Source organism: Acidithiobacillus ferrooxidans ATCC 23270, assembly GCF_000021485.1.
GTDB lineage: Bacteria > Pseudomonadota > Gammaproteobacteria > Acidithiobacillales > Acidithiobacillaceae > Acidithiobacillus > Acidithiobacillus ferrooxidans.
In genome coordinates, this window is the sequence record NC_011761.1 from 1,420,560 (window position 1) to 1,881,932 (window position 461,373).

At 58.6% G+C, this 461,373-nt stretch carries 420 protein-coding genes, 7 tRNA genes, 1 other RNA gene, 12 pseudogenes and 1 riboswitch (2 of these 441 running past the window's edge); of the genes and pseudogenes, 186 read left to right on the top strand and 254 right to left on the bottom strand.

Features of this window, described 5'->3' with window-relative positions:
* The 4 genes in view from AFE_RS07660 to fdhD are tightly spaced (at most 29 nt apart) and all read left to right on the top strand, a layout consistent with a single transcriptional unit that may run on beyond the window.
* Positions 1–716 carry the 3' portion of an NAD(P)-dependent oxidoreductase gene (locus AFE_RS07660; protein WP_012536669.1) on the top strand. 166 nt of this gene lie to the left of the window's left edge, so 716 of the gene's 882 nt are visible here — the last part of the coding sequence; its start codon lies beyond the left edge, outside the window; it ends in the stop codon at positions 714–716.
* 29 nt (positions 717–745) lie between these two features.
* On the top strand, positions 746–3,013 hold the full coding sequence (locus tag AFE_RS07665; protein WP_012607156.1) for an FdhF/YdeP family oxidoreductase: 2,268 nt from the start codon (positions 746–748) through the stop codon (positions 3,011–3,013).
* The gene (locus AFE_RS07670; RefSeq protein WP_009569193.1) at positions 3,003–3,272 is read left to right on the top strand and encodes a hypothetical protein; all 270 of its coding nucleotides are present in this window, start codon (positions 3,003–3,005) and stop codon (positions 3,270–3,272) included. The genes AFE_RS07665 and AFE_RS07670 overlap by 11 nt, the downstream gene beginning before the upstream one ends.
* Positions 3,251–4,099, top strand: a complete 849-nt coding sequence (gene fdhD, locus AFE_RS07675; protein ID WP_009569191.1) for a formate dehydrogenase accessory sulfurtransferase FdhD — start codon at positions 3,251–3,253, stop codon at positions 4,097–4,099. The genes AFE_RS07670 and fdhD overlap by 22 nt, the downstream gene beginning before the upstream one ends.
* Positions 4,100–4,107: 8 nt before the next feature.
* Here the strand turns inward: fdhD and AFE_RS07680 are convergent, their stop codons facing one another.
* From AFE_RS07680 to hcp, 4 genes and pseudogenes are all read right to left on the bottom strand, one after another.
* Positions 4,108–4,800: an IS630 family transposase gene (locus AFE_RS07680; RefSeq protein WP_012607157.1), complete on the bottom strand. Its 693-nt coding sequence runs from the start codon at positions 4,798–4,800 to the stop codon at positions 4,108–4,110.
* A pseudogene (locus tag AFE_RS16770) lies at positions 4,786–4,947 on the bottom strand (IS256 family transposase); the annotation flags it as partial. The gene AFE_RS07680 and the pseudogene AFE_RS16770, both read right to left, overlap by 15 nt.
* 110 nt (positions 4,948–5,057) lie before the next feature.
* Positions 5,058–6,086: an FAD-binding oxidoreductase gene (locus AFE_RS07685; protein ID WP_012607158.1), complete on the bottom strand. Its 1,029-nt coding sequence runs from the start codon at positions 6,084–6,086 to the stop codon at positions 5,058–5,060.
* A 58-nt stretch (positions 6,087–6,144) separates the two neighbouring features.
* Positions 6,145–7,818 (bottom strand): hydroxylamine reductase, encoded by a 1,674-nt coding sequence (gene hcp, locus AFE_RS07690; protein ID WP_012536673.1) that lies wholly within the window; start codon positions 7,816–7,818, stop codon positions 6,145–6,147.
* A 340-nt stretch (positions 7,819–8,158) separates the two neighbouring features.
* On the opposite strand from hcp, the gene AFE_RS07695 reads away from it, so the two are divergent.
* Positions 8,159–8,857, top strand: coding sequence for a Crp/Fnr family transcriptional regulator (locus tag AFE_RS07695; protein ID WP_009566370.1), 699 nt, complete (start codon positions 8,159–8,161; stop codon positions 8,855–8,857).
* 265 nt (positions 8,858–9,122) lie between these two features.
* On the opposite strand, the gene AFE_RS07700 is transcribed toward AFE_RS07695, so the two are convergent.
* From AFE_RS07700 to AFE_RS07735, 8 genes are all read right to left on the bottom strand, one after another.
* Positions 9,123–10,151, bottom strand: a complete 1,029-nt coding sequence (locus tag AFE_RS07700; RefSeq protein WP_012607160.1) for a PDC sensor domain-containing protein — start codon at positions 10,149–10,151, stop codon at positions 9,123–9,125.
* A gap of 126 nt (positions 10,152–10,277) precedes the next feature.
* The gene (locus AFE_RS07705) at positions 10,278–12,755 is read right to left on the bottom strand and encodes a YbcC family protein (protein WP_012607161.1); all 2,478 of its coding nucleotides are present in this window, start codon (positions 12,753–12,755) and stop codon (positions 10,278–10,280) included.
* Between the two features lie 2 nt (positions 12,756–12,757).
* Positions 12,758–14,398 (bottom strand): proton-conducting transporter transmembrane domain-containing protein, encoded by a 1,641-nt coding sequence (locus AFE_RS07710; RefSeq protein ID WP_009566373.1) that lies wholly within the window; start codon positions 14,396–14,398, stop codon positions 12,758–12,760.
* A 303-nt stretch (positions 14,399–14,701) separates the two neighbouring features.
* Entirely contained in the window at positions 14,702–15,952 is a 1,251-nt protein-coding gene (gene glcF, locus AFE_RS07715) for a glycolate oxidase subunit GlcF (RefSeq protein WP_009566374.1), read from the bottom strand.
* A 9-nt stretch (positions 15,953–15,961) separates the two neighbouring features.
* Positions 15,962–17,065: a glycolate oxidase subunit GlcE gene (glcE, locus tag AFE_RS07720; RefSeq protein ID WP_235826736.1), complete on the bottom strand. Its 1,104-nt coding sequence runs from the start codon at positions 17,063–17,065 to the stop codon at positions 15,962–15,964.
* Complete coding sequence (locus AFE_RS07725) at positions 17,028–18,494, bottom strand: FAD-linked oxidase C-terminal domain-containing protein (protein WP_012607163.1); 1,467 nt, start codon at positions 18,492–18,494, stop codon at positions 17,028–17,030. Before AFE_RS07725 ends, glcE begins: the two co-directional genes overlap by 38 nt.
* Before the next feature lie 14 nt (positions 18,495–18,508).
* Positions 18,509–19,846, bottom strand: a complete 1,338-nt coding sequence (locus AFE_RS07730; RefSeq protein ID WP_012607164.1) for a four-carbon acid sugar kinase family protein — start codon at positions 19,844–19,846, stop codon at positions 18,509–18,511.
* A gap of 12 nt (positions 19,847–19,858) precedes the next feature.
* Positions 19,859–22,078 carry a phosphoketolase family protein gene (locus AFE_RS07735; protein WP_009565308.1) on the bottom strand — a complete coding sequence of 740 codons (2,220 nt, stop codon included), beginning with the start codon at positions 22,076–22,078 and terminating at the stop codon, positions 19,859–19,861.
* Between the two features lie 97 nt (positions 22,079–22,175).
* Here AFE_RS07735 and AFE_RS07740 point away from each other — a divergent pair, with 97 nt between their 5' ends.
* From AFE_RS07740 to ilvD, 6 genes are all read left to right on the top strand, one after another.
* Positions 22,176–22,955, top strand: a complete 780-nt coding sequence (locus AFE_RS07740; RefSeq protein WP_012607166.1) for an IclR family transcriptional regulator — start codon at positions 22,176–22,178, stop codon at positions 22,953–22,955.
* A gap of 239 nt (positions 22,956–23,194) precedes the next feature.
* The gene (locus AFE_RS07745) at positions 23,195–23,524 is read left to right on the top strand and encodes a hypothetical protein (RefSeq protein WP_225981993.1); all 330 of its coding nucleotides are present in this window, start codon (positions 23,195–23,197) and stop codon (positions 23,522–23,524) included.
* A 129-nt stretch (positions 23,525–23,653) separates the two neighbouring features.
* Positions 23,654–24,469 (top strand): RNHCP domain-containing protein, encoded by an 816-nt coding sequence (locus tag AFE_RS07750; RefSeq protein ID WP_235826737.1) that lies wholly within the window; start codon positions 23,654–23,656, stop codon positions 24,467–24,469.
* A 56-nt stretch (positions 24,470–24,525) separates the two neighbouring features.
* On the top strand, positions 24,526–25,086 hold the full coding sequence (locus tag AFE_RS07755; RefSeq protein ID WP_012536686.1) for a hypothetical protein: 561 nt from the start codon (positions 24,526–24,528) through the stop codon (positions 25,084–25,086).
* A 67-nt stretch (positions 25,087–25,153) separates the two neighbouring features.
* Positions 25,154–26,191 carry a dihydroorotase gene (gene pyrC / locus AFE_RS07760; protein ID WP_012607167.1) on the top strand — a complete coding sequence of 346 codons (1,038 nt, stop codon included), beginning with the start codon at positions 25,154–25,156 and terminating at the stop codon, positions 26,189–26,191.
* 78 nt (positions 26,192–26,269) lie between these two features.
* Positions 26,270–27,946, top strand: coding sequence for a dihydroxy-acid dehydratase (ilvD, locus tag AFE_RS07765; RefSeq protein WP_235826738.1), 1,677 nt, complete (start codon positions 26,270–26,272; stop codon positions 27,944–27,946).
* Positions 27,947–27,949: 3 nt separating this feature from the next.
* Here ilvD and AFE_RS07770 read toward each other — a convergent pair whose 3' ends face one another.
* From AFE_RS07770 to AFE_RS07855, 17 genes are all read right to left on the bottom strand, one after another.
* Positions 27,950–28,936: an L-threonylcarbamoyladenylate synthase gene (locus AFE_RS07770; RefSeq protein ID WP_012536689.1), complete on the bottom strand. Its 987-nt coding sequence runs from the start codon at positions 28,934–28,936 to the stop codon at positions 27,950–27,952.
* A 194-nt stretch (positions 28,937–29,130) separates the two neighbouring features.
* A complete protein-coding gene (bioD, locus tag AFE_RS07780) occupies positions 29,131–29,919 on the bottom strand; it encodes a dethiobiotin synthase (RefSeq protein WP_009561320.1) in 789 nt (262 codons plus the stop codon).
* Complete coding sequence (locus AFE_RS07785; protein WP_009561318.1) at positions 29,916–31,097, bottom strand: class II fructose-bisphosphate aldolase; 1,182 nt, start codon at positions 31,095–31,097, stop codon at positions 29,916–29,918. The genes bioD and AFE_RS07785 overlap by 4 nt, the downstream gene beginning before the upstream one ends.
* A gap of 125 nt (positions 31,098–31,222) precedes the next feature.
* Entirely contained in the window at positions 31,223–33,574 is a 2,352-nt protein-coding gene (locus tag AFE_RS07790) for a nitric oxide reductase activation protein NorD (protein WP_012536693.1), read from the bottom strand.
* Positions 33,575–33,589: 15 nt separating this feature from the next.
* A complete protein-coding gene (locus AFE_RS07795; protein WP_012536694.1) occupies positions 33,590–34,393 on the bottom strand; it encodes a CbbQ/NirQ/NorQ/GpvN family protein in 804 nt (267 codons plus the stop codon).
* 275 nt (positions 34,394–34,668) lie between these two features.
* A complete protein-coding gene (gene parA, locus AFE_RS07800) occupies positions 34,669–35,304 on the bottom strand; it encodes a ParA family partition ATPase (protein ID WP_012607170.1) in 636 nt (211 codons plus the stop codon).
* Between the two features lie 36 nt (positions 35,305–35,340).
* On the bottom strand, positions 35,341–35,619 hold the full coding sequence (locus tag AFE_RS07805) for a hypothetical protein (protein ID WP_012536697.1): 279 nt from the start codon (positions 35,617–35,619) through the stop codon (positions 35,341–35,343).
* Positions 35,616–36,059 carry a ferritin-like domain-containing protein gene (locus AFE_RS07810; protein ID WP_012607171.1) on the bottom strand — a complete coding sequence of 148 codons (444 nt, stop codon included), beginning with the start codon at positions 36,057–36,059 and terminating at the stop codon, positions 35,616–35,618. Before AFE_RS07810 ends, AFE_RS07805 begins: the two co-directional genes overlap by 4 nt.
* A gap of 13 nt (positions 36,060–36,072) precedes the next feature.
* On the bottom strand, positions 36,073–36,411 hold the full coding sequence (locus tag AFE_RS07815; RefSeq protein WP_012607172.1) for a BMC domain-containing protein: 339 nt from the start codon (positions 36,409–36,411) through the stop codon (positions 36,073–36,075).
* Positions 36,412–36,456: 45 nt separating this feature from the next.
* Positions 36,457–36,753 (bottom strand): BMC domain-containing protein, encoded by a 297-nt coding sequence (locus AFE_RS07820; RefSeq protein ID WP_012536699.1) that lies wholly within the window; start codon positions 36,751–36,753, stop codon positions 36,457–36,459.
* A gap of 44 nt (positions 36,754–36,797) precedes the next feature.
* Positions 36,798–37,094, bottom strand: coding sequence for a BMC domain-containing protein (locus AFE_RS07825; RefSeq protein WP_012536700.1), 297 nt, complete (start codon positions 37,092–37,094; stop codon positions 36,798–36,800).
* A gap of 31 nt (positions 37,095–37,125) precedes the next feature.
* Entirely contained in the window at positions 37,126–37,392 is a 267-nt protein-coding gene (locus tag AFE_RS07830; RefSeq protein ID WP_009567525.1) for a carboxysome peptide B, read from the bottom strand.
* 10 nt (positions 37,393–37,402) lie between these two features.
* A complete protein-coding gene (locus AFE_RS07835; protein WP_009567526.1) occupies positions 37,403–37,651 on the bottom strand; it encodes a carboxysome peptide A in 249 nt (82 codons plus the stop codon).
* Positions 37,648–39,249, bottom strand: coding sequence for a carboxysome shell carbonic anhydrase (locus tag AFE_RS07840; RefSeq protein WP_012607174.1), 1,602 nt, complete (start codon positions 39,247–39,249; stop codon positions 37,648–37,650). The genes AFE_RS07835 and AFE_RS07840 overlap by 4 nt, the downstream gene beginning before the upstream one ends.
* Positions 39,250–39,304: 55 nt before the next feature.
* Positions 39,305–41,605, bottom strand: a complete 2,301-nt coding sequence (locus tag AFE_RS07845; protein WP_041645863.1) for a CsoS2 family carboxysome shell protein — start codon at positions 41,603–41,605, stop codon at positions 39,305–39,307.
* Between the two features lie 70 nt (positions 41,606–41,675).
* The gene (locus tag AFE_RS07850; RefSeq protein WP_009567528.1) at positions 41,676–42,008 is read right to left on the bottom strand and encodes a ribulose bisphosphate carboxylase small subunit; all 333 of its coding nucleotides are present in this window, start codon (positions 42,006–42,008) and stop codon (positions 41,676–41,678) included.
* Positions 42,009–42,099: 91 nt separating this feature from the next.
* Complete coding sequence (locus AFE_RS07855) at positions 42,100–43,521, bottom strand: form I ribulose bisphosphate carboxylase large subunit (protein ID WP_012536704.1); 1,422 nt, start codon at positions 43,519–43,521, stop codon at positions 42,100–42,102.
* Positions 43,522–43,539: 18 nt separating this feature from the next.
* Here AFE_RS07855 and AFE_RS07860 point away from each other — a divergent pair, with 18 nt between their 5' ends.
* The 13 genes and pseudogenes from AFE_RS07860 to AFE_RS16775 all read left to right on the top strand — a co-directional run.
* A complete protein-coding gene (locus AFE_RS07860; RefSeq protein ID WP_232027572.1) occupies positions 43,540–44,592 on the top strand; it encodes a LysR family transcriptional regulator in 1,053 nt (350 codons plus the stop codon).
* A gap of 443 nt (positions 44,593–45,035) precedes the next feature.
* Positions 45,036–45,893 (top strand): oxygenase MpaB family protein, encoded by an 858-nt coding sequence (locus tag AFE_RS07865; RefSeq protein ID WP_009564689.1) that lies wholly within the window; start codon positions 45,036–45,038, stop codon positions 45,891–45,893.
* Positions 45,894–46,202: 309 nt separating this feature from the next.
* A complete protein-coding gene (locus AFE_RS07870; protein WP_009564688.1) occupies positions 46,203–46,871 on the top strand; it encodes a VirB8/TrbF family protein in 669 nt (222 codons plus the stop codon).
* A 12-nt stretch (positions 46,872–46,883) separates the two neighbouring features.
* Positions 46,884–48,029, top strand: coding sequence for a TrbG/VirB9 family P-type conjugative transfer protein (locus tag AFE_RS07875; RefSeq protein WP_012607177.1), 1,146 nt, complete (start codon positions 46,884–46,886; stop codon positions 48,027–48,029).
* 22 nt (positions 48,030–48,051) lie between these two features.
* Positions 48,052–49,032 (top strand): TrbG/VirB9 family P-type conjugative transfer protein, encoded by a 981-nt coding sequence (locus tag AFE_RS07880; RefSeq protein WP_235826739.1) that lies wholly within the window; start codon positions 48,052–48,054, stop codon positions 49,030–49,032.
* A gap of 2 nt (positions 49,033–49,034) precedes the next feature.
* The gene (locus AFE_RS07885) at positions 49,035–50,522 is read left to right on the top strand and encodes a TrbI/VirB10 family protein (RefSeq protein ID WP_041645907.1); all 1,488 of its coding nucleotides are present in this window, start codon (positions 49,035–49,037) and stop codon (positions 50,520–50,522) included.
* A gap of 10 nt (positions 50,523–50,532) precedes the next feature.
* Positions 50,533–50,835: a hypothetical protein gene (locus tag AFE_RS07890; protein WP_009566320.1), complete on the top strand. Its 303-nt coding sequence runs from the start codon at positions 50,533–50,535 to the stop codon at positions 50,833–50,835.
* Positions 50,832–51,503, top strand: a complete 672-nt coding sequence (locus tag AFE_RS07895; RefSeq protein WP_009566321.1) for a lytic transglycosylase domain-containing protein — start codon at positions 50,832–50,834, stop codon at positions 51,501–51,503. Before AFE_RS07890 ends, AFE_RS07895 begins: the two co-directional genes overlap by 4 nt.
* A gap of 10 nt (positions 51,504–51,513) precedes the next feature.
* The gene (locus AFE_RS07900) at positions 51,514–54,018 is read left to right on the top strand and encodes a type IV secretory system conjugative DNA transfer family protein (RefSeq protein ID WP_012607179.1); all 2,505 of its coding nucleotides are present in this window, start codon (positions 51,514–51,516) and stop codon (positions 54,016–54,018) included.
* A 109-nt stretch (positions 54,019–54,127) separates the two neighbouring features.
* Positions 54,128–54,322: a type II toxin-antitoxin system RelB family antitoxin gene (relB, locus tag AFE_RS07905; RefSeq protein ID WP_009569339.1), complete on the top strand. Its 195-nt coding sequence runs from the start codon at positions 54,128–54,130 to the stop codon at positions 54,320–54,322.
* Position 54,323: 1 nt separating this feature from the next.
* Positions 54,324–54,530, top strand: coding sequence for a type II toxin-antitoxin system RelE/ParE family toxin (locus AFE_RS07910; RefSeq protein WP_009569336.1), 207 nt, complete (start codon positions 54,324–54,326; stop codon positions 54,528–54,530).
* A 1,091-nt stretch (positions 54,531–55,621) separates the two neighbouring features.
* On the top strand, positions 55,622–56,116 hold the full coding sequence (locus tag AFE_RS16350) for a hypothetical protein (RefSeq protein ID WP_113527130.1): 495 nt from the start codon (positions 55,622–55,624) through the stop codon (positions 56,114–56,116).
* Positions 56,117–56,243: 127 nt separating this feature from the next.
* Positions 56,244–59,141 (top strand): annotated as a pseudogene (locus AFE_RS16775) (bifunctional diguanylate cyclase/phosphodiesterase); the annotation flags it as partial.
* Positions 59,142–59,209: 68 nt separating this feature from the next.
* Here the strand turns inward: AFE_RS16775 and tnpC are convergent.
* The 3 genes from tnpC to tnpA are packed head-to-tail and all read right to left on the bottom strand — an operon-like array spanning position 59,210 to position 61,567.
* Complete coding sequence (gene tnpC / locus AFE_RS15660; RefSeq protein WP_012607185.1) at positions 59,210–60,847, bottom strand: IS66 family transposase; 1,638 nt, start codon at positions 60,845–60,847, stop codon at positions 59,210–59,212.
* 49 nt (positions 60,848–60,896) lie between these two features.
* The gene (gene tnpB, locus AFE_RS07945) at positions 60,897–61,244 is read right to left on the bottom strand and encodes an IS66 family insertion sequence element accessory protein TnpB (RefSeq protein ID WP_009569019.1); all 348 of its coding nucleotides are present in this window, start codon (positions 61,242–61,244) and stop codon (positions 60,897–60,899) included.
* Complete coding sequence (gene tnpA / locus AFE_RS07950) at positions 61,235–61,567, bottom strand: IS66 family insertion sequence element accessory protein TnpA (protein ID WP_012536651.1); 333 nt, start codon at positions 61,565–61,567, stop codon at positions 61,235–61,237. Before tnpA ends, tnpB begins: the two co-directional genes overlap by 10 nt.
* Positions 61,568–61,680: 113 nt before the next feature.
* Here tnpA and AFE_RS07955 point away from each other — a divergent pair, with 113 nt between their 5' ends.
* Positions 61,681–62,103, top strand: coding sequence for a hypothetical protein (locus AFE_RS07955; RefSeq protein WP_012607186.1), 423 nt, complete (start codon positions 61,681–61,683; stop codon positions 62,101–62,103).
* Between the two features lie 136 nt (positions 62,104–62,239).
* Here the strand turns inward: AFE_RS07955 and AFE_RS07960 are convergent, their stop codons facing one another.
* The 8 genes from AFE_RS07960 to AFE_RS08005 form a co-directional block, all read right to left on the bottom strand.
* Entirely contained in the window at positions 62,240–63,016 is a 777-nt protein-coding gene (locus AFE_RS07960; protein WP_012536715.1) for a PilZ domain-containing protein, read from the bottom strand.
* 104 nt (positions 63,017–63,120) lie between these two features.
* Positions 63,121–65,760: an EAL domain-containing protein gene (locus AFE_RS07965; protein ID WP_012536716.1), complete on the bottom strand. Its 2,640-nt coding sequence runs from the start codon at positions 65,758–65,760 to the stop codon at positions 63,121–63,123.
* 424 nt (positions 65,761–66,184) lie between these two features.
* Positions 66,185–66,373: a hypothetical protein gene (locus AFE_RS07970; protein ID WP_009562011.1), complete on the bottom strand. Its 189-nt coding sequence runs from the start codon at positions 66,371–66,373 to the stop codon at positions 66,185–66,187.
* 237 nt (positions 66,374–66,610) lie between these two features.
* Complete coding sequence (locus tag AFE_RS07980) at positions 66,611–67,510, bottom strand: phospholipase D-like domain-containing protein (RefSeq protein ID WP_009562016.1); 900 nt, start codon at positions 67,508–67,510, stop codon at positions 66,611–66,613.
* Positions 67,511–67,837: 327 nt separating this feature from the next.
* Complete coding sequence (locus AFE_RS07990) at positions 67,838–68,095, bottom strand: hypothetical protein (RefSeq protein WP_012607192.1); 258 nt, start codon at positions 68,093–68,095, stop codon at positions 67,838–67,840.
* An 83-nt stretch (positions 68,096–68,178) separates the two neighbouring features.
* Positions 68,179–69,432, bottom strand: coding sequence for a ParB/RepB/Spo0J family partition protein (locus AFE_RS07995; RefSeq protein WP_009563647.1), 1,254 nt, complete (start codon positions 69,430–69,432; stop codon positions 68,179–68,181).
* Position 69,433: 1 nt separating this feature from the next.
* Positions 69,434–70,204, bottom strand: a complete 771-nt coding sequence (locus tag AFE_RS08000; RefSeq protein WP_012607193.1) for a ParA family protein — start codon at positions 70,202–70,204, stop codon at positions 69,434–69,436.
* Positions 70,183–70,623: a hypothetical protein gene (locus AFE_RS08005; RefSeq protein WP_009563488.1), complete on the bottom strand. Its 441-nt coding sequence runs from the start codon at positions 70,621–70,623 to the stop codon at positions 70,183–70,185. The genes AFE_RS08000 and AFE_RS08005 overlap by 22 nt, the downstream gene beginning before the upstream one ends.
* Before the next feature lie 129 nt (positions 70,624–70,752).
* Here AFE_RS08005 and AFE_RS08010 point away from each other — a divergent pair, with 129 nt between their 5' ends.
* A complete protein-coding gene (locus AFE_RS08010; RefSeq protein WP_009563487.1) occupies positions 70,753–71,121 on the top strand; it encodes a cytochrome P460 family protein in 369 nt (122 codons plus the stop codon).
* A 10-nt stretch (positions 71,122–71,131) separates the two neighbouring features.
* On the opposite strand, the gene AFE_RS08015 is transcribed toward AFE_RS08010, so the two are convergent.
* Positions 71,132–72,130, bottom strand: a complete 999-nt coding sequence (locus tag AFE_RS08015; protein ID WP_009563486.1) for an aldo/keto reductase — start codon at positions 72,128–72,130, stop codon at positions 71,132–71,134.
* A 252-nt stretch (positions 72,131–72,382) separates the two neighbouring features.
* On the opposite strand from AFE_RS08015, the gene AFE_RS08020 reads away from it, so the two are divergent.
* Entirely contained in the window at positions 72,383–75,520 is a 3,138-nt protein-coding gene (locus tag AFE_RS08020) for an EAL domain-containing protein (RefSeq protein WP_113526628.1), read from the top strand.
* A 126-nt stretch (positions 75,521–75,646) separates the two neighbouring features.
* On the opposite strand, the gene AFE_RS08025 is transcribed toward AFE_RS08020, so the two are convergent.
* On the bottom strand, positions 75,647–76,237 hold the full coding sequence (locus AFE_RS08025; RefSeq protein ID WP_226832984.1) for a S26 family signal peptidase: 591 nt from the start codon (positions 76,235–76,237) through the stop codon (positions 75,647–75,649).
* On the opposite strand from AFE_RS08025, the gene AFE_RS08030 reads away from it, so the two are divergent.
* Both AFE_RS08030 and AFE_RS08035 read left to right on the top strand, forming a co-directional pair.
* Positions 76,221–76,604 (top strand): toxin-antitoxin system TumE family protein, encoded by a 384-nt coding sequence (locus AFE_RS08030; RefSeq protein WP_226832986.1) that lies wholly within the window; start codon positions 76,221–76,223, stop codon positions 76,602–76,604. The two genes, AFE_RS08025 and AFE_RS08030, sit on opposite strands and share 17 nt — an antisense overlap.
* Positions 76,585–76,926 carry an HVO_A0114 family putative DNA-binding protein gene (locus AFE_RS08035; protein ID WP_009566058.1) on the top strand — a complete coding sequence of 114 codons (342 nt, stop codon included), beginning with the start codon at positions 76,585–76,587 and terminating at the stop codon, positions 76,924–76,926. Before AFE_RS08030 ends, AFE_RS08035 begins: the two co-directional genes overlap by 20 nt.
* Positions 76,927–76,933: 7 nt before the next feature.
* Here the strand turns inward: AFE_RS08035 and AFE_RS15665 are convergent, their stop codons facing one another.
* Genes AFE_RS15665 through AFE_RS08045 form a run of 3 tightly spaced genes read right to left on the bottom strand, consistent with a single transcriptional unit; the run spans position 76,934 to position 78,791 of the window.
* The gene (locus AFE_RS15665) at positions 76,934–77,146 is read right to left on the bottom strand and encodes a hypothetical protein (protein ID WP_080513196.1); all 213 of its coding nucleotides are present in this window, start codon (positions 77,144–77,146) and stop codon (positions 76,934–76,936) included.
* Positions 77,109–77,402, bottom strand: a complete 294-nt coding sequence (locus AFE_RS08040) for a hypothetical protein (RefSeq protein WP_041646043.1) — start codon at positions 77,400–77,402, stop codon at positions 77,109–77,111. Before AFE_RS08040 ends, AFE_RS15665 begins: the two co-directional genes overlap by 38 nt.
* 48 nt (positions 77,403–77,450) lie before the next feature.
* Positions 77,451–78,791, bottom strand: a complete 1,341-nt coding sequence (locus tag AFE_RS08045) for a conjugal transfer protein TraB (protein ID WP_012607200.1) — start codon at positions 78,789–78,791, stop codon at positions 77,451–77,453.
* Positions 78,792–79,291: 500 nt separating this feature from the next.
* On the opposite strand from AFE_RS08045, the gene AFE_RS08055 reads away from it, so the two are divergent.
* Together AFE_RS08055 and AFE_RS08060 are read left to right on the top strand one after the other, a co-directional pair.
* Positions 79,292–79,735 (top strand): type II toxin-antitoxin system HicB family antitoxin, encoded by a 444-nt coding sequence (locus tag AFE_RS08055; protein ID WP_009567290.1) that lies wholly within the window; start codon positions 79,292–79,294, stop codon positions 79,733–79,735.
* 105 nt (positions 79,736–79,840) lie between these two features.
* Entirely contained in the window at positions 79,841–80,137 is a 297-nt protein-coding gene (locus AFE_RS08060; protein ID WP_012536730.1) for an addiction module antidote protein, read from the top strand.
* Between the two features lie 889 nt (positions 80,138–81,026).
* Here AFE_RS08060 and AFE_RS08065 read toward each other — a convergent pair.
* The 4 genes from AFE_RS08065 to AFE_RS08080 form a co-directional block, all read right to left on the bottom strand.
* Entirely contained in the window at positions 81,027–83,126 is a 2,100-nt protein-coding gene (locus AFE_RS08065; RefSeq protein WP_012607205.1) for a DNA topoisomerase 3, read from the bottom strand.
* 99 nt (positions 83,127–83,225) lie between these two features.
* Positions 83,226–83,780 (bottom strand): glycosyltransferase family protein, encoded by a 555-nt coding sequence (locus tag AFE_RS08070; RefSeq protein WP_148208623.1) that lies wholly within the window; start codon positions 83,778–83,780, stop codon positions 83,226–83,228.
* A gap of 495 nt (positions 83,781–84,275) precedes the next feature.
* On the bottom strand, positions 84,276–85,613 hold the full coding sequence (locus AFE_RS08075) for a phospholipase D-like domain-containing protein (RefSeq protein ID WP_041646049.1): 1,338 nt from the start codon (positions 85,611–85,613) through the stop codon (positions 84,276–84,278).
* 75 nt (positions 85,614–85,688) lie between these two features.
* A complete protein-coding gene (locus tag AFE_RS08080) occupies positions 85,689–87,377 on the bottom strand; it encodes a sigma-54-dependent Fis family transcriptional regulator (protein ID WP_201763900.1) in 1,689 nt (562 codons plus the stop codon).
* A gap of 531 nt (positions 87,378–87,908) precedes the next feature.
* Here AFE_RS08080 and adh point away from each other — a divergent pair.
* Positions 87,909–89,429, top strand: coding sequence for an aldehyde dehydrogenase (gene adh, locus AFE_RS08085; RefSeq protein ID WP_012607209.1), 1,521 nt, complete (start codon positions 87,909–87,911; stop codon positions 89,427–89,429).
* 76 nt (positions 89,430–89,505) lie between these two features.
* Positions 89,506–89,877 carry a DUF779 domain-containing protein gene (locus tag AFE_RS08090; RefSeq protein ID WP_012607210.1) on the top strand — a complete coding sequence of 124 codons (372 nt, stop codon included), beginning with the start codon at positions 89,506–89,508 and terminating at the stop codon, positions 89,875–89,877.
* Between the two features lie 628 nt (positions 89,878–90,505).
* Here the strand turns inward: AFE_RS08090 and AFE_RS08095 are convergent.
* The 3 genes and pseudogenes from AFE_RS08095 to AFE_RS16785 all read right to left on the bottom strand — a co-directional run.
* On the bottom strand, positions 90,506–91,039 hold the full coding sequence (locus AFE_RS08095) for a carboxymuconolactone decarboxylase family protein (RefSeq protein ID WP_012607212.1): 534 nt from the start codon (positions 91,037–91,039) through the stop codon (positions 90,506–90,508).
* 417 nt (positions 91,040–91,456) lie between these two features.
* Complete coding sequence (locus AFE_RS16780; protein ID WP_009568528.1) at positions 91,457–91,681, bottom strand: FMN-binding negative transcriptional regulator; 225 nt, start codon at positions 91,679–91,681, stop codon at positions 91,457–91,459.
* An 89-nt stretch (positions 91,682–91,770) separates the two neighbouring features.
* Positions 91,771–92,022: pseudogene (locus AFE_RS16785) on the bottom strand (hypothetical protein); the annotation flags it as partial.
* Here AFE_RS16785 and AFE_RS08105 point away from each other — a divergent pair.
* The 8 genes from AFE_RS08105 to AFE_RS08145 all read left to right on the top strand — a co-directional run bounded on the left by AFE_RS08105 (position 91,917) and on the right by AFE_RS08145 (position 100,205).
* Positions 91,917–92,372, top strand: a complete 456-nt coding sequence (locus AFE_RS08105) for an SOS response-associated peptidase (protein WP_235826643.1) — start codon at positions 91,917–91,919, stop codon at positions 92,370–92,372. The pseudogene AFE_RS16785 and the gene AFE_RS08105 sit on opposite strands and share 106 nt — an antisense overlap.
* A 97-nt stretch (positions 92,373–92,469) precedes the next feature.
* Positions 92,470–92,712, top strand: a complete 243-nt coding sequence (locus AFE_RS08110) for a hypothetical protein (protein WP_146778651.1) — start codon at positions 92,470–92,472, stop codon at positions 92,710–92,712.
* Entirely contained in the window at positions 92,702–93,181 is a 480-nt protein-coding gene (locus AFE_RS08115; protein ID WP_009566315.1) for a LexA family protein, read from the top strand. The genes AFE_RS08110 and AFE_RS08115 overlap by 11 nt, the downstream gene beginning before the upstream one ends.
* Positions 93,182–93,188: 7 nt before the next feature.
* Entirely contained in the window at positions 93,189–94,472 is a 1,284-nt protein-coding gene (locus tag AFE_RS08120) for a Y-family DNA polymerase (RefSeq protein ID WP_012607217.1), read from the top strand.
* Positions 94,473–94,609: 137 nt separating this feature from the next.
* On the top strand, positions 94,610–95,722 hold the full coding sequence (locus AFE_RS08125) for a J domain-containing protein (protein WP_041646053.1): 1,113 nt from the start codon (positions 94,610–94,612) through the stop codon (positions 95,720–95,722).
* 205 nt (positions 95,723–95,927) lie between these two features.
* Positions 95,928–97,862 (top strand): potassium transporter Kup, encoded by a 1,935-nt coding sequence (locus AFE_RS08130; RefSeq protein WP_012607219.1) that lies wholly within the window; start codon positions 95,928–95,930, stop codon positions 97,860–97,862.
* 85 nt (positions 97,863–97,947) lie between these two features.
* Positions 97,948–98,307 carry a HigA family addiction module antitoxin gene (locus AFE_RS08135; RefSeq protein WP_041646055.1) on the top strand — a complete coding sequence of 120 codons (360 nt, stop codon included), beginning with the start codon at positions 97,948–97,950 and terminating at the stop codon, positions 98,305–98,307.
* Positions 98,308–99,422: 1,115 nt separating this feature from the next.
* Positions 99,423–100,205, top strand: a complete 783-nt coding sequence (locus AFE_RS08145; RefSeq protein WP_049759475.1) for a hypothetical protein — start codon at positions 99,423–99,425, stop codon at positions 100,203–100,205.
* A 293-nt stretch (positions 100,206–100,498) separates the two neighbouring features.
* On the opposite strand, the gene AFE_RS15670 is transcribed toward AFE_RS08145, so the two are convergent.
* Entirely contained in the window at positions 100,499–100,735 is a 237-nt protein-coding gene (locus AFE_RS15670) for a hypothetical protein (RefSeq protein ID WP_235826642.1), read from the bottom strand.
* A 318-nt stretch (positions 100,736–101,053) separates the two neighbouring features.
* On the opposite strand from AFE_RS15670, the gene AFE_RS16515 reads away from it, so the two are divergent.
* A complete protein-coding gene (locus AFE_RS16515; protein ID WP_169302907.1) occupies positions 101,054–101,224 on the top strand; it encodes a hypothetical protein in 171 nt (56 codons plus the stop codon).
* Positions 101,214–101,741, top strand: a complete 528-nt coding sequence (locus tag AFE_RS08155) for a hypothetical protein (RefSeq protein ID WP_012607224.1) — start codon at positions 101,214–101,216, stop codon at positions 101,739–101,741. Before AFE_RS16515 ends, AFE_RS08155 begins: the two co-directional genes overlap by 11 nt.
* Before the next feature lie 499 nt (positions 101,742–102,240).
* Here the strand turns inward: AFE_RS08155 and mutS are convergent, their stop codons facing one another.
* Both mutS and AFE_RS08165 read right to left on the bottom strand, forming a co-directional pair.
* On the bottom strand, positions 102,241–104,853 hold the full coding sequence (gene mutS, locus AFE_RS08160) for a DNA mismatch repair protein MutS (protein ID WP_012536740.1): 2,613 nt from the start codon (positions 104,851–104,853) through the stop codon (positions 102,241–102,243).
* A gap of 24 nt (positions 104,854–104,877) precedes the next feature.
* Positions 104,878–105,114 carry a YdcH family protein gene (locus tag AFE_RS08165; protein WP_009563481.1) on the bottom strand — a complete coding sequence of 79 codons (237 nt, stop codon included), beginning with the start codon at positions 105,112–105,114 and terminating at the stop codon, positions 104,878–104,880.
* A 206-nt stretch (positions 105,115–105,320) separates the two neighbouring features.
* On the opposite strand from AFE_RS08165, the pseudogene AFE_RS16790 reads away from it, so the two are divergent.
* Both AFE_RS16790 and AFE_RS08175 read left to right on the top strand, forming a co-directional pair.
* Positions 105,321–105,435: pseudogene (locus AFE_RS16790) on the top strand (DUF520 family protein); the annotation flags it as partial.
* Positions 105,436–105,437: 2 nt separating this feature from the next.
* Complete coding sequence (locus AFE_RS08175) at positions 105,438–106,682, top strand: glycosyltransferase family 4 protein (protein ID WP_009563479.1); 1,245 nt, start codon at positions 105,438–105,440, stop codon at positions 106,680–106,682.
* Between the two features lie 231 nt (positions 106,683–106,913).
* Here AFE_RS08175 and AFE_RS08180 read toward each other — a convergent pair whose 3' ends face one another.
* Positions 106,914–107,606: a Bax inhibitor-1/YccA family protein gene (locus tag AFE_RS08180; RefSeq protein WP_009563706.1), complete on the bottom strand. Its 693-nt coding sequence runs from the start codon at positions 107,604–107,606 to the stop codon at positions 106,914–106,916.
* A 228-nt stretch (positions 107,607–107,834) separates the two neighbouring features.
* On the opposite strand from AFE_RS08180, the gene AFE_RS08185 reads away from it, so the two are divergent.
* Positions 107,835–108,497, top strand: coding sequence for a putative quorum-sensing-regulated virulence factor (locus tag AFE_RS08185; RefSeq protein WP_012536741.1), 663 nt, complete (start codon positions 107,835–107,837; stop codon positions 108,495–108,497).
* Here AFE_RS08185 and AFE_RS08190 read toward each other — a convergent pair.
* From AFE_RS08190 to AFE_RS08235, 10 genes and pseudogenes are all read right to left on the bottom strand, one after another.
* A complete protein-coding gene (locus tag AFE_RS08190) occupies positions 108,470–109,096 on the bottom strand; it encodes a class II aldolase/adducin family protein (protein WP_009566988.1) in 627 nt (208 codons plus the stop codon). The genes AFE_RS08185 and AFE_RS08190 overlap by 28 nt on opposite strands.
* Positions 109,093–109,494, bottom strand: coding sequence for a Smr/MutS family protein (locus tag AFE_RS08195; RefSeq protein WP_012536742.1), 402 nt, complete (start codon positions 109,492–109,494; stop codon positions 109,093–109,095). Before AFE_RS08195 ends, AFE_RS08190 begins: the two co-directional genes overlap by 4 nt.
* Before the next feature lie 46 nt (positions 109,495–109,540).
* On the bottom strand, positions 109,541–113,374 hold the full coding sequence (locus tag AFE_RS08200; RefSeq protein ID WP_012536743.1) for a DUF3683 domain-containing protein: 3,834 nt from the start codon (positions 113,372–113,374) through the stop codon (positions 109,541–109,543).
* The gene (panC, locus tag AFE_RS08205; RefSeq protein ID WP_012536744.1) at positions 113,374–114,210 is read right to left on the bottom strand and encodes a pantoate--beta-alanine ligase; all 837 of its coding nucleotides are present in this window, start codon (positions 114,208–114,210) and stop codon (positions 113,374–113,376) included. Before panC ends, AFE_RS08200 begins: the two co-directional genes overlap by 1 nt.
* Position 114,211: 1 nt before the next feature.
* Entirely contained in the window at positions 114,212–114,997 is a 786-nt protein-coding gene (gene panB, locus AFE_RS08210; RefSeq protein WP_009561698.1) for a 3-methyl-2-oxobutanoate hydroxymethyltransferase, read from the bottom strand.
* Positions 114,990–115,625, bottom strand: a complete 636-nt coding sequence (locus AFE_RS08215) for a deoxynucleoside kinase (RefSeq protein ID WP_229129794.1) — start codon at positions 115,623–115,625, stop codon at positions 114,990–114,992. The genes panB and AFE_RS08215 overlap by 8 nt, the downstream gene beginning before the upstream one ends.
* A gap of 34 nt (positions 115,626–115,659) precedes the next feature.
* Positions 115,660–116,165, bottom strand: a pseudogene (gene folK / locus AFE_RS16795) (2-amino-4-hydroxy-6-hydroxymethyldihydropteridine diphosphokinase).
* On the bottom strand, positions 116,123–117,475 hold the full coding sequence (locus tag AFE_RS08225) for a CCA tRNA nucleotidyltransferase (protein ID WP_012536747.1): 1,353 nt from the start codon (positions 117,473–117,475) through the stop codon (positions 116,123–116,125). Before AFE_RS08225 ends, folK begins: the two are co-directional and overlap by 43 nt.
* A gap of 21 nt (positions 117,476–117,496) precedes the next feature.
* Positions 117,497–118,990, bottom strand: a complete 1,494-nt coding sequence (gene pcnB / locus AFE_RS08230) for a polynucleotide adenylyltransferase PcnB (RefSeq protein WP_012536748.1) — start codon at positions 118,988–118,990, stop codon at positions 117,497–117,499.
* Positions 118,991–119,124: 134 nt separating this feature from the next.
* Positions 119,125–120,087, bottom strand: coding sequence for a glycosyltransferase family 2 protein (locus tag AFE_RS08235; RefSeq protein WP_012607230.1), 963 nt, complete (start codon positions 120,085–120,087; stop codon positions 119,125–119,127).
* 180 nt (positions 120,088–120,267) lie between these two features.
* Between AFE_RS08235 and guaB the strand changes: the two genes are divergently transcribed.
* The 8 genes from guaB (at position 120,268) to proB (ending at position 128,098) form a co-directional block, all read left to right on the top strand.
* Positions 120,268–121,728, top strand: a complete 1,461-nt coding sequence (guaB, locus tag AFE_RS08240) for an IMP dehydrogenase (RefSeq protein WP_012536750.1) — start codon at positions 120,268–120,270, stop codon at positions 121,726–121,728.
* Positions 121,729–121,731: 3 nt separating this feature from the next.
* Positions 121,732–123,276: a glutamine-hydrolyzing GMP synthase gene (gene guaA / locus AFE_RS08245; protein WP_012536751.1), complete on the top strand. Its 1,545-nt coding sequence runs from the start codon at positions 121,732–121,734 to the stop codon at positions 123,274–123,276.
* Positions 123,277–123,449: 173 nt separating this feature from the next.
* The gene (locus AFE_RS08250; RefSeq protein ID WP_012536752.1) at positions 123,450–123,704 is read left to right on the top strand and encodes a FitA-like ribbon-helix-helix domain-containing protein; all 255 of its coding nucleotides are present in this window, start codon (positions 123,450–123,452) and stop codon (positions 123,702–123,704) included.
* Positions 123,705–124,124: a type II toxin-antitoxin system VapC family toxin gene (locus AFE_RS08255; protein ID WP_009564531.1), complete on the top strand. Its 420-nt coding sequence runs from the start codon at positions 123,705–123,707 to the stop codon at positions 124,122–124,124.
* Positions 124,121–124,354 carry an AbrB/MazE/SpoVT family DNA-binding domain-containing protein gene (locus tag AFE_RS08260; protein ID WP_226833825.1) on the top strand — a complete coding sequence of 78 codons (234 nt, stop codon included), beginning with the start codon at positions 124,121–124,123 and terminating at the stop codon, positions 124,352–124,354. The genes AFE_RS08255 and AFE_RS08260 overlap by 4 nt, the downstream gene beginning before the upstream one ends.
* A complete protein-coding gene (locus AFE_RS15680; RefSeq protein WP_012536753.1) occupies positions 124,354–124,509 on the top strand; it encodes a PIN domain-containing protein in 156 nt (51 codons plus the stop codon). The genes AFE_RS08260 and AFE_RS15680 overlap by 1 nt, the downstream gene beginning before the upstream one ends.
* A 679-nt stretch (positions 124,510–125,188) precedes the next feature.
* Positions 125,189–126,808: an APC family permease gene (locus AFE_RS08265; protein WP_012536754.1), complete on the top strand. Its 1,620-nt coding sequence runs from the start codon at positions 125,189–125,191 to the stop codon at positions 126,806–126,808.
* Positions 126,809–126,898: 90 nt separating this feature from the next.
* On the top strand, positions 126,899–128,098 hold the full coding sequence (proB, locus tag AFE_RS08270) for a glutamate 5-kinase (RefSeq protein ID WP_012536755.1): 1,200 nt from the start codon (positions 126,899–126,901) through the stop codon (positions 128,096–128,098).
* Between the two features lie 75 nt (positions 128,099–128,173).
* On the opposite strand, the gene AFE_RS08275 is transcribed toward proB, so the two are convergent.
* Positions 128,174–130,531 (bottom strand): mechanosensitive ion channel family protein, encoded by a 2,358-nt coding sequence (locus AFE_RS08275; RefSeq protein WP_012536756.1) that lies wholly within the window; start codon positions 130,529–130,531, stop codon positions 128,174–128,176.
* A 371-nt stretch (positions 130,532–130,902) separates the two neighbouring features.
* Between AFE_RS08275 and AFE_RS08280 the strand changes: the two genes are divergently transcribed.
* Positions 130,903–131,181 (top strand): hypothetical protein, encoded by a 279-nt coding sequence (locus AFE_RS08280; protein ID WP_009566225.1) that lies wholly within the window; start codon positions 130,903–130,905, stop codon positions 131,179–131,181.
* A 26-nt stretch (positions 131,182–131,207) separates the two neighbouring features.
* Here the strand turns inward: AFE_RS08280 and AFE_RS08285 are convergent, their stop codons facing one another.
* Positions 131,208–132,032: a ferritin-like domain-containing protein gene (locus AFE_RS08285; protein ID WP_012536757.1), complete on the bottom strand. Its 825-nt coding sequence runs from the start codon at positions 132,030–132,032 to the stop codon at positions 131,208–131,210.
* 138 nt (positions 132,033–132,170) lie between these two features.
* On the opposite strand from AFE_RS08285, the gene AFE_RS08290 reads away from it, so the two are divergent.
* The 8 genes from AFE_RS08290 to AFE_RS08325 all read left to right on the top strand — a co-directional run bounded on the left by AFE_RS08290 (position 132,171) and on the right by AFE_RS08325 (position 139,212).
* Positions 132,171–132,806, top strand: a complete 636-nt coding sequence (locus AFE_RS08290) for an L-threonylcarbamoyladenylate synthase (RefSeq protein WP_012536758.1) — start codon at positions 132,171–132,173, stop codon at positions 132,804–132,806.
* 50 nt (positions 132,807–132,856) lie between these two features.
* The gene (locus tag AFE_RS08295; RefSeq protein WP_009569413.1) at positions 132,857–133,516 is read left to right on the top strand and encodes a site-2 protease family protein; all 660 of its coding nucleotides are present in this window, start codon (positions 132,857–132,859) and stop codon (positions 133,514–133,516) included.
* Positions 133,516–134,727 carry a tryptophan--tRNA ligase gene (locus AFE_RS08300; RefSeq protein WP_012536759.1) on the top strand — a complete coding sequence of 404 codons (1,212 nt, stop codon included), beginning with the start codon at positions 133,516–133,518 and terminating at the stop codon, positions 134,725–134,727. The genes AFE_RS08295 and AFE_RS08300 overlap by 1 nt, the downstream gene beginning before the upstream one ends.
* Positions 134,708–135,529 carry a segregation and condensation protein A gene (locus tag AFE_RS08305; RefSeq protein ID WP_009567281.1) on the top strand — a complete coding sequence of 274 codons (822 nt, stop codon included), beginning with the start codon at positions 134,708–134,710 and terminating at the stop codon, positions 135,527–135,529. Before AFE_RS08300 ends, AFE_RS08305 begins: the two co-directional genes overlap by 20 nt.
* Complete coding sequence (gene scpB, locus AFE_RS08310) at positions 135,529–136,062, top strand: SMC-Scp complex subunit ScpB (protein ID WP_012536760.1); 534 nt, start codon at positions 135,529–135,531, stop codon at positions 136,060–136,062. Before AFE_RS08305 ends, scpB begins: the two co-directional genes overlap by 1 nt.
* A 162-nt stretch (positions 136,063–136,224) precedes the next feature.
* Positions 136,225–137,529, top strand: a complete 1,305-nt coding sequence (locus AFE_RS08315; protein WP_012536761.1) for a sulfide:quinone oxidoreductase — start codon at positions 136,225–136,227, stop codon at positions 137,527–137,529.
* Between the two features lie 123 nt (positions 137,530–137,652).
* The gene (gene rluB, locus AFE_RS08320) at positions 137,653–138,531 is read left to right on the top strand and encodes a 23S rRNA pseudouridine(2605) synthase RluB (protein WP_012536762.1); all 879 of its coding nucleotides are present in this window, start codon (positions 137,653–137,655) and stop codon (positions 138,529–138,531) included.
* 9 nt (positions 138,532–138,540) lie between these two features.
* Positions 138,541–139,212: an endonuclease III domain-containing protein gene (locus tag AFE_RS08325; RefSeq protein ID WP_012536763.1), complete on the top strand. Its 672-nt coding sequence runs from the start codon at positions 138,541–138,543 to the stop codon at positions 139,210–139,212.
* Positions 139,213–139,248: 36 nt separating this feature from the next.
* Here AFE_RS08325 and AFE_RS08330 read toward each other — a convergent pair whose 3' ends face one another.
* The 9 genes from AFE_RS08330 to AFE_RS08370 are packed head-to-tail and all read right to left on the bottom strand — an operon-like array spanning position 139,249 to position 148,579.
* Positions 139,249–139,509 carry a GlsB/YeaQ/YmgE family stress response membrane protein gene (locus AFE_RS08330; protein WP_012536764.1) on the bottom strand — a complete coding sequence of 87 codons (261 nt, stop codon included), beginning with the start codon at positions 139,507–139,509 and terminating at the stop codon, positions 139,249–139,251.
* Positions 139,510–139,515: 6 nt separating this feature from the next.
* On the bottom strand, positions 139,516–139,788 hold the full coding sequence (locus AFE_RS08335) for a hypothetical protein (RefSeq protein WP_012536765.1): 273 nt from the start codon (positions 139,786–139,788) through the stop codon (positions 139,516–139,518).
* A gap of 7 nt (positions 139,789–139,795) precedes the next feature.
* Positions 139,796–141,307, bottom strand: coding sequence for a DHA2 family efflux MFS transporter permease subunit (locus tag AFE_RS08340; protein ID WP_012607235.1), 1,512 nt, complete (start codon positions 141,305–141,307; stop codon positions 139,796–139,798).
* 23 nt (positions 141,308–141,330) lie between these two features.
* Entirely contained in the window at positions 141,331–141,888 is a 558-nt protein-coding gene (locus tag AFE_RS08345; RefSeq protein WP_009564714.1) for an HdeD family acid-resistance protein, read from the bottom strand.
* Positions 141,889–141,900: 12 nt separating this feature from the next.
* Complete coding sequence (glgP, locus tag AFE_RS08350; protein ID WP_012536767.1) at positions 141,901–144,426, bottom strand: alpha-glucan family phosphorylase; 2,526 nt, start codon at positions 144,424–144,426, stop codon at positions 141,901–141,903.
* Between the two features lie 56 nt (positions 144,427–144,482).
* Positions 144,483–144,833 (bottom strand): phosphopyruvate hydratase family protein, encoded by a 351-nt coding sequence (locus AFE_RS08355; RefSeq protein ID WP_012607236.1) that lies wholly within the window; start codon positions 144,831–144,833, stop codon positions 144,483–144,485.
* A gap of 11 nt (positions 144,834–144,844) precedes the next feature.
* Entirely contained in the window at positions 144,845–146,272 is a 1,428-nt protein-coding gene (gene pyk / locus AFE_RS08360) for a pyruvate kinase (protein ID WP_012536768.1), read from the bottom strand.
* A complete protein-coding gene (locus tag AFE_RS08365) occupies positions 146,269–147,189 on the bottom strand; it encodes a beta/alpha barrel domain-containing protein (RefSeq protein WP_012536769.1) in 921 nt (306 codons plus the stop codon). Before AFE_RS08365 ends, pyk begins: the two co-directional genes overlap by 4 nt.
* A complete protein-coding gene (locus AFE_RS08370) occupies positions 147,182–148,579 on the bottom strand; it encodes an NAD(P)/FAD-dependent oxidoreductase (protein WP_009568931.1) in 1,398 nt (465 codons plus the stop codon). The genes AFE_RS08365 and AFE_RS08370 overlap by 8 nt, the downstream gene beginning before the upstream one ends.
* A 560-nt stretch (positions 148,580–149,139) precedes the next feature.
* On the opposite strand from AFE_RS08370, the gene AFE_RS08375 reads away from it, so the two are divergent.
* The gene (locus tag AFE_RS08375; protein WP_012607240.1) at positions 149,140–149,541 is read left to right on the top strand and encodes a hypothetical protein; all 402 of its coding nucleotides are present in this window, start codon (positions 149,140–149,142) and stop codon (positions 149,539–149,541) included.
* Positions 149,542–149,666: 125 nt separating this feature from the next.
* Here AFE_RS08375 and AFE_RS08380 read toward each other — a convergent pair whose 3' ends face one another.
* The 15 genes from AFE_RS08380 to dapC form a co-directional block, all read right to left on the bottom strand.
* The gene (locus tag AFE_RS08380; protein ID WP_012536771.1) at positions 149,667–150,626 is read right to left on the bottom strand and encodes a 1-phosphofructokinase family hexose kinase; all 960 of its coding nucleotides are present in this window, start codon (positions 150,624–150,626) and stop codon (positions 149,667–149,669) included.
* Positions 150,623–151,546 carry a bifunctional enoyl-CoA hydratase/phosphate acetyltransferase gene (locus AFE_RS08385; RefSeq protein WP_012536772.1) on the bottom strand — a complete coding sequence of 308 codons (924 nt, stop codon included), beginning with the start codon at positions 151,544–151,546 and terminating at the stop codon, positions 150,623–150,625. The genes AFE_RS08380 and AFE_RS08385 overlap by 4 nt, the downstream gene beginning before the upstream one ends.
* A 24-nt stretch (positions 151,547–151,570) precedes the next feature.
* Positions 151,571–153,070: an MFS transporter gene (locus AFE_RS08390; protein WP_012607241.1), complete on the bottom strand. Its 1,500-nt coding sequence runs from the start codon at positions 153,068–153,070 to the stop codon at positions 151,571–151,573.
* Entirely contained in the window at positions 153,067–154,251 is a 1,185-nt protein-coding gene (locus tag AFE_RS08395) for an acetate/propionate family kinase (protein WP_012607242.1), read from the bottom strand. The genes AFE_RS08390 and AFE_RS08395 overlap by 4 nt, the downstream gene beginning before the upstream one ends.
* 2 nt (positions 154,252–154,253) lie before the next feature.
* The gene (locus AFE_RS08400; protein WP_012536774.1) at positions 154,254–155,522 is read right to left on the bottom strand and encodes a dihydrolipoamide acetyltransferase family protein; all 1,269 of its coding nucleotides are present in this window, start codon (positions 155,520–155,522) and stop codon (positions 154,254–154,256) included.
* Positions 155,519–156,511, bottom strand: a complete 993-nt coding sequence (locus tag AFE_RS08405; protein ID WP_012536775.1) for an alpha-ketoacid dehydrogenase subunit beta — start codon at positions 156,509–156,511, stop codon at positions 155,519–155,521. Before AFE_RS08405 ends, AFE_RS08400 begins: the two co-directional genes overlap by 4 nt.
* The gene (locus AFE_RS08410; RefSeq protein WP_009563431.1) at positions 156,508–157,572 is read right to left on the bottom strand and encodes a thiamine pyrophosphate-dependent enzyme; all 1,065 of its coding nucleotides are present in this window, start codon (positions 157,570–157,572) and stop codon (positions 156,508–156,510) included. Before AFE_RS08410 ends, AFE_RS08405 begins: the two co-directional genes overlap by 4 nt.
* Positions 157,565–157,915, bottom strand: coding sequence for a carboxymuconolactone decarboxylase family protein (locus AFE_RS08415; protein WP_009563432.1), 351 nt, complete (start codon positions 157,913–157,915; stop codon positions 157,565–157,567). Before AFE_RS08415 ends, AFE_RS08410 begins: the two co-directional genes overlap by 8 nt.
* A 35-nt stretch (positions 157,916–157,950) precedes the next feature.
* Entirely contained in the window at positions 157,951–159,474 is a 1,524-nt protein-coding gene (gene gpmI, locus AFE_RS08420) for a 2,3-bisphosphoglycerate-independent phosphoglycerate mutase (RefSeq protein ID WP_012536777.1), read from the bottom strand.
* Positions 159,471–161,882 carry a phosphoenolpyruvate synthase gene (gene ppsA / locus AFE_RS08425; RefSeq protein WP_012536778.1) on the bottom strand — a complete coding sequence of 804 codons (2,412 nt, stop codon included), beginning with the start codon at positions 161,880–161,882 and terminating at the stop codon, positions 159,471–159,473. The genes gpmI and ppsA overlap by 4 nt, the downstream gene beginning before the upstream one ends.
* Before the next feature lie 94 nt (positions 161,883–161,976).
* A complete protein-coding gene (locus AFE_RS08430; RefSeq protein ID WP_012536779.1) occupies positions 161,977–162,939 on the bottom strand; it encodes a sulfotransferase family protein in 963 nt (320 codons plus the stop codon).
* Positions 162,940–162,950: 11 nt separating this feature from the next.
* Positions 162,951–163,775, bottom strand: coding sequence for an SPOR domain-containing protein (locus AFE_RS08435; protein WP_009562421.1), 825 nt, complete (start codon positions 163,773–163,775; stop codon positions 162,951–162,953).
* Positions 163,765–164,913: a succinyl-diaminopimelate desuccinylase gene (dapE, locus tag AFE_RS08440; protein WP_012536780.1), complete on the bottom strand. Its 1,149-nt coding sequence runs from the start codon at positions 164,911–164,913 to the stop codon at positions 163,765–163,767. The genes AFE_RS08435 and dapE overlap by 11 nt, the downstream gene beginning before the upstream one ends.
* An 11-nt stretch (positions 164,914–164,924) precedes the next feature.
* Positions 164,925–165,749, bottom strand: a complete 825-nt coding sequence (gene dapD / locus AFE_RS08445) for a 2,3,4,5-tetrahydropyridine-2,6-dicarboxylate N-succinyltransferase (RefSeq protein ID WP_012536781.1) — start codon at positions 165,747–165,749, stop codon at positions 164,925–164,927.
* 13 nt (positions 165,750–165,762) lie between these two features.
* Positions 165,763–166,983, bottom strand: a complete 1,221-nt coding sequence (gene dapC / locus AFE_RS08450) for a succinyldiaminopimelate transaminase (protein ID WP_012607243.1) — start codon at positions 166,981–166,983, stop codon at positions 165,763–165,765.
* Between the two features lie 221 nt (positions 166,984–167,204).
* Here dapC and AFE_RS08455 point away from each other — a divergent pair, with 221 nt between their 5' ends.
* Positions 167,205–168,074 (top strand): DMT family transporter, encoded by an 870-nt coding sequence (locus AFE_RS08455; RefSeq protein ID WP_080513197.1) that lies wholly within the window; start codon positions 167,205–167,207, stop codon positions 168,072–168,074.
* On the opposite strand, the gene AFE_RS08460 is transcribed toward AFE_RS08455, so the two are convergent.
* From AFE_RS08460 to AFE_RS08480, 5 genes are all read right to left on the bottom strand, one after another.
* Positions 168,036–168,710 (bottom strand): HAD family hydrolase, encoded by a 675-nt coding sequence (locus tag AFE_RS08460; RefSeq protein ID WP_009564442.1) that lies wholly within the window; start codon positions 168,708–168,710, stop codon positions 168,036–168,038. The genes AFE_RS08455 and AFE_RS08460 overlap by 39 nt on opposite strands.
* Complete coding sequence (ubiG, locus tag AFE_RS08465; RefSeq protein ID WP_009564443.1) at positions 168,703–169,410, bottom strand: bifunctional 2-polyprenyl-6-hydroxyphenol methylase/3-demethylubiquinol 3-O-methyltransferase UbiG; 708 nt, start codon at positions 169,408–169,410, stop codon at positions 168,703–168,705. Before ubiG ends, AFE_RS08460 begins: the two co-directional genes overlap by 8 nt.
* The gene (locus AFE_RS08470; protein ID WP_012536784.1) at positions 169,407–170,732 is read right to left on the bottom strand and encodes a TRZ/ATZ family hydrolase; all 1,326 of its coding nucleotides are present in this window, start codon (positions 170,730–170,732) and stop codon (positions 169,407–169,409) included. Before AFE_RS08470 ends, ubiG begins: the two co-directional genes overlap by 4 nt.
* A 79-nt stretch (positions 170,733–170,811) precedes the next feature.
* Positions 170,812–171,984, bottom strand: a complete 1,173-nt coding sequence (locus AFE_RS08475; RefSeq protein WP_041646068.1) for a lytic murein transglycosylase — start codon at positions 171,982–171,984, stop codon at positions 170,812–170,814.
* A gap of 50 nt (positions 171,985–172,034) precedes the next feature.
* Entirely contained in the window at positions 172,035–172,583 is a 549-nt protein-coding gene (locus AFE_RS08480; protein ID WP_009565289.1) for a C40 family peptidase, read from the bottom strand.
* 147 nt (positions 172,584–172,730) lie between these two features.
* Between AFE_RS08480 and AFE_RS08485 the strand changes: the two genes are divergently transcribed.
* Positions 172,731–172,806, top strand: a tRNA-Asn gene (locus AFE_RS08485).
* A 555-nt stretch (positions 172,807–173,361) separates the two neighbouring features.
* Here the strand turns inward: AFE_RS08485 and AFE_RS08490 are convergent.
* From AFE_RS08490 to AFE_RS08515, 6 genes are all read right to left on the bottom strand, one after another.
* Positions 173,362–174,015 carry an MlaC/ttg2D family ABC transporter substrate-binding protein gene (locus AFE_RS08490; protein ID WP_012536787.1) on the bottom strand — a complete coding sequence of 218 codons (654 nt, stop codon included), beginning with the start codon at positions 174,013–174,015 and terminating at the stop codon, positions 173,362–173,364.
* 31 nt (positions 174,016–174,046) lie between these two features.
* Positions 174,047–174,589, bottom strand: a complete 543-nt coding sequence (locus AFE_RS08495; protein WP_012536788.1) for an acyloxyacyl hydrolase — start codon at positions 174,587–174,589, stop codon at positions 174,047–174,049.
* 27 nt (positions 174,590–174,616) lie between these two features.
* Positions 174,617–175,399, bottom strand: coding sequence for a 2OG-Fe(II) oxygenase (locus AFE_RS08500; RefSeq protein WP_012536789.1), 783 nt, complete (start codon positions 175,397–175,399; stop codon positions 174,617–174,619).
* A 21-nt stretch (positions 175,400–175,420) separates the two neighbouring features.
* A complete protein-coding gene (locus AFE_RS08505; protein ID WP_012536790.1) occupies positions 175,421–176,371 on the bottom strand; it encodes a sigma-70 family RNA polymerase sigma factor in 951 nt (316 codons plus the stop codon).
* Positions 176,372–176,392: 21 nt separating this feature from the next.
* A complete protein-coding gene (locus tag AFE_RS08510) occupies positions 176,393–176,749 on the bottom strand; it encodes a hypothetical protein (RefSeq protein WP_012536791.1) in 357 nt (118 codons plus the stop codon).
* A 641-nt stretch (positions 176,750–177,390) separates the two neighbouring features.
* On the bottom strand, positions 177,391–177,795 hold the full coding sequence (locus AFE_RS08515) for a hypothetical protein (protein WP_012536792.1): 405 nt from the start codon (positions 177,793–177,795) through the stop codon (positions 177,391–177,393).
* Positions 177,796–178,233: 438 nt separating this feature from the next.
* On the opposite strand from AFE_RS08515, the gene AFE_RS08520 reads away from it, so the two are divergent.
* Positions 178,234–178,650, top strand: coding sequence for a VOC family protein (locus AFE_RS08520; protein ID WP_012536795.1), 417 nt, complete (start codon positions 178,234–178,236; stop codon positions 178,648–178,650).
* 451 nt (positions 178,651–179,101) lie between these two features.
* Here AFE_RS08520 and AFE_RS16935 read toward each other — a convergent pair whose 3' ends face one another.
* The 3 genes and pseudogenes from AFE_RS16935 to AFE_RS17180 all read right to left on the bottom strand — a co-directional run bounded on the left by AFE_RS16935 (position 179,102) and on the right by AFE_RS17180 (position 179,953).
* Entirely contained in the window at positions 179,102–179,326 is a 225-nt protein-coding gene (locus tag AFE_RS16935; protein WP_306674771.1) for a sugar transferase, read from the bottom strand.
* A 55-nt stretch (positions 179,327–179,381) separates the two neighbouring features.
* A pseudogene (locus AFE_RS17175) lies at positions 179,382–179,429 on the bottom strand (hypothetical protein); the annotation flags it as partial.
* Entirely contained in the window at positions 179,426–179,953 is a 528-nt protein-coding gene (locus tag AFE_RS17180; RefSeq protein ID WP_273699428.1) for a sugar transferase, read from the bottom strand. The pseudogene AFE_RS17175 and the gene AFE_RS17180, both read right to left, overlap by 4 nt.
* A 221-nt stretch (positions 179,954–180,174) precedes the next feature.
* Between AFE_RS17180 and AFE_RS08530 the strand changes: the two genes are divergently transcribed.
* The 7 genes and pseudogenes from AFE_RS08530 (at position 180,175) to AFE_RS08550 (ending at position 184,954) form a co-directional block, all read left to right on the top strand.
* Positions 180,175–180,381, top strand: a complete 207-nt coding sequence (locus AFE_RS08530; RefSeq protein WP_012536796.1) for a hypothetical protein — start codon at positions 180,175–180,177, stop codon at positions 180,379–180,381.
* Between the two features lie 162 nt (positions 180,382–180,543).
* A pseudogene (locus AFE_RS17095) lies at positions 180,544–180,798 on the top strand (uracil-DNA glycosylase family protein); the annotation flags it as partial.
* Positions 180,752–182,782, top strand: coding sequence for a transketolase (gene tkt / locus AFE_RS08535; RefSeq protein ID WP_012536797.1), 2,031 nt, complete (start codon positions 180,752–180,754; stop codon positions 182,780–182,782). The pseudogene AFE_RS17095 and the gene tkt, both read left to right, overlap by 47 nt.
* A 182-nt stretch (positions 182,783–182,964) precedes the next feature.
* Positions 182,965–183,270: pseudogene (fdxA, locus tag AFE_RS16800) on the top strand (ferredoxin FdxA); the annotation flags it as partial.
* Between the two features lie 54 nt (positions 183,271–183,324).
* On the top strand, positions 183,325–183,585 hold the full coding sequence (locus tag AFE_RS16805; RefSeq protein ID WP_225487659.1) for a DUF1971 domain-containing protein: 261 nt from the start codon (positions 183,325–183,327) through the stop codon (positions 183,583–183,585).
* A 9-nt stretch (positions 183,586–183,594) separates the two neighbouring features.
* Positions 183,595–183,834: a hypervirulence associated TUDOR domain-containing protein gene (locus AFE_RS08545; protein WP_012536798.1), complete on the top strand. Its 240-nt coding sequence runs from the start codon at positions 183,595–183,597 to the stop codon at positions 183,832–183,834.
* Positions 183,835–183,865: 31 nt separating this feature from the next.
* The gene (locus tag AFE_RS08550) at positions 183,866–184,954 is read left to right on the top strand and encodes a tellurite resistance/C4-dicarboxylate transporter family protein (protein WP_012536799.1); all 1,089 of its coding nucleotides are present in this window, start codon (positions 183,866–183,868) and stop codon (positions 184,952–184,954) included.
* Between the two features lie 266 nt (positions 184,955–185,220).
* Here AFE_RS08550 and AFE_RS08560 read toward each other — a convergent pair whose 3' ends face one another.
* The 11 genes from AFE_RS08560 to AFE_RS16110 form a co-directional block, all read right to left on the bottom strand.
* Positions 185,221–186,189 carry a DNA-3-methyladenine glycosylase family protein gene (locus tag AFE_RS08560; protein WP_012536800.1) on the bottom strand — a complete coding sequence of 323 codons (969 nt, stop codon included), beginning with the start codon at positions 186,187–186,189 and terminating at the stop codon, positions 185,221–185,223.
* On the bottom strand, positions 186,190–186,348 hold the full coding sequence (locus AFE_RS16355) for a carboxymuconolactone decarboxylase family protein (RefSeq protein ID WP_155644732.1): 159 nt from the start codon (positions 186,346–186,348) through the stop codon (positions 186,190–186,192).
* A 388-nt stretch (positions 186,349–186,736) separates the two neighbouring features.
* The gene (locus AFE_RS08565) at positions 186,737–187,381 is read right to left on the bottom strand and encodes a glycosyltransferase family 2 protein (protein ID WP_012536801.1); all 645 of its coding nucleotides are present in this window, start codon (positions 187,379–187,381) and stop codon (positions 186,737–186,739) included.
* A 175-nt stretch (positions 187,382–187,556) separates the two neighbouring features.
* Positions 187,557–187,775: a hypothetical protein gene (locus AFE_RS08570; RefSeq protein ID WP_009565880.1), complete on the bottom strand. Its 219-nt coding sequence runs from the start codon at positions 187,773–187,775 to the stop codon at positions 187,557–187,559.
* A 9-nt stretch (positions 187,776–187,784) separates the two neighbouring features.
* The gene (locus AFE_RS08575) at positions 187,785–187,982 is read right to left on the bottom strand and encodes a hypothetical protein (protein WP_009565879.1); all 198 of its coding nucleotides are present in this window, start codon (positions 187,980–187,982) and stop codon (positions 187,785–187,787) included.
* Between the two features lie 108 nt (positions 187,983–188,090).
* Positions 188,091–189,347, bottom strand: a complete 1,257-nt coding sequence (locus AFE_RS08580; protein WP_012536802.1) for an NAD(P)/FAD-dependent oxidoreductase — start codon at positions 189,345–189,347, stop codon at positions 188,091–188,093.
* Positions 189,340–190,497, bottom strand: a complete 1,158-nt coding sequence (locus AFE_RS08585; protein WP_012536803.1) for an MFS transporter — start codon at positions 190,495–190,497, stop codon at positions 189,340–189,342. The genes AFE_RS08580 and AFE_RS08585 overlap by 8 nt, the downstream gene beginning before the upstream one ends.
* Positions 190,494–192,026: a GMC oxidoreductase gene (locus AFE_RS08590; RefSeq protein ID WP_012536804.1), complete on the bottom strand. Its 1,533-nt coding sequence runs from the start codon at positions 192,024–192,026 to the stop codon at positions 190,494–190,496. The genes AFE_RS08585 and AFE_RS08590 overlap by 4 nt, the downstream gene beginning before the upstream one ends.
* Positions 192,016–192,801, bottom strand: a complete 786-nt coding sequence (locus tag AFE_RS08595; protein WP_012536805.1) for a glucose 1-dehydrogenase — start codon at positions 192,799–192,801, stop codon at positions 192,016–192,018. Before AFE_RS08595 ends, AFE_RS08590 begins: the two co-directional genes overlap by 11 nt.
* On the bottom strand, positions 192,798–193,340 hold the full coding sequence (locus AFE_RS08600) for a hypothetical protein (protein ID WP_012536806.1): 543 nt from the start codon (positions 193,338–193,340) through the stop codon (positions 192,798–192,800). Before AFE_RS08600 ends, AFE_RS08595 begins: the two co-directional genes overlap by 4 nt.
* A gap of 72 nt (positions 193,341–193,412) precedes the next feature.
* Entirely contained in the window at positions 193,413–193,835 is a 423-nt protein-coding gene (locus tag AFE_RS16110) for a hypothetical protein (protein ID WP_146235805.1), read from the bottom strand.
* On the opposite strand from AFE_RS16110, the gene AFE_RS08605 reads away from it, so the two are divergent.
* The 5 genes from AFE_RS08605 to AFE_RS08625 all read left to right on the top strand — a co-directional run bounded on the left by AFE_RS08605 (position 193,834) and on the right by AFE_RS08625 (position 196,419).
* Positions 193,834–194,163 carry a 4a-hydroxytetrahydrobiopterin dehydratase gene (locus AFE_RS08605; protein ID WP_012536807.1) on the top strand — a complete coding sequence of 110 codons (330 nt, stop codon included), beginning with the start codon at positions 193,834–193,836 and terminating at the stop codon, positions 194,161–194,163. The two genes, AFE_RS16110 and AFE_RS08605, sit on opposite strands and share 2 nt — an antisense overlap.
* Positions 194,164–194,717: 554 nt before the next feature.
* Positions 194,718–194,942, top strand: coding sequence for a CopZ family metallochaperone (locus AFE_RS08610; protein ID WP_009568883.1), 225 nt, complete (start codon positions 194,718–194,720; stop codon positions 194,940–194,942).
* Positions 194,943–195,202: 260 nt separating this feature from the next.
* Complete coding sequence (locus AFE_RS08615) at positions 195,203–195,394, top strand: hypothetical protein (protein ID WP_009568881.1); 192 nt, start codon at positions 195,203–195,205, stop codon at positions 195,392–195,394.
* Between the two features lie 137 nt (positions 195,395–195,531).
* Entirely contained in the window at positions 195,532–195,798 is a 267-nt protein-coding gene (locus AFE_RS08620) for a superinfection immunity protein (RefSeq protein ID WP_009568880.1), read from the top strand.
* A 123-nt stretch (positions 195,799–195,921) separates the two neighbouring features.
* The gene (locus AFE_RS08625) at positions 195,922–196,419 is read left to right on the top strand and encodes an AAA family ATPase (protein ID WP_009568879.1); all 498 of its coding nucleotides are present in this window, start codon (positions 195,922–195,924) and stop codon (positions 196,417–196,419) included.
* Here AFE_RS08625 and AFE_RS08630 read toward each other — a convergent pair whose 3' ends face one another.
* A complete protein-coding gene (locus tag AFE_RS08630; protein ID WP_012536808.1) occupies positions 196,420–196,839 on the bottom strand; it encodes a DUF2147 domain-containing protein in 420 nt (139 codons plus the stop codon). It lies immediately after the preceding gene.
* Positions 196,840–197,034: 195 nt separating this feature from the next.
* Between AFE_RS08630 and lexA the strand changes: the two genes are divergently transcribed.
* From lexA to pepN, 6 genes are all read left to right on the top strand, one after another.
* Entirely contained in the window at positions 197,035–197,652 is a 618-nt protein-coding gene (gene lexA / locus AFE_RS08635; protein WP_009568876.1) for a transcriptional repressor LexA, read from the top strand.
* On the top strand, positions 197,649–198,293 hold the full coding sequence (imuA, locus tag AFE_RS08640) for a translesion DNA synthesis-associated protein ImuA (RefSeq protein ID WP_012536809.1): 645 nt from the start codon (positions 197,649–197,651) through the stop codon (positions 198,291–198,293). Before lexA ends, imuA begins: the two co-directional genes overlap by 4 nt.
* Before the next feature lie 6 nt (positions 198,294–198,299).
* Positions 198,300–199,712, top strand: coding sequence for a Y-family DNA polymerase (locus tag AFE_RS08645; RefSeq protein ID WP_012536810.1), 1,413 nt, complete (start codon positions 198,300–198,302; stop codon positions 199,710–199,712).
* Positions 199,690–202,752 (top strand): error-prone DNA polymerase, encoded by a 3,063-nt coding sequence (locus AFE_RS08650; protein ID WP_012536811.1) that lies wholly within the window; start codon positions 199,690–199,692, stop codon positions 202,750–202,752. Before AFE_RS08645 ends, AFE_RS08650 begins: the two co-directional genes overlap by 23 nt.
* A gap of 156 nt (positions 202,753–202,908) precedes the next feature.
* On the top strand, positions 202,909–203,760 hold the full coding sequence (gene dsbG, locus AFE_RS08655; protein ID WP_012536812.1) for a thiol:disulfide interchange protein DsbG: 852 nt from the start codon (positions 202,909–202,911) through the stop codon (positions 203,758–203,760).
* The gene (gene pepN, locus AFE_RS08660; protein WP_225487641.1) at positions 203,748–206,384 is read left to right on the top strand and encodes an aminopeptidase N; all 2,637 of its coding nucleotides are present in this window, start codon (positions 203,748–203,750) and stop codon (positions 206,382–206,384) included. Before dsbG ends, pepN begins: the two co-directional genes overlap by 13 nt.
* Before the next feature lie 41 nt (positions 206,385–206,425).
* Here pepN and AFE_RS08665 read toward each other — a convergent pair whose 3' ends face one another.
* From AFE_RS08665 to AFE_RS08695, 7 genes are all read right to left on the bottom strand, one after another.
* On the bottom strand, positions 206,426–207,895 hold the full coding sequence (locus AFE_RS08665) for a CYTH and CHAD domain-containing protein (RefSeq protein WP_012536814.1): 1,470 nt from the start codon (positions 207,893–207,895) through the stop codon (positions 206,426–206,428).
* The gene (locus AFE_RS08670) at positions 207,879–208,517 is read right to left on the bottom strand and encodes a ParA family protein (protein WP_009564036.1); all 639 of its coding nucleotides are present in this window, start codon (positions 208,515–208,517) and stop codon (positions 207,879–207,881) included. Before AFE_RS08670 ends, AFE_RS08665 begins: the two co-directional genes overlap by 17 nt.
* 12 nt (positions 208,518–208,529) lie before the next feature.
* Complete coding sequence (gene ppk1 / locus AFE_RS08675) at positions 208,530–210,635, bottom strand: polyphosphate kinase 1 (RefSeq protein WP_012536815.1); 2,106 nt, start codon at positions 210,633–210,635, stop codon at positions 208,530–208,532.
* Positions 210,628–211,494, bottom strand: a complete 867-nt coding sequence (folD, locus tag AFE_RS08680; RefSeq protein ID WP_012536816.1) for a bifunctional methylenetetrahydrofolate dehydrogenase/methenyltetrahydrofolate cyclohydrolase FolD — start codon at positions 211,492–211,494, stop codon at positions 210,628–210,630. Before folD ends, ppk1 begins: the two co-directional genes overlap by 8 nt.
* A gap of 234 nt (positions 211,495–211,728) precedes the next feature.
* Entirely contained in the window at positions 211,729–214,809 is a 3,081-nt protein-coding gene (locus AFE_RS08685; protein WP_012536817.1) for an efflux RND transporter permease subunit, read from the bottom strand.
* Positions 214,810–214,820: 11 nt separating this feature from the next.
* Complete coding sequence (locus tag AFE_RS08690; protein WP_012536818.1) at positions 214,821–215,912, bottom strand: efflux RND transporter periplasmic adaptor subunit; 1,092 nt, start codon at positions 215,910–215,912, stop codon at positions 214,821–214,823.
* 43 nt (positions 215,913–215,955) lie between these two features.
* Positions 215,956–217,503 carry an efflux transporter outer membrane subunit gene (locus AFE_RS08695; RefSeq protein WP_009564623.1) on the bottom strand — a complete coding sequence of 516 codons (1,548 nt, stop codon included), beginning with the start codon at positions 217,501–217,503 and terminating at the stop codon, positions 215,956–215,958.
* Positions 217,504–217,725: 222 nt separating this feature from the next.
* On the opposite strand from AFE_RS08695, the gene AFE_RS16950 reads away from it, so the two are divergent.
* Complete coding sequence (locus AFE_RS16950) at positions 217,726–218,514, top strand: tetratricopeptide repeat protein (protein WP_009564622.1); 789 nt, start codon at positions 217,726–217,728, stop codon at positions 218,512–218,514.
* Positions 218,515–218,580: 66 nt separating this feature from the next.
* On the opposite strand, the gene AFE_RS08705 is transcribed toward AFE_RS16950, so the two are convergent.
* Positions 218,581–219,159 (bottom strand): Maf family protein, encoded by a 579-nt coding sequence (locus AFE_RS08705; RefSeq protein ID WP_009564621.1) that lies wholly within the window; start codon positions 219,157–219,159, stop codon positions 218,581–218,583.
* A 12-nt stretch (positions 219,160–219,171) separates the two neighbouring features.
* Positions 219,172–221,961, bottom strand: a complete 2,790-nt coding sequence (ppc, locus tag AFE_RS08710) for a phosphoenolpyruvate carboxylase (RefSeq protein ID WP_012536819.1) — start codon at positions 221,959–221,961, stop codon at positions 219,172–219,174.
* Positions 221,962–222,295: 334 nt separating this feature from the next.
* On the opposite strand from ppc, the gene hfq reads away from it, so the two are divergent.
* Genes hfq through AFE_RS08740 form a run of 6 tightly spaced genes read left to right on the top strand, consistent with a single transcriptional unit; the run spans position 222,296 to position 228,498 of the window.
* Entirely contained in the window at positions 222,296–222,562 is a 267-nt protein-coding gene (gene hfq / locus AFE_RS08715) for an RNA chaperone Hfq (protein WP_009561005.1), read from the top strand.
* A 23-nt stretch (positions 222,563–222,585) separates the two neighbouring features.
* Entirely contained in the window at positions 222,586–223,884 is a 1,299-nt protein-coding gene (gene hflX, locus AFE_RS08720) for a ribosome rescue GTPase HflX (protein ID WP_012536820.1), read from the top strand.
* A gap of 14 nt (positions 223,885–223,898) precedes the next feature.
* On the top strand, positions 223,899–225,092 hold the full coding sequence (hflK, locus tag AFE_RS08725; protein ID WP_012536821.1) for an FtsH protease activity modulator HflK: 1,194 nt from the start codon (positions 223,899–223,901) through the stop codon (positions 225,090–225,092).
* Positions 225,089–225,961: a protease modulator HflC gene (gene hflC / locus AFE_RS08730; RefSeq protein ID WP_009562383.1), complete on the top strand. Its 873-nt coding sequence runs from the start codon at positions 225,089–225,091 to the stop codon at positions 225,959–225,961. The genes hflK and hflC overlap by 4 nt, the downstream gene beginning before the upstream one ends.
* Positions 225,958–227,160: an ATP phosphoribosyltransferase regulatory subunit gene (locus tag AFE_RS08735; RefSeq protein WP_012536822.1), complete on the top strand. Its 1,203-nt coding sequence runs from the start codon at positions 225,958–225,960 to the stop codon at positions 227,158–227,160. The genes hflC and AFE_RS08735 overlap by 4 nt, the downstream gene beginning before the upstream one ends.
* 42 nt (positions 227,161–227,202) lie before the next feature.
* Positions 227,203–228,498 carry an adenylosuccinate synthase gene (locus tag AFE_RS08740; RefSeq protein ID WP_009562382.1) on the top strand — a complete coding sequence of 432 codons (1,296 nt, stop codon included), beginning with the start codon at positions 227,203–227,205 and terminating at the stop codon, positions 228,496–228,498.
* A gap of 50 nt (positions 228,499–228,548) precedes the next feature.
* Here the strand turns inward: AFE_RS08740 and AFE_RS08745 are convergent.
* A tRNA-Leu gene (locus AFE_RS08745) sits at positions 228,549–228,635 on the bottom strand.
* Positions 228,636–228,672: 37 nt separating this feature from the next.
* Between AFE_RS08745 and rnr the strand changes: the two genes are divergently transcribed.
* A complete protein-coding gene (rnr, locus tag AFE_RS08750; RefSeq protein ID WP_012536823.1) occupies positions 228,673–230,913 on the top strand; it encodes a ribonuclease R in 2,241 nt (746 codons plus the stop codon).
* A gap of 17 nt (positions 230,914–230,930) precedes the next feature.
* On the opposite strand, the gene ppk2 is transcribed toward rnr, so the two are convergent.
* The 7 genes from ppk2 to AFE_RS08785 form a co-directional block, all read right to left on the bottom strand.
* Positions 230,931–231,716, bottom strand: coding sequence for a polyphosphate kinase 2 (gene ppk2 / locus AFE_RS08755; protein ID WP_012536824.1), 786 nt, complete (start codon positions 231,714–231,716; stop codon positions 230,931–230,933).
* 34 nt (positions 231,717–231,750) lie between these two features.
* The gene (locus AFE_RS08760) at positions 231,751–233,139 is read right to left on the bottom strand and encodes a dihydrolipoyl dehydrogenase (RefSeq protein WP_012536825.1); all 1,389 of its coding nucleotides are present in this window, start codon (positions 233,137–233,139) and stop codon (positions 231,751–231,753) included.
* 101 nt (positions 233,140–233,240) lie between these two features.
* The gene (locus AFE_RS08765) at positions 233,241–233,993 is read right to left on the bottom strand and encodes a competence/damage-inducible protein A (protein ID WP_009563516.1); all 753 of its coding nucleotides are present in this window, start codon (positions 233,991–233,993) and stop codon (positions 233,241–233,243) included.
* A gap of 275 nt (positions 233,994–234,268) precedes the next feature.
* Positions 234,269–235,297, bottom strand: coding sequence for an IS110-like element ISAfe1 family transposase (locus AFE_RS08770; protein WP_012536826.1), 1,029 nt, complete (start codon positions 235,295–235,297; stop codon positions 234,269–234,271).
* Positions 235,298–235,419: 122 nt separating this feature from the next.
* A complete protein-coding gene (gene purN, locus AFE_RS08775) occupies positions 235,420–236,079 on the bottom strand; it encodes a phosphoribosylglycinamide formyltransferase (protein WP_012536827.1) in 660 nt (219 codons plus the stop codon).
* Positions 236,072–237,109, bottom strand: coding sequence for a phosphoribosylformylglycinamidine cyclo-ligase (gene purM, locus AFE_RS08780; RefSeq protein ID WP_012607261.1), 1,038 nt, complete (start codon positions 237,107–237,109; stop codon positions 236,072–236,074). The genes purN and purM overlap by 8 nt, the downstream gene beginning before the upstream one ends.
* A 144-nt stretch (positions 237,110–237,253) precedes the next feature.
* A complete protein-coding gene (locus AFE_RS08785) occupies positions 237,254–237,871 on the bottom strand; it encodes a superoxide dismutase (protein WP_009566995.1) in 618 nt (205 codons plus the stop codon).
* Positions 237,872–238,027: 156 nt separating this feature from the next.
* Between AFE_RS08785 and AFE_RS08790 the strand changes: the two genes are divergently transcribed.
* The 41 genes and pseudogenes from AFE_RS08790 to pstA all read left to right on the top strand — a co-directional run bounded on the left by AFE_RS08790 (position 238,028) and on the right by pstA (position 273,064).
* Positions 238,028–238,576: a CDP-alcohol phosphatidyltransferase family protein gene (locus tag AFE_RS08790; protein ID WP_012536828.1), complete on the top strand. Its 549-nt coding sequence runs from the start codon at positions 238,028–238,030 to the stop codon at positions 238,574–238,576.
* Positions 238,573–239,286, top strand: a complete 714-nt coding sequence (gene hda / locus AFE_RS08795) for a DnaA regulatory inactivator Hda (RefSeq protein WP_012536829.1) — start codon at positions 238,573–238,575, stop codon at positions 239,284–239,286. The genes AFE_RS08790 and hda overlap by 4 nt, the downstream gene beginning before the upstream one ends.
* Entirely contained in the window at positions 239,283–240,167 is an 885-nt protein-coding gene (locus tag AFE_RS08800; RefSeq protein ID WP_012536830.1) for a YihY/virulence factor BrkB family protein, read from the top strand. The genes hda and AFE_RS08800 overlap by 4 nt, the downstream gene beginning before the upstream one ends.
* A gap of 94 nt (positions 240,168–240,261) precedes the next feature.
* Positions 240,262–240,723 carry a YceD family protein gene (locus AFE_RS08805; protein WP_012536831.1) on the top strand — a complete coding sequence of 154 codons (462 nt, stop codon included), beginning with the start codon at positions 240,262–240,264 and terminating at the stop codon, positions 240,721–240,723.
* A 39-nt stretch (positions 240,724–240,762) separates the two neighbouring features.
* Complete coding sequence (gene rpmF / locus AFE_RS08810; RefSeq protein WP_012536832.1) at positions 240,763–240,948, top strand: 50S ribosomal protein L32; 186 nt, start codon at positions 240,763–240,765, stop codon at positions 240,946–240,948.
* Between the two features lie 37 nt (positions 240,949–240,985).
* The gene (gene plsX / locus AFE_RS08815; RefSeq protein ID WP_009566798.1) at positions 240,986–242,011 is read left to right on the top strand and encodes a phosphate acyltransferase PlsX; all 1,026 of its coding nucleotides are present in this window, start codon (positions 240,986–240,988) and stop codon (positions 242,009–242,011) included.
* Positions 242,008–242,952 carry a beta-ketoacyl-ACP synthase III gene (locus AFE_RS08820; protein ID WP_009566797.1) on the top strand — a complete coding sequence of 315 codons (945 nt, stop codon included), beginning with the start codon at positions 242,008–242,010 and terminating at the stop codon, positions 242,950–242,952. Before plsX ends, AFE_RS08820 begins: the two co-directional genes overlap by 4 nt.
* A gap of 38 nt (positions 242,953–242,990) precedes the next feature.
* A complete protein-coding gene (gene fabD, locus AFE_RS08825) occupies positions 242,991–243,926 on the top strand; it encodes an ACP S-malonyltransferase (RefSeq protein ID WP_012536833.1) in 936 nt (311 codons plus the stop codon).
* The gene (gene fabG / locus AFE_RS08830; protein WP_009561353.1) at positions 243,926–244,675 is read left to right on the top strand and encodes a 3-oxoacyl-ACP reductase FabG; all 750 of its coding nucleotides are present in this window, start codon (positions 243,926–243,928) and stop codon (positions 244,673–244,675) included. Before fabD ends, fabG begins: the two co-directional genes overlap by 1 nt.
* Before the next feature lie 84 nt (positions 244,676–244,759).
* Positions 244,760–245,008, top strand: coding sequence for an acyl carrier protein (gene acpP / locus AFE_RS08835; protein ID WP_009561355.1), 249 nt, complete (start codon positions 244,760–244,762; stop codon positions 245,006–245,008).
* 36 nt (positions 245,009–245,044) lie between these two features.
* A complete protein-coding gene (gene fabF / locus AFE_RS08840) occupies positions 245,045–246,286 on the top strand; it encodes a beta-ketoacyl-ACP synthase II (protein WP_012536834.1) in 1,242 nt (413 codons plus the stop codon).
* A 29-nt stretch (positions 246,287–246,315) separates the two neighbouring features.
* On the top strand, positions 246,316–247,149 hold the full coding sequence (gene pabC / locus AFE_RS08845; RefSeq protein ID WP_012536835.1) for an aminodeoxychorismate lyase: 834 nt from the start codon (positions 246,316–246,318) through the stop codon (positions 247,147–247,149).
* 71 nt (positions 247,150–247,220) lie between these two features.
* Positions 247,221–248,159 (top strand): annotated as a pseudogene (gene mltG / locus AFE_RS08850) (endolytic transglycosylase MltG).
* The gene (tmk, locus tag AFE_RS08855) at positions 248,156–248,800 is read left to right on the top strand and encodes a dTMP kinase (RefSeq protein ID WP_009561363.1); all 645 of its coding nucleotides are present in this window, start codon (positions 248,156–248,158) and stop codon (positions 248,798–248,800) included. The pseudogene mltG and the gene tmk overlap by 4 nt, the downstream one beginning before the upstream one ends.
* On the top strand, positions 248,797–249,798 hold the full coding sequence (locus AFE_RS08860; RefSeq protein ID WP_012536836.1) for a DNA polymerase III subunit delta' C-terminal domain-containing protein: 1,002 nt from the start codon (positions 248,797–248,799) through the stop codon (positions 249,796–249,798). Before tmk ends, AFE_RS08860 begins: the two co-directional genes overlap by 4 nt.
* A complete protein-coding gene (locus tag AFE_RS08865; protein ID WP_009561366.1) occupies positions 249,782–250,138 on the top strand; it encodes a PilZ domain-containing protein in 357 nt (118 codons plus the stop codon). The genes AFE_RS08860 and AFE_RS08865 overlap by 17 nt, the downstream gene beginning before the upstream one ends.
* 89 nt (positions 250,139–250,227) lie before the next feature.
* A tRNA-Ser gene (locus AFE_RS08870) sits at positions 250,228–250,318 on the top strand.
* A gap of 46 nt (positions 250,319–250,364) precedes the next feature.
* Positions 250,365–250,461: signal recognition particle sRNA small type (gene ffs, locus AFE_RS15190), an RNA gene on the top strand.
* A gap of 26 nt (positions 250,462–250,487) precedes the next feature.
* Positions 250,488–252,206, top strand: coding sequence for a DNA polymerase III subunit gamma/tau (gene dnaX / locus AFE_RS08875; RefSeq protein WP_009561368.1), 1,719 nt, complete (start codon positions 250,488–250,490; stop codon positions 252,204–252,206).
* On the top strand, positions 252,196–252,549 hold the full coding sequence (locus AFE_RS08880) for a YbaB/EbfC family nucleoid-associated protein (protein WP_233459568.1): 354 nt from the start codon (positions 252,196–252,198) through the stop codon (positions 252,547–252,549). Before dnaX ends, AFE_RS08880 begins: the two co-directional genes overlap by 11 nt.
* Before the next feature lie 6 nt (positions 252,550–252,555).
* On the top strand, positions 252,556–253,155 hold the full coding sequence (gene recR / locus AFE_RS08885) for a recombination mediator RecR (RefSeq protein WP_012536838.1): 600 nt from the start codon (positions 252,556–252,558) through the stop codon (positions 253,153–253,155).
* A 59-nt stretch (positions 253,156–253,214) separates the two neighbouring features.
* Entirely contained in the window at positions 253,215–254,432 is a 1,218-nt protein-coding gene (locus AFE_RS08890) for an ammonium transporter (RefSeq protein WP_012536839.1), read from the top strand.
* A 2-nt stretch (positions 254,433–254,434) separates the two neighbouring features.
* A complete protein-coding gene (locus tag AFE_RS08895; protein WP_012536840.1) occupies positions 254,435–255,286 on the top strand; it encodes an NAD(P)H-hydrate dehydratase in 852 nt (283 codons plus the stop codon).
* Positions 255,273–256,622 carry an adenosylmethionine--8-amino-7-oxononanoate transaminase gene (gene bioA, locus AFE_RS08900; RefSeq protein ID WP_012536841.1) on the top strand — a complete coding sequence of 450 codons (1,350 nt, stop codon included), beginning with the start codon at positions 255,273–255,275 and terminating at the stop codon, positions 256,620–256,622. The genes AFE_RS08895 and bioA overlap by 14 nt, the downstream gene beginning before the upstream one ends.
* The gene (locus AFE_RS08905) at positions 256,622–257,077 is read left to right on the top strand and encodes a CBS domain-containing protein (protein ID WP_009562409.1); all 456 of its coding nucleotides are present in this window, start codon (positions 256,622–256,624) and stop codon (positions 257,075–257,077) included. The genes bioA and AFE_RS08905 overlap by 1 nt, the downstream gene beginning before the upstream one ends.
* A 12-nt stretch (positions 257,078–257,089) precedes the next feature.
* Positions 257,090–257,575, top strand: coding sequence for a tRNA (adenosine(37)-N6)-threonylcarbamoyltransferase complex ATPase subunit type 1 TsaE (gene tsaE, locus AFE_RS08910; protein ID WP_009562410.1), 486 nt, complete (start codon positions 257,090–257,092; stop codon positions 257,573–257,575).
* A complete protein-coding gene (gene mutL / locus AFE_RS08915; RefSeq protein ID WP_012536842.1) occupies positions 257,565–259,352 on the top strand; it encodes a DNA mismatch repair endonuclease MutL in 1,788 nt (595 codons plus the stop codon). The genes tsaE and mutL overlap by 11 nt, the downstream gene beginning before the upstream one ends.
* On the top strand, positions 259,349–260,296 hold the full coding sequence (gene miaA / locus AFE_RS08920; protein WP_009562411.1) for a tRNA (adenosine(37)-N6)-dimethylallyltransferase MiaA: 948 nt from the start codon (positions 259,349–259,351) through the stop codon (positions 260,294–260,296). Before mutL ends, miaA begins: the two co-directional genes overlap by 4 nt.
* Positions 260,297–260,455: 159 nt before the next feature.
* Complete coding sequence (ndk, locus tag AFE_RS08925) at positions 260,456–260,881, top strand: nucleoside-diphosphate kinase (RefSeq protein WP_009562412.1); 426 nt, start codon at positions 260,456–260,458, stop codon at positions 260,879–260,881.
* Positions 260,882–261,973: a bifunctional tRNA (adenosine(37)-C2)-methyltransferase TrmG/ribosomal RNA large subunit methyltransferase RlmN gene (locus AFE_RS08930; protein ID WP_012536843.1), complete on the top strand. Its 1,092-nt coding sequence runs from the start codon at positions 260,882–260,884 to the stop codon at positions 261,971–261,973.
* Positions 261,970–262,815, top strand: coding sequence for a type IV pilus biogenesis/stability protein PilW (gene pilW, locus AFE_RS08935; protein ID WP_041646078.1), 846 nt, complete (start codon positions 261,970–261,972; stop codon positions 262,813–262,815). Before AFE_RS08930 ends, pilW begins: the two co-directional genes overlap by 4 nt.
* An 11-nt stretch (positions 262,816–262,826) precedes the next feature.
* Positions 262,827–263,807 carry a RodZ domain-containing protein gene (locus AFE_RS08940; RefSeq protein ID WP_012536845.1) on the top strand — a complete coding sequence of 327 codons (981 nt, stop codon included), beginning with the start codon at positions 262,827–262,829 and terminating at the stop codon, positions 263,805–263,807.
* A complete protein-coding gene (gene ispG, locus AFE_RS08945) occupies positions 263,797–264,897 on the top strand; it encodes a flavodoxin-dependent (E)-4-hydroxy-3-methylbut-2-enyl-diphosphate synthase (protein WP_009564018.1) in 1,101 nt (366 codons plus the stop codon). The genes AFE_RS08940 and ispG overlap by 11 nt, the downstream gene beginning before the upstream one ends.
* Before the next feature lie 35 nt (positions 264,898–264,932).
* Positions 264,933–266,252 (top strand): histidine--tRNA ligase, encoded by a 1,320-nt coding sequence (gene hisS / locus AFE_RS08950; RefSeq protein ID WP_012536846.1) that lies wholly within the window; start codon positions 264,933–264,935, stop codon positions 266,250–266,252.
* On the top strand, positions 266,249–266,860 hold the full coding sequence (locus AFE_RS08955; protein ID WP_012536847.1) for a YfgM family protein: 612 nt from the start codon (positions 266,249–266,251) through the stop codon (positions 266,858–266,860). Before hisS ends, AFE_RS08955 begins: the two co-directional genes overlap by 4 nt.
* Positions 266,857–268,044: an outer membrane protein assembly factor BamB gene (gene bamB, locus AFE_RS08960; RefSeq protein WP_012536848.1), complete on the top strand. Its 1,188-nt coding sequence runs from the start codon at positions 266,857–266,859 to the stop codon at positions 268,042–268,044. Before AFE_RS08955 ends, bamB begins: the two co-directional genes overlap by 4 nt.
* Positions 268,045–268,055: 11 nt before the next feature.
* Positions 268,056–269,405 (top strand): ribosome biogenesis GTPase Der, encoded by a 1,350-nt coding sequence (der, locus tag AFE_RS08965; protein WP_012536849.1) that lies wholly within the window; start codon positions 268,056–268,058, stop codon positions 269,403–269,405.
* Positions 269,406–269,801 carry a hypothetical protein gene (locus AFE_RS08970; protein WP_009568669.1) on the top strand — a complete coding sequence of 132 codons (396 nt, stop codon included), beginning with the start codon at positions 269,406–269,408 and terminating at the stop codon, positions 269,799–269,801.
* Between the two features lie 182 nt (positions 269,802–269,983).
* Complete coding sequence (pstS, locus tag AFE_RS08975; RefSeq protein WP_012536850.1) at positions 269,984–271,072, top strand: phosphate ABC transporter substrate-binding protein PstS; 1,089 nt, start codon at positions 269,984–269,986, stop codon at positions 271,070–271,072.
* Positions 271,073–271,196: 124 nt separating this feature from the next.
* Positions 271,197–272,153, top strand: coding sequence for a phosphate ABC transporter permease subunit PstC (gene pstC / locus AFE_RS08980; protein WP_012536851.1), 957 nt, complete (start codon positions 271,197–271,199; stop codon positions 272,151–272,153).
* Positions 272,153–273,064, top strand: a complete 912-nt coding sequence (gene pstA, locus AFE_RS08985; RefSeq protein WP_012536852.1) for a phosphate ABC transporter permease PstA — start codon at positions 272,153–272,155, stop codon at positions 273,062–273,064. Before pstC ends, pstA begins: the two co-directional genes overlap by 1 nt.
* A 20-nt stretch (positions 273,065–273,084) precedes the next feature.
* On the opposite strand, the gene AFE_RS08990 is transcribed toward pstA, so the two are convergent.
* The gene (locus AFE_RS08990; protein ID WP_012536853.1) at positions 273,085–273,849 is read right to left on the bottom strand and encodes a hemerythrin domain-containing protein; all 765 of its coding nucleotides are present in this window, start codon (positions 273,847–273,849) and stop codon (positions 273,085–273,087) included.
* A gap of 407 nt (positions 273,850–274,256) precedes the next feature.
* Between AFE_RS08990 and AFE_RS08995 the strand changes: the two genes are divergently transcribed.
* Positions 274,257–274,934: a thioredoxin fold domain-containing protein gene (locus AFE_RS08995; protein WP_012607270.1), complete on the top strand. Its 678-nt coding sequence runs from the start codon at positions 274,257–274,259 to the stop codon at positions 274,932–274,934.
* 140 nt (positions 274,935–275,074) lie between these two features.
* A complete protein-coding gene (locus AFE_RS09000) occupies positions 275,075–275,833 on the top strand; it encodes a sulfite exporter TauE/SafE family protein (RefSeq protein WP_012536855.1) in 759 nt (252 codons plus the stop codon).
* A gap of 30 nt (positions 275,834–275,863) precedes the next feature.
* Here AFE_RS09000 and AFE_RS09005 read toward each other — a convergent pair.
* From AFE_RS09005 to AFE_RS09030, 6 genes are all read right to left on the bottom strand, one after another.
* Positions 275,864–275,948 (bottom strand) — tRNA-Leu (locus AFE_RS09005).
* A gap of 163 nt (positions 275,949–276,111) precedes the next feature.
* Positions 276,112–279,222: an efflux RND transporter permease subunit gene (locus AFE_RS09010; protein ID WP_012536856.1), complete on the bottom strand. Its 3,111-nt coding sequence runs from the start codon at positions 279,220–279,222 to the stop codon at positions 276,112–276,114.
* Positions 279,215–280,534 carry an efflux RND transporter periplasmic adaptor subunit gene (locus tag AFE_RS09015; RefSeq protein WP_012536857.1) on the bottom strand — a complete coding sequence of 440 codons (1,320 nt, stop codon included), beginning with the start codon at positions 280,532–280,534 and terminating at the stop codon, positions 279,215–279,217. Before AFE_RS09015 ends, AFE_RS09010 begins: the two co-directional genes overlap by 8 nt.
* Positions 280,531–281,814 carry a TolC family protein gene (locus AFE_RS09020; RefSeq protein ID WP_012536858.1) on the bottom strand — a complete coding sequence of 428 codons (1,284 nt, stop codon included), beginning with the start codon at positions 281,812–281,814 and terminating at the stop codon, positions 280,531–280,533. The genes AFE_RS09015 and AFE_RS09020 overlap by 4 nt, the downstream gene beginning before the upstream one ends.
* 72 nt (positions 281,815–281,886) lie before the next feature.
* Entirely contained in the window at positions 281,887–282,324 is a 438-nt protein-coding gene (locus tag AFE_RS16115) for a hypothetical protein (protein WP_146235859.1), read from the bottom strand.
* A 177-nt stretch (positions 282,325–282,501) separates the two neighbouring features.
* A complete protein-coding gene (locus AFE_RS09030) occupies positions 282,502–282,969 on the bottom strand; it encodes a YbhB/YbcL family Raf kinase inhibitor-like protein (protein ID WP_012536859.1) in 468 nt (155 codons plus the stop codon).
* Positions 282,970–283,608: 639 nt separating this feature from the next.
* On the opposite strand from AFE_RS09030, the gene AFE_RS09035 reads away from it, so the two are divergent.
* Both AFE_RS09035 and AFE_RS09040 read left to right on the top strand, forming a co-directional pair.
* A complete protein-coding gene (locus tag AFE_RS09035; protein WP_012536860.1) occupies positions 283,609–284,466 on the top strand; it encodes a DUF2202 domain-containing protein in 858 nt (285 codons plus the stop codon).
* Positions 284,467–284,680: 214 nt separating this feature from the next.
* On the top strand, positions 284,681–284,896 hold the full coding sequence (locus AFE_RS09040) for a YfhL family 4Fe-4S dicluster ferredoxin (protein WP_012536861.1): 216 nt from the start codon (positions 284,681–284,683) through the stop codon (positions 284,894–284,896).
* A gap of 50 nt (positions 284,897–284,946) precedes the next feature.
* On the opposite strand, the gene AFE_RS09045 is transcribed toward AFE_RS09040, so the two are convergent.
* The 10 genes from AFE_RS09045 to AFE_RS09090 form a co-directional block, all read right to left on the bottom strand.
* Positions 284,947–285,022, bottom strand: a tRNA-Lys gene (locus AFE_RS09045).
* Positions 285,023–285,075: 53 nt separating this feature from the next.
* Positions 285,076–285,501, bottom strand: a complete 426-nt coding sequence (locus AFE_RS09050; RefSeq protein ID WP_009567370.1) for a Fur family transcriptional regulator — start codon at positions 285,499–285,501, stop codon at positions 285,076–285,078.
* 66 nt (positions 285,502–285,567) lie between these two features.
* The gene (locus AFE_RS09055) at positions 285,568–286,659 is read right to left on the bottom strand and encodes an NAD(P)/FAD-dependent oxidoreductase (RefSeq protein ID WP_012536862.1); all 1,092 of its coding nucleotides are present in this window, start codon (positions 286,657–286,659) and stop codon (positions 285,568–285,570) included.
* Between the two features lie 16 nt (positions 286,660–286,675).
* Positions 286,676–290,230, bottom strand: coding sequence for a translocation/assembly module TamB domain-containing protein (locus AFE_RS09060; RefSeq protein ID WP_012536863.1), 3,555 nt, complete (start codon positions 290,228–290,230; stop codon positions 286,676–286,678).
* Positions 290,227–291,930 carry an autotransporter assembly complex protein TamA gene (locus AFE_RS09065; RefSeq protein WP_226833861.1) on the bottom strand — a complete coding sequence of 568 codons (1,704 nt, stop codon included), beginning with the start codon at positions 291,928–291,930 and terminating at the stop codon, positions 290,227–290,229. Before AFE_RS09065 ends, AFE_RS09060 begins: the two co-directional genes overlap by 4 nt.
* A 333-nt stretch (positions 291,931–292,263) precedes the next feature.
* Complete coding sequence (locus AFE_RS09070; RefSeq protein WP_012536865.1) at positions 292,264–292,527, bottom strand: hypothetical protein; 264 nt, start codon at positions 292,525–292,527, stop codon at positions 292,264–292,266.
* Between the two features lie 105 nt (positions 292,528–292,632).
* The gene (dacB, locus tag AFE_RS09075; protein ID WP_012536866.1) at positions 292,633–294,135 is read right to left on the bottom strand and encodes a D-alanyl-D-alanine carboxypeptidase/D-alanyl-D-alanine endopeptidase; all 1,503 of its coding nucleotides are present in this window, start codon (positions 294,133–294,135) and stop codon (positions 292,633–292,635) included.
* Positions 294,136–294,168: 33 nt separating this feature from the next.
* The gene (locus AFE_RS09080; RefSeq protein WP_012536867.1) at positions 294,169–295,407 is read right to left on the bottom strand and encodes an MFS transporter; all 1,239 of its coding nucleotides are present in this window, start codon (positions 295,405–295,407) and stop codon (positions 294,169–294,171) included.
* 59 nt (positions 295,408–295,466) lie between these two features.
* On the bottom strand, positions 295,467–295,967 hold the full coding sequence (locus tag AFE_RS16815) for a c-type cytochrome (protein WP_012536868.1): 501 nt from the start codon (positions 295,965–295,967) through the stop codon (positions 295,467–295,469).
* A 74-nt stretch (positions 295,968–296,041) separates the two neighbouring features.
* Positions 296,042–296,299 carry a hypothetical protein gene (locus AFE_RS09090; RefSeq protein ID WP_012536869.1) on the bottom strand — a complete coding sequence of 86 codons (258 nt, stop codon included), beginning with the start codon at positions 296,297–296,299 and terminating at the stop codon, positions 296,042–296,044.
* 388 nt (positions 296,300–296,687) lie between these two features.
* Here AFE_RS09090 and AFE_RS09095 point away from each other — a divergent pair, with 388 nt between their 5' ends.
* Positions 296,688–297,689 carry a fatty acid desaturase gene (locus AFE_RS09095; RefSeq protein WP_236608963.1) on the top strand — a complete coding sequence of 334 codons (1,002 nt, stop codon included), beginning with the start codon at positions 296,688–296,690 and terminating at the stop codon, positions 297,687–297,689.
* Between the two features lie 58 nt (positions 297,690–297,747).
* On the opposite strand, the gene AFE_RS09100 is transcribed toward AFE_RS09095, so the two are convergent.
* From AFE_RS09100 to rfaD, 3 genes are read right to left on the bottom strand one after another with little or no spacing between them, the layout of a single operon-like run.
* Positions 297,748–298,152, bottom strand: coding sequence for a hypothetical protein (locus tag AFE_RS09100; RefSeq protein ID WP_012536871.1), 405 nt, complete (start codon positions 298,150–298,152; stop codon positions 297,748–297,750).
* 34 nt (positions 298,153–298,186) lie between these two features.
* On the bottom strand, positions 298,187–299,188 hold the full coding sequence (locus tag AFE_RS09105; RefSeq protein ID WP_012607279.1) for an NAD-dependent epimerase: 1,002 nt from the start codon (positions 299,186–299,188) through the stop codon (positions 298,187–298,189).
* Complete coding sequence (gene rfaD / locus AFE_RS09110; protein ID WP_009566687.1) at positions 299,188–300,177, bottom strand: ADP-glyceromanno-heptose 6-epimerase; 990 nt, start codon at positions 300,175–300,177, stop codon at positions 299,188–299,190. The genes AFE_RS09105 and rfaD overlap by 1 nt, the downstream gene beginning before the upstream one ends.
* Before the next feature lie 158 nt (positions 300,178–300,335).
* On the opposite strand from rfaD, the gene AFE_RS09115 reads away from it, so the two are divergent.
* Both AFE_RS09115 and acs read left to right on the top strand, forming a co-directional pair.
* Positions 300,336–302,321 carry a monovalent cation:proton antiporter family protein gene (locus tag AFE_RS09115; RefSeq protein WP_012536873.1) on the top strand — a complete coding sequence of 662 codons (1,986 nt, stop codon included), beginning with the start codon at positions 300,336–300,338 and terminating at the stop codon, positions 302,319–302,321.
* Positions 302,322–302,416: 95 nt separating this feature from the next.
* Positions 302,417–304,384 (top strand): acetate--CoA ligase, encoded by a 1,968-nt coding sequence (gene acs / locus AFE_RS09120; RefSeq protein ID WP_012536874.1) that lies wholly within the window; start codon positions 302,417–302,419, stop codon positions 304,382–304,384.
* 170 nt (positions 304,385–304,554) lie between these two features.
* On the opposite strand, the gene clpB is transcribed toward acs, so the two are convergent.
* The 7 genes from clpB to xseB all read right to left on the bottom strand — a co-directional run bounded on the left by clpB (position 304,555) and on the right by xseB (position 313,329).
* A complete protein-coding gene (clpB, locus tag AFE_RS09125; RefSeq protein WP_012536875.1) occupies positions 304,555–307,155 on the bottom strand; it encodes an ATP-dependent chaperone ClpB in 2,601 nt (866 codons plus the stop codon).
* A 39-nt stretch (positions 307,156–307,194) separates the two neighbouring features.
* Positions 307,195–308,358, bottom strand: a complete 1,164-nt coding sequence (locus AFE_RS09130; protein ID WP_012536876.1) for an MFS transporter — start codon at positions 308,356–308,358, stop codon at positions 307,195–307,197.
* Positions 308,359–308,361: 3 nt separating this feature from the next.
* A complete protein-coding gene (gene aroC / locus AFE_RS09135) occupies positions 308,362–309,453 on the bottom strand; it encodes a chorismate synthase (RefSeq protein WP_009562239.1) in 1,092 nt (363 codons plus the stop codon).
* A gap of 3 nt (positions 309,454–309,456) precedes the next feature.
* Positions 309,457–310,227 carry a GTP cyclohydrolase FolE2 gene (folE2, locus tag AFE_RS09140; protein ID WP_215905492.1) on the bottom strand — a complete coding sequence of 257 codons (771 nt, stop codon included), beginning with the start codon at positions 310,225–310,227 and terminating at the stop codon, positions 309,457–309,459.
* A gap of 65 nt (positions 310,228–310,292) precedes the next feature.
* A complete protein-coding gene (gene dxs / locus AFE_RS09145; protein WP_012536878.1) occupies positions 310,293–312,167 on the bottom strand; it encodes a 1-deoxy-D-xylulose-5-phosphate synthase in 1,875 nt (624 codons plus the stop codon).
* Positions 312,164–313,084: a farnesyl diphosphate synthase gene (locus AFE_RS09150; protein ID WP_012536879.1), complete on the bottom strand. Its 921-nt coding sequence runs from the start codon at positions 313,082–313,084 to the stop codon at positions 312,164–312,166. The genes dxs and AFE_RS09150 overlap by 4 nt, the downstream gene beginning before the upstream one ends.
* The gene (gene xseB / locus AFE_RS09155; protein ID WP_009567229.1) at positions 313,081–313,329 is read right to left on the bottom strand and encodes an exodeoxyribonuclease VII small subunit; all 249 of its coding nucleotides are present in this window, start codon (positions 313,327–313,329) and stop codon (positions 313,081–313,083) included. Before xseB ends, AFE_RS09150 begins: the two co-directional genes overlap by 4 nt.
* Before the next feature lie 131 nt (positions 313,330–313,460).
* Here xseB and AFE_RS09160 point away from each other — a divergent pair, with 131 nt between their 5' ends.
* Both AFE_RS09160 and AFE_RS16820 read left to right on the top strand, forming a co-directional pair.
* Positions 313,461–314,672 carry an MFS transporter gene (locus tag AFE_RS09160; protein WP_012536880.1) on the top strand — a complete coding sequence of 404 codons (1,212 nt, stop codon included), beginning with the start codon at positions 313,461–313,463 and terminating at the stop codon, positions 314,670–314,672.
* Positions 314,673–315,233: 561 nt separating this feature from the next.
* On the top strand, positions 315,234–315,620 hold the full coding sequence (locus AFE_RS16820; RefSeq protein WP_230456301.1) for an energy transducer TonB family protein: 387 nt from the start codon (positions 315,234–315,236) through the stop codon (positions 315,618–315,620).
* Between the two features lie 51 nt (positions 315,621–315,671).
* On the opposite strand, the gene trxA is transcribed toward AFE_RS16820, so the two are convergent.
* On the bottom strand, positions 315,672–316,043 hold the full coding sequence (trxA, locus tag AFE_RS09170) for a thioredoxin (protein WP_012536882.1): 372 nt from the start codon (positions 316,041–316,043) through the stop codon (positions 315,672–315,674).
* Positions 316,044–316,193: 150 nt separating this feature from the next.
* Between trxA and xseA the strand changes: the two genes are divergently transcribed.
* Complete coding sequence (gene xseA / locus AFE_RS09175) at positions 316,194–317,534, top strand: exodeoxyribonuclease VII large subunit (protein WP_012536883.1); 1,341 nt, start codon at positions 316,194–316,196, stop codon at positions 317,532–317,534.
* Positions 317,535–317,641: 107 nt separating this feature from the next.
* On the opposite strand, the gene AFE_RS09180 is transcribed toward xseA, so the two are convergent.
* Positions 317,642–319,066, bottom strand: a complete 1,425-nt coding sequence (locus AFE_RS09180; protein WP_158303825.1) for an outer membrane protein assembly factor BamB family protein — start codon at positions 319,064–319,066, stop codon at positions 317,642–317,644.
* Positions 319,067–319,171: 105 nt separating this feature from the next.
* The gene (locus AFE_RS09185) at positions 319,172–319,618 is read right to left on the bottom strand and encodes a DUF4168 domain-containing protein (RefSeq protein WP_012536885.1); all 447 of its coding nucleotides are present in this window, start codon (positions 319,616–319,618) and stop codon (positions 319,172–319,174) included.
* A 1,060-nt stretch (positions 319,619–320,678) separates the two neighbouring features.
* Here AFE_RS09185 and AFE_RS09190 point away from each other — a divergent pair.
* Genes AFE_RS09190 through AFE_RS09200 form a run of 3 tightly spaced genes read left to right on the top strand, consistent with a single transcriptional unit; the run spans position 320,679 to position 324,484 of the window.
* Positions 320,679–321,191: a peptidylprolyl isomerase gene (locus AFE_RS09190; protein ID WP_012536888.1), complete on the top strand. Its 513-nt coding sequence runs from the start codon at positions 320,679–320,681 to the stop codon at positions 321,189–321,191.
* A gap of 4 nt (positions 321,192–321,195) precedes the next feature.
* Complete coding sequence (locus AFE_RS09195; protein WP_009566521.1) at positions 321,196–321,969, top strand: UDP-2,3-diacylglucosamine diphosphatase; 774 nt, start codon at positions 321,196–321,198, stop codon at positions 321,967–321,969.
* Between the two features lie 31 nt (positions 321,970–322,000).
* Positions 322,001–324,484, top strand: a complete 2,484-nt coding sequence (locus tag AFE_RS09200) for a cation-translocating P-type ATPase (RefSeq protein ID WP_012536889.1) — start codon at positions 322,001–322,003, stop codon at positions 324,482–324,484.
* 89 nt (positions 324,485–324,573) lie between these two features.
* Here the strand turns inward: AFE_RS09200 and AFE_RS09205 are convergent, their stop codons facing one another.
* Entirely contained in the window at positions 324,574–326,277 is a 1,704-nt protein-coding gene (locus AFE_RS09205) for a 2-isopropylmalate synthase (protein WP_012536890.1), read from the bottom strand.
* 141 nt (positions 326,278–326,418) lie between these two features.
* On the opposite strand from AFE_RS09205, the gene AFE_RS09210 reads away from it, so the two are divergent.
* Positions 326,419–326,904, top strand: coding sequence for an Lrp/AsnC family transcriptional regulator (locus AFE_RS09210; RefSeq protein WP_012536891.1), 486 nt, complete (start codon positions 326,419–326,421; stop codon positions 326,902–326,904).
* Between the two features lie 132 nt (positions 326,905–327,036).
* Here the strand turns inward: AFE_RS09210 and AFE_RS09215 are convergent, their stop codons facing one another.
* Together AFE_RS09215 and AFE_RS09220 are read right to left on the bottom strand one after the other, a co-directional pair.
* Positions 327,037–328,323, bottom strand: coding sequence for a membrane protein (locus tag AFE_RS09215; RefSeq protein WP_012536892.1), 1,287 nt, complete (start codon positions 328,321–328,323; stop codon positions 327,037–327,039).
* 78 nt (positions 328,324–328,401) lie between these two features.
* On the bottom strand, positions 328,402–329,604 hold the full coding sequence (locus AFE_RS09220) for a TDT family transporter (protein ID WP_012536893.1): 1,203 nt from the start codon (positions 329,602–329,604) through the stop codon (positions 328,402–328,404).
* Positions 329,605–329,726: 122 nt separating this feature from the next.
* Between AFE_RS09220 and AFE_RS09225 the strand changes: the two genes are divergently transcribed.
* Positions 329,727–330,632, top strand: coding sequence for a LysR family transcriptional regulator (locus tag AFE_RS09225; RefSeq protein WP_012536894.1), 906 nt, complete (start codon positions 329,727–329,729; stop codon positions 330,630–330,632).
* A gap of 197 nt (positions 330,633–330,829) precedes the next feature.
* Here AFE_RS09225 and ribB read toward each other — a convergent pair whose 3' ends face one another.
* On the bottom strand, positions 330,830–331,501 hold the full coding sequence (gene ribB / locus AFE_RS09230; protein ID WP_012536895.1) for a 3,4-dihydroxy-2-butanone-4-phosphate synthase: 672 nt from the start codon (positions 331,499–331,501) through the stop codon (positions 330,830–330,832).
* A gap of 99 nt (positions 331,502–331,600) precedes the next feature.
* Positions 331,601–331,749, bottom strand: a riboswitch (FMN riboswitch).
* A 311-nt stretch (positions 331,750–332,060) separates the two neighbouring features.
* On the bottom strand, positions 332,061–332,774 hold the full coding sequence (locus tag AFE_RS09235) for an autoinducer binding domain-containing protein (protein ID WP_009563854.1): 714 nt from the start codon (positions 332,772–332,774) through the stop codon (positions 332,061–332,063).
* A gap of 209 nt (positions 332,775–332,983) precedes the next feature.
* Here AFE_RS09235 and AFE_RS09240 point away from each other — a divergent pair, with 209 nt between their 5' ends.
* The 3 genes from AFE_RS09240 to AFE_RS16520 all read left to right on the top strand — a co-directional run bounded on the left by AFE_RS09240 (position 332,984) and on the right by AFE_RS16520 (position 334,352).
* Positions 332,984–333,367: a DUF4902 domain-containing protein gene (locus AFE_RS09240; RefSeq protein WP_012536896.1), complete on the top strand. Its 384-nt coding sequence runs from the start codon at positions 332,984–332,986 to the stop codon at positions 333,365–333,367.
* 83 nt (positions 333,368–333,450) lie between these two features.
* Positions 333,451–334,002, top strand: a complete 552-nt coding sequence (locus AFE_RS09245) for an acyl-homoserine-lactone synthase (protein ID WP_012536897.1) — start codon at positions 333,451–333,453, stop codon at positions 334,000–334,002.
* A 191-nt stretch (positions 334,003–334,193) separates the two neighbouring features.
* Entirely contained in the window at positions 334,194–334,352 is a 159-nt protein-coding gene (locus tag AFE_RS16520; protein WP_012536898.1) for a hypothetical protein, read from the top strand.
* A 200-nt stretch (positions 334,353–334,552) separates the two neighbouring features.
* Here the strand turns inward: AFE_RS16520 and AFE_RS09250 are convergent, their stop codons facing one another.
* The 10 genes from AFE_RS09250 to AFE_RS09290 form a co-directional block, all read right to left on the bottom strand.
* Positions 334,553–334,894, bottom strand: coding sequence for an EVE domain-containing protein (locus AFE_RS09250; RefSeq protein ID WP_012536899.1), 342 nt, complete (start codon positions 334,892–334,894; stop codon positions 334,553–334,555).
* A gap of 83 nt (positions 334,895–334,977) precedes the next feature.
* Positions 334,978–335,262, bottom strand: a complete 285-nt coding sequence (locus AFE_RS09255) for a VOC family protein (protein ID WP_012536900.1) — start codon at positions 335,260–335,262, stop codon at positions 334,978–334,980.
* Positions 335,263–335,388: 126 nt separating this feature from the next.
* On the bottom strand, positions 335,389–335,730 hold the full coding sequence (locus tag AFE_RS09260) for an ATP-binding cassette domain-containing protein (RefSeq protein WP_225487041.1): 342 nt from the start codon (positions 335,728–335,730) through the stop codon (positions 335,389–335,391).
* Between the two features lie 91 nt (positions 335,731–335,821).
* Positions 335,822–336,283 carry a GNAT family N-acetyltransferase gene (locus tag AFE_RS09265; RefSeq protein ID WP_041646089.1) on the bottom strand — a complete coding sequence of 154 codons (462 nt, stop codon included), beginning with the start codon at positions 336,281–336,283 and terminating at the stop codon, positions 335,822–335,824.
* 21 nt (positions 336,284–336,304) lie between these two features.
* Positions 336,305–336,991 (bottom strand): DJ-1/PfpI family protein, encoded by a 687-nt coding sequence (locus AFE_RS09270; RefSeq protein ID WP_012536902.1) that lies wholly within the window; start codon positions 336,989–336,991, stop codon positions 336,305–336,307.
* On the bottom strand, positions 336,988–337,647 hold the full coding sequence (locus AFE_RS09275; RefSeq protein WP_012536903.1) for an FMN-binding negative transcriptional regulator: 660 nt from the start codon (positions 337,645–337,647) through the stop codon (positions 336,988–336,990). Before AFE_RS09275 ends, AFE_RS09270 begins: the two co-directional genes overlap by 4 nt.
* Before the next feature lie 13 nt (positions 337,648–337,660).
* A complete protein-coding gene (locus AFE_RS09280; protein ID WP_012536904.1) occupies positions 337,661–338,308 on the bottom strand; it encodes a transglutaminase-like domain-containing protein in 648 nt (215 codons plus the stop codon).
* A 10-nt stretch (positions 338,309–338,318) separates the two neighbouring features.
* Positions 338,319–338,813 (bottom strand): SRPBCC domain-containing protein, encoded by a 495-nt coding sequence (locus tag AFE_RS09285; RefSeq protein ID WP_012536905.1) that lies wholly within the window; start codon positions 338,811–338,813, stop codon positions 338,319–338,321.
* Positions 338,814–338,906: 93 nt separating this feature from the next.
* Positions 338,907–339,437 (bottom strand): hypothetical protein, encoded by a 531-nt coding sequence (locus AFE_RS15695; RefSeq protein WP_012607289.1) that lies wholly within the window; start codon positions 339,435–339,437, stop codon positions 338,907–338,909.
* Between the two features lie 135 nt (positions 339,438–339,572).
* Complete coding sequence (locus tag AFE_RS09290; protein WP_012536907.1) at positions 339,573–340,184, bottom strand: TetR/AcrR family transcriptional regulator; 612 nt, start codon at positions 340,182–340,184, stop codon at positions 339,573–339,575.
* 41 nt (positions 340,185–340,225) lie between these two features.
* Between AFE_RS09290 and AFE_RS09295 the strand changes: the two genes are divergently transcribed.
* Complete coding sequence (locus AFE_RS09295) at positions 340,226–340,615, top strand: darcynin family protein (RefSeq protein ID WP_257245768.1); 390 nt, start codon at positions 340,226–340,228, stop codon at positions 340,613–340,615.
* 4 nt (positions 340,616–340,619) lie between these two features.
* On the opposite strand, the gene AFE_RS09300 is transcribed toward AFE_RS09295, so the two are convergent.
* Complete coding sequence (locus AFE_RS09300) at positions 340,620–341,093, bottom strand: MarR family winged helix-turn-helix transcriptional regulator (RefSeq protein WP_012536908.1); 474 nt, start codon at positions 341,091–341,093, stop codon at positions 340,620–340,622.
* Positions 341,094–341,160: 67 nt separating this feature from the next.
* On the opposite strand from AFE_RS09300, the gene AFE_RS09305 reads away from it, so the two are divergent.
* Positions 341,161–341,640, top strand: coding sequence for a carboxymuconolactone decarboxylase family protein (locus AFE_RS09305; RefSeq protein WP_012536909.1), 480 nt, complete (start codon positions 341,161–341,163; stop codon positions 341,638–341,640).
* The gene (locus AFE_RS09310; RefSeq protein WP_009567649.1) at positions 341,637–342,122 is read left to right on the top strand and encodes a GNAT family N-acetyltransferase; all 486 of its coding nucleotides are present in this window, start codon (positions 341,637–341,639) and stop codon (positions 342,120–342,122) included. The genes AFE_RS09305 and AFE_RS09310 overlap by 4 nt, the downstream gene beginning before the upstream one ends.
* Before the next feature lie 117 nt (positions 342,123–342,239).
* Here AFE_RS09310 and AFE_RS09315 read toward each other — a convergent pair.
* The 6 genes from AFE_RS09315 to AFE_RS09340 form a co-directional block, all read right to left on the bottom strand.
* Positions 342,240–342,316, bottom strand: a tRNA-Arg gene (locus tag AFE_RS09315).
* Positions 342,317–342,384: 68 nt separating this feature from the next.
* Positions 342,385–343,119 carry a PspA/IM30 family protein gene (locus tag AFE_RS09320; RefSeq protein WP_012536910.1) on the bottom strand — a complete coding sequence of 245 codons (735 nt, stop codon included), beginning with the start codon at positions 343,117–343,119 and terminating at the stop codon, positions 342,385–342,387.
* 39 nt (positions 343,120–343,158) lie between these two features.
* Entirely contained in the window at positions 343,159–343,983 is an 825-nt protein-coding gene (locus AFE_RS09325; protein ID WP_009565650.1) for a heavy metal-binding domain-containing protein, read from the bottom strand.
* Entirely contained in the window at positions 343,980–344,957 is a 978-nt protein-coding gene (locus tag AFE_RS09330; protein WP_009565651.1) for a heavy metal-binding domain-containing protein, read from the bottom strand. The genes AFE_RS09325 and AFE_RS09330 overlap by 4 nt, the downstream gene beginning before the upstream one ends.
* A 15-nt stretch (positions 344,958–344,972) precedes the next feature.
* The gene (locus AFE_RS09335; protein WP_012536911.1) at positions 344,973–345,353 is read right to left on the bottom strand and encodes a hypothetical protein; all 381 of its coding nucleotides are present in this window, start codon (positions 345,351–345,353) and stop codon (positions 344,973–344,975) included.
* Between the two features lie 151 nt (positions 345,354–345,504).
* The gene (locus AFE_RS09340) at positions 345,505–347,940 is read right to left on the bottom strand and encodes a copper-translocating P-type ATPase (RefSeq protein ID WP_012536912.1); all 2,436 of its coding nucleotides are present in this window, start codon (positions 347,938–347,940) and stop codon (positions 345,505–345,507) included.
* 217 nt (positions 347,941–348,157) lie between these two features.
* Between AFE_RS09340 and AFE_RS09345 the strand changes: the two genes are divergently transcribed.
* Entirely contained in the window at positions 348,158–349,339 is a 1,182-nt protein-coding gene (locus AFE_RS09345) for a pyridoxal phosphate-dependent aminotransferase (protein WP_012536913.1), read from the top strand.
* Positions 349,340–349,384: 45 nt separating this feature from the next.
* On the opposite strand, the gene purT is transcribed toward AFE_RS09345, so the two are convergent.
* The gene (gene purT, locus AFE_RS09350) at positions 349,385–350,569 is read right to left on the bottom strand and encodes a formate-dependent phosphoribosylglycinamide formyltransferase (RefSeq protein WP_012536914.1); all 1,185 of its coding nucleotides are present in this window, start codon (positions 350,567–350,569) and stop codon (positions 349,385–349,387) included.
* A 99-nt stretch (positions 350,570–350,668) separates the two neighbouring features.
* Here purT and gnd point away from each other — a divergent pair, with 99 nt between their 5' ends.
* From gnd to AFE_RS09365, 3 genes are all read left to right on the top strand, one after another.
* Positions 350,669–351,589, top strand: a complete 921-nt coding sequence (gnd, locus tag AFE_RS09355) for a phosphogluconate dehydrogenase (NAD(+)-dependent, decarboxylating) (protein WP_012536915.1) — start codon at positions 350,669–350,671, stop codon at positions 351,587–351,589.
* Positions 351,590–353,053, top strand: coding sequence for a glucose-6-phosphate dehydrogenase (gene zwf / locus AFE_RS09360; protein WP_012536916.1), 1,464 nt, complete (start codon positions 351,590–351,592; stop codon positions 353,051–353,053).
* Positions 353,054–353,321: 268 nt separating this feature from the next.
* The gene (locus AFE_RS09365; RefSeq protein WP_012536917.1) at positions 353,322–353,615 is read left to right on the top strand and encodes an ArsR/SmtB family transcription factor; all 294 of its coding nucleotides are present in this window, start codon (positions 353,322–353,324) and stop codon (positions 353,613–353,615) included.
* 2 nt (positions 353,616–353,617) lie between these two features.
* On the opposite strand, the gene dusA is transcribed toward AFE_RS09365, so the two are convergent.
* The 15 genes from dusA to AFE_RS09440 all read right to left on the bottom strand — a co-directional run bounded on the left by dusA (position 353,618) and on the right by AFE_RS09440 (position 378,250).
* Positions 353,618–354,610 (bottom strand): tRNA dihydrouridine(20/20a) synthase DusA, encoded by a 993-nt coding sequence (gene dusA, locus AFE_RS09370; protein ID WP_012607292.1) that lies wholly within the window; start codon positions 354,608–354,610, stop codon positions 353,618–353,620.
* Positions 354,611–354,647: 37 nt separating this feature from the next.
* Positions 354,648–357,053 carry a DNA topoisomerase IV subunit A gene (parC, locus tag AFE_RS09375; RefSeq protein WP_012536919.1) on the bottom strand — a complete coding sequence of 802 codons (2,406 nt, stop codon included), beginning with the start codon at positions 357,051–357,053 and terminating at the stop codon, positions 354,648–354,650.
* A 17-nt stretch (positions 357,054–357,070) separates the two neighbouring features.
* Positions 357,071–359,041 (bottom strand): DNA topoisomerase IV subunit B, encoded by a 1,971-nt coding sequence (locus tag AFE_RS09380; protein WP_012536920.1) that lies wholly within the window; start codon positions 359,039–359,041, stop codon positions 357,071–357,073.
* A 288-nt stretch (positions 359,042–359,329) separates the two neighbouring features.
* On the bottom strand, positions 359,330–360,637 hold the full coding sequence (locus tag AFE_RS09385; RefSeq protein WP_012536921.1) for a sensor histidine kinase: 1,308 nt from the start codon (positions 360,635–360,637) through the stop codon (positions 359,330–359,332).
* The gene (locus tag AFE_RS09390; protein ID WP_012536922.1) at positions 360,634–361,296 is read right to left on the bottom strand and encodes a response regulator; all 663 of its coding nucleotides are present in this window, start codon (positions 361,294–361,296) and stop codon (positions 360,634–360,636) included. Before AFE_RS09390 ends, AFE_RS09385 begins: the two co-directional genes overlap by 4 nt.
* 77 nt (positions 361,297–361,373) lie before the next feature.
* Positions 361,374–361,685 (bottom strand): PepSY domain-containing protein, encoded by a 312-nt coding sequence (locus AFE_RS09395; protein ID WP_009561000.1) that lies wholly within the window; start codon positions 361,683–361,685, stop codon positions 361,374–361,376.
* Between the two features lie 195 nt (positions 361,686–361,880).
* Positions 361,881–362,957 (bottom strand): YncE family protein, encoded by a 1,077-nt coding sequence (locus AFE_RS09400; protein ID WP_012536923.1) that lies wholly within the window; start codon positions 362,955–362,957, stop codon positions 361,881–361,883.
* Positions 362,958–362,999: 42 nt separating this feature from the next.
* Positions 363,000–366,026, bottom strand: a complete 3,027-nt coding sequence (locus tag AFE_RS09405) for an efflux RND transporter permease subunit (protein WP_012607294.1) — start codon at positions 366,024–366,026, stop codon at positions 363,000–363,002.
* The gene (locus tag AFE_RS09410) at positions 366,026–367,066 is read right to left on the bottom strand and encodes an efflux RND transporter periplasmic adaptor subunit (RefSeq protein WP_009566498.1); all 1,041 of its coding nucleotides are present in this window, start codon (positions 367,064–367,066) and stop codon (positions 366,026–366,028) included. Before AFE_RS09410 ends, AFE_RS09405 begins: the two co-directional genes overlap by 1 nt.
* A complete protein-coding gene (locus AFE_RS09415; RefSeq protein WP_012536925.1) occupies positions 367,063–368,412 on the bottom strand; it encodes a TolC family protein in 1,350 nt (449 codons plus the stop codon). The genes AFE_RS09410 and AFE_RS09415 overlap by 4 nt, the downstream gene beginning before the upstream one ends.
* Positions 368,413–369,133: 721 nt before the next feature.
* Positions 369,134–371,497 carry a TonB-dependent receptor gene (locus tag AFE_RS09420; RefSeq protein WP_009566496.1) on the bottom strand — a complete coding sequence of 788 codons (2,364 nt, stop codon included), beginning with the start codon at positions 371,495–371,497 and terminating at the stop codon, positions 369,134–369,136.
* Positions 371,498–371,724: 227 nt separating this feature from the next.
* Positions 371,725–372,675: a hypothetical protein gene (locus AFE_RS09425; RefSeq protein WP_012536926.1), complete on the bottom strand. Its 951-nt coding sequence runs from the start codon at positions 372,673–372,675 to the stop codon at positions 371,725–371,727.
* A 129-nt stretch (positions 372,676–372,804) separates the two neighbouring features.
* Positions 372,805–375,903: an efflux RND transporter permease subunit gene (locus AFE_RS09430; RefSeq protein ID WP_012607299.1), complete on the bottom strand. Its 3,099-nt coding sequence runs from the start codon at positions 375,901–375,903 to the stop codon at positions 372,805–372,807.
* Complete coding sequence (locus AFE_RS09435; protein ID WP_012536928.1) at positions 375,900–376,910, bottom strand: efflux RND transporter periplasmic adaptor subunit; 1,011 nt, start codon at positions 376,908–376,910, stop codon at positions 375,900–375,902. Before AFE_RS09435 ends, AFE_RS09430 begins: the two co-directional genes overlap by 4 nt.
* The gene (locus AFE_RS09440; RefSeq protein WP_012536929.1) at positions 376,907–378,250 is read right to left on the bottom strand and encodes a TolC family protein; all 1,344 of its coding nucleotides are present in this window, start codon (positions 378,248–378,250) and stop codon (positions 376,907–376,909) included. Before AFE_RS09440 ends, AFE_RS09435 begins: the two co-directional genes overlap by 4 nt.
* 68 nt (positions 378,251–378,318) lie before the next feature.
* On the opposite strand from AFE_RS09440, the pseudogene AFE_RS16125 reads away from it, so the two are divergent.
* Positions 378,319–378,456, top strand: a pseudogene (locus AFE_RS16125) (IS1595 family transposase); the annotation flags it as partial.
* On the opposite strand, the gene AFE_RS09445 reads toward AFE_RS16125, so the two are convergent.
* Positions 378,446–378,757, bottom strand: a complete 312-nt coding sequence (locus tag AFE_RS09445) for a F0F1 ATP synthase subunit gamma (RefSeq protein ID WP_012536930.1) — start codon at positions 378,755–378,757, stop codon at positions 378,446–378,448. The pseudogene AFE_RS16125 and the gene AFE_RS09445 sit on opposite strands and share 11 nt — an antisense overlap.
* A gap of 449 nt (positions 378,758–379,206) precedes the next feature.
* Here AFE_RS09445 and AFE_RS09455 point away from each other — a divergent pair, with 449 nt between their 5' ends.
* The 5 genes from AFE_RS09455 (at position 379,207) to AFE_RS09475 (ending at position 384,510) form a co-directional block, all read left to right on the top strand.
* Positions 379,207–379,404 carry a hypothetical protein gene (locus tag AFE_RS09455; RefSeq protein ID WP_012536932.1) on the top strand — a complete coding sequence of 66 codons (198 nt, stop codon included), beginning with the start codon at positions 379,207–379,209 and terminating at the stop codon, positions 379,402–379,404.
* A 55-nt stretch (positions 379,405–379,459) separates the two neighbouring features.
* On the top strand, positions 379,460–379,876 hold the full coding sequence (locus AFE_RS09460; RefSeq protein WP_009564632.1) for a hypothetical protein: 417 nt from the start codon (positions 379,460–379,462) through the stop codon (positions 379,874–379,876).
* A 172-nt stretch (positions 379,877–380,048) separates the two neighbouring features.
* The gene (locus tag AFE_RS09465; RefSeq protein ID WP_012536933.1) at positions 380,049–381,098 is read left to right on the top strand and encodes an EamA family transporter; all 1,050 of its coding nucleotides are present in this window, start codon (positions 380,049–380,051) and stop codon (positions 381,096–381,098) included.
* Between the two features lie 95 nt (positions 381,099–381,193).
* A complete protein-coding gene (locus AFE_RS09470) occupies positions 381,194–383,641 on the top strand; it encodes a phosphoketolase family protein (protein ID WP_012536934.1) in 2,448 nt (815 codons plus the stop codon).
* Positions 383,642–383,727: 86 nt separating this feature from the next.
* The gene (locus AFE_RS09475; protein WP_012536935.1) at positions 383,728–384,510 is read left to right on the top strand and encodes a DUF481 domain-containing protein; all 783 of its coding nucleotides are present in this window, start codon (positions 383,728–383,730) and stop codon (positions 384,508–384,510) included.
* Between the two features lie 77 nt (positions 384,511–384,587).
* Here AFE_RS09475 and AFE_RS09480 read toward each other — a convergent pair.
* From AFE_RS09480 to leuB, 20 genes are all read right to left on the bottom strand, one after another.
* Positions 384,588–384,678 (bottom strand) — tRNA-Ser (locus tag AFE_RS09480).
* Between the two features lie 78 nt (positions 384,679–384,756).
* On the bottom strand, positions 384,757–385,707 hold the full coding sequence (secF, locus tag AFE_RS09485; protein WP_012536936.1) for a protein translocase subunit SecF: 951 nt from the start codon (positions 385,705–385,707) through the stop codon (positions 384,757–384,759).
* A 7-nt stretch (positions 385,708–385,714) separates the two neighbouring features.
* On the bottom strand, positions 385,715–387,499 hold the full coding sequence (secD, locus tag AFE_RS09490) for a protein translocase subunit SecD (protein WP_012536937.1): 1,785 nt from the start codon (positions 387,497–387,499) through the stop codon (positions 385,715–385,717).
* An 11-nt stretch (positions 387,500–387,510) separates the two neighbouring features.
* A complete protein-coding gene (gene yajC / locus AFE_RS09495; RefSeq protein WP_009561802.1) occupies positions 387,511–387,846 on the bottom strand; it encodes a preprotein translocase subunit YajC in 336 nt (111 codons plus the stop codon).
* A 40-nt stretch (positions 387,847–387,886) separates the two neighbouring features.
* Positions 387,887–389,002, bottom strand: a complete 1,116-nt coding sequence (gene tgt / locus AFE_RS09500) for a tRNA guanosine(34) transglycosylase Tgt (RefSeq protein ID WP_012536938.1) — start codon at positions 389,000–389,002, stop codon at positions 387,887–387,889.
* Positions 388,999–390,036 carry a tRNA preQ1(34) S-adenosylmethionine ribosyltransferase-isomerase QueA gene (gene queA, locus AFE_RS09505; protein ID WP_012536939.1) on the bottom strand — a complete coding sequence of 346 codons (1,038 nt, stop codon included), beginning with the start codon at positions 390,034–390,036 and terminating at the stop codon, positions 388,999–389,001. The genes tgt and queA overlap by 4 nt, the downstream gene beginning before the upstream one ends.
* A gap of 8 nt (positions 390,037–390,044) precedes the next feature.
* A complete protein-coding gene (locus AFE_RS09510) occupies positions 390,045–391,370 on the bottom strand; it encodes a hemolysin family protein (RefSeq protein WP_225487043.1) in 1,326 nt (441 codons plus the stop codon).
* 38 nt (positions 391,371–391,408) lie between these two features.
* Positions 391,409–391,945: a CBS domain-containing protein gene (locus AFE_RS09515; RefSeq protein ID WP_225487044.1), complete on the bottom strand. Its 537-nt coding sequence runs from the start codon at positions 391,943–391,945 to the stop codon at positions 391,409–391,411.
* A 119-nt stretch (positions 391,946–392,064) separates the two neighbouring features.
* The gene (locus AFE_RS09520) at positions 392,065–393,279 is read right to left on the bottom strand and encodes an O-succinylhomoserine sulfhydrylase (protein WP_012536942.1); all 1,215 of its coding nucleotides are present in this window, start codon (positions 393,277–393,279) and stop codon (positions 392,065–392,067) included.
* The gene (gene purF / locus AFE_RS09525) at positions 393,276–394,721 is read right to left on the bottom strand and encodes an amidophosphoribosyltransferase (protein WP_012536943.1); all 1,446 of its coding nucleotides are present in this window, start codon (positions 394,719–394,721) and stop codon (positions 393,276–393,278) included. The genes AFE_RS09520 and purF overlap by 4 nt, the downstream gene beginning before the upstream one ends.
* Positions 394,711–395,208: a CvpA family protein gene (locus AFE_RS09530; protein WP_012536944.1), complete on the bottom strand. Its 498-nt coding sequence runs from the start codon at positions 395,206–395,208 to the stop codon at positions 394,711–394,713. The genes purF and AFE_RS09530 overlap by 11 nt, the downstream gene beginning before the upstream one ends.
* Positions 395,205–396,494: a bifunctional folylpolyglutamate synthase/dihydrofolate synthase gene (locus AFE_RS09535; protein ID WP_012536945.1), complete on the bottom strand. Its 1,290-nt coding sequence runs from the start codon at positions 396,492–396,494 to the stop codon at positions 395,205–395,207. Before AFE_RS09535 ends, AFE_RS09530 begins: the two co-directional genes overlap by 4 nt.
* A 28-nt stretch (positions 396,495–396,522) precedes the next feature.
* A complete protein-coding gene (accD, locus tag AFE_RS09540; RefSeq protein ID WP_012536946.1) occupies positions 396,523–397,407 on the bottom strand; it encodes an acetyl-CoA carboxylase, carboxyltransferase subunit beta in 885 nt (294 codons plus the stop codon).
* Positions 397,404–398,222 carry a tryptophan synthase subunit alpha gene (gene trpA / locus AFE_RS09545; RefSeq protein WP_009567136.1) on the bottom strand — a complete coding sequence of 273 codons (819 nt, stop codon included), beginning with the start codon at positions 398,220–398,222 and terminating at the stop codon, positions 397,404–397,406. Before trpA ends, accD begins: the two co-directional genes overlap by 4 nt.
* Positions 398,219–399,418 (bottom strand): tryptophan synthase subunit beta, encoded by a 1,200-nt coding sequence (gene trpB / locus AFE_RS09550; RefSeq protein ID WP_012536947.1) that lies wholly within the window; start codon positions 399,416–399,418, stop codon positions 398,219–398,221. The genes trpA and trpB overlap by 4 nt, the downstream gene beginning before the upstream one ends.
* A gap of 10 nt (positions 399,419–399,428) precedes the next feature.
* Positions 399,429–400,040, bottom strand: a complete 612-nt coding sequence (locus AFE_RS09555; RefSeq protein ID WP_012536948.1) for a phosphoribosylanthranilate isomerase — start codon at positions 400,038–400,040, stop codon at positions 399,429–399,431.
* Positions 400,041–400,100: 60 nt separating this feature from the next.
* A complete protein-coding gene (gene truA, locus AFE_RS09560; RefSeq protein WP_012536949.1) occupies positions 400,101–400,916 on the bottom strand; it encodes a tRNA pseudouridine(38-40) synthase TruA in 816 nt (271 codons plus the stop codon).
* Between the two features lie 12 nt (positions 400,917–400,928).
* Positions 400,929–403,124, bottom strand: coding sequence for a FimV/HubP family polar landmark protein (locus tag AFE_RS09565; RefSeq protein ID WP_009564641.1), 2,196 nt, complete (start codon positions 403,122–403,124; stop codon positions 400,929–400,931).
* A gap of 63 nt (positions 403,125–403,187) precedes the next feature.
* Entirely contained in the window at positions 403,188–404,210 is a 1,023-nt protein-coding gene (locus tag AFE_RS09570; protein WP_012536950.1) for an aspartate-semialdehyde dehydrogenase, read from the bottom strand.
* Between the two features lie 7 nt (positions 404,211–404,217).
* On the bottom strand, positions 404,218–405,294 hold the full coding sequence (leuB, locus tag AFE_RS09575; protein WP_012536951.1) for a 3-isopropylmalate dehydrogenase: 1,077 nt from the start codon (positions 405,292–405,294) through the stop codon (positions 404,218–404,220).
* 101 nt (positions 405,295–405,395) lie between these two features.
* Here leuB and mobA point away from each other — a divergent pair, with 101 nt between their 5' ends.
* Genes mobA through moeA form a run of 3 tightly spaced genes read left to right on the top strand, consistent with a single transcriptional unit; the run spans position 405,396 to position 407,745 of the window.
* Complete coding sequence (mobA, locus tag AFE_RS09580) at positions 405,396–406,010, top strand: molybdenum cofactor guanylyltransferase MobA (RefSeq protein WP_009567445.1); 615 nt, start codon at positions 405,396–405,398, stop codon at positions 406,008–406,010.
* Complete coding sequence (gene mobB, locus AFE_RS09585) at positions 406,007–406,501, top strand: molybdopterin-guanine dinucleotide biosynthesis protein B (RefSeq protein ID WP_012536952.1); 495 nt, start codon at positions 406,007–406,009, stop codon at positions 406,499–406,501. The genes mobA and mobB overlap by 4 nt, the downstream gene beginning before the upstream one ends.
* A gap of 2 nt (positions 406,502–406,503) precedes the next feature.
* Positions 406,504–407,745 (top strand): molybdopterin molybdotransferase MoeA, encoded by a 1,242-nt coding sequence (gene moeA / locus AFE_RS09590; RefSeq protein ID WP_012536953.1) that lies wholly within the window; start codon positions 406,504–406,506, stop codon positions 407,743–407,745.
* 8 nt (positions 407,746–407,753) lie between these two features.
* Here moeA and AFE_RS09595 read toward each other — a convergent pair whose 3' ends face one another.
* The 8 genes from AFE_RS09595 to AFE_RS09630 all read right to left on the bottom strand — a co-directional run bounded on the left by AFE_RS09595 (position 407,754) and on the right by AFE_RS09630 (position 418,778).
* Positions 407,754–408,395, bottom strand: a complete 642-nt coding sequence (locus AFE_RS09595) for a phospholipase D family nuclease (RefSeq protein WP_012536954.1) — start codon at positions 408,393–408,395, stop codon at positions 407,754–407,756.
* Positions 408,396–408,484: 89 nt separating this feature from the next.
* Positions 408,485–410,302, bottom strand: coding sequence for a signal peptide peptidase SppA (gene sppA, locus AFE_RS09600; protein ID WP_012536955.1), 1,818 nt, complete (start codon positions 410,300–410,302; stop codon positions 408,485–408,487).
* A gap of 207 nt (positions 410,303–410,509) precedes the next feature.
* Positions 410,510–413,419 carry a malto-oligosyltrehalose synthase gene (treY, locus tag AFE_RS09605; protein WP_012536956.1) on the bottom strand — a complete coding sequence of 970 codons (2,910 nt, stop codon included), beginning with the start codon at positions 413,417–413,419 and terminating at the stop codon, positions 410,510–410,512.
* A 5-nt stretch (positions 413,420–413,424) separates the two neighbouring features.
* Positions 413,425–415,305: a malto-oligosyltrehalose trehalohydrolase gene (gene treZ / locus AFE_RS09610; protein WP_225487046.1), complete on the bottom strand. Its 1,881-nt coding sequence runs from the start codon at positions 415,303–415,305 to the stop codon at positions 413,425–413,427.
* Complete coding sequence (locus AFE_RS09615) at positions 415,302–416,450, bottom strand: glycosyltransferase (protein ID WP_226833834.1); 1,149 nt, start codon at positions 416,448–416,450, stop codon at positions 415,302–415,304. Before AFE_RS09615 ends, treZ begins: the two co-directional genes overlap by 4 nt.
* A gap of 76 nt (positions 416,451–416,526) precedes the next feature.
* Complete coding sequence (locus tag AFE_RS09620) at positions 416,527–417,219, bottom strand: DUF5752 family protein (protein WP_012536959.1); 693 nt, start codon at positions 417,217–417,219, stop codon at positions 416,527–416,529.
* Between the two features lie 318 nt (positions 417,220–417,537).
* Positions 417,538–418,179 carry a dienelactone hydrolase family protein gene (locus AFE_RS09625; protein ID WP_012536960.1) on the bottom strand — a complete coding sequence of 214 codons (642 nt, stop codon included), beginning with the start codon at positions 418,177–418,179 and terminating at the stop codon, positions 417,538–417,540.
* A gap of 161 nt (positions 418,180–418,340) precedes the next feature.
* On the bottom strand, positions 418,341–418,778 hold the full coding sequence (locus tag AFE_RS09630) for an Hsp20/alpha crystallin family protein (RefSeq protein ID WP_009567699.1): 438 nt from the start codon (positions 418,776–418,778) through the stop codon (positions 418,341–418,343).
* Between the two features lie 338 nt (positions 418,779–419,116).
* On the opposite strand from AFE_RS09630, the gene AFE_RS09635 reads away from it, so the two are divergent.
* The 4 genes from AFE_RS09635 to AFE_RS09650 all read left to right on the top strand — a co-directional run bounded on the left by AFE_RS09635 (position 419,117) and on the right by AFE_RS09650 (position 423,801).
* Positions 419,117–420,124 (top strand): zinc-dependent alcohol dehydrogenase family protein, encoded by a 1,008-nt coding sequence (locus tag AFE_RS09635; protein WP_009567700.1) that lies wholly within the window; start codon positions 419,117–419,119, stop codon positions 420,122–420,124.
* The gene (locus AFE_RS09640; protein ID WP_157293215.1) at positions 420,121–420,903 is read left to right on the top strand and encodes a L,D-transpeptidase; all 783 of its coding nucleotides are present in this window, start codon (positions 420,121–420,123) and stop codon (positions 420,901–420,903) included. The genes AFE_RS09635 and AFE_RS09640 overlap by 4 nt, the downstream gene beginning before the upstream one ends.
* 322 nt (positions 420,904–421,225) lie before the next feature.
* A complete protein-coding gene (locus AFE_RS09645) occupies positions 421,226–422,167 on the top strand; it encodes a zinc metalloprotease HtpX (protein ID WP_009567117.1) in 942 nt (313 codons plus the stop codon).
* A gap of 104 nt (positions 422,168–422,271) precedes the next feature.
* Entirely contained in the window at positions 422,272–423,801 is a 1,530-nt protein-coding gene (locus AFE_RS09650) for a DHA2 family efflux MFS transporter permease subunit (RefSeq protein WP_012536962.1), read from the top strand.
* Here AFE_RS09650 and AFE_RS16825 read toward each other — a convergent pair.
* From AFE_RS16825 to AFE_RS09670, 4 genes are all read right to left on the bottom strand, one after another.
* Positions 423,754–424,020, bottom strand: coding sequence for a hypothetical protein (locus AFE_RS16825; RefSeq protein WP_012536963.1), 267 nt, complete (start codon positions 424,018–424,020; stop codon positions 423,754–423,756). The two genes, AFE_RS09650 and AFE_RS16825, sit on opposite strands and share 48 nt — an antisense overlap.
* 151 nt (positions 424,021–424,171) lie before the next feature.
* Positions 424,172–425,038 (bottom strand): transposase, encoded by an 867-nt coding sequence (locus AFE_RS09660; protein ID WP_012536964.1) that lies wholly within the window; start codon positions 425,036–425,038, stop codon positions 424,172–424,174.
* Positions 424,984–425,304, bottom strand: a complete 321-nt coding sequence (locus AFE_RS09665; protein ID WP_012536965.1) for a hypothetical protein — start codon at positions 425,302–425,304, stop codon at positions 424,984–424,986. Before AFE_RS09665 ends, AFE_RS09660 begins: the two co-directional genes overlap by 55 nt.
* Before the next feature lie 9 nt (positions 425,305–425,313).
* Entirely contained in the window at positions 425,314–425,673 is a 360-nt protein-coding gene (locus tag AFE_RS09670; protein ID WP_012607314.1) for a hypothetical protein, read from the bottom strand.
* Between the two features lie 261 nt (positions 425,674–425,934).
* Between AFE_RS09670 and AFE_RS16135 the strand changes: the two are divergent.
* The 14 genes and pseudogenes from AFE_RS16135 to AFE_RS09715 all read left to right on the top strand — a co-directional run.
* Positions 425,935–426,153 (top strand): annotated as a pseudogene (locus AFE_RS16135) (helix-turn-helix domain-containing protein); the annotation flags it as partial.
* Positions 426,154–426,465: 312 nt separating this feature from the next.
* A complete protein-coding gene (locus AFE_RS15375) occupies positions 426,466–427,332 on the top strand; it encodes a hypothetical protein (RefSeq protein ID WP_012536966.1) in 867 nt (288 codons plus the stop codon).
* A 101-nt stretch (positions 427,333–427,433) separates the two neighbouring features.
* The gene (locus AFE_RS09675; RefSeq protein ID WP_012536967.1) at positions 427,434–428,738 is read left to right on the top strand and encodes a YcaO-like family protein; all 1,305 of its coding nucleotides are present in this window, start codon (positions 427,434–427,436) and stop codon (positions 428,736–428,738) included.
* Between the two features lie 109 nt (positions 428,739–428,847).
* Complete coding sequence (locus AFE_RS15705; RefSeq protein ID WP_074874203.1) at positions 428,848–429,540, top strand: nitroreductase family protein; 693 nt, start codon at positions 428,848–428,850, stop codon at positions 429,538–429,540.
* 54 nt (positions 429,541–429,594) lie between these two features.
* A complete protein-coding gene (locus AFE_RS15710; RefSeq protein ID WP_148208624.1) occupies positions 429,595–430,281 on the top strand; it encodes a nucleotidyltransferase domain-containing protein in 687 nt (228 codons plus the stop codon).
* Positions 430,282–430,297: 16 nt separating this feature from the next.
* Positions 430,298–430,879, top strand: coding sequence for a sulfotransferase family 2 domain-containing protein (locus AFE_RS15715; RefSeq protein ID WP_012536969.1), 582 nt, complete (start codon positions 430,298–430,300; stop codon positions 430,877–430,879).
* Between the two features lie 96 nt (positions 430,880–430,975).
* A pseudogene (locus AFE_RS17100) lies at positions 430,976–431,902 on the top strand (IS1595 family transposase); the annotation flags it as partial.
* A gap of 99 nt (positions 431,903–432,001) precedes the next feature.
* On the top strand, positions 432,002–433,429 hold the full coding sequence (locus AFE_RS17105; RefSeq protein WP_041647398.1) for a TolC family protein: 1,428 nt from the start codon (positions 432,002–432,004) through the stop codon (positions 433,427–433,429).
* Complete coding sequence (locus AFE_RS09690) at positions 433,426–434,523, top strand: efflux RND transporter periplasmic adaptor subunit (RefSeq protein ID WP_012536971.1); 1,098 nt, start codon at positions 433,426–433,428, stop codon at positions 434,521–434,523. The genes AFE_RS17105 and AFE_RS09690 overlap by 4 nt, the downstream gene beginning before the upstream one ends.
* Positions 434,520–437,624: an efflux RND transporter permease subunit gene (locus tag AFE_RS09695; protein ID WP_012536972.1), complete on the top strand. Its 3,105-nt coding sequence runs from the start codon at positions 434,520–434,522 to the stop codon at positions 437,622–437,624. The genes AFE_RS09690 and AFE_RS09695 overlap by 4 nt, the downstream gene beginning before the upstream one ends.
* A gap of 25 nt (positions 437,625–437,649) precedes the next feature.
* Positions 437,650–438,369, top strand: coding sequence for an ABC transporter ATP-binding protein (locus tag AFE_RS09700; protein ID WP_012536973.1), 720 nt, complete (start codon positions 437,650–437,652; stop codon positions 438,367–438,369).
* Entirely contained in the window at positions 438,362–439,087 is a 726-nt protein-coding gene (locus AFE_RS09705; protein WP_012536974.1) for a hypothetical protein, read from the top strand. The genes AFE_RS09700 and AFE_RS09705 overlap by 8 nt, the downstream gene beginning before the upstream one ends.
* Before the next feature lie 165 nt (positions 439,088–439,252).
* Positions 439,253–439,846 (top strand): ABC-2 transporter permease, encoded by a 594-nt coding sequence (locus AFE_RS09710; protein WP_325064125.1) that lies wholly within the window; start codon positions 439,253–439,255, stop codon positions 439,844–439,846.
* Between the two features lie 849 nt (positions 439,847–440,695).
* The gene (locus AFE_RS09715) at positions 440,696–441,070 is read left to right on the top strand and encodes an SCP2 sterol-binding domain-containing protein (protein ID WP_236608964.1); all 375 of its coding nucleotides are present in this window, start codon (positions 440,696–440,698) and stop codon (positions 441,068–441,070) included.
* A 68-nt stretch (positions 441,071–441,138) separates the two neighbouring features.
* Here AFE_RS09715 and gatB read toward each other — a convergent pair whose 3' ends face one another.
* The 18 genes from gatB to secB form a co-directional block, all read right to left on the bottom strand.
* On the bottom strand, positions 441,139–442,575 hold the full coding sequence (gatB, locus tag AFE_RS09720) for an Asp-tRNA(Asn)/Glu-tRNA(Gln) amidotransferase subunit GatB (RefSeq protein WP_012536978.1): 1,437 nt from the start codon (positions 442,573–442,575) through the stop codon (positions 441,139–441,141).
* Positions 442,572–444,044 (bottom strand): Asp-tRNA(Asn)/Glu-tRNA(Gln) amidotransferase subunit GatA, encoded by a 1,473-nt coding sequence (gene gatA, locus AFE_RS09725; RefSeq protein ID WP_012536979.1) that lies wholly within the window; start codon positions 444,042–444,044, stop codon positions 442,572–442,574. Before gatA ends, gatB begins: the two co-directional genes overlap by 4 nt.
* Before the next feature lie 9 nt (positions 444,045–444,053).
* Complete coding sequence (gene gatC / locus AFE_RS09730) at positions 444,054–444,341, bottom strand: Asp-tRNA(Asn)/Glu-tRNA(Gln) amidotransferase subunit GatC (protein ID WP_012536980.1); 288 nt, start codon at positions 444,339–444,341, stop codon at positions 444,054–444,056.
* 2 nt (positions 444,342–444,343) lie between these two features.
* Positions 444,344–445,186 carry an MlaA family lipoprotein gene (locus AFE_RS09735; protein ID WP_012536981.1) on the bottom strand — a complete coding sequence of 281 codons (843 nt, stop codon included), beginning with the start codon at positions 445,184–445,186 and terminating at the stop codon, positions 444,344–444,346.
* Positions 445,186–445,845 carry an HpnM family protein gene (locus AFE_RS09740; protein WP_012536982.1) on the bottom strand — a complete coding sequence of 220 codons (660 nt, stop codon included), beginning with the start codon at positions 445,843–445,845 and terminating at the stop codon, positions 445,186–445,188. The genes AFE_RS09735 and AFE_RS09740 overlap by 1 nt, the downstream gene beginning before the upstream one ends.
* Before the next feature lie 44 nt (positions 445,846–445,889).
* Positions 445,890–446,993 carry an adenosyl-hopene transferase HpnH gene (gene hpnH / locus AFE_RS09745; protein ID WP_012536983.1) on the bottom strand — a complete coding sequence of 368 codons (1,104 nt, stop codon included), beginning with the start codon at positions 446,991–446,993 and terminating at the stop codon, positions 445,890–445,892.
* Positions 446,994–447,098: 105 nt separating this feature from the next.
* Positions 447,099–447,941, bottom strand: coding sequence for a ferritin-like domain-containing protein (locus tag AFE_RS09750; protein ID WP_012536984.1), 843 nt, complete (start codon positions 447,939–447,941; stop codon positions 447,099–447,101).
* Positions 447,938–448,969, bottom strand: coding sequence for an HpnL family protein (locus AFE_RS09755; protein ID WP_009569145.1), 1,032 nt, complete (start codon positions 448,967–448,969; stop codon positions 447,938–447,940). Before AFE_RS09755 ends, AFE_RS09750 begins: the two co-directional genes overlap by 4 nt.
* On the bottom strand, positions 448,956–451,658 hold the full coding sequence (locus tag AFE_RS09760) for an MMPL family transporter (RefSeq protein ID WP_012536985.1): 2,703 nt from the start codon (positions 451,656–451,658) through the stop codon (positions 448,956–448,958). The genes AFE_RS09755 and AFE_RS09760 overlap by 14 nt, the downstream gene beginning before the upstream one ends.
* Complete coding sequence (gene hpnK / locus AFE_RS09765; RefSeq protein ID WP_012536986.1) at positions 451,639–452,514, bottom strand: hopanoid biosynthesis-associated protein HpnK; 876 nt, start codon at positions 452,512–452,514, stop codon at positions 451,639–451,641. Before hpnK ends, AFE_RS09760 begins: the two co-directional genes overlap by 20 nt.
* A 1-nt stretch (position 452,515) precedes the next feature.
* Positions 452,516–453,946: a hopanoid biosynthesis associated radical SAM protein HpnJ gene (hpnJ, locus tag AFE_RS09770; RefSeq protein ID WP_012536987.1), complete on the bottom strand. Its 1,431-nt coding sequence runs from the start codon at positions 453,944–453,946 to the stop codon at positions 452,516–452,518.
* On the bottom strand, positions 453,943–455,103 hold the full coding sequence (hpnI, locus tag AFE_RS09775; RefSeq protein WP_009566461.1) for a bacteriohopanetetrol glucosamine biosynthesis glycosyltransferase HpnI: 1,161 nt from the start codon (positions 455,101–455,103) through the stop codon (positions 453,943–453,945). The genes hpnJ and hpnI overlap by 4 nt, the downstream gene beginning before the upstream one ends.
* Before the next feature lie 42 nt (positions 455,104–455,145).
* Complete coding sequence (hpnA, locus tag AFE_RS09780; protein ID WP_012536988.1) at positions 455,146–456,135, bottom strand: hopanoid-associated sugar epimerase; 990 nt, start codon at positions 456,133–456,135, stop codon at positions 455,146–455,148.
* Entirely contained in the window at positions 456,132–456,845 is a 714-nt protein-coding gene (locus tag AFE_RS09785) for a phosphorylase family protein (protein WP_012536989.1), read from the bottom strand. Before AFE_RS09785 ends, hpnA begins: the two co-directional genes overlap by 4 nt.
* Positions 456,827–458,749, bottom strand: a complete 1,923-nt coding sequence (gene shc / locus AFE_RS09790; protein WP_226833836.1) for a squalene--hopene cyclase — start codon at positions 458,747–458,749, stop codon at positions 456,827–456,829. Before shc ends, AFE_RS09785 begins: the two co-directional genes overlap by 19 nt.
* Positions 458,750–458,754: 5 nt before the next feature.
* A complete protein-coding gene (locus tag AFE_RS09795) occupies positions 458,755–459,798 on the bottom strand; it encodes a phytoene/squalene synthase family protein (protein ID WP_012607324.1) in 1,044 nt (347 codons plus the stop codon).
* 158 nt (positions 459,799–459,956) lie between these two features.
* Complete coding sequence (locus AFE_RS09800) at positions 459,957–460,991, bottom strand: NAD(P)H-dependent glycerol-3-phosphate dehydrogenase (protein ID WP_012536992.1); 1,035 nt, start codon at positions 460,989–460,991, stop codon at positions 459,957–459,959.
* Positions 460,992–460,994: 3 nt separating this feature from the next.
* Positions 460,995–461,373, bottom strand: partial view of a protein-export chaperone SecB gene (secB, locus tag AFE_RS09805; protein WP_012536993.1) — the 3' portion only. 71 nt of this gene lie beyond the right edge of the window; 379 of the gene's 450 nt are visible here — the last part of the coding sequence; its start codon lies beyond the right edge, outside the window; the stop codon is at positions 460,995–460,997.

The window sequence follows — 461,373 nt, forward strand, 5'->3', positions numbered from 1 at the left end:
CCGATGTGGTATTCACCATGCTCGCCGATGATCCTGCCGTGACATCCCTGGTTCTGGAAGAAAACGGCCTGATAACGCAGTTGCGGCCGGGGGCCGTGCATGTGTCCTGCAGTACCATCAGTGTTGCCCTTTCAGCGCAACTGGCCGCAGCCCATGCCAAAGCCGGACAGGAGTATCTGGCCGCGCCGGTTTTCGGAAGACCCGATGCTGCGGCTGCTGGCAAGCTGTTCCTGGTCTTGGCGGGAAAACCGGAACTCATTACCCGTCTGCAAACACTTTTTGACGTGATAGGTCAACGCAGCTTTGTGGTGGCAGAGGCACCGGAAAAGGCCAATCTGGTCAAACTCAGTGGTAATTTTTTGATTGCTTCGGTCATTGAATCGCTGGGTGAGGCCATGGCGCTGGTGGAAAAAGGGGGGGTAGACCGCCATGCCTATCTGGATCTGCTGACCTCTAGCCTGTTCAATGTGCCCCTCTACAAAAACTATGGTGCACTGCTTGCCGACCGGAAATTTACGCCTCCAGGCTTTGCCGCGCCCTTGGGCCAGAAAGATATGCGTCTGGTTCTGGCAGCAGCGGAAAATCTGGATGTCCCTCTGCCTCTTGCAAGCCTCTTGCGTGATCGCTTTATTCGCCTTGCTGCTGAGGGCGGTGCCACCCGTGACTGGTCTGCCGTAGGCGCATTGGCCGCGCAGGATGCCGGTCTTCTGCCCTGAAAGTCGGTGATACTTCACAAGGAGAAACCATGTCTGAGCTGAAATTCCATCCATATCGTCAACCAGCGGGAGGCTGGGGGGCGCTTCGCGCTTCCATGCAGAGCCTGCGCCAGCAAGGCATTCTCTCGGCAGGAACTGCCCTGCTGCTGAAGTCCAATCAGGCCGAAGGTTTTGATTGCCCGGGCTGCGCCTGGCCCGACCCCGATGCCCACTCCACCTTTGAATTTTGTGAAAACGGGGTGAAGGCCGTTGCTGCCGAAGCCACCAGCAAACGCGTAACGGCCGATTTTTTTGCCCGGCATTCCGTGCGCTGGCTTGCCCAGCAAAGTGATTATGATCTGGAAGAATTCGGCCGCCTGACGGAACCGATGATGTATGATGCAGCCAGCGACCATTATCAACCCGTTTCCTGGGAGCAGGCATTTGCCCAAATAGCCCGTCACCTGCACGCGCTCGAATCCCCCAACCAGGCTATTTTTTATACGTCCGGCAGAACTTCTAACGAAGCAGCTTTTCTCTATCAGCTTTTTGTCCGTGAGTTTGGTACCAACAACATGCCGGACTGCTCCAACATGTGTCACGAACCTACCAGTCTCGGAATGCCTGAATCTATTGGTATTGGCAAAGGTACTGTCACCCTGGAAGACTTTGACCATGCCGACACACTGCTCCTCTTTGGTCATAATCCTGGCACCAATCACCCGCGTATGCTGGGCACCTTGCGGGATGCGGCCAAGCGCGGCTGCCGGATTCTGGTTTTCAACCCGCTTCGGGAACGCGGCCTGCAGCGGTTTGTGAACCCTCAGGATCCCGGCGAGATGCTCACCAATCATGGGACCGAAATCGCCACCCATTATTATCAGCCCCGCATTGGCGGCGACTATGCCATTGCCCTCGGCATAGCGCGTTATCTGTTGGAGCAGGGCTCTCTGGATCAGGATTTTATTGACATCCATACCGAAGGTTTTAATGCTCTGAAAAAAATTGCCCTGGATACCCCTTGGGCAGAAATTGAGTCAGAAAGCGGTCTCAGCCATGCCGAGCTTATGGAAATCGGTAAAATTTATGATTCGGGCAAAGCCAGCATCATCACCTGGGGAATGGGCATCACCCAACACAAGCATGCCGTCGCTACCATTCAAATGCTGGTCAATGTGCTCCTATTGAAAGGGAATATGGGTAAGCCAGGAGCCGGAGCTTGCCCCATTCGCGGGCATAGTAATGTTCAGGGCGATCGCACCATGGGGATATGGGAACGTCCCGCTGCCGATTTTCTGGATCGTCTGGGTAAGGAGTTTGGTTTTGAGCCGCCCCGAGAACCCGGCCATGACGTCATTGGCAGTATTGCCGCCCTGGAAAAAGGCGAGGCCAAGGTGTTTTTCGGGATGGGAGGCAATTTTGCCAACGCTACCCCGGATACCCAGCGCGTACATGAAGCATTGCGCCATTGTGAACTCACCGTACATGTGACCACCAAACTCAATCGTTCTCATGTGGTTCACGGGAAAAATGCCCTGATTCTCCCTTGTCTGGGTCGGACGGAAATAGATATTCAAAATGGTCAGCCCCAGGGCATCACCGTTGAGGATTCCATGAGCATGGTGCACATTTCCCAGGGAATTCGGGTGCCGGCTTCCCCACAACTGAAATCCGAATGTGCCATCATTGCCGAATTGGCTGAAGCCACTTTGCCCAACAGCAAAACTCCATGGCGCGCCCTGGTAGAGGATTACGACCGGATTCGCGACCGCATCTCAAGAGTGGTTGCGGGTTTTGAGGACTTCAATGCCCGGGTCCATCAACCCAGAGGGTTTCATCTCGATCTGCCGCCTCGCTCCCGACGCTGGACAACGCCATCCGGCAAGGCTCAGTTTATTGCCCAGCCATTGCATCACATCACTGAAGGCCGCTTTGTTCCCAAAAGTACGGCGCGGATTTTCAATCTGATGACGATTCGTAGTCACGATCAGTACAACACCACTATTTATGGGTATGAAGATCGCTACCGGGGGGTATCAGGTGCCCGCAATATTTGCTTCATGCATCCGGAAGACATGGCTGAATTGGGTTTTGCAGAAAATTCGCTGGTGGATATTATTTCGCACTGGACTGACGGCGAGCGCGTTGCCCGGAGTTTTCGCCTGCTGCCTTATGATATTCCCCGCTCCTGTGTGGCGGGTTACTATCCCGAACTGAATGTGCTGGTTCCTCTGTCCAGCCATGCAGACCGAGCCAACACCCCGACTTCCAAATCCATTCGGGTGACCTTTCACGCGGTGACCAAGCGTGACGACTGAGTCTGTTCCAGAATCGGCCACGGAGGATTGGGTCATCGCTCTGCTGCAAGCACTGTGTAATGAACCGGTCATTTCTCTGGCAAAAATAGGGAAACAGATGAATTTGCGGCGTAGTCAACTGGAACGTCTGTTGTTACTGCTTGGTGAAAATGAAAGCTGGGGTGGTATGGGTTATCTGACCCAAAGCGAACAACGTGGTCGTGCTGTGATCCTTCTTACCCAGAAAGGAAAGGATTTATGCGCATCCATGGCGAATTAGATAGTTGCATCGGCTGGTCAGCAGCGACCCTGCTGACCGGAAAAGGGTTATCGGTTGCCCACCAGGAAGCTGTCCTTGAAGAACGGGCAGTATCCATTGTCATCAACGGTCAGGCTTATGCGGTGATGATGGTGACGCCGGAGCATCTGGATGATTTCTTTATGGGTTTTCTGTGGAGCGAAGCCATTATTCACGGCCCCGAGGAAATTATCGCCTGGGAACGGATGACCGAAAATGGCGCCTGGGCCATCTACCTCCAGCTCACGGCAGCAGCTGCAGAACGCGCGCAACACAAGCGTCGTCACGTCCTTGGCGGAAGTGCCTGCGGCTTGTGCGGGACACCACTCCTGGCCGGGCTCATTCCCTTTGCGCCACTGGAAAGCAGTTTTTGCTGCAATCCGGCCTCCATCCGCACTCTCATGGTCCAGATGCAGGAGCGACAGGCGCTCAACCACAGTACCGGGACAGCCCATGCAGCCATTCTCGGCTATCAACGGGATTATCTGGTGCGCGAAGATATTGGTCGCCACAATGCGGTGGATAAAAGTATTGGTGCAGCCATTCAGCATGGGCTGAGGCCCGGCGAAGTCAATGTGCTGGGGATTTCCTCGCGCCTGAGTTTTGAAATCGTCCTCAAAGCCATTGGCTTTGGTATTCCGGTGATTGCGGCTATTTCCGGGGTCAGCAGTCTCGCTATCAAGCTGGCTGAAAGCCATGGTGTTACCCTGATTGGTTTCGCCCGGAATGATCGCATGACTTTGTATGCCCACCCCGAACGCATCCAGAAAGACTGGGTGCCCGCACTTTCCCCGGTTTGTGATTATTAACCAGGCACTTAAATATCCGACATAGCATAGTGGGCAGAAGGGTGGCGAAAATAGCTGGTGACCTGGTGCGGCATTTGGCGCAGACGCTCCATGAAGGCTGTTGCCTTGGCTATCAGCGAGTTTTTCTCAGTGCTGACCGTGCCGACACGTAGAGCCGTTTTGAAGTCCCGATTCAGGTATTCGTCGGGGTTGGATTCCGGCGCATAGGGCGGCAGAAAGGCCAGTTCAATACGGTCTTTTTTATCCGCGAGCCAAGTCGTTACCATCTTGGCATGATGCACACGCAGATTATCGACTACCAGATAGATTTTCTTGGGCGCATTCTGAATCAAGGCCGTGAGAAAAGCGATGAAACGCTCCGCATCCATGCTGCCTTCGACAATCTGGAAAGCGACTTTGCCCTGCGGAGAAATCGCCGAGATCATGGATAGCGTGGTCCATCGGGCGGGAACAGCCAATACCGGCGTTTGTCCCCGAGGAGCATACCCGCGCACCCAATGGGCATCTTCCTTGACGGCCGTCTCGTCCCCCCAATAAATCACCGCTCCCTCTTGGGCCGCTTGCGCGCGTAGGCGGGGATAATCCTGCTCCAACCACTGACGGACCGCTTCTGGATTCTGCTCCAACGCCCTTTTGACAGGACGTTGCGGAGTGAAGCTCCAACGCTTGAAATACTTACCCACCAGACGCTCCTGGACCATCCGTACAGCAGAAAACTCTTCCAGCAATACGGCCACCTCTGTCTCTATGGCCTGTTCGATCAGGGAACGTGCCGCTCGCCGAAGTACGCCTTCGATGCCCAGGCCCAACTCTCCCATACCACCCTCAAATACGGTATTCTTTTCCACGGCGTACTCCTTACGTTGCTCACTTGGCCTGCAAACCCTTTGTAGCAACAGTACGCCACCTTGCTCAAGTCACTTGTAACCCGTCTATACACCAGTTTCGATCATAGCTCCTATGCGGACAAAAACCGTTCGAACTGCAAACAGGAGTCCGGCAACCCTTGGCTCAGAGCTAATTCCGTCACCCCCTGGACCAATCGCGTTGATCCGCAAACATACAGATCCGGTAAAGTGGCAAGACTTCCCAGATCGTCGCGCAAGGCATCCACCACGCTGCCTCGATAATCCACCCAGTGATTGCCAGGACGTGAAAGGCATATCTTCACCTGCAGTTGGGGAAGTTTATCCTGGATCTGACGGATTTCCTCCTGACAGAAGAGTTCGTCTTCATATCTTGCGCCGAAGTACAGACGTGCCGGAAGCATTTCTCCCCAATCTGCCATGCGTCGCAGCATCGACAGTAGCGGCACGAGACCTGTCCCGCCACCAATGAACCAACGTGGCCGCAGGCCGTTTTCTCTCAGGGTAAAGGTTCCCAGTGGTCCACGTATGTTCAGGCGATCGCCCACCAAGGCGGATTCCAGATAGGTAGAGAAGGCACCACCTGGTCGTAGCGTGATGAAAAATTCCAGGTCGCCATTCCAGTTGGTGTTGTTGGCTAGAGAATAGGCGCGACGCGCATCGCTGCCAGGTACCTGGATTTCCATAAATTGCCCAGCTTCGAATTCCGCAGCTCCCCCTTGCTCATCAGGTTGCAGGCGTAATAACAGTCGTCGCGTACCCGTAGCCACCATAGTGACGTCCACTACTTCTGCCTCGCGCTCCGGGATGCGCTCAAAGCGGATGTAGTTGTAGTCATAAGGCGCCTCCAGAATCAGATCCGCTCGCGGATAGGTACGGCACAGAAGTACATCGCCTCGTGCCTGCGCTTTCTCTGGCAGGGCTTCCATACTGACTTCACCCAGGTGATAAGTGCCTGCGGTAACGGTGGCCACGCAGGCTCCGCAAGTTCCCTTCCGGCATTGGGAAGGAAGCAGGATACTTTCCCGGTCCGCAGCAGAGAGTAAATCTTCCGCCTCAGAACAGACGAAGGACACCTGTTGCTTATCACGGGTATGGATAGTGATATCGTAGTTGGTCATGATGTGCTCATCCTTATGCCGCTTCGTCCGTTGCAGAACGAAGCGGCGTTCCATTGTGCTATGCCGTATGCGCCAGAGCCGTCTGCAAATCCGCTTGCGCCTCGCCAATAAGATCGAGATCAAGATCGAAACGTGATTGGAGCTTCTGCACCAAAGTTGGTGTGAGATAGGCAGGCAGGGTGGGCCCCAGCTTGATTCCCTTGATACCCAGAGCCAGCAGGGAAAGGTGAATGGCGGTAGCCTTTTGTTCAAACCAGGAGAGCATGATCGACAACGGCAGGTCATTGACCCCACAATTGAATGCCTCGGCCAGGGCACCCGCTACCCGGATGGCGGAGTGGGCATCATTGCACTGGCCTATATCCAGCAGGCGGGGGATGCCTCCAATATCTCCGAATTCATGCTTGTTGAATCGATACTTACCGCATCCCAGGGTCATCACTACCGAATCGGCGGGGGCATTATCCGCCACCTCCGTGAAGTAGTTGCGCGCCGGAGAAACACCATCGCACCCACCGACGAGGAAGAAGTGGCGAATATCTCCGTGTTTCACCGCATCGACGATTTTATCCGCCACACCCAGGAGAGTGTGATGCCCAAAACCGATGGTGATACGCTGCTCTTTTGCATCGGCAGTAAATCCCGGTAATGCCTTGGCGGCCTGGATCACCGGGGTGAAATCCCCATTGTCGATATGGCGGACGCCGGGCCACCCCACTGGGCCAAGGGTAAAAATTCGATTTTTATAACTTCTGCCCGGCTCAATGATACAGTTGGAAGTCATGACAATGGGCCCAGGGAAATCTGCAAATTCACGCTGCTGATCTTGCCATGCTCCCCCTAGATTCCCGGCCAGATGAGGGTATGCCTTGAGCAAGGGATAGGCGTTGGCTGGCAACATCTCCCCATGGGTGTAAACATTGATCCCCTGATCCTTGGTCTGCTCCAGGATTTGTTTGAGATCATGGAGATCGTGACCGCTGACCAGGATTGCCTTGCCCTGGATCGGGGAGATGCGCACAGAGGTAATTTCCTGCGCTCCAAAACTGTCCGTATTGGCAACGTCAAGCAACTCCATCACCTTCAGGTTCAAACGGCCGACTTCCAATGATTCTTCCAACATTTCATCGAGGTCCGTTGGATTACTTGCCAAGTAGTCCAGGATTTCCTCTGCCTGCGCATCGACTTCGTCGCTCTGATAACCCAGGACGCGGGCATGTTGAGCATAAGCGGCTACGCCTTTCATGCCGTAGAGGATGAGGGCACGAGCACCGATCACATCGGATCCGAGATGTTCTACGTCGGCGTTTATGGCGACGCTAGGGGCTTGACGCAGCAGTTGTTCCAGACTATCGGCAGGTTGGAAGAGGGCCGGACCGGACAGGATTTCGGGAGTCTTGCCCTGCTCTCGCGCCGCTTCCTCGTACAATAATTTGATCCGTTCACGCCTTTTGCTGGCCTCCTGGATCAGGTGGACAAAACGTGTGGCAGTGAAGTTCACATTGGTGAGCGTGGTGAAAAGCCCATAAAAAATGAAGTCGTCCGTACGTCTGTCGGCAACACCCATCGCCCGCGCCCGGCGCGCATACTGGGCAATGCCCTTCATAAGGTGCGTGAGAATGTCCTGCAGACCGGCAGTGGCCTCATCCTTGCCGCACGTTCCCGGCTCACTGGTACAGCCTATTCCGGCGGGGCTGCGGGTGGTTTGTTCGCATTGATAGCAAAACATCATGGTGTCTCCTGAGGTTGTGGTGCTTGTTTGTCAACAATATCTGCTGTGATCAGGACCATCCTTGATTTCAATCAAGTGGCTGCGCCACTTCCTCATGATCGTCGACGGGAAACCCTAAGCAAAAGACAGGCGATTGACCCTGCCCGGAGATTCGGCGTAACGTATTTAACGTCACACTACGCTCCGCCTATCCCGATCAATTGTCTGGAATCCGGCGGCTGAATCCGCCTGCGAGACGCCACCCGCAGGCACATAACAGGCTGAGTTATGGTCCGTAAAAGCCGCATCATGGGGTAAAGATGGTTTTAGACACGGTTTTGTTCGCCCAAAAGCCAGATTGATGACAATCGGCCAAGTAGAGTTAACAGAAATGGAGCGATTGCGCCGAACAGAAATATTCTCTGTCTGGTCGGATGAGGACCTTTCGCATTTGTTTAAGGGCGCACGTGTTCTGGAGATGAGTGTCGGGCAAATCCTTTTCCTCGAAGGCGATGCAGCTACCGCTTTCTATTTTCTTCTGGATGGACAAGTGAAGCTGGTGACGTCGGCTGCTGACGGCCACGAGAAAATAGTTGATATTTTGCAAGGCGGAGACCTTTTTGCAGAAGCTGTAGCCTTTTTGGGATATCGTTATCCTGTGCAGGCAATAGCGGCCATGCCGAGCCGGGTTCTGGAAATTCCCCTTACGATATTTCTCGTCACCCTACAGCAGCATCAGGAGCTGATGCTGCAAATGTTGGGCAGACTGAGTCTGCGTTTACGTCATTTAATAATGGAGTTGCGACATCTTACTGTGGAATCCGCTGACCAACGGGTTGTAGGATATCTGCTGGAACTTTGCCCATCGGGAAATTCTCCCGTGAGTTTGCTTCTACCTGCCAAAAAGGCCATGATCGCGGCGCGACTAGGTTTAACCCCGGAAACATTTTCTCGTGTGTTGAAGCGATTGCGAGAGGAGCATTTGATCACGGTTGAAAAACTCAAGATATACATTCACCGCCCTTCTGCGTTACGGCAATGGGCGAAGGAAGACCGCTGAAGAGACACGAACCATGGGGCCTCCAACCGGTTTGTGGCCTGGCAATACCAGGCGATATCAGGCGACCCGGCGGCTTTGCGCTCTCTGCATGGCGCGCAAAGGCGCCGATTCGGTGATTTTGATCTGTTCCGGTCGCAGGCAGGGCTGCTTGGCCAACACCTCCAGGAATCTAGCATCCAGCAGAGATGGGGCAAAGCTCCCGGTTTTGCCGGGAGATATTTACCTATTTATGCTGTGCTATTGCTTGGTGACCGTCTTTTGGCCATCAACCATTATTCCATAACGTATGATCTCTTTTGAGAAAGTCGTCATGCGAAATATAATGAGAGCAATCGGAGGAAAATGTCAACCCTACGGTGCCGTTAAAGATGTTGACAGATCCTGAGCGCAAATAAAATATTCCTTGCATAAATCTCAATGTTCGTAAATTGCTCAATATTTTCCGGACCTCTTGCTGGGGTACCACAGCTTCATCCGGATATGGACGCTTGGGATACGCCAAGCAAATATTGGGGTCTATCAGTTCGTCTATAGTCAGCAGACGGTACCGATACGGATCATCCATCACCCAGAGTATGGCTTGGCTGCTAGAGAAATGGAGAATTATATGGTATACACCATGTACGAGTATCAATTCTTCCACGACACTAAGCACGGTATCCAGATGTCTATCCATTTTGCTTTCGGAACGCATCTTCGTATCGGCCGTATCCGATATGAATGGGTCTCCTTCAAACCGCCGGGGATACCGGGGCTCTTCGTATATTTCGCCTGCCTGAGGCAAGTCCCTCAAGGCAAAATCCGCACCGATGAAACCGAGAAGTGTGCCGTCGGTGTCACGCACAAATTGGACGGCGGTCAACGAAGGCCGTAGCGCATGCAGACTGATATAGGCTTCGCACAACAGAAAGTCGACAGCTTGGACCCCTTCTCGTATGTAGGGCCACTGCTGATACTGCGCTTCACGATATTTGTTAGAATACTCGGCAGCCAGCAAGGCTTCTCTGACATATGGCCGGTCCGATCGATCCCGGCCAAAGTGCTCGGCGAGCAGACCTTCACGGCTGATGTTGGACGTTATCTGCACTCCGCCGGTGTCCAACACATATAAAAACTTACAGTACGGTACGTTGGAGAATGCCTCGCTCAATGCAGTCTCCATTTTTGGACGGTCACCCCACACACGACTGCATGCATCTGCCAGGCGCCGCATTGGCTCGTACAGCAACCCGGTAAGCAACGCGCGTTGCTGAAAAACCCGTCTTGGCAGGGAAGAGTCTTCTAGCGCTGTCATAAAAAAGAAATCTCCATTGTGGCTTGCGTCTCCTGCCGGCGTTGGACGGCTCTCTTACACATATCTTGCATCTTCCCTCCAATGGCTGTCTCTAGCAAGACCAGGTTTGCAATGCGGCAGAAATTTTCACGTCATCCGTGGCCACTGCTTGTCGCATACGCGACGGTAAACACTGCCATCATCATCAATTTGGAAGAGATAAAGCCAACCATTATCCACCAGTTCTCGGACGAGAATGTGGCGGGAAATGATGCTCTCCATCTCTGCCTGCGGAGCCTCAATCACCACGTTGAGACGGACCGGCTCATGGATCCAACGCTTACCGTCGTGCAGGGACTGCAAGGCAAAACCGACACGCAAATCTCCTCCATTCCCCTCTAAAACGCCGATAGATCCCCCAACGACATTATGTAGCACTTTATTGCCGCTGCCGAAACGCAGATTGTCTACCATGGAGCCGTAGTATTGCATGTTGATCCAGTTTGCCACCACCATGGGTGCGGTCATAATCAACTCCAATGTGGAGAAGCCCGCGTCCTTATGCCAGTCATAGTCATGCAAAAAAGCCCGACCTTCCAAGTCAACACCCCTTGTCCTCTGGCGGGGGGCTGCGATAAAAGCGGCGTTGCCTGCTAGTGCCCATTCGGGTCTGACTTCGGCCCAGTCCCGAGTGCGTCGCCGCATATCGCGCGTGACCACCTCAGGAGCTTGAGAGGCCGTACCCAGCAGGGTGGCGCGCTCCAACCGCGTAAGCTCACCCGCATCCGCCAGCCATTGGCGGAGTTGCGCCAGATCTTTGGCGTGTGTTGTCGGCAAATCTTCCGTATCAAAGATCGTCACTTCATCGGTTGTGGTGTCATGCAATCCGGCGATAAAATAGGTGTCTTTCGGAATTTTAAGCCCTTTTTCCTCAAGACCCCGGCGGGTCGCCGGATCGTTTAGCAAGGTTACCGCAATCCTGGCACTGGCTTCTCCCGTCTGCCCGGCACAAGCACCGCAATCGAGTCCAGTCCCCTGTGGATTATTGACCGTAGTGCTGCCATGGCCTGCCAACAAGATCAGGCGTGCGAATGTCTGCGTCAGCCCCATGTTTTTAAGGATGAATTCTCCGACACCCGCCCGCTCAGTTTCTGGTATTCCGGTACTTTTCGCACTGGATTTACCGTTACCGCTAGCGATCAAGCGTGGGCGCAATCTCTGTTTCGTCCCACTATCAAGGCCCCTTTCGTCCGGATGGGGTACGGTGCGAGTCCAACCCATGCTGTCACCGAAAAGCTTCGGGGCATATAGCAACCCGGTGGCTTCCACAAAGGTGAAAGTCGACACTGCTGATGTTTTGAAACTCTTCCAGGCGGTGGCTACCCGTAGGCGTAATTGCCTTTTTGCGGCATGCCGTTGCGTTTCATCCTCGCTTGCATGACTCAGGTCCTCGCACACCCGATAAGGCGGATTGAAAATGACTGGGAGATGCCCCTTAGGCGCATTCGAACCGAATGGGACGTATTCCATGAGTACGCCAAAGAAACCCGCAAAGCCCAAGGTTTGAATGCCTGGAGCCACTGTTTCCAGTGCCCGGCGGATGATTTCGGAGCGCACGTCTATGCAAAACGCAGCCTGCGCCACGGGTCGCTCAATGACTGTATTGCTTGGCCTCGATGCTTCTTTTAGTGATTTGATTAATGACCGCTGATAGCCGATCTCCAGCGCGGTTTGCAAAATGGCATCAACATGCTCCGACGGTTTTTCTATCGCCCTATTTTGTTGGGTGTGCAACATCAGGTGCCATTGTTTTCGTACGGCGATATCTGCGCAGGTCTTGTGAAGAATGGCATCCCAACACACGCGGATGGCGAGAAGATCACGCAAGGATTGATCGGTCTCACCCTTCAATTCGGCCTGCCAACGCAAATATCTAGCCCAACCCGCCCAGCCGCCGATACTCAGGAGTGCTGCAAAGAGATAATCATCGATCAGATCGAACGGGACGGAGAGTTCCTTCAGAGCCAAGGCAATGGCCGTTTCAGCGGCTGCCGGGAGTGCGGCGGCCGCTTCTCCAATCCCGCGCAAACCGACCATTCGCGGGCTCTTGTCGAAATGCATGAACTTTAACCAAGCCTGATACATCGGGTCATCGCGCCACGGCATGCTCCATGTGGCCTGCCCCTCGTCAAAGTACGCCGCGCAATATTGGCTAATCCTTTCCACAACGAAGCCTGGCCAATCCCGACGATCATCGGCAAACATGGCATCCGCGAAGACCGGAAAGGGCACGTTCCGGCTTGCCGATCGTTGTTTCATCACCTGCTTGAGCTGGGTAACACTCCAATTGCTGTGCATTTGCTTCAGTGCTTCGTCTAAATCCTCTTGGATGATCCGTCCGTTGGCGATCTGTTCTTCATAATATGGCCGGGGCATGGTCAGTCCCTTGCCAGTGATTTTGCGAAGCGTCTGATCCGCTCGCCAAAATGGTTGATCGCGCAAGCCAACGTATGGATTTACTGCAACAAAGTGCTTGAGCGGCCAGAGTGGAGCAATTCTCTGGCATGCTCCCTCAATGTTCGCTTTGATGTCCTGATATGACTTTATTGTCGCTGGTGTTGGCATGCCTACTCCTCCGGGAACCGAACTTGTGGATTTGCCGCGTCCACCGTTTTTCCTATCTTCGATGCGTGCAGAAAGGCCATCTGGCTAAAAACAAGATCAACATACAGTCCATTATATAGGTTCACATATACGGCCTGCCAAAAAGCCGACTTCTGCAGACGGGGCAAAAGTTGCTGAATGTGCAACAAGGAAAGAAAAGCCACGACGATAAGCGCCAGTAACCAGATTGGAATACGATCAGCCTGCACGGTATCACTGGGAATGCTGGTTCCCAGCAAGTCGCTAGACAGATCATGCAGCCCAAAATAGGCTGAACAGACCATGATGCTTAACAGAGCCACTCGGGAAAGCAATGTGCCGGCTCCGACTCCGGACCTATTGAGGGCTTGCAGCAGAAGCTGACCCATCGCAATGGCGACGATGGCGCCGATCGTCAGCAAAGTAGGTTGCTTTTGCAAATCGATGCCAAATGCCATGGCAACTACAAAGGTCACTATCCCTGATATAACAATTGCCAATTCCGCTCGTCCGAGCGTTTGCGTTGTAGTGAGCTTCTGGATCGTCGGTCCACGGAAATTGTCTACCACACTTCCGGAAGACAGGAACGCATGCGCCTTATAGACGGAGTGAGCGATAATATGGAGTACGGCGATACTGTACAAACCCAAACCGCATTCCATGAGCATGAAACCTAGCTGCGCAGAAGTGGAATACGCCAGTGATTCTTTGATATTGGTTTCCGTCATCATCATGAGAGATGCCACTGTTACAGATAAAAGTCCCGCAAGAATGAGTGCGGTCCAGGCCCAGCTTACGTGGGTGATCATGGGACTGACACGCAAGAGAAGGAATGCCCCGGTATAAATGAGCCCTGCGTGTAATAGTGCCGAAACCTGCGTGGGGGACTCCATAACCTGAATAAGCCAACCATGCAATGGAAATATTCCGCTCTTTAAAATAGCACAGAGTACAATCAGGCCTGTTGCGATCTGCAAGCTGGCAGGAAGACTTCCGTGCCACGTGTGCATCCACTGTGCGATTCCTGAAAACTCTGCTCTTCCTGTGGTCCGTGCTATCAGCAGAAATGCGGTGAAAAGGCTCACGTCAGCGATACGCGAAAACAAATACTTTTTGCGTGCCGCAATCACGGCGATCGGACGTTCGCGGTAGAATATCAATAACTGGTGTAAAAACAGACTGGCGGCGACAAATGAAATCCAGAATCCCCAGATATTATCTGTCACAATCAGTACTAGAAATGCTCCAACGGTCAGACTCAGCCACCGATGGAACTGTCCCTCATGGGCGTCCCCTACCATATACGAAGCGGAATACCGAGAGACAATCATTCCCATAAAGGAGACCAACACGAACATGACGAACGTCAACGGATTAATCAATACTCGGACCGCAAATGAGCCTAGTTCCCATGGAAGATGGATCGACAGTAGGGTCTGCGAATGCTGTATTATCGCCAAATATATTGTCGTAGCAGCGATGCTACAAAGCAGTGCAAACCAATTGGCACCGTTGCTCAGCGTCTTGACCCAGCGCGCATGATGGTCCGCGCGGATTCCTACAAGTAAACCCACCAATAGCAATGGCCATGGTGCAACCAACATAAGAAGAGAGGATGCAATCATTCACAACTCCTGCGTGAAGTCAGAAATGTAGCTCGGTGACCATTTGCTACAGTCTTGCGAAGTGAACAGTAACCTGTACATCGATAAATAATAAGTTAAGATTTTTAACCATGATGTTTTACTTATATAAATGGGTTATGGATCGGCACTCTAGTTGCTATTACGTAGAAGGCAGTAGTGACGGTAGGATTGGATATAGTGGAGGTGCTGATGATGGCCGGGGTGTTTTACCGCACGGGGGCGTTACGGTCGGGTTGAGGGCGCCATCTTCACGATGGCGGCGACTTCATCGCCACCTGTGGATCAGTCGCTACAATCCTCCAACAGAGGAGCCAGGGCATCGGCACACAGATCCAGCCAATGGCAAACCGGTGTCTCACTGCCGCTTTGAAGGTGTATTTGGCAGCCCACGTTGGCCGTGGCGATGCAGTCCGGCTGCCCTGCCTGCAAAGCCTCCAGTTTCTGATTGCGTAGCTGCTGGGATAGGGTAGGCTGCAAAATAGAGTAACTGCCTGCCGAACCACAACAAAGATGGCTATCTCGAACATTGGTTAATTGGTAGCCGGCTTGTTGTAAGAGCGTTTCGACCCTGCCTTGCAAGCGCTGGGCATGTTGCAGAGAACAGGGCGCATGGAAGGCGACTGTGCCGCGATTAGCGGCCACGAAAGGAATTTCCCCGGCGCGTTCCAGGAGCCATTCACTGGGATCGCAGGCCAGAGCGGCGACACGCGCAGCCTTTTCAGCATAGTGCGGGTCGTTTTGTAATGCTTCCCCGTATTCCTTGACCATGCTGCCACAGCCGCTGGCGCTGACCAGAATGGCTTCAGCGCCGGCTTCGATCAGCGGCCACCAGGCGTCGATATTGCGACGCATATAGTTGTGCGCTTCGTTGTGTGCGTTGAGGTGCAGGCTGAGGGCACCACAACAACCGGCGCTGGCAGGCACATCGACAGCCACACCGAGGGAGCCGAGTATTTGCTCCAGCGCCACCCCGGTCGAGGGGGTCATGACGCTTTGCACGCATCCGGCGAGGGCAATGACCCGGTGCGTCGCATGGAACGTGGCCCGGGGCGCCTTCAGTCGGGGCTTGGGCAGGGTCGGAACCATGCGCGCCAAAGCATCCGGCAACAGGGGCTTAAAGATGTCACCGAGTCGTACCAGCAGATGGAAGCGCTCGGGATGTGGAACAATGGCGCGCAGCAGGCGGCGCTTCAGCCGCTCCAGTGTCGAGCGGCCCACTTCTGCCTCAATATGCGCGCGGCCGATTTCCGCCAGCCGCGCGTAGCGCACGCCGGAAGGACAGGTGGTTTCGCAGGCGCGGCAGGTGAGACAGCGGTCCAGATGTTCCAGGGTATGTTCCGTGGCCGGGGCACCGGCGAGGAATTCCTTGATGAGGTAGATGCGACCACGCGGACCATCCAGTTCATCGCCGAGAATCTGGTAGGTGGGGCAGGTGGCGGTACAGAAGCCGCAGTGGACGCAGCTGCGCAGTATGGCATCGGCTTCGGTTACGCTGGGATCATTTTGGAAGCGGGGGGCGATATGGGTTTGCATGGGCAGACCTCAGAGGGTGGCGTAAAGACGGCCCGAATTGAGGATGCCGCGCGGATCGAAGGCCGCTTTGAGCCGTTGTTGCATCGCCAGCAGCGGTGGTGCGAGGGGATGAAAGACCTCGCCACGGCGATTTCCACCACGAAACAGGGTGGCGTGACCACCGTGCTCCGCTGCCAACTGCCGCAAGGCAGTCGCATCAAGGGCACCACGCAGCCAGCGTTGACCGCCGCCCCATTCGATAAGGGTCTGATCCCCGAGCGGCAAGGGGGGGGTGGCCGGGGCCACGGCCAGACGCCATAAGGGTGCGTCCCCCTGAAAAAAATCGTTCCGCTGTTCGCGCAGTGCCACCCAGAAGGCCGCCGCCTCGGCATCGGGCAACCTTTCGCCGCCCAGCCGGGTCTGTGCCGCCCGCACGGCGCTTCCGGTGCCGGAAAGACGTATATACAGGTGCTCACCATCATACGCCGTAGCGGAGAGCGGCAGTGGCTGTCCAGCCCAGTCATTCATGCGTTGGACGGCGGTAACGGGGTCCATCGGCCACACCAGAGTCACGGTACTATCGGGACGCGGCAGCACCTTGAGGCTCACCTCGAGCAGAACGCCCAGGGTGCCGAGGGCACCTACCATCAAACGGGAAACATCATAACCGGCGACATTTTTCATGACCTGCCCGCCGAAGCGCAGGATTTCGCCTTGTCCGTTGAGGATGCGCATGCCCAGCACCATATCGCGAGCCGACCCTGCGTAGGGACGGCGCGGACCGGAAAACCCACAGGCCAGCGTCCCGCCAATGGTCGCGGCGGGTCCGAAATGCGGGGGCTCGAACGGGAGCATCTGCCCGGCTTCCGCCAGTTGTGCCTCCAGTGCTTGCAAGGAAGTACCCGCGCGCAGAGTGATGAAAAGCTCGTTGGGCGCGTAGTCGATGATGCCCCGGTGGCCACCGAGATCGAGCAGATCGCATGCCGGCGTTTGGCGGCCATAAAACGTCTTGCTCCCGCCACCACGAATAGCGAGCGGTTGGGATCTGGCGTGGGCCTCTTGTACGGCCACTTGCAAAGTCTGGCTCTGATCTATGTCAAAAACGCTCCAGTTCGGGGAAAGGCAACTGGCCATGATGCACATGCATGGCCCCCAACTCGGCGCAGCGATGCAGGCTGGGTACGGCCTTTCCGGGGTTGAGGCGACCTTCGGGGTCGAAGGCGTGTTTGATGCGATGCAACTGCGCCAGTTCGGCGGCGTTGAACTGAACGCACATGCTGTCCAGTTTCTCGACGCCGACGCCGTGTTCGCCGGTGACGCTGCCACCGACGGACACGCAGAGTTCAAGGATGCGGCGCCCAAATTCCTCAGCGGTGTGCAGCTGTCCCTCGGCATTCGCGTCGTAAAGGATCAGCGGGTGCAGATTACCATCGCCCGCGTGGAAGACATTGGCGACCCGCAATCCATATTCGGCGGACCAGGCGGTGATTCGCTCCAGCACTTCCGCCAGGCGCTGGCGCGGAATGGTCCCGTCCATGCAGTAATAATCCGGAGCCAGACGCCCCACCGCCGGAAAGGCCGCCTTGCGGCCTTTCCAAAGCAGCAGACGGGTTGCTGCGTCCTCGGCTATGCGGATAGCGCGGGCACCGTGGCGTTGGAGCAGGGTTTCGACCTCTCGTAGCTGTTCCTCCAGTTCCACGGCCGGGCCATCCAACTCACAAAGGAGGATGGCTGCGGCATCGCGGGGATAACCGGCATGGACAAAATCCTCCGCTGCTTCGATGGCGAGCCGATCCATCATCTCCAGGCCGGCGGGAATGATGCCCGAGGCAATGATGGCGCTGACCGACTCCGCTGCCGCCTCGACGCTGGAAAAGGCCGCCAGCAGGACGAGGACATGCTCCGGCATCGGCAACAAACGCACCGTGCATTCCGTCACCACACCCAGCAATCCTTCGGAACCGGTCATTAGCGCCAGCAGATCGTAGCCGGGGCTGTCGAGAGCCTGACTGCCGATCCGCAGGGTTTCACCCGTGGCGGTCAGCACATCCAGCTCCAGAATGTTGTGGACGGTAAGCCCGTATTTCAGGCAATGCACACCGCCGGAGTTCTCCGCTACATTGCCGCCAATACTGCAGGCGATCTGCGAGGAGGGATCGGGCGCGTAATACAAACCCAAAGGGCGGGCCGCTTCGCTGATGGCCAGATTGCGCACGCCCGGCTGAACCCGAGCGGTTCGGTTTTCCCGGTCGATGGCGACAATATGACGTAAGCGGGCCAGACTGAGAAGCACCGCATCACGGAGCGGGCGCGCGCCCCCGGAAAGGCCCGTACCCGCGCCACGCGGCACCACCGCCACGCCGTGGCGCTGACAGATTTGCAAGACCGCCTGTACGCCCTCCCGGTCCGTGGGCAATGCCACACAAAGCGGCAACTCGCGCACTGCCGCGAGGCCGTCGCATTCATATGGCCGTAAATCTTCCGCACCATGCAAGACCGCATCCGCGGACAAGGCCGCCTGCAATTCCGCAAGGAGAGCGGTAGGGTAGGGGGACGCGGGCATGCTGGGCCGGCACCTCACGCAGGAGCGTCGCCGCGTAAGCGGCGGCGGGCGAGGGCGAGGCTCCCTGCATCCCCCACATTGCCGGGGAAAATCACCACCGGCAGTTGGGGGGTGCGAGGGTGATCGGCGGGGCAGACCACCACAGAGCAGCCCGGCAGTATCTGCCCCATGACCCGCGCCATGCGCAGGGCGAGGCCGTCGCTGAGGACATCGTTGGAAGTGATACCGCCCTTGCTGATGAGGAAACCGAGATCCTCCGGCAAGCTTCGGACCACCTCCATCAAGAAGGCCGACACAGCCTCCCCAAAGGCCAGACGGGCAGCTTGATCGGCAAAACGGCGCTCACCACGGCTGGTGTAGATGACGACATCCAGCCCTTTGCCGTGAGCCGCCGCCGCTCGCCGCACAATGGCCTCCAACTGTGCAGGGCGCTGCGCGCCCGCACAACGGTCCACATCGACCTCTATAGCCTCCAAGCCGGGTTCCAGGAGCAGACATTCCAGTTGCTCCGTGGTTTTGCGCACGTGCGAGCCGACGACGATGGCACCGGCCCGGCTACCGCGCACCACTTGCGCCATATCCTTGGCCGCCACAGGTTGCGGCGGCAAGTCCGCCAGCGCCGTCAACAGGCTGGCGGCACTACGGAAGAGAAAGCGCCTGCCTTGTGCCGCGGCAGCCCGTAAATCCCGGGCAAAGGCGGCGAGGTCCGCGGGTTCCACCGCATCCACCACGGCGCAAACGTTGTCCCTCAGGGCCAGAAGGTGCCCCAGGCAGCCCGCGCGCAACTCCGCCAGCGTGAAGCGCTCCACCGCCGCCGCCGGAATCCGTCCCTGGGTCTTCTCCTCCACGTAGTCCGGCAGAAAGCCGTGATGAAAGGCAAACACCGAATCCTTCGCAAATTCGGTCTTATGGGCGGGCGTCTCCACACCGTTCTGGCGCACGTAATGCACGCCGTCCCGCGTGATGCGTTCGCCCTCAAAAAAGGCGGGAATAAGAAAATGGGCGTCGAAGGGCCCCAACTCTTCGGCCATCACGTCGGTTTCCACCGGATAATGGCCGCGCAAGGTGGAGTCGGAACGACTCACCAGAATAGGCCGCACCGCCCGCCCCGCCGCTGCTGCTCGATCCAGTGCCACCCGCAGATTCCGGCAGATGTCGCGGGTGACCGCCGCCGCTCGCTCCCCCACCATGCCCCGGGTGTTACTGAGGATGAAAAAGAGCGGAGCCGCATCGCGCAGAGCGATGGCCAGCGTTTCCACATCCCAGCGCGTGAGCAGCAGGCACGAATGCACCGTCTGCGAACCCGTGGGGTCGTCATCGATGACGATGATTTTATTGTCGGCGTCGACCATCCGCTACCATCCTTATCCGGCGTCGAGGCCGTGGATTTTATTGACGATGCTCTCGACGGTAATCCCGTTGAAGGCCATGAGTTCGGCCGGGGTGGCCGTGGTCTCACCGCGCAACCAGGCCAGCACATCGCGCTGCCTTGCCCGGCTGCGCAGCAGCACCGGCTCCAGCGCCCCGGAAGTACCGCCGCTGATACCTAGCAGCACCTCCCCGATGAAGAGGTCGTGGAAGTCGGTGTCGCACATGAAGCCCTTATCCGCCTCGGAAACCGTGTGCGCGGCCACATCTGCCGGGCGGTAAAGCTGGCGAGGGTTGATCACCGACAGGATTCGCACCCGGTATCCCTCCTTCTCCAGCACCTGACTGGCCGCGAAAACCGGTAGCAGGACCATATCGCCGGTCACTGCCAGGGTCACGGTGCCACGGCTGCCCGTACCCGCATCATGCAGGAGCGCCGCTCCCTTGCGCACCGCCTCCCGCGCCTGTGTCATGGTCAGCCGTACCGGCAGCGGACTTTTGGAAGCGATAATGACCATCGACTTGTTGACGCTGTTCACTGCGTACTCGTAGGCGGCCTGAATGGCGTTGGCATCCGTGGGATAAAGCAGAAAGACATTGCCGTTGCGCATCTGAGCGGCAAAGTAGTTCTCGATCTCCGGGCGCTGGTGGGTCCAACCGTTGCGGCCCTGCTCCAGAGCTCCGGCGGTGAACATGCAGACCGTGGATGGGGTCTTGCGCCGCAATTCCGCCATCGCCTGTGCGACTGTCTGCATGATGGGCCAGCCATTGATGGCAAAGGATTCATAAGACAGCCACAAGGAACGGCTGCCGAAAAGGGCCAGTCCCGCCGCCAAACCCGCGCAGGCATCCTCGTTCAGGGGTTCATAGACCTGCCCGCCGGGTTGCTGGTTATAGAGCGGATCTTCCGTGGGGTGGCGGATTTTCAGGGCGTCATTGATGTTCTTCATGGCCGAGGCTTCGTTGCCGTCGGCATTGGTCACCACAAAGCGCGGATCCTGCTGTCCCACCCAGGCCACCAATGCGCCCATGGCTGTGGCGGGTACGACCGGTTCGCCTAAGGCAAAATCCTCCAGGGGGAACTCGCCCAGCTTGGCGATTTCCAGCACTTGCTCGGTTACCGCCGTCTTGGCGGCGGGGCCACCCCCGGCACGCAGGAAGTTTTCGCGCACCAGCGCCCAGGATTCGGGACTGAGGGCGCGGCACTCCAGGGCAGCCTTGATTTCCGGGGAATCCGGAGTGTCTTTGGGATACAGGTTATGGGATTTGGCCCCCAGCACATGCACGCCCGCACCTTTCATCTGCTTGAGGATGAAGGCTGTGTGGCGGCCCCCCAAGGCGCCGTCCGCCGCCTTGGCCATGCCGGTCAGCACCGCTTCCATAAAGGCCAACCGCTGGCCAAAGGAAAAGCGCGTGGAGTCGACATAGGCACCTTCCTGACCGGCATCGTCGAAGTTCTTGGCATCCACCAGGATGACTTCGTCGAAGTCATGGGCGCGCCAGTAGGCGATCATCTCGTCATTCGTCATCAGGGAAACCATGGAGTGATGTTCCTGACTAAAGCCATTCCAGACCAGCACCGGCAGATAATTGGTAACCCTCGGATAAGCGAAGTGAAAGTGCTTCATGGCGCTCAGCACATAAGGCTCCCCAAAACCGCCGTCACCGATGGTCACCGGGAAGAGGGTGCCAGGGTGCAGCAATGCGCCCGCCATGGCAAAGTGCTGTCCCTGCCCCAATGGGCCCGCGGGAGCCAGCAGGCCAGGGATTGCTCCGGAGAGATGACCGAGCAGTCCATGCTGTTCGCGGAAACGCGCCATCATGTCGTTCATGTCGCGGATACCCATTTCCTCCAGGGAACAGTCAAGGAACATGGCGCTGTAGAAACCCGGGGCGTGGTGACCTACTTCGGTGACGATGTTGGTGTGGCCGAGCATCACCAGTGCGGCATACGCCTCCGTACTAGAGGCAAAACCGCCAGGATGTCCTGAGGACTTGGCGGCGCAGATCTGTAAAGTGCAGTAACGCAGGGCATCAGCCATGAGCAGGGTCTGGTATACGGCCTCCATGGCCGCAGGATTGGGAATGGCCTTGCGTCCGGTCGCTATGGCGGCACTGCGGCCATACTCCTGGAAATTCGGCCAGGATTCACCAAAGTGGAACATGCCGGCGCAAAAGGCAGGGGCGTTGGCGGGCAGGGCGGTATGGGCGGTCATGGTGCGATCATCCTGTGACAAAAAGAAATTGCATCCACTCTAAGCAAGACGATATGATTCCGCAATGGGTAATCGTTTCCATAATACGGAATAAGTTATGTCAACATCTACCACCGATAAAAACTCCTCCATCCAGGTGATCGCCCGGTTGCGTGCTCTGCTGGATGCCCTCGCGGCGGAAGGGGGGAGCGCACCACTCAAAATACTCGCCGCCGTCACCGGACTCGCACCCTCCACCGCCTTCCGCATTCTGGCCTCAGCACAGGACAACCAACTGATCGCTCGCGATGCTGGCGGCCATTACCGCTTCGGCCAGCGCTTGCAAGACTGGGCGCAGCTCGCCCATGGCCGCAGCGACCTACGCGCCGTCGCCCGGCCCATCATGGCCTGGCTGCGCGATCAGGTGCAGGAGACGGTGAATCTTACCATCCAGGAGGGCGACGAAGTGATCTATGTAGAGCGCGCCACCTCGTCGCGGATGATGCGGGTGGAGCAGGTGATCGGCAGTCGCGCGCCGCTACATACCACCGCCGTCGGCAAGCTCATGCTGGCGCTGAATGGCGAAGCTGCTGTCCAAAGTTACGCTACCCGCACCGGCTTGCCGGCGCTTACTGTTCATACCCTGCGTCAGGCCGATGCCCTCTGGGAAAACGCCAGAAGCGGACTTGAACGTGGCTATGCACTGGACAATGAGGAAGCCGAGATTGGCGTCGGTTGTCTCGGCGTGCTGCTCCACAGCCGATTGCCCTGGAATGCCGGCCTCAGTATCTCCGCGCCTATTGAGCGTCTCCAGGAAAGCTGGGTACCGATGCTACAGGAGGCTGCGCGGCGGATAGATAGGGGCCACCAGAAAAATGATGTACCGTCCATAAGTTGAAGGGCCTGTAGGTGCATAGCGTGATGGGCAACGAGTAACCCCCATTTGATGGAAATGCTTGCTGACCGGTACTCTCAATTAGAGTTAATATTTATTAACTATAATAATAAATATAATTAACTTTTATCAATTATACGCTTCTCCCATACTGCACTCCAGTCAACGTCCTCTATGCGCGCTGACGGACCCGATGACGAGTATTCCCCCCGCGTGATATCGGGTGCGAGCCATGAGGTCCCGTGACCAACGCAATGAGTGTTCCGGATGATCCGCTCTTGAATGGAGCAATGGGAGGTTTTATGTCGCTTTTCAGGCAGATGGTAAGACCCGCAGAAGACTTGAGGCTTTTGGCTTTCGAACTCGCTCAGGACATTGATGCCATTTCGTCAAAGGGGGCGCAGTCCCCTGAAAAATTCAACGGCGCCCACGCACGGGCGGCAGGGCATTATGTCTGCGTACGTTATCACCACAATCAAGAGCCGTCTCTGCTTAGTATCTATGAAGCGCGCCGTTACTTGGCATGGCTCCGTGCCGGTCACGTTGGAACCCACTGGAATGTGGCGGATTGACCAAATGAAGTCGGGGTTGCCATGGCAACCCCATGGCCTGTGCTTTTTTGGGAGTCATGCCATCAAATGCGTGAGATAGAGCATGCAAAATATTCGCGTTTGAAAAACGCCATCTACAAAGATGCAAGCGTGGCCCTACTTACCCAGCACGGCAAGGAGAAAGTCGTTACTCCTATACTGGCTTCCGCCATTGGCTGCGAAGTTACACTGGTGACGGGCTTTGACACGGACCAACTGGGTACCTTTACCCGAGACATCCCCCGTGCTGGCACCCAGATCGAGGCGGCGCGGAAAAAGGCGCGCATCGGTATGGAGCTAGCGCATTTGCCCCTGGGGCTCGCTAGCGAAGGCAGCTTCGGACCGGACCCGTTTACCGGGTTGTTTTCCTTGAACGTAGAAATGGTTGTCTGGATCGACGATACGCTCGGGATCGAAGTGGTGGGTGTTGCCTCGGGTAGGACCAACTTCTCTCATCTGCTCGCTGCCAACTGGGAGCAGGCCGAGGCATTCGCCCGTGCGATAGATTTTCCTGAACACGGGATCGTAGTGCGCCCGCGCCATGAGGACGACTCCCGCGTCCGCAAAGGGATTGCCGACTGGGAATCGCTGCGTGAGGCCTTTTTCTGGGCCTGTGGCGAGGCGGATAACGGCTGCGTCTTCCTGGAAACCGACGTGCGTGCGCATATGAACCCTATGCGCATGGAGATCATAGCTTCGGCTACACGAGATCTCGCAGACAAGCTTGCTACCCCATGCCCGGTCTGCAACACGCCCGGCTTCCAGATCGTGGAGCGCGTCCCAGGCCTGCCTTGCGAAGGTTGCGGCGCCCCGACCCGGGATACCTGGGCGGACATCCACCGTTGTGGCAGGTGTGGCCACCAGGTCGCGCTGGAACGTCTGGAGAAGGCCGCTCCAGCGGGTCACTGCGACTGGTGCAATCCATGATTCCGAAGCGGCATGGCAGCCATGTGACGACAGCCCGAATGGAGGTGTATCGCGTTATGATGACTACGATTACCGAAGCAGGGCGGGATATTTCAGTAACACGTCTGTTTCTTTTCGTTCGGAGAACAGACGACCTTGCCAGTGCCTGCCAGCAGGTCGAGGAGTTTCTTGCATTTTGTCGCAGTCGCCAAAGCGATCCCTTTGCCAATGAACGTTTCTTGGGAGTCTGGGTGGAGGAGCACATAGTCACCAGTCTCCCTCAAGAGTGGGTACAGCCATTGTCAGCCACTCAGACCCTTCTTCTAACGATGCGGGAGATTTTTGCATTATGGGGTATCTGGTCAGTCGCCTCGATGGATGCGGTATGCCTGGAGACCAATGAGGGGATGGCCCTTTCCCACAATCTAGTGCTTGATGCGCTGATTGCACTTACGCAGGGGGACGCCGGAACAGTTGGCGCTTATTCACCGGTCTTCGCGCGTGGCACGCCAATGGAACAAGTGCATGCAGAGATCAAACAACTGAATTTTCTGTATCCGCTTCGGATCGCAGGCCCGGTTTATTGCGACCCGGATACGGGTGCTTTGTCCTTACAGGACGAATTGTCATGCCATTGAAAAAATGAACACGGTAAAACCCGACGCGGATGGTTATACTCCGACTTTGTGCGCCAGGAGGGTACCCATGGTGAAGCGATTCACTCTCATACGCCCCGACGATTGGCATCTCCATCTTCGGGATGGCGCGATGATGGCCGCGGCACTCCCCGACACGGCGAGGCATTTTGCGCGCGCCATTGTTATGCCCAATCTTCAAACTCCCATCACGACAGTCGATCTGGCGCAGGCCTACCGCGACCGCATCCTCGCGGCACTCCCAGCGGATATGCGCTTCGAGCCGCTCATGACCCTTTATCTCACGGACAATATGCCGGTGTCCGAGATCGCGAAGGCAAAAAACAGTGGCTTTGTGCAGGCGGTCAAGTACTACCCGACCGGCGCGACCACCCATTCCGAGCATGGTGTGACCGATCTGAAGCGTGCCTATTCAGTGCTCGCGGCGATGGAAAAACTGGATCTGCCGCTGCTGCTGCACGGCGAAGTGACCGATTCGGCGGTGGACATGTTTGACCGTGAGGCGGTGTTCATCGACCGGCACCTCATGCCGTTGACGCGCGATTTTCCCGGCCTGCGCATGGTGCTCGAGCACATCACCACACGCGCGGCGGTCGACTTCGTTCGGCAGGCCCCCAACAACGTCGCCGCGACGATTACCGCGCACCATCTGCTGCTCAACCGCAACGCGCTATTCGAGGGTGGGTTACAACCACATCATTACTGCCTGCCGCTCCTAAAGCGGGAGACGCAGCGCGCAGCGCTTGTCGACGCAGCCACGAGCGGCAACCCGAAGTTTTTTCTCGGCACCGACAGTGCGCCGCATTCGCGTCAAGCCAAGGAGTCCGCCTGCGGCTGCGCTGGCATCTATACCGCGCACGCTGCAATGGAACTGTATACCGAGATTTTCGAGCGCGCCGGTGCGCTTGACCGGCTGGAGGCCTTCGCAAGCTTCCACGGGTCCGATTTCTACCGGCTGCCGCGCAACCGGGACACCCTCACCCTGGAGCAACGGAGCTGGACGGTGCCTGAAGAACTGTATTTCGGGAAGGACACGGTCGTGCCGCTACGCGCCGGAAAAACGATGGCGTGGACGGTGCTGACATGAGCAGGCAGCGTGCTGGCCCGCAGGATTCGGTAAATTTCCGCTGCATTTTGCTGCAGCTTACGCATACTCAGGAGGGTAATGATGTCTGACAACCGCAGAAGCAAGACCATCACGCAGGGCGTGCAGCGCTCGCCCAACCGGGCCCTGCTGCGTGCGGTGGGGTTTGGTGATTGGGACTTCGACAAGCCTATCGTCGGCGTGGCGAACGCGCACAGCAGCATCACGCCTTGCAATATCGGTATCGGCGTGCTTGCCGCCCGTGCGGAAGCGGCGCTCAAATCGGCTGGTGCCATGCCGCAAACGTTTGGCACCATCACCATTTCCGATGGTATTTCGATGGGTACCGCCGGCATGAAATATTCGCTGGTGTCACGCGAAGTGATTGCCGACTCCATTGAAACGGTGTGTCAGGGCCAGAGCATGGACGGCGTGCTCGCCCTCGGCGGCTGCGATAAGAACATGCCGGGCGCAATGATCGCCATCGCCCGCATGAACATTCCGGCCATTTTCGTTTATGGCGGCACCATCAAGCCGGGCCACTACCGGGGCCAAGATCTGACCATCATGAGCGCCTTTGAGGCGGTGGGGCAACACACCGTCCATAAAATTGACGACGAAGAACTGCTGGAAATCGAGCGTCGCGCCTGCCCTGGCGCGGGCTCCTGCGGCGGCATGTATACCGCCAACACCATGTCTTCCATCTTCGAAGCCATGGGCATGAGCTTGCCGTACTCCTCCACCATGGCGGCGGAGGATGCAGAAAAGGCGGAGAGTGCGGCACAGTCCGCAGAGGTATTGGTAAGCGCCATCCGAAAACAAATCCTGCCGCGCCAGATATTGACGCGGCAGGCGTTTGAAAACGCCATTGCGGTGGCCATGGCCGTGGGCGGCTCCACCAACGCGGTATTACACCTGTTGGCCATTGCGCATGCGGCACAGGTACCACTCACCCTTGATGATTTCGAGGCCATGCGCGAGCGTGTGCCGGTACTCTGCGACCTGAAACCATCGGGCCGTTACGTCTCTACCGATCTGCATCGGGCGGGCGGCATTCCCCAGGTGATGAAAATATTGCTCGCCCACGGCGTGTTACACGGCGATGCGCTGACCATCAGCGGTCAGACGCTTGCGGAAGTTTTACAGGATGTGCCGAGCGAAGCGCGTACGGATCAGGAGGTGATACGTCCGTGGAATAATCCCATTTATGCCCAAGGGCACCTTGCCATCCTGAAGGGCAATCTTGCGCCCGAGGGCGCGGTGGCGAAAACCACCGGCTTCATGGCGCACAAAATCACCGGTCCGGCACGGGTTTTTGAATCCGAGGAGTCGTGCATGGAAGCGATCCTGGCGCAGAAAATCAAGCCCGGCGATGTCGTGGTCATCCGCTACGAAGGGCCCAAGGGCGGACCCGGTATGCGCGAAATGTTATCCCCCACCTCGGCGATCATCGGCGAAGGATTGGGCGATTCGGTTGGCCTTATTACTGACGGCCGCTTTTCCGGCGCCACATACGGCATGGTAGTCGGTCATGTCGCGCCGGAAGCCGCAGTGGGGGGCACGATCGCACTAGTCATCGAGGGAGACTCGGTGACTATAGACGCCGGACAGCGTTTGCTGCAACTCAACGTGTCTGATGAAGAAATCGGACGCCGCCGCGCCGTCTGGCAAGCACCCGCACCGCGCCACACGCGCGGCGTTTTGGCGAAGTACGCCAAATTGGTTTCCTCGGCCAGTAAGGGGGCCGTAACAGATTGAACGTTAGAAACGAAAGGTCGTATGCGCTGATGCGGCGCGCGCCAGTCGGTCGCTTACTGCCTGCCAGTCGGCACCGCTGGGTGGTGCCTCAATCAGCAGACCATCGAGCCCTTGCTGATCCAGAGCGCGCAACTGCGCGTAGAGTTCGCGGGCCCACCCTGCCGGATGCGGCGGCATATGGTGCCGGAGGCAGGATTCGGGCAACTGCGTGGCGGGCATCGCCAGCACCCCGACGCGTTGCCCCTGCCTGAGGCGCCGGCATATTTCCGCTTTCAGATGCCCCGTCGGCACCAAGTAGAGAGGGGTTCTTGGGGCGTAATGGGAGCGCAACATCCCCGGCGCCCGCAGCGCATCATTTCCCTGCGGAATGACGGGCTGCTCCAGGACCGCTTCGATCTCGGCAAGCGTAATCGCGCCGGGACGCAGCAGCCGGGGCTGATGCCCGCTCAGGTCGAGAATGGTGGACTCGATGCCCACCCGGCAGGGCCCGCCGTCCAGGATGAAGTCCATGGCATCGCCCAGTTCCTCGCGCACATGTGCTACGGTGGTGGGGCTTACCTGGCCAAAGCGGTTGGCCGAAGGGGCGGCGATGCCGCCGCTGAAAGCTTCGAGCAGCATCAGGGCGAGGGGATGATCGGGAACCCGCAGTCCTACCGTATCCTGACCACCGGTGACCCTATCGGGCACGCGGCAGGCACGGTGCAGAATCAAGGTAAGTGGACCTGGCCAATAACGCCGCGCGAGGACGAAGGCCGCTGGCGGGATATCCCTGGACCATTGACTAAGGTGATCGCGCCGTGCCATATGCACGATCAGCGGGTGATCAGCCGGTCTACCCTTCGCCGCGAAAATGCGGGCCACGGCGGCGGGGTTTTCCGCATCGGCCCCGAGGCCGTAGACGGTCTCCGTGGGGAAGACGACGAGGCCGCCGCTGCGCAGGATCTCCGCAGCCCGCTGCATGGCGGCGAGCAATTTCTTACTCGAAGGCATGGTTTAGTTGCTCCCCGCCGCGGCTGGCAGCGCCGAACGCGGGTCATAAGAGGACCACTCCAACCGCTGCCGGTGGAGTCTCAGCCAGACAGTGTTCCGGCCAATAAAGACCAAATTTGGGTTGTAGGCGAGCGGGTGTATCTCTTTGTCTTCAGCCAGAGCCCTGTTCACATCGCATAGAATGGCCCTCTGATTCATTTCTGCGCCGCACAGTTTGCGGTGATGGGAGGGGTTGCTTTTGGCGCGGTATGGGCGGCTGCAAGCCGGCTGGCAAGGCCATGAAGAAACGGACCAATGCCCATCCACGTGGTGGCGTGGTGCCCCGACCGATGCGGTATTCGCTCTACCGGACAGTCCAGCCAGCATGCCAAATCTGCGGCATTATCCAAGAGCGGATCGATCACCGGCCCCGTCTGGTTCAGCACCACGCCAACCAGTGGTAATGCCCGGTGCTGTAATACCTCCACAGTGAGCAGGGTGTGGTTGATGACGCCGAGGCGATCGGCGGCTACTACCAGCACAGGCAGCCGCAGTGCGGCGGCCAAGTCGGCGTTGGTGGTTCCCGCCGCCAGCGGGGAGAGCAGGCCGCCAGCCCCTTCCACTAGCAAGAAGTCGTCTGCGCCAATGCCCGACTGGCAAGCGGTTACCAGTTGATCCAGAGTCAGCGTCCGACCTTCCAGGGCAGCAGCCCGCTCCGGTGAGAGCGCCGCCCGCAGTGGATAAGCACAAACCTGTTGCAGCGATTCGGTACTGTCCGCAGCCTTCCAGAGCGCGGCCGCGTCCTGGGGCAGCAGGCCATCCTCGCCCGAGGCACACCCCGATTCCACCGGTTTGCGCGGGCGCACCGATAGGCCCCGCTGCACCAGGAGACGGGTCAGTGCCACCGCCACCCAGGTTTTGCCGACGCCCGTGTCAGTACCAGTGACAAATAGTCCGGTGAGGCCCGCCATATCCAGCTCAACGGCGTGCTGAATGCTTTTCATAAGCTTTCCATGGCGTAGTCGATGCTGATTTCTCTGTCGGCCACAGGTAGGAAACGCCGGTTGGTGAAGGCTGTATAGTCAGGATGCCTGTGGTAGGAATCAATCACTTCCGGTGCCGCAAAACGTACCCGCCAGCAGTAGCGGTATTGAGCGTGTTCTTTCATCGCCTTACCCGTAATCACTGACCGCACTCCAGGAATGGTGCTCAGCGCTTGCTGCCCCTCACTCATCATCGCAGCCACTTCCTTTTCAGAAATGCCAATAACATTGTGGATGATCAGGTGTTCCACGGGTGCCCACGGACGACAGCATGCCAATACCTCAGCAGCCCGCCCGGCAGCACCCAACACGCGCATACATCGTTCAGCCTTAGCACTGATTGCCGCACCAACGCTCTGAACCAAATCCAGGTAACCAGCACCCGGCGCTGACCTTGCCCGTGCGCGGATCGCCGCATTCGCAGCTTCAGCCAACGCTGTAAAACAGTTGATCTTGGCCACGCCGTGGACAATGAGTCGCCGAAATTGGTCATCGTCGAGCCGGACCCTGCAGTGGATTGACAGCGGAATACCAAGCGCCTGGTTGATGCTGCGAAGCCGTTGGATATCCAGCTTGGCTTTACTGTTTGGACAACTCTGTTCCACCCGAATGGACACCTCGAGGAAGTCTACTCCCGTGCGTTCGACAAAGCCTTTTGCCTCGGCCACTGTGGTGGAAGGTAACGCGGCGGTATGCCATTGGGCGTTTATATCCATTGCATCAGTGAGATAACTCAAGCTCCCTTCGACAGGCACCCCGCAGGCATGGGCCATCTCGACTACAGTCTTCGTATGCGCCAGGTTATCGGAAAAAGTCGACTGGGAGGCGTCCATCATCACGCTGTTGCAGCCCAGGCGGATGGCCCGCACCGCCGCTTCCAGGTTTGCCCCACGGTCAAGATGAAGGGCCACGGGTACCGAGCTACGGCGTGCCGCTGCCTCTACCCCTGACATCAGCAGTTCGAAGTCATAGTGTTCCAGTTGCGACTCAGCTAGAGAGAGGATTACGGGTGCGCGAGACCGCTCGGCAGCGGCCATGACGCCCTCCACGAACTCCAGATTCACGACGTCGAAAGCACCTACCGCGTATCCGTGCGCATAGGCATGGTTCAGAAGATCTTTCATGTGCACCAAAGGCATAACGCTACCCTCCGAATAAATCCTATACGGAAAGATTTCCGTTCTGACCGTCGCATCACAGGATCTACCCCCTGTAATGCCTGACACTGCACAAATCGCTCACCCTTCATCGCGCGGCAGGTTTTTCATCGGGTGAGTCCCATGTAAAGGATCGGCAGCTTTTCTGGCAGCCTCTGCACGTGATCCAGAACCACATAGTTCTTTGCGCCAAAAATGCGGGATACATACTGGTCGGCTCTGGGATCAAGACTCAGGCAGTAGGGCGCGATGCCGGCTTGGGTCAGATCTTCCACCGCTTTCCTGGCGTCATATCGCAGGTATTGGGGATCGCGCACATCGTTATCCGCCGGCTCACCGTCGGTGATCACCAGCAACAGTTTTTTGTTGCTGGGCTGACGTTTCAAAATCGAGCCGGCATGACGGATCGCCGCGCCCATGCGCGTGGATAACTGTCCGCTCATACCCGCCAGGCGGGATTTGGCCTGATCGTTGTAAGACGCACCGAAATCCTTGTAGCGAAAATATTCCACATCGTGGCGGCCGTTTGAATCGAATCCATGAATGGCGAAGGGGTCGCCGATCTTGTCGAGGGCATCGGCGAGCAGCACCGTGGCCTCACGTGCCAGTTGTAACACGGTGCTGTTCGAACCCAGCACCGGGTCATTGGTAGATTCGGATAAGTCGATCAGCAGCAGCACCGAGAGATCACGCACCTTGCGCACATTGCGCATCATGATGCGCGGATCGGGCTGCTCGCCCATACGCATCTCGATCATGGCGCGCACAGCGGCGTTCAGGTCGATTTCGTCGCCATCTTCCTGCTTGCGCAGGCGCTGCACCCCTTGCGGCTGCAATGCTTCGATCAGAAACTTGAGTCGGCCGATGATAGGTTTGTGCTTGGCTACAATTTCATGGATGGTCTCCAACGTGCCACTCTTGGCACGCTTTTCCAGTACGGTGCACCACTCTGGGCGCTCCAACTGCATCTGGTAGTCCCACTCCGGGTAATGGTAGGGATCCGGCGGTGGCTCGCGCCCCTCCTGCTGGTTCAGACTGGTGGGTTCCTCGTCGCGGAAAAATTCGCTGGATAGCACCCATATTTCGTTCGCGTCGTCGCCTGCGCCGGGCACGTCGAGGGCGTTGACCATTTCCATCACGCTGACGTACTTGCGGATTTGCTGTGTGGTGACGCCGGCGATTACCTGCCCGTCTGCGCGGATATCCTCGAACTCCCACATATAACGGTTGTCATCGCGGTAGGGGATATCCGGCACATCAGTAGTGGCTGAATAGGCCACACCGAGCTGCAGCATTTCCGCGGCAAGGCGCAGCCCGACCTCTCGCGACCATTCGGTGGAGACCAGCCGTTCCTGTTGCTCGCTGAATATCTGGCGACCCATCGCCACCCAAGGATGGTCATCGCGGTAATCCGGGTCTAGTAGTGCATGCGCCAGACGCGCCATCAAGGACGCGGCTTCATTGCCAGACGCGGGCGTTGCCGTGTGCAGCGGCAACCAAATGTGCCTGAGGCCAGGAAATTGCTTGAGGGCAATGGTTTCCACGCGCGCATCTTCGATCAGGCCAATAAGCGCACTCTGCAATGTACTTAGCCCAGTGCTGTCGAATTGGTCTGTGGTGTATACCTGATGGCAGGCCGCGTGGGCGGCACTGGCGCGGTATAGCTCAATGCCGTGAATGTGCGTTTCCTCACCTGACGGTGCCTGCCACACCAGATCATCATACGCATCGGGGAGATGTATGATGTACCCCTCGATCGAGGGGCGGTAGCCTTCGCGCTGCTCGAAGTCGCCGCTGGTGGGACGCATGAAGAAATCGCGGCCCCATAGCGCGCGCAAATACATGCTGATGCGGCGCTGCACATCGATGAACAGTGTGCCCTTGCGTTCTTTTTGCAGTACGCCGATGGATTCCGGGCTTTCCAGCGCGAAATATTTTGCCTGGCCGTCGAAGTCGGTCTTGTGCGCCTGCGCGCCCCACAGCGCCCAGCGCCGCAGCCCGCCCAGGGTAAGCTGGCCCAGAAGTGTGCTGAGGTGATCCAGCATCGGACGCACGCCGCGCGGAGCTTGCGCGAGCAGGGTGTCGAGCAAGTGCAAATAGCCACGGAACAGCTCCGGATCACCCAGCCGCGCAGCCGCCACGGGACTGCTGGAAAACATCGCGGCAATGACGGTAGCGCTGGTCTTGGAGTACATCTTGATGGCGGCGGCCAGCATTTCGCGGACGGCATCTTCGCCCAGTTCGTGCGCCACCGCCGGTGCGCTCTGAATGAACGACACCACTAGATCAGTGCCGCGTCCCAGGGATTTCAGGCTGGTCGCGCCATTCAAATAGTAATTTTCCAGTCCACGCGGGGTGAATACTCGCGCTGCCTCATCCCAGGAGGCACGCAGCACTTCGACGGCGTGCTCCCCGAGTTCGGCCAATATGTCCTGGTACTTTTCGAGTTCGACCGCCATTTTCGGCTCCGGATATCAGAAAAAAGTACTCACCGCCGCGTCAAGCGCATCGCGCATGTCGGGATCATCGGTGATCGGGCGCACCAACGTCATGTGGCACGCCGCCAGGGGTTCCACACCTTTGGTAATGAGACTGCCAGCGTAGATCAGCATGCGTGTGGAGATACCCTCGTCGAGACCATGTCCCTTGAGGTTGCGCGCGCGTTCGGCGATGGACACCAGCTTGCCGGCGATTTCAACGCTGACGCCGGTTTCGTGGGCGACGATCTCGGTTTCTATGTCGTGTGCAGGATAGTTGAAATCCAGTGCACCGAAACGCTGTTTGGTAGACTGTTTCAGGTCTTTCATCAGACTCTGATAGCCCGGGTTGTAGGAAATTACTATCTGGAAATCGGGATGGGCCTGCACCAGTTCGCCCTTCTTCTCCAGCGGCAGCACACGCCGCGCGTCGGTGAGCGGGTGGATCACCACCGTGGTGTCCTGGCGGGCTTCCACCACTTCGTCGAGATAGCAGATGGCTCCAAAACGCGCGGCAATGGCCAGTGGGCCGTCCTGCCAGCGGGTGCCGGAAGCGTCGAGCAAGAAACGGCCGACCAGGTCGGATGCCGTCATATCTTCGTTACACGCCACAGTGATCAGTGGCTTACCCAGTTTCCACGCCATGTATTCAATAAAGCGCGTTTTCCCGCAGCCTGTGGGTCCTTTCAGCATCATTGGCATGCGTACCGAATAGGCGGCTTCGTACAGGTCGACTTCGTCGGCTACGGTGCGGTAATAAGGCATATTACGAACGAGATATTGATCAATTTCTGGTGACATTTTTCACTCCTGAAGCCAAAAATGAGGCGTTTAATCTGGCCAAACCCGACGCGGGTGCAGCCTCTGCTGATGTTCTGAGCGAGGTGCAGAGGGCCGTTTTTCCTCAGTGGAGTTCGATAATGGCGGAGGCTTCTCGCCCGGACGGACCGTGCTCAGACCATTCGGTTGGGCGTCTGGTGCCGCAGCAGCACACGCGTCTACTATCGGTGCCGACTTTTCGACTTGCTGCGCTTGAACCTGGCGTACCCCTTGCGCCAGTTTGGATCCCAATTTCTTCACAGGCATAAGACCTCCTCAATGATCGCTTCCATATCCGCTACGGCTGCTTGGGCGCGTTTGCCCAGTCCGTAGACGCTTACCCCTTCAACCGCAGCACTGCGGTAAGCCGCACGCCGCTGCATGCCGGCCTGCAATATCGGTACGTCAAACTCCGCCAGGGCCTCGCGCATGGCGCGGGACAGGGCATTACGCGATTCCAGTTGATTCAGCACCAGGCCTGCACGCAAGCCTGGATTCAAGCGCCGGACTCCGCCCAGCGCTGCCGCCATCCCCACGCTGGCCCACAGATCAATCGGGGAGGGCAACACCGGAATTAATATCACCTGAACCGAGCGCATCATCGCGGCGACCACGTCACCCTGAATGGCGGGCGGGCAGTCCACCACCACGTAGCGGTAGGTGTATGCCAGTTGCGCAATGGTAGCGAAGGGATCACGACCAGCCTGCGCCACCGGCGGCAGTCCGGCGCTACCATCTGCCATGGCGACCCACTGACTGATCGAACCCTGAGGATCGGCATCTATCAGGTGAGTAGAACCCCGCCGAGCCAAGCCCGCCGCGAGATTCAACGCCAGAGTGGTTTTGCCGGTACCACCCTTTTGGTTGATTACCGCGATGATGCTGTCCGCCATGCTTGCCCCTGGTGCCGATTCTATCGGTCCGCCGGTTTAGGTTCTTGCCGTAGCGGCCAGCGCTTCCATCTCGCCAGTGAATCTGGAGTTGCGCTCGGTCAGCTCAGCCCGACCTTCGGCATCAATACTGATGTTGACGTAGGTTTTCCCGAAGCTCACATTCGGATAGTAGCCCTCGCGTTTGGACAGATCAGCCATTTGATCCAGAAAATGGCGTGTCTGAACGTAACTTCCAAACTCAAATCGCCAGTTCAGCGTGGGCAGAAGTTCCTGTGGTCCTGATGAGGCCGCATTCAGATCCTTTACAGCGTTCATGATGTTGCTCCTCGATGCATCTCGATCAACAGGTGATCCAGGTCGCGCAAGTGACCCAACTCCTCTTGCAGCAGACCGGCGAACAAGGCTTGTAACTCTTCTGCGCGCATGCGGGCGCAGTAGTGGGCCGCTTCTTCATACAGGCGGATCACGTCGATCTCCAGTCCGCGATCGATCAGTAGCATTTCCTCCAGGGATCGACCCGGACGAATGGGCGGCAGTTGCGTACCATTGGAAGCAATACCCAATATCAACATGCGCTCAATCAATTGCTGTGCATGTCCGAGCTCTTCTTCCGCATCACGGCGGAAACGGCTACTGTATTCCTTCAACTGCCACATGGCGGTCAGGCTGGCCTGGGTGAGATACTGTTGCACGGCGGCCATCTCGGCACTGAGCGCGCGCGTCAGGTAGCCCGTCATTCGCGGATCGTTCGCCATGGCCGCGCCGGCGCTAGCTGAGTGACTGCCTGACCACGCCATCCAGGCCGCTGTCACCGGCATCGGGCGTCTTCGGTAGTATGTTTTCTACCTCTGAGTGCACGCGGGCGATGATATGGGCGGCCACCAGTCCGTCGCCAACACGCTCACACGCATCCGCCCCTGCCCGTACCGCCGCATTCACCGCACCAGTCTCACCGCGCACCAGCACGGTGACATAGCCGCCGCCCACGAACTGGCGGCCCACCAGGCGCACTTCTGCCGCCTTGGTCATCGCGTCCGCCGCCTCAATCGCCGGCACCAGGCCGCGCGTCTCGATCATACCCAGTGCCACTCCGCTGACATTTATCATTTCCATCACTCCATGTTCCGGTTCGGTTGATTCGGATAATACGGTTCATTCCACCGGGCTGCTGGGCAGAATATTCTCCACTTCACTGTGTACGCGGGCGATGATATGGGCGGCTACCAGTCCGTCACCGACACGCTCACACGCATCTGCTCCGGCGCGTACCGCCGCATTTACCGCACCGGTCTCACCGCGCACCAGTACGGTGACATACCCACCGCCCACGAACTGGCGGCCCACCAGACGCACTTCCGCCGCCTTGGTCATCGCGTCTGCCGCTTCAATCGCTGGCACCAGGCCGCGCGTCTCGATCATACCCAGTGCCACTCCGCTGACGTTTGCCATTTTCATTACTCCTTCTCTGGTTCAGTTGACTCAAGTAATACTGCTCATTCCACCGGGCTGCTGGGCAGAATATTCTCCACTTCACTGTGTACGCGGGCGATGATGTGGGCGGCTACCAGTCCGTCACCGACACGCTCACACGCATCTGCTCCGGCGCGTACTGCCGCATTTACCGCACCGGTCTCACCGCGCACCAGCACGGTGACGTAGCCGCCGCCCACGAACTGGCGACCCACCAGACGCACTTCTGCCGCCTTGGTCATCGCGTCTGCCGCTTCAACCGCCGGCACCAGGCCGCGCGTCTCGATCATACCCAGTGCCACTCCGCTTACGTTTGCCATGTCCACTACTCCTTTTGGGTTAAAAAAATGGTTAGTTTCCTGTCTGGCTACCGCTGGGGTCCCAATGATCAATGATCCCGGCGATGGTCAGGTCTGTCAGTATCCGGTAATCTCCCGCAGCGTAACGGGCTGCCGAACCGCTCACGGCAATCACCCATTTGCCTGGTGGCACACCTACTGGGTCGGCGGCCACGCTGATCCGACCTTTCGCATCGGTGAGTACCCGGAGCGATGCATTCTGCAGCCCGGGTATTCTCCGGGTGGCCACGAGATCAGAGACGACGCGCATAATGTCCATATCGGATATCCTAATCTTCCGACCAGTGGTCGATGATGCCGACGATGGTAAGATCGCTCGGAAAGTCTTTGCTGCCCGCCGCTTCGCGCGCTGCGGATGAACCCACGCAAATCACCCAGTCGCCAGAAACACATCCCACCGCATCCACGGCGATGCTTCTTGCACCGCCTTTTTCCTTTACCACCAACAGTGGGCGATGCCCCATTTCCTTGATCCGGTTGGTCGAAACCAGGGTTTTTTCCACCTGACAAATCTTCATCGTGCGCTCCGTAATGCTGAGGCACCATTCGCCTCGACCGGTTCGATCGGGCTGCCCGGGGGCTTGTCCTGCACGGTCATGCCGCAGACCAGCAAACCCTGCCGATGCAATTCCGCATAGCGCGCCTCGATCGCGGCTTTGACCCGCTGACAGCGTTCTACAGTGCGTTCGCGACTGCCGGGCACGCGACGGTCATAGCGGAAATGAATCGCCACAGGCACGGGTAATCCATGCAGGACATTAAGCGTGCTAAAAATCTGAAGGCCCACGTCCAGATCCGGCCCTCCTTCTTCCACCGTGTGCAAGTAAACGAAATACGCCAGGTTGCGTACCTGGAATTCCTCAAATCCATCCCCCACGCTGATGAATCGCTCGTTATGGCCGATGTCCGGGTAGCGCCCACCCCAGTTGCCGCATACATACTCAATCTGCGACAGGTTGTTGATCAGAAGCGTGGCAATGAGTCGGCGCATACCCTCGTGTGGTTCGCCGTTGCCCTTGCCCCATCCGTCCGTAGCGCTGGCGGCTTGAATTGCCTGATACACCTTGAGTCGTGCATTGCTGGCATCATCGTTAACCGTGTCTTTATATAACGTCAGATTGCTGACGCAGCGATATAAACTCATTTCGCCATCCGCGTCGGGCACATGCACTTTAATGCCGTCGGTATCCGTATCGACACCAATCAGTAAGGTGTCGACCGAGGCACCGCAACAAAAACTGTTTTCGATGGCCTGACGAAATTCACGCAACCGCCCCAGGCCTGCTTCTGCAGCATCCCTCTCGCTGCTGTGATGCGCCGCACAACCCTCGTGGGCGGGGTCGGAACTGCTCCAGTGGTAGACCGCTATTTTTAGGTACCGCGTACCTGCATCGGCAGACACCGGACGGCCTTCGCGATAGCGCATCAGTTCGGTTTCGATCCAGCGTTTGACATTGGCCTCAACGTCGAACATGGCCCCGGCGTAAGCCTTGCGGCTGCGCACCGCGTCATCGGGCAAGCGCAGAATGTAGCGCACCAAGCCCTTCAGCCGCCCGTCCGAGCACGGTGTGATATCCACCGCGTGGTAGCCACAGTCGAGCAAGAACGAAGTCACCTCGTCTGAATTCTGCGGCACGGCCTGCGTTTGCTCCGCCATCAGGCGAATGGTGTGCATGACGCACGCCCCATACAGCGCGCGCATATCCAGGTTAGCTATCCAGGCATCCTCCAGAATTCCTGCCGGTAACAGGAAGCCAAGATCCGTGTGGGCAACGCGCTGTGCGCGTTCGAGAAAATCGGCCTCATGCTGCTGGGCGGCAAGGTGCTTTAGCGCCGGAATGATGGCTGCGAAGTGCCCCTTCACCGCCTGTTCGTGGGCCAGCAGGCGGTGGTTCTCCAACTCATTGGTGAGCGGGTGCCGACAAGGCCGTGCCGGATCCGACGAGCAGGCCGGGTTGGGTGCACTCTTCGGGCTGAGTACAAGGTCCCGCGCCGCAAATACCGGTTTCTGCGGCCGCGCTTGCAGCGTGCTGGCCGGCGTACCCAGACCGTAAGGTGGTCGGTTTACTCCTGGCTGAGGGCTCACATGCCGCCCGGGACGGTTTCTCGTATTCATCGCAATCTCTGGTCCATGCTGCGTGTGTGGGCGTACAGTCGCCGTCGGTATCACATCAACCTCGTGCACCGCCGGAATAGGTGATCGGAGAGCCTTTGGCATCGTTGCCGCTGCTGCCGGTCACTCGGCTGGTCGGCAACGCCGGCCGCTCGCGGTCTTTCATCTGGGAAGCCCCAAGCACCTTACCGCGTTGATCTCCACGCAAGGTCTGGTTGCGGCGCGTGGATGTGCCTTCGGTGCCGGTAATGCTTTCATTGCGCCTCCATGCCGCCCCCGTGATGGCAAAACCGCCCTCGTGCCCGTCTCCGGTGAGGCGACTGCGCGGCACTTCTGTTGCGGCGGTCGTTGGCACGGCACCATAGGCCTCATCGCGATAACGGAACTCAGGTGTGCCGGAAACCAGACCAGCCGCCAGATTCACCGGACCGGTAATACGTCCCACTGCGCCATAGGCAATACCGGTAACTCGGTTGAGCGGTCTCTCCTGCGCGCTGCGCGCGGGAGTCGTGACGCTAAAATTTCCGCGGACTGCTGCCACCTCCGGGGCAGCGACTGCCGTATGCGGCGCATCGGCTGGGCCACGGGTGAGTGGATGCATCCGCGTCCCATTTCCACTCTTGTGCAGTGCCCGTTGATCAGTGCCCGCATAAGGGGTGCCACTCAAAACCTGCCCTTCACCACGAGCAGATCCGGTCACTTTGTTGTCCGGTCCCAGCCGGATGCCGGTCATCATCGCATCGGCGACGCCACTTTGTTTTGCCATCAGTGCTTGTGCTGTGGCCTGGTGGTCCGAGGCACAAAATGCCGCGTACTGATCGGGACCCGCGTATTCCGTGCCCGTGACAGGCTGGCAACCGCCATATTCATCCCCGGTGACCTTGGGGCTGCGTTCCACCGACGTGCCGGATACCGGCTGTTCGTGCCAGGTGTGCGTCACGCCGACTTTTTCCGGTGTAGGAACGGGTTTGCGGTTGCAGGCCTGATACTGAGCCAGTCCAGCAGATTCGGTGCCCGTCACACTGGCGCAAACTCCACGTTCCGTACCCGTCACGCGGTTTCCAGGGGCGGTCTCCGTACCCGTCAAAGCATGCTCGCGCAGCGTACTCATCACGCTCACCTTGTGTGGAGCGCTGCCGCCGTCGCGACACAGGCTGCCAAACGACTCCGGCTGGTAATATTGGCTGCCGGTAAGCTTGCGGCAGGATCCGGGCTCATCCCCGGTCACTCTGGCGCTGCGCCCGACTTCGGTTCCACTCACGCGCTGACCAGCCTCGGTGGCCGCTACGCTGACCTTGGCCGGAGTCAGCGCTGGCCGGGTTGCGCAAAAGGATTCAAATTTGTCGGCGCTGAGATATTCGGTGCCGGTCACGGCCTTACAGGTGCCATGTTCATCTCCGGTGACCTTCACGCTGTGCCCAAGCTCGACGCCGCTCACACGCTGGCCTCGGGTGGTCCGGCCTACATTCACCTTAGCGGGAGCCGGCTCCGGGGTAGCGGTGCACAATGCGCCGTATTGCTCGGTGCCAATATATTCAGTGCCGGTGATGGCCAGGCAACTGCCCGGCTCGGCACCCGTGACCTTGGCGCTGCGTTCCACCTGGGTGCCGGTCACGGATGTGCCACTCAGGGTAGTCCCTTGCTCCACTTTGGCAGGTGCTGCAGGCTTCTGACGGGTCCGGCCGCTGGGTCGATATGCGGACTGATCGCTGCGCCCTTTTTGGCACATGGCTTCACGGCGTGCCTGGGCGGCGTCGCGCCCGCTCAATCCTGCCAAGGCGTCGGGCTGACCGCTGTTGTGCGATATACGTGAAACACGGCTACAAGACGACGCTACCTTTCCCTGAGTGGAAAGCGCGCGGCGACGCTCCTGGCAGAGTTTGCGCACCGCGGAGGCGCTCGGCCCGGCCACTGATGCCGGGTCTTCGTCTACCAGCGCGCATACCGCTTCGAGCAACTGTTCCCGCTCGGCGATTTCAGTTGCGTCCTTACCTTTGCAGCCACAGCCATTCGGGGGGGGTAAGTCTTGCGCGGCAGCTGCCGCTTCTACAGGCGCAGCGGTGACAGTCGGTGTATCCGAGGCAACGACACGAATCCCCGTATGCGCAGTAGAGTTGGCCTGCGCAAGCCCTATGGCGCCACCCTGCGACAATGCCTCGCGGCGCGCACGGGAAAGCGACTTGCCGGTAGCCCCTGTCGCCTCCATGGCGGCCATATTGCCCACTGTCCGCGCCTCCGATGCGGATGGTTTTGCCCCCAGCGCGGCGGCACCATTGTGCGACAGTGCCCGCCGCCGCTCCAGCGCAGCGGCACGTGTCGAGCGTGGGGACGCCATATTGTTTGCCATAGAGTCACTCATGACTTGATCCTTCCGTATCCATCAAACCCCTGCGCGGGCCACCCGCTGGATAGCCCCGCACCGATCTTGCTTATCGCCCGCGGAACACCACAAAAGCGCTGCCCTGGCTCTGCGAGTAGTTGTCATACCCGATCAGGCGCACGTGATGGTTGGGGTGGGCGCGATGGCATGCCTCCAGTTCGGCAATAACGGTGTCCACTGACTGCTCGCCGAACATGGGCAGTTTCCACATGTACCAGTAGTATGTTGATGCGCGTTCAGGCTCCACATGCTCGATGCCGGGGTTCCAGCCCTGGTTCACGAGATAGGCGATCTGACGACGCATTTTTTCCGGTCCCATTGCCGGCAAATAGGAGAAGGTTTCGTACTTGGGTGTTGAGTCGTAGTCTTGAATGTCAGCCATTTTCTATTCCTTTCTTTGGCGCGCGGAGCGAGCCGTCAAGCCTCGCGCCACGCGGGTTTTCGTTTGCGCCTTTGCGATTACTGTCACAGAATCAGCGATTTACCACGTCCAATTTGTCCACGGTATCAAATTCAAACTTGATCTCTTTCCAGGTTTCCAGAGCAATTTTTAACTCTGGACTGTCTTTCGCTGCGTTGGTGAGAATGTCCTTGCCCTCGCGCTCGAGATCGCGACCTTCATTGCGCGCTTCCACACACGCCTCTAGCGCGACACGATTGGCAGCTGCTCCGGCAGCGTTGCCCCATGGGTGCCCTAGCGTCCCGCCACCAAACTGGAATACCGCATCATCGCCAAAGATTGCTAACAACGACGGCATGTGCCAGACGTGGATACCGCCAGAGGCTACTGCGAACACACCTGGCATGGATCCCCAGTCCTGGTCGAAGAAGATGCCTCGACTGCGATCCTCAGGGACGAACGATTCGCGTAGCAGGTCGACCCACCCTTGAGTGGAGGCGCGGTCACCTTCCAGTTTGCCAACCACCGTGCCTGTATGCAGGTGATCACCACCCGACAGACGAAGCGCCTTGACCAGCACCCGAAAGTGAATGCCGTGGTGCGGATTACGGTCCACAACCGCATGCATGGCACGGTGGATGTGTAGCAGGGTGCCGGTTTTCCGGCACCAACGCGCCAGACCGGTATTGGCACAGAAACCACCCGTAAGGAAGTCGTGCATGATGATGGGCATATTGAGTTCCTTGGCGAACTCTGCCCGCTCATACATTTCCTCGGGCGAGGGTGCTGTAACATTTAAATAGTGTCCTTTGCGCTCACCAGTTTCAGCTTCGGCCGTGTGGATCGCATCAGCCACGAACAGAAACCGATCGCGCCAGCGCATGAAGGGTTGCGAGTTGACGTTCTCATCGTCCTTGGTGAAATCCAGACCGCCGCGCAGACACTCGTAGACTGCACGACCATAATTCTTGGCAGATAGACCAAGCTTGGGCTTGATGGTGCAGCCGAGCATTGGTCGGCCATATTTATTCATCTTGTCGCGCTCGACCTGGATGCCGTGGGGCGGTCCGTTGCAGGTTTTGACGTAGGCGAGTGGGAAGCGTACATCTTCCAGGCGTAGTGCACGCACTGCCTTGAAGCCGAAGACATTACCCACCAAAGAGGTGAATACGTTAACCACGGACCCTTCTTCGAACAAATCTATGGGATAGGCGATAAATGCGTAAAAGCTGGTGTCATCGCCCGGCACATCTTCGATGCGATAAGCACGGCCTTTGTAGTAATCCATGTCAGTCAGCAAATCGGTCCACACCGTGGTCCAAGTGCCGGTAGAAGACTCGGCGGCTACCGCGGCGGCGGCTTCTTCACGATCCACCCCTGGTTGTGGCGTAATTTTGAAACAGGCTAAGATATCAGAGTCCAAAGGCACGTACTCGGGGGCCCAATAGGTCTGCCGGTATTCCTTTACTCCGGCCTCATACTTTTTTACGGCCATGCTTGCTCTCCTTGTGTCATGGTAGACGATGGTGATTGGAGCCACCTGCCAGGTTCCAATGCTTGGGTAGCATTGTGGACGATCTGTAACTATATAAAAGTAAAATATATTTACTATTATAATTTAGTATGGTTTACTATTGGCATGTCTATCCGTCATGCAACCTTGCACCAACTCAAGATCTTCGCTGCCGTAGCTCGGCACATGAGCTTCGCCCGTGCCGCTGAAGAGCTACATTTGACACCTCCTGCTCTGTCCATTCAGGTCCGGCAACTCGCCGAGGCAGTCGGCCAGCCGCTTTTTAATCAGATTGGCAAGAAAATCTACCTGACCCCGGCGGGGGAGGCGCTGACATCGGCGTGCCACGATGTGCTGGATCGACTGGAATATTTCACTCAAGAGATAGCCGCTCTGCAAGGACTGGAGAAGGGCAGCTTGAAGGTCGCCACGCTCTCTACCGCTAAATACTTTATTCCACGTATTATGGGAGGGTTCTGTACGGAGCATCCTGGTGTTGCTACTGCTTTGTTTATTGGTAATCGGGAAGCACTGCTGGAGCGGCTTGCGCGTAACCAGGACGACCTCTACATCCTGGGTCAGCCGCCGGAACACATAAACGTCGTCGCGGAAGCTTTCGCCGATAATCCCTTAGTGGTGGTATCCCGATCGGATCATCCCCTGGCGTCGGAAAAAGACCTTGAGCCATCACGTCTACGAGACGCACCATTTATTTTGCGCGAACCCGGTTCGGGAACACGTCTGGCTGCAGAGAAGTTTTTCGAGCAACACGGCGTTGTTCTCAGAACACGTATGGAATTTGGAAGTAATGAGGCTGTCAAGCAGACTGTGGCTGGCGGTTTAGGCATTGCCGTGCTGTCGGCAAGTACGATACACGCGGAACTTGCCAGCGGCGAACTGGTGATTCTCGACGTGCGTGGTTTTCCTCTAGAGCGCAAGTGGTATGCGGTTTATCCGGCGGGAAAACTGCTTTCTCCAATCGTCAGGGCCTTTATGGGGTGCCTGTTTGCGGTATCTGCACATGGTGAAAAGGAATGGCGCGCTCAAGAATGAAGTAATGGGATGAACGTCCCCTTCCCCCCAGCCGCGGTCCGATGCCACGATGGGGGCCCATTGAACAAGGAGGTTCATCCCATGAAAGCGTAGTAATTGGCCCTGGGTGCCGCAAATCGCGCCGAAGAAACACGCTGCGACTCCGTTTATGGCAAAGTAAGGGTGTGGCACTGCAGAAGGCCGATAAATCACGGGAGTATGTATCGTGTCTTCCTTTATCCTGCCGGTATTTGGATGCTATTCTGCTTGATAGTCTGACTCATGTGTTAGAAGTAAACAAGCGGACCATTGTTGGATCAGTGAATTCTTCATTGTACTTTACCCGTCTCCTGTCATGGTAGGATAATGTAGCTCCATAGATTTCTGATTCTCTACAAGACATGAAGCGCTCATAAGGCGCGCATAGGATAACCGATGCCTTCCAAGCTTTTTGTAAATCATCCATGACTACGGCGTATGATCGTGAAATTCTCCAGTTAGATCCGGTCAAGGATCACTGCCGAATCACCTTTCTGATGGCAACTTGTGTGTATCCTTTTGATATCGCGCGTGCGCTTGAACTAGCCCTGTTTCGCACGTATGCGGTACCTCGTATTTCTGCTCTCCTTCGCCATACAGGAGAACTCACTGAACGGACCCGCAAACGTTACGATGATACGGACCTGCTCCTCAGTGAATTGATTGAACACGGCTACGATAGTCCACAAGGGCAGGCTGCCATTGAAAACATCAACCGCCAGCACGCCAAATATACGATTCGCAATAAGGACTATCTATATGTATTGTCGACGTTTATTTTTGAACCGATACAATGGATAGCGCGTTTCGGGCATCGCCCCCTATCAGAAAAAGAACGCTTGGCCTGGTTCCACTTCTGGCGGGCCATAGGCGTGCGCATGAACATCCAAGATATTCATGATGAATATGCTGAGCTGGAGCAGTTTAATCGTTCCTATGAGGCAGAGTGTTTTCATTATTCCAATTCAAACCGATGTGTCGCAGAAAAAACGATAGACTTGCTACTGGGCTTTTATATGCCGCCCGTACTGTTTCGACTGGGAAGGCCTGCCGTTTATGCTCTACTGGATCGACCCCTACTAAACGCTTTAGGCTTATCTGGACAATCAATCTGGTTGAGCCGAGTGCTCACCCGTGCATTACGTTTACGCGGACGAATAGCCAGTGCGCTACCGATCAAAAACAAACCAGTGATGCGTACGCAATTGCGTCGGCCAACCTACCCAGAGGGCTATCGCATTGAAGATCTTGGCCCAGAAAAACCTACGCAGCAGCGGGATTGAAGGTCTACTTTAAAGACAAGCTCTTGGCCTTTCCTATCTACCAGTCGCGATTCTCAAAATTCATGCTCATAAGACTGCCACGTTTTACAGCATTAGTGACGAGTTGCGAGAACATGCTGGTCAGTCCGCCGAATGACTGCTTCCGCTGCCCTGCCGCCGTTGAGCTTTGGTAGTCGCCAGTAGATGGATTGCAGTCATCCAGCAGAGGGAATCATTTGTAGGCTGGCATAAGGCGACGCCGCCTCATGCCGGTTATCCCCCCAACCCTCGATCTATACCCTTTCAGGAATCATCTGAGAGGGTTATTTCATGTCGAGCAATCCCGATTATCTGGCTGCCCGCCAGGAATGGCTTGAGCGCTACGGCTCCTACATCGCGCAGGCGAGAAACTGGCGCATCGCTGCCCTGTCGGCTATCGGCATTGCCGCCCTGTTTGGGGCGGGCATGGTGTACGAGGCAGACCGTGTCCATATCGTGCCCTATGTCGTCGAAGTGGACAAACTGGGCAAGGCTGTGGAACTGGCGCAGGCCGTGCGGGCCGGTTCTTTCGCCCAGCCGGTAGTGCAGCACATCGTTTCCCGCTTCACCTGGCTCGCTTTCACGCGCAGCCCGGACAAGCATGTGCAGAAGCACTTCATCGATGAATCCTATCATTACATCGCATCGAGCGCGGAATCCTCGCTGGACGCCTTCTACGCGCAGCACAATCCCTACGCGGCCTATTCCAACAAGACGCAGGGCAACACGGTCACGATCCAGAGCGCCGTTCCCGTTGGGCAGGTGACGGGCAAGGGTGGCTCGTACATCGTCGATTTCCTGGTAAAGCACTATGGCCCGCATGGCGGCGTGGATGGCGAGCAGAACTGGCAAGGCACGGTCACTTACGCGACGGTCCCGCCATCGAACAACCCCAATGTCCTGAAAGGCAATCCATTCGGCATCTACATCACGCACTTTGCATTCAGTCCGCAGGTGTAAGGAGAAGATGACATGAAAACCAAGACATGGCTTTCTTTGGGGCTCGCCGTCCTTCCTGGATTGGCGTTGGCTGGCGTAGATACTGGACTCCCCGCGGTGAAGCCGATCGGTTCGCTGCAGGGAAAACCGCCAATACAGCCTGCAGGGACGAAAACCGGTTCCGCCCATCCGTCCACGACACCATCCGCATCTGGCGGCACCACATCTGCGCGCCAGAAGGTCCCGGCCATCTCCCCGGAGGCTGCCGAGCGGATAGCGGCGGTGCAGGTGTGGCAACAGTCCATCGCCACCCCGCCCGAGGGCCCAGAAAGTGCTGCAACCAGAGCGTTGGCACGTCAGTCGCTGACGGCGTCCCAGGCAATGGATAACACTCTTCCCGTGGTCGGCGGCGCGAACGGAACCGTCGACAGCCTGGCCGGTCGGCCCGTGCTGGTTTGCTCGCCGCTGCACACCTGCATCATCGAGCTGCCCGACGGTGTCAGGCCCGTGACGACCGTCGGCGTCAGCAAGTCGGAATGGAATGTGCAGCAGGCGCTGGTTGGGAAACAGCCGGAAATCTTCCTGAGCCCGAAATTCAAGGGTCTCCACCAAAACATCGTGGTAGCCGCAACCGACCAGAGCAGGCCCATCAACTATGAAATCCGTCTGGTCAGTGACGCAGTGCGCTACATTCCCGCCCTGAAGATCGAGGATAGCGGGGGCGAGGTCCGTTCCTGGAAAACAGACTTGCAGTCAGCAGACTCGCAGGCAGCAGACTCGCAGGCGGCGGCCTTGCTGACGGCAGACAACGCACCAACGGATCAGTCGGCTGCTGACCATAAAGGCAATGTACTGCCTCTGCCCAATATCCGTCTCAACCACGTCAATCTTCGCTGGTCCATTCATTGCGGTGGCGGCGGATGGTTCCGTTCCAGCGACTGCAAACCAATCCGTCCATTGCGCGTGTATGACGATGGGACCCATACCTTCATCGACATGCCTCAGGGGCTGGCGAGCCACGGAGGCTTTCCCATCCTGCAAGCCCGCAATGCCAGCGGACACCTGATCGGAGTCGATACCCAGATCCGGGGCAACACCTATGTCGTCGATTCAGTTCCTGCCGAGATCCTGTTACGGCTGGGTTCTGAGGTGGTCACCATCCAGCAGGAGGGGAGGTAACATGCGCTACGGGGCAAAAACGATGAAAAAACGGTCTGTATTGGTGATGGCCACGATTGCCATAACAGTAAGCGTACCCGCTTCCATGGCATCCACGGTGAAGGTGCCGGGAATTGCCGGACAGTCCGCGCCAATTGCCGGAACGGTGAACACCGCCCAGATTTTTCGGCACAGTCTGAACATCCGTTATGGCGAACCCATCCGGGCGGTGGAGCAACAATCGGTGCGGGCCTTTGCCCTGGGCACGCTCTCGCAGCTCCCTGTATTCACGCGCCCGGGCGGAGAGGTCATTGTGCCACTGGGGCAAGTCCTGCCGGTGCTTCAGACCGCCCCTGGCAATTTCTCTGTGGTTATTCTGGGGAAGGGCGTCAAGCCGGTATCCCTGGTCGGCGCCCCACGCGCCGAGTGGGTCGTGAAGGAGACCGCCGCCGGCGGGCTTGCGGCCGGCAGGCATCCCATTCTGGAAATCATGCCCCGCTTTGCCGGACTCAAAGGCAGTATCCAGATCGTCGCGACCAGCCCTCATGGCTATCCGTTGACGTACACCGTGGGCCTGGTCAGCGGTACCTCCCGGTTCACGCCGGTTCTGTCCTTCTATCGCGTCCCTCACGTTATCCACCAACCTCGGGAAGTGGGTACACGCGACCAGGACAGGCAGGCCACGGCCCCCATCGCCCATGCTTCGCATGCCAATACTCCACCTGTGAATGCCACACATGCCGATCTCGACTGGAAAATGCAGTGTTTTACGGGCGACTGCAAGCCTGTCCAGCCGATCAGCGTGGTCAGCGACATAAAGGACAGGATGACCTATATCCGCCTGCCCACAGGGAAAACCCCGATGGTTCTGGTGCGCAACAAGTCCGGCAAATCCTTGCTGGTGGGCTACCGCATGGAAGGGCACACGCTGGCCGTGGGGGCCATCCCCTACCGCATCGATCTGCTCACGGGCAACTGGAATCACCTGGCCGAAATTAGCCTCACGAACGAGGCAGGAGCGTAGCCATGAAAAGCGGCAAAGACTTTTTCTCCGATTTGCTCCAGAAAAAGAAAGGGCTGCTCCCGGCAGGGCAACAGCCCGCCGCGGATAGCCGCAAAGGCCCTGGCGGGCAGCAAGACCCTGGCGGGCAGCAAGGCCCTTGCAGGCCGCAAGGCCCTAGCAGGCCGCAAGGCCCACAAGCCAGTCAGCTTGGGATCGAGGTCAAGCCGGACAGGGACCGGATGGCGACGCGCATCAAGCGGACGCCGCTCTATATCGCGGCTGCGGTGGTCGGACTGGGCGCCTATGGCGGCTATGAGTATCTGCAAAGTCACCCGATGTTCGGGAACGCCAAGCCGCAGGTGCAGGCCAAAACTATCCAGCCGGCGAGCGGGACTGGCGCACCGGTCGCCCCTGCGCACCGGAAGCAGGTCCACAAGCCCACCACGCCTGGAGGGGCGTCGGACACGTCGGCAACCGCAGCCACGAACAGCGCGGGTGGACCGTCCGATCCAACGCCCGCACCAGCGTCCACAGTGCCCACAAAGAATCCCTACGCAACGCAGGACGCCGCCTTCGCGTCCGCCCTGGGTACGGAAAGCACTGGGAGCGGAGCCGGTGAGGGCCTTGCCTGGAAAACGCCGGAGTCAACGCCGTCTGCGCAGGCCCCGGCAGTTCTCCCTACGGCCCTATCAGGTGCAGCCCTGGCTGATGCAGAACAAGCAGCCGATGGCGCTAGGAAAACGAAGAAAAAGACCCCGCCGCCCCTGGTGACCCGGGAGACGAGCCCCTACGAGATTCTTTCCGGGTCGGTCATTCCCGCCGTTTTGCAGACGGGCATCAAGAGCTATCTGCCGGGAGAGATCACGGCGGTGGTCAGCCAGAACGTCTATTCGTCCGTGAATGGGGCAACGCTCCTGATCCCTGCCGGCGCCAAATTGGTGGGCACCTATGACACACAGACGGCCCTGGGCATCAACCGGCTGGCCGTTGCCTGGACGCGCATCGAGTTTCCGAACGGCACCACCATGAACCTGCCGGGATACGAAGGGGCAGGCGGTGCTGGATACGCCGGCTTCGCTGGGGAGGTCAATGACCACACCTGGCTGATCTTCAAGAATGCGTTATTGATGTCGATCGTGGATGCAGGGATGGCGATTGCCTCTCCGTCCACATCGACCAGTGTGACAGGCCAGATGTCCGGGAATGTGGCGCTTCAGGACAGCGAGCAAGCCCTGGCGCAGACCTTTGGGGAAGCCGAATCCCAGCTGCTGGAAAAGTACATCGACATCGCACCCACGATCACCATTCCCACCGGCTATCTGTTCTCGGTGGTGGTGGCGCATGACATGGTCTTCCCCGGCCCCTACGACCCGGCCATGCAGACGGGATCGGCCATGGTCGACCCAGCGCTTGGGCCGAATCTCAATCCCTATGGGTTGCACCCTGCGAAGGGGTTGCACCCTGCCAAGGGGCTGCGCCCTGCGAAAGGGTTGCGCCCTGCCAAGGGGTAAGGAGCGAAAAATGCGCGGAAGCATCATCATTCGGACAGAGCACGATTGCGCTGGGCTTTCGCCGGCAAGGCGAACGGCGATTGTGACACAGAAAGTGCGCTCCCTGTCCGATGAGGGCCTGCAGGATCTGGCCCAGCGCCGGGAGAAACAGCACCCGGGGCGCCACCTTCGCCCCATGTCGATCACCCTGCCTGCCGACGTGCTGGAACGACTGCAATGCTTTCAGGGAAGCAGATGGAGCGTCTCCGCGCTGATCGATCGGATTCTGGAATCGGAAGATGCCCGCCCAGCATCGTCACGGAGTTCGCGATGATTTTACTCTCCCAGATTAACGCGGAATGCGCCCCCATGGTCGCACCCTCGACGATGGCCGCCATTGTGCGGGTGGAGTCCGGGGGCAATCCGTTGGCGATGTGGAACAACAGCACGCAGAGCATGGTCATTCCCGGCAGCCGGGCTCAGGCCATCCGGTATTTGCGGCACGCCATGGCCGCAGGTCAGCGGGTCGACGTGGGGCTGGCCCAGGTGGATACCGGGAACTTCGCCGCCTTCGGACTCAGGCCCCGGAACGCCTTCAATGCCTGCGCCAACCTTCGGGCTGGCGGCGAGATCCTGCACATGGATTGGCAACAGGCGCTGTCCAGCGGCTACCGGGGTCAACAAGCGCTCTATCACGCCTTTGAAGCGTACAACTCCGGGCGGCTCCGGGGCGATGCCCAATATGCCAACCGGATACTGGGTGCCGCTGGAGTACCCACGTCCGCCGGCTGCAAGCTTGCCGGCTACAAGCCTGCCGGCCGCAAGCCTGCCGGCTGCATGCCCGCCGACTACGGCGGACTGCGCACCGTCTCCTGGGGCAACCAGGGTAACGCGGCACTGCCGAGCAATCCCTTTCCCCAATTTCGGTGGCTGGCAAAGCCTGCTCAGGCGGTAACGCCTGCACCCTCAGATGACTCCCACTCCTGGCCGGTTCTCCCATAAGGATGCCAAGATGGTAAACAGTATCCATGCTCCCAACTCCACCGTCTCCGACTACAAGATCCAGCGCCTCGCCCGGGGCGGCAGGCTCAAGACGACGCTCGCCGGCGTTGCGGCGGGCGTTCTCGGTTACACGTTGGGCATATCCTATGTGGCTCGGGACGTGTTTCCCGGCTACCAGTGGACCGATGATTTCATCCAGAAGGCGCATGCCTACATCGCATTGCCCTACGGCTGGCGGCTATATGATCCCCTGCCGTTCCTGCGGCCGATGATCCTGAACATCCACTATCCAGTGATTCATCAGGCGTTCTATGACGCCGGTCTGCCGGCCGTGGTGCTGGGCATACTCACGGCGGGGATACTTGGGAAAAAGCACAAGGACGCGCAAAAAGCCGTCCTGGACAATCCTGTGCATGGCTCAGCGCATTGGGCGGGTAAAAGTGATGCGATCCGGGCGGCGCTCCTGCCTTCTCCACCGCCAAAGACGGTAATGGACTCCCTGCGCCCCTGGCTTGGCATGCACCCTGCGAAGGGCATGCACCCTGCGAAGGGCATGCACCCTGCAAAGGGCTTGCACCCTGCAAAGGGGCTCAAGGGAGGTTCCGACTGGGCCCGCTGGCAAGAGCGGCGGGAAAAGCGGAAAAAGGAGGCCGCCGAGTGGCGGAAGAGGAGGGCGGAGAGGGAGAAGAAACGCCTGTCGGAGATCCCGGAGCCGACCGTTTTCGACCGGTTCGACTCTCCCCATGTCTGCTATGTGGGGGCCTTCGTCGAGAACGGCGCGGCCACCCCACTCCAGCACACCGGGGCGGAACACATCCTGGTCTTTGCCCCGACCCGATCGGGCAAGGGCGTGGGCCTGGTGCTGCCCACGTTGCTGGACGGCTGGATGGACTCGGTGGTCGTGCATGACATCAAGGGGGAAAACTTCCACCTGACGGCGGGCTATCGCAAGGCCATGGGCCACCACATCCTGAAGTTTTCACCGGGATCGGTATCCGAAGAAGGTTGCCACTTCAACCCGCTGGACGCGGTGCGTGTCGGAACCCAATACGAAGTCAAGGACGTGATGAACATTGCCACGATGATTGTGGACCCGGATGGCAAGGGCCTGAACGATCACTGGCAGAAAACCGGTTTTGCCCTGCTCACGTCCATCATCCTGCATGTGCTCTACGCCATGCCGGACAAGACCCTGCGGGGCGTTGCCGCCTATCTCAACGATCCCACGCTGGAAAGCGTGGACGTAGCCTTTGAGCGCATGATGCAGACGGAGCATGACCCGGATGAGCAATATGGCTGGAGGGACGGCAACGGCCAGTGCTCCAGGGTCCATCCGGTCATCGCGCAATCCGCGCGGGAGATGCTGAACAAGGCCGAGAATGAAAAATCGGGCGTCATTTCGACCATGATGAGCTTCCTGTCCCTCTACCGGGATCCCATCGTCGCGAAGTGGACCGAGTATTCGGACTTTCGCATCGCCGACCTTCAGGACGCCGAACAACCCGTCTCTCTGTACCTGGTCACCAGTCCGGAAGACAAGAACCGGCTCAAGCCCCTCATTCGCCTGGTGCTCAACCAGATTGCCTCCCAGTTTACCGCGGAAGAACGCCTGGAAGCGAAAGACGGGCGAATCGTCGCCAAGGGAAAGCATCGGCTGCTCTTGCTGCTCGACGAATTCCCGAGCCTGGGCAAACTCGATGTGTTCCTGGACAGCATCGCCTTCCTCGCAGGCTACAACGTCAAGCTATATCTCATCACGCAGGACATCGCCCAGCTGGAAGATGAAGGCCACGGCTACGGCAAGGCCGGGGCCAAGACCATCATCGGCAACTGTCACATCCGGGCGGCCTACGCGCCCAACCAGGTCGAGACGGCCAAGTGGATCTCTGACATGCTGGGCACCCGTACCGTGACCATGGAAAACGACAACCAGAGTTTTGACGGTTCCCTGTTCGGTCAGAACAAGGGCTATTCCACGAGCCTCAGCTACCAGTCCCGCCCCCTGCTGACAGCGGATGAGGTCATGACCTTGCGGGGACCGGAAAAGGAAGGTGCCAATATCAAGACCCCCGGCGATATGCTGGTATTCGCGGCGGGCTTTCATCCCATCTATGGACAGCAGCTGCTCTATTTCAAGAACCCGGAATGGCTCGATCGGGCATCCATGCGGTGGCCAGAGAAGAGCGATTCCATCCCCGGAGCCAGGAAAGACTACAAGGCCATTCTGGGTGAGTCGGGTGGAACGCTACCCATCCCCCATATCGAGAAAAAGCCGGAAGGGCAGGATCCTGTCGAGGAGGTGAGCGAGGCTGAAAGGGCGGCATTGGCCGCGGCGGCTGGCGATCTGGACGCCGTGGCAGGAGAGTGCAAGCCCCTCGCGGGGTGCAAGCCCTTTGCTGAGTGCAAGCCACTCGCGGGGCGCAAGCCCACGGGGGACGGGAAATATGACACGTCCGAGCGGGACGCGGAGAGAGGCGTTATCGGGGGTTTGATGGGGGATGACGGCGACGGATGATGGTGGATGGTTCCTGCAAGAGGGAAAACCGCCTAATATAGATATCAGGGACCGCATGAGGGCTTTCTTTAACCCCTCGCTGATGATCGATACCAGAGGAGCGTCCAGAATGAATGCCGTTTTACCTTCTATCATCTCCGAGTTTGAGACCGCCGAGCAGGAGGCCAGCTATACTGCGTGGCTGCGTACAAAGGTCGCGTCGAGCTTGGCTGATCAGCGACCCAGTATTCCGCATGACGAGGTGATGGCCGAAATGGACGCGATCATCGCGGAAGCGGAAACCTCTGCTCAAAGGAAATTCTGAGTTGTTACCCATTATCTGGCGGGCCTCGGCCCGCGATGACTTGGCGAATATCATTCGCTACATCGCCAACGAGAATCTGCCAGCGGCGCGGCGTATGAAACGCCTGCTGGAAGAGTCTGTCTTGCCTACTGCCGAACATCCCTACCTATACCACATCAGCGATCGCGTGCCGGGCTTGCGTGAGATCGTCGCGCACCAAACTACATAGTGCTCTATCGTGTCACGGCCACCTGCATTGAGATCGTGAACGTGGTGCATGCCCGCCGTGAGTTCCCGGTTTCCACCCAAAATGAGTAGCCTCATTGTAATGTCCCATAACAGCCCCTCACAGGCAGGCGGAGAACCCCGCAAAACCGGGCCATCCGTCGCTCATGATGCCGATCCAACGAGGCAGAAGGGCGAATTCTGTCTGGTATAGAAAAACCAGGTCTGGGTCTGCCCCGGAATATTCGTTGATAAATTCCTCAGGACGCTCCATATTCATAGATGATAAAAATGCGGAGGAATATGTCATGCCTATTTCAACTGGAAGAATCGCTGTGATTGCCTTGGGTATTTTGGCTTTGTCAGGCTGTGCTGTTGGCCCCTACGGTCGATATGGATATCAGGGGTACAACCAGCCGCCCCCACCCCCTCCTGGTCAGTACAACAACGGCTACGGCAATCCACCACCGCCGCCACCTCCTCCTCCCGGTCAGGGGCCTGGTCAGTACAACAATGGCTACGGTAATCCGCCGCCCCCACCCCCTCCTGCGCCATAAGCAACATTCTGGGACAAGTTCAGCTTTATCCAGTAAAACAATAAAAGAGGATTTGCTATGCCGCGTAAACCGATTGTACTCAGTATCGCCATGGGCCTCGCCGGATTAGGGGTTTTATCACTCTCTATACCGGCGTCTGCTGCGCCGTTTGATCTCAGTGTCATGCTGGGCGATCTCGGGATCAATCTCGGTAACACGGGCTTGCCCCTGCAATATGGCTATTTTGAGCCACCCTCCGCGTATACCAACTATTACAGTCAGCCACTCTATGCGCAGTACATGATGTGGTACTACTACCCGCAGACATATTACCAATATTATCCGGCACCGCCCCCGCCTATGCCGGCGGGGGCACCGCCTCCACCGCCTCCACCACCTGGTGCGCCGCCGCCGCCACCACCTGGCACTTATTTTAATTATCTGGGGGTACAACCACCGCCACCGGCTCCACCTGGCGCACCACAACCACCCCCGCCTGGTCCTCCCGGTGGACCAGGCTTTGGGCCCCCAGGGGGACCACCACAGGGTCTCCAACCGGGTGGACCTGGATTCGGCCCACAACAAGGACCGCCTCCCGGAGGACCACCTGGAGGAGCTCAGTTCCAGCAAGGACCAGCAGGAGGGCCTCCGCAGGGACCACAATTTGGTCCGAGAAGGGGGCCACCACAGGGTGGACCAGGAGGGCCGGGACCTCAACAGTTTCCCCAAGGACCTATGGGTGGACCTGGATTCGGCCCACAACAAGGACCGCCTCCCGGAGGACCAGGACTTGGAGGACCTCTACAGGGACCACAATTTGGTCCGAGAAGGGGGCCACCACAGGGTGGACCGGGAGGGCCTGGACCTCAACAGCCACCCCACCAAGGACCTATGGGTGGTCCGCGTCCACCGGGAGGACCAGGTGGACCGCCCCCTGGAGGTCCCGGCGCACCTTAACGGCCAAAACAAAACGAGCCGCTCATCATGGGGCTCGTTGTTTGGTACTCTTTACGCCCTCAATAAACGAGAAAACAGCATCCACAAGACCGAATGATGCATCCTGTCCTGTAGACCAAGAACAAACCAATTGAACCGCCATCGACTTCAAAAGATCCCCCATGACAGCACCAGATACCGCTAATTTTCTCACCCTGGACGCCCTGCTAACCAAGATTAATCAGATGATTTCTGGCGCTGAAGATGAGTCAGTACTTCTGCAACACATATGCGAAATCGCTGTGCAGCAAAGCGGTCTGAAGCTGGCCTTTGTTTCCCGACCAGATACACAAGGGCGATTTCAGTTTCTTGCCGCTGCCGGACAAGTGGGCTACCTCAAAGATCTGTTCATCTCCAGTGATGCGCAGATTCCGGAAGGGCAAGGTCCCGCAGCTCGCGCTTGGCGCGAGGCGCGCGTTTATTTTGGCACTAATTTTACGAAGGAGCCGTTCCTGGCCCCCTGGAAAAAGCGTGCGCAGGCCTATGGCCTGGCCGACAGCGCAACACTGCCCATCTTCCGCGACGGAAAGGTCTGGGCAATTTTATCGGTATATCGCGGCGACGAAGCCCAATTCGACGACGCCCTGCAGACCATACTGCAACAATTGTCCCTCCAGATCAGTCAGGGCCTGGAGCGACTGCAGGATGTGCAGAGGTTGCGATTTTTGCGCGCATCGGTGGAGGCGCTGGAAGACGGCGTCACCATTGCTGACCCGCAAAGACACCTTATCTATGTCAACCAGGCTTTCCTGAAGCTCACCGGCTACGCCATGAAAGAAGTGCTTGGCCGCGACTGCAAGTTCCTGCAAGCCCCGCAGACCGATGCGCAGACAGTCCGGCAGATTGCTATTGCTTTGGCGCAGGAACAGTCCTACACCGGAGACATTCTCAACCAGCGCAACGACGGCACCCTGTTCTGGAATCGGTTGCACATTGACCCGGTTCTCAATGACCAGGGCGCATTGACCGGATTCATCGGCCTGCAACGGGACATCACACAAGAGCGCGAAAACAGGAACCTCATCCAGACACTGCTGGACAACGCGGCGGTGGGGATCACGGTAGTACGCCAACGCCAAATCGTGCAGTGCAACCAGCATCTAGCAGGCATGATAGGTCTGTCGCCAGAGCGCGTGATCGGGCAAAGCAGTCGGTTGTTTTACCCCGACGAGGCAACCTGGGAACGGATCGGACAGGCCTATGCCGAACTCCTCCAAACGGGATCGACCATTATCCGCCATGTAATGCTTGCGCACTACCACAATCAAAACCCACCAGTCGTCGACGCTTTTGTTAAATTGCTGGACGATCAGGAGACCTCCATCTGGACCGTGGTGGATGTGACGGAGTCGGTACAGCAGGCACAACAGCTAAAGAAACTGCAAAATATCTATCAGGCGTTGACGGTAGAAGCGGATATTCTTCTGCAGGGGCGTAATGTGCAGGACATGCTGGAAACCACCTGCACCCGGCTCGGGGAAATGGGGATCTTTCACACGGTCGGCGTTGTGCGTCCCGATGCGCAGGGAAGGGTGCGGGTGTTAGCTGGAGCGGGTCCCGGGATCGAGATGATGCAACCGTTTCAAATCCACGTGGACGATCCCTCTAGCATGTCTGCGCGCGCATGGCGCGAGCAGAGAACCATCGTACATTCCGATTTCTCCTCCTCACAGGCAGATCGTCCGTGGGGGCAGGTACTCGCTACATCCGGATGGGTTTCGGCATTGGCGACTCCCGTATGGCGAGATGGGACGCCCTTTGCCGTTATAAAATTTATTTCCACGGAGCAGGTGTTTGATGCCGATACCACCACCGCCTGTGAGCGCTTGGCCTCCTTGCTCGGCCATAGTCTCGACGAGCATGACCTCAAGGAGCACTTGCGTTTACTGCAGGAACAGGAGGCGAAGATCGCCAGGACCGACCTGCTCACGGGATTGCCCAACCGGCGCTTCCTGGAAATCCAGATGGAACAGGCCATAGCTCGTGCCGAACGCCACAACCAGCTCCTGGCGGTCTGCATGCTGGATCTGGACGGCTTCAAGCCTGTCAACGATACCTATGGCCATGGGGCCGGAGATGAAGTGCTGGTGGCCTTGGGAAAACGCCTGTCCGAAGCCTTGCGCAAATCGGACTTCGTCGCCCGCCTGGGAGGGGATGAATTCGTCCTGCTGGTGGAAGATCTCGAGGATCTGGACGATCTTGCCAACATCATGAAAAAGATCGAGGACACCATCACCGCCCCCATTCCGCTGAGCAATGGCAAAAGCGTTCAGATCGGGGCGAGCATGGGGGTCGCCCTTTACCCCTTTGGGGATACAGACACGGGGGACAAACTCCTGCGCCTGGCGGATCAGGCCATGTACGAGAGCAAGGCAAATAAGGCGGCCCGGGAGCGCTTCTGGGTGCTTTTTGGCGAGGAAGTACAAAAAGAAAAATGCACCCCCGGGCAACAGCTTTTGGATGCTGGGGCTCTGGAGGTCTGGTATCAACCTGTCCTGGATAGCCGGACACGCAGGGTGGTCGGTGTCGAGGCCTTGGCACGTCTACGGGATACGGATGGTACCCTCTGGACGCCGGCGGAGTTCCTGCCGCAATTGCAGATTGGAAATCTTTCTGATCTGACCGGGAAAGTCTTGGCGCAGTCCTTGGCCGATCTGTCTCTTCTGGATGCACATGGATGGTCCCTATGGGTCTCTGTCAATCTGGATCCACGCTCCGTCTCGGAAGGCTGCATCACCTGCCTACAGGAAATGATCGCCCAAAGCACAGTGGATCCCTCCCGCATCACTCTGGAGATTCTGGAGGGAGATGATTTCCTGGAACAGCAGAAGGCGTTGGATCATCTCCTGGAAATAAAAGCATTAGGTGTCCGGCTGGCCCTGGACGATGTGGGCAGCGCCTATAGTTCCCTGCTGCGGATAAAGGATCTTCCTATTGATGAGATCAAACTGGACCAGAGCTTTATCCGCTCCTTGGAGCAGCGACCTCAGGATCTGCATTTTGTAGGTACCATTCAGGATCTCGCTGCTGGCATGGGCGTGGATCTGGTGGTGGAGGGGGTGGAAACGGAGGATATTCTGGATGCGATCATCGTCACGGGTGCGCAGTTCCGTAAACGTTCAGCCAACCCACCCTTGCGGGTTGGCGCCAATCAGGCTAATGCAGATTTTTTCCAGTTCCACGGCAAGAGTTCGTGGAGTTTTTTGTTGGGCCAGGTCGGGAGCTTTTCGAGCACGTCACAGAGGTACGCGAAGGGCTCGATGCCGTTGAGTTTGCACGTTTCGATGATGCTGTAGAAGGACGCGGCACGCTCGCCACCGGCATCATTTCCAACAAATAAAAAATTCTTGCGACCAATGGCCACGCCCCGCAGCGCTCGCTCCACCGGATTATTATCGATGCTGAGTTGTCCTTCTTCGAGGTAGAGCGTCAGTGCTTTCCAACGGTTGAGGGCATAGCCGATGGCTTTAGCGATGCCACTTTGCGGCGCCACCTGCATCTGGGTTTCCGTGAGCCAGGCATGGAAGGCTTCCAGCAGGGGACCGGCACGCTGCTGCCGGGCGGCGACTTTCTGATCTGGTAGAGATTCCTTGATCTCCGCTTCGATGGCGTAGAGTTTGACGATCCAGGCCAGGGCCTTCTGGGCTACCGGACTGGGACCCCGCTGTTCCACGTCATAGAAGTGGCGGCGGACATGCGCCCAGCATCCCGCTTCGATGATCTGTTCCTTGCGGTAGAGGGCATCATACCCCCCATAGTCATCGGTCTGGAGGATGCCTTGCCAGTCACCCAGAAAGTGCTGCGCGTGGATCCCCTTACGGTCCGGGGCATAATCAAAGACCACGATGGGATGCGGGGCATCCGCCTGGCTGCGATACACCCAGAGATAGGCTTTATCCGTCTTGCCGCTGCCGGGGTTGAGGACGGGCAAGGGCGTCTCGTCGGCGTGCAGAATCTTTCCTTCCAGCAAGGCCATTTTGCAGGCTTCGGCGAGAATGCTGATCCAGTATTCGCCCTGACCCAGCCAGCTGCAGAGAGTGGCGCGAGAGATCGGTACGCCCGCTCGCTGGTACTGGGTTCCCTGCCGGTACAAAGGCAGGTGATCCACGTGTTTCGCCGTCATCACATGGGCCACTAGGCGCGCCGTGGGCAAGCCCTTGTCAATCACCTGTGCCGGTAATGCCGGACTTTCGAGGGTACCGCAGGGGCGGCAGGCCAGTTTGGGGCGGATATGGCGAATCACCTGGAAGCGTCCGGGGATATAATCCAGTTTTTCGCTGATCTCTTCCCCGACCGTTTCAAGTGGACCCCCACATTGCGCGCAAGTGCAAGTCTTGGGATCGTGACGTACTTCTACCCGGGGCAGATGGGCGGGGATCGCCATGCGGCCGGGGTGCCGGCGTACGGGACGGGCGGGGACCGTTACGGTCTGCGCGTCGGCGGCTGCTCCCTCTGCACGGCCAGCGGTCACGGCCGCACTGTCTTCCAGAACGGTTTCGAGGAGGCTTTCCATCGCCGCGATTTCGGTATCCAGCGCTTCTTCCCAAAGACTGATCTGGTCGGGAGAGAGCTTTTCCGAACGGCGTCCGAATCGCCAGCGCTGCAGTTTGGCGATGGTGCTTTCCAGGCGGGCGATGGTTTCATCGCGCAGGGCAATGGCCGCTTGCTGTTGGGCGATGATCCGGGTGCGTTCCGCTTCCTGTTCCTCCTGCTGTTGCAGCAGGCTCAGCACCAGATCGCGCAGGGCGTCCGGGCTGGTGGGAAGCAGTGTGTGTGAGGTTGAAACCATCGGAATATAGTACCGGAACTGGGCTATTTATACAAGAAATTCCCGCTAGTTACAGCAGTTTTGGCGTGCATTTTTCCAGGCTCGGTAACGGCGTCCACGGGCGCCCCTCTACCAGCATCGCCCACTGCGCAGCGGAGAGTTCCAGGGCACCGGCATCGGCGCGGGGCCAATGGAGTCGTCCCTGATCCAGACGGCGATACACCAGCCAGAAACCCAGTCCATCCCACAGTAACAATTTCAGACGATCCCCTCGGCGGTTGCGAAAGACAAAAGCATGACCGCAAAAAGGATCGGCAGCCAATACCCCCTGTACCTTGGCCGCCAGGCCATCAAAGCCTAACCGCATATCTACGGGCGCTGCCGCGAGCCAGATCCGGCTGCTCGAATTTAGCCACATGGTCTTTCCAGAATCTGCACCAAGGTCTGGAGCCAGCTGGTATCTACCGGCGCCGCAAGCTTCAGGCTACGACCGGATAACAGGTGAATTTCCACCGGTGAAACAGGCGTCCTGACCGGCGCGGCCAGAGTTACCGGCAAAAACCCTTCGGGCACGGCGGACAGCAACGGCGTTTGTACAGAATCGGCAAAGCGTTTGCGCCAGTAATGCAGCGTGGCTACGGCGATCCCCGCCTGCGCACAATAATTCTTGACCGACTGTCCGCTCGCCTGAAATCCCTCTACCTGCTGCCGCCAATAAGCGACTTTCTCTTCTTTCTTCATCACCATCCCTCCGCGCTGAATGCAGATCAGGATCGGTCAGGTCAGGAAATTTGGGAAGGTGGGTTGCTTAGACGCTTACGCAGTTCCTACAGGGCTACGCCATCGCCAAACCTATGCCGCTATCAGAATTGCAGGCATTTCTCCAACGCCCCCCCTGCCATGGTCGACCGCATCCAACCAGTCTGCTGGGATTTTATGCCAAGCAAATCGCAGCCCATAATGCCCTAAAAAAAGCGATGCTCCATACCCCCCATCTAATAGACTATGTGGCAGTGGCCGACGCTACCATCTGTCCTGGCCATAACCATATCCGCAGATTAGGAATTGGTGACCACAAACGACTGGAGCGACTCCATCAGGAGTACCACCAATCCATTGCGGCCATGGGCGAACGGTCGATTTCCTCTCCGAACAATGGTGACTGGAGCGACGTAGATTCAGCGGAGAATGCGTTCGAACAGGCCATTATAGGTGCTTACTGGTACAAGAAAATGGAAGACGGAAATCCGGCTTGTGAAGCAGAGAAGCCAACATGATCTACGTTCCTTGGCGGTGGAAGAACCGAGCAAAACCGGCCACTCTGCCACCCATGGCACCGATGCGATAAGAAAGAATGGTACAAATTATCTTGCTAGGCGATGGATTAAACCGTTGTCTCAAATTCAGGGTCAACTATACCGTTTCTGGGGGTGCCCAGCGATGTCGCTCAGGGGCGGACAGTTGCCGGATGGCCTCCGCCTTCTTGCACAAATACAGTTGTTCTGCCTTTTGCAGTTGTGCTTTTGTCAGGTGAAAATAAATACCGACCAGATATCCATAGTGAGAATGAGAGAGAGTTTCTACCCGGACAATGGTGGCCGTGGTTTCGCAGCTGCCACAACCAGAGATCTCAAATTCCGCCAACAACATTTCTCCAGAGCGGAAATCTGCGGCATCGGTATAAAAACTTGCACCACTGGGACCAAAGTCATATAGCTTGGAGAGCAGTGTGCTCCCATTTCGGCGACGCACGATAATGTCTCCGTCCAGGCGCAGACGTTGTTTTTGGCGGGCGCGTCGAGTCAACACCAGGTTCGGCCTACGAAAATGATGCGCACCTTTCTGAAAAGATTTCCAGTCCGCAAAAAAACCAAGAAGATTAGGTTTGGCGAAGAGAAATATAAGCGCTTTGTTATAGCTGGGGATTTCTCCGTTGGCCGGCGTCGTCGGCTCCAGGACCAAGTCCCCCATATCCCACCCCTGCGCATGGCAGAGAAGACCGTCATCATCCTCTTCTGGACCGTAAACAATGGCGCTCCGCCCCTCTACGGCACCCAGAGCCTCCGGTTCTGGCAGTGGGAGTTCATCTGCCCCGCTGAGGAAGACCAGTGGTAGATATTCCACGAGTGGAAGTCCAGACCGATGCGGCAAAATTAAGGCTAGCTCGGTATCGCTTTCGGTAAGGCTCATATCCGATCATCCTATTTGTTTTGGTTTATCCAGCGGAAGCAATCCACACCATCAAAAACATGTTTTAATAATCTAATTTTATTAACAGTACGATTGTTTCACCTCTAGATATTATCCCGGCTTTCACCCGCCATGGCCAGCAATTCGGCCAGCAGCAAGCCATTTTCCATATCCAGCAGCTTTCCCTGTTCCATGGCTCCATCTGCATCCCCAGCATCAAAGTGCAACTTGGCCACACGGGCGACCTGATGAAGGCGTTCGTGGCGAGTGAGGAGACGCATAAATTGGGGGGTCGCACCAAAACGTTGTTTTCCCTCCCCACGCAACCACAGACCCAGATGACAATACTCCTCGGCATCCTTTTCAATAACATGGGCGGGAAACGGGTTTTCCTGGCGCAGTGCGCCGATGAATTTCTGTACGCGCAGGATGTGCCCCTCCAGGATGGGCGACAGGATATTCAGGGGATGCAAGGAATCTTTCGTCCGTGGAGCCGGGCGAAAATGGGCTACCCAAGCAGGAACGTCCTCTGCCGGAATCGGTTTGGAGAAAAAATACCCTTGCAGGTGGTTACAGCCCGTCTTCACCAACAAGTCGACATGATCTGCCGTTTCTACCCCTTCCGCGATCACGTTCATACCCAGCATGCGGCTGGCCGTGATGACCGCTGTAACGATAGCGAGATCCTTGGGGTCATCGATCACATCTCGCACGAAACTCTGGTCGATCTTGATGGAATCGGCAGGGAGCCGCTGGAGGTAGGTCAGAGAGGCATTGCCCGTGCCGAAGTCGTCGAGGGCAACGCGTACTCCCAAGCGATGGCAGGCGACCAAGAGTCTTTGCGCTTCTAGCATATCTCGCAAAGGAGCCGACTCGGTGATTTCGATCTCGACCAGCTCCGGCCGCAGGCCAGGGTACTTGGCCAACATCTCCTGGAGATCCTCCAGGAACCGGGCATCCAGCAGGTGACGGGTGCTGATATTGACCGACACACGCAGTGGATGGCCCGCTTCTTGCCAGAGGGCTGCCTGATGCAACGCCACGTTCAGGACAAAGCGACCGATGGGCCGCGCGAGGCGGACATGATCCAGGGCGGAGAAAAAGGCTGCGGGTGGAATCAAGCCTCTCTCCGGGTGTTGCAGGCGGATGAGGGCTTCCACCCCTATCACCGCTCCGGCGCTGGACACGACCGGTTGGTAGTACAGCACCAGACGGTTTTCCTGCAACGCTTGTTCGAGCAGGGCACGCGTCCCTGCTTCAGTCCGCATGGCCTCATCCAGGGCTAAGCTATGCAGTTGAAACTGATCCCGGCCCGCGTCCTTGGCGGCATAGAGCGCCATATCGGCGTGCCGGATTAGGGTGCTGGCATCACTGTCATCCAGTGGGAAAAGGGTGATACCCAGGCTGCCGGTAACGCTGGCCGCTTCACCATCGATTTCCAGCGGCTCACGGAGGGCGGCGAGTAATCGTTCGCTGACACCGTCTAGATCGTCGAGGCGCTCCAGGTCTGGCAATATCAGGCCGAACTCGTCGCCACCCAGACGAGCAAGGATGTCTCCTGCCCGTAACTGCACCTGCAGCCTTTGCACCACGGCTTGCAGCACCTGATCTCCAGCACCATGCCCCAAGCGGTCATTCACCTGCTTGAAGCCGTCCAAATCCAGAATCGCTACCCCCAGAAGCCGCTCGTGCCGCAGTGTTTGGTTTCTGGCGTTCTCCAGGAAGTCCATGAAGAGGAAGCGGTTGGGCAGGGCGGTAAGGGGATCGCGCAAAAATTGATTGCGTAGCAGAAATACCAGTTCCCCAAGATGGGCAAAGGCATTGAAGTATGCCGATCCAACCCGTTGGAAATAACCCTTTTCGCGCACGCCGATCAGGCCTGCGCCACGCAAATCCTCTGTCCCGAAAGGAAAGATGCCGATTTCCTCTACTTGGTTGCGCAAGGCCTTGATCCATTCCGGCGCTTGCGGATCATCCACGGCTTGGATGATGCTCTGCCCACTTCCCAACGCTTTCCAGCAGGGATCTCCGGTGCTCTTCTGGAGCTGTAGCCCTGGCGACAGAAGCCCGGCCTGGTGCTCCAAGGTTAAGGTCTCTCCCATGACGTCGCTCACCATGTAACCGGCCAGACGTACGCTGCCGCTCTTGGCCGGCAAGTCGTCGCAGATTTGCTGCAGCAAGTCTTCCGGCCGCAAAGACACCTTGCCGCGAGGGGCGGCAAGGACGCTCATCAGCACATTAGACAAGGCCAACCTCTCGGAATCGGTCTCGCGGGAGGCGTGGGCGTAGCCCTCGAGCTGAACCATGAGGTCACCGACCAGCAGACGGAACAGGGCGTCCCGCAGCAAATCCCGGTCACTCTCGGGAACCTGCACCTGAAGTATTTTTTGCCAATGGCGCCAGTAGAGAATATAGGCGCCGGCGATCCAGGAGGGTCCGATGCCGAGGTGGTGGTGCAGAGCCCCGATTTTGCGCATGGACTCCCGCCACGGCCTATCCAGGCGGCTGACCAGAAGGCCTTTAGCGTGTTCCGTTTGCTTCTGGATCAGAGCGTCCAGACGCGCGCTGGAGAAATCCCGGAATACGGCGGCGGTGGCGGGATGACTGAGCAGATAATCGTAAAAAGCGTGGGCAAGCGCCGATGCTTCTTTATCCAAGGCATCGCGATAACGGTCGATGACCTGAAAGTCAGAATCCTGCAGGCCAAGAAACGCGGGTAGAGTGCCACTATTGTCAATAATCATTCATGTACTCTTATATAATGTTTATTAGGGGCTGATGTTCCTCTGCTTTTTTCAATCGATCAAGATCACTTCAACGTCATGCGGACAAGAAAAATATAGTATGGACTGGCCCGCCCTGTGAAAAAACTCGAAACCGGCCTTTTTGAGAGGGCAACCAGCCACGGGCGCCATGACTAACAATCAACAGGTTGCCGTTTTCGAAAATCACTCTTGATTGAGATTCTCGATTTTACCTGCCTGATGACGGGTTTTGAGAGGACGTGACCATTCGCGCTTTTTCGTTACGCTGTAACAGCTTTTTACAGAACACCTGATTGCCCATCCAATTGTCAATCATGCAATAATATCAAAATAATCAATTGTTTAGCGAATTAATGAATGCCGCAAACTGGCAAATGCCCACATGTTGCCCAAGTGGCCTCTTCTAGGCGTCAGTTTCCGTAACTAACTGCATCCTTCCGGCCTCATACAGGGCCTGCAACTTGGCGCGCACCACGTTGAGTTCCATATCAATCGAGGCAATAGGGGCGCCGCGCTGTTCGCGCCGCTGAAGCAGGATGTGGCGATGGTTCTGGAGTTGGGCAATTCGGGTTTGGCGGTAGCTTTCGTTCATGATGCTTCTCCTGTGGTGGCGGTCATGATCTGTAAGGTGCCGGTGATTTTTATCGGGCATGCTGACGCCTGGATAACCTGAGCCCGCTTGAGGAAAGGCATATTCCGAAGAATTGCGCTTTCATTCAGCTTACGGTCAGTAAACAGGTCAAAATCGACGGATTGCCTGTGCCCAAGCTGTAACGCGATGGCGGGTCCGCTGAATATTAATACCACCCCCCTTTCGCGCATCAGAGGGTCAACCGGCCCGCGCCCAATCCTTATCGAACTGCGTTTGCAGCTTGCCGATGTCTGACCCGTTGAGCAGCAGGCCCATTTCCCGGTTATTGTCCAGGCTGGTCTGGGTGAAATTTTCGGAGCCGATGAAGGCCAGCGACTTGCCCGCGATCATCTTGGCGTGCATGTACAAGGGCTTTTTCGATAGCAAACGTACGCGACAGCCATGCTCCCGCAAGAAAGCCACAGCCCGCTTATCCTTCGCATTGATGCTGGCCGGCAGGATCATCCGGAGATTCCGGCCCTTCGCCGCCAGGGCATCCAGAATGGGTGCGTATGGCCCTAATTCCTCGCTCTCTACGTCGATGGGACCGGGCTGGTCGATCACTTGCAGCAGTTGCGCCGCAGACGTCCCCGGAGAAAGAACCAGCACCCGATGCGCGTAAGCCGGTGCGCGTTGATTGCCGCCCTGCGCCGCAGTCCAGTCCGCATTGAACACCGCGTTGACCGCCTGAACCACGGTCGCGTTGCGTGTGACATCGACATACTCCCGGTTCCGGTGGAAAGCCGACCAGTCGAAATTTGCCGTGCCGATCTCGACCTCATGCCCATTGGCACAATACTTACAGTGGAAAAACGAGTAGTCATTGCCGTGGCTGGTGAAGCGCGGCGGGGCCACCTTCCACCGTGCGCCGGTCGCGGCAATGGTCCGTTCCTCCCGGCGCACCTGCCAGGGCTTCATGCCGTAGGGCTTGCCCTCGATGATGACGCGCACATCCACCCCACGACGGTGAGCCGCAGCGAGGGCGCGAAGGATTTTGCGGTCGGACAGATAATACACGCCTACGTCCAGTTCACGGCGGGACGAATGGATGACCTGGATAATGGGCGCTGGACCTGCCTGTGGTTCGATAGAAAGCATATTTTTCCTTTTCAGGCCAGACTTGGTGTCTGGGTTGGTATTTTCCGGGACTTCCGGACCTCTATTTTGACCTGTGGCTTACTGGGCACCCTGCATTCCGGAACAGGGTCTTCTGGCAATGCCAGATCGCGCGGATAATGAAACCCACTTCCGCCCGTTCCGGCTGCCATGGACGTACTGACACCACCACAGGATTTTACGATGTTCTGTTTAATTTCTTGTATACACCCATCGGGTTGCGTGGCGTCCTGAATCGGTGCCTGTTCTTTTTTTGGCTGCCGCCGCACCCCATACTGGGGTGCATGGAAAATTTTGCTGATACCCAATTTACAGCCCTTTGCGGTATTTCAACCGCACATCCTGGCACTGGGGACAAACGTAAATATCGACTTCCAGCTTTTTCTCAAAGGCTTCTTCGCCGTCGGTAGCCACCTGACCGCCCAGGAAAGCAGCGCCCGCCCCCAACATGCCGGTCAGCCCACCCATACGCAGGCCGTGTGGGCCCTGGTAGGCCATATTGGTTCCGCAGGTGCAGATGACCTGCTGGACGTTTGCGTGATCGTTGTGTTCGCCAAATCCAAACATGACTATTCTCCTTTAGGGTTGGGCCAATATGAGACCGCAAAACAACCTCAAGCGTTCACGCTCCTTCCTGTCGCGGTTTGCGGTCACTCGTTTAACACCAATTCCAACACCTCAACGATCTCCACCGTTCCCATCGTCCCGGGCAATTCGCGCCCGGCCTTTGCAAAAGCCCTCTCCAACAAAGGGCGGGGGAGGGTCACCGTCACCTGATTCGGCAGGGATGCCCCCGGCAGGGATGCTCCCGGCAGGGATGCTCCATCCGCCGGATCTCCGACGACCACTCCGTTCTCATCCACGGCGCCCCCATCCTCGATGTCCTCATCGCTATCGATACTGCGCAGATCGATCGTGGACAAATCCACTTCTTCCCCATTGGCATCAAAAGCCCTTGCAGGGTGCGAACCCATCACGGCCCCATTTTCCTGCTGCATGTCTACCTCCTGCGGTTTTCCGCTCAAACCTTGTTCGTAGCGATCTTCCTCTCTATCCACCAGCACGCGGGAGAGGGTTTCCCCGGCCTGCAGGCTGGCACGGATGGCGTCCAGCACGATGCGCTTGTCCTCGTCCTTCATCCATCCTTTCATGCGACTGATGTCCGTTTGCCCGATGGACTCCAGCGGCACGCCCAGATACTCCGCCACCGCCTGCGCATCTTCGCTTCCCAGAGAGAGCATCTGATGTACCCATGCCTTGGATCGACCCAGCCGCTTGCCCAGATCCGCCAGGCTCGGCTTGGGATCCAGGCTATCCATCAACTGCTTTACGGCCTTCGCCGTATCCACAGGCGTCATATCCGCTCGCGCCAGATTTTCGACCAGCTGCATTTCCAGCCGATCGGCGTCTGTGTCGGGCTCCAATATCACGGCGGGAATCCGGGATAGGTCATAGCCCTTGCGACCGCATGGCTGGCCACTGTCTCGGGCAGCCATGGATGCCCTCCAGCGCCGCTCGCCCGCTATGATCCGATACCTTCCCGACGCGACAGGATGTACCGCGATGGGCTGCAATACCCCATGCTGCAGGATGCTCTCCTTCAGCAGTTCCAGATCATTGTCGATGGCGTCCTGCGCCCCGGATGCCACAAACGTCTTGCGCGGCTGCTCCGGGTCCGGCTCGATCTCCGACAACGCCAGAAAGAGCGCCGAAGCGGCTCCGCCGCCGACCGTTCCGCTCGCGACGGCATTCCGTTCATCCGCACGGGCCGCTTCCTGCCCCGAATTTCGTCTACCGGGTAGACGATCGGCTTTGGCAGCGGTCTCGCCGGAATCTCCCGCCATCTCGGCCAGCGTGCGCTTCATCTCATCAAAGAGATTCTCTGAAAGATCTACCTTGGCCATTTTATCCCTCCTTCACCGTTTCTTCCGTCGGCACCCGGTCCGTTTCCAGAATCATCTTGCAGGCCATGGCCCATTTCGCCGCCGCTGCGTCTTTCGGGTCCAGCTTCCAGACGGGCATCCCCTGTTTCATGGCGTTGGAAACAATCTGCCGATTGGTCAGATGCACCGGAAGCACATGCTGACCGAAACCCGATTCGGTGATCGCATCCACGACCATCTGCTGATTCGTGGAGTTCAAAACCCGCTTGTTGATGACCAGGGACAATCCCAGATCGACCTGCGAGGCGATCTCCCGCCAAACCTTGAGCAGCGAAGTGAGCCCCTGCAACGCCAGCAGGTCGGGCTCCACGGGCGCCACCAGCAATCCGCCCAGATAGAGCGGGGCCAGCTGCTGTACGCCGGCGGCTGGTGGCGTGTCGATGACCACCACATCGAAATCGATGTCGAGCAAACGGCTCATTGCCTCCTGTCCGGCCTTCAATCCCTGCTTTTCCACCAGATGCACATGCTGGTGGCCTGGCAGGATTTGGAGATCCCCATACCGGGTATCCTGGAACTCCAGGCGGGTGTCCCCATCCCACAGTTCCAATACCGATTTGCCGCGGCCATACGGCTCCCCCGTAGTGATGAAAGTGGCGTTGCGTTGGCCGTCCATATCCACGAGCAGGGTCTTTTTCTTCGCCGCCATGCTGGCGTAAGCCGCAATGTGAACGGCAAGAGCGGTCTTTCCTACTCCGCCCTTCTGATTGGTCACGGTAATGATCTGTGGCATCTCTCCCTCTCTTCTCGCGCTTTGCTAGCGCGAAACTTCGTTTTCCGCCGCTCCTGCTCCTGCAGTGGCGGATACAGAATCCAGGAATACCAATACAACATCGTATAGAGCACATCGGGCAGGCCTACTCCGTTGCGGCGGCTGACCTCTGCCAGGTTGTCCGCCAGATGCGCCGGAATCCGCACGTGTACTTCCACCCATTCCGGGCCGGACACGGCCGGAGGGTGCCCATCCCGCCATCGAAGTCCTTTCTCCCAGGCTTTTTCGGCCAGAAACCGGGAAGCGCAGTCCTCATGGACGGCCCGCAGCGTCATCCCCTGAACGAAGGCCAGAGCCTGGATGTACAGGTGCATCTTTAGCGGGATCACTGTCGATTCCCCCGCATAGGGCATACCGTTAAAGAGAGATGGTGTCAGCATGCTTTTCCCGGCTTGACCCTTTCACGAATGGGTATAGATCAGCGCCGGGCCAGATCGTCTACCGGGTAGACGATTTACGAAGGCTTTTCCAGGGTCCACAAGAGCAGCAACCAGCCGGCCAATGAAGCCATGGCCAAGACCGGAGGTATTCTCAAGGTTCATCGCTATCCCGGCGGCGCATTGGTGGTCAAGGAGAACTTCGCGAAGGATAAGAAGCCGACCGGGGTCACGGCAATGCTCAAACTCAAGGGATATGATTCGGCGGATAGGGATTGGGTGATGGCCGCCTACGATCCTCGGGGGAAGATATTGGCCTACGGCAAGATGGGATCCTGCATCGCCTGCCATGTGATGGGCCGCAAGCAGGATCTGGTTTTTGCTCCCCCGCCGACCCAACTCCTGCCGGTTTCTACCTGGAAGGCGTTTTTCCGAAAACAAGAGATTTCTCCGGTCTACGCCCACCTCTTGAAAACGCATGCCGCGAATGTCATGCAGTGATGGAGTGCGCTCAGACCATTCCCGGGCGCTTGGCTGGGGGCGCCATGAATTCCGGCCCCACCGGGTTCGGTACACAGCGCGCAAGGATGGCTTCGATCTCTGTCTTGCAGTCGGCATCCAACTTCCAACCCTCCACCTCGTTCACCGAATCGATCTGGCCGGGATGGCGCGCGCCCCAAAGCGCAATGGTTGGCCCCTGATCCAGTACCCAGCGCACGGCCAAAGCTAGTACAGATTTGCCATAGCGTCGCTGCGCAAGTTCGCGCAGTTCATCCACCGCGCGGAGGTAATGGGGGAAGCGTTCGCCTTGGAATTTCGGGTCGATACGGCGGAGATCATCACCCTCGAATTTCGTATCTGCCTGTATTCGTCCGCTCAGGAGGCCGCGGCACAGCGCACCGTAACCGAGCACAGTGAGGCCGGTTTTCTCGGCGTAAGGCAGTTCGGCCGCCTCGATGCCGCGCTCGAATAGGTTATAAGGAGACTGTAGCGCATCCAGCCGGGCAGCGGAGCGGAAAGCGTCCATCTGCGTTGGTGTGAAATTGCTGACTCCGATGGCGAGGATCTTGCCTTCGCGGCAAAGATCCTCCAGCACTCGGGCGGTTTCCTCAAGCGGCGTCTCCAAGTCCGGCCAGTGCACCTGGTAGAGATCGATCCGATCTGTGCGCAGGCGGTGCAGCGAATCCTCGATTTCCTGACGGATGCGAGTCGGACGGCTGTCGCGAAATACCTTGCCGTCCTTCCAGGCAAGACCGAGCTTGGTGGCAAGCTGTACTTTGTCCCGCAGTTTGCCTTCCTGAATCGCCCGGCCGACGATTTCCTCCGACCGTCCGAAACCGTAAACCGGGGCGGTATCGATCAGCGTGATGCCGCGCTCTACGGCGCGTTGGATGGTTTGAATGGACTCCTTCTCATCTGTGCCGCCCCACATCCAGCCGCCGATGGCCCAAGTGCCGAGGCCGATACGTGAGGTGACAACGGCGCTATGGCCGATGGTAATGGTTTCCATGTACTGCTCCTGTATGGTCCAGTCAATACAAGCCTACCATGAAGGCAGGTCCGCACAAGGCGGATTGATCAGAGTCCACACGAATCCGGAGATCCGGTATGGTTTCCACTCTCATGCAGGCGGTGACCCGATCGGTTCACCGATGCTGCTTCCGGAGGGGTGGAAGTTCGCCAGGAAGCTCGCATGGCAATAGTCGCCTTTCATATCGGCTGGAGAATCCCATACCGGCCCGCTCTGGTGGCGGTCGTTTAGATGTTTTATAAATATGGTACCGACAACGTCCAGGGACGCAGTTTGAATCACTCGCACCCGCAATCGCCCCGACACAACTCCTATGTCCCGCGCTGGCTGCACCGGCTTTGGCTGGGTTTCATGGCGGTCGTGTTGGTGGCAGGGGCATGGCTGGCCTGGTCCGACTGGCAGCAAACCCGGTCTTGGGAGATATCCGGCCTTCGGACGCTGGTGGCATCGGTGGCGGAGGGGACGCGGGTGATGCTGGATGGCACCCGGATCTCGCTGGTGTTGCTGGGGCGGCAATTGGAGTCGGGTTCGCCGGTCCTGGGCCCCGGCGCAGGAAAAATGCTGCGGGACTATCTCGCGCTGCAGCCGGATCTGGCCGCTGTGGGGACCCGCATACCCGATGGGCAGGTGCTAACGGCAGGCGGAGGCCGGCATTTCCTCGCCGATCTCCTGTTTGCCCTCGATAACCCGGTGAATGCCCGGCGGCTGGGGCTAAATCCGGTGCAGCGGAGCGCGCTGGCCCAATGCCTGCATTCCCCGGGCTTCTGCCTTGGCCCTCCGGTACGCGATGTTTTCGCCGGGGCCGGTCATGGCCTCTGGATGATCCCCCTCTTTCAAGTAGTTCCGATCAAGGGCGGCAGCCGGCAATTGGTCGCCTTGCTGCCGCTCGTGGACGGTCGCATGCCGTCCTGGCGGGGGCTGCCGCTGCCATCCCGGGTGTCCATCTTCCTGCTGCGGGACGACGGCTTCCTGGAAAGCCGTTCTCCGCCGCCCACCCAGACCACCTACGCCGTCCGCCAGCACGGCATTGCCGCGCGCTATGTCCTTGCCCATCCGGAACTGCCGTCGGGCGTCTATTATGGCCTGTCCACGGCGGTGGACCAGTGGCGCCTGGGTGCCGTGCAGCGGATCAAAGGCTATCCCCTGGTGGCAGGGGTGGGCATTCCGCGTTCCGTTTTGTGGGCGGACTGGTGGAATAGCGTCGAGGGGCCAGCCGCCGGTGCGTTCGGTCTGCTGCTGTTGTCCATCTTCGGCTACGGCTACCTGCGGAGGGTCGGCCGAGAGCGGGAGGGGGAACGGCAAAGCGCGGAGCAGACCCTGTGGGAGGAGAAGGAGCGGGCGGAAGTCACCCTGCATTCCATCGGGGATGCGGTGATCACCACCGATACCGAAGGCCGGGTGATGGACATGAACGTCGTCGCCGAAGCGTTGATGGGCTATGCCCGGACGGAAGCCGTGGGCAGGCCCCTGGAAGACGTCTTCCGCATTGTCCAGGAAGGCAGCCATGCTCATTTGGACAATCCCGTCCGGCGAGTTCTGGAAGAGGGCCAGGTGGTGAGGCTGGCCAACCACACCATGCTCCTCACCAAGGACGGCCAGGAACGCGCCATCGAGGACAGCGCGGCGCCCATCCGAGACCGGCAGGGCGTACTGTTGGGCGTGGTCCTGGTCTTCCACGACGTCACCGAGAAGCGCCGGCTGATCGCCGAACTGGCCCATCAGGCCACCCACGACGCCCTCACGGGCCTCCCCAACCGGGTGCTCTTCATGGACCGGCTGGGCCATGATCGAGCCCAGACCCTGCGCCATGAGCACCTGCTGGCGGTGGGTATCCTGGACCTGGACGGCTTCAAGCAGGTCAATGACCACTTCGGACATGCCTCCGGCGACGCGCTGCTGCAGGAAATGGCACAAAGGTTGCATAGGGAAATGCGTTCCGGGGACACCTTGGCACGCATGGGCGGCGACGAGTTTGGGCTGCTCCTCCCGGATGTCGGGAACCTGGAACAGGTGGAAGACGCCTGCACGCGCCTGCTGGAAGTGCTCCGCGCTCCCTTCTATCTAGGAGACGAAGAGATCCCGCTGTCCTCCAGCATCGGCCTGACCAGCTATCCGCTGGATGACAGCCTGCCAGAGGACCTCCTGCGCCATGCGGATCTGGCCCTCTATGCGGCCAAGGCCGCCGGGCGGGATCGCTATCATTGGTTCGACTGGCCGATGGATAAGCTGCAGCAAGAGGCCATGGAGGTGCGGAAGATGACGGAAAATGCGCTCGATCGGGGCCGCCTGCTGCTCCACTATCAGCCCGTGGTGGAGATCGGCAATGGTCCCGTGGGCGTGGAGGCCCTGATCCGCCTCGACCACCCCGAGCGCGGCCTGCTGCCTCCCGCCGCCTTCGCCGCCGCCCTCGACGCACCGCGCCTGACCCGGCGCATCGGCTGCTTCGTGCTTGCCACGGCTCTGACCCAGACCCAGACTTGGCATCGGCAGGGCATGCCCTTGCGCATCTCGGTGAATATCAGCGCCCACCATCTCCTGGACCAGCGCTTTCTGTCCGACCTGCGGGCCGCCCTCGACGCCCATCCGGATCTGCCCCCATCCGCCGTCGAGATCGAGATCACCGAAACGGCCCCGCTGCTGGATTTCGCCGGGGCGCGGGAAACCCTGCTGGCCTGCAACCGCCTGGGAGTGCGCATCGCCCTCGACGACTTCGGCACCGGCAACGCCTCGCTGACCTATCTGCAGAAGCTGCCCGCGCAGACCATCAAGATCGATCAGAGCTTCGTGCGCGACATCATCAACGATCCCAAGGATTACGCCATCGTCTCCGGCGTGGTCACCAGCGCCCGACTCCTGGGCCTGGAAGTGATTGCCGAAGGGGTGGAAACGGCCGAACACGCCGCCATGCTTGGCCACTTGCAGTGCCACTGCCTGCAAGGCTATGCCATCGCCCGGCCCATGGCACCGGAAGCGATCCCGGGTTGGATCAGACAGTATAAGCCTTTGCTTTATCATGGCTTTTCTGCAACTCCTACCCCAACTGGCATGATTTCAATTCATAATCAACGTGTTAAAAGATTTATTGAGGCGCTGCGCCACCAGACTCCCTTTCCCTCCTTGGTCATCGAACCCGAGGCGGAGCAGCAATGCCATCTGGGACTATGGTTGCAAGGGGAAGGGAGGCTCCAATATGGGGACGACGCGGCCTTCTACCAGCAATTGCTGGCACGGCATGCCCATCTGCACGCCCTGGCCCGGGAAGCCAAGGCCCTGTACGACGCGGGGGACGGGGAAGGGGCGGAGCAGAAAGGGGCGGAGTTGGAACGGGAAAACCAAGCGCTGAACTCGCTCATCATCACAACTCATTGACCAAAATACGCGACAAGCTCCGCCCTCCAGGGTGGGGTAGTTGACGACCCGCACCGGTATCTGCACGGTCGCTATATTCCGCGACTTTTCGAAGCATCTTTTGGCCTCCAGCTTTAGTTCCCAAGGTTAGTCACCGTTCCGAAGCCAGAACTGACTCCCGGGAATCGTCCACCAGGGAACCGCTCGTTGCAGGATGCTGGTCTCCGGGACCGGGCCATAATAGCTGGAGTCAAAGGCATAGTTGCCCGGAGCGTAGAGCCAGATCTGCCCACGCTTCAGGTGATAGGTGCCGAAAGGGTAATGGACAATCCGGTGATGGTGGCCGGGCGTCCAGCGATCCACCCGGGAGTTCGGCAGAGTGTGCCCATCTACCCCGACCCCGGATCTCGTAAGCCGCACGGTCTGCCCGGGGATGGCGGCGATCTCTTTGATCCACGGCTGTCCAGCGGGAAACCACTGGTACTTCAGGCCCTCCGCGACGGCGGCGTGATGGGAGGGGCCAGGAATCTCGACTTCGACCAGTTCTCCATCATGCAAAGGATAGGGCGAGCCGAGAAGCTGGTAGAGGCCCACCGGCTCGCAGGTCGAGTCGTTGAAGACCAGATGCTGGTACTGCATCCAAAGACCAACATCCGCGACCAGGGTGATCAGCCCGGTCCAGATCCAGAACATCCACCAGAATCCGCGTTTAGCGATGGTGATGAGTCGTGTGTTCAACCCGATGTCCCTCCGGAAGATTTGCGTTGGTGTATTTGCCAACAACCAGGCGGGCGACTATGCTTCGTCCATGAAAGCGGAAAAACTGTTTCAACGGCGGGTAATCCTCTCGGAGACGGCTTTCGCGGAAATCATGATTTGGCACGTCCCTGCACCGATATCCGGCAGCATACACTCGTACAAATACCGGCTTGCTTACGTGATTCGTGGGGAATGTGTGCTGCGATACGACAATGAGGCCGGAAAAGGCGATCATCGCCATATAAATGGTCGGGAGGAGGCGTATCGCTTCTCCAGCCCCCGTCAACTGATGACCGACTTCTTTGAAGAGATAAGGAGGTGGAGTGATGAGCATGCTGACGATTGATATTCGATCCCTCCGGGATACCCTGGACGATGCCGTGCAGGCGATGGAAAGATTGGAATGTTCACAGCCGCATATCAGCTTTGAATCGCCGGAACTCCTATGGAAAATTCTGACTGGCAAGCGCTGGGAGATCCTGAGGGTCATGACGGCTGCGGGCCCCTTGGCGCTACGCGAGATCGCCCGGCGGGTCGGGCGCGACGTAAAGTCCGTACATCTGGATGTCCATGCGTTGCTGGACGCAGGACTCATCGAACGGCAGGACAATGGCTTTGTATTTCCATACGATGCCGTGCATGTGAATTTTCTGCTCAAGGCAGGTTGAGTTATATTCATCGGCTTTTTCCGCCATGCGCTTTGGCGCGCTGGTCCAGAAAGAAACGCGCAGGCGCCGTGAATGGCCGAAAGGGGAAGAAGAATAGCCGCTCGAACTGGGTGGCCCCCCAAAGCAGGGCTTCGGCCACCTTGCGCGGGCCTGACCGCTCGAAGAAGGCGATGAGCCTCTGGTCAAGCCGAGCGATGACTTGTCGAAGAGGATTGCTCACGCACCCGCTCCTTCAGGACAATGATCGCCTTTTCCAGAGAGGCTTTCAGGGTAGCAATGTGCTGTTCAGCCGGAATCCGCGAATAATCCGCAGAGAGCACCTTTTCCCATTTGGCAATCCACTGTTGCGCGGTGAGGGGACGGGACAGGTGCGTCTTGAGCAGATCCTTGAGTCGTTCACGACCCTTAGCCTCCAGGGAATCCAGAACGGATTTCCAGGTCAGCATTGGATCGCAGGGATCAGTTGGGTTTCCCATGGAAACTCCTGCCTTCATATGATCAGGCTTCTTCATCCGTTCCCCCCATCATTGATTCACCGCGAACAATACCGGCACGCTGAAGAACGCAGCCCAGGCCTTTGCCGACACTCTCTGGATGGCCGGGATATCTGTCCCCCGCGCCCACCAGTCATTGGCCGGTGCCAACAGGATTTGTATCCCATGCGGGTATAGAACGAGGGCCGGCCACATCAGCAGTTGCTCATAGCAGATGAGATAGCCGACCTTTTTGCCGTCCATCTCCGTGGTTTCCGGTTTTCGGGAAAACGGGGTCATCCGGAAACTGCCCTGGGGGCGCCACGGGTGCCACATAGAGAAAGGTACAGGGATGTGATCCGGCAGTACCGTCTGATGGCCATCCTGAATCTTCACCAGAGCGTCCAGGTAACCGTTGGCAAGGGGCACATCGGCCCCGAGCAACACGATTGGTTCTGGATGTCGCGCCGTCCAGCGGATGACCGGGCGCCAAATGGCCCGGGTGCCCGGCAGCCATGGCCCTGCCACGGTTTCCGGGAGAAACACCACCTTGTCGCCAGAGCGCAGATCCGCCAGGACCTTCGGAGCCAGTTCCATGGATGCATCGACATAGGAAAGATTGGAACGCAGACGGCCCAGATCAGTGTTGATGCCCACCCAGCCAGTGGGCGCTGTGGGCAGCGGGTGCCCCATCATGGCATCCAGGGCAGGGAAAGCAAAAGGCAAAAGCCAAAGAGCGACGACAACAAATCCAACCACCAGCAGACGGGCCAAGATCTCTTGATTCTTCTGCGTCAAGCGCCCCAGAGCGAAGATCCCGAGAATGGTCAGCAGGATGCCGCTCGGGCCTGCGGCGACGGCGCCGAGCCAGGGGGAAGTCCAGCCGATGACCCCCAAAGGTGGGAAGATCGTGGATATGGCGGATGTAATGACGGTGGCCATGACCGCGCCAAAACCGCCGCCAGCAGGGCTGCCGCCTGCAGGGCTGCCGCCAGCAAGGCCGCCGCCAGCAAGGCCGCCGCCACGGAAATACAGAGTAATGTACGGGTACGCCAGATAGGGCAGGGCAAAGGCCAGAGATGACAGCGACCAGAACCCAATACCGAGAAACAGCCCGGCGTGTAGGAAGAAAACCGACGTGCCTTTGATGAGGCCGTAGGTCGTCGCCAGGTGGTAACCCAGCATCAGCAGAAACGGGTGCAACCAGTGCCGCTTGTTCACGATGGGCAGAAGTAGCAACGCCAGTGGGGCAAGCCAGATGGCATGAGGCCAGGCCAGGGTGCCAACCATGGCACCCTGGAGTGCCGGAATGGCGAATCCGGAGACGGGAGCGGACTTCCTCCGCGAATCGTCTACCGGGTAGACGGAAACGGGTACGTATTTGCTCTGCATGAGCAGGTATAGATCGGAGATGGGGCAGATCGTCTACCGGGTAGACGATAGGAAACCGTGCCCCCCTCCTGGCCTACGGGCCAGGAAGGGGAATGCGCGGGCATATGTTCAAAGCGGCAGGTCTTGTCCAAGCGAGGCGCCAAAATCCACGGCACTTGTCCTATCGCAGTGACAGAACCTGTCTGCAAGGCGGTGGGGTTTTAGACAAGGCGGACACTTGCTGTTCGTACATATACGTACGATAATGAACACATCGTAATGGAATGGATGTGCTCGATGACCGGGTCGGAGTTTGAAAAGCGTGTGAAGCGGTTAGGTCAGAAAACCGGACAACCGGTGCGGTTCGATAGGCGCCACGGTCATGGTAGCCATGGACGCCTCTACTACGGGACCAGGTTCACCACGCTCAAAGACCGCAAGAAAGAAATCGGCATAGGTTTGCTAAAAGCAATGTGTCTGCAACTGGGCATTAGTCCGGATGATCTATAAAGGAGTTTAATATGCGATATGTTTACCCTGTAACGCTGGTAAAGGACGAGGATGGTGAGTTCCTCGCTACCTCTCGTGATGTTCCCGAAGCCATCACTAGCGGCGCCACCGAAAGCGAGGCGTTGCAAGCCATGAGCGATGCGCTGGGCGCGGCACTGGCAGGTTACGTGCTGGACCAGCAAGATGTTCCCTCACCCTCCACCCCCGCACAAGGCGAATACCTGGTGCCAGTAGCGGCGCTGGTAGCGGCCAAGTTGGCATTGAGATCAGCGATGCAATCAGAAGGCGTCAACAATACGGAACTGGCGCGACGCCTTCACCTATCTGAAGGCGCCATCCGTCGTCTGGTGGATATGGACCACGCATCGCGCATGGATAGGGTTATCGCGGCGCTGGCCGTCCTGGGCGCGGGCATCATCATCGAGGATCAGCGGCAAACGATGGTTGCGGCTTAACGCAGCGCCAAGAAGCAGCCCGCCATGTCTACCGGGTAGACAGCGCACGCAAGAGAAGGACATCAAGGCGGCGAAGCGCCTGGCTGCTGAATGGAGTGAATGACCATGAGTGAAAAATTGCCTACTTTTGACCCTGCCGAAGGGCTGACATCAGACGCCGCCATCGCAGCCTTCATCGCCGGTACGTTTGAATCTGCAGACGCCGGCTACATTGCGCACGCGCTGGGCGTCGTGGCCCGCGCCAAGGGAATGGCCCAGATCGCTGGGGAAACTGGTCTTTCGCGTGAATGGTTGTACCGCTCATTCAGCGAACGCGGCAATCCGACGCTCAAGACCACGCTAGCAGTCATGAAGGTCCTGGGGATTGAACTTACGGCAAAACCGGGCCCTCAGGGCCGATGATGGCCAAGCATATCGGTAAAGCCACCGACTATTAGACTATGCTCGCCCGAACTGACCGTTTTCTGAGCCTGGATAGCTCCGGTGTGCTATCACCGCACGACAACCAGGACTGCTACAACAGGGATCGAGCGAAGAGATCTTCCTGACAAGCATCGTTCCACGCATTGTGCGCTTCAGTTGTTTTTTGGGGGACAGGGCAGGGCAGGGCAGCGGGGCGGGCGATCGTCTACCGGGTAGACGGTCACGCGGGCCACGTTTTCCCGGAAAACGGTTCCGTCTTCCCGGAAAACGCCCACATGACCCCTTCTTTATCTTGCGTTCCGCTTTTTTTTCGGTAGACGCTTTTTTGGGCGTTTTCGTCTACCCGGTAGACGATTCTTTTGGGCAGTGTTTTCCGGGAAGATAATTTTATTAGCCGATAATAGGGCGACCGTCTACCGGGTAGACGATTACCTTGAAGCGTTACCCCCAAAATCCATGGCCAGAAGCCCAGACAACGAAGCGAGGTCCAACCGGACCCCCGGCGGCAAGCCGCGGGGCGTGGCCCGGCTGGTCCCCTGCAAGGGGAGCCGTCCACAAGGCGGTGGAGCTGCGGGGATAACGCGACCATATGTCCTGCGGGAAAAACGCGGATCGTCTACCCGGTAGACGATTCGGCGATGTCGTTTTTTTCGGAAAGACGATTTTATATCAGTAGTCATCATCATCATCGAGAGCGGGTGGTTGAATGTGTGACTTCCGGGAATTTCTGACCGGGCCATCAAAAATATCTCTGAGTCGGATGAAAATATATTCACGGCCATCCTCGCCGACATATTTCCGACCGGACAACAAATACACCTGTCCGTCGATTTTTGCTTTGCCTGTGAAATCAGGAATACTCTTCCCCTCAATCCTGCTGTGTGTGAGAAATCCAGTCTTCTCTTCTAACGTACTCATTCTTTTCTAGCCCCCACTTCGTTCCGAGCTTCTTGGCATCCTGCTTGTCCGGCCACCAGCAAGACTGGCAGCCCTCGCACTTGAAAAAGGCATCGCCCTTCTTCGTCTTCAGGGTGATGGTCAGCTTCTTGCAGTCCGGGCAGGCGGGGCCAGTCTTTTGTCCGACGCCCCGCGTTTTTCCGGTAGACGACTTGCCACGCCCAGCGCCGGAAGTTGGCCGTGCCTGGCCGACAGCTACGGTCGTCGCCTTGGCCGCCTCGATCATACGCACCACGAATTTGCGCTGGGCTTCCTCGAACTGCTGTAGCGTCACGCGGCCCTCAGACACGGATGACAGGGCATCTTCCCAGCGTGCCGTCAGGACGGGATCGGTCAGGTCTTTGGGCAGCGCGTGAACCAGCGCCCGCCCTGCCTGGGTGGAGAGGATCTGCTTGCCTTTGCGCTCCAGGAATCCCCGGGTCAGCAGCGTTTCAATGATGCTGGCCCGAGTGGCCTCGGTTCCCAGGCCAGAGGTTTCCTTGAGTTTGGCCTTGGCGGCTTCATCCTCCACCACCTTATGGATGTTGCTCATGGCCTCAATGAGCGACCCATCCGTAAATCGGGCCGGCGGCTTGGTCTGTTTTGCCTGGACATCTGCATCCTGGACGGTCAGGACCTGGCCTTTTTTGAGCGCCGGGATCGGCTGGGCGGGGGTGTCATCATTATCGTCATCGGTCATCCCATACACGGCTTTCCAGCCTGCGGATACCGGGATGTTGGCAGTCGCCTTCCAGTCCTCGCTGGTGCAAGTCAGTAGAGCCTTGATCGCCCGGTACACATAGGGCGGATAGAACTGCGCGAGATAGGAGCGGACGATGATATCGTAGACTTTGGCCACTGCGGGGCTCATAGAGCCCTGCATGGAGCCGGTCGGAATGATGGCGTGGTGCGCCGTCACTTTGCCCGTATTCCAGATGGCCGACTTCCGGTTAGAATCGGCGGCTTTCACCAGATCCGCAAATCCAGCTTTTGCCAGGCCGGACAGTATCTGTCCGGCATCCCCATGCTGTTCTTCCGGAAGATAGCGGCAATCGGTCCGGGGATAGGTCGCCGCCTTGTGCTCCTCGTACAGCGCCTGGGCCGCATCAAGGACACTTTGTGCCGACATGCCGAGCTTGGCGGAGCAGACCTTTTGTAACTCTGCAAGGGAGAAGCCTAATGGTGCCTGCTGCTGCTTTTCCGCGCTGGTGAAGTCCTTCACCGTGGCCTTGCCTTCCGCCTTGGCCCGGGATGCCAGCCGGTCAGCGGCTTTCCGGTCGGTGAGATACCCTTCGGCATCGACCCCCTCGAAATCCTCCCGCAACTCCCAGGTGGCCCAGAAGCCCGCGTTGATGCGCGGAACGTAGTAGTCCTTCGGCTTGAAGTGCTCGATCTTCTCATCACGGGCCACGACCAGAGCCAAGGTCGGCGTCTGCACCCGACCCACGGAGACGACTCCGGCGCCGCTGTTGCGCAGGGTGAAAGCACGGGTGAGATTCATGCCCATGAGCCAGTCCGCGCGGGCACGGGCTTCGGCTGAGTTTCGGAGATTCTGGTAGTCGTGGTTATCCTTGAGCGATGCCAGCGCCTTACGCACGGACTGCTCATCGAGGGCGGCCAGCCAGATCCTCAGGGTTGGTCCTTTCCAGCGGAGTTCCTCCAGGACCTCATCCACCAGCAGCTGGCCCTCTCGGTCCGGGTCGCCTGCATTGACGACAGACGAGGCTTTCTTGAGCAAGGCCCGGATCACCTTGATCTGGGCCTTGGCGTCATCCTTCGCCCGCTTCTTCCATTGCTCAGGAAATATGGGCAGTTCCTCAAATCGCCATTTCTTCTTGCCCTTTGGCGTGGTGGGAACATCATCAGGCGTATAGAAGTCCGGCTCTTCCTGCTCGAAGATATGGCCGAAACACCAGGTTACGACGGTATCCACTCCGCACTGGATGAAGCCGTTCCCTTTGTTTTTCGATCCGGGCAAATACTCGGCGATCCCTTTGCCCAGGCTGGGCTTCTCGGCGATGTATAGTTTCATCAGGCACCCTCAATCGTCTACCGGGTAGACGCTCTGCGTCACCCCAACGCGAGGGTATAGATCGTTGTTGGGTCGGTTACTGTCACTGGTCGGCAGATGTTATATCCAAACGACCAAGATGCAGCGTTTGCAGTCATCCAGAAATTGGTGGGCAGCACGTAAAATCGCCCGGTGACGTTTGCTGCGCATAGAAAAATCGACAAGTTGATGGACAGAATCAGGGTCAGCAATGGCCCAGGAAGTGTCCAGAAACGAAGTGTTGATTAAACGTTTCTTCTTACATTTTGCCTGAGAAAGGTCAGATGCGGCTACTGCATCATTTTCGTCACGATAATAAACGTATCGCTTATCATGTATTTTATGCACGCAAAGATTTTGCGATGTGGCCTTCTCGAAGAAAAAGTAATCCTCCCAGAAACGCAACTTGGGAAAACCACCAAAAGCATGAAAAATCTCTGCACGCACTACCGAAGTAGCGCCCTGACACTTATCTATTATATGAATGGTTCTACTATTATCTCGCGCATCCATCACCGTATAAAGATTTCCATCGACAACCAAGCCGACAAATAGCATATCTACCTCGGGATGCTCCTGAATATACTGAAGACAGGACTGTAGATAATCAAATAAATATGCATCATCAGAATCCAATTGTGCTATTCACCGAGTATTCAAGTGCCACGCACCATGTCTTCCATAATAGAGCGCACCTTATTTAGTGAATGATCTGTACTGACGTCATCTACAATGACACATGAAACATTCGTAACCGTTTTAGTCTTTAATTAAAGAAATTATCTTTTAAGAAAGTGTTCTCTATTAAATACAGCTATTATCACACCACAAAACGGTTTTATATCATCCGATATTACAGCCATAAAGCAGAATCCCCATTGTTTCGCTCTTGCTTGGATGCTTGACCTGGCCCCGTCGGGTTCTCGTTGCCATTTTCTCCGGTGTGAGTGCTTGACACCGTAATGGTGCTGTGCGACCGACCCTTGGTAAACAGTCGGAATCACTACCATACCCTTTATTGTCTCGTTTCTCTCCGCCTCTTGGAGCGGTTTTCCTGCTTTTTGAAGGTCGTGCCGACCCACTCGCGGCGCAGCTTCCTCGAAATCCTCTGCCGGACTCCAATTTCGCCGATTAAAGCCAGTTTGCGAACAGGCGCGCTAACGATTCCTTGAATCTTTCAAAGATCGACCGCTTCCGCCATTGCTTCAGAGTTATCTTCTTTGAATTCCGCAAGTCGTTTTCGAACATCGCCTCCATTTTGCCTGCAAAGTCCTTCCCTACTATGACGGCGTTAACCTCCTTGTTGTTTGCGAAGCTCCACATGTCCAGATTCGTGGAACCTACAGTTGACCATATACCGTCTATCACTGCGGTTTTCGCATGGAGGATACGCCCTTTCAGCTGGTAGATTCGGACTCCGGACTTAAGGAGATGGGTATAGTAAGATTGCCCGGCATATACTGCGATCGGGACGTCGTCCTCGGTCGCAAGTATTAACTGGACGTCTACCCCCCGCATTGCTGCGCCGGTTAGTGCGTTTATAATTGCCCTATTCGGCACGAAATAAGCCGCTGTAACGTGGATATAATTTTTGGCATTTGAGAAAGCGGTATAATACATCAAATAAGTCAGGCGATTCCGCTCCCCGGGTCTGCTCCCTATGGCCATGACGTAGTCATCGCCTTCTTTCTTGAGAGGAGGAAAGTAGTCCTGTTCTGGTAATATGGGGCCTTTGTGCCGTTTCCAGGTATCATAAAACAGTCTCTGGAATGCGGCGACCGCCGGGCCTTGGATCATGACGTCCGCGTCCTTCCAAGGTTTTGCCGCGTTTTTTTCTTCCCCGCTGCTAGCCTCTTCGCTGGTGATGTTGACGCCACCCGTGAATGCCGTCTTTCCGTCAACCACCAATATCTTGCGGTGATCGCGGTGGAAAGGATCTGTTGGGTTGTATTTGATGACGTTGACACCACCCGCCCGCAAGCGTCGGAAGAAGGCGGCGGGCGTATCTATACTGCCGATGCTATCGTATATAAGGTTTACCTGCACACCCTCAGCCTGCTTTTGAAGTAGAAGGCTAGCGAATTTCCGGCCAGTTTTATCGTTGCTGAATGTGTACGTCTCAAGATTTATGTTGTCCTTTGCGCCGCGAATGGCCTCCAGCATCATTGCAATGGCCTCGGGTCCAGTCAGAAGTGTCGCTTCGTTGCCCGCGATAATCGGCTTGCCGGTTATCTCCTCCATCAGCTTTAACTGCCGCGTCAGGATACTCGTGGCGCCTGATTCCTTCTCGAGATTGTCCATAAGCGCCTTGCTCTTGGCCGGAGGCAGTTCCCTTCCGTTGCTTTGGATCTCGGGTGGCCCGGTCACCGGCAATGCCGCCAAGCGTTCAGCGTTCGGCAGGTTTGAAGCACAGCCAGACATGAGCATGCTCAGCGTGAGAAGCGCGTAGAGGAATTTATTTTTTGCCATAAATGCCTCTAGTTTAGATCGGAAAATTACAGTTACCAAAAAACTTTACCAGACCATTGATTGGCTTAACCACACTCATGACTTGATAATTTTCAACCGTCGATACAGGGTATTACGACTGATTCCTAGTCGTCTGGCAGCTTCAGACATATTACCATCGCTGATATCGATTGCCCGTGAAATAGCTGCCGAAGACAAAACATGCAAATTTTCTTCCTGAGGAAGATGCATGGAGGAAATATCCAGGCTTTGAGAAGCTTGTCTGAGTTCATTGATTAGATCATCCGGCAGATGATCCCAAAGTATCGTGCTTTCATCATCGTTTAAAAGTGCACAGGCAGTCCGCAGAGCATTGACCAACTGCCGCAGATTACCCGGCCAAGAATACTTGGCGAATGCCAATGCTACTGCATCACCAAGATACAGATGACGTTCTGGCGACAGATCGCGCAACACGCGTGAGGTCAGGGCAGCAAAATCACTCCTCTCCCGTAATGGAGGCAACATCAAGGTTAGGCCGTTGATGCGGTAGTATAGGTCGGCTCGGAAACGTTCTGCCTCCATTTCCGTCTTGAGATTGCGATGAGTAGCGCAGACCAGTACAAAATCCACCGGAATCGGCTTGCTGCCACCGACTGGTACAACCTCACGTTCCTGCAACACGCGTAATAATCTGGCCTGTTGTGCCATCGGCATGTCGCCAATCTCATCCAGAAATAGAGTTCCGCCAATGGCCGAACGGATGCGGCCTGCATATCCTTCCTTTCGCGCACCAGAGAACGCACCAGGCATATAGCCGAACAACTCGGCCTCGATCAGGTTCTCAGGCAGCGTTGCGCAATCCACTGCAACAAAGGGCTTGGATCGGCGGGGACCAGAGTCATGAAACGCCTTGGCAAAGATTTCCTTTCCAGTACCAGACTCCCCTTGAAGTAATAGTGCAATCGGTTTGCCTACGACACGGCGTGCCTTCTCGATAGTGGCTTTCATCACTGCATCACCTGTGTTCAATGGCTCAAGTGAATCTGCACAGGCTTCCTCTTGCGGATGCGACGGCACGATGATTTGTCTTGCACCACGGCCTAGTTCGACACGCAGAAAAATCCTTTCGCCATTGTTCCGGATGACCGACATGATTTCACCGGGACGCCTGCGCCCCCAGCTGGCAAGTTCGGAGGTTCCGATCTGAAATACCCGCGTAACTGGCATTGCACCGAGATCTGCGGGACACAACCCGAGCAGAGAAAGCCCAGCATGATTGGCGCACGTAATCCAGCCATCTTCCTTCAGTACAATGATTCCTTCGGCAACTGTTCCGATGCCTTCTGCTAATGGATGAAAACGTACACGAATTGTATCGCCATGACACGTCTCGAACAGCCGATTCTCAATCATCTGCGCCGCTGAACGTACCAGGCCTATGGTATGTGGATGATGACCCCTGTGGTCTCCGGAAATGTCTAATACACCCAGCAACCTGCCATCTGGTGCCATGACTGGAGCTGCTGCACAGGTCAGAAATCCGTTGCGTTCAAGAAAATGTTCGGGACCATGCACCACGACCGGAGCAATTTCGGCGATAGCTGTCCCAATGGCGTTGGTTCCTTGTTGAGACTCATGCCACGAGGCTCCTTGCATCAGGGCAACCCGCTCCGCCCGTCCGAGGAAGTCGGTATCGCCTAACGTCTGAAGCAGCGTGCCACGTTCGTCGGCAAGGATGACCATGCTGCCTGTATCACGGGTTTGGGCGTAAAGGTATTGCATGACGGGGCGAGCATGAGCAACCAGTTCGCCTTGCCGGTCCGTTGCGTGGGCAAGCTGGCTGGCATTAAGCTGAGGTGGCGTTTGCAATCGGCCAACCGGTGCGAGGCTAGCATCCAGGCAACGCCGCCATGATCGCGACACCACACTGCCGACAAGTTCGGCTGGCGGTGCTTCGCCATGCGCTAGATAGCGTTGCCGGGCATGACGTAACCCCGGCCGAGTCTGGGTTGGCAGCGTTCTCTCCTCCAATTATCCATGGTCGGTCTTGCCTTCTGCGCCTGATACTTGTCTCAACTTAATGAATGTTGTCGGGATTTGCAAGATTTCCTAGATCAATTCATATTGATGTGTGCCATTCCATGACAGTGTCACAAAATGACACGAAACATCTTTATGTTACAAAAACGGCATGATACTGGTTAATTAAATAAAATTATTAAGTTAAGTAATATTCTCATGCTGGCCCGCTTTCTGCATAAGGGTAGCAGGCCCGCTGTCCGTGGCGCAATAGACCAACCTGGAGGAAGAAGCATGATTTACGCAGCACCCGGCGCAGATGGCGCCAAGGTTAAATACAAGTCCAAGTACGACAATTTTATCGGCGGCAAGTGGGTTGCCCCGGTCAAGGGCCAGTATTTTGATGTAATCACCCCGATCAATGGCAAGAGCTACACGCAGGCTGCCCGTTCTACCGCAGAAGACATCGAACTGGCGCTAGACGCTGCCCATGCCATAGCGGACAAGTGGGGCAAGACATCCCCCGCCGAGCGCGCCAACATTCTTCTGAAAGTTGCTGACCGTATCGAAGCGAATCTCGAACTACTGGCTTATGCAGAGACCGTCGACAACGGCAAGCCGATCCGCGAGACCCTCAACGCTGATATACCTCTGGCAGTTGATCACTTCCGTTATTTCGCCGGCTGCGTCCGCGCTCAGGAGGGCGGTATCAGCGACATCGACGAGAACACTGTTGCTTACCACTTCCACGAGCCGCTCGGCGTTGTCGGCCAGATCATCCCGTGGAACTTCCCGATCCTGATGGCATCCTGGAAGCTAGCTCCCGCACTTGGCGCCGGCAACGTGGTGGTACTCAAGCCAGCCGAATCGACCCCAATCAGCATCCTGATCCTGGCAGAGTTGATCGCCGACCTACTCCCTCCCGGCGTGCTGAACATCGTCAATGGCTATGGCCGCGAGGCTGGCATGCCGTTGGCCACCAGTAAGCGCATTGCCAAGATAGCCTTTACCGGTTCGACTACTACGGGTCGTGTCATCGCCCAGGCAGCCGCCAACAGCCTAATCCCGGCGACGCTGGAACTTGGGGGCAAATCGCCCAACATCTTCTTCGCCGATGTGATGGATAAGGACGACAGCTTCCTCGACAAGGCCATCGAAGGCCTCGTGCTGTTTGCCTTCAATCAGGGCGAAGTCTGCACGTGCCCCTCGCGCGCTCTGATCCAAGAATCAATCTACGACAAGTTTATGGAACGCTGCCTGGACCGCATCAAGGCTATCAAGCAGGGTAATCCTCTGGACACCAACACGATGATCGGAGCCCAGGCGTCCAAGGAACAGTTGACGAAAATCCTGTCCTATCTCGACCTCGGTAAGCAGGAAGGCGCTCAGGTGCTGATCGGTGGTTCGCAAGCGATTGTAGACGGTGATCTCGACGGCGGCTACTACGTCCAGCCGACCCTATTCAAGGGCCACAACAAGATGCGCATCTTCCAGGAGGAAATTTTCGGGCCAGTGCTTGCTGTAACTACCTTTAAGGATGAAGCTGAAGCCTTATCTATCGCCAACGATACGCTTTACGGTCTCGGTGCGGGTGTCTGGAGCCGCAACGGCAACGTCGCCTATCGCATGGGCCGTGCCATCAAGGCCGGGCGTGTCTGGATTAACTGCTACCACGCTTATCCGGCGCATGCAGCCTTCGGCGGTTACAAGGAGTCGGGCATAGGTCGCGAGACCCATAAAGTGATGCTCGACCACTACCAACAGACCAAGAACCTGCTGGTCAGCTACGCCGAGCAGAAACTGGGCTTCTTCTGATCCCCTTCATTGCCGGGGCACAACGTCAAGGCGACTTGCGGGGGCGGGCAATCGCTCCCACTTTTGAAAAGGTGAAATGATGGTTGATAAGGTCACCGCGACGGAAGCCACTCTGGAACTCATCGAGTTCCTCAAAAAAAAACACGGCAACGAATTGATGTTCCACCAATCTGGCGGATGCTGCGACAACAGCGCTGCCAACTGTTACCTCTCTGGCGAACTCACCATTGGTCCTGGCGACGAATACCTCGGAGCTATTGGTGGATGTCCCTTTTACATGAGTAAGTCGCAGTACGAATACTGGAAGCATACACAACTCATCATTGACGTTATCGATGGCCATGGCGGGACGTTCTCCCTTGAAGGACCTGAGGGGAAAGCCTTCCATACGCGTTCAAGGGTGTTTACTGATGAGGAGTTGGCCGAATTGAGTAGTGCAAAGAACTAACTTAATCACGTGGCAGGCATTCCAGATATCAGTATCATAAACAGCAGGTTGTGGCATACAGTCCGCGTACTGAATCCTATCCAATCCCAGCAAGTTACGCTCAACATCATTCTCAATAGCCTAAGCAAGATGACATTTGAATCATCTAAAATGGGAACATCAGCCGTGTCTCAGCAGACACAATGTACCGGATGATGCCGTTAGGCAGGCCAAAGCAGTACAGGTTGCATGCAGTAACGCATAGGGCAGGGCCAGAGACTGGATGCCAAGGCCGAGGCGTACTGAATGACCGCGGGATAAAAACCTCTCTCTTCCTCCGATAACGAGAGACGTAACAATCAGAGTCAGGCCGGTATGGTTCAACTCAGAAAGGAGAACGCCACCGATTAAATACCGCGTAAAAATGGCTACCCGCTCCACAAAGTCAAAATGGGAGGTGTATCAGTTTTAAATCGCTGCATGCAGGACGCAGGAAAAGTGTGTCAGTTTTAAATCGCCGTTGACATCGCAAGTCAGGCCATTGAGCGGCAGTTCCTGCAAGTTGTCCTACACCAGGCGCAAGGGGTGCTACGTTTTTGGCGTAAGCCACAATGGCACCCCCCGCCAAGGGCGCGCCAGATCAGGATGCTCAAAAATCTCGCTCTACCTTGAAGGCATTGATGATGACATCTGCCATCTGATTGCGGGCGCCATGCACCACCGCGTCCAGGACATCACTTTCCGTCCAGCCGTGGGTAAGCACCGTCTCCACATCTTCCCGTGTCAACAATACCGGTGTCTTCACGGCCTTGAGCACCAGCAGAAGCATGGCCCTGTCCCGGTCACTCAAGGGTGCCGAACCTGGGTCTCGCTTGGTGGCTGCCACCGCTTCAGCGCTTTGGCCCAGATGGTTGATCAGCATGGCCTCATTAAAGCCTACACAGTAATCGCAGTGGTTGGCCTGGGAAATCAGCATTCGGATAGTGGCCAACAACGCCGCTCCAAGGCGGGGATGGTGGCGGTAGTATTGGATGCCCTCCCACTGTTGGGCGAGAAGCGCCGGGCTCGATCCGTATACTTGTAAGACGGCAGGAACCCGTCCGAAAGCACCTTCAATTTCCTGGTACAGATCGGCGGTTTTACCGGATGCTTCTTCCGGCGTGATGATTTGCAGGATGGTCATAGATATCTCCAATTGTACGTCCATGTGCGCGATTGCGCATACAGACTAGTCGGTATGAACTGCGTTTACAAGCGTTGGGTTATGAGGCGCGCACCCTGTTTACGGGCAGAACAATGGGTCCGGAAAACCTACCTGCAGTATCATCAAAGGAGCATCTCGTCACTTTTGCACGCGGCACGAATGAGTACTTTCATCGCATCGGCATCATCATGGCTCAATTGCTCCATATGCGTCATACACTCCCGCGATTTCGGTGGGGTTGATTCTGACTCACCTTCCATTTACCCAGCAGACGGCTAACCGAAATTGCTATTGCCGACTACCTGTTCGATGAGCCACTCAGTGAGGTCGGTAGGGGTGCATCCGCAACCCTGCAAGTCACTGCAAAACTTTGCTCCTGCTGCCGCGTGAGCGCGGTCATCTGTTTACGCACCCAAAGGGGTCATCCCTGATTTGCATAGGGCCCCAAGCATGGACGACGGCATAGTTCCAGGTAGGTACCACCTTGCCGGTTTCCACCTTGGTCGCGTACCCCGAGGGGCTGATATCGTGTTGCGGCCCCTGGAAGATGGCCAACACCTCGCTGTTCGAGGGCACTTCCCGCCAGAGCGGATTAGCGCGGGCCACATGTCCCTGCAGCACCGGTTGCGGTCCTTCACCATGCACACGGGGTACAAGGGAATACGATTTGCCTCCAGACCATTGCCGCCCATACTGACCAGTGTTGCGAGGGGATAACGCTGAATCAGTGTCCGCAGGATTTCCGGGCGGTTTTCTGCAAATGGCTCAGGACAATACCAGTTCGGCCTCCTGTCATTCCATGTTCGGCGCTTCAGACTCACTTGCGCACAAAACCGCAGCGGGCGGACAGGCGTCAATGGGATTGGCCACCCAGCCGCTGTTTCGGGAGGCCTTTCGCGCGAGACGGGCACTGGTGCCGGCGGACTGGTATTTCGAGTGGCCCTTTGTCCCCGAAGACCCATCTGAAAAGCATCCCATGCTCATCCGGGCGCAAGACCATCGTATTCTGGCGCTGGCCGGGATATGGGACCAGCACACCACCGCAGAAGGTCAGACCGAGGAGACCTTTGCCATCATTACCGTCCCCGCCCAGCCTGCCTTGCAGCACATCCACCAACGTATGCCTTTGGTGCTGGATCGCAGCCATTGGCCGCTCTGGTGGCATCCTCATGCGCGGCGGACTCATCTGGAACCCTGTTTTCAGCCTGCAGACTTTTCCTGGGAAAGCTTTCCGGTCTCTCCGCAGGTGAACAGCACCCGTTACGATGCACCAGAAGTGATTTTGCCTTGGGACGGGACGATCCCGGACTGACGGAATGGCCAGAGAATGCCGACGATGGGAGGACACTTGCGTGCCGTTGACTAGGTGCTGTATAAATATATAGTACATGGCTACAGAGCGCATTCAGATGCAGACAAAGAACGCGAAACCCATCCAGAAGTTCCAATGGCTGCTGGTCCTGATTCTGGCGCCTTTGTGGGCCGGCTGGCTGGGCCATCAATCTCCACGCTATGCGGCCGGGAATGGTGCCATATTTCAAAACGCCCGCCAGGTCACCTGGACGCGTGCCTCGAGCCCCAGGACGACAACGCCCGCAGCGCAACAAAAAGGGGATGGCCGCCAGGATGGGAAGCCGCGCCATGCACTGTGATCCGATTCCCATACCGCAGGGTATATTCGGCGCCAACGGCATGGTGGCCACATCGCCCCAGGCAGTGGGCGGCTGGCATCGTGGCGGTACGCTACCGTTCATGGTGTCGCGGATTGCCGCGGGTTTTCCGTCTCCTGCCGATGGCTATGTCGAACAACAGATCGATCTGAATACCCATCTGATCCAGCACAGGGAAGCGACTTTCATCCTGCGGGTTTCCGGCTGGTCCATGCGGGACGTGGGGATATTCGATGGCGACGAGATCCTTGTGGACCGGGCCATTACCCCGGTGGATGGCAAAATCGTGGTGGCGGCCATCAATGGCGATCTCACCGTCAAACGCTTGCGCCGGATCGGCAGTGCCGTACATCTGGTGGCGGAAAATCCCGAGTTTCCCACGATCATCCTCAAAGAAGGGGAAGAACTCTGCATCTGGGGTGTCGTGACCCGGGTGCTGCATCGCGTCTGAGGCCCGCATGGCCATTGCCCTGGTAGACGCCAATAATTTTTATGTTTCCTGCGAACGGGTATTTCGCCCGGATCTGGAAGGGCGGCCCGTGGTGGTGCTCTCCAATAATGATGGCTGTGTCGTAGCGCGCTCGGCGGAAGTGAAGGCCTTGGGCGTCGCCATGGGCACACCGTGGTTTCAGTTGCAAAAACTGGCCAGGCGGGAAGGAATCATCGCCTTGTCGAGCAATTACAGCCTCTATGCCGATATGAGCAATCGCATGATGGGGATTCTTTCGACCTTCAGTCCCATTCAGGAAGTCTACAGTATCGACGAATGCTTTCTGGATCTGAGCGGCTTTGCGCAGGATCGGCTATCCCAATTGGGGCAAGCGGCCCGGCAGAGAGTCCGGCAATGGGTGGGATTGCCGGTCGGGGTAGGCATTGCAGCGACCAAGACGCTCGCCAAACTCGCCAACCATGTCGCCAAGAAGAGGCCGGAATATGCGGGAGTCTGCGTGTGGGACGATCTGCCTGAAGGGGATCAGCGGCATCTCTTGCAACAATTGCCCGTTTCCGAAGTCTGGGGGGTGGGTCGCCAGTGGACCACACGATTGCAGGAGACGGGCATTCAGACGGTCTGGGATCTCCGGCAAGCGGACCCCGCGCTGATGCGCAAGCGCTTCAGCATCCTCATGGAACGGAGCATACGGGAACTGCGCGGGGAACCTTGCATCGCCATGGTGGAAATCCCGCCGCCCCGGCAGGAGATTCAATCCTCGCGTTCCTTCGGCCGCCCGGTGACCAGCGCGGAGGAATTGGGCGAAGCGATCAGCCTGTATACCGTAAGGGCCGTCTATAAACTGCGTCGTCAGGGTTCAGTGGCCGGTGCCCTGCGAGTGTTTATCCACACCAGCCCCTTTCAGGCCCGTCTACCGTCATACCATGCCACGAGAACCGTCGCCCTGAATCGTCCCAGTCAGGATACCCGGGTGTTCCTGCAGGCCGGCCGTATCGCACTGGCGGATATGTATCGGTCGGGATTTGCCTATGCCAAGGCGGGGGTGCATCTCCTGGAGATCACTTCGGCGGATGCCTTGCAGGCCGACCTTTTCCTGTCGGCCGAAGAGGAGGCGCGTGCCCATCGACTAATGACCACGCTGGACCGGGTGAATGCGCGTTTTGGCACCGGCACCCTGCAGCCGGGCGTGGCCGGGCTGCAGGAACCGCGTGGATGGGCCATGAAACGCGGCAACAAGTCTCCTGCCTACACGACACGATGGGCGGAACTGGCCAGAGCAACACTGGAGTAACCGGGATCAACCCCTATGGGATCAAAGACAACGCGCGGGGAGTGGCGGGTCCGGGAAGCGGCGTTTGCGCCATGAAAGAGCCTCGGCGTAGACTGGTGTCTTCCCTCTTTCCCTGTTCCCTACCACAGGATATCGGCATGCCCCCCTTACGACTTCCTGCACGGCTGATGATGCAACCGGAACGGACTGACGCCCCTCTGTCGTCGGAACAAAAGACTTTTCACCGGCTCAGCCAGCAGATTGCCAAAGTCCGGCAACAGATGAGCGATTGGGAGTCCGCTATGGAGGTGACGCGACAGCGTGTGCTCAAGGACCTGCTGCCGTTGCGGGATCAGCATCTGCAATTGCGTATTCAGCTGCTGGTTCAGCTGGACAGCATCAGCCTGACCCAGAAACTCGGGAAAGCGGATAGCGAGACTCTATCCCAGATGATCGCCCAATTGGCCGAGAACCTCATGACGGAATCTTCCGATCCACAGTTGCAGGAAATATATGATCGGCATGGCGGCCCTGATGCAGAAGAACAGGCCATGTTCGCCGAGATGAAAGCGTCCATGGAGGATTTTTTCAACCTCAACCCCGAAGCTGCTGGGGCGGGTGCGGAAAATGGACCTTCAGAAAACCCAGAAGCATGGACGGAAAGGGAAAGGCGCCAAACGCAGGCACAGCGGGAACGTCAACGTGCCCGACCCAAAACGGCCCGACAAAAGGCGGAAGAAGCGCGTCAGGCAGAACAGGCAGGGCAGATCCGCGAGTCCTTGCAGAGCATCTATCGGCGCTTGGTCAGTGCCGTGCATCCCGACCGGGAAGCGGATCCGATCCTACGTGCTCAGAAAACGGCGCTGATGCAGCGGATCAATCAGGCCTATGGGGAAAATGATCTCCTGCAACTGCTGGCTCTCCAGCACGAGTTGGGCCTGATGGATGCGCAAGCCATTCATCATCTAGGCGATGCGCATTTGAAAAAGTATAACCAAGCCCTCAAGGAACAACTCGCGACCTTAAAAGGTAAAATGCAGGCACTTCAGCAGCATCTGGCCGGCAATCTCGGGGTACCCCCTTTTGCGATACACTCACCGCAGGCCCTGTCGCGGGATCTTCAGGAAACCATCCAGGCAACCCGACAGGCCATGAGCGGGTTACGACTGGAGATGAAACGACTTGCGCAACCCGTCTACCTCAAACGCTGGATAAAGACGGCTCGACGCGAAATGGCCTTGCAACATTGCATAGAGGATGATTTTTTCTGACGCGACGGTCACAGCTACAAAATCGTGCCCATATCACGGGGTGAATGGACGGTATGCAGCGCGCTTGGGTGACGTTTATTAGGCATAGCATGTATATGCAGCTTCTGGATATCGGTCCAGAAGCTTTTTAGGAAAAACTTGCTCGTGCTTCTTGATGGCAGGTTATGGCGGAATTCTCCGCCGCCAGTCTTTTCATGAGGATGTTATGGCTGATCAGAAGAAACCCTTGCAGGGTGGTGCAACCCTTCCGCTGATGGCCATGGCCGCTCTCGGTGTGGTTTTCGGGGATATCGGCACGAGTCCGCTGTATACTCTCAGCGCCTGTCTGTCCGCCATGTCCCTGCAACCTACCGCGGTAAATCTCCAGGGTATCCTCTCCCTGATTTTCTGGACCCTGGTGCTGGTCGTGAGCGTCAAATACGCCTGGGTGATCATGCGGGCGAGCAATCAAGGCGAGGGCGGCGCCATGGCGTTGACCGCTTTGGCCTCTCATGCAACCGGGCACTCCAATCGATTGCGCTGGTGGATACTGAGTATCGGGCTTTTGGGCGCGGCTCTTTTTTACGGAGATGGTGTCATCACGCCGGCCATTTCAGTGCTGTCGGCTATAGAAGGCATGGAGGTCGCGTCCCCCGCATGGAAACCATTGGTTATCCCTCTGGCGCTGGGCGTGATCATTGGACTTTTTATGGTCCAGCGTCGCGGGACAGCGGCCATCAGCCACCTCTTTGGTCCGAGCATGCTGGTATGGTTCCTGCTCCTTTTCGGCTCGGGGCTCACCTGGATCGTCGCAGATCCGCAGGTGCTGATTGCGCTCAACCCGTGGTACGCTCTGCAATTTTTCGGAATACACGGCATCGGCGGGTTGGTAATTCTGGGCGCCGTCGTCCTTGCCGTCACAGGGGCGGAGGCCCTTTATGCCGATATGGGTCATTTTGGTGCGCGGCCTATCCGCATGGCCTGGTATTTTCTGGTGCTGCCTGCTTTGGCCCTCAACTATCTCGGCCAAGGCGCCTTGCTGGAACTTGATCCATCAGCGATCCAGAATCCTTTTTTCATGCTTTTCCCCGCCTGGGCAACCATACCCATGGTGGTGATATCTGGCATCGCCACAGTGATCGCCTCGCAATCGGTAATTTCCGGAGCCTACTCGGCGACACGACAGGCGCTGCTGTTGGGATATTTGCCACGGCAGGCCATCATTCACACGTCGGCATCCGAACGCGGACAGATTTATCTCCCCCTGCTTAATTGGCTGTTGATGGTGGCGGTTATCGTGGTGATCCTCTGGTTCAGGTCTTCGAACGCGCTGAGTTTCGCCTATGGTACGGCGGTTACCGGCACCATGTTGATGACCACCATCCTGGTCTTCTTCGTCGCCCGCCACAGTTGGAAATGGTCGTTGTGGAAAGCGGGCCTGTTCTGCGGTTTCTTTGTCCTGCTGGACGGCGTTTTTTTCGGCGCGAATCTGCTGAAATTCGTAGAGGGGGGATGGTTTCCTCTGGCAATCGGCCTGGCGGTATTCACCACCATGTCGACATGGCGCTGGGGACGAGGAATTCTCGCCAGCAAACTGTACCCGGATACCCTTTCGGTGGAAGACTTTCTGAGCAGCGTCACCCCTGGCGATCCTATCCGTGTCCCGGGCACTGCGGTATATCTGACCATGCGCGAGAAGGCCATTCCGCATGCCTTGCTGCACAACCTGAAACACAACAAGGTGCTTCATGAACGAGTCGTCATCCTCACCATCAAATTTGAGGAGGAACCCCGCGTCCTTCCCGCGAACCGCGTGGTAGTGCTGGATTACGGGCAGGGGGTGCGCCGACTCACCGCCCGTTATGGATTCATGGAACACCCAGACATTCCTGAGATTCTGAAATCTGCTGAAAATTCAGACAACCTATGGAATCCGTTGGATACCACGTATTTCGTTTCTCGCCAACGGGTCATTCCGACCGCCAAGGCGTCGCTTTCTTTATGGAGAGAACACCTGTTTGCCATCATGCTCCGCATTTCCGCCAATGCCACCGACTTTTTCCGGCTCCCGCCCAATCTGGTGATGGAACTGGGAGATGTTGTCGAGTTTTCGCATAAGGTCCCCGATGCGCCAAAGAAGGAAAAGACCACACAGCAATAGCAGACCAACTCCACTTGTTGCGAAGCTCAGGCCGTGGGAACCTATGCCTACAACGCGCAGAGCCCGGACTGGATGGAGGTATATCGTGAGCATTCGTGTGGAAGAGATCGAAAAGATGGATTTTTCCGATGTGGCGAATTTGCGCGCAGGTCGGTCTGTCCCCATTCACCCCGGCGAAATCTTGCTGGAAGATTTTCTGAAGCCGATGGGTATCACCCAGTACCGTCTAGCCAAGGAACTCTGCGTCCCGCAGCTCCGTATCGGGGAGATCGTGATAGGAAAGCGGGCTGTTACCCCGGATACCGGGCTGCGGCTGTCCCAGTTTTTCGGGATGAGCGACGATTTCTGGGTGGGCCTGCAAATCGATTACGACCTTGCCGTGACGCGCCACGCCATGCAGGCAGTTCTCAATAAGATTCAACGATACGACGTTCATGCGGCGTAACGACCAAGATCCACTGGTAACGACTCCGGCAGGATGAGTTTGCCACACTCTGGGCAGGTGGACTGAAAGGCTATATTGCAGCGGGAGCAGTCATTCACAAATTTGTGGTTAATGAATTCTCGCGGTCAGATCTACGGGGTTTCAAATGGACGCGATGAACGTGTCGCTAATTGACCTGGATGTCGAGACCGGTATCGCAAAACCACCTACCGCAGCAGGTGGTCATGTCAGTTGATCCGTGCCTTGTAGTTCATCAATTGCCCAAGAAAATCTTTTGGTTTTCGAGCCCGAGCCGAAGTGATGTCTGAGCGTAAAAAAGAGTTATATAGCGGCGTTGCATTTAAACATTGAAACCGCTAGGTCCAAACTTCATGTAGCCATATGGAAACAGTTTGTGCTGGAAGGAAAAGGCAATGTTTTTAGATTGTTATATCGTGCAACGGGGTTTGGATCCAAATATTATGTAGCCAAATTGGAACAGGTACGGCAACATATTGTTCTGTATTTCTTATCGGCATAAAGTTTGCATGGCACTCTTGATAACACCAGTTGAGGAGGCTTTCATGAATAAATCAATTATTATGTCACTGATCACGCTCGGCACGATGGGCATGGCTAGTTCTGCCTTTGCCGCATTACCCTCTACAGGCCCGGCGGCCCCCACGGCCCCCCTGCCACCGATTGGATCAGGACCCGCAGCGCCACTACCTGGCAGCGGACCGGTAGCCCCGACGCCAATTGGTGCCCCGATGCCCTCCGCCCCAGCCCCAGCGCCATTACCCAGTCCTAGCTCTTATGCTGCTACACCGGCGCAACCAAATGGTTCTGGTAACCCTGCGACCCCAGCCATGCCGGGAAATCCCAAAGCCTACAATCAGGTGATTACCCACCGGCGGGGGTATGATGACAACAATGGTATGATGCGAGGAAATGTTGGTCCAGTTCATGCGATGCGACCCGACATGGTGCGACCCGACATGGTGCGACCCGAGGTAGGTCGCCCCAATATTGTTCGGCCCAATATCGGGCGCCCACATTTTCCGCACTAATTTCAGCCAGTCCATAGTCGGCAGGGGGGTTCCCTGCCGCAACTAAATAATCATAAGGAGTATACCGTGCGCTGGAGCCATTTTGTGATCATCTCTTGTCTGGGAGTAGGGGGGGCTGGTATCGCCCAAGCCGCTCCTCAATTCACCGTCGGTGATATGCCCTCATTTTTTCAAGGTTCTTTTGGAACTAACAGCACCTTGAACATTTTTTACAATGATACCTACTTTCAATACCAGAACAGCACGCTGCGCCTGAAACTCGAGGTGCCCTACCTTTCAGTGAGTGGGCTTCCCAATGGTGCCTCCCTTTCTGGAGGAAGCGTGGTGAGCCGTAAAGGCGTTTCTACACAAACCCACAGTGCGAGCGGTATCGGAGATGTCTGGCTAGCAGCCCATTACACCGTGCTACAAAGTAGTGGGCTGATGCCCGCGATCGTGCCCTTTGCCAAAATCAAGTTCGGCACGGCATCCGCCTCACAGGGGCTCGGTACCGGCAGGAATGACTATGAAATCGGCATGGGGCTGGACGAAACTATTGGCGCCCGGATTTTCCCTTTTGCCCATATTGCCTATCGTTTCGTGGGCAACCCCCCTGGCAACAACCTCCAGAATATTTGGACCTATAACATTGGCTCTAGTTATCTCGTTGATGAGCATAACGTCCTCACCGGGATGTTTGATGGGGCGCAATCGGAACAGCCAGGGTATTCCGGCCCGGCAGATCTGGTTGTCGCCTGGAACTACAATGTTACCCGTGCAGGTAGCGGATTCCAGCTATACTTCGACAAGGGTCTCAGTAACGGTAGTCCAGACTTCGGGATCGGGATAGGTGGGCAAGTGGTATTCTAACCGTAGAACTGTCCCGACAGTTGGTTTACTCTGCACCACCCCAGTCTTCTAAAGAACGCCACAGTTGGCAGGAATGTGGCGTCATCAGCAAACATCTCCCGGCTGCTGTGGTTATTGAACTGCCGTTCAGGCCGGCCCCGACTACCAGAATCTTGCCGCTGATCATGGAGTAGCCCGTTTCAATGACGGCACCAAGTCTTGGTGTGCGCATCCTTTTTCAAGGCATGTCAGTAGTCAGGCGCCTTCATTCTCTCTGGGTTCCGCAATCAATCAGGTTCTGGAGCAACGACCCGTCAAAGCCAGAATACCACGACTTTCTGTGGCTTGCCCCCTTGCCTGCGGATGCGCTGCTCAATGTGCCCCGTGATCTCTCCGCCGGTGTCCAGCTTTTGCAGTACGGCATCACGGTTGCCGTCTTTACGATAGAGCCAACCGATAGGCGTTTTCGGGTGCCCCCCAAGCCATATCCCCACCGCATCCCGATCATATGGGTTGGCTGTATCCCGAGCAATCCGAACCTGGTTATCCAAAGGGATACCAGACAGGCCAGAGGCTTCAGGGAACGCCTGGTTTAATGCAAGATTTGAAATTCGTCGCATGGTTACCGGCTATAGCTTACGGCACCGGCCACCGGAGCATTGGCCCCGGTCCCGTTGCAGCCTAATGTTGCCATGCAGGCTTTTGGCCGACTGTAGAGCAGTTGCAAAAGCAACTTTGAACATTGAGCTTTCCTCCAGATCAGAACCCGCTTGGGTATAGATCGAAGGATCTGGAGATGCCTGAAGCGGCGCACCCGCGTCCGATCTATACCTGGCCAGGAGTCGGACTCAGAGCAAGGGGAGGGGGGGGTGAACTACGAAGAAATTGAAGTTCCAGACGCGCTGCTTTGCGAGTCAGCATTTACCGAGGACAGGGCGCCAGACTTGCTCATTGCTGCGGCCTGGGCCATAAACGGGTATCGTTGCTCCGCTGAACATTTGCAGCAAGAAGAGCCACAGGAAGATGTTGATGTGGGTTGAATCATTGGGTTACACGATCCCGCAAGACCTGCGTAAAGAGCTTTCCTTGCTTGCCGACTTGCTTCCGGAGCAAAGCCCTTTGCCATATGCAAAGGCCAGACTCCTTGTGCTGTCGTGGAGCAAGCTCGGCGAGGAAGCCCTGGCCTGGGCCGGAGCAAACCTGGTCATCAAGATTGATCCAGCCCTCTACGAATCTGGAGATCCGGCATACGGCCCCAGTCCCATGCAGGCAGTGAACCGATCGGTTGACCTTTGGAAGCCGTTCACACATGAACACTGGCGAGAACATGTGCGAGAAATGAGCCTGTTCGACCTGGCTGTTTACCTGAAACTGAAGGTGGGAACGTGGGGAACGACGCCGATAGCCCGCCGGCGGCATGTCACAAAAGATCGGCTTGATGGTCTTGGACTTGGGTGTCAGATTCACCCTGCCAACTCGACTACCTCGCTCTTCATATGTGGCGAGCGATCGCTGCTTGAGATTGTTGAATTAGACCTTGCGGACCAGATCAAGTGATGTTTTGCGCACCACTTTAGAGCGGCTGGCCATGTCGGATTTGTACCGCGCGGAGGGACATTGGTGGTGTGGGCCGGAGCGCAGATCTGCTTAGTAGTGACGGCAGAGGTTGAGTGCATTCTGAGTGCAATTTGTTGCACTCTACTGGCTGTCAACGCCTTTCAGTTCCTTTTTAAATAAGTATCCACAAGCATGCAAATGCCTTCACACGGCAGGGGTCGCAGGTTCGAACCCTGCACCGCCCACCAGATAAAACAAAATGTTAGGCGCTACCATGAGCGCCTTTATTTTTCTCTGTGAAATTTCTGGCGTAAAGCCGCCAAAAGCCGTGTCCATAGCCTTTCTCTGGGCCGGAGCCCTACGCCCAAGGTGGGTACGGTCATCACCTTGGCGTATACCTGCTACAGGTCGCGACGGCGGCGGGAAACCCTCGCCTGGTCATCAGGTCAACGTGCTCCTTGTCTACACAAAAGCACGGGCAATAACATTTGGTTGGCGCTCATAACCCGTCTTGCCGCGCCAGTTCTTTGAGTGCGTAAACCAGGTCCAGGGCCTGTCTGGGGCTGAGTTGGTCCGGTTCCACCTGACTCAACCGGTATACTGCCGGATGAGGAGCGGCCTGGAAGAGGGAGAGTTGGGCGGGCGCCGTATGACTGAGCGATGATCTGGAGCTTTCTTCCAGTTGACGGAGGCGTTGGCGGGCGCGCTGCACAACCGGGTCAGGAACTCCGGCAAGCCGGGCGACCGCCAGACCGTAACTCTGCGCGGCTGGACCACTCTCCACCCGATGCAGAAATACGACCTGATCGTCTTGTGTCAGCGCGTCGAGATGGGCATTGCGCAAGCCGGGCAGATCCAGCTCCGTCAATTCAAAATAGTGAGTGGCAAAGAGTGTGCGGGCGCCTCGTTCCGCCAGGGCTTCCGCCGTGGCCCAGGCGATGGACAGGCCGTCGTGGGTGGCCGTACCCCGACCGATTTCATCCAGAATCACCAAGCTTTGTGCCGTGGCGAGGTGGAGGATACGCGCCGTTTCGCTCATTTCCACCATGAAGGTGGAACGGCCTCCGGCGAGATCGTCGGCAGCGCCGATACGGGTGAAAATCTGGTCGACGGGGCCGATGACCGCTTCGCGGGCAGGCACCCAGCTGCCAATGTGGGCCAGCAGGACGATGAGCGCCGTTTGCCGCATGTAGGTGGATTTGCCGCCCATATTCGGCCCGGTAATGAGCAACATCCGCCGTTCCTCGTCAAAATCGAGATCGTTCGGGACAAAATTGCTGCCGATCTGAGCTTCGACTACGGGATGACGGCCGTCATGGATGTGTAACACCGGTTCCGTGACGAAATGCGGGGCGCACCAGTGTAAGGTGACGGCGCGCTCGGCCAGCGTGCTGAGCGCGTCCAGTTCGGCGACGGCAGCCATGGCGTCCTGTAAGGCCGGCACCTCCGGGGATATGGTTTGCAGTAGCTGCGTGAAGAGCAGACGTTCCCGGCTCAGGGCCAGACTTTCCGCCGAGAGGGCCTGGTCTTCGATCGCTTTCAATGCATCATTGATGTAACGTTCGGCGTTCTTGGTGGTCTGGCGGCGACGATAGTCGTCGGGAATGGGGCCCTGATAGCTGCGGGCGATCTCGATATAAAAACCATGTACCCGGTTGAACTGGATTTTGAGCTGGGCGATGCCGGTGCGCTGACGCTCCTGCTGCTCCAGGTCACGCAGCACTTCCTGTAGATTCTGGCTGAGTTGCTGCAGGCGATCCAGCTCCCCATCGTGGCCGGCACGGATGTAGCCTCCATCCCGCTGGGTCATGGGCGGAGTGTCCACCAGGGCCTTTTCCAGCAGGGTGCGGAGGGTGACGAAAAGCGTTATGCGCTGCTCAAAGACATCCAGAGCCGGATTCCCCGTTTCCTGGATAACGAGTCGCAGTCCGGGGAGTGCCTGGAGGGTGCTGCGGAGCTGGGCGAGATCGCGGGGGCTGGCGTTGTTCAGGGCTATGCGGGTGAGAATGCGTTCGGCGTCGGCGATACCGTGCAAGGCCTTCTGAATGGCAACCGGTCCGCTGCCTTGGGTGAGTGCGGCGACGACTTCCTGGCGGGCCGCCACCACGGGTCCTTGCCGCAGCGGTCGCAAAAGCCAGCGGCGGAGCAGGCGCGCACCCATGGTGGTCTGGGTTTTTTGCAGCAAGGTGAGCAGCGTGGGGCCATTCCCCTGTAGGCTTTCCACCACCTCCAGCGCCCGCAAGGCGGTCGCGTCGAGATGGAGCTCCTCCTCGGCGCGCTCCGGATGAATCCGCTGGATTTGGCTCAGACTGCTGCGCAGCCGGGTCTCGGCATAGTTCAGGAGTGCGGCAGCAGCGCGCAGGGCGAGGGGCCAGTCATTACACCCGAAACCCACCAGCCGTTCCCCGAAATAGCGTTCAAGTACTGCATCGCAGCGTCGCGTCTGAAAGCCGGTTTTCTCCAGAAATTGCAACTTTTTCGGGTCGATTCCAGCGGGAACCGGTGTATCTTCCGGGGCGATGATTTCGGCGGCGGGGCGGCGCGCGAGAATATCCGCGACGGCGGTGTCGGCCACTTCACGCACCCTGAGGTGGCCGCCGGCAGCGTCCAGCCAGGCCATGCCGCAACGTGTGCCTTCCGGACACAGGGCGAGGAGCAGGGGCTCCTGTCCGCCATCCAGCAGGGCACCGTCAATAATGGTGCCGGGGGTGATGATCCGCACTATGGCGCGTTCCACCGGACCCTTGGCGGTAGCCGGGTCGCCGATCTGCTCACCGATGGCCACCCGTTCGCCCAGACGCACCAGTTTGGCGAGATAGCCATCTACGCTCTGGACGGGTACCCCGGCCATGGGAATGGCCCGTCCCGCGCTCTGCCCGCGGCTGGTGAGGGTGATGCCGAGGAGTTGGGCGGCCTTTTCGGCATCGTCGAAAAATAGTTCGTAGAAATCCCCCATGCGGTAGAACAGCAGGGCATCCGGGCACTGTTCCTTGAGCTCGAAGTACTGGCGCATCATGGGAGTATGTTGCCGAATGGCGCCGGACTCATTCACCGGGCCGCCGCCCCGTTTCCGCTCCGCGAGCGGTGGGGCGGGTGTGCTGCACTGTTCCATCGCGACGGTTTGCCGTTTTTCGGCTCAGGCCGATGCTATCTGATAGATCTCGTCCTTGAGGGCGAGGCGGCGTTTTTTCATTTGTTCCAGTACGCTCTCGCCGGTTGCAGCATCGTTGCGTTCGATATGTTCGATTTCCGCGGTGAGGGCGTTGAACTCGTCAAAGGCCTTGGCAAAGTGCGCATTGCTTTGTTGCAGGACGTCCATGCGGGCCGCGAGTTGGGGGAATTCCTTTTTCAGATCCTGGTGTTCCGTTTGCATGTTACGCTCCTTCCGGTTGCCTGGGCCCGGGATCAGGCCTAGGGTGCTTGCCTACGAACTGCAAATTAGCATTGTGCCCGTTGGCTGGGCAAGCGTCCTTGCGGTTGAAGGAAACGGGAGTGGGCGTTACGATGAATGGTGGCAAATATGATTTCAAGAGCTCCAAGACGACCAGGAAACGGGAGGGAGGTGCAAGTCAGCATCCAGGGGATCGACTGCGGGTGTCGGGCAGGTGCCGGGACATGTTGCAGACGATCATTGCCGCCTTGCGCGGGCAGGATTTTGGTCTCGCCCCTACGGTTCAGTAATTTTTGGGATTGACCATGAAAGACGCTGCTCTGCGGGCTCGGCACTCCTTGATGCCCACACCCCTCCCTTCGACCGGGCCGGCGCAGCGGGCCGGTAACGAGCGGCTTCGGCTTCTGCAGGTCTTGGGCGGCGATGGCCGTGGCGGGGCGGATCAGGTTGCCCTGGCCTTGGCCGATGGCCTGCACGAGCAGGGTTTTGCGGTGGAGTTCTTCGTGCCTGCGGGTTTCGTGCGCCATCAGCGGGAACGCCTGCGCGGCCGGGCGGTCACCGTTGCCCCGTCATTTTCCCCCTTCAGCGCAGCGGCGCTGGGGGCCCTGCGCCGGGCGGCGCAACGGGTTGATCTGGTACTCACCCATGATTCTCCAGCCCGGCATTTGACCCTGGCGGCCAAGGCCATGGGTGGTCTGCAAGCCCCTTTGTGGTTCATGCGTCATTGTATCATACGCCCCCCAGCCCTGCGCTGGGCGCCCTGGCAGCGGCTCTGGGTGGCGCATCAGCTGGCCGCCAGCGAGGTGATTGCCGAGAGTCTCGTCGCCAGCGGCTATCCCGCCGCGCGGGTCACCCGCCTCTATGCCGGCCGCGATCTCTCATCTTTCTTCGCGGTAGACTCTCCGGCCCGGAGCGCGCTGCGGGCTGTGCTCGGCCTCGATGTCTCGCCGGCACCGTTTTGCATCGGCATGGTGGCTCGTTTCGATCGCTGGCCGGGTTGGCATCCCCAGGTGGCGCACCCCAAGGGCTTTGATGTGCTTTTCGCAGCCCTGTCGCGGCTGGATTTTCCCTATCGTGTCCTGCTTCTGGGCCCGCCCCATCCGGAAGACCACGAAGCCCTGCGCGCCATGGCCCATGCCCACGGCGCGCGTCCTGAGTGGCTGATTTTCCTAGGCTTTCAGAACGACATCTCGGCCTACTATGGGCTGATGGATGTCAATGTCCTACCCTCGCGGCGCGAGGGGCTGGGTCTGGCGCTGGTGGAAGGATTGGCCGCCGGGGTGCCGGTGTTGGGCAGTGGCAGCGGCGGCATTCGCGAAGTGATCCAGGACGGACGCAATGGTTTTCTCTTTCCCGAGGGTGATGCCGTTGCCCTGGCAGGTCTGTTGATCCGGCTGGCGCGGGAGCCGGAGTTGCGGCGGCGCCTGGGTGAGGAGGGCAGACGGCAACTGCAGGAGGCCGTCTTTGATGAAGGCCGCCTCGTGGGCGGTTTTATGGACTGTTTGACGCGGGAGCATCCGACCTTTGTACACGGCGAGCGGATGCCGTAACGCGGTGGGGAAAAAGGGCAGCGGGGTATAGGGCGGTATCAGCACAGGGGCGTAACTGGTGGAAGCAGCGAAGCGGCCCCACCCTGCTCAACCGCGAGGTAGTATCCCTGGCGACGATGGTGGGATGCAAAGGCCGATGCGGCCCCTGGGGATGACCGCAGGGCGGATGATGTGTGCCATTGCTTTCGGAAGAATCGTCCTTCCCGCCGCGGCGCAGGAAGGACGCCGGGATCAATTGCGGTTGCCGCCGAAGATTTCGAGCAGCGCCATGAAGAGATTGATGATATCCAGATAGAGACCGACGACCAGCAGGACTGGCTCCTGAATGCCGCCGCGAATCATCCGCTGGGTGTCAAAAAGGATCAGGCCGCTGAAGACCAGCACCAGGACGCCCGCAATGGCGAGTTGCAACGCGGGGATATGCAGCAGGAAGATGTTCAGCAGAGAGACCACGATGGCCAGCACCAGACCGGTGATCAGGAAACCACCGATGTTGCTGAAATCCCGTCGCGTGGTGACCGCATAGGCGGAAAGTCCGACAAACATGGCTGCGGTAGTACCCAGGGCTTCGGCGATGATGGAGGCGCCGCCTGGCATCCGCAGATACATCTCGATGGCCGGACCCATCATCATGCCCATGCCACCCGCAAACAGAAAGACCAGAGGGACGGCAAAGGGGCTGCGATGCGCGCCGGTGTACTGCACCGCAAAGAGCAGGGCAAAGGAACCGATCATCAGGATGAAGGGATGTTCATAGGCAAACGGCGAATGCATGCCGTAAATGGAGGCTATGGTTGAAACGACGAGTGTGGCCGCAAGCAGCGCATAGGTCTTGCCCATCAGCGTGCCGATGGCTGTGCCGCTGCCCGATCCGGGCGGATTCATGCTGTCCGGAAACTGGTAAGGGTTCTGGTCCTGATTCATGTCTGACTCCTGTGAATGATCACGCCGCTAGCATAACGTAAATTACGTTTTCTCGCCTCTTTCCGAGGAATGGGGACGCCGGAGGAAAAAAGCAATACCCGGACAAAGTGGCCGGGCAAACAATGAGATGCTGCGTTTTCAGCAAAGTTCCCCAGGCACGGGTGCTTGCCCTAGGGGAGATGGGCATTTACCCTGCATCTTTTCGCCGGTTCCCGGGCGGGGTTTTGCATGCGCGCATTGATTTTTGATACAGAAACGACGGGTCGGGTGGAGCCTGAGCTGATCGAGGCAGCCTGGCTGGCGGTAAGCGATCTGCGGACGCTGGAGGTCGAGGAGCAGTTCGTGCAACGTTACCGGCCGGCCAAGCCCATCGAGATGGGAGCCATGGCGGTTCACCATATTCTTGAGGAGGACCTCCTCGAAAGCCCGCCCGCCAGCAGTTTTCGCCTGCCCGAAGATACCGGGTACCTGGTCGGTCACAGTATAGATTACGACTGGGGCGTGATCGGCAAGCCCGACGTTAAACGCATCTGCACCTATGCCATGACCCGCAAACTCTGGCCCGAGGTGGACAGCCATTCCCAGTCGGCATTGATGTACCACTTCAGCAAGGACAAGAGAAAGACCCGGGACAACCTCAAAAATGCCCACTCGGCGCTGGCCGACGTGAAGTTCTGCCGGATTCTGCTGAACAAGGTCATCCTCTCGGTGCGGCCCAACTCCTGGGAAGATTTGTGGGAGTTCAGCGAGCGTGCCAGGATTCCCGAAACCATGCCCTTCGGCAAGCACAAGGGTGTGAAGATAGCCGACCTGCCCGACGATTACCGGCGCTGGGCTCTGAATAACCTTACCGATATGGATACTTACCTGCGCAAGGCGCTGGAAGCCTGAGCTTCGGCAACCTTGTTCAATAGCAGGGTGCAGGCGTCCATGCCGCTGTGACCGGCGGCGATGAGCCCGTCTTCGTGGCCGGCCATCCGGATGAGCAGAGGTAAGTGCGCCTTTCCGGCAAGCTCGGATACGGCCAGGGCCATGGCGGGGGTGCCGTATTCCGCATCCGGGGGGGTGGCCGCGAATCCCAGATCTGCCGCCTGTCTCCAGAGCTGCGGATGGTGGATATGAAAAACCCAGCAAATATCAGGATGGGCGTCATAACATGCCGCATGGCTGAGGGCCTCGGAGGAGGGCGGCTGTGGTCCTTCGGCACGGATCCGGTTGTGGACGATGTCCCAGTAGGTGACCTGACAGAAATGCTCCGGAGCCAGGGTGCTGAGGTGACCAGTCTGAGTGGCGGTGATCAGAAAACCGCCGCGGCAACGACAGCTCACGTTGCCGAAACCGATGCCGCCGTAGCGGGCGGGGTCGGCGCCGATCAGTCCATGGGCGTGCAGGACATCGCGCCAATGGCCGAGGGTGGCCTGGAGTGCGCAGGCGATGACCGGCCCCGCGTGCCAGTCCAGTTGAAATTTGATCACGCCTTCCTGAGTCATATCCCGCCTCGATGCCTGACGAAAATGCGGTGTAGCAGCCGGTACCAGCCCGGCACCCGCCCCGGCCGGTGTACTTTTGCCTCCGGGGGCCGGCGCGGTGGCAGGGAGACATTGGGCGGATAAATATCCACCAGCGTTGCGCCCCAACTGCTGCGATCATTGGCCAGATGAAAGCCCCGGACCACGGGCTCGCGCCGGAGAATGGCATGTACCGTTTCGCGCAGCACGCCTTTGCCCTTACCGTGGATGATACGGATTTTCGTGATATGCCTGATCCGGCAGGCATGAAGATATTCGCGGATCAGGTCGGGCACTTCCTGGGGGCGAAAGGTATGCAGGTCGAGGACTCCGTCAATGGGTGCCTGTACGGGATGCGTATTCGGGTCGGGGTTTTTCACCGGCTCGCACCTTCAGCGCGCGGCAACTGAGACGGGATGCCAGCCATCAGAGTAAAACCCGCTCGATACCCCCCTGGTGCGCGGCATCGATAAAACCTTGCTGCCACTGCGGTCCAAGTATCTTGCGCGCAAGTTCCACGACGATGTAGTCGGTGTCGAGACCCGTATCTTCACGGTAGCGTTCCAGACCCTGCTGGCAGGCTGGGCAACTGGTGAGCAGTCTGACGTTGCCCCCCTCGGCCCGTGCGCCGCCGGTGAGTTGCAGGATGCCCTCCTTGAGGATCTCTTCCTTGCGGAAGCGGAGCTGGGTGGCGATGTCCGGGCGACTGCTGGCCAGAGTGCCCGCCTCACCACAGCAACGCGCGGAGTCCAGCACCTGCTGCCCGAGCAGTTGCGATGCCACGGCGTGGGGTTTGTGGGTTTTCATGGGACTGTGACAGGGATCGTGGTAGAGATATTGGACGCCCTCCACACCATCGAGGGCGACGCCCTTTTCCATCAGGTACTCGTGAATGTCCAGCAGGCGGCAGCCAGGGAAAATCTGCTGAAACTGGTACTGCAGAAGTTGATCCATGCAGGTGCCACACGACAGAATCACGGTCTTGATATCCAGGTAGTTGAGTGTGTTCGCTACACGATGAAAGAGCACCTGATTGCGCACCGAGATTTCCTGGCCTTTGTCTTCCTGGCCACCGGCCGTCTGCGGATAGCCACAGCAGAGATAGCCGGGTGGCAATACGGTCTGCGCACCGACGTGATGCAACATGGCCAGCGTAGCCAGGCCGATATCGCTGAAGAGCCGCTCGCTGCCACAACCAGGAAAGTAGAATACCGCATCGCTGTCCTCCGCCACTTTGGCGCTGTCCCGGATGATGGGGACGGTTTTATCGTCGACGATGGCGAGGAGCTGGCGCATGGTCCGCGCGCCCATGTCCGCAGGCAGCGGTTTGCGCAGGAAGTGGATGACTTCGGCGCGCAACGCGGCCTTGCCGGTGGTGGCCGGCGGTGGTCCCTTGGGTAGCAGTGGCTTGAAGATTCTGTGGGCGAGTGCCTGCGCTTTGTAGGCGGTTTGCAGCACACCTTGCCGTATTAAATGAACCCTGCGTGGTTCCGTGGTGTTGAGGTAGAGCATGGCTAGACGCGTGCCCATATTGAATGATTTCTCTCCGCGGGCACGGAGAATGTTGCGCATCTGAATGGAGACCTTGCCAAAATCGATATCCACCGGGCAGGGAGTCTCACATTTGTGGCATGTGGTACAGTGGTCGGCCACGTCGTTGAGGGCTGCAAAATGCTGCTGGGATACTCCGCGCCGGGTCTGTTCCTCGTAAAGGAAGGCCTCGATGAGCAGGCCGGTGGCGAGGATTTTGTTGCGCGGCGAATAAAGCAGGTTGGCGCGGGGGATATGGGTCATGCAGACCGGCTTGCACTTGCCGCAGCGCAGGCAGTCCTTGATCTCACGATTCAGGGCGCCCAGCGCGCTGGCTTCCAGCAACAAAGCTTCCTGCTCCACCAGTTGTAGTGAAGGCGTGTAAGCGGTTTCCAGCCCGGAACCGGCCAGCAGTTTACCCGGATTGAAGAGATCGTCCGGATCGACCTGCGCTTTGTAGTGGGCAAAGGCTGCGATTTTATCCGGCTCCATCCAGCGCATTTTGGTGATACCGATGCCATGCTCGCCGGAGATTACGCCTCCCAGGCCCAGGGCGATGGCCATGATCCGGTCCACTACCCGGTCGGCTTCCTGGAGCATGGCGTAATCACTGGAAAGCACCGGAATATTGGTGTGAATGTTGCCATCGCCGGCATGCATGTGCAGCGCGACAAACAGGCGGGTCCGGCGTACCTCCCCGTGGATTTCGCGGATACGTCCGCGCACTGCGGCAAACGCATCACCCGCAAACAGGGCCTCCAACGGTTTGCCCACATGTTCCCGGTAGCTGACCCGCAGGGCACCGCGCAGCAAGAGGCTCGCCAGTGTGTCGCCTCGGTGCACGGCGGACAGCATATGGACATCCAGCAATTCCGGATGCTCCATGGCCGGCATGTCCAGATTCTCCAGCAGGGATTGCCAGCGCCCGCGCGTATTGCTGATCAGTGCCCTGGCAGCGGACTTCTTGGCGTCGACGATGGCCTGATCCTCGCTGCTGTCTTCATAGTCCTTGGCCTTGCGGACTTCGGCCAGATCGCCGGAGACATATTCCTCCAGTGCGCTCAGGCTCGCCAGCTTATTGTTGATGGACTGCTCAATGTTGATCCGCTCGATTGCGCGGCTGTACTGTGCCAGATTTTCCAGAGGAATGACCACATCTTCATTGATTTTGAAAGCGTTGGTGTGGGCGGAAATGGCTGCGGTACGACTGCGGTCGGCCCAGAACCGGCGTCTCGACTCGGGTGTGGTAGCGACAAAGCCTTCGCCGCCCCGGGCATTGGCAATACGTACCACCGCCGCTGCTGCTGCGCCGGCCGCACCGGGGTCGTCACTGGCGATATCGGCGAGCAGCAGCATTTTCGGGCGTTCGTGGCGGGGAGCCTTGTTACTGTACTTGATGGCTTTGAGATAGCGCTCATCCAGATGCTCCAGACCGGTGAGCAGGACATGCTCCAACCCCTCCACATAGGATTTTACTTCGACGATGGCAGGTACGGCGGCATCCAGATCGCTGCCATAAAATTCCAGACAGACCGTGCGCACATGGGCAGGCATCCGATGCAGCAGGAAACGTCCGGAAGTGATGATCCCGTCACAGCCTTCCTTCTGGATGCCAGGGAGACCGCCGAGAAACTTGTCGGTAACATCCTTGCCCAGCCCCGCCTTGCGGAAGCTGGCGCCAGGCAGGATGAGAGTTTCCGGCTCTCCCAGCGCCGTGTGCCCATCAGCCGCGAAGCGGTTCAGGCGGAACCGGACTTCCGGCTGATCGTGAATCCGGCCAAGATTATGATTCAGGCGCTCTACTTCCAGCCAGTTGCCGTCGGGGGTCACCATGCGCCAGGAGAGCAGGTTGTCCAGGGCCGTGCCCCAGAGTACCGCCTTCTTGCCCCCCGCATTCATGGCGATATTGCCGCCGATGGTAGATGCATCCAGGGATGTCGGGTCGACGGCAAAGACCAGGCCGGCCGCGTCGGCCGCGTCGGCTACGACCTTGGTGACCACGCCCGCGCCAGCGAAGATACTGTGGACGGCACTGTTCAGGCCGGGTGGTATAACCTTTTCCACCGCTGAAATCTGCTCCAGCTTTTCGGTGTTGATGACCGCGCAGTGGCGACGCAGAGGAACGGCACCGCCGGTATATCCGGTACCACCACCGCGCGGGATGATGGACAATCCGAGTTCCCGGCATGCGGAGACCAAGCGCTGGACCTCCTGCTCGTCAACGGGGTAGAGAACGACAAAGGGCAACTCCACGCGCCAGTCGGAGGCGTCGGTGACGTGGGAGACGCGCGCATAGGCGCTGAAGTCCACGTTGTCCTTTGCGGTGATCCGGAGCAGGCGGCGCTCCGCTTTCCTGCGCAGCATCAGGTCCTCATCAAATTGCCGCGTAAAGCCGCTCACCGCCGCGCGGGCGCTGTCCAGTAGACGGAGCACCAGCGGATTTCCGTCGGCGCGACCGGCAATGTCGTTCAGGCGATGAGCCAGGGCATCCCATAAGGCCTGGCGGCGGCGCCGATTCTGCGCCAGGTCATCCTGAATATAAGGGTTGCGCTGCACCACCCAGAGGTCGCCCAGCACTTCAAAAAGCATTCGTGCCGAGCGTCCGGTAACCCGCCGGTCACGCAGGTCTTCCAGCAGTCGCCAGGCATCCGCTCCCAGCAGGCGATGCACAATCTCGGCGTCAGAAAACGAGGTGTAATTGTAAGGAATTTCGCGGAGGCGATGGTTCATCAGGAAATGATGACGTTATCAATGAGCCGGATCTGGCCCAGCCGGGCAGCCGCAAACCAGCGCGCCCCGGGCTGTGGTAAGGCAAGGGACTGCAAGGTCTGCGCGTCGCGCAGTTCCAGATATTCCGGCAGGAAACCCGCCCGTTCAAGGCGCTCCCAACCTGTCGCGGCGAGATCAGACACCGCTGCGTCGTTGGTACTGCGCCGGGCGAGGTCGAAAAGTGTTTCTGCGAGAAGCGGGGCTACCTGCCGTTCCGCCAAATTCAGATAAATGTTACGGGAACTGTAGGCGAGCCCGTCTGCCTCTCTTTGCAGCGGCCCCGGCAGGACCTGCACGTTGAGGTTCAAATCGGCCACCATCTGCTGAACGATGCGCAGTTGTTGATAGTCTTTCTCTCCGAGAATGAGTATTTCCGGCGCGACCATGTGCAACAGTTTGCTGAGCACCGTGCAGACTCCGGCAAAATGACCGGGGCGGCTGGCGCCGCAAAGCACCTTGCTGAGGCTGCGCGGCGGCATGACGATACTGATATCCTGGCGTCCCCGCGGATACATCAGCCCGTCATCCGGGGTAAATACGGTCTGGCAACCGGCCTCATGCAGGCGTTGCAGATCCTGATCCAGGGTGCGCGGATAGTTCGCGAAGTCTTCCCCGGGTCCAAACTGCAACGGATTCACGTAGATGCTGACCAACACATGTTCGGCACGGTTGGCAGCCAGCCGCACCAGCGCGAGGTGGCCTTCGTGCAGGTTGCCCATGGTGGGTACGAGGGCCAAGGTGCCATGCAGACTCTGACGCCACTGGCGCAAACCGGCAATATCCTTGAATATCGCCATATTAACGTTTTCGGCGCGGCGGGAACTCGCTGTTGCCCACTTCCCGCACATATTCGGCCAAGGCGTCCCGCATGATCCGTCCGCCCTCGATGTAGCGCCGCGCAAAGGGCGGGCTTTCGGTTCCCAGTCCCAGCAGGTCGTGTATTACCAGCACCTGGGCATCCGTATCCGGCCCCGCGCCGATGCCGATCGTGGGTATGGCGATATCGCGGGTAATATTCGCCGCCAGCGCATCGGGGACCGCTTCCAAAACCAAGAAGCGGGCACCCGCTTCCGCCAGTGCGCCGGCGTCGGCCTGCAAGCGACGTGCACTGTCCGCATCGGTGCCCTGTCGCTGAAAACTGCCCCACTGCCGTACCCGTTGGGGAGTCAGGCCGATATGGGCGCAGATGTTGATGCCACGTTCGGTACAGAAGGCCACGGTGGAGGCCATTTCCGCGCCTCCTTCCAGCTTGACCACATCGGCGCCGGCGCGGAGCAGAGTTACCGCCGCAGCCCAGGCCTGCTCCGGTCCTTTTTCATAGCTTCCAAAGGGCAGGTCGGCAAATACCAGACAGTCACCCGCTCCTCGAACCACCATCCCGGTGTGATAAGCCATCTGCTCCAGAGTAACGCCGAGGGTATCACTGCCGCCGCCGACCACCATGCCGAGAGAGTCGCCCACCAATATGCCATGTACCCCAGCCTCGGCCGCAAGGCGGGCAAAGGGATAGTCATAGGCGGTCACCACGGCGCGTTTGATGCCGCTCTTTTTGTCTTGCACCCAGCGGGCGATTTTCTTATGCATCTTGCTCCTCAGCGTCTTTCAGGCGATGCCTGACGGCGTCGATCAGTCGCTCAGTGTGCCGCGGATCGTGGACAAAATCTACCTGCGCCGAGTCGACATTCATGCGGGGCAGGGCATAATTGGCCTGCCACGCACGGTAAGCCGCTTGCACCCGCGCCAGATAATCGGGCGCCAATGCCTGTTCGTAGGCATCTCCACGGGCCCGGATGCGTTTCATCAGGACCGCCAGCGGCGCATCCAGGAATATCATCAGATCCGCGGGTGCGGGATGAAAATCCAGTGCCATGCGCAACTCATTAAAAAGATGGTGTTCTTCCGCATCCAGAGTGAGAGGGGTAAAAATTTCGTCTTTGCGGGCGCTGTGATCGCTGATGAGCCAGGAGCTGTCATCTCGATGCCGCCACTGCTCCCGGCGTTGCATGAAAAACTGCAACTCGGTCGCCAGCGCGGCGCCCGGACCCTGGTAGAACCGGGAGAGAAAAGGGTTTTGGGCTGGTGCTTCGAGGATCATCCGTCCGCCCAAGGACTGGGCCAACTGCCGGGCAAGGCTGGTTTTACCGGCCCCCATGGGGCCTTCGATGCTGATGATGCGGGGGCTGGTCATGCCTGGACGGAACGGCTCTGGCACACAGCCATCTCTGGGGCATGGTCCGGTATGCAAATCACGGATTGACCGGCCACTGCGGACAGGTGGCGGGCGATGCGCCCGCAGCCGGGAATGACCAGTTCCGGATCAAACTCGGCAAGAGGGACAAGCACGAAGGCCCTCTCATGCAGCGGGGGTGGGGCAGGGTGAGTTCCGGATCGGTCGAGTGTGTGTTCCCATAACTCAGCAGGTCGAGGTCCAGCACCCGCGGACCCCAGTAAATTTCCTCGGCGCGGCGCCGCCCGCGGCCGCCTCCAGCATTTGCAGATGGCCGAGGAGATCGCGGTCCGGTAACGCCGTCTGCAACCGGGCGACCGCATTGATAAATGCAGGCTGTGGAACACCACCCACGGGTGCCGTCTGGTAGAGATGGGAATGCCACAGCAAGGTGCTTTCGGGTACGGTGGCCAAGGATTCCAGCGCCTGTCGCACCTGCGCCACGGGCAGGTCCAGGTTGCTGCCGATACTGATCCAGGCGATCACGGTTGGATGGACGGCAGGATGCCTTGTCTGATAAGCCATTGTCGCGCGGTTTCCTTATCTTCGATCTCGCCATCCAGGTGGGCTTCGTACAGGCGACGCAGTACCTTACCAAGTTGAGGGCCGGGCGCCAAGCCCATGGCTTGCAGATCCCGGCCGCTGAGCGGCGATTTCAGCGCACGCTGCTTCAGCAGATAGTGGCGGCCACTTTCGGCAACTGCGTCGCTTTCCGGATGCTCCGCAAGCAGCGCGAGTATGCCGGGTAACGACAGCGACGCCCATAATTGCGCCGCCGCACTGGGGCGAGTGGCCTGCGCCAGGGCCGCCGACACTTCGGACAGGAATTGCAGATCCCTCAGAATATGGTGACCGTCGGCCACAGGCCAACAGTGTAAGCGTTTCTCCGCCTCCGCCCAAGGGATATGCCGCCAGATCAGGGTCAGCAACACGGCGGTATCGAAAAGTCTCTCGCCAGGGAAGTGGCGGTGAAACCAGGTGATCTCCTGTCGACCGCGCTTCATGCTGGCAAGGAGCGTCTCCGGTTCCGGTGGTACCGGACGCAACAGAGGCCATAACTGCCAGGCATCCAACTTTTCGAAAACCCCGGCGAGATCCTCTAGTTCAAGCACATACTTCAGCTCACGCCATAAACGTGCGCCGCTGAGCCGGGCGAAAATATCCCGGGCCAGCGCCGTCTTGAGCAGAACATGGGTACCAGGTTCCAGTCGCAGGTGAAAACGCACGGCAAAACGCAGTCCGCGCAGCATGCGGGTGGGGTCATCCACAAAGGAAAGGGGGTGCAGCACGCGCAGCAGGCCGTGTTGCAGATCCATGCGTCCCCCATGGGGGTCTAGGAAGCCGCCAAAACTGCCCGGGTCCAGGGAGATGGCCATGGCATTGATGGTGAAATCGCGGCGGGCGAGATCCGCGACGATATCGCCGGGCCGTACTTCCGGCAGCGCGGCGGGTGCAGGGTAGTGCTCGACGCGGCAACGCGCCAGATCCAGCCGGAATCCATCGGGGTACTCGAGGATGGCGGTACCAAATTGTGGATGATAGGTACATTGCATGCCGGACAACTGGGCGGTACAAGCTTCAGCGACGGCGCGGACATCCCCCTCTATGGCCAGATCTGTGTCCGGTGCAGGATGGTTTTGCAGAAGGTCGCGAACGCAACCACCCACCAGATAGGCCGGCGTGCCGAGACTTGCTGCGGTTCTGCCGATGTCGTACAGGCGCTGCAGGCGCCCCTCGCCCCAATGCTGCCGCAGCAACCGGTGGATCTGTGCAGCGGATGGGGGGTTGTCGGTGCCGGATATGGTCTGGTGAGAGTTCAGCGCGGTTCGTCCCATAGTGGAGACGCGGGCCCGGGATCAATCGTTGCCGGCTCGTCCGTCGTCATGGCCGTCGTCCGAGCCGCCCGGCTGGGAGGTTTCGCCCTGTTTCGCATGATTGCTGCGCCGTCGCCGCCGAGGGCGGCGCCGCGAAGTTGCCGGAAGTGGTCCCAGCGCGGGTTCCTGTCCCGTTTCTTCGAGGCGGGCACGTTCGATCAGGGCGCGCCGGCCATCATGATCCGCGGTCTGGAATTGTTCCCACCATTCTACCAAAGTAGCTGGTATTTCTCCGCTCTGGCTGCGCAGGTTCAGGAAATCGAAGGCGGCGCGGAAACGCGGGTGGGCTAGCAGCGCATGGGGGCGACGCCCGCCACGGCGCATGAAACGCGCCTGTAAGTCCCAGATTTCACGCATGGGCAGGGCGAAGCGGCGGGGAACAGAGATCCGCCCCGCGCACTCCTGCAGAACGCCGCTGGCGGCCTGCTGCAGGGCAACTGTCTCGGGCTTCCCCTGTTGTTCCAGCAACTGTCGTTCCTGCTGCAGGGCAGGCCAGAGCAGCGCGGCAAAGAGAAACGCGGGCGTCACCGATTTACCGTCGAGCAGCCGCGCATCGGTGCCCTGCAACGCACCTTGCAGGAGGATGCGGGCGGAGCCGTATCGTGCGTCGTCCAGAAGCGCATCCACCTGTGGAAACAGGGCCGCAAACAATCCCATCTGGCGCAGGTGCTCAAAGCTGGTCTGCGCATTGCCGGTCAGGAAAAGCTTCAGCGTTTCCTCAAACAACCGCGCCGAGGGCACTTCCTGCAGGAGTTTCCGGCAGGCAGCTATCGGTGCCTGGGCGGCAGCATCCAGAGTGAACCCAAGCTTCGCGGCAAAACGGACCGCCCGCAGCATCCGCACAGGGTCTTCCCGGTAGCGCTGTTCCGGATCACCGATGACGCGCAGTCGGCCGGCCTGCAAATCTTCCATGCCGGTGGAGAAATCCAGAATGCTGCGGTCGGCAATATTATAATAGAGCGCGTTGGCGGTGAAATCCCTGCGCCGCGCGTCCTCTTCCAGAGAGCCGTAGACGTTGTCTGCCAGTATGCGTCCCGTTTCGCTGTGCTCGCTGGATTCGTCTTCCTTGCCGTTCGCACTGCCGCGGAAGGTGGCCACTTCTATGATCTCGTTGCCAAACTGCACATGGACCAGAATGAACCGTCGGCCGATCAGCCGGGCATTGCGGCGAAATAACTTGCGGACCTGTTCCGGGTGCGCATCTGTTGCGACGTCGAAATCCTTGGGCTCTCGTCCGAGCAGCAGATCGCGGACACTGCCGCCCACCAGATAGGCCTGAAAGCCGGCACGGTGCAGGCCATTGAGCACTTGCAGGGCGCTGTCGCTGATCTGCAGCCGGGATACGTTGTGCTGACTGCGCGGTGTGACCCGCGCACCGGGGATGCCGGACGATAACGATGAGGGCGCCGCCGCCATTTCGACGGCACTGTCGGGCAGGTTCAACTGCTTGGTAATAAATGATTTTATGGATACCAAGGGCGATCTCTGGGTTGGTAGGCGGTAATCTGGGCGACAGTGTACCTGAAAAGTTAAGGAAAAGCAGTGTTTGCTGGAAAGCGGGTACCTTGAATACCGGAACGCATATTGGATGCGGCGCCCTGAAAACCCATTCAGGGATGGTCCTGCGGCTGAACAGCCTGGGTGGGATGCTCCCCGCCCCACACTTGTCTGACCAGGTAAATCGGTCTGTGCTTACTTTCCTCATAGATCCGACCGAGGTACTCACCGATCACCCCCAGGGCCATGAGCTGCACGCCACCCAGGAACAACAGGGTAACCATGATGGATGGATAACCCTTTACCGGGTTTCCGTACGCCAGGGTGCTGATTACCAGCCAGACGGCATAAAGAAAGGCCAACAGCGAAACCGCAAAACCCAGATAAGCGGCAAGTTGTAATGGTACCTGACTAAAGGAAGTAATACCTTCTACGGCGAGATTCCATAGCCGCCAATAGCTCCAGGTGGTTTTTCCCGCATGGCGAGGCGCACGATGGTAGTACACATTCGTGCTGCGAAAACCGACCCAGGCAAATAAACCCTTCATGAATCGTCTGCGTTCGGGAAGCGCCTGCAGGGCCTCCAGAACCGGACGGGACAACAGCCGGAAATCACCCGTGTCCGGCGGGATCCCCACGTCGCTCATGCGATTGATGATCCGATAAAAGACATGGGCAGAGGCGCGTTTGAGCCATGATTCTCCTTCGCGGGAGAGGCGAACGGCGTTCACCACATCAAACCCCTCCCGCCATCGGGCAAGAAGCTCGGGAATCAGTTCGGGCGGGTCTTGCAGGTCAGCATCCAGCGGAATGGCGGCTTCTCCCAGTGCGGCATCGAGCCCGGCGGTGAGCGCCGCTTCCTTGCCAAAATTCCTGGATAAATCAATAACTCTGACCCGACGATCCTGGTGATGCAGGGCAATCAACTGCAATAGTGTATCATCTCCGCTGCCGTCATTGATGCAAATCATCTCCCACGGCTCGCCCGCTTCGTCCATGACGGCACGGACACGGGTGTAGAGAGTCTGGAGACTCCCGGATTCGTTGTGGCATGGGACGATGATGGAGGCAGTCACGATGCTGTGTTGCGGGTCCGGTCGTGGAGATGATGGAGTCATCGCAGAAAATTACAAGAGTGCGTCCGCCACGTCAAACGAGACTGGAAAATTCATATCCGCTTCGGTATAGTGCGGAATGCCTTGAACCATGGGGCTGGGACGCAATGGCCCGGCCCCTTTCTTGTTAGGTGAATCACTATGCAACTGATCGGCGAAGCCCTCACCTTTGACGATGTGCTCCTCGTTCCCGCCCATTCGGCGGTGCTCCCCCGTGATGTGCAGATCGCGACCCAACTCAGCCGACGCATCCGGCTGAACATTCCGCTGCTCTCGGCCGCGATGGATACGGTAACCGAAGCTGCCATGGCCATCGGACTTGCGCAAGAGGGCGGGATCGGCATCATTCACAAGAATATGTCTCCGGACCAGCAGGCCGCTTTGGTGCGGCGAGTCAAAAAGTTTGAGTCTGGCGTTATCAAAGACCCCATTACCACCCGCGCCGATGTGAGCATTCGCGAAGTGTTGCAGGTGATGGCCGTGCATGGAATTTCCGGCGTGCCCGTCGTGGATGGGGAGCGTCTGGAGGGCATTGTGACGCACCGCGATCTGCGCTTTGAAACACGCATGGATGCCCCGGTGAGCAGTGTCATGACGCCCAGGGAACGACTGGTCACGGTGCCGGAAGGGACCAGTCTGGATGTCACCAAGGCATTGCTGCACCAGCATCGCATTGAAAAAATCCTGGTGGTGAATGACCGCTTCGAATTGCGCGGGCTGATTACGGTCAAGGATATCCGAAAAGCTACCGAACACCCGCTGGCCTGTCGTGATGGGCAAGGCCGCCTGCTGGTGGGCGCGGCGGTAGGCGTCGGCGACGGTACCGACGCGCGGGTACAGGCGCTGGCGGAGGCGGGGGTCGATGTCATTATCGTCGATACGGCCCATGGCCACAGCCAGGGTGTGCTTGACCGGGTACGCTGGGTGAAGAATCAATTTCCGGATGTGGATGTGATCGGCGGCAACATCGCTACTGGAGAGGCCGCCCTGGCGCTGGTGGACGCGGGCGCTGATGCCGTCAAGGTGGGTATCGGACCGGGCTCCATCTGTACGACGCGTATTGTTGCCGGGGTAGGTGTGCCACAGGTCACGGCCATCAGTAATGTGGCGAACGCGCTGGCGGGTACGGGCGTATCGCTCATTGCCGACGGCGGCATCCGCTATTCCGGAGACTTCGCCAAGGCCTTGGCCGCGGGGGCGCATGCGGTCATGGTCGGTGGCCTGCTTGCGGGTACCGACGAAGCGCCGGGCGAAATCGAACTCTATCAGGGCCGTTCCTACAAGGCGTATCGTGGCATGGGCTCGCTGGGGGCCATGCAGCAGGGGTCTGCCGACCGCTATTTTCAGGATGCCAGTCCGGAGGCCCCCAAGCTGGTGCCCGAAGGCGTGGAAGGCCGGGTACCCTATAAGGGACCGGCCGGGCAGGTGATTCACCAGCTCCTCGGTGGCTTGCGCTCCAGCATGGGCTACCTGGGGGCAGAAGATTTGTCGGCCCTGCGCAGCCGTGCCCGCTTCATCAAGATTACCCAGGCGGGCGTGCGTGAGAGCCATGTCCACGACGTGAATATCACCAAAGAAGCGCCCAATTACCGGGTGGAGTGAACCATGCAAGAACGTATCCTGATTCTCGATTTTGGTTCGCAGTTCACCCAGCTTATTGCGCGGCGGGTGCGCGAAGCGCACGTCTATTGCGAAATTCACCCCTACAATATGGCGCTGGCGGAGATATGGGCTTGGCGGCCCAAGGGGATCATTCTGTCCGGAGGGCCATCGTCGGTGCACGATGTCGATGCCCCATCCGTTGATCCTGCCCTGTTTGCCATGGGCTTGCCAGTCCTCGGTATTTGTTACGGCCTGCAGTTGATGGCCCAGTTACTGGGTGGGCGGGTAGGCAAGGCGGAGCATCGGGAATACGGCCGCGCGCACCTTCAGATAAAGGAAGCGATCGGACCGTTTCTACCCTTTGGAGCGGCAGGCGCTGCCGAAGAAGTCTGGATGAGTCACGGCGACCGGATAGAATCCATGCCCGATGGTTTCCGGGTGCTGGCCAGCAGCGCCAATTCACCGCTGGCGGCCATTGGCGACTCTGCACGCAACTTTTATGGTGTGCAGTTCCATCTGGAGGTCGCCCATACCCCCCGCGGCGCGGAGATGCTCACGGCCTTCGTGCGCGGCGTATGCGGCTGCACTGGCGACTGGACCATGCACTCTTATGTGGACACGGCAGTGGCGACGATCCGTGCCCAGGTGGGCAAGGGCCGGGTCATCGCCGCGCTTTCCGGCGGGGTGGATTCGGCCGTGGCGGTGGTGCTCATTCATCGCGCCATCGGCGACCAGCTTACCTGTATTTTTGTGGATAACGGGCTGTTGCGCTTTGGGGAAGCGGAGAAGGTGGCGACGGTCTTTCGCAATTACTTTCAGATTCCCCTGCAGGTGGTGGATGCCCGGCAGCGTTTTCTGGATGTACTGGCGGATGTCACCGATCCCGAAAAGAAGCGCAAGGCCATCGGTAATCTGTTCATCGAGATTTTTGAGGAAGAGTCGAAGCATCTGGAAGGCGCCGATTTCCTGGCGCAGGGTACCCTTTATCCTGACGTGATCGAGTCCATCTCGTTTAAGGGTCCCAGCGCGACCATCAAGTCTCACCATAACGTGGGTGGCTTGCCGGAGCGCATGCGCTTGCAACTGGTGGAGCCTTTGCGTGAGCTGTTCAAGGACGAAGTACGTGAACTCGGCCGTGAGCTGGGCATGCCCGAAGAAGTGATCCGGCGTCAGCCCTTCCCGGGGCCTGGTTTGGCCATCCGCTGTCTGGGGGCGGTTGATGAACATCGCCTCGAAGTCCTGCGCCGTGCCGACCGTATCGTCATGGAAGAGATCCGTGATGCCGGATTGTATGGTCGTCTCTGGCAGGCTTTTGCGGTATTGCTGCCGGTGCGCAGTGTCGGCGTGATGGGCGACGCGCGGACCTATGATGAAACCGTCGCCCTGCGCGCGGTGGAGTCGGCGGATGGCATGACCGCAGACTGGGCGCATATACCCTATGAAGTGCTGGGACGCATCTCCACCCGGATCATCAACGAGGTCGCCGGGATCAATCGGGTGGTTTACGATATTTCATCCAAGCCGCCGGCTACTATCGAGTGGGAGTGAACTGAAGCCGGCACCATCCGAGCGGGAGCAGCGCGAGGCGCGGCTACGGGCGCAGATGGAAGCCAAGAAGGCGAAACGCCAGGGCAGGAAGGGGCGCGGCGTTTGGCCCTTGCTCGGGTGACTGCATAGTTCTACGATTGTAGTCATGGACAGCAAATGAGAGGTTTTGAATCATGGCAATCCTGACTGTAAGAAATGTGCCGGATGACGTGCATCGCGCTTTGCGCGTGCGGGCGGCCCGGCACGGTCGCAGCACGGAAGCGGAGGTGCGCGAGATTCTGGCGGCTGCGGTCAAACCTTCGAGCCGCGTGTGCATGGGGGAAGCCCTGGCCGCCATCGGCCGCAAGATCGGTCTGACCAATGAAGATTTCGCCGTTTTCGAGAGTGTGCGCGACAAGACGCCGGCCAAACCGTTGCGCTTCGACTGAATGATCGTCCTGGATACCAACGTCGTTTCCGAGGCGATGAAGCCGGAGCCAGACGCGGCCGTGAGGGCTTGGCTGAACGAACAGGCGGCGGAAACCTTGTATCTGTCGAGCGTCACGCTGGCCGAGTTGCTGTTCGGCATCCGGGCGCTGCCGGCGGGCAAGTGCAAGAACATGCTCGACCGCGCCCTGACCGAACTGCTGGAGCTGTTCAAGGATCGGGTGCTGCCCTTCGATACGGATGCAGCGCGCCACTATGCCGACCTGGCCGTGACGGCCAAGAACGGCGGGCGCGGCTTCCCGACGCCAGACGGCTACATCGCGGCTGTTGCCGCATCGCGGGGCTTCATCGTGGCATCACGCGACACGTCGCCCTATGAAGCGGCCGGCGTGACCGTCATCAATCCCTGGAAGGATGCATGACCGCAGGAGTGCGAACCATGACCGCCACAGCCACCTTGTCGAGCAAGTTCCAGATTTCCATCCCCAAGGCCGTGCGCGAAGAGCAGCACTGGGAAGCCGGGCAGGAGTTCGTGTTCATTCCCAAGGGCAAGGGCGTGCTGGTGATGCCGGTGCCCGAGATGGCGCAGTTGGTCGGTATCGCCAAGGGCGCCCGCACCGACAATGTTCGTGATCGCGAGGATCGCTACTGATGACGGCAACGCCGTACGTGGTCGATACCTCGGCATGGATCGAATGGCTTGCGGACACCGCGCTGGGCAGGCGTCTGGGAAAACAGTTTCCGGATAGGCCGCAGTGCATCGTGCCGACCATCGCGCTGATCGCCAAGACCGATGGGATAGATTGAATGAACATGGGAAAAAGCATCCCCTCCGTCTCCGTCACCTACGCCCCGGGGGATACCCCGCACCGAACCCAAAACCTGACGTAAATCCTGGCAGGGCTCACCGATGACGAGTTGGTAAGATGGCCCGGCGACCTGGTCGATGCCGAGCGGGAGAGGAGGCGCAACGCCGCAGGCTGAACGCGAGGACGGAGAGGTCGCCGGCCAGCTCAGACTTCCTTTGGCGTGACATGGTATTTTTAGGGGTATCGGGTGATGGTTGTTTTTAAGATATTGATTGTAAATTGATATATTCTTCCGTTTACCATCGAGTGGGAATGACCAGGCGGTAAGTATATATGGCGGCAACTGGGCGTTTCTTTGCACCTGAATTGTCGTTATCTTTTATGAAAGATCCTCCGTCCCTGCCTTTTTGACTATGTGCGTCTTCCGTAGCACGTTCCCGCAGTATATGCTGCTTCGCGCCACGCCATGTTACGGGTTCCCTGCATTATTTGTTATGTGAAATACGCTAATTATTTTGTACGTTAAATAAATAGTGTTGACATTTTTGCTGCGAAATGTGATAATAAAAAATATAAATATTTACCAGTAATGCATATCAAAAACATTCGGTGTGGCTGTAACGTGCAATTCCTTGGTCATTCTGCACCGTGATATTCACCACATTTCGGGAGAAATCATGGCATCCATACAGCTCCAGAATATAAAAAACAGACTGCGGCGAGAGGGTTCTCTGCAAGGCCTTATACTTGCCTGTGTGGGCGCTTCAATTGGCTCTGGGTGGCTGTTTGGACCACTATATACCGCGCAGCAGGCAGGGCCCTACGCGGTCGGTTCATGGATGATCGGCGCCTTCGCCATCCTTTTGCTGGCGCTGGTTTTTGCGGAACTTGGTCCGCTGATTCCCCGGGCTGGGGCAGTGGTTCATCTGGCCCACGTGGGAAACGGCCCGATCATTGGCCATATGTGGAGCTGGATCCTCTTTCTCTCTTATGCCACCATCGCGCCTATCGAAGTTACGGCCATACTGACCTACGCCAATAATTACCTCCCGGGATTGCTACAGCAGCATTCTGACCTGCTCAGCGTCAAGGGTTTCGCCATCGCGCTGGTGTTGCTGGCCTTTTTTGTTGCCATCAATTTTCTGGTGGTGCACTGGGTGTTGAAAATCAACAATGGCGCTACCTGGTGGAAAATTTCGATTCCTGTATTGACGATTGGGGTATTGCTCGCCACATCCTGGCACCCCGGTAATTTCGTGGTGCATGCACAGAATGCCACGGCCGATTTTCACGGGATGTTCGTTGCCGTGGCCACCAGCGGTGTGATTTTCAGCCTGCTGGGTTTTCGTCATGCTATCGACCTGGCTGGAGAGAGTAAAAATCCGAAACGGGATGTGCCGATCGCCGTTATCGGCTCTGTCTTGATTGCATCGGGAATTTATGTCGCTTTACAGATAGCTTTTATCGGTGCGATACATCCTGCCGATTTGGCGGCAGGAGGCTGGCGGCATCTGCGTTTTTCTGGAATCAACGGTCCTTTTGCCGCCCTTGCCGCTGCGGTGGGGGCCGGCTGGCTGGCCGTGCTGCTGTACGTCGATGCGTTTGTATCACCGGGCGGGGCCGCATTGATCTATACCACCACCGCAGCCCGCGTTACCCTGGCGACCGCTGATACCGGAGCAGCGCCCCCGTGGGTGGCATGCATCAATCGGCGCGGTGTTCCCTGGGCCAGCCTGATTTTGCTGTACGTAGTCGGTGCGGTGTTCTTTTTTCCCTTTCCCTCCTGGCAGAAAATGGTGGGTTATATCGCTTCCATGACGGTACTGTCGTATGTCATCGGTCCTGTTGCGCTGATTCAATTGCGCCGCGCGATGCCGGATCTGGAACGCCCTTTTCGCCTGTGGGCAGCACCAGTTATCGCACCCTTCACCTTCGTCGTGGCCAGCTGGATCGTGTTCTGGTCGGGTCTGAATACCCTGAATTTCATTTTCGGCACTTTGTTCGCCCTGCTCATCTTTTATGCCCTCACCGGTATCTGGCGGAAAGGAAGATGGTCCGCAATGGGGTGGCAGTATATGTGGTGGATTATTCCCTATTTCCTGGGTTTGTGGGGAATCAGTTGGCTGAGCCCGGCGGTTCTGGGCGGAACCGGGGTGCTTGGATTTTTTCCCGGCATGGCGGCAGTGGCCGTTTTGAGCCTGCTGATATTTTATGTGGCCATTCATCAGGCGGTGGCGGACAGTACCATGAGAGCCTACATGCAGCATTTCAGAAAGCGGGAAGCGGATGCGCCGTGAGTCGCATGTAAGCAGGTAATGGGTGACGGTGCTACCGGCATGGGCTTACTTTTTTCAATAACAGATCTATTCGGTGATCAGGAGAGATGCATGACGGATCGCATCGGGAAAAAACGGGCCACAGAACCTAACCGATGGTTGAATCGTTCCAATCTGCAAACGGATGCGAAGCGTTGGGTGATTAAAATTGGCAGCAGCCTGCTGACGAACGACGGCCAGCATCTGGATATCACCGCGATACGCGCATGGATGCAGCAAATTCTGCTGTTGCATCAGCGTGGTGTGGAAGTGGTACTGGTGTCCTCCGGATCGGTAAGCGCTGGAATGCAACGTCTGGGCTGGACAGATCGGCCGGTTTCACTCAAAGCTCGACAAGCCGCGGCCAGCGTCGGTCAATCCGCCCTGATACATACCTACGAGAAGATGCTGCAGGAATGCGCGCAGCCCGAGAATGACCGTTTATACTGTGGTCAAGTGCTGTTGACCCACGATGATCTTCGTACCCGCCGGCGCTACCTGAATGCACGCTCCACGTTACGTACGCTGCTGGACATGAACGTGCTGCCCATCATCAACGAAAATGATGTGGTTTCTTACAGTGCGATCAATCTGGGCGACAACGACACCCTGGCGGCATTGGTGAGCAACCTGCTGGATGCCGATATCCTGGTCATTCTTACCGATCAGACGGGACTGTTTGACGCTGATCCGCGCAGTCATCCCGAAGCAACGCTCCTGACGGAGGTGGGTGCAGGTGATCCGATGCTGGAGCGCATTGCCGGGGGAGGTGGATCCCGGATGGGAACGGGCGGTATGCTGGCCAAGGTGCGTGCTGCGGCACGTGCCGCGCGTTCCGGCACGTCGACGATCATTGCGGATGGACGCCGTCCGGAAGTCTTGCCGCGCTTGCATCAAGGGGAAGCGATCGGCACCTTCGTTCATGCCCGCTTACCTAAGCTGGCTGCGCGGAAGCGCTGGCTGGCCGGGCATCTGCGCAGCCACGGAGTGCTGCATCTGGATCAGGGAGCGGCCCGGGCGATTCTGGAGGAGGGAAGCAGCTTATTGCCGGTGGGCGTTATCGCGGTAGAAGGCACATTCCGGCGGGGGGATTTGGTCGTTTGCAAAGATCCGCTGGGGCGGGACATCGCCCGCGGTTTGATCAATCTCGACGCGCCGGTCGCTGCCCGCTGCTGCCGGAAACAGAGTCATGAACTGGCGGATGATCCTGAGGTGCTGGAAGATGTGCTGATTCATCGTGACAACTTGGTAATCAACGACTTGTTACTCTAAAAAGCGGTGAAACGGCTGACGATCCCGAAGCGATAGGGGATGTACCGATACTGATCCATCGCGATAGCCTGATGGTTAATGCTCCCCCGTCGGCGGAGCCATATTCCCGTCCATAGGTAAAATCCGACCGGGAATAATGTGGACGTCCTGCTGCTGGTGCGCCAGTGTTATGTTATGGCGGAGCAGACTTTCCACCACGGAAGCACGCAGGTCGGTCTGCACGTTATAACTCTTGTTACAGTCGTCCAGATACACCCGCAGATAGAATTGCAGGGCATTTTCGCTGACATCCAGTAACAGCGCGGTGGGCGGAATACCGCGCGGATCATCTTGCAGGACGTCGGGGTGGTTTTGACCTTCCGCTACCAGCAGCTGCTTTACCAGCGGGATATCGGCATCATGGGCAATGCTGAAGGGGATCATCAGGCGCAACACGCTATTTGTGTACATCCAGTTGGTCACCTGGCCAGAGATCAGTTCAGAATTAGGAACGAAGACTTCAGTGCGGTCAAAAGTAAGGATCAGAGTGTAACGGATGCTCATCTTCTGCACATATCCCTGAGTGTTCCCCACCTGAATCCAGTCACCAACACGAATGGGACGCTCCAATAGCAGAATCAGACCAGACACAAAATTATTGACGATATTTTGCAGGCCAAAGCCGATGCCTACCGATAGGGCGCCGGCGACGATGGCAAGATTACCGAGTGCGACACCGGCGGTAGAGAGTGCAATCAGCACCGCGATAATGAACCCGGTATAGCGGAGGATGGATAATACGGAGTGGCGGGCTCCGCTTTCCATATGGTTGATAATCCGCGAGTTATCAGACAGGTATTTCTGGACCAGGGCGTTGATGTTGAACAGGATGGCGAGCAGTATCGCGGCGATCACCCAGCGGAAGGGCTGGATGTGAAAACCGGCAATGGTGAATCCGGTGATAAAATATTTCCAGATCAAGGTAAATCCTGTATGCGTCAGGCCCCAGGCATGCAGGACGAAGGCCGCCACCCCCAACCATACGGCGGTGTAACTTATCGTACTGAACCAGGTTATCCATGGCAGGGGCTGATCTTCCTTCACGCGTAGGCGGCGGCGCAGGAAATGTTGCCAGAAACCGGATTTTTGTGCCGCCCGCATCCAGAATTCGGCAAGCCCCCAGGACAACAGGAACCCCATGCTGAGGGCCAGCAGGGACGTCAGCAGGCCGAAGAACAGATAATTGGAAAGGTTGCGATAACCGGACAGCGTACATATGGCGGTAGCGATCAGGGCCAGAAGCAGGACCATCCTGGGCAGCGGATGAGATCGGAAAGGCTTTTGCACGCCCATTCGCCAGACCAGCCATAACACCGCGCTGAGGAGGACTAGATGATATGCGGACACGAAAAAGGCCTGGTCTGCTGCGGACAAGGGATCCTGAGGGGAAATGCCTATCCACACGAGTCCGAACAGGGAGAGGAGGGCAATGAACCGCAGGGTTCGCAGTGCGGAGCGCAGCGTCTGCTGCTCCCAGGAAAAATGGCGGCTGACGATGCCGGACGACCGCAGGGCCCACGCGAGCAGCATGGAGATAGCGGCATAGGTGCCCCAGGTGCCGAATATGAGGGCAATGAGAGGCGAAAAGGTGTCTGTAATATAGCTTGAGGCTGCAGCCGCGGCGACGCCTCCCAGCAGGGGCGCATAATGGTAGAAATTTCGCTGCGTATCGGATAAATCCCGCGTGCGATGAATGGCCTTGGCCAAAGGCACCCGCAGAAACGACAGCAGGGCAAACAGGAAGATACCGATCCCGGCGGAGAGTTGCAGGCCCTTCTGGGCAAAAATGGAATGTTCATTCCAGGTAAGCCAGAAATGCCGCTCGGCAATCCAGGTAGTGGCAGGAGTAGACAGAAGGGCTACGGCCTGCTGCCAGATGTCGTGATCGTGGCGCAACAGCATTTGGGCCAGTAGCGCATCACGTTGTTCGCGGATCTGTCGGCCCAGATCCGCACTCGCAATGGCGAGAATCTTACAGGTGGCGAGTTCCCCGCTGAGAGTTTTCTGCTCATTCTGCAGCTTCTGGCGTAAAACCGTCAGATTCTCGGGCTCGCCGGCGACGGCGGGTCCAAGAATGCCCAGGGCTTTGTCCGTCTGGCTCAGATTGCTGTTTTTTTCGGTCATGCAGACGTCTGCATCATGGCCAATGGCGGTTACGCTTTTCTGCCAGTTCTGAAGTTGCCGCGTATCCGCATGCTGTGACAGCCCGCGGTGGATGGTCTGCAACGTGTCGTTAGCCGTCGCAAGTTGCAAGCCCGATGCCTGGGCCAGCAGCGGAATCGTCCACATTGCAAGGAGCATCCCCAGCAGAAAATAGCCTGAACATGAACTTCGCCTGTTGTCGGGTGTGCCGTTGTCGATCGGCCCAATGCTTATCCGGTTGATCACGCGCATCTCCTTCCTTGAACTGTTTTCCACCCGCCGGTAACCGGGCATCGGGCAAAAATCGTTTGTTACGTTATCACAAGGTGGGGTTATGTTGCTCCCACCGGATGTAGTTCTGCGGAAACGCCCTAACTGTTTATTTATTCGATGAAAAATAAATCGGAGAGGATTATGTGTCGGGAGCTGACGACAGGAACGCCGGTATTTGGCGCAGTATGACAGAAGTTTTGCACGTCGCGATGCTTTGGTCCGATGCCCGCAAAAAATGCGCATAACCTTGTGTCTGCGTGCCATGTCCGTCGCTGGATGCTGTATATATTGCGCCATGGCATGATACTTGCTTGACTTATTGCGCATCCGACGATCCAAAAGGAACAGTCATGAAAAAGCCCATCTATAATACCCTGTTAACGATGTTGATCGCCGCACCTTTTGTGGCTTTGGGGAGTTTTGTGAATACGGTGACCCCCATCGCCAGCCCCACACATACCGCATCTGTCCAACCGGTGTTGCAATCCGGTTTGCAGACAGTCAGTGCCGTGGGCCAGGTGGTGGGCCATGTGGAACAGGCTCAGTGGCTGAAGCTGACGCCCGCGTCTCCGGAGGAAGGGAAGCCGGTAGGCGAAGCTGTCGACGTGGTGCAGATCTGGTCCGTATGAGTGTGCCCGACCGGCGTGCGCGACGCTCAACCGAGTATGGCGCGGCGTGCGCCGTGGCTGAGCAGGGGGAGTGCAGCCCTTTGCAGCATGGGGGGCAGGGCGACGGGTTTGAGCAGCATCTTGATGGCCATATCGAAAGGGTAATAGCGATCCACCCAGCCGCCTATGCGTTTCCGGAACGCGGCAAAGTCCTCTATGAAAAACTTCTCTCCCGGATTTTTCACTTCAAAAGCATTTTTGATCGCCAGATAGCTGTCTTCCTGCTCTGCTTCCGCTACTCGTTTCCATAGTTCGCGACCGATACGCCAGCGCGAATTTTTTTCGGCGGCCTGATATTGCCTGAAAATTCTGTAAAAATATTTGTAGTGGTGGACTTCGTCAGCGCGGATGTGTGCGGCGATCTGGCGCAGCACCGGCTCCGGGCTCGCCGCCTGAATCATGGTGTAGAAGCTGGCCGTACCCGTCTCGACGACACAACGCGAAGCCATCTCCAGCGCGTGCGTGGGGCCGAGCAGTTCTGTGCGGCAGCAGGGCGCATACGCCGTCACGAAGCCCTGATATGCACGTTCCCAGTCGAAATCCGGCCAGACAAAGAGCACGTACCGGCGCAGCGCGTGCCCGTGCTGTACCTCTTCCATCTCCCACTCCTGGCGCAACCATGTGGTGGCGCCGACGTTTTCCTGGTAATACTCCACCAGGTTGCGGGTATAGAGATCGGAGAGCGTTTCTACAAAAGAGGCGCCGGCTAACAGGTAAAACCAGTCGGTGTTGCCGATGATCTTTTCTTTTTCAATGGTGGCATAGGGAATATCGGTCAGAGACCAGGTCGGACGAACGCTATCTGCGGGCATTGTGTTGGCCGCCTCCTTGAACTGCGGTTGATAAGACCTTTAACTATAGCGCACATCTGGCGGGGCCGCGCGTGGCTGGCGTATTATCCCCCGGGTACCTGCCCAGGGCAGGTAATGTTGCGTTTTCAGGAGGCCGTCATGGCGTTATGTGTGGAATTGCATCCCGTGAACCCGCAACCGCGATTGCTGGCGCAAGCGGCTGAAGTGTTGCGCGGGGGGGGCTTGCTGGTTTACCCAACGGATACCTGTTATGCCTTGGGCTGTACGGTGGCGGCACGGGAGTCCCAGGAGCGGCTGCGGCGCATCCGGCAACTGGATTTGCAGCATGACCTTTCGCTACTGTTTTCCAGTATTTCTCAGTTGACCGACTATGCCCAACTAGACGATCGCGCCTACGCACTGCTGCGTAGAATCCTGCCCGGACCTTATACCTTCATCTTGCCGGCGACCCGGGATGTGCCGCGTCGCCTCGCCGACCCGAAAAAGCGCAGTATCGGTGTACGCATACCCGCGAGCCCCCTCTGTGAGGGGCTGATTGCCGAATTGGGAGAGCCCCTGATGAGTTCCACCCTGCAGCTCCCCGGTGCCACTGCACCGCTGACGGATCCCGATGAAATCTGCAAAACGATGGGCAATCAGGTGGATATGGTGCTGCTGTCCGGCCCTGGCGGGGTGCGCTGTTCAACGGTGGTGGATTTGCTGCAGTGGCCGCCCCGATTGCTTCGCGAAGGTGCCGGGGATCCGGCAGCGCTGGGTCTGGGTGCTGCCGTCTGAGATGTCGGTGGTATTAGGCGGGCGGGTCAGTACACTGATATACTCCGGCCATGTCTGACGCCGCGCAATTTATCCAAACCTTGGCCATTTGGGCCATTCCTGTACTGTTCGCCATTACCGTGCACGAGGTGGCCCATGGCTGGGTCGCCTGGAAACGGGGCGACCCGACGGCCATGCTCATGGGGCGGCTAACCCTGAATCCCATTAAACACATCGATCCCTTCGGAACGATTCTTCTGCCGGGCATACTGCTCCTGCTTCATTCGCCCTTTCTATTCGGCTATGCCAAACCGGTGCCGGTCAATTTTGACGGGCTGAAAGATCCCAAGCGCGATATGGTGCTTGTCGCCATCGCCGGGCCGGCCGCCAACCTCTTGATGGCCTTCTTCTGGACGTTGGTGCTGTGGCTCGGCGGACATCTTCCCGGTGCCCTGGCCTATCTTGATGAACCCATGCAGTTGATGGGTAAAGCGGGCATCATGATCAACGTGATCCTGATCATTTTCAATCTGATTCCTATCCCGCCGCTGGACGGCGGCCGGGTGGCTGTGGGGCTCTTGCCGCCGTCCGCCAGCATTGCCCTGAGTCGGATTGAACCTTACGGGTTCATCATCCTGATCGTGCTGCTGTTCACCGGCGTGCTCTGGTCTGTGCTGGGTCCCCTTTTTCTGATGATGAGCAATTTTTTTCTGACGATGGGTGGTTGGTGATGAGAGAGATCATCGTTTCCGGCATGCGCCCGACGGGCCGCCTGCATCTGGGGCATTATCATGGCGTACTGAAAAACTGGCTGCGTCTGCAGGAGGAAGCGGAGTGCTATTTCTTCGTCGCCGACTGGCATGCGCTGACTACCCATTATGAGACGATCCAGGGGATCAGTGTTGCGGTCTGGGATCTGCTCATCGAATGGTTGGCCGTGGGTGTGGACCCGGACAAAGCCGTGCTCTTCATCCAGTCCCATGTGCCAGAACATGCCGAACTCGCGCTGCTGCTGGGAATGCTGACACCGCTTTCCTGGCTGGAGCGTGTCCCGACCTTCAAAGATCAGCAGGAAAAACTGCGCGAACGTGACCTTGCCACCTTCGGTTTCCTGGGCTACCCGCTGTTGATGACGGCAGACATTCTGGTTTATGACGCTCACAAGGTACCTGTGGGCGCAGATCAGGTCGCGCATCTGGAGATCAGCCGGGAGTTGGCGCGGCGTTTCAACAGTTTTTACGGGCGCGACGCCGATGCCGCGACCCAGGTGGAAAAGGGTCTGCAGGTCATGGGCAAGCGTGCGGCGAAGACTTTTTTGTCCTTGCAGCAGCGCTTCCAGCAGGATGGCGATGCGCTGGCCGTGAGCGAGGCAGTGGTATTCCTGGGAGGGCAGGCGGGACTCAGCGCCGAGATGCGCGAGCAACTCCTGGCCCATCTGGAAGGCAAGGGCCGCGAAATCCTTCGCGAACCACAGGCGCTTTTGACGGCGGCTTCCAAAATGCCGGGGCTTGACGGGCAGAAAATGAGCAAGTCCTACGGGAATACCATCCCGTTACGCGAAGCGCCGGAGGTGGTTCGGAAAAAAATACGTACCATGCCCACCGATCCGGCACGGGTGGCACGCACGGATCCTGGCACGCCGGAAAAGTGCCCGGTCTGGGCCTTGCATCAGGTGTATTCCGGGCCTGAGACGCAGGCATGGGTCCGCAACGGCTGTACGACGGCGAGTATCGGCTGCCTGGATTGTAAACAGCCGGTGATCGAAGCCGTGCTCGCCGAACAGGCCCCGATCCGTGAACGCGCGGAGTACTGGGCGGCACGTCCGCAACAACTCACGGAAATCGCCCATGCGGGCGCTCAACGTGCCCGCCAGCGTGCCGCACAAACGCTGGAGCGGGTCCGTGCGGCCATGGGGCTGGCCCATGAGCGTCACGACTGCTGAATCCGGCGCGTCGGCTGCACCCGTACAGGTTCACGGGCAGTCACGGGCAGACCTACCGGACGGCCTCTTCGTTCCGCCGGATGCTCTGGAGCTGTTGCTGGAAAGCTTCTCCGGCCCGTTGGAGCTGCTGCTCTGGCTCATCCGCCGTAACCGCATGGATATCCGCGATATTCCCGTAGCCGAAGTGACCCGCCAGTACCTGCATTACCTGCACGAGGCGCGTCGCCGCAATCTGGAACTCGCGGCGGAATATCTGGTGATGGCCGCCTGGCTGGCGGAGATCAAGGCGCGCATGCTGCTGCCGGTGCCTCCGACTGGAGATGATACGGATTTTGATCCCCGGCAGGAGCTGGCGCGCCGCCTGGAAGCCCTGGCTATGGTGCAGGGTCAGGCTGCGGCGCTCCGCGGCCTGTCCCAGGCCGGTCGGGATTTCTGGCCGGTCTGCCCTGCGATACATCCCGATCCGTTCCCCGCACCTCCTCCAGTGTCTCTCACCGATCTGGCGAATGCCTGGCGGGCTTTGCTGGGGCGCCCGCCCCGCAGACTGGCTCCCGCCCATACCCTGGTACACCCGCATATGGGACTACGGCAGCGGATGGTGGAGGTGCTGTTGCTTTGTCGGCGGGAGTCGCGTCCCTGGTATCTCCATGAGCTTCTGCCGCTTGGGGCGGATCGCCTGGCTCTGGCCGTGTCCCTGTTGGCGGTGCTGGAGTTGCTCCGGCAGCGGGCATTGGCCCTGGTTGGAAATGAAGATGTGGGCTGGCAGATCGTTGTGGCGGCGGCGCAGGTCTTTGGCGACTGATGCGTGAAGCGCTCCTGGCATTGTTTTTGTCCAGCGCCGAGCCGCTTACTCGCGCGCGCCTGGCCGATATTTTCGACGGCGACCCTGGCTGCGCGGGATGGGAGGCGGCGCTGGACATGCTGTTGGCTACCGGCGAGGGACCTCTGCAACTCGTCTGTGTAGCGGGTGGCTATCGTCTGCAGATTCATCCGCGTCACAACGCCCTCGTGGCGCGCCTCCATATGGAGCCACCACGGCCTTTGTCGCGGGCCACGTTGGAAACCCTGGCGGTGATTGCCTATCAGCAGCCGGTGACCCGTCCGGAAATCGAGCACTGGCGTGGGGTTGCGGTCAGCGTGCAGATCATGCAGCAGCTTCAGGAGCGGGGCTGGATCACCACCAGCGGACACCGGGATACACCGGGTCGCCCCGCGCTTTGGGTGACAACACCCGGTTTTCTGGAGCATTTTTCATTGCCGTCGCTGGCTGCGTTGCCGGAGATCGTGACGATGGAAGAGGGCCAGACGGATATACAGGCAGGCATAACGGACTGAAACCTTATTAAAAATATATTTGGAAAGTTGCAACAATCTAATTTGACGAATTGGGAAGGTTCTATAATATTCCGACTAGAAATCCAATTGGGCTCGGTAAGCGAAATCCGATGTTGTGGCTTACCTTGAATCTGGCGCGGTAAAGTACGAGAGGAGCAGGCAATGGCACATGTGGTAATTTTGGGTGCGGGCACAGGCGGAATGCCGGCGGCCTACGAAATGAAGGAAGCTCTGGGTTCTGGGCATGAGGTGACGCTGATCAGCGCCAATGATTATTTCCAGTTCGTTCCGTCCAACCCGTGGGTGGGGGTGGGCTGGAAGGAGCGCGATGATATCGCTTTCCCAATCCGGCACTATGTGGAACGTAAAGGAATACATTTTATCGCGCAGTCCGCCGAACAGATCGATGCCGAAGCGCAGAATATCACCCTTGCCGACGGCAACACGGTACATTACGACTACCTGATGATCGCGACAGGTCCGAAGCTGGCTTTCGAGAATGTACCGGGTTCCGATCCCCATGAAGGCCCGGTGCAGTCCATTTGTACGGTGGACCATGCGGAACGGGCCTTTGCCGAATACCAGGCTTTGTTGCGCGAGCCCGGCCCCATTGTCATCGGTGCCATGGCCGGCGCAAGTTGCTTCGGACCGGCTTACGAATATGCCATGATCGTCGCTTCCGACCTCAAAAAACGGGGCATGCGCGACAAGATTCCGTCCTTCACCTTTATCACCAGTGAGCCCTACATCGGTCATCTGGGCATTCAGGGCGTGGGCGATTCCAAGGGCATTCTGACGAAGGGCCTCAAGGAAGAAGGTATCGAAGCGTACACGAACTGTAAGGTCACCAAGGTCGAAGACAACAAGATGTATGTAACCCAGGTGGACGAGAAGGGTGAAACCATCAAGGAGATGGTTCTGCCGGTCAAGTTCGGGATGATGATCCCGGCTTTCAAGGGCGTGCCAGCGGTGGCGGGTGTCGAAGGATTGTGCAATCCCGGTGGCTTCGTGCTGGTGGATGAGCACCAGCGCAGCAAGAAATACGCAAATATCTTTGCGGCGGGTATCGCCATCGCCATTCCGCCGGTAGAGACGACCCCGGTGCCGACCGGCGCGCCCAAGACCGGTTATATGATCGAATCCATGGTGTCGGCGGCGGTGCACAACATCAAGGCGGATCTGGAAGGCCGCAAGGGCGAGCAGACCATGGGCACCTGGAATGCGGTGTGTTTTGCCGATATGGGTGATCGCGGCGCGGCATTTATCGCCTTGCCCCAGTTGAAGCCCCGTAAAGTGGACGTCTTTGCCTACGGGCGCTGGGTGCATCTGGCGAAGGTGGCCTTTGAAAAATACTTTATCCGCAAAATGAAGATGGGTGTCTCCGAGCCCTTCTATGAGAAGGTGCTGTTCAAGATGATGGGCATTACCCGTCTGAAGGAAGAAGATACCCATCGTAAGGCCTCCTGATCGTTCCGTTGGTCAGTGAAAATGCCCCCGCCTGGTGCGGGGGTGTTTTTTTATAGGTGCCGGGGCGCGGACAGGATATGATCCCGGAAGTATTTGCCGCAGATGGACAGGTTTCGGAGAAACATGGACGAAAAATTGCAGAAGGTGCTCGCCCGCTTTGGGCTGGGGTCGCGCCGCCTCATGGAGGAATGGATCGCGGCGGGGCGTGTGGTGGTGAATGGCCAGATCGCCAAACTGGGTGACCGGGTGACGGCACAGGATAAAATTGCTGTTGACGGGGAGACGTTGCGAATTCCTTCCTGGGTACGTCCGCGCTTGCGAGTGCTGCGCTACCACAAACCGGCGGGGGAACTCACCACCCGCAATGACCCGGCAGGGCGTCCCACGGTTTTTGATCGCCTGCCGCGATTGCGCGGTAGCCGTTGGATTGCGGTAGGTCGCCTCGACTACAACACCGAAGGGCTGCTGCTGCTCACCAATGACGGTGATCTGGCCAACGCGCTGATGCATCCCCGTGCCGGCATCGAACGGGAATACGCTGTCCGGGTGCTGGGGGAAGTAAGTCCGGAGCAGCAGGTCCGGCTGCTACAGGGCGTAGTGCTGGAGGACGGCGAAGCGCATTTCGTGACCTTGCAGGAAGCCGGTGGTGAAGGCGCTAATCGCTGGTATCACGTCACTCTGGCAGAAGGGCGCAATCGTGAGGTAAGGCGACTTTTTGAGGCGGTGGGCCTGACCGTGAGCCGCCTGATTCGGGTGCGTTACGGGGTGGTGGAGATGCCGCGCCTGCTCAAGACCGGTTACTTTGACGAATTGCCCGATGAAGAACGTGACGCCCTGCTCGCCAGTGTACAGTGGGTCAATCCCGCTACACCACCTTCCGACAGCGTGGAACGCGTCACCGCGCCGCTGCCGGACGCGCGAAAAAATAACAGTCGGAGGGAAGCCCGGCAGACGCCATCGCGTGGCCGGCCGGGGCAGGGACGGCGAACGGTCCGGGATTAGAGGTCGCCAATGCGGGAACAAGGGGGCTGGTCAGCCGTATTCGGAATGCTGGAGGAGGCCTTCGGCCCCCAGGACTGGTGGCCCGCGCAGTCCCCCTTTGAGGTCATGGTGGGTGCGATCCTGACCCAGAATACCGCCTGGCGCAATGTCGAAAAGGCGATTGCCAATCTACGGGCAGTCGACGCGCTGAGTGTGCGGGCTCTTCTCGCTCTGCCCGAAGGGGATCTGGCGGAACTGCTCCGGCCATCCGGATTTTACCGGATAAAGACCAGACGCCTGCTGGCCTTGTGCCGGTTCCTGGAGGCCCGGGGTGTGGGTGCTGCGCCGGAACAGCTTGCGCGGCAGGCGAACATTCCGACGCTGCGGAAAGACTTGCTGGCAGTCCATGGTATCGGCGCGGAGACGGCGGATTCCATCCTGCTCTATGCCCTGGGCCTGCCGGTCATGGTGGTAGACGCCTATACCCGCAGGATCGGCAGTCGCCTGGGTCTGCTGGAAGATGATCTTTCCTACGGCGAAGTGCAGGCCGGGATGGAGGCTGAACTGCAGCCCGGCGATGTGCAGACACGCAATGCGCTGCATGCGCTGCTGGTCTCGCTCGGCAAGGATTACTGTCGGCCCCGCCCGCGCTGTGGCCTCTGCCCTCTCCATGCGTGCTGCGCCTATGCCGCAGGAGCATGAGGCGCGCGCCGCGCCCCGGAGAGACTCCCGGCGGAGTCAGATTTTTTTGATGATCTTGATGATGCTGAGAAGGATGACCGCGCCGATGAACGCCACGATGACGGCGCCGACGATGCCCGCCCCGAAAAGGCCGGCCAGGCCGAAAAAGATGAGGACAAAGCCGCCGATGAACGCGCCGATGATACCCACGATGATATCTCCGACCATTCCGAAGCCGCGTCCCGTGATCAGCAGCCCGGCCAGCCAGCCGGAGATGCCGCCGATGAGGAGGAAGATGATGATGCTCAAGAGAGTCATGGGCGGTTACTCAACGATGACTTCCAGCGCGCCGACATCCAGCAACGCGGCTTCCGCCATCGCGGATTCCCTTTCGTCGAAGCCATAGAATTCACAGGAGACGACGTCTTTTTCTGCAAAAACCGCATGCTTGAGATGTATCTGCTGCTGCAGAATCTTGCGCAATACGTCATAGTAATCCGCATGATCCGGATGGTTTTCCATCAACGTCCTGCGGATGCTGGAAAATCCCTCCCTGACCGCAACTTCATCATTGAATAGCGCTTTTATAGCAAACATAAGGCTCCTAGGATTTATCCTTCATCAGTAGCGCGATGAGCATCACGACCAAAAAGCTCCAGAACAGGAACATGAACGCATCCAGTATACCACGCATTGCCGCATGCTGCGCCAGAACCCGGCCCAGCACCTGCCAGGTCAGATTTCCCTGACGCAAACCGGCGCCACCCAGGTAACGCGGCAATGCCGCATTGAAGGGGCTGATATGCCCTCCCATCTGGTTCCACGCCGCCTGCGCCTCTTCGGTCATGATGGTGGAGACGATGGCAATGCCCACAGAACCGCCCAGATTGCGCATGAGATTGAATATCCCCGATCCCTCCGGCGTCTGCTCCTTGCTGAGGGTCGCAAAAGCCAGCGTAAATAGGGGGATGGATACCAGGCCGAGACCGAGGCCCCGGATCACCCCAGGCCAGATGATCCAGGCAGGGCTTACCTGCAGGTTATAGGAGAGGCTGATCCAGGTGCCCGTGGCACCCAAAAAAACTCCGGCCATGATCATCCAGCGGGGGTTGGCCCCGCGATTGAGCAGGCGTCCCGCCATCCACATGGAAATCCAGGAGCCCAGGCCCTGGGGAGCCATGGCAAGGCCTGCGGTTTGCGGTTCGTACCCCATATAATCCTGCAGATAGATGGGCAGAATCACCATGGTCCCATAAAGCGCGAGGCCGAATAAACCTATACCCGCACTGCCCAGGGTCAGGGAGCGATCCTTGAGCAGGCGCAAGTCGACCAGCGGATGGGCGACGCTGAGCGAACGCAGTACAAAGAGAAAAATGCCGGTGCCCGCCGACAACATCAGGATGATGATGAAGTCGGAGCTCAACCAGCCGTCCTGATCGCCGAGGCTGAGCATCATCTGCAACGCACCCAGCCCGATGGCCATCCATACGAATCCAAGCCAATCAATCGGCCGGGGATGTTCGCTTTTGCCAAAGCGGGGGATGTAAAAAATCAGCATGGTAAAGGCGATGATGCCAATGGGTATATTGACGTAGAAACACCAACGCCAGGAGAGATTTTCGGTGAGATAGCCGCCGAGCACCGGACCGACGATGGGACCGAGCATGGTGCCCATGCCCAGGGTCGCCATGGCTACCCCCCGTTTCTCCCGGGGATACGCCTGAACCAGAATGGCCTGCCCGACAGGTACCAGAGAGGCGCCCAGTGCTCCCTGCAGGAAACGCCAAAGAACGATTTCCGTGAGGCTGTGGGATTGTCCGCTCATGACCGAGCAGACCAGGAAGCCGGCCACGCTCCACAGGATGAGCCGGCGTTGTCCGAAGCGCTCGACCAGTAAGCCGGTCAAGGGAGTGACGATGACCATGGCCAGCATGTAGGTGGTGAGTGCCCAGGTAATCTGATCGCTGTTGGCGTGAAGCGACCCCTCCATGTGCGGCAGCGCCACGTTGACGATCGTGATGTCCAGAACATTCATGATGATGCAGGCCATTACGGCGACAGTAATGGCGAGAAGATGCGGGCTGCCCGTTTTATCGAAATTTCCGCTTGCGAGCATTGGCGCGTGAACGCCATCCATCGCTATTGATGGTCTCCGGAGACGGCATTGCGGAGCATCAGCAGAATGACGCCATCAAAAATCAGATTTACGCCCACAAAGATACCGACCAGGATGAGCGAGCCCTGTGGCCAGGTGACAAAAAACAGAATGGCTATGACGACATCGATTACCCCGCTGAAAATAAACCACCCCCGTCCGTGACCGGCGTGGACATTGGACTGGGTGAAGTTGCGGTAGGCATCCATGACGAAATACAGGATGAACATCAGGCCGATGGCGGCGATGCCGGCGTTGGGCAGTGCAATCATCACTCCGCCGGTGGCCAACAGCAGTACCGGCTTGAGCCAGTCCGCCAAATGATGCTGATGCATCTGATAGCTGTGGATGAACCAGGTGAATCCGGCAATGATCAATAGGGCCGCCAGCACGCCATCGGTTGCGGCAGACAGAATGACCGGGCTCAGCAGTCCGAAAATACCGATGATGATCAGGACGACGGCGATGGGCAGCACGTACTTGCCGAACATTTTCCGTTCGGCCTCGACGACCGTGGAAAGATCGGGTATCTGGTTGTTCATGGAACTCTCCTTTCAGCGATACCAGAGTATCTCTGTACTTTCCAGGGGGACCAGGCATCCCTCGCGATATGGGATGATCCTGGGTGTAAAAGCCTCCACCGGGTGGCGGGCCGGCACTGTACAGTGATAATTGTGGCTGTTGATGGCGCCGCTCAGGGCTTCTCCGCGCGTCATGGTATAGAGGGTCGGGCACTGTCCCCCCTCGCCGTTGGCGAAGAGCTGTACCGCAACGGCGTCTGGGTTGAGGTCATCCAGATATACGGGCACCTGAAAATGGTGGGTATCGGTATCGCTTTGCACATTCAGTTCGCCAAAATGCACGCTTTGCCAGTGCTGGCGAATTTCATGCTGCCATTTGCAGATGCCTTCAACGGTGGCGCGGTCGCTGCGCGCGGCCAGAAGTCGTGCGGCCGGGACGTAGAGGGTGGATACATATTCCTGCAACATGCGATTGGTGCTGAATTGCGGGGTCAGGCGGCCCATGCTTTCGCGGATTTTGCCGACCCAGCCGCACGGGCAGCCGTTGGCATCGCGTTGGTGGTAAAAGAGGGGCACGACTTCGTCTTCCAGCAGGCGATAGAGCTGCTGTGCTTCCTGTTGGTCCCATGCCAGATCGGTATCATGTTCCTGCCCGTCGCCCAGGGCCCACCCGACCTCCGGGCAATAGGCCTCGGCCCACCAGCCGTCCAGCTCCGAGAGATTGAGGCCGCCATTGACCAATACTTTCATGCCGCTGGTACCGCTCGCTTCCCAGGGGCGGCGCGGTGTATTGATCCACAGGTCGACACCCTGCACCAGGTGTTCGGCGACCAGCATGTCATAGTCGGTGATGAAGACGACGCGCCCGGCCAGGTCGGGATACTGGTGAATGAACTGGGTCCACTGCTGGATCATGGCCTTACCGGCGCCATCCTGGGGATGAGCCTTGCCCGCGATCAGCAGTTGTACGGGATAGCGCGGGTTGTTCAGCAGGCGGTACAGACGATCCGGGTCGCTCAGGAGCATGTTGGGGCGCTTGTAGGCGGCAAAGCGGCGGGCGAAACCGATGGTGAGGGTGTTGGGGTCGAGCGCCGTTTTCGCTTGTTCACACTCTCTTTCGGGCGCATAGGTTGCCGCCAGTTGCTGCTGCAGGCGCTGGCGGGCGAATTGGATCACCTCCTGCCGCGCGACGCTGCGCAGGTGCCAGATATCGGCATCAGCGGTCTGGCGAAAGTCCGTTTCGATATCCTTCAGGTCCCCAAGCCAGCGGGACTTGCCGCAGTATGTGGTCCACAGGGCGTCGGCTTCGGCGGAGTCCCAGGAGGGCATATGCACGCCGTTGGTGACGTGGGTGACGGGAACTTCGTCTTCGGGCCAGCGTGGGAACAGAGGCTGGAATAAGCGACGGCTGACGGTTCCATGCAGGCGGCTGACGCCATTGACGGTCAGGCTGCCGCGAATGGCGAGCCACGCCATGTTGAAGGGTTCACGGCGGTCTTCGGGATGCTCCCGGCCTAAGGCAAGGACGGTTTCTATGTCAATCCCGAAAGCCTCGGAGGCACCGGCAACGTAGCGTGTCATCAGTTCCGGCGGAAAGCGGTCGAAACCGGCGGAGACCGGGGTGTGCGTAGTGAAGATATTGCCAGCGCGGGTGGCGGTGAGGGCGCAGGCGAAGTCGGTACCGTGATCCCGCATATGGCTGTAGGCCCGGGCGAGAATGGCGAAGGCTGCATGCCCCTCGTTGAGATGGCAGATATCCGGCTGGATACCCAGGCGGCGCAGCAGCATCCAGCCGCCGACGCCCAGGCAGATTTCCTGCTGCAGGCGGGTCTCCGGGCCGCCGCCATAGAGCTCGGCGGTGATGCCCCGGTCGGCGGGGGCGTTGAGGGGATCGTTGCTGTCGAGCAGATACAGGGTCACCCGGCCGACCTGTGCCTGCCAGGCGCGGAGGATGACGGTGCGGCCGGGAAAGGGCATTTCCAGACGCAGCCATTCGCCCGCCGCGTCCCGCACCGGGGTGACGGGCATCTGGGTGGGGTCGTTGTACGGATAGAGTTCGATCTGACGACCACACTCATCCAGACTCTGACGGAAATAACCCTGCTGCCAGAGCAGGCCGATACCGAGCAGAGGAACACCGAGATCACTGGCGGTTTTCAGGCAATCGCCGGCAAGGATACCCAGGCCGCCCGAGTAGATGGGCAGGGACTCGGATAGACCAAACTCCATGCTGAAATAGGCCACCTGACGGAAGGGAGGGTGAGGATAGGTTTTACCGAACCAGCACGTTTGCGCGAGACGGTTGCGGTGTTCGGTGACGAAGGCCTCCAACTCCGCGATGAAGTCTTTATCCTGGGCCAGTTGCTGGAGTGCCTCGCTGCCAGCGTTCTGCAGAATCAGCCACGGATTGTGGGTCTGCTCCCAGAGTTTGGGGGCAATATGCTGCCAGAGGGTGTCGGAGACATGGCTCCAGGACCAGCGCAGGTCGAGGGCAAGTTCCGCCAGGCCGGCCAGTGATTCGGGTAGTTGCGGGAGCAGGTAGCAAGGGGCGATGGTCACGAAGTTCTCCGGTTCAGTGGGGTGCGCGGTAGGCCGCGTTGGGTAATGAAAGTCGGCTAAAACCTTACGAGTCTGCGGAAAGCATGTTTGCCGGCGAAACTGGCGGTGGCACCCAGTTCTTCCTTGATACGCAGCAACTGGTCGTGATTGGCCACCCGTTCGCCACGCGCCGGAGCACCCGACTTCAGATGCCCCGTATCCAGGGCGACGGTGAGGTCGGCAATGAAATCGTCAGGGGTCTCACCGGAGCGGTGGGACACAAAAGCGTCCCAGCCATGGAACTGGGCCAGCCGTGTGGCGGTGATGGTCTCGGTCACCGTACCGATCTGATGGAGTTTGATGAGGGTAGCGTTGGCGATGTTGTCCTCCATGGCGCGGGCGGTGAGGTCTTGGATACGGCTGTCCATAAATGCTCCTGTCAATGGATGGCGGGTTGTTCCAGGCGGATGATTTCCAGTCGGTTGGTACCGCCGGGGTGGCCCTGGCTTGGACCCTGGGTAAGGAGAATGAGGCCCTTCTCGATGCCGTGGGTCACCAGCCAGCGGCGGACGGCCTGTTCCCAGCCCTGATCGGGGCTCGGCATGGCTACCGCATGCACGCCGTAATGAAAGCACAGGCGCTGGCAAGTGCGGTCCTGCGGGCTGATAGCCAGTATCCACGGGACCAGCCGGAAGCGTGCGATGCGGGCCGCGGTGGTACCCGTTTCGGTGGGGGTGACGATAAACAGTGGATTCAGATGCTCGGCGGCGGTGCGCACATCCCAGGCGATGACCGATTCCACACTGGGCGCGTCGTGCAGGGTTTCTGCACTGAGCGGGCTCAGCTCGGATCGGGATTTTTCGGTGATGCGGGCGATTTCGGCCAGCATTTTCACTGCATCCACCGGATAATCGCCCATGGCGGATTCTTCGGAGAGCATGACACAGTCGGTACCGTCGAGGATGGCATTGGCGACGTCGGTGACCTCCGCGCGGGTGGGGCGACGATTGTGCACCATGGATTCCAGCATCTGGGTGGCGGTGATGACCGGCTTGCCTGCCGCACGGGCCTTGCGGATGAGGCGTTTCTGAATCAGCGCGATCTGCCCGATGGGCACCTCCACGCCAAGGTCACCACGCGCCACCATGATGCCGTCGGCGGCGGCGATGATGGCATCCATGTGTTTCCAGGCCCGAGCCCTTTCGATTTTGGCGACCAGAAAGGGCTCATAACCCAAGGCCCGCGCTTCCCGGCGGGCGGTGTGCAGATCCTCCGGCGTTTCCACGAAAGAGACACTCAGCCCGTCGACGCCGGCCTCCAGCGCGAAGGCCAGCAACTCGCGGTCGGCAGGGGTGAGGGCGCCGCCTTCCAGCGTCACCCCGGGCAGATTCACGCCCTTATGGGAGAGGAGCACGCCGCCCACCACCACCCGGCAATGGATACCGGCAGGATCATGCTGCTCCACACGCAACTCGATGAAGCCGTCATTGAGAAATATCGTGTCCCCCTTGACCAGAGGTCGGGAAAGACGGGGCAGCTCCAGGGGAATCTGCTCCGGGGTTCCGGGTGCATCGGGGGCGAGGAGTACCTGACTGCCGCGCTTGAGGGTGACCGGGGCGGGTAGCACACCGATACGGATTTTAGGGCCGGGCAGATCGGCGAGGATGGCTACCCGCTGTCCCACCCTTTCTGCCGCAGCCCGGATACGGACTATGCGGGTGCGGTGTTCATCCGGCGTGCCGTGAGCGAGATTCAGGCGGGCCACGTTCATTCCGGCGCGGATCATCTGCTCCAGTGTTTTCGGTGCATCGGACGCCGGGCCGATGGTACAGACGATTTTGCTGCGCTGTACTGGTAGTTTCATCATGCGTTGGGATGCAGCAGCTTGACCGCTTCGTCGACGCCCTGATTGTGGACGACAATGGCATGGATGGCCTTGCAGAAGTTGACCGCGTCGGGCTGACTGCGCTGATGGACATTCCGGCCGGTGGCGCAGCCTTGCGTGCCACCCACATGAATCTGTTCGTAGAGGCGTTGCAGAAACTCCGGCGCATCGGTTTCGGACCCCCCCGCGCAGATGACCTGCGTGCGTCCGGCAGCGGCGACGGCTTCACCGAGGAGCGTACCGTCCATGGCACCCGCTGCGTCGAGTGGTGGGTTGATCTTGACGAAATCCGCCCCGAGACAGGCCGCCAGACCCGCGGCGCCGGCAATGAGATGCGGGTCCTGCTCGCGTTCACCTACGGCCTTGCCGCGCGGATAGGCCCAGATGACGGCCAGCAATCCCATGGCATGGGCATCCTGAATGATGCGTGCGGCTTCGCTGAGCATGGTCGGCTCGAACTCGGAGCCAGGGTAAATGGTGTAACCCACCCCGACCACCCGGAGACCGGAGTGGCGCACAAAATCATGGACCTGCGCCATGCTCTGCCATTGCAGACTGACCGGATCACGTTGTGCCGTTTTGATCAGGTGGGTCTTGCTGTTGAGCTTGAGCAAGTAGGGCGTGTCACGGTAATCCATGCCGTAGCGGGCAATGAGGCCCATCTGCGCGGCAAAACAGCCCACGGGTGCTTCACTGGCGATGCGGAACAGATGCTCCGGGTCGGAATCGTCCGTCGCCACGTGACCCCCGACAAAGTCATCGTTGAGATGTTCGGCTTTCTGGTCACCCGCCATCAGAAACAGGCGTCCGCTGTCCTGGGTGGCGAGACGATAGTTTTCCGTCCAGCGCTGGGTGCTTTCGGCGGACATGCCGAGTGGTGCTTGGGCGATTTTAGGCATGAGGATCTCCTGTAACGCAGGGATGAAGTGGTTCGTAATGGCGCCGCAGGGCGTCACCCGCAGCGGCTACCAAGGGGTGCAGGGAGGGTGTCAGACGGGGCTGGCTGCCGAATTGCATGCTGGCCAGATCGGGTGCGGAGGCATGCATCTGAATGGCCAGGCCGATGGTGTTGACCAGTTCGCCGGTGGTGGCGCCGCCGAGAATCTGGCCGCCGAGAATCTGCAGGGAGTCGGCGGCGAAGATGATCCGGCAGTAAATCTCCGTGGTGTTGGGCATCGATGCGGGGTGATGATCAGGCAGACGGGTTTCGCCGACCAGAATGGGGAAGCCTTCCAGTTCCGCCTGACGCTCGGTAAGCCCGGCGACGCCGAAGGCCAGACCATCGATTTCGCTCGCGTAGATGCTCACCGATCCGGCGTTGTAACGGAGTTGACGCAAGCCATAGAGGTTCATGCCGGCAATACGGCCCTCGGCCGCCGCCTGTGAGGCGATCATGGCGTGATTGGCCTTGCGGGTGAAAAAGTCCTGCTTATGGGCGCAATCCCCAACGGCAAATATATTGGGATCTTCCCGGGAACGCTGGAAGGCGTCGACCCAGATGCCGCCGGAACGACTGAGGGTCAGGCCCATGTCCCTGGCCAGGGCGACCTGGGGGCGGGTACCGATGGCGATGAGCACCGCGTCCACCGTCAGCGCCTCCTGTCCGGCGATCTGTATTTGTCCCACGCGCCTGCCGCCGGAATCGGGCAGCAGCGCCTCTACCCTGGCTCCGGTATGGATATGAACCCCATGGGCCCGCAACTGCTTCTCCACCGCCGCGCAGGCATCCGGGTCAAAGGCCGCCTGCATCAGGTGTGGCAGCATTTCGACGATGTGCACTTCAATACCGCGTTTGCGGATTTCGTCGGCAAACTCCACCCCGATGAAACCGCCACCGATAATAGCCAGTTTTTTGATCTGCGGGATGAGAGTACTGAAGAGCGTGTCCAGGTAGTCGTAATCTTTACGGATACTGAAGACCCCTTCCAGACCGGTGCCTGGAATGGGCGGGATGAAGTTCTCGGCACCGGTGGCCAGCACCAGACGTTCCCAGTGCATGACGTTGCCATCGCTTAGGGTGGCCGTGTGTGCGACGCGGTCTATCTGTTGGACCGTCCCGATCTGAAGCTGTCCCCCGGCCGCCAGCAGAGGCGCGCGCCCGGCCATATCCTCATCGGTGCCGCCCAGGGTGCCAAAAATGTAGGGGATACCGCAGGGAATCACTGCGTCCGTCTCCGGGCGGATCACCAGCACTTTCTTGTGTGGCGAGAACTGGGCGGCGGTGATTCCCGTCATCATGCCGGCGGGGCCACCGCCAACAATCAGGATATCCGTTACTGTCTCGGCCATCTGTTACTCCTCGTCGGTTGCGGTGGGAAAGGGATGCTGCGGCTGGTACATGGTCACCATCCGGATCCTCCCTGGGTGGCTTCGTCCATCAGTATAGAACAGTCGGGGATATTGAGCGCTCCTGGGAACAGGGTGACTCCGCCTTCCCGGCATGCTGCGGCGGATAATCTTGTAGTACCCATGGAGGGTTGAACGATTTTCAGCAGGACAGACGCCACGTTATGGTGAATTGGCGTAGACAATGAGCGACAGTCATAACTAATTGTTTGGTAAAATATATATTATTGTTTTTCAGGATGGTCGTCGTGCTATGGCGACAAAACGCCGCGGCGATCCCTTTGATCACCCCCGCCAGGCTCGTGATGAAAACTAACAAATCCATATTCTTACCATTGGTCACTCAGTATGGCACGAATACTGCATAGATAATATCGGTGGGAAAAATTCCCACGTACTACGGCGGCAAGGGACGGTTCCCCTCACCGGTTACTGAACCCCGCCGGGAAGCGGACATGCTGGCGAAAACCTTTTTGGAACCCTTTTTGGAAGAGGAGCACGTTATGTACAAAGGCAAGTTTACAGCATCGATCTTGTTGGCACTTGGTCTCATGGTTCCGGTCCTGTCCCAGGCCGAAGGGACCCTGTTGGACCTCAGAAACCAGGCCGAAGATTCTCCTGCGGCCTTGCGGCAACTACAGCACCAGGCCGATAGCGGAAACAGGACTGCCGGGTATTATCTGGGGACGCTCTATGACCCCGGCTTGAAATTGGGGCATATCGAAAAGCCCGACTGGGTCCGGGCGACCTACTGGTACCAAAGGTCTGCATTGGCCAAAAGGGACCCGGTGACCTGCTATCCCAACAAGGCGGTGGCCAAGACGGCATCCGGGATCGGGGCCTGGTGGCGCACCGAGGCGGAAGAGAATATGAACGGCGGCGATAACGACAACGGGCATTGCTAAAGGCCCGTTCTCCTGATGCGCCGGGAGGATGCGCGCCAATCACCCTTGTTTGCTTCGCAGGATGAATGATCTGTCTCCCATACCTCCCTTTGGCCCTCCTCGCGAGGGCCTTTTTTGGGGTACCCTCAGATGTCGAGTACACGCGCTTCCGTTATCTGTAGCAGTTCGTCCAGATCATTATGGGAGAATATCTCGGTGCCCGGCCGGGCAGCCGTGCCGCTGCCGCAGGCGACGGCCAGGCGCAGGGCCTCTGCCGGGCTTTGGCCGTGGGCCAGCGCGGCGACGAGACCGGCGACCATGGAGTCGCCCGAGCCGACCGTCGACTTCACCTGAATGGGGGGTGCCTTGGCAAAATAGCTGCCATCGGGCCCGACCAGCAGTGCTCCGTCGCCCCCCAGGGATACACAGACATACTGCACCCCTTCCCGCTGTATGGCGCGCGCCTCCTTCGCCACATCCTCCAGCGTGGGGAGCTCGCGCCGACGCAGGAGGGACAGCTCATAGCTATTGGGTTTGATCAGGAAGGGGTGATGGGGAAGGGCGTGTTGCAGGAGGGCGCCATGGGCGTCGACAATGGATTGTCCGCCTCCGGCGCGGACCCGATCGACCATATCTCCATAGAAATGATCATCCACGCCAGGGGGGACGGAGCCGGTGAGTACCGCGAAACCGTCTTTGCACAGGCCCAGAAAGGTTTCCCGGACTTCGGCGAGGATAGGTTCTGAAACCCGTGGCCCGATGCCGGTGATTTCAAACTGGGTGGCGGGGTCCCCCTGCAAAATGGTGGCGTTGACGCGGGTTTCCCCCTCTACGTGCACGCAGTGGGGATCGTCCAGGTGATGTTGCAGCAGCTTCTGTAGCAGTTCGCCGATATTGCCGGCCACGACGCAGCAACTATGGGCGTAGACCAGCAGCTCCTTGAGGGCGCGGGCGACATTGATGCCGTTACCGCCGGGATCGTAGCGGGTGGATGTGGCGTGGCTCTTCTGGTCCGGGATCAGGTGCGGCACTTCGTAGGCGATGTCTACGGCCGGGTTGAGGGTGAGGGTAGCGATGGACGGGGAGCGGGTGTTGTTTTCGGTCATGACCGCGCCTCCAGCCGGCGATAATGGATGAGGGCGGCCAGGGCGGCGGAAACGAGACGGGCACGGGCAGGGTCGGCACGGGAGGTGAGGATGACGGGTACCTTGGCCCCCATCACGATCCCCGCCAGAGTCGCGCCGGCCAGATATTCCAAGTCCTTGGCGAGGATATTGCCGGACACCAGATCGGGCACCAGCAGAATATCGGCATCTCCGGCCACGGAACTCTGTATCCCCTTGATCTCCGCCGACTCTTTGGAGATGGCGTTGTCGAAGGCGAGGGGACCATCCACCAGCGCGCCGGTGATCTGCCCGCGTTCTGCCATTTTCGAGAGACAGGCGGCATCCACCGTTGAGACGATGGCGGGGTTGACCACTTCCACCGCGGAGAGAATGGCGGCTTTGGGTTGGGCAACCTCCAGAATATGCGCCAGATCAATGGCATTTTGCAGGATGGCCGCCTTGGTGCCGAGGTCGGGCGCGATATTGATGGCGGCATCGGTGATGAGCAGGAGTTTCGGGTACGTCTGGATGTCCGCAACAAAGACATGGGAAAGACGACGATCCGTGCGTAGTTTGGCGAGAATGGGGTGGAGGAAGGCATCGCTATGCAGGTGTCCTTTCATCAATGCCTTGGCCTCTCCGGCAAGCACCATTTCGACACCCTTTTCCGCCGCAGCTTCCGCACTGTCGGCGTGAATGATATGGAAGTTTGGGCAACTGCCGGAATCGTGCCCCATTTTGAGCAGCAGACTGCGAATCTGTTGTGCGTCGCCGATGAGGATGGGTTCGATGATGCTCTGACTCCTGGCTTCGCAGGCGCCACGCAATACATGCTCTTCGGCGGCGTCCACTACGGCTACGGGGATGTCGTCCAGGGGCGCGACATCGGCCAGCAACGCGTCAAAATGGGCATAGGGCATGTCTGATCTCCTTCTCGCGATGCTTCATTGGGGCAGAGCCGGTCCGTGGTGTTCTTCCAGCGTCAGGCCGCGGCCCTGCACCCGGAAGTTGTAAGTGAGCACCAGACCCAACAGGCTGACCGTGCCCATCAGCAGCAGGATCACGGTAACGCCCAACGCAGACTGGATCACCGGCAGCAGAAAGACGCTGATGGTGGCGCCGATCTTGGCTACGGCGGCGGCGAACCCGGCGCTGAAGGCGCGCACCTGGGTGGGGTACATTTCCGTTGGCAGGATGAAGGTCGTCGCGTTGGGACCCGCAGTCATGAACAGATTGAACACCATGAAGCCGCTCAGAATGAGCTGCGGATGGGCCGCGGTGCTTCCTGCCAGTTCCGTCGCAAAATAGAGCAGTCCCATCCCCAGCGTCATACCGCCAAATCCGATCATCTGCATATGAATCCGTCCCAGCCAGGGCACCATCCAGAGGGAGAGCAGCGAACCGAGGAGGAGGAAGATATCCACCTTGCCGCTGTCCAAGGCATTGCTAAGGTCTCTGCCGACAACACCGATGATACCGACGTTTTCGCCATTGCGCATGGTGCCGAGCAGGATGGTGGTGAACAGGCCGACACCATAGGTAGCCACGTCCATGAAAAACCAGGGCAAGGTCACCAGAAGGGTGCGGCGCCGATATTCCGGCGAGAACAGGGTCCGAATGCCCATATGTCGGCCGGGACGGATCTTGGCCACATGGTGGATTTTTTTGCCCAGACGCTGGGCCATGGCGTCGAGCATCGCTTTCTGTCGGGGTACGATGCGTTCGAGGATGCGCGCGGCTTCGGCGTTATGACCGCGTCCCATGCACCAGCGCGCGCTTTCGGGCAGGGTGAGGCGGCCCAGTAGATAAGGGAGCACCAGCAGCGCTTCCGCTGCCAGCAACCAGCGCCAGGTGTTGTCCCCGGAATGAGCGCCTTGCAAAAGAACCAGAGCAAAACCGGCACCTGCCAGCATGCCCACGGATTGCACGGCAATGGAGGCCGCCATCATGCGTCCGCGCCGTCCCTGGGGCATAAACTCCGCCAGATAACTGCTGCCCACTGGGAAATCCATACCGATACCCACACCGACCAGCAATTCGGCACCGATGAGCACCCTGGCGTCCGGAGCGAGGGCGGTCAGCAGGGCGGCGATCATGAGCAGGATCATATCCATGACCATGACCGGCTTGCGCCCCAGGTGATCAGCCAGATGCCCACCGATCAGTGCACCCACCACCGTGCCACCCATGAGCATGGCGGCCGCGAGACCGATGCTGGTGGCGGGCATGGCAAAAATGGGGATGATGAGTGGTAACGTCACACCCAGCAGAAACATGGAGACGCCGCTGAGCAGGGTGCCGCCGGTGGATAATGCCCAGATGCGGTAATGAATGGGTAGCAGAGGACTTTCGTCGAGTATCCGGGTCATGCTGGCGTGGTCCGGGTGTATCGGGTGTGGAAGTGCATGCTGCGTGTGGCGCTGGCGCGTTTTACGGGATTTCAACGATGCTGCTCCCGTGTGGGCAGGAGCCGGTGGCAATGCCGGGCGATCATCAGGTCTTCATTGGTGGGTACGACGAGGATTTCTACTGGACTATGGGCCACTGATATGCAAGGTTCTGGGCCTTCGTTGGCGATCGGATCGATCTCCAGGCCAAGTCCCCTCAGGGGGCGGCAGATGGCCCAGCGGATCGCGGCGGCGTGTTCGCCGATGCCCCCCGTAAAGACGAGGCGGTCCAGTCCGCCCAGCACCGCCATCAGTCCCCCGATGGCCTTGCGCGCACTATAGGCAAACATCTCGATGGCCTGCGCCGCATGGGCATCGTCATTGCGCAGCCCGAGCAGGGTCTGCATGTCGCCGCTGCAGGCCGAGATACCCAGCAACCCGGACAAATGGTTGAGGAGCCGCTCCAGTTGTGCGGCATTATAGCCTTTTTCTTCCATGAGATAGAGCAGAACGCCAGGGTCGAGATCGCCGCTCCGCGTGCCCATCACCAGCCCCCCCGTGGGAGTGAGGCCCATGGTGGTGTCGCGGCACTGGCCGTTATGCACCGCCGCCATGCTGGCGCCGTTGCCCAGGTGAGCGATGATGGTCTTGCCGGCGGCGTGATTGGGGAGTCGGCTGACGATATATTCGTAAGAGAGGCCATGAAAGCCGTATTTACGGACACCCTCATGCCAGAGATTGCGCGGCAGAGGCAGGCGGGCGGCCACTTCCGGGATACTCTGGTGAAAGGCCGTATCGAAGCAGGCGACCTGCGGAATGCCGGGCCACACCGCCTGTACGGCCTCGATGGCGGCGATTTCTGCGGGCAGGTGCAGTGGCGCAAAGCGCAGGGAGGCGCGCAGGTCACCGAGCACCTGGGTGTCCACCAGGCAGTGCGCCTGATGACGGGGGCCGCCGGAGACGATGCGATGGCCAACACCGTCCGGCGTTGCGTATCGCGCCTCGGTCAGGGCTGCGAAAACGGCTTCCAGGGCATTCTGGTGATGGGAAAGGACCAGTTGCCGGTCGGTGATCGGATCTTGTCCCCGTTGCAGCCACAAGCGTCCGATGCTCTGCCCGATGCGTTCCGCGGCGCCCTCTGCGAGCTTCTCTTCTCCTGCAGGGCCCAGCGCAAAAACGGCGAATTTGATGGAGGACGAACCGCTGTTGAGGCAGAGAATATGGCGTATTGCCGCCATGCTCACGGTTGTCCGCCGCCACCGGCCAGCCAGGATAGGTCCTCCAGCCGCTTGCCCAGGCGTTGCAGGAAGCGCGCGGCATCCGCGCCGAAAATCACCCGGTGATCGCAACTCAGAGTGAAGTCGGTCAGCCCGTCACTACCCGCCGCCGCAACGGCAAGGATGGCGGAAGCGCCCACCGGCACGATGGCATTGAATCGCTCAATTTGCGGGAAAACCCCAAGATTGGAGAGGTAAAAACTCGCACCCTGGTAGTCTTCCGGATAAATCCTGCCTTTTTTGACTTTGCCCAGCAGAATGCGCCAGTCCTCTGTGAGTTCCTTGAGCGGCCGTTTGGCTGCGTCACGCAGCACGGGGGTAATCAGTCCGCTCCCGGTGTCTACGGCGATGCCCACATCCACCCGACTACGCTTGGCCAGCCCCTCCCGGGTCCATGCGTGGTTAAACCAGGGATCTTCCGCGACGGTCAGGGCGCAGGCACGGCTCAGAGCAAGGGTCAGGCTCAGTCCGGCCGTCTTGGCGGCGGCATGCAGGGGCGCCACGGCAAAGCGACTGCTGATGAGGAAAGCGGGCGTATTCAGCGTGGCGGACATGTTGCGGGCGACGGCGGCGCGCAGGATATTGGGACGTTCGATGGTATAAGGCGGTCCCATACGCAGATCGGCATCCTGAGGTGCGAGGGCTGCGGCCAGCACCTGGGCGGCGTGAATGGTGCCATCGGGGCCGGCCTTGACCTGGAGGATGTCGAGTTCCAGATCCCGGGCCAGGGCGCGGGCGTATGGAGAAGCCCGTAAACCATCGGCATGGGGGGGTTGCGGTGCCACGACTTGCGGCTGGGGGAGGGGAGCGGGCTTCTCCGGGGAGCCGGAATCTGCCGGTGTTGCAGCGGGCGTAGAGGTGGCTGGTGGCAGTTTATCCGGCGGTGCGGTCTTTTTCTCTGCAACCGCTCCGGGTGTAACCGAAGGCGGTGCGGGCGGTGTACCGGGTGTGGGGGTTTTGGCCGCACCGCCCGTGTCCGTCTGTGCCGCTTCCGGCGCGTCGGCGATGTAACCGATCACCTGCCGCACCGGGATATCCGTATCCACAGCGGCCAGAGGACCAATGAGATAACCATCGGAAAAGGCTTCCACGTCCAGAATCGCCTTGTCGGTCTCGACCTCGGCAACGGCCTCGCCTTTTTTTACCGCGTCACCCACCGACTTGTTCCAGCGCGTCAGGCGACCGGTCTGCATGGTGTCGGACAATACCGGCATGGTGATTTCGGTTTTCATCGTGCTGCTCCATTTCGTGCCATCATTTGCCGGGCTGCCTGTACTATGTCGTCTGCCCGCGGGATACTGGCGGCCTCCAGTGTGCCATTGAAGGGGGTGGGGATGTCCATCCCCGCCACCCGCTGGATGGGGGCATCCAGCAGATAAAAACAGTGCTCCTGCAGGGTGGCGGCGAACTCCGCCCCGGCTCCGGCAAAGCGGCAGTCCTCCTCGACGATCAGGCAGCGGTGGTTTTGCTCCACTGCCGCGATGCAGGTATCCCAATCGATGGGTGAAAGGCTGCGCAGGTCGATCACCGTGAGTTCGATGTCTTCCGCGGCGAGCGTTTCAGCCGCCTGCAGGGCGAGGGGCAGCATCCGCGAGTAGGCGACGCAGGTGATATCCCGCCCCCGTCGCCGTACCATCGCCTGATGGATGGGCGGAGCCGGTACCATTTCGTCCACTTTTCCCTTGCCGAAATAGAGCAACTCATGCTCGAGAACTATCACGGGATCATCGCTGCGGATGGCTTGGCGCAACTGCCAGTAGGCATCCTGCGGAGTAGCGGGAACCACCATGCGCAGGCCGGGCACGTTCATCAGCATATGCTCCAGTCTTTGCGAATGCTGGGCACCTAACTGTTTGGCGACACCACCGGGCATGCGGATGGTCAGCGGCATGGGAAACTGGCCGCCGGACATGAAAGGGATCTTTGCCGCCATGTTGACGATGGCGTCCATGGCGAAGAGGGCGAAGTTGATGGTCATGATCTCCACCACCGGGCGCAAGCCCAGCATCGCCACCCCCACCCCGAGGCCGGTAAAGCTGTTCTCGGAAATGGGGGTGTCACGCACCCGCCATTCGCCGTATTTGGCCATGAGGCCCTCGGTCACCCGGTAGGTGCCCCCGTAGAGGCCCACGTCCTCGCCCAGGGTCAGCACCGTCTCATCGGCAGCCATTTCGGCATCCATGGCGCGGTTCAACGCCTGCCAGTAAAACATCTCGCTCATCGCGCGACCTCCATGAGGGTTTCGAAACGGCGGTTGGAACGGAAGGCCTTCCAGGCATCCTCCATATCCGGTGCGGCGCTCTGTTCGGCAAAAGTGACCGCATCTGCCACTTCTTCCTGAACCTCTTGGCGCATACGCTCGACCGTTGCCTCGTCGAGGTGTCCCTCCTGGCAGCAATGGTCGGCAAAGCGGGTTACGCTATTTGCACTGGCTGCGGCAACGGCCTCGATGCCGGGATAGGGATACTCCGCCTCATGGACTGCCGCCGCGATGGGATCGTTGGCCTGGTAGGCATTGAGCTCCACATTCGGGCGATAACTGCCGGAGTCGGCCATGGAGTGCCCCCGGTAACGGTAGGTTTCCAGTTCTAGGAACTGCGGCCCATCTCCGGCGCGGATACGCTCCAGCGCCCTCTCTGCCGCTTCATGTACGGCGATGACGTTCATGCCATCCGCCTTTTCCGCGGGGATGCCATAGGCGCAGGCGCGCTTGTAGACCTCGGTGATGGCGGAGTGACGGTGAATCTCGGTGCCGATCTGATAATGGTTGTTTTCGCAGATGAAGAAAATGGGTAGCTTCCACAGGGCGGCCATGTTCAGGGACTCATGAAAAGTGCCCTGGTTCACCGCGCCATCCCCGAAGAAGCAGAGCACTGCCTCGGGCAGCTTGCGGTAGGCCACGGCGTAGCCCGCGCCCAAGGCGATGGGAAAGGTCTCGCCGACGATGGCATAACCGCCCAGAAAGCGCCGGTCCTTATCGAAAAGATGCATGGAGCCGCCCATCCCGCCGCTGATCCCGGTTTTTTTGCCGTGCAGTTCGGCCATGATCTGCCGTGCCGGAATGCCGCGCACCAGGGCATGGACATGCTCGCGATAGGTGCTGACCACGTAATCGCCGGGCTCGGCCGCATGCAGTACGCCCACGGCCACCGCCTCTTCACCCGGATACAGGTGCAGGAAACCAGCGATATGGCCCTGCGCATAGGCCTGTGCCGCCGCCTCTTCAAAGGCCCTCGCGCGCAACATGTCGCGGAGCATGGCCACCATTTGTGTCTTATCCATGGCTTTCTTCCGGCAAAAACGCATCGACGGCCTCGGTCAGGCGCACCAGATACATGAGCGCCGGGCCACCGTGCATGAGCACTGCCAAAAAACCCGCACTCATGATTTCATCGCGGGTGGCCCCGGCGGTTACGGCGCCTTTGACATGGAGTGCGATACACCATTCACATTGGGCGGCAACGGACAGTGCGACATTGATCAGTTCCTTCTGCGCCTTGCCCAGGGCCGGATTGCCCTCGGTCTTCCCCATAAAACCGAGGAACGCATTGATTTCGGCGGGATACTTGTCTTTGAGGCGTTCGGTGAGCTGAGCGATTTCGTTGACGCGATCGTTGGCACTCATAACGTGTTCTCCTTATTCTGATGAGGAAGGTGCTTTCAGACGGGCCGGTTTTTGAGGAGGATGCTATGTCCCGTCATTTCCTTGGGCTGCGGCAGGCCCATGAGCTCCAGGATGGTGGGGGCGATGTCGGCAGTACCGCGGCCGATGCCCAGATGTACGCCCGGTTCGCCAATCAGCAGCATGGGCACCGGATACACCGTATGCTGGGTATGTGGCTCACCCGTCACCGGGTCCACCATTTCGTCGCAGTTGCCATGATCGGCGGTGAGAATGACCTTGAAGCCGTGCCGCTGTGCCGTCTGCAGCACCCGGTGAAACTGCAGGTCGAGGGTTTCCACCGCGCGCAGGATGGCGGGGATTTTGGCCGTATGCCCGACCATATCGCCATTGGCGAAGTTCACCAGGACAAAGGCATACCTGCCGCTCTCCAGTGCCGCGATGATGCGGTCCGCCACCTGGGGGGCACTCATTTCCGGCTTCAGGTCGTAGGTGGCCACCTGCGGCGAGGGGACGATCTCGCGATCCTCGCCGGGAAAGGGGTCTTCCCGGCCGCCATTGAAAAAATAGGTCACATGGGCGTATTTCTCGGTCTCGGCACAGTGGAACTGTTGCTGTCCCGCGTCGCTGACCACTTCAGCCAGGACATTGACGGGAATTTCCGGGGGAAACAGTACCGGGAACGGGTACTCGTCGTCGTAGGAAGCCATGCACAGGGCACGCCGGGCAGACTCACCGCGGCGGTCGAAGTGGGTAAAGGCCGGCATGGCGACGGCGGCACTGAGCTGGCGCATGCGATCTGAACGGAAGTTAAAGAAGAAGACCGGCTCATCGGCGGCTAGGCGGTTCTGCTGCGGATTACCGATGACGGTGGGTGAAATGAACTCATCCCCCTCACCGCGTTTCCAGGCCGCATGGATGGCCGCCTCAGCACTCTCCGCGGTGAGTCCTTCGCCGCGCAGCAGGGCGGCCCAGGCCTTTTCCGTCCGATCCCAGTGGCCGGCACGGTCCATGGCCGTATAGCGCCCGCAGATGGTGGCAATGCGCCCCTGGCCGAGCTTGTGCAGGATTTCTTCCACCTGACGGGCGTAGAGATCGGCGCACTGCGGCGCCGTATCCCGGCCGTCCGTAATCATGTGGATAACCGGTTCCACACCCGCAGCCACTATCAGTGGCAAAATGCCCAGCAGATGATCGATATGAGAGTGCACGCCTCCATCGGAGACCATGCCCACCAGATGCAGGCGTTTGGCGTCCCTGAGCACATCCTGCCAGGCTGGAATCCGCGCAAAACTGCCATCTTCCAGGCTATCGGAAATGCGCACCAGATCCTGCAGGAGGATCCGTCCCGAACCCAGGGTGAGGTGACCCACCTCCGAATTGCCGAATTGTCCGTCCGGCAGGCCCACCGCCCGTCCCGAAGCCTGCAGGGCGGTATGGGGAAAACTGGCAAAGTAGTGATCGAGATGCGGCGTGTGCGCCAGTGCCCAGCCATTGAAGGCGCGATTGGGGTTGAGGCCGAAGCCGTCAAAAATCACCAGTAATACCGGGTTGACCTTCATGCCCCTCCACTCCGCTTTTTTTCCACGTCGAGCACATGCAAGGTCGTCGCCAGCACCGTATCCGGATTCAGGCTCATGGACTGAATGCCGATTTGTACCAGAAACTCCGCCATTTCCGGATAGTCCGAAGGTGCTTGCCCGCAAAGCCCGGAGTGGATGCCGTTACGGGCGCAGCCCTCCACCGCGAGGCGGATCATCTCCTTGACGCCGTCGTCCCGTTCATCATAGTCGTAAGCGACGATGGCCGAGTCGCGGTCGACGCCCAGGGTGAGCTGGGTCAGGTCATTGCTGCCAATGGAAAAACCGTCAAAGCGTTGGGCGAACTGATCGATCAGAATGATATTATTGGGAATTTCGCACATGGCATAGACCTGCAAGCCGTTTTCGCCACGGCGCAGGCCAAACTCCGCCATCTTCGCCAGCACGTCGTCCGCCTCTTTCACCCGGCGCACAAAAGGCAGCATGAGGATGACATTATCCAACCCCATCTCTTCACGGACCCGCTTCATGGCCAGGCATTCCAGATGAAATCCCTCGGTATAGGCCGGATGCGCGTAGCGGGAGGCGCCGCGGAAGCCCAGCATCGGGTTATCCTCCTCCGGTTCAAACCAGCGTCCTCCCAAGAGTGCGGCATATTCGTTGGTTTTGAAGTCGGACATGCGCACGACCACCGGCTTTGGATAAAACGCGGCCGCGATGGTTCCGATGCCTTCCGACAAGCGTTCCACAAAGAAATCGGCGGGCTGGGCGTAGCCCTGGGTCAGCATGGCCAAGGCAGCGCGTTCATGGGCATCCTCGACCTTCTCCGGATGCAGCAGCGCCATGGGATGAGCCTTGATGGCGCTGCTAATGATGAACTCCATCCGCGCCAGGCCGATACCGTCATTGGGCAGCATGCACGTCTGAAAAGCGATTTCCGGATTGCCGAGATTGATCATGATCTGCGTCTGCGGGCGGGGCAGGGTGGCGAGATCGGTATGGCGGACCGTGAAGGGCAGGGCGCCGGCATAGACGCTGCCTATATCGCCGCCGGCACAGGATACGGTCACGCTATCACCATCCTTGAGCGTGGTGGTCGCAAGATCGGTGCCGACGACAGCGGGAATACCCAGTTCCCGGGCGATGATGGCGGCATGGCAGGTGCGTCCGCCGCGATTGGTGATGATGGCGGCCGCCTCTTTCATGATGGGCTCCCAGTCCGGGGTGGTGATGTCCGCCACCAGAATCTCACCGGGCCTGAAGTCCGCCAGATGTTTCACATCCCGGATGACGCGCACCGGGCCGGATGCGATTTTGCCGCCGATGGCGCGCCCCTGTATCAGCGCAGGGCCCTGACCATCCAGGATGTACTCTTCCAGTACCTGCCCCTTTTTCTGCGACGCGACGGTCTCCGGCCGCGCCTGGACCATGTAAAGCTGCCCGTCGATGCCATCTTTCGCCCACTCCATGTCCATGGGTCGGCTTTCCTGCATCTTGCGGCTGTAATGCTGTTCGACCTTGATGGCGTAATCGGCGAGGGTCAGCACATCCGCGTCGCTGAGGCAGAATGTGTCCTGCTCACGGCGATGGGTGGCGATATTGCGGGTGCTGTGGCGGGTATCTCCTTCGGTATAGATCATCTTGATTTTCTTGCTGCCCAATACCCGCCGCAGAACCGCCTTTTTACCGCGCAGAAACGCTGGCTTGAAGACGTAGAATTCGTCCGGGTCCACGGCGCCCTGCACCACGTTTTCACCCAGTCCCCAGGATGCGGTGATGAAGACCACGTCACGGAAGCCCGTTTCGGTATCCAGAGAAAACATCACCCCGCTGGTCGCTTTATCCGAACGCACCATTTTCATGATGCCGATGGACAGGGCGATCTTGAAGTGATCAAAGCCCTGGTCGATCCGATAGTGAATGGCGCGATCGGTAAACAGGCTGGCAAAGCAGCGGCGGCAGGCGTCCAGCAGGGCGGCTTCGCCGGAGATATTGAGGTAGGTGTCCTGTTGACCGGCGAAACTGGCGGTGGGCAGGTCTTCGGCGGTCGCAGAAGAACGGACGGCTACGGACAGTGTTTCGCCATATTCCCTGCGCAGTTCGGCGTAGCCCGCGAGTACCTCCGCCTGCAGATCTGCCGGCAGCGGGGCGCCGTAGACGATTTCGCGTGCCCGCGCGCCGCGCCGCGCCAGGTCGGTGACGTTGGTCGGGTCTAAGCCGTCCAGCGCATCATGGAGCGCTGGCCAGGCGCCAGCCTGATCCAGCAGATACCGGTAGGCTTCGCTGGTGATGGCGAAACCATTGGGAACCTTCACCCCTTGGGGACTCAGTTCGCGGTACATTTCTCCCAAAGAGGCATTTTTGCCACCCACCAGAGGCACGTCTTCTATGTGGATATCGTTGAAAAACCGAATATAACGACCAGACATGACGCTCCCCTCACAGTAAAACAGATCTCCGACTCCAGACTAAAGATAGTAGAGGGGGGGTGGTTCAGCAAGCGGGCGCGCGAGCGGACGGGTGTCAGCGGTTGCCGGAGGGCTTCGGAGGCAGGGCGGTGGAGAGCGACTGACCCGCTGGCTCCGAAAATTTCCAGGATATCCGCAATTCCGGCAGCGGGCGGCCCAACAACTGCTCCAGGCGCTCGATTTCCGGGGTGTATATGGCCTGAAGAAAGCTGCGCGCTTCGGCGTCCATGGGCGGCTTGCGCCCTTCGCGCAGGAAAACGTTGCGCCAGACGAATTCGCCCCAGGTTCGCGGAAAGAGATGCTCGCCAATATACCGGCTGATGTGTCCGCTGGCCAGTTGGCGCGCCCAGTTTCCCCGCGGCAGGCGATGGACGTTATGGACGGTTTCCAGATCCATGTCGTGCAATGGTCCGCGGTCGATCTCCAGAAAATCGGCAATGTCCTCCAGTACGGCCAACGGGTTTTTTTTGAGGTCCTCGAGGAGACAGACATGCACCTGGCCGGCACCGAATTGCTGCTGGTAACGCATGATCTGTGCGGTATAGCGCCCCAGCTCCACATAAAGCTGGGAGATCCCCCAGCCCTTGTCGGGGCGGGTCCAGTCCCGTTGTAACGCCTCCACGAAGGGTAAGTCGAGTACTCCTTCATTGAAGTCCATGAGGTACTGGGCATGGGCCCGCTGCACCGGATCACGCAGGATGACGATGATCCGTGCGTCCGGTTGCACGGCGTGGATACGCTCCGGCGCTTCTTCGCACCAGAGATAGGAGGGACTGGCGTCCCCTATCCGCGGGAACCGCTCCGCGCCGCGATAAAGCTGCTGATACTGTTCGACATTGCCCACATATTGAATCCAATGCCTTTGTTCCGGCGACGGATGGGGCTGGGTAAAAAAGTGCGGTTCCTTCATCGCCGGCAAAAAAACCTGGGGATGTTGCCGCAGGTAGGCGTAAAGCGAAGTCGTGCCGCTTTTTACCGCACCGATAATATAGAAGTTGGGCCACACCGGTTGGGACATCTCGCGGTTCCTTACTGTTCTACGCTGTAAAAATCATGAAAGCCCATCTGCCTGAGTTCGGCGATGACCTGGACCGCAGCGACGCCACCCGGCAGCGGGCCAATCTGTACCTTGTAGTATTGCTGCCCGTTCACCAGTCCGGGCACGATGAGCACGCCGCGAATGCCGGCATGGAGCAGACGGTTGCGTTCACGGGTGGCGTTGTTGACCCGGCTGAACGCCCCGGTTTGCAGAAAGGTTTGGGACGGCGCCGGTATTTCCGGGGCCATGGGCAATGCTGCCGCCGTAACCGTGCCCCTGGATGTACCCGCCGGAGGCGCGGCTACCGGTGCCAGAGCCACGATCTCCACCGGGGCGACGCCTTGCCCCGCCATCCCCAGGGCGTTGGCCGCTCCGTAGGAGAGGTCCATCGCGCGGCCATCCACAAAGGGCCCGCGATCATTGACCAGCACGATAACACTTCGGCCGTTGCTGAGGTTGGTGACCCGGGCGCAGGTCGGCAGTGGCAGATCCCGGCTGGCGGCACTGAAGGCGCGTGGCCGGAAAGGGGTGCCCATGGCGGTGGTGGAGCCGGACTCCCAGCCATACCAGGAGGCCATGCCGCGCACGGCGTACCCGGCGGAGCTGTTCAGCGGCGCATAGATACGGCCGTGAACCTGATAAGGACGGTTATAGGCGGCGTGCAGATCAGGGGCGGGGGTGGCGCAGGCCGCAGAGGCGGACGGCGCCGTACTGTTGGCAGTGGGTGATGTCGAGACTCCTGCACAGCCGCTCAGTGCCAGCATCCACAGTCCCAGCACGGTATAGACGGTAGCGCGTGCGCCACTAACGGCCATTCGCGGTCTCCAGCAGATGCACCATGATCTCCATATAGATTTGCGCCAGATGCTCCAGATCGGCGACGGCAACGCATTCGTTGATCTTGTGGATGGTGGCATTGACGGGCCCGAGTTCTACGACTTGCCCGCCCAACTGGGCAATGAAGCGCCCGTCCGAGGTGCCACCGCCGGTGGACAGTTGGGCCACGCGCTGTTCCACGGCTTGCAAGGCCTTTTGGGTAGCAGCTACCAAGGGGCCCGGTGCCGTAAAGAAAGGCGGACCGGACAATTGCCAGTCGATGGTGTAGCGCATGGCGGAGGCGTCAAGGATTTTGTGGACCCCTGCCTGCAAAGATTCCGGCGTGGACTCCGTGGAAAAACGAAAATTAAAATCCGCCTGCAACTGGCCGGGAATGACGTTGTTGGCCCCGGTGCCCGCGTGGATATTGGAGAACTGCAGGCGGGTAGGCGGGAAAAAATCATTCCCCGCATCCCAGGACTGATCCACGAGATCCGCGAGTGGGCGGAAGGCGCGGTGGATGGGATTATCGGCCTTGTCAGGGTAAGCCACATGGCCCTGGATGCCGTGTACCGTCAGGCGCCCGTTCAGCGAACCGCGCCGACCATTTTTGATGACGTCCCCCAACACCTTTTCGGAGGAGGGCTCGCCGACCACGCACCAGTCGATGGTCTCCCCATGCTCCCGCAGCCAGTCCACCACATGGCGGGTACCGTGGGTGGCGATGCCTTCTTCATCGGAGGTGATCAGAAAGGCCAGACGACCGGAATGCGCCGGATGCAGGGCGACAAAACGCTCTGCGGCGACCACCATGGCGGCGAGGCTGCCCTTCATGTCGGCAGCACCACGTCCATAGAGCATGCCGTCGCGGATGATCGGCTGAAAGGGGTCGTTTTGCCATTCCGCGAGCGGGCCGCTGGGGACTACATCCGTATGCCCCGCAAAACAAAGTCGCGGGCCGGCGCCACCCCGCTCCGCCCAGAAATTCTCCACCCCGTTGGCAGGCAGACGCGTCACCCGAAAACCCACAGCCTTCAGCCGGGCGATCATCAGTTCCTGACAGCCTGCATCCTCCGGGGTCACCGAAGGGCGGGAAATCAGGTCTTCAGCCAGTTCCAGTACGGCGCTCTTGCCCACGGGGCACTCCCTCAGATATCGCGGAGAATGGCGTTGATGCCCACTTTGCCAAGAGTCTTGGCATCCACCTGCTTGACGATGACCGCGCAGTAGAGGCTGTAGCTGCCGTCCTTGGAGGGCAGACTGCCGGAAACCACCACCGAACCGGCGGGCACCCGTCCGTAGGTGATTTCGCCGGTTGCACGATCATAAATGCGCGTGCTGGAGCCGATAAAGACGCCCATGGAGATGACCGAGCCTTCCTCAACGATCACACCTTCCACCACTTCCGAGCGGGCACCGATGAAACAGTTGTCCTCGATGATGGTGGGGTTGGCCTGTAAGGGCTCCAGCACACCACCGATGCCGACACCGCCGGACAGATGCACATGTTTGCCGATCTGGGCGCAGGAGCCGACCGTCGCCCAGGTGTCCACCATGGTACCCTCATCCACATAGGCACCGATATTGACAAAAGACGGCATCAGCACGCAGTTGCGACCGATAAAGGCTCCGCGCCGCGCCGTGGCGGGGGGCACCACCCGAAAACCGCCGGTGCGGAAATCGTTGCTGTTATAATCGGCGAACTTGCCCGGCACCTTGTCGTAAAAATTGGTCTCGCCCCCCGGAATCCGGGCATTATCCTGCAAACGGAAGGAGAGCAGCACCGCCTTCTTGATCCACTGATGGGTGATCCATTGGCCATCGCGCTTTTCGGCGACGCGCAGGACGCCCTTGTCCAGTCCTTCGATGGTCTGATGCACGGCTTCCCGAAGCTCCGCGGGGGCCTGCTTGGGGGAGATCTCCGCACGATTTTCCCACGCGGCGTCGATCATGGTGGCAAGATTCTGACTCACACGAACTCCTTGATTAATAGTTGTTAACAGTGGAAATGGGATGCTGTTCCATAAAGCGACGTATGCGCTGCAGACCCTCGACGCAATCTTCCAGGCTGCCGACCAGCGCGATGCGGACCCTATCCCGACCGGGGTGGACGCCGTGGGCCTCTCTTGCGAGATAAGCGCCGGGTAGACAGCGCACATGTTCTGCCCCATAGAGGGCGCGCACGAAGGCTTCGCCATCGCCGACCCGCGGCCAGAGATAAAAGCCGCCAGCGGGTGTCTCGATGGGTAATAGCGCACCGAGAATGTCATGGGCGGCGGCGAATTTGCGGGCATAATCGGCGCGAGTGTGATGCACGTGCTGCTCGTCCTGCCAGGCGGCGATGGCTGCGGCCTGGATGAAGGGTGGGGTGGCCGCACCCAGATAGGTGCGGTAACGAACAAAGGCCTTGAGAATATCGGCATCACCCGCCACAAAGCCGCTGCGCGCACCGGGAATGCTGGAGCGCTTGGAGAGACTGTGAAAAGCCAGCACCTGCGCCAGGCTGCCCGTCGCTGCCGCCGCTTCCAGAATGCCAGCGGGTGCCTGTCCTTCGGGATACAGTTCGCTATAGCACTCATCGGCGGCGAGCACGAAGCCATATTGCCGGGCTTTGCGGATCAGCCAGCCCAGGGTTTCCAGTGACAGGGTCGCCCCCGTGGGATTATGGGGCGAGTTGATATAGAGCAACGCGCAGCGGGCCCAGACCGATTCCTCTATCGCGAGAAAGTTCGGCTGCCCGCTCGCATCGCAGTTCAGAAAATAGGGTTCCGCCCCCGCCAGCAGTGCGGCTCCTTCATAGATCTGATAGAAGGGATTGGGTAACAAGACCAGGGGCTTGGGGGTCTGACAGGGCGGCAGCACCGCCTGCGCGATACTGAACAGGGCCTCGCGGCTGCCGTTGGCGGGGATGATGTGCTGTTCCGGATCCAGAAAACCGGCGGGCAAGGTAAAGCGCCGGCTTGCCCAGTCCGCGATGGCCCGGCGTAAACGCAGGTCGCCCAGCACCTTGGGATACTCCGCGAGACCATGCAGGTGTTCGATGATCGCTTCACTGACTATGGCTGGCGCCGGGTGGCGTGGTTCACCGATGGAGAAGTCGATGGGCTCCTTTACTGGCGGTATTGTTCCTGCCAGCAGCGCGCGCAAGCGCTCGAAAGGGTAAGCCTGCAAGGTCTCCAGCAGGGGATTCATGGAATCTGTCGTCATAGGATGCGATTCTGGGGCAAGGACGGCGGTGATGACAAGCCCCGAAACTTTCCTGGAGCGACCGCGGATTCCGCAGGAAGCCAAAGGGCTGGGATTTTGCCGGATTATGCAGGACAATGCGGCGGGATTGAAATCGCCTTTTTCCAGATGGGACCACCGATATTCACCAGAACAGCCACCCTGCCCCTGCGCTCCGCCGGAGCTTTCCCGCCATTGCCCTGCTGCTCGGTTCCAGCCTATGGGGCGTACTCTGGTGGCCGCTCCGCTACTTTCATGGAGCGGGCCTGCACGGCGCGTGGCTGATTTTTACCGTTTACCTACTGCTGGCGCTTCCAGCCGGGTTGTGGTCCTGGCGCCGTCGTCATGAGTTGCGGCAGCACGGACGCACTCTGGTCGGACTGTTCCTGCTTGGTGGCTGGACCAATGTGGCCTTCATGCTGGCGTTGGTGCATGGCGAGGTCGTCCGTATTTTGCTGCTCTTTTATCTTTCGCCGGTTTGGGCCATTTTTTCCGCGCGGATTTTTTTGAAGGAGGCGATCGGCTGGCGCGGCGTCCTTGCGGCCCTGCTGGCAGTGGCCGGGTCGGCTCTGGTGGTCAGCAATGGCCGGGGGTTTTCTTTTGCGGACCTCGATATGAATGACTTGCTCGCCATATCTTCGGGCCTCGCCTTCGCGCTGAGCAATGTCATTCTGCGTGCGGACACGGCACTCGGTGATATGCATCGCGCCACTGCGGTATGGTGGGGCTGTGTGCTGCTTGCCTTGCCTTTTGCGCTTTTTCAGCGGTTACCGGCACTATCCCTGCCGGACTATGGTTATCTGCTGGCCTTTTCCTGGCTGTGGATTGCCGGGGCGACGGTGGCGGTACAATTCGGTGTCGCGCGGATGCCGGTAAGCGTTTCGGCGGTGATCATGCCTTTTGAGGTCGTCGTGGGTGCACTATCGGCCTGGTGGTTGGCCGGGGAAGCACCGACGCTCCTCGAATCGTTCGGGGGGACCCTGATACTGACCGCGGCGCTTCTGCAGATTACCCGCAGCCAGGGGCATCCGGTTTTACTCGGGGGCGTCGAAATGGAGAAGGGCGAACTCTAACTGTTCACTGCGCTGGATGATTTGGTCGGCACCCCAGTGCTGCGGGTCGTTACCAGCCTCGATGTAGCCCCAGGCCGCTGCCCAGCAGCGAGTTCCCGCGCCCCTGCCTGCTGCCATATCGCGGGGATCGTCGCCGATCATGAGGCTGCGGGCCGCGCTGGCCCCCATCTCGGCGAGAGCGCGGGTGACCGGCATTGGATCAGGCTTGGCGTGCGTCGTCGTGTCGCCGCTGACGATGGCGGCGGGGGCAACGGGCAGTTTGAGCGCACTCAGCAAAGGCAGGGTCAGAAACCCCGGTTTATTGGTTACGACGCCCCATGCCAAGCCGCGCTCCGACAGGGTCGTCAGTGCTTTTGCCATACCCGGGAAAAGGGTGCTCCGTTCGCAGATATGGGCGGCATAAATCTCCAGAAACTCCGCTCGCAGGGGTGCAAAATCCGGGTCCTCCGGATGCACCTGAAAAGCCACCCGCAAAAGGCCGCGGGCGCCCTGGGAAGCGACCGGGCGGAGCATTTCCAGGGGCATGGCCGGCAAACCGCGTTCGGTACGCATCCGATTGGCTGTGGCTCCGAGATCGGGAGCCGTATCCACCAGGGTGCCGTCGAGATCGAAAAGTACGGCCGCCTGTTCAGACATTAGGTGCTGCTTTGCGCGCCTGACTCAGGTAGTTGATGCTGACATCATCGCTCAGACGCCCGCGGTGGCGGATCGGGTCAAAGTGCATGCCCTTGAGGGCCATGGTCTGCAGATGACTTTGGTGGGTCATGGCCAGCAACTCGCTGGGCCGGATGAACTTCCGATAGTCGTGGGTTCCGCGGGGGAGCAGTCCAAGCACGTATTCGGCTCCGACTATAGCCATCAGATAGCTTTTGGGGCCGCGATTGAGGGTGGCAAAAAAGGCATCTCCGCCGGGATGGAGCAGGCGGGCGCAGGCATCCACCACGGCGGCAGGATCCGGCACATGCTCCAGCATTTCCATGCAGGTCACCACGTCGTAATACTCCGGTTTTTCCGTGGCCAGATCCTCGACGGCGATCTGCCGGTAGTCGATGTGGAGATGGTTGGCATCCGCATGGGCGCGCGCCACGTCCAGGCCGTCCTCCGCGAGATCGATCCCGGTAACCTCCGCCCCCTGACGCGCCATGGCTTCGGCGAGGAGCCCGCCCCCGGTACCCACGTCCAGCACCTTTTTGCCCGCCAGCCCGCCACAGCCTCTGGCGATAAAATCCAGGCGCAACGGGTTGATTTCATGCAGGGTACGAAATGGCCCATCGGTATCCCACCACTGACCGGAGAGGGCGTCGAATTTGTTCACTTCAGCCTGATCACTATTCATCTGTCATTATCCTTTTCACGAATGCGCTCTACCCAGCCCCGAACGCGTGCGAACAGTTCCTGCGTGTCCCAATCCACGGCTCGTCCTTCGACGACACGCGGGTTACCGTTTACCCAGACATGGCTGACCTGATCGCGGCCCGCACAATACACCACCTGCGAGACCGGGTCGTACACCGGATAAGTCGCCGGGTGATCCAGGTCAATGGCGATGCAGTCGGCGGCCTTGCCGGGTTCCAGGCTGCCCGTTTCCGCGCCCCAGCCGATGGCTTCCGCGCCTCCCAGTGTTGCAGCTTCCAAGGCCTCCCAGGCGGGGAAAACGGTGGGGTCCCCACTCACACCTTTCGCCAACAAGGCTGCGGTGCGCAATTCACCCAGCATGTCGAGGTCGTTGTTGCTGGCCGCGCCATCGGTACCGATCGCCAGCCGGGTGCCCTGTTTGCGCAGGGTGGCAACGGGTGCCATTCCGGAGGCCAACTTCAGATTGGATTCGGGGCAGTGGGCTACCTGCAGGCCACTGTTCCGGCAGATCGCCAGGTCCTCTTCATTCAACCGGGTCATGTGAACGGCAAGAAAGTGCTGATTCAATAGCCCCAGTCGGGCCAGCCGCGCCAACGGCCGCATGCCGTCCCGGGCGATGGCCTCATCGATTTCATGCGCTGTCTCGTGGACATGCATATGCAGGGGCAGTTTTTCGCTGGCGGCCAGATCGCGCGCGCCGCAGAGCCCCGCGTCTCCCACCGTGTACGGCGCGTGGGGCGCGATGCTCTGGTGAATGAGGGGCATCCGGCGCAGGCGCGGCAACAAGTCTGCAGCCAATTGCAGACAGACGTCGGCGTTCGCCGCGTAAGCCGTGGGGAAGTCGATGACGACATGTCCGATGGTAGCCCGCATGCCCATGCGCTGGGCGACTTCCGCCGCGGCTTCCGGGAAGAAATACATGTCATTGAAGGTGGTGGTGCCGCCGCGCAGCATCTCCGCAACAGCCAGTTCGGTGCCTATGGCCACAAATCCGGGGCTGACAAAACGACCTTCCACGGGCCAGATATGTGCATTCAGCCACGTCATCAGCGGAAGGTCATCCGCGAGTCCGCGCATCAGGGTCATGGCCGCATGGGTATGGGCATTGACCAGTCCGGGCATCAGGACATGTTGGTCGAGGTGGGTCATGCTGGCCGCGGTGTAGCGCGTGAGTATTTCTGCGGCGGGACCGATGGCAACGATACGCCCATCCTGCACCGCCAGCGCGTGATCGTGGAGCACGGTGCGCGGGCGAACCGGTACTACCCAACGGGCGCGAATGACCTGATCAACCGACTGCATTCCCGATTTCTCCAAACCCACACGGACCTCTGCCTTCTGGAAACCGAAGGCACCATATTAGCACAGGGGTGGCTCCGGATCAGCCGTTGACAATCCTCCTGATCGCCTCGGCATAGGCCCATACCGTTGCCGAGTAATAGGTATTCGGGTTGTAGCCCATGATGGCGTAGAAATTGGGGTAGGCGATGAACAGGGTCGGGCCATGCTCTGTCTGCAGGCGCAGCAGGCCTACGGGCGTGGATCCCGGAAGTCCGGACGGCACCTCCGGACGGATGCCGGCGGCGCGTAGTTGCGCGAGTGGGTGCCTGCCATGCAGGAATGGCGCTACGTTCGTTCCCCGATTGCCGGATACTTGGCTCAACACCGGCTGCCCCGGCTGCCAGCCGTGGCCACGGAAGAAGTTGGCAGTAGAAGCGAGGACGTCGGCAGGTGAGTGCCACAGGTTGGGCATCGGCCCGCCGGGAGGATCATTCCATGTGACCCCGTAGCGCAGGTAACTGCTGGCGAGAAACTGGGACATGCCCATGGCACCCGCCGGTGAACCCTGGAGTGTCCCCGGAGGGACGCCCAACCGCTGCGCGAGCTTCAGGGTTTCCGCGGTTTGATGCAGAAAAAACCGGCGCCGCCCCGGTAATGCCAATGCCAGGCTCAAATTGCTGTTGAGCACGGAAAATTTGCCCAAAAAGGTCCCGAAACCCGTTTCGATATTCAGGATACCCATCAGAATCGGCCCGGAAACCCCATATTTTTGACTGACGGCCTGCAGTAACGCGGCGTGATCACGCCAGAACTGTACGCCCCGGTCCAGACGGTTCTGCCGCAAAAAACGATCCCGATAACGCCACCACGGATAGGGTGTCGCGGGAGCGGCGGAAGGGGGTGGGGGCGTCATCATTTCCACTGCGCGGGCATTGAAACGGGCGTTTTGCAGGGCAGGAATCACATAGCCGGCGGGCAGGCCATCCCGCTCCTGCAGGTGGCAGGCGATTTCCTGCAGGCGTTGCTGGTATCGGAGCGGGAAATTCTGGAATGCCACATTGCTGACGCAGGTACTTCGGGCCTTCTGGGTGAGCGCGGCGCTGGGTTGCTCGGGCATGGGTGCCGCAGGCAGCGGCGGCAGTGGGGCTGGTGCTGTGACCGCCGGTGCAGCCGGTGGATTCACCGGGCCGACGTTGGTCGCGCAGGCTGATGAGGCTGCGGCTATGCAGGTCGCCAGTATCGTCTTCGGAAGCAAGGCCCAATTTTTATGCATGACATTTTCACCAACGAGGATTCCGGAAGTATTCGATTGAAGTGGCCGGGTCAAGGGGCCCGCATCGCCAGCAGTTCAGGGGGCATGGGACGCCGCACACCATCCAGACGCTCCGCCCAGTAAGGAATTCGCAAGCTTTGTACCGCCACACCCTGGCGGGGGTTCAGGGCGCTGACGAACTGGTCGCCGCCGATATAGATGCCGACATGGGAGAAGGGCTGGCCCATGGTGTTGAAAAATACCAGATCACCAGGACGAATGCGCCTGGGGTTTACCGAAGGCAAGGCGGCCGCCTGGGCAAAAGAGGTTCGGGGAATGTTTACGCCGGCGCGACGTAATACATACTGAATGAACCCGCTGCAATCGAATCCCGTCCGAGGGTTGTCTCCACCCCATTGATAGGGCTTGCCAATTTCTGCGATCGTATGCACGAGCACGGCATCGAGTATGGTGGTTTCCGCGCGATTGTCGTAAGCGGATGATGCGTTATCGGAAGATCGGACTGCTGGCGGCGGCGTCATGGTGGCACAGCCGCTGAGGGTCATGGTCAGCAATAGCAGAAGTCCGCCCCCACGCTTCACGGAACCCACAGGTGACATAACGTGTTGCTTTCGCATCGTCCTCTTCCCCCTTCTTTTCTCTATGAAAAGTAGATAGCCCAAATGTGCCAGTTTGGCAAGGGGAAGTTCTGGTTCTGCAGCGGTTCTTGACGCACGTTGCACAGAAGGCTAGGATACGCGCACTTTTCCCCGGTAGCTCAGTCGGTAGAGCGGGTGACTGTTAATCACTAGGTCGGCAGTTCGAGCCTGTCCCGGGGAGCCAAGTTAATCAGGTTGTTAGCCTTTCTTGTGCGCTATCAAGTAAAGGGGATTGTGACAAATTTGTACCAGTGGACGATAGCGCGCCCTCAATGTTTGCTGAGTCTCCCGCCAGATGTTCCGGAGCAGGATGTGCGTAGCGCCGGACCATCTCAACGGATTCCCAACCCCCATTTCCTGCAACCGGCTGAATGTCACTTGCACATATGGAGGTATCCATATCAGTGACGGGCATATGACGGCAGCGGCCCCCGCCCCTGTTGCCTTGCTTTCTTAGACCGAGTCTAGAAACCGCTCCTCTGGTGCATCAGGTGAGGTGAAAAAATTCGCCCTGTCCGACGATCTGTCAGACGCATTTCCCCTTCTGATCCGATAATTCAGAAAATGGATAGGACAAGCCCCCTCTGTCACAAGGTCAGTGGGAGCGCTGGTATTTCACTGGATACGTAGATACCGACAGCCGTGACACGTTGCGCAGCCAATGGTGCTCTTTTTGTCCGGACAGGTGCAGTGCGGATGGGCGCTCCTCTCTTTGGGCGCGGCCCATTGTCCGCCGCAGTCACTGGCCCTTATTCCAGGGCCGCTCCTTTTTGCTCAGATCCTGGAGAAAACTGGCGATTCCTTTATGGGCCACTGTTTGCCCGTACGTATTCCGGTAAGTCAGGTTCATGCAAACCCCGTCGATGAATACATCGTAAATCTTCCAGCCGGAACGTTCCTGGAGGAACGCATAGGTGACCGGAATGTTCGCCAGCCCGTTCGTTTGCCGAATCTTCGTATTCACCTGCACGATGTCAGGATGTCGATATATCTGGCGACTGCTAAGGATCTGTACCGTCTGGCCGGAGTAATGACTGAATGCAATCATGTAGGTATGAACCAGTTGCTCCTTGAAAAGCTGGACGAATTCATCCTGCTGTGCCGGCGTCATCTGGCTCCAGTATTGACTCATGACGAAGCGCGACATGGTCATGAAATCGATGTGGGGCAGCACAATATCCGCGATCTGTTGCTGGACGGCGGGTGTGAAGGGTTTTCCCTCATGCGTCTGCAATACGCGGATGACCTCCTGGGTGATGTCCCGGACCATGATAGTGGGCGTATCCGGTACCGCCGCCCAGACTGCTGTGCTCCACAGGAGCAGGAAACATGCGCTCCAGATACTGTTGAACACTCTGAAACGATACAGTGTTGCGATGTCTTTGCCGTTCATGAGGACGTCCTTTGCACCAATGCCGGTACAATCAACTCAGGGGAAATGAATAGGTAACCAGGAGTTCGTTTTCTCCCGGATTGCTTGTGTAGAGATCCCCATTGGACAAATGCGCAATTTTCAGTCCCAGGCGCCCGCCGTCATCCATCTGGTAGGCCAACCCCAACTCCAGCCGGAAGAGAAAATTGCTACCCATATTTTTACTGTTGCCTTGACTATAGCCGCTCACGGCCGCTTCTGGCGTGAGTATCCAGTGCGGGGTCAACGCAAGGTCGGCATAAAGGCCTCCATAACCATCGACGCCACCATCGGTGTTGGCCAGCAAGCCCAGCATATAGCCAATGCCATAAAACCGGAATCCGGATTGGTACTCCGCATTGAACTCGGCCGGAGTATGGTTGTAGCCGGCATCATCGACCGCACCGACCAGATTGAAGGCGCCGGCGCCAACGCTCAGATAGGGTGCGCCGCTGGGCATCAGGGTAACGGCCCAAGCCGAAGGCGCCACTGAAAACAAGGTGACCAATCCGAGAATCCGTAGCCACTGTGGGACAGTAAAAAACGGGAGACGCATGAGTCCTCTCCTTGAGCAATAAATGCGTTATCCACCTGCATCGGGAGTTGGTTTTTCCTCAATTCCGCCTGCCAGCCGGTAGCCGTCGGCGTCCTTACCGCGGATACGCCGCCAGATCACCTGCGGCGTGAGGCGGTTGGCCACGACGATAAAAACTTTGCGCATATGCCCCACCGGGCACTGAACCGCCTTGACGGCATGCCAGGAATGATCGGTCTGCGCGAAGAGAAAACTGCGATTTCCCAGCACCTGGGAGGCGCCGGCTTCGCGCAAGTCCGCATAGTCCGGAGCCGAGTGGCGTGGCCATTTGCCCCCATCGTCCAGTACCAGGGTCTGCCCGCCCCAGGCCTCATCCCAGTCATCCGGGGTGTTGAAATAGAAGATATGAGAACCGAGCTTGCGCCGGGCGTCGGTATGCGGCGAAACGGACCCGCCGGGCGGGGCGTAATGCCAGTGCATGGTGAGAATCACGGGTGTCCTGGGGCTTAAGCCCAGCATCTCCCGCCAGAAGGATTTGTAGGCATCGCTCTGCAATTCTTGAATAAAATACTTCCAGCTCGGTGCCAGCACTTTTTCCAGTGCCGGACGATACTGTAGCGCGAGGCGATCATGGCTTTGTTGCCCATGCGCTCTTTTATAGCCCATTTGGGATTCAAAAAGGGCAGGATCGGGAAGATCCTTGCAGAGTTGGTCAAACTTTTCCGGATAAAGAAAATCAGAAATGCAAATCCATGGGTAAGGCCGGGTATGCTGAAAGTTTTGGGCTTGGGTGCGCAGCCTGCTCATGGCAGACGCGTCGATGATTTCCATAAAAAAGTCCTCCTGAGTGATTTACTGTAACTCCGTATGCTGGCGCAGCAGATCCAATGCCTCCTCCTGTAGCTGTCTGACCCGTTCGTGGCTTACGCCCAACTCTTTGCCGATAGCGGAAAGGGACGCCCCGTCCTGACCGTCTATGCCGAAACGACGGATCAGGATCGTACGATGTCGCACGTCCAGACCCAGGAGGGCTCGGTGAATCTGCCTCTGGAGGTCCTGTTCTTCAAGAGAAGCCCCCAGGTCCGCCTGATCGGCATCCACCAACGTTTGCGCCAAAGATGGGCTACCCTCCCATCGGGAGGGCGCATCCAGACTGACCACACGGCGGTCCTGCTGGAGACAGTCCTCCACATAGGCGACGGACTTGCCCATGACCTGCGCCACGTCTTCTACGCGAGGGTCGCCCTGCATCGTTTGTGCGATCTGCCGGGAACTGCGCAGCACCGCGCTGAGATTTTTGATGATATGGGTAGGCAACCGTACCACTCGCGACTGCTGCATGATGCCTCGGTCTATATTCTGGCGAATCCACCAGGTGGCATAGGTGGAAAACCGAAATCCCCGCGTCGGATCAAATAATTCCGCCGCACGGATCAATCCGAGATTCCCCTCTTCGATGAGATCGAGGAGCGGAAGGGTGTGCTGCCGTTGGTAGCGGCGCGCAATGCGGACGACGAGACGGAGGTTGCATTCCACCAGGCGATTGCGAGCCGTAATATCCCCCTGTTGTGCGCTGAGACCCAGGGAGACCTCCTCCTCCGCCGTGAGCAGGGGGTTATGGCCGATTTCCTGCAGATAGAGCTTTATGGCGTCAAAATGATCGGACGCCCCGGCTTCCCAGGCAGGGTCGGCTATGGCGTCGAATTCCGGCGTTTCGGGCCAGAGGCAGGCTTCGTCCTGTCCAACCTCGGCTATTTCTTCAAGGGCGTCTGGAACGTCCCCGTCGGCATCCTCTGTCAACATGGTCAGTCCTTTGCGCTGGACTCAGACCGCTGTTGAGGAGGACACCGTGATGTGCGGATTGTTGCTCGAACCGCGCTCCAGACCGAACTTGTCACACGTCATGATGTTCACGTAGCGTTCGATGCTTTGCTGCGAAAGGCCATCCACTTCCCTGCAGCGCGCGGCAACCCAGCATCCCGCCTTGTAGGCATTGCCCAATCGTATACAGAGCGCATCGAAAAGGGACCGGGGTATGTGGAGTATCAGATGATTTCCGGCATGGGTGGTGAAGTCCAGAGTGACATCATCTGGGGGCGTGACAGCGGCGGAAGGTGTTCCCCGGATCACATCGGGAAGCGCGTGATGGAGTTGATGCGATGAGATGGTCTTGGGTTCCACGGCGTCTCCTTATTATTGCCTATAGAATTTTATTATAAACCTTAGTCTCCCAAACCCTGCCAGGCAAGCACTCGCCGTTCCCCTTGTTTGCAGACCTCTGCTCAATGTCACGCGGCCGTATCTGGTGCAATTGCTGGAGCGTGGGCATCTATCCATTTGCACGTTTTTTATTCTGCCGACGGAAGAGGGCAGAGAGATCGACAAATTGGTTTTTTCATTTCGGTATCCTTCGAAAATTACAGTCGACTCAGTTTACCTCCTCACTTTCCCCTGGCGTCGACGTGGGTTACCAGGGGTGGTGATCGGCGATGCGTTAGTGCCCACACAAGGTGGAACCGTAGTTATCCTCAACCCAGTCTGATGATGTCGCGTGAATAAGCGAGTGTTGCCGAGAGGAGGATGCAGAATATCGGAATGAGGGCCGGATGAGTCCTTGCGAATCTGAGGGAAGATGCCGCAAGCAGGATTCGATCCATCCGGATACGAGCTAAGGTGCCCCGTGACGTGGGGCTGAACCGGGTCGATGGGACGCGGTTCCCGGCAGACGCCTGGTTCAAGAGGACGAGAGAGAGCACCATCGTCTGCTGCCCGTGTTCAGACACCGCGGGCTGGTCTTTGGGGTGTAGGATCTCGTCCCCTGATCAAAGCGGGATCTTTGGCGAAGGGGCCTTGGGTCGATCCCAACGTACCTGCAGGGTCCGATGCCCCGGCAGGGGAGTCATGGGTAGGGATGGCGCCGCATTGGCGCCTGCGCCCAGGCTCAGGGGGTCTCGAGGGATGGCCCCCGAAAACGGCATTTCCGGAGGCGACGAAAGCAGGGTGACCGGTACCGGCAAGCGGAACGAGGGCAAGGCGAAGGGGCCGAAAGAGACGCGCATCAGGCGCTGCATCCGGGTTATTTGCCGATCCATGGATACCTGCATCGCCTGCATCTGCCACAAGCTGTGCTGGACCATGGCCTGCGCCTGCGCCGGGGAAAGATTTTCGCTGGAGATCTGCACATGCCTGTTAGAACCACCGAAACCTTCGGGGCGAAGATTGTACATGCACAGGAGAACCCCGGGGAAAGACTGTGTCATTGGCTATATGAGGTAGCCTGGAACTGTGATAATCATTCTTCCATGAGCGCTGAACATTTCCGGATTACCGATGATGGCCCAGCCCTGGATGCGCACGAAATGGATGTGCGGGATCTGACCCCGGCTTTGCTATCACTGGCAGACGCTTGTGAGGCAGCCAGGCATTGTTTGGTCCGAAGAGCAAAATGGTAGTCAACGTCAAACAAAGCATCGTTCAAAACCGGCAGTTTTGGTGTAGACTTTACTTTAGCGTCCGGGGTGCTCCAGTCAACAATACACTGGATCCATAGGTCCCCCATCGTGGCATCGGACCGCGATGGAGTGAAGGGGATGTTCATCCGATTACTTGAAAATTGAAACCACCATTATTTGTTGCTAACTTGATCAACCATAAGGAGAAACACAATGCATAGTAAAAGTAATCCTGTTGTTTGGTTTGAAATTTACGTTCAAGACATGGAGCGTGCCAAAAGCTTCTACGAAGCAGTTCTCGCAATCAAGCTGTGTGAAATGCCCGCTCCGACAGCGGAAATGACTATGGAAATGTGGTCTTTCCCCATGGACAGAGAAACCGGGATGAACACCTACGGCGCCGGAGGCATGCTAGTAAAAATGGAAGGCAAATCCTCTGGGGTTGGTGGCACCATGGTATATTTTGGTTGTGAAGACTGTGCTGTTGAAGCGGCACGTGCCGTCTCACATGGCGGTATTTTGATCAAAGAAAAAACGTCTATCGGTGAACATGGTTTCATCGCTCTTGTTCAGGATACGGAAGGCAACATGATTGGCTTTCATTCAATGGTATGTAAACCTAGCGAATAAGGTCAGATTGTGCATAGCTTCCGGTGTCAGGATGTGAACCGTTTGTTGGTCACATTCTGACCGGCCCTCGATCTCGAAACTGGTCTGCTCCATCAAGGGGCGAAGCCGGTTGATGATGCGCCGGTGCGGTTCGCTACGGGCAAACGCGTCCGGACTGTTGGTCACTAGGTCGGCAGTTCGAGCCTATCCCGGGGGGCCAAAAGAAACAAGTAGTTAAGCAAATATCGCCTAGCTCCTTTTTGTTTTTCTGGACATTTTCTGGACATCGGGTTTTCTGAAGAGGGATACTGGACACCGTCGGCCGTGTTTTTGCTGACAAAGCACTACCGAAGATCATGAGGCTCCCGTGTCCACTATTGTCAGGCCACCTCAATCCCAAGCTGGCGCAGCACATGCTTCAAGAACAGCGACAGCACAGCCTGCTTCAAGAATAGGAATGTGATTATAATGGTCAATACACTCCTCTCCGAAGCAATACCACTTTTACGGTGCGCAGCAGGATGACGATGTCGTACCACAGGGACCAGTTCTTCACGTACCACGCATCCAGAGAGGCGCGTTCGGCGAAGGTGGTTTCGGAGCGGCCGCTGGTCTGCCACAGGCCGGTGATTCCGGGATAGACCTGGCGATAGAGGGCGAACCCGTTGCCGTAGCATTCCAGCTCCCGGTCCAGCAGGGGAGCGCGGGCCCATCAGGCTCATTTCGCCTCGGAGCACGTTGAACAACTGGGGGAGTTCATCCAGACTGGTGCGGCGCAGAAAGCGTCCGATGCGCGTCACGCGGGGGTCATCGCGCAACTTGAAATTGCGCTGATATTCGGCGTGCAACTCGGGATGGCTGGTAAGATATTACCGCAGACGGCTTTCGGCATCGACGACCATGCTGCGGAACTTGTAACAGGGAAAGGGCCGCCCGCCCCGCCCCACCGGTTCCTGCACAAAGGCACCGGCCCGCCATCGTCCCGGCGAATCCGCCACGCCAGAAAGAGCAGCAGGGGCGACAGGAGCAGCACCAGGATGCTGGCCGCCGTTAGGTCAAAGGCCCTCTTGATGATCCGCGGCCCAGGGCGGGCGAGGTTGTCCCGCAAGCGCAGCATGAAAATCTCGTGGCTGAAAAAGTGCAAAGTTTCCAGCCCGAAGATGGACAGGCCCCGCAAAGGGGGCACAATGGTCAGGTCGGGATAGCGCATGCCGAGATTCCACACCAGGCTTTCCATGGCCTGCCACTGATCCATTTCCAGCGCCAGCCCCATATGGGGGTTGTCCAGCTCCGCCATGGTCTGCAGCGCGCGGCAACCCAGCATCCCGCCTTGTATCTGCGCGCCTTCCGCGACCAGTATTCTATCCCTTACCCACTTGAAACAGCGAGGAACCTCATCATATTGAATTGTAAATAATTATACTTCAATAGGTTGGGTCCGACAGACTGCTGGGGAATTGAAAAGTTCCACAGAATCATGATTAGTCTATAATTGCCTTAGTAATTTATTTACATGATCTTCTGCCGAAGGAAGGGGGTAGCGCTATGAACGAGAGCAAAAAAGTGATTCAGGCCGATATGGATCTGTGCGTACTCGCCGGGAACATGGGTCCGGAAACCGATAAGAAGTTGGCGGCCGCCATGCTGGAAACGCTTCTCGAAAAGGGCTATAGCGGCAAACGTATCTGTGATGTCCCCATACAGGAATGGAAAAAACTCCGCGATGAATCCATCCCCATAAGCGAAACATGATAACAGAGTGATCTTTTAACAGAAAGATCGACCCATGAATGTAGAAGCGTCGCCGGCTCGAATGCCGAGCCTTGGATGCATCGCCAGAGGGGTATGCGTCTGCACCCGCAGTCCGCTCCATGAAGGGCGGATACAAGCTGTTCCGGGGGATGCCCGGCCGATGCTAGGATCATGCTGGTGGGCGAGGCGCCCGGAAGCATGGAAGAGAGGCTGGGCCGGCCATTTGTCAGTCATGCGGGCAAGGTATTGAATGCGGTATTGGATGAGGAAATTCCCGTTGGCGCAGTATCCTGGTCGAAGACCTGCAAAGGCTGCGCCGCTTGTTTGAGGAAGACCATTGCCGCCACTCTTGACATAATGGAGGAATCCCATGACAACTCCAACAGCCCCCTTTGGGGGGGAATACACATCCATTGATCAGCTTTCTATCAATACGATTCGCACGCTGGCTATGGACGCTGTGCAACAGGCCGATTCAGGGCATCCAGGGACGCCCATGGCGTTGGCTCCAGCCGGCTACGTGCTATGGACGCGATTCCTTCGACACCATCCGTGCAATCCCATGTGGTTCAACCGGGACCGCTTCGTCTTATCGGCTGGGCATGCCTCCATGCTGCTGTATGCCTTACTCCATCTCAGCGGATATGACCTTTCACTCGAAGAAATCCGGCATTTTCGTCAATGGGGCAGCAAGACTCCCGGACATCCGGAATACGGCCTCACTCCAGGGGTAGAAACCACCACTGGCCCTCTTGGTCAGGGCCTGATGAACGCGGTGGGCATGGCCATGGCCGAGGCCCATTTGGCAGCCCGCTTCAACCGGCCGGGATATGAAATCATCAATCACCAGACCTACGTTTTTTGTAGTGACGGCGATCTCATGGAGGGGGCATCCCACGAAGCCGCTTCCCTGGCTGGGCATTTAGCTTTGGGCAAACTGATCGTGCTCTATGACGACAACCACATTACCATCGAAGGGAGTACGGCACTGGCCTTTTCCGACGACGTCGCCCGGCGTTTCGACGCTTACCATTGGCATGTCCAAAACCTGGGCGAGGCGGCGAATGAGCTCGACACATTGGAGAACGCCTTCCGTAATGCGCAGCAGGAAAGCAATCAGCCCTCCTTGATCATCGTCCGGTCTCATATCGCCTATGGCGCCCCTCATGCCCAGGATACCGCCAAGGCCCATGGAGCCCCGTTGGGGGAAGCGGAGATTCGTGCCACGAAAGCGTTCTATGGATGGCCACCGGACGCCGGATTCCTCGTCCCGGATCCGGTGTTAATGCATATGCGTCAGGCTCAGGAGCGCGGGGCGGATCTGGAATCGGCATGGAATCGGAAATTCGAAGCCTATCAGAAGGATTACCCCCAGGAGGGCGCCCATCTGATAGCGGCCATGGCGGGGGAGCTTCCTGAAGGTTGGGACGAGAACATTCCCCACTTTACTCCTGAGGATGGCCCCATGGCGACTCGGGTGGCCTCCGAGAAGACTTTGAACGCTTTTGCCGATAAGGTTCCCTGGTTGATGGGCGGTAGCGGAGATCTGGCGCCGTCCACCAATACCCGGATCGCCAGTTCCGGGGATTTTGAAAAAGACGGTTACAAAAATCGCAACATTCACTGGGGGGTGCGCGAGCACGTCATGTGTGCCGCCTGTTCCGGTATGGCGCTCCATGGCGGGATTCGCCCTTATGGCGCAAGTTTTCTGATCTTCACCGACTATGCGCGGCCGGCCATCCGTCTCGCCGCCATGATGAGGCTGCCCGTGATTTACGTGATGACCCACGATTCCATCGGTCTCGGGGAAGATGGACCGACGCATCAACCGATAGAACATCTGGCGTCGTTCCGCGCCATGCCCAATCTGTGCGTAATCCGTCCAGCCGATGCCAACGAGGCGGCCTATGCGTGGCGTGCGGCCATCATCCGCCGGGACGGGCCTACGATGCTCGTCCTTACGCGGCAATCCCTTCCCGTATGGGACCGCAGCCTTCTCGGTGAGGCCAGAGGGAGCATGCAGGGGGCCTATGTGCTGTCCCGAGAACGGGGCGGTCGCCCTCATATTCTTCTCCTAGCCAGCGGTTCCGAGGTGCAGCTCGTTCTGCAAGCCCAGGCCAAACTATACGAGCGAGGAATAGATGCCCGGGTGGTCAGCATGCCCAGCTGGGAGCTGTTCCGCGCCCAGCCAGCGGCTTACCGGGATACGGTGCTCCCACGAGATATCAAAGTCCGGCTCGCCGTAGAGGCTGCGGCATCCCTGGGGTGGTGCGAATGGGTGGGAGAGGGCGCCACCATAGGCCTGAGCCGCTTCGGCGCCAGTGCACCCTATCCAGAAAATTTCCGCCATCTGGGATTCACCGTGGATAATGTGGTACAGGAAGCCCAACGGCTATTATAACGCAGCCGAGTCGCGGGATAGGTATAAAATCTCTTCGTTAATCGGCATGAAGTTATGATTAAGGCATCTTTTATACGCCGTGATGATCGGTTTTGACGGATTTTTGGAAATGGGGCGAGCGCAATCCCGCCCGAGCTGGGCGTTGAAGGCGTTTCCGGGGCGTATGTTTAGGGGGGTATCCAATGACCCATGTGGTTACAGAAGCCTGTATTCTCTGTAAGTATACCGATTGCGTCACGGTATGCCCGGTGGATTGCTTCCACGAGGGCCCCAACTTTTTGGCCATCGATCCGGACGAATGCATCGATTGCACCCTCTGTGTGTCCGAATGCCCGGTAGACGCCATCTTCCGCGACGTGGATTTGCCGAACGGCATGGAGGAATATCCGGAACTCAACGCGCGCCTGGCACGCCGCTGGCCCGTCATCATCCAAAAAAAGCCTGCCCTGCCCGATGCCGAGCAATGGCGGCATGTGCGGGATAAACGCCTATCTCTGGACATCGGGGAAGGCGGGGCGGAATCGCCCCTGCCCGAGCCGCCCGTGCCCCTAAAGGAATACCAGCGCACACCGGAGTTTACCGACGCCGACACCCCCGCCGGTCTGCTCCATGGTCACCGCACCAAAGCCGGGGTCTGGGGGCGCATCGTGCTCCTGGAAGGGAACTTGCGATATTGCCTGGAAGACGGCAGCGCCCGCGCATGGATCCTGAGCCCGGCACGGCCTGCCTGGATACCGCCCGATCTGCCGCACCGGGTGGAATTCCTGGGCCCAGCACGTTTCTACGTAAGCTTTTGGCGCTGAGGAGGTCTCATGAAAAAGCCGCCGGCACCACGCTTTGCCGTGGGCGATCACGTTACCTGGAACTCGGAAGCCGGCAGGGTGACGGGGCGGATCATTGCCATCCACGAGCAGGATTTTCCGGTCCACGGCTATACCCACCATGCGAGCCCGGAAGACCCGCAATACGCCATCCAAAGCGACAAAAGTCGCCATGTGGCTTACCATAAGGGCGGTATCCTGCGTCTCGCTGAGGGAGGATCGCAGGGCTGATCGTCCAGGCGTTACTGAGGAGGCAGCCGACATGAAAAGGAATCGGACCGGTCTGCCCCGTCTGGTAGACTCCGCCGCCGAGAACTTGGCTCCTGCCTATTTCGCTTTGGTGATGGCCACGGGTGCTGTCTCCTTGGCGGCCCAGGCGGTGGACTATTCTTTCCTCGCCCGGTCGCTCTTCTGGCTCAACGGAATATTCTACGTGGTTTTATGGTTCCTGACTGCCTGGCGCATGCTGCGCTTCGGCCGGCGGATGGGGGTGGATTTCAAGGATTACCAGCGCGGCCCAGGTTTCTTTTCCGTGGTGGCCGGATCCGCCATTCTCGGCACCCAGTTCGTCCTTTTGGCGAACGAGGAGAAAAAGGGGATGCTGCTCTGGGGGCTTGCCATGGCCCTTTGGCTGATACTGAACTACGGCATCTTCACGGCCTTCACCATCCGGAAACATAAGCCTTCTCTGGATGAGGGCATCACCGGTACCTGGTTTTTGGCAGTGGTTGCCGCCCAGTCCCTCGCCGTGCTCGCTGCTGTTCTGGATGCGCACTGGGGCCCCGTGCATTGGCTGGAATTCAACTTCATTGCCCTCTCCCTGTGGCTCTGGGGCGGCATGCTCTATATCTGGATCGTGGTGCTTGTCTTTTATCGTTACACTTTCTTCCTTTTTTCGGCTGAGGATCTGGTGCCGCCGTACTGGATCAACATGGGGGCCATGGCCATTTCCACCCTGGCGGGCTCCCTACTCATCGTCAACGCCGCCAAGGCGCCCTATCTCCATTCCCTTCTCCCCTTTCTGAAAGGCTTTACGGTCTTTTACTGGGCCACAGGGAGTTGGTGGATCCCGCTATTGATTGCCTTGGAGTTCTGGCGTCACGGGGTCAAGAGGCTTCCCGTGCGTTACGATCCTCTCTACTGGGGCGTCGTCTTCCCCCTCGGTATGTACAGCCTATGCACGCTCCATATGGCGCAGAGCATGGATCTGCCCTTTTTACTCCCTCTCGGGCATGTCTTCCTCTATCTGGCTCTGCTCGCTTGGGTGATCACCCTGGCCGGAATGATCCATCATTGGGGGCTGGGTCTACGCGCCGGGACGAAGACCAGGATTCACCGCCCTCTGCCATGAGGCCGTTGGCCTCGGGACGGAATCCTGCCCACCATCCGCGCCTGCCCAGGCGCCCATAAAGTTCAGGAACCCACCTGGATCAGCAATCAGGAAAGCATTTCCCTGATCGTGGCGGATTCGGCGGCGACGGGGCGGACGGAGTGTCTCCTGAGCTTTTGTGGAGAGCCCTTCATGGCTCGCAGTACGGAACGGAGCGTGCCGCGTTATATCTTCCACATCCAGGGGCATTCGGAGCTGATCAGCCGCTTTCTGGAAATTCTGCGCAATTACCGCCTGTCCGCCTGATCCGATTGGGACAGCGGCAGTTCATCGCCGGGGTTCCACATACGGCCCTCGCCTTCCAGTCGCCGCATCAACAACAGAAAATATACCATGCCGGCGTAGGGCTGCCATGGCCGGAGCCGGTGGGCGACCTGGGCATAATCCAAGCTGCCGTTTTCCTCCAGCCAGCGGGCCAGGGCCTTGCGCGCCCCCACGTCGTCACCGGGGAAAACGTCCAGACGCCCCAGGGTGCGCAGCAGGACGTACTCCGCCGACCAGCGGCCGATGCCGCGCAAACGCAGCAGACGCTGCACGGCTGCGGCGTTGGGCAAATGCTGCCAGTCTTCACGCTCCAGTCCGCCGACCGCCGCTTCTTCCGCCAGCGCGCGCAAGGCGGTCACCTTCTGGCCGCTGAAGCCTAGACCACGCAGGGCCGTCACCTCCTGCCGCAGCAGAGAGCCAGGATCCGGAAAAGGGTACACCTGGTCCATTTCTCCCACCCCCTCCCTGCAGAGCTCCGAGAGTCGGTTGAGGAGAGTGATACCCAGATGCAGACTCAGTTGCTGGCAGGCGACGGCATTGACCATGCCCTCGAAGAGGGATGGGAAACGGGGTGGTCGGAGGCCTCGGTAGCGCGCCTCCAAGGACGCGAGACGAGGATCTCCAGCGGCTACCACGTAAAAGGGGCCAAGATCCCGATCCAGGCTTAGCATCCAGGTGAGTTGCGCGCGGACCCAGGAGACGGTCCGCTCGTCCTGGGGGCCTTCGTAGATTTCTCCTTCCAGAAACGGATCGGGATCGCCCTTCGTCTGCCAGAGCCGGACTTTCAGCCAGTCGTCCCCATAGCGCCAGACGCGCCGATAGGTTTCGCTCTCCCAGCCATCCATCCTGTTATGGGCTTGACGGCGCAGCGCCCAGACCGTGAGATCCAAACGAAAGGGCGGTCGCGGGCTGAGGCGGAAGTAGTATCCCATCTATCGGTCCAGATCCGGCCGGTAGCTGCCGGCAGGGGTGCGGAAGGCAATGGCCAGGCGGTTCCAGGCGTTGATGGCCACTATGGCCAAGGTCAGATCCACCAGTTCCTTCTCCTCGAAATAACGGCGAACGTTTTCATGGAGCGCGTTCCTCATCAAGCGTCCCTCCTGCTCCATCAGGATGATGCCGGGCAAGTGCGCGAGGTTCAGATCCCGTATTCTGCTCAGGCTCAAGGAGAACGCAAGAACGGGCTTAGGTCAATGGTCTTTTCCGTGGTTTCTGGCTACGCCCAAATGCAGTGCATCGGTAGTGCACGGACCCGTCGCATAGCGCCGAGTGTAATTCCCTGCGAGTGATCATACTAAATCTCCTCTCCATAATAACGCTCTCCGTCGGTGATTCCGACGGGTAGCATAATGGTGAGGCAACAATCCATTAGTAACAAATCTGATGAGTCAATGCGCCGTTGGCCAAGATACTTGACGTCGAGCATACCGCCCAGCCCAGCGTATTACGGTACCCAATGGCACGTTGGCGGGGTGGATCCTAACAGGTTAGTGCATTCAGCGTATCTCGGTAATAATAATAGTCTCCGAAATCCAACTTACGGATTGAGCATCCTGCCATACGGGCTTTTTCCAGAAAGGCATAATCTTCCCCGTAGCGCAGGTCATCAAAGCACCCCAATCGCTTAAAAACTTCAGACTTAACCACTATAGTCGCCCCTTGGGAGGTTTCTGATATGGCAATGCGCCGTTTCTTATTTCTTGCGTCAGGAACCGTCTCAGGGCCATTGATGACCCGGATTCCACCATGGAACAAATCCACCTCCGGATACGTACGGATCACCCGTAGCCGGTTTTCCAGATAATCCGATGCATACACGTCATCGGAGTCCAGCCGCGTTATCCAAGGAATGCTTTTACTGCGGCCCACCTCCGCCCCGATATTCAGCGCAGTTCCAACACCGACATTTTCAGGCAGCCGGATCAAACCCGATGGATGTATCATTTTTTTGGTGAGATCCATCGCGCGTTGCAGACTGTTATCGGTGCTGCCATCATCTATCACCACCAAACAGAAATCCTGAAAAGTCTGCCGATAGAGAGAACCAATAGCCCTTTCCAATAGGTTCATACGGTTAAATACGGGCACTAACACCATGAAAACCGGTGATTTATTGTCCAACATGAAATTAGTTCCTCGCCTGTTTTGGTAATGATACACCATGCATCTGACGATATCTCACAACCGGCCACGATCCATCGTGCAAAGCAACACCGCCCGTCATCAATGTAAGTGGCTTACTTTTTATCAACGTCCCCAGCCAATGCTTGGCATGCGTCGGCTGGATCGGCTGTATCCATTAGCCGGGGGTGAGCAAATCGTCAGGGCCTGCCCATTCGTAACGTGGTTTGCCCTTTGCACTGGGGCCATATCCCTGCTCCTGGAGCAATTTGGCGAGGGCCAGGGCAGCATTTCCCGCCTTGGCGCTATTTTCGATAATTTCGGTGGAAATAGCCCCAGCCTCGTGGGCGCTCAGATGGATGGTTACCGTTTTTTCCTGTTCGTCCTTGATCAGCATAATACCTCCTTATTGTCCGAAGGGATGGGGTGGCTGGCGGAAATGATCGTCTATCCGATAATCCTGCTCGGCGAGCAGATAAACCAGATCCAGCGTTTCTTTGCCGAATTGGTCGGCATTCTTGATGATCGGTTCAACCAGATTGCCGAGATCTTTTTTCTCAAAACGCAGGGTGATGCCCGATGAATCTTTCGCTAAAACTTCCATGGTGTCTCCTCTTGGTAGGAAAACCAATAATACATACTGAGTAGTTCAAGAAGCGGAGCTTGTCAAACTGCCGGGCCGGATTTTATGCCGGGAGGGCTGGGCATGAGCTCACGGATCGGAAGAATCGGGAGGAGAGCGAATGATTTCCACGGCGGCGCTGTGGCGCAGATAATCCGTTCCCCAGTCGAGGAGGGTGAGCAGGCGATTGCGGGTGCCGATGATGTGGTAGAGGTGCAGCCCCAGCCAGAGCAGCCAGGCACTCCAGCCATGCCAGTGCAGATGCCAGCGTTCGATCTCGCAGACCGCATCGAAACGGCCGATGACGGCCATGCTGCCAGGGTCCCGGTAGGCGAAAGGGGGAGGGAGGGGCCGCCCTTGCCGTTGGGATTGCAGCACTAGGGCGACGTGGCGGGCACTCTGCAGGGCAAAGGGTGCAACCTGGGGCCAAAATTCACCGTTACTGCTACAGGCCAGGTCGCCGAGGATGAAGACCTCGGGGTATTCCGGCAGGCGCAGGTGGGGATCGACGATGATTCGTCCACCGGGTCCCCGGGCACCGGGCATGGTGGCCGCCAGAGGATTGGCCGTTACGCCGGCGGTCCAGACGAGGGTACGGGCAGGAATAGCCGGGTCCGGCTGGCATTGCACCATTTGCCCGTCAAATCCCTGGACATGGGTGTGAAAGCGCAGTTGGGCGCCGAGTTTTTGCAGCTTGCGGGCGGCTTGGCCCTGCAGGGGCGCGGAAAAGCCGGGAAGCAGGGCGGCGCTGCCCTGCACCAGGGTGACTTGCAGATCTTCCAGGCGCAATTCCGGGTAGTCGCGGGGGAGCACGACGCGCAGGAGCTCCAGCAGGGCAGCGCAAAATTCCACCCCGGTGGGGCCGCCTCCGGCAATGACGAAGCTGAGCCAGCGCTGCTGTTGGGCGGGGTCTGTGCAGTGGCTGGCTGCCTCCAGAGCACTGAAGATGTGCGAACGAACCGCTTCCGCCGCTTCCATGCCTTTGATCTGCAGGGCATGGTTGGCGATGGCGGCATTGCCGAAAAAGTTGGTGACGGTGCCGAGGGCGATGAATAGGTAATCATAGGAAAGGATGTCACCGTCATCGAGCAGGATCGAACGCTGGGGGAGGCGCAATCGGGCGACCCGTCCCAAGCGAAAATGCAGGCCGCCGCGCAGGAGGCGCCTTTGCGGCGTGGCGATGGCCTCCGCCTGGAGATCTCCGGCGGCCACCTGGTAGAGGAGGGGCTGGAAGAGATGATAATTGCGCTGGTCGATCAGGGTCACCTCCAGCCCTTGACCCCGGAGCGCGCGTGCGGCGGCGGTGCCGGCAAAACCGCCGCCGAGAATGAGAACACGTTCAGTCATGGGGCCTGGTCCCTTGGGCATGGGCAGGCTGGCTGTTGCGCCAGGCCAGCCAGACGAGGGGGATGGCCCAGAGGGCCGAGAGGGTATAGATGGGGCCGAGGCGGAGCAGATCCTGCAGGGGGCCAAGCCCGAAGGAGCCGATGCCTTCGCCCACCATGAGGGCCCCGACTAGAAGCCCGGCCATCTGGGTGCCTTCTTCGGGGTGGGCGGCAATGCCGTAGGCCATGCTGTAGGGATAGTAGATGCCGCAGGCGACCCCGGCGGCGGTGAACGCCATGAGCAGGGCGCTGGCGGTGATGAGCTGGGGGATGAGCAGGAAGCACGCGGCCATCCCCAGGGGGGCGAGCAGATAGACGATCCGGCGGTGCAGCAGGCGGTTGGGAATGAAGCCCAGGGCAAAGCGCGCGGCGGTCATGCCGCCCCAGAAGAGGGCCAGGGCGAGGGCGCCGCTGGCGGCGGGCAGACCGCGGTTGACGCTCACCAGGACATTGGCCCAACTGCCGAAGCTGCCTTCGCAGATGGCGTAGATCAGCACAGCACCGGCAAAGGGGAGCATGGAACGACGCCAGGCGCGCAGGCCGCCCAGCTCCGCTGGACCAGCGGCGGCAATGGGCAGCAGGAGCAGGGCCAGCCAGGCAAGGGCGAGGAGGGCCGGCCAGCCGGCCCAGCCGATGCTGCTATGAAAGCCTTCGAGGATCAGGGGCGAGATTGCGGTGGCGCCGCCGATGACGGCGTTGAGGATGGTCACCGCCGCTGTGGCGGCTCCGGCAAAGAGAAGGGAGGCGGAGCGGTTGATGGCGGCGTTGGTGAGGCCGAAGCCGATGCCGAGAAGGAGGGTTTCGGCAAGGATCAGTCCATACGCGAGGCCGCTGTCCGTAAAGGCGGCGGCTACCAGCAGGAACATGGCGGCGGCGTTGCTCAGCGCCCCCAGGCGAAAGACGCCGGAGCCACCGAGGCGGCTGTGGATGCTGCCGGCGGCAAGGGCGCTGAGGATGGCGCCGATGATCTCGGGGAAATATAAGAATCCATAGGCGCTGCTGCCGAAAGCGTAGGGAGCCTGGTGCAGGATGTGGCCCAGGGCGGGGACCATGACGAAGGCCGCCCCCTGCAAAAAGCCCGCGGTGTAGACGGCGGCGGCGCCGCGTTTCACGCCCAGGCCCCTGTTTTGAAGCGTTCGGCCAGATGCGCGGCGACGCGGATGGCATTGGCCATGATGGTGAGGGAGGGGTTGACCGCGCTGATGGAGGGCATGAAGGAGGCGTCCACGACATAGAGGTTGGCGAGGTCATGGGCCCTGCACCAGGGATCCAGGACACTGTCCGCAGGGTCTTCGCCAAAACGGCAGGTGCCCACCTGATGGGCAGTGGCGGAGATGTCCATGGCCTGAAAGAAGACCATGGGAAAGCCGGCCTGGTGGAGAATCTTGCGCCATTGGTCACAGAGGCGCTGGTGGCTTTCGCGGTTTTTGGGTTGCCACGCGAGGCGGATATGGCCGTCGCTGTCGAGGGTGACCCGGTTGCCGGCGTCGGGCAGGTCTTCGGTGGTGAGCCACCAGTCCACGGAGTGGCTGGCGGTCCAGGCGACGAGGGGAATGGGGAGCAGGGGCTGTTGGGCATGGAGCAGCGCCGGCGTGACCTTGCCGAGATTCTGGATGTGGCCGAGGGGATAGGGATAATCGGGGTCGCCCGAGTCGTCGTAAAAATCGTTGATGGCCAGGGTTTTCTGGAAGACGGTGGTGTTTTCCTGGGCGGCTTTGAGGGCCATGCAGGCGCTATTGAGATGGCACATGTAGTTGCGCCCGACCTGATCGCTGCTGTTGGCGAGACCTTGGGGCGCGGCGGCATCGGCGGAGGCGAGGAGGAGGGCGGCGGAGTTTACGGCGCCGGCGGCAAGGACGACGACGCGGGCGCGCAGGGTGCCCTGATCGGTTTCCACACCTTCCACACCCCTGCCGTCGCCGCCAGGCAGCAGGCGCAGGACGCGATGCCGGGTGAGCAGGCGGACGTTGGCGTGGGCCAGGGCGGGGGTGACACCGCAGACTTCGGCATCGCCCTTGGCGTGCAGCAGGCAGGGGAAGCCGTCACAGGTGGGACAACGCACGCAAGGGCTATGGGCGGGGTCTTCCTCGTTGCGGTGGAGGGCGAGGGGGAGGGGAAAGGGGTGCAACCCCATATTCCGCAATTTTTGCTCCAGGGCTGCGAGGAGGGGCTCGTGGGGGAAAGGGGGGAAGGCGAAGGGACCGCGGGGCGGTTCCAGGGGATCGGCACCGGCCTGACCGTGGGTGAAGTACCAGGCCTCGGCCTGGTCATAGTGGGGCGCGAGATCGGCGTAGGCGATGGGCCAGGCGGGGGTGAGGCCGTCGCGATGGTGACGGGGAAGGAAATCTTTTTCGCGCCGGCGCAAAACGGCCGCCCCGTAGAACTTGGTGTTGCCCCCCACATGATAGCCGGTAACGGGGGTGAAAATCTGGCCGTCGCCATCGTGCCACTGTTCAGGGGTATGGTAGCGGTGTTCGGCAAAGACGGTGTGTGGGTCCCAGTTGCCCCATTCGCGGGGGAGGTAGTCGCCGCGTTCGAGGATGAGGATGGACAGTCCTGATGGGGCGAGGGCGCGGGCCAGGGTGCCGCCGCCGGCGCCGCTGCCGATGATGATCACATCGGCGTCGAGGTTAGCCGCCATGACGGAAATCGGGGTAGATGAGCATGCCGCCATCGACGGCGATGGTGGTGCCGGTAACGTAGCTGGCCAGGTCGCTGGCGAGGAAGGCCGCGACATGGCCGATCTCCTCCGGCGTGCCAAGGCGTTCCATGGCGATCTTGTCGTCGAGATCCTTGAGGCTATCGGGGTTGCCCCAGACGGCTTTGTTGATGGGGGTCTTGATAGCGCCGGGGGCGATGGCGACCACGCGGATGCCCTTGTCGGCCGTTTCCTGGGCAAGGGTCTTGGTGAACATGGAGAGTCCCGCCTTGGCGCTGGTGTAGGCGCTGTAGCCCTCCCAGGGAATGAACTCGTGTACCGAGGTGATGTTGATGATGACGCCGCAACCGCATTTTTCCATGCGCGGGATGGCGGCGCGGGCACAGTAGTAAGGGCCCACGAGATCGACGGCGAGGACTTTTTCCCAGAGCTGCGGGTCATCGTCGCCGACGACGGCGCGGGGACCATCCATGCCCGCGTTGTTGACGAGGATGTCGAGACCGCCAAAGGCGCCGTCGATCTCCCGCAGCAATCTTTCGACGGCGGCCGGATCGGAGATGTCGGCCTGGAATGCCTGCGCCTTGCCGCCTTTGCCCTGGATGGCGGCGACGACTTGCTCGGCCTCGGCCTGCCCCTTGCGGTAATGAACGGCGACTTGGGCGCCGGCGGCCGCCAGGATTTCGGCGATGGCCTGGCCGAGGCCGCCGCTGGCGCCGGTGACCAGGGCACGGCGTCCGGTGAGATCGATGGCAATCATGCGTTTTCTCCTTGCAGGGTGATGCTGAAGTCCTCGCCCTGCCACTGGCCGGTATCCCGCCAGTAGAAGGGGAAGTGGAGCGTGGTTCCGGCAGCCATTGTCTGCGTGGGCAAAATAGCGACATGGCCGAGATCCCAATCTTCCGACAGGGTGTCCGTGGGGTCTTGCCAGCCATCGACTCCCCGATGCACCGTAAAGGGTGCCGAGAGCAGGAAACGCAACTCATTGCCGGTGGGCATTTGCCGGAAGCGCCAGTGGGTGATGGCGGGTAAAGGGACGACCGGATCGTCGATCTGCAATTGCGGCTCGGGCAAGGCCTTGAGCTCCTGCCAGAAACCCTTGCCATCGGCAATGATCAAACCCATGTCCCGGACCTGGGGGACGTCGATGCGCGGATAAAAGACCTCCGTGACAATGCCCTTGCCGACGGTGAACCAGAGCCGGGCCGGGCCGGGGGCGGTGCCGACGAGGGCTTTTTGGGCGGTGGACCAGACCGGATGGCGCCAGGTGGCGCTGGGGGCTTTGCTCGCTGCTTCCATGGCGTGCTTTCCTTCCAATGCGCGCGGGGGGGAGGGGGTCCGTAACCTATAGCAGAGTATAGGAGATATTGATCAGGCAGGACGGCGGCGATGCGGGAATCCATCGCTGCTGCCATGGGCGGAAAATGATGCATTGCCGTACCAGCCAGTGAATTCCCCTTTTTGCCTGCGGAATATCCGACAGCTTTTTGCGCCGGGAAGTTCCATCGGATCCGGGAAACGATTTTTCAACCAATAACGCCGATACGGGCCCAATGTCTGCTTTTGGTGGAATGCAAGAAACCGGTTTGTTCGTGCGGCGGAGCAGCCTGATGTCTTGCAAAGCAGCGCATCGGCCAAGGATCGCATCAAGGATCGAGAGAAAGATAAAGTGGCTGAGAAAACATCTGGCCAGTCGAGCCGGAAGATGGCGCGCCGATCTGCCGTGGCTTGACCCGTCTCCATTATCCTTCTACCGTTTTTTGCAGGACCTGAAAGCAAAAAGGAGATAGCCATGGACCAAGATCTTCAACATGCGCATTGCGTACCCTGTGAGGGTGGGGTTGCGCCCCTGGACGCGGAACGGGTAGGACTTCTATTACGCTCCCTATCCCAATGGCAAGTGGCCGGGCAGGCGATCCGCCGGGAGTTTCGTTTCAAAAACTTTTACGAGACCATGGCCTTTGTGAATGCCGTGGCATGGATCTCGCACCGGGAGGACCATCACCCGGACCTGGAGCTGGGTTATAACCGCTGCGTCGTCCATTACAGTACCCACGCCATTGGCGGCCTTTCGGAAAATGACTTCATCTGCGCCGCCCGGGTGGATGCGCTGCTGACATGATGGGGGCGGGAAGGGCGCGTCCGTGAGGCGCTTATCGCCTTGCTCCTGGTGGCGATCCTGGGGGGCGCTCTGATTGTGGTTGTAGCCAGGGGGCAGCGACTCGTGCGGACTGCCATGCCGACCATCACCTTGCCGTCGCTGCGAAGTCCGCCCTGATCCAGGGGGACAAAGGCGTCCGATATCTTGTCGGAGGATCGCTGGAACGACATAAGAAACAGTAACTTAAAATTTTTTCTAGGTGTTTTTGTTTTTGTGGGCCAATCCAGGGCTGGTCGCGGTGGTGCATCTGACCGCGACCGGGACATTATTTCTTCACGCCTGTACTTCGGATTCGATACTACCTGACCAATAGGTACGGGGCATGGGTTCTTGACATTACACCAAGCTTCAATGTTTACCATGGCCTAGTGGTGGGTTATACGCAGAGTATCGGTGGTTATCCGTGGCCGAGGTTTCACTCCGGTACCTGGCTGACGCCCTGCGCAATCGAATGGCAGTTCATACGGGCAGTTTCATTAATTCCTTTACACCTAACTTTCAACAGGAGAGAACCCATGAGCGATATCAGATTGAAGATCACCGGCATGACCTGCGGACACTGCGTGCGGGCCGTGACCAAGGCGCTGGAAGGCATACCTGGTGTGGAAAAGGCGGACGTTACGCTGGAGCCGGGAGAAGCCGTGGTGCATGGTCTGGCGGACACCGCCACGCTGATCGCCGTGATCAGGGAGGAAGGCTATGAGGCGGAAGAGTGCAAAAAGTCACAGAGCGGATCGTAGCTGCAAATAGCTTGGGATAAGCCGGGCGCAGCGGCCTGGCGCACCGGAAACAGGCGCATGACGGATTCACGACAAAGCAACTATATGATTTTCCATTGTTATAAGAGGGATGGACAGTTTCCTGTCGCTGACACCGGACAGTTTTATGGCAGGAAATATCACCCGAATTCCGCAGAACTCCTATAAAAACAATGGGTATTTGGATTGGCATGAATATTGATACTGCAGATTCGCAGTTTCAACCTTGAGGAGTAAGCAACATGTCCATGAAAACTTCTGCTATTGCTATTGTCATGATGTCAGCCTTCGCAGTTTCCACCGCCTTTGCGGCGACACCGGCCAAGGCTCCGGCGAAGCACCCAGCCAAGGTGGCCACGCACAAGGCCGTCGCGCACAAGGCCGTCGCGCACAAGGCTCCTGTGAAAAAAGCCACAGCCAAGAAAGGTTACTAAGGGGAACTTCCCTAAATAGGACAAAGGGGCCTTCGGGCCCCTTTTTTATTTGGGGGAGCGGGTATCAGGCCCATTTCAGGGGTGCCAATCTGCTCAAATTCGCTATATGATTGGCGCGTAAACAGAAAGGAACTCCCATGTTGCACTGGATCACCGACAGCCGCGCCGGTTTTGTGGCGTTACTGATGGTCGCCTTCATCGTGGCGATAGGTGTGTATGTGTTACCCGCTCTGATGGCCTGGAGCATGGATAGCCCGCACCGGATACCCATCACCCTGCTGGATCTGTTGCTCGGCTGGACTGTCCTCGGCTGGGTTGCCGCGCTGATCTGGGCGGTCATGAGTGGCAATGGCGATAGTTTTGACGACGACCGTCCACCCCGCCGCCAGGAGCCCTGGATGTGATAGAGTCCAGGTCGGGACGGCGATGCTTGCGGCATGGATGCTCTGCACACTCATCCCGGAATCATCAGCGTCAGGAAATGATATGAACACCGCAGTGACTACGGGCTTGCCGCAACCGGGCGGATGCCTGATTTGAAAATATCTCCATTGGTCATTTTCACCGTGGGTACCGCGGCCTCTGGTAAAAGCACCTGGGCGCGATCGGTGCAGTCCCGTTATACGGGATTGCGTATCGCCGTCATCGAAAGAGACGAGATCCGGGTTTCCCTGCACGAGGGGAGGATCGAGGGGGTTTTTTCCTGGCTGGCGTGGAATCCTGCCCTGGAAGGCAAGGTCCAGCGGCTTTGGGAACAGCGGGTGCGGGGTGCCATCGGTACGCACGATGTCCTTGTCCTTGCCGACACCCATCTGGATGTCGGCGATCTGGCAAAAAAAGCACAATGGTTGCGGGATCAGGGAGTCACGGAGATGTCTGTGCATTACTTCCCGGCCTTGCCGCTGATGGAGCTCATCCGCCGCGATCGGGGAAGGGGCCACCCGGTGGGTGGCGAAGTGCTCAGGGAGCACATCAAAAAGCTGGAGCCGGAGGACCGCTACTGGGAGGCTGTGGATGGCCTTTAACTACCGCGATTTAGATGGAACCTTGGTCCAGATGGTGTTGCCGCCGAGCCACGAAAAGCCGACATAACCGTACACCTTGAGCTTGCGGGAATCCAGAGTCGTCAGTGTGCCATGGTAGTAGGTTTTGCTGTTCGGGTCGTAAATGCGGCCCTTAGCCCATTCTCCCGGACGTCTGGGTACGAAGTCCGCCAGAATTTGCGGCTGACCCTCGGCGCGGGCCTGCTGCACAGTTTCCTGCATATGCCTCACGCTCTGTCCGAAGAGCACCCCATTTTTTGCGTAAATGCGGATATACCCGTTGCCCCCCGCAGTTTGCCACAAGCCGGTAATGCTCCCGCGTTCTGTGCCTGCAAAAGCGATACCGATACTCCCCAAAAGTAGCCCGGTGAGAATAAAGCAACGAGCTAAAAGACGTTTCATTCCTTGACCTTCCCAGCCTTGTATCCCTACCTGCAAATTTTATGTTGTAAAATTTTAACAATATCAGCAACGACTGGCAACTACGGCCGAATGGCGGCGCTGTCCCGCATCGGGCCTTGCATTCCGTAGCAATACTGTATAAAAATATAGCCATCGCCAGAGATGGCGGTTCCGCTGGCCCTCAGGAGATATTGCATGGATGAACTTACCCCCCGGCAGTCCGAAATTCTCGCCTGGATTCGTGCCCGCATGGCGGAAGACAGCCTGCCGCCTACCCGTGCGGAGTTGATGCGGGCCTTTGACTTCCGTTCACCCAATGCTGCCGAAAGTCACCTGCGGGTATTGGCGCGCAAGGGCTATATCCTGCTGCAGAGTGGTACGGCCAGGGGCATCCGCCTCTGTGCAAGCGAAGAAGAAACCGGGTTGCCGCTGATCGGGCGAGTGGCCGCCGGGCAACCCATGCTGGCCGAAGAGTTCCGGGAGGGACAGTTGCCCGTCGACCCAAAGCTCTTTTCGCCAGGGGCCGATTACCTGTTGCGGGTGCAGGGCATGAGTATGCGTGATGCCGGCATTCTCGATGGCGATATTCTCGCCGTCCGTCATGACGCCTCGCTCACTCTCCAGGACGGTCAGATGGTCGTGGCCCGGGTCAACGGCGAGGTGACGGTCAAACGCTGGAAGCGGGATGGCAAGCAGGTCTGGCTGCTGCCGGAAAACCCGGATTTCTCTCCTATTTCTGTGGATTTGCAACGCGATAGTCTGACAATAGAAGGCGTGGTGGTCGGACTGCTGCGTATTGGAGGCAACTTATGAATCCATCCGTACATAAAACCGCCGTCAACACCCTGTTGAACAATCATCCCCGGCACTTGTGGCGGGGTCTGAATGATCAGCGGACGCCGGGCGTGGCGACGCACTGGCCGGATCTGGAGCGGTTGGTAGGTAGCTGGCCACGTGGCGCCATCACTGAAGTGGTCAGTGCTCTGGACGGTATCGGAGAACTGCGCCTGGTGCTGCCCGCCGTGGCGGAACTGAGTCAGCGCGAGGCGCGCTGGATACTCTGGGTCGCGCCCCCGCATATCCCCTATCCGGCGGCGCTGGCGGCCGCGGGTGTCGATCTTGCGCGGATGCTGGTGCTGCATCCACGCAAGGATCAGAATACGCTCTGGGCGCTGGAACTGGCTCTGCGTTCCGGCAGTTGCAGCGCGGTGCTGGCCTGGCCGCCGACTCTACAAGATGTCCAGTGGCGTCGCCTGCAATTGGCGGCCGAGGCGGGCAATAGTCTGGCCTTCTTCTTTTTCCGACAAAGCAACGCCGCTGCGGTACCCGTTGCCTTGCGTCTGGATCTGCACCCTGCCCCGCAAGGAATCGACGTGAACGTCCGTAAACGTCGTGGTGCCATGCCGACGCGGGGTATGGTGGCGCTCAGCGACCAACTGGCGCTGGCGTTCTGAAACCCCATGCGCTGGCTGGCGGTACAGTTTCCGCGTTTGGGCGTGGAGCTTCGGGAGCGGGTGCAGGCGGAAGCGGCCGCGCTGGCGCTGGTGGACATGCAGGGCAGTGCTGGAACCTTGTTGCAGGTCAACGCGACAGCGCTTCAGGCGGGACTGCGAACGGGCATGACGACGGCACGGGCCTTGGCCATGCTCCCGGAACTGCAACTCTGTACCCGCGACCCGGCTGCCGAAGTGCAGGCGCTCAGCCACTGGGCCAGGCTGCTTTATAGTCTGGCACCACGGGTAGTGCTGCTGGAGGAGATGTCCCCCGCCCTGGCGGTGGATATCTCCGGTAACACCCGCCTGCGGCAGGATGACACATTGTTGCAGGTCGTGGCGGCATGGGCTGCTGCGACGCGGCTGAGTGTGCGTACCGGGGTGGCTCCGACCCCTCTGGGGGCCGCTTTGCTGGCGCAGTGGCAAGGTGCCGGTTCCCGTTCCGGCTCTTGCCTGGAGCCTACCGACTGGGCGTTGCTCTGGCCGCAAATCCCCATAACCTTGTTGCCCTGTGCCGTCGCCACCCGTGCGGCCCTATTGGCCCTGGGGGTTCGTCATTGCGCCCAGCTTCAGGCCCTGGATCGTGCCGATCTGGTCAGGCGCCTTGGTCCCGAATCCTTGCATGTGCTGGATCGTCTGAGCGGCAGGATAGACGATCCGCGTCCCGCATTGTCTTTCCCGGTGGATCCGGAAGTTTCCATCCCGCTGTACGATGAAATCCGCCACTGGGAAGGTCTGCGCTTTGCCCTGCACCGTGCTTTACAGGATCTTCAGCTTCTTCTCCGGACGCAGGCGCAAGCCAGCCGCTCCTGGCTGCTGCAGTTGCAGGGTCGTGAGCGGCAATGGTCTTCCACGCTGGAAGTGCGCGATCCTACCACGAATGTGGAGACACTGTTGACGCTCTGGCAATGGCGGTTACAACAACAGCCTCTGGATTTTGCCGTGCATACCCTGCACCTGCAGGCACTGGCGCCGCAACACTGGCCTGGGCGTCAGGCAACCTGGTGGCAGGACGGGGTGGAGGAGGCGCGCTGGCAGTTGGTGGAGCAATTGCGTCAGCGTCTGGGTGACGTTGCGGTGCATGCCGTCGCCGGAGTTGCGGATCACCGCCCGGATTACGCCTGGCAGAAGGTGCCACCGGGAGCTGGACAGGGAGAGGCCAATGCCGCTCGTCCCCTCTGGTTGCTGGCGCAGGCACTGCCGCTCCATGCCCCACCGCTCCTTCCGCCGGCGCAGGTAGAACGTATCGAAGGCGGCTGGTGGGATGGCCAGGATCAGAGCCGGGATTACTTCCGCTGGCGGCATCCTGGCGGGGCTCTGTGCTGGGTGTATCGAGACCGGCGTCAGGGGTGTTTCTATGTGCAGGGCTATTTTGCCTGAGTACGCCGAGCTCCACTGTCTCAGCGCACTGAGTTTTTTACGGGGTGCCAGTGCCGTGGAAGACCTGCTGGACCGTGCCCAGGCGCTGGGATACCGTGCCCTCGCCATTACCGAGGAGTGTTCCCTGGGCAGCGCGGCGCGAGCCCACAGCCATGCCTGCAATATCGGTTTTCCGCTGATACTGGGCAGTGAAATCGCCCTGACCGATGGTCCGCGCATCGTCCTGCTGGTGCAGGAGCATGACGGTTATGTCGCGCTATCCCGCTTCATCACCCGCGCCCGGGGGCGGGCGGGAAAAGGCCATTATCAGGCCCGCATGGCGGATTTGCCGGAACTTGTGGGTTGTCTGGCCATCATTCTCCCTGATTCGCAAAGCCTGCGCTTCGATGTTGCCGGCGCCATCGCCGTAAGGGATTGTCTTGGCGCCGAAAATGTCTGGCTGGGCGCGGAGCTCCTGCGTGGCGGCGATGACGCGGCGCAACTTCGGGAGGTGTTGGAGCAGGGCAGGGCGCTGAATATTCCTTGTCTGGCTTGCGGGGATGTCCACATGGACCGGCGCAGCCGTCGTTTTTTGCAGGATGTGCTCACTGCCATCCGCCTGCGGCGTCCGCTGGCAGATCTGGGCTGGGCACTGGCCCGTAATGGCGAGCGCCACCTGCGCCCGCGCTCCGTACTGGCGGAGATCTATCCTCCGGAGCTGCTGGTCGAAACCTTGCGGGTGGCAGAGCGCTGTCAATTTTCTCTCGATAGTCTCGTTTATCGCTACCCCGATGGGGCCTGTCCCGCAGACCAGCAGCGAGATGATTATCTCGCCGAACTGGCCAGGCAAGGTCTGCAACGGCGTTATCCCCAAGGTGTCGCCACGGTGGTAGCCACGCAACTGGAGGCGGAACTGGCACTGGTGCGGGAACTGGATTACGCCGGCTATTTCCTGACCGTCCACGATATCGTCCGATTTGCCAAGGGGCGCGGTATCCTCTGCCAGGGCCGGGGCTCGGCGGCCAATTCGGTCATTTGCTATGCCCTCGGCATTACGGAAGTAGACCCCAGCCGAATGCAACTGCTTTTCGCGCGATTCATTTCCCGCGATCGTCGGGAGCCGCCGGATATTGACGTGGATTTCGAGCATGAGCGCCGCGAAGAAGTCATTCAGTACGTGTTTCAGCATTACGGGCGGGACCACGCCGCGCTGACCGCTACCATCATCCATTATCGGCCGCGCAGTGCCATGCGCGATGCCGCCCGTGCCCTTGGTTTTGCGCCGGTCGAGATTCAGCGCCTCACCCAGGGCCTGGCTTGGTGGGATGGACGCCAAATTCGCCCGGAGCGTTTGCAGGAGCAGGGCTTCGACCCTACCAGCCCGACCATCCAACGCCTGGTCACCGTAGTCAATGCACTGGTCGGTTTCCCGCGTCATCTCTCCCAGCATGTCGGTGGCATGGTGCTCTCTGCGACCCCCCTCAATGCCTTAGTTCCCATCGAACCCGCCGCCATGGCGGAGCGCGCGGTGATTCAGTGGGACAAGGACGATCTCGACGTCCTTGGTATCCTCAAGGTCGATATACTCGCGCTGGGGATGCTGAGCGTGTTGCGCCGTGCCCTCGATGATCTGGGCATGACCCTCGCCGACATCCCTGCCGAAGACCCGGCCACCTACGCCATGCTCCAGCGCGGTGAGAGCCTGGGCGTCTTTCAGGTGGAGTCGCGGGCGCAGATGAGTATGTTGCCGCGCCTCAAACCCCGTTGTTTTTACGACCTGGTGATCGAAGTCGCCATCATCCGCCCCGGCCCTATCCAGGGCGATATGGTGCATCCCTATCTGCGTCGCCGCCAGGGGCTGGAGCCGGTGCGCTATCCTGGACCGGAAGTCAAAAAGGTGCTGGAACGGACCCTGGGTGTGCCGATTTTTCAGGAGCAGGTGATGCAGATTGCCATCGATGCTGCGGGTTTCAGTGGTGACGAGGCTGATGGTCTGCGCCGGGCCATGGCCGCCTGGCGGCGCAAGGGGCATCTCGGCCCTTACAGCGACCGCCTCATCCGCGGTCTCCGTCTGCGCGGCTATTCCGAAGCATTCGCCCAGCGTCTTTGCCAGCAGATTCAGGGCTTCGCCGAATATGGTTTTCCCGAATCCCATGCCGCAAGCTTCGCCCTGCTGGTTTATGCCTCCGCCTGGATCAAGTGCCACCATCCGGCCATATTCGCCGCCGCGCTATTGAACAGCCAGCCCATGGGTTTTTATGCCCCCGCCCAGATCGTGCAGGAGGCCCGCCGCTGTGGCGTTGAGGTATTGTCCGTGGACATCTGCCATAGTGACTGGGATTGTAAGGTACAGGATGGGGCGCTGCGTCTGGGGCTTTGCCTGATCAAGGGCATGTCTCCCAAAGAGGCGGAAAGGCTTCTGCACTGGCGGGCGCAGGGCGGTGCGCTGCACAGCGAGGCGCTTCGCCATGGCCTTGGTCTGTCCGCTGCCGCGCTGCACCAACTGGCATATGCCGGGGCCCTGTCCAGCCTGCACGGGGACCGACATCAGGCCCTGTGGGCGGTGCAGGGCAGCCTGCCCCTGCCCACCGCATTGCCCATGCCGGTGGTACCAGAGCAGGCTCCCGCCCTTCCTGCCGAAACGTCCGCTGCCGCCTGTATTGCCGATTATCAGCAACTGGGCCTGAGCCTTGGTCCCCATCCTCTGCATTTTCTGCGCGAGCGGATCGCCCAAAGTGGCTATCGCCGTATCGCCGAGGTGCGCCTGCAGCACCACGACCGCCCGGATCGTCTCGCCGGTCTGGTCACCCACCGGCAGCGTCCCGGTACAGCCCATGGTACGGTATTCCTGACACTGGAAGATGAGTCCGGTATGATCAATGTCATTGTCTGGCCGCAAAGGGTCGAAGGCTGGCGCCGGGCACTGCTGCAGGGCCGCCTGCTGGGTATCGGCGGTCGGCTGGAGCGCCAGGGTGTCAGTCTTCATTTTATCGCCGACGCCATGGAGGATCTCAGCCCCTGGCTGGGTACACTGAGCACACGCTCCCGGGATTTTTATTAGTCCCGCTACCGAGGAAGTCCCTGCCCAGACAGCGGGTTCCTCTGGTCCGTCCGGCTTTACCAGGATGAGGCCGTCTGGCTTTTACCACGGCCACAGGTTTAGAATCCAAGCGTATCGTCGTTACATCTCGCAAAAACATAAGGACCGTATTCACTCATGGAGAAAAAATCCATCGCGTTGGCCGTAGGCCTTTTTATTATCGGAGGCCTCACCGGCGCCGTCGTGGAACGTTTTGCAGTAATGCCCGGCACAGGATCGGGAGTCAGTCTCGGCACAGCGGCAAGCTTGCTGGAATCCGTGACCCATGGGGAAGCCAAGGCCGAGAAGGTGTTTCCCGGTCCCGGCGGATTGACCGGAATCGAGGTGACTCTGCAGGGCCATCCGACGGTCGCCTTCGCCACCGCGGATGGCCGATACCTGGTTGCCGGCCCCGTCCTGAACAAGCAGGGTGAGGATGAAGCGCACACGGCGATGGTGAAGCTTGGCCTGATTCCCAAACCGGCGAGCGCAGGGGCTTTGGCGGCGAAGGCGGCTGGTGCCGATAGCTTTGTGCTGGGTACAGGCGGACCGGAAATCACTGCTTTCGTCGATCCAAACTGCATTTTCTGCCACAAGTTTTATGAAGAGGCCAAACCGCTGATCGAGGCCGGCAAGCTCAGAGTACGTTATGTGGTGGTGGCTTTTCTCAAGCCGAGCAGCATGCCGAAGGCCGCAGCCATTCTTGGTGCCGCAGACCCCGCTGCCGCCATGGCGAAGAACGAAAAGGGCTTTGATGCGGTGACGGAAGAGGGGGGGATTGCACCGGCGCAAAATCCCGCCGCCGCCACCCTCAGTGCGGTAGAAAACAATACCAGGCTATTGGGTGAAAGCGGTGAAATGGCTACCCCCACCCTGATTTACTGTAATTCAAAGGGTGAGCCGACCTTGGTACATGGCCTGGGCAAAGAGAGCTTCATGGATTTTGCTGCGCATATCGGTAATCTGCAAAATGGAGCGTGCCGGAAGTGAATATCTCGGGATCGAAAGCGACGGTAATCCGGCGTGGAGACTACCAGGCTCCCAGCTATCAAGTCTCCGAAATCGCCTTGGATGTGCGCCTGGATCCAGACAATACCGAAGTACACACCCGCCTTCAGTTGCATCGCATCGCACCGGAGCCGGTCGCGGAACTGCATCTGGATGGCGAGTCTCTGGAACTGTTGGGTCTCCAGCGGGATGGCCAGGCGCTGGCAGAAAGCGCATATCGGCTGACCGAGGGTGGTTTGCTCTTGCTGAATCCTCCGGAAGCCTTCATTCTGGAAAGCAGGGTACGTATCCATCCTCGGGCCAACACCGCGCTTTCCGGTCTCTATCATGCGGGCGGGCAGTTTCTGACCCAATGTGAAGCGGAGGGATTCCGGCGTATCACCTATTACCTGGATCGCCCCGACTGCCTCGCCCGCTTCACGGTGACCCTGCACGCCCCGCAGGACAGTTGCCCGGTATTGCTCGCCAATGGCAACTGTATGGCCACGGGTGTTGAAGAGGGTGGCTGGCACTGGGCCCGCTGGGAAGACCCCTATCCCAAGCCGGCCTACCTCTTCGCCATGGTGGCCGGGGATCTGGCGGTAGTCCGCGACCGGTATCGCACTGCTTCCGGCCGGGAAGTAGCCCTGGAAATCTATGTGGCCGAACGCGATACCGGTGCCTGCGCCCAGGCCATGGACAGCCTCAAACACGCCATGCGCTGGGACGAAGAGGTCTACGGCCGGGAATACGATCTAAACCGCTATATGATCGTCGCTACCGACAGCTTCAATATGGGCGCGATGGAGAATAAAGGCCTCAATATTTTTAATGCCAAGTATGTGCTCGCTAGCCCGGAAACAGCTACGGACAGCGACTATCAGGGTATCGAGTCGGTTATCGCCCACGAATATTTCCACAACTGGACCGGCAATCGGGTGACCTTGCGCGACTGGTTTCAGCTCAGTCTCAAAGAAGGCCTGACGGTGTTTCGCGATCAGGAATTCAGTGCCGATCAAAATTCCCGCGGTGTCCAGCGCATCGGCGATGTACGCCGCCTGCGTGCCGCCCAGTTCCCGGAAGACGCTGGTCCGCTCGCCCACCCGGTGCGGCCCGATGCCTATTCCGAGATCAACAATTTCTACACCGCCACGGTTTATGAAAAAGGCGCCGAATTGGTGCGAATGATGCACACCCTGCTTGGCAATGTGCCATTTCGGAAGGGTATGGATCTGTATTTCGAGCGTCACGACGGCCATGCGGTAACCATAGAGGACTTTATTGCCGCCATGGAAGACGCCAACCAGCGTGACCTCTCCGGATTTCGGCGCTGGTATGGCCAGGCGGGGACGCCCGTGGTACGGGCTACAGGCAGCTACGATCCTGCCCGGCACAGCTATACCCTTACCCTGCATCAGGAAACCCCGGCAACCCCCGGTCAACCCGTGAAAGAGGCGGTGCCGATCCCGGTTCGTATGGCGTTGCTCAACACCCAAGGGCAACGTGTGCCTCTGGAGGTTGTCGGGGGTGCCTCCGAAACGGTATTGTTGCTGGAGCAGTCGGAGCAATCCTGGAACTTTGCGAACTTGCCGGGTCCGGTGATTCCTTCCCTTCTGCGCGGCTTCTCCGCCCCGGTGCGGCTGCAGGACTCTCTGGATGACGACGCCCATGGTTTTCTGGCACGCCACGATGATGATCCCTTCAATCGCTGGGAAAGCATGCAGGACCTTGCTGTAAAAGCCTTGCTCGCCGCTGTGGCGGATTCATCGGTCGCACCATTGCCCATCACATTACGGAACGCCGTCGCAGCGACGCTGGCGGACCGTCAGGTGGACCCCGCCTTTTGTGCCGAACTGTTGACGCTCCCCGGCGAGGATTATATTGGTGAACAGATGCCTGTAGTCGCCGTCGAGGCCATCCACCGGGCCCGGGACGGGATGATGCGTGCCATCGGCAGACATTTCGCAAAGGAATGGACCGGTCTGTATCACGATCTTGCTGCCGCCTATCAGCGCGACGGTCTGTCCATCGGTCGCCGGCGCCTGCGCAACCTGGCTCTGGCTTATCTCATCGCCGGTGAGGGCAACAGCCGCGAAGGAGCGATCCTGCACGCCCGTCAGCAATATATACAGGCCGATAACATGACGGACCGACTGGCAGCTTTCCAGTTGCTGGCGCAACACCGGCATCATGATGCCGAAGACGTCATCCTCGACTTTTACCAAAGGTGGCACGAATACCCGCTGGTGATCGACAAATGGTTTGCCATACAGGCGGCTGCGCCCTACCCGAAAACCTTGCGGCAGGTGGAACATCTGCTGGTGCATCCCGCCTTCGACTGGCGGGTGCCCAATCGGGTGCGTGCGGTACTCGGTGCGTTTGCCGCCAATCCCACGGTTTTCCATGCGGCGGATGGCTCCGGTTATACGTTCTTTGCCGAGCAGATCCGCCGTCTGGATGACATCAATCCGCAGACGGCGGCGCGCCTGGCGACACCCCTCAGTCGTTGGCAGCGTTACGATGCCCCGCGTCAGCAGGCGATGGTGACGGCCTTGAAAATATTGGCTGGTAAGCCTGGGCTTTCCCGCGATCTGGCAGAAGTCATACAGCGTTCCCATCCAGAGTAGACATCGGCATCATGCAAAGAGACTGAAGGGATGTCGACGCATCAGTTCCACGGACGGGGGATGCTCTCCAGCCGTTTCCAGTGCCGGGAGAATTTTTTGTGTTGCCGGACCTCCCGGGCATGGAGATAGCCCATCAGCATCCCCGCATTGAAGGCGAGCCCGTGCCTGCGGCTGGTAGCCAGTCCTGCAAGATGCTGCCCTGCCATATCTGCGTCATGCATTGCGCCGGAGATTTTTTGCAGGGCGGAGAGGGTCTTGATCAGCGCCTTGCTGTCTTTGCTGGGCCACATATCTCCTAGTGCGAGAATTACATAGCGCCAATTCTTGATGCGAATGCGCAGGGCATGAAGCTCGGCGGGGGTTTGGGCCGCAGCACCCGCCGCCGTCAATTTGCGGTCCTGACGCCGCAAATGCATTTCCGCGTAGTGCTGGAGGTCTTCGTCACTGTGCAATGCGGCACGCAGCAGCAGCGCCCAGATCTGCAGTATCGTAGCGGCGAGGTGACCCAGTCCGGCAGGGGTGGTTTCGGCCTGCGCGCTCAACCAGGTGTACAGGGGCGCGACCTCTGTGCCTGTCCCGGCAGCCAAAGTCGCCCAGTATTCGGCCAGCACTTCATGATCGCGCCGTATACTTTGCTGATGAAACCAGTCCGCCAATTCCTGACGGACACCCTCCAGACGCTTGTCGGTATCCAGCGCCCGGCAGAATCGCAGCACTGCGCGCAGGCTGCGGACAGCTTTGCGCAACTGATGAAAGGTCTCCGGGCTGTTACCGGCCGCATGCTGCCTGGCGGCGGTGAGGGCCTGCTGACATTGTGCGATCAACAGGCGGCTAAGTGCCTTCCCGGCATTTTCGTGTCGGCGCAGCGGTGGTGTTTTGTCCCCCAGCGCAACGGCATCGGCTGGTATCAGTCCGGCCAGACGCAACCCCCGGAACATCTTGCTCTCCCCATCAGGCAGCAACGGCAGATGGGCGCATAGCTCCGCGCCCATCTCCAATATCGCAGCAGGCTCCCCGGTCGCCAACTCCAGCTCGATTTCGAGAATCGGTTCGCACAGGCCGCTGGCAAGGATTTCTCCACGATCCAGGGCGACTACTATCTGACTGCCATCGGCACAATCCACCCGGCTTTCCAGCCGCTCAAAACGGGTTTCGAGGATGGCCTGCAGAGCCAAATCCAGAAAGGGTGCCAGCAATACCGCGGCGTCCGGGTCGGTAAACACCCGGAGGTCCGCTGCGGAGGAGGAAACGGTGACATTCCATTCGGGGCGCTGATGCAATCCGCCCACGGACTGTCCATCGGCCTTGAGGGTGGCGACCCACTCCTTACCTTCTCGACGCACCCGATACGCGAGCTTCGCGCGCCGCAAGGCGCCGTCCCGGCTGTCATAATAGACCGCATGCAGTTTCAGGGTAGGGGCTTTCCCCAGTGCGAGCAGAGGGAATTTGCAAATCCTTTCCCAGGTGACAGGGGATGGGTCCAGTATTTGCAGTTTAAGCTCCTGTTCCATATTTCCCTTCCATCACGAAACGCAGAATCTGCGCCCATTGCGGCAGATCGGCCCGGGTTTCGGCGGCGCGTAGGTCTGCCACTCCCGCACCCAGTTGCGCCGCCCTCACATAAAGTTCGCTGTCGCGCAGGGTGGCCACTACCGGCAATTGCAAATCCGCAAGAAAGGTCTGCAAATGCTGTCCGCCCTTGGTACGCGCATTCACCCGGTTGGCAATCACGCCCATGCGCACCTTTCCCTTACGAAAGCGTTTTATTTCCTTCAGTTGTTCCAGGAAGACGCGGCTGGCGTCCATATCGAAGGAAGATGGTCCGATGGGCACCAGCAACGCTTCCACCTCCCCCAGCATGTCTTCCAGACGCCCTTTCTTGAGACCGGCAGGGGCGTCAAAGACCACGAAATCCGTGGGTGGATAATCGCGGAAATCCCGGTCGGCATCGGTAATGACGGACAGCTTGGGGAGGTGTTCCGATCGTCGCCCGGCCCAGGTGCTGGACGAGCGCTGTGGGTCCAGGTCGGCGAGGAGCACCGAACCGCGCAGTGCCAGCAGGCTGGCGAGATTGGTGGCGACGGTTGTTTTTCCGGCACCTCCTTTACTGTTGAGCACCAGCACCCGGATCACTGCTCGCGCCTCTCACCCATAATGACTGCTCCTGTTGTAGTGTTCCAGCAGACGGTCCTGTGCGGATTTGCAGTTGGCATCCAGGGGGTTGCGTAAAAATTCATAATCACCATCCGCACGCATCGCCCAAGCGTTACAGTCGTCTTCCAAGTATAGCTGAAGGGTTTCCGTGAGTATGCGGGCGCGCAAGTCGGGGTCGGTAATGGGTACTGCGACTTCCAGACGGCGGAAAAGATTGCGTCCCATCCAGTCGGCGCTCGATATCCAGAGACGGGGATGCCCGTTGTTTCCGAAGTAATAGACGCGACTGTGTTCGAGGAAACGGCCGACAATGGAACGTACCCGGATATGATCGGAGACACCTGGGATGCCGGGGCGCAGGGCACAGGCGCCGCGCACCACCAGGTCGATTTCCACCCCGGCCTGGGAGGCCCGGTACAGGGCGCGAATCAGATCGGGTTCGACCAGCGCGTTCACCCGCACGATGATGCGACCTTTGCTTCCGTGACGGATCTCCGTATCGATGGCTTCCTGTATGCCCTGGAACATCGTAAAGGGACTCTGCAGCAGACAGCGCAATTGTGGTGCCTTGCCCATGCCAGTGATATGCATGAACAGGTCATTCATGTCCGCCGTGATGTCGGGATTTGCCGTGAGCAGGCTGAGATCAGTGTAAATCCGCGCATTGCGGGGATGATAATTGCCCGTACCCAAGTGCCCGTAGAGGCGGATCCCGTCCTCCTCCCGGCGCAGGATGAGAATCATCTTGGCATGCACCTTGTGATTGACCACGCCGTATACCACCTGCACACCCACTTCTTCCAGACGCTCGGCCATCCGGATGTTATTGGCTTCGTCAAAGCGGGCCTTGAGTTCGACCACTGCCGTGACCTGTTTCCCGGCCATGGCCGCTTCTATCAACGCGTCGATGACCGGGGAGTCGGGGGTGGTACGGTACAGCGTCTGCTTGATGCCGATGACTTTTGGATCGCTGACCGCCTGGCGGAGGAAATCCAGAACCGGGTTGAAGCTCTGGTATGGGTGATGGAGCAGGATGGGCGCCTCCCGTAGATGCGCGAATATGTTCTCGGGGTGTGAACAAACCGCTGGCAGCCCCGGTATGAAGGGCGGATAAAGCAAGTCGGGGCGGGGGACCATTTCGATGATGGCCGCCAACCGTGACAGATTCACGGGACCCTGCAATGAATACAGGTTGCTCTCGCTCAGTTCAAAATGTTTCAGAAGATATTCCACCACTTCCCGCGGACAATTGTTAGCGACCTCCAGCCGTACCGCCTCGCCAAAGGGGCGTAGCGGTAATTCATCGGCCAGCGCGTCGAGGAGATTGTCCACCTCTTCCTCATCCACAAAGAGTTCACTGTTGCGCGTCACCCGAAACTGATAAAAACCCTGGATGGTCAGACCCGGAAAGAGCGCCTGCACATGTTCGTGGATGACGGAGGAGAGAAACACGAAATCATTCGGACCCGCCAGATGTTGCGGAATCCAGATGATGCGGGGGAGAATGCGTGGCGCCTGTACGATGGCGATGGGGCTGTGTCGCCCGTAAGCATCCTGGCCTTCCAGAACGATAGCGAAATTCAGCCCTTTGTTCTGTACCTTGGGAAAGGGGTGGGCGGGGTCGAGGCTCAGGGGAGTGAGCAGAGGCAGCACCTCCGTCTGGAAATAATTGCTGATCCAACGTTTCTGCGCTGCCCGCCATTCGCGGCGGCGCAACAAGCGAATACCTTCCTTAGCCAGAGCGGGCAGCAGGCGCTGATTCAGGCATCGGTATTGTTCGGAAATGATTTCATGGGCCTTTTTCGCTACTGCCTCGATTTCGCGTTGGGGCCCAAGCATGTCCGGTCCCAAGGGGCCGGCGCCGAATTTAAGCCGCTGCAACAGTCCGGCCATGCGCACTTCAAAAAATTCGTCCAGATTGCTGGAAACGATGGTCAGGTAGCGTAAACGTTCCAGCAGCGGTACGCGCTGGTCGTCAGCCAGGGCCAGTACCCGCTGGTTGAAGGCGAGGATGCTGAGGTCTCGGTTGAAGTACAGCTCAGGGCTGTCGAGAGGCGGCGCGGAACGGGCTTTTTCCGGCGCAGGCACCTCAGACATGCGGTGCCCCCATGCGGTGCTCCGCGGCGATCAGGGTGTTCTGCAGAAGGGTAGCCACAGTCATGGGTCCGACCCCGCCGGGGACCGGGGTGATCCACGCCGCACGCTGCTCTGCGCCGGCAAAGTCCACGTCGCCGGTCACCCGCCCATCCGGAAGACGGTTGATTCCTACATCGATCACCACCGCGCCCTCACGAATCCACGCACCAGAGATCAACCCCGGTTTGCCGGCCGCCGCAACCAGCAGTTCGGCGCGCCCTACATGAGCCGCCAGGTCCCGGGTAAAGCGATGACAGACGGTCACCGTTGCGCCGGCGAGGAGAAGTTCCAATGCCATGGGGCGCCCGACGATATTGGAGGCACCAACGATTACCGCCTCTTTTCCCTTGATATCGATGCCAGATTCCTGAAGGAGGGTCATGATGCCCGCAGGTGTGCAGGAGCGAAGCAATGGCGCGCGCAAGGCGAGACGGCCAATATTGTAGGGGTGGAAACCATCCACGTCTTTTTCCACCGCGATGGCTTCGATGATTTCTTCCGGATCAAAATGGGGAGGGAGTGGCAGTTGCACCAGGATGCCGTCGACTGCGTCATTGACATTCAGCTCCCCAATATGGGCCAGAAGTTGTTGTGGATTAGTGTCTGCTGGCAAATTGGCGGAGAATGAGGCAATTCCCACCGAAGCACAGGTCTCCCGCTTTTTCTGTACATAAATCCGGGAGGCCGGATCAGCGCCGACCAGTACTACCGCAAGGCCGGGGGAGCGCCCCCATTGGCGGAGAAAGGCATGGCTGCGAAGGGAAATATCGGCATGTATTTTTTGCGCGATGGCTTTGCCATCAATGCGTCGTGCAGTCACTTGGGCCTCTTTGGCGAGGTCTCGCTACTCAGGAAAAAATGCTCACCCATGAAAAAGTTACCTGTGTGAAAAGTGGGCGCGTCAACCGGCGAGGTGGCGGCAAAACGGAGCATCCCGGAAAACGAGAGCCATGTTCGCCGGATATTCTTCGGGCGGCCTCTTCTTTTGTCAAGCTACAACGGGGCACTGAAGGGTACCCCGGCCCATGATGTCCAACAAGATGAAACAGTCGTTTCAGGCTTCCCGGGAATTTTGAGGTTCCCGTAAATCCTTGGCGAGTATCATATAGATGGCTGGCACAACGAAGAGCGAGAAAAAAGACCCGATAGCCAGCCCGGTAAAGATTACCAGACCCATGTCGAAGCGGCTGACCGCCCCGGCTCCACTCGCCAGCAAGAGGGGCAATACGCCCAGCACCATCGCACCGGTGGTCATGAGAATGGGCCGCAGGCGGATGCTGGAGGCTTTTTCCACGGCGGAGCGCTTGTCCAGCCCTTCGTGTCGCTGGATCTGGTTGGCGAACTGGACGATGAGGATGCCTTGCTTGGCGATGAGGCCAATGAGAGTAATGAGGCCCACTTCGGTGTAGATGTTGATGGTGGCCAGCCCCAGACTGATGAAGATCAGCGCCCCGCTGATGGACATAGGCACCGTGATGAGCACGATGAGCGGATCGCGAAAGCTCTCGAATTGCGCGGCGAGGAGCAGATAAATGAGGAGGATGGCCAAGGCAAAGGTAACCAGCAGCCCGCTTTTCTCCTGCATATACTGCCGCGACTGGCTGGAGTAGTCGATGGAGAAGCCCTTGGGCATAATGTTCTGGGCCTGGGTTTTCAGATAAGCCAATGCTTGGCCGAGGGTCACACCGGGGGCGGGCACCGCCTGAATGGTGGCGGAATTGAGCTGCTGGAACTGCGGCAGAAACTGCGGTTGCACCTCCGTTTCCACCGACACCAGGGTGGATAGCGGCACCATCTGCCCCGTTGCAGTAGCTACGTAGTAGGTCTTGAGCATGCCTGGGTTGGCGCGGAAGTGGTCCGGCACCTGCGGGATCACTTCATAGCTCCGGCCTTTCAGATCAAATCGATTGACGTAATTGCCGCCAAGCAGCGGTTGCAGATCCTGCGCGATATTCGCCATGGTCAAGCCGAGGTTGGCGGCCATATTGCGATGGATGTGAAGGACGATTTCCGGATTGTCGATGCGCAGATCCTTGGTCACGTAGACGAACAGGCCGCTTTTCTGGGCGCGGTCGATGACATCGTTGGCCACCTGGTCCAGCTTGTCGTAACCTCCACTCGACTGCAGCACGAATTGAACCGGCAGCCCCCCGGCGGACCCTGGCAGGGACGGCGGTTGGAACGACGCCACCTGCAGACCGGTGATCCCGTTCATTTGCTGTTGTACCTGGGGCGCCAACTGCATGGCGGTTACCGATCGCTTGTCCCAGTTTTTCAGCCGCATGCCGGCGATGAGACTGTTCGTTCCGCCACCACTGCCAACGGATATCCCCGTGACCATGAAGACGGCCTTGGTCTCCGGATACCTGCCCAGGTCATGGACGATTTTCATGCCGTACTTGCTCAGTAGTTCCGGGGTGATGTTGGGCGCGCCCGTACCCATATTGAAAATGATACCCTGATCTTCCTGCGGCGCCAGTTCCTGTTTGCTCGTGGTGAAGAGGAAATAAATGCTCACGAATATCACGGCGGCAAAAAGCAGGGTCACCGGCACGAAGTTGAGGCTACCCCGGAGCAGCCGATCGTACAGGCGGCGCAGTTCCTCGTAGCGGGTATCGATGAAGTGGGCGAATCCATGCGCGCTGCTGGCTCGGAGTATCTTGCTGCTGAGCATGGGCGACAGGGTCAGCGCCACCACCATGGAAACCACCACGGTAGCCACCAGCGTAAAGGCGAACTCGCTGAAAAGACTGCCGGTCAGACCGCTCATGAAGCCGATGGGGGCAAAGACGGCGATCAGCGTGGTGGACATCACCACGATGGCGGTACCCAGCTCCCGACCAGTCATCAAGGCCGCTTGGAGGGGGCTTTTGCCCTCGTCGATGTGACGGTGCACGTTTTCCACCACGATGATGGCGTCATCCACCACCAGGCCGATGGCCAGAACGATGGCGAGCAGGGTGAGCAGGTTGATGGTGAAGCCCATGGCCCACATGATGAAGCCGGCACCGATGATGGACAGGGGAATGGCCACCGCCGGGATGAGCACCGAACGGAAGGAACCCAGGAAGAGGAAGATCACCAGAACCACCACTGCCAGCGTGATACCGATCGTTATGAGAACGTCGTTGATGGAGGCCTTGATGTAGTCCGTTGCGTCGTAGGGGATGGCCATGTGCATGCCCGGCGGAAGGGCAGTGCCGAGTTCAGCCAGGGCCGCCTTGACTCCCGCCGCGACATTCAGCGAGTTGGCCGACGGTGCCTCCTGAATACCGACGAAAGCCGCCGGTTTGCCGTCAAAATAAGCGCTGGAATCGTAATTCTGCGCTCCGAGTTCTACCTGGGCGATGTCCTTGAGGCGGATGATGGTATTACCCACATTTTTGACCACGAGGTTGCGGAACTGCGCCGCGTCATGGAGGTTGGTGGTCGCGACGATAGTGTCCCCCGTCTCGGTCCCCCGGGTGCTCCCTACCGCCGAGATGAAGTCGTTGGCGGCCAGAATCTGGGATACCTGGGACGCGCTGATCCCGAGGGCTGCCATCTTCCGGGGATTGAGCCAGACGCGCATGGAATACGTATTGCCGTTCCCGGAGCCGGGCGGCAGGATCTGCGCCTGACCCACGCCGCTGACCGCCGCGAGCTTGGGCTGGACCACCCGCAGGAGGTAGTCGGTAATCTGCTGCTGGTTCAATTGGTTGCTGTAAAAGGCGATATACATGAGATCCGTGGTATTGCCCACGGTCACGTTGATCACCGGCAACTGGCTGCCGGCGGGCAGTTCGTTGGTCACCTGCTGGACCTTCGACTGGATATTGGCCACCGCCGCGTCGGGGCTGTAATTCAGTTTCATGTACACGGTGATGGTGGACATGCCCTCGGAACTGTTGGAGGTCATGTAGTCGATGCCGGGGGCGCTGGCGATCACCCGCTCCAACCGGGTGGTGATGAAGCCCTGGATGGTGTTGGGATTGGCGCCGGGGTAGGCCGTGGTTACCGTAACCACGGTGTTGGTGATGGCCGGGTACTCGCGCACCGTCATTTCGGTATAAGCCCGTAATCCGAGAAGGAGGATCACCAGACTCAAGGCCGTAGCCAGAACCGGTCGATGAATGAAGATATCCGTAAATTTCATCGCCGCCATCCTCAGGCTTTGCCGCTGGCGGGGATTTTGACAGGACTACCCTCGTGGAGCTTGATCTGCCCCCCGGTGACCACCAGCTCTCCCGCACGCAGCCCCGACAGAATCTGTACCTCGCTGCCTCGCTGGATACCGGTCTTGACGATGCGCTGGAGGGCGATCTGGCTTTCCTTGCCATGGATGGTTTTTTTCTCCACCACATAGACAAAGTCACCGAAGGTATTATAGGTGATGGCGCTGGCCGGTACGGTCAACACTTTCTCCAGCCTTTTCTCGATCACCGTGACATTCCCGAACATACCCGGGCGCAGGATGGTTTTTGGATTAGGCACCGTGGCCTGGACGTCAATCTGGCGCGTGGCGGTATTGATGGCCGCCCCCATGGCGGTGATCTTGCCGCTGAAGGTCTGGCCGGGATAACTGTCCACCTCCACCTGAACGGGTGTGCCTACATGGATGCGGGCGAAATCACTCTGAGGCACCGTAAAGTTCACAAAGAGGGGATCCCAGGACTGGAGATCCACCATGGCGGTCCCGGGGATGATGTATTGCCCCAGGTCTACCTGGCGAACTCCGAGATAGCCGCTGAAGGGCGCGCGGATGGCGAGTTTTGCGAGAGTGGCGTGGTCATTTTTTACGGCGGCGACCGCGCTTTGGTAGCTGGCCACCGCGGAATCGAGCTGAGACTGGCTGGCGGCCTTGGTGGCGATGAGCGTCTGCGTCCGGCGGAGATTGATCTGGGCCAATCGCCGCTGAGCCTCGTCGCTGGCCAGTTGCGCCAACTGGTTGCTGTTGTCGATCTGGATCAGAGGGGTACCGGCCTTGACGTATTCTCCGGAATGAAAATAGATACCGGTAATGGCACCGCCCAACTGGGGCGTCACCTCCACACCCTGGATGGCGGCAAACGATCCCACGGCAGTTACTTCCGGGTGCCACTCCCGCTCTACCACCTTGCTGGCGCTGACGCTGACGACCGGTACGGGCATATGCGCCAGGGCCTGGTGCATCATATAGTTGCCGTAGAGCTTGAAGCCGAAAATACCGCCGAAAAGGATCAGCAATACAAGAATGACAATGACAAATGCTTTCTTCATGACCAGTCTCCGCGGCGGATGGCTGTGTTGAATGCTGAATGGCTCATGGCTTTACCTGTGTTACCGGCAACGCGCCAGCAGAGGGATGAGGCTTGCCCTGTGTATTTACGGGCGTTGACTTCCTGTCGGCTTTGTTCCACCAGCCGCCGCCCAATGCGACCAACAGCGCGGCCGTATCCTGATAGCGCTGCGACCTAGCGGTTATTTCGGCAATTTTGGCGTTGTCATACTGCACTTCTGCAGTGAGGAGGGTGAGATAGTCAGATGCACCCGCACGATAACTCGCCTGCGCCAGCCGCAGTGCTTCCGCTGCGGCCTGTAGTGCCGCGCGTTGCGCAGCAAGGGTCTGCGCGTCATGTTCCACGGCGCGCAAGGCGTTGGCCACCTGGTCGAAGGCGTTCAGCACCGTGCTGCGGTAGGCGGCATAAACCGCATCATAGGCGGCATGGGCCTCGGCTTTCTGAGCTTCCAGTTTGCCGCCCTCGAAAATCGGCTGGGACACGGCACCTACCAGGCTCCATATGCTGCTGACGGGGTTGAAAAACAGCGCGGGATGACTCGCCGTATCGCCAAACGCCGCAGTAAGCTGAACGGTAGGGTAGAATTGCGCCCTTGCCTCGCCGATGACCGCATTTGCGGCCTTCATTTGCGAAAGTGCAGCGCGGATATCCGGACGCTGTTTGAGCAATTGCGAGGGGAGGCTCACCGGCAATTCTTCGGGTAGTTGCAATTCGGTCAGGGTAAAGGGCTGCCGCCTAGCATCTGCGGGAAAAGCGCCCACGAGAATGGCCAGTTCATGGCGATAGACGGCGAGTTGCTGCTTCAGCGGGGGCAACGTCGCCAATTCGCTGGCCAGTTGGCTGCGCTGGGTGACGACACTGAGATAGTCCACGGCGCCCGCCTTGTACTGGTTCTCGGTGAGTTCCAGAAGTTGCCGCTCCTGGGCGACGATGGCCCGGGTGGCGCGAATTTGCCCCTCTGTCGCCGCCTCGCTGACGGCAGTGGTGACGATGTTACCGGTCAGGGTCAATCGTGCCGCTTCCAGTTCCCACTGCTGATATTTTACCAAAGCCTCACTGTTGCGATAGACCAGACGGTTGACACCAAAAATGTCCGGGTAATAGGAAACGCCGACGCTTCCGGTAATCAGGGAATAGTGAAATCCACTGCTGCCACCAAAGGCTGCCGCGCTAGCTTTGCTCCGATTAGCCTGCAGATTGCCGGTGACCTGTGGATAGAAGATGCTGGCGTTCGCGCGCGCGGTGGCCTCGGCCTGTTTCAACTGGGCCTGAGCCTGGGCGATGGTCGGGCTGTTTTTCAGGCCTGTCGCGATTAATTCGTCGAGCGCCTTGGAGTGAAAGAGTTTCCACCACTCCTCGTGCAGCTCTTTGCCATACGCGATCTTCTGGGCGTGACCGGAAGGGCCGCCCGGAGCCACGGTTTCTTTGGGGCTGATGCCCGCCGTGTAAGGTGTTTTGTCGGCCGGTGCCTGGGGAACGCGCAGCGGCGGCTCAAAGCTACAGGCCGCCAGACTTCCCGCAAGTGCCGTTGCCAGTACCGTAGCGACGGGTCTTGGTAGTGGTTTTTGCACAACGACACCTCTCAACGGCCTGTACCGACTGGTCAGTATAATGGCGAGAATCCCCCCTTTCTGTCAAACCGACCCCATCCTTAATTCCGTCGGCGCACGTTGGACGCCCGCAAAGTTGCATCGGGGCCGGAATGATCTGTCCTAAAGAAGTATATATCACCTCTTGAATTAGAGAGAGTTTCACCCCATATTGGAAGCCGAGGATTTTGATTGGAGGAGCGTATGAAGACAAAATTTTTTGGAGCCATTGCCATGCTTTGGCTGCTGGCAGCGCCTGCTGCATGGGCCGAGCCCAGCGTAGCCCAGGTTGCCCAGGCCGTACAGGCGGGTCACCTGAGCCAGGCGCAAGGCATGATGCGGGAGGTGTTGGCTGCGCATCCGCAATCTGCGGAAGCACAGTATGTGGAAGCGCGAATTCTTGCGCGTCAGGGTGACTGGGCCGGGGCCGGCGCGGCTTTGGCGAAAGCGGAACAGCTAGCGCCGACCATGCCCTTTGTCAAACCGCAGGTGTTGACAACTTTTAAGCAGTCTCTGCAGCGCCATGTTGACAAACCGGTCGGCAAAGGCGGTCACTGGGGTGCTGTGCTGGCCTTTTTCCTCGGACTGGTAGCCTTGATCGCGCTGATCTCCATGCTTCGGCGGCGGCGCCAACAGCCCGGGATGTTGTACCGCGGACAGCCTTCCGGGCCCTTCGGTGGTACGAATGGGTACGGGCCCAATGGGCCGATGTATCCCGGCGGGGGTACCATGGGCGGTGGTATGCCGCAGCAAGGCGGCGGGTTGGGGTCGAGTCTGGCATCCGGCATTGCCACCGGCGTGGGGGTGGGGGCAGGACTGGCGGCCGGGCAGGCGCTGGCCGGAAGCCTTTTCGGACATGGCAGCGAGGCGGGTAATGTGGGCAGTGACGGCGGCAATGATGCTCTCGGCCTGACGAATGACTCCTGGGGCAACGATCAACTGGCATCCAATGATGATTTCGGTATGGATGATGGCGGAGACGGCTGGGGTTAAGCCACTTGTTTTTGCAAACTCGGAGGGGCGTCGCTGGATGCCCCTTTTTTAATTCGTTTCCGGATATTATGGCAACGGGTAACCGAGGTTGCGCAATGCCCGGCAGACGGCGATCAGCGGTAAACCCATCAGGGCGTTGGGATCCTCGCCTTCCATGTGTTCCACCAGGCTGATTCCCAGCCCTTCGGAGCGAAAACTTCCGGCACAGTCCAAAGGCATGTCCCGTTCCACGTAGCGACGGATCTCCGCATGGGTCAGTGCGTACAGGACGACACGATATGGCACCAGAAACGCTTCCGTACCAGACGGGGCGACCACCGTCACACCATTCAAAAAATCCACCGCCTGGCCCTGCATCCAGGTCAGTTGCGCAACCGCCTGTTCGATATTTCCTGGCTTGCCGAGAACGCGGCCGGCGCAGACGGCCATCTGATCGGCACCAATCACCACTGCCTGCGGGAAGCGTTGGGCGACGGCCAGCGCTTTGGCATCCGCCAGACGGCACACCAGTGTTTCAGGGGTTTCGTCCGGAAAGGGGGTTTCATCCACCGCTGCAGTCTCCACCCGAAATGGGATCTGCAGCCGGCGCAGGAGGTCCCGCCGGTAAGGGCTGGTAGAGGCCAGAATCAGTTCGGGTAAGGCCATGCGCACGCGTCCTTAACCAGTATTGCGCTGACCGGCGGATATGGCGTTGATGGTGCGCAGCAGGGGATCCAGCCATATCTCCCGGAATTCCGGGGGGGTCTCGTCGTTGCGATAGCGCCGCAGCAACGCGAGTTGAATATGATTCAGAGGCTCCATATACACATTGCGCCGTTGCAGGGAGAACGCCAGGGTTGGGTTGTCGGCAAGCAAATGGTCAGCCCCGACGATGGCGAGCATCTCCGCCTGACTGCTTTCAAATTCTGCCTGAATTTTACGGTAGATTGCGATGGCGGCGTCCCGGTCGTTGGGTAAGCCTGCGTATTCTCCGGCAATCGCCATGTCGGTCTTGGCCATCGCCATGCCGATATTCCCCATGAGCGCCCGAAAGAACGGCCAGTGCCGGTACATGTCCTGTAGTGCCTGCAAACGTTCCGGCTTGTCCTCCCGCCAGCGGGCGAGGGCGGAACCGAGGCCGTACCATGCCGGAAGAACATGTCGTGACTGAGCCCAGGCAAATATCCACGGAATGGCGCGGATGGAGGACATGGAGCGATCGCCGCGCTGGCGATGGGAGGGGCGCGAGCCGATGTTCATGTGGGCGATTTCGTTGAGGGGGGTGGCCTCGTAGAAATAATCCATGAACCCTGGGGTGCCTTCCGTGAGATCGCGGTATACAGCCTCCCCAGTCCTGGTGAGTTCCGCCATGATTTTCAGATGGTCCGGGTTGTCACCAGATGCTGACCGAACCAGTCCTATGCTCGCCTTGATGAGACCCGCCGTACCTACGGTCAGTTCATACACCGCAGTCTCCAGATTGGCGTACTTGAAGGAAAGCACCTCGCCCTGTTCGGTAATTTTGATCTGCCCGCGTACCGTATCTGGTGGTTGTGCCAGTATGGCTTCATAGGTGGGGCCACCGCCACGGCCCACACTGCCGCCGCGACCGTGAAAAACCCGAATCCGTATCTTCCGTTTGTCTGCCAGGGCTGCCAGCCGTAGCTGGGCCTGATACAGGGACCAACTGGAAGAAAGTATGCCGCCATCTTTGCAGGAGTCGGAATAGCCCAGCATCACCTCCTGGATGTCATCCTGACTGCCGAGAATCTTGGCGTAAACCGGGTTGTCCAGCAGGGTGGACATCACCGTATCCATACGCTCCAGATCGTGAATGGTTTCAAACAGCGGGGTAACGGCGATCTCGCTGTAGAGACCCTGCCGTGACCATCCGGCCAGGCCGAACTCCTTGGCAAGTACCAGTACCTCCATAATGTGGCTTGCCTCATGGGTCATGGAGATGACGTAGTTGCCAAAGCCGGCGGTGCTGACTTCACGCCGTAGCTGGGCGATGCAGCGGAACATCGCGCAGGTTTCCGCCGCCATAGGGGACAGGTCAGGCGCTTGCTCCACCAGCGGACCGGGGCGGCGCAGCGCGTCGGAGAGCGCCAGCATGCGCGCTTCTTCGGAAAGCTCCACGTAGTTGGCGAAGCCTGGAATTCCGGCGAAAAGCTCGGCGATGGTGCGGGAGTGCACGGAAGATTCCTGGCGGATGTCCAGGTTGGCCAGGTGAAAGCCGAAGGTCTGGACCAGCCATATGATCTCCTGGACCTCGTTGTCGGCGATATACCCGTCATTGTGGCCACGCAGTGAGTCACGTACCAGCAAAAGGTCATCAAGGAAATCCTCCGCTGCGGCATAGGCGGGGCCCGCCGACTCATTCAAGACCTGACCGTTTTCCAGTTGGCGCAGACGCAAGTCGAGACGGGTCATCATGTACCGCAGTTTGCGGCGATAGGGCTCACTGGGGAAACGTTGGTCCACCCACTCCGCAAGTTCTGGAAAGTCGTCCGCATCACGCTCCAATGAAGCAAGCAGAACGGGAGAGATGGCACAGAATCGGCTGGAATGTCCGAGCAACTGATAGAGGTCGCTCAGACGCTGCTGATATTCTTTCAATACTTCAATGCTCTGGGTGCGCAAAGCCCAGCCGGTAATGGCCGCGGTAACATTGGGGTTGCCGTCCCGGTCCCCCCCGATCCAGGAACCAAAGCGGATAAACGCGGGAATATCGATGTCGGCATTTGCAAAAACCCGGCGCGCGGCCCGGCGCGCGGCCCGATAAGTGAGAGGTACCGCCTCGAACAGGCTGTCGCGGAAGTAGAACAGACCGTTTTCCACCTCATCCTGCACCTGTGGCTTGTTGGTGCGCACCTCTTCCGTTTCCCAGAGTATCTGGATCTGCGCCCGCAGGTTGTCCATCACCTCCTGTTCTTCTTCGTCATTGAGCGCAGAATCGTCGAGCATCTTGCTGGTCACGAAAATGCGGCGCAGGGCATGGAGGACCGTTCGGCGCTTGGACTCCGTGGGGTGTGCCGTGAATACCGGCAGATAACGGATCTGATCCAGGAGAAATTGCAATTGTCCGGGGTTGATACCCTGGCCTTGCAATTCGCGGAAGGTTTCCTCGAAGGACCCTGTCCACAGCATGCTTCCCTTTTGGAGCAGACGGCGGCGGTGCAGGTGCTGGAACTCCTCTTCGGCGATGTTGACCAAGCTGAAATAGGTGTTAAACGCACGGATGACCAGGACCAGATCGTCCTGGGGAAGGGCGTCGATAAAGCGGGCGAGTCGCTCCCGGAGGCGAAGGTCCTCCCGCTTGTGGAGGCGAATGTATCCCTGACGCAGTTGCTCCACGGCGTTGAATACGCGATGCCCGGCCTGTTCGCGCAGAACCTCTCCCAGCAGGTTGCCGAGCAACTTGACGCGGTTACGGAGCGCTTTACCGTTGAGGGCCTTTTTTTCCACGTATTTCGTCTCCTTTGAGGCTGATCTGCCCGGAAACCGCCTGGCAAACCCCCTGTTGCCGCTTTCGGCTCCGGGCGGGCGGAGCCGAACGGCACGCGAGATCACTTTTGACGGCTGGCTTTGCATCTAACGTAATGGCAAGTGCGCGACAGGTCAATTCACAGTGAGGCTGGTCTCCGCAACCCTCGCCCCGAGGCCGCGTCCCGATGTCGCGCAATGCATGGTATTCGGATTGTTTTTGCGGTAGGCTGATGGCCTCGAAGTGGAAGGAGGCCCGCAGGCTTTTTCACTACATCTAAAAGCGCCATAAAGCGACAGTCTTAAGGAGATAAAAATGGCCGGACAACAAAAAGGACAGGTCCTTCAGGATCCTTTTCTCAATCTTTTGCGTAAAGAACATGTTCCTGTCGCCATCTATCTGGTGAACGGCATCAAGCTGCAAGGTTTCGTGGAGTCCTTCGACCAGTTTGTCGTGCTACTGCGCAATAACGTCAGTCAGATGATTTATAAACACGCCATTTCCACGGTGGTTCCTGGTCGCGATGTGCGTTTGCCCTTGCCGGAAGCTGAAGGTGAGAGCAGCACCGAAGAAGAGGCCTGATTCTGGCGAATACCGCAGTCGCTGTGGCCGCGCCCCGGGAGAGGATTCTGCTCGTCCATGTGGTATTACATGGAGAGGCGGATCCCGACGCCGGGGCGGAGTTTTTCCATCTGGCCACCGACAGTGGTGCGGATGTGTTGGAACTGCTTTCCGTTCAGCGCGGACGTCCCGATCCTGCGACCTTTCTGGGGCGTGGCAAGGTGGCGGAACTGGCGGAGCGAGTTGCAGCATTGTCCGTGGATCTCGTTCTTTTCGACCGGGTTTTGAGCCCTGTGCAGGAGCGCAATCTGGAGGGCGCCCTCCACTGCCGGGTTGTCGACCGGGTAGGTCTCATCCTCGATATTTTTGCGCGGCGGGCGCGGACCCATGAAGGCAAACTGCAGGTGGAGTTGGCGCAACTGACGCGCCTTCGTACCCGCCTTGTCCGCGGCTGGACCCATCTGGAGCGCCAGCGCGGCGGCATCGGATTGCGGGGTCCGGGTGAAACGCAGCTGGAAACGGACCGCCGTCTCATCGGCGAACGCATTCTTTCCCTGCGCGGGCGCCTGATCAAAGTGGCTGCACATCGGGCAACACAGCGGCGGGCGCGGCAGCGGGCACCCCTGCCGACGGTCGCCTTGGTCGGTTATACCAATGCCGGCAAATCCTCCCTCTTCAATACCCTCACCAAAAGTTCCAGCTACGCCGCGGACCGTCTTTTCGCGACCCTCGATCCCGCCATCCGGCGTTTGCAGATAGAGGGGCATGAAGCCATTCTCCTGGCCGATACCGTCGGTTTCTTGCGCGACTTGCCGACCGACTTGATTGCCGCTTTTCGCGCGACACTGGAAGAGGTAAACCAGGCGCAATTACTTCTTCATGTGGTGGACAGCAGCGCGCCTGATCGCGATGCCCAGATTGCCGCGGTAGATGCGGTGTTGAGGGAAATTGGCGCGGAGGATATTCCCCGCCTGCTGGTACTGAACAAGGTGGAGCTCACCGGAGATATGCCGGGAAACGTGTATGAGAGCTCTGGCAAACTGGCAGCGGTGCGTGTCAGCGCGCACTCGGGTATCGGCATACCCGAGTTGCTGCAGGCCGTGACACAGCGTGTGGGGCGCTCCATGTTGCGCGCTGATCTGACGCTGATGCCTGAAGAAGGAGCCCTGCGTGCGCGGATACATCGTCTGGCCAGTGTTATCGCTGAGCGTTTCGATGAGCAGGGCAGGACACATCTGACTTTTGACATTGATGGTCTCAACTGGCGGCGCCTGCATACGCAGATGCGCGATAGCGGTTGTCAGGCGATGGACGCGCCCCCTACAATACCGGTTGATGGCTGAGGAAGGAGAGCAGTATGCCGTGGAGTGATCCGGGCGGGAACGGAAACAAAAACGATAACAACCCCTGGGGACGGCGTCCTGGTGCGCAAAAGCCGGTTTTCGATATTCAGAAAATTACCCGGGAGTTGAAAAAGCTGGGCGGTATTTTCGGCTCGGGCGGTGGGCGCAGCGGTGGGCCGAAGATGGATTACAAGTGGCTGCACCTCCTGCCTTTCCTGGTGATTGCCGTGCTGATCCTGTTCTGGTTTGCTTCCGGCATTTATGTCGTGGGACCGGGTGAAGAAGGCGTGGTACTGCGTTTTGGCAGAGAGGTCGGTATCAGTCAACCCGGTTTACACTACCGCCTCCCTTTCCCCTTTGAGAGGGTATACTTGCTCAAAGTAGCGCAAAGCCGGCGTCTGGTTCTGGGCTATAGCGGTGCTGCCGACACCCGGAATCCCGGCATGATGCTGACCGTCGATGAAAGTGTGGTGGATGTCCGTTTCGCTGTGCAGTATCGCATCGCCAATGCAGGAGATTACCTATTTGCTACCGCAAATCCGGATCAGTTGATTTCCTTCTGTGCGGAATCCGCCATGCGGGAGGTCGTGGGACGCAGCAAAATCGACAGTCTGCTCACTTCCGGCAAAGGCGACATTCAGCAACAGGTGCAGCAAATCACCCAAAACCTGCTGAGCCGTTATCACGCGGGCGTGAGCGTTGATTCGGTCCAACTGTTGGAGGTGACGCCTCCCAAGGTCGTCCAGCCGGCGTTTGCGGATGTGGTAAAGGCGCGTGAAGACATGGAACGGACGCGCGATGAAGCGCAGGCCTATGCGAACGCAGTCGTTCCCAAAGCTACGGGGGAGGCCGCCGCGATGGTGACGAACGCCGAAGGTTATAAACAGCAGATGGTCGACCGGGCCAAGGGGGACAGCGCACGCTTCACCGACATTCTCCAGGCCTATCAGAAAAATCCGAAAGTGGTGAGTGAGCGCATGTACTTGCGCACCATGCAGGACATTCTGAGCCATACCCCGAAAGTGATTGTCGAGAGCAAGGGACAGCCCGTGATAAATCTCCATATGCCTGCCAGGAGTCCTGCGGCGGTCAGCAGCCCGACGAGCTCAGCGGCAGAAACCGCGCCGACCGTATCTGTGGCCCCGCCGGTCGCACCGACGATCAGTCCGGTGGCGCTGCCGGCCGCTGTGTCAGGAGCCAGTTCATGAAGAACTGGGCCTGGAGTGTGATCATTGCGGTATTGGCGCTGGTGCTGCTGGCGTCGGCAAGCTTTTATTCCGTATCCATGACCCAGACCGCCGTGGTGCTGCAATTTGGTAAGGCAGTGCGCGTGGTGGAATCCCCCGGGCTCTATATGAAATGGCCCATTGCGCAGAATGTGGCTTTTGTCAATAAGAGTCTGTCCAGCTATAGCACGCAGCCGGAATCCTTCTTGACGGTAGGGAAAAAGCCGGTGCTTATCAGCCTTTTTGCCGAATGGCGAGTAACCGATCCACTGGTTTTCTACGCCCGCCTGCATAACGACGGAGCCGCAGGGAGCCGGATTGGTGATGTGCTGCGTTCTGCGTTGCGGAGTGAAGTCGGCAAGATGACGCTGAAGTCGGTGATACAGGGCCAACGCAGCAAAATGATGGATCCGGTGCTGGCGGAGGCCAATAAGCGTCTTCAGCCACTGGGCGTGCATCTGGTCGATCTGCGTATTCTGCAGGTGGGTTTGCCCACGGATGTGCTGCAAGCCGTCTATAAACGGATGGAGGCCGAGCGTGCGGAGGAGGCCAATGCCTACCGCTCCGAGGGGGCTGCGGATGCTGCCAAAATCCGCGCTGAGGCGAATAAGGAACAAACCCGGATTATGGCGGATGCCTACCGGCAGCAGGAAGAGCTGAAGGGGCAGGGAGATGCCGAGGCGGCGTCTATTTATGGTGCCGCCTATGGCAAGGATCCGGCATTTTACTCGTTTTATCGCAGCCTGGAGGCGTACCGCCACAGCCTGAGTGACAAAGACGTGCTGGTGCTCAGTCCGGATGCGCCATTCTTCCGGTATTTCCGTCACTCGTTGGAGCCGGCGGGCAAATGACGCGTACCGAAAGCCACCCGGCCTGGTTGCTGCCCAGCGGATTTGAGGATGTTCTCCCCGCACGAACGGAGGCGCTGGAGCGCTGCCGCCGTGCGTTGCTCGATCTTTACGCGCAATGGGGTTACCGTCAGGTCATCCCCCCCCTCGTAGAACATCTGGAGAGTTTGCTGACCGGGAGTGCCGCAGACCTCGACTTACAGACCTGGAAACTGTTGGATCAGGATAGTGGCCGGTTGGTGGGGTTGCGTTCGGATATGACGCCGCAAATGGCTCGCATAGATGCCCAGACATCTTCTGCAAAGGAGGTCCGGCGTCTGTCTTATGCGGGTACGGTGCTGCGCGCCCGCCCCGATCTGCTCGGTGGGAGCCGTGCCCCTTTTCAGATGGGCGCCGAGCTCTTCGGGGTGGAGGGGGCGGAGGGAGATCTGGAGGTCCTTTCCCTGATGGTGGAGAGCCTCATCCACTGTGCCGTACCGGATTTGTTGCTGGATATCGGCCACGTGGGTATTTCCCAAACGTTGGCCGATGCGGCAGGCCTGGAAGGCGCTTTACGCGCTGATCTGTTGCGGCATGTCGAGCGCAAGGCGTGGTCGGATGTACGGACGTGGCTGCGGGAGCATCATTGCGGTATGGAACTGACCGCCGATTTTGATGCCCTGTCCGGCCTGCAGGGGGATTTCGACGTATTGGAGCAGGCTCGGCGGTATCTGGGGCATTACCCCGCCGTTCGTGCCGCCCTGGATGACCTGCAGCGCGTATGGTCGGTATTACGGGCACGTTATCCAGACCTGGCGATTCAATGCGATCTCTCGGAGATTCACGGACATCGCTATCATACGGGCCTGCTGTTTTCGCTGTTCGGTCCGCAGCGCGGTGAGGCGTTGGCCAGTGGCGGGCGCTATGATGACATCGGTGCCGCCTTCGGGCGGCGACGGGCGGCGACGGGCTTCAGTCTGGATATCAAACCACTGCTACTGGGACTTCCGGATTCGGGGAGAATAGGGCGGATTTGGGCCCCGGCTGGCATGGACGATCTGTTGTGGCAGTCGATACAGGAACACCGCCGAGCTGGTTTTGTGGTTTTACAGGATCTGCTGCGTCAGGATGCGCCGAGTCCGCAGATCTTGCGGGCACAGGGATTTGACGCCGTCCTGATCCAGGAAGCAACGGGTTGGAAAGTACAGCGTCTCGACTCGTGAAGTTTAATTTCATTTTCCAAAGACCCATTTGCGGAGTCGTTCGTGGCTATAAATTCAAATGTTGTAATCATCGGCACCCAGTGGGGTGACGAGGGCAAGGGCAAGATCGTCGACTGGCTGACGGAGCGTTGCCAGGCCGTGGTACGTTTCCAGGGAGGGCACAATGCTGGCCATACCCTCGTGATCGGAGCGCGGAAAACGGTACTGCACCTGATTCCATCGGGCATTCTTCGGCCCGGGGTGTCCTGTTTCATTGGTAATGGTGTGGTGCTCGACCCTCTCGCCCTGTTTTCGGAGTTGGACGAATTGTGGCCGGTGATGTCCGATGCTCATGAGCGCCTGTTCGTTTCCGATGCCTGCCCGCTCATTCTGCCTTACCACAAGAGTCTCGATCTGGCGCGGGAGCGGGCGATGGGTACGGCAAAGATTGGCACTACCGGTCGCGGCATCGGGCCGGCCTATGAGGACAAGGTGGCACGGCGCGCGTTGCGTGTCGCGGACCTGTTTCATCGCGAACGGTTTGCGGCAAAGCTGGGCGAGGCCCTGGACTACCATAACTTTGTGCTCCAACACTATTTCAAACAGGAGCCCCAAGACTTTCATGCGATCCTGGAGCAGTATCTGGGGCTTGCGGAGCGTCTGGCACCTATGGTGGTGGACGTTTCCGTGCGTCTGGCGCGTTTGCGGGCGGAAGGCGCGAGGATTCTCTTCGAGGGCGCCCAGGGTACGCTGCTGGACGTGGATCACGGCACGTATCCCTTTGTGACTTCCTCCAATACGGTGGCGGGTGGCGCTTCCGCCGGAAGTGGGGTAGGGCCGGCGGAACTGGGCTATGTACTGGGCATTACCAAGGCCTACACGACGCGAGTAGGGGCCGGGCCATTTCCTACGGAGCTCTTTGACGAGACAGGCGTCTTCCTTGCAGAGCGGGGCGCGGAAGTGGGTGCAACCACCGGTCGGGCGCGGCGCTGCGGCTGGTTTGATGCGGTGGCTTTACGGGCCGCCTGCCGGGTCAACGGAGTAACGGGCCTGTGCATCACCAAGCTGGATGTGCTGGACGGCCTCAGCGAAATTCGCGTCGCCGTCGGTTACCGTGTGAACGGAGTGGTTCAGGAGGAACTGCCCGGTGGAGCGGAGGCAGTGGCGGCCTGCGAACCTATCTACGAGAGTTTTCCCGGCTGGTCAGAGTCCACGGCAGGTGTGCGGCACTGGGACGACCTTCCCGAGGCAGCCCGTCGCTATCTGGAGGCTATTGCAGAACGCGCCGGGCGGCCTCTGGCGATTATCTCCACCGGGCCGGATCGGGATGACACCATTTTACGTACTGAGGCCCTGTGACGCAGCCGGGCAATAAAAAAGGGCAGACCGTTTGGTCTACCCTTTGTTTTTGGTACCGGGGACTGGATTCGAACCAGCACAAGCTTTCGCTCACTAGGACCTGAACCTAGCGCGTCTACCAATTCCGCCACCTCGGCGTGGATGGAATCATCATTTATTAAGGAGCATTTGTCAATGCCGGAAACACAAGAACCCTCGTCGCTGAGTGACCGCGATCCCATGTTCGACCGGGAAAAGGAAAAATATGAGCGACCCATCGTCAGCCGGGAGTACATTCTCAGCTATCTGGAAAGTGCCGGTCAGCCATCGACTCTGGAGGATATCATCGCCGATCTGGAAGTGTCCGAAGAGGACCAGGAAGCCCTGCGGCGGCGTCTGCGGGCCATGGAACGGGATGGGCAATTGGTTCGTAACCGTCGCGGCGCTTACGGAATCGTTGAGGCGATGGAGTTGGTGCGCGGTACGGTCAGTGCTCACCCCGATGGCTTTGGTTTTCTGATCCCGGAGGGAGGTGGGAAGGATCTTTTCCTTTCCCCGCGGGAAATGCGCAAGGTATTTCACGGTGATACGATTCTGGGCCGAGCGGTCGGAGAGGACCGGCGCGGCCGTATCGAAGGCGCGATCGTGCGTATTCTGGAACGCGCGCTCAAACAGGTTGTGGGGCGTTACTACGCGGAAGGTGGGGTGCGCTACGTCGTCCCCGAAGATCGTCGCATTCCCCAGGAATTTGCGGTGGTGGAAGGGGGTGAGCTGGCACCCGTACACGGACAGATCGTGACGCTGGAAATCACTCAGTACCCGGATGGGCGCAATATGCCCCAGGGCTGCGTGGTCGAGATTCTGGGTGAGCACATGGCCCCGGGCATGGAAGTGGAAATCGCCGTCCGTAACTATGGCTTGCCCCATCAATGGCCGGACGAAGTGCTTGCGGAAATTACGCATTTCTCCGAGACCGTCCCGGAAGCGATCAAGGAAGGGCGCCGCGATCTGCGCGCGCTTCCCCTGGTGACCATCGATGGCGCCGATGCCAAGGATTTCGATGATGCCGTCTATGCTGAAGAGATCGAAAACGGCTTCCGACTGATCGTTGCGATCGCTGACGTGGCCACTTATGTACGACCGGACTCTGCGCTGGACAAAGAGGCCGCGACTCGTGGTAATTCTGTCTATTTCCCGCGGCGGGTGATTCCCATGCTGCCCGAGATACTGTCCAACGGACTTTGCTCCCTCAATCCCCATGTGGACCGCCTCTGCATGCTTTGTGAGATGGAGACGGATCTGACCGGTGAGGTGCAGCGTTTCCGCTTTGCCCGGGGTGTCATGCGCTCCCAGCGCCGCTTCACCTATGACGAAGTGGCCGCCATATTGGCGGGTGATGAGGATTTGCGTACACGTGATGCAGCCATGGTTCCGCATCTGGAGGTGCTGCACCGACTTTATGAAAGTTTTGCCAAGGCCCGTGAGCGGCGGGGCACCATCGAGTTCGATTCGCAAGAAAGCCGCATTATCTACAATGAACAGGCGCGCATTGAAAAGATCGTCGCAGTGACGCGCAACGTAGCCCACCGGATCATCGAAGAGTGTATGCTCGCGGCCAACGTGTGTGCAGCGCAATATTTCCGTATCCACGAACTGCCCATGCTATATCGGGTGCATCCGGAGCCATCCGGCGACAAGCTGGAAGATTTGCGCCGCTTTCTGGGGGAGCTCGGTGTGCCGGTGCGTCTGCCTACCCACCCCCGCAGCGCCGATCTGGCCAGCATCATTGAGGACACTCGTGAGCGCAGTGATTCCAGTCTGATCCAGACGGTTATTCTGCGCAGCCTTTCGCAGGCCTATTATACCGTGGATACGGGCATGCATTTTGGTCTGGCCTTCCTGGCCTACACGCACTTTACCTCTCCCATCCGTCGTTATCCGGACCTCGTCGTGCATCGTGGCATTCAGGCTTTGCTGGACGCAGCCGGCGCGGAACCTCGGTGGTTCCCCCAAAAGGTATTGCAGGAGCTTGGTCAGCACTGCTCCATGACCGAGCGGCGGGCTGACGAAGCCAGTCGCGAGGCGGTGAATTGGCTCAAGTGCGAATTCATGATGGATAAGGTAGGCGAGACCTATACTGGCATCATTACGGGCGTTACCGGGTTTGGTCTCTTTGTGGCACTGCGGGAGATCTACGTGGAGGGTCTGATCCATATCAGTACCCTCGGTGAAGACTACTTTCACTTCGATGCTCAGCATTACCGGATTATTGGTGACCGGACCAAGGAAACATTCCAACTGGGAGACGAAATCCAGATCAGGGTTGCGAACGTCAATCTGGATGATCGTAAGATTGATTTCGAGCGGGTAATGCCGGAGGGGCAAAGTGGCGCGGCGAAGAACCGGCGGAATCGGCGCAGCAGGAAAGACGCATAAAAGCAGGTGTATCCGGCTTATGCCTTGATCATTCCGTTCTCCAGGCAGAGTGGGTCATAGCCGAAGATGATGGTCTGATCGGGTAAGGTCAGGCTGACATCCTTGCCTGCATAATCCAGGTGGCTCAACAGCCATTTGATGATCTGTAGGCGCGCGACTTTCTTGTCGTCTGCGGTTACAATGGTCCAGGGCGTGAAGCTGGTATGGGTGCGCGCAAACATGGCATTGCGCGCACTGCTGTAATCCTTCCAGTGTTTCACCGCCTGCGCATCGATAGGGCTGGTTTTCCACTGCTTGAGCGGATCGTCTTTGCGTGCCTCCAGGCGCTTTTTTTGCTCATTCCGGGAAATATCCAGGTAAATTTTAAAAAAATGGATACCCGAGCGCACCAGCATGCCCTCATAATCTGTCACTTCAGAAAAAAATTCCTCGTATTGCGCATCGGTGCAAAATCCCATGACCTTTTCCACGCCCGCGCGGTTATACCAGCTCCGGTTGAAAAACACGATTTCGGCAGCGGAAGGCAAATAATGGGTATAGCGCTGGAAATACCACTGACTTTCTTCGCGGTCCGAGGGTTTATTTAGTGCAACGACACGGGTTTCGCGAGGGCTGAGATGCTGCGTAATGCGCTTGATGGTGCCATCCTTGCCAGCGGTGTCGCGGCCTTCCAGGATAACCAGGATTTTTTCATTCTTGCTGATGATGTGCCGCTGCAGTTTGACCAGCTCGATTTGCAGTTGGTGTAACTCTTCCTTGTAGCGTTGTTTTTCCGTGATCTTCTCTTCTTTGCACTTGGTCATGACGCGTACCTCTTGATGGTGAATATCGTAGTATCTAAAAAAGGCTGCGCGCAGCCTTGCCGATGCCTTCCGCGCTCATTGGATGCTGGTCCGCAAAGCGGGCCAGATCGTAGGCGGTGAGGCCATGGGCGGCCGCCGTGCCGATCTGGCCGATGAGAGAACCGGCATCGATCCCCACCACCCAACCGCCTAGAAGGCGCAGGCTGTCCGCAGCGAAAAACAGTTGAATGCCACCTTCCATGCGTTCCAGAATCTGCGCCCGGGAATCTTCCTCGAAGTCATAGCGGCCAGTCTGTAACGGTATACCCTGTGCTTCCGCGAGGGCAGGGGTAATGCCTACATAGGCGGCCGCTGGCAGGGTGAAGATGGTGGTGGGTATATGACGGAAGTCGGCATAATCCATGGGAATATTGCCACCGAGAATATTGTGTGCAGCGACCATGGACTGGCGCACGGCGGCGTGGAATAAAGGTACGCGGCCGTTTACATCACCACAGGCATAAATATGCGGATGGACCGTCTGCAGGTCCGGTCCCACGGCCACACCTTTTCGGGTCACGGTAATGCCGATTTCGGCAGCGCCCGCAGGAATGACGGGACGCCTGCCCACGGCCATCAGCACTACGTCGCCATCGAGGGTGTCGTTCTCTTCTCCGTGGGTGTAATGTACGCGCCGCCCTCCCTCAGGGGTTACCTCGACTGCCGTCACGTCTACACCGGTGAGAATACGAATAGACGGATCCAGCAACGGCGTCAGCAGTGCCACCATACCCGGATCCATACCGTTGAGAAGTTGCCTACCTTTCTGAAGCAGCGTGACCCTGGTGCCCAGGGCGGCGAAGAACGTGGCCGTTTCCAGACCGATATAACCGCCACCGATGACAATCATCCGCTCCGGCAGGGTTTTGAGGGTGGCGTCAGGTTTATACAGATCATGGCTGGTAAGGCAGAACTCGGCTCCCGGAACTGGGGGAACGAATACATCGGAGCCGCTGGCAATGATAACCTGGGCGCACCGGAATCGCCGTTCGCCGTCCGCCGTATCGACGGCCACTTCGTGAGGCGTGATAAACCGTGCTTCTCCCTGAATCAACTGAATATTCGGTGTGGCGGCCAAGTCTGCGGCGTGTTGCTGATAGCGCCGCGCCTGGATGCTGTCCTTGTGCGCCATGATTTTTGCGAAGTCGACTGTAATGGTCCCGGGCAGACCTCGTTCGGCAAAGCGTCGCTGCGACTGGTAGATTTCGGCGGTTTCCCGAACGGCTTTAGAGGGTATGCAACCCTCGTAAAGGCAGTTTCCGCTCATCAGCCCCTTGGGATCCACCATGACTACAGAACGCCCCGCCCTGGCCAGCCGAAATGCGGCGGGATAAGCGCCGCCTCCGGCACCGATGGTCAACAGATCAGCATATTGAATGGTCACTGGATACCTCCATATGGGAAAGTCTAGTTCATTATGATGGTGGTCTCCCCAGTTTGCAGTTAGCTGTCAGCAAAACCACCAGAAGGCCCTCGTCTGTTTGATTACGATTCCGGGAGGGCCAGATCCCGGACTTCGAGGCCCATCCGTTCCAGACGGGCCTTCAGGTCGCGGGTGGCGGCCTGAACATCCTGCTCCCATCCTGCCACACCTAGCTCGATTTGCGGACCATCCGTCTTGAAACTGGGTAGGCTGGAGAAACGAACTTCCGGATGGGTAACGCAGAAACTCTCCATGAGGGGGACCAGATCGCCCTCCCGCGCATGGGGCAACAGAATCCGGGCCTCCACGTCAGCCACTACGGGCGGAAAATACTGCTCGAGCACCCAATCGCTCATAGGTTCTGCCATCTGCGGAAATCCCGGAAAGAAATGCCCGTTACCCACGGAAAATCCAGGCACATTATTGACGGGGTTGGGGATCAGCTTTGCCCCGGCGGGCAGATCTGCCATTCGGATCCGTACCGGCTCTGCCTTTTCGCCATACTGCCGACGGATCCATTCTTCCGCTTCGGGGTGCCGGGACAAGGTAACGTCGGCCGCCGCCGCGGCGCAATCGCGGGTCAGGTCATCGGGTGTTGCCCCCAAACCTCCGAAGGAAAAAAAAGGCAGGGATTGTGCCATGGCCCAGCGCAACTGGCTCAGCAGGATATTCCGGATATCGGGTACGATCAGGCACCACGCTATGCCGTAACCACGTCTTGCCAATTGCCGGCGGCTGCGGTCAACATGACGGTCTTCCCGTTTGCCGGAGAGTATCTCCGTGCCGATGATCACCAAGCCAACATCTTTGCTCATGAGAAACTCTTATATGGATGCCTCCATGTGTGCAAGAGGATTGCGATGTCTGACATGTTGAGGTCGGGTTGCAGTCTTATATCCGGCCTTTGATGCAGGACATTAAGCCTGCTGGCCCTGATGAAATCCGCCAGGAAAGTCCTCATCTCTAAAGCGTCCTTATTAGGACAGAGAGCTTCCAGGTTCCCTTTCCTGCGGTCTGACCTGTTTTGCCATCAATCGTGTACCGCCTGCGCAACTCCTTTTGCTGAACGTCAACAATCCTGTAACTGTTACTATAGGGCGGCCGCATTCCTAGCGTGATTGGCCACATATTCTGTGTTTTTCACCAGCAGCGCCCAGATGGTTCGCGCCATCTTGTTGGACTGTGCCACGACCACCACATTATGGGGTCGCCGACTGAGCAGTTTGTCAATCCAGGGATTCCGATTCTTGATCTGGAAGTTCACCACCGCCCTGGCTCCATGGGTCAGCAATGTTCGGAGATAGGTATCCCCCCGTTTGCTGATCCCCAGTAATCGGACCTTGCCACCGGTCCCACTCTGGCGGGGAACCAGCCCCAGAAACGCCGCAAACTCCCGTCCTGAACGAAAGGACTTCATATCTCCCACGGTGGCGATAATGGCAGTTGCCGTAAGTAGCCCCACGCCGGGGATAGCCATCAATCGAGTCACGGCCTCTTGGCCTTTCTTCCACAGCGTCAAACGCTTTTCGATATCCGCAATATCCTTGTCCATCTCTTCAAGACGTTTTAATTGCTGACGAACCGTGTCCCGCAGCATGGGCGATATCGATTTTTCCAGGTCGGCCAAAGCATCAGGAACCTCTTTCAGCCCCCGCTGGCGGCCCTGCGGCAGATCAGCACCAAATTCGTAGAGCAGGCCCCGGATCTGGTTCACCTGCATAGTGCGCATCTTGATCAATTGCTCCCGCATACGGTGCAGCGACAGAACGGATTGCTGTTCCTCACTCTTGACCGCCACGAAGCGCATATCAGGCCGCTGTACGGCTTCCCAGATCGCTGCCGCATCGGCCGCATCGTTCTTGTTGGTCTTCACGAAGGGACGCACAAACTGGGCAGCAATCAAGCGGACCTCATGCCCCAGCTTACGCAATTCCCGTCCCCAATAGTGGGCGCTACCGCAAGCCTCCATCGCCACGATTCCCGGTTGGCGGTTGGCGAAAAACTCCAGGAGTGCACGGCGCTTCAACTGTTTGCGGTGAATCTCGCCGGTCTCCAGGTTTACCCAGTGCAGTTGCATGACCCTTTTTGCCAAATCCAATCCGTATGTTGTAACCTGCATGACGAGTCCTCCTTGTCCTTTACGTGGATAAATTTCCACCTTGGCACCTTGATGCCGTCCGGATCAAGCGGGGACTCCCTTCTGAAGCACCCCGCTGCCGGTCCTGTAGGGGGAGGCATCCATTACATCTCTAGAGAAGGGGCAATGGCCTCGCGCATGGCCGTCTCTGGCGGATCTCGCCACTGGGCGCGCCCTGCGGCGTAAGCTACCCGGCCGGCCAGCAACCACGCCAGCGCCTGCGGATAAATACGATGCTCCGCATCAAGCACGCGGGCAGCAAGAGATTGCTCGTCGTCTTCCGGCAGTACGGCTACCGCTGCCTGAATGATGGCCGGACCGGCATCTAGTGCGGATGTCACAAAATGGACGCTGGCACCATGCCATAACACACCCTGCTCCAGCGCCCGGGCATGGGTATGCAGGCCGGGAAAGGCAGGAAGAAGGGAAGGATGAACATTCAGCATCCTGCCCTCGTAATGCTGAACGAAGGCGGGCGTGAGTTGACGCATGAATCCCGCCAATGCCACTACATCCGGGGCGTAGTCGTCAATCCGTCTTTGCAGTGCGGCATCGAAATCCACCCGGGCTCCATAGTCGCGATGGTCGACCGTAAGGGCGGGAATGCCTGCCAGCACCGCCAACTCCAGCGCGCCGGCGGCTGGACGGTTACTGATGACGGCAACGACCTGGGTGTCCGGTATCTGCCCGCTACGGCAAGCTGCAAGGATGCTTTGGAGATTGCTTCCCCGGCCGGAAACCAGGATCACCAGCCTTTTAGTCAAGAAAACGTACTCCCTCACCGTCCCGGCGTGGCACCAGCTGCCCGGCAACGAAGGCCTGCTCGCCATGCTCTGCCAAAGACTCTATCGCCGTCTGCCTGGAGTTCCAGGGTACGATCGCTACCATGCCGATACCAATGTTGAAGACCCGTCGCATCTCCTCCGTGGAGACCTGTCCCTGTTCCTGCAACCATTGAAAAATGGGCGGCATTTGCCAGGTTTTGGGGTCGATATGGGCGGCAAGCGCCGCAGGCAGTGAACGGGGCAGATTTTCCACCAGTCCGCCGCCGGTGATGTGGGAGAGGGCGCGTATGGTAACTGCCTGATGCAACGCCTGAATGGCCTTGACATAGATCCGGGTCGGCTGTAACAGCAGATCCACCAGCGGTTCACCATTGATCTGGACATGGGCGTGGGCACCGCTGCGTACCAGTATTTCCCGAATCAGTGAATAACCATTACTGTGTGGCCCGGACGACGCGATGCCGATTACCGCATCGCCTTCCTCGCAATCGGCACCCGTCAGAATGGCGGACTTCTCGACGATACCCACCGCAAAGCCCGCAAGATCATAATGTCCGGCCGGGTACATGCCGGGCATTTCCGCCGTTTCGCCGCCCAGCAGCGCGCAGCCAGCCTGGCGGCAGCCTTCAGCCACCCCGGAAATGACCGCTTCAGCCACGGCATTGTCCAACTGCCCGCAGGCATAATAATCGAGAAACCAGAGGGGTTCGGCACCGGAAACAAGGATATCGTTGACACACATGGCGACCAGATCGATACCGATATGATCATGTCGGTTGGCTTCCAAGGCCAGCAACAGCTTGGTACCCACCCCATCGGTACCCGACACCAATACCGGTTCACGATAACCGCCGGGCAGGGCGAATAATCCGCCGAAACCACCGATACCGCCCAGTACACCGGGGCGGTGGGTACTTCTGGCAAGAGGTTTGATACGGTCCACCAATGTGTTGCCAGCGTCGATATTCACTCCAGCACTGCGATAGGTCAAAGGTTTTGGGGTGTCCACGGTGACTTCCTCAATGGGGTTTGGCTCATGGTATGAGGGCATCTGGCGCCTGTCAAAGGCAGAGGCGGGGAATCCTCACCCCAGGCGCGACCCAATAAAAAAGAGCGGCGAACCGCTCTTTTCGGACCGGGTTCCTGCCGGTGGTCAGAAGCGCTTGAAAATCTGACCACTTCGGGCTGCCTGGAAGCGCGCTTCCACCACGCCCCAGTTCATGTTTTTGTGAACGGCTGCCAGGTAATCCGCGCGGCCAAGTGCCTTCCAGTCCACCATATAGGCGTGCTCGAAGACATCGACGATAACCAGCGGCACGAAACCACCCACGTTACCGTCTTCGTGGAGTTGAACGAAGTGGTTGTTGATCTGACCGGTAGTACCATCATAATAAGCGATGGCCCAACCCACGCTCCGGCTCTTGGCCGCAGACACCAGATCTTCGTGCCATACCTCAGCGCTGCCAAACTGTTCCGTGACCGCTGCCTTGAAGCCGGGTGCCTGATCGATACTGCTGCCCGGCTTCAGTTGCGCAAAATAATACTCATGTAAAACCATGCCGTTATACTCAAAGCCAAAGCGCCTGCGGCGATCTGCATAGGCGAGGGAACTGGTTTTACCCGCCGCCCGCATTTCTGCAAGCTCTTTGTGCAACGCATTGCTCTGGTTGACATAACCTACATAAAGGCCCCAGTGATCCGTAATTTGGGCATCGGAGATGCCATCCAGGCCGCTGGGCTTCAATTCTTCGCGCACGCTATATTCGGACATTCGTCATTCTCCTGATTTCAAGTTTAGAACTGAACCAATACTGCCCTGATTGTAGTCAGTGGGCGTTCCGTCTGCAAATGACCTGCCAGTCGTTTGCACCTGTATTGCCCCCGATTATTCTTGACAGCCGCCGCCCCCTTGCCTAGCTTCACGGTCATGAACCTTCCGAACCTGTTGACCTTGCTGCGGCTCTTTCTGGTGCCTGTAATTTTCTATGCACTGGCGAGGGGATTTTTTGCCGTGGCATTGGTCATTTTTTTCGCAGCGGCGATTACCGACGCGTTGGATGGCTGGATAGCCCGCCATTACCATCTCCAGACCCGTCTGGGTGCCGTTCTCGACCCGGTGGCGGATAAATTACTTGTAGTCACGACGGTTATCACGCTGACCTGGTTGCAGCGCATTCCGTTGTGGCTGACAGTCGCCGTTATCTCCCGGGACCTGTTGATCGTCGGTGGCGGTCTGCTCTACCTGCTGTTGATCGGAAAATTCAGTATCCACCCGACGCTGCTGTCGAAATGGAACACCGCGTTACAATTCGTCGTCATTGTGCTAGTGCTGTTAGAGGCGTCCAGCCGCTGGCAGATGCCGCTGCTGCCGGTTTTTATCCTGGTATTCGTTACGGCCGTTGCATCGGGGGGGCAATATGTCTGGGTCTGGAGTCGCAAGGCCATTGCCCAGGACAGGGCTTCCGGCCAATCATGATGGGGAACCGACAGCGCATTCTCCCCTTGGGTGTGCAGGCGCCCGCAACACTGGAGGGATATTACCCCTGTCCCAACGCGGCGGCACTGCACGCAGTGTTGAAGCTGGTGGCTGAACCACAGGGCCTATGTCTCTACCTTTATGGCCCGGGCGGAGTCGGTAAAAGTCATTTGCTGCTGGGGGCGGCTTCGGCACTTGCCGGCTGGACCCCGTATATGGATTGTGGAGATGTCCCTCAGCTATTCAACAGGATAAAGGATTTGGAGGGGTTCTCCAGCCTCGTAGCGGCGCCCCTGTTGTGTCTGGATAATATCGAGGTCTGGGCAGGTCAGCGCGATAAGGAAACTTTTTTATTCGACCTGTACAATGAGCGCATGAGTAACGGGCGGCCGATGCTCCTTGCCGGTCGGGCGGCACCCCGGTTCTTGGACTGGGCGCTTCCCGACTGGGCCAGCAGGGCGAGCGCCTGCCTGCAAGTCGCACTGCGTCTGCCCGATGACACGGAAAGAATGGCTATTCTGCAGGAAATGGCGCAGCGCCGGGGTCTGCAGATAGGTGTAGAGGCAGCGCATTATCTGTTACGTCATCATGCTCGCGATCCCCGTACACTGGATGGCTTGTTAACTATACTGGACGCCGGAAGCTGGGAGCATCAGCGGGAAGTGACCATTCCTTTCATACGCCTTTGCCTGGGTGCAGAGAAGCCATGACAGCGAGGAAAATGCCCGTGCGCCGGTGCTTTCGTCAGAAGAATCAAGCGCTGCACCCGGTCCCCGCAGAGCAAAACGGTTGCTGGCAGCGTATGTTCTACCGGATATTCAGAGCATGGCACGGTTTCTGGAACGATGACTGTATCGACCGCGCGGGGTTGCTGGCGTATACCACGCTTTTTGGCCTGATACCTTTGGCGGTGCTCGGATTCAGCCTGTGGAACCTGGTAGGATTCAGTCTGCTCCACCGCGCTCAGGTTGATGATCTGGTTTTACGCAGTTTTGTCCCCCAAACTGGAGGGGCGATTCTGCGTCAGGTAAACAGCATCGCGGCGCGTGGCGCGCAAATGGGTTTGTTTGGGTTGCTGGGATTGGGCATCACCGCGATTTTGCTGCTGCATGCGGTGGAGCGGCATTTTAACGCCATCTGGGGGGTCACGCCGACCTGCCTGTGGTGCCGTATTTTGCGTTACATGGCGATGCTTGTGGCCGGTCCGCTCGGTATCGCGCTCATTCTGCCTCTCTTGGGCCCCCTGCAACCCCTGCTGGTCTACCTGGCGCATATTCCTCTTCTGCCCCCCGTTCTGAGCCATGTACTCACCTTTCTAGTGGTTACAGTGATGATGGGGCTACTCTACAAAATACTGCCCTCAGCGCCCACGCGCTGGCAGGATGTTTTTCTCGGCGGTGTGTCCACAGCCATTCTGTTTGAGATTTCAAAGATGGTGCTGGCTGGTTACCTGCAATTTTCAACCTTCGAAACTCTATATGGTGCACTCGGCGCTTTTCCCGTATTTCTCCTCTGGTTGTACATGGCCTGGGCGAGCGTTCTGTTTGGCGCCGAAATGGCAGCGGCTGGAATGACGCATGGTGACCATTAGGGAAGATGCGTTCTATTCATTAAAATCAGGAAGAGGCACGGAGGGCTGACAAGGTCTTTACTTGCAGCGCGGTGATCGCTAATATCCCGCGCTTATGTTTTCCGCCAAAGCGTCCAGCCTGCCGATTGCCCGGGTGTCTGTCCATGGTGACCGGCTGGATGGCGATGTCGATCTTCGCGTCTGGTTGCGCTTGGGTGAGGCACTGGCTAGTGTGCAGGCTGTGCGTGTATGTCTTGATCTGGTCCGCAGGGGACAGGTGGTTACCGCCGATGGCCGTATAGAGTTGCGCGGTGAAATCCGCTGCGAACGCTGCATGGGTGCTATGCCCTTGCAGCTTTCCGTAATGGTACACAGCGGATTGGCAGAGCAAGAGTCTGCGGTGATCGCGCTGGACCCTGATCTGGAAGTGGTCCTTGCGGAAGACGGGGTTGTCGCCCAGCAAAGCTGGCTGGAGGACGAAGTGCTGTTAGCCCTGCCCATGATTCCGCGCTGTGAGGATTGGAAGTCGGGTGTTTGTCCGGTTACCGGGCTTGAGCCGTCAATGGTTGTAAAGTGAAGTGCAGTACATCTTGAATACAGATTGGAGAATTGAGTCATGGCCGTTCCACAAAGTAAAACTTCCCGTTCACGTCGTGATATGCGGCGCGCCCACGATTTTTTGGTAACGGTAAACCGTTCCGTATGCGCCAACTGCGGAGCAGCCAAACTGCCCCATCATGTATGCCCCGAATGTGGTTTCTATAAAGGTCGCGAGATCGTGAAGAAGGCGGTCGAAGCCTGACCAGGCTGCCGCGCCAGAGCGTCCCGGAGACTTCGCGATGCCGCATATTGCGGTAGATGCCATGAGTGGCGATTCCGGCCCGTCGACAGTGGTGCTTGCCATCCGTGATCTGCTCGAGGATCACCCCGATGTCATATTTCACCTGGTCGGTGATACGGTTTCCCTTCAGACGGAGCTGGAGAAAGCACACCTCCACGGATCGGATCAGGTCGTCGTGCACCACGCCAGCCAGGTGGTGGCAATGGATGAGACGCCGTCCCAGGCCCTGAGGGGCAAAAGGGACTCGTCTATGCATGTCGCCATCAGTCTGGTGCGGGAAGGGCATGCCGATGCTGTAGTCAGCGCAGGCAACACCGGTGCCCTTATGGCACTTGGAAAAGTGTTTCTTCGCACCATTCCCGGAATTGACCGGCCAGCCATTGCCGCTTTTCTGCCGACGACCACAGGGCGTTTCCTCGCACTGGATCTGGGTGCAAATGTGGATTGTCGCCCGGAACATCTCCTGCAGTTCGCGGTAATGGGCTCGATACTCGCTGAGCGGGTCATGGGTGTGACCAAGCCCCGCGTCGCCCTGCTCAACATCGGCTCTGAAGAGATCAAGGGCAATGAGCAGGTCAAAGAGGCGGCACTTCTGTTGCGTGCCGCCAGGCTGAATTTCATCGGCAATGTAGAAGGTTCAGATATTTACAAGGGAGTCGCGGATGTGGTGGTTTGTGACGGCTTCGTGGGTAATGTGGCGCTCAAGACCTCAGAGGGACTGGCAACGATGATCAGTCACGAACTGCGCGCCAGCTATACCCATGGCTGGTATGGGCGCATTGCTTATCTGATCAATCGTCCCATTCTGCAACGCCTGCGTCGCCGCCTGGATTCCCGTCAATACAACGGCGCCACGCTGCTGGGATTGAACGGGATCGTCATCAAGAGCCACGGAAATGCGGATCGTTTTGCCTTTGCCTGCGCAGTGAAAGTGGCGATCACTGAGGCCAAACACCGCCTGACCCTGCGTATTGCGGAAGTGATCCAGGAGAATCTCGATCCGGCGGTGCGAAACAGCGCGTGAAACCTATTTACAGCCGTATTGTCGCCACTGGCGGCTATCTGCCGGAACGTATTCTCAGCAACCGCGATCTGGAACAGATGGTAGAGACCAGTGATGCCTGGATATTCGCCCGTACCGGCATCCGCTCCCGGCATATCGCCGCTCCCGGCGAGAAGACCGTAGACATGGCGGAAGCGGCTGCGCGCCAGGCGCTGGCCGACGCAGGTCTGAACGCGGCAGATCTGGATCTGATTATCGTGGCGACGACCACTCCAGATCAGATATTCCCCAGTACCGCCTGCCTGCTGCAAGCCCGCCTGGGCAACCGGGGGGCGCCGGCCTTCGACATCCAGGCGGTTTGCACAGGCTTCATCTATGCGCTGGCAACCGCCGATCGCTTCATTCGCAGCGGTGGGGCTAGGCATGCGCTGGTGGTCGGTGTGGAGAGCATGTCCCATATCGTTGACTGGACGGATCGCGGGACGTGTATTCTTTTTGGGGATGGCGCCGGGGCTGTGGTACTCAGTGCCGGTGACCAACCCGGTATTATCTCCACACACATCCATGCCGACGGTGCTTATGCCGACTTACTGCAGGTCCCCGGCGGGGAGACACGGATCGCCATGCAGGGTAATGCAGTATTCCGCGTGGCGGTGCGTACCCTGGGTGAGATTGTACAGGAAACGCTCGCGGCAAATGCCTTGACACCTGCAGAAATTGACTGGCTGGTTCCACATCAGGCCAATATCCGCATTATCGAGGCAACGGCCGACAAGCTGGGCCTGCCTATGGAGCGGGTGGTGACGACGGTGGAACATCATGGTAATACTTCTGCGGCTTCGGTACCTTTAGCCTTGGATGAAGCAGCGCGACGCGGTTGTTTTCAGCCGCGGCAACGGCTTCTGCTGGAAGCATTCGGGGGTGGTTTTACCTGGGGATCCGCACTCCTGCGTTGGGGCTGAAAGCCCTGCATACCAATTTGTATCGAGAGGAGGTTCGCTTGCACGGCTCTATCGCCTTTGTTTTTCCGGGTCAGGGTTCGCAGTCTTTGAATATGCTGGCCGACCTGGCTAACAGTCATCCGTTGGTCAAAGAGGTTTTTGAAGAAGCTTCCGCGCAGTTGGGCGAGGACCTGTGGCGGCTCACGCAGGAGGGGCCCACCGAAAAACTGAGCCAGACCCGCTGGACGCAGCCGGTGATGCTGACTGCCGGATATGCCGTATATCGGGTATGGGAAGAGGAAGGCGGCATCTTTCCCGATTTTGTCGCCGGGCATTCCCTGGGAGAATATACCGCTCTGGTGGTTGCGGATGCGGTGGATTTTGTGGACGCTGTACGCCTGGTCGCGGAACGAGGCCGCCTGATGCAGGAAGCGGTGCCGGAGGGGGTGGGTGCCATGGCAGCCATCATCGGCCTCGGCGACGATGAGGTGAAACAGCTCTGTGCTCAGGAGGCAAGGGGTGAAGTGCTGGCTGCGGCCAATTTCAACGCGCCGGGACAGGTGGTGGCTGCAGGTCATCAGGCGGCCGTCGAGCGGCTGGTGGAGTCGGCACGTGCGGCCGGGGCCAAACGTGTTGTCCTGCTTCCGGTCAGCGTGCCCAGTCATTGCAGCCTGATGGAGCCGGCCGCTGAACGTTTCCAGTCTGCGCTGGAAGCCGTGCAGTTCCGTAGCCCTAGGGCGATGGTGGTACATAACGCCGATGTGCAAAGCCACAACACGCCAGACTCCATCCGTGCCGTACTTGCCAGGCAGTTATATTCGCCGGTGCGCTGGACGGACACGATTCGCCACCTCGCCCGGCAGGGAGCCATGACCTTTGTGGAAATGGGCCCGGGGCGCGTACTGTCGGGCCTGGGGAAACGTATAGAGCCCAGCCTGACCATGCTTCACGTCGAAGATGGCAAAAGCCTCAAGGCTGCCCTGGAGGTGATCTGATGGCAGGATCTTTGGAGGGCCAGCTAGCCCTGGTCACAGGTGGCAGCCGCGGCATCGGACGGGAGATCGCGCACGTACTCGGCAGACAGGGTGCGCGGGTCGTTGCCACGGCAACGACCTCTGCCGGTGCGGAACGGATCAGTGCCGATCTGGCGGCGCAGGGCATCCACGGCGCCGGGATGGCACTGGACGTGACTGATGACGCGGCCATGTCCGCAGTACTCGCGCAGATACAGGCATCCCATGGCGCGCCGGCCATTCTGGTGAACAATGCGGGAATCACCCGGGATCAACTGCTCCTGCGGATGAAGGATGAGGATTGGGATGCTGTCATGGCGACCAATCTGCGCGCGGTATACCGCTTGAGCAAGCTATGCGTGCGCGATATGCTCAAAGCCCGTTTTGGCCGTATCATCAACATTACTTCGATAGTCGGGGTGATGGGGAATGCCGGGCAGACGAATTATGCAGCCGCCAAGGCAGGGGTCGCGGGTTTCACCCGGGCCATGGCGAGGGAGGTGGCGGCCCGGCAGGTGACCGTCAATTGTGTGGCACCAGGCTTTATCAGCACGGACATGACCGAAGGGCTGAATGAAGCGCAGCGCGACACTCTGCTGCAGCAGATTCCTGCGGGAAGGCTGGGGACGGTGGCCGACGTGGCTGCTGCAGTCGCTTATTTGGCGAGCCCGGAAGCAGGTTACGTAACCGGACAGATTCTGCATGTCAATGGTGGCATGTGGATGGGGTAATGCATTCGTAGCTTTACAGGACTGTATGCCCTGTGGTCCAATCTCGCCGACAATAATTTTTCACCGACAGAGGAGCTTCTCCTAATGGATAATGTGGCAGATCGTGTAAAGAAGGTCGTAGTAGAGCAGTTGGGCGTTAATGAGGACGAAGTCACCAATGAGGCGTCCTTTGTTGATGATCTGGGTGCCGACTCGCTGGATACCGTGGAGCTGGTGATGGCGCTGGAAGAAGAATTCGATTGTGAAATCCCCGACGAAGAAGCGGAAAAGATTGCGACCGTGCAACAGGCCATCGACTATGTGTCTGCGCATATTCCAGCCAAGGATGCCTGAGTATTTCCTGACCGGGACGATGAGGAGATCGGGCGTTTGAAGAGACGTGTAGTGATTACGGGTTTGGGGATTGTGTCACCCGTCGGTGTGGGTATCCCGGCGGCGTGGAATTCGATAACCCAGGGACGCAGCGGTATCGGTCGGGTGACCCGACTGGATCCTGCCTCCTACAGTTCCCAGATTGCAGGAGAAGTCCGTGGCTTCGATATTGGTCAGTACATTCCGATCAAGGAAGCCCGCAAGATGGATTTATTTATCCATTACGGCCTCGTGGCGGCTATGGAAGCGGTTGCAGACTCTGGTTTACAGATCGGAGCAGATATTGCAGATCGGGTGGGCGTATCCATCGGCAGTGGTATCGGTGGTCTGCCGGGCATCGAATCCGAGCATCAGGTCGTCACGGAAAGCGGCCCCCGCCGGATCTCGCCTTTCTTTATTCCACGTTGCATCGTCAATATGGTGTCGGGGCACGTTTCCATTATGTATGGGGCCAAAGGGCCCAACATCGCCATGGCGACGGCATGTTCCACCGGCACACATTCCATCGGCGAGGCGGCGCGGCTCATCGAGTATGGCGACGCCGACGTCATGATCGCCGGTGGTGCCGAGGCGGCCGTCAGCCCTTTGGGGTTGGGTGGGTTTTGTGCGGCGCGGGCGCTCTCTACGCGCAACGCCGATCCTGAGAAGGCGAGCCGCCCCTGGGATAAGGATCGGGATGGTTTCGTGCTGGGCGAGGGTGCGGGTGTTCTCATTCTCGAAGAGTATGAATTTGCCCGGCGTCGTGGGGCACGGATCTACGCAGAGTTGGCCGGCTACGGCATGAGCTCCGATGCTTACCATATGACCCAGCCCGCCCCGGGTGGGGAAGGGGCCGTCCGTTGCATGCAGGCCGCGCTGCGTAACGCCTCGGTGTCGCCCGAAATGGTGGGTTATATCAACGCGCACGGGACATCTACCCCGCTGGGAGATCGGTCGGAGACCGATGCGGTACATACCGTATTCGGCGAACATGCACAGCGATTGGCCATGAGCTCCACCAAGTCGATGACAGGTCATCTTCTGGGTGCCGCGGGGGGGGTCGAAGCCATTTTTACGGCGCTCGCGCTTTATCACGGCATTTTGCCGCCCACGATCAATCTGGATCAGGCCGACGAGGGCTGTGACCTGGATTATGTGCCCCTCAAAGCACGAAAAGCGTCCGTAGAAGTTGCTTTAAGCAATTCCTTTGGATTCGGCGGCACCAATAGTTCTCTGGTTTTCCGCCGCTTCCACGACTGATTCGCCAATTGGGGGTGATTGTCGCCACCATGGATGGAGATCCCCTCGTGGCGGGGGCGTGCGATGCTACCCTGGACCGTGCGTTACATTACGGCGACGGGCTTTTTGAAACCATTGCAGTGATCAGGGGTGTCCCCCTGTTTTGGGAGGAGCATCTGGCGCGACTCGAGCGTGGCGCGACCATTCTGAATATTCCGGCACCTCATCCGGAAGTCTGGCGCGAAGATTTACGGACGGCGCTGGATGCTATCCCGGCGCAGCCGCGCCTTCTCCTTAAACTGACCCTCGGTCGTGGACCAGGGCCGGGGTACGGCAGCGCCGGCGCGGGCCCTCCCCGCCGCTATCTGTGGTTGTCCCGGTGGCCGGAGCGAAACCCGCACTACTGGAACCCCGGCATCTCCGCCGCAGCCTGCGAGGTCGCCTTGCTCACCGGCGCGCCGTATCTCGGCGTCAAATCTCTCAATCGCCTGAACCAGGTTATGGCCCGGGATGCCCTGGCCCCCGAATATGCCGAGGGGGTCATGATGGACCAGTCGGGACTGTTGCGCGAGGGCATCATGTCCAATCTGTTTTGGGTAATGACTGGTGTTGTCCATACTCCGGAGCTGGAAAACGGCGGCATCGCTGGTGTTCAGCGGGCCGCCATTCTGGCATGGTTGCAGGCCCATGGCGTGCCGACCCGCTTGGGCCACTGGCCACTGACGGTGCTTCAGGATGCTGACGAAATATTTTTCAGCAACAGTCTCATCGGTGTCTGGCCCGTGCGCTACTTCATGGGGCGCGAATTACCCGGGCATGACGGACCTATAACATCCGTCCTCCTCGCATGGACTCGGGAAATGGGTCTGGGGCCACAACCGTGACCCGCAGACGTATGGTGGTTCTGCTCATTCTTCTGACCGTATTATTTCCTGTCGGATTTTACGGCATCGGCATGTATTGGCCGAAAACTCTACCGGCGAAGGGGGTGACGGTCCCTATCCCCCTTGGCGCCAGTGACGCGCAGAGTATCGCCAGCCTGGCGCGTTCCGGGGTGCTGCCATACCCGCGCCTGTTTCATCTGGCTTGGGCGCTGGCCGGGCATCCGGCCATGCAGGCCGGACTGTATGAGTTCAGGGGCAGCATTAACCAGGAACAGGTGCTGCACCGCTTGATTGCCGGTCGGTCCACGCCCCTTAATCTGCTGATTGTGCCAGGCTGGCGTTTGCAGGACGTGGTCCGGGAAATACGGGACAGTGCCCCCTATCTCAACCGGCGGGATCTGCCTCAGGAGGAAGGGGTAGCAACGCGCCTGGCGCAGCGGGGCATCGGCGCAGAGGGCAGTGCGGAGGGCTGGCTTTTCCCGGATAGCTACCGTTACGTGCCGGGCACCACGGCGCTGAGTGTGCTGCGGCGCGCCTACGTGCGCATGCAGCACGAATTGCAGACCCTGTGGGCCGGGCGCGCTCCCGGACTGCCGCTCCATGATCCCTACCAGGCACTGATTCTGGCTTCCATCGTACAAAAGGAGGGGGCACCCCCGGCAGAGCAGGCACATATTGCGGCCGTGTTTCTCAATCGCTTGTGACACGGGATGCCTTTGCAATCCGATCCTACCGTGATTTATGCTTTGGGCGGGCGCTATACCGGGCTTTTGACAGCACAGGAGATGCATGTGGACAGCCCTTATAACACCTATCTGCATGCCGGATTGCCGCCTACACCCATTGCGATGCCAGGATTCACCAGCCTGATGGCCGTGTTGCATCCGGCGAACAGTACCGACCTCTATTTCATTGCTCAGGGAGATGAGTACCATTATTCCGAGAGTTACGCGCAACACCTCAAGCAGATACGACGTTATCTCCAACATGCGGGAGGAGCGGATCAGTGAAGGCGACCACACGAAAGAGCGGATTTTTCCTTACCCTGGAGGGTATTGAGGGTGCGGGGAAAAGTTCAGCCCTGCCGGTGCTGGCGGAACTTTGCCATCAGCAGGGTTATGCCGTTGAAGTTACCCGGGAACCGGGCGGAGGGCCACTTGGGGAGGCGTTGCGCACCATTTTTCTGGACGATAGCCTGCACCTGGATGCGGATGAGGAACTGCTTCTGCTCTATGCCGGACGCCGGAACCACTGGCGGACACGTATCGCGCCTGCGCTGGCCGCCGGGAAGGTGGTCATCAGTGACCGCTATGAAGACTCCACTTACGCTTATCAGAGCGGCGGAAGGGGAGTCCCTCCCGCGCACATTGCGGCGCTGGCACGCTGGGCGGGAATCACCCGCCGTCCAGACCTGACGTTTTGGTTCGATATAGCGCCGGAGTTGGGTGCAGCACGTATCCGCATGCGCCGCCCGGATCGGCTGGAACAGGAAGACCAGGCCTTTTTCCGCCGCGCTAGGGCGGTCTTTGCGGAGCGTTGCGCGGCCGAACCACAAAGAATCTGGCGCGTCGATGCGAGCCTGCCCCTGGCGATGGTGCATGACGCTGTGCGGGCAAGGCTCGCCGCCGGCCTGGCAGCCTTTTATTCATGAACATGCCGCGCCCGACGCCTGCGGAGTGGTCGCCGATATGGAGACTGGTGCAAACCGGTCTGCCCCAGGCGATGCTTGCCGCAGGCGAGTCGGGAACGCTGGTCGCACAGTACTGCGATGATTTGCAACAGGTGGCGCTGTGTTTTGCGCCAACGGCGCAGGGGCTGCCCTGTGGAACCTGCCGTTCCTGCCGTTTGTTGGCGGAGGGCAATCATCCCGATCTGCTGATGATCACTCCCGAAACCGGAAAACGCATCACCATTGAGGCGGTGCGCCATGCCAACGAGTTCCTCGCCTTCACCCCGCAGGTCAGCGCGTGTCGCTGGCTGCGCATCGCGCCGGCCGAGGCGATGACTGCGGCGGCGGCCAATGCCCTGCTTAAAACCCTGGAGGAACCTGCGGCGCGTGCCCATATTCTTCTGCTCAGTGAACACCCGTCACAGCTTATTCCCACCATCCGATCCCGTTTGCAGAGATTGCCGTTCCCGACGATGCTTCCGGGGCAGTGCGTGAACTGGCTGGAAGGTCTCGGCATACCGCCTGCGGAGGCGCTCTCGTTAAGTCGGCAGTTTGCGAACCGGCCATTGCGTGCCTGGCAACTTTGGGAATCCGGATGGGTCACGCTGCGCCGAACCTGGATCGAGACGCTGTTGAACCTTCCTCGGCAAGGGCCTGTCGCCGCTTTGCGGCTGGCAGACAACTGGGCCAAAGACACCGACTTGCTGCTGCTGCGCGAACTGGTTCTAAGCCTGTTGGCGGATTTGCTGCGTCTTCAAGGCCATCGCCTGGACAACGTCGTGCATTTAGACTATCTGCAATCGCTGGAGGTTATGGCGCAATCGGCCCGGGTCGCGTGCCTCTGGCCGGCCCTGGAGGGGTGGGCGCGGCTGCCTGAGTCGCTTGCGCAGAATCGCAATGTGGGGATGACACTGGAAACGTTATTGTTGAATTGGGTAGGCATTTGGTCAGGACAGGTGGCGCATGGAATTACAAGCTGAAGCGGGGGGTGCGGCAAAGGCGCTGTCCGTCGTGTTACGGGATGCCACCGCAGTGCAGCGTTACTACATGCCCAACATCAAAGGGGGCGGGGTACTGGTAGAGACAGCGAACCTCCTGCCCATAGGTACCGAGGTGCTGCTCATGATCACCCTCCCCGACGGTCAACCGCGTGCACCGGTCATGGGAAAGGTGGTGTGGGTGACGCCACCCGACAACCGTGAGGGTCGTCCTCCCGCCATCGGTGTCCAGTTTGTCAATGACCGCTCCGGGGTCCTGATCCGGATTCAGAACGCGCTGTCCGGCCTGCCAAGGAACGATGGTGAGGTGCTGAGTTTTTAAAATGCCGCTTGGGCGCAGGCCCCGCACGGGTCACTCCGCACGGGGTCATTGCCCTGATGCTGGCGTCTGAGGTACACTTCGTCCCCTCAGGAGAGGTGACCGAGCGGCCGAAGGTGCAGCACTGGAAATGCTGTGTACTCCAAAAGGGTACCGTGGGTTCGAATCCCACCCTCTCCGCCAATCATCGTCCGTCAGTGGACAGTCTCAGGTTTTCTATGGCGACAAAGATCGGTCCCCTCGCAGTGGTAACTGGTGAACCCCGTCAGGCCCGGAAGGGAGCAGCGGCAGCCGGTGATCCAGGTGCCGGGGTGCGGCTGATCGGCGTCGCCACCCTATATTTCAGAGCCGCATGAGCGCCTATCTCGCGCTGGCCCGCCGCTGGCGACCCCAACATTTTGACGATTTTGTCGGGCAGGAGGCCGTCGTCTCCGCCTTGCGCCATGCCCTGGATTCCGGCCGCATCCATCATGCTTTTCTGTTCACCGGCACACGGGGCGTCGGCAAGACGACTCTGGCGCGGCTGCTCGCCAAGTGTCTGAACTGCGAGCGAGGCGTGAGCAGCAACCCCTGCGGAGAGTGCAGCGCCTGCCGCAGTATTGCTGCAGGGAACTTCGTGGATCTGCTGGAGGTGGACGCGGCAAGCCGTACCCGGGTGGATGAGACCCGCGACCTTCTGGACAATGTCCAGTATGCGCCTACGGCTGGTCGCTACAAGGCGTACCTCATTGACGAGGTGCATATGTTATCTGCGCACAGCTTCAATGCGCTGCTGAAAACCTTGGAAGAACCGCCGGAACATGTCAAATTTCTGCTGGCGACTACGGACCCACAGAAGCTGCCGATAACCGTGCTCTCCCGCTGCCTGCAGTTTAATTTACGTCGCCTGGATGTTCCCCAGATTCAGGGAAGATTGCGGCAGATCATGTCGTTGGAACAGGTGCCGGCGGAGGACGCCGCCCTGCAGATACTATCGCGCGCTGCCGACGGGAGTCTGCGTGACGCCTTGAGTCTGCTGGATCAGGCTATTGTCCACGGTGGTGGCGCGGTGCGGCGCGACGGCGTGCTCGCGATGCTGGGGCGCAGCGGCGATGACGCGGTGCTGGGTCTGATCGCCGCGCTGGTGGACCGAGATGCTGCACAGGTATTCGCCATAGTGGGTGATCATCTGGCGCGGGGCATGGACGGGCCCGGCCTGCTGGACCTGGTCATAGAAGGCCTGCATCGCATCGCTCTGGCGCAATTTCTTCCAGCCGATCCGGATGACGATGGCGCCGAGGCGGTCGTGCATCTGCGCGGGAGAATCAGCCCGCTTACCCTGCAGTCCTGGTATTTTTTGCTCCTTTCGGCACGACGTGACTTTGCGCTTTATCCAGATGATCGCATGGCGCTGGAGATGGCCTTTCTGCGGGTGTTGAGCTTTTCCGGTTCAGCATCGCCCGACTCGCCGCCAGCGGCCCTCCCGGGCGGGGAAAACCGGCATCCTGGCGAGTCACTTCCCCCGACGCGCGAATTCGTTATGCCCGAGGCAACTTCACCGCTATCGGATCATTCGGTTCCCCTGCTCTCCATCCGTTCACGGGATGAAGTCCGGGAGCCGTCGCCGGTAGCGACGTCCGGTCAGCGCGATGCGGATGCCGGGACCGCGCCAGCAGCAGACTGGCGTCGCGTACTGGCATCGCTGGCGGTGTCGCCGATGATTGCCGAGTACCTGCGCTACGGACAAGCCCTGCGCTGCGATCCGGAGGCGGTGGAGTTGGCCGTGGAGCCCAATTATTTGCCGTTCCTTCTCAAGACCGAGGCCCGCCGGGCGTTACATCAGGCGCTTACGGCATATTACGGCCGGGAGCCCAGGCTCAGCATTGTTGCTCTCACCATAGAGACCGGGGTGGGCAGCCTGGTGCAGGAAGACCGGGCGCAGCTGGCGTCCCGGCAAGCTGCAGCAGAGGCACGTGTGGCCGCGGATCCGCGCATCGGCGCGTTCCTCGAAGCCCTGGATGCCCGCGTAGAATCCATTGAAATCGTGGCGGCATCCTCAAACGATATGCCGTCAGCTCACAATGAAACGTAAACAGGGAGGTAAGGAAAAGATGAAAGGTGGACTGGGGAATATCATGAAGCAGGCGCAGCAACTCCAGGAGCGTTTGCAAAAGACGCAGGAAGAACTTGCCCAGGTAGAGGTGCAGGGCCACGCGGGTGGCAATCTGGTGGAAGTCACCATGACCTGCCGACATGACGTGCGGCGAGTTCGCATCGACCCCTCTCTGCTGACCGACGGCGATCAGGAGATGCTCGAAGATCTTGTGGCAGCGGCCATCAATGACGCCGTGCGCACTGCTGAGAAGGTCAGCGCGGAGCGGATGTCGGAAGTGACTGGCGGCATGAATATTCCGGGCATGAACCTGCCTTTCTAGGCACTTATGGCAGACGTTCCGAGTATGGACGCCCTGGTGGCACTGCTACGCCGCCTACCGGGTATTGGCCCGCGTTCGGCGCAACGGATCAGCTATGAGTTGCTGGTGCGTAAGCGCGATCTCATGCCGCAACTCGCCGCAGCCTTTCAGCAAGCCCACGCGGTGGTCCGTTTTTGTGAGCGCTGCAACAACCTGAGCGAAGCGCCATTGTGTGCCGTCTGTCGTTCCGAACACCGGGACCGTTCCATTTTGTGCGTGGTGGAATCGCCCGCTGATCTGCGTGCAATCGAGGATACGGGGGTGTTCGTCGGCGAATTTTTCGTATTGATGGGGCATTTGTCGCCCCTGGACGGCATCGGTCCCGAAGCCCTGCATATCGACCGCCTCAGCGCGCGACTGGGTGAAACAGACTTGCAGGAAGTGATTTTTGCGACCAATCCTACCCTGGAAGGAGAGGCTACAGCCCAGTTTCTCGCTGGACTGGTTCCTGACGGTGTCACCATCAGTCGTATCGCGCGGGGGGTGCCGGTGGGTGGTGAACTGGAATATGTCGATCGCAGCACCCTCGGGCGCGCCTTGCATGGTCGTCGCTTGCTCGACGAATAAGCACTTACCCATCGTTTCGTAAAGATAAAAGCCATCAATTTCGAGAGGAAGCAGCCATCATGATACCCACAGGAGTCACGCCTCCAGGCGGAAATGTGTTTTTTTTGCTGATGGGCGCCATTCTGGTGTTTGCCATGCATGGCGGATTCGCCTTCCTGGAACTGGGTACGGTACGACGGCGCAGCCAGGTAAATGCGCTGGTGAAGATTCTCAGTGATTTTGGTATATCCACCATCGTCTATTTTTTTGTGGGTTATCATATCGCCTATGGCATCAGCTTTTTTGCCGATGTAAAGGCTCTGACCGCAAGCAATCATGGTTTTCAGATGGTGCGGTTTTTTTTCCTGCTGACCTTCGCTGCTGCGGTGCCAGCCATTATCTCCGGTGGTATTGCCGAACGGGCACGTTTTTATCCCCAATTGCTGGCGACTGCCTTTCTGGTGGGACTGGTTTATCCCTTTTACGAAGGGATCGTCTGGAATGGTCATTATGGTATTCAAGCCTGGTTTACCAGCGTTTTTGGTGCACCTTTCCACGATTTCGCAGGCTCGGTGGTAGTGCATGCCATGGGTGGATGGATGGCGCTGATGGCGGTCTGGCTGCTGGGTTCGCGCAAGGGGCGTTACGGGAAAGATGGTGCGGTACACGCCATGCCGCCTTCCAACATTCCCTTTCTGGCGCTGGGCTCCTGGATTCTGATCATCGGCTGGTTTGGTTTTAATGTGATGAGTGCACAGCAAATTGCCGCTGTGCAGGGTCTGGTGGCACTCAATTCGCTTATGGCACTGGTGGGCGGCATGCTGGCGGCGCTGGCGGTAGGGAAGGGCGATCCGGGCTTCGTTCATAATGGCGCTCTGGCAGGTCTCGTGGCCATCTGCGCCGGTTCCGATGTGGTGCAACCCATTGGGGCTTTGGCCATCGGTGCCATTGCCGGCATTATTTTTGTCTACCTGTTCACCTTTGTGCAGCATCGCCTGCGTCTGGATGACGTGCTGGGTGTCTGGCCGCTCCATGGTGTTTGCGGGGTGTGGGGTGGACTGGCCGTCGGAATTTTTGGACATCAGTTCCTCGGCGGCGCCGGTGGGGTCAGTTTCTGGTCTCAGTTGCTGGGCACCGCACTAGGCGTCCTGGTCGCCCTGGCGGGCAGTGGTATCGTCTACGGCAGCATCAAGTACTTTATCGGGATTCGTCTGGATCCCGAGGCGGAGTATGCGGGGGCGGATTTGAGCTTGCACCATGTCAGCGCGTATCCTGAAGAGGATATCGAGAGGGCGTGACCATGACAGAACCTTTTGCTGCCCTGAACTGGCAGGCCATGCCGGGCCTGCCGGTGCGCAGCCCGCAGGCGCACAAAGGAAGCTTCGGCCACGTTTTCGTAGTAGGCGGAGGGCCGGGCATGGGCGGGGCACTGGCGCTGGCCTCTGCCGCCGCCTATCGGGTGGGCAGCGGATTGGTGACGGCGGTGGGGCATCCCTCGGCGATCCCATACTTGGCAGCACACCTGCCGGAAGCGACCTGGCGGGACTGGCCTGCGGCTTTTGGAGATTTGCCGGACCACGCCGTCCTGGCTGTTGGCCCTGGCTTGGGTCAGGGCCTGGCCGCCCATGATCTGTTGCTGGAAATCGGTACACTGTCCTGTCCCCAGGTATGGGACGCCGATGCCCTGAACATTCTCGCGCGTTTTGGTCCGAAACTGCTGACCACCGACGCACTTCGTCTGTTTACCCCACATCCGGGCGAAGCGGCCCGCCTGCTGGGGATAACGGTCGCCGCTGTACAGGCAGACCGTATCGCGGCGATTGTTCGGTTACGTGCCCGCTATGGCGGCTACTGGGTCCTCAAGGGCCACCATAGTCTCCTGCTAGGATGCGCTGTCCGGAATCTCTGTACTTTGGGCAATCCCGGCATGGCCACGGGCGGCAGCGGGGACGTGCTGACCGGCCTGTTGGCCGGTCTGCTGGCGGTCGGTCTGGACGCCGACCGGTCGCTGTCCCTCGGCGTGTGCCTGCATGCCCGCGCGGGCGATATCGCGGCCGCGGAGATGGGCGAGGCCAGCCTGCTGGCCGGGGACATCCTGGCGGCAGTGCCCCGCGCTTTACAGGAGTTGACGCAACGTCATGACGGAAACTGAAGTATTGCGGGAATGGGATCGCCGTTATTTCTGGCATCCCTTCACCCAGATGCAGTGTTACGGGGATGACGACCCGTGGATCATCGACCGTGCAGAAGGCAACTACGTGTATGATACGCAAGGTCATCGCTGTCTGGATGCGATCGCCAGCCTGTGGTGCAATGTTCACGGCCACCGTCATCCCCGACTGGATGCCGCCCTGATCGGGCAGTTGGGCAAGGTCGCACACAGCACGGCCCTGGGTGCGGGCAATGCTCCGGCCATTCGTCTCGCCAAGGCGCTGGTAGAAATTACCCCGCCTTCCCTGCAACATTGTTTTTTTTCGGAGGACGGCGCCGAGGCGGTCGAGGTCGCCATCAAGATGGCGGCCCAGTACTGGTGTAATCTGGGCCGCCCCGAAAAACGCCTCTTCCTGACCCTGGACAATGCCTATCATGGGGACACCGTTGGCGCCGTTTCGGTGGGCGGCTTCCCCCTGTTTCACGAGGTATACGGGCACCTCCTGTTCCCCACTTTACGCTTGCCGAGCCCCTATGTATTGCAGTGGGAAGACTGCGAGGGGGATCCGGAGCAGGCAACAGCCGTATGGCTGGCAGTGCTGGAAACGACGCTTCAGAAGCAGAGCGGCGAGATTGCGGCCGTGATCCTGGAGGGCGGGGTGCAGGGCGCCGCGGGCATATTGCCTTTCCCGCCCGGCATTCTGGCCGGTGCGCAACATCTGTGCCGGGCCTACGAGGTCTTGCTGATCATTGATGAGGTCGCGACCGGCTTCGGCCGCAGCGGCAAGCTTTTTTCCTGTGAGTGGGAGTCTGTCGAACCAGACCTGTTGGCCTTGGGTAAGGGGCTGAGTGGTGGTTACTTGCCGGTGGCTGCGACCCTCGCCGCAGAACATGTTTATGCTGCCTTTCTTGCGCCTTTCGGGGAAACCCGGCAGTTTTACTACGGGCATACCTACACCGCCAATCCTCTGGCCTGTGCGGTAGCGCTGGAGAACCTGGCACTTTTTGCGGAAGGTGGTGTGCTGGCTGCTTTGCCCGAGAAGATCGCCCGGTTGCGAGCCGGGCTGCAGCGTTTTCACGGCCAGTCGTGGGCAGGGGAGGTCCGCCAGTTCGGTTTGATGGCCGCCATCGCGTTGCGCGACCCCGGGACGAATGCGCCTTATCCCTACGGAGATCGCGTCGAATACGCAGTGTGCCGGAGAGCACGGGAAATGGGCGTTTACAGCCGTCCCCTCGGTGATCTCCTCACCATAGTTCCGCCGCTGTCGGTGACAGCAGCGGAAATAGACACTATCCTCAACGTATTATATGACGCCATGGCGGAAGGACGATCCTGATGAAAACGGCCCAAGATATCATGAACCGCGAAGTTGTTACGGTGCTGGCCGATGATCCGGTCGATAAAGTGGGAGATGTGCTCCTCAGTTCCGGGCACCACAGCCTGCCTGTGGTGAACAGCGAGGATCATCTGGTCGGAATGATCGGCGAACGGGATCTGATCGACGCCCACCGCAAGGTGCATCTGCCGACCATGCTTACTATCCTGGATGGTCTGATCCCTCTGGGCGGTATGCATGAATACGAGGAAGAGCTACGCAAAGTCACGGCGGTGACCGCCGGTCAGTTGGCGAGCTCCCACGTCATTACCGCCGCCCCCGATGAAGATACGGACGCGGTGGCCGAGAAGTTGCTGCGCAAGGATGTACATGCCGTGCCGGTGGTCGATAACAGCGGTTTATTGCTGGGTATCATCAGTCGCTCGGATATTCTTCAGCATCTGCTAAAACCCTGAACCTGGTATCGGATGCACTGGGATTTCGCAGATGCAGAAGCCTGCCGGGACTGGGGGCGACAGCTTGCCCAGCGCATTCATATCCCTGCGGTTATTTATCTTGAGGGCGATCTGGGGGTCGGTAAAACCACTCTGGCCCAGGCCATCTTAAAGGCGCTGGGCGTTACCCGGAACATCAAAAGCCCGACCTATACCCTGATGGAACAGTATCCGACCCGGATCGGACCGGCTCTGCATCTTGATTTGTATCGTCTGCAAGAGCCGGAGGAGCTGGAATTCATCGGTATCCGTGATTATCTGACAGAACCTTCCCTGTGGTTGGTGGAATGGCCGGAGCGAGGTGCGGGTTTCCTGCCCCCTGCCGATTTGTCACTCACCCTCCGTATTCTGGACAACGGCAGTCACCGTCTGGAATGGCTGGGGCATCAGCCCCATGTTCAGGACTGGACCATTTTCTTGACGCCCGCATCCACCCGGAAAATCTGCCATGGGGAATGAACAGGCACCCCGCGTTCACCGCCTGAATGCAACGTTGGCCAATCAGATTGCCGCCGGTGAGGTGGTGGAACGTCCTGCCTCCATCCTGAAAGAGCTTCTGGAAAACAGCCTGGATGCCGAAGCCACGCGGATTACCATCCATCTGGAGGGTGGTGGGATGGATTTGCTCAGTGTGGAAGATGATGGTGTCGGCATCCTGGCCGAGGATCTGCCCCTCGCCCTGGAGCGCCATGCCACCAGTAAAGTGGCGACCTGGGAAGACCTCCAGGCGATCCAGACCATGGGTTTTCGCGGTGAGGCCTTGCCAGCGATCGCTTCCGTCTCGCGCCTGGAACTCCTCTCGCGGGCGCGCAGCCAGAATCAGGCGGTGCGGCTGCAGGTAACAGGGGGCACGGCTGCCGCTCCGGAGCCCGCAGCCAGGGCACCAGGAACCACGGTGCGTGTGGCTGATCTTTTTTTTAACGTGCCCGCACGGCGTAAGTTCCTGCGTAGTCCGGCCACCGAGTTGTCGCGCAATCAAAGGGTGTTGCGTCAGATTGCGCTAGCCAACTTCCCGGTGGCTTTTCAGCTCATCCAGAACGGCCGTTCTCTTGTGCAATTTCCTACGGCTACGGATGCAGAAAGTCGGGCAGCGCGAGTGGCCGCCATAATGGGGGAAGGCTTTCTGGCCAATGCACTGTATATCGAACAGGAGGATCAGGGCTTGTCTCTCAGCGGCTGGCTGGGCCTGCCCACCTACAACCGCGCTCGCGGAGATGAACAGTATTTTTACGTGAACGGTCGTCCGGTGCGTGATCCGGTGGTTACCCATGCCCTGCGTGCGGCTTATAACGATGTGCTTTTTCAGGATCGTCACCCTCTCTATGCGCTTTACCTGAAGCTGCCGCCCGGGCGGGTAGATGTTAATGTACATCCCGCCAAGGCGGAGGTACGTTTTCGCGACGGCCGCGAGATACACGATTTTCTTTTTCATACTCTGCGACGGGTGATCGCGGAGCAGGGTGGGGCGCAACCCCGGGTTACCGTTCCGGTCCAGCCTTTCTCCCAGGGCCCGACCGCTACCAAAAGTCCTGCTTACGTCCCGACTCAGCGGTCGCTGAGCGCTGCTGTGCAGGAGAGTGCCGGGGCCTATTGGGAACATCTCGTGGCGCCGGTGATGACTTCCGTACCACCCCCTGATTTGCCAGCGGCGCCTACCCACGAACTGGCCCCGAACTACCCCCTCGGACAGGCCATCGGGCAGATTCACGCACGTTTCATCCTCGCCCAGAACAGCGAGGGGATGATTCTCATCGATCAGCACGCAGCTCATGAACGCATCCTCTACGAGAAGATGAAGAATATGTCTCAACAGAATGAGAAGCAGGTGTTTATTATTCCTGAATACGTGCATGTAACTGCGGCGCAAATGGCGCATTTCGGCAAACGACAACCCGATTTGCAAGCCGCCGGGCTGGACATCAGTGTCGCCGGTCCCGGTACCCTGGCCATTCATGCGGCCCCCAAAGCCATCGCGGCCGCCACCTATGGGCAGATTGTCGCTGATCTTCTTGCGGAAGAGCCTGCCTGGGCCGAGGGAGATGGTGACGCCGTCCTCGCCGACATGGCCTGCCGTGCCGCCATCAAGACAAACCATCGCCTCAGCCTCGAAGAGATGAACAGCCTGTTGCGCCAACTGGAGGCCACTCCGCGTTTCGGGCAGTGCAATCATGGGCGACCGACGGTAGTGTATTTTTCCTTGGCCGATCTCGACCGCCTCTTTCTCCGCGGGCGATGATTCCTGCTATTTTTCTGATGGGTCCGACGGCCAGCGGCAAGACCGAACTGGCCGTAAGACTTGCCGATGCGTTGCCCATAGACATTATCAGCGTCGATTCGTTGCTGGTATATCGTCATTTCGATATCGGCAGCGCCAAACCCAGCCTTGCCCTGCGCCAGCAATATCCCCACGCGCTGGTCGACATCCGGGAGCCCGACGAGCCCTATTCGGCGGGCCTGTTTCGGGAAGATGCCCTGCACTGTATTGCTCTGGCGCGGGAACGCGGCCGCATCCCGTTGCTGGTCGGCGGCACGGGCCTGTATTTTCGCGCGCTGGAGTGCGGTATTGATACCTTGCCCCCCGCCAATCCCGCCTTGCGCCAGAGTCTGATGGCGTTAGCAGAGACGGCGGGATGGCCCGCACTACACCAGCGCCTCGCGACCCTGGATCCGGAGGCCGCCGCGGGTATCGCCCCCCATGACCGGCAACGCATTCAACGCGCCCTGGAAATCATCCTCGGTTCGGGGCAGACGATCAGCGGGGCACGTCACTGGCAAGGTACATTCCCCGGTCCGCTCTACAAAATCATCCTGCGTCCGCCTAGAAGCTGGTTACATCAGCGTATCACGCAGCGCTTTGACGTCATGCTGAACGAGGGATTTCTGGACGAAATCGCCGACCTGAGCGCGCGTCACTACGCGCCCGAGTTACCCGCCATGCGCGCCGTGGGTTACCGCCAATACTTCACCTGGCATGACGGCCTCTGTAGCGCCGCAGAGGCTTACCAAGCCGCACTGGCGGCGACCCGCCAACTGGCCAAGCGTCAGGATACCTGGTTTAAGAGGGAATCAGCGCATTATTATCTTGATCCATCCCGCGACGACGCATCATCCCTGCTATTGCAGATGGCCACCCGACCCCGGCAGGGCGAGGTGCATTCCATCGGATGGGACAACGGGTGATGGGCTGGAATGTCGAGGATGTCGACAAGCCTTTCGTCGCCCAGTTGCAGACTTAAAGTTGGCGCAGTCCAGACATCAACGCCGACGCGCCGGATTGCCAGCGAATACGCAGAATGCTAGCCTATGGCCACTCTGACTTTTACCCCCATTGAGGATCTTATGGCTGTTGAGCGCACCCTTTCCATCATCAAACCCGATGCCGTTCAGAAAAATGCCATCGGTGCCATTCTTGGTCGCTTCGAGAAGGCGGGGCTGCGCATCGCAGCCGCCAAGATGTTGCACCTCAGTCGCGATGACGCGGGTGGGTTTTATGCGGTACACCAGGCCCGGCCTTTTTACGGCGAGTTGTGCGACTTCATGAGCAGCGGTCCGGTATTGGTCACGGTGCTGGAGGGTGAGGGTGCCATCGCCAAAAACCGTGATCTGATGGGCGCTACCAACCCCAAGGATGCCGCTGCAGGAACGATTCGTGCGGACTTTGCCGACAGTATTGATGCCAACGCCGTGCATGGTTCAGACAGTGCCGAGACTGCGGCATGGGAAATCAGTTACTTTTTTGGTCAGCGGGAGATTTTTGCGCACTGAATGATGGGCGATTTTTTGGTGGTTGCTCCGGCCGAAAGGCCACACCTGCTGGGACTGGGTCGCCAGTCCCTCGCTAAGTTATTGCGTACCTGGGGAGAGTCCCCCTTTCGTGCCAACCAGATTTTGCAATGGCTGCATACCCGTCAGGTAACGGATTTCGCGGCCATGACCGACATCAGTAAAACCCTTCGCGCTCGCCTCGCCGCAGAAACCCGCATCGACATGCCGGAAATTATCGCCGATCAGACAGCGGCGGACTGCACTCGCAAATGGCTGCTCCGGTTGCCCGATGGCAATGCCATAGAAACGGTTTTCATTCCTGGAGAAGATCGTGGTACGCTGTGCATCTCTTCGCAGGTAGGCTGTTCTCTGGCCTGCAGTTTTTGTGCTACTGGTGCGCAGGGGCTCAGCCGCAACCTCGAAACCCATGAAATTATCGCACAGGTGCGGGTGGCACGCGATTTTTTAGGCCTGGATGCGATCACCAATATCGTTTTCATGGGCATGGGCGAACCGATGCTCAATTTGCGCGAGGTATTGCCGGCGCTGGATTTGTTGCGCGACGATTATGCCTACGGCTTTGGCGCGCGGCGCATTACCGTCAGCACCGCAGGTGTGGTGCCTGGTATGGATCGACTGGGTGCCGAAAGCCCGGTCAATCTCGCGATCAGCTTGCACGCCAGCCGTGATGAAATCCGCGACATTCTCGTGCCGGTAAACCGCCACTACCCGCTGGCGGAGCTGCTCGCCGCCTGCCGCCGCTATCCTTTGCCGCCCCGGCGCCGCATCACCTTCGAATATGTGATGCTGGAAGGAGTCAATGACGCCGACTCCCATGCGCGGGAACTCCTCCGCCTGTTACGAGACATCCCGGCCATGGTGAATTTGATTCCCTTCAATCCCTTTCCCGGCTCAGATTATAAACGGTCGCCACAGGTGCGCATCGATGCTTTTCGCGATATCATCCTGCGCGGTAACGTAATGACGGTTACGCGCCGGCCACGTGGTGACGACATCGCCGCCGCCTGTGGTCAGTTGGCCGGACAGGTACGCGCGGGTCGTCGCAGTATTCCCTTGGCAGTGCATTCATGAAAAGACTTCTGGGACTAGGGGCTGGTGTACTTTTGCTGAGTGGCTGTGGGCTTTTCGGTGGCAAAGGAGCAGGATTGACGCCCGATCAGCAAATGGCTGCGTATATTGCCCATGAACACAAGGCCAACGCTTCTGCTTCTGGCTTCAGGCCGACATCCGCCAACAGCGATAAAGCCAAAGCCGGTATCTACACGTCTCTCGGGACCGCTTATTTGCAGGATGGCCATCCTCGACAGGCGATCCGGGAACTGCAATTGGCGATTGCCGCTAACAGCCGTTATGCCGATGCGTACAATGTCATGGGTCTGGCCTACGAACAGTTGCAGCAGCGTGATCTGGCCCGCAACGCCTTTCGCCGGGCGCTCTCCTTAGATGCAAAAAACCCAGAATACCTCAATAATTACGGCGCATTCCTCATCAACTCCCGTAACTATGGCGAGGCGGTTATCGAGCTGAAACGGGCCACGTCCGATCCGCTATACAGCACGCCGCAGTTCGCGTGGACCAATCTCGCACAGGCCTACGCAGGACTCAAGGACTTGTCGGCGGCACGCGATGCCCTGGACCGGGCACTTTATCTGGTACCGAACTATCCGCCAGCCCTGCTGATGCTTGCCGAACTGGATTACAATGACGGCAAAGCAGATGCCGCTTTCGCCCATTTGCAGGTGGTTCTGGCGCAGGAGCCGGATAACGCTGACGCGCTCTTGCTGGCGGGGCGGATTGCCGCCCTGCAGGGGCGGACAACACAGGCACAGTCCCTTTGGCAGCGCTGTGTGACTGCTTCACCTTATTCCGCAGCAGGCAAGCAGGCGCAGCGACTGCTGCTGCGAAACGGTTGAGACGGTAGGCCATGGATATGACAACGGAAAACGAAATTTCTCAGGACTTGCGGGCGGCAAGGGAGGCACATGGCTGGAGTCTTCGCCAAGTCGCAGAGCGGTTGCATATCACCGAAGCTCAGGTAAAGGGTCTGGAAGACGGTGATTATACTGCTCTGCCTGGAGCCGCTTTCGCGCGTGGTTTCCTGAAGAATTACGCGCGGCTGCTGGGCCTGGATCCCGAACCGCTGCTGAAGACGTATGATGCCTCCAATGAAGGATCGGGGTTGCACCCGTCGGAAACGGTGTTGCCCGCCAGCGAAGGGCCGCTGTTGGATTACAGCCGACGCGTACTGATTTTTTCCGTATTGATCGTGATCAGCGTTATTGCGGTCGCATGGTGGGTCTGGAGTCATCAGCAGCTGCAGGGCCTGCCTGTCACGGCGGTTTCGCCTATGGTGGCCAAACATCCGGCGGCTTCCGCTAAGGTAGTCACCATAGCGCCCAGCGTGTCAGCCGCTGCCTCGGTGCCAGCAATCGGGAACCCGCCAGCGGCACCCGGCCTGCCCGTCGCGCCGGTCCCGGCAACCCGGTCTGCAGCCGTCGCGACGGGTCCTGGGCTGACGTTTCAGTTCAGCGCCGACTGCTGGGTGCAGGTCAAAGACTCCACAGGAAAAACTCTGCTTGCAGTTTTGGGACATCGCGGCGATGTCCTACGCGTCGATTCCGGTACACCGCCATATAATGTTCTGGTAGGCAAGGCCAGCGCCATCACCATCAGTTATGATGACAAGTCTGTGCCTTTGCCCGCCAACGCCTTGGGCGTGGCCAGACTGCAGATCGGCGCCACGCCGATCGTCGCTGGTGTTCCCCCCCACAGTGTCACCCACGTGGTAACCGCCGCTCATGGCCAGGTACCCCCCCCTGCGCTACCGGTAGCCAGCATGACTTCACCACCTGTTGCGGTATCTGGTACCGCAGCCGTTTCCAGCGAGGCTTTCCATGCACCATGAATCTCCCATTCGGCGTCGTAAGACCCGGCAAATTCACGTTGGCAAGGTAGCGATCGGCGGCGATGCACCGATCAGCGTGCAAAGCATGACCAACACCGAGACCCGCGATATCGCGGCCACCGTCGCGCAAATCCGGCGCCTGGAGGCGGTAGGTGCCGACATCGTCCGGATCTCCGTACCCAGCATGGATGCTGCGGAGGCATTCAAGACGATCCGCGCTCAGGTGGAAACCCCACTAGTCGCCGACATCCACTTCGATCACCGCATCGCTTTGCAGGTGATGGAAGATGGTGTCGATGGCCTGCGTATCAATCCCGGAAATATCGGCTCTCTGGACAAAACACGGCTGGTGGTGGAAATGGCCAAGGACAAGGGGATCCCCATCCGTATCGGCGTCAACGCAGGGTCGCTGGAGAAGGATATCCAGGAGAAATATGGGGAGCCGACGCCGGAGGCACTGGTGGAGTCTGCCTTGCGTCATGTGAGCATTCTGGACGAGTTGAACTTTCATGATGTGAAGATCAGTGTCAAGGCCTCCGACATTTTTCTCGCTGTGAGCGCTTACCGCCTGCTCTCGGAAAAGGTGGATTACCCGCTGCATCTCGGTATCACCGAAGCCGGCGGCCTGCGCTCCGGCACTGTCAAATCCGCTATCGGGCTCGGCCTGCTCCTGCGGGATGGGATCGGCGATACCATCCGGGTTTCGCTCGCAGCGGATCCCGTCGAGGAGATTCGTGTCGGCTTCGATATCCTGAAAAGTCTGCACCTGCGTCAGAAGGGGATCAATCTGATCGCCTGCCCGTCCTGCTCTCGTCAGGAGTTTGATGTCATCACCACCATCAATGCCCTGGAAGCGCGTCTGGAAGACATCCTCGAGCCCATGGACGTTTCGGTGATCGGCTGCGTGGTGAACGGCATCGGCGAGGCAAAGGAGGCCGATATCGGTCTGGCGGGCGGTGACAAGCGCAGCATTCTCTACTACCGCGGCAAACAGGTCGACCGGGTGGAGAACAACGATATTGTCGACGTGCTCGAAAAGCGGATTCGTGCGGAAATCGCTGAACGGCAGGCGACGCGCCATGAGGGTTGAGCACGACCTCCCGGTGTTGCAAGAAGGGAGCGGGCATGGCGGGTAAAGAGTTGCAGGCGGTACGTGGTATGAATGACATTTTCCCGGAGGAGAGCGCGGGGTGGCAGGCGTTGGAAGGTGACCTGCGGATGTTGCTGGCGCTCTACGACTACGGTGAAGTGCGTCTGCCTCTTGTGGAATCGACGGAACTCTTTGCCCGTGCCATTGGCGATGCCACCGATATCGTCCAGAAGGAGATGTACACTTTCGCCGATCGCAATGGAGACAGCCTTACCCTGCGGCCGGAGGGCACAGCGGGATGCGTGCGTGCGGCTATTCAGGCCCGGAGCATACGGGGCCAGACCCCGCGTTATTATTACATGGGGCCGATGTTTCGGCACGAGCGTCCGCAAAAGGGCCGCTACCGACAGTTTCACCAACTGGGTGTGGAGGTTTTCGGGCTGCCTGCGGCGGGCACTGATGCCGAGGTTATCGTCCTGTCAGCGCGGATTCTACGGACGGCTGGGGTTACCGCTTCGCTGCAGATCAACTCACTGGGGAGCCCGGCGGCGCGTATCCGCTATCGAACCCTGCTGCTGGACTATCTGCGCCCACGGCGTGGGGAGCTCTGTGCCGACTGTCGGGAACGGATGGAGCGCAACCCGCTGCGCGTACTCGATTGCAAGGTGCCTGCCTGTCAGGAGATCGCCCGCATGGCTCCGCATTTGGTGGATCATCTGGACGAAGACTCCGCCGCTCATTTCGCCAGTCTGCAATCGTTGCTGACCGCGCTCGATATCCCGTATCTGGTCAATCACAGCCTTGTACGCGGCCTGGATTATTACAACCGTACGGTTTTTGAATGGGTGACGGACGCGCTTGGTGCCCAGGGCACGGTGCTGGCGGGTGGTCGTTATGACGGCTTGGTCGCACAGTTGGGTGGCGCTGATACGCCGGCGATCGGCTTTGCCGTGGGCCTTGAAAGACTACTGGCGTTGCAGGCGCTGCAGGGGAGGGGGATAGAGGCGCCCCATCCTTTACTGTTTATCGGCGCACTGGATGATATTGCGGTGGCCCGTGCGTGGCGGATCGCCGAACGGCTGCGGGATGCAGGTATTTCCGTGGTAACCGGGGGCCCCGCTACCTTCAAGAACGTCATGAAGCAGGCGGAACGTTCTCGCGCCAGATTCCAGGCCCTGATTGGCGCAGAGCAAATCGCCGGTGAGCCGCTGATCCTCAAGGAACAGGCCGGAGAAGGCCGCTGGCAGGGAGATCCCGAGGCGTTGTACGAGGGTTTGCGCAGCCTTGGCGTTGATTTCCCGCAGCATGCACCCCATACTGTCCCCAATTTTGCCACAGCCAGAACCTCATCGTGACCGGTCCAGAACTCTCCGAATTCCTTTATCGCCATCGAGTTTCCGTTATCGCGGGCATCATCATTGTCCTGCTCGCGGCAATGGGCTTTTTCGGCTACGAAAAATACCAGCGCCATCAGGTGGAGCGTGCTGCCGTACTGTATAACGAACTGGTGGATACCCTCGTCGCGGGGCAGACCAGTACGGCACGTGCCAGCGCGGATACGCTGGTGCATCAATATGGACACACACCCTACGCCATTTTCGCCCGTTTTTTTCTGGCCCGCATGGACAGCGAAAGCAACCAGATCCCGGCGGCGGAAGCGGAGCTCAACAGTGTCATCCAGGCCAAGAATGCGCCGAGGGGGCTGAAGAGCATCGCAACCCTCAGCCTGGCCCGGCTTTACCTGGACCAAAAGCAGGCGCAGAAGGCTCTGGATATGCTGAAAGCGCCGGATGCGGCCTTCGCCACCCTGCAGAACGAAATTCAGGGAGATGCCTATGTGGCACTTCATCAGGACGGCAAAGCCATGCGGGCTTACCAGGCAGCCATCGCCGCCCTTCCGGCCGCCGATCCTTACCGCAGCTACCTGCAGATGAAGATGGCCAATATCGGAGTGGCACCATGAACCCGCGACATTTCTCCCGCGCTCTCGGGCGCATGGTAGCGCTGGGTGCGGTGGCCACTCTGCTGAATGGTTGTGGTATCCTGTCCTGGTTTCATTCCACTCCTTCCCCCAAGACTCCGCCGCCCCTCGCCAAAGGGATGGATAAAGTATCCTTCTCCACCGAATGGCAGGCCCGTCTCTATGGTATCTGGCAGGTCAATCCCTATCAGGGCACGTTGATTGCCCATGGCAAAGGGCAGATTGTGGTCGCTGACGCATCCGGGCGTCTGGTCAGCTTGACTGACGGTGGTCACCAGATGTGGACGCGCAGCCTGGATGGCCGGACGGCGCGCGGTCCGACACTGGCAAACGGCGTGGTTTATACCGGTACAGACACTGGAAAAGTCTATGCGTTTACTGCAAAGGACGGCCATCCGCTCTGGGCCATACAGTTGAGTTCTGAAGTGCTTACTCCGGTAGTGGCGGCGGGTGACCATCTTCTGGTGCAGACGGTGGATGGGCATCTCTGGGCTCTCGACCCGAATAATGGCAAGGTGCAATGGACATTCTCCATGAATCAGCCGACCCTCATCCTGCGTGCGGTGGCTACGCCAACGGTGCATGACGGAGTGGTGTATGCCGGTTTTGCGGACGGAACGGTGGTGGCTCTTAGCCTGGGGTCCGGTGCAGAGCTCTGGCGGGCGCAGGTCGCCTTACCCCACGGCAGCAATGCATTGGCGCGTATGGTGGATGTGGCCGCAAGCCCGGTGGTTGCGGGAGGGCAGGTCATTACTGCAGCCTATCAGGGGAATCTGGCTGCTTACGCGTTGCAGGGCGGCACCCAGAACTGGAGTATACCGATGTCCGTCTATCAGACGCCGGTGCTGGAGGACGGCCATCTGCTCGTCGCGGATGCCGATGGGCGGATATCCTCCGTAGACCCAGCTTCCGGCAACGTGCTCTGGCGCAATGATCGTCTTAGCGGGCATTATTTGACCGGGTTTGGCCTCTGTGGCGGGAGCCTGCTGACCACGGACAATGCGGGTTATCTCTATGTCATCGATCCACAGACTGGGCACCGCATAGGTCAGACGCGGCTGTCCGATAGCGGTATTCAAAGTACGCCCGTTTGTCTGGGAAGTGGCCAGATCCTAGCCCTCAGTGATGCGGGCACCTTGTATCGAATCCACCTGGCAAAGCGCTAAGGCTCTATTTCATGACTGCTGTTATCGCCCTGGTGGGGCGCCCCAACGTGGGTAAATCCACCTTCTTCAATCGCCTGACGCGCACCCGCGAGGCACTGGTGGCAGACCTCCCGGGTCTTACCCGGGATCGCCACTATGGTACCGCGCAGTTTGAAGGGCGCCAGTATCTGGTGGTCGATACCGGTGGTTTTGAACCGGAAGAGCGGGAAGGTCTGGTAGCGGCCATGGCGGCGCAAACCCGCCTCGCCATCACCGAGGCTGATGCCATTTGCTTCCTCGTGGATGCCAAGGAAGGCCTTTCCACTCAGGATGCGGAAATCGCTCAGGAGTTGCGCCGCGGGGGTAAACCCATCTATCTGGTCGTAAACAAGATGGATGCGAAAGGCGCCGTGAGCGAACTGCCTGAGTTTTATCGCCTTGGTCTGGGTACACCCTATACCATTTCTGCTGCTCATGGGCACGGCGTCGAACCGTTGCTGGAGGCAATCTTTTCCGATTTGCCGACTTCTGAGGATGATACCGCAGACGCGGCGAGAAAGGGGCCGCGTATCGCTATGCTTGGTCGACCCAACGTAGGGAAGTCGACGCTGGTCAACACCATGCTGGGTGAAAAGCGCGTTCTCGTTTTTGACGAACCCGGAACCACACGGGATAGCATCCGTATTCCTTACGAGCGCCAGGGAAAACCCTATGTCATGATCGATACTGCCGGTATGCGGCGCCGCGCGCGGGTCGGCGAGGGACTCGAAAAACTGAGCGTATTGAAAACCCTGAGTGCACTGCGCGAGGCAGATGTGGTGCTGCTGGTGCTGGATGCGCGTCTGGGCATCGCCGAGCAGGATGCCCACCTGGTGGGTGTCGCGGTCGAACTGGGGCGTCCCATCGTGGTGGTGGTCAACAAATGGGATGGCATGACCCCCGAAGAGCGCAAGGCCGTAAAGCAGGAACTGGAAAGACGGCTGGACTTTATTCGCTACGCGCCGGTCTATACCATATCCGCTTTGCATGGTACGGGTGTGGGTGATCTCTATAAGAGTATCGATCAGCTATGGATTGATTCTCGTCGTCATTTCTCCACAGCCGAACTGAACCGTGCCCTGGCCGATGTGATCGAGACCCATCAACCACCCATGGTGGGTGGGCGACGCATCAAACTGCGTTACTGTCATCAGGGGGGAGAGAACCCCATCACCCTGGTGTTTCATGGGAACCAACTGACGCGCCTGCCCGGTACCTACAAACGTTATCTGGAAAGCGCCTTCCGGCGAGCCCTCCATTTGGAGGCTGTACCCCTGCGTCTGGTCTTCCGGCAGGGAGAAAACCCCTACGATCCGCAACCAAAAAACGGGAGACAACATTAAATGAAGGAGCGCATCCCGGGCTGGTGGCGCTGGGCGTTCGCTGCGGTGTGCATTTATACGGCGATCCTGGTCGGAAACCGTTATCTGCCCGTTAGTCCCCAGATGCTCTGGATACGCGCCGGCGAGTATGCGCTGTGGGCCGCCATAACGCTGGGGGCCATCGCCCGATTTTCCCCTGCCTTGACGCCTTACGGCTGGCGGCCGATCACCATCTTCCTGGGCGCGGTACTCTCAGGACTGGAAATCTTTATCGGGACGGGGCCTGACACGAAGGTGCGGGTGGATGAATGGATGACGGCGCTGATTGGTATCGCAATCATCACCATCCTGGCGCGTGTTTTACCCGTTGCTGTTACGCGTTTCTGGTTTGGTCAGGAGGCAGGACGCCGCAGATAATGGTGGATCTGACCTTGGTCCCGATTGTCATAAAAATGACATAAATCTTTCATCAAAGTGTCATACTGCTATGTTAGATTGCCCTTCGAGTTTCGCTGGTGATAGCACTATCGTGCTGTCTGGATGCGGGATGTTCTGTGGATAAGCCGTAAATCAACGTATCTGCCATCTTTGGAGGCCTTATGCTGCATCGCTTGAAGAAAGAAGTAACACGTAGTGTCAAAGGTGCCGTAATTCTGTCCGCGCTGAGCCTTTCTGCCCTGTATGCCCTGCCTGCTTCGGCGGCTCCGACCATCTCGCTGCTGGAAACCGGCTCCACCCTGCTGTACCCGCTCTTCAATCTGTGGGTTCCTGTGTACACCAAGATGAACCCCGGTATTCAGATCACCACTCAGGGCACGGGCAGCGGTACCGGCATCGCTGAGGCGATCTCTGGCGTGGCCCAGATTGGCGCTTCTGACGCCTACATGAGTGATGCTCAGATCAAGCAGCATCCCAATATCCTGAACATCCCGCTGGCCATCTCCATTCAAATGATCAATTACAACGTTCCCGGTCTGAATAACGTGCATCTGAAGCTGTCCGGTCCGGTGCTCGCGGGCATCTACTCCGGCAAGATCACCAACTGGGATGACGCGGCCATTGCCAAGCTGAATCCTGGCATAAAGCTGCCCAACCACAAGATTATTCCGGTGCATCGTACCGATGGGTCCGGTGACACCTTCATTTTCACCACCTATCTGTCTGATACAACCCCTGCATGGAGCAATAGCGTGGGTTACAGTACGACGGTGAGCTGGCCAGCAGTCCCCGGTGGCATTGGTGCGGAAGGTAACCCCGGCATGGTGCAGGCCCTGAAAACGACACCTTACGGCATCGCCTATATCGGCATTAGTTGGAAGAAACCGGTGGAAGAGGCCCATTTGGGAATGGCCATGCTGGAGAACCGCGCCGGCAAGTTCGTACTGCCGACCGTGGCGAACGCCAAGGCTGCGGCGGGTGAGATGGTCAAAAAGACCCCGGCTGACGAGCGGATCAGTCTGGTCTACGCCCCAGGCGCCAGTTCCTACCCCATCATCAACTACGAATATGCGATCGTCAGCAAGACGCAGCCCAATGCCGAAGTGGCTACCGCCATGCGTAAGTTCCTGAACTGGGCTATTGATCCGAAGGGTGGTAATGCGCCACACTTCATTACCGCGGTGAACTTTGTACCACTACCCGATAGCGCTGCGAAGCTTTCCCGCAAGCAGATCGCGGAAATTCAGTAAAGATTGTGCCGGAGCCGGGGCTGTACCCTGGCTCTTCCCATATCCAATGCAGGACTCCTCTGTATATTTTTATGATTATTGATGCCGACTATCCAGATACTCCAGGTGCCGGGAGATTTGTGGGATGAAAACTCCTGTATTCAGGGTAGGGTTGATCGTTACGGCTAGCTTTTTACCACTTTCATTAATTGCATTGATTGTCTTTTTGGTCATTTATTCATGGCCGGCCATTCAGTTTAATCAGCTTCATTTTTTGTGGACGAACGACTGGAATCTGGGGAATCTATATGGTAACCCGGTTGAGGTACGCGGCGCGCAGATCATGCCCGGGGCAAAATATGGTATCTGGTTTCTTGTCGTCGGTACCATTGTCAGTTCGATACTGGCCATGTTGATAGCGATGCCCGTAGCGATCGGGGCGGCATATTTCCTGAGTGAAGGTGTGCGCAGATCCTGGGCCGGCCCGTTGTCTCTTTTCGTCGATTTACTGGCGGCCATTCCCAGCGTCGTTTATGGACTATGGGGATACGCCCTGCTGGTACCGCTTTTTGGCCAGACGATTTTTCCCTTTATGGCCAAGACGTTTTCTTTGATTCCGTTCCTCGGCGGTGAGCCAGGGAGTGGCTATGGGCTGCTTACCTCGGCCTTTGTGCTGGCGGTAATGATCATTCCACTGATTTCTGCCACCCTGCGCGAGTCCATCCAGATGACGGAACCGGCTTTGAAGGAAGCGGGTCTGAGTCTGGGCCTGAATCGCCTGGAGGTTTTCTGGCATATCACCCTGCCCAAATTGAAGACAGTGTTGATCGGAGTGGGTATTCTCGCCCTGGGCCGAGCCCTGGGAGAAACCATGGCGGTTCTGATGGTCAGTGGCAATGCGTTGAATTATCTGCCCAACAATATTTATGCGCCGATCTCCACCATGGCCGCATTTATTGCCTCACAACTGGATAGCGCACTACAGGATCCGACGAATATGGCCGTTGAGGCCCTTTCGGAAATTGCCCTGGTGCTCCTGCTCATTACGGTGGTAGTGAACTTTGCAGCGCGTTTACTGCTGTGGATGGCGAGGGTACGCTGATGGCCAGCAAGGCAGTTGAAAACGGCATTACCACCATATCCCGCGCGAAGGGCTTCAAGGTATCTTTATACCGGCGCGCGATGTCCGCATTCGCCTGGTTGTTCGTGGTGTTTTCGTTTGTTTTTCTTGCGACAATGTTTATTTCCATTGTTGGGGATGTGGTCGTTCACGCATGGCCGGCGTTGACACCAAAATTATTCACGGACATTACCAATGGTATCGGTGGTGGTCTCAAAAATGCTATCGAAGGCTCCGTTGTCATGTCCGTCGGGGCGTTGCTTCTGGCGGCACCGATCGGCATTTCTGCCGGAATATACCTGAGCGAGCATGGGCAGGGCGGAGCCGGAAAAATGCTGCGTTTTCTTTCGGATGTGCTGGTCGGCATCCCGTCCATCGTGCTGGGCTATGTCGGCTATATCACCATGGTCATTTATCTGGGTTGGCAGTTCTCAGTAGCGGCGGGAATCATCACCCTGACAGTGATGTTGCTGCCCTACATCGCCCGCTCCACCGAACTGGCGATGGCCAATATTCCGCTGGCGGTACGTGAGGCTGGTTACGGCCTGGGTGCGGGCGAAGGGCGCGTAGCGCTGCAGATCCTCCTGCCAGGCGCGGCACCGGCGATCATGACGGGGCTTTTCTATGCCGTCGCGCTGTCCATGGGAGAAACGGCGCCGCTCCTGTATACGGCGGGTTGGTCCAACTACATGTGGAATGGACACTTTACCAAAGAACCCATCGGCTACCTGACCTACGTCATATGGACGTTTATCAACGAACCTTTTGCTGAATCTCATATGCTCGCATTTGCGGCGGCTTTTCTGATTACCGGGGGCGTGCTGATCCTGATCCTGACCGGTCGCTGGTTGCTGATACGCGGACAACGTCGCATGGGCGTTTATCAGGGATAAGAAGGTTGGGGTGCGACCGCTTACCGGGCGCAACCGGGGAAAATCCCGTTGACTTGCTGATCCTCTGCGCCCGCCAGCACCTCTTTGGAGAGGGCCAGGAACTCGGCAGCGCGACCCCGGTCGCTATTGTCGGTGGTTTGCCAGATAGGGAAGAGGGTGTTTTCTTCGCGGTTTTCATGTTTGGCCAGGGATCCGGATAGCACTGCGCAAATGGCGGGCAACATACCATAATCCTTTTCCATCAACGTCTCTTCCACCAGCTTGGACTGGATGATGATGCTGTCGTGTTCAAGGAGCATGTCCGCAAGTGGACCTTCTATCTCTCCGCCACCCAAAGTCGGACCGAGGATATTGTTTTCCAGATGGACGTGGCGGCGGAGACCGATCCAGTAATCGCTGAAGAGGGTTTCTGCATCTGTGATCCGATTTTGGTTGGCGGCAGCCAAAATGTCAGCAAACTGGCGGTCCAGTCGGTAGTGATCCCAGGTCAGTAGGTCTACCACATCCTTGGCTTCCGCTTCGGCGCGGGGTCGTATGTCTATCTGCCAGAGCTTGCCATCCGTTTCAAAACGCCAGGAGATGGCGTCACGCAACTGAAAAGCCACTGCCCGCATCATGGCACTGGGATCCGTGTCCGCCAATACCCGTACCCGCTGCCCTATTGCCAGGCGGGTCGTGGCGGCGTAAATCAGCGGTTGCGCCACCGCGTAAGGCATGCCACATACGTCGATCATGTTCTGGGCCGAGACTGTGGGTGCGGGCGATATTGCTGGTTGAATTGACATGGTGTGAAGTCCTTGATAGTAAGTTCGGCGGTGCCTGGGACGGCAACAGGCCCTAACTTATGGTGCGTCTGCAGGGAAAGGCACGCCAGACCGTCATGATGAAGCCTGGAGACCAGGATTGCAACACGGGTAAGCGCGTCCGTCACCGGACTGCGTTCCCTGAGCGTGAGGAGTGCGGTATATGGCCTCATATGATAGATTACAGCTTAGCAGTTGGCACGTGCCGGGATCCGTAAGGTTGTGTTGGGGCTTCATTCGTACGTTTCTGATTGCGGATATTTCTGTCCGTATCGTGCCGCTGATGCCTTCGGCCTTTCGGGATCGGGGCCGAGTATGATATTTGAGCGCCAGAAAGGCGCTAAATCAAACTTATTTCGCTTATCTTACCTGAAATTAGGCAGAAACTAATGTTTAAAAAGTCACTGGTGATCATGGCTCGTGCATTATTGGCAGCGTGGTTGGTATCGTCTATTTCGGCTTGTGCAAAAAAAACACCTGCGTCGTCCACATCCACAGAAAGCGCGGCGACCGCTACTGCAACGTCCAGCATGGCCGCCGTACCCGCTAAAATGACTCCGAGCGATCTCTGGAAACTGATGGGGAAAAAACTTACCTATATCCAGGAGGGCCACCATGGACCTGTCGTTTACGATTTTACGGATACAAATTGCCCATTTTGTCATCTTATATATGTGGTCGAAGCCCGTCTCATTCGAGAAGGAAAATTGACGGTCCGCTATGTTCCTGTCGCTATAATAAAGCCCAGCAGCATGCCGGAGGCTGCTGCCATATTGCAGGCTGATAACCCTGTAGCGGCCTTGCAAAAGGCCGAAGACGCCATTGATAAGGGCATGAAGACAGGCAAGCCAGCCAAGCTCGCACGTGCTACGGACGCAATCGGCAAGGCGTCACCAAAAACCATCGAGGCGATCAAAAAGATAGAAGCAAACAATGTGTTCTTGCAGGAAGTGGATATCGACGAGCTCCCGGATATTATCTATCTGCCCAAGAAAGGCAAGCTTGGGCTGATAACGGGATTGATAAGCGAGAAGAAGCTCACGGAACTGCTACCGCAAATGCAATGACCTGAACAAAAATGCTGCCATCAGGCTGCCGTCTCCAGATCAAACGCAGTGGGCTCGTGCGTATCGACGTCCGTATGGTGGACTTTGGAATTTGGCGGAATTTCTTACGCCATTTTAACCAGGGTTGATATAACCTCACGATGCAATCACTCAGCACAGTATGGTGGGTCCTTCCTGGTTTGTTCCTTGCCGGTATAGGTGCCGGATTTATCAATGTTCTGGCGGGGGCGGGGTCCATGCTGACCCTGCCTGCACTCATTTTCGTGGGCCTTGATCCAATCGCCGCAAACGGCACCAACCGCATCGGCATCCTTTTGGAAAACCTCACCGCTGCGCGCACCTTTTACCACCATAACCTGGTGGATCTGAAAATGGGAATAAAGCTGGCGCTATGGACGTTGCCGGGCGCCATGCTGGGCGCCATTGCCGGTATCCATATCGGCAATCTCTGGTTTCAGCGTATATTGGTGGTTGTACTGGCAGTTAGCACTGCCACAATGTTTCTTCCAAAAATTGTTACCGGAGAATCCACACGTCCAGATGGTGATGCGTCGCCCTGGCTCTACCCCACGCTGCTCGCTCTGGGGTTTTACGGCGGCTTTATGCAGCTCGGTATCGGTTTTCTCTTTATCTTCGCACTGCGCCATTTTCTCACCAGAGATCTCGCACAGGTAGCTGCTTATAAAACCCTAATTATCGCATTGTACACCTTGCCGACTCTCGTTATCTTTGCCTGGATGGGGCAGGTTCACTGGGGTGCGGGCATCGTCATCGGTATGGGTGGTATGATTGGCGCGAGACTGGCTACGAGGCTTACCATGAGCCGCCGCGGAAAACTGTGGGTCAAGGTAATAATGGCGATAGTCATACTTGCGATGGCTGCCAGGCTTTGGGTTTGACAGATTCGTGTAACCAATTGATTTATAAGATGGTGCCCAGGGCCGGACTCGAACCGGCACGGCATAAGCCGAGGGATTTTAAGTCCCTTGCGTCTACCGATTTCGCCACCTGGGCAGGGCCGCGGCAACAGAAAGCAGAATTTGCCTGCTCCCCGTCCGGAGGCCGAAAGGATAGCACAGCCCCAGCGGCTTGGGCAGAGGTTAATTCTGACATTTGGCGCGTAACCGATTGGCAGTTTAACGGGCTCTGCGTTCTGAGCGGGTGAGTTACCTTATCCTCAGTGCAGGCCCAATCGCCGCTTCTGCCATAGCGCATAAAGGGCAGGAATCACCAGCAGCGCAAGCCATGCGGCGCTGAACATACCACCCACCATGGGGGCGGCAATGCGCTTCATCACATCGGCACCAGCACCATGGCTGAACATGATGGGCAAGAGACCACCCACTACCAGGTTGAAGGTCATGGCCAGAGGCCGCAGACGCAGCATGGTCCCCTCGATGACGGCAAGCCGAAGGTCGTGCCAGGTCTGCAAAGTACCATGTGCCTGCCGCCGGAGGAGGGCCTGATCCAGGTAAAGCAGCATTACCACTCCGAATTCCACCGCCACCCCCGCCAGGGCGATAAAACCCACTGCCACCGCCACCGATAACTTGTAGTTCAGCCAGTAGATGAGCCAGAAGCCTCCAACCAGGGACAGGGGCAGGGTGAGCAGGATGATGGCCACCTCCACCCAGTTCTTGAAGTTGAAGTAAAGGAGCAGGGCGATCAGCAGAATGACGGCGGGAATGACCAGTTCCAGGCGCTTGGCGGCTCGCTCCATGACCTGATACTGGCCTACCCAGGAGAGTGTGTACGCACCCGGGAGATGAATGTCCTTCGCAATCGCGGCCTTGGCGCGGGGTACATAGGCACCGATGTTGGTGCCGGGCTTCAGGTCGATGTAGATCCAACTGTTCAGTCGACTGTTGTCGCTGGTGAGCATAGAGGCTCCACCCTCGATATGCAGATCGGCGACCTGGGCGAGAGGGATTTGGGCACCGCTGGGTGTCGCGACCCGGCTTTCCATCAATGCGGCCAAGGATTGCCGCAGTGCCCGAGGGTAACGTAGATTCACCGGGAAGCGTTCCAGCCCTTGTATCGCGGTGGTCAGAACTTCACCGCCAATGGCCGTCTCCACGAAACGATTCACATCCGCCACCGACAGACCATAGCGGGCGGCCGCGATGCGGTCGGTATGAACGACGATGTACCGGCCGCCCGTGATTCGTGCCGCATAGGCGCTTTGGGTGCCAGGTACCTTCTGCAAAACCGCTTGAACCTCTTGCCCCACGCGGTTCAGAGTATGGATGTTCCGACCGGCCACCTTGACGCCGAGGGGCGTGGTCAGCCCAGTGGTGACCATGTCTACCCGGTTCTTGATGGGTTGCGTCCAGACATTGGACAGACCTGGAATGCGCAACGCCTCGTTCATTTTATTTTGCAGTTTGTGCATCGTCATTCCGACAGGCCACTCATCCGGCTCTTTGAGGGTGACGGTCGTATCAAACATGGACAGTGGTGCCTGATCCGTCGCCGTCTGGGCTCTTCCCGCCTGACCAAAGACCGTTTTCACCTCGGGAAAGGTCTTCAGGATGCGGTCCGTTTGCTGCAGGATCATGGCCGCCTCGCCGATGGAGATGGCGGGGTCCTGGAATATGGGCATGTAAAGCAGCGATCCTTCATTCAGGGGCGGCATAAACTGCGAACCCAGACGATTCCAGGGGTAATAGAGGGTCGCGGTGAACAGCAGGGCGATGATCAAAACGGCCCGGGGTGCGCGCAGAACAGTATGGATCACTGGCCGGTAGATAAAAGTGGAAAGTCTGTTCAGCGGATTCCTGCTTTCGGGGAGGATGCGACCGCGGATGAACCAGGCCATGAGAATGGGCACTACGGTTATGGAGAGCATGGCGGCGGCCGCCACGGAAAATGTCTTGGTGAAGGCGAGGGGTGCGAAGAGCTTGCCTTCCTCACCGCCCAGGGCGAAGACCGGCAGAAAGGAAATGGCGATGATGATCAGCGAGAAAAACAGCGCCGGACCAACCTCTGCCGCCGCAGCGGTTGCCGCCGCCCAGGGATCGACGCCAGGGGTTTGCTCCAGGTGCTTATGCATGTTTTCGATCATGACCACAGGGGCATCCATCATCACGCCGATGGCGATGGCGATACCGCCCAGGGACATGATGTTGGCAGGGATGCCCATGGCCCACATGATGAGGAGGGCGGCCAGTATCCCCAGTGGCAGGGCAACGAGGGCCACCAGCGCCGAACGCGCGCGCAGCAGGAAGAGCAGAGAAATGAGCGCCACCGCCAGGGACTCTTCCAGCAACTTGCCGGTCAGGGTATGAATGCTGCGCTGGATGAGGGGGGCCTGGCTATAGGTGGTGACGACCTGCACGCCCTTGGGCAGGGAGGGCTGGATCTCTTTCAGCTTGCGCTCGATCTGATGGATGAGGGTATAGGCGTTGCCACCCTGGTTCATCATCACGATTCCGCCCACCACCTGACCCTGGCCGTTGAGATCGGCGATGCCATTGGGCAACTGTGGCCCCAACTGTACCCGAGCGACCTGACGCAGCGTAATGGGCACGCCGTCGCGCACCCCCAGCGAAGCATCCTCCAGGTCTTTCAGGGAGCGAATATAACCAGACGTGCGGACGATATAGCTCGCCTCTCCCATGTCCACCACCGAGCCGCTGGTCTCCCCATTGGCGGCACGGATGGCGGCCTCCACTTCCGGCAGAGTCAGGTTGTAGGCGAGGAGTTTCTGGGGGTTCACCACCACCTGGTACTCCTGCACCATGCCCCCTACCGTGGCCACCTCTGCGACGCCGGGGATGCCCTGCAGCTCGTATTTGAGAAACCAGTTCTGCAAAGTGGTGAGTTGGGCGAGATTCAACGTCCCGCCGGGATCGCTGAGGGCGTATTCGAAGATCCAGTCCACCCCTGAACTGTTCGGACCCAGGGCCGGTGTGATTCCCGGCGGCAGCTTGGACTGCACCTGGCTCAGGTATTGGAGTACCAGATTGCGGGCTTGATAGATGCTGGTGCCCCCTTTGAAGAGGACGTAGACATAGGAGTCCCCGAACATGGAATAGCCGCGCACGGCCTGGGCGCCGGGCACCTCCTGCAGGGTGGTCTCCAGGGGATAGGTCACCTGATCCTGAACGATCTGCGGGGCCTGACCCGGATAGGAAGTCTTGACGATGACCTGGGTGGGCGAGATGTCCGGGAGAGCCTCCAAAGGGATATTCATCACTGCCAGCGTACCGCCGGCGATCAACACCAGAACGGCGATCACGACCAGCAGGTAGTTGGCCATGCACCAGCGCATAATCGCTTTAATCATGAGCCTGCCCTCCCTGACCCATGTTCATCCCGGCCATGGCACTCTTGGTAGGCGCCGTGTTACCTCCCAGCATACGGGCCTTGACCGACTGGAACTGAGACTCGGAATAAAGCAGGAACTGGGCGCTCTCCACCACCCTGTCACCCGTTTTGAGTCCCTTGTCGACGGCTACCCAGCCGTCAACCTCTGGCCCCAGAGCAACCTGGACCGGCAGAAAATGTCCATCATGCTCCCCCAGCATCACATAATCCCCCTGAGCGGTATGTAATACGGCACTGCTGGGTACGGCCAGAGCCTCCTCGGGGCTGGCCACGATGGTGGCGTCGGCGTACATGCCGGGGCGCAGGTTCCCGCCGGGATTGGAAAAGCTCAGCCGGGCCGTCACCGTCCGGCTTTTAGGATCGAGGGTCGGGTAGAGAAAATTCAGGCGGCCAGCCCAGACTCTGCCGGGATAGGCTGGCAGATGCAGGCGTACGGGATTGCCAGTTTTCACCCAGGGTAACTGATAGGAGTAGAGCGCCACATTGACCCAGACCCGGTCGAGATTGGCGATTTCATAGACATTGCTCTGCGGTGAGACATAACCACCCTGGCGCACATGGAGGGTCTCGACCACCCCGGAAGCGGGCGCCAGGAGTGGCACGTCCCGCTCTGCTGTGCCGCGCCGGGCGAGTGCGGCGATTTCGTCTTCGGGCATGCCCAACAGTCTTAACTTAGCCCTGGCTGCTGCCAGCAATGCCGGGTCTTCCGTCGCTCCGCCCCGGCGGCGGGCAATGAGATATTCCTGTTGCGCACCATACAGTTCGGGAGAATACAGTTCAGCAAGTACCTGGCCGCGCTGCACGGGGTCGCCTACGGCGCGGACATTCAGGTGTGTCACCCAACCGGAGAAACGTGGAGTAACGGAATAGACGCGATTCTCGTCCACTGCCACGGTGCCCACGGTGTGGATCGCGTGGCCCATCTGACGGCGCTGGACATTCACGAGGCGCACTCCCAGGTTTTGCGCGAGGCGCGGATCGACGCCGAGGCCGGATGTTTTTTGCGCGCTCGGACTAGAGGCGTACACCGGTATATAAGGCATACCCATACTGTCCTTCATGGGGTGATCCGAATGAATCTTGGGGTTCATGGGGGCAGCCCAGTAGAGGATACGCCGTCCCTTGAGCGTGCTTTTCGGAGAATGGATTGCATTGGAGTTGTTGACGCCAGGCGCGGCGGCAGGGACTCGCAGCCACCACACCGCGCCCGCCCCAAGGGCTACGCCAAGGACGAGCAAGCCGACACCGATGATCCCGTTGCGTGACTTCATGGTCGTGCCCCCCCTTCGGTGGTGAGGAAATCCAGTTCTGCGGCGCTGAGGGCCAGATCGCGGCGGTATTGCAGGCGGCTGAGGGCGTAGTCCAGCACCTCCTTCTGGGTACGCAGCACCGCGCTCAGTTCGGCACGTCCTACGGCGTAGGCCGCGAGTGTTGCGGAAAAGGCGTTTCGTGCGGTGGGCAGCAGGCGTTGATCAGTACGCTCCAGCTCGGTCTTGAGTGCCACATAACGGGCAAAGTTGGCGCGCACCTGTTGGATCATGGCCAGATGCTGATCGTCGTAGCGATATTGCGCCCGCAGGGCCCTGGCCCGGGCGGCGGCAACGTCCTGGTCCTGGCGGTTTCCCGGAAATATGGGTAGGCTCAGGTCAACCCCCGCTGACAGCCAGTTGGGACTGCCGGGGTAGAAATCCTGACCATAATCGACGCTGACCGTGACTTCCGGCCAATAGCCACGTTTGGCCACCTTTACGCCCACTTGCGCCGCGCGGGTTTGCGCCTGGGCGGCACGCAGGAGGGGTTGGCCGGAGAGGCGGGCTTCCGCCTGAACCAAGGTAATCGGCGGCGACAGGTTCGGCCATTGATGCTCTATGGATGGCGGTTTCGGGAGGTTCAGGATCTGCGCGATTTGCGCCAGATCGCTCGCCCGCTCCGCTTGCAACTTGCTGATATCATTGGCCAGGCTGTCACGCGCCAGTTGGGCTCGGAGCACATCGGCCTGGGACCCTTGAGCGGACCGATAGAGCGCCAGCGCCGCCTGTACGCTCTCTGCCTGTAACTGTTCCTGATGCCGGATCGTTGCCTCGGCATCTTCGGCATAGAGGGCTTGCAGCCAGGCGCGGCGCAGTAACAACACCAATTCGGCCGACTGGCCGCGCAGGGTATCGGCGGCCGCCTGGGCCTCGACCCCCGCCTGTTGTCCTTTCAGTCCCAGTTTGCCAAAAGAGGGAAAAGTCTGACTCAGACCCACGCTCAGCATGCTCATCTGCTGCTGGTTCATGGAGAAGCTGTTGAGGGGTAGGTTCGCAGCGCCGAGATCGAGATGCGGATCGGGTAGTTGGGCTACCGCTACCGCCTGGTGCCGTAATTCCACAACCTTCTGCTTTATGGCGCCAAGACCGGGATTTTTCCCCAGGGCAATCGCCTCCGCATCCTGCAGGCTCAACGGCGCGGCACTGGCATGCGTCGTCGACAGGAGCAATAGCACTCCGGCCAGGAAGCAAATTCCGCCCCACGCAGGTGGGGTCAAACAACCACGAATAGTCGTATACATGTGATATCTCCATGGCATATCAGTGACATGAATCCCCTGTTCACAGAGGGGTGCCAGCTTGCTCTGGAGATATCAAATGACCAATCGCACCCGGTGGAGCGGTGGGGGATGATGAATATGGTGCGAGAAGAAAATCGGGTATCGTGCCGGACGGAATATTACCAGACGGGAAAAAGTTACGAAGCCCGTCGTTACCTGGGCTGGGGAAGTCATTTCAGGAAGTTTCAATCCGTCTGATGCATGAGCCCCGGCGCAGATCAACATGCACTGACCTTGGGCCGCCCTGGAATGCGTGTTTATATCGGCGGCGCGATCGTTCCGGCAACAAGCCGGGCCTGTTGCCGACATGCCCGTCACCGCAGCACATGAAAGGCAAGACGGCATACCCACCGCAGCATTGCTCATCCATGCTCCCAGCAGGAACAAAGCCAGCAACGCAATCAGGGGGAAAGATCGGCTGATTCTCGGCATTTCGGTATTCGATGCTTCCTTCCAGAATTCTTTGAACATGGTAAACCCTGAAGTACGCTACAGAGTCAAGGTGCAAAATTGGACCCTCCGGGCACACCACCGGAACCATGACGCGGACGAACAATCGCCGCACAAAAATATCCAAGAAGCTGGTCGGTTAGCTGATCTAAAAATCGCTTTCGATCGCTCGATCAGAACATCTCTCCGTATTGCGACTTAACGATCGCCCTTGGCATAGCGTCCCATGAGCGTGGCTTCGGCCAGCACATGTCCGTGCATGGCCGCCTGGAGGTTATCCTTGTCGGGACTTGGCAACACGGGCAGGGTCGTATCCAGGGCATAGAGCCGGAAAAAGTACCGATGTCTACCGATGGGCGGGCAAGGGCCTCCGTACCCTCTGCGTAGCCAGTCATTGATGCCTTCCCGAACGCCGGCCGGAAGGCTTCGCACCCCTGCAGAGAGTTCCCGAACATGGGGCGGGATGTCATACAGTATCCAGTGTACCCAGATACGCTGGGGAGCTGCAGGGTCTGGAGCATCTGGGTCTTCCACAATAAGGACCAGACTTCGAGTCCCGGCGGGGATATCCTCCCAGCGCAGGGGGGGCGAAAGGTCTTCCCCCTCGCAGGTGTACTGGCGCGGAATAATGCCACCGCTGGCAAAGGCACTGGAGTAGATCTGCATGGCTGCCTCCGGGGCGGAAAGTGCAAGAAACGGCCCCGCCACTGCCGAGCCCGCAGGAAGGCTGCCAATTACGAGCAGCAGTACAGCCCACCACCAAATTCGGCGCATGTCGGGTTTGGTCCCATCTCTGAAATTCGTGATCAGCAGGATCATACGAATTATAGCTCGTACAGACGGCTCCACACTGGATATGCCGGATGAGGCCCCAATGCAGAACCGTACGGTTGTCCGCCGTTTTCCGGATGGGCATCGACCTTTCCCAAACTCCGCTTCGTGGCCATCGCCGAATGTGGCACCCACACCCTGCGCTATACAAGTCGAGCCCTTCTCTGGGCGATCCAGAGGTCCCGCAGTTCCTTCTCGCCGACCCAAATTGATGCCCAGCCGTATTTTCACGTTATCCTGGGCACCGATTTCATAAATCGGCAAAAAACGTCCACGATGGCGGGAAATACGCACAGATCTTGGTCTCGACCGCCTCCTGGCGAAAAAACGGCGGTTGATCACTGAGAGGCAGGACTCCATTGGAGGAAAGCAAAGGTAAAAATTTCTATAGACAAATTAACAATTCTCAATGCGGTATGGTCCTAGCTGATGTAAAAGAGAATCACTAGCATCCATCAGATAGGGGATATTCCCATGAACAGCAGAGAAGAATTGAGTACCAAGAGCCGGACCTGTCCCACCTGCGGGGCGGATCTGCCCGGATTTAACAACGTCGGCAACAGTCTGCCCAATAACCAGAACATCCGCGGTGGCCAAGGCAACCGCGGATGCGGCGTCGGCGGAGGTGGTGGGCGCGGGGCAGGCGGCGGGGGCCGTGGCATGGGCGGCGGCGGCAGAGGCTTGGGCGGTGGCGCTTGGCAGAGCGCGTTTCCCGCTCAGGTCGGCAGCGACTTCGTCTATCTCGACCGCACTGCGCACCGCAAGGAGCACCTCGCGCAGATCCGCTCCACCGTTGCAGCGCATCGTCCGGGCGAGCTGAGCGCTGAAGAGCGCGACGACTTGTTGCTGATGCGCGAGGAAGAAAAAATTGCCCGCGATGTCTATCTACGTCTTTATGACCGCTGGGGAATTCGCCCTTTTGACAATATCAGCGGGGCTGAGCAAGCACATATGGACGCCATCCTGGCCTTGCTGAAACATTACGGCCTTTCCGACCCGGCGCAGGGATTGGAAGTTGGTCGGTTCCGCCGCGATGACCTGCAGGATTTGTACGACCGCCTCGTGCAGCAAGGGCTGCAGAGTCGGGAAAATGCGATCCGTGTTGGCCTGCTGATTGAGGAACTGGACATCGCTGATCTGCAGAATGCGGCGCATCGCACCGTCAAACCGGAGATCCTCGCGGTCTATGCCGAACTCGAACGCGGGTCACGCAACCATTTGCGTGCATTTTATCGCTGGAAGCAGGGCCTCGGAATCGACTACCAACCGACGCATCTTCCCTCCGACGACTTTGAGCGCATCGCCCACTCGGCGCAAGAAGACTGTCAGTAATCTGCACGAGGGTATTTTATGCCATGGCAATGCTCGAAATACCTCCCCGAGTTCCGGCCGCAATCTGGCCGCATTCCTCGTCGGGAGGTATTGACAGTACCCGCCCAACTCGTTGGACCAGCCCTTCCCACGACCTCTCCGGATCGCCCGGGGAGGCCATGCTTCCCCCATCAGGGCGGCTCACCTGCATGATGCCAAAGGAGTGCACTCATCCATGGCCTTGTTCATTACCGACGAATGCATCGACTGCGCCATCTGCGTGGCGGAATGCCCCAACAATGCCATCTTTTCCGGCGCGAAGCATTGCGAGATCGACCCGGACCGATGCACCAAATGCGAGGGATTTTTCGCCAAGCCCCAATGTCAGGAGGTCTGCCCGGTGGATTGCATCCTGCCCATTCCACCCAGTTCTCCATGGAGACCAGATTGATATTGTGCGCCGTGGTCAATCTGGACGTTCTTGCAATTACCTGTTTTATTTGGTGGGTTGTGAGGGGATCGAACCCACGACCCGCTGATTAAGAGTCAGCTGCTCTACCAACTGAGCTAACAACCCGAAGCGCCCCATTATAGGAATTTTTGCCAAGAAGGCAAGGGCGACACAGTGTTTTAGTGCGTCGCGCGCTGCCGAAGCCGTATCACCACCTCGACTTTCTCCACTTCTGTCTCCGGCGGCAGGTCAGGGAGTGTGCCGATTTGCAGGGAGGACGCCGGAATATCCACCAGATCTCCCGAATCTACATAGTAGAAATGATGGTGAGGAGACACGTTGGGGTCATAGAATACCTTACCCGGCTCCACAATCACTTCCCGCACCAGTGCATGTCCGGCGAAGAGGCCCAAGGTGTTGTAAACCGTCGCCTTGGATACTACGGGATAATCCGCATTGACGCGTTGCATGATCTCTTCGGCGGACAGGTGCGCGCAAGAGGAGAACAACGCGTAACCAATCTCCACACGCTGGCTTGTCGGATTGACTCCGGCGTCACGGAGCACTTCCAGCACACGTTGTTTGTTCCAGTCATTGTTGTTCATGGATAGTCTCACTTTACTTCTAAACTAGTTATAGTTATAACGCTTATCTAGCGACAAGAAAAGGCCTTAATGTGCTGACCTCGGTGTCAGGACTGCATAGGGGGCAATATCCAACGGCAGCGGTATCCCCGTCAACAGGGAGACCAGGATATCGGCGGTCGCGGGCGCGTTGGTGAGTCCATAGCGAAAATGGCCAGCAGCGACAAAGAGCCCCTCCCATTCGGGAATGGGGCCGATGTACGGGATGCTATCCTGGCTTCCCGGCCGCAATCCGGACCACTGCCTGAGGACCGGAGCCTGCGCCAGATCAGGAAGCATCTTGATAGTAAAGCTCAAAAGTTCTTCTCGTGCCTTGTTTGTAGTCGACTTATCAAAACCGACATATTCGCTCGTGCTGCCAGCCAGAACCAGTCCGTCCCGCCGCGGCACCAAATAATGATTATCGTGCATCAATATCGTATCGAGGACTCCGGGTTTTCCCTGAAACAGGAGGATTTGCCCGCGCACCGGAATGATATCCAGATGACTACCCGTTTCCGCAAGGATTTTTTCGCTCCAGGCACCGGCCGTCACGACGATCCGTTCTATCGGCATAAATCCGGCGGTGGTTTCTACGCCCTCCAGTCGTTCCCCCCGTCTACGGAAACGGGTGACCGCGGTATTTTCATGCAATACGACGCCCAGTTGACGGCAACGTGCGGACATCGCCGCCAGCAGGCGGGGGTTCCGTACCTGGGCGACCTCCGGACACCAGAGTGTTTGCGTTTTTTCTGCAGGCCCCAGGCGCCAATCCAGCCCCCACCTCGCCCCCCAAGCCAACACATCATTTGGGATTTTCTCGTGTTCGCCCTCCAGAATAAGCAAACCGGAGGGTATCCATTCAGGATCGATGCCAGTTTGCTTTGCCAATCTGGAAGTCAGGGAGCAATAGCGCTGCATACTATACAGCGCGAGACTCAATAGGGCAGGTGGGTAGCGCCACGGATACAGCGGGCTCAGGATGCCCCCACCAGCCCATGATGCCTCCTGACCAATATGACCTTGATCGAGCACCGTAACCCGCAGACCGGCCTCCGCAAGCTTGATCGCACTGAGTAAGCCAATTGCGCCAGCGCCAATGAGCAGAACATCCGTATGCGCAGAGATTTCAGTCGGCATGTGAGCTTACCACCACTTAAAAGTCGATACGGTAAAAAATGTTGGCGCCATTCTGGGTCCCGCTCTCCGTCTGAACCTCAATATGGCGGGAAATCCGGTAACGCAGTCGTGCTACAGTACCGCTGCCCAGTACGGATTGTCCGACACTGAGATAAAGATCGGGGGTAAGATAATGACCCATGGTCACCATGGCACCCGCCAGACCCGAGTTACCTTCGGAGCTTACACCTACATCAATGCCACTGCTATCCAGGCTATTGCCGAACAGTGCGGCACGGCTTGCAGAAAAGAGTGTTCCCGCAGCGGCGGAAAGCAGCGCATTCTGACTGGTGAGACCACTGCTCGGTGTACCCAGCACGAGATAGGAGAGGATATCCGTTTGCGACATGGAAGGTTTGGAGTAGAGCGCTACCTGGGGCACTTGCAGTGTACCGGTGACTTGTACGCCAGCCTCTACGGGGGTGTTGTCCACGGCGAAGCTAGAGGAGCCTTTGATGGTGCGTACCGCCAGCACGTCCAGGTTGGCTTGGTTCGCGGCACCGCGGAAAATGATGGAACCACGCTGGAAGGTGAGGGTGTGCCCATAAATCGCATAATGGCCATCCACCATGCGCAGTGTGCCATTAACCTGCGGACTTTGGCCGTCATGCATGTCTACGGCAAGGTCACCGACCAACCGGGCACGCAACCCGCTGATGATAACCCTCGCATCGTCCCCGAGGGTTACATGCACATTGACACCCAGGGCAGGGCCGCTGCTTTTGTGCTCATTTTTCACGAAAACGACGTCGCCTGAGGGCTTGGGTCCGCTGAAATCTGTACCCAATATACGCAGACGGTCGGTGTGTATATTGCCCTGCACGTCGATTTTCTTTAGGTTTCCGGAAACGCTCAGGTCGGGGCTGATCGCAGCTTGTACCTGCGGCAGATTGAGCGCCGTGAAGTTCTTCCCAGTGATGTGGAGCGTAAAATCATTCGCCTGCTGAAATTGGACGATGCCTGTCCCGGATATTTGGCCAGCGCCGGAGCTGGCTTGCAGTTGATTGATTCGCAACTCTTTTCCATCTCCCACGAGTTGGGCGCCCACGTCACGAACCTCCAAACCCGCCTGCGGGACGAAAAAGCCCAGACCCTGGAGTTGTGCTGTACCTGTCCACTGCGGATGCGCCCAAGTACCCAGAACCTGTGCGTCTATAGTCCCTTTACCTTGCGGCCGAATCCGCAAATTCCCGACGGGGAGGGCGGCAAAAAGTGGTGCACCCACATGCGCCTTTATAGCCCCTTGTATTGGGACATTGGCGTCCCAATGCCAGGGCAGAACGAGTGTCGCGGGGCTGTGCAGGGTCATCTGGGCATTACCCCAGTCATTGGCAAGACCAAGGTCAGCAGCAAGCGAGAGGTCTTTTGGCAACCAACGGAGTTGACCGGTAAACCGTTGCAGAGAGAGCGTATGCGACGTGCCTGCCTGCCGCCATTGCAATTGGGTTTTCTGAAAATTCCAATGTCCTTCCGCCTGGCAAACTCCGTGACACTGCGCTTGCAGGTGTGCATTTAAAAAACCATGGAGCGATGCATCCTCCGCCTGCGCGAAAAAATCCAGAGGTAGAGATTGCAAATCGAGCCCCAAATCGGCCTGATTGGTGGCGGGATTGTAGTGACCTTGCGTGGTAATCCGAGCCGCATGCGCATCGGCGAAAGCCATTTTGCTGAGCGATGCAGCACCATTGACCCATTGCAGAGTGGCTGGGTGGAGTAACTGCCAGTTTCCCAGAGGGATGCTGGTCAGTATGGTCTTCTCCAATCGCAGTCCCCACGCATTGGCCTGATGAGACACCAACCCCATGACGGAGAGGCGGCTTTGCGGCCATTGCGCGTCCAGTCCCAGCGTAAAACGTGTTAATGGCCCTTGCGCATGGACCTGCAGATCAATGCGGTGGCCAGCGTATGCCAGTCCCTTTATATTGATCATAGCCTGCAAGGCGTTCGCGGCCCGGAATTCGGCCCGTGTTTTCAGTGTATTGATCTTTACACCATGATAGGCAAGCCCTTGTCCTGTGCCTTGGATTTCTCCAGTCCACTGCGCCTGAGGCCGCGCCACCCAACCCTGAAGCAGACTCTTACCTTGGGCACCGGGAAGCAAGCCCTGCCACTGCGCCACGTTGAGGACGAAATGCAGACGTTGTTGTAAATTACCTTGGGCGCCCAGGCTTACACCCGGACCAAAAAACTGTGCCTTTTGCAGATCCCACGCGCTCCCTGCGAAGTGCACCAACGCCTCGCCCTGCAAGGTTTGGCGGTAAAGCTGGCTAGGCAGCAATTGCAGCCGCACATCACCCGTGATGACTTTGGAAATTTGAGTGGCGTTGACGCTGAGGTCTCCGGAAAAATTGCCTGGTATCTGAGCCATAATGTGCTGTGTTTGCAGGCCCCTGACCCGAATTTGCCCGGTGACGGTGAGTTGCGGCCGCCACCGGACGGCCAGCACCGAAGGCAGCAGATCTGCGCCCAGCAGCTTGCCGGCATAATGGTATTGCAGGTTTTGGCGATTGCCGTTCACATTGCCCTGAATACCGCCGAATCTGGGATCACCGCGCAGCGCCAGTTGTCCTTGATAACGCTGAGTGTTCCCCCGCAAAGTCAAACTGACGGCCAATGCGCCTACCGGTAACGTGCTGGGCTGCGCTTTTGCCAGGATCTGCTCGAAGCCGCCACTGATCTGGTAACTCCCTGCAGTATTGTCGGGCAAATCAAGACGCCAATGCCCCTGTGCGGGTTTCTGGAGCGCAGGATTACTAAGCTGTAGTGACTGGAGCAAAATCTGCTGTGGAGAGATCTGCGTCATACCGCTCAAAGTCGTCAGTTGCTTGTTTTCTTGTACCTGAATATCCAGGGGGCCGCCAAATGTCTGGGCCGAAATGCCATGCCAGTGTGTTTCCCAACTTATAGTCAACGGGTTGGTGGCACTGCCTTGTCTCCATACACCCAGGCTTTGCAGCCCGCGCTCTCCCATTTGCAGGTCTGCCGTAAGCTGGAGTCTGCCCTGGGGTATCTGCGCCGACAGGTTTTTGATGTGCAGATTGCCACGCCGCCAGGCCAGATCGGAAAATGTCGCCCGGGAGAGGACGAAGGGCTTCTGCGTTCCTTGCCATATGCGCAGGTTCGTACAAGTAACCGGGCTCAGTTTCAGGTCGATGAGACGGGTCCACAGAGGCAATGCGGGCCAGCGCAAATGAATGGGGCTGGGTTTATCAGAGGGCTCCGGCAGGTGCAAATCGGCTTGGTGAAGCTGGAGATCGGCAAAGTCGATTTCTCCCCGGAGCAAATGGGCAGGATGCAAGTGCCACTGCAAAGATCGCGCACGAAAGCGCATGTCCGCACCATGCCAGGAAATACCGGAAAGCCGCATCTTGCCGATAAGCGAGCCTTTTACCTGTTTGACCTGTAAGTTTGGGACCTGCGCTAACGCCCACTGTGCACCGTGGCTGGTAGTGAGCAGCCAGACTAGGACGGTGGCCAGCGTAATCAGGACCAGCAACACACCGGCAATAATGCCGTGGCGGATGCGTATCACAAGCTGAACCCTACCGAGAAGGCGACCCGGACGGCAGGCGTTTGCGGGGCAACCAGTGGGTGCGCCACGTCAAAGCGTATGGGTCCAACGGGGGAATACCAGCGCACGCCTAGCCCAACATCTTGAAGCGCATGAAAACTGGACCAACTGTTGAATGCATTACCCACATCATAAAATGCGACGACCGCCCAGTTTTTGGCGACAAAGCGCTGAATATCGAAGCCACCAACGGCAAGAAGACGCCCACCTTCCACTTCACCGTTCACAGCCAATGGCCCCTGCGATTGATAGGCATAACCGGGCAGGCTATTTTGCCCACCTGCGAAAAATCGCAGATTGGGTGGCAGTTCGCCAATGGACCCAGTTAACCACATTGCCCCCAGTTTGGCATGGGTGCCGAGGACCCAGTCCTGACCCAAACGCCTGCGCCATTCTCCCTGAGCGCTAAAGCGGATAAAATTTGCATCGCTACCCCATACCTTGCTGGCACCCTCAATCCTGGCCGTCAGTGTATAGCCGGCTATGGGGCGCAAGATATTGCGGAAGTTTTGTATGCTATATTGTAGCGACGGATAGATATACAAGCTCGTATTAAACTGTCCAGCCACATTGTAGTTGGCGTCCTCAAAATTAACCAAGGCCTCTATGGTTTCACCTTTACTCAGACTGTTATCGCTGCGCAATGACCACTGCCGACCAGCGCTGGCAAGGATCTCGTTAGCATTATAGGCGGTCAGATTTTGATTCTGATAACTGCCTTGCGCAATATATTCGGATCCCAGGCGCGCACCGACCGGCCAGCTATAGGTAACACTGGCATTGCGATTCAGTTGCGCCGCCAAAATGGAAACGCGAACATGCTGTGCCTGTTCGAAAGCATTATAATTATCATATATAATTGCTGCATTAGGACCGATATCAGTGCTATATCCGGCGCCTATTTTCAGGTGTTGCCCCGGCATGCTTTTCAAGTTAACTGAAACAGGTATCGCATTATTTATCGCTTTTCCCAAATCGCCATGCACGGAAATATCAGAGAACCGGTCGGCATTGCGCAAATTGCTCTGAGTGACTGCCAGCGCCTTTGGTGAATACCAGTCTCCTGTCTTGAAAGAAATATAGCGCTGAATGAACCATCGCGGATAGTGCTCCGCACCAGTGATATTAATATCTCCAACTCGGAAGCGTGGTCCGGTATTGAGCCACAAATAAATATCTGCCCAGAACTGGTCACGATCCACAAGAATCTCATGGCGCGAATAACTGGCCTGCGCATAACCGCGCGCGGTGAGGAGTGAGAGGACATTCCCCTTCCAGTCCTCATAAATAACCTGATTGAGAACCCCTTCTTTATGAAGCGGAAACTGAGAGAACAGTTTTTGTAAAGCCGGCAGTTTGGATCCATCACCGGTGGATTTTAGGTCGATTTTGCGGACCAGAACAGGCCGCCCAGGGGTGACGGAGAAGGTTACGAGGACTTTTCCCTTTGCAATGTTTTTACTGCTCTCCGTCCATGTGGCGCCGTAATAACCATAGGCTTCAAGCGCATCCTTAAGGCGCAAACCGGCCACCATTTCTGCTTCTTCCAAACGGTCCGCCTGGGATCCGATCACCGCAGGGGGGAGAGCATGTGCGAGATTCGCTGCCAGGGGTCTGGAGATCCCTTCCACAATGAAAGTTACTTCATCAGCGTTAGCCATTCCACCGTACAGCAATGAAACACCCAAGCCCGTCAGCCATAGGCCACGGCGCAGGTCACGCAGACGACCGCGTTTCGCGCTTCCATCCTTCCTGACCGAACCCAGAAAACCTCCTGCCGTTTCATTTGTGGTCCAGGATAACCATAACGCCACAGGGAATACTCGGGTCAACGCACCCAGGATTGCTCACAGCGTGACGATTTGCCGAGTTTAGCACGATTTATGGGGCCAGGATGCGGCGCGCGGAAGGGGAGAAGTGTACATACAGCCCGCAGTGCGTACCTTACTGATCTTCGATTTGGTCAGACTGTCTCAGGATACTCGAAAAGCTAATCAATGATGGGGGTCATCGAAAGGCGAACGTGGGCGGCGAATCTCCCGATAGTCCGTAACCACGATATCCGTATGCATTCCCTTGCGCATTTTTCGCCGCTGCCACCAGAGGAAAAGCATTCCGCTGCCCGCGAGAATGGCAACCGCAATGACAGCGAAGATGGCAAAAAAGAATAGGCCGACCAGCAGGACCATGCTCACCATCACTGCGAGCAGACGTACCCACCAAGGCCCCCGACTGCTGAACGATTGATAATAAGTCATTACGCTCCCTTAAGCTTTTCAGAATACCACCGTATCTTCAGACTTCGAAACGGCCGCGGAAGTTCATTTAACATAATAAGTATTATGCGAACCAGTAAAAACTTTCTACATGGGGCCGCTCAAAGCGACACGCTGCACCAGGGCGTCCATTCGTCTGCGGATACGCTCTTCAGAGCCTCGGAAATGTTCAACCAAAATGGCAAACGCATATTGTGGGTGGCCGAGGTTATCCCGAATAAAACCAGCAAGAGACAACGCATCGCGCAGAGTACCCGTTTTGGCTTGCACCGTACCCGCAGGCAGAGCGCTCAGACGATGCCGGAGCGTTCCATCTTCGGCATTGACCGGCAGCGAATCGCGCCAGGAGCCCCCCCAGGGTTCCTGATAAGAGTGCAACAGCATACGCACCAGATCTGCGGCGCTGAGGCGATCCTCACGAGATAATCCGCAGCCATCTACCAGTCGAGATTGGGTGTCAAGTATACCGTTCACAGAAAGCCAACGGTGCAAGCCCTGCATGGTCGATGCACGGCTTCCATCACCGCCGCGAGCCAGATCCGCATCCCGGAGCAGTACTTCTACATGGGTGTTTTCACTCACCTTGTTGGCCACCGTGATCTCCTCCACCAATGGCGGTGACTCGTGTTTGGCCAATAAGGCATAGTGCGCATATCCCCTGGACTGCTTTGCACCGCGCTTGTTGTTCAATGCTTGGATAGGATTACCTACAAGAATACCCTTTTCCTCCAAAGCCTGTCGCAATGCTACGGCGGCAAAATAGGCTGGATCAGGCTGCGCCAGCATCGCGGCAAAAATACCGCCCTTGGCGGAAATCGCGCCAGTCAATAGATATCCGCTTCCAGATTTTTCCAGGCGTACGGGACGAATGGGATCCTCCGCCGAAACGGTGATCACCGTGTTCCGAATGAACCCTCCCGGGTTGGGCATGATCTCGGCGTTGGTGCGTACCCCCGGGGCCCGCCCCGGTCTGATTCGTACCGCGATCATGGCGTCGTTGAACATGAGTGCATGGATCGGTGCGCCATACCAATAGCGCTGATCCTGTTCCGTCCAACCCGGTAGCGCGCTATCTGCGGGAAAGTACGTGGCATCGGCCAGAATACCCTCCGGAATTTGGCGAACACCCGCAGCCCATACTTGAGCGGCAAGCATGCGCATAGGGTACATGGGGTCATCTCGTACTGTTCGCCTGACAAACGGGAAGCGACGGCTGGAAAGATCGGGGTCGCCACCCCCCAGAAAAATCAAGGGCCCCCGCACTACGCCATCATCGATGGTCCGGGCCAGTATCCGAGTTTTCTGGTGAGATTCAGGCCCCAGTTCGTGCAGAATATACGCTGTGGTCAGCAGCTTCGCTGTGGACGCAGGCAGTTGTCCATGATCTGCCTGCACACTCAGAGTGGGCCTGCCCTTTTGCACATCCTGAATCAGAATACTCCATTGGCCGTCGCCAAACTGGGTGTTTGCGTCCTTCTGGCCGGTAGCGGCGATAGCGGGCATAAGCCAGAAAAACGGCAATATCCCGACAAAAAAATACCGCCATAACCGGCCTCCATCCCCTTTCCACAGCCTCCCATCCGAACGCATCGTTTCGCTCCGATTTATAATTGTATGATACTATTAGACGTTTTCATCAAAAAGGTCCGATCCCGGCATGGATTCCTGACGATCTGTAAACAGGACCGCCGGCATGCGCAGCGCCAACCACAAACTAGGTAGTGCCGCCGCAAACGCCAGTAGAAAGAATTCCACAAATCCCACCTGTGCTGCAAGAAAACCGCTAAATCCGCCGACAACCGTGGCTGCCACGGACATCAGGGCGGAGCCAATAGCAAAATGCGTGGCCTGGTAATCACCCCGACAACGCTGCATGAGGAAGACCATCAAAACGGCGGTGCCGAGACCCGCCGCAGCCTGCTCAAAGGCCACTGTGACACCTACCCACCACACAGAGGGCATCACCCAGGCCAGCCACGCATAGGCCGGAATCGCCAGGGATTGAATCAACGTCAACGGCAGCAATGCATGGCGCAACCCCCAACGGGATATGATGATACCGCCCAGCAAGGCGCCTCCGATAGTCGTCACCGTCCCTACTGTTCCGGTGAGAATGCCGCGCGCCATCAAGCCGTAGCCCAAATGACTGAGAAACGGAGTCACCATAGCCGCCATCATGGCGTCGCCCGCGCGGAAAAGCAGGATAAAAGCCAGTGCCCAAAGAATCCCTGGTTGCTGCATGTAGGTGGTGAAAGCTTCGCGCACGGCGTGCCAATGCTGTCCTTTGTGACTCGTGGACGGGGGCGATGGCGGCAGTGCGCGCTGATGAAAAGCCGCCAATCCCCATAACATCACCGCCGCAGTTAAAAAACAGGCGATCCAGGATATCCACCCGGCGACAATGACCAGCACGCCGTTTCCCACCAGCATGGCAATCCGATAGGCTGCAACCCGCAATCCGGAAAAAGCCGCCTGATCGGATGGGCTGAGTGTCTGGATATAATACCCGTCTACGGACATATCATGGGTGGCCGACAGGAAGGCCATTAACATAAAAATTTTGGCGGCGAGGTCCAGATTCAGGTGCTGTGCTGGCCAGATCAGCAAGGCGGCCACGCCACCCAAGATGATTTCCATCACCACAAGCCAACGCTTTTTGTCCGCGAAAAGGTCGATCAAGGGGCTCCAGAATAGTTTCAAATTCCAGGGTAGTCCGAAAAACGAGAGTAGTCCGATAACCTGCAAGCTGGCGCCTGCATAGGTAAAAAACTGTACGGACACCTGTTGCACCAGCGAATAGGGCAACCCTTCCGCGTAATAGGTGCTGGAAATCCATCTGAATGTCTTAAATTTTTTCCGCAATGTTCATCCAGATATAAAAAACCCCCGCAGAGCGGGGGTTAGACGACCAAAGAAATCCACTAATCAGATTTTGGGGGAGCGACAGGCTTTTGCGCCAACACCCATGAAACCAATTCCTCGGCTTCCACGGGGGTCACGCTCTGCGCCGGCATGGGCATGGAGCCCCATACTCCGGACACGCCGTGCTCAATAGCGTACTTTAACGTTGCTATCGCCTTGGGATCGCGCTGATACCGGTAGGCGACCCAAGCAAAAGCAGGCCCGAGGACTTTGCTATCTACCTGATGACAGGCGAAACAGCCCTTGGCTTCCGCCAGCGACCGCTCCGTCGTCAATACCTCAACCAGGTGCTTATCTCCTTCTCGCTCGCCAAGCCCAGGCGGCGCCACACTTCCACCATGCCCATCACTCCGGGCAGTTCCAGAACTCTGCCTGCTGTCCGCCACCGGGCTGCCAGTAGAACTACCAACCGGCGCAGTAGCAGATCCGTCCTTCCTGGCACAAGCGGTGGCCAGACTGATGACGCCGACTAGCATCAGAAAGCGCACAACTGGCCTCATACCAAACTCACCATTGTAGTGCGCTCCCGATGTCCAGCTCTGAACGAGCCCGTGTAGACCTGTGGAGTGCCGAATCAGCTCGCGGAAGAAGTGTCGCTGCTGGTGGCGCTGGCACTAGGTGCTGCGGATTCCATTGGTGCCATGGCGCTGCTGCCCGTATTGTCGGTGGCCGCCGGAGCGGCAGACTCGGTGGTGGTGGTCGCCGGGGCAGCGGAGCTGCTGGCAGATGCAGTAGTGGACTCTTCCTTCTTGGCGCAAGCTGAGGCAAGCGCGATGGCACCTGCAACAAGAATGATCCGGGCAACAGGCTTGATCTTGGCAATATCCAACATGTTTTAACTCTCCTTACGTAGGTTTTACAAGATGACCGCGTCAGTAGCTAAATGGTATAGCGCAAATGACTTCATAATGGTAGCACTAATTTCCCTTGTGCCAAACAGTCCCCAGCACTCTACCGGCAGCGGAGGGGGATCAGCATCGAACACCTCGACGGTACCCGGCAGGTACGGCAGGTTTGCTCCGCCCTCGGGTTGTATAATAGGATATGCAGGTATACTATAATGCCATGAAAACGGATTTGCCAGGGAGTACATTGCTATGCCACTTACCTCTTCCAATGCTGACTTTGAGGCATTGCGCCCCGTCAAGCTTCAAACCATCCGGGACGTGATTCGGCCGGAACGCTACCAGCGATCAACAGGCATCGCCCTCGCGTGGTACATGTTTGACGCAATTTTCTACCTCTCCGCCATCACCGGCGCCCTTCTCGCCGGACCTTGGTGGCTCAAGCTGTTATTCGGACTGCTTGCGGGGTCGGCGGTGGCCTCTATGTTCGTCTGGGCACACGACGCAGCGCACGGCGCCCTCTTCCAGAGCAAGCGCACTGCCGAGATCTTGGGCACCATCTTCATGCTGCCGTCGCTGAACATGTACCGCCTCTGGGCCTTTGGGCACAATCGCGTGCATCACGGTTTTACCAGCCTGAGCACCATCGACTGGGTATGGCGCCCCTGGACTCCCCAGGAGTACAGAAGCAAAACGGTTTGGCAGAAGATGATCTATCGGTTGGAACGTAGTCCTTATACTTGCGCCCTGCACTACTTGTTGCGTATCTGGTGGCCGGGCATGGTCCGTTTCAAAGTAGACGCCAAAAACAAAGATCGTTGGCCATTCTTCTACAGCAAGATGGTAACGCTGGTGTTTTTTATAAGTTTTTCCGCGTTGGCATACTGGATCTCCGGTCCGATGGGTATCATTGCGGCCGTTATTCTGCCTTTCTTGGTGTTCAACTATTACATCGCGCTGTTTGTCTTTCTCCACCACACGCATCCCAATGTGCCATTTTTCTCGGAAAAGGAGGAATGGAGCCAGAGTATTGGCCAGCTTTATTGCAGCATAATCGTACGTTGCTCCAAGGTCAGCGAGTACCTGATCCATAACATCCTGATCCATACACCGCACCACGTTGATCCACGGATACCCTTCTATCGCCTGAAAGGGGCTTACGAAGATTTACGTGCAGAGTACGGCCAGTACATTCATGAAACGCGCTTCGGCTTTTTTGAGATTCGGCGTATCTTCAAGGAATGCAAGTTATATGACTACGAGGGAAAATCTTGGTTGAGTTTCCGGTCCGGCCGTAGCTGGATTGAGGAGAAGGCTGCGGACATCGCTGCCTCCGCTACCTCTTCCGTATATCAGCCCGGCAAGACCGCACACTGACTGGGGGCGCCCTTGATGGTGTGCCGTGGTTCTTTGTATGCCGGCCGACACCTCCCGGTTATGACTCGTCTTCCGAGAGTTCCGGGTGGTGTTTTTCCTGTACCGGAGACGGTGTATGAAGTGCCTGGAGGTGCAGGATTTTCATAAGTCGTTCCACCAATGGGTATAAAAGTACTGCAGATACCGCCAGGTAGACCACCCCTGAGTACAAGGCGTAGGCGCTGGCGAAAAGTTTCGCGCAGGTACCATGCAAACTGGCAACGGGCCCCATACCGCTCAGAATCATGCTCGCATTGAGCAGGCTATCGATCCAATCGATATGCGCCAACAGATGATAGCCCAGCATGCCCATTCCGAGGGAAAGCAGCATCAGACCCAGGGCAGCACCGGCATAGCGTAATTGTCGCCACAGAAACTCCGTCCGGGTGAGCAAGTGCAGTGGTTGATGCGCGCGTGTATTCATGGAGCTACCCCGTTTTTCGAAAAATGTCGGGCTGTCAGCCGTAGTACTGGCGATACCAGGTCACAAAGCGCTGGAGACCCGTCCGTAAAGGGGTGTTTGGGGCAAAGCCCACGCTCTGCTGTAACGCGGTAACGTCGGCATAGGTAGCCACCACGTCGCCATCCTGCATGGGAAGCCATTCAATTTGCGCGGACTTGCCGAGGCACTCCTCCAGAATGCGGATAAAATCCGTGAGTGCAACGGGTGTGTGGTTACCGATATTCTGAATGCAGAAGGGGGCGGCACTGCTTGCAGGGTCTTCCGGCCAGATATCCTGCGCTTCTGGCGCACGTGGAATGAGTCGCGCCACCCCTTCGATGATGTCATCGATATAAGTGTAATCGCGCTGCATCTGGCCGTGGTTGAATACGGGGATGGGATGCCCGGCCAGGATTTTCTGCGTAAAGCTGAAATAGGCCATATCGGGACGCCCCCAAGGGCCATAGACTGTAAAAAACCGCAATCCAGTACTGGGAATACCATAAAGATGAGCGTAGCTGTGCGCCATGAGCTCACCTGCCCGCTTGGTGGCCGCATAAAGGCTGACTGGATGATCTACCGGGTCATGGACACTGTAAGGCAAACGATTGTTGGCACCATATACCGAACTGGAAGAAGCGAAAAGCAGATGATCGACCCCCTGCGCCCGGCAGCCCTCCAGCACATTCAGAAAACCAACGACATTACTGTCCACGTAGCTGTGCGGTGCTTTCAGGGAGTGCCGCACCCCTGCCTGAGCCGCGAGGTTGACGACGGCATCAAAGTGGGGGCCTGCAAAAAGCGTCTGCATACCCTCGCGATCTGCCAGATCCAGAGGTTGGAACTGGAAGGCTGGGTGCCCCTCCAGTTGCGCCAGACGGCCGCGTTTCAGGCCGGGATCGTAGTAGTCATTGAGGTTGTCTATCCCGCTGACAACCCAGCCATCGGCCAACAGACGACGCGCCAGATGAAACCCGATAAAACCCGCAGCACCGGTAATAAGTATTCTGCCTTCCATCAGGTCGTCCGTTCCGTGAGCCATTGCACATAGCGATCCACCCCCTGTCCCACGGTCAGAAAGGTTCTGTCATATCCTGCACCGCGCAGTTTACTGATTTCCGCCTGGGTGAAGCTCTGGTACTTACCATTCAGGGCTTCGGGCATATTGACGTAACGAATGGCCTGCGTTTTCTGCAGTGCGGGCAGGGTCAGTGTCGGGCGGTTAGCGCGGTGCTCCAAGCTATTGATGACGGCGACTGCCATCTCGTTGAAACTCTGCGCCTGTCCTGTGCCTACATTGTAAATTCCGCTGTGCGGGTGATCCAGGAAATGCATGTTGACGGAAACCACATCGTCTATATAAATGAAATCGCGCCGTTGTTCACCATCGGCATAGCTGCCAGACCCGGCAAACAGGCGAACATGATTGTCCAGCCGATATTGGTTGTAAAAATGCAGCGCTACTGAGGCCATGCGGTTTTTGTGAAACTCGCGTGGACCGTAGACGTTAAAATAACGAAAGCCATGTACCGGCGCCCGCAAATCCGTCCAGATCTGCCGGAGATACTGGTCGAACTGAAACTTGCTGAATCCGTAGACGTTGAGGGGCGATTCGGCGTAGCGCTCCTCGACAAAGATACCAGTCATGCCGTAGACCGAGGCGCTGGAGGCATAAAGGAAGGGGACATCATGATGTTGGCACCAATGCAGCAGCACTTTGCTGAAGGTGAAGTTGTTTTCCATGACATAACGGCCATCTGTCGCCATCGTATCGGAGCATGCGCCTTCATGGAAAACGGCTTCGACACCCTTCAGATGTTTGTTCTCTATCAGTCGAAGAAAAGCCTCTGCCTCCATGTAGTCGGCAATTTCCAGATCGGTGAGATTGAGAAACTTGTCGGCGCGGCTCAGATGGTCGACGACGAGAATATCCGTAATGCCCCGTTGATTGAGGGCCTGCACGAGATTGGCGCCGATAAAACCGGCCCCGCCAGTGACGATATACATGCGTACTCCTCCTTTTGCGGCTATGATAACAGAAAGCAGGCACCTTCCTATAAGGTACCATCACTCTGCTCTTTCCCCAGGCTCACACCTGCCCTATTCCTGCTGCAAAAATCAGATAGTGCCCTATAGAGGGGGCACTGCCATGTCCGAGGAGGAACATGCAAGATCACGGCCTGTTGACGATCATCCTGCTCTTGGCTACCGGAGTGCTGCTGGTTGGCTTTCTGCGTCATCTGCGTCTGCCGGCAGTCTTTGCATATCTTTTGACAGGTGTCATTCTGGGTCCGCACGCCCTGGCCGTAGTGCCCGATCTTGCCAGCACCCGACAGCTTGCCGCCTTCGGGGTGGTTTTTCTGATGTTTACCATTGGTCTGGAATTCAGTCTCGCGCAGTTCCTGAGCATGCGCCGCCTGGTATTTGGCATGGGACTGGCGCAGGTCGTTCTGACCAGTCTGGTCTTTGTCGGCATCGCGTTGCTCATCCCGCTCTCCTGGAAAACGGGGGTGATCCTCGGTGGAATTTTGGCCATGTCATCCACTGCCATGGTGGTGCGGGCGCTGGCTGAAAAAATGGAAATACAGACCCGGCATGGGCGTATCGCCGTAAGTGTACTGCTGTTCCAGGATCTCGCCGTAGTCCCCTTACTGATTCTGATCCCTGCGCTTGCCGGTTCGGCCAACGATCTGGCAGATGATCTGGCCATGGCCGGACTGAAGGCGGTGCTGGTGCTGTTGGTCCTGCTTGTGGTCGGGCGGCCGGTGATGCGACCCTGGTTTCAGCTCGTGGCCAATCGCAAGTCGACAGAGCTGTTCATGCTCAATGTGTTACTGGTGACCCTCGGACTTGCGTGGATTACCGAACAGGCCGGATTATCGCTGGCACTGGGTGCTTTTGTAGCAGGAATGCTGATTTCCGAGACGGCTTACCGCTATCAGGTGGAAGCGGATATCGCGCCTTTTCGCGATATTTTACTGGGCCTTTTTTTCGTTACCATTGGCATGCTCGTGGATTTGCCGGCATGGTGGGCGAATCTGAGCTGGGTCATCATCGTGCTTGCCATGATTCTGCTGCTCAAGGGTGCGCTGGTCTGGGGACTCGCACGTCTTTTCGGCTATGAGTCGGGCGTGGCCATGCGCTCAGCCATTGTACTGGCTCAGGCGGGTGAGTTTGGTTTCGTGCTGCTGGCGTTAGCCAACCAGTATCAATTATTGCCTGCCCATGTGCTGCAACCGGTTCTCGGCGGCATGCTCCTGTCCATGATGCTCGCACCTGTTCTGGTGGAGCGTAACGGATGGTTGACCCGTCAAATGGTGGGCAGCTATCGCCACCATCGCGATCAGCAACTGGCGGATATCCGTTCGGCAAATTTGCAGGCGCATGTTGTGCTCTGCGGCTATGGGCGGGTGGGACAGAGTGTGGGGCGGGTTCTGGAAGAAGAGGGTATCCCCTTTGTGGCGCTCGATCTGGATCCGGTACGGGTGCGCCAGGCGCAGTCCGCGGGCGAGTCCATTTTTTATGGCGACGCCAGTCGTCGCGACGTGTTGCAGGCGGCAGGCATTTTTTCTGCACGGGCTGTAGTCATTACGTATGCGAATGTCACCTCCAGCCAGAGGGTGCTGTCCATTATCAAGGAACTACGCCCGGACCTGCCAGTCGTCGTGCGGGCCCACGACGACAGCCAGTTGGAGAGACTGGAGGCCGCCGGCGCTGATGAGGTTGTGCCAGAAGTAACCGAAGGTGCTCTGATGCTGGCCTCGCAGGCCTTGTTGCTGATCGGTTTTCCGATCAGTACGGTGCTGCGTCGAGTGCGACGTTTCCGGCAAGAGCGTTATCAGTTCTTCCGGGGAGCGTTCTGGGGGAGCTCGGAACCCGGTGAAGACCAGGGTTCGGCGCGACTGGCTTCCATTGCGCTGGGTGAAACCGCTTTTGCCCTCCATCTCAGCCTGCGCGAGCTGAACCTCACCAGTTTTGGCGTGGTCGTAGTGGCCGTACGACGCCACGGAATCCGCGGACGTGAGCCGTCTCCCGATACGGTACTGCAACCTGGGGACGTGCTGGTGTTATTTGGGACGCCAGCGGCACTTACCCAAGCTGAACTCTACGTGCTCGAAGGCAATAAAGTACAGGAAGCAGCGGCGGTGTAAGGTGTTGGGCAGGGTGGAGTGGCAACAATGTGTGTGCGGTGCTATGTTTGCGGACGCCTGTTCAACCGTATGAACCACTTCTCCAGGTACTTTTTATGTCGACATCTATAGACTCTGCCTTATCCGAAACACGATCCTTCCCTGTTCCCGCGCATTTTGCCAGTCAGGCCAATATGGATGCCGAAACCTTCGCTCGCCTAAACCGGCAGGCGACGGAGGATCCCGATGGTTTTTGGGGGGACCTGGCGCGTCAGCATCTGGACTGGGATGTTCCGTTTCAGCGTGTACTGGAGGTGGATCAGGCACCCTTCTATCGCTGGTTCGGCGGCGGCCAACTCAATGTAGCGTACAACTGCGTGGATCGGCACCTGCGGGGTGCCACACGCCATAAAGCAGCATTGATATGGGAGGGCGAGGATGGCAGTGTGCGGACCGTGACCTACGCGCAACTGCATCGGGAAATGAGCCTTTTTGCCAATGCCCTCAAACATCAGGGGGTGCAAAAGGGGGATCGGGTCGCGATCTATATGCCCATGGTGCCGGAAGCGATCATCGCCATGCTTGCCTGCGCACGGATTGGGGCGATCCATACCGTGGTGTTTGGCGGATTCTCGGCGGAGGCCCTCAAGGATCGTCTGGAGGACACCGATGCCAAGGTGCTGATCACCGCCGATGGTGCCTGGCGTGCAGGAAAGATGGTGCCACTCAAACGCCATGCGGATCAGGCCCTGCTGCGCGAGCATGAACATTCCGTACGGCACGTCATTGTCCTGCGCCGTACCGGGGCGGATATCGACATGCAGGAGGGCCGCGATATCTGGTGGGAGGATGCTGTCGCCGACGTGAATGCTGACTGCCCTGCCCTGTCCATGCAGGCTGAGGATACGCTCTTCATTCTTTACACCTCGGGTAGCACTGGCAAACCCAAGGGCGTATTCCACAGCAGTGCAGGCTATCTGCTCTGGACTATGCTCACCACTCGCTGGGTATTCGATATCAAGCCGGAAGATGTGTACTGGTGCACCGCGGACATCGGCTGGATCACCGGCCATAGCTACGTGGTCTACGGTCCGCTGGCCAACGGTGCCACCGTCTTCCTTTATGAAGGGGCGCCCATGCACCCGCAACCAGATCGGTTCTGGAAAATGATCGCACGGCACGGCATCAGTATTCTCTATACCGCCCCTACGGCGGTACGCGCCTTCATGAAAATGGGCGATGAATGGCCACAGCGTCATGACCTCTCCAGTCTGCGGCTTCTGGGTTCGGTGGGTGAACCTATGAATCCGGAGGCCTGGATGTGGTATTACAAACAGATTGGCGGTGGGCGCTGCCCCGTAGCCGATACCTGGTGGCAAACGGAAACCGGGGGGCACATGATCGCGCCATTGCCTGGCGTGACAGCCAACAGGCCAGGTTCATGCGCCCTACCCCTCCCCGGCATCAGCGCGCGCATCGTGAATGACCAGGGCGCCCCCATCACCGCCCCCAATGCCGGGGGCTACCTGGTCATTGATCGGCCATGGCCAGGCATGCTGCGTGGCGTCTGGGGGAATCCGGAGCGCTATGTAGAGAGTTACTGGGCCAGGTTTGATAATCGCTACTACATTGCCGGAGATAGTGCGCGCCGCGACGCGGACGGTTATTTCTGGGTGATGGGGCGTATCGATGACGTACTCAATGTCTCCGGGCACCGTCTGGGTACGGCGGAGGTGGAATCGGCATTGGTGGCGCACCCTGCGGTCTCGGAGGCAGCGATTGTTGGAATCCCGCACGAAATCAAAGGAGAGGCTATTTGTGCTTTTGTTGTACTGAAGCATCAACATCAGGGTGACGATCGTGATGAACTGGGTGCGGCGCTGCGCGCGCAGGTGACTGAACTGATCGGTGCGATCGCCCGACCCGACGATATCCGTTTCACCGACGCTCTGCCCAAAACCCGTTCCGGCAAAATCATGCGCCGTCTGTTGCGCTCCATTGCCCGTGGTGAAGAGGTCACCCAAGACATGAGCACGCTGGAAGATGAGGGCACCTTACAGAACCTGGGTACCGTAAAGCGATAATAAGCAATTCGGCGCGCTGCGTGCGCAGTGTCATTAAGGTGCCATCTTGCGCCGGCAGAGCAAAGAGGTTCCCGGCGCAAAAGCCGGGAACCTCCTTTGATTCCTTACGGGAGCCCGCCTGGCGTATCCTGGTGACCACAGGGGAGTCTGGCGCGCCCGCCGGCGCACACTCAGTGCACCCGCTGTCCGACAAAGGTAAAGCGGTCTCCTTCAAGAACCACTTCAATAATCTCACCGGGTCCGAAGTCACCACGCAGGAGTTTTTGGGCAAGGGGATTTTCGATCTCCCGCTGAATCACCCTTTTCAGGGGGCGAGCGCCGTAGACGGGGTCATAACCGACCTCGGCCAGATGGTCCAGTGCGCCATCACTGAGTACCAGATCCATATCCCGCTCGCGCAGGCGTGACCGCAGGAAGCCCATCTGAATCCCGGTAATCTCACGGAGTTGCACCGCGGTGAGGGGACGGAAGATGACCAGCTCATCAATGCGGTTGAGGAACTCCGGACGGAAGTGATCCTGCACCACGTCCAGTACCGCCACGCGCATACTGTCATACTCCCCTTTGCGACTGAATTCCTGAATTCGGTCGGAGCCGAGATTGGAAGTCATGACGATGACGGTATTGCGGAAATCTACCGTGCGCCCCTGGCCATCGGTGAGCCGACCGTCATCCAGTACCTGCAGGAGGATATTGAAGACTTCCGGGTGGGCCTTCTCCACCTCGTCCAGCAATACGACCGAATACGGTTTGCGCCGCACGGCTTCAGTGAGATAGCCTCCTTCTTCATAACCTACGTATCCCGGAGGCGCGCCAATGAGCCGTGCCACCGAATGCTTCTCCATGAATTCGCTCATGTCGATGCGCACCAGGTGGTCTTCACTGTCGAAGAGAAATTCGGCAAGGGCCTTGGTCAACTCCGTTTTGCCGACGCCCGTGGGGCCAAGAAAAAGGAAAGAGCCATTGGGACGCTTGGGGTCAGACAGCCCCGCCCGGGAGCGGCGAATGGCGTTGGATACCGCGGCCACCGCCTCGCTCTGACCCACTACCCGCGCCTGCAGGCGCTCCTCCATCTTGAGGAGTTTTTCTTTTTCACCCTCCAGCATTTTGGAGACAGGAATGCCGGTCCAGCGGGCCACCACTTCGGCGATTTCCTCTTCACCCACCTCGGTGCGCAACAACGTGGGTTTAGCGCCTGAACCTGCTGATTGCGCATGGATTTCAGCGGCATGGAGCTGTGCTTCCAATGCCGGAATAGAGCTGTATTGCAGTTCCGCCATACGCTCCAAGTCGTTGGCACGACGCGCCGTGTCCAGCTCCACGCGCTTGCGATCCAGTTCTTTCTGAATCTGTGAGGTACCTTCGATAGCCAGCTTTTCGCCTTTCCAAACTTCTTCCAGCTCCTGATATTTTCGATCTGACTCTTTGATTTGGGCCTGCAGAATATCCAGGCGCTTACGGCTGGCCTCATCCTTCTCCTTCTCCAGCGCCACGCGCTCGATGTTCAACTGAATGATACGGCGCTCCAGTTCATCCAGTTCCTGAGGTTTGGAATCGATTTCCATCTTGATGCGGGAGGCCGCTTCATCCATCAGATCTATGGCTTTGTCAGGCAGATTACGGTCGGTGATATAGCGGTGTGAAAGCTGCACTGCGGCGACCAGCGCCGGATCGGTAATGCGTACCCCATGATGAGCTTCATAGCGTTCTTTCAGGCCACGCAAAATGGCGATGGCGTCTTCCACACTGGGTTCATCCACCAGCACCCGCTGGAAACGTCGTTCCAGCGCCGCATCTTTTTCAATATATTTACGATATTCATCCAGTGTGGTGGCACCGATGCAATGTAACTCGCCGCGCGCCAGCGCCGGCTTGAGCATATTGCCCGCGTCCATGGAGCCCTCGGCCTTGCCAGCCCCCACCAGCGTATGAATTTCATCAATAAAAAGAATGATTTTACCCTCACTCTTCTCCAGGTCGTTCAATAACGACTTCAGACGTTCCTCGAACTCACCGCGAAACTTGGCACCGGCAATCAGTGCCCCCAAGTCCAAACCCAGAAGGCGCTTATCGCGCAAAGATTCGGGCACTTCGCCATTAATCAAGCGCAGTGCCAGGCCCTCGACAATAGCGGTTTTGCCCACACCTGGTTCACCGATCAACACCGGATTATTTTTGCTGCGCCGCAGCAATACCTGAATGGTCCGGCGGATTTCGTCGTCACGGCCGATCACCGGGTCCAGCTTGCCTTGACTGGCCCGTTCGGTGTAGTCAATGGTATATTTCTCCAGTGCCTGACGTTGCTCTTCGGCATTGGCATCATTGATTTTTTCCCCGCCGTGCAGATCGTGGACGGCCTGTTCCAGATCCTTGGTGGTGGCACCCGCCTCTTTCAGGAGGCGCCCCGCCTCGCCCTTGTCGTCCATCAAGGCCAGCAGGAAGTGTTCGGTGGAGATATACGTGTCGCCGCGCTTCTGGCCTATCTTGTCTGCCAGATTGAGCATATTGGTAAGATCGCGGCCCACCTGCACCTCGCCCGGATGCCCTTGTACCTTCGGCATGGACTCCAGCGCGCGGTTCAACTGGTTGCGTAGGGCATCGACCCGCACGCCGGCCTTTGACAGGAGTGGCCGAGCGATACCTCCTTCCTGATCAAGAAAAGCAGCAAGCAAGTGGATGGGCTCCATCTGCTGGTGATCCTGCGCCAGCGCAAGACTCTGAGCATCCTGAAAAGCCTGTTGGAATTTGGTAGTCAGTTTGTCGGTACGCATTGAGTGGCTCCCGTGGGTTGTGTTGCTCAGGAAATGGGATTAATCGGCCTCTTTTTCAAGAGTAGGGGCCGGCCGTAATGCCTGGATCAGAAATACCCCCCCAAAAAGCGCCAGCGCCGACGCTGCGGCAAAGGTATTCTGCCCACCCCAGTGAGCCCAGGTCCAGCCCGCCCCCAGGGCTCCCAGCCCTCCGCCCAGTCCGTAAACAACGCTGGCATAGAGCGCCATACCCCGGGCGCGCAGAGCGCCGGGGAAGCGCCCCGACACCCAGTGTACCGCCGCCAGATGGAAGGCTGCATAGCTGGCCGCATGGAGGCTTTGCACGAGTATGATCCACACCAGCCCCGGCCACCAGGCGATCACACCCCAGCGCAGAGCGGTCAGCACGAAGGCGCCAGTGAAAACCAGTGATACGCCGAGGCGCCGGATAAGACGATCGCCCCACCAGAAAAAGGCCACCTCACAGAGCACGGCAAAACCCCATAGCATCCCGATTGCGGCACTGCCCAGGCCATGTTGTTCCGCATAGATAGAATAAAACGCGTAATAGGCGCCATGACTGGCCTGCTCCAGCAAACCCGCCAGCAGGAAAAACCAGAGACTCACCTGGCGGAGTGTGCCGCTGAGACGGGGGCGCGGCGCATTGGCGTCTGGCAGCGTGCCATAGGGCAGATAACGACTCGCTCCCCATGCTGCCACCAGAAAAATGGCGATACCGGGCAAAAACGCGGTCATTCCCCAATGGGCAAGCAGCCCGCCCATGCCCAGCGACAAGGCGATAAATCCAAGGGAGCCCCAGAGTCGAATACGCCCATAGGCGGCGCCACAGCGTTGTGCCCAGTCCATGGTGGTAGCATCCACCAGGGGTAGCGTTGCTGCCCAGAAGAAGGAAAACGTCAGCGTGATCAGCAGCAAGGCCGAAAAGTTACCATGGGCCAACCCCAGGGCAAGGAAGCCCGCTGCAGTAATCAGCGCCGCCCAGGGGACGATCCGCCGACTTCCCCAAAAATGCGCCAGCCAGCCCCAGAGATTGGGCGCCAGCACCTTGCTGAACTGCACGGCCGCGGTGAGAATTCCAATCGCCAGAGGACTCTGGCCCTGGGCATGCAGCCATGGACCCCAGTAGGGCATGAACGCCCCCAGCGCGCAAAAGTACAGGAAATAGAAGGCGGCGAGCCAGCCCCCTTCCCGATCTGCCTGCATAACCTAGGCGGGGATGGGAGGCAGGGGTGCCTGCACGTCGGCGTTCTGGGCGCGGTGACGCATCCAGTGGTCCATGATCACCAGCGCCAGCATGGCCTCGACGATGGGGACGGCACGAATGCCGACGCAGGGATCATGGCGACCGGTGGTGATCACTTCGGCCGGGCGACCATGCACATCGATACTTTGTCGCGGGATACGAATACTGGAGGTCGGCTTGATGGCCACGGACAGCGTGAGATCCTGCCCGGAAGAAATACCGCCGAGAACGCCACCGGCATGATTGCTCTGGAAACCCGTGGCAGCCATGGCATCTCCATGATAGCTGCCCCGCTGCTCCACCACTGCAAAACCGTCACCCACGGCTATCGCCTTGACCGCGTTGATGCTCATCATCGCCTTGGCGATATCCGCTTCCAGGCGATCAAATACCGGTTCACCGAGCCCAACCGGCATACCGGAAACCCGCGCGTCCACTCGCGCGCCAATAGAATCGCCCTCTTTACGCAGGCCATCCAGAAAGTCGGCCATCCGGATCGCAGCTCCGGCATCTGGACAAAAGAAGTCATTGTGGGAGATTTCCGCCGCATCAAAATCCTCGGCGTGGATGGGCCCCATCTGCGCCATCCACGCCTGGATGTTCACGCCAAGACGCTCGCGCAGAAACTTGCGGGCGATGGCCCCGGCGGCGACCCGCATCGCCGTTTCCCGCGCCGAGGAACGCCCTCCCCCTCTATAGTCGCGCAAGCCGTATTTCTGCAAGTAGGTATAATCCGCATGACCAGGACGAAACAGATCTTTGATTTTGCTGTAATCCTGCGAGCGTTGGTCCGTGTTGCGAATCAGCAGTCCAATGGGCGTGCCGGTGGTCAGGCCCTCAAAGACACCGGAGAGAATCTCGACCTGATCCGCTTCCTGACGCTGGGTGGTATGGCGCGACCGACCGGGACGACGGCGATCCAGTTCGGTCTGAATATCGGCTGCGCTGAGCGTCATGCCCGGTGGGCAGCCATCGACGATGCAACCGATAGCCGGGCCGTGACTCTCGCCAAAGGTGCTGACCCGGAAACACTCGCCGATGCTGCTTCCGGCCATAAGTTATTTTTCCATTTCAATCATGGCATAAGCCGAATGATTGTGAATCGACTCGAAGTTTTCGGAAGAAACCGAAAACCATTGCACGCGCCGGTCCTCCTGCAGTCGTAGCGCAACGTCACGCACCAGATCTTCCACAAACTTGGGATGGTCATAAGCGTATTCCGTGACATATTTTTCATCGGGGCGTTTCAGCAGGCCGTAAAGCTCACAGGAGGCCTCCGCCTCGATCAGGTCAATGATATCCCTGATCCAGACGGTTTCACAGGCACGCACATGGACCCAAACATGAGCCCGCTGATTGTGAGCGCCATATTCCGAAATACTTTTCGAGCAGGGGCAAAGACTGGTAACCGGCACCATGACCCCCATGGTCAGACGATAACCTGCCGGAGTAATTTCTCCCGCCAGTTTCACCTCATAGTCCAGCATGCTCCTGACACCGGAGACGGGGGCGGTCTTCTCGATAAAGAACGGAAAGCGCATCTCCAGCCGCGCCGAATCCGCCTCCAGACGTTGCCGCATCTCCTCGACCACAGCGCCGAAGCCTTCGACACTGAAGGAGCCTTCATGGGCATTGAGAATCTCGATGAAACGAGACATGTGTGTACCCTTTAGATGGGCAGGCAGACTCACGTACATGTTGCACCGGGCGATCGTGGGCTGCACAATCCCGTCACGATCCTGGATCTGCAGGGGATGGCGCACGGCGCGGATACCCACCTGCTGGATGGCGATGGCACGTGGGTCGGCACGACCCTGTACATCTTCCAAGATTTCTACCGCGCAATCTCTCACCGGACCCTCGCTTGGGAATAGTGGATCGAATCAGTCAAATACTACGCCCGGACTGGTGACGGGGCAAGCAACGTCAGCAATTCTCTGCCGGACTTTTCGATTCCTGCGGCATCCAGGCCCAGATCTGCCAGCCATCGGCCGGCATCGCCCTGTTCGATGAAGATGTCGGGTAAACCGAGTAGACGCATGGGTACCACGACGCCCTCATTGAGCAGGAATTCTGCCACGGCACTACCGGCACCGCCCATACGCGCGCCCTCCTCCACCGTCAAAAATGCGCGATGGGTCTGTGCTAGGCTGGTCAACAATTCCGTATCCAGCGGCTTGACGAAACGCATGTTGACGACGGTGGCGTCGAGGGTTTCGCCCGCCGCCATGGCCGCTGCCGCCCGGGTACCGAAGGCGAGAATCGCCAGATCCTTGCCTTTCCGCAGGATCTCGGCCTTGCCGACAGGGATCTGCCGCGATAAATCTCTGTCCAGGGCTACGCCCAGTCCGTTGTCGCGCGGATAACGCACCAGGGCAGGTCCCTGCCAGGCAAAGCCTGTATTGAGCATGTCGCGCATTTCCTGCTCATCTTTTGGGGCCATGATGACCAGATTGGGTATGCAACGGGCATACGCGATGTCGAAGGCGCCCTGATGGGTGGCGCCGTCGGCGCCCACCAATCCGGCACGGTCGATGGCAAAAAGTACCGGCAGATTCTGGATGGCGACATCATGCAGGAGCTGGTCATAGGCCCGCTGCAAAAAGGTGGAGTAGATGGCGACTACCGGATGTATCCCATCACAGGCCAGCCCTGCTGCAAAAGTCACCGCATGCTGCTCGGCAATACCCACATCAAAATAGCGCTCGGGAAACAGTTGCTCAAAGCGCACCAGTCCGGAGCCCTCCCGCATGGCCGGTGTAATGGCGACCAGGTGTTTTTCCGCCGCGCCTTTTTCGCAGAGCCAGTCGCCGAACACCTGGGTGTAGCTCGGTGCACCGGCGGATTTCTTCGCCATCCTGCCATCGCTGCGGTTAAAGGGCGTTACTCCATGATAGCCGCAGGGATCCAGCTCGGCGGGACCATAGCCCTTGCCCTTTTTGGTGATTACATGAAGCAGACGTGGTCCTCTGATTTTTTTCAGGTTCTCGAGAGTCGGGATCAACGCATCCAGATCGTGGCCATCGATGGGACCAAAATAATGAAATCCCATTTCTTCGAACAGCGCCCCCGGCGTCACCAGCCCCTTCACGCCCTCTTCCGCCTTTCTGGCCAGTTCACGCAATGGCGGTACGAAACTCAATGCCTGTCCCGCACCCTCGCGTACGGTGTTATAGAGGCGCCCGGAGAGAATACGCGTCAGATATCGGGATACCGCGCCCACATTGGGTGAAATGGACATCTCGTTGTCATTGAGGACAACCAGCAGGTCGGCATCCAAAACCCCGCCGTTATTCAGCGCTTCATAGGCGAGACCTGCCGTCATGGCGCCGTCACCAATGATCGCCACCACCTGCCGTGATTTATGCTCCAGCCTGGCCGCCACCGCCATCCCCAGACCGGCGCTGATAGAGGTACTGGAGTGTCCGGCGCCGAAGCTGTCATAGGGGCTCTCATCCCGCTTGAGAAAGCCGGAGAGACCATCCCTGATGCGCAACTGCGGAAAACGTGCACCACGTCCGGTCAGAATTTTGTGGGGGTATGCCTGGTGCCCGACATCCCAGACCAGACGATCGTCCGGCGTATTGAATACGGCGTGCAGCGCCACGGTCAGCTCTACAGCTCCCAGACAGGAAGAGAGATGCCCACCCGTCCGGCTGACCGTTTCCAAGAGGAAGTGGCGCACCGCCTTGGCCACGTTCTTCTGCTCACTGCGCGACATCTGGCGCAGTTCGGCAGGCATGGGGATACTCTTCAACAAATCACTCATTTGCTCCGCTCTATTATGAGGCGCGCCAAGGCGCGAAGATGATCTGCTTCTGCTTGCCAGGATTGCAAGGCATCCAAAGCCTCGTCGAGCAGGCGTCGGGCATAGCTTCGTGCCTCTGCAAGGCCAAGCAGGGTGATGAAACTGGGTTTGTTGCGGCTGCGGTCCGCGCCCTGCTGCGCTTTTCCGGTTTGCTGCAGATCCCCGATTTCGTCAAGGATATCGTCCTGCACCTGAAAGGCGAGCCCGACACGGTCGGCGTAACGCAGCAGCGCGGCACCACGGGCCTCCTGCGCATCAATGCCTGCCGCGCAGAGCGCCAACTGGATGGCACAGCGCATGAGCATGCCCGTTTTGTGCAGGTGCATTTGCTCCAACGCCGGCAAGGCCAATTCATGCCCCACCGCCGCAAGATCAATGGCCTGTCCTCCCACCATACCCCGCGAACCAGCGGCCTGCGCGAGGCTCGCCAGCATCTGCACCTGCCGTTCCGCCGCCATCCCCCAACCCGGTTCAGCAAGTACCAGGAAGGCCTGCGCCTGCAAACCGTCGCCGACAAGAATGGCCGTGGCCTCGTCATAGGCGCGATGACAGGTGGGCAGGCCGCGACGCAGATCATCATTGTCCATGGCGGGGAGATCATCGTGCACTAGAGAATAGGCATGGATCATTTCCAATGCCGCTGCAGGGCGGTCCAGAAGCTCCAGCGGCACCCCCAAACAGGCTCCTGCTGCGTATACCAGCAGGGGACGGACGCGCTTGCCGCCACCCAGCGTACTATAACGCATGGCGTCATGCAGCCGCGCCGGCAGGAGATGCGCCGGGGGCAGCAGTGTTTCCAGAACGTCCTCAATGCGTCGTACCGAGCGTGACCGGAACTGCGCAAAAGTTTCGTTGTTCACCGCAACATCCAGGGTCATCCGTCTTCTTCCTGAGTAAGCGGAGCAGGAACCGCGTCCTCTCCGAGCAATGTTTCCACGATTTGCCGCGCGTTCTGCAACTGCGCCTCGGCACGCCTGGACAACTCGATGCCGCGCTGAAAAAGGGCGACAGAGTCTTCCAGACCCAACTGCCCCCCTTCCAGGCGGCGAACGGTCTCTTCCAAGGCATCCAGGGTGCTTGCGAAGTCGGCGGGGGCTTCCACGGGGGACGATTCGTCGTTCATATGCTTTTCCATGTTCGCCAATTAAACACTAGGCCCAGTCCTCTGGGCAAGGGAAAAACGAAGATTCAGACTGGACGGTACGTTCGTCAACCCCTAAAATCCTGCCGCACATCATCTTAAAGGCTTTCGCCATGTCTCTGCAAAAGATCGGGAATCTCCCCAGCGCGGCCACCGACGTCACCCGCTTTGAGGTTTTGGGCGCTATCAGCGTGTCACATTTTCTCAATGATAGCATCCAGTCGCTGATGCTGGCGGTGTACCCGCTATTCAAAAGCCATTTCGACCTGAGTTTTGGGCAGATCGGGTTGATTACGCTCGCCTATCAGGTGACCGCATCCATCGTTCAACCGTTGGTCGGGCGTTTTACCGATGGCCACCCCATGCCCTATTCATTGCCCTTCGGCATGCTGTTTACGTTTGGTGGGCTGCTGTTGCTATCCGTGGCTCCAAATTATGAGGTGCTCTTGTTGGCAGCAGCGTTAGTGGGCCTGGGTTCTTCAGTATTCCACCCAGAGTCGTCGCGGGTGGCGCGGATGGCCTCTGGCGGGCGCCACGGACTGGCGCAATCCATCTTTCAGGTGGGTGGAAATGTGGGTACCGCAGCGGGCCCGTTGCTGGCCGCCTTTGTCGTCATGCCCAACGGTCAGCACAGCCTGTCATGGTTCTCGCTCGCGGCGTTGCTAGCCATTGTGATTCTTTCTTTCGTGGGGCGCTGGTATCAGCACCAGCACCGTCAGCCCAGAAGGCCAGTGGCAAAGGCCGTGGCGCCCTTGCTACCTGCCAAACTGGTGCGACGCAGCATGATCATACTGGTCGCACTGATGTTCTCCAAGTTTCTGTATCTGACCAGCATCAGCAGTTACCTGATTTTTTACCTGATGCAGCGCTTTCATATCGGAACCCGGGAAGCGCAGATGCATCTCTTCGTATTTCTGGCGGCAGTGGCAGCGGGGACATTGGCGGGCGGGCCGATTGGTGACCGGATCGGTCGCAAGAAAGTGATCTGGGTCTCCCTGCTGGGGATCGCGCCCTTCACCATGGCTCTACCTTACGTGGGCCTGACCCTGAGTGCCATGTTGACCATGGTCATCGGTTTTCTGCTGGCTTCGGCCTTTCCGGCCATTGTGGTGTATGCGCAGGAATTGGTACCCGGCAAGATCGGGACCGTTTCCGGTCTGTTTTTCGGGCTGGCTTTTGGTCTGGGCGGGGTCGGTGCCGCATTGCTGGGGGAACTGGCAGACGTCTGGAGTATCCAGGTGGTATATCAGATATGCGCTTTCCTGCCTTTGCTCGGTATACTGGCCGGATTTCTGCCCCATATCCCCAGTGTGCGAAAGCGTTAGGCCTGAGTACGGCACGCCACCTTTACTCGGGGCTGTCGATGATTCAAGCTTACGCCCAGTGCCCGCCCAGCGTGGGCGGGTTGAACTGCGTGGGGCGGCATTGCCGCGAGGTTAGGACGATTGGCCATCGCTGAACACAAGTTTTATTTTCTGGTTCCCGAGGAAAAGCCCCACTGGAGCGAGAGCCTGCCGCCCTGGTTGCTGCTCTCCGCTCTGCTTATAGCGCTGGGTATTTTTTTTCTGGTACACGTCCAGAAACCGAAAATGGTGTCATTGCGCAGTCAAACAACCGTCCACAAGACCTTTGAAATCATGCCCAAACCTATCCGGCCCCAGGCGCCCAGCCCAACCATGCCGCGGGTCCTGCCCCCCAGCAGGCCGTTAGCCGCGCCGCATCGGATCGTACCCGCCGCACGTCCGCAACCTAAACCCAGAGTCGTGCCGCAACCCCGTCGTGCGCCGGCACCAGCGCATCCTCTGTCGCGGCAGATGACACCAGAGACGACACAGGCCTCTCCCAGTACGCAGCGTCAACCCTTGCCTCATATCAGCATTGGCAGATTGGAAGAGCAGATGGACCAAGTGGCCCGCGCCGCGACCGCAAGCCCGCCATTACCGAAGTTTGAAAATCCGAAAGGACCAGTGGCGGATTTTTATATTGCCGGATGGATACAGAAGCTGGAGCGAATCGGCGATCTCAATTACCCGGGGGAAATGGTCGGGCAACTTAAGGTCAAGGTCGTACTGAATCCGCAGGGGAACCTTCAACGCATCATCATGGAGCAGTCATCAGGGAACAAAGCCCTGGATGCGGCAGCGGAACAGATCATCCGGCTCTCCTTCCCGTATATGCCGTTCTCAAAGCAACTCGCAAAGCAAACCCGTAAAATAGAAATTCCACTGAATATGCATTTCCTGGGGGTGCGGCATGTATCGGCCTGGCATTGATCTCATCGGTGATGACCACGAAGCGTCCGCTCCTGACCACCGATGTGACAATCAGTGCGTTGTATCCGGCTGAGCGGAGATTTCTTCGCGGACTTTGTCCATATCCAGTGCCCGGGCCTGTTGAATCACTTCTTCCAGCGCGCTGGCCGGGAGTGAGCCCGCCTGAGAGAAAATACCGATCTGCTGGCGGAAGATGGTCAGGGTGGGAATGGAACGGATCTGAAAAGAAGTTGCAAGTTCCTGCTCGGTGTCCGTATTCACCTTGGCAAATACCACATCCGGATACTTCTCAGCAGCGGCCTCAAAAATGGGCGCGAAAGCGCGGCAGGGTGCACACCAGGGCGCCCAGAAATCGATCAGCACCATGTCGTTTCCAGCCACGACGGCGTCGAAATTATCTTGCGTGAGTTCTACTATGGCCATGATGAATTCCTTTGATGCGGATGTTTGCGCGGCAATGCGCCGGTCATTCAGGACCATCCCGAATGACAGTAAAATATATTATGCTGACCTTAGAACGCGAAGGGCGACAGGGTCAAGAGTCTCCTGCCCCCTCTACCATGAGAGCATGCCATGACCAGCAATGATTCGCAGATCCCCATACTCACCGTCAGCGCACTGAACGCTGCCGCCCGCGAGATCATTGAAGGGAATTTTCCGCTGTTGAGGGTGGAGGGTGAACTGTCCAATTTCAGCAGCCCCGGATCGGGGCACTGGTATTTTTCGCTAAAGGATGCGCGGGCGCAGGTGCGCTGCGCCATGTTCCGCCAGCGCAATACCTATACCCGGGTGGAGCCCCGCAACGGCATGCAGGTGCAGGTACTGGCGCAGCCCACCCTGTATGAAGGACGGGGCGATTTTCAGTTGATTGTCGAACAATTACTGGATGCCGGTGTGGGTGATTTACAGGCGCGTTTTGTCGCCCTGAGGGACAAGCTCGCGGCCGAAGGGCTTTTTGCGCCGGAGCTCAAACGACCCCTCCCCCGCTGGCCGCAGCGGGTCGCCGTGGTCACTTCAGCGAGCGGTGCGGCGCTGCATGACATCCAGGTGACGCTGGCGCGGCGCTGGCCGATGCTCGCGGTCATGATTTATCCGGTGCTGGTGCAGGGCGATCAGGCTGCCGCACAGATTTGCACCGCGTTGACCCGCATTGCCAGTCGGCAACAGGAGGATGTGGTGATCTTGGCGCGTGGTGGCGGCAGCGCGGAGGATCTGTGGTGTTTTAATGAAGAAAGTGTGGCGCGCGCCATTCGTGCCTGCCCGGTGCCGGTGGTGACGGGTATTGGTCATGAAATTGATTTCACCATTGCCGATTTCGCGGGTGATCTGCGCGCGGCGACTCCCACGGCGGCGGCGGAAGCGGTTAGCCCCGACCGCGCTGAGTGGTTGCCGCGGGTGCAGACACAACGGCGACAACTGGAACAGTCCATGCAGCGCACGCTACGGGACGCGACCCAGCGTCTCGACTATTTGCGGCTGCGCCTTCGTCATCCCGGCGAGCGGGTGCGGGATGCTGAGCACCGTTTGCGTCTGGCGCGTGAGGCCTTGTGGCAGGCCATGCAACATCAGCAGACCCTATGGGGCGGACGACTGCAGATGCTCCAGGCGCGACGTTTGCGGCAAGACCCGCGCCAGCGCTTGCAAAGCCTGACTGAGATGCTGAAAACCAGACGCGCAGCGCTGATTCTGGCGATATATAAGGCCTTGTCCAGCGCTGCGGCGCAACAACAGCAACAGGCAGCAGCCCTACGCCTGCTGGACCCATTAGCCGTGCTGCAACGCGGCTTTGCCGTCCTTCGCGATGAGTCCGGCAAGGTCATTTTTGGCAGCGCCTCTATCGAGGTGCATGCACGGGTTACCGCCACTCTGGCGCAGGGCACCCTGCTCTGCGAGGTCCTCGAAAAAAGTGATTAGCGCGACATGCCATGTGTCTCACCATGACACCGGTTCGGTAAAACCAAGGGAAGTTCTACCCATCATGCGCCTTTATCAGGGTTTCGACATGCCGCACAAATGTCGGCTCAGCTTGCGTCTTTTTCTTCACATAGCGAACGAGCTTTGGTACCTAAGTGCAAGAATTTTCCAGGGGTACCAGCGCTTCCATTCAAATGCCCGATAGGCAGAGAGACCAGGTTCCCGGAGGTGCCTCCCACGACAAAGGCATACGGACTGAGCAGACCATCGGATGGTCCCACCGTGCCGGTTGCGAGTCTTTCGGTATATATCAGTTTGCCCGTTCGCGCATTCAACACATACAATATTCCCCTAGCATTCACCGTATAAAGGGCTCCATGGTATATATTGGGGTTACTGACATCCGCCCCTGTCCGAAAGGTCCAGAGGATTCTTTCGGTGTGCGCATCCAACGCATATAACCGTTTGGTCAAGCGTGGTTCGACATAAATGATGCGGTGCCACGCGGTGAGGGGAGGGTCGTAGATTCCGGGGTGCGTCGGATCGTGCCTGCGCATACTGGAAAACAGGGCTGGGAGATGGATGGCGTGGCCCATTTTCCGTAGTGCTGCTATTGCCCAGTTCTTCCAATATATTTCACTGCTGATGATACGCTCATGAATCCATGCGCGCGGCGAGAGGTAACGGGTATAGATATTTTTTCGATGGATCAGACGCCCGGTCGCAGCGTCCAGGCTCACCACCTCGAAGGCAAAGTCACGCATCGCGGTGTGCTTCCAGAGATGTACCAGAATGTCCCACAGATCATAGGAATCCTTACGCATGAACGCCGTAAACACGGCGTTCCCGCGCCCCACCGGGGATGCTTCCGCAAGATTGACGGCATGCGCGAAATTCCGCGACCAGCGAATTTTGTGGGTTCGCCAGTCGATATCGTAAAAATCGTTGTGGCGAGTGAAGAGATTGTCCGTTCCGAAATACAGATTCGAACCCACTCTGGCCGGAGAAGACATCGCCGACCATCCACCGATGTGTATCTGCCAAAGCAGCTTCCCCGTGCGGGCGTCCAGGGCGATGAAACGCCCGCCCCCGGTAGGGGTTAGAACTTCATGGTGGGCATAGTCAGGCGTCGGCATATCCTGACAGTGCGTGGCGTATTCCCAGACCGGCTTGCCGGTAGCCGCCTGGAGCGCCACGATGGCATGGGGAAATCGGGAACGGCAGGAATAGCCTGCGTTGACCGCAAACATACGCTTTCCCCCGAGCCCTACTATCACGTCGCGGTCCGCCACGATCGCCTGCGTCATGATAATGTTGCTCAACGAGGTTCGCCATACAATGGCGCCTGTCCGTGCATCGACGCGCAGCACCTGCCCCTCCTGGCGGCGTCCCGCCTTCCCCGTCGTTACCAACAGGGTCCCTCCATCGACTGATGGTGGAGCAATGATGTGCTGACTGATGAAGGTATCGAAGTTGCCGATCTTATCCGGGGTGAACGCCAAATGTCGCGCATTCCCCTCGAACTGAGACATGGTGGTGGAAGCCGCAGATACGGTGACGCTCGCCATTCCCAAAAGAACCCACGCGATAGCCGACAATATGCGGCTATCGCCAAACGCGTTTTTTAAAATCAACAACTAACCCATGGACTTCATGACAGCTTCCGTACGCTGAGCAAACGCCGGGTCTGTCTGCGCCTTTTTCAACAACATTTCATATTTCACTGGCGTGAGATGGTTCTGAACTAAAACATGCTTTATTTGCGTTCCGTATTTCACGAGCATCTGATGATGTTGCGCGACGGTCATTTTTTTCGTGGACATCTCCTGACGCACCTTCTTGTCGATCGGACGAATAGCCACGATGGCCGATGCAAAGTGATGCAACTCCTTGTGACCCACATGAGGACCCTGAGCCGGCTGTACCGGCATCATCGGGGCAGCGGTGCCCTGGCCAGGTTGAGCCGTTGTGCCGGCAGGCTGTGGAACAGGCCCTACGGACGACCCCATGTCGGCCAGGGCCAAGGTGCTGCCGAAAATAAAAACAGCTAATCCTAACAAGATATTGCGTGAAACATGATACATGATTGGCTACTCTCCCTATGACTTTCGGACCTCCGTAGCGGTCCCGAGTGATACAGATATGGACGACAGATCAAACCCCGTTGGAAGCTGGGGCAGCATTCCCATTCAGAAAATGGGAAATATTAAATGCTTAGGATTTGTGAATAACTATTAACAGAATTCCGCTAACATGAGCAAAGATAACGATGTTGTTTCATATCGTACCGACCTTCATATAGACAGTATCGTAACATATTTTTTTGGTGGCGCCAACCATGTGTACACCCTGATAAATAGTTGCACCTATGACAATTTGTTGTTGCACCATTTCCACGTAGATGCACAAATCCATAGCGCACACCTAATAACTTAATAAAATTAATAACGTTACCGATTGTTTTGACATATGTTTAACGGCATACCGAATCGCAACGATAATTTTGGTTTATCATATAGTTATCATAGAACTATGTATCCATACTGAATGATTATGTTTTTATTATATCGCATGCCGAAGTGGCGGATGCACAACACTTATAATAGCGACACCATCATTGATGGCATCGAAAATGACCGCCTGGTTGACATAAGCAACATTCTCCTGTCTTTTATGCCATTACCGGTATCTGGCGGAAAGGAAGATGGTCCGCAATGAGGTGACAGTATATGTGGTGGATTATTCCCTATTTTCTGAGCTTGTGGGGAATCAGCTGGCTGAGCCCGACGGCTCTGAGCGGAACGGGCATGCTCCGATTTTCCCGGCATGGCGGCAGTGGCCGCTTTGAGCCCGCTGATATTTTATGTGGCCATTCATCAGGCGGTGGCGGACAGCACCATGAGAGCCTACATAGCTTCACTTTGGCAAACGAGGTTCCAGCGTACCGTGAACAAGGCATTTTTCGCGGTTGCCGCGGTGGTGCAGGCTTATAGTCTTTTCTGAACGACAAGGCTAGCCGTCGAGCAGGAGCCCGGGTATCGACAAGGGCCGCTCTGTCGCTTTACTCTTGGCTCTCGTCGCCGCTGGCCTGAGTGGTGAATTTTTCTAGCAGGGCGCTGGTGCCCTGAATTCTGAGGAGTGTTCATGGCAAATCCGCAAGTAGTGCTGCACAGCAACAAGGGCGATATCGTCATTGAGCTGGACGTCGACAAGGCGCCCAACACCGTCGAGAATTTTCTGAGGTATGTCGATGAGGGCTTTTTTGACGGTACCATCTTTCATCGCGTGATACCTGGCTTCATGATTCAGGGCGGGGGTTTTACGGCGGACATGCAGCAGAAAGCCGTCCATGCGCCCATCGCCAACGAGGCGGAGAATGGTCTGAAAAATGCGCGGGGCACTCTCGCCATGGCGCGGACCAATGATCCCCACTCCGCCACCGCGCAGTTTTTCATCAATCTGACAGACAATGATTTCCTTAACTTCAAGTCTGCCTCAGGATCGGGCTGGGGGTATGCCGTTTTTGGTACGGTCATCAGCGGGATGGATGTGGTGGATGATATCGCCAAGACCCCGACCGGTAATAAGGGCATGCACCAGGACGTGCCCAAGGAAACCATCTCCATCGACAAGGGCGAGCGTCGGCCTGCGGCCTGAGTCTATGGTGGTGCAAGGTGCAGACCTTGGTGATGGCCCCGTGCTGTTTATCTCCGACCTGCACCTCTGCTCCGCACAGCCCGCGCTGACCGCCCTGTTCCGCCATTTTTGTTGGCACGAAGGCCGGGCTGCACGGGCGGTTTTCATTCTGGGCGATCTGTTTGACTACTGGGTGCATCGGGATCAGGCGGCGGAAACACCTTATACGGAAATCCTTGCCCTGCTCCATGGGTTGCATAAGCAGGGGACCACGGTGTATCTCATGGTCGGTAACCGGGACTTTGCCCTGGAAGCCGACTTTCTGGCGCAGTTCGGGATTATCGCTCTGCCCGACCCGGCGCTGCTGCAACTGGGCGATCAGCGTATCCTCCTGACCCATGGTGATTTGCTGTGCAGCGATGATCATCGTTACCAGCGCTTTCGCCGGGTGATTCGTCATCCGCTGACTCGACTGACGCTGGGACGCCTGCCTTATGCCTGGCTCCAGCGTATCGCCCGCGGATTGCGTCGCGGCAGTAGCCGGGAAGTGCGGACCAAGGCACCAGCCATAACGGATGCCAATCCGCAGACCATCGTTGCCGCCCTCCACGGGGAGGGTGCTTTCACGCTGGATGGTGCCACTTATGATATTTTGATTCACGGCCATACCCATCGCCCCGTTTGGGAGCAGGGTCCGGAGGGACGGCGCATGGTGCTGGGTGCCTGGGGTGCTGATGGCGCACAAATCGGGCGTTGGGAAAATGGCCAATGGTCCTTGCAGCTACTGAGTCCACCGTAATTTTTGCTTTTGCGCGACCGGAGGGATCAACATGGACGCCACGGAGCATGATCCGGTGGCATGCGGTCTGAGCAGCGCCGCCGCCTCGTCGTTGCAGCAACAGTACGGGCTCAATCGTCTGCCCACGGCGCATGCGCCGCGCTGGTGGCAACAACTGCTGGCGCAGTTTCGTAACACCCTCATCGCGATTCTGCTGGCCGCTGCACTCTTATCGCTGGTACTCGGACATCTGGTAGACGGCGCGGTCATCGGCGCGGTGATCCTGATCAACACCCTGCTCGGCTTTGTTCAGGAGAACCGCGCGGAGAAAGCCGTGCAGGCACTGCAATCTTTTCTCGCCCCACAGGTGTTGGTCTGTCGCGATGGCGCCTGGCAACATCTGCCCGCTGAAGCACTGGTGCCCGGCGACTGGGTACGGGTGGAAAATGGTGCACGTATCAGCGCGGACATGCGCTTGCTGGAGGCGCATGCCCTGCGGGTGGACGAATCCCTGCTGACGGGGGAGTCCGTCCCGGTGGATAAAACCACTTCTGGCGACGAGGGCGAGTTACTGCTGCGAGCCGGAACGCTGGTAACCGGGGGAGATGGTGTTGGCCAGGTGACCGCCACCGGCAGCGCCACCGAAATAGGCCGAATCCACCAGCTCATGGGAGGCACCCTGACCATGCGCTCGCCGCTGCTGGAGCGCATCAGCCGTTTGTCCCGGACTCTCGCCTTCACCGTCGTTCTTCTGGCAGCCATCGCGACGGGTATCGCCTGGTGGCGGGGCGAGGCGCTGGAATTTGCCCTGCTCGCCGCCATCAGTCTGGCGGTAGCCATTATTCCCGAAGGATTACCAGCGGTCATCAGTGTGACCCTGGCGCTGGGCGTGCAGCGTATGGCGCAACGGGGTGCCATTGTCCGCCAGTTACCGGCGGTGGAAACCCTGGGCACGGTTACCGTCATTTGCACCGATAAAACGGGCACCCTGACAGAAAATCGTATGACCGTGCAGGACCTGACCCTCGCCGATGACTCCCCTGCCCTGCTGCAACGTGCCCTGCGGGTCATGATTTTGTGTAATGACGCCCAACTACGCAACGACAAGAGCGGTATTGGTGACCCTCTGGAACAGGCTCTGCTCCGCTATGCGGGCACGCATGGTGCGGACGTCGAGGTGTCGCGGATGGCATCTCCGCGGGTGGATGCCCGGCCTTTCAGCCACGAGCAGCCCTTCATGGCGACGCGCCACAGCGACGGCATCGCCATTAAAGGTGCCCCGGAATGGGTCCTGCAACGCTGTCAGCGGATGGCGACCGCAAGCGGGGTGGCGGAAATCGATCCGGCCTATTGGCACAAAGTCATTGGGGACATGGCGATGGCCGGCATGCGTACCCTTGCCCTGGCCAGCGCGGTAGATGGGCAGTGGGAGGCTCTGGACGATGGTGGCTGGACCTGGTTGGGTGTTGTCGCGTTGCTGGATCCCCCGCGTGCCGCCGTACCGGCCGCCATTGCTGCCTGCCGCAGTGCGGGTATCCGGGTGATCATGGTTACCGGCGATCATCCGCAGACGGCGGCCACTATCGCCCGTCAGGTCGGCATTCTGGAGGATGGTCCGGCGGCGGTGGTCGATCATGCCCAGTGGGCCAGCGCGGATGCCGAGAAACGGCAGGCCCTGGCCCGCGACGCGGTGGTCTTCGCCAGAGTACAGCCCGCCGATAAGCTGGAACTGGTGCAGACCCTGCAGGCCAGCGGCGAGGTGGTCGCCATGACCGGTGACGGCGTCAACGATGCACCCGCCTTGCGCCGGGCGCAGATTGGTGTGGCCATGGGGAAATCGGGGAGCGACGTGGCTCGTGAGGCGGCGGCCATGGTGCTGAGTGACGACAACTTTACCCATATCGCCACCGCCGTAGCGGAGGGGCGCCACATCTATGACAATATCCGGCGCACGACTTTCTTTATGCTGCCGACTAATTTTGCGCAAGGGCTGGTGATTTTTTTCGCGGTGCTGTCGGGAATGACCCTGCCTATTACGCCATTGCAAATACTTTGGGTGAATACGATTACCGCCAGTACGCTGACCCTGGCGTTGGCATTCATGGGGGCGGATAAAGGCGTGATGGAGCGCAAACCGCGTCCGGCCCGGGAGGCGCTCATTCCAGGGACTTTATGGTGGCGTATCGTCGGATTGAGTACCTTTCTGGTTATAACCGTCTTTGCGGTGTTTTTTGGCGATGCGACTCTGCACAGCGACAGCCATGCGCATACCCTGGCGGTGAATGCCATGGTGGGCATGGAGGCCGGAATACTGCTGGCCATGTATGGGCGCCGGCGTCATGACCGGGGGGATGTCGTCCTGGTGGTAGCGATGTTGGCTGCTTTGGTTGCCCAGGGGCTTTTCTCCTGGCTGCCATTTTTTCAGCGGGTATTCGCGACAACGGCCATGGGGGGGGCGGATATGGGGATCATTGCCGTCTGCGCGGCGTTGGCGTGGCTGGCTGGCAAGCTTGCGGCGCCGCCGCAGGCTGCTTGAGGCGCACCGCTACGCTCGTGTTCATGCCAGAATAGAAACGTGTCGTCATCGCCTGAGCGGCGAAGACCTGCGAGGGCATAACGCGGCAGTCAGCGCACTTGCCGTCCTGCCGATGCGCTCCATGCGTCGTTTTTTGCAATGGACCGGCCAACAGCACTGAGTACCGCCTGCAAAGCGGCCTCAGTGGTATCCTCGCCAAAAGCCACCGCAGACCTCGCCTGACCATGATCCACCCTGACCCGGACGCAGGCCATGGCGCGGGCGCCGGTGCCGCTACCGAGGGCATGCTGGTCGAACTGTTCCACCTCGGCACGAACGCCCCGACTCTGGATCAGCGCATCGACCAAGGCGCCTACGGCGCCACTCCCCTTGCCCTGTAAAATGTGCGGCTGTGCCTCCGGGCCAACCACCACGGTCCCTGCGACCTGCTCCCCTTCCCGGCTGAGACGGTAGCGTCGCAGGTGCCAATCCTCCGTGGTATGGCAGTAATGGCTCTCGAACAGGGCGAAAATCTGCGCTGAGCTGACTTCACCCGTCTCCTGCTCGGAAGTCGCCTGCACTACGGCGCTGAAGTCCTGCGCCAACCAGCGCGGCAAGGAAATACCGTGGTCGCGCTCCAGCACATGGGCGACACCGCCCTTCCCGGACTGGCTGTTGATGCGCACCACCTCCTCGTACCTGCGCCCCAGATCGGCGGGATCGATGGGCAGATAGGGCACCTCCCAGACAGCATCTTCCCGTCCCCGCCGATGGTGCATGCCCTTGCGAATGGCGTCCTGATGACTGCCGGAAAACGCCGTGTAGACCAGTTCGCCAAACCAGGGATGACGCGGCGGCACGACCATACCCGTACACGTGGTATAGATCTCCGCGATTTCCGTGCCCATGGACATATCCAGTTGCGGATCAATGCCCTGAGAGTAAAGATTCATGGCCATGGTGAGGATATCCATGTTGCCGGTCCGCTCGCCGTTGCCGAAGAGGGTGCCCTCTACCCGGTCGGCGCCGGCCAACACCGCCAGTTCCGCCGCCGCCACCGCGCAACCGCGGTCATTGTGGTTGTGCACACTGATTTTCACGTGCTCCCGTCCGCGCAAGTGGTCGCAGAACCATTCAATCTGGTCCGCGAAGACATTGGGCATGGACGATTCGACGGTGGCAGGCAGGTTGAGGATCACCGCCTGCCCCTGGTCGGGCCGCCAGACCGCGTTGACTGCCTCGCAGATCTCCACTGCGTAGTCCGGCTCGGTGGCGCTGAAGCTCTCCGGCGAATACTGAAAGACCCATTCCGTCTCTGGACAGCGTGCGGCCCCGTCCTTCACCCACTCCGCGCCTCGCACGGCAATGTCCTGGATGCCCTCCCGATCCAGGCCAAACACCTGTTCGCGCTGAGCCGGGTTGGTGGAGTTGTAGACATGGACAATCGCCCGCCGTACCCCTTTCAAGGCCTCGTATGTGCGGTCAATCAGGGCTTCCCGCGCCTGGGTGAGCACCTGGATGGTCACCTGCTCGGGGATACGATCTTCTTCAATGATGCGCCGCACAAAGTCAAAATCTGGTTGGGAGGCGGCGGGAAAACCGACCTCGATCTCCCGAAAGCCCATACGTACGAGCAAGTCGAACATCCGGAGCTTTTGCTCGACGCTCATGGGGGAGAGCAGCGCCTGATTGCCATCGCGCAGATCGACGCTGCTCCAAACGGGCGCGTGGTGCATACGGCGGTTAGGCCAGCGCCGGTTCGGTTTGTGAACGGGCGCGAAGGCGCGGTAACGGCGGTGGTTGAAGGTCCCCATGATCCAATCTCCTGCGGCAAGTGACGATGGACGCAGTATAGGGAAGAAGTCGCAACAGGTGCTTGCGAATTGGGGCCGAAAAAGAGAGTATGTCGCATGATTATTGCGCACTAACCCCCATTCACGGAGTAATATTGTGCTATGAAGTCGAAATCCCCTGCCAGCGAATTAGATCGCTACGACCGCCGCATTCTGGAGGAACTACAGCGCGACGGCGGACTCAGCAATCAGCGTCTCGCCGAGCGTATCGCTTTGTCCCCCTCCCCCTGCCTGCGCCGGGTGCAGGCGTTGGAAGAAGCCGGGATCATCCGCAAGCGTGTGGCTCTGCTGGACCCGCAACGTCTGGGCCTGGCGCTGATGGTGCTGATGCACATCAGCATGGACCGCCATACCCCCGAGCGCTTTGAGCATTTTGAGGCAGAAATCAGCAACTCGCCGGAGGTGCTGGAGTGCTACCTCATCACGGGCCATGATGCGGATTACCAGATCAAGGTCGCCGTGCGCGATATGGCGCATTTCCAGGATTTTCTGCTCCATCGCCTGACACGCATCGAGGGGGTGACCGGCGTGCATTCCAGCTTTGTGCTGCGCAGGGTGGTGGATACGACAGAGTTGCCGGTGTATTGATCACCACGGCGAGGGGCAATGGCCAGGACAGCCCCAGCCTCTATCCATCTTTGCGGCCACCCGAATCCTGTCTGGGCCAAGGCCCGGCAAGATGCCATCGGCCGCCTGGCAGCCACCGAAGCGGTATTCCTCTCACGAAAAGCGGTATTGCAGCATCAAGCGATCATCGATGAAGGTACCGTGATAGCCCCCATAGGGATTGCTGTGATCGAGGGCGAGGCGGTTACGCAGGGATAGGCCTTTCCAGAAGCCGCCCGGGCTGTAGGTCACATCCAGGTAATTGGCGTCCACATTGGGCAGATAGGGCGCGGTATCATACATGCTGTACGAATATTTGATGCGCACCTGGCGGAGGGGATGCAGCAAGAAACCGAATTTCCAGGCGTGGCCCGAGGCGGACGCGTCCACCAGACCGTAATCCATGATGCTGGTGTACAGAGGGTCGGCGCTGTATTGCTGGGTATAGGGTGAGATGAAGCCCCCGTTGTACAAGGTCTGGCCGTTGGCCAAGGTGACGGCGCGGGAGGGAATCTGGTCATAAGCGGCGAAGATCTGCCCCGTCACACCGTCGAAATCTCCCTGAATCCCCGCCATACCGCCGTAGACCGTGGAATTCACCGGCCCCGCCAGTTGCGCGCCGTTGGCCCATTCCCGGTCATACTGAAAATCGGCGAAGGGCCGGAAATGCCCCACCAGGGTTGGAGTGGTGTAACCCAGAGTGCCATAGAACATGTTCGTGAGACCGTAAAAGCGATAGAACCAGGCGGTCGCGTGGACACCCATGAGACGCCCTTTGAGGCCAAAGGCCAGGGTGCCGATGCTATTGTCGGGTAGATAGCTGTAATGATCGTTGAAATTCAGCAGGGTCTGGCGGTGATAGTCGGCCTGAATGCGGTTTTTGAAGCGGAATTCACGGATACCGATGATCTGGAGATTTTTGATGGGGGTCACCCGTATCGCTACCGCCTGAAAGGTACTGGGGATCATGAAGGCGTCCGAGGGGTTCATCCACGGGGTATTGAGGAGTAGGTTCCCCACCCGCAACTGCACCCACGGGTCTTGGTACTGTAGATAAGCCTGCCCCAGAACGTTGAGGGAGGTGCGGTCACCCATAAGCAGGGGGTCCAGATGACTCTGCCCGCCGCCGGTGTCGTTCGCCCCCAGGTCGTTGGCCGTGTAGAAGGCCACTGCCGCGCTTATCCCGTAGACGGGAGCCGTCTGCACCCTGAGCATGCCGCCCAGGGAATAGGCATACTTATCGGGCAGCGACGAGCCGCCATAGAGCTGATTGAAATAATAGGATCGAATGTTGCCGCTCACTTGGCTCTGCATGAGCCAATCCTTGAGGGTTTCCGCATGGGACAAAGCGGGAGCCGCCAGAGTAGCGGAAAGAATCGCGGCCAAAATCGGTTTTTTCATGACTATCTCCGTTCTTTCGTGCCTCGTTGATAAAAATGCCGGCATCTTGGGCACTGTCGATGGCCCGGCGGATCGCTTTTATCTCAAGCGGTCCATGAGGGACTCCTTGTTGGATCCAGGAGAATGATGTGGGTTGGCCTCTGGTGGACACTCGGGTTCCAGCATCCCGGTCTCTTCCGACAAACAGGGGGCGCGGAACAAGGAACCGGTCCACATGCCCACGAGGCTACGCTGGGTCACCAACCCCCAGAAGGCGGCCAGCATTACCGTGAACACGGCGCCCAGCACCAGGAAAGGCAGGTAATGGGTATCTTTGAACAACAGATAGGTAGACGAATCGTAGACGCCCAGCGGGAAGGTGAAGCCCCACCAACCCATGTTGTAGGGTAGCCCCTCACCGAGATACCGCAGGGTAAAAAAGACTGCCATGCACAGCCACCAGGTGCCGAAACCCCAGAGCAGCAGCGCTACCATGAGTCCCGCCATGTGGTCAAACTGGGCCATGGGTATCAAGGAGGTCCCTGTGAACACATGCCCATCTGCATCGCCCAGGGTGATCATGGCCATGGCGCCGGTGCCGATTGGTCCTAGGGGCAACCAGGAGGACACGGCCATGTCCCGGTGGGGCAGGCGATGCAGGGTCAGGCGCAGGAACAAGATAGTCAAAATTCCCAGAGACAGCGGTACCGAAACGGCCCAGAACACATAACTCACGTAGAGGACAGGCACTCCTAGCCAGGGCGCCACGTGCTGGGCCACCAAGCCACCGCTGGCCGCAGCCACCTCCGGCGGCACGATGGGCAGCAGCCAAGCGGCGGTCATCCGCTCCAGGCTGTGAACTTGGCTGGTAAACATGAAAAATGGCACCAGAAGGACCGAGATGACGGCCAGGACGGCATCCACCCACCACCAGCCATAGGCCCAGAGAGCAGAGTTGGCGGTCACCGGCCGTATCAGGATCATGCCATTGACGATGGTAGCGAAGCCCATGGGAATGCAACCGATGAACAAAGACTGCACCGGATGGTCGAACAAGCGGCGAAAACTGTCTGGGAAGACCAGCGCCCGGCCCAGGAATAGAGCCGAAAACAGCACGAAAAAGAAAACGTTGGCGCACCAAAGGGCCTGTGCCGCCGGGTGGAGTAGGCCGTGGGCCAGGGGAAAATCTTCCAGCATCAGCGCCAGGATGCCCGTTCCCATGGTGGCGGCAAACCAGTTGGGTGTGAAATGGCGGATGATTTCACCGGGATCGTTGTTGGGCACAGCGGAAAACAAATTCATGAGAATATTCATCCAGACTAAAATCTTGAGTTGTAGTTTGTATTTGGATCAAAGTGTCATCCAATGCTATTTTCTAATTGAAGAAATAAGCACAGATAATTTCTTGAAAAGATAGAAAACGGATGAATTCGGAAAAACCAGACCCGGCCCTGCTGTTGATCTGGGCGCAAGCGGCCCGCTCAGGAAATCTGCACGCCGCCGCCGATTTGCTTTTCATGACCCAACCGGCCGTGTCCCATCGCCTCAAACAGTTGCAGGAATGGGTAGGGGAACCTTTGTATCGACGCAATCGTCGCGGTATCGAGCCGAGTGAGACCGGGCTATGGCTCTTGCGGATCGCAGAGCAGATCGAAGCGGCTTTGGCGGAAGCTCGGGCGTTGCGAGGGGATACCCGGGAGTTGTTGCGGGGATCTCTTGCCCTGGTGGCTAGCCACAGCAATGCCGAGACCCTCCTGCCACGGGCCATCGCCGATTTTCGTGCCCGCTATCCTGGGGTTGCCTTGCGCCTGGTCACCACCAACAGTCGTCGGGCCATATCCATGCGTGACCAAGCGGATCTGATTTTTGTGGAAGACGACGCAGCATTATCCGGCGCCACCGACTGGACGCAGGAAACACTAGTGGAAACGGAGATCGTGGCGCTGGTCCCCGATCGACATCCATGGCTGGGACGATCCGAGCCTCTTTCCCTTTCATCCCTTGCCGAGGAAACCCTGGTTTGGCGGGAAGAAGGTTCGGGCATTCGTAACCATGTGATGCAAGCTTTTCAGAAACAGGGGATTTATCCTGAGATCCGGTATGAATTGAGCGGTCTTGCTGCCGTCCGCGACGCGGTGCGATGCGGGCTGGGGGTCGGTTTTGTCTCCGCACTCAACAGCGCCGGCCAACGGCCTGGCATTGCGACACTGACTACTACGCCCGTTATCCGCCACAAACTTTCGGTGCTGCACCGGCGTGCGCCAAGTCATAGCGCCAAGGCGTTCCTCGCGCTACTACAGCATATGGTGACGAGAGAAAATGCCGGGTAAACAGAGCGCTCGACAGATACACACCATCCCGTTCTCACCTACTCCTACACCATCGGCCTGCCGTCGCTGTCATTTCCACGCCGTTGCTTGGCCCCGTGCCTTTACCAGGCTGACGGTCGTCTTCAGGGCCACCCGAATGCTGTCTGGACAAGGCCGACAAAATGCCATCGGCAGCATAGTCGTCCCCCCCTATGCACTCACAACAAAATCGGGGTTTTTTTCTCTTGCAGGCGCAATGCCACTATATCCTCTATGGTAATGACCGGCAGGTCGTGCCGGACTGCGAAACGGACAATATCGTCTCCCTTGGCCATGCTGCCGTCCGGATTCATCAACTCGCAGAGCACCGCTGCAGGTTCCAGGCCCGCCAGTCGCGCCAGATCAACGGAACCTTCCGTATGCCCGCGCCTGCCTAATACCCCCTCCGGATGCGCACACAACGGAAAGATATGGCCGGGACGGGCGATATCCCAGGGCCGGGCGCCGGACGCGATAGCCGCCCGAATGGTAGTCACACGATCCGCTGCCGATACCCCGGTGGTCACCCCTTCCCGAGCCTCTATGGAAACCGTGAAGGCAGTACCGAAGCGGCTTTCGTTCTGTTGCACCATGGGCGGCAAATCCAAGCGGGCCACATGCTCCGGGGTAAGGCACAAGCACACGATTCCGCTGCACTCACGGATCAACATCGCCATGGTCGCCACGGTCAGACGTTCGGCAGCGACAATAAGGTCACCTTCGTTTTCCCGATCGGAATCATCCAGGAGAATAACCGGGCGGCCGGCACGAATGGCCTCGAGTGCCCGCTGCCACTCCGGGCGGGCTACAGCAACATCACTCTTCAACAACATGGTAGTTTGAACAGACATGAAACGCTCCTCGCAGGTAGAAAAGGCGAAAAACATTTCAGGGCAAACGCGAACACACGGCGCTTTGTCGCGTGAAAACGCAACAAGCGTACCGTGCATCAACATCTTCTTCCATCCGGACTGTGACCGTCGGCCCTGGAATTACACCAGATCTGCTGACCTCGCGTGAACGCGAGCGCTCGCGGGCTTGCCCGACAACAAACAGGCTTACCGCCGGTGGGGAGTTTCGCCCCGCCCTGAAGATGAGTCCGGAATCTAGCACGACAAGGGCCCGATAGCCAACGGCCCATCACGCTACCTGAAACAATCCTCCAGCTGAATGTTCGGAAACATCATGAAAATTACGGTAGTCGTCATCCGGGATGGCCCATTTTTGCCATTTTTGCGGCTGGTCATGCCCCTCGAAGGGCGCACCAGATCCGACATCGGGAAAATGCGTCACGTCAGCGTGTGGACAAGGCCCCGGCCATTGGTTATCTCACGGCGAGTGCACTGGTCGCCACCATTGGCGACGCGAGGAACTTTTCATGGCCAGGGGAAACTCCGCCTGCCAGAGCGATCACGACAGCAACCCGAGCATCGCCGCCTGCAATACGGCGGCGGTCTTGTTGACGGCGTTCAGCTTGGCCATGGCCTTGCTGATGTGAAAATTGACCGTGCGCTCCGTAATATTAAGGATATTGGCGATTTCACCGGAGGTCTTGCCCTCGCCGGTCCAGCGCAGCACTTCCACCTCCCGGCAAGATAACTGTACGGCGATCTCCGGCTGGAGTTTGGGCGCGATAACGCGGATCATGCTGAGATGGACAGCTTGGACCAACCACAGGATATGGCAGGCCTTTGCTTGCCATTCTGCCGTGGTCACGGTTTCTCCAGCACGCGCCAAGGTCAACATGCCGCCCATCCCCCCGGCGTCGCGGCAGGTGTGGGCCAACCCGGCCCGCAGCCCAAATGAACGGGCCTCTTCCCACAGTTCGCGTGCAGGCGCAAACAAGTCATCGGACCAGACGACGGGAGACGGCGAACGCATGGCGTGCCGTACCGTGGGATCGATGGCCTGGTATTCCTGCGCTTGATATCTGGCCTGCCAGACCGCAGGGTAGTTGCTGAACAGGACGGTTTTGGGACGCACAAGCGGAAGCGGCATGCGTAAGCCATAGGCGCAGTAATCGAATTCCAGCTTACGCGCCATTTCGGACGCCATCGCCAGCACCTGCCGTTCGCATTCGATGGACTGGAATGTCTGCAGGAGATCTTCCTTCCAAGGATCCAAATGTCCCTCCTTCCCGGGCGGGGTGAGATCGTGGAGGAGAAAGCATCGCCAACCAAGTCTCGCCGTGGATATCGCTTAATCAACCTGTCAGGGTTGACACTACCGCATCATGGGGTGATTCGGTAGCCTGTTCTTATCCGAATTTTCCTGGCAGGTGATCCATGACAGTGCAGAACGGAATCGCGGTAAAACCGCAAGGATATGGATTCATGAGGTTGTCTCCCGATGGTTATGTGCGCCTGACACTGGAACAGTTTCAATGGATTCCTCTGGTGCATCTTTTGTCCGGCCTGGACCATGATGAATACCCTCCTCTTCACGAAGGGGCCAGTCAAACCCACATTTCCGGTTATACCGAATGGGTCAGCGAGACGGCGCCCGTCATCACCCTGGGGTGGGACTGGCGGATGGATGGGGCGTCAGGACAGGCCCGTTATCTCCGGACGGGATTCCCACGAAGCAACATCATGCTGGTGGATGACCAGCGGCAGGATCTGGGTCCCGCCATTACAGCCAAACTACTGGAAGCAGCCATCGACAAGACGGCCTGGCCGGCTGTGATTCAGCGCCATATCATGGATAGATATGTTTGACAAGCTGTCAACCTTGACAGCTTGTCAGAAACGGCGGGGCTGGTAGATTCGCTTTCATAGACAAACTCTATGAGGATGACGAGATGCAGGTTATAACCGGGCCAGCTGAAGTTTTACCGAATAATCTGTATGCGAAGGTGGCCGGCTACCGACATCAAGTCTTTGTCGAGCAGCTTGGGTGGGCATTGCACACGGAGAACGGGATGGAGTCGGACCAGTTCGATCGGGCGGACACCGTGTACGTGGTAGCGCAAGATGACAACGGCCATATATCCGGTTGCGCTCGCCTCCTCCCCACCTCGCGCCCCTATCTGTTGGGCGAGATCTTTCCCCAGTTACTCAACGGACTGGCACCACCATGTTCTCCCGAAGTTTGGGAACTGTCGCGCTTTGCGGCCGTGGATCTGAATGGCCAAGCCAAGATGCCAGGGCAGTTTTCATCCTCGGGTGCGCGAAAACTGCTGGAGGAATCCGTCGCCTGCGCCGTTTCGCACGGGGCAAAACGGCTGATCACGGTGTCGCCGATCGGCGTGGAGCGGCTATTGTCTCGATCTGAATATCACGCACATCGAGCGGGCCCGCCGATGATCATCGGCGGGCACCCGATATTTGCATGCTGGATAGATCTGGACTAACCGAAATTTCCGAATTCTGAAAGGACCATTTTAGATCTGGGTAACCTGCCCAGTGATGCTGTTTGAGTCAGGACGGCGAAGACCATTTGAAGGGCTGCTCGCAGTAAATCATGTTATGAATTTATCATAACGATAGGTTTATAATATTTATATATGTTAGTTATAGATTATCTACTTATGGAGAAAACGCCATGGATACGGATATGGATCTTGAGATTGAGATGATTGCATTGGTACATAAACTGGAAGAAGCCGGATATTGCTTTGCTGAAGTTACGGATGAAGACATCCGTAACGCCTTTCTAAAAAATCAGGACCTGAGGGATCTGGCGGTTATCCGTCTTTCCTGAACAATTGCTAATCGACAATCATCTTGTCCAGCGCATTACCTCACCGTTTTTGTTACCCAAAGGAGGGTCGTTGCCTCAAGAAAAATATTACCCAGAATATCGGTGGATACTTGCCAGGGCAATTGCACGGGCTACAGGCCGACATTTGCCGAGCGATTGCGCTGGCAAAGTTTTTAGAGGATTGATCATGACCAAGAGGATCAAGGTTTCTGAATTTCCCGAGTTTGATCTGTCACTCCGGTATCTATCGGGCGAAAGACGAAAATCCCAAAGCGGAATTGGTAGCCCCAGTTTTGTTTTCCGGCTGAGAACTCCAGCATCCCAAGAATGGGCCGAATAGAGGCTGCTTCGGCCGGGAGCCAGCACACGTCCCGTCGATAGGGTTGGAATCCCCCGCCCAGTGTCACCTGGTAGGGCTCACCCTGCTCTACAATGCCAATTGCCGTGAAGGCCTGGAATTTATTCTTACCACCGAATTCAACGGTTGGCGAATAGTAGGCAACACGATCTGCGGATGCCACGGCAACCCAATTGCGACTCATGGCGCCGTGAGCGCGAACACGCGAAACCGACGTCCATCAGGGTCAAGTGCCACGAAAGTATGACCAAAATCCATATCCGTCGGTTATTGTTCAATGACCAGTCCACGCCGTGTCCAATCAGTGAACAGATTACCAACAACATCGCGACTCGATACCGAAAACGCGATTTCCCCGCCACCGCCTGCTGCGGTTGCGGCAGGCTCCACGACATGTTTCGACCACAAGCCCAGCATCACTCCAGAATCCAGTGCGAACATGGCAAAATTCTGCGATGACTGAACAGGAGATTTTGTCAGTAGGCGGGTATAGAAATCGGCGCTGCGCAAAGGATTGTCCACATACAAAATGATAAAATTCGGATCTGGCATGGTCTTCTCCATAATGTTGGTAGATATCCGAGAAATTTCCTTTCTGCGGGAGTCCAGAGAATACCCACCACAGCTGTCAGATTCTGTCAGTAGTATTTACTTACTGATGTCGGCGCAAAATTTGGATCAGGGCAAGGAGACGTTGTGCGCGTGACACGAGGGAGTTTCCTGTAATTGCGCACTGATAAGACGCATTATGCCCGGTGATCCTCTCGAATCCACCTCTAACACGGGACAATGCAGAGAAGATTCCAGGTGGTCCATCCGCAAGATATTGGCCCCGCAAGCCTCCACGAACGCAGCGTCATGGCTCGCAAACAGCGCCAAACCCTCCAGACCACGTAACCTGATGCGCTGGGCTAGGATTTCTCGGGCATGGTTGTCCAGCCCATTGCTCGGCTCATCCAGCAGCATCACCTGCGGGTCGCCGATCCAGGCCGTGTTCAAGCGCTGTCTCGCTGATGCCATGGCCATGCCCCTGTTGGCATGCGATGGCCGGAAAATCATAGTGCAACTCAAGCGGCCAAACCACCCCCTACGTGACCGTTGGCTTCGTGGGTCATCCGGTGGACCGCAACGATTTGACGAAGTGATGGCCGACGATCTGATAACCGTTGCGCTGATAGAACTTGTGCGCCGGATGGTTGGTGACGTAGGCATCCAGCACCATGACTTCGCAGCCCTCCCGGTGCGCGTAGCTCTCTACCCAGTCCATAAGCTGTTGACCGATACCGGCACCGCGATACGTCGGGCCGACGATCACGTTGTCGACGTCCAGATAGCGCCCACACCAGAAACGCGTTCCCAGCCAGATCCCCGCCACACCGATACAGCAATCATCCGAAAAAGCGGCAGCACATTGATATCCTTGTGCGGTCATATCCTGAAGTCTTTGCGCGAGCACATCCGGCGGCACGCCAGGATTGAGCTCCTGTACCAGCGGTAAGATCATTGCCAGTTCATTTTTCTCCAACAGTCGAATCACCATCTCGGGTAGCAACTGTCCACGCTCCACAATCATCCCCCTCGTCTTGCCCTTGATTCATTCTGCTGGAGAACGTGTTGTCCATTGCCCAGTAACCCGCTCGCGTTCGGCGTGCAATGTTTCGGTACGACGCAGGACGACCTCCACGATATCCTTGGGGGCATCCTCCGGCCTGCCGGCCTGGAAAGGCGGCTCCGGCGCATATTCCAGGGCAAGCTGAATTTCTTCCGCTGCGGCTTGGCCGCGCAGCGCTGCTACCAGCACGAGACCAAAGTCTATCCCGGCAGTAACACCGCCACCGGTGATCAGATTGCCGTCCCGAACCACACGCTCCCTGACGGGTATGGCGCCGAATTCGGCGAGGAGATCATGATAACGCCAATGTGTCGTCGCGTGCCGCGCTTTGAGCAATCCTGCGGCTCCGAGAAGCAATGCGCCGGTGCAGACAGAGGTGACAAACTGCGCTGTCGACGCCTGGCGCTGCACCCATGCCTGTACTTCTTCATCGCATAGCAAGGGGTTGATGCCGACGCCACCGGGAATGCAAAGCACATCCACCAGCGGCCCATCGCCCAGTGTCGTCGTCGGATAAAAGCGCATCCCCGCCGAACAGGCCACCGGTTCCCGGGTTTTCCAGAAAAGATGTATCTCGCCATCCGGCAAGGCCGAAAAAATCTCATAGGGACCCGCCAGATCCAGCAGTTGAAGACCCGGGAACACCAGAAAACCCACGGTAATCGTCATCCGGGATGGTCCTTCTTGCCGCCTTTCAGGCTGGCCAGAATATATTCAGCCATGGCCTCAGAGCCAGCTTGGTTTTGCTGCTCCAGGTGCGCGACGACACTGTCACGGTTGCCAACCGGCTGGTTCTGGCTGACCTTCCACTTGCCCACCCAGCGGGAGATGGGGATTTCTATGCCCACTACCTGCTGGATGAGACGATCCGTAAAATCCCGAGGCGCATCACCCACCTCCCAGGGCGGGGTGAAACTGTTCTCCTGCTGCGCGGTCAGGGCGACCATCTGTTGCCGTACCCAATAGGGATCGTCCCTGACCTGCAGCGGCCCGTGGGCATGGACGACGGCATAGTTCCAAGTAGGCACCACCTCGCCGGTTTCCGCCTTGGTCGCATACCAGGAAGGGCTGATGTAGTGTTGCGGCCCCTGAAAGATGACCAGCACCTCATCGTCCGGGGGCGCCTCTCGCCACAGGGGATTGGCGCGTGCCACATGGCCTTGCAGCACCGGTTGCGGTCCTTCACCAGGTACGAGGTACAAGGGAATATGATTCGCCTCCAGACCATTACCGCCCATGCTGACCAATGTTGCGAGGGGATAACACTGAATCAGTGCCCGCAGGATTTCCGGGCGGTTTTCTGCAAATGACTTAGGACAATACAAGTTCGGCCTCCTGTCATTCCATGTTCGGCGCTGCAGACTCACTTACGCACAAATCTGCGGCGGGTGGGCGGGCATCAATGGGATGGCTCCGATACTGCGATATGTTTTGCAGTTTTTCCATGGCGGTGAGCAAATCTGGCCAGGGCTCTGCCCAAACCTCCGGATAGGTCCGCTCGCCGTCATACCTCGACGAGAAAGCAAGATTTTCTTGGCCGGGCGTGAATTCGCAGTGGATCCCGGGTTTGCTGTTGCCGCGCGCATCACAGCGATACCAGCCCCGGTCATCCAGCCAGACCGCGGTGAAGCCGTGTGTACAGTAGGGCGGATTGGGGCCATCCAGCGTCAGCCGTTGATAACAGAATCCCGCAGGGATTTGGTTGGCGCGCCATAAGGCCACGAGCAGATGACTTTTCGCGGTGCATAGGCCAGTGCCTTGCTGCAACACATCCGAGGCTACGCAGGTCACTTCTTCTCGGTGAAAATCCATGCTGTGCTCGATGTGATCGCGTACCCATTCGAAGCAATGCCTGGCGGTTGCCGTTGGATCGTCAGAGGATAAGGCGGCCGCCAACTTGCGGATATCGGCATGCGCATAATCTACGGTGGCGCTTTCCATCAGGAAGTGCGGCGACGGCGGGGTATCGAATTTTGCGAGCTTCATAAATTTCCTGTTATTTCTGCGTGGGTTCGCGCAACACACGGATATCCGCCATATCCACCAGATTCCATTCTCCATTCGCCTCCGCGCGATTCTTCAATGCCTGATTCATTGCATGAAAACCCGCTTTTGTCGCCGCTGCCATGCTGGATATGAAGATGCCTACCAAAATGCCTGAAAATTGCTCTCCCTGGGTGAACCGCGTGTACCCATTGCTGAGCGCGGCGAGCTGAAAGTAGTGCTGTCCATCGAATAAGCCCGGAAATCCCAAGCGGCCCAGCCAGCGTAATTCTTGTTGATCTGTTGCCGTCAGCACCCTCGGGCGGAAGGTCATGGCCCGGCGTTCCTCGGGTTGAATGGTCGCACGCAGCTTCTCTCCCGGCTTCGCCACTCCCGAAAGCGAGCGAATGAAGGGATTCCATTGCGGATAGGCGGGGAAATCCATAAGGATGGACCACACGTGCTCCGGTGATGCCGCAATATCAATCTGTGTCACGATCTGATGCATGGTCATCCTTCGTCGTTGTGAAATAATCCTTTACGTTCATCGCGATGCGCCATAAAGTGCGAAATCACAATTCATTTGTTCTGCGTATGACAATTATGTGGAATCACTCTGTAATTGACTTCCCATAGGGACGTATACACATACTCCATCTGCTTTCAGATGATGGGCAGGATCTGGTAGATTGCCGGAAATCGCCACCCAACGTTCCATCGGCGTACGATCAAGTCCTGTTGCCCATAAATGCAGCACCTGAAAACCGAGCGCTTTTAATGCGTCACCACTTTCATTGCTAATTAACACTCGCTGATCATTTGTGACATTTGCGAACAGATCGACTCCTCCATAAATATTCCTATGCCAAGCTGTGATCATGGGTTGCCATTTTGCAAAATTGCCGCCACCATTTTGATGATAATCAGCGCTTTCAAGAATCCCCTCATTGGAAATAGTGTGAATAGCGAGATAAGTTGGCGCAGAAGGTATTCCACCGGACAACCTAAATCTTTGGGATGTGAGAAACCCCCTAACGGAAATTAACGCGGGCAACTTTTCATTGCTGTAAAAAGCATTCCATTCATTCTCTGCGGCCGGGTCGGTAAAGCTGCATTCAACTGTGTAAATCATACGCACCTCGTTTAGCCGCGTTTTCATCGATTGGGGTAAATTAACCAAAATTCTTCACTTATTCTACCACAAATCCATTTCCCGTCAGAAAAACCGATTCCTTCAGCGTGGGGACTCCCGGCGACACCGCTATTTTCAAGCGATTCCGTGCCTAATGGCCACTGGATATTCCAGATATCCCAGTGCTGCACGGCATACCCGATCAACGAGTACGCGCTGGTCTGATTCGCCAGCAATACCTGCGGCGTCAATCATGCCCTTTGCAAGAGCGACCAGATCATGTGCCGCCTCCATAACCTTTGAAACACCATGTCGTTCCAGTAACGTCGCCATATACCGCACAAGCTCATTCGTCAGTTTGCCTGTTTCAGGTCCCAGGGGCAGTGTGGCTTCCCCATACTCCAGCGCCCGAGCCAACGCTGGCCGGAGCAACTGGTGGGCCACCGCGATCCGGATGAGTGAACATACGTCGTCTTTTAGCGAGTCGCCGGGGGCATGCGCTATGCGGTCAATACCTGCCAGCAATATAAGGCGTTCCCGCCGAATCAGCCCGGCCAGAATCGCTGCCTTGCCTGGAAAGTATTGATAGAGCGATCCGATGCTGACACCCGCGAGTTCTGCGACCGCATTGGTGGTCAGCGCATCCAGCCCCTTGCGCTCCAGAATACGAGCCGCCGCCTCCAGGATGGCATCCACCGTGGCGGCAGAACGTTGTTGATGAGGGCGCTTGCGGGGTTCGAGTAGCATAGTTCAAACACGAGTAGAAAATGTGAGTATCTGCTCGCAAAATATTTCCTGTCAATTCAACCAGGAGATTTCCCATGACGACGCAAACCTACACCCTGTTTATGCTGCTCAAAACCACCCGCCAATGGTTAGACCTGGAGCCAGAAGTCCGCTTTGCATTTATCAAAGAGAACGTTAACCCCATCCTCGAAGCCCATCCGACCGTCAGCATGCGTTTTTTCGACACGGAATCCTACACCGCGCGCATCAGCGATATCGTGGTGTGGAAAACCTCTGATCTTATTGCCTATCAGAGCGTCATAAAGGGATTGCGCGACACCATTTTCTGGGACCATTATTTTGAGGTGCTGGAGATCATTCCCGCAGTGGAAGATGGCTACGCCGCCTATTATGCGATGACTCCGCTGACTGGCAGTGCGCAAGCGGAGTAGGCAACTACCGTGGAGCTGACGTGGCAACGCGAACCAGCCATTTTCGAAGTGCCGATTCCTCTTCACGGGAAAGCCCATCAGCCAGATGGCGCTCAATACCCTGCACCCGCTCACGGCAGGCCGCCAATAACGACTTGCCTGTCTCGCTGAGATCAATCTGCTGGATACGGCCATGGTATTGATGCGGCTGGCGCACGATGGCCCCGGCGCGCTCCAGGTTGGCGACAATGGTGCTGACCGTTTGCGGGGTGAGGAGAGCCAGCCGCGCCAGATCGGCATTGGAAATGCCGGGATAGGCGGCCAGCATGGTGAGCACGGAAAATTGTGGAGGCGTTACACGCAGGTCGGCGAGCGCCCGTTCCACTCGGTGCCGGTACGCCCCCGCAGCCTGCCGCAGCAGGTAGCCCAGATAACCATTTTCCCCGCGTTTGCCCTCTCCCACTGGAGGGATGAGGGGTCTTGGCGCTGCGTCGTCCATATTGTAAGCACCCTGATATATTGTTAGAGTCCTGATACTACCCGAGTCACCTCATGAGGAACAAGCCATGTCCACCGAGCATGCCCGTATTGCCTACCTCTCCTTCACCAAGACCGCGCCCGAAGTGTACGCCGCACTCCTGGCGATGGGGAAAGCGGTCGATGATTCCGGCCTCGAAAAACCCCTGACGGAACTGATCAAGGTGCGGGTATCGCAAATCAACGGCTGTGCGTTCTGCATTCAGTATCATCTGAATGTCGCCCGTCAAATCGGTATGGAACCGGTCAAGCTGGATCTGGTCGCGGGCTGGAGGGATGCCGGTGTTTTTTCTGCACGGGAGCAGGCCGCTTTGGCGTGGGCGGAATGCCTGACGGCGCTCGCGACCCAGGGGGCGCCCGACGCCGTCTATGAGACACTGCAGTCTCAGTTCACGGAAACAGAAGTGACGTTCCTGACGGTGGCCATCGGCGCCATCAATCACTGGAATCGACTGGGTGTTGGTCTGCGATTTTCGCCGCCGCCCCCTCGCACGGGGAGTCACGTATGATTTCGGCAAAGGGCGATCCGGAAAACAGCGGGAATATCCCCGCTGCGGTCGAACTGCGTTATGTCGATCAGGAGGACGACATCTGGACCTGCTACCCTCTGATCCGGCAACTGCGGCCGCACCTGGATTCTGAACAGGAGTTTCTGCGACGTTGGCAGCACCAGACGAGCCAAGGCTACCGCCTGCTGGCCCTGTGGCACAAAACACAGCCCGTGGGTCTCGCCGGATTCCGCGTGCAAGACAACTTGGTGCATGGCCCGTTTATCTATGTGGATGATCTCGTTATTGATGAGTCCTGCCGCAGTCGGGGGTACGGGAAGATTCTCATCGAGCAACTAAAAGCAGAGGCCAAGCTTCTGGGCTGTTCCCGACTGTTGTTGGACGCAGCCATGAGTAATCCGCTCGGCCACCGTTTTTATTACCGCCAAGGGCTGTTGGCTACGGCTTTACGCTTCAGTATGACGCTGCCAGACCAAAGATAGTTCGCCACACAGTGAATCATCATGGTCCGTCCAGCAGAGATACACTGCCGGTTAGCTCTGAGTTAACCCAGAAAAAATGAAGGCACCTAGCAATGTTCGCTAAGTGCCTGTTTTACATGGTGCGCTCGGACGGAGTCGAACCGCCGACCTACTGGTTCGTAGCCAGTTGCTCTATCCAGCTGAGCTACGAGCGCGTGGAGGGCGTAATATACTCACAGGAGAGAGTTTGGTCAATCCTTCGTCGCATCCGCCCCAACCCATTTCAAGCGCCGTCAGCGCCGCTTCCCGGTGTGCCTTTCTCCTTCGCCATTTCCGCCTTGAGCCGAGCAAGGTCGTCATCCACACCACTCGTAGCGCGCACCTCGTCCAGTTCTTTTTCGGTCTGGCTGCGGCTATCCAAGGGGTCACTCAACGCGCCGGACGCCATCAGGCCATCCATGGCCACTGCCTTGGCCTCCATTTGCCGGGTGCGATCCTGGGCGCGGCGCATGGCGTCGCCGGCGTCGTTCATGCCGTTGCCAATGCCCGTGAGCGACTCGCTGACCTTGACTTCCGCCTGCGCCGCGGCCATCTCGCTCTTGGTCACTTCCTTTTGGGTTCTGAACTGCTCTATGTGGTCCTGCAGCTTGCTTTCGTAGTCCGTCAGCTTCTGCGCCTGGGCCGCGACGGTATCATGGGCTTCCTTGAGGGAGGCGATCTTCTGCAACTCCGACTGCTTCTGGGCCAGCTCGGCACGCGCCAGATCTTCGCGGTTGGCGCCCAGTGCCACTCGGGCGTCGGCGTCGGCTTTATCCGCCGCCTTTTGGGCCTGGGCCATCTGGTTTTCCAGAGAAATCCGTTCCGTCACCACATCGGCAAGATGCCTTTTGGTATCCTGCAGATTGGCAATCATTTTCTCGTAGGACAAATCCAGGGTTTCTGCCGGGTCCTCCGCATTATCGAGAAAATGGTTTACCTTGCTTTCCAGTATTTCTGCGGCATGTTTGAATATCGACATCAGATCACTCCTTGGGACGGCATCGTGCCGTTCGTTGCATCAATCATTCACCGGAATCACCAGTTGCGGACTCAGGGCATCAACCAGCGCATCGGCATTTTCCATGGCCTTCACTGCCGTGCCCACCGCAAAAAACTCGATGATATGCGGCTTCCAGTTATGACTGCCTTCATGCAGTTGTACGCCGGTAATGCCGTCCGCCTGTGCCTCCTGGGCCTCATGTTGCATCCGTTCCATCGCCAATTCACGGGCGTCATACATGGCCTGGGTAAATTGCTCCATTTCCGTATTGCGTCCGACATTGCCCAGGGATTTCAACATCCCCTGGTGGGCGACATGGTACACACAGGAACCCATCACCATTTCCATCGGCCGGTAACCCGCCTGCAGCAGCATCCAGAAATCCTGCCCACTGAGATCGCTGGTAAAGGGTTTGCCCCCCACCCCCTTGAAACCGGAGGCGCCGCTGCGATGCGCGATGGCTGTACCAATCGCCATGAATTCGAGAATTTCCTGATCCCATTCCATGCGTTTGACTTCCAGGCGCACACCGACGATACCATCCGCCTGTAGCAGGATGGCCTCCTGTTCCATGCGGCTCATGGCCAGCTCACGCGCTTGATACATCGCCTGAGAAAGAACGTCCATCTCCATGTTCTGGTTCCAGTTTCCATACTGAATACCCATGTGGTAAATACACGAGCCTACTACCAGCCCCAATGGCTCAAAATTGGCCTTGCGGACCATGACGAACTCATTGACGGAGAGATCAGAGGTAAAAATGCCCTCATGGCTGCCCTGCGAGCGTAAACCCTTCAGACGTTCGACGGCATGAGGAGCCAGTTGTTCAGCGGTATCGGTCATATGAGATCCTTTCGTGCAGTGGCAGCACTTTTCAATGGGTGATCAACAAGAGAAATCATGGGAATCAACTCGTGCTGGGGGGCGTTTTGCGGCAGATAGCTGACGGCCGTACCAATACTGATGTGACGGCAGAGAAAGCGTTCCGGATTGTCCTGATCTCCGGCCACATGAAACATCTGGGTGTAACTGGTGTGGGCCAGTACCGCAGCCGCCATCCGCCGCCCGTCTTCGCGTAAATCATAGAGGGCACGACGGCGGACATTTTCCTGGAATGCCGACAGGTCAGTGATTTCCATATTCCAGTAACGTGCGGCAAAAGGGGCGGACTGGGCAGCCTGCGCAGCAACGGTCCCCATCCACGGGCTGTACCAGTCAAAATTGGCCCCTATGGCAATGCCCACGGGTACCACTCCGTCTTCCAGCAGGCGTACGAACTCCAGTGCCGAAACCGTGGCTACGACGGGCTCCGCAGACGGCGGCAAACCGCGAATGCGAATGGCCGTACCGGTAACACCATAGTCCATATCTTCGCGTTCGCCGCGGTGTACCTGCATCCGCACATCGACGATAGCATTGGCACCCAGCGCCAGGGCCTCCAGGCGCATGCGCTCCACTGCCGTGTGCCAGCCGTCATAGTGCCCCTGGGTCCAGGAATAACCGAAATGGTACCAGCAATTGCCGGTCACCATGCCGATGGGCTGCACGCCGTGACTGCGCTGCAGTAACAGCTCCGAGGCCTTCGCCGTACTGATCCAGGGCAATCGCCCCTGGCTGGTCTGGAACATGCGGCTTTGAACGAAGGAAGGGAGGCGGTGCTGGCGCAACGCCTGCTCCCATTCGGAGTAGCGCTGCATTTCTTCAGGGGTTTGTGAGCGGATGCCTTTGCTGGCATTCTGACTGATATTTTCTGCGGCGTGCCGGGCATCGAGAGCAACCTCTTCGATACCCTGTTTGATTTTGTCCCAAATGGACATAAGCCCTCCTTGAGATTACCCCATGAGAAAGTCGTGCAGGGTATTACTCGCACCCTGCATTGCGCCGGAAAGATCCGCCAGATCGGCGACCAGACTTTCCAGCCAAACGGACAGCGGCAGGTCCTCATGCTTGAGGACGACCCCGCGCACCGTTTTTGCGCGCACCGTGCTGACGTGCACGCCGTTCTGCTTCAGGAAATAGTCGTTGTTGTCCGTATGAATCGTGATGGCTTCGATGTGGCTGGTTTTGGCAAAAAGCCCGTCCCTCTTGCGCTCCACTTCGACGAACCCCGGCATATCGCCTTCAAGGCGCGACGCCAGCCCCTCCACAAAAGCCTTCATATCGGTTTGTGCCCGCCTGATCCAGGCAGTATTTTGGTCGAAATCCGTGCTCATACAAGGCCTCCCACCCTCGATTGCCGAAAATATACAGGCATACGATGACTCCCTAGCGGATAAAAATCCTTTTCACCACCCGTTTTGAGACCCCGCATGCCAACTATAGTTCGCTATTTCCGGTCATGCGCGAAATTCATCCGCCTGGCGCTCAGGGTGCTGCCGCCCAGGGCTGTAAACGTTTCAGCCGCAAACTGTTGCTGAGGACGAAAACCGAAGACAGGCCCATGGCCACGCCGGCGAGCATCGGATTGAGCTGAATCCCCAGAGGGATAGCCACACCGGCCGCCACCGGTATCAGCAGTATGTTGTAAAAAAAAGCCCAGAACAGATTCCCGCGAATGGTCCGCATGCTTTGGCGCGCTGCCTGAATGGCGGTAATCACCCCGCCCAGATCGCCATGGGTGAGGGTGATATCCGCCGCTTCCATCGCGATATCCGTGCCCGAGGCCAGAGCCATACCCACATCCGCCTGCGCCAGCGCCGGCGAATCGTTGATGCCCTCGCCGACAAAAACCACCTTGTGGCCCTCTGCCTGCAGTCGACGCACGATCTCCGCCTTATCCTGCGGCAATACCTGCGCATAGATATCGTCAATTCCCAACCGGCCGGCGATCACCCTGGCCGCGGCCTCCGCATCGCCCGTCACCATCGCCACCCGCAAGCCAAGGGTCCCGAGCGCCCGTACCACCTGAGCGGACTCCGGCCGAGCCACATCACTGATCTCCAGCAGCCCCAGCAGGCGGCCGTCCCTCGCCACACAGACGTTGGTCCCGCCGGTCTGCTGCAAATCGCCAGTGGAGAACCCCGCCATAACGACGCCCTGCTCTTCCATCCACGCCGGCGTGCCGGCCAGCACCGTCACCCCGTCGACCCTGCCCCGCACACCCTTCCCCGGAAATGCCGTAAAATCACCCACTGCCGGGATATCCAGATGACGCTCCCCGGCGGCCGCCAGCACCGCTTGGGCCAAGGGGTGTTCGGAGGCGCTCTCCACGGCGGCGGCCATCTGCAATAAATACGCCGGGTCCGCGGCATCGATCCGGGTCACCGCCGGACGCCCGTAAGTCAGGGTCCCGGTCTTGTCCAGACAAACCGTATCCACCGCCGCCAGGGCCTCCAGTGCTGCTCCCTTGCGAAACAGCACACCCAGCTCCGCGGCACGCCCCGTACCGACCATCACTGCTGCCGGAGTGGCCAGCCCCATCGCACAGGGACAGGCCACCACCAGCACCGCGACTGCCGAGAGCATGGCGAGGGTGATCGCAGGCGGTGGCCCGAACAGCAGCCAGAAGAAGAAACTCAGCAAAGCGATCAGGATCACCAGCGGTGTGAAAATCCGCACCACCCGGTCTGCCAGACCCTGGATCGGCAGCTTGCCCGTTTGTGCCTGCTCCACCAGCCGGATGATCTGCGCCAGCACCGTACCCTGGCCTACCGAGGTTGCCCTGATCAGCAGGCGCCCTTCGCGGTTCACCGTGCCGCCCACCACCGGATCACCCTGTTTTTTGCGCTCCGGCAGTGGCTCACCGGTGAGCATGGCCGTATCCACATGGGAGTCGCCATCCACGACCACGCCATCCACAGGCAGACGTTCCCCCGGCCTGACCACCACCTGGTCGCCCGGAACGACGGCGCCGATCGCGACCTGCAGCTCGGTGCCGTCGCGCAGTACATGGGCCTCCTTCGCCTGCAGACCCAGCAACTGTTTGATCGCTGCGGAAGTCCTCCCCTTCGCCAGTTCTTCCAGATATTTACCGAAGAGCACTGCGGCAATCACTACCGCCGCGGAGTCGAAATAAACATGCCGGGCGCTGGCGGGAAACCAGTCCGGCGCGACAAGGACCAGCATGCTATACAGCCAGGCTGCGCCGGTCCCCGTCGCCACCAGGGAATTCATGTCCGGCGACAGGTGGCGGTAGGCCAGGAAGCCAGGCCGGAAAAATCGTCGGCCTGGGCCGGCCAGCACGATCGTCGCCAATACCGCCTGCACCCAGGCCCAGAACTGCGGGAAAGGCTCCAGGCCACTCAGCAGCCGATCCACTGCCGGAACCAGAGCCATGCCCATGGAGAGCAGTAGAATGGGGACCGCCAGCACCACCGCGAGGATCACGTCCCGGCGCATGGTGCGGATGGCCTGCGCTTTACGGTCAGCGACGGCCACATCCCCCTGCACCGGACGCGCCCCATATCCGGCCGCGGTCACTGCGGCGATCAGGGTGTTTTGATCCACGGTATCCGGCAGATAACGCAGCGCCGCCCGCTCCGTGGCGAGGTTGACCGTCGCCTCCAGCACCCCCGGCAGACGGCGCAGACTGCGCTCCACCCGTCCCACGCAGGACGCGCAGGTCATCCCCTCGATCACCAGCTCGGTCTCTGCGATCACCGGCGTGTAACCGCTTTCCGCGATAGCGGTGATCAGGGCGTCAGGGCTGATTTGCGCCGGATCGTACTGTACTGCGGCATGTTCCGTGCTCAGATTCACCACCGCCGCCCGTACCCCCGGCAAGCGGCTCAGGGTGCGCTCCACCCGGCTGCTGCAGGAGGCACAGGTCATGCCTTCTATCCCTATCTCCACATCTACCATGAGTGCGCCCCTGCCTTCCGATCACCCGGCGGATCCGGGTGGATACCGATGAGGATCGTATCCCTCAAGCCAGTTGTAATGTCAATCCCACATACCCGGATACCATCCCATACCCACCCTGCGCAAAACAGTTGATTTTAACCGAAGGATGCTTATCATTTGCGCTCTTGCGCGCATTTCCCGGCGCCCGATGAGATTGCCTCTGGAGTGAACGATCGTGGATATCCGTCTTTCCCGCCGCGTCAATGCGGTGCGCCCATCCCCCACCCTTGCGGTCACCGCCCGTGCCCAGCAACTGCGCCGCGAAGGAAAGGATATCGTCAGCCTTGGTGCCGGCGAGCCGGATTTCGACACCCCGGAGTACATCAAGGAGGCAGCCATTGCCGCCATTCGCCAGGGCTTCACCAAATATACCGCCGTCGGCGGCACACCGGAACTGAAGGCCGCCATCATCGGCAAATTCGCGCACGACAACCATCTGTCATACCGCCCCGATGAAATTCTCGTTTCCGTCGGCGGCAAGCAAAGCTTCTTCAATCTTTGCCAGGCCCTTCTGGATGCCGGCGATGAGGTCATCATTCCCGCGCCCTACTGGGTATCCTATCCGGACATCGTGCTTCTGGCCGAAGCGCGGCCCGTCATCATCGATACCGGCGCCAACCAGCGTTTCAAGATCAGTCCGGAGCAGCTGGAGGAAGCGATCACGCCCAACACCCGCCTGCTGGTCATCAACAGCCCCTCCAATCCCTCCGGCATGACCTACAGCCGCCCGGAATTGGAAGCCCTGGGTGAGGTCCTCCGCCGTTATCCCCATATCCTCATCGCCAGCGATGACATGTACGAAAAAATCCGCTTCCACGATGAAGAGTTCGTCAACATCGCCAACGCCTGCCCGGATCTGGCTCCACGCTGCATCGTCATGAATGGCGTGTCCAAGGCCTATGCCATGACCGGGTGGCGCATCGGCTACTGCGCCGGCCCCAAGACGCTGATCACCGCAATGAATACCGTACAGTCCCAGAGCACCTCCAATCCCACCTCCATCGCTCAGGTGGCCGCCCAGGCGGCACTGGAAGGCGGCGACAGCGCCATCCACGAAATGGTGCTGGCTTTCAAGCGGCGCCACACGTATGTCTACAACCGCCTGAAAGTGCTGCCCGGCGTTGCTGCCATGCCCTCCGATGGTACCTTTTACAGCTTTCCGGGATTTCGCGAAGTCATGGCGGCGAAAGGCCTGCGGGATGATCTTGCCCTGGCCGAGGCCTTGCTGGGAGCCGGAGTGGCCGTCGTACCGGGCTCGGCCTTCGGCACTCCTGGCCACATCCGCCTGTCCTTCGCGACCAGCGACAAGAACCTGGAGATGGCCCTGGACCGCATCAGCGCTTTCGTCAACGCCTGACCATTCCCGGCAACCCGGATCGCGTTAGCCCAGCATTAACCCCGCTCAGGGGGCGGGGCTAATGCCGACCGCCGCCGCAATCCGGCGGGCGCGCTCTCGGGCTTCCTCCACATTGTCGGCGCATGCAATACCTACCCCGAGGCGCCTGAGTTTGCTGGCCGTCGGCTTTCCGAAAAGCCGCAGATCGCTTTCCGGCACCGCCAGCGCGACCTCCAGCCCCGAATACACAGGCCCCCAACCGAGTCTCTTTCCGCGCACCACCGCCGACGCTGCCGGGCGCCGGAAACCCGGTTCCACCGGCAAACCCAGAATGGCACGCAGGTGTAGGTCGAACTCACTTTGACGTTGACTGGCCAGAGTCACCAGACCCGTATCATGGGGACGCGGCGAGAGTTCACTGAAGATGACCTCCGTGCCACGCACGAAAAACTCCACCCCATACAGTCCCCGTCCGCCCAGATTGTCGGTCACCCGTTGCGCCATCTTTTCCGCCTCCCGCAACGCGGTATCGCTCATTGGCTGTGGTTGCCAGGATTCCACATAATCACCGGCCTCCTGACGATGCCCTACGGGCGCGCAAAAGGTAGTCCCGAAGGCCGAACGCACGGTCAGCAGGGTAATCTCGAAGTCGAAATCCACAAAGCCCTCGACGATGATCCGCTGACCGCCCACCCGACCCGCCGTCTGCGCTTCCTGCCAGGCCAGCGCCAGCTCCGCCGCGCCGCGCACTACGGACTGCCCCTTGCCACTGGAGGACATGACCGGCTTGATCACACAGGGAAAGCCCAATGCCGCCGCCGCGTCTTCCAGTTCCGCCAAGGTTCCGGCGAAACGGTACGGCGATGTCGGCAGGCCCAACTCTTCCGCAGCGAGGCGGCGGATACCCTCACGGTCCATGGTCAGCTGCACCGCGCGCGCCGAGGGCACCACCGTCGCCAGACCCTTTGCCTCGATCTCCGCCAGCGCCGATGTCGCGATGGCCTCTATTTCCGGCACCACATAGTGCGGGCGTTCGTGTTTGACAATGGCCAGAATAGCCTCCGGGTCGGTCATATCCAGCACATGGGAACGATGAGCCACCTGCATGGCTGGCGCGTCGGCGTAGCGATCCACCGCGATGGTCTCTACCCCCAACCGCTGCGCGGCGATCAGGAGTTCCTTGCCCAACTCGCCAGCACCGAGCAGGAGCAGGCGGGTTGCGGAAGCGGAAAGTGGTGTGCCCAGTTGCATGGAAATTTCCTTCATAACAGTGAAACGGCGACATAGAGGCTTAAACAGCTATACTGATGTTAACATTTTCGGGCAGACGTGTACGCAAAGGAGCGGATTATGGGCAATAAGGACATCGGAATGGTGGGCTTGGGCCGGATGGGTGCCAACATGGCACGGCGTCTGCACCTCAAGGGTATGAAGGTCATCGCTTACAACCGTCATACCGAAAAAGCCACGGAGCTGGCCAAAGAAACCGGAATGCACGCCGCCAGCAGTCTGGAAGCTCTCGTTCAGGCGTTGCCTACCCCCCGGGTCCTCTGGCTCATGCTTCCCGCCGGAGAGGCCACCCAGAGCCACATCGATTCCATTCTTCCCTTGTTGAGCAGAAATGACATACTGATCAACGGTGCCAATGCCTTTTACGAGGACTCCATCGCCCAATCCCAAAAAGTGGAGGCGGTAGGGGTACATTACATAGACGCCGGTGTTTCCGGCGGTATCTGGGGTCTGCGGGAGGGTTATGCCCTGATGGTCGGCGGCAGCCCGGAAGCCGTAGCCGAGGTAACGCCTTTTCTGGAGGCACTGGCGCCGGCCGTCGACAAAGGCTGGTTGCACTGTGGCCCCGTCGGCAGCGGTCACTTCGTCAAAATGGTCCACAATGGTATCGAATACGGCATGATGCAGGCCCTTGCCGAAGGCTTCGCCATTTTGCAGGGCAAAACCGAATTCGGGCTGGACCTCGCCAAGGTCGCCGAAATGTGGCGCTACGGCAGCGTCGTCCGCTCCTGGCTCCTCGACCTCACCGCCGATACCCTCGCCAAAGATCAGGTGCTCGCCGATATCGCGCCGATAGTGGCGGACTCCGGCGAAGGCCTGTGGACCGCGCAGACGGCCCTCGCACTGAAAATCCCCGCGCCGGTCATCACCCTCGCCCTGCAGATGCGCTGGGCTTCCCAGGGGCGCGACGACTACGCCGCCAAACTCCTGGCGATGATGCGTAACGAGTTCGGTGGTCACGCCGTGCAAAAGGAGGCCTGAATGAGCGATTGTAATTGTCAGTTTGTCATTTTCGGGGCGACCGGGGATCTGGCCTGCAAAAAACTCCTCCCCGCACTGTATCACCTGCATTGTGCAGGAAGGATGCCTGACGAACTGCGCATTCTCGCGTTTGGCCGACGCCCATGGGATGACAAGGGCTGGCAGGATTTCCTGCATGAGCAACTGGAAACCTATGCCAGCAATTATCAGGCCGATCACTTTGCCGATTTCTGCAAACATTTTGAATATGTGCGCGGGGAAATCCATGAGCCGGAATCTTTTGTCAGACTCCGCGCCCTGCTGACCCCGGAAGGGGCCGAAAAACCAGCAGGCACCATTTTTTATCTGGCCATTCGCCCCACCGATTTTATTCCGGTAGTACAACGTCTTTCCAGCGCCGGATTCAATCAGGAAGGTGACTATCGCGTCGTGATTGAAAAACCCTTCGGTGACGATCTGGAAAGTGCCATGCAACTCAATGAGCAACTGCACAACCACTTCCGTGAAGACCAGATTTATCGTATCGATCACTATCTTGGCAAGGAAATCGTCCAGAATCTGCTGGTTTTCCGTTTCGCCAATCTCGCGATCGAGGCGATATGGAACCGCAATTACATCGACCACGTCCAGATTACCGTGGCCGAAGATATGGGCATTGAAAACCGGGCCGGATACTATGATCAGGCGGGTGCCCTGCGAGACATGCTGCAAAACCACCTAATGCAGGTTCTTACGCTGATCGCCATGGAACCACCGCCCTCCCTGGAAGCGGACAGCCTGCGCGACGAAAAGGTCAAAGTCCTGCGCTCCATCCGCCCTATTCCCAAATCGGCCGTCACTGCCTATGCCATGCGCGCGCAGTATGGCCCCGGCGTTGTTCATGATAAACACGTTCCCGGTTATCAGGACGAGGCGGGTGTCGAGGTCAATTCGGTCACCGAAACCTATGTCGCCGCCAAATTTTACATCGACAACTGGCGCTGGCGGGGTGTGCCTTTTTATCTGCGTACCGGCAAGCGCCTCGCCGCTAAAACCTCCAGCGTCGCCATCCGCTTCCGACATACACCGCAACAACTGTTTCGCGAAACCAGCATCGAACGCATCGAACCTAACTGGATATTGCTTTCCCTGGAACCAGAGAGCCTTAAAATCGAGATACAGATCAAGGAACCGGGTCTGGAAATGCGAGTTCGCCCCGTGCAACTCAACGCCTCCTACCGCAAAGACGGCGAACAGGAGTTGGATGCCTATGAGGCCCTGCTGCTGGATGTGATGGAGGGCGACAGAGCCTTGTTCATCCGCTTCGACGAGGTGGAGTGGGCATGGCGCGTCGTTGATCCCATCATCAAATCCTGGGGACGGGAAACGGACTACATCCTCACCTACCCGGCAGGCTCATGGGGACCGGACGAGGCCACCCGGATCATGGACAAGGAAGACCACTATTGGCGCAATCAAATCTGAGGAAAGATACGGCGGAGGCCATATCCTCCGTCGGCTCTGGCCGATGTCGTCCATTGTGAACAGCAAAAACACCTTAAAACTCAATGGCTCTGAGATATGCCACAAAAAAGCGTAGCCAACAGTCTACAATATCGCCCCGCACCACGGCATCACAGGCATGTGCATATTTATAAGTTATATAAACAATTCAGATGGCTATCATAACATGGCACGACTTATGCTTATAACCCTGGGCAACCTTCGTTTTCTGACGGTAAGGAGTCTGACCATGCAAAAGCCCATTATTCCCGAACGTAAGATCGAGCACCTTTCCGAAGTGATCAAGGCCATGTCCCACCCCTTGCGTTACAAGATCATCTGCCTGCTGGGACGCGGTGAGATGAGCATGCAGAACCTCGTGAAAGCCATCAACACCAGCCATAGCAACGCCTCGCAGCATCTTGCCCTGTTGCAGGACAGTGGCCTGGTGCTGATGCGGCGGGTGGCCAGTCGGGTCTACTTTCGCATCCGCGATCAGCGCACACTGAGCCTGCTGGCCATGAGCCACCACGTTCTCGCCTGACTTCAATCCAGCAGTGACATGCCGCGCCGCAGGAACTTTGCGGCGCTCTCACCGGGTTCCGCTGTACCCAGAAAGCGGCGCCAAGCCCCCGCACCGCGTTGTCCAAAGCGCAGTCCGTGTAGATGACGACTCAGGCGCGGCGCAGGCAACCACTCTCCCCATCGTTCTGCATAGGCTATCAGGCCGGAAAGGATCACTTCCGGTTCCGGCAACGTTTCCCTGCGCCCCAGGGCACGTTCAATTTCCGCCAGCAGCAGGGGATGGTGATAAGCGGCGCGCCCAAGCATTACCCCGTCCACTGCGGAAAACTGCGCGGTCACCGCCGCCAGATCGTTAAAGCCCCCGTTGATCTCGATGGTCAGATGCGGCAGATCTCTTTTTAACTGATGCACCCAATCCCAGCGCAAAGGCGGCACATCACGGTTTTCCGCGGGACTCAGGCCCTTGAGCCAAGCATTACGCGCATGCACGATGAAATGTCGGCATCCCGCCGTTGCGACGGTTTCCACGAAGGCACGCAGCGCCGCGTAGTCCTCCTCTCGGTCAAGACCGAGGCGGTGTTTCACGCTGACAGGCAGGCCGCTTTCGCCCATCGCTGCCACCAGTTCGGCAACCAGATCGGGCGTCGTCATCAGACAGGCCCCGAAGCTGCCCTTCTGCACCCGCGGCGACGGGCAGCCCACGTTCAGGTTGAGACCATCATAGCCATAGGCACGCGCCATCCTTCCGGCGGCATGCATTGCGTGGGGATCGTCACCCCCCAATTGCAAAATCAAGGGATGCTCCGCCCCCGAGAACTCGAGAAAGCGCTCCGGATCACGGCCCAGCAACAACGCGCTGGTAGTGACCATCTCGGTATACAGTACGCAGGAGGGACATACCAGACGCAGAAAATACCGGCAGTGGCGGTCGGTCCAGTCGAGCATGGGGGCGACGGACAATATCTTGTCCATTGCGGCGTTCCCGTTCAGCACTGGCACACCCTGTCCTCCCATCTGAAAAAAGCCGATAACTCAAAATGCACAAAAGCGCCTAACGCACGGGTCTGCCGCGTCCGCCACGCCGGCCACGACAGGCTTCCACACGATTTTTCCTCATTCCGCGCGGCAAGGGCTGATCGTCCAGATAAACCGACAGGGATTGCAGAGTGGCCGATGCGCCCAGGGCAATCAGTTTGACCCCCTTACCCTTGGGTAGGTTTTTGACATCCACCAAAGGAAACAGCAGGCCACGCCCGTCTGAAGACAGACAGAGCGCTTCCGCCTGAAGGTCGGTGACGCGGATCAAAGGTAGGGGGCGCTCCTTCGGGTCCAGGGTCAAAAAAGCCTTGCCCGCCCGGTTCCGACCGGTCATGTTTTCCAGCGTGGTCAGGAATCCATAGCCACCGGTTCCAGCCACCAGCCATAGGCTATCGCCGGCGCCGCAGGCTACGGAAGCCAGTACGCCGCCCGGCTGAAAATCCACCTGGCTCGATACGGGAATGCCGTCGCCCCGCCCGCCCGGTATTTGCGCCACGGCTATGGAGTAGGCACGCCCAGAATGATCCAGCAGGACCAGAGTATCTACGGATCGCACCTCGAAGGCTTGCAACAAGGCATCGCCTTCCTTGAAACCCAGGGTCGCCGTATCCAGCCCGTGGCCGGAGCGGGTACGCAGCCAGCCTTTTTGCGAGACGATCACCGTAACTGGTTCATCCGTAATGGCAGCGGCAATGGTCTGGATGGATTTGTTGGTGATGGCGGTATCGGCTTCCAGCAGGGTGCGACGATCATCGCCAAATTTTTTGGCGTCGGCCTGGATTTCTTCGGCAATCAATGCCCGCAGTCGGGACTCATCCTGCAGAAGTGCGCTCAGGTACGCCGCCGTTTCCTGTTTGTCGGCCAGTTCCCTTTCCAGCTCAATGCCGGCTAGTCGCGCCAGTTGCCGCAGACGAATCTCCAGGATATCTTCTGCCTGAATCTCGCTGAGGTCGAAGTGGGTCATGAGGTCGGCCTTGGGGTCGTCGGACTCGCGGATTACACGGATCACCGCATCAATATCCAGCAGCACCCGTAAACGGCCTTCGAGAATATGGATGCGCGCCAGGGCCTTGTCGAGGCGGAACTGGCTCCGCCGCCGTACGGTAGTCACCCGATAGCGCACCCACTGCCGTAATATCCGGGTGAGCGGCATACACGGTGCTTTGCCATCCAGATCCAGCACCGTGAGATTCACCGACTGATTGGATTCCAGCGAGGTGCGGGCCAGCAGGTAGGTCATCAGACTCTGCGGGTCCTGGTTGCGCGAGCGCGGCTCGATGACGATCCGCACGGCATGGGCCTTGCCCGACTCGTCGCGCACGGTATCCATCTGGGACAGCATGGCATTTTTCGTGGCCTGCTGCTCCGGGGTAAGCGCCTTTTTCTTGCCTTCCCCTTTGGCCTGCGGGTTGGAAAGGGTTTCTATCTCCGAGAGGATCTGTGCGGTGGACACCCCCGGTGGCAGTTGCTGTACCGCGATACGCCACTCCCCGCGCGCCAGCTTTTCGACCTCCCAGCGGGCACGCACCCGGATGCTGCCGCGCCCCGACAGATAGGCCTCGCGGATTTGCCCGGGTGTGGAAATAATCTGGCCACCGCCAGGGAAGTCGGGACCGGGAATCTGCTGCAGTATTTCGTCATCGGCCATGTCCGGGCGCAAGACCAACTCCGCACAGACCTGCGCCAGTTCGCGCAAATTGTGGGGCGGAATCTCCGTAGCCATGCCGACCGCGATACCGGAGGCGCCGTTCATCAGCAGGAAGGGCAACCGGGCCGGCAAGGTGACAGGTTCCTCCAGCGTACCGTCATAGTTGCTGCGAAAATCCACCGTGCCCTCATCCATTTCTGCCAGCAGCAGCTCGGAAATGGGGGTCAGATTGGCCTCGGTGTAGCGCATGGCGGCAGCCGAGTCGCCGTCCAGAGACCCGAAGTTGCCCTGCCCATCCACCACCGGGTAGCGCAGGGTGAAGTGCTGGGCCATACGCACCATGGCGTCATATACCGACGTGTCGCCGTGGGGGTGCCACTTGCCGATCACCTCGCCCACCACCCGGGCGGACTTGACATGCTGTGGTGAGCGTTGCAACCCCATGTCGCGCATGGCATAGAGAATCCGCCGTTGCACCGGTTTCTGGCCGTCGGCCAGTGCCGGAATCGCCCGCCCGGTTACCACACTCATGGCGTAGGCAAGGTAAGCACGTGCGGCATATTCCGCGAGCGGCGGCTCCCCAGGTTCGCCAGAGTCCGGGGCACCATTCCCGAATGGCGGAGGCGGTGGTGCTGGCGAGGCAGCGGATAACGCTGCGACTTCCTGCAACGGTTCGGCTGGCACCGGAGCAGGCGTGTTGTCGGTGACCGCCCCGGTTTCCGGAGAGTGCGCATTACCGATGAGATCAAAAAGATCCCGGGTGTTATCCATGCCTGAAACTCCTCGCCTTAAATATCAATATCTGCCGTCCAGCCGTCCCGCTCCATCCATTCGCGACGCCCGCCGGCGGATTGTTTGGCCATCAGCAGGCTGAAGCGGGTATGCAGTGCCGCCTGATCAGCCGCCGTCATGGACAACGGGACGAGGGAACGGGTATCGGGGCACATGGAGGTTTCCCAGAGCTGATCCGGATTCATCTCACCCAGACCTTTGAAACGCTGTACCGAGATGGCACTTTCCTTGACGCCTTCGGTGCGCAGGCGATCTATCGCCGCGTCCCGCTCCGCCTCCGCCTCGCAGTAGATTTTACGGGCCTTGCCGCGCCAGGTGGTATCCACCCGGTATAAAGGCGGCTTGACCACGAACACATGGCCGCGCTGCAACAGCGCCGGGAAGTGCCGCAGGAACAGGGTCAGAATCAGCACCTGAATATGGCTGCCATCTACATCGGCGTCGGATAGGATCATGATTTTGCCGTAGCGCAGCCCCGCCAGCACCCGATCCGGGTCCGCCTGGAAACCGTGTGCCTCAATGCCCAGGGCCACCGCCATATTATGGACTTCCTGGTTCTTGAAGATCTGGTCTGCGTCCACTTCCCAGGTGTTGAGCACCTTGCCCCGCAACGGCAGCAAGGCCTGATATTCCTTGTCGCGCGCCGCCTTGGCGGAACCGCCGGCAGAGTCCCCTTCGACCAGAAACAACTCATTGCGCTGAATATCCTCACTTTCACAATCCGTCAGCTTGCCGGGAAGTGTCGCCAACCCCGAGCCCTTCTTACGCTCGATTTTTTGCGCGGCGCGGGTACGGGCCTGGGCGTTCTGGATCGCCAGATCTGCGATCGCCTTCCCCGCACCCGGATGGCTGTTGAGCCAGAGTTCCAGCGGATCACGCACGGTCTGCGCCATCAGCTTATGGGCGTCGCGGCTGGTGAGTTTGTCTTTGGTCTGCCCCTGAAACTGCGGATCCAGCACGCGCGCCGACAGCACCAGCGCCATCTTCCCGGTGACATCATCCTGTACCAGTTTGAGCTTGGCGGGGACGAGGCTGTGGTGTTCCATGAAACTGCGCACCGCCTCAAAAACCCCGGCCCGAAAGCCCGACTCGTGGGTACCGCCGTCCAGTGTCGGGATCAGGTTGACGTAAGTTTCCGGGTTAGGGGCGGCGCCGTTGATCCAACAGAGCGCCCAGCCCGCACCCTCCCCTTTCGCGAAACCGTTACTGTCCCCGTCCTGATAGGAGGCTCCCGCAAAAATCGGCGTGGCCAGTTCGATATCAGCGACGATTCCCGCGAGGTATTCCGCCAGACCTTCGCTATATTTCCAGACGAGGGGTTCCTGCTCCGGGAGGGTGAGGCTCACTTGCAGGCCAGGGAGGAGAATGGCCTTGGCGCGCAGGAGATGGGTGAGCTCGCGGATATTGATTTTGGCGGAGTCGAAATACTGCCCGTCCGGCCATACCTGAACCCGCGTGCCATGGGTGCGCGGGCCGCAGTCTTCCAGCCGGGTCAGCGCTTCGCTCACGTCCCCCTGCGTAAACACCAGCCGATAGCGACCGTTCCCCGACCCCTGGGGGTCGCGGGTTTTGATCTCGACTTCCACCCGCTGGGACAAGGCATTGGTGACCGCCACGCCTACCCCATGCAGGCCGCCGGAAAAGCGGTAGGCCGACTCCACATCCGTCTTATCAAACTTGCCGCCCGCGTGCAGGGTGGTGAAGGCCAGTTCGGCCGCCGGGCGGGACTCGCCGGGCGGGATACCAACCGGGATGCCGCGACCATTGTCCTCGACGATCACCGAACCATCTTCACAGACCGTCACATCGATGCGCGTCGCCTGGCCGGCCAGGGCCTCATCGGCGGCGTTGTCGATCACCTCCTGAATGACGTGGGTGGGGCAAGTCGTACGGGTATACATGCCCGGACGCAACTTGACCGGTTCGAGTCCCTTGAGGACGGTGAATTGTTCGGCGCTATAGCTCAAATGGTGGTTTCCTTCTGCCTCCCCCTATCATAAAGCGGAAAGGGTCGGATGGGCAGCCCTGTGGCCCACGCACCGCGGCCACCATATGACTTATTTCCTTTCATAGATCACCATGATGTCATGATAAATAACTATGAATATGGATAGTACAGCGATAATCAGTAGGGTGTCGATATCTGATCAATAACTTTATCTGCCAAAACAGATTCCCAGGATATTGGAATATATGGTGACGCACCCTGACGAGGCGATATCCTATCAGCAGCCTTGGCGAAACGGGTAAGAGGTTTAGACTATTTTTTGGCGATAGATGAAATGCAAGCCTGATTGGTCACATCGGGAACGCAATATAACTTGTCCGCCCAACTGTTCGGCAATGGCACGAACAATGGTTAAGCCCAGACCGCTCCCGTCTCCCGTTATACCGGGGATACGATAAAAAGGATCAAATATGCGTTCGGCCTCATCAGCCGGAATACCCGGCCCACTATCTATAACTTCCAACAGCGCATATTCTCCTTCCTGATAGGCACGCACGGTTACCTCGGAGTTTTCCGGACTATAGCGCAAGGCGTTATCCACCGCGTTGCGTAATAGGCTATAAAAGGCGGCAGCGCTTCCCTGTACCCACAACGCCGTTGAGGCATCCAGTCCGAAATCTATTTTTTTCTGCTCTGCCAATGGGTAAAGATCTTCCACTGTTTGGCGAGCAATTACCGCCAAGTCTACTGGCTCAAAGCTGGACGTGGCGGTCTGCTGCCGCGCCAAACCCAGTAATTGATCGAGCAAATGGCGGGACCGCTCCAGACCACTTTGCAAAGGCAACAAACGTTTTTGGCATTCCGAGAGAGAATCAGCCCGCTCCAGATTCTGCACCTGGAGCGACAATGCGGTTAGCGGGGTACGTAGTTCATGGGCGGCGTCGGCAATGAAACGACGCTCTTGCTCCAGCAGTATCCGAATCCTTTCCAGCAGCCGATTGATGGCCTGAAGAAAAGGGGCAATCTCCCCCGGCACTTGCTCTAGAGAAAGCGGCTCAGGGCGGTCGGCATTTTGCCGATCCATGGCCTGGGCCAGACTCTGGATCGGGGCCAAACTACGCCGCACAATAACGTGCGAAAAAACAATCAACAAGGGCACCAAAAACAACAAGGGCAGCAGGGTACGCCGTGCGCTGGCAATAGCCGCGTCACTACGCAAATCGGTGGACTGGGCCACTGCCAATGCTTCATCAGGGCCCTGTCGTCGAACAAAAACGCGCCATTCCTGACCGTTCACTGCAAGCGTATGAAAACCTGATGACAATTGCGGAGGAAGTTTCAGGGGAACATCCACTCCCTGGCAATTTACCAGGCATAACGGCTCAACCACAATGCGCACATCCGAGTCGACATCCACCGGCTCTCGACCATAGCGATATGTATTCCGCCAGATCTGGGGAGGCACCAGTGCAGCGATCTGCTGCAGTGAGGCATCCTGATAATCCTGTGCTTCATTCAAAGCCAGAAAGAAAGACGCCAAGCCGGCAAACAACCCCATGCAGACAATAGCAATACTCAACCCAATGGACAAACGTCCCTGCAAAGAACTTTTCATGGTTGACGCGGGATCATCCAACCCGCGCCACGCACATTCCTGATGACTTTGGCACCGAGCTTCTTACGCAGACCGTGAATCAGAAAATCGATGCTATTACTCTCTACACCTTCGTCCCAGCCATACAGGCGCTCTTCGAGTTGCGCACGACTGAGTATGGAACCTGGACGTAGCAACAGTGCCTGCAATAAAGCAAACTCCTTATTGGTCAACAGGACGCTGAGCTCTCCGATCTGCGCCGTATGTGTGCTTAGATCGAGTTGCAGAGATCCATTACCTAATACCGGCGAGCCCTGCCCACCCTGACGGCGGATGATGGCGCGCAAACGAGCCAGCAGCTCGCCCATGGCAAAAGGTTTGACGAGATAATCATCAGCCCCCAAATCCAGCCCCTCCACCCGATCCGCCAATGCGTCGCGGGCGGAAATAATGATGATTGGCAGGGAGTTACCCCCTGCGCGCACACGTTGCAGCAACGTACAACCATCCAGTTTGGGCAAACCCAAATCCAGAAAAATGGCCTGATGTTCCTGATTGGCAATCGCCCGCAAAGCGGTTTCACCATCACGCACCCAGTCCACTGCATAAGCCGCGTCCCGCAGCGCAACTGAAATGGCTTCACCGATCATTCGGTCGTCTTCAACCAGAAGAATACGCATTTTTTAGAGTTGAACTCCCGAAAAACTTGTAAAACCCGCCCCAAGGAGCGGGTTCACCCACTAAACACTATAGACCATCAATCCGCATGGTTGCCCTCAATCGAGTTCTCCAGAACGGCTCCGGTCCTGGCGTCAACGCCTACTTCGTGGCTGACACCACCCTTCTTGATGTCGAAAGAATAGCGCAAGCCACTGCCACCTTTCTCTTTTTCCAGTTCCTCATCGGTGATACTTCCAGGATACGCCCGCAAAGCAGTAATGCGTGCCTGTGCGATGCTGATCTTCGCCTCGCCAGCCAATTCCTGACCGGTAAAAGCGTAAGCACCAAAAGCATACAGGAACAAAACCCCGCCCAAAATACCACTTGCCAACTTTGTAGATACCTTCATGACATCGCTCCTTTTTAATGAATTGAGATGCAGATGAATCCATTTGTCTCCATCTGCTCTCACTATATTCCCCTAGTGTTAGCGCAAAATTAGCGCGGATAGAGGCCGAAGAGGAGGCAAACGGGTTACCGCATGAAAGCAATGTGAGCCTGCCGGATCGAAGTTGCCGCACATCGAAGGTAACAGCCGCACCATCTACAGCGTCGGCGCCATGATGCGCAAGACTCCGTGACCATCCACATTCTGCAACGGGAAATAAACGCGATGGGTTTGCGGATCAACGGCCACGGAGTGCGCTTCATAGGCGAGATAATTACGTCCAAGCAATCGTAACTGCTTTCCTTTAAGTTGGAAGACCGCTACTACACCACTTTCGCTGGCGACATAAAGGCGCTGCAGCCCGGGGTCGAAAGCGAGCACGTCGGGATGACGACCGGTTTTATGCACGGACAGCACGTGCATGTCGCGCATGTTGAGGAGCAGCAGCCTGGCGTTGCCGTCGCAAGCAACAAAAGCGAGACGGGCTGGCGCGTCGATCAGCAGACTGTGGTCATGAACACAAGTATCCGGCAGCCGATAACGCTGGACGATCACATTGCGGCGCGGATCGATCGCCACAATCTCGTTACGGGTCTGCACATCAGCGAATACCCGCTGGCTAACGGGGTCGTATTGCGAGTTGCCAACTTCGCCGCCCATGGCAATGGTGGCGACCCGCCGGTTGTTGCGGGTATCAACCACCGTTTCGGTCTGCCCAGTCTCGTCAGAGATGAACAGTTCGTGTACCTTCGGCGCGTAGGCCATGCCGTCGGGGTGAACACCGGTGGGCACATGGGCGATGATGTGCAATGTCTTCTCGGAAATGACTTCGAGTTGGTTGATCGCTGTCGCATTCGCAAATACTTCACCCAGCTCTGGTACGGCCAGCACCCCATGCACAGCAGGAACGCCCTTGATGTTCGCAATGACGCGGTTGTTGCGCAAATCGACTACATCGACACTGTCTGCCCCAAGATGGGAAATAAACAACAACTGCCTTTGCGGATCAACCGACTCATAGTCAAAGCGATTGATATCTTTTTTCAATGGGGCTTTCCCGGTTGACTGCTGATTGATCGGCACATAGGCCTGATCGGGCTTGCCGGGAAGTGGAAGATCCGCATGAACTACCTTGAGCGGCAAGACGGACGTTCTCTCTGCGGCCGAGGTAACGGTTCCGAGCAGCCCCGCACTCAACAAGGCTGCGACCATGATGTAACGAACTGTACGCATATATCACTCCTATGAGGTTGAAAATCAGGTGGTGAAAGCCCATTAGCCTTTTTTGAAAACCCTTTCCAGCCAAGCATAAATCCCGGGCATCACCACCAGTACCAAGGGGATTTCGGCCAGCAATCCCGAAATAATCGCGATGGCCAAAGGTGCCTGCATTTGTGCCCCGGCACCCAATCCCAAGGCCAGCGGCATGAGGGCCAGGATGGCGATGATGGCGGTCATCAGCACGGGCCGCAGCCGTGCTTTTCCGGCCCGCACCAATTCGTGTCGCTCCGCAGACTGCGCTTCCGCAAAAAAGAAAATCGCCGTTTCCGTCACAATGCCGACGATCATGGTTATCCCGATCATGGCCGTGATATTGCGCTCCGTGCCGGTCAGCCATAGACCGATAAACACGCTACCCAAGGCCAGGAGAGCGGTGGCGAGAATACTCAGGACCACGGTAAAACGCTCATAGAGAAACAGGAGCAACACCGTGACCAGCAGAATCGCAGCCAGCAGCACCAGCGCCAGTTCGCGCATGGATTGCTGCTGTTCGCGGTACAATCCGCCATATTGCAGGTAGACCCCTTGGGGTAACTGCACATGGGCCAGACGTCCCTTGACCTCGCCCATCACCGTACTCATCGCCCGCCCTTCGATACGGGCCGTCACCGCGACCATGGGCTTGAGGTTTTCCGAGTTCAGTTCCGCCTGTCCGGATTGCATACGAATTTCTGCCACCTGCCCCAAGGTCAGATAATGCCCATCGGGGGCAATAATCGGGAGTTGCCGCAGGCGATTGATTTCATTCCAGAGTGCATGGGGAGCGCGGACTCGAACCCCGATCATTTCCTGGCCTTGGGGTATCCGGCTGACCACGCGTCCTTCCATCAGGGTTTGCAACTGATTGGTGACCTGACCGGGGGTCATTCCGGCAAGAGCGGCCTTCACCGGATCCACATGAATATCAACGGCGTCGCCAGCAATGATAATCCCGTCAAACACCTCGACAACGCCTGGCACCTGACGGATTTGTCCGGCCACTTGCCGGGCCAACTTTTGCAGGGTTTGGGGATCCGCACCGAAGAGCTTGATTTCGATGGGCTGGGGTACGGCGGTTAAATCTCCGATGAGGTCCTCCATCAGTTGCCCCGTTTGCACCCGCAACCCCGGAACCTGATGATGAATCTGCTCGCGAACCGTCTTCATCACCTGCCATATGGAATGCTGTCGTTGCGCCTTGAGGCGGATGAAAAAATCTCCGGTGTTGGCTTCCGTGATGCCGCCTCCCAGCTGCAGACCCGTTCGCCGTGAATAACTGGCCACATCCCGGTTTTTGGCGAGAATCTGCTGCACCTGATCCAGCAGACGATCCGTTTCCGCCAAAGAAGTACCGGGGGCAGCGTTATAATCCAGTACAAATCCACCCTCGTCCATCGCAGGCATGAAACCGCTGCCCACCTGTGTGTAAGACCATCCACCCAAGAGCAGAAAGGTCAGTACGATCAAGGATAAAAATAATGGGCGTTGCAGAATCCTTTCCAGATATTGTCCATAAATGCTGCTGATCCAGGCCAAAAAGCGTCCCTGATGCTCCGCTTGCTCGGCATCCCGAGGCCTCAGGAGTAGATCGGCGAGAAGTGGCACCGCCAGGTAAGCGACCAGAAAGGACACCAGCAGAGCCGCAGCAATGGAAATGGCCAATGCCTGGAAAAAAGCACCGGTCACCCCGGACAAAAATGCCAGAGGTACAAAAATGATGATGGTTGCTGCGGATGACCCCGCCAGGGGTTTACTCATTTCCAGTGCCGAGAGCAATACCGACACCGGTTCATCCTCACTAGGATGTTCGGTGATGCGGCGCATGATGTGTTCGAGCATTACCACGGCATCATCCACCACCAAGCCCACGGCCGCCGCCATCCCGCCCAGAGTCATGATGTTGAAGCTCTGGTGCATCACAAAAAGGATCAGCACACTGGCGAGGAGCACACTGGGCAACACTACGGCGACAATGAAGGTCAAGCGCAAATTCCGCAAAAACACCAGCAGCACCATGGCCGCCAAACCCGCGCCGATAAAAATGGCATCCCGCACGCTGGATGCCGCGGCGGTAATCAGCTGACTCTGATCGTACCAGGTACTCAGGTTTATCCCCGCTGGAATGCTCTTGGCATCCTTGCGCAGCAGGGTACGGATAGCATGATCGATGGCCACCGTATTGGCTCCAATCTGCTGCTTGATATTGACCAGCACGGCATTTTTGCCATTGGCCGTCACCGTGGTCCACTGGGGTGCCGTGCCCACCCGGACCTGCGCAACATCCGCAAGATCCACGACCCCGGCAGCACCGGTCTTGAGCACGATATGACGGATATCCTGCACATTTTTCAGAGGGCTTTCACTCAGAATCTGATACAGGCGATAGTGGCGCTGCAAACGACCCACGGCGGTAATGACATTTCCGTTGCTCAGCGCCCGTTCCACATCCGCAGGCCTCAGGCCGTAACTCTGCAGGCGCATGGGATCCACCACCACCTGATATTCCTCGCGCGCCCCACCCTGCACCTCCACCTGCGCCACGCCGTGGATAGCCAGCAGCAGCGGCCGCAGGTCATATTCGGCATAGCGACGCAGGGCGACGGGATCCAGATGATCCGATGTCAGAGACAGACCTAGAACAGGAAACACCGTCGGGTCCATTCGCCGAGCAGTAAAACGGGTATCCGGCGGCAGGAGCGGCATCACCTTGTTTACTGCGGATTCCGCCTGCAACAGGGCTTCGGTCATGTTGCTGCCCCAGGCGAACTGCACGGATATATCTGCGGCGCCACGCGCAGTGGTAGAACGAATGCGCTCTACACCGGGGACCGCCCGCAATGCCTGCTCCAATGGCCTGGTGACAGCGATATCGGTCTGTTGAATGGGCATATTCCAGGAATTTACCGATACTTCGATACGTGGGAAAACCACATTGGGAAACAGGGCTACCGGCATTTTCATGGCGGACAGCAAACCTGCAAGCACGAGTACCAGCAGCAGAAACAGAAGCGAGCGACGATGCCGCAGTAACCAGGCACCCATCAGGATTTCCCTTCTACCCGCAAGGCCATTCCTGCTTTGAGCTCGTAGTTGCCGAGACTCACCACCGGATCACCTGCGCTGAGCCCTTGCTTCACCGCTATCCAGCCTGCCTGCTGCCAACCCGTGTCAATCCAGCGTTTTTGGGCTTTACCCGCCACATCCACGAAACAATAGGACCTGCCGTCCTGCTGCAGAACGGCACTCTCCGGGACCGCGATGACCCGTTGGTGGTGCAGGACGATTTCCGCCTGCAGCATGGCTCCCGGCAACAAATCCGGACTGGCGGGCAATGGCACCACCACCTGGGCAAGTCGGGTTTGCGGATCAATCTGGCTATAGATCTGGCTGACTTTTCCCTGCACCGGCGCCTGCCCCCCATATACGGGAAGCAGGCTCACCGAATCCCCCACATGAATACGCGGCAAGATCCCCGGTTCCACCCCCAACAAAACGCGCAGGGCATTTCCTGTGCTCAGGCTGAGCAAAGGCTGACCAGCGGGGACGAGGTCACCCTGATGCACATGCACGATGGTCACTACCCCATTGATGGGTGCGGACACTTGTCCGTTCTTCAGTTGTTGCAGACGCAACTGGATGTCCTGCAGAGCCGCCCGCGCACGAGCCAGGGATTGATCGGCAGTTTGCAGTTGGCTATTGGTCGCCAGTTGGCGCTGACGCAGGTTCGCCACCCTGTGCTGGTCGGCAATAGCGAATTTCAGGCCAATTTCCGCCTGCTTCAGTTGCAGTTGATCACCGACCGAGGGTTGTACCTGCAGCATGGGTTGCCCCTGCTTTACCCTCTGCCCGGCGGCCACCAGTACCTGACTGACCAGGGTTTCGGCTGGCAGCACGATGGTTCTGCCGTCTTCCGGCGCAAACTCTACGGTACCATAGACACGAAGCTGATCCGCCATGGACATCATTCGCGCCGGCGTGACTTTTACCAGGGCGGAAACCTCTGCCTCGGCGGATCCCGCAAACAGCAAGCACAGGCAGCATCCCCATGCCAGGATTTTTCCGCCCGAAAACCGCGTTCTCATTTCCGACTCTCCCAATCTGAATAAGGTAAACCGACCGCCATTTCCAGCGCTGCCTGCTGGGCAGCGTAGGATTCCTGCAGCGCCAGCAATTGCAGACGCTTGGCCAGGGATTGGCTGCGTACGGTCTCATAATCCAGCAATGTCACGTTGTGTTCCGCAGCGGCCCTGCGTAATCGGTTTTCGGCCTTCGCCAGTTCCGGAACCTGTTGCTGCAGGGGCTTGATTTCCTGTGCCAGGCGGCGGAGATCCGTCACCAGTCGAAAAATGTCGGCGCGCGTCTGAAACAGACGGGCGGTATAGGCTGCCCGGAGTTGCGCGCGGGTAGCCTCGCTTTCCGCAATAACCCCACGGTTCCGGTTCCAGAGGGGAATATCCAGCGTCAAACTTGGGCCGTAGCTCTGCACATTGGAGGTATCGGCGGCCCTACTGAAGCCAATGGTGAAGCCTGGGTATTGGCCGAGAATGGCACGTCGTACCCGGGCTTCCTGCGCCTGATAACCAGCCCGCAGTGCCACCAGATCAAGCCGATGCTGGTCGGCCAATGTTACCAGAAACGCGGCATCTGGCAGGCTGGGCCAGAGCCGCGGGGGCTTTATGCCGATCGCCATTTTCGGTGGCAGGCCTATGGATTGGTCGAGATTTTGGCGCAGGGTGGTGACTTGTCGACGCAAGGCGAGAGCCCGATCCTGACTATCCAGCCAGGCAATCTGCCGTAATGTTGCGGTGGTGATGGTGGTATCGCCAAGACGTAAATTTTCAGCAGAGGCTTGATACAATTTCCCGGTGGTCTTGGCCGCCGCTTCCGCTACCGCTTCCTGCGCCCGCAGATAATAAAGCTGACGGGCGAGAACGCGCGTATTACCCGCTTGCATCCACTCCTGCCAGGCGACCTGATATTGCACGGACTTTTGCTGTGCGCGGGCAATATCCAGATTGGCAGAGCGGGTAAACAGACTGGCGAGGCTCCAACTCAAACCCATGCTATAGGCACTGTAATAACCGGCTGCGACATTGCTGGGCAAGTCCGCACTGAGTGACAGTTGGGGATCGGGAAGCAAACCGGCCGCGAAAACCTGGGCCTGGGCGACCCCCAGATTGGCCCGCATGGCACGCAACTGTGGGTTGAGCAACACGGCAATCGCCCCAAGATCCTCGCCAGAAAATGGCCCATGCAAATTTATCGGCTGGGCATGAGGGTGCATCCGCGCCAGCGCCGCCGCCATTTCCCGATGCACATCCTGCACAGAGGATAGATGTCCAGGCAAGGGTGCTGCCTGATAACTCGCACATCCGGCCAGCAGTAACAACAGGCTGACCAGGATTGCAGGCCATAATCGCAATGCCATAAACCCTATGCTCCCTGAAGGGTGAAAACCCATGATGGAATGGGCATATTACCTACTCCTCCATCAGTCTCTCATGATTGAATTAGGCGAAACTTAGGATGTCGCCCCAATACGCTCGCGACATCCCGTCCCGCTTGATCTTTCCTACTCGGCATATGGATAAAGATCGTCCACTATTTGGCAGAGAATTACAGTCAAATCCATGGGTCAAAGCTTGATGAGCAGGCACCCTGCGACGATCTTCATTTTTTGCATCAAAGACAAAGGATGGTTTCAATTTTCAAGTGCAATACCGCTATATAACTCTTTGATATACCGAGATATCACTTCGGATAATGTTCGAAAACCAAAAAATTTTATGGCCTCATGGGAAATCCGCTGGCTGGGAGCCTCCGGGTGCTCCATGCATAAACTCCCCGCCATCTATTCCGGTGACCACGCTTGCTCAAGGATCATGGTCTGCACGGTCTCTGTCAAGAGACTCCCCGGCAACCGCTTGCAAAAGACAGACTCGCTGCCCCCTAAATGAGGTTCTCACGCAATAATCAAGAGCAAGAAGTGAAACACATAGTCTTTATCGAGAATGGATGAACCGGCAACAGCCCAAAAGGCATTAGAGAAGAATAACCACACGGTAGATCTTCTGAAAAATATCGGCAGAAAAGCCCCAGACACAACACGCTGGAACATTTCTACCGGAAATTACAAGCAACTATAAACCTTAGAAGTTTACCGCAATACTTCCATATACCGTCAACGGAGCGCCAGGCAATGCCAGCACCTGCCCGGCCGAGCTTCCACCCAGAAGCCCGCCAGCCGTGATATACTGGAACTCGTTATAACGATTATTTGCAAGATTGAGGACATCGACGCTCAGCTTGACATCTTTCAGACCAGGAATGCTCCCACGCGTGGGAATGGTGCTGTCAAAACCCAGATTCACCGTCCCGTAGCCCGGCATTTTCTGCTGGCTCGGGGCAGTCGTATTGTTATTGAAGATATTTTGTGCGCCGGTGTACTGATACCAGATCCGCGGCTCCAGCAACACGCCCGAGAGATAGTAACTGTACGCAGTGCCGATATTAAAGGTGCTGCTGGGCACGTTGGATACCGGCAGCCCGTCATAACTGACGCCGCCGGTCACGTAATGAGCGAAGGTCGCCTTCTCGAAATTGAGATTGGCAAAGACATGCAGATTGTAAATCGGATCATCTTCCAATGCCATATTGACGCCTTGATAGATGGAATCGCCATTCGCATCACCCAGATAATTGCCATTGGCATCGTAGAACGGAATATATTGGTTGGTATAGTGCAGATGGTAAAAGCTCGCCAGCAGGAAGAAATTATGCAGGTAAGCGGCATCCCTGAAATGAATCTTTATGCCAGCATTGTAGTCGGCACTTTTTTCCAGGCTATAAATCGGTGGAGTGGCTTGATACAGGCCACCTCCGCCGCCTACCTGCGGTTCCTTGTACGCCTGCGCGTAGCTGGCGAATACCGCCAGCCATTTCATGGGCTGCCAGTTGAAATCCACCGAGGGCTCTACCTTGGTGAAGCTGTTGCTGGCGGTCGGGAGCGCACCTTGGTTATTTTGCGGAGACAAGGCATAAGCCGCGGCAAAATCCGACTGCGCGGCAGGCGTATAACGCGTCTGATAATTGATGAAACGCACGCCCGGCGTGATATGCAGGTTTTCCATCGGACTGATCCGGTCCTGGATGAACGCGGCAAGGTCGGTCTGGTCGAAATAGTCGCTGCGATAGTGCGCGTTGGGCACGGATGCCGAGCCGTAGTACGGCGGGTTGGTATTGTAAAAGGCGTTCCGCGAGTTATACCGGCTGTTCAGGAAGAATCCACCCACGTCCACGTCATTGTAGGGCAAGGCCACTGAAAACCACAGTTTGTCGCCGTATACATCGGTATGGGGGTTATTGTACTCATAGAGGTTCTTCGGATTGGACAACCCGTAGTTGTTGTAGTGGAAATGCAGGCGGTGGCCGTTGCGATACCAGAGCGTGTTATGCAGACCCACCATGCTGTCCAGCGCAAGGTTCAGTTTGCTGTAGACCAGCCAGGTGGTATTACCGTCCCGCTTGAACCAGACATTTTCCGGCAGTGAGGAATAATACCCAGACGTCGCCTGGCTATACAGCGGCGAGTTTGGTGTACCATCCATGGTCACACCGGCAATGGGGTTGAGGGGGATGGATACCGGCCGGTAGCCAGAACCTTTCGCCAGGTAGGCACCCAGTGAGAAGTCACCGTTGCTGAAGGTCTTGCGGGTTTTCAGGAACCAGGCGTAGTTATAACTGGGATTGGCAAAACCATCCGGGGTTTGCCGATAGCTATTGCTGGAACCGGAGCCACCCGCGAGGATGGTGGACCAGCCGTCTATGCTCCCGGTGCGCACATTGAAGACGATATTCTTGGCATCGTAGCTGCCGTAGCTCATTTTAATCGAAGCACCGGCTTTATTGGTGGGCTGCAAGGGAACAAAATCGATCTGACCGCCGATGTTGTTATACCAGCGATCCACCGGGTTACCGGGACCATAGGTGATGCCGATACCCTGCAGAATGCCGTTCTGCGGCACCTGAGGACTCTCCCAGAGGCCACTGGACGGATTCACCATGGGCACACCGTCAAAGGTGACGGAAAGGCTGCCGTTGTCAATCTGACCACCGGAGAAACCGCCCCAACCCTGCTTGATCCCGTTCACGCTGATAGAGGTCTTGGTGGAACCGGTATATCCGTAACTGGAAACACTGACGCCCGGCGCGTAAGACAACGCCTGCGCGCTGCCGCCCACCGGACCTGCCGCCGCCAACTCATGCTTATCCAGCACCTTTATAGACTGGCCGGAATCAAAACGGGTTTTTTGACTAAGAGATTGCGCCTCACGGCTCCCCAGGGTAGAAGTCCCCTGCGCTGCGGCATTGACCTGACCCACGTCGACCGAGCTGTTTTCGGCGCTTTGGGTACTGGCGGTGATGCCATCGGCCATGACCGGCACGCTCGACAGCAGCGCTCCGGATGCCATGAGCGCAACGACGACCGGACGTAACTTCATGTTGCTACGCATATCGAAATACTCCCTTATACTTGACGGTAGTTATGTCTTACGAGCCGGTGAACGACACCGCGGCCCGATATGGGCGGGCTCTGTTTTTCTCGAAGAGGGAATATGTTAACGATGCAACATGACACTAATACGACAATTTTATGACTTTTTCATGACATTTTTGGGAGCGGTGCGCCGCACGGGCGAGCCGCGCGACACGGATAGGGCCGGAAGGAGATGATGCGAATTTATCGCTTACTTTTGTTACTTCTGGGTTCCGGAGTGAAATATACCCAGGCCGCCAGGAAAAGAAACGCGATGACGTAGATATTGGTGGTACCCAGGACATCGCCCTTATTGGCGGTGGCGCCCGGCAGAAACGGTGCTCCCCAGCCTTCTGCTGTGGTCCAGACGCCAATACTGTAGGCAATACCCACGGGGATCACCCACCGCAAGCCACGGCCGATGATCAGGTAAAAAGCGATGATACTTTCCATGATCGCGGCAAAATAGCCAAAAAGCACCGGGCCCGCCCAGGTGATGACCGAGATGAAGAAGCCGATATAGGCGGCGATCCATGCCGGTTCGCCTGGCAGGGCCTGCTGCAGGTAGGTGACTGCATGGGTGAGAAAATAGGGCTGCCATTTCCAGTATGCATCGAAGGCCCAGAGTATGCCGAAGAGAATACGCGCCGTATGTATGGCGGGAGCGTAAATGGGGCGATGCGGTGCCTTGCTGAAGCTCAGACCTTCCCAGCTTCGCGTCCAGACCACGAATAGGAAACAGAGCGCATAAATGATGGCGGTGCCGGGGTCGGTCGCACCCTGGGTGTAGGGGCCGCCAAAACCCCCAACGGTGCTCCATAGCCAGAGATTGTAGATCACCCCCACCCAGGCCAGTAACGGCACGCCGATTCCCGTGATCAGGGAAGCCGCAAGGATGGCGTCGAGCGCTATCGTCGCATACGCCACATATTGCGCGCCCAACAGCTGGACCAGTTGCGCCATCCAGTGACCGTAGCTGGCAATCCAGGCGGGTTGCCCAGATACCCAATCGGCACTGAAGGTACCGAGAAAGTGCATACTGTAGGCGGGATCGAGTTGCAACCAGGTATTGATCAGCCAGATCAGTCCGTAAAGAATACGGACAGCACCGAACGCCTGTTTGCGACGCAGTTCCAATGACGGTGATGTTTTCATCATACCTCTGATTATGTCATTAATAACCCGGATATTCTTCAGGAAATCGACAGGAAGGTCAAAAGAATATACCTCATGAAAATACTGATCATCGAAGAGGTGTATATGGAAATTAAATTATTGAGAAAGCTAAGACGGGGATGCTCCTGATGGAGTATGTGCGGGCCCCTTGGACATTTGGCGAGAGGGTTTTCCCGCCCACGCGCCATAAATCACCGGCGCGACCCACAATGACATGAACACCGAGAGCAGCAGACCGCCCATGACGGCGACGGCCAGGGGCTTGAGGAGGTCGGTGCCGCGGCCTACCCCTACTATCAGGGGGAGGAAGCCCAAGACGTCGGCGAGCATGGTCATGAGGATGGGGCGCAGGCGACTGCGGGCGGCCAGGGCGACCATGGCCGGGCGCAGGCGCGCGCCGTCAAGCTGGCGAGCGCGGGCGAAGATGAGGATGACGTTGTTGACGGCGATGGCGAAAACCAGCAAGACCCCCAGGAAGGCGGTGCTGTCCAGGTCGATACCCAGGAGCAGCAGGGCCAGGAGGGCCCCCGGCGCGGCCAGGGCGATAGCGATCAAGGCGGATGCCGCCGCCCCCTGGCTGGTGAACTGGAAGCCGAGGAGCACCAGCAACAGGGCCAGGGCGCCGGCCAGGATCAGCGCCATCTTCTGGAAGCTCTGCGCCTGCTGCCGGTAATAGCCGCCCAGGACCGTGGTGACATTGGGCGGGAAGTGCATGGCCGCGACCACGCTACGGGCCTTCTGGGCTGCGGCGGCGAGGCCTTCACCCGCCTTCGGCTGCAGCCAGACATAGGCATAGGGCACGAGGTTCTGATGGGTTACATAGGGCACCGCCCCTTGCACATGGACATGGGCGATGCTCGACAAGGGGCTATAGGTCCCGCCGGGCAAACGGATGGAGAGCGCTTCCATCCCGGTGGGGGTGACGGTTTGCCCCGCGAGGCTGACGCGGATGGGCAGGATCTGCTCACCATGCAAGAGGAAGCCAGCCTGCCGGCCCCAGAAGCGCGCCTTGATCTGGTCGGCGAGCACCGGCGGTGTGACGCCGTAGATCGCCGCCAGAGGCGAGGGCGTGACTTCGACCTCGGGGCCAGCGGAAGGCGACTTGAACACCACGGACCGGAAGGCATGGCTTTGGCGCAGGGCGGCGGCCAGCCGGCCGCCTTCGTCACGGAGCGTCGTGGAGTCGGAGCCGAAGAGGAAGACCTCCAAAGGGGCATGGGCTCCGGAGAGATCGCCCAGGCGGTTGACCATCACCTGGAGGGCCTGGACGGCCAGGAGATTGGGCGCCGTCTGCCGGAACTCCCGGACCAGGACGCTCATGACCGCCTCGGTGCTTTCCTTGCGCTTTGCCTTGAGGACGACGGAGATGGCCCCCTTGTTGGGGGTGGAGTAGGGATTGTTCAGGCCTCGCCCCACCATCAGCGAGACCCGCGCCACGTTGGGATTGGCCAGGGCCACGCGCATGAGGTCGCGGCCGACGCGGGTGGTTTCCGCCACGCTGCTGCCGACGGGGGTGCGGAAGGGTACGGAGATGATGCCTTCGTCCCAACGCGGCAGAAAGGCCGTGGGTAGGGTACTCACCGCATACCAGCCCACCACCCCCAGCACAACGATGACGGGTATGACGAGCCATGGCCGGCGCATCCCGTAGATCAGCGACCGACTGAAATGTCTGCGCAGCCACCGCTCCCCGAGGATTCGGCGCTGCCGGCGGTGCCGCCCCGCGAGCCAGATCGCCAGCACCGGCGTGACGAAGAGGGCCACCAGTTGGGAGGTGACCAGGGCGATGACGATGGCCAGGGCCATGTGGCGGAAGAGCAGGCCCAGCGTGCCCGAGAGGAAGACCAGCGGCAGGAAGATGAGGCAGGAGGTGAGGGTCGCCAGGGTCATGACCGGCAGTATCTCGCCGGCTCGGCGCAGGGCCGTCCGCCGCCGGGTTTCGATGTCGCCGTGCAAGCCGTGGAGCCCGCGCTCCACCACCACGATGGCATGGTCCACCAAAGCACCGATGGCCGCCGTCAGGCCGCCCAGGGTCATGATGTTGAGGCTATAGCCCAGGGCGTGCAAGATGAGAAAAGTGGCGGCTATGGACAGTGGCACCACCACCAGGGTGGCCAGGGCGCCGTCCAGACGGCCGAGGAAGGCGAGCACCACCAGCCACGCGATGAGACTGCCCAATCCCAGGGCGATCCAGACATCCTTGAGGCTGGTGCTGATCAGGTGGCTCAAGTCATAGATGGGGACCAGCTTCACGCCGGCCGGCAGGTGGGACTGCAACTCCGTGAGGCGGTTCTGCACCGCCTTGGCCACCGCCACCTCGTTGGCGCCGGCCTGGGCCATCACGTCAATCACCATGGCATGCCGATATCCGGCCACCGCCGCGTCCCGCAGCAAGGGGGGCGGGCCGACGCGCACCTTCCCCAGCGCCCCCAGCGGCAGAGGCGTGCGCTCGCCCTGGGCATTGGGCGGGCCCAGGGGCAGGGTCAGGGCGGCCAGACGGGCCGTATCCACGGGCCGGGGCGTGGTGGCGACGATGAATTGCTGATGGAAAACGTCCAACACCCCGGAGAAAAAGGGCCCTTGGGCGGCGCGCAGGGCGTCCACCACCTGTTGGGAATCCAGGTGGTACTGCGCCAGGCGCAGGGGGTCCAGGGCGATGTGCACCTCCGGCCAGCCCCGGCCGGTTTCGTCCACCCGATAGACTCCGGACAGGGAGAGAAGGGCCGGGCGGATCTGGAAGGCGAAGGTGGGCATCATGGCCGAGCTGTCCATGTGGTCGGAGACCAGGGCGTACTCGGCGAAGGGGTAGATATTGGGCGCCATGAGACGGACGCTCATCCGCGCGCCGGGCGGCAAGGGGATGTGGGCAAGGCGGGCCTGGAGCATGAGATAGGCCGTCTCGGGGTTCACGTTGGGGTCGAAATAGACGTGCAGCTTGGACAGACCATTGCCGGTCTGGGAGCGCACCAGGCGGACCCCGGGCTCCCCTTTGGCAGCCTCCTCCAGGGGCCGCGTTACCTCGATCTCCATGAACTTGACCGGCAGGTTGCCGGCATTGACCAAAACCGAGACCTTGGGGAAGTTCACGTTGGGAAAGACACTCTCGGGCATGGCCCGCAGCGCAAACCAGCCAGCCGCCAGAAGGAACAAGCCGGACAAAATCACGGAGAAACGGCTCTTCCAGAGAAAGGCGAGATAGCGCCTCATGGCTGCGATCCCGATACTCGTATTTCCACCGGCGTACCCGAGTCCAAGCGCGTGTTGCCGGAAATCACCACCATCTCCCCGGCGCGGAGCGCGCCGGTGACCCAGCTATCCTTACCCCGGGTATGCACCACCTCTACCGCCACCGCCACCGCCCGCCCCCGGCGGACCACGAAAACCTCGCTGCGGGCCCCGCGCATGACCACCGCCAGGCTGGGCACCCGAAAGGCGGTACCGCCCGCCGACGGCAGCAGGAGTTGCAGCCATTCCCCGGGCAGGAGGGGGCTGTCCGGGGGGAGGGTGACATAAACGGAGACCAGACCGAGGTGGCGGGCGCTCTGTCCGACGGAGCGGACCAGCCCCTGACCTTGCCAACCTTGGGCCCGGATCGCCACCGTTGTCCCCACCCGTAACCCTTGGGTTTGGGCGGGCGTCACATAGGCCCGTGCCCAGGGCTCGCCACGTCCGGCCAAGTGGGCGATGGGGCTGCCCACATTGACCACTGCGCCGGGGGGTACCAGGTAGTGCAAAGTGCCAGCGAAGGGGGCCGTCAGCACCTGATCTCCAGACTGGGCCTGCAGCGCCCGGAGGGCTGACCGCGCCTCGGCCAGCACCAAGCCGGCCTGGTCCACATTCTGCTGTGCCATCACCCCGTCCCGAAAGAGCTTTTGAGTACGCTCCAGTTGGGTGCGGGCATAGGCCACCCGCGCCTGGGCGGCGAGGATGCCGGCATGGAGGCCGGGGGGAGCGATATGCGCCACCACTGCGCCCGCCGCCACGTTGCCGGACTGGAGAAAAGGTCCCAATACCCGGCCCGTCACCGGAGAGGCCAGGGTGACTTCCCCGATGCTCTCCACCGTCCCCAGCACACGGACCTCCCGGGACCAGGGGGTCCGTTGCACCGCCACCGCCTGCACCGGGAGGGCAAAGGCAGGGGCCACGCCGCCCAGCCAAGCGCACAGGAAGAGGACGATCGGCATCAGCGGGAACCTGGCAAACGCTTTATTCATGGCTGCTCCTCGGAGTTCGGCAGAATCCCGCTGTCCAGGGCCAGTTGCGCCCGCGCCAAACGGGCCCGGATGGCCGCTCCCGCCAGCTTGAGCCGTGCCTGCACCCAGTGGTTTTCGGCCTGCTGCAACGCCAGGGCGCTCAGCGCCCCGGCGAGATACCCCTTGCGGGTCATTTCATAAACCGCCTGAGCCTCTTGCGCCATGGTCCGATCATTGCCTAGGGCGTTGTCGGCGGCCTGGGCCACTCCGTAATCGGCGGCAATACGGCTTCGGACCTGCAAAAGCAACGCCCGCTTACCCGCCTCCATGGCGGCCAGATGCTCCTGGGCGGCGGCGATGCGGTTGCGATTGCGGCCAAAGCCAAAAATGGGCATCTGCAGGGTCACGGCTCCTTGCCAAGCCAGTTGCCCGGCGCGGGGCGCCGTTGCCGTGTCCACCCCATAGGCGCCCAGCGCAGCGACCATCGGCAACCGGGCGGCCTGATGATAGCGCAGTAGGGTGCGTGCGGCTTGAATCTCCCCTTCCGCCACCTGCAGGAGGGGCTGCGCCTGGGTCGCCTGGGTAGTCAACACGGTTTCCCCGGGCAAGCCTCCCGCCGGCGGGCTGATGGGTACCAACGCCGGCAGTTCGCTGGCGGGGTAATCCGTCTGCAGGGCCAGGACGCGGCGGGCTGCCGCGGCCTCCGGGGTAGCCTGGTCCAGTCCGGCCTGGACACCGGCCAGGGTCAGGCGGGCCTGGGTCAGGTCCAGACGGGAGCGGGTTCCAGCCTGGGTACTTTTTTGGGTGGCGCTGAGGAGTTCCCGGGCCGCCCCCAGGGCCTCACGCCAGACGGACAATTCGTTTTCCCACAAGGCCAGCCGATAGTAGGCCGCCGTGACCTGCGCCGCCACCAGCAGGCGCGCTTGGCGCGTCTGGTACCTGGCCACGGCCACCTGATCGTGGGCCAGGGTCTGCAAGGCATAGGCCTGGGGCGCATAGAGGGGAATATTGAGCTGGATCTGGCCGATGACCTCTCGGGGGCCATTGGCGGACACGAAGAGGGGCTGGCCGTTGCGGGTCTGCGTCCAGATACTGCCTGCCGCTAGGGAGAGGCTGGGCAGCAGATCGGCGTGGGCGGCCCGGTGCAGAGCCGCCTTCTCCGCCACCACGCGCTGCGCCTGCTGCACTAGGGCCTGGTTAGCCAAGGCCCGCCGGAGGGCATCCCCAAGGGTGAACACCGCCGCCGACACGGGAAAAGAGGGCAACAACAGGGTGCCGGCCAACAGGCAGACACTCAGGCAGCGCCACGCCCCCTTCCCTGCCACCGCATCCTGTCGTGTCTTGTATGGTGGATGCGTCATCTCCCCTTCTTTACCTCATTATATCGCCGCCACGCGGCGGGTAACCTTACAATGAAAACATTGGAAATGTCCATCCATGCAATCGCTGCCGCCGCCAGACCTTCGTGACGGCTGGCACGCTTTTTCATTCCATCAATCTGCCCTTGGTACAGTGGTTTCTGGCCCTGCGCTTATCCAATCGGTATTTCGGCGCCATCAGTTTACTGAACCCAGCAGGATGACCTCGATCTCCTCGATGATTTCTTCCTGGCGCAGGGAGTTGCTACGACGTGCCAAGACCGCAGACTGCTCATCCAGATGTCTTACGGCACCATCGAGATGCCGTAACCGGCGCTGATTTTCGGCCATCAGGGAGACATAGGCGATCTCATGGAGGGTGGCGAACAGGTATTGTTCCACGAGTCCGGGAAAAAACACCTCGGGCGACAGATTCAACAATGGCGGGTAGGGCAAGGGACGAGGGGCGTGAAGACGCTGCTGGAAAGGCGGTAACAATGGCTTAAGCAAAGATTCCTGGGCATCGGGCGTATGATACAGCGCAATGAGTCTGGGTCTGCAAGGTGGTGAGGGTTCGGATGAGTTGAAGCTGCTGATGGACCTCAAAGAGGTATGGTTCCTGTTCCACGATCGCGCTCAACGCCCGACCCAAGGGAGGCAAGGGGTTGCAGGCGATCGTGGCCACTGGCCCATGCACCTCCGTGATGGTGCCGATGGCTATCTTGTCTTGGGGACTTCCATCCATTCGTAGTTCTTCCGCCTTACAACGATGATAACTGGTGTGTTCGGGCCCCGTCCGTCACGCTGGCAGCGCCGGGGTGTTTACTATACGACATATGCCCTTTGCGATGCTGCCGAGCAACAAATAACTTTACCCCATATTAACCTATCACAATCTCTGGGTAAGAACGTTCAATCCCACTCAGATCCATGCCTTTGGCAAACCCAATCTGCTCTCCATGACCCTTCACCAGACGATGATCGTGCGCCTGGGTGATCTCTCGGGTGCCCACGCGCCGCTAGTGGTTTATCGCTTCGGCTCGGATTCCGCCACCTTGCGTGCCCAGGGCGCGAGTCTGGCGCCGGTACTCTATGCCGCATGGCCCGTCAGGCACCCGCTGTCGGACCCGGACCAGCGGACCGGTTTCCTTGCATGAAAGGGCAATAGGAACTAATATTCTGATGGCGTTGATAATGCACTGGAGGTGCGAAATGTCAAAAAAATCATTTTTCATCCCTATCTTGGGCGCTGTCCTGTGTCTGCCGGCCGGGGTTGTCCTCGCCGCAGATGCGGCCCCCGCTGCCGGACAGGTTCAAAACCAGATGATGTATGGCAGCCAGTTGATGACCCCCAAGCAGCGAGTGGAGTATCGCGCTAAATTGCGGGCGGCCAAGACTATCCAGGAACGCGAACGGATACGTCAGGAACACCACGAAGAGATGATGGAACTGGCCAAGAAAAGAGGGGTGACCTTACCCGCCGTACCGCCCGCAGGCGGCGCAGGCATGGGTCCCGGCCGTATGAACGGTGGCGCCGGTATGGGTGGCGGCGCGGCGGGTATGGGTCCTGGTACCGGAATGATGGGAACCGGCGCAGGCGGTGGAATGGGTGCCGGTCCGCGGCGTTAAGACGCAGCACGCCCCGCGCGAAAAAGTCAAGTCCCGGGCGGCAGGTTCGCTCCTCGGCCCCACAGACCAGGGGCAGCCAGCGCAAACGAGCCTTCCCGTCGGTAGCGCGTGGGCTGCGTATTAACGATGAATCCAGGGCGTAAACGGCCCTGGCCCCAACGACAGGATTCCCATGCCACGCCTCCATAGCCTGCGACGGCCTGGCATTCAGGCCGCTCTTCTGTCGGCACTGCTTTTCGGCGCAAGCACACCGCTGGCGAAGATCCTGCTCGCGTCGATGAGTCCGTGGATGCTGGCTGGACTCCTCTATCTGGGCTCAGGTCTGGGCCTGACGCTCTATCGCTGGTTGCGGCGCGCCGAATTCGTGCGGCTAACGCACCGAGATGCCTTCTGGTTTGCCGCTTCGGTAATGGCCGGAGGGATCGTGGCGCCGGTGCTGTTCATGATCGGTTTGCGAGGTGCTGCGGCATCGACGGCATCCCTGTTGTTGAATGCGGAAACCGTGTTTACGACGCTGCTTGCGTGGTGGGTGTTCAGGGAAAGTTTTGACCGGCGCATTGCCTGGGGTATGGCAGCGATTGTGCTGGGGATGATCCTCCTCAGTTGGCCTGGGCAGGTGCATCTTGATCATCTCTGGTCCGCTGCCGCCATCATCGGCGCCTGCTTCGCCTGGGGTGTGGATAACAATCTGACCCGCAAGGTATCCCTGACGGATACGAGCTGGATCGCCGCCAATAAGGGCTGGGTGGCGGGCGGCGTCAATCTCGGCCTGGCTCTGCTGCTCGGTGACCATCTGCCCGCCCTGCCCGACCTGGCGGCGGCAATGCTGCTCGGATTTTTCGCCTATGGCGTCAGCCTCGCCCTGTTCGTGGTCGGCCTGCGCCATCTCGGCAGTGCGCGGACCGGAGCGTATTTTTCCAGCGCGCCCTTTGTCGGTGCCGTACTCAGCGTGATGCTCGGGGCTCCGGTCAGCCCGCTCCTGGTGATCGCCGGAGCGCTGATGGGCTGGGGCATCTGGATGCATCTCACCGAGCGTCACGAACATAGCCATACCCATACCTTTATGGAACATGATCATACCCATGTGCATGGAGCGCATCACCAGCACACCCATGCGTTTCCGGTGGCGCCGGGAGTCCGTCATCGCCACCCGCACCAGCACGAGGCGCTGAGCCACAACCACGCCCACGCGCCAGACATGCACCATCTGCATGACCATTAACCGCCGCCCGATGGCGAGCAGACAGGCGCCCGCCCCGCACCCCCTTGGTCACCTATAATTTTAACAATACCTCCTTCAAAAAAATGAGGTTTGGCATGACGACGGAACACGATGCAGCTTGTGAGGGTGAGAGCATCAGCGCCTACGGGACCGCCCGAGCGACGGTCGAAGATCAACCTCTGAACACCGATGATCTGCGTAAGATCGACGCCTACTGGCGGGCCAGTCTTTACCTGTGTCTCGGGATGTTATATCTCCGGGATAATCCGCTGCTGCGGGATCCGCTCAAGCCGGAGCACATAAAGCCGCGCCTGTTAGGTCACTGGGGATCGGACGCGGGCCAGTGTTTCACTTATATTCATTTCAATCGCCTGATTAACAAATACGACCTGAACGCGATCTATATCTCCGGGCCGGGGCACGGGGCACCGGCCATACTCTCTCAAGCCTACCTTGAGGGAACGTACTCGGAGACATATCCGGACAAAAGTCAGGATATCGCAGGCATGCGGCGATTTTTCAAGCAGTTTTCCTTCCCTGGGGGCATCGGCAGTCACGCGACACCGGAAACCCCGGGCAGCATTCATGAGGGCGGAGAACTCGGCTACAGTGTTTCGCACGCATTTGGAACCGTCTACGACAACCCCGACCTGATCGCCCTGGTCATGGTGGGCGACGGGGAGGCGGAAACGGGTCCCCTTGCCACGAGCTGGCACAGCAATAAATTCCTCAATCCGATTACCGATGGCGCGGTATTGCCGGTGCTCCATCTCAACGGCTATAAAATCAACAACCCCACCATTCTGGCCCGCATCACCCATGAGGAACTGGAGGCATTATTTATCGGGTATGGTTATACCCCTTATTTTGTGGAAGGAAGCGACCCTGCGAGCATGCACCAGGCGATGGCTGCCACCATGGAACGGTGCGTATTGAAAATCCGGGAATTTCAGGACAAAGCGCGGCACACCGGCACGGCCTTCCGTCCGCGCTGGCCGATGATCATCCTCCGCTCCCCCAAGGGCTGGACCGCGCCCCGCAAGGTGGACGGACACTATCTGGAGGGCTTCTGGCGGGCACATCAGATCCCCATTCCGGACGTCGTTTCCAATCCGGCACATCTGCAACTGTTGGAATCCTGGATGCGCAGCTATAGGCCGGAGGAACTCTTCGACGCTCAGGGTCGGCTCATCCCCGAGCTGCACGAACTGGCCCCGAAGGGTAAGCGCCGGATGAGCGCCAATCCTGTGGCCAACGGCGGTCTGCTGCGCCGCCCTCTGGATATGCCCGACTTTCGCGTATTTTCCATCGCGGTGCAGGATGCGGGCGGAACCCGGGCGGACAATGTGCCCACCCTGGGGCACTTTCTCAGGGAGATTACGCGGCGAAACATGCAGAACTTCCGCATCTTCGGTCCGGACGAGACCCAATCCAATAAACTTGACGCCATATATGATGTCACGCAAAAAGTCTGGCTGGGGGCGTATTTTCCCGAAGATGCCGATGGCGGGGCATTGGCGCTGAGCGGGCGGGTCATGGAAATGCTCAGCGAACATACCCTGGAAGGATGGCTGGAGGGGTATCTGCTCAGCGGGCGGCACGGCCTCATCAACAGCTATGAGGCCTTCATTCACATCATCGATTCCATGTTCAATCAACACGCCAAGTGGCTGGAAAAGTGCAACGAATTACCCTGGCGCGCCAAGGTGGCATCACTCAACCTGCTGATTACGGGTCTGGTCTGGCGCCAGGACCACAACGGCTTCACCCACCAGGACCCAGGTTTTCTGGACGTCGTCGCCAACAAGAGCCCCAATGTCGTGCGCATCTATCTTCCACCCGATGCCAACTGCCTGCTCTCGGTGACGGATCATTGCCTGCGAAGCGTGAATTATATCAATGTGATTGTCGCGGATAAGCAAACGCATCTGCAGTATCTGGACATGGACGCTGCCATGGCGCACTGCGCAAAGGGTGCCGGAATATGGGAATGGGCCAGTAACGACATGGGAGAAGAACCCGACGTGGTCATGGCCAGTTGCGGTGACGTACCCACCATGGAATCTCTGGCGGCGACCGCCCTCTTACGCCAGCATCTACCCGATATAAAAATACGCTTTGTGAATGTCGTCGATCTCTTCAAACTGGTGCCCCATACCGAACACCCCCACGGCATGACGGACCGTGAATTCGAGGCACTCTTCACCTCCTCAAAACCGGTTATTTTCAATTTTCACTCCTATCCCTGGCTGATACACCGGCTCACCTACCGCCGCCCCGCCCAGCACCACATTCATGTACGGGGCTATAAGGAAAAGGGGAACATCGACACACCGCTGGAACTCGCCATCCGCAACCAGACGGACCGGTTCAGCCTGGCTATTGATGCCATTGACCGGATCCCCCGTTTTTGCGACACGGGTTCCGGTGTGCGTGAGATACTGCTCAACCTGCAATTCGCCTGTAAAAATCATGCATACGAGTACGGCGTGGACCCGCAGGAAATCACCGACTGGCAATGGCCTTTCCGGGATACTCCCTGAATACCACCGTGTACCAGCAAAACGTTACGGTGTGGCGCCCCATCTCAATCATTCCGTGCCGTTATTAATTTACTCGAGGAAAGCCTATGCCGTCATCGCCGACATCTCAAATACCATCCCACCAAAACTACCGCGCGCGCATTATGGTCAGTATAGCTCTCATTTTTATCACCGGGATCCCATCATTCACATGCGCATTCGCCAACACAGCCAAGAAATCAAAGCTCTGGTCAGGGAGCGTGGCGTTCGGATTTTCCAGCGCCACGGGAACATACCCATCCATAAATCTCCATAGCCACGACTGGGTACGCTGGCAATATCACCGTTGGGAAAATCGTGCGCACGTGAGCTACGATTACACTGCTGCATCCACTGCGGTTTACGCCAATCGCCTCGTTCTGGAAGATCAGGGCCGATATTATTTCAAACCAAAGATTCACTATATCTTCGGTGACATCCGTTATGACAGAAATCAATTTAACGGATATTATTACCACTTGATAGAAACCATAGGCGAAGGCAATATCGTATCACTCGGCAAAACCATGTCCATAGATTATCAGGGAGGCATCGGTGCTCAGGAAGACCAGCCTATAGGTATGAAATATCAAACCAACCCGGCCGCTCGTTTAGCGGTGGGTTATCAGTGGCACCTGACCCGCCATGCGACTTTCAAGGAAAACGTAACCGCCCTGCTATCCACAGCCAACAACAATACTTATGAGTCGGTTACCAGCCTGCAATCCCAGTTGTATGGTCCATTAGCCTTGCAGCTATCTTATACCGCCACCTACAACGAATTCCCCGTGATCAGTTATTATAAAAAGTTTAACACCATTACGGCAGCGGATTTGAAATTCCATTTTTAGCCACTCGGGGCTATGCAATACAAAATCGCGCAAGGTGATTCGGGAGAGGGTGCAATGCAGAAAGTTGCTATTTAATATGGCGGAGAGGGTGGGATTCGAACCCACGTGGGGTTTTACCCCCCATCCGATTTCGAGTCGGCGCCGTTATGGCCACTTCGGTACCTCTCCGCGGAGGTGGTATACCTTAATCTTTCCAGACGCTGGCGGCAAGTCTGCCCGCCGCGGCGCCGAAAAGACCATACAGGACTACAAGGCCGCACCGTCGTTACGATCCTTGGCACTGATGAACTGACGTTTGAGGACGTGCTCCCGCTTGAGCCCCAGCCACAGTGCGATCGGGCTCGCGACGAAAATCGAGGAATAGGTACCCACCACCACGCCGATGACCAGCGCCGTGGCAAACCCGTGAATCACCGGCCCACCAAAAAGGAAGAGCGAAAGCGCGACCATGAAGGTGATGAAGCTGGTGATCACCGTTCTGGATAGCGTCTCGTTGATGGCGACGTTGAATATCTGCGCCACATCACCGCTGCGGGACGCCCGCAGATCCTCGCGCATACGGTCGAAAACCACCACCGTATCATTGAGGGAATAGCCCATGATCACCAGCAACGCCGCAATCACGGTCAGGGAAAACTCTTCGTGGCTGATGGCGAAAAAGCCCACCACCAGGATCGGGTCGTGGAGCATGGCGAGCACACCGCCCACGGCGAAACGCCACTCAAAGCGAAACCCCACATAAATCAGAATACCCAGAGTGACGATGATCAGCGCCATGATCCCCTTGTTCCGCAATTCCTTACCCACCTCCGGACCAACATATTCGGTGCGGCGCAACTGCACATCGGGATACTCCACTTGATCCTTCCGGAATACCTGCAGAATCGTATTGCCCACGGCGCTGCTCTCACCGGGTACGGTGCGCAGGCGAATCAGCAGGTCGCGGTCACCACCAAAGGTCTGCACTACCGCATCGTGGAAGCCCGCCTGGGTGAGGGTACCCCGCACCGCGCCCAGATCCGGCGTCTTGCTGAATGCCAGTTCCACCAGCGTACCACCGGTGAAATCGATGCTGTAATTCAGCCCCCGCACCAGAAAAACGGCGACGGAGGCGATGATCAGCAGAGCGGACACGCCCAGAAAAATCCAGCGTCTGGACATGAAGTCTACATGGGTACGGACTTTGAAAAGTTCCATCGCGACCTCAGATATAAAGCTTTTGCACGCGCCGCTTGCCGAGGGCGAGTTCGATGATGCCACGGCTCATCATGGTGGCCGTAAACATGGAGGTGATCACGCCGATGGTTAGTACCAGCGCAAAGCCCTTGATGGCGCCGGTACCGAACTGGAAAAGCACCAGGGCAGCGATCAGGACCGTGATATTGGAGTCCACAATGGTCGCAAAGGCCTTCTTGAAACCCGCGTCGATGGCCGCGCGAGTGCTCATGCCATGCCGGAGTTCCTCGCGGATGCGCTCGAATACCAGCACGTTGGCATCCACCGCCAGACCGATCTTCAGCACGATACCGGCGATACCCGGCAGCGTCAGCGTCCCGCCCATGATCGAAAGCACCGCCAGAATAGCCAGAATATTCACCAGAATGGCGACATCGGCTATCAAACCAAAAGCCCGGTAATAGAGCGTCATGAAGAGCACTACGAAGGCCATGCCGAAAACCACGGCCATCACCCCGTCATGGATGGAGTCCTGACCCAGGGTAGGTCCGACGGTACGCTCCTCGGAGATATGAACGGGTGCGGGCAATGCGCCGGCGCGCAGTTCGATGGCGGCGTTACTGGCGTCTTTCAAACCGGAGAATCCGGTAATCTGGGCCCGGCCCTCCGTAATGGCTTCACGTATCACCGGCGCGGTCACCACCTTGTTATCCAGCAGAATCGCCATGCGCTTGCCCACGTTTTTGGTGGTCAGGTCACCGAAGATGCGCGTCCCTTCGTTGTTGAAACTGACATTGACAACGGCCTGGCCGCTGTTATTGTCCACCCCCGCGCTGGCATTGCTGAGGTAGCGACCGGTAAGTACCGTATTGGTGTACAGCACGTAAGGTGTACCGTGAACGCCGTAAAAGAGCGCGGTACCGGCGGGCAGTTCGCCCTTGAGGGCCTCTGTCATGTTGGCCTGGTCATCCACCATCTTGAATTCGAGCTGGGCGGTGGAGCCGATAATGGATTTGGCTCGCTGGGTATCCTGTACACCGGGTAACTGCACGGCGATATGATCAGCGCCCTGGCGCTGGATGACCGGCTCCGAGACGCCCAGTTCGTCGATACGATTGCGAATAACGACAATGGCCTGTTGCAGTGCATCGTCTTTCATTTTGCTGGCAGCGTCGGGGGTGATGCTGATACTCAGCACCGCATGGGGTTGCAGAACGACGGCATAATCCGGATACCGTTCGGCGACAGCCTTTTGCGCCTGTGCCGCGACTGCGGCGTTTTCCATTTCGATGGCAAGACTTTGCGGCCCGGTCATGTTGACCGCCAGATATTGCAGATTTCGGTGACGAAGGAAGGTGCGCAAGCTACCACTGTCCTGTTGCAGTGCATGTTTGATGACGGCGTCGGTATCCACACGCAGCAGGAGATACACGCCGCCGCGCAGGTCGAGGCCCAGATTGACGGGTTTGCCACCAATACTGCGTAGCCAGTCCGGCTCTGCGGACATCTGCGAAAGAATGACCTGAGCGTTGGCCGGGAGCTTGTTTTGCAGCAAGGTCTCGGCCAGCCCCTGGGCGTCGTTGTTCGGGAAAAAGAAGGTGCTCCCTTTCTCACCGGAACTGACGCGGGTGACCGGAATTCCAGCGGCTTGCAGCCAGCCCTGCTGGGTGGCCACCGGCGGCAGGAGGGTCCCCGCGGGCGCGCGCACCTCCACCGCGGAATGCCAGCCATAGAAATTGGGCAGTGCGTAAAACAGGGAAGGCAGTACAACGACGAGGATGATCAGGTACTTCCACCATGGATAACGGGTCATGTAACGAGCCTTTACAGTTTTTTCAGCGTCCCTTTGGGCAATAACAACGTCACTGAGGCCCGCTGCACCTTCACAATGACTCCTTCAGCCACCTCAAGTTGCAGGTAATCCTCACCCGCCTGCATGATCCGTCCGGCCAGTCCACCCTGGGTAATCACTTCATCGCCTTTGGAGATCGTCGCGATCAACTGGCGTTGTTCCTTCGCCTTTTTGGTCTGCGGTCGGATCAGCAGGAAATAGAAAATAGCGAAGATGGCAACCAGCGGGATGACTTGGATAAAAAAGGAGTCCGGACCTGCCCCCGCCGCAGTCCCGGCATAAGCGTTGGCGATAGGCGAAAAGTTCATATGCACTCCAGGTCAGATCTGAGGGCCGCCATTGTAGCCTTTAGGCGCCGACTAGGGAACCAGCACGACGGCGGCGGTAGAAATCGTCCGCGTAAGCGTCCAGGCGACCGGCAGCAATGGCCTCCCGCAGCCCCGCCATCAGTTCCTGATAGTAGTGCAGGTTGTGCAGGGTATTCAGGCGTGCGCCGAGAATCTCATGGCTGCGCTGCAAGTGGCGGAGATAAGCCCTGCTGTAGTTTTGACAGGTGTAGCAGGCACAGGCCGGGTCCGGTGGCAACACATCCTTTTCATAGCGGGCGTTGCGCAGCTTGAGGACGCCGTCACGGGTAAACAGCCAGCCGTTGCGGGCGTTACGGGTCGGCATCACGCAGTCGAACATGTCGACACCACGGCGCACGCCCTCGACCAGATCCTCCGGGGTGCCGACACCCATCAGGTAGCGGGGCCGGTCCGCAGGCATATGGGGCATCAGGTCGTCCAGCACCTGCATCATCTCCACCTTGCTCTCCCCTACCGACAATCCGCCGATGGCAAGGCCGGGAAAATCCAGCCGTTGCAATCCGGCCAGAGAGCGCCGCCGCAAGTCCGCGTACATGCCACCCTGAACGATGCCGAAGAGCTCTCCGGGCCCAGCGTAGGCGGCATGGGAGCGCGCCGCCCAGCGCAGAGAAAGCTCCATGCTGACACGGGCTTCTTCGTAACTGGCGGGATGGGGCGTGCATTCGTCAAAAACCATGGCGATATCCGAACCGAGGGCCGCCTGGATCTGCATGGACTCCTCCGGCCCCAGAAAAACCATATGCCCATCGGTGGGCGCACGAAACTGCACCCCGGCCTCCGTCAGCTTGCGCAGCGCGCCAAGGCTGAAGACCTGGAAACCGCCGGAATCGGTGAGGATGGGCCGGTCCCAGTGCATCATCCTGTGGAGGCCGCCTACCGCGCTGATCACCTCCAGGCCGGGACGCAGAAAGAGATGAAAGGTGTTACCGAGGATAATCTCGGCCCCTAGCGTCTTCAGTTCCTCGGGAGACATGGCCTTGACCGTGCCATAGGTGCCCACCGGCATGAACGCGGGCGTTTGCACGGTGCCGCGGGGAAGACGAATGGTGCCGCGCCGCGCCGCGCCGTCCCGGGCCAGCAACTGGAAAATGCTCATCGCCGTCCGGCCTGAGGGGAAATCAACATGGCGTCTCCATAACTGAAAAACCGATAGCCCTCCGCCACCGCATGACGATAGGCGGCGAGCATGCACTCCATGCCGGCGAAGGCACATACCAGCATGAGCAGAGTGGATTCCGGAAGGTGAAAATTGGTCAACAGCCCGTCGGTTACCTGAAAGGTCTTGCCGGGATACAGGAACAGACGAGTCTCTCCGGTAAAAGGTCGCAACGTCCCGCCCTGCGCCGCAGTCTCCAGCGCCCGGCAGGCGGTGGTGCCCACGGCGATCACCCGCCCGCCCCGCGCCCTGGCGGCGGCAACGGCCGCCACCGTCGTCGCACTGACCTCCATGGTCTCGGCGTGCATGGGGTGCTCGGTAATATCTTCGCTGCGCACCGGGAGAAATGTTCCCGCACCCACATGCAAAGTCACGAAGGTCCGCTCGACGCCGCGCGCCGCCAGGGCGTCCAGCAGTTCCGTATCGAAATGCAACCCCGCAGTGGGCGCGGCCACCGCACCGGGACGGGCCGCATAGACCGTCTGATACCGCTCCCGATCACTGGCCTCCGCCGCCCGCCGGATATAGGGCGGCAAAGGCATGCTGCCTCCGGCTTCGAGTATGGGTAACCACGCAACATCCGCAGGGAGGCTCAGCCGGACATCCATACCGTCCTTTTCCTCTACCGTGGCAACGGCGCCGCCCGGTAAATGAATGGACATACCTGGCCGCAACGCCTTGGAGGATTTCGCCAGAAACCAGCCATCTCGTGCATCGAGCAGCCGGTCGAGCAGCAATTCCACCGCCCCGCCCGTCGTCTTGCGGGCCTGCAGACGCGCGGGAAGCACGCGGGTATCGTTGAGCACCAGCAGGTCGCCGGGCCGAAGCACGCCGGGCAGATCGCGCACCCACGCATCTTCCCAGGTGCCTTGATGGCCATCGACGATGAGCATGCGTGCGGCGCTGCGTTCGGGGAGAGGTGCCTGAGCAATCAACGCATCGGGCAGTTCATAATGAAAATCTTTTTTGTGCATGAAAATTGTCAGGAGAGCCAGTCTGATTCGGTTTGTAGCGGATGGGGGATCACCTGCACCAGTACGATGCGTGGGCCTTTTTTGCGCAGCACCACCACGTCGAAGCTGGGAAAAGCGACTCGTTCCCCTTCTTCCGGGACCCTTTCGAGCTGACGCATGACCAGACCGCCGATGGTATCCGCCGTTTCCTCGTCTATATCGATGTGCAGGCTTCGCTCCAGGGAATACAACGAGAGGCTGCCAGAACCCACCCAACTCCCGTCGGGTTGCCGCTGCCACTCCTGACGCTGGTGCCGGAATTCATCGGGAATGGCGCCGAGCAGACTCTCCAGCACATGGTCCAGCGTGACGAAGCCGGTGATGGTACCCAGATCGTCAACCACCAGCGCGAAATGCGGGTGCCCAGAGCGAAAATGGGTGAGCAGGTCCATGGCCGGAAGCGCCTTGCCAACGGCGGGCAGCGGCCGCAGGAGTTTTTTGATCTCGCGCAGATCCGGATGCCTTGATAGGGCCGCAAAGGCGTCCTTGACGTGGAGCAGGCCGACCACATGCTGGCGATCCCCTTCGCATACCGGATAGCGGGTGAAACGGTGGTTCATCATCACCTGACGGATTTCCTCGGGACTATCATCCAGCATCAGACAGACCATATCGGCAGCAGGGCGCATCAGGTCTCCGGCCGTCAGTTCCGTAAAATCCAGGGTGCGGTCCAGAATATCTCCAGTGCGCTGACCGAGGGTACCCTGGGCCTGGCTGAGAGCGAGGATCATCGCCAGTTCGTCGCGGGAATGGGGCGCATCGCCAGCGGGTTGATCCACCCGCAGCGCAAAGAGGCGCAGAACGATGCGAGTCGCACCGTTGAGCACCCAGATCGCCGGGTACATCAGCCAGTAGAAGGCGTAGAGGGGCATGCCGGTCCACAGGGATACCGGCTCCACCTTGCGGATGGCCAGTGACTTGGGCACCAGTTCCCCGATCACGATGACCAAGAAAGAGATCAGGACAAAGCCCGCTGCGAAGGAAACGGATCGCAGGGCCACCGGATCCCTTAGCCCGACAGCCCGGAAGACCGGCTGGAGCAGATGCGCCAGACTGGGTTCACCCACCCAGCCGATACCCAGAGACGCGATGGTGATGCCGAGCTGCGTAGCGGAAAGATAGGCGTCCAGACGTCGGTGCAGGCGCAGGAGAATCCTCCCGCGCAACCCGTGTTCCTGGGCGAGGGTCCGGGCGTGGGTACCCCGCAGCCGCACCAGGGCGAATTCCGCGGCAACAAAAAAACCGTTCAGCAAAATCAGCAGGACTGCCAGCAGCAGCCCATTCACCTCATGCACGGGAGGCTGCCCCCGCCCGCCCATGGCGGGAGTGTCGTTCAGTCATCACTGGTGAGAAGCTGCTCCAATTCGGCGAAGCTCTGCACCACATCGTTGGTCTGAATGGATACGCCCAGTTGCCGCGCAATCTGGCTGATGGAAAAAACGCCGCGAATCTCTTCACCACGGGGGGTTTCCTCACGCACCAACGCATGCTGACGCCCCACCTTGCGCAGGGTGAGAACGATATCGCCGACAGTAGAGCGCTCTACTTCGGCGAAGTCGAGTACGTCGACCTGCCCCAGAGGCACCATGATGTCCTGCACCCGGATCATATCCCGGGCAATATGGTTTTCGGCCGCCAGTTTCACCGGCTTTTCTCCCATGATATCGCGAGCGGTTATCAGGCCGGTCAGGGTGCCGAAGTCATCCAGCACGAAAAGCATACGCACGCCCACGTGAATCATGCGCTGCATGGCCTGCTCCATGGTGGTTTCCGGCTTCACCGTTGCAGCGGGCACCCGGCTGAGGTCGGTCATGCTCTTGAGCGCCGCATCACCAAGCGCCACGGTCAGGGGCACTCCGTCAGCAAACATGCTGATACGCGTGTCGGGCTTCAGTCTGTGACATTGTAATGCACGGAATCTTGTCATTTCATTATCTCCGCAGTAGAAAAGTGGCAGGAAAACTCGCTTTCATCCAAGCATAGCGCAAATCAGCGGGCCACAAGAGCGGCAAAGCCACGCTCCATATCCTCGCGCAGGTCATCGGCGTGTTCCAGCCCGACACTGATCCGCAGCAAGCCGTCACCGACTCCCGCGGCAGCCCGTGCCTCGGGACTGACCCGGCTATGGGTGGTGCTCGCCGGGTGCGTAATGGTGGTCTTGGCGTCGCCGAGATTGGCGGTCAGGGAAAGCAGGCGCAGGGCGTCGACAAAGGCCCACGCCGCTTTCTGGCCACCGTGCAGATCGAAGGACAGGATGGCGCCCGGCAGGCGCTGCTGACGCGCGGCAAGGGCCTGCTGCGGATGGCTGTCGAGGCCCGGATAATAGACCCGCGCCACTTCCGGCCGTGCCTCCAGCCATTCAGCGATCTTCTGGGCGTTGGCGCAATGGCGCTCCATACGCAGTCCGAGAGTCTCCAGGCCCTTGAGCTGCACCCAGGCATTGAAAGGACTGAGGCTCGGACCCGCCGTCCGCACGAAATTGCGGGGCCCGCTATTGAGCAGTTCGGTACTGCCGCACACCGCGCCCCCCAGGGTTCGCCCCTGCCCATCCAGATATTTGGTGGCGGAGTGGATGACCAGATCGGCGCCAAACTTGAGGGGCTGCTGCAAGGCCGGTGTGCAGAAGCAGTTGTCCACCACCAGCCAGGCATCATGGACGTGAGCCAGATCCGCCAGGGCCTGCATGTCGCCAATCTCGGTGAGCGGATTGGAAGGCGTTTCCAGGAAGAGCATACGGGTATTGGGACGCAGTGCCGCGCGCCACGCCGGCACATCGGCCAGCGGCACAAAGCTGGTCTCCACTCCGAAGCGGCTGAGAATATTGCCGAGCAATTGCACCGTCGTACCAAAAATGGAGCGGGAAGCGACGACATGGTCACCCGCCTTGAGTATCCCCATGAAGGCGGTCAGACAGGCGGCCATACCCGAGGCCGTGGCGACACAGGCTTCCGCCCCCTCCAGCGCGGCAAGCCGTTCTTCAAAGGTGCGTACGGTAGGATTGGTGAAGCGGGCATAGATATTTCCCGGCACCCTTCCGGCGAAGCGGTCTGCGGCTTCTTCTGCCGAGTCGAAGACGAAGCTGGAGGTGGGGAAGATGGCCTCGCTGTGCTCCTGCTCCTGGGTACGGTGAATACCGGCACGGATGGCGATGGTTTCCGGACGCAGCCGGTCCGCCCAGTCGGGGTTGGTATTTTTGGTGTTCATCGCAGCTCCTTGATCAGGTGCAGTTGGCGCGAGCCATGTCCTTCCGGCGTCGGTAACGGATAATCATCGCTGAAGCAGGCATCGCAGAAACCCTGCCCACGCCCACCCACCGCCTCATACAAAGCGTCCAGGGTAATGTAGCCCAGGCTGTCGGCGCCGATGATTTTACGCACCTCTTCGATGCTGTGCTGGGCCGCGATGAGTTGGGAACGATCCGGAGTATCGATGCCGTAATAGCAGGGGCCGATCGTGGGCGGCGCGCTGACCACGAAATGCACCTCGCGCGCGCCGGCGGCCCGCACCAGACTGACGATTTTAGCGCTGGTGGTGCCCCGGACGATGGAATCATCCACCAGAACCACCCGCTTGCCACGCAGTATGTTGGGCTGGGCATTGAGCTTGACCTTAACCCCGAAATCACGACCGCGCTGTGCCGGTTGAATGAAGGTGCGGCCCACATAGTGGTTGCGGATCAGGCCCAACTCGAAGGGCAGACCGGAGGCCTCGGCATAGCCCATGGCCGCCGCAACCCCGGAATCGGGGACCGGCACTACCACGTCTGCGTCCCGCGGATGCAGGCGTGCCAGCGCCTGACCGATACGCTTGCGCGCCGAATATACGTGAATGCCATCCAGCACGCTATCCGGGCGGGCGAAATAGATATATTCAAAGACGCACATACGCCGGCCAACGGACGCAAACGGCTTGCGGCTCTCGATGCCGCTTTTGGAAATGACGATCAGTTCGCCCGGCTCGACATCACGGACAAACTCCGCCCCCATGAGGTCGAGGGCGCAGGTCTCGGAGGCCAGCACAAAGCCGCCGGAGTCGATCAGACGACCCAGCACCAGCGGCCGAAAACCCATAGGGTCGCGTACCCCGATCAACCGGCTCTCGGTCAGGCAAACCAGGGAATAGGCACCGGAAACCTGCTGCAAGGCCGCCGCCAGGCGGGCACCGGCATCTTCGCCCGGAACACGGGCGAGCAGATGAACGATGACCTCGGTATCCATATCGGTATGGAATATGGCCCCCTCCCGCTCCAGCCGGGTGCGGAGTTCCACCGCATTGACCAGATTGCCGTTATGGCCGACGGCAAAGGCACCATGTCGGTAATTGATGAATATCGGCTGGGTATTGCGCAATTCCGAGCCACCCGCAGTCGAATAACGCACATGGCCGATCGCTTGTTCGCCGGGCAGCCTGCTGATCTGTTCCAGTCCAAAGACATCCGCCACCCGCCCCATACCGCGCTGCACAAAGAGCTTACCTCCGTCACCCGAAACGATACCCGCCGACTCCTGTCCCCGGTGTTGCAGGGCATAGAGGCCGAGATACGTCAGGTTGGCGGCTTCGGGATGGCCAAAGACTCCGACGACCCCACATTCATCATGGAAATGATCATCCTCCACGGCATGCTGCATCACATTGTCATTTTGCAAATTTTTGCGACTCCAAATAGGAGACGGCAGGTGCCGTCAACGATTGCGACCAGCGGTTCACCGGCTCCTGTGCCAGCCACGAACTCTCCCACCAGGGGGATCGGGACAGGTCCGAAGACTGCACCAGAGTGACTACGATGGCAATCAGTACCAGTCCCCGTAAAAAACCGAAGAAAGCCCCCAAAAACCGGTCCGTCGCCCCGAAACCAATGCCGTATAATAGCTTACGAACGATAAAAGCGCATAGGGCCCCGACGATCAGGCAGGCAAAAAAAAGGAGGAGAGAGGCTAACGGCACTCGCCAGTCCACAGGGATCTGCGCAGGCAACTGGGGCGCCAGCCAACCGCCGCCCCAGTTCCAGGCCACATAAAACCCACCGACCCATGCCGCCAGGGAAAAAAACTCGCGCACCATTCCGCGGAAAAGGCCCCAGAGTGCAGACAGCACCACCAGCCCCACCGTGGCGGCATCTACCCACAAGATCATGACGGGTCGCTCAACAGCCACGCCATCGGTAACTGTTTGACGAGATGAAAGGAGCCGAAGCAAAGCAAAATATCTCCGGTCGCCAGGGTCGTTCTTGACCGCTCCAGGGCCTGCTCCATGCTGGCATCTGCCGATACCGCCGTTGCCCCCAGCCCCCGGAGGGTATCGCGGAGCTGCAGCATCGACGCCGCACGCGGGGTATCGGTGATCTCCAGTACATGCCAGGCATCCACCCAGTGCAGCAGTGGCGCGAGCGTCCCGGCGATATCCTTGTCGGCGAGCATGCCGACGACGGCGTGACATCGCCCGGAGCCCTTTCGCGCCGCCAGCAACGCCGCCAGTTGCCGCGCTGCCTGCGGGTTGTGGGCGACATCCACCAGCAGATCGGGGCCATCCTTACCCCAGGGCTGAAGCCATTGACAGCGGCCCGGCAATTGCGGCAGCCGCGTCCATGCGGAAACCGCCGCATCGGACACTGGTAATTTCTCCTGCAACAACGACACGGCCGCCAGCGCCAGCGCCAGATTGGCCCATTGTACGGCCCCCTCCCACAAAGGCGGGGGCGCATCTTTCCCGTGCCCAAATCCTGACCATTTCCCGTGCAGGGGGTCAATATGAAAGTCCCGACCCAACCGCTGCAGGGGCACGTCGGCGCGTACCGCCGCCTCCAGCACCGAAGCACAGGGGTCTTCCGTATCCCCATAGAGGGCGGGCACTCCACGACGGAATATACCCGCCTTTTCATGGCCGATGGCTGCGCGATCGGATCCCAGCCAGTCCTGATGGTCCAGATCCACGGTGGTTACGATACTGCAATCCGGGGTAAAGGCGTTGACCGCATCCAGACGTCCCCCCAGGCCGACCTCCAGAATCGCCACGTCGACCCTGGTGGCAAGCATCATCCGTACCGCGGCGAGGGTCGCGATCTCGAAATAGGTGAGCGGGATCTGTCGGACTGTGGCGGCGACTTCCGTGAGTTGCTGATGCCAGAGGGACTCGGGTGCAGACCGGCCATCCAGCCGCAGGCGTTCGGTAAACTGCCAGAGGTGCGGGCTGGTATAAGCGCCGACGCGATAGCCCGCCTGGCGATAGAAGGCCTCCAGATAAACCACCGTGGAGCCCTTGCCATTGGTGCCACCCACCAGCATTACCGGCATGGGCAAACGCGCGGACATCTTCAGCGCCGCCAGAGCGGCCCGCATTCGCTCCAGACCCATGACGATTTGCTCGGGTGGCCCGGCCAGTTCAGCGACCCGGTCGCTGAGAGAATCCGCCAGCAGTGCCACCGGCTACACCCGCTCCCCTGCGCCGCGCTTAATGCGGACTCGGGGCATGGGTCAGCATCCCCAGCATCTCGCTCACCACCGCGCGCATCTGGCGGCGATCGACAATCTGATCGATGGCGCCGTGCTCCAGCAAATATTCCGCGCGTTGAAAACCCTCCGGCAGCTTTTCACGGATGGTCTGCTCGATCACCCGCGGACCGGCAAATCCAATCAGGGCCTTGGGCTCCGCAATCAGAATATCTCCCAGGGTGGCCAGACTGGCGGAGACACCGCCCATGGTCGGATCGGTGAGCACCGAGATGAAGGGCACCCCTGCCTTGGCCAGCCGCTCCACGGCGGCAGAAGTCTTGGCCATCTGCATCAGGGAAAATAGTCCCTCCTGCATCCGTGCCCCGCCACTGGCACTAAAGCAGACCAGTGGACAGCGCTCGGTCAGCGCCGTTTCCGCCGCACGGGCAAAACGGGCTCCCACCACCGATCCCATGCTCCCGCCCATGAACTCGAAGGCAAAAGCGGCAACCACCACCGGGTGCCCTTCCAGGAGGCCGCGCATCACCACCAGGGCGTCTTTCTCTCCGGACTTGGCCTGGGCTTCCTGCAGGCGGTCCTTATAGCGCTTCTGATCCTTGAAGCGCAGGGGATCCACCGGAACGTATTCCTTGGCAATCTCCAGCCGGGGTTCTGCATCGAGGAAGAAATCCAGACGCTGCCGGGCGCTGATCCGTTGATGATGTCCGCAGTGGGGGCAAACGTAAAGATTTTCCTCCAGCTCCGTACGGTAGAGCACCACCTGACAGGTGGGGCACTTGGACCACAAGCCCTCAGGTACGGTGCGCTTGTTCTCGCTCACAACGGAGGCCTCTGCCGAGGTTTTTTTGATTTTGGGTGGCAGTACCCGATCGAACCAGCTCATGCGCCTCTCCTTTCCGTACTCCGGACGGCCTGGGCCAGCGGCTCGACAAAGCGGATGGCCGCCGCAATGGCTTCCTGATCCGTCGCACACGCCGCCAGTTGATCGACCAGTGCACTGCCGACGACCACCGCGTCGGCCCCGGTCGCCACCCGCGCTACCGTCGCTGCATCGCGAATGCCAAAACCGATGGCCACGGGCAGGCCCAGTTGCCGGTGCAGGTGCTGTACCCGCTCCAGAACTTCCGCCCAGTCCGCCTGGGCTGCACCGGTAATACCGCGCAGAGATACATAATATACAAAACCACTGCCCATACTGCGGACGGTCGCCACGCGTTCCGGCCCGCTGGTCGGCGCCAGCAGGAAAATGGGATCGATACCCCGCTGGCGGAGAACGACGGCTTCACCTCGCCCCTCCTCCGGAGTCAGATCCACCAGAATGACACCGTCCACCCCCGCCGTCGCGGCAGCCTCGGCGAACGAGGTTATACCCATGGCTTCCACCGGATTCAGATAACCCATGAGAATGACGGGCGTGTGACTGTTGGTCGTGCGGAATTCGCGCACCCACTCCAGGACCATGCGCAGCTTCACCCCTCGCGCCAGCGCCCGCTCACTGGCGCGCTGGATGCTGGGACCATCGGCCATGGGGTCGGAAAAGGGCATCCCCAGTTCGATGGCATCGGCCCCCGCGGCGACCAGCGCGTGCATCAGGGGCACGGTCGCGGTCAGGGATGGGTCACCCGCCGTCATGAAAGGAATGAGGGCGGCGCGACCCGCATCCCGGAGTTGGACAAACAGCCCGGCGAGACGGCTCATAAATGAATACCCTCCAGGGCGGCGACGGTGTGGATATCCTTATCGCCTCGCCCGGAAAGGTTGACGATAATGGTCTGATCAGAGCGCATGGTGGGCGCCAGGCGGAAGGCGTGAGCCAGCGCATGTGCGCTTTCCAGCGCCGGAATGATGCCCTCGGTGCGGCACAGGCGATGGAAGGCGGCCAGCGCTTCTTCATCGGTAGCCGCCACATACTCTGCCCGACCGGTATCCTTCAGATAGGCATGCTCTGGTCCCACCCCCGGATAATCCAGCCCCGCCGAGATGGAGTGGGTCGGCAGAATCTGCCCGTCTTCGTCTTCCATCAGGTAGGTCCGGTTACCATGCAATACCCCTGGACGTCCGGTGGTCAGGGGGGCGGCGTGTTGTCCGGTGCCAAGGCCCAGACCACCCGCTTCGACGCCGATCATCCGCACCGCCCGGTCTTCGATAAAGGGATAAAACAGGCCAATGGCATTACTCCCCCCCCCCACGCAGGCGATCAGACAATCGGGGAGCCGTCCCGTCAATTCGAGGCACTGCGCCCGCGCTTCATCGCCAATGACCCGGTGAAAGTCCCGCACCATGACCGGATAGGGATGCGGTCCCGCCACCGTTCCGATCACATAAAAAGTGCTTTCGACATTGGTTACCCAGTCCCGCAAAGCTTCGTTGAGCGCATCCTTCAGGGTGCGGGTACCGCTGCTGACCGCCGTCACCTGCGCCCCCAGCAAACGCATGCGAAACACATTGCTGGACTGGCGCTGGATATCTTCCTCGCCCATATACACCAGGCATTCCATGCCATAGCGGGTCGCGACCGTCGCCGTGGCGACACCATGCTGCCCCGCGCCCGTCTCGGCGATTACCCGTTTTTTGCCCATACGCCGGGCGAGCAGCGCCTGACCCACGGCATTATTGATTTTGTGCGCGCCGGTGTGGTTGAGGTCCTCCCGCTTGAGGTAAATTTGCGCTCCACCCAACTCCCTGGAAAGGCGCCCGGCATGATAGAGTGGATTGGGACGACCGACGAACTGGCGCAGTTCACTGTGCAGCTCGGCACGAAACTCCGGATCCCGCTGCGCCTCCTGGTAGGCACGCTCCAGTTCCTCCAGCGCCGGAATCAGGGTTTCTGCAACGAAACGCCCGCCGTAAGGACCATAGTGTCCGAACGCGTCCGGCAAAGCATAAGTTCCCATTCTCTCTCCCTCAGGTACCGCGCACCCGTGCGACAAACCGTGCCATTTTGTCATGATCTTTGCGTCCGGGCGACAGTTCCACCCCGCTGCTCACATCTACCGCATAAGGCCGGGCGATGGCGATGGCCTCAGCAACATTTTCGGCATGCAGCCCACCAGCCAGAATCAATGGCTTACCCAGATCCGGCAGTCGCCACCAGTCAAAACTTCGGCCCGAGCCCCCCCAGACGCCCGGCGCGGCGCAGTCCAGCAGCAGTCCCTGCGCGTCGTGATAGGCGTCCACCGCCGGCCGCAGGTCTTGCGCTGCAGTCACCCGCAACACCTTGATGTAGGGACGGCCGAATCCCCGGCAAAGGGATGGCGATTCATCACCATGAAATTGCAGGACATCCAGAGGGCACTGCTGCAGCGTAGCGGCCACATCGGCAGCTTCCGCGTTGACGAAAAGGCCGACGCGCGTGACGAACGGCGGCAGTGCAGCAAGAATTTTCCGGGCACGCACGGCATCCAGAGCCCGCGGACTGCTACGGTAGAACACCAGCCCGACGGCATCCGCGCCGGCGGCGGCCGCCGCGCGGGCGTCCTCCGTGTTCGTGATACCACATATCTTGATCCGCACCATCGGCACATTCTAACACTGCGGCCGGCAGAAAGCATGAGCGCCGCCGACCGGCGGCCCCCGTCAATCGCCCGTCAGGAAACCGGCGTCCATTGCATCCACCGGCAGCCCGAACTCCGCAGGATAACGCGGCGCCACGAAATAAAGCCCACCCGGCGGGGCCGTAACGCCGGCCCGACAGCGATCGCGACTGGCCAGCACCTCCGCCGCCCAGTCCACGGGCCGGTCAGCCTTGCCGATGGCGATCAGCACACCCACAAGATTACGCACCATGTGATGCAGGAAACCGTTGGCCTCGGCATCGACGGCAATCAGATCGCCCCGCCGGACGACCCGAAGCTGGCACAAATTCCGTACAGGACTTTTGGCCTGGCAGGCGGCGGCGCGAAAAGCGGAAAAATCATGGGTGCCCAGCAGGGTTTGCGCCGCTGCCTGCATGGCCTCCACATCCAGGGGGCTGTATATCCAGGCGGTGTGATTCCGCCATAGGGCGGATTTCTCGCGACGATTGAGAATCACATAACGATAACGCCGGGCCGTAGCGGAGAAACGGGCGTGGAAGCTATCCGGGACGACCCGGGCCCAACGCAGCGCCACCCCCGCGGGTAATGCGGTATTGGCACCACGCACCCAGGCCTCGGGACGCCGCAGCACCGGGCTGTCGAAATGCACCACCTGACACAGGGCATGCACCCCCGTATCGGTTCGCCCGGCGACGACGACAGAGATTGGGCACTGGGCCACCCGACTCAACGCCGCCTCAACAACACCTTGTACACTGTCCTGATCCAACTGGCGTTGCCAGCCACAGAATCCGTTGCCATCGTATTCAAGGCCCAGTGCCCAACGGGTGCCTCTCGGCTCTGCAAACTGCTCCACCGTCAGGCCGGGTTAAAGACTTCCCAACAACTGCCGGGCTTCTTCCCGATGGGCGCCGCTGTCTTCCCGGATCAGTTCTTCGAGCAGATCGCGTGCCGATTCACCGTCACCCATCTCCACATAGGCTTTGGCCAGGTCAAGTTTGGTGCCCATGGCATCCCAATCCGCAACATCCACACCGCCAGACGGCGCTCCGACGGCGGGAGGCCCGGCAGGCGCCGGAGCAGATACCGAGACGTCCGGTGCCAGTTCCAGTACCGGTTTTGTCCGAGGTCCCGGGGCCCCAGTTTCCGCCCCTGCTTCCTCCATCAACCGGAACTGCTCATCGATATCCTGCAGGAGACGGGCCTTTTCCGCCGCCGGGAAAGCGTTCAATGCTTCTCCTGCCGCAGACCCCGCAGGAGTATGGTCGAAGTGGAAATCCAGCACATCCAGAGGCTCCAGCGCCGGGGACACCTCCCCGGGGGCAGGCTGGTCTACCCCGACGACCGGGGCGGAAGCGACCACCGCCCCCTCGTCGGAGATGGCGAAGAGCGCGTTACCGGGAAAGAGTCGCGCCCCTTGTGCGGCCACTTCCTGCCACGCCCCATTGTGCGGCCCGAAACGCCCCCGCATACGTTCGGCGAGATCCAGATATTCCTCGTGGCGATCCAGATTGGCATAAATGTCGAGCAGCTTGACGTACAGCTCCTTTCGCCGCGGATTTTCTTCGAGGGCGTCATTGAGCACGGCGACCGCCTGTTCCGCCTTACCGTAGGTCAGGTAAAGATCGGCTTGTTCGACGGGATCGATTTCGGCGGCACCGGCATGGGGCACTCCGGCGCCTCTGACATGATCCGCAGACGGGGCGGCACCGGCCTGGGCAGCCGCGCTGCCCCCGGCAGTGACGACCGCCAAGGGCGCTGGTGCAGTAGCGGCAGCCACCGGGGCAGGCGCCCCGGATTGAGGTGGCGCTGCGGGCGCTTTAGGCGCAGTGCTCAAAACGGAAACCCGCTGGGAAATCTCTCGCTGACGTTGTTCCGCCTCTTTTTGGCGACGCCACATCCAGATGAACAGGGCGAGCAGCAAAAGATTTCCGCCCAGCGACAGGATCAACGGAAGACTGTTGTTGCCCTCCGCCCGGGAAAGGGCGGCAAGCTGCGCGCCCTGAGCGGCCAGCAGGCGCTCCTCCGCGCTCAGACGCTGCCCCAGGCCGGCCACTTCCGCCGTCAGCTTCTGATTATCCCTGCGGAGCATGGCATCCGGCGTCTGCAGCGGGCTGGCCGGGGGTGCCACGCTGGCTACGGGAGCGGTCACCGCTGCGGCAGGGGCGCTGGAAAGCACCAGATGCGTCGCGCTCCCGGCGGGTTTGACCGCAGTTGCCGCAGAAACGGCCGGCGCGCTGACGGGAGCCGCGCTCGTTACAGCAGCGGAGGCCGTCGGCGCAGTCGCCACCGCAACGACCGACAGTTTGTTCGCCGTCTGTCGGGCAGACAACCAGGCGCTGGCCTGTGCGGGTGAAGCAGACTGCACCTGGGCCAGACTGGGCACCGTCAACATGGTTCCGGCATAGAGGTAATCGGGATTACCGCCCTTGAAGGCCTGCGGGTTGGCCTTCAGCAGCGCCGCCATGACCTGATCGATGGTGACCGCATTACTGTTGACAATGGACTGCGCGGCCTGAAAAAGAGAGCCGTTGACCGGTACCGGGCCATAACGGCTGACTCTTGCCCAGCCGTGATAGAGGGGTGCGGCAGCCGTATGGCGGGTGGGCCGCGGCGTTATCGGGGAGGCGATGGACTGCGGAACGGACGCCGGCGGCGCGGCGGCGGGGACCACGTTATTCGCGATACCGGATGCCGTATACTCCCGGACCATCTGTCCTCCGGACCAATCGAGCCGCACCAGGAAATGCAATTCCGGCTGGGCGAGCGGCAAGGGACTGTTGATCAGTATCGCCGGCCTATCACCGCTGCGCACCGTAAAATGCCAGTGATCCAGTGCGCCCGATCTGGGAAGATCGATCATCGCGAAGTCGCTGGCCCGCGCGAGTCCGACGCTGAGGTTCGCTTCGCCTTTGGGGTTCAACGACTGTAGGGGAATCTCCGCGCGAAAGGGCTCCCCCGGCGCGGAGAGCACCCGCAGCTCACCGAGTCCCAGCGCCTGCGCCATACCCGGCAAAAGCAAACCAATGCCGGCCATGGTCAACAACCACCTGTTCTTATTCATCGATATCTTCCTCATTTGGGTAACGCCAGCGCACTACGGCGAGGTCTGTCGCCGATGACGTTTTTATAGATAGTCGCGAATCAGCAACTCTGCAATCTGGATGCTGTTCAGTGCCGCGCCCTTGCGGATATTGTCCGCAACCACCCAGAAATTGATGCCCCGTACATGGGAGCAGTCGCCGCGAATGCGGCCTACATAGGTGGCGTCCTGGCCGGCTGCATCCAGTGCTGAGGGCCATGCACCCGCGCCACGATCATCCACGACGACGATGCCCGGGGCCTTTTCCAGCAGCGCGCGGACGGCCTCCGGCGTGATGGGCTCGCGGGTTACCACGTTGACCGCTTCAGAATGGCCGTAAAATACCGGCACCCGCACACAGGTAGCGGTCAGGGCAATGTCCGGCATCTCCAGGATTTTGCGGGTCTCCCAGAGCATTTTCATCTCTTCCTTGGTATAGCCATTGTCCTGGAAGACATCGATCTGGGGCAGGCAGTTGAAGGCAATCCGCTTGGGAAACACCTCGGCAACTCCCTCCTCGTGACGAAAGATCGCCAGGGTTTGCTGGCCCAGTTCTTCGATGGCCCGCCGACCCGCACCGCTGACCGCCTGATACGTCGCGACCACCACCCGCTCGATGCCCGCCGCATCGGCAATGGGCTTCAGCGCCAGCAGCATCTGGATAGTCGAGCAATTGGGGTTGGCGATGATACCGTGACGCCGGTAATCGGCAATCCGTTGCGGGTTCACTTCGGGCACCACCAGCGGGATTTCATCGTCATAGCGGAACTGAGAGGTGTTGTCGATGACCACACACCCGGCAGCCACCGCCTTCGGCGCGTACTCCGCGCTGACCTTGGCTCCGGCGGAAAACAGACCGATATCGGCCTGCGACCAATCGAACGTCGCCGCATCCTGTACCAGCACCTGCTGGCCGTTGAAGGGCAGACGTCCGCCCGCCGAGTGGTTGCTGGCCAACAGATAGAGCTTATCCACTGGAAACTTCCGCTGCTCGAGAATCTGCAGCATGACCTCGCCGACGGCACCGGTAGCGCCCAGGATGACTACGTTGTATCGTGATTTTTGCATCTGCGTATCAATCCTTGAAGTTCAGGGCGTCGACCACCGCGGCACCCATGGCTTTGGTGCCGATCACCGGCGCTCCCGGCGCCGCGATATCTGCAGTACGCAGGCCTTGATCCAGTACTCGCTGCACCGCCGCCTCCACCCGCTGCGCCCAGAGCTCGGCACCGAGAGAATACCGCAGCATCATCGCCACGGACAGAATCGTGGCTAAGGGATTCGCCTTGTCCTGCCCGGCTATGTCCGGCGCCGAGCCGTGGATGGGCTCATACATCGCCCGGCCCTCGCCCAGTGAGGCCGAGGGCAGCATGCCGATGGAGCCGGTCAACTGACTAGCCTCGTCAGAAAGAATGTCACCGAACATGTTGCCGGTCAGCAGCACATCGAACTGTGCCGGGGCACGGATTAGTTGCATGGCGGCATTATCCACATACATGTGACTGAGCTGCACATCGGGATAGTCCTGCGCCACCTCGGTGACCACCTCGCGCCACAAACGTGTGGTCTCCAGGACATTGGCCTTGTCCACCGAGCACAACTGCTTGCGACGCCCCTGGGCAGCGCGGAAGGCCACATGGGCGATGCGGCGGATTTCATCCTCGTCATAGACCATGGTGTTAAAGCCGCGACGCTTGCCATCGACCACTTCCAGACCACGCGGCTGACCGAAGTAGATATCCCCGGTCAGCTCGCGCACCACCAGGATGTCGACATCGCGCACCAGCTCCGGGCGTAACGGGGAAGCATCCAGCAACTGCGGAAAAATCTGCGCGGGACGCAGGTTCGCATAGAGATCCAGCCCCTTGCGCAGGCGCAGCAATCCCTGTTCCGGGCGTTTGGCGGGCGGATATGCGTCCCAGCGGGGGCCGCCCACCGCCCCCAGAATGACCGCATCCGCCTCCAGAGCCAACTGCAAGGAGGCGGCCGGCAAGGGATCATCGCTGGCATCCAGCGCCGCGCCGCCCACCAGGCCCTCGCTGCAGTGCAGGCCGAGCCGCGCGGCCTGATCCACGGCATCCAGCACTTGCCGGGCAGCCGCCACGATTTCCGGACCAATGCCGTCACCCGCAAATATGGCTATTTTTTTCATACCAGATCCTTGTTTCATCACGACGCCAATAATAAAAGGGTTTTCCGCCCCAAAGAATTATGGAAGGATAGCATAGGCATTGCCAGCAAGGCACGACACCCGTGGACCCGTTCATCCGTACCCCAACCCCCGCAAACCCGCCCGATGCGCAGGACGCGGTGCACCCGTTGCCGGTCACCGGCATCATCCTCGCCGGGGGCGCCGGTCGTCGCATGGGTGGTGCGGATAAAGGCTGGCTGGACTGGCAGGGAAAACCCCTGATTGAGCGGGCCATCGCCATCCTGCACGGGGATTGTACCGACATCGTCATCAGCGCCAACCGCAATATGGACCGTTATGCACAATGGGGATATCGTGTCGTCTCTGATCTTCAGGCAGACTTTCAGGGCCCGCTCATGGGCCTGGCCGCCGGTATGCATGCCGCGACACAAGCCTGGGTGGCCAGCATCCCCGTAGACAGTCCCTGTTTACCCCCGGATATCGTGCGCCGTATGTGGCAGGCCAAAGGCGGGCATGACCTGGTGGTGGTGCGCAGCGCCGACCATTGGCATGCTGTCATCTGCCTGTGTCGCCGCGATCTGCTGGCCGACCTGCAGCGTTATCTGGACGGCGGTGGGCGGCGGGCGCAAGGCTGGTTCCGGGACCTGTCTTTTGCCGGTCTCACTCTACCCGCCGACCTGCTGCGCAACTATAACCGTCCGGAGGATATGACATGAAAGCGCTCGGTGTAGTAGGATACAGCGGTAGTGGCAAGACCACCCTGCTCTGCGCCCTGATTCCCCTGCTACGCGGATATGGATTGAGGGTCGCGGTGGTCAAGTCGACCCACCATGACGTGGACTGGGACGCGCCCGGAAAGGACAGTTACCGTCTGCGGGAGGCAGGGGCGGATGTGGTCTTACTACAGGGCCCGAAACGCTGGTTTATGACCAGGCCTGCGCCGACGGAAGTCAGTCTGGAGACCATCCGCGCCAGCCTGCAACCACTGCCGGACCTTCTCCTGATGGAGGGGAACAAGGCGCTGGCGGTGCCGAAAATCGAAGTGCATCGACGGGGTCTCGGGCGTCCCCTGCTTGCGCCGGATGACCCCTGCATCATGGCCGTGGCGACAGATGGCGTTCTGGACATTCCCTGCGTTCAACTGGACCTGAATACGCCGTCCGCCATCGCGCAATTCATCCGGCAATGGATAAAAAAGGAAGATTGAACATGGCTCACTGTTGTAGCGGTAATGAACGTGATTCCCTGGCCAAAAGTGTCACCGATGCACGGGATGCCATCCTCGCGGCCAGCCTGCCGGTGCAAGGCACCGAAAATGTCCATCTCGGCAATGCGCTGGGACGGGTACTGGCCATGGACATTCATGCCCCTGCCGACGTGCCCGCCTGGTCCAATTCGGCCATGGATGGCTACGCCCTGCGCAGCATGGACGACGATGCCATACGACGCATCATCGGCCAGTCTTTTGCCGGACATCCCTTCAAGGGGCGTGTCGGTGCCGACGAGTGCGTACGCATCATGACCGGTGCCGTGGTTCCCGAAGGCGCGGATGCCGTCCTCGTTCAGGAGGAGGCAGAAGTCCATGCTGACCGGAAGATCACCCCCCAGACAGTCAGCAAGGCGGGCGCGAATATCCGCCAGCCCGGTGAGGACCTGCAGGCCGGAGCCCTGGCTCTGGAAGCCGGAACCTGGCTGCGTCCCGCCCAAATCGGGCTGCTCGCCAGTCTGGGCATTGCCGAACTGGCCGTATATCGCCGTCTGCGGGTCGCATTTATCTCCACTGGCGACGAGTTACGCCCGCTGGGCGGCGCGCTGGCTCCCGGGCAAATCTACGACAGTAACCGTTACGCCCTGCACGGCATGCTGGAACGTCTCGACTGTGAAATCCTCGATCTCGGCCGCATCGCCGACGATCCTGAGTCCATCGAAGCGGCCCTGCACAGCGCCGCAACCGTGGCCGACGTGGTGATCAGCACCGGCGGCGTCTCCGTCGGCGACGCCGACTACATCGCCGCACTCCTCGGCCGTCTCGGCACCATCCACTTCTGGAAAATAAACATGAAACCAGGGCGTCCACTGGCTTTCGGGCAACTCGGCAACGCCACCTTCTTCGGTCTGCCCGGCAACCCCGTCTCCGCCATGGTGACTTTTTACCAGTTTGTACGCCCCAGCATCCTCAAGCGCATGGGCAAAGCGGCACCCTGGACCCCTCCGCTGCTACAGCTTCCTTTGGCACAGGATCTCCAGAAAAAGCCCGGACGCACCGATTTCCAGCGTGGTCACCTGCTGCAAACCCCCGCCGGACTGCAGGTGGCGGGAATTGGTCAGCAGGCTTCCCATATCATGAGTGGAATGGCCCATGCCGACTGTCTGATCATTCTTGCGGCCGAAGCCGGGCACGCCAAGGCTGGCAGCCTGGTGGACGTGCAGATACTGGAAGGGCTCGTCTGAATCCGCGCTCAATCCAGACCGTGCCGCGCCGTATAGGGCGTCGAGTGGCTGAGATGAAAGCGGAAATTGTCCGCGTAGAGTTGCTGTAACGCCGGATTCCCCCGGAATATCAGGAGATTTTCGGCATTGGCCTGCTCCGCTGCCTTGCTGAAATTGAAGCTACCGGTGATCAGCGTCCCCGAATCGATCACCATCACCTTGTTGTGAGCGATGGCGTGCTGGTCGTCGATGTACACGGGCACCCCCTGATTGGCAAAAAAATCCGCCACCGAATATTTCTGGGTGCGCTGGCTCCTGTCCAACACCACCTTCACGTCGACGCCTCTTTTGGCGGCATGGAGCACGGCCCTGGCAATCGGCGCACTGGTGAAGCTATAGGCCTGCACCCAGACCCGCTGCCTTGCCTCGCCGACCGCCTGCACAATGGCCGCCGTCGCCCCGCCTGGCGGCGAGAACGCCACCTCGATCGTCCCCTGCGCTGGCACCGTTACGGGCGTGTGCGGCAGTGCGGCGGTGGCCGCTGACCACTGATTTTGCCCCCAGCTTTTCAGCCATTGCCAGCCGGATCCATCGGCCTGTGCCCCTGCCGCAAAAAACGCCAGCAACAGTCCACAAACCGGCATAATGCTCGACCGCTTCACTCCAGCCATGAACGCTCCTGCTCATTGTTATCTTGGCTCGATAGGACCTGAAACGCGACGAGGCCAAATCGCCCAAAAATCTCCTGAATGACACTATGTCATTTTACGGGTAAATAAGCCATAAGGGCGTATGGGTGTGCTTCATGAATCAGTAAACGAATCTGTTCCATGGGAATCACTCCATGGAGCGCGGAATTTTCCCCCAATATAACGTCACGCAGTCTTGCCAGACTCCACATGTTCAACCATTGTGGGATGTTATTCGATGGAGTTGGTGGAGGCAGGTATTGTACCTGATATTTGCCCTTAGAAAGTTTTGCCAGTTTGGCGGCCTCCTGAATGGCTTGCGGCATGCCCCCGAGTGCATTGACCAACCCAAGGTGATAGGCGTCCAGGCCACTCCAGGCGCGACCCTGGGCATCGTGTTCAACTTTATTTGTTGGGATATGTCTGGCATTGGCCACCAGGTTTACGAAGTCAGCGTATGTATTGTCTACCATGGCCTGAAGTGCTTTTTGAACGTTTTTACCCAGGGGTGAAAATGGGGACATGGCGTTGGCATTCCTCGTAGTGGCTATCCCGGAATAGTGAATGCCCAGTTTTTTTAGCAGCCCCGCATAATTCGGAAATAGTGCGAACACACCAATATCGGCAGTCAGCGTGGTGGGGTGTGCATAGATACGATCTGCTGCAGTTGAGAGCCAGTAAGCACCCGAGGCACCTAAGGTGCCCATGCTGACGATAACCGGTTTGTGCGCCTTGCGTATGCGTAAAATAGCTGCACGAATCGCTTGGGCAGCGTTTACATCGCCACCCGGACTATTGACCTGCAAAACCACTGCCTTGACGGAGGCTTCATGACCTACGCGATCCAACTGTTTGATCGTGGCTTGGGCAGCGACTACTCCTGGGAGGGGGGCATCTCCGGTTACGAGCATTCCGTCAATGGGTACGACCGCGATTTTGGCGCTGGCGGTTGTGGATGGTTTGGTTGCCGCCAGATAGGCATGCAACCCAATCTTTTTGATGTGTTTAGGAGGTTGTTTGAGTGCGGCGGCAACCGCCTGTCTGAAAGCGTGCTCATCGCCGATACGAGTGATCAGCCCTTGCTTCAGGGCAAGTTCCGCAGCATTTCCTTGATAATTTTCTAAGAGTTCAGGCAACTGATCTGCATAACGGCTGACCAGTGTGGCCTTCAGCCCACGACCCTTGGCGACATCTTGCAGATAAGTATCCCACCACACCTTCAGCCAGGCGGCATTTTCTACCTGCGCAGACTTGGACATATGCGTCAGGGTAAGAGGCTCCATGGCGGATTTATATTTACCTTGCCGAAAGGAATACACCGTGATTCCCAACTTGTCCAGCAATCCTTTGAAGTATAAACCACGCGTCGAAAATCCTGTGATCAGGACCGTACCCAGCCTGGGCATGTAAATATGGTTGGCCTGGGCGGCCAGTAAATAAGCATCCTGGGAATAGTCGGGCGCATAGGCATAAATGGGTTTACCATGAGCGCGAAAACGCTGAAGAGCCCGTGCTACGGTGTCTAGCTGGGTGATACTCCCCCCACCAAAGTCACTTAAATTCAATTCCAGCAGGTGGATACGCGCGTCCGTGGAGGCACGATCAATGGCTTGAACCATCTGTCTAATGGAAACACCTGCAGGTTTTCGCCCGTCAAGATGATCGAGCGCACGAGTCTGCCAGGATTCGTTTCGGCTGTAAAACAAGGAGCCCTGGGGAGCGACAAGCAATGCAGCATCATCGGGGACGGCAACCTGGTAGAACAGTTTATAGGCAAGAAAGGCGATAAGGAACAACAGAATGGCGAGCGTCAGCAGGTTGAGAATTCCTATGCGTAGCCAGTGCAAAGCGCGGCCCAGCCAAATGAAGGGGAGAAGCAATATGCGCATGGTCAATCATCCCATCTGCAGCAATGAATTTTGGGGTTCCAGCGAGGCAACAAAGAACCCTACGTGTGACCAGTATATAATATTTTGGTTTTTGGGACGGACGTATTACCTACTGGTACCGTTCCTGATAGTAAACCGACTAGCTCAAGCATGAAGGGGATCCCTCCGCCGCTTCGGAAAGAACCGTATTGGACGATATGGGGCCGTTCACGAGCCGACCTCCGCCGGAACCAGCAGGGCGACGGGAAAGCAAGCCAACGTCCGGGCAAGAGAAAGGCGAGGCTTGTCTCCGGCGGCATCGGGGCGCACCGTCTCGCCCGTGAACAGGTTTTCCCATGCCGCGGCCGGGTTGGGGAGCTCGATCCCGGTATCGGTCCATACCGCCTCACCTACCGGCAGGCGTTTTTCGTCGCCGAGGAGGGTGGCGAACCAGCGGGTGGCGATGGTGATCACGGTGCGCCCGTTCGCCTGCCGTGCAAAGGCCACTGCGTGGTCGGCCTGGGCACCCGTGACGGCAAGGGGTAGGTAGGCGCCGCCGGCAAAGACCTCGGGGAATCGGTGCCGCGCCTCCAGTGCCCGCCAAGTGACAAAGAGCTTGGCGCGACCGTCCTCCGGATGCTCCATCAGATCCTGCGCGAGGCGCGCTCCGTCCCGCCCGCGGGCGACAGCCCTCAGCCGGTGCAGCAGGTCCCGCCGGCGCCGGTAGTCCACGGGGCGGCGGTTGTCCGGGTCCACGAGGCTGAAGTCCCACACTTCGGTCCCCTGGTAGATGTCGGGTACGCCCGGCGCCGTAAGCTTCAATAGCTGCTGGGACAGGCCGTTCCACAGCCCGAAGCGGGCGACTCGGGCCTGGAACGGGAGAAAATCGGCGAGGAAGGGGTTGCGGCCGGTGCGGTCGAGCATGGCCATGACGAAGTAATCCAGGGCCTCTTCGTAAGCAAGGTTGGGGTTCAGCCAGGAGGTGTGGGTCTTGGCCTCCTTCACTGCCTTGAGCATATAACGCAGGACCCGCTCACGGAGATCGTCGAAGGCGCGCTCGCCAGGGGATTCGAGGGGCCAGACGCCGAGCAGGGTCTGGTAGAACAGGTACTCGTCATTGCGGCTCGGTGCCGGAATGCCATCCACCATCCGCTTGTGCCGGCGGGCGAAGCGCGCCCAACGTCCCACCCTTTTCCGCCATTCGTCGGTGAGTTCGGAGAGGACGTCGATGCGGGCCCGCACGTCCTCGCTGCGTTTGGTGTCGTGGGTGGAGGTCGTCAGCATGGCGTATGGCCATTTCTGGGCCCGTTCCTGGTTGGCGCGATGAAAGGCGGCCGGAGTGGTCCCGAAACGTCGCGGGTCACCGCCGACCTCGTTCAGGGACACCAGCCGGTGATAGCGGTAGAAGGCCGTGTCCTCCTGGGCCTTGGCCATGACCGGGGCCGTGTACTGCTGGAGTTTCAAGGCGAAGCGGGCCGCCCGCCGGCGCCGCGAGGCCTCCGGCGCGCCGGTGTCTTCCAACAGGATGCGGCGGATGAAGTCGAAGATGCTCACGTCCCCCGGGCTGCGTTTTTTTGCCTGTGCCACCGCCGCTTCCACGTAGCGGCGGTCGTCTTCGGAGACCCGATTGGCGGCGATATAGCTACGGTACACCGGGAAACAGGCCACGAGCATGGCCACGGCGCCGCGGCAGCCGTTACGGGTGAAGTCGCGGGTGTGCCGGTCGCTTTGGGCGATGCCGTCGAGCATGTCGGCGAGCATGGTGAGTTCCGAGGAGAGTTGCGCCTCCATGACCAGTTGCTTGCATTGGAAGAGCATTTCCGCGAAATCGCCGCGTTGTCCGATGAATCGGGCATAAATGCGATCCAAGTCCCGCTGCGCCGCCGGGTTGACGAAGAGGTCGTTGACCGCGTTGGCGAAGTCATAGCCGGTGGTCCCCTGCACCGGCCAGCCGTCCACCAGCCGTTCCGGACCGATCAGGATCTTTTCCGCCACGAGGTAGAAATCGGGGGCCGTGCCGCCGCCCGCTGGTTCGGCCCGCTCCGCCAGCGCCGCATGGATCTCCATCCGGAGCCGCGTGAAATAGCCGGCTGGGTCGTACAGACCGTCGGCATGGTCGATGCGCAGGCCGTCCAGCTTGCCCTCGGCCACCAGTTGGAGCACCAGGCGATGGGTGGCGGCGAACACCTCGGGCCGCTCCATCCGCAGGCCGGCGAGGTCGTTGATGTCGAAAAAGCGGCGATAATTGATCTCGTCCGCGGCGACCCGCCAATACGCGAGGCGGTAGGCCTGCCCTTCCAGGACCTCGTGGAGCCGGTCGAAGGTGGCCACCTCGCCCGGCTCGCCGTTCAGGGATGCCACGTTCTCTTCGATGAAGGCCCCGATCCGGGGTTCGGCGGTGCAGAGCTCCGCCAGGTGGCGCTTGTGGACCTCCTTGTCGCGGCGCCGCTCCTCCAGTTTGGCGGCCGCCGTCTCTCGGCGCGCGGGGAGATGGGTGAAGGCGGTGCTGAGGCTTTGGTATTCGGCCAGCCTGGGCTGGTCGGCGCCCAACCGCTCCTTCAACCGTTCCAGCCCATATTCAAGGATGCCGGGATAGGTACGCGGATCCAGCGGGAAGCGGTGCTGCAGGTACCAGACGCTGAACTCCCCTCGCTGCGCGTCGAAGGCCAGATGCAACTCGCCGTTTTCGAGCAGGTCGCCGTAGTAGCCGCCCAGGAAGGGAACCAGGACCTTGCCGCGCAGCGCCTTCTCGTGGGGATGCCAGTCAATATCGAAGAAATCCGCGTAGGGGGATGCCTGGCCGTTTTCCAGCAGATCCAGCCACCAGGCGTTGTCGTCACCGCCCACGCCCATGTGGTTGGGTACGAAGTCCAGGATATGGCCCAAGCCATGGCGAGCGAGGGCGGTGACAAAGCGACCGAAGCTCCGGTCGTCGCCGATCTCGGGGTTGAGGGCGTTGTGGTCGACGATGTCGTAGCCGTGCGGGCTGCCACTGCGGGCCTTGAGGTAGGGGGATGCGTAGCAATGGGACACGCCCAGTTCCTGCAGATAGGGCACGAGGGCCACCGCATCGTCGAAGGTGAATTGGCGATTGAACTGGAGCCGGTAGCTTGCGCGGGGAATGGGATCAGGGGCCATGGATTTCAGTGGCCGAACGGCGATGTTCCGTCCACGGCGACCTCGGCGTCATGGGGGGCACACAGGAAGAAAGCCACCGCCCAGGGTGCGAAGGAGCCGTCGGGTCCGGATGCCGCTGGTGTGGCGTAAAGCTGCTTGCCGGTGGGAAGGCGAAGGTGGGCGGCCGGCTCCGCGTCCAGGTTGGCGACGACCACCAGGACGATCCTATCGGCGAGGCGCCAGCGTGCCGTCACGCCGCCTTTGCCGAAATGGGCCGCCACCGCCCCCTCCACGGTGACGCCGGCCAGACGCGGCACCAGCTCGCGCTGGCGAAGGGCGAGCAGCTCGCGATGCAGGGCCAGCCAGGCTCGGTGCGTTTCCTGCTCCCTTTCGCGCCAGTCGAGCCGGGCGGACCGGAAGGTCGCCGGGTCGCTGGGATCGGGGATGCGGGCGCGGCCAGCGGCGTCGGCGAAGTCCGGGAAGCGTGCGAACTCGCGCAGCCGGCCTTCCCGCACCTGCGGCGCGAGGTCGGGTCCCAGGTCGCAGAAGAACGGGAATGGGCGCCGGCTGCCCCACTCCTGGCCCATGAAGAGCAATGGCGGGGCCGGCGCCAGCAACAGCAGCACCGTCGCCGCCCGCACGGCCTCCGGCGTTGCGAGGGTCGCCAGACGATCGCCGAAGGCCCGGTTGCCCACCTGGTCGTGGTTCTGGAGAAAGCCGATGAAGGCGGTGACCGGGAGACCGGCACTCGGCTCGCCGCGGCGCCGCCCGTGGTAGACGGACCAGGCACCCTGGAAGGCGAAGCCTTCGGCCAGGCAGCGGGCGAGGAGCCCATGGGGATCGTCGGCGAAGTCCCCGTAGTAGCCCTCCGCCTCACCGGTCAGGATGACGTGGAGGGCGTGGTGGAAATCATCGTTCCATTGGGCGGCATATATGCGCCGTGAACCCTCCGGGACCAGGTAGTGGGCGCTGTTGCGGTCATCCTCCAGCATCAGGTGTATGGGGCGGTGCGGAAAGCGCCGGGCGACCGCCGCGCCCAGCTCCTCGATGATGTCCGGGTCCGAGTCGTCGCAGATGGCATGCACGGCGTCGAGGCGCAGGCCGTCCATGTGAAACTCTTCCAGCCAGTACAGGGCGTTGTGGATGAAAAACGCGCGCACCGTGCGGCTTCCGGGGCCATCGAAATTGATGGCCGCCCCCCAGGGGGTGTGGTGGCGGTCGGTGAAGAAGGCGGGGGCGTAATGGGACAGATAATTTCCCACGGGTCCGAAATGGTTGTACACGACGTCGAGGAATACCATGAGGCCACGCCGGTGAGCTCCCTGCACCAGGCGTTTCAGGTCGTCGGGCGTGCCGTAGCGCCGATCCGGCGCGAAGGGCAGCGCCCCGTTGTAGCCCCAGTCCCGCTCGCCGGGAAAGTCCGCCACGGGCATGAGCTCCAGGGCCGTGACGCCCAGCCCGGCCAGCTGGTCCAGGCGCGCGGTGATCCCGCCGAAAGTGCCCTCGGACGAGAAGGTGCCGGTATGCAGCTCGTAGATCACGGCCTCTTCCCAGGGCCGCCCCCGCCAATGGCCGTCTTCCCAGGCAAAGGCAGCGGGGTCCACCAGCAGGCTCGGGCCGTGAACATCGTCGAGCTGGGCGCGGGATGCGGGGTCCGGGACGACGAGGTCCCTATTGATGCGATAGGCATAAGCGGTCCCCGGAGCCGCCCCCGTTTCCAGCGCGAACCAACCCTCGGTCTCCGGCCGCATAGGCGTGTACCGTACCCCTGTGCCGTGCGGGAGCTGGAGTTCCACCGTTCCCGCCGCAGGTGCCCAGAGCCGGAACCGCCAGCGCCCGTCTTCGAGGCGCTGGGCGCCGAAAGGCATGTCGTGGCGGCACATCGCTTTCCCCTCCTGGGCGGTCAACCGAGTTCGATCCGTTCGGTGGTCCCGTGCAGCAGGCCGACCGCCAGGGCCAGGTACTCGCGCAACTGGCGCGTCAACAGGAAGTTCTCCCGCACGAAGCGCCGCCCTTGCCTCCCCATGCTGCGGATCAGCCTGGGGTTGCGCAGGAGGTAGCGGATCCGCAGGGCCGCCCCTTCCGGCGAGTTCACCAGGAACCCGGTGTAGTAGTCGACCACCTGCAGGCGGATACCGCCGGTGTCGCCGCCGATGACGGGCTTGTCCTTCCACATCGCTTCGGTGACCGCGAGGCCGAAACCTTCCCGCAGGGACTTCTGCAGGACGATGTCCGCCAGACGCTGGAGAGCGTTGATGGTGCGGTGGGCGTCGGGCGGCAGGGCCAGGACGTGGATGTCCGGGTCCCCCTGGGCCGCGGCCTGCACTTCGGCGAGCATGACGCTGCCTTCCGGGTCGTCGTCGGCGCTTCCGCCCGCCAGCACGAGTTGCAGCTCGGGCACGTAGGTCTTGGCCAGGCGGTAGGCGTTGATCACGCCGATGGGGTCCTTGAAGCGGTCGAAACGGGAAATCTGCGCGACGAGGGGCCGCTCGGGATCGATCTGAAAGCGCCGGGCTACCGCCTTGATCTCCCGTTGGGACAAATTGACATTTTTGTCGCTGAGCGGGTCGATGCTGGGGGGGATGATGTATTGGGGGTTGGGCAGGGGCTGGGCGAAGCCGGCCAGGGAGAACACCGTGGCGTCGTACTCCGCCACATGGCGCCGCAGATAACGCCAGACCGGACGATAGGGATGGCTCGCCTCGATGTGGCAGCGCCATACCCATTTGCCCTTGCGGTCGTTCAGGTAATGGATCAGCGGCGCGGGCTGGGGGTCGTGAATGAAGACGATATCGGCATCGGTGAGCAGGGAACCGAGCCTCTCGGCATTCTCCCGGTTGGTTTCTTCGTAGACCCGCAGCAGGGCTTCACGGATGGGGAACGGGCTGCCTTGCATGGCATTATGCATGGTCTTGGTGCACTCGTAGAAAGAAGGGCTTCCGGTGATGACCTCCCAGCGGGCGTCGATCTCCAGTTCGCGGGTGAGGGGCACCAGCTTGTCCAGGATTTCGGCAACACCTCCACCGACCCGTGTGGAATTCACATGGACCATCTGCTTGCCGGCCAGGGGCCGGGCCAACTGGCGGAGGTGGTCGACGGCATCCTCGCCGACGACACGCGCGTATTTGTCAAGCAGCATGGCCATCCTCCAATTCTGCGGCGAAAATGGTCGAGATCTGGTCCCGCAAGGTCCCGAGTGTCGCGAAATAAGGGTCCACACGGGTGAGACCGTCGCGCAGCCGCTGTCCCATGTCGCCAAAGTCCGAGAGCCAGGCGCTGAAGTCGTCGCCGGCCTCGGGTACCCGCCGACGCGCGTCGATGAAGTGGTAAAACAGGCTGCTTACGGGCAAGGTCGGGAGTATGGCGAGCAGTTCGGCGGGGGTGGACACCCGCTTGTCCGTACTGAAGACCACGATCTGCGAACGCATGAACTGGAAGGGCTGGGCCGCCGGCATCCAGTGCAGGTAATCCGCCTCGTCCAGCCGTTCGTCGATGATTTCGAGGAGATCGAAGCGCAGTTCGGAAAGATCGGGATATTCCCGGGGGTCCAGCATGGCCATGCGCTCGGCCAGCCTGGCGTCGTGAAGGCTGTGCAAGACCCAACCGGCAAAATCGTTATTGTACTCCCGCTCCCCGAAACGTGGTTGCAGCAAGCTGCCCCAGAAATGGTAATAGATACTGGCCTCCCCCACGCTTTCGAGCCCGCCACGCAGTTCCGACAGGGTATACACGCGCCGCCCCGTGGCGATGGCGAGGAGGGCGCAGTCCTTGACGGCGAACTCCGATGGCGGGTCCTGCGCGGTGCCGACGCCGTTCTCCATGGGTATCCCTCCTGAAGCAGACCAGCCATACCGGAGCCCGCTCCGCAGATCAGAATCTTTAATCATTAGGATAGCACATGGCCCCACTCCCCTTCCCTGGCCGTAGGGTACGGCCTTGGCCCTTTGCGGCCTCGCTCTCTACCTATTCTGAGAACATTTCCTCGTCCCCATGTCACCGACCGGCAATACGGAGCCACCGAAGGGCGGCGTAATGACGCCATTTCAAAGTACCTGAAATGCGTCGTCCTCGGATGGAGACGGCTGCGCCAGCAGTTAATGGGGTAACCAGCACTCGATCATCCTCAGGCGTGGGTGCACCTACTTCTTGAAATGGCGCTGAAACCACGCCAAGGCCAGGCTTGCGGCCTCTTCCAAGGTGCCTGGCTCCTCAAAAAGATGGGTGGCGCCGGGAACAATGACCATCTGCTTCTCTGCCCGCAGCTCGGCGTAGGCCGTTTCATTCATGCCGATGACCACATCGTCGAGACCACCGACGATCAGGAGGGTAGGAGCCGTCACCCGGGAGATGGCCGGTCCGGTCAGATCAGGCCTCCCGCCGCGGGAGACCACAGCAGCGATAGCGTCACCAAATTGGGCGGCTGCGCGCAAGGCTGCCGCAGCGCCGGTGCTGGCACCGAAATAACCCAGGGGCAGGCCCGCTGCCTCCGGCTGTCGCTGTGTCCAGCGGGTAGCTAAAGCCAGGCGCTCGCTCAGCAGACCGATATCGAAGCGGGTGGCATATACCCGATCCTCCTCTTCGGTCAGCAGATCAAAGAGCAAGGTAGCAATACCGCCGTCACGCAGCACCTGCGCCACGTAATTATTCCTGGGACTTAGGCGGCTGCTGCCGCTGCCGTGAGCAAAGAGCACCAGGCCGAGGGCGTTTTCGGGAATCACCCAGTTGCCTTCCAATCTCAACCCTTCTGCCGAAATGTGAACGGACCGTTCTGACCCTACCATGCCTTACCTCCCGTTGACCGATCAACTCGCTCATGACAACAATGGTCACGGCCAATCGTGCCAAAAATCCGGGCGTCATCCCAAAACCCCTGCATAGCAGCCAGAATACAGCAGGTAAATGCTGCATCCGACACGCACGGCGGAGCGGTTTGCGGGCGCAATTACTCCACTTTCACTTCAATGGCATTATGCTTCGCCCGAGCACTTTTGGGCACCTGAAGATTCAGCATACCATCCTTGAACGTGGCTTTTATGTTGGATTCGTCAACATTATCTGGCAGCGTAAAGCTACGGATGAAACTTCCGTAGTATCGCTCGATTCTATGAAATTTTTTCCCTTTCTCCTCCTTCTCCTGCTTCCGTTCCCCCTGGATGGTAAGCACCCCTTTATCCACACTGACTTTGACATCTTCTTTCTTGACCTCAGGTATTTCGGCCTTGATCAGGAACTCGTTATCAGTCTCGCTGATATCAACGCGGGGCGACCAATCACCCGCTGTTATGAGTTCCTGACGCCGGGAAGGCCAACCCATCGACATTACATAGCGGTCGAACATGTCGTCTATTTCACGCAGTGGTTCCCATTTCATAAGTGCCATGTTATTGCTCCTGAATGATGCGGGACGGGGCCCTCACCTTGCAGGATCGCCCGCGTTCTGTCCGGCAAGGCCTGGCGCTGCGCTGTTGAATCTCAACGCCAGTCCATTTCATTATAGCAATGGATTCCCGCACCATGGTGGTGCGCATCACTCTGGGATTCCGCAGGGGGTGCCCCGGTGGTGACAGATATCGTGGCGGGTGCCGCCCTCGTTGTCATGGCTGGCGACGCGACCATTGCCGGCTGGTCTACAATTGCAGAATCAGGCTTGTTGCTTTCCGTAAACCCGCGACGGTACGTCGTCATGGAAGTTATATGGCGACTACAAGGAGGTGTTTCATGCATGCCATGGTTCTGGAAGAGGTGGGTAGGCCTTTGGTGCCCACTGAATTGCCGCGACCGCGGCCACAGCCGGGCCAGGTCCTGGTAAAAATACTGGCGTGCGGAGTGTGCCGTACCGATCTGCATGTAGTGGACGGTGAATTGCCCAACCCCAAACTACCACTCGTTCCCGGCCATGAAGTAGTCGGCCAGATAGAATCGGTGGGAAGCCCCGATATTTCCTTACAGACCGGTCAGATGGTGGGAATTCCCTGGCTCGCATGGACCTGCGGTGCCTGCGAATATTGTCGAGCAGGACGGGAGAATCTTTGTGACCAGGCGCGTTTTCATGGCTACACCGTGGATGGCGGTTACGCCGAGTATATGGTCGCCGATGCGCGTTACTGCTTCCCTCTTCCAGACATTTACGCCAATCCGGAAGGTGCCCCGCTGTTGTGTGCGGGGCTCATCGGCTTTCGGGCCTTACGTTTTGCCGCGGGAAGACGACGCCTGGGTCTTTATGGATTCGGCGCTGCCGCGCATTTACTGATTCAGGTAGCGCGTTATCAAGGCATGGAGGTCTATGCATTTACCCGCCCGGGCGATAGCAAGGCACAGGATCTAGCGATCAAATTGGGGGCTGTGTGGGTAGGTGGATCGGAGGTCCTGCCGCCACAACCGCTGGATGCGGCAATTTTGTTTGCACCGGTTGGAGCCCTGATACCTATTGCTCTTCAGGCGGTCAAGAAAGGGGGTGTTGTGATCAGTGCGGGGATTCACATGTCGGATATCCCAGCTTTCCCCTATTCCTTACTCTGGGAGGAGCGACAGGTGCGATCGGTTGCCAACCTGACGCGCAAAGATGCCGAGGACTATTTCCCACTGGCACGACGGGTCCCGGTGCAAAGCCATATCACGACGTATCCTTTGGCCATGGCGAATGTGGCATTGGCGGATTTGAGAGGTGGCGCGGTCCACGGTGCCGCGGTACTGGTTATGGGGGCATGGCAGGAACGCGAGACGTGAAAAGGATATGGATTCTGATGGTCCTGTTATGGCCCGCTTCTGCTGCTGGCGGCGGCGCACTCGCGGCAACAACGCCGGCACCAGCTTGGTTGCGTGTTGCCCGCGCGCTTGCGCAAATGCACTATTTACCAGGGCAAGTGGGCTGGACCGGGCTAGGGGGGGAAAACCCACAAATTTGGTGGTTATGGCCGTCAGGCACGCCGCCTTCACTGCAGATGCTCACCCCGAACTCTCCGGGATCGCCCTTGCTCTTCGGGGCACTGGATTTTTTTGCCAAGGTGCACGGGCTGCCATGGTCCAACCAAAGCAGCGACTGGTTTGATCATGACAACCGCCATCGCCTTTATGCGGCTGTCCTTGCCGCCCATCGGCGCGGAGAAGACGCGCCAAAGCCGTTTGTGTGGGTTTATGTGCGCAAAGGCACGCCAGAAACGTTGTCCATCTGGCGCTACAACGCGGAAACGGATAGGGGTAAATGGGTGTTGCAAAGCCCGACCAATACCGGGGTGCCCGGTGCGATCACCCCCAACGGTACCTGGGCAGTCTACGCGCGCTTTCTGAGTACGCGAATGACCGGTTGTTTTCCCCATGGCGAGTGTTATAACGATTCAGGCGTGCGCTTCGTCAACTACTTCTGGGATGGCCGTGCGGTGCACTATTTTCCCCGTCTTGCGTACGGGTTTCGGCAAAGTAACGGTTGTGTGGAACTGCCGTTAAAGGCGGCACAAAGAGCCTATGGAATGATGCATATCGGTACGCCGGTGACGGTGGCGCCATGATACGTTTGAGGCGGCTCAGCGGGAGAGATAATCCATAGTAATCAGGATAAGGTCGCAGTGCGCCTTCTGGTGTTGCCTCCTTCCGCATTTCAAAAGGGGTTGCAAATCAGAATGACGCTGGACGGAAAAATCCGACCTCATGTGCGGACGCGCGCATCTTTCACCATGACTCATGTATACCGTGGGAAAATCGTGACCGTGTCCCCCGTGGTGGGTGTTTTATCCATGGCATGCTTCCCGTTTATTTCATGCCGCTTCCATTCATTAGGCCTGGCAACGGATATATGGGCTGGGGTCAAAAGATTCCCAAAGAGAGGGCTTAATGTTGCGTTGGCGTTGGCACCATCTTGTCAATTGGCTTGAATCGACAGGCATCATCAGCGCGATGTTGTTGCTGATGATGTGGATCGGTTGGCTCCTGGGTGGAGTAGATACGCTTTACGTGATGTTGGGTGCGGGCATTCTGTTTATTTTATTTGCGCCCCGGCTGATGCCACAATTACTCATTCGTAGAATGGGAGCGGAAGTCATTACACCCGGGCAATCGCCGCTGCTCTTCGATATGGTGCAAAGATTGTCCGAACGCTCCGGGCTGGAACATTTTCCGACCTTGTATCACCTGCCCACCCCTGCCCTGAATGCATTTTCCACCGGACTGGATGCACATGTGTCCTTGGTGATTTCCGATGGCCTGCTGCGCACACTTGATGGGCGTGAACTGGCTGCTGTGTTGGCACATGAGATCTCCCATATCCGCCACAAGGATATCTGGGTCATGATTGTTGCGGATCTCTTCAGCCAGATGACATGGACGTTCTGTTTGCTGGGCCAGGTTTTGATCCTGATCAATTTACCCTTATGGATCATGCATAAGTACACCATGCCATGGGGACTGATTTTTTTGCTGATGGTCGCACCCTCGGTAAGTATGTCGTTGCAATTGGTTCTTTCTCGCACACGTGAGTTTGAGGCGGATCGTGGTGCCATGGAACTCACCCATGACCCCCAGGGTCTGGCCAGCGCACTGCAAAAGATGGAAGATGCCCAGGAACGGGAAATGAAAATACTGTTCCCCAAACTGGGGAGAGTAGCCGTTCCCTCGTGGTTACGCACCCATCCGAGGACAGAAGAACGCATTCGCCGACTTTTCGCCACAGCGCGTCCCTTGAGCCATCCGGAAATATGGGCATGGGACCACGGTGTAAGTCTGCCCATAGCCAAAGACCTGCCACGCTGGCGTCACCTGTCGGGTTTTCGCTGGTAGTGGGGACAGCGCATTACTTTCTCACGGCAGGAATCCCCATTGGCTGGCACCCCGTATAGCTCACGGCGGGCGCAATTCACGGTTTTACCAAAGGAGATAACCCCTTGGCGGCAAGCGCAATTCATGCGACTACCCCTCCTGAATCATCCCAAGAGCATCGTTGGCTGATCACCATCGCCTTCATGCTGGCGATGGTGATGGTCTTGTTGGACATGACCGTAGTGAGCGTGGCGCTGCCCTATATGATGGGAACCTTGGCTGCTACGCCGAACCGGATCACTTGGGTGCTCACCGCCTATCTGGCCGCCAACGCAGTCACTATACCATTGACCAGCCATCTTGCCGCCCTCTTTGGGCGGCGGCGTCTTTTCCTCATCAGTGTTTCCGGTTTTGTCGTTGCCTCGGGGCTGTGCGGGGCGAGCCAGACTTTGGCGGAAATCGTCTTTTTACGCACCCTGCAAGGGGGATTCGGCGCGCTCATGGTGGTCTTGGCCCAATCCACCATGGTCAACCTCTTTCCGGGCAAGGAACGGGGGCGAGCCATGGCCATTTGGGGCATGGTGCTGATGGTGGCGCCGGCCATGGGTCCGGTCTTTGGCGGCTATATCACGCAGCACATGGGCTGGCGTTGGCTGTTCTACATCAACCTTCCCGTCGGGATTTTTTCGCTCTTGCTGGGTGCCGCCACCATGCGGAAGAGCGAAAGAAAAAATCTGGCCACCGACTGGCCGGGTCTGTTGCTCATGGCGATTGGAATCGGCAGCCTGCAAATCGTGCTGTCACGGGGTAATGAGGATTATTGGTTTGACTCCAGACTCATCGTGGCCCTGTCGATCCTCGCGGTTTTTGGTATCCTCACCTTTTTGCTGCGGGGATGGATGATCGCCGACAACATCATCGATCTCCATCTCTTTCGCGACCGCAGTTTCGCTACCGCCACGCTGATCACCGGCGTATTCGGCCTTGGCCTCTTCGGCACCACCGCCATGCAGCCGCTCATGCTGGAGGGGCTGCTGAATTACATGCCGGAAACCATCGGCTGGGTCATGTTTCCGCGCGGCGTTGCCAGCGCCGTTACCATGATGATCGTTGGGCGCTTCATCAATCGTTACCAGCCGCGACTTTTTATCGTAGCCGGGGTTTTGCTGACCGGGATCAGTACCTGGATCATGACCAGTTACAGTCTGTATATCAGTCCTGTTTGGGTCATTTATCCCGGTATTATCCGGGGGATCGGCATGGGGATGATCTTCGTGCCCCTTACCGTCATCGCCTTCGATACCCTGCCGCTTGCGGTATCGGCGGAAGCCAGCGGCATTTTCAACCTCGCCCGCACCCTCGGGAATTCCATCGGCATCGCCATCGACGGTACCGTGCTCACGAATGAGACCCAGATCAACTGGAACCAGTTGGGCGGACACATCAATACCTTCAGTGCGACGCTGCCGAATTGGCTGCAAGCCAGCGGATTGGCACCACAGGATCCTCGCGTCTGGGCATTGCTCGGTCAGACCTTATTCAGCCAGGCCGAAATGATCGGCTTCCTGGACGTGTTTCAGTGGATCACCATCATCTTCTTTTGCTTGTTACCCCTGATATTGCTCATCCCCAAGCGTATTCTTCCAACAGGTTAAGCCGAGATGACCGGTACGGATGGGACGAGAATGGACAGGAGGAGCGTCCGGAAGCCCGCGTTGGTGGTGCAGCTTCAGCCAGAGATCCCCGAAGCGCCACACCCGACGGTAGGCTTCGCTCTCCCAGCCGTCCACCTGATTATGGGTTTGGCGGCGCAAGGCCCAGACCGTGAGATCCAGGCGAAAGGGCGGGCGCGGCGCGAGGGTGAAAAATCCCATGCTAGCGCGTCAGGTCCGGCCGATAGCTGCCTCCGGATTCTTCGAGTTCCTGCCACCATACTCCAGAAAGCCTGGAATGAACCTAAAAAAGCAGTTACGGCCCGGCCAGAGCAGGAATCGCCCCATCGGGTAACCACGGTGATTGGGTAATTTAGGCGACGATGTAGCGCACGAGGAGGTCCCATGGCTGGCGCCCCAGCAACCGCTCCGCAGTCTGGCGAACCGCCCGTAAGCCTCGGCGGATATTCTCAATTCCGCGCTCGACCTTTTTCTGCGCGGCATGCATGAGCGTCAGGTAAAGCTGGGTCTGTCCAGCGTGTTTCGTGCTTCGGCCTATGGCGGACAGCAGCAATGGACGGCTGGTGATAGCCTCTCGCCGGGATTCCGGAAAGGCCAGTCGGGTATACCAGCTCCACCAGTTATACACCAGTCCCACCGCACGGGCAGAAAGTCGGCAACGCGCCAGATCCCGGGTGGTGTAGCCACCCCACCCCCATTGATTCTTGAGTTCGTCAAAACCGTTCTCCGCATCCACCCGGTCCCGGTACATCTGCGCGATGCCCAGAATACTTTCTGTAAGATCCGTCACCAGCACGGCGTATTCGTAGACCTTGGTCTGTCGCCGGTCCACGAAAGCAAATTCCAGTTGGCCCTGCTGTTCCTGGGTGGCGATCAGGTTTTGCTTCAGCAAACGCCGGAGAATGACCACCCGACGGCTCTGCTGCCACCCGGCCAGTTGAATACGATCCTCGCGACCTTCCCAACCCTGTCCCGCATCCACCCAGTCCCGGCGGGTAAAAACCCGCTGCAGCAGGCGCTTGACGCGGGGTGACTGACGTAATTTGAACAGGTACGGCTGCTGCCGGGACTCCATTTCCCGAATAACGGCGTCATTACCAAAACCACAGTCGCCACGGACCAGATAAGGGCGCTGTTCAGTATTCAGGGAGTCCAGTACGCGGTTCAGTCCTGGTTGGACATGGTTGGAGGCCGTGGTGTTGCCGGCCGTGACTTCCACATCCAGCAGCAGACGAGATTGCCCATCCAGTACGCGTGATAGGCGTGGGACGGACGCCCCGGTTTGTGCGGATTGTAGCCCACTTCCGCCCCTTCCTGATGCCCGAACAAGGTTTTGATGGTGGTATCGATATCGAGAATCCAGGGCGTGTGACAGGCCGCTGTTACGCTTTTGAACAAATGCTTGCGCATCCATTCGGTCCCTTCGGCTTCGGGGATTTTCCCCAGCGCCCGGCGCAGAGCGTCTTCGCTGACGATCTTGCTCATCCCCAGGATTTAGGGACTCACGCCATCACTGCGTAATGCCGTGACGTGTGCGTAGCGTCGGTGACCTGCCAGGATGGAGAGATTCCAGGTGCCCAATACATCGCGCTTCTTCGGGGCATTGGGGCTGTTGTAGATCAAGGGGCATTCTTCTACCCAGGCATCAAACAAACCGCTGACCTCCAGAAACTCAGCAAAGAACACCAACTGGCCAAAGGGAGTAGCGGCCGATTCCGGATCCCAGGATACCTGAACGCGACCGCCCAGTGTGTCCACGACCATGGCTTTTACTGCCGCAGGAATGGCCTTTTGCGACCGATTTTCGTCATCACCCACAGGGTGAGCCTCCATGACAATGGAAAAACCAATCATATCAAAGATATCCTGCCAAATCAGTAGAGGTAACTGCCGAATTTAGAATAATACGCTGGTCTATCATCAATTGATTTCTGGACTGCTTCGTTGTCAATTGAATAAAAACTCCATATTGTCATGAACGTGCAAGAATAGGTTCATAAATGTGTAACATAACTGTGTTAGGCTTAATGCAAAATGTTAGGTTTTTGGATTAAACAAGGGCGCGCCCTAGAATGAAGTGCAACACCTCTGGTCGAAGGTAGGCGGAGGTAAGGGATGGTAAGAAAATATACGCAATTGATGCCCGATCAGCAGAACCAGATTCAGCGTGGTTTAAACCAAGGTGAGTATTCGCGGCATTGCTAGGCAGCTGGGCAGGAGTCCCAGCACGATCAGGCGGAAGATTCGGCGAGGCTGCGTGACGCACGGACTTATGATGTAATGTGCGGTCGGGAAGAGGCCCAGAGGCGACGACGCGAGGGAGCCAGAAAGTTGACTGTTTCAATTTCTGCTATTGGTTGAATGGAGGGGAAATTATGAACACATAGTTAATAGATACCATTGAAAAAATTTTACCCCATTTCTATAGGAGAAACACAATGTTTAAGATTTCAGCATTTGGTAACGACGTATTCAGCAATAACATCGGCAACGTTCGTGGCAACCGACCATTGAGTTCGAGCGGCCAGGGCGGTATATACTGCTGTTGTTGCGCAGACTGCTGCTGCTGCGGATAATGACAATTAACTAGCCTTTACGTGCGGCGCTTAAAGAGCCGCACTTTTTATAGTTGTAATAGGAGGATAAATGAACATTTGGAATGGTGCATGTAATTTAGGTTTTTTACCGAGTGAACATTTTTTAGTAATATGGTCAGACGGATTACACTTACAAATTGACGGGCCAGTGAAAGAATTAATTAAGGAATATGATGGAGAGCTTAATATACTAGATCGGACAACAAATGGAAAATCCGAAATTGAAACCGCCGAGCTATTAGAGTCACTAAGCACTTTAGGTGTAGTTATCAAGGAAGAAGGTGAGAGGCATGATATACAAGCGTTTAGCAAGGTTACATTTATCGTAGATGACCATAGCAAAACAGCAAACGAAGTAGTCAACACATGTATTTCACTGATGAGCCAAGAATCTTTTAAAACTACATTTTATGGCTGTGAAGTCGATGTCGTAACCCCGCAAGGATTAGATGGAATAGGAGAAAATATGCGATCCAGGTTATTTATAGCGATCGGATTAAATCCGAAAGACTTCTACAGGATTAATAAAAAATTTTCATATCAAAAAATTGAATGGATATATGTCTATTCGCCGTCATTTAATATGGTTCTTATCAGCAACCTAACAGATTACAAAAACGGTTGCTATAAGTGCCTAAGGGGTCTTCATATTGGTAGCCTGCCACACGAGCACATGCCAATAGCTGCTAACATAGAGAGTTGGATAGAAAATGATCAAATTCATTTAGTTAAAGTTAATGATATTTCGATAGAAGCAAAGAACCAATATTATATAGCGCTAACGTCAAGTTTTATTCTTGTAAACATTATAAAAAAAGTAAGGAATATCGTGCATACTATTACATTTGACGATTTAGGTGTAGAGGTCAATCGTAGCGCAACCATAGCGCTTCCACAGTGTGGCTGTTGTACATAATGCTTTGTGGTGACAAACTTCCACAAAACCAGTGGCGACTAAGACTGTAAGCTCTTAATTACACTGTTATAGTATAAATGAAATCAACACATGGAGGATATATGATTTTTATTAATAAGCCACAAATATATGGCATTTTCAGTGAAGCTACAATATCTAGAAAACCCTTATGGTATTCGGATATGTCTTTTGTATCTATTCAAGTAAATCCAGCCATTCGCCTAACTAATCAAAAGAAAGCGCTAAAAGATAATGCCTATAACAACGAGTCCTCAAATTTATTCGTGCATGGGGCATTAGAAAATGGTATAGTTGGAGTGGGAAATGATTTCAACCTAGATACCGCCTATCAAAAAGCATATTCAGAAGCTGTTGAACGAATGAGTTCTTTTCTGATGTTAGAGAAGGATATTGTTACAGAAATACCGCATAAACTAGAAGATAATGGCATTTATTATAAAATACCTCATAGTAATATCGATAAAAATTTAATGATATCATTCACTAATGTTATCCCACTGGCTAGAAGTAAAAAAGAATCCCCGGTGTTATATCCTGCAACGCATGTTTACATGGGTGTTAGCAATCAAACTTGCTGCCATGAGTCTCTCAGTACAGGCAAGGCCGCTCATGTTTCTCAAGACAAAGCATTGGTTTCAGGCGCGCTCGAACTTGTAGAACGAGACTCATTTGTATTGTTCTGGCTTAGCAGATCAGGATTTACCGAGATTGACCATGTTAGATACTTTACTAATAAGTCTATATCTAAAATTTTTGCAGAAACCTCCAGAGCTGATATTTCGATACGGCTATATGATATTACGACAGATTTATTGGTGCCGTCAATTTTATGCTATATAAATCAATCAGCATTTCCATATAATCTAATATCAACAGCCTCTGGGTTGACTTATGAAGACGCTATTGAACACTGTTTATCTGAAATAATGCTAGGATTAATTAGTTATACTTTGGTTACGGAGAGTGTAATTCATGATCAGTTATTATCTTCTATAGAAAGCACTTCGGATGATGTTTCTCTTTTTCCTAATGGAGGACCTATTAGATTCCATAGTGATTGGTATGCTTGCGATCCTGGTAAATCTGAAGCATTTGACTTTCTGAACACCAATAGGGATAAGCACTTAGCTCCATACAGAGGAACTGAATTTACCGGGTTACGTGACCTAGTCACTCACTTACAAAAAAAAGGTATTAACATGTACTATAAAAATATTGACGCTAGCCATTTATCATGTGGTGGAAGATTTGTGGTAAGCGTAGTTTCACCCGATCTGGTTCCTTTGTATAATAGTGAGAGACACCGCCCTCTCGATAACCTACGTCTCATAAGAAGAATTGGAGAAAGTGGTTCACTTAATGAATGGCCGCACCCGTTCCCATAAATCAAACAATGAACATTAGTTTTATATATGATAAAACGCTTTCGGTTCGGATGCATATTTTAATAAAATAATAATTTTTACCGAGATAAAAATCTGAAGGAGATTTAAATTGGATATTGGTGAGATGTTCCTACGCAATATTGGCAGACCAAATGTCAAAAGCAATATCACAACAAGCTATGACATAGGCGCTTTTAATCAGCAATATAATGATTCTATTGTCACCCATTTGCCTGTATCTGGAGAAATTCTGGATGTGAACTTACTTCAATGTTTAAACTCCCGTAGTTCATGCATTAACTTCGACGAAAATGACAATCTAAACGATGATGATCTAGGTTATATTTTAAAAAATGCCTTTGGTTTGGCCCCGCGTGATGGAATTGAAAAACGAGCTTATCCAAGCGGTGGTGGATTTTATCCAGTTGAAGCATACATCGTTAAAAGCAGTAATGATGGAGAACATGAGTTCTACCAGTACGACGTTAATAAGCACGCGTTGGTTTACTATAAATCCCTGTCAGAGGGGCTAATTAATAGCCATTTTACCGGAAAAACGTTGACAATTTTATTCTCTATAAATACAGTTTATAGTAAGGCTAACTATGGTGAGTTATCTTGGCTTCTAGCTTTACTAGAATGTGGCCATCTAGCACAAAATATTTATCTAGTGTGTGCCTCTAGTGGAATAGGCTGCTGTGGCATTGGGGGCGTAAAATGGGATTTAGCTCGATCTCTCGTAGGTAAAAATCGCTACCCGGCTTACGCAATGATCTTAGGCTATACGGCAAAGCAGTCATAATGATTATGAATAGTTTTCTACTCGTTTTTAAAGCTTTACCTACGGTATTTAGTCGTGGTTGATAGAAAGATCTTGTCATGTATTAATGAAATGGTCTCCCAGGAGTATCCGTATTCCCGGGGAATATTACTCTCTGGAAGCCTTGCAGCTGGTACTTTTTCTGTTAAATCAGATATTGATTTGATTGTTATTACAGATCGTGACGAGCTTATTGATAGCTCCATACGTTATAAGCGCTACAATTTTGACATTGTTGGCGGTAGCATTAATACATTAGTGAAACTTATTCATGATGATTGCACTATTCGGCGAGGGGTTTACGCACATATGGTTGGACATTCAAAAGTTCTCTTTGAAGTAAATAATGAGGCTTCAGATCTTAGGACTTTAGCCGTATCATTGTGGGATAACGGTACAAACGTTTGCCCAAGCCATTTAAACACATATCGTGGTACAATTGATGGCATTCTTGCAAATATTAAGAACATCCATGATGACTTGGAAAAATGTATTAATATTGATGGCGAGCGTTTATATGTGACTGCAAATCTTGTTTGGGCAATGACTCAGTATATCACTCATAAAAAAGGCCGCTGGATTGGAGGCGTGGGTAAATGGCAGTTCAGACATTTACGTGAGGCAAATACTGATATCGACGACTTTGTCCAAGCTTGCTACGCATATCTATTAAGTAATGATCCGTCATTGTTGATAGATATTACTGCCAAATACATCAGTTAATTGAGAGGATAATATAGTGTATTTCGACCAATCTAAGCGTTTACTATTTATACACAACCCGAAAACTGGCGGTAGCTCTATTCGTCGCATACTTAGCTTGCATGACCATGGAAATGCTAGGTTTATTCATGTTAGTACCTATGAACTTAAAGATTGCATTTTACAAGAGCTATGGGATCAATATTTTATTTTTGCGATGGTCAGAAATCCATGGCAGAGAATTGTTTCATTATACTATTATCACCGATCAGTTGGTTATGCAAGATGGGCTGGACTAACCGATCATCATCTTTTAGCTCGTTATTATAATTTTTCTGAATGGATGGACTTTAATTTAAAACATGAAAAATCGATCTGGTTTGGTATCCCTCAAAATATATGGATAGATGGCGTTCCAAATGTGGGTATGTATGAATCATTTGATGATTTTATTTCTAGTATATGCCAGAAGTTTGATGTTGTTTATGAGAATATAGTCGTAAATAAAGGTGAGGCTGATCAGAGTACCTATAAGGATCACTTTGTAAAGCAGGAACATATTGACTACATTGGCAAAATAGACCATGTTATCATTGATAGGTTTGGTTATAGCTTTTGATTTTCTTCTGATTAGCACGGTTTTTCCGCTCTGTTTAGTATTTCCTTTTTTCGATGACACACAATCTAATGATCTTTATAGGCCAAGGGGTGTTTCATGCCGATGAATCGCGTTCAGTTCCAACAAAGACGGTGTCTTCGTGTCTCACTGAGTCCATGCACTGCTTTGGTAACGAAGGGCAGTACGCCACAGCATTGGAGACCGTACAGTGGTCGGAGAGCTTTCAATGCCCGCAATGCGGTTACGTTAAATAAAACGTCCTAAAAAGTGGCTCACGCAAACTTTCAGTGCCCCTCCTGCCGACGACACCGCACTTCGCTCATTGCCGGTACGGTGTTCCAAAGCACGCACCTTCCGCTGACCATTTGGTTTCTGGCCATCCATCTGATTAGCCAGGTTAAGACGGGCTTGTCTGCACTGGCGCTGAAGCGCCAATTGGGCGTCAGTTATCCCACAGCCTGGCGCATCCACCACAAGCTGACGCAGGCCATGGTTAAACGCGAGGAGATCTACACGCTACAAGACGAGGTACGAGCCGACGATGCGTATCTGGGATGCGGACAGCCCTGCGGCAGGGTTAGTCGCGGGTCGGAAAACAAGGTCCCCTTCGTCGCGGCGGTCCCTCTGGATGAGCAGCATCATCCCGTCTATGCCAAATTTACGGCCATTATTGACTTCCCGCGCACTGCAGATTGGGCACAAGACTTCTTCACGCCCTACTGCACTGCACTGGCAGACGGACTCGCCCATTTCAATGGTGTCGCCGATGCATGCTGTCACCACGATGTGATGGTGGCGGGTGGCCGCAAGCCTCGGGGCCTGCCTCAGTTCTTGTGGGTCAATACCCTGCTCAGCAATCTAAAAACCAGTACCTCCGGTGCCTACCACGCTTTCAAATTCAGCAAATACACGCAACTTTACCTCTCCGTCGTGACTTACCGCTTCAATCATCGCTTCCGTCACGCCGATCTTCCGGCAAGCCTGTTCAGAGCCGCCGCCAGTGTCGCGCCTCGCTCGGAGCGATGGGGCTCCGCGCAAGAGTGTAATCGTGCTAATAACTTTTTTGAACGTGGTAATTTTATGATGGTGAGCCACGAAATGCTTATGTATTTTTTTATTATTATGCGCTTGCGGTTCCCGTTAGTACCACTTCTTTTTTTGATTCCTAGCGCGAGTGCAGCGCCTCTCGACCTGCTCGTTCATGATCCTCTTGATACCCAGGGATTGGTAAAGCAACCGCTGGGACAAATCTGGCATGATCCACAGCTCAAACTCCCGCAAATTCGGCTACCCAAAGAACAGACCTTCACCAAAGCCCAAAGCCTCGCTGCGCTTACCACCTACGCCCTCGCCCACAATCCGCAAACACGGGTGGCTTTCGAGAATCTGCAGGCGTCCGCAGTGGGGCTGGGGGTCGCGGAATCGGCGTGGTTGCCGAGTCTTTCCCTCACCGACAATGCGGCCCGCTCGCAAAGTAACACCACGGCGGGTTTCAGTATTCCGATCCTCAACAGTAATTCGGATACACTGAGTTTAAGTTACGTCCTCCTCGATTTTGGACTGCGTAGCGCCCAGCGCGACGCGGCACTCGCACAGATTTATATTTCCGGGTTCAACAACAATAGCGCCCTGACCAAAGTCGCACTGACGGTGACCCAAAACTATTACCAGCTGATCGGTGAACAGGCGCTGGTACGCGCCTATGCGCAAACCGTCAAGGAAGATGAAGCCAATTTGGACGCCGCACAATTGAAACAGCATGCGGGTATGGCGACCATTGCCGATGTCCTGCAAGCCAAGTCGGCTCTCGCCCAGGCCCAGGCCCAATTGATCTCCGCCCAGGCGACCGTGCGCTCCGATAACGGTGCGCTCGCAGGTAGTTGCGGATTGTCACCCGGCAATGCCATTCCTATTGTTCCACTCAATACCCATCGTCTGCCTCCCCATATCACGCCTTCTGTGCACTCTCTGGTATTACATGCGACCCAAAACAACCCCAGCGTGCAGGCTGCCGCCGCCCAGATACTCGCCAGCCGCGCGACCTTACGCGAAGATCAGGCGCAAGGTTTACCCACTCTCAGCGCCTCGGTATCCGGCGGCAAACGCTTTCAGAATGGGTTGGGACCTTCCCAAAACTGGGCTATCGGCCTCAGCCTCAAAGTGCCCCTTTTTACGGGCTTTCATGATAGTTATCAGATTCAGCAGGCGCGGCGACAGGAGCGCAGCGCCCGGGCCTCACTGAACCAGGAGACCCAAAGTATTGCCTTAACGGTGTATCAGGATTATCAGACCGTCATGGGTGCGCGCTCGGCGGCAAAAGCTGCACAAATTGCGGTCAATAGTGCCCAGGCTTCGCTGGCTGCCATTCGCGCCCAATACAAGGTAGGACTTTCCACCATGCTCAATTTGCTGACTGCCCAGGCGACGCTGACGACTGCTGAGCAGACCCGGATTCAGGACATTACAACGGCCTATGTGCAACTGGCCAATCTCGCCAACGCCCTGGGAATGATCGGACTCCCCAACACTACAACAGGATTCCACTCATGATGCGTTCCCTGCCCGTAAAATCCCTGTTGCTTCCCGTTGCGGCAGCCCTGATCCTGGCGGGCTGCGCCCAGCATAAGCCGCCCCACAAAAACACGGCGCTGCCCGTGGAAACTGCGACGGTGCAGACCGGCAACCTGCCCATTGTGGTCAACACCCTGGGGCAAGCAGTGGCGTCCCATAGTGTCACCATCACCCCACAGGTAAGCGGCATTTTGCAAAAGGTTGCCGTCCACTCGGGGCAAGTGATTCAAAAAGGCCAGCTTCTATTCCAGATTGACCCTGCCACACCGGGTGCTCAGGTGGCTGAAGATCGAGCCAATCTGCAGGGTGAAATCGCTCAGCAACAATATGATGACGCGCAGGTCAAGGCTTATGCGCCTTTGCTCAGCAAGGATTATGTCACCCGTCAGACGGTCCAGCAGGCACAGGCACAGGCCAACACGGCGGCCGCCACCGTGGCCGCTGATCAGGCGGCGCTGCAGGCCGCCCGGATTACCCTGGCTGAAACCCGGATTACCGCCCCCATCAGTGGTAGTGTGGGAATCCTGAGTCTCAAATCCGGTAACCTGGTCACCGCCAACAGCACGCAACTGGTAACCATCAATCAGATTCAACCCATCTACGTGCAATTCAGTCTGCCTGAAACCTATCTCAACGATTTACATACCGCCATTAGCGATTACTCCGGCAAGGTGGACGTCTGGGATGAGAACCATCAGACCCGGATCGGCACCGGGACGGTCACGGTGATTGATAATACCGTCAACACGGCTTCAGCGACGGTTACGGCACGCGCCACTCTCAGTAATCAACCAGCCCGGCTCTGGCCCGGTGAATATGTGCAGGTGGATTTCACCGCTCAAGAGCTCCACCATGCCCTGATCATTCCCGCAACTGCCTTACAGCAGGGTGTCTCCGGCTCTTTTGTCTATACCATAAAAAAAGACAAGGCTGTCATGCAGGCCGTGCAATTTTTGGGGCAGAACGGTAAGCAGGTTGCCATAGCCGGAAGCCATTTATTGGGAGACAGCGTGATTGTGGGGGCGCCGACCCGGCTTCATCCCGGTTCTGAAGTGCGCGTGATCAAGCCATGAACTTATCGGCACCCTTTATTCGTCGCCCCGTCGCCACAACAGTACTCGCAGTAGCCGTGGCCTTGCTGGGTTTATTTGCCTACTTGCAATTACCCACGGCTTTACTTCCCAACGTCAGCTTTCCGATGGTGATGGTCACCGCAGAACTCCCGGGAGCCAGCCCCAAAACCATGTCCAGCGCGGTAGCCACCCCACTGGAAAGGCAATTTGCCAGCATTCCCGGCCTCAACTCCATGAGTGCCGTCAGTCAAAACGGAGTGACCCAGATCACCCTGCAGTTCGATCTCAGCAAATCCCCGCTGGGTGCCACCCAGCAAGTTTCCAACGCCGTTTCCCAGGCTCAGCATTTTTTACCACCGGGCATGCCCGAGCCGCCTTCGGTCCGGCAAATGAATCCTTCGGCCCAGCCCGTTTTTTATATTGGCATGTCTGCTCCCAACATGCCGCTTTATGATCTGGACAAATACGCTCAAACCAAGGTCAGCACGGCATTATCAGGTATATCCGGGGTATCTGACGTGCAAATTTACGGGGCGCAAACCTACGCCGTGCGCATTTATGTGAATCCTTTTGCCCTTTCTGCCCGGGGCCTGAGTCTGCAGGCCGTACAAAGCGCCCTGGGTAATGCCAACGTCAACCTGCCCGGTGGCACCCTGGATGGGGGTGATCAGGCTTTCGCCACCCAGGTACACGGTCAGTTACATACCGCAGAAGCCTACAACCATCTGGTTCTGGCCTATGAGGGCGGACAGGCGGTTCCCCTCAGTGCGGTTGGCAAGGCCGTCAACAGTACCCAGGATAACCAACAGGAAACCTGGATCAACAAAACTCCCGGTATTGTTCTCGCTGTAACACGACAGCCAGGCAGCAATACCGTCGCCATTTCCAACAAAATCCGCGCCATGTTGCCGCAATTGCAGGCTGCCATGCCCGGCGGGGTGCATCTGACCAATGTTTTCGATTTGGCCGATTACATTCGCGCGGCGGTACACGAAGTACTGATGACCCTCATCCTCGCCAGCATTCTGGTAGCAGGCGTCATGTGGCTGTTTCTGCGCCGCCCCTCGGCCACCCTCATCGGCGCAGTCGCCATACCCCTTTCCTTGCTGGGTACCTTTCTGGTCATGATGCTGCTCGGCTTCAGTATCAATACCCTGACCTTGCTGGCGCTGACTCTTTCGGTGGGCTTTGTGGTGGATGATGCCGTGGTGATGCTGGAAAACATCAACCGACACATCGACCGGGGAGAAACCGGCATGACTGCCGCCCTCAATGGCAGCCGGGAAATCAGTTTTACGGTCCTGTCCATGACCTTGTCCCTGTCCATCATTTTTCTTCCTCTGATTTTTCTGGGTGGCTTTGTCGGCCATTTGTTCTCGGACTTTGGGGTCAGTATTGCCGTGGTCATCCTGATTTCCGGGATGGTCGCCCTGAGCGTCACGCCCATGCTTTGCAGTCGTTATCTCAAACCCAATCACGCCCATACCCCGACCGACCTGCACGATACCGGTCACTTGCCTGAAGACGGGATTTTTCAGCGATTTTTCAAGGGCAGTCGCGATTTTTATATTCGCACCCTGAAAGTTGCCTTGCAGCACAAATACTGGATGCTGGCCCTGGCTGGACTTTCACTGGCGGGTAGTGTCTGGCTGGTAATGATTGTTCCCAAGGCTTTTTTACCTAGCCAGAACTCGGGAATGATCAATGCCAATATTGAATACCCTACCGGGATGACCTTTGCAGAAGTCAGCCATGAGCAGTCAGAAATCGCCCGGGTGGTGAAATCCAATCCACGTATTCAATCGGTGGTGTCTTCTGCTGGACAAGGGCCCGGCGGTTTCGGTAGCAGCACTTCGGGACACATGTTTATTCACATTCGCAATGGGTACGCGCCAGAAACGGAAGAAATCATCGAGGATCTCAACCGTGCCACACAGGGCTTCCACAATGCCCAGGTTGTATTCCAAGGACCACAGAGCGCCCACTCAGGTACCGCGAGTGATAATGGCAGCTACGTTTATGAACTCATTGGCAACAACTGGACCGACCTCAACGCCGCCACCCTGAGAATGACCGCAGCGCTACGCCGTTTGCCGCAACTCAGCTCCGTCAGCAACAGCCTGCAAAACAATAACCCCCAGGTGGCCATCAAAATCAACCGGCCCTGGGCCACGGCCCTCGGCGTTACTCCGGCCGCCATTGAAAACACCCTCGGTCTCGCCTTCGGTGGCCATGAGGTAGGAACGATTTATGGTGCCAATGACCAATATGAAGTCATTATGGAACTCGAACCCCGCTATCAACACAACATCAATGCCCTCTCGACCCTCAGCGTAGCAGGGGCTGGGGGCACGCTGGTACCGCTCTCGGCGGTGGCAGAATTTCATTACGATGCCGCTCCCCTCACCCTGATGCAACACAACGGTCAGCCCTCAACCACGATCTCCTTCAATCTCGCGCCGGGGGCCAACCTCGGCCGCGCCATTTCCGCACTGCAGAGTAAAGCCAAGGACATATTGCCCGCCGGGATCGCCGGCCATCTGGGCGGCACTGCGGCGCAATTCCAGTCCGCTTTCAAATCGTTGCCATTTTTGTTGTTGGCCACCGTACTGCTCATTTATGTAGTGCTGGCCATTCTCTACGAGCATTTTCTGCATCCTCTGACCATTCTGACCGCCTTGCCCCTGGCGGCTTTCGGAGCCTTGCTGTCATTGGTTATTTTTAACGAGCCCCTCGAGTTGTACAGCTTCATCGGCATCATCATGCTGCTCGGGCTGGTCAAGAAAAACGGCATCATTCTCGTCGATTTTGCGGTCAGTCGCCGTCGCGAAGGCGCCAGTGCCTATGAGGCCATCGTCGATGCCTGCACAATCCGCTATCGCCCCATCATGATGACCACTTTTGCCGCCATCCTTGGTGTACTTCCCATTGCCATCGGCTTTGGCGCCGGCGCAGATAGCCGGGTACCCTTGGGCATCGCCGTAGTCGGTGGCCTGATATTTTCCCAGTTTTTGACACTTTACATTACACCCGCTTTTTATTTATTTTTTGATGAATTACAAGCGGCTCCCAAGTATTTCAACTGGTTATTTGGGCGTTAAATAAGTTGACGACAGGAGGGGATTGATGTTTCCTTTAATGGTAGATAGATTGAGTTTTAAATACAATGAAAGGGATCCATGGGTATTGAACGACTTGTCTTTTTCCCTGTCATTTGATTCCGGAATTACAGGACTTATAGGACAAAATGGATCTGGGAAAAGTACATTAATTAACTGTTTATCCGGTGTCCTTCATTCTCGTGTTGGCAGCATTACCTATTTTGGCAAGTCGGCAGGGACTATAATGGCCAAACGACAAATCGGAGTCAGCTTTCAGAATATCGAATTTCCAGCAAATCTAAAAGTTCGAGAAATCATTGGAGCAATCTTTACCATTCGAGGATTGCAAGTAAGCTCCCTGGATATCGCCCGGTGGGCGGACGACTTTCTGCTCAGCGATGTTCTGAAAAAGAATGCTCGGAATCTGAGTGGTGGACGCCAAAAAATGCTAGCCAATTTGCTTGCTTTGGCTTGGGAACCAGCGATATTACTGTTGGACGAGCCTAGTGCCGGATTAGACTTCGATGCGCGGGAATGTGTTTGGCGACATTTGCAAGCGGCACGCCAACGACGTGCAATAGTATTAATAGCATCACATACCTATGAAGAACTTACATGTCTCTGCGATGGGATTATCCTGCTGGATAAGGGGCACATTGCTGCTCAAGAACAGTTGAATGGTGTCGATAACTCCGTCATTTTGCAAGAATTCAAAACAACCTTGAAGCGAGGTATTTATGTTTAAAAGAAATCTGGCATTACTAGCTATTATTATCTTACCTAGATGGAGACGTAGGCAATATTTTATTTATGTTTTTATTATCCCTCTTATAGTTTTTCTTGTTTCTATGTTCGAAAGGCATGTGTCACCTAATGGAGTACTCTACATCAGTTTGCTCATGGCATTAATAGGTGTTATTGTTGGCGCTCTGTTTAATGGTATACGGGTTTTTGGCCTTGTTCCAGATTATCACGGGCTATTACAGACGCTCCCAATTTCACAATTGCGTATATTTTTTACGCGGTTAATTACAGTGCTTATCGATGTCCAGTTATCCATAATAATTATTTTATTTGCTGCATTTGTTGGATGGCACATAGCACTCAACTTGCCTCTATTGTGGCTTTATGAATCATTAGTCTTGAGCATGGCCATCATCATGATTGCCGTTGGCGTTATAATTGCTCGACTGGCAGGTACTTCATCGGCAGCGATGGCTTGGGCACGAATTGTCCTGTTTTCTATTTTTTTTCTTGGGGGTGGGGGCTATGTTTTCTCTTCAGCGTTTCCTCCCTTCATCGCCACGCTACAACGCTATTTGCCAACGGGAATCATGCATGCAGAGATTGCCAGCATAGTCCATGGTAGCGGAATTGAAGCGATTGACATAGTCATGATGGGGTTATGGCAAGTCGTCCTTGTCGGTACTGCTTTATTGCTTCCTACAAAATGTAGGATCTAACGTGTATTCTTCCTTTTCTATTTCTTATAGAGTCTTTCTATAATGCTACCTTTTATTTCATTACTGATTTTGGAAATACTCGGTACCCTGCGATCCAAATCAATGCTCCTCCCGATACTACTTTATCCTAGTATACTGTATTTCTCTTTACAAAGCGCTAATGTAGTGGCAATAAAAGATGAAGGCTATCTGTTTGCGGCGATACTGGGTTTGACTGTCGCCTCTGGTTGCTTTATGACTAGTTTCAGTGACCAGCAAAATGGGGGTTGGAATCGATATTTGTATAGCTTGCCCTGCCACCCTATAACTATTATTTTGGCCGAGCGTAGCGCGCAATGGCTGTTAACTGAATTGTCTATTATTATACTTGTTGTCTCGGCCTACATCGGCTTCTCTCCAATTTTAAATCTGATGACATTAGTGCTGCTCAATGTTGTGTTGCTTATAGCCTCCTCCCCTTTTTTCTTTCTAGCTGTTGTTCTGCGCGCACGATTTGGTGCGGGGGCTTTCCGCGTGATTGCACGTATTCTTCCTATGCTGTTTCTGCTAAATCTTGTGCTGGCGCATGTTAAAGGCGGCAGTTCCCTCCCGAGCGAGATAACCCGCTGGTCACCATTCAATAGCATCTTGCAACTAGGGTGGAGTGTGGTTGGTGGCTTTCCACCATCGGCGCAGAGCATATTTCCTTTGTTGTATCTATGGTTTTTGGTCGCTCTTTTGTCGGGGGAGGGAGTTTGGCGGCACACTAAGGCTAATTGACTGATAGTTCCTAGGTATGGACGGTTATCACCACAACCTAAGTTCCCCCCAATTATGACAATCTCGTCATTTCAAGTGGGTAGTCTGAGATCCAGCTTACCAGCATTAACGTTTTTATAAAATTACTGTTTAATATCATTATGTTACTTCGTTTATATGGCGGAGGCGGTGAGATTCGAACTCACGAGGGGCGTTAACCCCTGCCGGTTTTCCTTACCCACCATGGCTTTCGCCACAGGACCATGAGGGCCCTTTTGGAGTCTGGATCATGCCTTCACCCTGGCCATGAGGCTGTAGGTGGGAACCGTCTGATCTCTACACCTTCCGGAACCTTTCCGGCTTGGCTCGGCGTTACCTCGGACAAACCAGGGGATTCGCCGAATTTGATTCCTGTCACCCTGCCCGTTTCCCGGCAGGGGCTCGATTGGGGACAAGACCGGTGCAATCAACCGCTCTGCCACACCTCCGTGGCCCGCTAGTGTAGCGAAAGCGCCGCCTCATGGGAATGGACGCCACGCCAATCCACATTAAAATATTATATGCTTATTTTCTGGTTATTTATCGTGCAATTAAAAATACCTTGGTGTCAACCATAAGGTTCCGGGACTATACTGCCCTCACGCTCGCTATGGAGCGCAAACAGCGAATATGGAGGAGGGGTCGATGTTCAGAAAAATGACAATGGCGGCCATTTTAGGGCTTAGCCTGGCGGGGCCAACGATGGCTATGGCGGCGGAGGCCCCCTCTGGGGCTACGGGAAGTACAGCCGGAGCGCCGGTTGCGCCCCCAGCTTTCATGTCCCCGGCCTGGGCGCAGGATCTATGCACCGCGTGGAACAACAGCCCGACATTGACCGAAAAACTGGCCGGTTCCTGGGTCAAAAACAACGGCGGTAAAGGCTACAAAGTGATGGAAGTCTCCGACTCCGACATGAAAACCACCCCACCCGTGCAACTAGAAATCGCCCTCAAAGGGGGCAAAGCGGTATGCAGCTATGGCGGCGCCATCAAAGTCAGTAAGCTTAATTATAATTATGACTATAAAATGTGGGCGACCACCCATGATTGGCATCACATGGGGTCCCCGCTGACCGCCATGATGTTCGGGCGCCTGAACTTTAAGGGGCCGAAGATGGAGGCCATGGAAAAACATGGGTCCCTTCGCTGCTTTCCTGAAACTCGTCAAGGACGTGCCCGCAACGGTTCCCGCTTCCTGAGCAGTTGACCAGGGCACAACACGAAGGGGCATCCGGCATTCCTGGTGCCCCTTCGGCACGGGTGGAACTCCGCCCGCTAACCTTTCTGCAAACGCTCCAGCAAAATAGCGTTTACCTGATCAGGATTGGCTTTTCCCTGACTAGCCTTCATCACCTGACCCACGAAGAAGCCCAGTAGCTTGTCCTTCCCGGCGCGAAAGTCAGCCGCCTGCTGCGGATTGGCCGTGACAATGGCGTCCACCATTGCGGCAATAGCCGCCACATCGGTGATCTGCCGCAAACCGCGATCCTCAATGATGGCGTCCACCTCGCCACCGCGATAGAAAATCTCTTCAAAGATTTCTTTGGCGATCTTGCCAGAGATCGTCTGGTCCTCGATACGTTGAACCAGCAGACGCAATTTTTCTGCAGAAACCGGGCAGTCCTCAATCTCAATACTCGCCTTGTTGAGGGCCCCGAGCAGGTCGCCCATGACCCAGTTCGCCGCCAGTTTACCATCCACATCGACGGCTACCTGCTCGTAGTAATCCGCCAGGGTACGGCCGGCGGTGAGCACGCCGGCGTCATAGACCGGAAGGGCATACTGCCTCATAAACCGGATACGCCTGGCATCGGGCAACTCCGGGAGGGTCTCCCGCACCCGCTCGATACGCGACTCGTCCAGCACCAATGGCAGCAGGTCAGGGTCAGGAAAATAACGGTAGTCGTTGGCCTCTTCTTTACCGCGCATGGAGCGGGTTTCGTCGCGGTTGGCGTCATAGAGACGTGTTTCCTGCACAATCTGCCCGCCGCTCTCCAGGATATCGCGCTGGCGACCGATCTCATATTCGATCGCCTTTTCCAGAAACCGAAAAGAGTTGAGATTCTTGATCTCGGCACGGGTTCCATAGGGGGCGCCCGGCCGCCGCAGGGAGACGTTGGCATCACAACGAAAGGAACCTTCCTGCATATTGCCGTCACAAATATCCAGATAACGCACCAGGGTATGCAGTTTTTTGAGATAGGCCACAGCCTCCGCCGACGAGCGCATATCCGGCTCCGACACGATTTCCAGCAGCGGCGTGCCCGCACGGTTCAGGTCGATACCGGACTGCCCGATAAAGGCTTCGTGAAGTGATTTACCGGCGTCTTCTTCCAGGTGCGCGCGGGTCACACCCACCACTTTTTCCCCACCGTCAGGCAGTTGCACCGTCAGTGTCCCCTTGCCGACGACGGGCAGTTCGTACTGGCTGATCTGATAGCCCTTGGGCAAATCGGGGTAAAAGTAGTTCTTGCGGGCAAAAATACTGTGCCGATTCAGCTCCGCGCCAATCGCCAGCCCTAGAGCGATAGCCTTATCCACCGCTGCCGCATTGAGAACCGGCAGGGCACCGGGCATGGCTAGGCAGACCGGGCAGGTGTGACTGTTAGGCTCCGCCCCGAAAGCGGTCGGACAGCCGCAAAATATTTTGGTGGCGGTATTGAGCTGGGCGTGAACTTCCAAGCCGATGACGACTTCCCAGTCCATATTCATGCCTCCCTCCCATGCACGGACGGATGTGCGCGGTGCCACTGGGTTTCCTGCTGATAGCGATGGGCTACGTTAAGCAACAGATCATCGGCGAAATAATCCCCCATCAACTGCATGCCCACCGGCAACCCCGCGGCAGTGAAGCCACACGGAACGCTGAGCGCGGGGATGCCCGCGAGATTCACCGCGATGGTATAAATATCCGCCAGATACATGGCCACCGGATCGGCATTTTTGGCACCCAGCGGAAAGGCCGGAGTCGGGGTGGTCGGCCCGACGATCACGTCCACTTCCGCAAAAGCCCGCCGGAAATCCTCGCGAATCAGGCTACGCACCTGTTGGGCCTTGCGATAATAGGCATCATAGTAACCCGCAGAGAGCACGTAGGTCCCCACCAGAATCCGCCGCCGCACCTCCGCGCCAAAGCCCTCATAACGGCTCTGCTGATACAACTCGGTCAAATCCGCAGGATTCGCCGCTCGGTGGGTATAGCGCACACCGTCAAAACGGGCCAGGTTGCTGGAGGCTTCCGCCGGCGCCAGGACATAGTACGTGCTCACCGCATGGGGATTATTGGGCAGCCGAATCGACTGCACTGCGGCGCCCTGGCGGGCGAGTTCCGCGATACCCGCCTGCACGGCGGCCGCCACCTCGGGGTCGAGACCTGCGCCGAAAAACTCCTCCGGGACCCCCACCCGCAAACCCTGCAAGGGTCGCTCCAGGCCGCGTAAGAAATCGCTGGCAGCGGCCGGGTGACTGGTGGAATCGCGTGGGTCATGCGCGGCCATCACGTTCAGCAACAGCGCGCAGTCCTCGGCGTTACGCGCCATGGTCCCGCCCTGATCCAGACTGGAGGCAAAAGCGATCATTCCGTAACGGGAGACCCGGCCATACGTCGGCTTGATACCCGTGACGCCACAAAGGGCGGCGGGCTGGCGGATAGAACCTCCGGTATCGGTGCCGGTCGCCACGGGCACCAGCCCAGCAGCCACCGCTGCGGCCGACCCCCCCGAAGAGCCACCCGGTACCATGCCGGTATGCCAGGGATTGCGCACCGGACCAAAATAACTGGTCTCGTTGGAAGAACCCATGGCGAATTCATCCATATTCAGCTTGCCCAGCATGACCATGCCCTCTGCCGCCAAGCGCTCGACCACGGTGGCATTATAGGGCGCGACAAAGTGCTCCAGCATCCTGGACCCGCACGTGGTGCGCACCCCCGTAGTGCAGAAGATGTCCTTATGGGCCATGGGAATGCCGAGCAAGGGGCCGTCCTCACCGGCCGCACGCCGTGCATCCGCCGTCGCGGCGGCGGCAAGGGCTTTGCTCTCGGTAACCGTGACGAAGGCGTTCAATGCCGGATTGAGCGCGGAGATCCGTTTCAGCAGCACCGTGGTCAATTCCACGGAAGAAAAATCCCGATTGCGCAAGCCCTGGCGGAGTTCCCGCAGGGAGAATTCATGGAGTTCCAAAGGTGGCTCCTACTCGATAACTTTGGGGACGAGAAAAAGCCCGTGCTCAGCCGCCGGGGCACTTGCCATGAGCACCTCACGCTGATCCTGATGGACAACCATATCCGGACGCAGGGGCTGATCCAGGTCAAGGGGATGGGCCATGATCGGGACATCCGTCGTCTCGATCGCGCGCAACTCTTCCACCAGCCCCATGATGCGCTCCAACTGATCGGCCACTGCGGGTATCTCCGCCTGGGGCAGCGCAATGCGGGCCAGATGTGCCGTGCGCCGCACCGTATCCTGATCGAATGCCATAATTATGGTTTTCCTTTCCTGTTCTCGTGGCTCGGGGAAGCTTCACCGGGTGTGGGTGTGGGTGTGGGTGTGGGTGTGGGTGTGGGTGTGGCGGCGGCCGGCGGCGGCAGTTGCAGGCCCTCCAGCAACTGGTTTTTACTGACCGCCCCACCGGATATCAGATATTGCTCATGCTGTTCCCAGGCGTTGCGCATAAATACATAAGGATTAACAGCCTCCTGAACCATCCGGATGTTAGGTCCTTCGACATAGGCCTTGTTGATGATTCCTACACCCGTCAGGGCGTACTGAGCCGAACTGACAGTCAGATAATATGCCGGCCCGGTAAAAATCGTCATCGCCAGGCCCGGCAAGCTGCGCAGAGAACTGGGTCCATAAAACGGCAGCACCAGATAAGGTCCCTGCGGCACCCCCCAGACACCCAGCGTTACCCCCAGGCTGTTCTCGTGGTTAGGCAGATCCAGACGGTTGGCCACGTCGAAGAGTCCACCCAGACCGAACACGGAATTGACAAGGAACCGGCTCAGATCCTCCATTCCCTGTCGACCCCGCCCCTGCAGAAAATCGTTGATAAAAATATAGGGCATGTCCACATTGGAGAATACATTGCTGACACCCTCGCGGACAAAATCGGGGGTCACGGTCTTGTACCCGGTGGCTACGGGCTTCAGCACATAATCATAAAGGCCCATATTCAGATGGAACATTGGCTTGTTGACGGCCTCCAGCGGGTCTACGGGTTTCCCCGTAGCGCCCTGAGGCCCGTTTACCGTAGCGCATCCCGACAGGGTCAACACGCCGACGGTCAGCACGACCCTGGTTAAATGTATACTCGATCGCATCATCAGGACCCTTTGGCGTACCCGGCAATCTGCGCTTTCAGGTGCGCAATCAGTGCGGCAAAACCCTTTTTCTGCATGGTTTCGGTGTATTCCGCCCGCCGCAGGGAAAGATCACTGACCCCGTCGGCGACGACATTGACGATACGCCAGAAATCTCCATCTTTCTGCAGGATATAATCAAAACGGTGCACCTTACCGTTATGCTCCGTAAAGGTACTGAATACCCCCTCCGCGCCGGGCTGCAAGGCCTGACTGCCCACAATGGCAAAATGCTCACCGTTGTAGCTGTCGAAACGCGCGGCGTAGGTGGCCGCGGTAAGGTCTGCGAGCACCCCGACAAACTCGTTTTGTTGTTCCGGGCTTAGCTTTTGCCAATAGTCACCCAGCGTCAAGGCGGCGATTCGCCGGTAATCAAAAACCTTCTGTACCACCGGGGCCACAATCCGGTAACGGCCGCTGTAACCCAGGCGACGACCGCCCTGCATGGATTTCAGCAGCACCCCATCCAGGGTATTGATCGTCGCCTCCGGGGTACTGCCGACCGCTGGCGCTCCGTCGGACGACGTGGTAGGTGCAGCCACCGTCACCGCAGCGGCAGACAGGACCGGAGCGATCCCACCGACTGTGCAGGCCAGCAGTACCACCAGACTTTTCCTGAGCATGAAATCCCCCTTCACCATGAACCTGACATTTTCCGGAACCGCCTTCAGCGCTCTACATGCAAAGGAAAAACCGGGTGTTCGGTACCCTGAGCCGGGGGTGATACCGGCATATCCGGTGCCATGGGACCCGCCGTGCGTGGCCCCAGCAAGGCCACTTTAAGGGCTTTCAGCGGGTGGGCGAAGGTGTCGTTGACGGCCGTCGGCTCGAAACCGGAATGCACCTGGCACTGGTCGCATTTACCATTCACGCCCACTCCGTATTTATCCCATGGCGTCGTTTCCATGAGTTCATTGAAGGTCTGCGCGTAGCCTTCGCTGACCAGGAGGTAGCAAGGCTTCTGCCAGCCAAAAATGTTGCGTGTCGGATTGCCCCAGGGCGTGCACTGATAATTCTGGTTACCCGCCAGGAAATCCAGAAAAAGGCTGGACTGGTTGAATTTCCAGCGCGACTTCCGCTCTTTGCCGATGCGGAAGATGTCGCGGAAAAGCTGACGTGAGGCCCGACGCTGGATAAAAACCTCCTGCTGCGGTGCGCGCTCATAATTGAATCCGGGCGAAATGGTCACCCCCTCCACCCCCAGTGCCTTGCAGTCATCCAGGAAGGCGGCCACCTCGTCGGCGCCCTCCCCCTGAAACAGGGTGCAGTTTACCGTAACCCGGAAGCCTCTCCCCACCGCTTCGCGAATGGCTTCCGTAGCGCGTTGATAGGTACCCGGCTGACACACGGAATCATCATGACGATGCGCATTGCCGTCCAGATGCACCGAGAAAGTCAGGTAAGGCGAAGGCCGGTAATCGTCCATACGCTTCTTGAGGAGCAACGCATTGGTGCAGAGGTAGACGAAGCGCTTACGCTCGACGAGGCCCTCCACAACTACGGGCATATCCTTGTGAATGAGTGGTTCGCCTCCAGCGATGGAGACGATAGGAGCCCCGCACTCCTCGGCAGCGCCGATACATTCCTCGACAGACAGCCGCCTGTCGAGTGTTTCATCGGGATAGTCGATCTTACCGCAGCCCGAACAGGCCAAGTTGCAGCGAAACAATGGCTCCAGCATCAGCACCAAAGGATAGCGCTTACGCCCCTGCAGCTTCTGCGCCAGGATGTAGCGTCCTACCCGATAGCTCTGAATCAAAGGAACACCCATGACAAAACACCCCTCTCGGCCGCAACGCAGCGTATATGGACAATGAACGACAAGCTTTGATTAGTATAACATACCAAACCGTATGTGGGACAAGGCGACGAATCCTCAGGCGGCCCTGCTCCGAGACAAAAAGAAAAACAGCATGTTGGCAATCCGCGGCGCCAGCTTCGGGCGCAACAGACGATCATCATAGGGCGCAAAACGCCGGTCATTCTCCTGGCGGCAGAGCGCAAGAAGCTGCTTCAGGCTGACGTCTTTACTCACCTGATCATGCCCCGTCAGGGTGAAATTTTCTTCCTCATGCGCATGTAGTCCGCGGGCGGTTTGTATGCGCGCCCAGGCCTGCAGGGCAATCACCTGAATGCGCTGGAGCTCGAGCGCCACTTTTTTCCGCCAGGGCAGACGCCGGCGGTGCCAACTCAGCCAGTTGACAAAAAATATGATATGACGCGCCTCTTCCTGCATGACCGGCTCGAAGATCTTCACCAGGTCGGGCGGGAAGAACCCCGAGTCTTTGGCGGCAGCGAACAACCCGAAAGCAAAGTAGGAATCCAGGCATTCGCCATAACCCGTATAGAGAAACTCCCAGTACGGATCGCGCACCTGTGGCGGAGCAGGTAATGGCGGAATTTCGATACCATAATGCTGTACCAGGGCACGTAGCAGATCGGAATGGCGCTGTTCCTCCTGCCCATCAAGGGCCACCGCCGCCCGCACCACCGGGTCCGGCTCCCGCTCACCCATGCTTTGCACCATACGCGCCGTCACGCTTTCGGTGGCGACGGCTTCGCCCCAGAACGGCAGAGACTTCACCCGCTGCGCAGTCTCCGCGTCCAGTTCCGGCCAATCCATATGCTGCGGATCATAATGAATGTGCGTATCGTGAAAGAACTTGCAGAACAGGTCGCGATGGGCGTCGGACCCTGGATCCAAAGATATCGCCGTCATGAAATGCCCTCCCTGTTGGAACGTATTTGCCGCCACTGGCGGTGCATATGATGGCCTTCCAATGCTTGCCATGACAAGAGTACCGGAATGCCCGTCAGGGTTTCGCGGAAGCGGCGTGTCAGAGAAAAGGCCAGTGCCAGATCAGGCCCGACACCGATCGCGCTGCCGAACAGAATGAAGCCGCCCTCCTGCACACCCAGTCCGCCCGGCACCAGAAACGCCATACTGCGCAGGGCCTGCCCGAGGCTTTCCAGGAGTAGCGCTGCCCAGAAAGGGAGAGGATGGCCCAGCAGCCAGAAGGTAAACCAGACTTCCGCCGTGCCCGCCAACAGACCGCTCAGTTGCCAGACATTCGCCGGGAGCAGACCCCAGCGACGTGCATAGAGCCGACGGATTTCGGCATCCAGACGCTGGGGTTCTCCTATGAGCGCAAGCAGGTCCTTACCGCCCAGAAGTTTCTTCATCAGCATCTGCAGAACCGTGAACAGTCCCCAACGATATTGCAACCAGATAAAGGCCATGAGCAACGGCAGGATCAATGCCAGAAAAAATACCACCTGGAATTGCAGATGGTGGTCACTGACCGCGAAAATCAGCACCACGAACCCCGCCAGCGTGAAGATGAACTGGCTCAATAGGGTCAGGGTGACTTCCACCATGACACTGGCCCCGGCGACATAGCCGGGCACGCCGTAGTATGTCAGGAGGCGTACACCGAGCACTTCTCCACCCACCCGCGCCACCGGCAGGAGGCCGTTGGCCGCTTCGCGGACCAGCGCCACCCATAGCAAAAACCAGAAACGGACGCGCGCCTCACCGCGCAGCAGCCACTTCCAGCCCAACACGTCCAGGGACAGCGGCAACAGGTGAAGGGGGAGCAGCCACAGCAGACCCCAGCCAGCCACCGCCAGCAATTTCAGGATGTCGGAAACCCCGGCATGCACGACCAGGAAGACGGCCAAACCCAGACCGAGCAGACCGGCTGCCAGCATCATCACTTTCTGTTTCAGCAAATTAACTGCCTTCATCCTGGGCAATGCCCTCTTCACGGGGTGACGGGGTAAATAGCAGGAGCAAAGCCGGGAGCACGATCAGAATGCACAGCAGCACGATGGCCAGGGCGAGGCTCAGCGCCTCGCCCAGGCTGGCCATACCCGGATCGCGGGAAACCGCCATGCTGCCAAAGGCGCTGAGGGTCGTAAGCCCGCTGAAAAAAACGGCCATGGGGGTGGATGTCCCGAGCAGATGCGCCACATCCACACCGTTGCGCCAGCGCACTACGATGTAGATGGCAAAGGCCACACCGAGACCGATGAGCAGAGGCAGAACGATGATGTTGCCGAGATTGAAGCTCAACCCCAACAGAGTCATGGCCGCCACCGTGAACAGCGCCGCCAGCAGCAACGGAATCATGATCAGCAACACATCCCGGTAGCGGCGCAAGGCCAGGAGGAGCAGCAGACTGATGGCTATCAGCGCAATAAACGTAGCCTCCTGAAAGGCACCGAGTACCGCATCTCCGCCTTGGACCAGCATCACCGGTGTACCCACGGCATTGGGCTCCACCTTCAGCACACTTCGCACAAAGGTCGCCATCGCCTGATTACTGCTGAGATTGGCCTTGGGAAAAATCTCCACGCGTGCCTGGCCAGAGGCCGCCACATATCGGTCGCGCAGGGACTTCGGCAGGGTCTGCAGGGTTACCGGCGTGGCGGACAACGCCATGCCGAGGCGTTGCAATTCGCCGGGCAAGGTACCCATCACCCGCGTTTGCAGATCGGCGATCGCCTGGGCATTCGTGCCACGGGTCGCCAAAAACTGCGCGAGATGGCCAGCCAGCGCCGCCGCCGCCTGTCCGTCGGGTGTATTCTCGCCGTCCTTTTGCGCGAGGGCCCGCAATTTGGTTACCAATTCCCCAAGACTTTTCGCGGTATCGGGCGTCGGCGGCTGCAAACCGGCAGGCATCAGCAGCGAAAAGGGTGGCACAAGGATCTGCAAGTTCTGCAATATGGCCAGCTTCTCGGTTTGATGCTCCGGAATATAGCTGGAAATCGTCAGGGCCTGCGCCACGGTGGGCAGCCGCGCCACCCGCGCGGCAACGGCCTGCGCCGCCGGAATATCCGGAGTGAGCACCTCCATACGATAGGGCGCCGTCTGTGGATCCGCGAGGAGCTTCTCGAAAACGCGCACCCCCTCCGCATGGCGGTCGATCATATGCAGCGGATTGAAGTCAAAAGAGGTACGCAGCACCAGCGGCACGGATGCCAGTGCCAGCAGGGCCACCACGCCCAGTACATAGTAGGCATAACGGTGGATGGGGTGACGCACCAAGGCAGGAATTTGGCGCAGATGCGGATAGTACGTCGGTTTTGTACGTGTGACCATCATAGGCCAGAGGGTCAAAAAAGCGGGCAGGAAGGTGAGGGTGATGAACAAGGCCACCAGCATGCTGGTGCCGGAAATCAGTCCGAGATCGACGATGCCGGCGTAGCTGGTAGGCACGAAAGCAAAAAAACTGAAAGCTGCCGCAACGGCGGCAAGGCTCAAGGCGCCGCCCATACCTTGTGTCACTCGCTGCATGGCCTGCCGGTGAACTGCGCCGTTAAACACTTCTTCCCGATAACGCAGGCAGAACTGAATACCAAAATCAACGCCCAGACCGATAAAAAGAATGGCAAAGGCCACGGAAATAAGATTGAAGGGACCGATAAAAAACAGTGCCCAGGCGGTGGTCAGGATCATTCCGGCGATCAGCCCCATCAGCACGCCGAAAACCAGTTGCAGCGAGCGCAATGCTATGATCAGCAAAATGATTTCGAGCGTGAACGTCAGCGCCAGAGAAACAGCGGCACCCTGACTCACGGTTTTTAATTGTTCCGCATCCAGTACCGCACCGCCGGTCACCCCAACGTCCACCCCGTGGGCAGCATTCAGGTTGAGCGAGGTAAGGCCAGCGCGCAAAGTATGTATGGCCGCAGCAGCAGGCTCCAGAGACTTGTAATTCAGGGCAGGCTGAATAATGACGAAGCGTTGCGACGGCCCCATTCGGGCCAGATCGCCGCCCATGAGTGTACCCCACGAAATGGTATAGGATTTGCCCTGCATCTGCGCCGTGAGCGCCTGATCCAGAGCAGAAAAAATAGCCGTCAATCCGGGCAGTTGCACACCATTGGTCAGGCGTTGCCCAATCGCCATGCTCAACAGGCTGCTGAGGCCGTTCAGGCTCGGTTCGGCAGAGAGCCTCGCGATGAGCGGCTGCGCATCGGTTATGCGGTTGGCAAAATCCTGTACTTGTTTGGGGGAGAGATACAAGAGGCCGTTACGCTGGAAAAAAGGCCCGCCGCCCGGCACATACACGTCGTGAAAAGATTGTGGCCGGGCGCGCAGCCAAGTACTGAGGCGATCGACGGCTGTATCCGTAAGATTTCGGTCAGCGCCCTGGAGGACCACCACAATCGTGTTTTTATCCTGCGGAAACGCTTTCTGGTAAGCCACTTCACGCTTCTGAAAAGGCAGATCACGGGACAAGGCATGGCTGGTATCGGTATCCACAGAGAAATGACCGACCGAGTAGCCCAGGGCGAGCAGTGTGGCCAGCACGATGGCCGCCAGCATCCAGGCGGCGCGCTGCACCGAGAGGTCCACCAAGGCCACCAGACCCTGAGAGATACGCGCACCGGAGCGCTGAAGAAAACGGTCAACGAGCGACAAAATCACGGAAAGTACCCTTCGCGATGTCCTGATCGCGCAAATAATCTTTTACCCGGGGGCTCGTCAGCGCCGCCCACTCGGCGTGCGGTTCATAGTTCGGCATGAGGGCGTGCAGTGCCGCCGTCTGCACCATGGCCGGATGCAGATAAATCTCCGTAACCCCGGTTGCCGGCAGGCAGCGGAGCATCCGGAGCAGTCGCTCCTCGTCCATGTGGCCAGTGGCGTCCAGACCGTAGAGCTGGTCGTTATGCATGATCCGGCGACGATCCAGTTGGCGGCGCATGCGCGCCAGCCACGGCGCCAGAAAGATGGACCAGAATGTCGGCGCGACCCCCTTGGCACCGCTGCAGCGTGCCGCCCGCAAAGGCTCCCAGGGCAAACGCACCGCCCGCAGGCCGAACTCCTTCCCGACTTCCAGCATCTGCGTCAGCACCGTAGGATGCAGATGCAGATGTTTATGAGCATTGGCGTGGTCCAGTTCCAGGCCGGTGGCCGCAAAGGCGGCGAACTGGGCACGGATCTCCGCCGCCAGTTGCTTTCTGACCTGTGGCAAAAAGAAATAGCGCACCCCGCGCCGCCAGAGATCCGCAGCAAAACGCCCTTGTTCATCGACCAGATCCGGCACCTGCTCCGCGGGCAGCAGAGGCGTGCCGTCCACCAAGGTAAGATGCAGCCCTACGCCCAGGCCGGGCAGCGCTCTGGCACGGGCGACGGCATCCGCGGCGGCCGGCGCCGCGACCATGAGACTGGCGGTGGTCAGCACACCATCACGGTGTGCGGACTCCACCGCCTCGTTCACCGCCATATCCAAGCCAAAGTCGTCGGCGTTGAAGATGACCCGCCGGCCGCCGCCCTGCCCCACTTCAGCCGTGGCGCTGTCGGAGGAAGCGGACGAACTCCACGCCTTCGCGCAAACGACGTTTCATCATTTGCGTGCTCTTGAGCATCTCACCCGTGATTTCGGCAATCTTGCCGGCGCGGAAGTAGAAGCGCTTGTACATCACCTCCACCGAGTCGAAGATTTCCGTATGGTTGAGGTGCGGGTAACTCATGGGGCTGATCTGCACGCCGCGGTCATTGACCAGGTGGGCCTCATCTTCGTCCGTCAGCCACCCCTCCTGTTTGGCCTGGTTGTACAGGAAGGTGCCGGGATACGGCGCCGCCAGCGACACCTGTATGGTATGGGGATTGATTTCCTTGGCGAAGTCGATGGTCTTCTGAATGGTCTCCTTCGTCTCGCCCGGCAGGCCAAGAATAAAGGTGCCGTGAATCACGATCCCCAGCTTGTGACAGTCGGCCGTGAATTTGCGCGCCGCCTCGACCTTGAGCCCCTTCTTGATGTTGTTGAGGATCTGCTGATCGCCCGATTCATAGCCCACCAGCAACAGGCGCAGGCCGTTCTCGTGGAGCACCTTGAGGGTATCGTAGGGCACGTTGGCCTTGGCGTTGCAGGACCAGGTCACCCCCAGCTTGCCCAGACCTCGGGCGATTTCTTCGGCACGGGGACGGTCATCGGTAAACGTATCGTCGTCAAAGAAGATTTCCTTGACCTGCGGGAAGTTCTTCTGGATGTAGCGCACCTCTTCGATGACGCTGGCGGCACTGCGGGTGCGATAGCGATGGCCACCCACCGTCTGCGGCCAGAGGCAGAAGGTGCACTGTGAACGGCAGCCGCGTCCGGTGTAGAAGGAAATATAGGGATGCTTGAGGTAACCGATGAAGTAGTCCTCGATGTGCAGATCGCGTTTGTACACTTCGGAGACGAAGGGCAAGGCATCCATGTCTTCGATCATGGCGCGATCGGGGTTGTGGATGATCTGACCATTGCTGGAGCGGTAGGTGATGCCGTCCACCTCACTCAGGGGCCGACCTTCGGCGATCTCTTTGAGGGTGTAATCAAACTCCTCGCGGGCCACGAAGTCGACCGCCGCCGCGGCCTGCTGCAGAGACTCCTCGGGCTCCACCGCCACCTTGGCGCCGACCATGCCGATGAGCAATTTCGGGTAGTGCTCCTTGAGCACTTCAGCCATACGCACATCGGAAGGAAAAGACGGGGTGCTGGTATGAATGATGCAGAGATCATACCCTGCGGCAACCTGCAGGGTTTCTTCGACACTGACATCTGCGGGAGGGGCGTCGAGCAAGCGGCTGCCAGGGATCATGGCGGCGGGCTGAGCCAGCCAGGTGGGGAACCAGAAAGAGCGAATTTCCCGCTTGGCCTGATAGCGCGAACCGGCACCACCATCGAATCCCTCAAAGGAAGGGGCTTGCAAGAACAGGGTTTTCATCGTCATCGTTTTGCTCCGTCATGGCCATCCATCCGCCCGTCGGCGCCGATGGCAAATTGCGACCCCCGCCAGGCAACGTGCCGTGCGAAAAGGGCGTGAAACCAGATCCACAGGCCCAGAAACTCTCCCAGCAGGGCCACACCAAACGAACCGTCTGCACTAAGTTTGTGCATAATTTGCCTATGGTACACGAGGCGCAAGAGGAGAACCACACCCAGCGGCACCCCGCCCCAGAGACCCATCCAGGGCGCGAGCAGCAGCACCAGGGGCAGCGGATAAGTCAAAAAGGAAAAGGTGTGGCCCAGCGGCTGTACCGATCGCGTGGTACGCGACCAGCGCAGCGCATGCTGGTAAAAGGCGCGGAAATTCGCCTCCCGGACCTCGGTGTCCACCACATAATCCGCGAGCAGGGTGGCTTGCCCCAACTGGCGGCTGTAGGCGCCGAGCCAGTAATCGTCAGCCAGTTGGTTTGCCAGGCGTGGCAGGCCGCCGATGGCCGCCAGCGTCGGGCGACGCAGGGCCATGGTCGCCCCGCCGCAGAAAATGTTCGGACCCAGGCGCGCCGCCAGCAGCACCGAGGGCAGAAAGAGACCGTTCACCTGACCGGCCAGCACCCGCGACCAGAAGGTGGCTACGGGCCTGGCCCGATAGAGGCAGGTCACCACCCCCACATCCCTGTTTTGCAGGGAAGCACAGATCTGGCGCAAGTAATGGGGGCCGACGGAAATATCCGCGTCGCTGATCACCAGGGTGTCGTAACGACAGAGCGCGAGGATACCCGCCAGATTATTGACCTTGGGATTACTGCCGATACGCGCTTCCGTACACACCCAGCGCAACGCCAGGGCCGGGAACTCGGCCTGCAGCCGCTGCACCACGGTGACGGCAGGATCGTCGGGGCGCTGCACGCCAAAAACGATTTCAAATGCCGGGTAGTCCTGCACGCAGAAACTGCGCAAGGCGGCGTAGAGATCCCCCTCGTCCCCATGCAGGGGCTTGAGCACACTGACCCCGGGCCCGTCGCACAGGATATCTCCGCTGACGGCGGCATCGCGCTCCGGCAATACCGGATGCCAGCGCGCGATTGCTCGAAGCGCCAACAGCAGATAGACCACGGCCGCCAGGGAAAGCAGGGCCGCAGGGCCGCCTATCCACCAGCACATAGGACCCCCACGGCGGCAACCGCCAGACGGCGGGCCGGCAGACTACAGATAGTGGTGCTCCGCAAACCATCGTACCGCGTCCCGCAAGGCCTCCTCCGCAGGACGATGGGTATAATGCAGGACCCGCTCCGCCTTGGCAGACGAAAAATACATCTTGTGGGCGGCCATGCGCAGCTCGTCCACCGTTACCAGCGGTGTCCCCCTCCCCCGCAGGCGCACCACCCGCTCCGCCCCCCAGGCCAGGGGATAAAGCAGGCGGCGGGGGATACGCAGCCACGGCGAACGATGCCCGGTCAGACCGGCAATACGGGTGAGGATCGCCGCCAAGGGGAGGTTGTCGCCACCGAGAATATAGCGTTCCCCGACCTCGCCGTCCGTAAATGCCTGCCAATGGCCCATGGCCACATCATCCACATGCACCACGTTCAGACCGGTATCGACATACGCCGGCATGCGGCCCGCCGCAGCATCGCGCACCATCCGCCCGGTGGGGGTGGGCTTGCGATCCGCCGGACCTATGGGCGTCGACGGATTGACGATGACGATGGGCGCACCTTCCTCCCGGCAAAGGGCCCGCAGAGCCTCCTCGGCGAGATATTTGGAGCGCTTGTAGTGCCCGATCATGTCTTCCAGTTGCGCGGTGGTGTCCTCATCGGCTTCCCGGCCATCAGCGTAGTGACCGAGCACGGCAACGCTGCTGGTATAGACGATGCGCTCCACCCCGGCATCGAGCGCCGCGCGCACCAGACGTTCGCTGCCGCCCACATTGGCGGCATACATGGCGCGCGGATCGGGCACCCAGAGCCGGTAGTCCGCAGCCACATGAAAAACCGCCTGACAGCCAGCCACCGCGCTGTCCAGAGCCGGGCCGTCTGTGAGATCCCCGACCACCAGCTCCACGTCCAGCCCTTCCCAGTTGGCCGGATCAGCGCCGGTGCGGTGGAGCACTCGTATCTCCAGACCTTCGGCGAGCAGGCGGCGCAGCACCGCGCCACCGACGAAACCAGATGCCCCGGTCAACAGGGCCTTCATGCCGCCTTTCCCGCGTAACGAAGGGCCGGCGCCACCGTGCGGAGCGTTCTCAGCGCCTTCTGCATCTGCCCACCCAAACCCAGCAAAGTGGATAACTCGGCAGGATGGCGCAACAACCCGCGCGCCAGGCGGAGGGCCTGCGGCCGCCCGTAGGCGTCGACACTCGTCGTGGCCACCGCCGGCAACGACTGATCCGCAGGGTCCACGACACTGCGGATGACGATGAAGGGAGTATCCGCGTCATGCGCTGCGGCGGCAATGGCACCACTTTCCATATCCACCCCCTGTGCCGACGGGTAATCCATCAGAAAGGCCGCCTTTGCAGCCCTGGAGCCGCAGGGCTCATCCACCGAAAGCACTCCCCCGGCATGGAATGGGATGGATAGGGATTTCGCCAGGCTCCCGCGCCATGCCACATCCACCGCCCAGCACTGCCCCGCCCAGAACACGGTTTCCGGCAGGAGCAGATCCCCCGGCTTCCGTTCCGACCGCAAGGCGCCCGCAGTGCCCCAGGAAACCAGCCCGTCAACACCCGCAGCAATCAGCCTATCCGTTGCGGCCGTCGCCCGCTCCGGCCCCATGCCGGAAATACACAGCAAGATCTGCTCACCCACCTCTATCAGCGCATCGTGCGACAGCGCGCCTGCGAGGGAAAAAACACGCGCCTCCGCGTCCAGCGCCGCCACCACTCCTATTCGTGCGCCATGCATCCCAAGTTCCGGTAGCGGGCCAGTGCCCAAAGCGGGAAATAAAACGCATACCCATGATAAATCAGGTAGAAAACCTTCGGGAATCCTGGTGCGTTAAAAAATGGCGCCTGCCAGCATCCATCCCCTTCCTGATGCGCCTGCAGCCAGGCTATGCCACGATGCAGGGCGACACTATCCCGGTCTCCCGCCGCCATCAGACCCAGGCAGGCCCAAGCCGTCTGCGCTGCGGTAGAGGTCTGGCCCATCCCGGCAAGACCGGGGTCACTGTAGGAATCGTTGCTTTCACCCCAACCGCCGTCGCCCTGCTGTACCGCGCGCAACCAGTACGCCGCGCGTTCCATGGTGGGCTTCAGGGAAGGATCATTCAGTTCGGCCAGTGCCATGAGCACGGACCAGGTTCCGTAGATGTAGTTGGTTCCCCAACGCCCGAACCAGGCGCCCGATGACTCCTGTTCACGCAGCAGATAAGCCACGGCACGCCGCAGCACATCGCGGTCCCGTGGCCGCGCCAGATGCGCCAGAAAGGCCACCACTCGCCCGGTGACATCGGCCGTCGGCGGGTCCAGCAGGGCCTTGTGGTCAGCAAAGGGAATTTCGTTCAGGTAGTAGTGGGTGTTATCCACATCATAGGCGCCGAAACCGCCGTTTCTGGATTGCATGCCCGCCAGCCAGTTCGCCGCCTTCTCGATACTGTCTCGATCCTCCGCGCGCCCGGCCCGCGCCAGGGCCCAGCCCACTGCCGCCGTGTCATCCAGATCCGGATAATACGGATTGGCATATTGAAACGCCCAGCCACCGCCCGCCAAATGGGGGCGTGACTCCCGCCAGTCGCCGGGTTCGGCGCCGATCTGCCGGTTCTTGAGCCAGCGAATACCGTTTTGCACCGCCGGAGAGACCTCGCCATCCTCCTCCAGCAGGGCGTGGAGCGCGAGACAGGTATCCCAGACGGGTGATACACAGGGCTGACAATAGGCATCGTTCGCCCGCTCCACCACCAGTTTGCGCAGCGCCGCCCCGGTTTGCCGACGATAATCATGATCCGGCGGATAGCCGAGCAGCTCCAGGGCCTCGTGGGCGTTCACCATGGCCGGGAAAATGCCGTTCAGACCATCTTCCCCATTGATCCGCGCGGTAAACCATGCCTCCGCCTTCTTCAGGGCACGGCGCCGGATACCGTGCGGTATCCAGCCCTCCATCAACCGCCAGAATCGATCCAGAGACAGAAAGATGTATGCCACAATCCCTCGCCGGGCGTGGCTGAAATAATCCGTGATCTGATCCGGCGGTCGACGGAACAACTCCCGAATATGCACCTGTAGGGGATTTTTGGCGCGCGCCTTGAGGCTGCACAGAATAAACAGGGGCACCATCACCGTGCGCGACCAGGAAGCGACCTTGTAGATATGAAAGGGAAACCAGCGCGGCAGCAGCATGATTTCCACCGGAATGAAGGGCACCGCCCGCCACGGCACCTGGGCAAAAAGCGCCAGGGTAATGCGCGTGAACACATTGCTGCGTTCCGCTCCGCCATGGGCGAGAATCGCCTCCCGGGCGCGCCGCATGTGGGGCAGTTCGGGGTCATCGCCCGCAAGTTTCAGCGCGTAATAGACCTTTACCGATGCACTCAGGTCAAAATGGCCGCCGTAATAGAGGGGCCAGCCCCCGTGATCCGCCTGCTTGCCGCGCAGATAGACGGCGATCCTGGCCTCCAGAGCCTCGTCCCGCTCATCCATGTAATGCTGCATCAGAATATATTCGGCAGGAATGGTGCAATCGGCCTCAAACTCGAAACACCAGTGACCATCCTCCGCCTGCCGACCGCCCAACGCCTGACGCGCCTGCGCGATCACCCGATCCAGTGACGAACGAAAAATGCCCGCGCCAGAGTGCAACGGTTGCAGCATACGATTCATGGTTGCGCGACAGCGGAAGGCAAAGGCAGTGGTTTGACGCCCACCCGGAAACTCCACTGCAGGAGCGCATCGGAGCGATGCAGGAGACGCGACAGAAATACCACCCGATGTACGCTGCGGCGGCTGATTTTCACCTCGCTTCCGGAGGCAAAGGCCGGATTTTCGGCAATCCGCCGCAGGGTCAGCACCGCCATAGCGATGGCCCAGAGGCAAAAATCCCGCATCCCCGTCTGCCCGGCCGGTATCAGCAGCGTATAGCGCAGCGCATTTTGCAGATGGTTCGCGGCAATACCCAGCAGCTCGGTGAGGCCCGCCTGGAACGCGGGGTCCCGACTGCCGGGCCGCACCCCCGCGATATCGCAGCCATGACGCTGAAACAGCGCGCGTGGCATCCAGCTCACACCGCGCTGCCAGTCATCCCAGATGTCCTTGAGAATATTGGTCATCTGCAGGCCCTGCCCGAAGGACACCGCCAAACGCTGCATCTCCGCATCATGCTCCGCCAGCAGCGGCTCGAACTCGACAAATAGGCTGGTGAGCATTTCACCGACGACACCCGCAACCACATAGCAGTAGCGATCCAGGGCCGCCATGTCCGCCAACCCCTGCAACGAAGCATGCTGCTGAAACTCCGCCATCCCCATTCCCATGATCCGCACGCAGCGGGACAATGCCGCCTGCTGGGTGGGGTTGAGGCTGTGGGTGATGGCGACGACTTCCGGAGTGTGGCGAATCAGATCGTGCTCGGCTTCGGGCATCTCCGGCGACAGGTCTGCGCCCAATGCGGCAGCAAAGGCGGCGGGATCGTCCGCACCCTCCACGACCTGAAGAAATTTGGCCTGCCAACAGGCTTTTTTTTCCCAGGGCATATCCGGATCGTCTTCAATGGTGTCGGCAATGCGGCACAACAGATAACCGTTACCGACTGCGTCCCGGAGCGCTTCCGGCAACTGGGGGATGGTCAGGGCAAAAGTTCTGGAAACAACCTGAAGGCTTTGTGCCTGGTACGCCAAAGCCCGCTCCAACGCCGCCATCAACATGCGGTCCTGTCTGGTGACATCCAAACTCCTTGTTGTGTTTGTCCGGGTGTGCACAAACACCCTGTCATCTGGCGGCAATGTAACGATCCCCGGCCCATTCTGCAAGTCTTGCAGCCCTATGCCGCCCACCCGGATCTGCGCACCGCGACCCGTCGCCGTCACTCGGTCCTGGCGGCGCCCCCAGGGGTGCCATCGTCTGAAACATGCAACTCGGAACGCAGGGCGCGGCGCATCAGTTCATCGCTCGCGGCGCGCGGCGCGGCACCCTCGAACAGCACGCGATAGACCTGTTCGGTAATCGGCATGTCCACCCCCAGGCTCTGCGCAAGCTGAAACAAAGCCTGCGCCGTGCGTACCCCCTCGGCCTCCTCGCCAATTCCGCGCAGCACCGCTTCCAGGCTCAGGCCGCTGCCCAGGCCCAGCCCCACCCGCCGGTTCCGCGAGAGATCGCTGCAGGACGTGAGGATCAGGTCCCCGGCACCGGCCAGACCCATGAAGGTCTCGGTTCGCCCCCCCAGCGCCGTTCCCAGGCGATGCAACTCCGCCATCCCACGAGTGATGAGCGCGGCACGGGCACTGTCGCCATTGCCCAGACCATCGGAAATACCAGCGGCAATGGCCAGCACATTCTTGATCGCCCCGCCCAGACAGACGCCCGCTACATCATCACTGGTGTAGACCCGCATCTGCGCACTACCAAAGGCCTCGGCCACCCGCTGGGCATAGGTCGGATCGGTAGACGCCGCCGTCATCGCCAGTGGTTTGCCGAGCATCAGGTCATGGGCGAAACTCGGGCCGGAAAGCACCACCAGAGGCGCCTCCGGCAAGATTTCCCGCAATACCTGGTCGAGGCGCAGGGCGCTCGGCACTTCCAGCCCTTTACTGGCGAGGACGAACAGCGCGGTGGACGGCAGGCAGGGGAGCAGATGCGTCAGCAGGCCACGCAACGCATGACTGGGCACCGCGAGGACGATGCCCTCCCCGCCCTGTACCGCAGCGGCGAGGTCCACCGTGCAGTGCAGTCCTTCCGGCCGGGCGCACTCTGGAAATACGGGGAAAAGGTCCGTCCGTCCGGGCTGACAGGGCAGGCGCTCGGCGCGCCGTCCCCAAAGCTGCACCATATGCCTCTGGCGCAGCAGATATACGGCCAGCGCCGTCCCCCAGTGACCGCCGCCCAGCACTGCCCAACGCATGGATTATTGCGTCGTATAGTTCTGCTGCTGGGTCTGCGCCTGCTGATACAGGGCCTCGAAATTCACCGGGTGCAGGTGCAATGGCTGGAAACCACCGCGACCGACGAGATCCGCAACCACTTCCCGCGCATACGGGAACAGGATGGTCGGGCAATGCACGGCCAACAGAGCGGGCATATGCTCTTCCGGGATGTTCTGAACCCGGAACAGACCAGACTGCTGAACTTCCACCGCAAAGTAGGTGCTCTCACCCGCCTTGGCCTTGACGGTCACCGTCAGCGTCACTTCGGTAAGTCCTTCCATCCCTTCCACTACGGTGCTCGCGGTGTTCAGCCCCACATCTACGGTCGGCGCCTCGGTCTGCACAAAACTGAGGGGCGCG

Bases quoted from the DNA above. Each gene is read 5' to 3' on its own strand.
- AFE_RS07665 (WP_012607156.1), top strand. From the start codon at position 746: ATGTCTGAGCTGAAATTCCATCCATATCGTCAACCAGCGGGAGGCTGG.
- fdhD (WP_009569191.1), top strand. From the start codon at position 3,251: ATGCGCATCCATGGCGAATTAGATAGTTGCATCGGCTGGTCAGCAGCG.
- AFE_RS07680 (WP_012607157.1), bottom strand. From the start codon at position 4,800: ATGGTCCAGGAGCGTCTGGTGGGTAAGTATTTCAAGCGTTGGAGCTTC.
- AFE_RS07685 (WP_012607158.1), bottom strand. From the start codon at position 6,086: ATGACCAACTACGATATCACTATCCATACCCGTGATAAGCAACAGGTG.
- hcp (WP_012536673.1), bottom strand. From the start codon at position 7,818: ATGATGTTTTGCTATCAATGCGAACAAACCACCCGCAGCCCCGCCGGA.
- AFE_RS07695 (WP_009566370.1), top strand. From the start codon at position 8,159: ATGACAATCGGCCAAGTAGAGTTAACAGAAATGGAGCGATTGCGCCGA.
- AFE_RS07700 (WP_012607160.1), bottom strand. From the start codon at position 10,151: ATGACAGCGCTAGAAGACTCTTCCCTGCCAAGACGGGTTTTTCAGCAA.
- AFE_RS07705 (WP_012607161.1), bottom strand. From the start codon at position 12,755: ATGCCAACACCAGCGACAATAAAGTCATATCAGGACATCAAAGCGAAC.
- AFE_RS07710 (WP_009566373.1), bottom strand. From the start codon at position 14,398: ATGATTGCATCCTCTCTTCTTATGTTGGTTGCACCATGGCCATTGCTA.
- glcF (WP_009566374.1), bottom strand. From the start codon at position 15,952: ATGCAAACCCATATCGCCCCCCGCTTCCAAAATGATCCCAGCGTAACC.
- glcE (WP_235826736.1), bottom strand. From the start codon at position 17,065: ATGGCCAGTTGCCTTTCCCCGAACTGGAGCGTTTTTGACATAGATCAG.
- AFE_RS07725 (WP_012607163.1), bottom strand. From the start codon at position 18,494: ATGCCCGCGTCCCCCTACCCTACCGCTCTCCTTGCGGAATTGCAGGCG.
- AFE_RS07730 (WP_012607164.1), bottom strand. From the start codon at position 19,846: ATGGTCGACGCCGACAATAAAATCATCGTCATCGATGACGACCCCACG.
- AFE_RS07735 (WP_009565308.1), bottom strand. From the start codon at position 22,078: ATGACCGCCCATACCGCCCTGCCCGCCAACGCCCCTGCCTTTTGCGCC.
- AFE_RS07740 (WP_012607166.1), top strand. From the start codon at position 22,176: ATGTCAACATCTACCACCGATAAAAACTCCTCCATCCAGGTGATCGCC.
- AFE_RS07755 (WP_012536686.1), top strand. From the start codon at position 24,526: ATGATGACTACGATTACCGAAGCAGGGCGGGATATTTCAGTAACACGT.
- pyrC (WP_012607167.1), top strand. From the start codon at position 25,154: ATGGTGAAGCGATTCACTCTCATACGCCCCGACGATTGGCATCTCCAT.
- ilvD (WP_235826738.1), top strand. From the start codon at position 26,270: ATGATGTCTGACAACCGCAGAAGCAAGACCATCACGCAGGGCGTGCAG.
- AFE_RS07770 (WP_012536689.1), bottom strand. From the start codon at position 28,936: ATGCCTTCGAGTAAGAAATTGCTCGCCGCCATGCAGCGGGCTGCGGAG.
- bioD (WP_009561320.1), bottom strand. From the start codon at position 29,919: ATGAAAAGCATTCAGCACGCCGTTGAGCTGGATATGGCGGGCCTCACC.
- AFE_RS07785 (WP_009561318.1), bottom strand. From the start codon at position 31,097: ATGCCTTTGGTGCACATGAAAGATCTTCTGAACCATGCCTATGCGCAC.
- AFE_RS07790 (WP_012536693.1), bottom strand. From the start codon at position 33,574: ATGGCGGTCGAACTCGAAAAGTACCAGGACATATTGGCCGAACTCGGG.
- AFE_RS07795 (WP_012536694.1), bottom strand. From the start codon at position 34,393: ATGTCACCAGAAATTGATCAATATCTCGTTCGTAATATGCCTTATTAC.
- parA (WP_012607170.1), bottom strand. From the start codon at position 35,304: ATGGCGGACAGCATCATCGCGGTAATCAACCAAAAGGGTGGTACCGGC.
- AFE_RS07805 (WP_012536697.1), bottom strand. From the start codon at position 35,619: ATGAACGCTGTAAAGGATCTGAATGCGGCCTCATCAGGACCACAGGAA.
- AFE_RS07810 (WP_012607171.1), bottom strand. From the start codon at position 36,059: ATGGCGAACGATCCGCGAATGACGGGCTACCTGACGCGCGCGCTCAGT.
- AFE_RS07815 (WP_012607172.1), bottom strand. From the start codon at position 36,411: ATGATAAATGTCAGCGGAGTGGCACTGGGTATGATCGAGACGCGCGGC.
- AFE_RS07820 (WP_012536699.1), bottom strand. From the start codon at position 36,753: ATGGCAAACGTCAGCGGAGTGGCACTGGGTATGATCGAGACGCGCGGC.
- AFE_RS07825 (WP_012536700.1), bottom strand. From the start codon at position 37,094: ATGGCAAACGTAAGCGGAGTGGCACTGGGTATGATCGAGACGCGCGGC.
- AFE_RS07830 (WP_009567525.1), bottom strand. From the start codon at position 37,392: ATGGACATTATGCGCGTCGTCTCTGATCTCGTGGCCACCCGGAGAATA.
- AFE_RS07835 (WP_009567526.1), bottom strand. From the start codon at position 37,651: ATGAAGATTTGTCAGGTGGAAAAAACCCTGGTTTCGACCAACCGGATC.
- AFE_RS07840 (WP_012607174.1), bottom strand. From the start codon at position 39,249: ATGAATACGAGAAACCGTCCCGGGCGGCATGTGAGCCCTCAGCCAGGA.
- AFE_RS07845 (WP_041645863.1), bottom strand. From the start codon at position 41,605: ATGAGTGACTCTATGGCAAACAATATGGCGTCCCCACGCTCGACACGT.
- AFE_RS07850 (WP_009567528.1), bottom strand. From the start codon at position 42,008: ATGGCTGACATTCAAGACTACGACTCAACACCCAAGTACGAAACCTTC.
- AFE_RS07855 (WP_012536704.1), bottom strand. From the start codon at position 43,521: ATGGCCGTAAAAAAGTATGAGGCCGGAGTAAAGGAATACCGGCAGACC.
- AFE_RS07860 (WP_232027572.1), top strand. From the start codon at position 43,540: ATGGTAGACGATGGTGATTGGAGCCACCTGCCAGGTTCCAATGCTTGG.
- AFE_RS07865 (WP_009564689.1), top strand. From the start codon at position 45,036: ATGACTACGGCGTATGATCGTGAAATTCTCCAGTTAGATCCGGTCAAG.
- AFE_RS07870 (WP_009564688.1), top strand. From the start codon at position 46,203: ATGTCGAGCAATCCCGATTATCTGGCTGCCCGCCAGGAATGGCTTGAG.
- AFE_RS07875 (WP_012607177.1), top strand. From the start codon at position 46,884: ATGAAAACCAAGACATGGCTTTCTTTGGGGCTCGCCGTCCTTCCTGGA.
- AFE_RS07880 (WP_235826739.1), top strand. From the start codon at position 48,052: ATGAAAAAACGGTCTGTATTGGTGATGGCCACGATTGCCATAACAGTA.
- AFE_RS07885 (WP_041645907.1), top strand. From the start codon at position 49,035: ATGAAAAGCGGCAAAGACTTTTTCTCCGATTTGCTCCAGAAAAAGAAA.
- AFE_RS07890 (WP_009566320.1), top strand. From the start codon at position 50,533: ATGCGCGGAAGCATCATCATTCGGACAGAGCACGATTGCGCTGGGCTT.
- AFE_RS07895 (WP_009566321.1), top strand. From the start codon at position 50,832: ATGATTTTACTCTCCCAGATTAACGCGGAATGCGCCCCCATGGTCGCA.
- AFE_RS07900 (WP_012607179.1), top strand. From the start codon at position 51,514: ATGGTAAACAGTATCCATGCTCCCAACTCCACCGTCTCCGACTACAAG.
- relB (WP_009569339.1), top strand. From the start codon at position 54,128: ATGAATGCCGTTTTACCTTCTATCATCTCCGAGTTTGAGACCGCCGAG.
- tnpC (WP_012607185.1), bottom strand. From the start codon at position 60,847: ATGGTTTCAACCTCACACACACTGCTTCCCACCAGCCCGGACGCCCTG.
- tnpB (WP_009569019.1), bottom strand. From the start codon at position 61,244: ATGTGGCTAAATTCGAGCAGCCGGATCTGGCTCGCGGCAGCGCCCGTA.
- tnpA (WP_012536651.1), bottom strand. From the start codon at position 61,567: ATGAAGAAAGAAGAGAAAGTCGCTTATTGGCGGCAGCAGGTAGAGGGA.
- AFE_RS07955 (WP_012607186.1), top strand. From the start codon at position 61,681: ATGCCGCTATCAGAATTGCAGGCATTTCTCCAACGCCCCCCCTGCCAT.
- AFE_RS07960 (WP_012536715.1), bottom strand. From the start codon at position 63,016: ATGAGCCTTACCGAAAGCGATACCGAGCTAGCCTTAATTTTGCCGCAT.
- AFE_RS07965 (WP_012536716.1), bottom strand. From the start codon at position 65,760: ATGATTATTGACAATAGTGGCACTCTACCCGCGTTTCTTGGCCTGCAG.
- AFE_RS07970 (WP_009562011.1), bottom strand. From the start codon at position 66,373: ATGAACGAAAGCTACCGCCAAACCCGAATTGCCCAACTCCAGAACCAT.
- AFE_RS07980 (WP_009562016.1), bottom strand. From the start codon at position 67,510: ATGCTTTCTATCGAACCACAGGCAGGTCCAGCGCCCATTATCCAGGTC.
- AFE_RS07990 (WP_012607192.1), bottom strand. From the start codon at position 68,095: ATGTTTGGATTTGGCGAACACAACGATCACGCAAACGTCCAGCAGGTC.
- AFE_RS07995 (WP_009563647.1), bottom strand. From the start codon at position 69,432: ATGGCCAAGGTAGATCTTTCAGAGAATCTCTTTGATGAGATGAAGCGC.
- AFE_RS08000 (WP_012607193.1), bottom strand. From the start codon at position 70,204: ATGCCACAGATCATTACCGTGACCAATCAGAAGGGCGGAGTAGGAAAG.
- AFE_RS08005 (WP_009563488.1), bottom strand. From the start codon at position 70,623: ATGCTGACACCATCTCTCTTTAACGGTATGCCCTATGCGGGGGAATCG.
- AFE_RS08010 (WP_009563487.1), top strand. From the start codon at position 70,753: ATGGCCAAGACCGGAGGTATTCTCAAGGTTCATCGCTATCCCGGCGGC.
- AFE_RS08015 (WP_009563486.1), bottom strand. From the start codon at position 72,130: ATGGAAACCATTACCATCGGCCATAGCGCCGTTGTCACCTCACGTATC.
- AFE_RS08020 (WP_113526628.1), top strand. From the start codon at position 72,383: ATGTTTTATAAATATGGTACCGACAACGTCCAGGGACGCAGTTTGAAT.
- AFE_RS08030 (WP_226832986.1), top strand. From the start codon at position 76,221: ATGAGTCGTGTGTTCAACCCGATGTCCCTCCGGAAGATTTGCGTTGGT.
- AFE_RS08035 (WP_009566058.1), top strand. From the start codon at position 76,585: ATGAGCATGCTGACGATTGATATTCGATCCCTCCGGGATACCCTGGAC.
- AFE_RS08040 (WP_041646043.1), bottom strand. From the start codon at position 77,402: ATGGGAAACCCAACTGATCCCTGCGATCCAATGCTGACCTGGAAATCC.
- AFE_RS08045 (WP_012607200.1), bottom strand. From the start codon at position 78,791: ATGCAGAGCAAATACGTACCCGTTTCCGTCTACCCGGTAGACGATTCG.
- AFE_RS08055 (WP_009567290.1), top strand. From the start codon at position 79,292: ATGCGATATGTTTACCCTGTAACGCTGGTAAAGGACGAGGATGGTGAG.
- AFE_RS08060 (WP_012536730.1), top strand. From the start codon at position 79,841: ATGAGTGAAAAATTGCCTACTTTTGACCCTGCCGAAGGGCTGACATCA.
- AFE_RS08065 (WP_012607205.1), bottom strand. From the start codon at position 83,126: ATGAAACTATACATCGCCGAGAAGCCCAGCCTGGGCAAAGGGATCGCC.
- AFE_RS08075 (WP_041646049.1), bottom strand. From the start codon at position 85,613: ATGGCAAAAAATAAATTCCTCTACGCGCTTCTCACGCTGAGCATGCTC.
- AFE_RS08080 (WP_201763900.1), bottom strand. From the start codon at position 87,377: ATGCAATACCTTTACGCCCAAACCCGTGATACAGGCAGCATGGTCATC.
- adh (WP_012607209.1), top strand. From the start codon at position 87,909: ATGATTTACGCAGCACCCGGCGCAGATGGCGCCAAGGTTAAATACAAG.
- AFE_RS08090 (WP_012607210.1), top strand. From the start codon at position 89,506: ATGATGGTTGATAAGGTCACCGCGACGGAAGCCACTCTGGAACTCATC.
- AFE_RS08095 (WP_012607212.1), bottom strand. From the start codon at position 91,039: ATGACCATCCTGCAAATCATCACGCCGGAAGAAGCATCCGGTAAAACC.
- AFE_RS08105 (WP_235826643.1), top strand. From the start codon at position 91,917: ATGGGATTGGCCACCCAGCCGCTGTTTCGGGAGGCCTTTCGCGCGAGA.
- AFE_RS08110 (WP_146778651.1), top strand. From the start codon at position 92,470: ATGCAGACAAAGAACGCGAAACCCATCCAGAAGTTCCAATGGCTGCTG.
- AFE_RS08115 (WP_009566315.1), top strand. From the start codon at position 92,702: ATGCACTGTGATCCGATTCCCATACCGCAGGGTATATTCGGCGCCAAC.
- AFE_RS08120 (WP_012607217.1), top strand. From the start codon at position 93,189: ATGGCCATTGCCCTGGTAGACGCCAATAATTTTTATGTTTCCTGCGAA.
- AFE_RS08125 (WP_041646053.1), top strand. From the start codon at position 94,610: ATGCCCCCCTTACGACTTCCTGCACGGCTGATGATGCAACCGGAACGG.
- AFE_RS08130 (WP_012607219.1), top strand. From the start codon at position 95,928: ATGGCTGATCAGAAGAAACCCTTGCAGGGTGGTGCAACCCTTCCGCTG.
- AFE_RS08155 (WP_012607224.1), top strand. From the start codon at position 101,214: ATGTGGGTTGAATCATTGGGTTACACGATCCCGCAAGACCTGCGTAAA.
- mutS (WP_012536740.1), bottom strand. From the start codon at position 104,853: ATGGAACAGTGCAGCACACCCGCCCCACCGCTCGCGGAGCGGAAACGG.
- AFE_RS08165 (WP_009563481.1), bottom strand. From the start codon at position 105,114: ATGCAAACGGAACACCAGGATCTGAAAAAGGAATTCCCCCAACTCGCG.
- AFE_RS08175 (WP_009563479.1), top strand. From the start codon at position 105,438: ATGAAAGACGCTGCTCTGCGGGCTCGGCACTCCTTGATGCCCACACCC.
- AFE_RS08180 (WP_009563706.1), bottom strand. From the start codon at position 107,606: ATGAATCAGGACCAGAACCCTTACCAGTTTCCGGACAGCATGAATCCG.
- AFE_RS08185 (WP_012536741.1), top strand. From the start codon at position 107,835: ATGCGCGCATTGATTTTTGATACAGAAACGACGGGTCGGGTGGAGCCT.
- AFE_RS08190 (WP_009566988.1), bottom strand. From the start codon at position 109,096: ATGACTCAGGAAGGCGTGATCAAATTTCAACTGGACTGGCACGCGGGG.
- AFE_RS08200 (WP_012536743.1), bottom strand. From the start codon at position 113,374: ATGAACCATCGCCTCCGCGAAATTCCTTACAATTACACCTCGTTTTCT.
- panC (WP_012536744.1), bottom strand. From the start codon at position 114,210: ATGGCGATATTCAAGGATATTGCCGGTTTGCGCCAGTGGCGTCAGAGT.
- panB (WP_009561698.1), bottom strand. From the start codon at position 114,997: ATGCATAAGAAAATCGCCCGCTGGGTGCAAGACAAAAAGAGCGGCATC.
- AFE_RS08225 (WP_012536747.1), bottom strand. From the start codon at position 117,475: ATGGGACGAACCGCGCTGAACTCTCACCAGACCATATCCGGCACCGAC.
- guaB (WP_012536750.1), top strand. From the start codon at position 120,268: ATGCAACTGATCGGCGAAGCCCTCACCTTTGACGATGTGCTCCTCGTT.
- guaA (WP_012536751.1), top strand. From the start codon at position 121,732: ATGCAAGAACGTATCCTGATTCTCGATTTTGGTTCGCAGTTCACCCAG.
- AFE_RS08250 (WP_012536752.1), top strand. From the start codon at position 123,450: ATGGCAATCCTGACTGTAAGAAATGTGCCGGATGACGTGCATCGCGCT.
- AFE_RS08255 (WP_009564531.1), top strand. From the start codon at position 123,705: ATGATCGTCCTGGATACCAACGTCGTTTCCGAGGCGATGAAGCCGGAG.
- AFE_RS08260 (WP_226833825.1), top strand. From the start codon at position 124,121: ATGACCGCAGGAGTGCGAACCATGACCGCCACAGCCACCTTGTCGAGC.
- AFE_RS15680 (WP_012536753.1), top strand. From the start codon at position 124,354: ATGACGGCAACGCCGTACGTGGTCGATACCTCGGCATGGATCGAATGG.
- AFE_RS08265 (WP_012536754.1), top strand. From the start codon at position 125,189: ATGGCATCCATACAGCTCCAGAATATAAAAAACAGACTGCGGCGAGAG.
- proB (WP_012536755.1), top strand. From the start codon at position 126,899: ATGACGGATCGCATCGGGAAAAAACGGGCCACAGAACCTAACCGATGG.
- AFE_RS08275 (WP_012536756.1), bottom strand. From the start codon at position 130,531: ATGCGCGTGATCAACCGGATAAGCATTGGGCCGATCGACAACGGCACA.
- AFE_RS08280 (WP_009566225.1), top strand. From the start codon at position 130,903: ATGAAAAAGCCCATCTATAATACCCTGTTAACGATGTTGATCGCCGCA.
- AFE_RS08285 (WP_012536757.1), bottom strand. From the start codon at position 132,032: ATGCCCGCAGATAGCGTTCGTCCGACCTGGTCTCTGACCGATATTCCC.
- AFE_RS08290 (WP_012536758.1), top strand. From the start codon at position 132,171: ATGGCGTTATGTGTGGAATTGCATCCCGTGAACCCGCAACCGCGATTG.
- AFE_RS08295 (WP_009569413.1), top strand. From the start codon at position 132,857: ATGTCTGACGCCGCGCAATTTATCCAAACCTTGGCCATTTGGGCCATT.
- AFE_RS08300 (WP_012536759.1), top strand. From the start codon at position 133,516: ATGAGAGAGATCATCGTTTCCGGCATGCGCCCGACGGGCCGCCTGCAT.
- AFE_RS08305 (WP_009567281.1), top strand. From the start codon at position 134,708: ATGAGCGTCACGACTGCTGAATCCGGCGCGTCGGCTGCACCCGTACAG.
- scpB (WP_012536760.1), top strand. From the start codon at position 135,529: ATGCGTGAAGCGCTCCTGGCATTGTTTTTGTCCAGCGCCGAGCCGCTT.
- AFE_RS08315 (WP_012536761.1), top strand. From the start codon at position 136,225: ATGGCACATGTGGTAATTTTGGGTGCGGGCACAGGCGGAATGCCGGCG.
- rluB (WP_012536762.1), top strand. From the start codon at position 137,653: ATGGACGAAAAATTGCAGAAGGTGCTCGCCCGCTTTGGGCTGGGGTCG.
- AFE_RS08325 (WP_012536763.1), top strand. From the start codon at position 138,541: ATGCGGGAACAAGGGGGCTGGTCAGCCGTATTCGGAATGCTGGAGGAG.
- AFE_RS08330 (WP_012536764.1), bottom strand. From the start codon at position 139,509: ATGACTCTCTTGAGCATCATCATCTTCCTCCTCATCGGCGGCATCTCC.
- AFE_RS08335 (WP_012536765.1), bottom strand. From the start codon at position 139,788: ATGTTTGCTATAAAAGCGCTATTCAATGATGAAGTTGCGGTCAGGGAG.
- AFE_RS08340 (WP_012607235.1), bottom strand. From the start codon at position 141,307: ATGCTCGCAAGCGGAAATTTCGATAAAACGGGCAGCCCGCATCTTCTC.
- AFE_RS08345 (WP_009564714.1), bottom strand. From the start codon at position 141,888: ATGAACAACCAGATACCCGATCTTTCCACGGTCGTCGAGGCCGAACGG.
- AFE_RS08355 (WP_012607236.1), bottom strand. From the start codon at position 144,833: ATGGACAGCCGTATCCAAGACCTCACCGCCCGCGCCATGGAGGACAAC.
- pyk (WP_012536768.1), bottom strand. From the start codon at position 146,272: ATGATGAAACTACCAGTACAGCGCAGCAAAATCGTCTGTACCATCGGC.
- AFE_RS08365 (WP_012536769.1), bottom strand. From the start codon at position 147,189: ATGCCTAAAATCGCCCAAGCACCACTCGGCATGTCCGCCGAAAGCACC.
- AFE_RS08370 (WP_009568931.1), bottom strand. From the start codon at position 148,579: ATGGCCGAGACAGTAACGGATATCCTGATTGTTGGCGGTGGCCCCGCC.
- AFE_RS08375 (WP_012607240.1), top strand. From the start codon at position 149,140: ATGTACAAAGGCAAGTTTACAGCATCGATCTTGTTGGCACTTGGTCTC.
- AFE_RS08380 (WP_012536771.1), bottom strand. From the start codon at position 150,626: ATGACCGAAAACAACACCCGCTCCCCGTCCATCGCTACCCTCACCCTC.
- AFE_RS08385 (WP_012536772.1), bottom strand. From the start codon at position 151,546: ATGCCCTATGCCCATTTTGACGCGTTGCTGGCCGATGTCGCGCCCCTG.
- AFE_RS08395 (WP_012607242.1), bottom strand. From the start codon at position 154,251: ATGGCGGCAATACGCCATATTCTCTGCCTCAACAGCGGTTCGTCCTCC.
- AFE_RS08400 (WP_012536774.1), bottom strand. From the start codon at position 155,522: ATGAAAACCGAAATCACCATGCCGGTATTGTCCGACACCATGCAGACC.
- AFE_RS08405 (WP_012536775.1), bottom strand. From the start codon at position 156,511: ATGAGCGAGATGTTTTACTGGCAGGCGTTGAACCGCGCCATGGATGCC.
- AFE_RS08410 (WP_009563431.1), bottom strand. From the start codon at position 157,572: ATGGATAAGACACAAATGGTGGCCATGCTCCGCGACATGTTGCGCGCG.
- AFE_RS08415 (WP_009563432.1), bottom strand. From the start codon at position 157,915: ATGAGTGCCAACGATCGCGTCAACGAAATCGCTCAGCTCACCGAACGC.
- gpmI (WP_012536777.1), bottom strand. From the start codon at position 159,474: ATGAAGGTCAACCCGGTATTACTGGTGATTTTTGACGGCTTCGGCCTC.
- ppsA (WP_012536778.1), bottom strand. From the start codon at position 161,882: ATGTCTGGTCGTTATATTCGGTTTTTCAACGATATCCACATAGAAGAC.
- AFE_RS08430 (WP_012536779.1), bottom strand. From the start codon at position 162,939: ATGTCCCAACCGGTGTGGCCCAACTTCTATATTATCGGTGCGGTAAAA.
- AFE_RS08435 (WP_009562421.1), bottom strand. From the start codon at position 163,775: ATGGCCGTTAGTGGCGCACGCGCTACCGTCTATACCGTGCTGGGACTG.
- dapC (WP_012607243.1), bottom strand. From the start codon at position 166,983: ATGACGACAGATTCCATGAATCCCCTGCTGGAGACCTTGCAGGCTTAC.
- AFE_RS08460 (WP_009564442.1), bottom strand. From the start codon at position 168,710: ATGTCTGAACAGGCGGCCGTACTTTTCGATCTCGACGGCACCCTGGTG.
- ubiG (WP_009564443.1), bottom strand. From the start codon at position 169,410: ATGAATAGTGATCAGGCTGAAGTGAACAAATTCGACGCCCTCTCCGGT.
- AFE_RS08470 (WP_012536784.1), bottom strand. From the start codon at position 170,732: ATGCAGTCGGTTGATCAGGTCATTCGCGCCCGTTGGGTAGTACCGGTT.
- AFE_RS08475 (WP_041646068.1), bottom strand. From the start codon at position 171,984: ATGCATAAAAATTGGGCCTTGCTTCCGAAGACGATACTGGCGACCTGC.
- AFE_RS08480 (WP_009565289.1), bottom strand. From the start codon at position 172,583: ATGTCACCTGTGGGTTCCGTGAAGCGTGGGGGCGGACTTCTGCTATTG.
- AFE_RS08490 (WP_012536787.1), bottom strand. From the start codon at position 174,015: ATGAACGGCAAAGACATCGCAACACTGTATCGTTTCAGAGTGTTCAAC.
- AFE_RS08495 (WP_012536788.1), bottom strand. From the start codon at position 174,589: ATGCGTCTCCCGTTTTTTACTGTCCCACAGTGGCTACGGATTCTCGGA.
- AFE_RS08500 (WP_012536789.1), bottom strand. From the start codon at position 175,399: ATGGAAATCATCGACGCGTCTGCCATGAGCAGGCTGCGCACCCAAGCC.
- AFE_RS08505 (WP_012536790.1), bottom strand. From the start codon at position 176,371: ATGTTGACAGAGGATGCCGACGGGGACGTTCCAGACGCCCTTGAAGAA.
- AFE_RS08515 (WP_012536792.1), bottom strand. From the start codon at position 177,795: ATGTACAATCTTCGCCCCGAAGGTTTCGGTGGTTCTAACAGGCATGTG.
- AFE_RS08520 (WP_012536795.1), top strand. From the start codon at position 178,234: ATGCATAGTAAAAGTAATCCTGTTGTTTGGTTTGAAATTTACGTTCAA.
- AFE_RS17180 (WP_273699428.1), bottom strand. From the start codon at position 179,953: ATGCTGGGTTGCCGCGCGCTGCAGACCATGGCGGAGCTGGACAACCCC.
- AFE_RS08530 (WP_012536796.1), top strand. From the start codon at position 180,175: ATGAACGAGAGCAAAAAAGTGATTCAGGCCGATATGGATCTGTGCGTA.
- tkt (WP_012536797.1), top strand. From the start codon at position 180,752: ATGACAACTCCAACAGCCCCCTTTGGGGGGGAATACACATCCATTGAT.
- AFE_RS08545 (WP_012536798.1), top strand. From the start codon at position 183,595: ATGAAAAAGCCGCCGGCACCACGCTTTGCCGTGGGCGATCACGTTACC.
- AFE_RS08550 (WP_012536799.1), top strand. From the start codon at position 183,866: ATGAAAAGGAATCGGACCGGTCTGCCCCGTCTGGTAGACTCCGCCGCC.
- AFE_RS08560 (WP_012536800.1), bottom strand. From the start codon at position 186,189: ATGGGATACTACTTCCGCCTCAGCCCGCGACCGCCCTTTCGTTTGGAT.
- AFE_RS08565 (WP_012536801.1), bottom strand. From the start codon at position 187,381: ATGTTGGACAATAAATCACCGGTTTTCATGGTGTTAGTGCCCGTATTT.
- AFE_RS08570 (WP_009565880.1), bottom strand. From the start codon at position 187,775: ATGCTGATCAAGGACGAACAGGAAAAAACGGTAACCATCCATCTGAGC.
- AFE_RS08575 (WP_009565879.1), bottom strand. From the start codon at position 187,982: ATGGAAGTTTTAGCGAAAGATTCATCGGGCATCACCCTGCGTTTTGAG.
- AFE_RS08580 (WP_012536802.1), bottom strand. From the start codon at position 189,347: ATGACTGAACGTGTTCTCATTCTCGGCGGCGGTTTTGCCGGCACCGCC.
- AFE_RS08590 (WP_012536804.1), bottom strand. From the start codon at position 192,026: ATGGCGGCTAACCTCGACGCCGATGTGATCATCATCGGCAGCGGCGCC.
- AFE_RS08595 (WP_012536805.1), bottom strand. From the start codon at position 192,801: ATGATTGCCATCGATCTCACCGGACGCCGTGCCCTGGTCACCGGCGCC.
- AFE_RS08600 (WP_012536806.1), bottom strand. From the start codon at position 193,340: ATGGAAGCAGCGAGCAAAGCCCCCAGCGCCACCTGGCGCCATCCGGTC.
- AFE_RS08605 (WP_012536807.1), top strand. From the start codon at position 193,834: ATGGACCAAGATCTTCAACATGCGCATTGCGTACCCTGTGAGGGTGGG.
- AFE_RS16110 (WP_146235805.1), bottom strand. From the start codon at position 193,835: ATGGCTATCTCCTTTTTGCTTTCAGGTCCTGCAAAAAACGGTAGAAGG.
- AFE_RS08610 (WP_009568883.1), top strand. From the start codon at position 194,718: ATGAGCGATATCAGATTGAAGATCACCGGCATGACCTGCGGACACTGC.
- AFE_RS08615 (WP_009568881.1), top strand. From the start codon at position 195,203: ATGTCCATGAAAACTTCTGCTATTGCTATTGTCATGATGTCAGCCTTC.
- AFE_RS08620 (WP_009568880.1), top strand. From the start codon at position 195,532: ATGTTGCACTGGATCACCGACAGCCGCGCCGGTTTTGTGGCGTTACTG.
- AFE_RS08625 (WP_009568879.1), top strand. From the start codon at position 195,922: ATGCCTGATTTGAAAATATCTCCATTGGTCATTTTCACCGTGGGTACC.
- AFE_RS08630 (WP_012536808.1), bottom strand. From the start codon at position 196,839: ATGAAACGTCTTTTAGCTCGTTGCTTTATTCTCACCGGGCTACTTTTG.
- lexA (WP_009568876.1), top strand. From the start codon at position 197,035: ATGGATGAACTTACCCCCCGGCAGTCCGAAATTCTCGCCTGGATTCGT.
- imuA (WP_012536809.1), top strand. From the start codon at position 197,649: ATGAATCCATCCGTACATAAAACCGCCGTCAACACCCTGTTGAACAAT.
- AFE_RS08645 (WP_012536810.1), top strand. From the start codon at position 198,300: ATGCGCTGGCTGGCGGTACAGTTTCCGCGTTTGGGCGTGGAGCTTCGG.
- AFE_RS08650 (WP_012536811.1), top strand. From the start codon at position 199,690: ATGTGCAGGGCTATTTTGCCTGAGTACGCCGAGCTCCACTGTCTCAGC.
- dsbG (WP_012536812.1), top strand. From the start codon at position 202,909: ATGGAGAAAAAATCCATCGCGTTGGCCGTAGGCCTTTTTATTATCGGA.
- AFE_RS08665 (WP_012536814.1), bottom strand. From the start codon at position 207,895: ATGGAACAGGAGCTTAAACTGCAAATACTGGACCCATCCCCTGTCACC.
- ppk1 (WP_012536815.1), bottom strand. From the start codon at position 210,635: ATGTCTGAGGTGCCTGCGCCGGAAAAAGCCCGTTCCGCGCCGCCTCTC.
- AFE_RS08685 (WP_012536817.1), bottom strand. From the start codon at position 214,809: ATGAAATTTACGGATATCTTCATTCATCGACCGGTTCTGGCTACGGCC.
- AFE_RS08690 (WP_012536818.1), bottom strand. From the start codon at position 215,912: ATGAAGAAAGCATTTGTCATTGTCATTCTTGTATTGCTGATCCTTTTC.
- AFE_RS16950 (WP_009564622.1), top strand. From the start codon at position 217,726: ATGAAGACAAAATTTTTTGGAGCCATTGCCATGCTTTGGCTGCTGGCA.
- AFE_RS08705 (WP_009564621.1), bottom strand. From the start codon at position 219,159: ATGGCCTTACCCGAACTGATTCTGGCCTCTACCAGCCCTTACCGGCGG.
- hfq (WP_009561005.1), top strand. From the start codon at position 222,296: ATGGCCGGACAACAAAAAGGACAGGTCCTTCAGGATCCTTTTCTCAAT.
- hflK (WP_012536821.1), top strand. From the start codon at position 223,899: ATGCCGTGGAGTGATCCGGGCGGGAACGGAAACAAAAACGATAACAAC.
- hflC (WP_009562383.1), top strand. From the start codon at position 225,089: ATGAAGAACTGGGCCTGGAGTGTGATCATTGCGGTATTGGCGCTGGTG.
- AFE_RS08735 (WP_012536822.1), top strand. From the start codon at position 225,958: ATGACGCGTACCGAAAGCCACCCGGCCTGGTTGCTGCCCAGCGGATTT.
- rnr (WP_012536823.1), top strand. From the start codon at position 228,673: ATGCCGGAAACACAAGAACCCTCGTCGCTGAGTGACCGCGATCCCATG.
- ppk2 (WP_012536824.1), bottom strand. From the start codon at position 231,716: ATGACCAAGTGCAAAGAAGAGAAGATCACGGAAAAACAACGCTACAAG.
- AFE_RS08765 (WP_009563516.1), bottom strand. From the start codon at position 233,993: ATGAGCAAAGATGTTGGCTTGGTGATCATCGGCACGGAGATACTCTCC.
- AFE_RS08770 (WP_012536826.1), bottom strand. From the start codon at position 235,297: ATGCAGGTTACAACATACGGATTGGATTTGGCAAAAAGGGTCATGCAA.
- AFE_RS08785 (WP_009566995.1), bottom strand. From the start codon at position 237,871: ATGTCCGAATATAGCGTGCGCGAAGAATTGAAGCCCAGCGGCCTGGAT.
- AFE_RS08790 (WP_012536828.1), top strand. From the start codon at position 238,028: ATGAACCTTCCGAACCTGTTGACCTTGCTGCGGCTCTTTCTGGTGCCT.
- hda (WP_012536829.1), top strand. From the start codon at position 238,573: ATGATGGGGAACCGACAGCGCATTCTCCCCTTGGGTGTGCAGGCGCCC.
- AFE_RS08800 (WP_012536830.1), top strand. From the start codon at position 239,283: ATGACAGCGAGGAAAATGCCCGTGCGCCGGTGCTTTCGTCAGAAGAAT.
- AFE_RS08805 (WP_012536831.1), top strand. From the start codon at position 240,262: ATGTTTTCCGCCAAAGCGTCCAGCCTGCCGATTGCCCGGGTGTCTGTC.
- rpmF (WP_012536832.1), top strand. From the start codon at position 240,763: ATGGCCGTTCCACAAAGTAAAACTTCCCGTTCACGTCGTGATATGCGG.
- plsX (WP_009566798.1), top strand. From the start codon at position 240,986: ATGCCGCATATTGCGGTAGATGCCATGAGTGGCGATTCCGGCCCGTCG.
- fabG (WP_009561353.1), top strand. From the start codon at position 243,926: ATGGCAGGATCTTTGGAGGGCCAGCTAGCCCTGGTCACAGGTGGCAGC.
- acpP (WP_009561355.1), top strand. From the start codon at position 244,760: ATGGATAATGTGGCAGATCGTGTAAAGAAGGTCGTAGTAGAGCAGTTG.
- pabC (WP_012536835.1), top strand. From the start codon at position 246,316: ATGGATGGAGATCCCCTCGTGGCGGGGGCGTGCGATGCTACCCTGGAC.
- AFE_RS08860 (WP_012536836.1), top strand. From the start codon at position 248,797: ATGAACATGCCGCGCCCGACGCCTGCGGAGTGGTCGCCGATATGGAGA.
- AFE_RS08865 (WP_009561366.1), top strand. From the start codon at position 249,782: ATGGAATTACAAGCTGAAGCGGGGGGTGCGGCAAAGGCGCTGTCCGTC.
- dnaX (WP_009561368.1), top strand. From the start codon at position 250,488: ATGAGCGCCTATCTCGCGCTGGCCCGCCGCTGGCGACCCCAACATTTT.
- AFE_RS08880 (WP_233459568.1), top strand. From the start codon at position 252,196: ATGAAACGTAAACAGGGAGGTAAGGAAAAGATGAAAGGTGGACTGGGG.
- recR (WP_012536838.1), top strand. From the start codon at position 252,556: ATGGCAGACGTTCCGAGTATGGACGCCCTGGTGGCACTGCTACGCCGC.
- AFE_RS08890 (WP_012536839.1), top strand. From the start codon at position 253,215: ATGATACCCACAGGAGTCACGCCTCCAGGCGGAAATGTGTTTTTTTTG.
- AFE_RS08895 (WP_012536840.1), top strand. From the start codon at position 254,435: ATGACAGAACCTTTTGCTGCCCTGAACTGGCAGGCCATGCCGGGCCTG.
- bioA (WP_012536841.1), top strand. From the start codon at position 255,273: ATGACGGAAACTGAAGTATTGCGGGAATGGGATCGCCGTTATTTCTGG.
- AFE_RS08905 (WP_009562409.1), top strand. From the start codon at position 256,622: ATGAAAACGGCCCAAGATATCATGAACCGCGAAGTTGTTACGGTGCTG.
- tsaE (WP_009562410.1), top strand. From the start codon at position 257,090: ATGCACTGGGATTTCGCAGATGCAGAAGCCTGCCGGGACTGGGGGCGA.
- mutL (WP_012536842.1), top strand. From the start codon at position 257,565: ATGGGGAATGAACAGGCACCCCGCGTTCACCGCCTGAATGCAACGTTG.
- miaA (WP_009562411.1), top strand. From the start codon at position 259,349: ATGATTCCTGCTATTTTTCTGATGGGTCCGACGGCCAGCGGCAAGACC.
- ndk (WP_009562412.1), top strand. From the start codon at position 260,456: ATGGCTGTTGAGCGCACCCTTTCCATCATCAAACCCGATGCCGTTCAG.
- AFE_RS08930 (WP_012536843.1), top strand. From the start codon at position 260,882: ATGATGGGCGATTTTTTGGTGGTTGCTCCGGCCGAAAGGCCACACCTG.
- pilW (WP_041646078.1), top strand. From the start codon at position 261,970: ATGAAAAGACTTCTGGGACTAGGGGCTGGTGTACTTTTGCTGAGTGGC.
- AFE_RS08940 (WP_012536845.1), top strand. From the start codon at position 262,827: ATGGATATGACAACGGAAAACGAAATTTCTCAGGACTTGCGGGCGGCA.
- ispG (WP_009564018.1), top strand. From the start codon at position 263,797: ATGCACCATGAATCTCCCATTCGGCGTCGTAAGACCCGGCAAATTCAC.
- hisS (WP_012536846.1), top strand. From the start codon at position 264,933: ATGGCGGGTAAAGAGTTGCAGGCGGTACGTGGTATGAATGACATTTTC.
- bamB (WP_012536848.1), top strand. From the start codon at position 266,857: ATGAACCCGCGACATTTCTCCCGCGCTCTCGGGCGCATGGTAGCGCTG.
- der (WP_012536849.1), top strand. From the start codon at position 268,056: ATGACTGCTGTTATCGCCCTGGTGGGGCGCCCCAACGTGGGTAAATCC.
- AFE_RS08970 (WP_009568669.1), top strand. From the start codon at position 269,406: ATGAAGGAGCGCATCCCGGGCTGGTGGCGCTGGGCGTTCGCTGCGGTG.
- pstS (WP_012536850.1), top strand. From the start codon at position 269,984: ATGCTGCATCGCTTGAAGAAAGAAGTAACACGTAGTGTCAAAGGTGCC.
- pstC (WP_012536851.1), top strand. From the start codon at position 271,197: ATGAAAACTCCTGTATTCAGGGTAGGGTTGATCGTTACGGCTAGCTTT.
- pstA (WP_012536852.1), top strand. From the start codon at position 272,153: ATGGCCAGCAAGGCAGTTGAAAACGGCATTACCACCATATCCCGCGCG.
- AFE_RS08990 (WP_012536853.1), bottom strand. From the start codon at position 273,849: ATGTCAATTCAACCAGCAATATCGCCCGCACCCACAGTCTCGGCCCAG.
- AFE_RS08995 (WP_012607270.1), top strand. From the start codon at position 274,257: ATGTTTAAAAAGTCACTGGTGATCATGGCTCGTGCATTATTGGCAGCG.
- AFE_RS09000 (WP_012536855.1), top strand. From the start codon at position 275,075: ATGCAATCACTCAGCACAGTATGGTGGGTCCTTCCTGGTTTGTTCCTT.
- AFE_RS09010 (WP_012536856.1), bottom strand. From the start codon at position 279,222: ATGATTAAAGCGATTATGCGCTGGTGCATGGCCAACTACCTGCTGGTC.
- AFE_RS09015 (WP_012536857.1), bottom strand. From the start codon at position 280,534: ATGAAGTCACGCAACGGGATCATCGGTGTCGGCTTGCTCGTCCTTGGC.
- AFE_RS09020 (WP_012536858.1), bottom strand. From the start codon at position 281,814: ATGTATACGACTATTCGTGGTTGTTTGACCCCACCTGCGTGGGGCGGA.
- AFE_RS16115 (WP_146235859.1), bottom strand. From the start codon at position 282,324: ATGTTCAAAGAATTCTGGAAGGAAGCATCGAATACCGAAATGCCGAGA.
- AFE_RS09030 (WP_012536859.1), bottom strand. From the start codon at position 282,969: ATGCAGATCTACTCCAGTGCCTTTGCCAGCGGTGGCATTATTCCGCGC.
- AFE_RS09035 (WP_012536860.1), top strand. From the start codon at position 283,609: ATGAACAGCAGAGAAGAATTGAGTACCAAGAGCCGGACCTGTCCCACC.
- AFE_RS09040 (WP_012536861.1), top strand. From the start codon at position 284,681: ATGGCCTTGTTCATTACCGACGAATGCATCGACTGCGCCATCTGCGTG.
- AFE_RS09050 (WP_009567370.1), bottom strand. From the start codon at position 285,501: ATGAACAACAATGACTGGAACAAACAACGTGTGCTGGAAGTGCTCCGT.
- AFE_RS09055 (WP_012536862.1), bottom strand. From the start codon at position 286,659: ATGCCGACTGAAATCTCTGCGCATACGGATGTTCTGCTCATTGGCGCT.
- AFE_RS09065 (WP_226833861.1), bottom strand. From the start codon at position 291,930: ATGGCTAACGCTGATGAAGTAACTTTCATTGTGGAAGGGATCTCCAGA.
- AFE_RS09070 (WP_012536865.1), bottom strand. From the start codon at position 292,527: ATGACTTATTATCAATCGTTCAGCAGTCGGGGGCCTTGGTGGGTACGT.
- dacB (WP_012536866.1), bottom strand. From the start codon at position 294,135: ATGCGTTCGGATGGGAGGCTGTGGAAAGGGGATGGAGGCCGGTTATGG.
- AFE_RS16815 (WP_012536868.1), bottom strand. From the start codon at position 295,967: ATGAGGCCAGTTGTGCGCTTTCTGATGCTAGTCGGCGTCATCAGTCTG.
- AFE_RS09090 (WP_012536869.1), bottom strand. From the start codon at position 296,299: ATGTTGGATATTGCCAAGATCAAGCCTGTTGCCCGGATCATTCTTGTT.
- AFE_RS09095 (WP_236608963.1), top strand. From the start codon at position 296,688: ATGTTTGACGCAATTTTCTACCTCTCCGCCATCACCGGCGCCCTTCTC.
- AFE_RS09100 (WP_012536871.1), bottom strand. From the start codon at position 298,152: ATGAATACACGCGCGCATCAACCACTGCACTTGCTCACCCGGACGGAG.
- AFE_RS09105 (WP_012607279.1), bottom strand. From the start codon at position 299,188: ATGGAAGGCAGAATACTTATTACCGGTGCTGCGGGTTTTATCGGGTTT.
- rfaD (WP_009566687.1), bottom strand. From the start codon at position 300,177: ATGTATATCGTCACTGGCGGGGCCGGTTTTATCGGCGCCAATCTCGTG.
- AFE_RS09115 (WP_012536873.1), top strand. From the start codon at position 300,336: ATGCAAGATCACGGCCTGTTGACGATCATCCTGCTCTTGGCTACCGGA.
- acs (WP_012536874.1), top strand. From the start codon at position 302,417: ATGTCGACATCTATAGACTCTGCCTTATCCGAAACACGATCCTTCCCT.
- clpB (WP_012536875.1), bottom strand. From the start codon at position 307,155: ATGCGTACCGACAAACTGACTACCAAATTCCAACAGGCTTTTCAGGAT.
- AFE_RS09130 (WP_012536876.1), bottom strand. From the start codon at position 308,358: ATGCAGGCAGATCGGGAAGGGGGCTGGCTCGCCGCCTTCTATTTCCTG.
- aroC (WP_009562239.1), bottom strand. From the start codon at position 309,453: ATGGCCGGAAGCAGCATCGGCGAGTGTTTCCGGGTCAGCACCTTTGGC.
- dxs (WP_012536878.1), bottom strand. From the start codon at position 312,167: ATGAGTGATTTGTTGAAGAGTATCCCCATGCCTGCCGAACTGCGCCAG.
- AFE_RS09150 (WP_012536879.1), bottom strand. From the start codon at position 313,084: ATGACCCTGGATGTTGCGGTGAACAACGAAACTTTTGCGCAGTTCCGG.
- xseB (WP_009567229.1), bottom strand. From the start codon at position 313,329: ATGAACGACGAATCGTCCCCCGTGGAAGCCCCCGCCGACTTCGCAAGC.
- AFE_RS09160 (WP_012536880.1), top strand. From the start codon at position 313,461: ATGTCTCTGCAAAAGATCGGGAATCTCCCCAGCGCGGCCACCGACGTC.
- trxA (WP_012536882.1), bottom strand. From the start codon at position 316,043: ATGGCCATAGTAGAACTCACGCAAGATAATTTCGACGCCGTCGTGGCT.
- xseA (WP_012536883.1), top strand. From the start codon at position 316,194: ATGACCAGCAATGATTCGCAGATCCCCATACTCACCGTCAGCGCACTG.
- AFE_RS09180 (WP_158303825.1), bottom strand. From the start codon at position 319,066: ATGTCTCAGTTCGAGGGGAATGCGCGACATTTGGCGTTCACCCCGGAT.
- AFE_RS09185 (WP_012536885.1), bottom strand. From the start codon at position 319,618: ATGTATCATGTTTCACGCAATATCTTGTTAGGATTAGCTGTTTTTATT.
- AFE_RS09190 (WP_012536888.1), top strand. From the start codon at position 320,679: ATGGCAAATCCGCAAGTAGTGCTGCACAGCAACAAGGGCGATATCGTC.
- AFE_RS09195 (WP_009566521.1), top strand. From the start codon at position 321,196: ATGGTGGTGCAAGGTGCAGACCTTGGTGATGGCCCCGTGCTGTTTATC.
- AFE_RS09200 (WP_012536889.1), top strand. From the start codon at position 322,001: ATGGACGCCACGGAGCATGATCCGGTGGCATGCGGTCTGAGCAGCGCC.
- AFE_RS09205 (WP_012536890.1), bottom strand. From the start codon at position 326,277: ATGGGGACCTTCAACCACCGCCGTTACCGCGCCTTCGCGCCCGTTCAC.
- AFE_RS09210 (WP_012536891.1), top strand. From the start codon at position 326,419: ATGAAGTCGAAATCCCCTGCCAGCGAATTAGATCGCTACGACCGCCGC.
- AFE_RS09215 (WP_012536892.1), bottom strand. From the start codon at position 328,323: ATGAAAAAACCGATTTTGGCCGCGATTCTTTCCGCTACTCTGGCGGCT.
- AFE_RS09220 (WP_012536893.1), bottom strand. From the start codon at position 329,604: ATGAATTTGTTTTCCGCTGTGCCCAACAACGATCCCGGTGAAATCATC.
- AFE_RS09225 (WP_012536894.1), top strand. From the start codon at position 329,727: ATGAATTCGGAAAAACCAGACCCGGCCCTGCTGTTGATCTGGGCGCAA.
- ribB (WP_012536895.1), bottom strand. From the start codon at position 331,501: ATGTCTGTTCAAACTACCATGTTGTTGAAGAGTGATGTTGCTGTAGCC.
- AFE_RS09240 (WP_012536896.1), top strand. From the start codon at position 332,984: ATGAGGTTGTCTCCCGATGGTTATGTGCGCCTGACACTGGAACAGTTT.
- AFE_RS09245 (WP_012536897.1), top strand. From the start codon at position 333,451: ATGCAGGTTATAACCGGGCCAGCTGAAGTTTTACCGAATAATCTGTAT.
- AFE_RS16520 (WP_012536898.1), top strand. From the start codon at position 334,194: ATGGATACGGATATGGATCTTGAGATTGAGATGATTGCATTGGTACAT.
- AFE_RS09250 (WP_012536899.1), bottom strand. From the start codon at position 334,894: ATGAGTCGCAATTGGGTTGCCGTGGCATCCGCAGATCGTGTTGCCTAC.
- AFE_RS09255 (WP_012536900.1), bottom strand. From the start codon at position 335,262: ATGCCAGATCCGAATTTTATCATTTTGTATGTGGACAATCCTTTGCGC.
- AFE_RS09260 (WP_225487041.1), bottom strand. From the start codon at position 335,730: ATGGCATCAGCGAGACAGCGCTTGAACACGGCCTGGATCGGCGACCCG.
- AFE_RS09265 (WP_041646089.1), bottom strand. From the start codon at position 336,283: ATGATTGTGGAGCGTGGACAGTTGCTACCCGAGATGGTGATTCGACTG.
- AFE_RS09270 (WP_012536902.1), bottom strand. From the start codon at position 336,991: ATGACGATTACCGTGGGTTTTCTGGTGTTCCCGGGTCTTCAACTGCTG.
- AFE_RS09280 (WP_012536904.1), bottom strand. From the start codon at position 338,308: ATGAAGCTCGCAAAATTCGATACCCCGCCGTCGCCGCACTTCCTGATG.
- AFE_RS09285 (WP_012536905.1), bottom strand. From the start codon at position 338,813: ATGCATCAGATCGTGACACAGATTGATATTGCGGCATCACCGGAGCAC.
- AFE_RS15695 (WP_012607289.1), bottom strand. From the start codon at position 339,437: ATGATTTACACAGTTGAATGCAGCTTTACCGACCCGGCCGCAGAGAAT.
- AFE_RS09290 (WP_012536907.1), bottom strand. From the start codon at position 340,184: ATGCTACTCGAACCCCGCAAGCGCCCTCATCAACAACGTTCTGCCGCC.
- AFE_RS09300 (WP_012536908.1), bottom strand. From the start codon at position 341,093: ATGGACGACGCAGCGCCAAGACCCCTCATCCCTCCAGTGGGAGAGGGC.
- AFE_RS09305 (WP_012536909.1), top strand. From the start codon at position 341,161: ATGTCCACCGAGCATGCCCGTATTGCCTACCTCTCCTTCACCAAGACC.
- AFE_RS09310 (WP_009567649.1), top strand. From the start codon at position 341,637: ATGATTTCGGCAAAGGGCGATCCGGAAAACAGCGGGAATATCCCCGCT.
- AFE_RS09320 (WP_012536910.1), bottom strand. From the start codon at position 343,119: ATGTCGATATTCAAACATGCCGCAGAAATACTGGAAAGCAAGGTAAAC.
- AFE_RS09325 (WP_009565650.1), bottom strand. From the start codon at position 343,983: ATGACCGATACCGCTGAACAACTGGCTCCTCATGCCGTCGAACGTCTG.
- AFE_RS09330 (WP_009565651.1), bottom strand. From the start codon at position 344,957: ATGTCCATTTGGGACAAAATCAAACAGGGTATCGAAGAGGTTGCTCTC.
- AFE_RS09335 (WP_012536911.1), bottom strand. From the start codon at position 345,353: ATGAGCACGGATTTCGACCAAAATACTGCCTGGATCAGGCGGGCACAA.
- AFE_RS09340 (WP_012536912.1), bottom strand. From the start codon at position 347,940: ATGGTAGATGTGGAGATAGGGATAGAAGGCATGACCTGTGCCTCCTGC.
- purT (WP_012536914.1), bottom strand. From the start codon at position 350,569: ATGCAACTGGGCACACCACTTTCCGCTTCCGCAACCCGCCTGCTCCTG.
- gnd (WP_012536915.1), top strand. From the start codon at position 350,669: ATGGGCAATAAGGACATCGGAATGGTGGGCTTGGGCCGGATGGGTGCC.
- zwf (WP_012536916.1), top strand. From the start codon at position 351,590: ATGAGCGATTGTAATTGTCAGTTTGTCATTTTCGGGGCGACCGGGGAT.
- AFE_RS09365 (WP_012536917.1), top strand. From the start codon at position 353,322: ATGCAAAAGCCCATTATTCCCGAACGTAAGATCGAGCACCTTTCCGAA.
- dusA (WP_012607292.1), bottom strand. From the start codon at position 354,610: ATGGGAGGACAGGGTGTGCCAGTGCTGAACGGGAACGCCGCAATGGAC.
- parC (WP_012536919.1), bottom strand. From the start codon at position 357,053: ATGGATAACACCCGGGATCTTTTTGATCTCATCGGTAATGCGCACTCT.
- AFE_RS09385 (WP_012536921.1), bottom strand. From the start codon at position 360,637: ATGAAAAGTTCTTTGCAGGGACGTTTGTCCATTGGGTTGAGTATTGCT.
- AFE_RS09390 (WP_012536922.1), bottom strand. From the start codon at position 361,296: ATGCGTATTCTTCTGGTTGAAGACGACCGAATGATCGGTGAAGCCATT.
- AFE_RS09395 (WP_009561000.1), bottom strand. From the start codon at position 361,685: ATGAAGGTATCTACAAAGTTGGCAAGTGGTATTTTGGGCGGGGTTTTG.
- AFE_RS09400 (WP_012536923.1), bottom strand. From the start codon at position 362,957: ATGCGTACAGTTCGTTACATCATGGTCGCAGCCTTGTTGAGTGCGGGG.
- AFE_RS09405 (WP_012607294.1), bottom strand. From the start codon at position 366,026: ATGGGTGCCTGGTTACTGCGGCATCGTCGCTCGCTTCTGTTTCTGCTG.
- AFE_RS09410 (WP_009566498.1), bottom strand. From the start codon at position 367,066: ATGAGAACGCGGTTTTCGGGCGGAAAAATCCTGGCATGGGGATGCTGC.
- AFE_RS09415 (WP_012536925.1), bottom strand. From the start codon at position 368,412: ATGGCATTGCGATTATGGCCTGCAATCCTGGTCAGCCTGTTGTTACTG.
- AFE_RS09420 (WP_009566496.1), bottom strand. From the start codon at position 371,497: ATGCGTAGCAACATGAAGTTACGTCCGGTCGTCGTTGCGCTCATGGCA.
- AFE_RS09425 (WP_012536926.1), bottom strand. From the start codon at position 372,675: ATGAAAACATCACCGTCATTGGAACTGCGTCGCAAACAGGCGTTCGGT.
- AFE_RS09430 (WP_012607299.1), bottom strand. From the start codon at position 375,903: ATGAGGCGCTATCTCGCCTTTCTCTGGAAGAGCCGTTTCTCCGTGATT.
- AFE_RS09435 (WP_012536928.1), bottom strand. From the start codon at position 376,910: ATGAATAAAGCGTTTGCCAGGTTCCCGCTGATGCCGATCGTCCTCTTC.
- AFE_RS09440 (WP_012536929.1), bottom strand. From the start codon at position 378,250: ATGACGCATCCACCATACAAGACACGACAGGATGCGGTGGCAGGGAAG.
- AFE_RS09455 (WP_012536932.1), top strand. From the start codon at position 379,207: ATGACCCTTCACCAGACGATGATCGTGCGCCTGGGTGATCTCTCGGGT.
- AFE_RS09460 (WP_009564632.1), top strand. From the start codon at position 379,460: ATGTCAAAAAAATCATTTTTCATCCCTATCTTGGGCGCTGTCCTGTGT.
- AFE_RS09465 (WP_012536933.1), top strand. From the start codon at position 380,049: ATGCCACGCCTCCATAGCCTGCGACGGCCTGGCATTCAGGCCGCTCTT.
- AFE_RS09470 (WP_012536934.1), top strand. From the start codon at position 381,194: ATGACGACGGAACACGATGCAGCTTGTGAGGGTGAGAGCATCAGCGCC.
- AFE_RS09475 (WP_012536935.1), top strand. From the start codon at position 383,728: ATGCCGTCATCGCCGACATCTCAAATACCATCCCACCAAAACTACCGC.
- secF (WP_012536936.1), bottom strand. From the start codon at position 385,707: ATGGAACTTTTCAAAGTCCGTACCCATGTAGACTTCATGTCCAGACGC.
- secD (WP_012536937.1), bottom strand. From the start codon at position 387,499: ATGACCCGTTATCCATGGTGGAAGTACCTGATCATCCTCGTCGTTGTA.
- yajC (WP_009561802.1), bottom strand. From the start codon at position 387,846: ATGAACTTTTCGCCTATCGCCAACGCTTATGCCGGGACTGCGGCGGGG.
- tgt (WP_012536938.1), bottom strand. From the start codon at position 389,002: ATGAGCATTTTCCAGTTGCTGGCCCGGGACGGCGCGGCGCGGCGCGGC.
- queA (WP_012536939.1), bottom strand. From the start codon at position 390,036: ATGCACAAAAAAGATTTTCATTATGAACTGCCCGATGCGTTGATTGCT.
- AFE_RS09515 (WP_225487044.1), bottom strand. From the start codon at position 391,945: ATGTTTGCTGACGGAGTGCCCCTGACCGTGGCGCTTGGTGATGCGGCG.
- AFE_RS09520 (WP_012536942.1), bottom strand. From the start codon at position 393,279: ATGAACACCAAAAATACCAACCCCGACTGGGCGGACCGGCTGCGTCCG.
- AFE_RS09530 (WP_012536944.1), bottom strand. From the start codon at position 395,208: ATGATCTTGTGGGTAGATGCCGCCACGGTGGGGCTGGTGGTGCTGTCT.
- accD (WP_012536946.1), bottom strand. From the start codon at position 397,407: ATGAGCTGGTTCGATCGGGTACTGCCACCCAAAATCAAAAAAACCTCG.
- trpA (WP_009567136.1), bottom strand. From the start codon at position 398,222: ATGAGCCGTCTCGCCGGGCTGTTTGTCCAACTCCGGGATGCGGGTCGC.
- trpB (WP_012536947.1), bottom strand. From the start codon at position 399,418: ATGGGAACTTATGCTTTGCCGGACGCGTTCGGACACTATGGTCCTTAC.
- AFE_RS09555 (WP_012536948.1), bottom strand. From the start codon at position 400,040: ATGGTGCGGATCAAGATATGTGGTATCACGAACACGGAGGACGCCCGC.
- AFE_RS09565 (WP_009564641.1), bottom strand. From the start codon at position 403,124: ATGAATAAGAACAGGTGGTTGTTGACCATGGCCGGCATTGGTTTGCTT.
- AFE_RS09570 (WP_012536950.1), bottom strand. From the start codon at position 404,210: ATGCAAAAATCACGATACAACGTAGTCATCCTGGGCGCTACCGGTGCC.
- leuB (WP_012536951.1), bottom strand. From the start codon at position 405,294: ATGAAAAAAATAGCCATATTTGCGGGTGACGGCATTGGTCCGGAAATC.
- mobB (WP_012536952.1), top strand. From the start codon at position 406,007: ATGAAAGCGCTCGGTGTAGTAGGATACAGCGGTAGTGGCAAGACCACC.
- moeA (WP_012536953.1), top strand. From the start codon at position 406,504: ATGGCTCACTGTTGTAGCGGTAATGAACGTGATTCCCTGGCCAAAAGT.
- AFE_RS09595 (WP_012536954.1), bottom strand. From the start codon at position 408,395: ATGGCTGGAGTGAAGCGGTCGAGCATTATGCCGGTTTGTGGACTGTTG.
- sppA (WP_012536955.1), bottom strand. From the start codon at position 410,302: ATGCGCATATTGCTTCTCCCCTTCATTTGGCTGGGCCGCGCTTTGCAC.
- treY (WP_012536956.1), bottom strand. From the start codon at position 413,419: ATGGCCCCTGATCCCATTCCCCGCGCAAGCTACCGGCTCCAGTTCAAT.
- AFE_RS09615 (WP_226833834.1), bottom strand. From the start codon at position 416,450: ATGGTCCATGTGAATTCCACACGGGTCGGTGGAGGTGTTGCCGAAATC.
- AFE_RS09620 (WP_012536959.1), bottom strand. From the start codon at position 417,219: ATGGAGAACGGCGTCGGCACCGCGCAGGACCCGCCATCGGAGTTCGCC.
- AFE_RS09625 (WP_012536960.1), bottom strand. From the start codon at position 418,179: ATGGTAGGGTCAGAACGGTCCGTTCACATTTCGGCAGAAGGGTTGAGA.
- AFE_RS09630 (WP_009567699.1), bottom strand. From the start codon at position 418,778: ATGGCACTTATGAAATGGGAACCACTGCGTGAAATAGACGACATGTTC.
- AFE_RS09635 (WP_009567700.1), top strand. From the start codon at position 419,117: ATGCATGCCATGGTTCTGGAAGAGGTGGGTAGGCCTTTGGTGCCCACT.
- AFE_RS09645 (WP_009567117.1), top strand. From the start codon at position 421,226: ATGTTGCGTTGGCGTTGGCACCATCTTGTCAATTGGCTTGAATCGACA.
- AFE_RS16825 (WP_012536963.1), bottom strand. From the start codon at position 424,020: ATGGGATTTTTCACCCTCGCGCCGCGCCCGCCCTTTCGCCTGGATCTC.
- AFE_RS09665 (WP_012536965.1), bottom strand. From the start codon at position 425,304: ATGAGCAAGATCGTCAGCGAAGACGCTCTGCGCCGGGCGCTGGGGAAA.
- AFE_RS09670 (WP_012607314.1), bottom strand. From the start codon at position 425,673: ATGATTGGTTTTTCCATTGTCATGGAGGCTCACCCTGTGGGTGATGAC.
- AFE_RS15375 (WP_012536966.1), top strand. From the start codon at position 426,466: ATGAACATTTGGAATGGTGCATGTAATTTAGGTTTTTTACCGAGTGAA.
- AFE_RS09675 (WP_012536967.1), top strand. From the start codon at position 427,434: ATGATTTTTATTAATAAGCCACAAATATATGGCATTTTCAGTGAAGCT.
- AFE_RS17105 (WP_041647398.1), top strand. From the start codon at position 432,002: ATGCGCTTGCGGTTCCCGTTAGTACCACTTCTTTTTTTGATTCCTAGC.
- AFE_RS09690 (WP_012536971.1), top strand. From the start codon at position 433,426: ATGATGCGTTCCCTGCCCGTAAAATCCCTGTTGCTTCCCGTTGCGGCA.
- AFE_RS09695 (WP_012536972.1), top strand. From the start codon at position 434,520: ATGAACTTATCGGCACCCTTTATTCGTCGCCCCGTCGCCACAACAGTA.
- AFE_RS09700 (WP_012536973.1), top strand. From the start codon at position 437,650: ATGTTTCCTTTAATGGTAGATAGATTGAGTTTTAAATACAATGAAAGG.
- AFE_RS09705 (WP_012536974.1), top strand. From the start codon at position 438,362: ATGTTTAAAAGAAATCTGGCATTACTAGCTATTATTATCTTACCTAGA.
- gatB (WP_012536978.1), bottom strand. From the start codon at position 442,575: ATGAATATGGACTGGGAAGTCGTCATCGGCTTGGAAGTTCACGCCCAG.
- gatC (WP_012536980.1), bottom strand. From the start codon at position 444,341: ATGGCATTCGATCAGGATACGGTGCGGCGCACGGCACATCTGGCCCGC.
- AFE_RS09735 (WP_012536981.1), bottom strand. From the start codon at position 445,186: ATGATGCGATCGAGTATACATTTAACCAGGGTCGTGCTGACCGTCGGC.
- AFE_RS09740 (WP_012536982.1), bottom strand. From the start codon at position 445,845: ATGCTCAGGAAAAGTCTGGTGGTACTGCTGGCCTGCACAGTCGGTGGG.
- hpnH (WP_012536983.1), bottom strand. From the start codon at position 446,993: ATGGGTGTTCCTTTGATTCAGAGCTATCGGGTAGGACGCTACATCCTG.
- AFE_RS09750 (WP_012536984.1), bottom strand. From the start codon at position 447,941: ATGACGGCGATATCTTTGGATCCAGGGTCCGACGCCCATCGCGACCTG.
- AFE_RS09755 (WP_009569145.1), bottom strand. From the start codon at position 448,969: ATGAAGGCAGTTAATTTGCTGAAACAGAAAGTGATGATGCTGGCAGCC.
- hpnJ (WP_012536987.1), bottom strand. From the start codon at position 453,946: ATGACGATGAAAACCCTGTTCTTGCAAGCCCCTTCCTTTGAGGGATTC.
- hpnI (WP_009566461.1), bottom strand. From the start codon at position 455,103: ATGTGCTGGTGGATAGGCGGCCCTGCGGCCCTGCTTTCCCTGGCGGCC.
- hpnA (WP_012536988.1), bottom strand. From the start codon at position 456,135: ATGAAGGCCCTGTTGACCGGGGCATCTGGTTTCGTCGGTGGCGCGGTG.
- AFE_RS09785 (WP_012536989.1), bottom strand. From the start codon at position 456,845: ATGCATGGCGCACGAATAGGAGTGGTGGCGGCGCTGGACGCGGAGGCG.
- shc (WP_226833836.1), bottom strand. From the start codon at position 458,749: ATGCTGCAACCGTTGCACTCTGGCGCGGGCATTTTTCGTTCGTCACTG.
- AFE_RS09795 (WP_012607324.1), bottom strand. From the start codon at position 459,798: ATGTTGATGGCGGCGTTGGAGCGGGCTTTGGCGTACCAGGCACAAAGC.
- AFE_RS09800 (WP_012536992.1), bottom strand. From the start codon at position 460,991: ATGCGTTGGGCAGTGCTGGGCGGCGGTCACTGGGGGACGGCGCTGGCC.